Below are 455,943 nucleotides of genomic sequence, written 5' to 3'. Positions count from 1 at the left end.
GGAAGATGATCGGATCCATGCCGTCCTGCATGCGCTGGGGCATGACGGCGGCGAGGATCGACTGGCCCGAGATGCGCATGTGCAAGGCCGTGAGGTTGCCATCGGCATCGAGCGTGCCCGTGAGCTTGCCCTGCGTGACGGGGTGGTAGCGCCCCTGCAGCATGTCCTCCTCGCGCGACCAGATGAGCTTCACCGGCGTGCCGGGGAACTCCTTGGCGATGTGGACGACCTGCGTGACGTAGTCCTGCATGCCGCGCCGGCCGAAGCCGCCGCCGAGGTGGATCTTGTAGACCTCGCACTGGTTGACCGGCAGGCCGGAGGCCTCGGCCGCCGCGGCGAGGCTCGCCTCGCCGTTCTGCGTCGGCACCCACACCTCGCATTTCTCCGGGGTGTAGAGGGCCGTCGCGTTCATCGGCTCCATGGTGGCGTGGTTCTGGTAGGGGAAGCCGTAGACGGCCGAGACGGTCTTCGCCCCGCCGGCGAGCGCCTCGCGCGCGTTGCCCGCCTGGTTGCCGATGAAGGCCTCGTCCGCGTCGAGCCCCTCTTCGAGCATCGAGGCGATGGTGGCGCTGGTGACACCCGTGTTCGGCCCCTCGTCCCAGACGATCGGCAGGGCGTCGAGCGCCGTCTTGGCGCGCCACCAGGTGTCGGCGACGACGGCGACCGCCGTCTCGCCAACCTGCACCACCTTGCGCACGCCGGGCATGTCGGCGACAGCTGCCGCGTCGAAGCTCTGGACCTTGCCGCCGAAGACCGGGCAGGCCTTGATGGCGGCGTTCAGCATGCCGTCGAGCTGGAGATCGGTGCCGTAGATCTGCTTGCCGGTCAGCTTGTCGGCCGTGTCGAGCCGCGGCAGCGGCTGGCCGGCGATGGTCCAGTCCTTCGGGTCCTTCAGCGTCACCTCGGCGGGAGGCGTCATGCGGCCGGCCGCGTCCGCCACCTTGCCGTAGGTGGTCGAGCGGCCGCTCGCGGCATGGGTGATGGTGCCCTTGTCGGTCGTGCATTCGCCGGCCGGCACGCCCCAGTCGGTGGCTGCGGCGGCGATCAGCATCTGCCGGGCGGCGGCGCCGCCCTGGCGCACGTAGTCGTGCGATTCCCGGATGCCGCGGCTGCCGCCGGTCGAGAAGTTGCCCCAGACGCGGCTGCGGGCGAGGTTCTCGCCGGGCGTCGGATATTCGGTGGTCACCCGCGCCCAGTCGCAATCGAGCTCCTCGGCGACGAGCTGGGCGAGGCCGGTGAGGGTGCCCTGGCCCATCTCTGAGCGGGCGATGCGGATCACCACGGTCTCGTCCGGCTTCACCACCACCCAGGCGTTGATCTCGGGCGCGGCGTCGGCGGCGAGCGCCTTGCCGGGTAGGGGCAGGTGGAAGCCGAGGGACAGGCCGCCGAGGGCGGCGGCGGAGCCGACGAGGAAATTGCGGCGCGATACGCTCTGAACGATCGTCATGGTTCGCCTCCTCAGCCGTTGCTCGTGGCGCTGCCGTCGGCCGCGGCCTTGATGGCGGCCCGCACGCGGTTGTAGGTGCCGCAGCGGCAGATGTTGGTGATCTCGGCGTCGATGTCGGCGTCGGTCGGGCTCGGGTTCTGGGCGATGAGCGAGGCGGCGGCCATGATCATGCCCGCCTGGCAGTAGCCGCACTGCGGCACGTCGAGGGCGAGCCAGGCCTTCTGCACGGGGTGCGAGCCGTCGGAAGACAGGCCCTCGATGGTGACGATCTGCTGCTCGGGCTCGATCGCGCTCACCGGCATGACGCAGGAGCGGGTGGCGACGCCGTCGATATGGACCGTGCAGGCGCCGCACTGGGCAACACCGCAGCCGTATTTGGTGCCGGTCAGCCCGGCCTGTTCCCTCAACACCCAGAGCAGGGGCGTATCGGGCTCGACGTCGATGTCACGCTGAGTGCCGTTGATGGTCAGGCGGGCCATGGAGGACTCCTTCGGGCGAAAGGGCGGAGGGCGCCGGCACGCGCCGGTGGGCGACAAGCGCGTGCCGGCCGAGCCGCGATCAGCTCTTCTTGTCGGCCGTGGAGGCCGCGGCGGACTGGGCCGGCGCCTCCTTGTCCACGCCGGCGGACGCCTGCCAGGCGCAGCCCTGCCCCTGGGCAAGGGCTCCGGTGGCGAAGGCGGCGAGCCCGAGGGCGGCGACAGCCGCTGCGATGTGCTTCATCATGGGTTCCTCCAGGGTTGACGAGAGAAGCCTAGGGCGCAGCTGTCGCAGAAGGTTGTCTCTGCCGACGGCTTTTGTCGCGGCCTGTCACGGAATGGGCTCCTCGACACATTCCGTTACATTCGGCGGCCGCGTTCACGGGTTCACTTCGCCGCCGGCAGGTCGCGCAGATAGGCGATGACGGCGGCGCGCTCGCTGTCGTTGCGCAGGGCGACCGTCATCGTGGTGCCGGGCACGCGCCCGCGCGGGTCCGCGAGATAGCTGTCGAGCGTGGTTTCGTCCCAGACGATGTCCGCCGCCTTGAGCGCCTGCGAATAGCGGGCGCCGTCGATGCTGCCCGCATCGCGGCCGAGGACGCCGGCGAGGTGCGGGCCGATGCGGTTCTGCCCGGGGTCGGTGCTGTGGCAGGAGGCGCAGCGGGTGCGGAACAGCCGCTCGCCGTCGGGGGCGGCCTGTTGCGCCGCGGCGGGAAGCGGCACGAGGAACAAGGGGGTAAGGGTGGCGATGGCGATCCTTCGCGCGATCATCCGTTTCCTCTCGCGATTCATGCAGGTGCGCCCGGATACCGGGCTTGGGAGACGCGGCCGCGAGGGAAAGACTGGATGGCGGCCGCCGATCGATGGCCGCAGGATGGGCAGGGCTTGTCGCAGAACTTTGCCGCGGGCCCGCCCTTTTTGTCGCTAAATGTATCGCTGGCCGCGGGTTGCAGGAGCCGGGCCGCATGGACAGCGACGTGCCGCCGGATTGCTGAAGGCGCCCGGCCCGGATCCGCTTTCGGGCTCGTGCGGCTACATTCTGTTACACTTTTTTCGAGCGCGGCAGCGGCCGGCTAACGTATCTAGGGGGCGTGGAGCGCTCCATGGAACCGACACCGCACATCGCCGTCGTCGACGACCATCGCGACATCCGTGATCTCGTCGGCAAGTACCTCGCCCAGCACGGCTATCGCATCAGCGTGGCCGAGAATGCCGCTGCCCTGCGCCGCCTGCTCGAACGCAGCGCGCCTGACCTCGTCGTGCTCGACATCATGATGCCGGGCGAGGACGGGCTCAGCGTCTGCCGGCAGCTGCGCAGCACGACCGACCTGCCGATCATCCTCCTCACGGCCATGGCGGAGGAGACGGACCGCATCATCGGCCTCGAGATCGGCGCCGACGACTATCTGACGAAGCCGTTCAACCCGCGCGAGCTGCTCGCCCGCATCAAGGCGGTGCTGCGGCGCGTCAACAGCCTGCCGCCGCAGCGGCGCGACCGGCTGCAGGCGCGCACGCTGCGTTTCGACCGCTGGGTGCTCAATGTCGGGCGGCGCGAGATCGTCGGCGAGGACGGCGTCGCGATTGCCCTGAGCACGGCCGAGTTCCGCCTGCTCAAGGCCTTTCTCGACCATGTCGGCATGGTCTTGAGCCGCGACCAGCTGCTCGACCTGACGGTGGGGCGCGTGGCCGAGAGCTTCGACCGCAGCATCGACAACCAGGTCAGCCGCCTGCGCAAGAAGATCGAATCCGATCCGAAGAACCCGATGCTGATCAAGACCCATTGGGGTGGCGGCTACAGTTTCGCCGCCGAAGTGGAGGAGGCATGAGCCGCTTGTGGGCGCGCAGCCTCGCTGCCCAGATCATCGTCCTGATGCTGCTGGCGCTCGCCTTGTCGCAGGGAATCGGCTTCCTGATCTCCTGGGACGAGCGCAGCCAGGCGCTGAAGGCCGCGGCCAAGAGCGAGTTCTTGAGCCGCGCGGCCTCGCTCGCCCGCGTGCTCGAGGCGACGCCCGCTTCGCTCAAGGAGGACATCCTGAGCGCCAGCGCCACGGCCTATACGCGCTTCTGGGTCTCGGGTGACGAGCCGGCGGACACGCTTGCCTGGCAGCGCGACGCGCAGAGGCGGCTCGCCACGCCCTTGCCGACCCTGATGCGCCGCCCGAAGGCGCCGCCGACGCCGCAGGGCGTCGAGGAGGTGAGGGCGGGCAACATCGCCGCCATCGCCGCAGACGCACCGGGCCCCTGGGTCAACCTGCCGGCCCATGCCTGGCCGCTGTCGCGGCCGGCGAAGTTCCTCTATTTCGACGACGGCAACGGCATGGGGCTCGCCGTGGGGCTCGACACCGGCACATGGCTCAACGCGGCCTATGCCAAGTCCATGCCGGGCTCGATCTGGACCTCGCAGTCGATGGTCTCGCTCGCCATCACCGCCGGGGTGCTGTCGGTCATCGCCATCGTCGTCGCGCGCGGCATCGCCCGGCCCATGCGCCGGCTCGCGGTTGCGGCGGAGGCCCTCGGGCGCGGGGAATCCGTGCCGCCGCTGCCGGAATCCGGGCCGGACGACATCCGCCAGACGGCGGTTGCCTTCAACCGCATGCAGGAGCGCCTGCAGCGCTTCGTCGAGGATCGCACGCGCATGCTCGCGGCCATCGGCCACGACCTGCGCACGCCGCTGACGTCGCTCAGGCTGCGCGCCGAATTCGTCTCCGACACCGAGGTGCAGGAGAAGATGCTGAACACGATCGGCGAGATGCAGACCATGACGGAAGCGGCGCTCGCCTTCGCCCGCGAGGAAGCGACCGTCGAGGCGACGCGCACGGTCGATCTCTCGGCGCTCGTGGAAAGCCTGTGCGACGACCTCGCCGAGCTCGGCCAGGACGTCACCTTCGTCGATGGCGCCAGGATCCGATACCGCTGCCGGCCCGACGCGCTGCGCCGGGCCATCCGCAACCTCGTCGAGAATGCCGTCCGCTACGGCGAGCGCGCGCGTGTCCACCTCGACCGCTCGGGCGAGAACATCGATATCGTCATCGAGGACGACGGGCCGGGCATCCCGCGCGAGGATGTGGAGCGCGTCTTCGCCCCCTTCTTCCGCATGGAGCGCTCGCGCAACCGCGAGACCGGCGGGGTCGGCCTCGGCCTGTCGATCGCCCGCGCCATCGCCCGCCATCATGGCGGCGACGTCGTGCTCACCAACCGCCAGCGCGGTCTCAGGGCGGTCATCAGCCTGCCGCGGGTCGGCTGAGGCAGCCGCCGTCAGGCCACCGAACGCAGGGCGGCGTTCTCGGCGCGGATGCGGATGGCGAGAACGGCGGCGTTGAGCAGCGAGAAAACGAGCGCATACCAGCCGAGACCGAAGACGAGCGGCAGCACGGCGATCTCGGCCGCGACCACCGCGTAGTTCGGATGCGCCATGAGGCGGAAGGGGCCGGAGCGGACGAGCGGCGTTCCGTGCAGGACGATGATGCGCGTCGTCCATCGCTCCCCGAGCGTCGCGATGATCCAGATGCGCAGCCCCTGCAGGGCAAGGAAGACGGCGAGCCAGGGCAGTGCGAGCGGCGCGTCGCGGGCGAGGAGCCAGAGCCCCGCGAGCCAGGCGGCATGCAGCAGCACGATGAGCGGATAATGGCCGGCCGCGTGCTCGCGGCCGCCGCGAGCGAGGAGGCGGCGCGTGTTGCGCCGGGCGAGCCACAGCTCTGCGAGCCGCTGGGCGGTGACGAGGGCGAGGATGACGACCGCCGGCGTCATGCGGCGCGCAGCGCGACGCAGCTCGCCGAAAAGCCCGGTCCCATGGAGGTGAGGGCGGCGCGCGGCGGCAGGCCGCGGGCGAGGATGCGCTCCAGCACGAAGAAGACGGTGGGGGCGGACATGTTGCCGTAGCCGGCGAGGACGTCGCGCTCCGCATCGAGGCTGCCGGGCGCGAGCCCGAGGGAGGCTTCCAGCGCCGTGACCACCTTGGCGCCGCCCGGATGGCAGATGAAACGGTCGATGTCGGTGAGCGCCAGGCCGCCGCGCGCCAGGACGGCACCGATGGCGGTGGCGGCATTCTCCTCGGCGAAGGGCGGGATCGAGCGGTCGAAGATGACCCCGAAGCCCTCCGTCTCGACCTTCCAGCCCATGATGTCGAGCGTGTCCGGCCAGGTGTGCTGGCCCGAGGCCTCGATGACGGCGAGCCCGTCGCGGTCCGCGGCGAGGACGCAGGCGGCCGCCCCGTCGCCGAAGAGGGCGGTGGCGACGATGTTTTCCTTCGTCAGCTTGTCGAGCCGGAAGGCGAGGCTGCAGAGCTCGACGGTCACCATGAGCACGACCTCGCCGGGGCGGGAGCCGGCAAGGCGTGCCGCCACCGACAGGCCCGAGGTGCCGCCGGCGCAGCCGAGGCCGAAGAGCGGCACGCGCTCGACATCCGGCCGCAGCCCGAGCCGACCGGCGACACGGGCTTCGAGCGTCGGCGTGGCAATGCCCGTCGAGGAGACGGTGACCACGGTGCCGACGTCCTGCGGCGCGATCCCGGCCCTCGCGAGCGCGGTCCCGGCGGCTTCCACGAAAAGGTCGCAGGCCATGTCGAGATAGGCCGCGTTACGCTCGGCCCAGCCGCGCGGTTTGAGGAACCACTGGAGGGGCCGCGTGACGTGGCGCTTGGTGATGCCGGCCGTGTGGAAGACTGCGGCGAGCGGCGCAAAGTCGGGCATCTGCGGGGCGAAGACCTCGCAGGCGGCGCGCGCGATCTCCTCCTGGGAGAGGGTGTAGGGCGGGACGGCGGTGGCGGTCGACAACAGGCTGACATTGGCCATGGCGGACTCCGGTCACCCCGTTGCCGAGCGTTGATCGCGGCGAGGCTCGGCGCCTATTCGGCCGGATGTCCCTGGGGAGTTCCCGGGGGAGCTTCCTGGGGAGCGCCGAGCCTGCGGGTGACGCCGATGCCGTGGCGATAGGTCATCTCGCCGCCGAGCCAGCCGGTGACGCCGAGGCCGAGGACGACGACGGCGGACAGTGCGAGACCAGCCGGGACGACGGCCGCCTCGGGGGCACCCGTCCGAATATAGACGTTCACGCCTGTCAGGACGAGGACGGCGAGGTTGCCGAGGCCGTGCGCCCAGGCGATGCCGAGCCGACGTGCGCGGCGGACGCCGAGAAGTTCCACCAGGCCCGCGGCGCCGGCGAGGACACCGGTGACGCCACCGCCGACGAGCAGCCAATAGGCCCCTCGTGCCCAGAAGGGATCCTGGGTCATGGCAAAGACGATGTCGGCGACCAGCGCGCCCATCAGCAGGCCGATGGGCAAGGGGACGAGCAGAGGGTGGATCGGATGGCGCCCGACGGCAGCGGCGCTGCCGCTTCCCGTTGCATAATGCGGATCCATCGCGTCCTCCTGCGGCTTCGACATTGTTCCGCCATCCAACGGTCGGGCTCCCGCCTATGTTCCCGGATGGCGCGCCAGCGGGTCACGGGCCCCTTGATCGAAAGACGACCGAAGCGATAGAGAATAAGGATGGATCGTGCGCTCCCGCAGAGCGCACCTGCCCGGAGGCATCCGACGCCACGATGATCTCGCAGAAGGCCAAATATGCCCTGAGAGCTCTCGTCGCCCTCGCCAAGGCGGACGAGCCGGGCGGCTCGCGCATGATCGGCGACATCGCGGAGGAGGAGCGCATTCCGCGCAAGTTCCTCGAGCAGATCCTCCTCGATCTCAAGCATCACGGCATCGTGGCGAGCCGCCGGGGAAAATTCGGCGGCTACATGCTTCTGAAGCGGGCGGACGAGATCACGTTCGGCGAGATCCTGCGCATCGTCGACGGGCCGATCGCGCCGCTGCCCTGCCTCAGCCGCATCGCCTACCGGCGCTGCGAAGATTGCCGGGACGAGCAAGCCTGCGAGATCCGCCGGGTCTTCGCCCGCGTCGCCACGGCCACACGCGAGGTTCTCGACGGCACCACGATCGCTGACAGCCTCGCGGAAGAGGTGCCGGACGGCCTGCGGCACCTCGCAAGCTAGGCTGGCGGGCGGTTGCACATAATATTTTGTAGATTGAAGGGACTTGATCGCGGCGGGAAGTTGAATTCCAATACACGACTAATCCGATAGGGATTAGGAAGTGCGGAGACATCTCATGGCCAACCGCAACACGTTTCTGTTCACCGCCGCTCTCGCCACCATGGTCCAGTTCGGTGGCATCGGTATGGCGCTCGCCGACACCACCATCCTCAACGTCTCCTATGATCCGACGCGCGAGCTCTACCGGGCGTTCAATGCCGCTTTCGCCGAGAAGTGGAAGGCGGATACGGGCGAAACGGTGACGATCCGCACCTCGCACGGCGGCTCCGGCGCCCAGGCGCGGGCCGTCATAGACGGGCTCGAGGCGGACGTCGTCAGCCTCGCGCTCGAAGCGGACATTGACGCCATCGCGCAGCGCACCGGCAAGATCCCGCCGGACTGGCGCGGGCGGCTCGCCAACAACAGCGCGCCCTACAGCTCGACCATCGTCTTCCTGGTGCGCAAGGGCAATCCCAAGGGGATCAAGGACTGGGGCGACCTGGTGAAGGACGGCGTCGAGGTCATCACGCCCAATCCGAAGACCTCGGGCGGCGCGCGCTGGAATTTCCTCGCCGCCTGGGCCTACGCGCGCGAAGCCTTCGGCGGCGACGAGGCCAAGGTCCAGGCCTTTGTCACGGAACTCTTCCGCCACGTGCCCGTGCTCGACACCGGGGCGCGCGGCTCGACGACGACCTTCGTGCAGCGCGGCCTCGGCGACGTGCTGCTCGCCTGGGAGAACGAGGCGTTCCTCTCGCTCGAGGAACTCGGGCCGGACGCCTTCGAGATCGTCGTGCCGTCGATCTCGATCAAGGCCGAGCCTCCGGTCGCTCTCGTCGACGGCAATGTCGATGCCAAGGGCACGCGCAAGGTCGCCGAGGCCTATCTCGACTATCTTTATTCGGATGTCGGCCAGCGGCTGGCGGCGAAGCACTTCTACCGCCCCTCCAAGCCGGAGGCCGCCGATCCTGAGGATCTCAAGCGCTTCCCCGAGGTGAAGCTCGTCACTATCGACGACTTCGGCGGCTGGAAGGAGGTGCAGCCGCGCTTCTTCGGCGACGGCGGCATCTTCGACCAGGTCTACAAGCCGAGGCGCTGACATGTCGCTCGTGCTTGCCGCTCCCCGCTGGCGCTGGCGCCGGCCGAGCGTCCTGCCCGGCTTCGGGCTGACGCTCGGCTTCGCCCTCGTCTATCTCTCGCTCATCGTCCTCATCCCGCTCGCCGGCGTCGTCTGGCGCTCGGCGTCTCTGGGGTGGCCGCAGTTCTGGGCGATCGCTACGGACGAGCGCACCGTTCAGGCGCTGAAGATCAGCTTCGGCGCCTCGCTCGTCGCGGCGTCGGTCAATGTCGTCTTCGGCGTCATCGTGGCCTGGGTCCTGGTGCGCTACCGCTTTCCCGGCCGACGCATCGTCGATGCCGCGGTCGACCTGCCGTTTGCCCTGCCGACGGCCGTCGCCGGCATCGCGCTGACTGCGATCTACGCGCCCAACGGCTGGATCGGCGCGCCGCTCGTCGCGCTCGGCTTCAAGGTCGCCTTCACGCCTGTCGGCATCGTCATCGCGCTCGTCTTCATTGGCCTGCCTTTCGTCGTGCGGACGGTGCAGCCGGTGATGGAGGAGATCGACCGCGAGGTCGAGGAGGTCGCGGCGACGCTCGGCGCGCGCCGCTGGCAGACCATCTCCCGCGTGCTCCTGCCGGGCCTCGCACCATCGATCCTGACGGGCTTCGCGCTCGCCTTCGCGCGCGCCGTCGGCGAATACGGCTCGGTGATCTTCATCGCCGGCAACATCCCCTATGTGTCGGAGATCGCACCGCTCCTCATCGTCATCCGGCTCGAGGAATACGACTATCCGGCGGCGACGGCGATCGCGGCGGTCATGCTCGCCATCTCCTTCGTGATGCTGCTCGTCATCAACCTCGTGCAGGCCTGGAGCCGCAGGAGATTCGGCTATGGCGCTTGATATCGACGCCCCCGCCGCCACCGTGCCGCTGCGGCCGACGACAGAGACCCCGCTCGCCCGCGGCATCCTGATCGCCGTGGCCCTCGCCTTTCTCGCCTTCTTTCTCTTCCTGCCGCTCGTCATCGTCTTCGTCGAGGCGTTCAGGAGGGGCGCCGGCGTCTTCCTCGCGGCTCTGGCCGAGCCGGAGACGCTCGCCGCCATCCGGCTGACGCTCCTCGTCGCCGCCATCTCCGTGCCTTGCAACCTCGTCTTCGGCGTCGCGGCGGCCTGGGCCATCGCCAAGTTCGAGTTCAAGGGCAAGGCCTTCCTGACGACGCTGATCGACCTGCCGTTCTCGGTCTCGCCGGTCATCGCCGGCCTCGTCTACGTGCTGCTCTTCGGTGCCGGCAGCGCGCTCGGGCCCTGGCTCAAGAGCCATGGCATCGAGATCCTCTTCGCCGTGCCGGGCATCGTGCTCGCCACGATCTTCGTGACCTTCCCCTTCGTCGCGCGCGAGCTGATCCCGCTCATGCAGGAGCAGGGCACCGGCGACGAGGAGGCGGCCATCGCGCTCGGCGCCTCGGGCTGGCAGACCTTCTGGTACGTCACCCTGCCCAACATCAAGTGGGGCCTGCTCTACGGCGTCTTGCTCTGCAACGCGCGCGCCATGGGCGAATTCGGCGCGGTCTCGGTCGTCTCCGGTCACGTGCGCGGCCTCACCAACACGATGCCGCTGCAGGTCGAGATCCTCTACAACGAGTACAATTTCGTCGCGGCCTTCGCCGTCGCCTCGCTGCTCGCCCTGCTGGCGCTCGTGACCCTCGTCCTCAAGACCATCCTCGAAATGCGCTACGGCCACGCCATCGCCGGCGCCGCGGCCCCGCATTAGGAGCGAGCCATGGACCTTTCCATCCGAAACGTCAGCAAGGCCTTCGAGCAGTTCCCGGCGCTGCGGGACGTCTCGCTCGACATCCACTCGGGCGAGCTCGTGGCGCTGCTCGGCCCGTCCGGTTCCGGCAAGACGACGCTGCTGCGCCTCATTGCCGGCCTCGAACGGCCGACGCGCGGCGCCATCTTCTTCGGCGGCGAGGATGCCTCGCGCCGCAGCGTGCAGGAGCGCAACGTCGGCTTCGTCTTCCAGCACTACGCCCTGTTCCGGCACATGAGCGTGGCGGACAACATCGCCTTCGGCCTCAAGGTGCGGCCGGCGGCCACCCGGCCGTCGGACCGGGAGATCCGCCGCCGGGCGTCGGAGCTGCTCGATCTCGTGCAGCTCACGGGGCTGGAGGGGCGCTATCCGCACCAGCTCTCGGGCGGCCAGCGCCAGCGCGTGGCGCTCGCCCGCGCGCTCGCCATCGAGCCGCAGGTGCTGCTTCTCGACGAGCCTTTCGGCGCGCTCGACGCCCAGGTGCGGCGCGAATTGCGGCGCTGGCTGCGCGAGATCCACGATGCCACCGGCCACACCAGCCTCTTCGTGACGCACGACCAGGAGGAGGCGCTCGAACTCGCCGACCGCGTCGTCGTGATGAGCGAGGGGCGCATCGAGCAGGTGGGCACCGCCGACGAGGTCTACGACCGGCCGACGTCGCCCTTCGTCTATGGCTTCATCGGGGAATCGAGCGCGCTGCCCGCCCGGATCGAGCACGGCACGATCTGGCTCGACGACCGCACGACGGGGCTGAAGACCGACGGGGCGCCGGACGGGCAGGGGTCTCTCTACTTCCGTCCCCACGACGTCGTTCTCGTCGACGGCTGCGGCGGCTGCATCGCCGGCGTCGTCTCCGCCGTGCGCCGCGTCGCCGGCAACCGGCGCGTGGAGCTCGCCGTCGGCGGCGGTCGGGAACGCGTCGAGATCGAGCTGCCGGCCGACCAGCCGGTCGCGCTCGGCGGGCGCATCGCCTTCCGGCCGACGAAGTGGCGCTTCTATTCCGATGCCGCGGCGGCCGCGGAGACGGCCGAAGCAGTGCCGCCGGCCTATGCGCTGACAGGCAGCTGACCGCACCTTCGTCGCAGCCGCATCGCGCCCGGGCCGTGCCCCGTGCTATCGGTGCGATCGACGGCGTTCGTCCGTCAACGGCGGGGCGGCATGCGGGGCAGCACGGCATGAGTTTCGAGCAGGCGGGCATCCTTCTTCTCCTCGTCGGCATGCTCGTCGTCTTCGCGCTCGACAGGCTGCGCATGGAGGTGGTGGCGCTGTCGGGCCTGGGGCTCGCCGCGCTCGCCGGGCTGTTGCCTGCCCCGGCCATTTTCTCGGGCCTCTCCAGCCCGGCCTTCGTGACGGTGGTCGAGCTTCTGCTGATCGCGCAGGTGCTCGGTCGTTCCGGCCTCTTCTCGGGGCTCGCCGGCCGCATCAGCGCCGCGGGGTGGAGCACCCGCAGCACGAGCGCCATCCTGTGCGCCGTGACGGCGGTCATCTCCGTCTTCATGAACAACATCGCCGCACTGGCGCTGATGATCCCCGTCGTCTTCAGCGTCTGCCGGGCCACGGCGCTCGATCCGCGCCGGGTGTTGATGCCGGTCGGATTCGCGGCGCTCCTCGGCGGCCTGTGCTCGCTCAGCGGCACGCCGGCCAACCTGATCGTCTCCCAGCAGCTCGGCGAACGCACCGGCCGGGCCTTCGCCTTCTTCGACTTCGCCTATGCTGGCGTGCCCGTCATGCTGGCCGGGGTGATCGTGACGGTGTTCTGGGCCGGGCGGGCGCTGCGCGACGGGGGCGCCGGCATGCCGGGCCATCCGGGGCAGATGCGGCGGCGGGTCGTCACCGAAGCCGTCATCCCGCCGGGCTCGGCCTTCGTCGGCACGGCCGTCGCGGCGCTGCCGGCCAGGGTGCATGCCCTGATCCGCAATGACCGCCACGTGCTGCGGCGTCCCGAGGCGCAGCTCGAGGTAGGCGACATCCTGCTGCTCGAGGCCGAGAGCACCCGCGTCAGTGACTGGATCGCCGAAGGCATGCTGGCCCGCCTGCCGTTCTCCGCCCCGCTGACGGGCAGGCCCGAGCGGGTCGAGGCGGTGATCATGCCCGAGAGCACGCTCGTCGGCTCGCGCCTGCGCTCGCTGGAGAGCTTCCACAGCCGGGGCATCCGCATCCTGGCCGTCGCCGCGCAGACGCCGCGCATCGAGGGCCGCTTCGACGACCTGCAGCTCAGCATCGGCGACATCCTCTATCTCGAAGGTGATCGCGACGCGATCGACGAGGCCGTGGAGGAGACGGAGCTGCTGTCCCTCTGGCCGACGCCGCAACGCCCGGAGGACGGCGGCACGTCCCGCCTGCCGCTCGGCGTCTTCGCGGCGGGGGTCGTCGCGTGCATTCTCGGCGCCGCCCCGCCGCTCGCCTTCGGCGGCGTCGTCCTTGTGCTGGCGGCGGCCGGCAGCCTCAACCTGCGGCGCGGCCTTGCCGAACTCGACTGGCCGATCCTGATCATGCTGGCGGCCATGATCCCGCTCGGCCAGGCGGTGGAGACCACAGGCGCTGCGGCGGTGCTCGCCGACGGCCTCATGCATGCCCTGCCGGGCGAGCACCCGCTCGTGATGATCGGTGCCGTGCTCCTGCTGGCGGTCGTCGTCACGCCCTTCGTCAACAATGCCTCGACGGCGATCGTCCTTGCGCCCATCGCCATGAACATCGCCGGCGCTGCTGCCCTGCCGCCGGAGCCCTTCCTGATCGCCGTCGCCCTCGGCGCCTCGATCGACTTCCTGACGCCGGTGGGGCACCACAACAACACCATCGTCATGGGCATCGCCGGCTATCGCTTCGCCGATTTCCTGCGCATCGGCTGGCCGGCGACGCTCGCGGCCTGCGCGACGGCCATTCTCGCCATCCCCTTTTTCTGGATGTGAGGTTATCGCCAACGAGCAGCGGGTGCCGACGTCCGTCTTGGCGTTTGGCACCGGCGCCGCTATCTTGGAATCAATCCAATCCAAGCTAGCGGGGATGCCGTTGATGCCCGGTCGGTGCACATGCCTCCGCCGCCGGCCGCGCTATTTCTCCCCTTCGCCGTCCACGTGGATCCTGCCGCGCCGTTCCCGCACCGAAGCGGCAGCATTCCCGACCGTCCTGCATGGCGCCTGATCGAGCGGGCGTCTTTTGGTCGACGGTGGAAATACTTATCGGGCTGTCTTGCCAGATCGATTCAGGTCGTCCACTCCGGAGATACGCCGATGACGGAACGAGTTGACCGGAATTCCGCCAGTTTCCACGGAGCCGAGCAGCCGGAGGCGCTCGCCATCCGCACGCTCCAGTCGGCCGAGCTGATGGCCTCGCGCATGACGTGGCAGAAGGCCAGGACCGGCTTCCCCGTCCAGTTCGAGCGCAAGGACGGCTATCTGATGTGCCTGCAGAGGCTCGACCTGCCGGCTGCGCCCCACTGGGTCGACGGACGGGCTGTCCTGCGGCCGGCCATCCGGGATGGACAATCCCTCATCGCCGACCTCAACCAGGAGCATTCGGCGGTGGTGCAGGCGGCCGTCGACTGCATTTCCCTCTACATGCCGCGCGAAGCGCTCGACCGCTTCCAGGAGGAGCACGAGCGGCCGCGCCTCGCAGCACTACGCGCCTCGCCGGACGTCATCCTCGACGACGAGGTCATCCGGCACCTCGGGGAATGCCTGCTGCCGGCCCTCGAACGGCCGGACGCGGCAAGCCGCCTGTTCGTCGACTATGTGGCTCTGGCGCTGCTCGCGCATCTTACGGCATCGTACGGGGGGCAGGCCGCATCCCGTCCGCCGCGCGGCGCGCTGGCGCCCTGGCAGGAGCGCCGGGCCAAGGAGATGTTGCTCGCCAATATCGACGGACGCATCGGCCTCGACGAGCTGGCCGCCGCCTGCCGCCTCTCGCGCAGCCATTTCGCGCGCGCCTTCAAGGTGACGACGGGCACGACGCCGCTCCAGTGGCTGCTTGCGCAGCGCCTGGAGCGGGCCAAGGGCCTGCTGCTGAAATCGGACCTGCGCATCGACCAGATCGCGCATCAGTGCGGCTTCGTCGACCAGAGCCATCTCACCCGCGTCTTCCAGAAGGCCTTGAAGGTCACGCCCGGCCTCTGGCGGCGCCTGAGCCGCCTCTGACGGCCGGCCCGCCGCCCGGCGCGTGGATGCTCATTTTTTGAACAATCGGACCGCGATCGTCCGGCGCGGTCGATCCGCTCGCATCGCGGCAACGCCTCCACACCGTGTGTGGCGGCGCGCTCCAGCATATCTTCGTCCCGGACCGAAGTAGCGGCCGAATCCGGGAGGTGGCGCCTTTCGTGCCGGCCATCGCGCACGCCGTCGTACGCGCGGGGCGGGACTGCCGCGTCGGCGCGGGCGAGCACGGTTTCGTGAGCGACATGACAGCACCCACGTACAAAACGCAGCACTCCATGCGCTGGTTGCCTCAGCTGGCGCGCGGCTAGCCTTCCCGCAGGCAAAAGAGCTGCGGCATCTGTGTTCCGTTACCTCGTCGGGCCGCGGCCTCTCAGGAGGGTTCCAATGATAGACCGCAACCCGAACCCGGGTGATGCCGGGGCGCTGTCGCGCCGTGGCGTGCTACAATTGGCCGGTGGTGCCGCCTCGTTCGCGGCAATCCCGGGCGCCGCCGCCCAGGGCGCAGCGCCTTCAGCACAGGAGGCGGCCATGGCGTCCCGCGTGCGCTTGACGGTCAACGGCCAGGTTCACGAACTCGACGTCGATCCCCGGCAGTCGCTGCTCGACGTGCTGCGTGAGAGGCTGGACCTCACCGGCACGAAGAAGGGTTGCAACCAGGGGGCCTGCGGCGCCTGCACCATCCTCGTCGACGGCAGGCGGATCGTATCCTGCCTGACCCTCGCGGCCATGCACGACGGCGCCCGCATCGAGACGATCGAGGGCCTTGCCAACGGCGGCGAGCTGCACCCGCTGCAGGAGGCCTTCATCGAGCACGAGGGGCTGCAGTGCGGCTTCTGCACGCCCGGCCAGATCATGTCCGGCATCGGCTGCATCGCCGAAGGGCATGCCGGATCGCCTGAGGAGGTCCAGTTCTGGATGAGCGGTAATATCTGCCGCTGCGGCGCCTATCCGGGCATCGTCGCGGCCGTCACCGACGCAGCCGGGAGGACGTGAGCATGCTGCCGTTCACGATCGAGAAGGCGCAGAGCGCCGAGGCGGCCATTGCCGCTGCCGCCGCAGGAGCCCGCTACATCGCCGGCGGCACGACCTTGGTCGACCTGATGCGCGAGGAGGTGGAACGCCCCGAGCGGCTCGTCGACATCAACGGCCTGCCACTCGACGAGATCCGCGTCGAGGGCGGCGACCTCGTCATCGGCGCCCTGGCCCGCATGTCGGACGTCGCCGCCCATCCGGACGTGCAGCGCCTGCAGCCGATCATCGCCGAGAGCCTCATCGAGGGCGCTTCGCCGCAGCTGCGCAACATGGCCTCCATGGGCGGCAACCTGCTGCAGCGGGTGCGCTGCCCCTATTTCCGCATGCTGGACGCCGCCTGCAACAAGCGCACGCCGGGGTCGGGCTGCGCGGCCATCGACGGGCTCAACGCCGGCCATGCGATCCTCGGCACGAGCGAGCACTGCGTGGCGACGCATCCCTCCGACGTGGCCGTCGCGCTCGTGGCGCTCGATGCCACGATGCGCGTCCGCGGGCCGCAGGGCGAGCGCACCTTCCCGATCGAGGAGCTGTTCCGCCTGCCGGGCGACACGCCGCATCTCGAACATACGCTGGCGCCGGGCGAGCTCATCGTCGAGCTGCGCATTCCCGGCGGGCCCGACAACCGCCGCGCGCGCTACCTCAAGGTGCGCGACCGCGCCTCCTACGAATTCGCCCTCGTCTCGGCTGCGGCCATCCTCGTCATCGAGGGCGGCGTGATCCGCGAGGCGCGGCTTGCGGCCGGCGGCGTCGGCACAAAGCCCTGGCGCCTGCGCGCCTCGGAGGCAGCGCTCGTCGGGCAGCCGGCGGAGCGCCGGACATTCGAGGAGGCGGCGCGGCTGGCGGGCGAGGGGGCCCGGCCCCTCAGCCACAACCATTACAAGCTCGAACTCCTGCCCCGGACGATCGTCCGGGCTCTCGAGATGACGGGGGAAGTGGCATGACCGGCACGATCGTAGGACAACCGCTGCCCCGCGTCGACGGGCGCGCCAAGGTGACCGGAGCCGCGCGCTATGCGGCCGATTTCAATCAGGACGGCCAACTCCACGCTGTGATCGTCAGCGCAACCGTGGGCCTCGGGCGCGTGACCGCGATCGACAGCGCGCGCGTGGAAGCCATGCCCGGCGTCGTCGCGGTCATCACGCACCGCAATGCGCCGCGGCTCGCCTATGGCGCCCACAAGACCTACATCGACCCGGCCGTCGGCGAGCGGCTGCACGTGCTGCAGGACGACAAGGTCCGCTTCTACGGCCAGCCGGTCGCGATCGTGGTGGCCGACACGCTCGACCATGCGGAGCGCGCGGCGGCTGCCCTTCAGGTCAGCTACGAGAGCGAACAGCCGACGGTCGATCCCCAGGACCCGCGGGCGGAGGCGATCATCCCCGAGGCGGCGGCGCAGCCCGACGCGCGCATTCCCGCCGATACCGCGCGCGGCGAAGCCGACAACGCGCTGGCGAATGCAGAAGTGAAGGTCGACGAGACCTATGACATCGCCCGCGAGAACCACAACCCGATGGAGCCGCATGCGACGGTGGCGGCCTGGAGCGGCGACCGGCTGACGCTGTGGAGCAAGAGCCAGTTCGTCGTCAACGAGCAGGCCGAGATCGCCGCCATCTTCGGCATTCCGGCCGAGCACGTGCAGGTGAACTGCCCCTTCATCGGCGGGGCCTTCGGCACGAGCCTCAGGACATGGCCGCACGTGACGCTCGCCGCGCTCGCGGCGCGGCAGGCGGGGCGCCCGGTCAAGCTCGTGCTGACGCGCAAGCAGATGTTCTTCACGACCGGCCACCGGCCGCGCACGCTGCAGCGGATCGGGCTTGGTGCGACGCGGGGAGGCAAGCTCACCGCCGTCGTGCACGAGGGGACGGGTGAGACGAGCCGCTACGAACAGTTCCTGGAGGCGCTGACCGCCGCCACCGGCTACATGTATTCCTGTCCCAACGTCCGCACCCGCTACCGGCTGACGCCGCTCGACACCGGCACGCCCAACCACATGCGCGGCCCGGGCGAGGCGAGCGGCATCTTCGCCCTCGAATGCGCCCTCGACGAATTGTCCTATGCGCTCAGCATGGACCCGGTCGAGCTGCGCCGCCGCAACGAGCCCGAGATCGACGAGGCCGGGGGCAAGCCGTTCTCCAGCCGTTCGCTGCTGCAATGCTACGACCAGGCGGCGGAGCACTTCGGCTGGTCACGGCGCGATCCCAAGCCCCGCGCGATGCGCGACGGGCGCCTTCTCGTCGGCATGGGCGCAGCGTCCGCGACCTATCCCGCCTATCACGCGCCGGCGAGCGCGCTGGTGCGCCTGCGGCCCGACGGCACGGCCGAGGTCGAGGTGGCGGCGAGCGACATGGGACCGGGCACCTATACCTCGATGACGCAGGTCGCGGCCGAGACGCTGGGGCTGCCGATGGAGCGGGTGCGCTTCAGCCTCGGCCGCTCCGACTTTCCGCCGGCACCCTCGCATGGCGGCTCGTGGACCATGGCCTCCGTCGGCTCCGCCATCCGCGCCGCCTGCATCGCGGCGCAGGAGGAGGCGGCGAAGCTCGCCGTCGCCGACCAGCGCTCGCCCGTCTTCGGTGCGAATGTCGAGGACGTGGAATGGGCGGCAGGCCGCCTCAGGCGGCGTGGCGATCAGGCGCCCGGGCAGCCCTATCGCGATATCGTGGCGAGCGCCGGACGCGCGATCGAGGCCGATGCCTCGGCCCAGCGCGATCCGGAGGTCGCACATCGCTATTCGATGCACGCCTTCGGCGCGGTGATGGTCGAGGTCGCCATCGATCCCGACGTCGGCACCATCCGGGTGCGCCGGGCCGTGGGGGCCTACGGCATCGGGCGGGTGGTCAACCCGCGCCTTGCCAGGAGCCAGTGCATCGGCGGCATGATCGGCGGCATCGGCATGGCGCTGATGGAGCGCACGGCACTCGACGGGCGTGACGGCCGACCGGTCAACGCCCACATGGCCGACTACCTGATGCCGGTGAACCTCGACATCCCGCACCTGGAGGCGCATTTCGTCGACGAGGTCGACCCGCACGTCAATCCGCTCGGGGTCAAGGGGCTCGGGGAGATCGCCCTCGTCGGCATGGCCCCGGCCATCGCCAATGCGGTCTTCCACGCGACGGGCATCCGCGTGCGCACCCTGCCGATCCGCATCGAGGACGTGTTGACCTCCTAGCGCGACAGGGGCCGGCATGCGACGGCATGCCGGCCTCCTTCACTCGGCGGCGCCTCGGTTCCGCATCGGTAAAGAAAATGGCGCGCATTTGACTTGTTCCGCCGCCGGCAAAACGGCCTCCTAGAGCAAGCGGGGAGCGGGAGGCGTGGCGATGCTGCTGACGATCAATATGCTGGACGGGGCCTTCAAGGGCGACATGCGACAGAAGATCGTCATCAAGGACCTCATAGCCCAGGTGATTGCGGCCCAGGCGCTGAGCGTAGCGGCCTACAGGCGCATCGAAGTGACGGTCGACAACGCACGCCAGCTGGTCGCGCTCGTGGCGGAGGAGCGGGTGTTCGAGACGCCGGAGATCGGCGAGGTCACCATCGGCCGACGGGCCGAGCAGATCCTGATGAACCTCGTCAGCCGGCCCCTGCCGACGAAGGTGCCGGTTCCGCCGGCAAGAGGACGCGGTGCCCCGGCCGGCGGACCTGCCCAGAATCAATAGCCGAACAGGAAATCTCCGGCATCGAGGTCGGACAGCTCGATGCCGGCGATGAAGATGCCGCCATCGCCGAATTCGATCGCCACGCCGCCGTCGACCTCGCGCGAGGCGGCGAGGACCTCGTCGACATTCGTGAGAGGTCCACCGAGGAAGCGGATCCGGTCGCTGCCGTCCTCGAAATCCTCGATGCGGTCGTAGCCGGTCTCGTTGCCGACGTAGTTGAACACGTCCGCCCCGGTGCCGCCCCACAGCTGGTCGTCGCCGTCGCCGCCGTAGAAATGGTCGTTGCCGGCTTCGCCATACAGCCGGTCATTGCCCGCTTCGCCGTCGAGGCGATCGCCCCCGGCGCCGCCATAGGCGACGTCATCGCCGTCGCCGAGGAGGAAATAGTCGCCCGTCAGCGTGACGCCGGCCAGGTTGCCGAGGCCGCTGTCGCCGTCGAGCCCGTAGACGGTATCGTTGCCGGATCCGGTCATGACGACGAGGTGCTCGAAACCGATCGCCGTCGCGCCGCCGGGGATGATGCCGGAGGCAACGTCGACGAGGAGGTCGTCGGTCGCATCGCGTTCGTCGATCATGAGCCGATCGAAGCCCGTGCCGCCGTCGAGGAAGTCGGCGCCGCCGCCGCCGCTGATGAAGTCGTTACCCTCATGGCCGCGGATCACGTCGGCGCCCGGGGTGCCGATGAAGGAATCGCGGCCGGTCGAGCCCTCGATGGTCAACTGCTCGAAACCGACCGCAGCTCCCGACTTGCCGACGCCGAGACTCGACAGGTAGATTTCGCCCGTATCGGCATTATGGGTGGCGCTGAAGCCGACGAACTCCCAATTGCCACCTGGGCCCGGCGCGAGCTGGGTCTGCGCGGCGCGGAAGTCGAGGACGAGGTGGTCGGTGCCCTCGCCGCCGTCGGCGCGGCCTACACCGTTCAGCACCACGAGGTCGTCGCCGGTGCCGGCGTTGATGTGATCGTAGCCCCAGCCGGTCCCGCCGATGATGACGTCGTTTCCGGCTCCGCCGGACAGGCGGTTGGCGCCGGAATTGCCGGCAATGTAGTCGTCGTGCTCCGTGCCGTAGACGTTCTCGATGGAGATCAGCACGTCGCCCTGGGCATAGCCGCCGATCTGCGGACCGCTGCGCGTCAGGTCGACGTTCACGCCCGTGGGCGAACCGGTGTATTCCACCGTGTCGGAACCGCCGCGCCCGTCGATGATGTCGGCTCCGGCACCGCCATTGATGACGTTGTCCTGGTTGTTGCCGGTCAGCCGGTCGTCATGGCTGGAGCCCGTCAGGTCCTCGATATTGTAAAGCATGTCGCCTTCGGCATCGCCGCCGATTTGCGGTCCCGGGCGGTCGAGGTTGACGTCGACGGCCTCGGGCGAGAAGGCGTAGCTCGCCCTGTCGCGCATGCCATCGCCGCCATCGATGATGTCCGCTCCCGCGCCGCCGCGCAGCGTGTTGTTCCCGGAATCGCCGATCAGGACGTCGTTGAAGCGCGAGCCGGTGACGTTCTCGATGCCGACAAGAACGTCGCCTGCGGCGTCGCCGGCGCTCTCCTGCGGTCCCGAGAGGCGCAGGTCGACCGTGACGCCGGCGAGCGAGGAGAGATAGACTGCCGTGTCGCGGCCGGCGCCGCCATCGAGCAGGTCGGCGCCGGGACCGCCCCACAGGCGGTCGTTGCCATCCCCGCCGAAAAGGCTGTCGTCGCCGGCATAGCCGACGAGATCGTCATCGCCCCCAAGACCTTCGAGAACATCGGCAAATCTGGTTCCGTAAAGCCTGTCATCGTCATCGGTTCCCACGGGCATGGCAGCCTCCTGCGTGGTGTGGCAGCGCAGGATTTCCGAAGGTTACGCGGAAGGCAATATAAATATATGCCGTCAATTTTGTTCGAAAATCACTATATTTTTCACCAACAGAAGGATTCATATGCCGAATTCAAGTCTCTTGCCTGCGCTTCTTTGCGCAGTGTGCGCCTCCTGATGCACTGAATGCCTGTTGCGCGAGCCGGCCGGTGAGGGGGGCGGCTTCGATTGCGGCTACGCCAGCACCCGCCTCCGTCAGGAACGCGCGCCCATCGAGACATGCAATCCCTCGCGCCGCGGCTGCAAGATCGCTCGCGGTAAAGCGCTTGTCGGCCGGCAGCACAAGGCGGGAATCTCTTCGCCGGGCCCAAGGATGCGCGACATCGCCATCCGGAACGGCCGATGCGCCCATACTGTCTTCTCGGCCCGTCTGCATCGCAGCGGCCGTCATCCCCCGGCTCTGGTCGATGAGGCCTGAGCCGGGGCCCGGCGGCCTCCACCCCGGGCTTCCGCACCAGGGTCGAGGCCGAGGGAGCTGAGCGGGGCTCTGGCCCGTCAATTCATCTTAATGCCCAGCTTGGCACGCTCGTCCTTGAAGACGACGGCGATGGCCTCGATGACCTTCTTGTCCTGGTTCGCCTTGCAGTAGACGATGACCTCGTGCTCGAGCCCCTTGGCCCGCTGCACATTGTACATGTGCTTCTTGGCAAGGCCGTTGTACCAGCCGCTGTACCAGGAGGTCAGGGCGTCGGCATCCTCCTGGTACGTGCCGGCGAGCTGTGCGCATGTGAGCGCCTGGACGTCGAGATAGCCGTCCTTGTCGGCATAGGTCGCAAGCGGCGTCGCGTCCTGGGCGAATGCTGCGGTGCCAATCGACGTCAGGCAGATGGTGGCGAAAGCGAAGTTCTTCAGCATGAGGTCAACCTTTCCATTGAATGAAACGGCGGTGCTGCCCGAGGGCTAGGTCGAGGTTAGGGACAGCGATAGACGATGCGGCCATAGGGATCGACGATCTGGACACAGGCCGGCGAGACGGGAGCGGCGTAATAGGGAGCAGCGGCTGCGGCGCCTGCCGCGGCACCGGCGGCAAAGGCCCGGCGGGTGGTGCGACGGGCCACGCCGGCGTAGCTGAGGGGCGTCAGCGGCCGGCCGATGATCGCCTCGGCCGTGGCCCATCTGAGTGATCCGTCGAGCAGAGGAGCGTCGGCCACGCCCATGGCCAGGGTCGCCGTCACCACGGCGCCGGCGAGCGCAAGGTTGCGTTTTCCGCGAGAGGTCATGGCTTTGTCTCCCGAACGATACCGGCCGGCACTTCGTCGACATGGCCAAGCTCGTCGAATGCGACGACCTTCGTGTTGTCCTGCTTCATGGCAAAGCTGTCGGCGCCGACTTCGGCTTCGGACCAGTCTCGAATGCGCAGCGTGTATTGCGGCGCGCCGGTCACGGTCTTGCTGGTGATGACGTATTTATGGGGAATGGGCTTGGGTCCGACTGCGACCCACAACTGCCAGTCCACTTCGTCGTTGCGGAAGGCGAGATGCTCGCACTCGACACCGTCGATCACGCCGCGGCCGATGTATTTGGCCTCGACCACGCCGCTGGTCAGCGCCGCCGCGGTATCGCTCAGCAGGAGGTCTGCGCCCGGCGCCTCGACGCCATATTTGTCTCGCAACTCATCGACGATCTTGTCGATTGTCGCCGGGGCCTCGACCCTGGCGGCAACATTCGCACTCCTGTCGCGGATCGTGACGGTTTTGCCGTCGTAGAAGAGCTCGACATCGGCATAGCCGCCGGTGCGCTGCGCATAGAGCTTGTCGGGCCGCGTCAGCGCCATCCTGCCGGAACTGGTGAACTGGATCTTCTCCAGATCGGGTGTCAGCACCTCGATGTCCGACTCGAAGGTGGCGGAAATGTTCTCCTGGGCGCCTACGTAATCCGACACGGATTTGAGAATGGCCCGGGCATCCTGTGCACTTACCGGCGCAGTCCATGCGAGAAAGGCCGTGACGGCCGAAGCGGCCACCAGTCCGGCCCGGAATGCCTGTTGCACGATCGCCTCCCTTGCGCCCTCGCGTCGCCGGGCTGCGGATCTGCTGAAGACCCCGCCTGGCTCCCAGGGGACCTGATGATTGATCGAGCCGATCCTAGGCCGTGCGCGCCGGACCGGAGCGTAAGATACGGTAGACTACCCCGTGGCGACGGGCGCCCAACGCGTCTCCGGGACTCTGAACGGGCCTCGGTCTTCCGCGCGGACATCAGAAATGAAAGGCGAGGCTCAGGAACGGCCCGTGCATCGTCGTGTCATAGCGGAACGTGCCCGTGCGACGGCCACTGGTGCTGTAGTCGGTGTACAGCGCACGATATCCGATCGCGGTCGAGACCGTGTCCGTCCACTTGTAGCCGACGGAAACGAGGCCCTGGGCGGTGAGGTCGGAACCGACGCCGAACCCGCCGATGTCGGCAAGTGCGTTGACGAACCAGCGGTCGTTGATCCGGTACTGCAGGGCCACGCCCACGATGGGGTCGAGCCAGTCCTCGGTTTCCTCGTTCGTCAGGCTGAGGCCCGGCAGAAGGCCGGGATACAACGTCATCTTGGCGGTGAGCTGCTGGTAGCGCACGCCGGCCGTGAGGCTGACGTCGAGGTTCGGGTCGCCGAGGGGCAGCCGGTAACCCGCGATGGCGGAGGCGATGAACAGGCCCTGCCTGAACTTGACGGTGGGCGCGTTCGCTATCTTCAGCGTCGCGCTGTCGGAAAGCCGGGCCCCGACGATGTCGATCAGGAACATCCAGTCGCCGTTCTTGGCGAGGAAGGAGCCCATCAGGGCGCCGTCGAGGTTCTCGAGCACGTCGGCGAAGGATGCATCGACTTTCGCCGCGGGCAGGTTGCGAACGCCGACGGTGCCCGTGAGCGACGTCGCCCAGCCGTAGATCGTCGCCTGGAACTGCCAGGAGCCCGGTGCCGGCTGCGCCGGCACCGGCGGCTGCGGCTGGAGATCCGCTCCCACGGCGGGGGCGGACAGCAGCGTGCAGCCCATAGCGCCGGCGACGGCGAACCGCTTCAGTCTCGACAAGGCGAAATCCCGCTCGGTCCGGGCTCGGCCACCCGGCCTGTTGCCCTTCTCACGAGAAAGCCAGCAATGTGGCCCGTCATGCGCAATTTCATTCGGCCGCATTGGATTGTTCCGCATCGAGGATTTCCAGGATCTCGGTTTTGAGCGCCGTGACGAGTGACAGATATTCCGCACAGCGCTCGTCCTTGAGGGGCGAATCCGAACCTTTCCAGTTGTACAGAGCTGCTTCGGCATCAGCGAGATCGGTACAAAGCAGACGAAAAGTCTCGCTCTTCAGGGCGAGTTCTTCGATAGCCCGGCGTTTAGCGGGGAATTGATGGATCGCAGCGAGCACGCCTCGATGCATGGCAGACGAGCCTCCCCTTGTTCGGCTGATCTTCGCCCATCGCCCGCGACTTGGGAGTATGTTACCGTAACAAACATGGTCGGCGCCGAGGCGGATCGCGCATAGAGCAGGATGGCGCGTTCGGCGAAGGGGGGACCATGTCAGAGACGAGGCCGCTTGCCGCCGAGGGGGGATGGAACATCCGGCCGTCACCGGATGCCGTCATTGCACAGCTCGGGAGGATCCTCGCGAGCCCCGAGTTCAAGGCGCCGGAGCGCGCCCATAAATTCCTGCGCTATGTCGTCGAAGAATCGGTGGCCGGTCGGGCGGACCGCATCAAGGCCTTCGCCATTGCGGTGGAGGTCTTCGGCCGCGACGCGAATTTCGATGCGCAGAACGACCCGGTCGTGCGCATCGAGGCCGGCCGGCTGCGACGGGCGCTCGAACGATATTATCTCGTCGCCGGCCAGGACGATCCGGTCAGGATCGACATTCCCAAGGGCGGGTACGCTCCCGTTTTCGTCGAGCAGCCGCGGCAGGGGGATGAAATTCCGGCAGACCCCGAGCCGGGCGGGGACGTCCTTCCTCCCTCCGTGGCTCCGGCACGGTTCTCCATCCGCCGGCTGGTCGATTGGCGGATGGCGCTTGCCATCGCCCTGGCGGCCAGCCTTCTCGGCGCCGTCTATCTCGCCGTGAACCGCGAGGGCCCTTCGGCGATCGCAGGGGGTGCATCGCCCAACATGCCTGTCCTCATCGTGCGTCCTTTCGCCGAATTGGGAGCGGAGGCCGACGCGGCGCTCTATGCAGCCGGCCTGACCGAGGAGGTGCTGTCGCAGATCGCGCGTTTCAGGGAGATCAGGGTTCTCGGCAGCGAGACCTCACGCAGCCTGCCCGCCACCGCGGACGCGGCCGAACTCAACCGGCGGCTCGGCATCCGCTACGTCCTCGAAGGCGGCGTGCGCATTTTCGGCGGACGGCTTCGGGTCACGAGCCGGGTCGTCGATGCGGAAACCTCCCAGGTTCTCTGGTCGCAGACCTATGACGAGGATCTGCGCTCGAGCGATATCGTTCAGATCGAGGTCGATATCGCCAACAAGGTGGCGACCGCCGTCGCCCAGCCTTACGGGATCATCTTCCGGGCCGACGAGCAGCGCACGGCCCGCGTGCCTCCGGACGATCTCGAAGCCTATCGCTGCACGCTGCGCTTTTATAATTATCGGGCCGTCCTCGGCACCGAAGAACATGCGAGCGTCCGCAACTGCCTGGAGCGGGCCGTCGCGCATTACCCCGGCTACGCCACGGCCTGGGCGATGCTGTCGTATATCTACCTCGACGAGGATCGTTTCGGCTTCAACTGGCGCAACGAGGGAGGCGGTCCGATCGAGCGTTCTCTCGAGGCGGCGCAGCGGGCGGTCCGTCTCGACCCGGAGAACGTGCGCGCCCTTCAGGCGCTGATGATGGCGCGGTTCTTCAATCGCGAGGCTGAGGAATCCCTGCGCGTCGGCGAGCGGGCGTTGGCGCTGAACCCCAACGACACGGAACTGCTGGGCGAATACGGAAGCCGGCTCGCCATGGCGGGGCATTGGCAGCGCGGGGCCGAACTGCTGGAACAGGCGCTTATCCGCAATCCCGGCAACGCGGGTTACTATACCGGCGTGCTGGGGCTCATCGCTTACATGCAGGGGGACGACGAACGGGCCGTTACGCTGATCCGGCGGGCCGATATGGAGAAATTCCCCCTCTATCACGTCGTTGCGGCGCTCATCTATGCGCGGGCCGGCCTCACGCAGGAAGCTGCCGTCAGCCGTGACCAGTTCCTCGCGATGCGGCCGCGGTTCTTCGACAACCTCCAGGAAGAGCTGATCAAGCGCAACTACCGCCCTGAAGACCGCCGCATCCTGACCGATGCCGCGCGGGCGGCGGGATTTCCCGTGCCCTGACCCGAGCAGGCTGGCGATCCGGGCGAGGGGCGCGCTCTCCCGAAGAGAGCCGCATACCGTGTCGGGCGGGCCTTGCCCCCGGCATCCTTGCCCTCGATCAGGTCCGGCGAGACCGTTTGTTACCGTAAACTACTTCCCGCTGATCGCGCGGTGATTACGCTCCCCGGCAGCCTGACCAGCAGATCGACAATCGGTATACTGGCAGGCGGCAGTCGAGGGGAGGGTCCTTGCACGAGCCTTTCTCGTACGCTCGAGACAAGGTCTCGTCGCTGTCGGCGATATGCTTCACCCGCGCGGAAACACGGCTGTCATGTCAGCCGGCCAACCCGGATGAACCCGGGTCCCGCAGCGTCTGGCTGTCGCTCTGATCCAGCCTGTTACCTGGCCCACGGCCTGCCGCGGAAGTTCCTCGCGGATGCCTCGCATCACGTAAACATTGGAGACGAGCTATGAAAATGACCCGTCGGCAGCTTGGATTAGGTGGATTGAGCCTGTTCGCCGGAGGGCTCGCGAGCGGAACCGGTAAAGCCGATTTCGACGCGTTTCGCGGTATCGGGCAGGGGCTCGAGGACTTCTGGCTGGCCACGGATGCCTACATCTTCGGCTATCCGCTGGTCACCATGGAGATGACGCGGCGGGTCATGACCAATGTCGCCAAGCCCGAGGGCACGCGGGCGCCCATGGGCCAGCTCATCAAGCTGCGTCAATATCCGAATGCATCGTTCCGGGACGTGACCGCGCCGAACGCCGACACGCTCTATACGACTGCATTCTTTGATGTCGGTGAAGAGCCGTGGGTGCTCAGCGTCCCGGACATGAAGGATCGTTATTTCCTCCTGCCGATGCTCGACGGCTGGACGAACGTCTTCCAGGTTCCGGGCAAGCGCACGACCGGCACGGGGGCGCAGACATTTGCGATCACCGGCCCCGGCTGGAGCGGCAGGCTCCCGGACGGCATGAAGGAATACAAGTCGCCGACCAACATCGTGTGGCTCCTCGGCCGGATCTATTGCACCGGCACGCCCGAGGACTACGCCGCCGTTCATGCCCTGCAGGACGAGTTCAAGCTCGTTCCGTTGAGCGCCTACGACAAGGCCTACACGGCGCCGGCAGGGCATGTGGATGCCTCGATCGACATGAAGACCGCCGTGCGCGAACAGGTGAACCGCATGAGCGCGGTGGAGTTCTTCTCGCTGCTGGCCGAGCTCATGAAGAAGAACCCGCCTTCGGCGGCCGACGCGCCGGCTCTCGCCAAATTCGCGAAGATCGGTCTCGTCCCGGGCCAGGACTTTGATGCCAGCAAGCTGCGGGCGGATTTCGCGGAGCGTATCCCGCAGATCGCCTTCGACCGCATCATGCTGCAGTTCAAGATCAACAAGGACGTGCAGGACATCAACGGCTGGGGCTTCACGACCAAAACGGGCCTGTACGGCACCGACTACCTCATGCGGGCGCTCGTCACCGCCATCGGCCTGGGGGCCAACCGGCCGCAGGATGCCGTCTATCCGACGTCACTGAAGGGCCAGGACGGCGAGAGCTACGACGGGGCCCACAAGTACGTCATGCACTTCGACAAGGGCCACACGCCCCCGGTCGAAGGCTTCTGGTCGCTCACGATGTATGACGATCAATATTTCTTCGTCAACAATCCGCTGAACCGCTATTCCATCAGCCCGCGGCAGGACCTGAAGTACAATGCGGACGGGTCGCTCGATCTCTACCTGCAAAAGGACTCGCCCGGCGCGGACAAGGAATCGAACTGGCTGCCGGCGCCGGCAGGCAAGTTCTACCTGATGCTGCGGCTGTACTGGCCGGATGAGAGCAACCCTTCGATCATCGACGGCACCTGGACGATCCCGCCGGTGAAAAGGGTGTCCTAGAGGCTGTCACGCTCCCGTCCAGAGTGTCCTTCCGGAGCCACTCCCGGACAAAGATGCCAGGATGGGAACCAGGTTGCGGAAGCGGCTCCGGCCGCTTCTGCATGCGGCCGGCGGGGACCGCAGTGGCGAGGCGAAAGGGCAGGGTCCCTCGCGCCGGCCTGGCCTGTCGAGCGCCCCAAGCGTGCGTCCTGCGGCTCAGCACCGCGGACGTTGCTCACTCCGGCGTCTGTCGCGCCTCGCGCGCGGTGGGAGACTGGTGCCGGGGGAGCAAGCGCCCATCGCCGGTCATCCGCGCTATCCGTAAGAGCTATCGAGATTGTCCTCCCATGGCCGACGTCCTCGCCCAGGGGGCGGGATTCGTCTCCGTTTCGGGGAGAGCGGTCGCCGCTGCGGTTGATTGAGCCGGATTCATTACAGCATTGCGGCACCCAATGCCGCCGCCTGATGCGCTATGTAGTGGATGGACAGCGGCCCGTGGAAGCGGAACGGAGACAACCCATGAAGATCACGCGAGCAGGCGATACGCCTTCGACCAAGGGACCGGAGGACTGGTTCACGGGGACGGTTCGCATCGACCCGCTCTTCGCGGCGGAAGCTCCCGGCAGGGCCGTCGGAGCCGCCGTGACGTTCGAGCCGGGCGCTCGAACCGCCTGGCACACGCATCCTGCAGGTCAGACGCTGATCGTCACGGCCGGCTGCGGCCGTGTTCAGCGCGAAGGCGGCCCCGTGGAGCACATCCGGCCTGGCGACGTGGTCTGGTTCCCGGCCGGCGAGAAGCACTGGCACGGTGCAGCGCCCGACGTCGCCATGACGCATATCGCCATCCAGGAAGCCGTGGACGGGAGCACCGTCACCTGGCTGGAGAAGGTGTCGGACGAACAATACCGCGACTGAGAGCCGAACGCCGCGGCCTTCGCCCGGCGCCGCCCGGACAGGGACCTGACGCCGCTGCCTATGCCGGCAGGACGACCACCTTCGTCTTGACCGGCGTTCGATCGTAGAGGTGGATCATGTCCTGGCTGAGCAGGCCGACACAGCCGCTCGTGACGCCGTTGCCGATCGATTCCGGATCGCTGCTGGCGTAGATCGTATAGAGCGTATAGGCGCCGTTCTGATAGAGGTAGAGCGTGCGGGCGCCGAGCGGGTTATCGAGACCGCCCGGCATGCCGCCGGCGTATTTGGCCGCCTCGGGCTGACGCCGGATCATTTCCTTGGGCGGCGTCCAGGTCGGCCATTCGGCCTTGCGTCCGACATAGGCGTCACCGCTCCACCGGAAGCCGTCGCGGCCGACATTGGCACCATAGCGGGTTGCGTTGCCGTCGTCCTCGACGCGGTAAACGTAGTAATTGGCAGGATCGACGATGATCGTACCGGGCGCTTCATTGGTGTCGTAGCGAACGGTGCGGCGGAAATATTTCGGATCGACCTTGCTGACATCGACCGCCGGGATGGGGAATTTCTCGTCGGGCACCGGCCCGTAGGCCAGCCTCGCCTCGGCAAGGCTCATGCCGTCGGACGTCACGCAGCCGGCCAGTCCCAGCGCGCCGATGCCGGCGGCAGAGCCGAGCAGAAACGAGCGGCGGTTGAGAAGCCCAGGAAGAGCCGTCTCGTTTATCTTGCCGGCGTCGGCGGTTCCACCATTGCTGATCATGATGTCGGAGTTTCCCATGTCCTGTCGCCCGGCGAGAGAATAGTTCCGCAGTCACCCGCTGAACATCTTTGCCGGTGAGACTGCCGCGCCGTGGCTCGATTGGCAAGTTCGCCCTTTGCTGTGCGCGGCTTTTCGGTGCGAAAGCCGGTACGGCCGTGCAGTCTTGCCACAGCGCATCAGGCCGGCATGCGATGCCCTCGGCCTGGTGCCGGCTCGCACAAACGCTATCGCCGATCTCGCCCGAAGAAACGATCGGCCGCACAGGCCCGCCGCAGCGGGGCGTGGCCTTCAGACAAGGCTGAGCGTCACCGCGGCGAGAACGAGGTAGCGGCCGACCTTGGCGATGGTGACCAGCAGGAGGAAGGTGGGAAACGGCTCGCGCAGAACCCCGGCCATGACGGTCAGCGGATCTCCGATGACGGGCGCCCAGCTCATGAGGAGCGACCATCGGCCGTAGCGACCGTACCAGCGCTGTGCGCGCTCCAGCGCATCGGCCTTCGCAGGGAACCAGCGCCGATCGCGGAAACGCGCGATGCCGCGCCCGAGCAGCCAGTTGACGGATGACCCCAGCACGTTGCCGACACTCGCGACGGCGACCAGCAGCCAGGGCGAATAGGCTTCCGACAGCAGCAGTCCCGCCAGGACCGCTTCCGATTGCATCGGCAGGACGGTTGCCGCGGCAAGAGCGGCGAGGAACAGTCCAGCATAGACGGCAAGGTCACTCATGAGGCGGCGTCGTCCGAGAGCGGCGCACGGGGCCATTGCGGATGCAGCCGGTCGATGACGAAGGCGTGGCGATGGCGATGGCCGCCGGCGATGGGTACCGCATCCGCCAGATGGGGATGGCCGTCCTCCAGCGATGTGTGGATGTGCTCGATCTCGTCGGGATCGGGGGCGGGCCACAGGCGCATAGCAAGAACGACCGCCAGCCCGGCGGCGATGCCGAGCGCCGTGAACGTGAAGGGGAGGCCCACCGTGGCGCCGAGCCAGCCGGCGGCCGGATAGGTCATCAGCCAGCAGGCGTGCGACAGGGCGAACTGCGCGGCGAAGAGCGCGGGACGGTCCTCAGGATGCGAGGAACGGCGCAGCAGGCGGCCGGCCGGCGTCTGTGTCAGCGAATAGCCGAGGCCGAGTGCGAACCAGAGCGGCAGGAGGAGCGCGTAGCTCGCGATGGCTGGGCCGACGAACAGGCCGAGCACGAGCAGGACGGCGCCGGCAAGCATGGCGCGCCGGTCGGGAACGCTATCGAGCAGGCGCGGCAGGAGGAGCGCCGCGATCATCGAGCCGCCGCCGAAGGCGGCCAGCGCAAGCGCCGTCTCTCTCTGGCCGAGGCCGTATCCGGCCTGCACGAGGACGACGGTGTTGACGATGACCATGGCACCGGCGGCTGCGACGGCGAGATTGAGCGCGAGCAGGCCGCGCAGGCGCGGCGTGGCGAGATAGATGCGCAGCCCCCTGGTCGTGCGGTCGTAGATGCTTCGCCGTTCGACCGGCTTGGGGCTCGGGAGCACGACGGAAACGACGAGCAGGGCCGAGGCCAGGAAGCCGATCACGGTGCCGGTGAACAGGCCGTGGAAGCTGACGACGGTCAGCAGGGCTGCCGCCAGCATGGGGCTGGCGAGGCTCTCGAGATCGTAGGCGAGGCGCGACAGGGACAGCGCGCGGGTATAGTCCCGCTCGTCCGGCAACACGTCAGGGATGGTCGCCTGGAATGCGGGCGTGAACCCCGCGGAAGCGGACTGCAGGGCGAAGATGAGGACATAGACCTGCCAGATCTCGGTGACGAAGGGCAGGAGGACGGCGACGGCGGCGCGCACGAGATCGAGGCTGACGAGCATCGTGCGCCGCGGCAGGCGCTCGGCGAAAGCGGCGGCGACCGGCGCCACGCCGACATAGGCGACCATCTTGACGGCAAGGGCCGTGCCGAGAACCGCGCCGGCGTCGGCGCCGGCAAGATCGTAGGCAAGGAGGCCGAGCGCGACCGTGGCAAGGCCGGTCCCCAGGAGAGCGATCCCCTGGGCGAGGAAGAGCCGGCGATAGACGCGGTTGGTGAGGACCTGCAGCATTCGTCGATTCCGTGCGTCCGGGCGGCGCGCCGTCCACAATCAGCGTTTCCCGGCCGGATTGAAACTGCGCAAGGCATCGCGCCCCCCGCGATCGCGATCGGTCGAAAAAACAACGCCTGACATCCGCTTGGACGGCGTCTTCGCCGGGGAAAGGGGGCGCCGCTGGCGCCCCCGACGGCGCTTACTTCGCCTTTTCGAGCTTCGTGACGGTGATGCGGCCGTTGACGCGGTCGGCCTCGAACCGGACCTTGTCGCCGACCTTGACGGTCTCGAGCATCGCGGGATCGGCCACCACGAAGACCATCGTCATGGCGTCCATGTCGAGGTTCTTGATCGGGCCATGCTTGAGGGTGACCTTGTTCTGCGCCGTGTCGATCTTCGTCACCTGGCCGTCGACGGGGGCGGCCTGCGCCAGCGCAAGGGCAGGGGCGAGGGACAGAAACGAGGTCATGGCGATCGCGAATTTGCGCATCCTTCTCATCCTTCCTTCGGTTCTCGTCACTTGACGATGATCTTGCCGGTCATGCCGGCTTCGCGGTGGCCGGGAATGAGGCAGGAGAAGTCGAATTCGCCCGCCTTGGTGAACTTCCACACCATCTCGCCGGTCTCCCTAGGGGCGAGACGCCGGGCATTGGGATCCTCGTGCTCCATGTCAGGGTTCTTGCGCATCTCCTCGGCATGCTTGAGGTTTTCCGCGAGCGTCGCGACGACGATCTCGTGGTCGATCGCGCCGTTGTTGCGCAGCACGAACTTCACCTGCTCGCCCTTGCGCGCCTCGATGGTGCGGGGCACGAACTCCATGCGGCCGTCGGCTTCGCGCATCGTCACCTGCACGATACGGGCGGGCTTCTTCGGATCGCCCGGCTGGCCGTAGGCGCGCTCGTCGCCATGGGAATGGCCGGCGTCGGCGAGCGCCGCGGCCGGTATGCAAAGGGCCGCAAGGGCGGCAAGGATCGTCTGGATCTTCATGTCTGCTCCGGGGTCGATGATCGGGGTCAGTGGTTGCCGTGGGAGGATGCGCCGCCGGGCTTCACGGCCCGGAATTCGGCAGCGCCTTCTGTCGGTGCGGGTGCGGCGCGCTCGGCATCGGGCGGCGCGCCCGTCCATTCGTAGGCGACGGTGCCGGGCGGGTGCTCGAACCAGCCCGGGTCCTTGTAGTCATCGCGCGCCAGCCCCTCGCGCACCTTCACCACCGAGAACATGCCGCCCATCTCGACGGCGCCGAACTGGGCGAAGCCCGTCATCATCGGCAGCGTGTTGTCGGGCAGCGGCATCTCCATCTCGCCCATGTCCGCCATGCCGGCCGTGCCCATGGGCATGTAGTCGGGCACGAGCTTCCTGATCTTCTTCGCCACCTCCCTCTTGTCGACGCCGATGAAGGTCCTGAGGTCGTGGCCCATGGCATTCATGGTGTGGTGCGACTTGTGGCAGTGGATGGCCCAGTCGCCCTCCTTGTCGGCGACGAAATCGAAGGCGCGCATCTGGCCCACCGCGCAGTCGATGGTCACCTCCGGCCAGGCGGCTTCCTCCGGCACCCAGCCGCCGTCCGTGCACGAGACCTTGAAGTCGTAGCCGTGCATGTGGATCGGGTGGTTGGTCATGGTGAGATTGCCGAAGCGGATGCGCACCTTGTCGCCCTTGGCCGCCACGATGTGGTCGATGCCCGGAAAGACGCGGCTGTTCCAGGTCCAGAGATTGAAGTCGGTCATCTCCGCCACCTTCGGCACATAGGCCCCCGGCTCGATGTCGTAGGCGGACATGAGGAAGACGAAGTCGCGGTCGACGCGGCGGAAGGCGGGATCCCGCGGGTGCACGACGAAGAAGCCCATCATGCCCATGGCCATCTGCACCATCTCGTCGGCATGCGGGTGGTACATGAAGGTGCCGCTCTTCGTCAGCACGAACTCGTAGACGAATGTCTTGCCCGGCTTGATGTGCGGCTGCGTCAGCCCGCCGACGCCGTCCATGCCATTGGGCAGGATCTGTCCGTGCCAGTGGATCGTGGTGTGCTCGGGCAGCCTGTTGGTGACGAAGATGCGCACCTTGTCGCCTTCCACCGCCTCGATGGTCGGCCCGGGCGACTGGCCGTTGTAGCCCCACAGATGCGCCACCATGCCCGGCGCGAGCTCACGCACGACGGGCTCGGCGACGAGGTGGAACTCCTTCCACTCGCCGTTCATGCGCCAGGGCAGCGTCCAGCCGTTGAGCGTGACGACGGGCTGGTAGTCCGGCCCGGTCGCCGGCACGAGCGGCGGCTGCGTCACCGCCTCTTTCATGGTGGGAGCCTCGGGGATGGAGGCAGCCTCGACGCGGCCGGAGACGGCACCGGCGCTGACGAGCGCGGCCGAGGCGCCGAGGAACGATCGACGGGAAACCGTCATGAGCTTTGCCTTTCTCAGTGTGCGCCGGCCTCGGCGGCCGCAAGCGCGACGGGGCCTTCTCCGGCTCCGCCGGAGGCGCCGCCGCCGATGATGGCGGTGTCGAAATCGACCGATGCGAGGAAGAAATCGCGCCTGGCGCCGATGGCCGCGACGTTGCTGGCGATGCTCTCGCGCACGGTCGTCAGCAGTTCGAACACGTCGATGAGCATGCCGTTGTACTGCAGCAGCGCCTCCTCGCTGACCGTCTTCCGCAGGGGCAGGATGCGGTTCTGGTACTGGCGGGCGATGTCGTGGCGGCCGCGATAGGCGAGATAGGCCTCGCGCGCCTCGGACCGCACGTTGACGGCCTTCTCCAGCAGGCGGTTGACCGCCTGCATGTAGGTCTCGCGCGCCTGCCGCACCTTCACCTCGCCGAGGTCGAAGATGGGGATCTCGATCTCGAGCTCGAAGCCCTTCGGATAGGCCTTCTCCTTGTGCCCGTCCTCGATGACGCGCTCGTAGTTCCGCCGCAGGCTGCCGTCGAGCATGGAAACGAAGCGCGTCGCCTCGCTCAGCCCGAGGCCCTTCGCCATGGCCTCGAGCTCGAGGCGGGCCGCGATGAGGTCGACGCGCCGGCGCACCGCCTCCTCCTCGACCTCTTTGGCCGTCCTCAGCCGCGGCAGGGGCGGCAGCTGTCCCGGCAGCCTGTAGTTGATGTCGGCGCCCCAGAGGCCGAGCTGACGCGTCAGGGCTTCGCGCTGGGTCGCGGCTGCAAGGCGCGCCTCGGCCAGCTGGTTGGAGATCTCCGCGTAGAAGGCGCCGGCCCGGGCCTGGTCGAGCTTGTTGGCGGCGCCCGTCTCGCCGAGCTTGCGGGTGAGGTCGGCGGCGGCGTCGGCCGACGTGCGGGCCTCGTCGAGGACGGCGACCGTCTGCCGCGCCGCGACAGTGCGATAATAGGCCCGCCGCGTCTCGGCCGCCGTGCGGAAGGTCGCCTCGATGGCCCGCTGCCGGGCTGCCTCGAACTGGGTCTTCGCGATGCCGCTGCGCGCCGGCAGCGTGAGAAGCGCGAGGATATTGGCAACGAGGCGCCGCTCGATCTCGAGCTCGCCGCCGGCCGACAGGCGCTCGATGCCGATGACGGGGTTCGGCGGCAGGCTCGCCTGAACGAAGGCCGCTTCCGAGATGCCGAGGGTGTTGTAGGCCGCCTGCAGGCCGCGGTTGTTGAGAAGCGCGACCTGCACGGCGCCGTCTGCCGTCAGCGGCCGGGCGAGCAGTGTCTTGACGCGTTGCTGCGCCGCGGCGGCGTCAGCTGCGGAGGCGATCTTGACCGTGTCCTTGCCGAGGTCGGCGGAGACCTGCGCCGCGACCGGCCCCATGCCGCCGTCCGGCGTGAAGGCGGCGCAGCCGCCGAGGGCGAAGGCGAGCGCGCTGGCCGCGGCGAGACGCTTCATCGGCACGGCAGGATCGGGTTGGGCTACTGACGTCATTCGCTCCTCCCGCGGGGAGCGACGCTCTCGTTGCTCCTGGACCACGCCCGGGGTGCGACGGGCTGGTAATCGGCCGTGCCGGCCGTCACCGGCACGTAGCGCAGGGGCGGCACCCGCGCGCCGGGATCGGCCGGATCGGCACCCGCCGTGATGGGAGGGGGGCCGGAACATGCGGACAGGAGGACGGCGCAAGCCGTCGCAAAAAAGGCTTTCATGATTGGACCTCGGACAGGCCGACGAGGGCGCGGGTGGCGCGGGCGCGCCACGAACCGCTCGCTCAACGACAGCACGTGATACGGCTACCGGCGAAAGAGGTCGGCCAGGATCCGGGGAATGTGGTGGACCGCTTGTGGTCCGGTGCCGGAATCAGGCCGACGCTTGCGCGCTCATCGATCTCGGCGGCCGCTCGAGGCGTGCCGCGAGGGCTTCCTTGATGCCGACGCGAAAGAAGGCCGGCTCGATGGCGCCGACGATCCTGTGCGGAGACGGCGTGCAAACGGCCGGCGGTATGGCGACATGGCAGGCGAGGGCGCAGCAGTTCATGCCAGCGCCCTGGTGCCTCTCGGGTTTGCACGAGCCATCGTTCGTGGCGGGGCAGGCCTGGCCGGCGGCCGGGCCGTGATCGCTGTCGGCATCCTGGCCATGGCCGTGATGAACGTGCGCATGCCGCGGCGTCTCCGCCACAGCGCCTCCTGCTGCAGGCATTTGTCCGGGCGTATTGGCATAGCCCCAGCCGACGCTCGTCGCCGAGAAGGCGAGGGCGGCGATGAGAATCACCAATCTGCGAAATGCCTGCAGCATCGGATGAACGATAAGCGCGATCTTGGCCATGGCAAGGCTGGATGCTTCGCCCGCCCGGAAAACCGGGGCGGGCAAGGGCTGCCTCAGACCGTGGACGGGGTGTAGCCCGCCTCGATCACGAGCGCCTTGATCGCCGCCAGGTCCGTTCCGCCCCGGACGGAAACGAGCCGGGAGGCAGTGTTCGTCTCGACCTGCGTACCCGGCAGGCGCGTCTCGATGGCGGTCTTGATGGCGGCGGCACAGTGGCCGCAGGTCATGTCCTCCACCCGCAGGCTCAGGGCCTCACGGCCGGGCTCCGGGACGAGGTTCGTCTGCGACTGATGGGCATTGCACCCGCACATGGATTCGCTCTCCGTTTCGGGGACCATGCGCCATTCCTGCCCCTTCCCACCATGGGAAGGTCAAGAGCCGTCCTCGCCGGCCAGTCGCAATTTCAATTCAGCGGTCATCCTCGTCGCCGTCGCCCGCGTCGCTGCCGCCCGACCAGCCGCGCATCATCATGCGGGGGCCACCCATCATGCCGCCGCCCATCATGCCGGCTCCCATCATCCCGCGAGGGCCGAAACGGACGAGAACCCGCAGCCGCCGCTTCTGGGCCTCGTCCAGGGTTTCATAGAGCGGGGCCGCGGCGTCCGCGAGCTTCCGCATCCCGTCCGCTCCCTGGCTCATGGCATCGGCCATGCTGCGGAGCCCGGCGATGGGATCGCGCATCATCGTCTGCCGGTTCTGGCGCATCGCCTGCATGCGCGAAAGGTGCAGGCGCGAAAGCTCACGCATGGCTTCCTCGATCGGGGGCCAAAGCCGTTCCTGATCGGCTGACAGCTTCAAGCCGGCTTTCAATGCGGCGATATGGGCATCGGCGAAGGCGCTCATGTCTTCCGCCGAAAAGCGGCCCATCATGCCGCCGCGCATGCCGGGCTGCATCATGCCCATGCCGCCCTGCGGCATGTTCTGCATCATCTGCGCCATCGGCACATGGTCCGGCGGCGTCCGGGGTTGCACCTGGGCTGCCGCCGGCGCGGTGATGGCGATGAGAACGGCAGCATAAGTGGCTGGCTTCATGGCGGTTCTCCCTCTGAAGCGACCATCGACGCGCCCAAGGCGTCGGTCGCGGCGAACGGCCGTTTCTCCAGTATGGATGAATTATGAGGACCGTGCCGAAGAAAGGAGAGCGCCGGAGACCGAGCGCCTCCCGGCAAGAGCCGCCGACGCGCCCGGCGGGATGCCATGCTGGCCTCTATCCCAGTCGCCGGCTGAAGACGTTGAACAACAATGCGATAGCGGCCCCGGCGTAGAGACCGAAGGCGATGCTCTGAACGGTGCCGAGGGCAAGACTGCGGAGATCGAAGCCCGACAGGCCGAGATAGAACTGCAGCCACGGCCGGTGAAGCCCCCAATCAGGAGCAACCAGACCAAGCAGCATGCACAGCCAGAACGAGATCAGAACGAAGCTCGCGAGCGTGGCCGCAGCCGCGGGAACCGAAACGTGAATTGCCGGGGGCGACAGGCCGTTGCTGCGAACGTGAAGAATGGAGTTGACCATCGTCGTTCTCCATCAGCATGGGGGGCAATGTTCGCTTTTTCAGCGCTCCAGTGAACGCTCTGCGCGGATCTCCCTGCATTGATCCACGTCAATCACCGCTCGGCCGGACAGCGTCGGTCGGGTAATGCGCGTCAGTAGCGCGCGAGAATTCGCTCCATCTGCTCGATCTCGTCGCGCTGCGAGCGAATGATGGCCTGGCACAGATCGATGATCTCCGGGTCCGTCAGGGTCGCTTCGCGGCACATCAGGATGGCGCCGGAGTGGTGCGGGATCATGGACCGCAGGAACTGCTCGTCGCCAATCACCGTCTGCCCTCGGATGAACAGGAAAGCCACGATGAACACCACGGCAAAGAAGGCGTGGAGAAACAGGTTTGCCGTTCTGTTCGGATACATCGACCGCATAAGGAGCAGCATGAGGATGGCCATGGGTGCGACCATCATCAACGCCATATAGAGCATGTTCAGATTGTTAAAAAATGCGCCGAGGTTGTCGATCATCGCGAACATCACGAGATACATGATGATCGTGCTCATCGCGAGATTGATGGCAAGCTTGCCGTAGTGCGCGTTCATGGTTCCTCCTCGCCGCGAGGCCGTGGGGGACGGGCCAAGGCTCGGTCGCTCATCGCCTGATGGCGGCACCTCGATCGACAAAGGCGGCGCCCGGGGCCGCTCGACGTGCCGCTCGCCTGTCGGCCACGGCGCCCATGCAAGGGAAGGAGAATAGCGGATGAAGACATATCACAAGAATCCCGAGGCTCTTTCGTGCCTGAGCCCGGAGCAGTACAGGGTGACGCAGCAGGACGGGACCGAGCGGCCGTTTGCCAACGCGTACTGGGATAACAAGGAGCCGGGGCTTTATGTCGACGTCGTCTCGGGCGAGCCGCTGTTCGCCTCGTTCGACAAGTACGACAGCGGCAGCGGCTGGCCCAGCTTCGTCAAGCCGCTGGATGCGGCAAACGTCATCGAGCGCCGCGACTTGAGCCACGGCATGGTGCGCACCGAGGTGCGATCGGCCCATGGCGACAGTCACCTGGGACACGTGTTTCCCGATGGTCCGCCCGAAGCCGGCGGCCTGCGCTACTGCATCAACTCGGCCTCGCTGCGGTTCGTCCATTACGACGACCTCGAGAGCGAGGGTTACGGCGCGTTTCGGCAGCTTTTTGCAGAGAAGGGAACAAGCCCATGACGAGTGCAACCGAGAAGGCCATCCTGGCCGGAGGCTGCTTCTGGGGCATGCAGGATCTCATCCGCCGCCTCCCCGGTGTCATCTCCACACGCGTGGGGTATTCCGGCGGAGACGTGCCGAATGCGACCTACCGCAACCACGGTACGCACGCCGAGGCGATCGAGATCACGTTCGATCCGACGACGACGAGCTTCCGGGAACTGCTGGAGTTCTTCTTCCAGATTCACGACCCGACCACGAAGAACCGGCAGGGGAACGACATCGGCCTGAGCTATCGCTCCGCGATATTCTACACGTCGGACGAGCAGCGACGCGTGGCCGAGGACACCATCGCCGATGTGGACGCCTCGGGCCTGTGGCCGGGCAAGGTCGTTACGGAACTCGAGCCGGCGGGTGACTTCTGGGAGGCCGAGCCGGAGCATCAGGATTATCTCGAGCGCAACCCGGGCGGCTACACCTGCCATTTCGTGCGCCCGGGCTGGAAGCTGCCGCGCCGCGCCACCGCTTGACGCTTGCGGGCCCGGTATTCAGGCAGGCTGTCAGCTCTGCCGGAATGCCGTGCACCGCCATCATCTTGATGGCGGCTGCTGTGTTCGTCTGAAGGGAAGGCCGCCAAGCCCGTCAAATGGCCAGCCGGTGCGCGTGCATTCGAAGCGCACCGGCATCGTCGGCTCCCGCTGCTTCAGTAGCAGGGCGGGTAGGGATAGTACCCGCAGGGCGGGCGATAATAGGGAGGATAATGATAATAGGGAGCGGCTGCTGCCGCTGCCCCCGCTGCCGCGCCTGCATACCATGCTCCGCGGAAGGCGGTGCGGCGAGCTGCGCCGGCAAAGGATAACGGCGTGAACGGCAAGCCGATGATGTCGATGAACACGGATGCCGGCCCGTCGCCGCCGGAGAGATCCCCCTCCAGGACTGCGACGTCAAAAGTCAGCGTATCCCCATCGAGCTTCGGTGAGGTCAGCGTCGCCACGGCGTCGATTACCGAGTCCTCACGGCCATTCAGAACCGAAACGGTCGCGTTCGGCGGGTCCTTGGCAAAGCTGCCGGTGTCGGGCGTCCATTCTTCGAGAAGAGTGCTCGTCGAGGCATGGCCCGCGGCGCGGACCGGACGATCCGCAAACATGATCGCGTTGGGTGAAATCCCCGTGAGGACGAGCTTGTCGCCTTCGAGGCGCGCGCCTTTCGCGTTCATGACGATGAGGGCCGGCTCCATCCTTGGCTTGCCGGTGCCGATGGTCTTGCTCGCCGGAGCCGTGATCGCGTTCGGAGGCTCTTGTGCAAAAGCGGCACCAAGCGAAAACACCGACAGCGAGAATATTATCGGGATGAGAATTCTACGTGACGGCATTGGGGCGTCTCCATCATCGATTCCTCGCAGGCCGTGGACCGAACCATCGACCGGCGCTCAATTCCCTGGCTGCTCATGTCCCCGCCTGCCTTCAGGGGACCTGATGATCGAACGGGTTGATCTTAAGCCGTGTGCGCCGGACCGGAGCGTAAGATACGGTAGGCTACTGCGTGGCGAGGGGGCGACACGCCTGCGGCGCCCCGCACGGGCCTTGAACTTCAGGCCGAGCTCCTGACCGAGAAGCTCCCCGGGCTGTCCGACGTGGCCGCCGATCGACGTCGCCCTGCTGCTGACGCCGTGCACCGCTGCGGCAAACGCGCTTGTCCGCCCGGTGCCGGTGCCTAATCATTGGCGCAGCTGAGAGACCGTTCTGCGAAAGCGGCCATCGAGGAAACATGACGCCCCAAGAGCAGCGCTATGCGCCGGATTCCGCTTATTCCTGGCTGCGGCTGGCGCTGTCGCTCCTGCTCGGGACCGTCGCCTGTGTCGGTACCTGGTCGGTCGTCGTGGTGCTGCCGACCGTTCAGGCGGAGTTCGGCACGCTGCGGGCGGGGGCCTCGCTGCCCTATACCTGCGTGATGCTCGGCTTCGGCTTCGGCAATATCGTGATGGGCCGCATCGCCGATCGCTACGGCATCGTGGTGCCGATCGTGAGCGGGGCTGTCCTGCTCGGGACGGGCTATGTCCTGGCCGGACTATCGAGCACCCTCTGGCACTTCGCTCTGGCGCATGGTCTGCTGATCGGCATCGGCGGCGGCGCGGGATTTGCACCGCTCATCGCGGACCTGTCGCATTGGTTTCGTCGGCATCGCGGGCTTGCGGTCGTATTCGGCGCTTCCGGCAGCTATCTCGCCGGCGTGATCTGGCCGCAGGTGATCACCTGGGGCCTTCAAAGCCACGGCTGGCGCGCCACGCATATCGGCATCGGTGTCGTGGCGCTCGCCGTGATGCTGCCGCTCGCGCTGTTCTTCCGCCGGCGGCCCGCGGCCGAGACGCTGGCGGCGGCCGAGATATCGAGCGCCGGCGCGCGGGGTGACCTCGGACTGTCGCCGAACCAGCTGCAGGGGCTGCTCGCGGTCGCGGGCTTCTGCTGCTGCGTCGCCATGGCGATGCCGCAGGTCCATATCGTCGCCTATTGCGGCGATCTGGGCTACGGCGTCGCGCGCGGCGCCGAAATGCTGTCCCTGATGCTCTTCCTCGGCATCGTCAGCCGGATCGGGTCCGGCTTCGTCGCGGACCGGATCGGCGGAGCGGCGACCCTGGCGCTCGGCTCGCTGATGCAGGGACTGGCGCTCTTCCTCTACCTCTGGTTCGACGGGCTGAGCTCGCTCTATATCGTCACCGGCATCTTCGGCCTGTTCCAGGGCGGCATCGTGCCGATGTATGCGGTCATCATCCGGGACTACCTGCCACCGAGGGAAGCCGGCATGCGCATCGGCATCGTCATGTCGGCGACCATCGTCGGCATGGCCTTCGGCGGCTATGTCTCGGGGCTGATCTTCGATCTCTTCGCATCCTACCGCATGGCCTTCCTGAACGGCCTCGCCTGGAACCTGGTCAATCTCGCCATCGTCGGCTGGCTGATGCTGAAGGCGAGGCCGAGGCTGCAAGCGGCTTCAAACCCTTCATTCTGAGGAGCGCGGCCGTTCCAGGCATCCAGAGCGCGATTATTCCCGAAGTGCGGATGCTGGACTAAACTCCGGCGGAAGACAGCACCGCTGGCCGGCCCTGGCGGCGCGAAGTGGGGGGCAGATGCGCGGCTTCATCGCCAGGACGTTGAGACGAGGAGCCGTCATCCTCCTCGTTGCCGCGCTGTCCCTGCTGGCGCTGCGCATCTACGACACCCAGCGAGGGCCCTCGCTCGAGCCCTGGCATACCGCGATCCCGGACGAACTTTCTCCCAAGCAGCTCGAACACGCCTCCTGGGACGACTACCTGCGGGCGGAGGAGGCCGCCTTCGCCTATGTGCGTGAGGAGGTGACGAAGAAGCTCGCGCCCGACGAACGCATTCCGGTCAATCGCTATTTCGACGGCAGCGCCATCTATCCCGGGCGCTTCGACCAGGACTGGAACCGGTCCTACATCCTCGAGCCGCGGGGACCGCCGGTCGGCGTCGCCATCTTCCTGCACGGACTGACGGATTCTCCCTACAGCCTGCGCCACGTCGCGCGCCATTACCGCGATCGGGGCTTCGTCGCCGTCGCCATCCGGCTGCCGGGGCACGGCACGGTGCCGGCCGGGCTCGTCGAGGCGGAGTGGGAGGACTGGCTGGCGGCGACGCATCTTGCGGTCAGGGAAGGGCGCAAGCGGGCGCCGGCCGATGCGCCGCTCCATCTCGTCGGCTTCTCGAACGGCGGCGCACTCGCCCTGATGTACGCCCTCGAAGCGCTCGAGGACGCGACGCTGGCGCGGCCGGAACGCGTCATTCTGATCTCGCCCATGATCGGCATCACGGCCTTTGCGCGCTTTGCCGGGCTCGCCGGCCTGCCGGCGATCCTGCCGGCTTTCGCCAAGGCGGCGTGGCTGAGCATCCTGCCCGAGTTCAATCCCTTCAAGTACAACTCCTTTCCGGTGAACGGCGCCCGCCAGTCGCACCTGCTGACCCAGGCGCTGCAGCAAAAGATCGTGCGCCTGTCGCGCGCGCGCCGTCTTGATGATCTCGCCCCCGTGATCACCTTCCAGTCGGTGATGGACTTCACCGTCAGCACCCGGGCGGTCATCACGGCGCTTTACGCGCATCTGCCGGCCAATGGCAGCGAGCTCGTCCTGTTCGACCTGAACCGGTCGACCAAGCTCGGACCTTTGCTGAATTCGGCATCCGACACGGTGCTGACGCGCATTCTGCCGCCGCCGCCACGGAACTTCCGGGTGGCGATCATCACGAATGCAGACGAGGATTCGAGCGAGGTCGTCGAGCGGGCTACGAACGCGGGGCAGACGAGCGAAACCGTGCGCGGTCTCGGCCTGATCTATCCCTTCGACGTGTTCTCGCTGTCGCACGTCGCCCTGCCGTTCCCGGTCACGGATTCGCTCTATGGGCTGAAACCCGACCCGGCGGAGGACTTCGGCATCAGGCTCGGCGCGGTTGCCGCACGCGGGGAGCGCGGCGCACTGATCGTCAATCTCGATTCGCTGCTGCGCATGTCGTCGAACCCGTTCTTTCCCTATCTCATCGACCGCATCGACGAGCCGCTGCCTCGGGCGGATCGGGCCTCTGCGATGCCGGCGCGGCGCTAGAAGCGCCAGACCAGCGGCACGTAGAATACGGCAACGACGAAGAACCAGAGCATCAGCGGCGCTCCGAGCTTCCAATAGCTGTTGAAGCTGTACCCTCCCGGGCCCATCACCATCATGTTCGTCGCGGTGGCGATCGGGGTCAGGAACGAGGCCGCGCCGGCGACGCACAGGCTCATCAGGATGGGCCGCGGCGAGACGCCGAGCCCTTCGGCCGCGGCCATCGCGATGGGGATCACGAGCATCGTCGTCGCGGTGTTGCTCATGATCTGGCCGAGACCGGCCGTCAGCACGAAGAGGCCGGTGAGGAAGACGACGGGACCGTTGCCCCCCGTCAGTGCGACGAGGTGATCGGCAACCAGTTGCGCGGCGCCCGACTGCACCATGGCGGTCGACAGCGGCATCATCGCGCCGACGAGGATCACGGTGGTCCAGTTGATCGCGCGATAGGACTGCTCGACGGTGACGGTGCCCGCAAGGATGAGCAGGCCCGCTGCGATAAGCCCCGCGACCGCCGGAGGCACGATCCCGGTGGCGAGCAGCACGACGAAGCCCCCGAGCACCGCGAGGGCGATACCCGCTCCCGCACCCATGGGTACGGCCTGGCGCCGGACGAGCTCGGGGGAGTTGACGACGAGCACGTCGGGATCGTCGAGGTGAAGATCGAGCGCCTTCCAGGTCCCCTCCAGCAGCACCGTGTCGCCGGCCTGCAGCACCTCCGCCGGATCGAGATCGACGCCGGCGCGCTGGACGGCGAGGACGACGAGGTCGCCGCTCTCGGTGACCATGCCCGGAAACATGGCGCTGCCGATCAGGGCCGAGCGCGGCGGGATGACCACCTCGGCAAGGCCCGAGCGCCGGTTGAAAAGGCCATTCTCGGCTTCGTCGTCGCGCAGGGCGAGATGCATGTCGGCCGCGAGCGTCGCGACCGCTTCCGCATCCCCCCGGACCAGGAGATAGTCTCCCTCCGACAGGGTCGGTGCGCGCAGCGGTAGCCCGGAGGCTCCGGCCTGCACGGCGATGAGGCTGAGCCGCGGACCGGCGAGGTCGAGTTCAGCCGGCGCCTTGCCGACCCACGGCGAGGTGGTGCGCACGCGCAGCCGGAAGACGCCATCCCGAAGCCCATAATGTTCGACCAGGGTTTCGGCGTGGCGGCTGAAGTCCGCAGGCAGCCGTGCGCCGCTCTGTTCGGGCAGCAGGTGCCTTCCGAGCAGCAGGATGAGCGCCATCGTGCCGGCGAGGAGGGGCAGTCCGACGAGCGCGAATTCCGCGAAGGCGAAGCCCTGCAATCCGGCATCCTCCAGCGCTTCCGAGACGAGGATGTTCTTGGGCGCGCCGGTCAGCAGGACGTTCGAACCGGCATGGGCCGCAAAGGCCAGCGGCATCAGCAGCTGCGCCGGCGACTGATGCAGCCGGATCGCCGCCATCACCACCACCGGCATGAGCGCGGCCACCGCTCCGCCACCGCTGATCAGTGCGCTCAGCAGGCCGGAGGCGGTCATGATGATGATGAGCAGGCGTGTGCGCGTGTCGCCGGCCTTCGCGATCAGCAACTGGCCGGCCCAGGCGGTGACGCCGGTCCTCTCCAGGGCGGCGCTGACGATGAACAGGCTGGCGATGAAGATGACCGCACGATCGCCGAAGCCGGCGAGTGCCTGGTCGAGAGTCACGACCCCGGTGGCCCACAGCGCCAGGGCGGCGCCCGTGGCGACGATGACGACCGGCAACCTGTTCCAGGCGAACAGTGCGATCGCGGCGGCTGTGACGGCGGCGGTGCTTTCGATCGCGGTCAAGTCAGGCCTCCAGGGCCGCATCGCTTGCCGTCGCCGCGTCATCCTGTTCCGGCGAGCCGAACAGTTCCGCCATCCAGCGGCTTGCCGGATGCTGGGCGCAGAAGGTGAGGAGGGCGACGGTGATCGGCACGCCGATAAAGGCTCCGAAGACACCCCAGAGATAGCTCCAGAAGAAGACCGAGAACAGGACGGTTACCGGCGACATCGAAAGGGCGCTGCCGGCGACGCGGGGCTCGACATAGCTGCCCACGATGAACTGGATGAGATTGAGGCAGGCAAAGACGGCGATCACGGCATGCCAGGATTCGAACTGCGTCATGGCGAAGAGCGTCGGGAAGACGGTGGCCACCAGCGGCCCGAGAAAAGGGATGTAGTTCAGCGAGAATGCGATGAAGCCCCATTCCTCGGCGAGCTGGAGGCCGACGGTCCTCGCAAAGGCCCAGACGAGCACGCCCGTGATCAGGCTCATGCACGTCCGCACCAGCATGTAGCGGCGGATTTTGGCAGCCGCCCTGACGCTGCCCCGGAGCAGGATCTCGGCCATCCCGCAGTTGCGCATCGCGCACAGCCGGCGCCCGAAGTCGTCGACCTCCAGGAGGCCGAGAACCACATAGACGAGCACGACGAGCCAGAAGCTCATCGTGCTGTTCAGCCGCCCGGTGATCGTTTGCGCGGTGCGCAGTATCCAGGAGACGTTGAAGTTCTCGGACCAGACACCGGCCACGGCCACGCCGTGTCCTTCGAGCCACAGGACGATGCCGTCGTAGAAGGACTGGAAGCGTGCCGCATCGCTGATGATCCACCGGCCGACGCGGCCGAAGGCCCACACGATCAGCGAACCGAAGGCCCCGAAGGCGACCACCATGACGACGACGCTGAGCGCAAGCGCCACGAGCCGGGGCAGGAAGGCCTGCAGGGCCTTTTGCAACGGCCAGACGAGGGCGATGATGAACAGGGCGAAAGCGATCGGCGCGAAGACGGAGCTGGCTACGGCCAGCGCCGCGACCGTCAGGACGGTCGCGATCACGATCGGCGCGATTGGCTGGGCCTTGCCGGCGATCATCTGCAATTCCTGGCTCCCTGTGGCGCGTCACACCCCCTCGGTCAGTTCGTCGAGCGCGAGCGTCGACCGCCTGCCGAGATCATCCTTGTGCGTCCGGTAGAAGGCTTCCGCGGCGCGCCGGCCCTCGTCGCGCAGCATGGACAGGAACGCCCATTCGGCATTGAGCTTGGAGGAATAGCCGAGCTCGGTCATGACGACGCTGGTGATCCGGTGGATGCGCATGCGGGCCCAGCGGGACCCTTCCCCGGCGTCGGAACTCGCCTGTTGGCGCAGAAGGGCCATCATCCGCAGCTCCTTGAGCAGGACGGCGTTGAAGGAGACCTCGTTGAGCCGGTTGAGAATGTCGCGCGCCAGCCGCGGCGTGCCCGGACGCTCCACCGGATTGATCTGGACGAGGATGGTGTCGAGCGCGCTGCTTTCCCGGATCAGCGGCGTCATTGTCGGGTTGCCGGAATAGCCGCCGTCCCAATAGCCGTCGCCGTCGATCTCGATGGCCTGGAACAGGGTCGGCAGGCAGGCGCTGGCGAGGAGGACGTCCACCGTGATCTCGCCGTTGCGGAAGACGCGCCCCCGGCCCGTGCGCACGTTGGTGGCGGTGATGAAGAGCTTGATGCGGCTGTCGGCCAGCCTGTCGAAGGCGATCACCTCGCTCAGGATGCCCGCGAGCGGGTTCGCGCCCGCCGGATTGAGGCTGTAGGGCGAAACGACCCTCGACATCATGTCCATGGCGGCGAAGAGCGGTGAATGGTCGAGCGTCCAGCGCCCGAGCAGGACGTCGAGCGGGCTGCGCTGGAAGGGACTGAAGCGAGCCGCCTCGGCGACGCGGCGCCAGAAGAGGCCGAGCGCCTCGCGCGCACCCGCGCGCCCGCCGCCGGCATAGCCGGAAGCGAGCACGGCCGCGTTCATGGCGCCGGCCGACGTGCCCGAGATCGCCTCGATCTCAAGCCAGTCCTCCTCCAGGATCCTGTCCAGCACGCCCCAGGTGAAGGCGCCGTGGGCTCCGCCGCCCTGCAGGGCGAGGTCGATGGCGAGGGGGGGCGGCCGGCCGTTGCGGGCTTGCGGCGCGGGGCGGGACGAAGGGCTCCTGGTCACGGCTCTTCCATCCCGGTTGCAGGGCGAGCCGGCCGCATCACGACGACTTCACCAATCCTGAAAAGCCCGCCACGGCCAGCAGGCTCAGCGCCCAGCCGACGATGGACTGGAAATAGAAGTAGCTGATCGCGAGCCCGCCGCCCGGCTTGGTGGGATTGGGGCGCCAGAAGGCCCTCTGGCCCATGTCGAGCACGGGCAGCAACGTGTCGAGCGAGTACATCCAGGGACTGAAGGCCGGATAGCTCGAGGCCTCCCAGCGATCGCGGAAGCAGGCGAGCTGTGTCTGTCCGGCAGCCGCCAGCCCATGCGTCTCGCCCGAGGCGATCAGCGGCCGTCGCTCCTGCTCCTCGAAGCCGCAAAGCGTCCAGTCTGGCGCGCGCAGGACGACCGGGCTGTTGGGCATCACGGCGCCCTGTCGTTCCGCAAGCGTGAAGACCGCGACGCCGAGGAGCCAGAAGCCGAACAGCCACAGGATGGCGAGCAGCGGCTGCCGGCCGTAGGCGAGCGTTGCGCCAAGGACACCGTCCGACACGGCGAGCAGCAGCCGCCAGAGTGGATGACGGGCGCGGGCGCGCCGCGCCTTGCGCTGCAGCCGTTCCTTCACGATCAACACGGCGCGCGCATCCTCGCCATGCCCCATCTCGCGAAAGACGCTCGCCAGTTGCTCGTAGGGCTGTGGCCAGAAATCCTCGCCCCAGCTCTCCGGTGCCTGGCGGGCCAGCCAGTCGAGGCGGCTCCCGGCGTCGACAGGCCCGTCGATGAAAGCCTCATACCGGCAGCGGTTGAGCAGAAGGTCGCCTGGCCCCGGCCAACTGGCGGCCTCGTCGTGGATGGTGCCCAACGAGGCGCCCGTCAGCGCCAGCATCCCGTCGAGCCGGGCGTCGCGGCGCAGGAAGAAGGCGCCCTTGACCGTCGTGCGGCTGAGATCGAGCGCACCGCCTCCGGCATTCTCGATGACGGCTGCCGTGCAATCCACGTCACCGTCGATCCGGGAGGCGATCAGCCGGACCGCGCCCTCGACATGGGCACTGCGCAGCATGACGTTGCCGCGGCATTCGACCTCGCTCGCGTCGAAGGCGACATCTTCGGGGCGGCTGATGCGCGTGCCGGCGGCATCGAGGTCCGCGGTCAGATGTGCGCCCGAAAGGGCTATGCTGCCGGTCAGGTCCGCTCCGCGCAGCAGAACGTTGCGCACCTCCAGGCTCTGGGCCCGCAGGGCATGGTTCCGTGGGTTGCGGATGACCGCCCCGTCGCATTCGAGGTTGCTGCCGAGGCGCGCCTGTTCGAGATTGATCTCGCCCTCCACCTCCGCGCCGCGCAGATAGATGCCGCCGCGCGCCTCCAGTCGCTCGGCCTGCAGGCCCGGAAGCCGTGAGCCGTTGAGGAAGAGCCGGTTGATGATCGCCGCCCGCAGCACCGGCGCCGCCTCGAAATGGCAGTCGTTGAGGCCGATGTCCCGAAACACGCTGCAGGCCTCCAGATCGAGAACGCCGGTGATCCATGCGCCGGTGATCCTGATGCCCTTCTCATGCGGGCGGCAGCCCTCCTCGCCGCCGAGGATGAGGAAACGCAGGAACGCGGCCCGGACGACCCGCAACGGGTCCGGGGCATCCGGACGCGTGCCGTCCCCCAGGCGATCGAACTGGCCGGTCAGCAGCTTGGCGACGACATCCTCCTCCGCCGATGACAGCGGCCGGAAGTCGTCGAGCCGGGCGGTGGCCACGGCCCATGCGGCCCTTTCCGCCTCCGCCGCCAGCCTCCAGTCCGGCGTCATGAGGCGGCCGGCGGCGCCGCCTCGGCGCAGGCTGCGAGAGCCTCGCGCAGGGCAGCCTCCTTCGTCTCGTCGAAAGAGGTGCGCATCAGCGTGCCGCCGATGCCCCTGAGATCGGCGAGGACCTTGTCGGTGGTCATCTTGCGGATCAGCAGGAAGAGCCCTGCGGTATTGGGCTGCAGCGCGTCCGCTGCGTCCTTCATGAACTGGTCGTTGATGCCGACGTCGCTGAGCTTGCCTCCCAGGGCGCCCGATGCGGCCCCGATTGCGGATCCGAGCAGCGGCGCCAGGAAGATGAGCCCGACCAGGGCGCCCCAGAGCGCGCCTGACGCGGCGCCGGCGGCGGTCAGGTTCAGCATCTGGTTGAGCTTGATCTGCCCCTTGTCGTCCTTGACCACGACGACCGCATCGCCCAGCTCGATCAGATACTCGCGCTGCAGCGCGAGAACCCGTTGGCGCACCTCCTCCGCCTTCTGCTCGGTGGGGAAGGCAATGAAGACAAGATCGCTCATCGGTGCTGCTCCTCTATCGGCGTGAAGAAGGGTGACGGTGGGCCTGTTGCACTTCGGCTCGCGTCGCGCGGCCCATCAGAAACTCCGCGAGCAGTGGGACGGGGCGGCCGGTTGAGACCCCCGTTTCTCCTTCATCGGTCGCGGTCGCCGCCGCATCGAGATGTGCCCAAGGAAAGGTCCGGGCACACCGGGCGAGGGCGTTCACCGCCATTCGCGGCCGCACTGCAGGCCCGGTGGGATCTTCCGCCCCTGCCTGCTCGTCGTCCCAGATGGGCAGGCGCCAGACCCGGTCGCCCGCGAGGCTTCCGCAGGTCAGCAACTCGCTCGCCAACGCGTCGTCATTGGCGAAGAGCCCGCTGGCATAGGAACCGAGCACCCCGGCGCAGGCCCCGACCCCGGTGGAGACGTCGATGACGCAGGCCGGTGCCAGGCGCCCGGCATAGGTCAGCACGTCGCACCGCAGCTGCGCGCGATGTGCGGGCTCGCCCGGCAGCGCGATCGGCTCCGCCGGCAGGGGCAGGCGCCGAGGCAGGTTGGGGAGGGGGGAAGAGGCGGCCTCGATCGTAGAGACCAGCCCGACCGCATGGACAGGGAGCCCAAGCAGGCCCGCGGCCCGCAAGGCGCCGAGAACGGCGCCGGCACCGCGCGTTCCTTGAGCGGTGCCATGGCCGACGAAGACGACCGGACGCCGCTTCTCCCGTCGTCCCTTGCAGCCGATCACGATGATCCTGGAGGCGGAGCCGGCGGTGCACACCGAGCGGGCGAATGCCGGCATGCCAAGCCCCTCGAAATGGCGATGCTCGAGGATCTTGACCTCGAAGCCGAACTCCCATCCCATCGCCTGCGCGCTCTCGCAGATGAGATCGGCCGTGCCGGGGTGTGTCGGGAGGTTCCCCATTTCCTTGGCGAGGGCCACGCCCTCCGCGATTGCCACGCCTTGCCGCAACGCGCCGACCAACTCCGAGGTCAGGGCCTGCGCAATCAGCAGCATGACGACGCGCACGCAGCGGGACGGCGCCGGCGCGTGAACGCCGAAATGGCAACCTTGCTCGGCGAGCAGCTGGCCCGCCACCCGCAACCGCCAGCCGAGGGTGCACCGGGGCACCTCGTTTTCGGCTAGTGCCACGATCGCGTCCGCAGCGGCATCATCGGCCAGGGCTGAGGCAGCAGCGGCCAGCGCACGCCGATAGGCCGTGTCCGAGTAGTCTTCCGCCCTCCCGAGACCGACAAGCAGGACGCGTGATGCGGCGATTCCGGGAACCTGATGGAGAAGCAGCGTCGCGCCGGCAGATTCGCCGAGCGCGCCGTGCTCCAGGATCCGCGACAGCTGCCCGCCGGATCGGTCGTCGACGGCGCGTGCCGAACCGGTCAGCGGACCGTAGCTGAACAGACCGAGGACGAGGAGCCCGGTCCTGAGCTGCCCGGCATCCCCCACCAGGGGCACGATGTCGATGGATCTGTTGCGCGAAGCGATCATTGCCAGGACCAGCCTTGATCTAGCGGCCTGCGTCGGGATGCCCGGCGCAGGGGAAAGCTGCCTCGTCAGGAGGGCGGCACCGCCGACGTTCCCTGACGCGGAGCCTCTTCGGAGACCTGCAACGGCGCCACCCGCTGGCCCGGATGCAGGGCCTGAATGCCGGCCGAGACGATCATCTCGCCAGGTTCCAGGCCTTGGGAAAGAACGACCTTTCCGGGGTCGAAGCGCAGCACGTCGACATTGCGCAGCGACACCGTCATCTGTCCGGGATCGACGATCCACACGGCCGGCGCTGCGCCCTGCTGGGTCAACGCACCGGCCGGTATCGAGACTATGGCGGCCGATGTGAGCTCGAGAGTACCGATTACGGTCGAACCGAGCCGCATCGCCTCCGGCGGATCCTGGAGGCCGACACGCACCTCGAAGGTCCGCGTCTGCGGATCGGCCTGGGGGGAGATCTCGCGCACGTGGCCGCTTGCCGCCACCTCGGGCGCGTCAGCCAGCGCGACGCGGATGGTCGCGTCGCCGGCCTGCGCCTCCAGCAATCGCGCAGGGACGTTGAAGACGGCATCGCGGCCGTCGTCGCGGGCGATCTGCACGACGACCTGGCCCGGCTGCACGACCTCACCCGGCTCGACGTTGCGGGCCGTCACCACGCCGTCGGCGTCCGCACGCAGCTCGGTGAAGGCGAGGCGATCGCGAGCGAGCGCCACCTGCGCCTCGGCGTTCTCGAGCTGGGCCTGGGCCGTCTCCTGTGCCCTCAGCGCCTGGTCGAAGCGTGGCCGGGTCGTGAATCCCTGTGCCATCAGCCGCTCCTGGCGATCGAAGGCGCTGCGGGCGGTGACCAGTTCGCCCCGGGCAGCCGCGAGCGCCGCCTTGGCCACCGCGAGCGCATTCTGCTCGATGGAAGGGTCGAGACGTGCGACGAGCTGGCCGGCCCCGACGCGATCCCCGATGTTGACCGGCCGCTCGCTGACGCGGCCGCCGATGCGGAAGGCAAGGCCGACGTCCTTCTTCGCCTGGATCTCGCCGGCAAGTTCGATGTCGTTCGCGACCTTGCCGGCCTCGACCGTGACGACGCTGACCGGTCGCGCCGCGGGCTCGCGCGCCTCTTCGCTCTGGCAGGCGGCAAGCGCCATCGCCAGGGCCCCGAGCGCGCCGATCCGCGAGGCTGCCGGTCTGGCGTGCATGGCTTCACCGTGTGTCATGGCGCAGATGCTCCCGCAGGTGTTCGGCGGCGCACGCCGGCCTCTCGCGGGGCGGGCGCGTCGGCTCCGAACGCGGTGACGTAGAGGACGGGCAGCAGAACGAGCGTGAGCGCGGTCGCGACCAGGAGCCCGCCCATAATGGCGAAAGCCATCGGCCCCCAGAACACGGTTGGCGCGATGGGGACCATGCCCAGCACCGTCGAGATGGCGGTGAGGACGATCGGCCGCAGGCGCGTCGTGCTCGCGTCGAGCGCCGCTTCGACAACGCCCTTGCCGGCGGCCCGCTCGTCCTCGATCTGTCCGACCAGGATCACCGCGTTCTTGGTGATGATGCCGATGAGGGCGAGGACGCCGAGCATCGCCACGAAGCCGAGCGGCTTGCCCGACAGGAGGAGAGCGCCGACGACGCCGATGAGGCCGAGCGGAGCGATGCTGAGGACGATGGCGAGGAGCCGGAACTGCTTGAGCTGCGCCATGAGCACCGAGAGCATGATCAGCAGCATCACGGGCACCACGGCGATCACGGAGGCCTGCGACTTGGCGCTTTCCTCGACCGTGCCGCCGACCGCTATGCCGTAGCCGGGCGGCAAGGTGCGGTGCAGTTCGTCGATCCTCGGCTGCAGCGCGGAAACGACCGTCTCGGGCAGCGTTCCGGGGGTGACGTCGGCTGCGACCGTCAGGTTCGGCACCCGGTCGCGCCGCCAGACGAGGGGCGTGTCGAGGCCATAGCTGAAGCTGACGAATTGCGAGATGGGGACGGAACGGCCGTTCGGCAGGGCCACCTGCATGCTGCGCAGGGTGTCGAGCGAGGCGCGGTCCATGTCCTGGGCGCGGACGACGACGTCGATCAGGTAGATGGCGTCGCGCACCTGGGTCACGACCGTGCCCGTGACGACGGTGTTGAGAATGGCGGCGAGCGCCTGGGAGCTCAGACCGAGGCGGCGCGCCTCGTCCTGGTCGACGCGCAGGCGTAGCTCGCGGGCGGGTTCGATCCAGTCGAAGTTGACCTGCTTGGCCTGCGGGTTGGTCGCAACCAGCTGGGCGAGCCGCATCGCGATGGCGCGGACCTCCGCGATCTCCGGCCCGCTGACCCTGTACTGCACCGGCCAGCCGACGGGCGGGCCGAGCTCGAGCGGATAGACGCGCGCGACGACGTTCGGGAAATCCCGCGCGAGAAGCGCCTCGAGCTTCATCTGCAGACGCTCGCGCGCCGCCACGTCCTTCGCGACGATCACGGCCTGGCTGAAGAAATCGTTCGGCAGCTGTGCATTCAGCGGCAGGTAGAAACGGATCGCCCCGCGTCCGACATAGGTGCTCCAGCGCTCGACGTCCGGATCGTCTCGCAGCGTCGCATCGAAGCGTGCGGCAAGGTCCGCGCTCGCATAGATGGAAGCGTTCTGGGGCAGGGTCAGGTCAACGAGGAGTTCGGGGCGATCGGACGCGGGAAAGAACTGGCGCGGCACCAGCGGCAGGGCCAGCACGGACGCGACGAACAGCCCGACGCTCACGGCGATCGTCACCCAGCGCAGCCTGATCGCTCCCGACAGCAGCTTGCGGAACGTCAGCACCAGGCGACCTGGACCGGCCGCATCGGCGCTCTTCGGGGCTTTCAGCATGGCAACGCCGAGCACCGGGGCGAAGACGATGGCAACGAACCACGATATGACGAGGGCCATCGTCACGACCGCGAAGAGCGAGAAGGTGTATTCGCCCGCCGAACTCGCCGCAAAGCCGATGGGCACGAAGCCCGCGATCGTCACCAGCGTCCCGGCCAGCATGGCAGGGGCATATTTCTCGAAGGCGTATGTGGCCGCCTTCATCTTCTCCTCGCCCGCGGCGAGGCGCGTGACCATGGCGTCGGTCGTGGTCATGGCGTCGTCGACGAGAAGCGCGAGCGCGATGATCAGGGCGCCGAGCGAGATGCGCTGCATGTCGATGCCGGTGACCTGCATGCAGGCGAAGACGATGGCGAGCGTCAGGGGGATCGACAGGGCCACCACGAGGCCCGGGCGAACGCCGAGGCTGATGAAGCTGACCGTCAGGATGATGACGACGGCCTGCCACAGCGACGTCATGAAATCGTGGATGGCGTGGTCGACCGTCACCGCCTGGTCGGCCACCAGCATCGGCTCGATGCCGAGCGGCAGGTTGGCGGTGATCTCCGCCATGGCGCCCTTGACGTTCCTGCCGAGCGCGAGGATGTCGCCGCCGTCGCGCATGGCGATGCCGAGGCCGATCGCCTGCCGGCCGTTGACCCGGAACATGGGCTGCGGCGGATCGGCATAGCCCCGGCGCACGGTCGCGATGTCGGCAAGGCGCACCATCCGGTCGCCCACGGCGAAGTTCACGCTGTTAAGGTCTGCTTCCGACTGGAAGGCGCCCGAGACACGCACCGAGAACTTCTCGTCCTGCGTCTGGATGACGCCGGCCGGCCGCACCACGTTCTGGCTCTGCAGGGCTGCCAGCAGGGCGCCGCGGTCGATGCCGAGATTGGCCAATTCCCGAACCGAGAACTCCACGAAAATGCGCTCGTCCTGGGCGCCGATGACCTCGATCTTGGAGACATCGGGCACGAGCAGCAGCCGCGAGCGGGTGGCTTCCACGTGGTCGCGCAGCTCGCGGTCGGTGAAGCCGTCGGCCGTGAAGCCATAGATGATGCCGAAGGTGTCGCCGAACCGGTCGTTGAAGAACGGTCCAAGGGTTCCGGCGGGCAGGGTGTGGCGGATGTCGGTGACGAGGTTGCGCACCCTGAACCAGGTGCCCTGCACGTCGCGTCCGGGCAGCGACTGCTTGAGATTGACGAAGATCGTCGTCACGCCGGGGGTGGTGTAGCTGCGCACCGTGTCGAGGCCGGGCGTCTCCTCGAGCTGGCGTTCCAGTCGCTCCGTGACCTGGCTCAGCGTGTCCTCCATGGTCGCGCCTGGCCACGCGGCCGAGACGACCATCGTCTTGATCACGAACGCCGGGTCCTCGTTCCGCCCGAGCTGGACGAAGGCAAAGACGCCGGCTGCGACCGCGACGATCATGAGATAGATCACGATGGAGCGGTTCCTCAGCGCCCATTCGGAGAGATTGAACCTCATGGCGCTTCCGTCCCGGCCAGCCGTATCTGCTGGCCGTCCCGCAGGAGGCTGGTGCCGGCCGTGACCACGATATCGCCCGCGGCAAGGCCGTGCCCGATCAGAGCCGTCGCCGGATCGTCGCGCAGCACGTCCACCTTGCGCAGCGAGACCGTCAGGGTGCCGGGATCGACGAGCCAGACGCCCGTTCCCACTTCGCTCCGGGTCAAGGCGGCCGCGGGTAGAGCAACGGCGGTTGCGTCGCTGCCGCGGATCGTGCCCGTGACGGCGGTACCGAGCCGGAAGCTCGGCGGCGGATCACTCAGCCCGACCCGTATCCGGAACGTGCGCGTCACCGGATCGGCCTGCGGCGCGATTTCACGAACCCGGCCGCTTGTGAAGACCGAAGGATCGCCGGCAAGCGCCACGCGCACCTCTACGTCCGGCCCGATCCGGCGGATGAGATCGTCCGGTATCTCGAAAACGGCGTCGCGGCCCTCCCGCCGCGCGAGCTGAACGATCATGCGGCCGGCAGGAACCACTTCCCCCGGCTCGGCCCCGACCCTGGTGACGATGCCCGGCGCGTCCGCCTTCAGGGTCGTGAAGCCGACGAAGTCCTCCGCGCTCCTCACGCGGGCCTGCGCGGCATCGGCCTGGGCGCGGGCCGCCGTGAGGGCCTGCTCGGCTGCCTCGAAATCAGCTCTCGTCGCCACGTTGCGCTCCTGCAGGTGGCGCAGCCGCTCGAACTGGTTTTCCGCCTTCCTCATATCGCTCAGAGCCGCTGACAGGACAGCCCTGGCGGAGCGCAACTCATTGAGTTCGTCTTCGGGATCGAGCCGGGCGAGCGTGTCGCCTTCGCTGACGCTGGCCCCGACGCCGACGCTGCGCTCGGAGAGCCGGCCTGCGATGCGAAACGACAACACCGCCTGATCCTGCGCCTCGACGTGGCCGGTGAAGGTGGAATCCGCCATCTTGGGCGCCGGCTCCACCGTGATGGTCTGCACCATCCGGACGGGAGCAGGCGGCTCGTCGCCGGCCGGCCGGCAGGAGGCGGTTGTCGCCGCGAGCACCATGGTCAGGGCAAGCAACGCGCACGCGCGCAAGCTGATCATGCCGGCACCCCGCAACCTCTGCTGCGCCACACCCGAAGCGGGCACGCGGCACCCGCCGCTGAAGCCCACGCGTCGTTCCTCCGGCGATCGTGCGGCGCAAAGGGCCGCGATCAGATCCTGGACGGCCCGAGCCGTTCAGCTTTCCCCGGTTGGCAGAGGGAGGCTAGCAACAGTCCCCGGAGCGTGGATGAGCACAGAATCCCACTTTTGCGCCGGTCATCCCAAATTCCGCGCCGGGTTTCGTGATCCTTTCGGGCCGAGGGAGGCGGACAGGCAACCCGTGTAGGCAAGGGACGCCGCATTGCGAGCCGCGGAGAAGAGGCGTCCACGGCGCGCCGTCGGAATGTGCCGCCGAGCCCTTAAGCCTGCGTTGCGCCAGTTGCCGCGGTATCACGGCGCGAAGAGGCTGGCGGCATTGGCCCGGGCTCAAGCCTCATTGTTCCTTCGGGCAGGAACGTGCCGGTGGGGGAGGGCTGCTGGGCTTGACTGCGCAGGCGTGCCTCTGTCGGGCTGTAGCCGAATTCCCGCCGGAATGCCCGGCTGAAAGTCGAGTGGTCGAGGAAGCCGACCTCGTTACCGATGACGTGGATCGAGGCCACGTCCTGATGGGAGCTCAGCCGCCGGTGCGCCTCGCGCAGGCGTTCCCGGTTGATGAAATGGCCGACGCCACCATGATTTTCGAACAGGCGGTAGAGCTTCGACCGCGACATCGCCAGCAGCCGCGCCAGATGCCGCGGGCCGAACTCGGGGCAGGCCATGTTCTGGCGCACGAGGAGCCGTGCCCGGTCGATCAGCCGGGATGCGTGAGGAAGATCACCGATCGTGCGGAGGAGGCAGGGCGTGACGCAGGCCGCGACCAGCGCGCGCGTGGCCGCAGAGAGGCTATGCGCATGCTCGGCGGACATGTTCGGCAGCAGGCGGCAGAGTGTGTCCATGAAACCTGCGAGCAGGCCGGCCATCTGCGGATTCACCTCGCGCCGCCGTGACTGCTCGTCCTCGTCAGCCCAGTCCGACCGCCGGGGAATATGGAGGGTCAGAATCTCCCAGTCCTTGATCGGTCCCACCCCGGGCGGAGACCGGGGGCGGGCACTCCTGGCCTCGTGCGGGACGACCGGGAAAGACCCGTCCTGTCGAAGAGGGCGAGCAAACGTAACACGCCAGTGATCGCCCAAGGATCCCGGGGTGCGGCGCCTCAGCAGCAACGGCGCTCCCGAGCAGAGGGTACGGGTGAAGACGATGTCTCCGAGCCTCCAGGAGACACTTTCTGCGGTAGCGCGGTTCGTGACCGCCCGTAGCGGACGAGGGTCGATGCTTCGGGCGGCATTCCATCCGTCGGGTCGGCCGGCATGCCATTCTTCTGCCGGCCAGTAATCTACAGAAAAGGAGCCGGTTTCCGTATCCGAGTGGCCAGACGAACGCGCATGCATGGAATTCTCCAGCTGTCTGTCGTTCTCGTCAGGGTATTCGTGTCCTAGCTGGCATCCGGCGGCTTGTGTCGAGACTGGAAATAGCGGGTGTGCCCAGTGAAATCGGCGGATAGTGGCCCCGCGTGGGGCTCTCACCACGCGAATGACTTTGCTCCTCCTGGCGTCGCGGCGTCAACCCTCACCGCGAGGCCGCCATGTCGAACACGCGGATCGGCGCGGTGACGATGAGGCCGGCGGCTGAGCCGAGGGCGTCGGCCGCGAGGAGCGGGGGAGAAACGTCGGAATCGGTGATCACCTGGCCCTGAAGCAGCCTGTCGCCGATCAGGCGGACGGCATCGGGGCTGGCGGCGAAGAGATCGTGATTGACCCGGTCCCCGGCCCGGATCGCGGTCAGGTCGAGCACCTTAACGCCGGACAGTCCCGACAGCTGCCGCTGATAATCCTCACGGGCCGGGTCGATCCCGCCGAGGCGCGTCGCCCCGCGCGAGATGAAGCGGGAGAGCTGCAACGCCCTGTCATGCCGGGCGACGAACAGTGTGATGTGCGGGCGGCGGGGACCCATATCCTCGACCTGCCGTCGGAACACGCCGATATCGAGATCGGGCGAGGCCAGGACGAGATTGCTGATCTTGCGGGGAACGCCGCCCCGTTCGAGGGCGAGCTGCCTGACGGCCTCGACCGCCGGCCAGCCGCCCATGGAATGGGCGAGGATGACGATCTCGCCGACCGACGGGCTGTTCGCCGCGGCCTTCAGCAGATAGGCGAGGTCGGATCGCGAGTAGGTGGCGTTGTCGAAATCACGCCGGTAGTCGAGCAGGCGGCCGCGCGAGGGCCATGAGAACAGGACCGGTGCGGCCGCCGCGTCCGTATCATGGGCGAGCTGCGCAAAGCGGAAGACGGCGCGGTCGAACGGCGTGTTGAAACCGTGCACGAAGACGAAGATGCGCCGCTTGCGCGCGCCGGCGGACCTGAACCAGCCGGTGAGCTCCGATTTCGCCACCGGCTCGGCCGAGACGACGACGAAATCCGTCGCCGGATTGCCCGGCACGGTGCGAGGCAGCTGGACGGTGCCGATCTCCCGCGCGCGCGGGATGGAAACGACGATGCTGCTGAACGAAACGCCGTCGCCGCGCTCGCCGGAAAACAGAATGCCGGCATCCGGATCAGGGGCGCGGGTGGTTGCCGCGAGGATCGTCACCCGATCCGTATCGGGGGCCGGCTCGACCGGCTGCAGCAGCCCCTGCCTCGACGCGCAGCCTGCGGCGCCGAGGGCGAGGCAGGCAGCCACCAGTCGCCAGGCGTAGCCTGACCACACGCTCAACCGGCACCCGCATGCGGCTGCGCATCGCTGGAACGGCGGGAGGATCCGGATGCGGAGGGTGACCCATAACGGCGCACTGGCATCGCTGGCGTTTCTCCATCCGGATGGTGGGGAAGGTGGGAGGCTCAAGAATATACAGTATTGCCCCGCCCAGACAGCAGCAAGCGGGCCCCGGAAGCCGGGCTTTTTGTATCCGGAATTTGGGACAAGGAGGCCAAAGTTTGGGATTCCTTGCCGATGACCTCCACGCCCAAGCAATTAAGGTCCGAGCCGGAGACCTGTGCCGGGAACGTTGGGCCGATGCCAGGTGCGGGCCGTCAGATGACTGGACCGCCCGCTCCGCGCGAGCGCGCAGCTCCTGGGGAGGCATGGCATGTCCACAGCAACTGCCGTACCGAAAACGACGATGCAGCGGTTTCTCGATGGCGTCGAGAAGGTGGGCAACATGGTGCCCCATCCGGTCGTCATCTTTCTGATCCTCATCGGCATCGTGGTCGTGCTGTCGGCGCTGCTCAGCCTCTTCGGGGCATCGGTGGCCTTCGAGCGGATCAATCCCGACACGCACGAGATCGAGAGCGCGCGCACCGAAATCCGCAGCCTGCTGACGGTGGACGGTATCCGTTTCATGTACACGTCGCTGATCCCGAATTTCATGGGCTTCACGGCCGTCGGGCTCATGATCGTGGCGATGATCGGCGCGGGCGTCGCCGAGGAATCCGGGCTCGTCACGGCGCTGATCCACAAGCTGGTGATCGTCTCGCCGCGCTGGGCGCTGACCTATATCCTGTCCTTCGTCGGCATTCTTGCCAGCATCGCCGCCGATGCCGGCTATCTCGTCCTCATCCCGCTCGCCGGCATCGCCTATCTGGCCGTCGGACGGCATCCGCTCGCCGGGCTCGCCCTCGGCTTTGCCGCCGTGGCCGGTGCCTTCACCGTCAACATGCTGATCAAGCCGCTCGACGCCGTGCTCGTCGAGTTCACGAACGACGCGGCGCGTCTCGTCGATCCCAACCGCTCGATCGGCCTTGCCTCGAACGTCTGGTTCTCGATCGCCTCCGTGCTCTTCCTGACGGTCCTCATCGCCTTCATCACGGATCGGATCATCGCGCCGCGTCTCGGGCCCTACGACCCCGCCAAGGCCGCCGAGGGCACGACGACGGACCAGAACGCCATGCTCAGCGAACAGGAATCGCGCGGCTTGCGGTTTGCCGGCCTCGGCCTGCTCGGGCTGATCGCGGTCTTCTGCCTGCTGACGATCCCCTCGGGATCGCCGCTGCGCAATCCGGAAACCGGCGAGTTGATCGGCAACTCGCCGTTCATGAACGGGCTGATAGCCCTCATCATGCTGGTGTTCCTGGTCTCCGGCTGGACCTACGGCATCGGTGCCGGCACGCTGCGTACCCTGCCCGAGGTGATCGCGGCCATCGAGAAGTCGGTCAAGAGCCTCGGCGGCACGATCTTCCTGTTCTTCGTGCTGAGCCAGTTCGTTTCCTACTTCACCTACACCAACATCGGCACCGTCATGGCGCTCAGCCTCTCGGGCGCCCTGCAGGCCGCCAACATCGGGCCGCTGCCGCTGCTGATCGGCTTCATCGTCGTGGTCGCCATCATCGACCTGCTGCTCACCGGCGCCATCGCCAAGTGGGCGATCTTCGCGCCGGTCTTCGTGCCGCTCCTGATGAAGCTCGGCGTCGAGCCGGAGGCGGTGCTGGCCGCCTACCGCGTCGGTGACTCGCCGATGAACGCCATCACGCCGCTCAACGCCTATTTCGCCCTCATCGTCGGGTTCGCCCAGAAATACGACCGAACGGCGGGCGTCGGCACGATCGTCTCGCTGATGCTTCCCTACGTCGTCTGGATGTTCGTGCTGTGGACCGCGCTCTTCGCCGTCTGGAAGATGCTCGGCCTGCCATGGGGCCTGTGACGGGCCCTACCGCCGCAGCCCCCGACGAGACAACACCTAACTGATCGGGTGGACATCATGAGCAGCCCCTCCATCCCTCTCGACGTCGATGCCGCGATCGATCACCTCATGCGCTTCCTCTCGGTCGAAGGCGTGACAGGACAGGAAGCGGCCATCGCCGCCGCCGTCAGTGACGCGCTGAAGCAGATCGGTGTTCCCGCTTCCGCGATCCGTTTCGACGACGCGAACAAGCGCATCCCGCTGCCGACGCAGACGGGCAATCTCATCGTGGACCTCGCCGGCACGCGGCCCGGGCCGCGGCTGCTGTTTTCGACGCATCTCGACACGGTGCCGCTGTGCGCCGGCGCCAAGCCCCGGCGCGAGGGCGACCGCATCGTCTCGGATGGCACGACGGCGCTCGGCGGCGATGCGCGCACGGGCGTCGCCCTCCTTGTCGTGCTCGCCGAGACGCTCATCCGGAACAATCTTCCGCATCCGCCGATCACGCTGCTCTTCACCGTGCGCGAGGAGAGCGGCCTGCACGGCGCGCGCGAGCTCAACCCGGCGGACCTCGGCGGCCCGGTGATGTGTATCAACGTCGACGGTCAGCTCGCATCCGAACTGATCGTCGGAGCCGTCGGCCAGGAGAACTGGGAGGTTGCGATCAAGGGGCGCGCCTCCCACGCCGGCGTCGCGCCCGACGAGGGCATCTCGGCGACCCTGGTCGGCGCGATCGCGCTCGCCGAGGCCCACCGCGCCGGCTGGTTCGGCAAGGTGGTCAGGCCTGACGGCAGCGGCACGAGCAATGTCGGCATCTTCGGCGGCCGCGACGGCAAGCCGGCGGGCGACGCGACCAACGTCGTGACGGACTATGCCTATATCCGCGGCGAGGCGCGCAGCCCCGAAGCCGCCTTCGCGGCGCGCATCGTCGAAGGCTACAAGGAGGCTTTCGCCAAGGCTGCGGCGGCCGTGACGGATCACGAAGGACAAACCGCCGAGGTCAGCTTTACGCATGCCCCGGCCTATCCGCCCTTCGAACTCGCCAAGGACAGCCCGGTCGTGGAGCGTGCCGCCAGAGCGCTGAGACTGCTCGGCAGCGAGCCGACCTATCTGTTCTCCAACGGCGGGCTCGACGCCAACTGGCTCGACAAGCATGGAATTCCGACCATCACCATCGGTGCCGGCCAGGCCGAGATACACACCCTCAAGGAATACGTGAATCTCGCCGAATACGAGAAGGGCTGCCTCCTCGGCGTGCTCATGGCGACGCTCGAGGACTGATCTTGCGGCCGGAACGGCAAGCGGGGAGGAGGTGAACGCTTGAGCCCGATAGCTTACACCGGCGCGATCGTCGCTCTGGCCGTCGTCCTCTTCGTCTCGAACAAGGTCCCGGTTGTCATCGTCTCCATGATGACGGCGCTCGCACTGTGGGCGACCGGCGTCCTGACACTGCCGCAGGCACTCGGGGGGATGGGCGATCCCGCCGTCATCTTCATCGCCTCCCTGTTCGTCGTGAGCTCCGGGCTCGAGATGACGGGCGTCACGGCCTGGGCGGGACAGCTGCTCATCAAGGGGGCAGGGGAGGAGAGCAGGACGCGCCTCTTCGTCCTGATGATGAGCCTGGTCGCAGTGCTGACCGCCCTCATCAGCGTCAACGGGGCCGTTGCCGCGCTGCTCCCCGTCGTCGTCGTGATCGCGGTTCGCCTGAAGCGGTACTCCTCCCAGCTCCTGATGCCGCTGGTCTTCGCTGCCCACGCCGGGTCGATGCTGGCGCTGACGGGCACACCGGTGAACGTCCTCGTTTCGGAGGCCAGCGCCGATGCCGGTGCCGGCGAGTTCGGCTTCTTCGAATTTGCTCTCGCCGGCGTACCGCTGCTCGCCGGCACGATGGCGATCATCATCTTCTTCGGCCAAAGACTGCTGCCCGAACGCAACGGCGCGACCATGCCGCCGGATTTCAGCCGCCACGCCAAGACGCTTGTCGAGCAATACGGGCTCGCCAGCGGCATCTACCAGATGCGCGTACGCGCGACGGCGCCCTTCATCGGGCAGGCGGCGGCAGCGGTCGATCTGTCGGCCTATCCGGGCCTGCAGCTCGTCGCCGTTCAGGACGGTGCAACGGTGGGGCCTCTGCGCCGGGCGACGCTCGCCGAGGGCGACTACCTGCTGGTGCGCGGTGACGCGGAAGCGGCGGCGACCTTCGCGGCCGACAAGCACCTCGCCTTCCGGGAGGAGGCGAAGGACGGCGAGGGGGCGCAGACGCTGTTCAACACCCGATCAGGCCTCGCGGAGGTGGTGATCCCCCCGCGCTCGGGCCTCATCGGTGAGACGGTCTTTCCCGGCATGGTGACCGAGAGCGGTGATCTCATCGTCCTTGCCGTACAGAGGGCCGGTGCGGACGCCGCAGTGGGCACGACGAAGGATGCGGGCGGCGTGGAGCTGCAGGCCGGCGACACCATGCTGCTGCAGGGGACGTGGAAGGCCCTCGACATCCACCTCGACGACCCGGATGTCCTCGTGGTCAGCTCGCCCGAACTCGTCCGCCGCCAGGCGGTGCCCATGGGGCCGGGCGCGAAGCAGGCGGTCGCCATTCTCGTCGCAATGGTCATCCTGCTCGCCACGGGAAGCGTGCCGCCGGCGGTCGCCGGGCTGCTGGCCGCCGGCGCAATCGTCCTTTCGGGAATCATGAGCGTCGAGCAGGCTTATCGGGCGATCAGCTGGACCACCGTCATCCTCGTCGGCGCCATGATGCCGCTCTCCACGGCGATGGTCGAAACCGGGGCCGCTCAGCTCATGGCCGAACGCCTCGTCTACATGGTCGGCGACGCGGGCCCGACGGCCCTGCTCGCCGGGTTGTTCATCCTGACCGCCATCATGGGGCAGTTGATCAGCAACACCGCGACCGCGCTGATCGTCATCCCGATCGGCGTTGCAGCCGCGGCCGGCATGGGCATCTCACCGCAGCCGGTGCTGATGAGCACGGCGGTCGCGGCGGCAGCGGCGTTCCTGACCCCGATCGCCACCCCGACCAACCTGATGGTCATGGGCCCGGGCGGCTACGCATTCAGCGACTACTGGAAGCTCGGCCTGCCGCTGATGCTCTGGTTCTTCGTCGTCTCGGTCTTTCTCGTCCCACTGATCTGGCCGTTTTGACCGTGCGATCGATTCTTGAACAGGTCGAAGTGTCCCGCCTCGATCATCAGGCCAGGGCTAAGACGAAGGCCCTACACGCCGAATGGCTGGATGGCGTCGACCAAGAACGCCGTTCAGCTCACTTCTTGCTCACCCATGCGCCGACAGTGCCATAGCGTGAGCCGGCGAACTTTTCCGGCGCCAGCATGTTGCCAAGCGTGGCGATCTCCTCCGGCGCAAGAGCAATATCCGCTGCGGCGACGTTCTGCTCCAGATGGACGATCTTCCGGGCGCCGGGGATCGGCACGATGAAATTTCCCTGGCCCATGACCCACGCCAGCGCGAGCTGTGCAGCCGTCACCCCTTTGTCAGCAGCCATCTGCTCGAGCAACTTCACGAGCGCGACGTTGGCGGTCATGTTCTCCGGACTGAAGCGAGGCAGTGCCCGCCGGAAATCCCCGGCATCAAAATCGTCCGGCTTCTGGAATTTGCCCGTCAGGAAGCCGCGTCCGAGCGGACTGAACGGCACGAAACCGATACCCAGCTCGCGACAGGTGTCGAGGACTTCCCCCTCCGGATCACGCGTCCAGAGCGAATATTCGCTTTGAAGCGCGGAGATCGGATGGACGGCATGGGCCCGGCGGATGATGTCAGCTCCCGCCTCCGAAAGACCGAGAGCGCGCACCTTGCCCTCCTTCACAAGGTCGGCCATGGCGCCGACGGTGTCCTCGATCGGCACCTGCGGATCCACGCGGTGCTGATAGAACAGGTCGATCACGTCAACGCCGAGCCGCTTCAGCGATGCCTCGGCCACCGCGCGGACGTGCTCCGGCCGGCCGTCGACACCCGCCATGGCGCCCACCCCCTGTTTGCTCGGATCGATCTTGAAGCCGAACTTGGTGGCGATCACCACCTTGTCCCTGTGGGGCTTCAGCGCCTTGCCGACGAGGATTTCGTTTTCGAAGGGGCCATAGACTTCCGCCGTGTCGAAGAAGCTGACCCCAAGGTCGACCGCTCGGTGGAGCGTGCGGATGGATTCGTTCTCGTCCTGCCCCCCATAGGCGTGGCTCATGCCCATGCAGCCGAGCCCGACGGCGGAAACGGTAAGGTCCGGGCCGAGTTGACGTCTCTTCATCGGTTGCTTCCTTGTTTTGACTGTATTTTCTCAGCTATGGGCCTGAATCGCTTCCGCGGCGCGCGGAAGGGAAGCGGAGTGGGAGACTTAGGGCGAAGGCGCCGGGAAAGCTGCCCTCATCTGAGGGACGAGCTTGGCGGCTGCGCGCCCAATTTTTGGTCCGAGAGGTAATCTCTGCGTCTGCCCGGAAGCGGAAATAGCGGCGAAGAAGAATATAGGTCGTTGTTGCGGACGAAGCGGTCGCTAACAGTTGAGCGATCGAACCTGCCGAGATGGTTTTTACGGCTCTTTCCAACGTCCGCAAAGGGCTAATGGGAAGGATTGCAAAGGCCTGGTCGCTAATCGACAGACCAAATCTGAGGCACTTCGATGACAGGAAAGGCCGATCACGACCTCGATCCCTGCAGGCTGGACGTCTGACAGGACTGCAGCACGAGGGCTTCTGCACGACGAAGCAGCGAAGCTGGCTATATCGGTTCGCTTATTCCGCCGGCCTGACCTCCTCCTGGGCCAAGGCGCCGAGCTGGTGGCGATAGCCCCTCAACTCATAGCCGACGACGGTGACGACGGGCGCGAACATCAGGATGACGAGACAGACTGCCATATCGACGCCGGAGAGCGGGGCAATGACGGCGAGCGCCACCACCGCCGCGGTCGCGAGCAGAAGCCAGGTGTGGAAGCGGTCGAACCTGCCCATGAGATAGCTGTAGAGCGCGTATATGGAACCGACGAATACGCTGATCGGAACCGCAACGGTGAGCACGGTCGCAAGCGGGCCGATGTGAGCCTCGTGCTTGATGAAGCTGGCCGCGACATGAAGACCGGCCCCCGTCGCCACGATCGACGTGACGATCACCATCTGCGTGTAGCCCCAGCCAAAGGCCTTGTCGCGTCGCGTGTGCAGGATTCGCGCCGAGGGCAGGATGAAATAGACCCACCACATGGCGAAGGTAAGCCCGGTGCCGGCGAGGCCTGCCAGTCCCGCATCCAGAGACCAGCCGTGCTCCTCGACCACCATCGACAGCGCGGCGACTGAGCCGACGACGCCCTCGCCGAGAGCGATGATGGCGAACAGACCGTGACGCTCCGCGATGTGATGGGCGTGCCAGGGCGTACCGCCGTCCCTGCGCTCGGCGATGACGGGTCCCGCCAGCTCGATCAGGACGAGAACGACGACGAAGGCGAAGGTCGGGCCGAGCGTCAAATGCGAGAGGCTGAGCGAAACCCAGCCGACCTGTGCGATCAAGATCGCGACCGCATAGGTCAGGCAGGCGCGCCGGCGCGCTGGATTCTGGCTGGCGGCGCGCAGCCACTGGAAGACCAGGGCAACGCGCATGATCACATAGCCGAGCACCATGACCGAATTGTCGAGATATCCGCCGTGCTCGAGGGAGGCGAACATCGGCGGCAGTCCGACCGCGAAAATGAGCACTCCGATCATCTGCCCCATGGTCGCGACGCGGAACACCCAGTCGTCCGTGTCATAGGCCGAGGCGAACCACGAGAAATTCACCCAGGCCCAGCAGATGGCGAAGCTCGCGAAGCCGAAGCCGATCAGGGCGACGGCGTAGTGGCCTTCCGCCAGCGCGTGAGCGTAGCGGGACGCCGCGAAGGAGAAGCTCGTCACGAAGGTCAGGTCGAAGAACAGCTCGAGCGGTGTTGCCGCACGATGCGCTTCGTGCGGGTCGCGCCCGCCCATTCTCCGCGCATGGTGATGCAGGCTGTCCGGTACGGGGGTCGCGGTGCTCATGGCCGGTGCATTCGTAGTCAAGGCGACGAGAGGCTATCGGACCCCCGCCGACAGCGAAAGCAGAGAAGTGGACGGGCGACACGCCATGGATGCGAGGCGGAATGGCAGGTCGCTGCTTTGGGAGATGGGGAGCGCATGTCACGCCCGTCCCAGGCGAACGGCAGCAACCGTCCGCTCGAACCGTTCTTCAGGGCGAAACCAGGGAGAAGTCAGCGTATCGAGGATACCCATTCAGGGCCCGTAACCGCAGCGCGCGCTCGCGCGCTCCAAGGTCAGCGGAGAGTGTGGCGGCCTGAATTCATGAAAAGAGCGGTCTCGGCCGAGCATTGTCCTTCAATCGTCAGCCGCGGCTCGGGAGGCTCCATCGACCTGCTGCGCAAGTGCCCACTGTCCAGGGTTTCCGCCTGGCGTGGTCGGAGCTATCATTTTGTACAATCACAAGAACGAGGGGGAGGGACATGCTCGCGCAAGGTTCGGCCTCGCCGGATCGTCGACGGGTGTTGGCCGCTGCCGCGGCCGTCCTCCTGGCGCGTGGCGCGCAGGCCGGCGAAGCAGCGCCAGCCGGGCAGATCCGCTTCGGCCTGACGCCGGTCTTCCTCAACAACGATCTCGAGCTGCTCGGCCGGCTTCAGGGCTATCTCGAACGTGCCACCGGCCATCCGGTCAGCCTCATCACGCGGCGGACCTACCAGGAGATCACGGCGCTCCTGACCACGCGCCAGATCGATGCGGCGTGGATCTGCGGCTATCCTTTCGTCACGCACCGCAGCGAACTGCAGCTGGTTGCCGTCCCGCTCTGGCGCTCGCGACCGCTCTATCAATCCTACGTCATCGTGGGCAGCGACAGCGAAGCGCGTGACGTCTCCGATCTCGCCGGCGGCATTCACGCCTTCTCCGATCCCGATTCCAATTCCGGCTTCCTCGTCACGCGCGCCCTGCTGGCGGAGATGGGCCTGCGGCCCGAACGCTTCTTCGCCCGGGCGTTCTTCACCTACGGCCATCGCAACGTCATCCGCGCTGTTGCGAGCGGCCTCGCGGGATCAGGCTCGGTCGACGGCTATGTCTATGAGGTCATGGCCCAGATCGAGCCCGAGCTGACGGGGCGCACGCGCGTTCTGCGGCGATCGGAATGGCTCGCCTTTCCGCCCGTTGCGGCGCCGCGCACGCCACTCGACGAGATCCGGCTCGCGAAGCTCGCCGAGGCACTCCTTGCGATGCCGGCGCACCTCGACGGACGCGCGGTCCTCGCCATGCTGCGCCTTGACGGATTTGCCCGCGAGGAGGCGAGCCTGTTCGACGCGATTGCCGCCAAGGTCGACCTTCTGGCGCGGGCGGGCTGAACGATGCTCAGCCGCCTCGATCCGCGCTCCTGGCCCATCACGGTGAAGGTGCCGCTGGCCGTCGCCAGCCTGATGGTGCTCGTCGGCCTCATCCTCTCCGAACGCGTCCTCGCCCGGCTCGCCGACACGCAGGAGCGGCACCTGCGCGATCTGGCCCAGAGCTATCTCGACGGCCTGTCCTCGGCGGTCGCGCCTTCCATGCTGCGTGACGATACCTGGGAAGTCTTCGACGCGATCGAACGCGCGCGGGACCTGCACAGGAGCCTGCGCCCGCTCGAAACCGTCGTCAGCCATGCCGACGGCCGGGTGATCGCCGCCTCCGATCCGCGCCGGCATCCCGTTGGATCGTCGAACGAGGAGCGCCAGCGCGTGCAGGCGGCCGGTGCCGAGAGCTTCAGCTTCGAAGCGGGGGCTGACACGGCGACGGCCGTGCGCAAGCTGTCCTATCCGGGGCAGACGGTCGGCTTCATCGAGGCGGTGTTCGACACGCGCCATCTCGCCGCGGAGCGGCGCAGCGTCATGCTCGCGCTCGTTGCGACGAACGGCCTTCTCACGCTCCTCCTCGCGACGGCGGGCTGGCTCCTCGTGGCGCGCATGATGCGGCCGGTCACCATCCTCACCAACCATCTGGGGCTTGCCCGCGGCGCTTCCGCAGTGCCCATCGCCGAGGATGTCGTCATACGCCAGCGTGGCGAGTTCGGCCGTCTTTTCCGCGCCTACAACGCCTTGGCGGCATCCATGGATGAGCGCGAGACGCTCGTGAAGAAGCTGGCCGAGGAGGAGCGCCTCGGCAGCCTCGGGCGCCTTGCTTCGGCGCTCGCGCACGAGATCAACAATCCGCTCGGCGGGCTCTTCAATGCGCTCGCGACGCTCCGGACGCACGGCCATCTTGCGCATGTCCGCGCCAATGCCATCGGCCTGCTCGAGCGCGGCCTCGTCGGCATGCGCGACGTCGTGCGCACCACGCTGGCCGTCTACCGCGAGGAGAAACGGCCGCGCGATCTCGTCGCGTCCGACCTCGCCGACCTTCAGCTGCTGATTGCGCCCGAGGCGCGGCGCAAGTCCGTCTCCGTGACGCTCGAGAACGCGCTCGACGGCACGTTGCCGTTGCCGAGCACGCCGGTGCGACAGGCTATCCTCAACCTGCTGCTGAACGCGGTGGCCGCCTCGCCCGAGGGGGCCGGCGTCGTCCTCAACGCCAGCGTGAGCGGCGGTCTCTTCGTCGCCTCGGTGCGTGACCGTGGGCCAGGCCTGCCGGAGGCCGCAGCGCAGGTTCTCGTCGGGCCCATGGCCGTGACGCCGCTGCGCGATGGCGGCGGGCTCGGCCTGTGGACCACCAGGCGCCTCGTGAGCGAGCTTGGCGGGCGTATCGAGGTCGATCACCCCGGCGAAGGCGGTACGTTGCTCCGCCTCGTCATCCCGCTGCGATCCGCGCAGGAGCTGTCCGATGTCGCTTGAGCCCGCCACCATCGCGCTCGTCGAGGACGATCCCATCATGGGCGAGAGCCTCGTGCAGCGCCTCTCGCTCGAGGGTCTCACCGTCCGCTGGTGGCAGCGCGGGCGCGAGGCCGTCTCCGCACTGCGCGACGCCCGCGTGCAGGCGGTCGTCTGCGATATCCGCCTGCCCGACATCGACGGGGAGGCCCTCTTTCGCGAGATCGCACAGAGGCCGGATGCTCCGCCGTTCCTGTTCATCACCGGTTTCGGCGACATCGACCAGGCGGTGCGGCTGATGCGTGCCGGTGCCGCCAATTATGTGACGAAACCCTTCGATCTCGACGATTTCCTCGTCCGGCTGACGGAGCTCGTCCGCCCCGCCGCGGGCGATGAGACGCCTGTCCTCGGCGTATCGCAGGCCATGGGGGAGGTCGAGCGGCTACTCTCCCGCCTTGCCAGCGTGTCCTCTCCCGTCCTCATCTGCGGCGAGACCGGTACGGGCAAGGATGTCGCCGCCCGCTTCCTGCACGCCCGTTCGGAGGCTGCTCCGAAGCCGTTCGTCGCCGTCAACTGCGCCGCCATTCCGGCCGACCTGATGGAAAGCGAACTCTTCGGCCACGAGAAGGGCGCCTTCACCGGCGCCGTGCAGCGCCACATCGGCTATGCCGAGCGAACAGCCGGCGGCGTTCTCTTCCTCGACGAGATCGGCGAATTGCGTCCGGAGCTGCAGGCCAAGCTGCTGCGTCTCATCGAGGAGCGCAGCTTCCATCGCGTCGGCGGCGAGCGGCCGGTCGCCTTCGACGGCCGCATCATCGCGGCGACCAATGCCGATCTGCCGGCGCTCGTCGAAGCGGCGCGCTTCCGGCAGGATCTCTACTACCGCATCAACGTCATCACCGTCAGCATGCCCGCGCTGCGGGACCGGCCCGACGACATTCCCTGGCTGATGAACCGCTTCTTCGTTGAATTCACGGATCTGAACGACACTGCGGTCAAGGGCGTCAGCGCCCTCGCGGAAGAGGCGGCGCGGGCCCATGCCTGGCCGGGCAACGTCCGCGAGCTGCGCAACCGCATGGAGCGGGCGATGGCACTCGCGCTCGGCCCCTGGCTCATGCCGGGCGACCTCTTTCCCGACAAGGCGGAATACGGCGGGCCGGGGCCGTCCGGCTTCGGCTCCCTCGAGGATGCGAGGCTCGAGGCCGAGCGCCGGCACATCGTGCGTGCGCTCGCCGCAACCGGCGGCGAGATCGGGGCCGCGGCGCGGCTCCTCGGCATCGGCCGCACGACGCTCTGGGAGAAGATGCGGCGCCTCGGCATCGCCGTGCAGTAGCGTCCCGCATGTTCGGGGCCCCGAACCTTCGGCGTCGCACCATGTTCGGAACTCCGGACACGCGGTGGAATGCCGTCTGCGCCTTTTCTCGTTACCAGATTGATATTTAAGAAATTCTCGCTCTGGCCCGCGTCCTGCAAGGCCCCTCCGGGACGATGATTCCCTGCGGGAGGGGACAGCCATGAAAAGATGCGACAGGTTGATCGACGTGGGCCGGCGGCGCTTCCTGACCGGGGCGGGCGCCATGACGGCGGGGGCTGCGGCTGCGACGGTGCTGCCGCAGGAGGCGAAGGCGGCCCCCGGCGCCGCGCTCGTTAACTATCCGCCGAACCGGCTCGCCAATGTGAGCGATCTCAAGGTGAACGAGCCCTTCGACGTCGCCTATCCGGACGACGATGCGCCGGGTGTCCTCATCAAGCTCGGCACGCGCGTGCCGACCGGCGTCGGCCCCGACGGTGACATCGTCGGCTTCACCACCCTGTGCCCGCACAAGGGTTTCCCGATGGCTTACGACGCCTCCGACAGGACGCTCAACTGCCCCGGTCATTATTCCCGCTTCGACTGCGAGCGCGGCGGGCAGCAGATCTGGGGCCACGCGACCCAGAACCTGCCGCAATACGCGCTGCGCGTCGACGAGAAGGGCGACATCTACGCCGAGGGCGTCGACGAGCTCATCTACGGCCGCCTGTCGAACGTGCTGTGAGGGAGGGGAGAATGGCCTACAAGCGTCAGATCGGCCGGCTGCCCATCATCCCGGCCGATGCCAAGGAACACAACGTCGTCTGCCACTACTGCATCGTCGGCTGCGGCTACAAGGCCTACAGCTGGGATGCCCGCTACGAAGGCGGCACGGCTGCGTCCGAGAACAAGTTCGGCGTCGATCTCGCCGCGCAGCAGGAGGCGGAGACCGCCGCCTGGTACGCGCCGTCGATGTACAACATCGTCCGGCAGGACGGGCGGGACGTCCATCTCGTCATCAAGCCGGACAAGGAGTGCGTCGTCAATTCCGGCCTCGGCTCCGTGCGCGGGGCGCGCATGGCGGAGATGAGCTATTCGCGCCAGCGCAACACGCAACTGCAACGGCTCACCGATCCGCTCGTCTGGCGCTACGGGCAACTGCAGCCCACGAGCTGGGACGATGCGCTCGACCTCGTGGCGCGCGTCACCGCCGCCGTCATCGACGAGCAGGGAGAGGACGGGCTCTTCGTCTCGGCCTTCGACCACGGCGGCGCCGGCGGCGGCTACGAGAACACCTGGGGCACCGGCAAGCTCTATTTCGGCGCCATGAAGGTGAAGAACATCCGCATCCACAACCGGCCCGCCTATAATTCGGAGGTCCACGCCAGCCGCGACATGGGCGTCGGCGAACTCAACAACTGCTACGAGGATGCCGAACTCGCCGACACGATCGTCGCCGTCGGAACCAATGCGCTCGAGACGCAGACCAACTATTTCCTCAACCACTGGGTGCCGAACCTGCGCGGCACGTCGCTCGCCAAGAAGCAGGCCGAGTTCGGCAACGAGCCGGTGGATCGCGCGCGGATCATCATCGTCGACCCCCGCCGCACGGTCACGGTCAATGCCTGCGAGGTGGAGGCGGGCAAGGACAACGTCCTGCATCTTGCCATCAACTCGGGCACCGACCTTGCGCTGTTCAACGCGCTCCTGACCCACGTCGCCGAGAAGGGATGGACGGACAAAGCCTTCATCGATGCCTCGACGAGCGATTTCGACAAGGCGCTGGCGGCGAACAGGATGACAGTCGGGGAGGCGGCGCAGATCACGGGCCTGGCCGCAGAGGATATCGTCCGGGCGGCGGAATGGATCGCCGGGCCCAAGGAGGGCGGAGCCCGCCGGCGCACGATGTTCGCCTACGAGAAGGGGCTGATCTGGGGCAACGACAACTACCGCACCAATGGCGCACTGGTGAACCTTGCCCTCGCCACCGGCAACATCGGGCGGCCGGGCGGCGGCTGCGTGCGCATGGGCGGCCACCAGGAGGGCTATTCACGCCCGTCGGATGCCCATGTCGGCCGGCCGGCGGCCTATGTCGACAAGCTTCTCATCGAGGGGGGCGGCGGCGTCCATCACGTCTGGGCCTGCGATCATTATAAGACGACGCTCAACGCCATGGAGTTCAAGCGCGTCTACAAGAAGCGCACCGATCTCGTGAAGGACGCCATGAATTCCGTCCCCTACGGTGATCGGGAGGCGATGGTCGCCGCGATCATGGGCGCCATCCGGCAGGGCGGACTGTTCAGCGTCGACGTCGACATCGTGCCGACGAAGATCGGCGAGGCGGCCCACGTCATCCTGCCGGCGGCGACCTCCGGCGAGATGAACCTCACCTCCATGAACGGCGAGCGGCGCATGCGGCTCACCGAGCGCTACATGGACCCGCCGGGCCAGGCGATGCCCGACTGCCTGATCGCGGCGCGGCTCGCCAACCATCTCGAACGCGTCTTCCGCGCCGCGGGCAAGGCGGAGGTCGCCGACAAGTTCAAGGGCTTCGACTGGAAGAGCGAGGAAGACGCCTTCATGGACGGCTACCACGCCCATGAGAAAGGCGGCGCGTTCGTCACCTACGAGCGGCTGCGGGCGATGGGCACCAACGGCTTCCAGGAGCCGGCGGTGGCCGTCGAGAACGGCCGGATCGTCGGCACCAAGCGGCTCTATGCCGACGGCAAGTTCAGCCGGCCCGACGGCAAGGCGCAGTTCATGGAGACCGTATGGCGCGGCCTCCAGGCGGCCGGAAAGGAGGCCGAGAGGGAGAAGTTCGCCTTCCTCATCAACAACGGCCGCACCAACGACGTGTGGCAGAGCGCCTATCTCGACGTCGAGAACGAGTTCGTCATGGACCGCTGGCCCTATCCCTTCATCGAGATGAACCCGGATGACATGGCGGAGCTCACGCTGAAGGAAGGCGACCTCGTCGAGGTCTATAACGACAACGGCTCGACCCAGGCGATGGCCTATCCGACCCCGACGGCGCGCCGCAAACAGGCGTTCATGCTCTTCGCCTATCCCGCCGGCGTGCAGGGAAACGTGGTCTCGGCCGGCGTCAACGAGTTCATCATCCCCAACTACAAACAGACCTGGGGCAACATCCGCAAGATCGCGGATGCTCCGGAGGGTGTCCGGCATCTGTCCTTCAAGTCGCCGGAATATCCGGCGAGCCCGGCCTGATCCTCCCGCAACTTCGCGGCCCACGGGCGCTTCGGCACCCGTGGGCTTCTTCGTGCCCGTCGCTCAGGCGGGCATATCGCGCCTTCCGGTCCCTTGAAGCACAGGCTCCCGATGACAAGACTGCTCACGCTCGCGTTCGCCGCCATGTTTCTCCTGGTCCCCCGCCTCGCCCTCGCGCAGGATGCGCAGGCGGGAAAACGCGTCTTCAACAAATGCACCGCATGCCACGCAGTCGGGCCGAACGCGCCCAACAAGATCGGCCCGGAGCTCAACGGGCTGTTCGGCCGCACCGCAGGCTCCGTCGAGGGCTACACATACTCGCCGGCCAACAAGCGATCCGGGATCACGTGGACCGAAGAGACGTTCGCGACCTACATCAAGGATCCTCGCGGCACGATCAAGGGAACGAAGATGGTCTTCGCCGGCATCAGGAACGAGCAGGAGGTCAGGGATCTCACGGCCTATCTGCAGTCCTTCGGTGCGGACGGCCAACCCGAGTGACCCATCCAGGGGATAGGGGCGCGCCGCGATCGCCATTGAATTTCGATCTCCATCGAAATAGCTGTTGACGCGGCTCTGTCCGAAGCATAGCCTATTTCCATGAAAATCGAAGAAGCGGCCCGGCAACTCGAGGCGCTGGGCAATCCCACCAGGCTCGAGGTCTATCGCACGCTGGTGCGCGCGGGCGGCGCGGGATTGCCGGTCGGCCGCCTGCAGGAAAGGCTAGGGATTGCGGCCTCCACCCTGTCGCACCACCTGCACCGGCTGATCTCGACCGGGCTCGTGACGCAGGAGCGGCAGGGAACGACGCTGATCTGCCGGGCGCATTATCCCGCCATGGAGAGCCTCATCGGCTTCCTTACGGAGGAATGCTGCATCGAATCGTCCTGCGCCGGGGAAGAGGGAAAGGCGGCCTGAGGCCGTCTCTTTCGTGCTCATTAATTCGATATTTTTGGGAGGATCGAATATGTTTATCGAGACCCTGCCCGTCGCCATCATCGGCGGGGGACCCGTCGGCCTTGCCGCGGCCGCCCATCTCATCGCCCGCAAAGTGCCGGTGAAGCTCTACGAGGCCGGTTCCACCGTGGGCGCCAGCATGCGCGAGTGGGGCCATGTGCGGGTGTTCACGCCCTGGCGATACTGCGTCGACGAGATGGCGGCCGCGCTCCTCGCCAGGCATGGCTGGCACCGGCCGCCGGCGGACGTCTTCCCGACCGGCGGCGAGATCGTTGCACACTATCTCGAGCCGCTGGCCGCGGTGCCGGCGCTGGCACGCGCCATCGAGACCGGCGCCCGCGTCACGGCTGTTTCGCGGCACGGCCTCGACAAGGTCGTCAGCCGCGGCCGGGCGGAGCGTCCGTTCGTCGTGACGGTCGAGGCCCCCGGCGGCCGCCGCCGGGACCTCGCACGGGCGATCATCGACGCCTCCGGCACCTGGAGAACGCCGAATCCGCTCGGAGCCAGCGGCATCGCCGTGGAGGGCGAGGCGGCCTTCGCCGGGCGCATCGCCTACGGCATCCCGGATGTGGCCGGACGGGAGCGTGACCTCTTTGCCGGAGCGACCACACTGGTGGTCGGCGCCGGCCATTCCGCGGCCAACGTGCTGCTCGATCTTGCCCGTCTCGCTGAGGCCGAGCCGTCGACATCGATCCTGTGGGCGACGCGCGGCCGCGATCTCTCGCGCGTCTACAGCGGCGGCAGCGCCGACCGGCTGCCGGCGCGCGGCGAACTCGGCGCCGAGACGCGCCGGCTCGTCACAAGCGGCCGTGTTGCCCTCGCCACCGGCTTTGCCATCACCGGGCTGCACGAGGAGGCCGGCCGCCTCGTCGTGACCGGCGAGACAGCCGACGGTCAGCGCCGTCTCGGGCCAGTCGACCGCATCGTCGGCGCCACGGGCCAGCGGCCAGACCTGTCGCTGACGCGCGAACTGCGCCTCGATCTCGATCCGTGGCTGGAAAGCGCCCGGGCGCTCGGTCCGCTCATCGATCCGAACGTGCATTCCTGCGGATCCGTACCGCCGCACGGCCACCGCGAGCTCTCCCACCCCGAGCCAGGCTTCTACACGGTGGGCATCAAGAGCTACGGCCGTGCGCCCACCTTCCTGCTGCTGACCGGCTATGAGCAGGTCCGTTCCGTGGCCGCCGCGCTCGCCGGCGACATGGCCGCGGCGGATGACGTGCATCTCGTGCTGCCGGAGACGGGCGTATGCACGACGCAGGTCGCCGGGACCACGCAAACGGCTGCCGGCTGCTGCGGCGGTCCGGCGCCGGAAGACGTCGAGGCCTGCTGCGTTGCCGATGCCGAGGCCAGACGGTCGGGGCGTGCGGGTTGCGGCTGCGGGGCGCAGGGTTCAGCGGCCCGATCGGCGGTGCTCGATGCGTGATCGCGCATTTCCCGCCTGGGCCATCTGGGCTCTCGGCCTGACCCAGATCACCGGCTACGGCACGCTCTACTACAGCTTCCCGGTCCTGGCGCCGGCGATCGCGCGGGAGTTCGCTCTTTCGGAACAATGGATCTTCGCGGCGCTGTCGGCGTCCCTCCTCGCCGGCAGCCTGCTCGCCCCGACGGCAGGGCGCTGGATGGACCGCTTCGGTGCCGCATGGCTCATGACCATCGGTTCGGCTGCCGCGGCACTGGCGCTTGTCCTGTGTGCCGTGGCGCCCGGGCGCGCGACCTTCGTGACCGCTCTTCTCGCGATGGAGCTCACCTCCTGCTTCGTGCTCTATGGCGCGGCCTTCGCTGCCATCGTGCAGGCCGGCTCACCCCAGGCCCAGCGCAGCATCACGCATCTGACGCTGATCGCCGGCTTCGCCTCGACATTGTTCTGGCCCCTGACGTCGGCCCTCCACGCCCACTTGAGCTGGCGGGAGGTTTATGGCGTCTTCGCCGCCCTCAACCTCGGCCTGTGCATGCCGGTGCATTGGGCTCTCCTGCGCATGGCGCGCCGTCGGTCCCGGCTGGCGGTGCCGGCCCCGAGGAGGTGCATTCCGTCGCGGGACCGGCGGCGAACGGAGGCGGCACGCTCGCCCCGCGTTCGCGGCGGACGGCCTTCCTTCTCATGCTCGCCGGCTTCGCCATCGAGGGCTTCGTCCTCTCGGCGCTCCTCATGCACATCGTGCCACTCATGACGGCGCTCGGGCTGGGCGCGGCGGGGCTCTTCGTCTCGACGCTGTTCGGACCGGCGCAGGTCGCCAGCCGTCTCGTCAACATGCTGTTCGGCGGCCGGCTGGCTCAGACGCATCTCGCCACCATCGCCGCCGTGCTTCTTGCGCTCGGCGTCGCCGTTCTCGCTGCGACGGCCCCATGGCTGGCCGGTGCCGTCCTCTTCGCGGTTCTCTTCGGGCTCGGCTCGGGTCTCATCAGCATCGTGGGCGGCACGCTGCCGCTGGAGCTGTTCGGCCGCGACGGCTATGGCGCAAGGCTCGGATGGGTATCGGCAGCGCGCCAGTTCACCTCGGCCCTGGGCCCGTTTGCCTTTGCCTTCCTGATGTCGCGAACGGCGGTCGAAACGTCGTTGTGGAGCGTGGCCGTGGCGGGCCTCCTCGGCCTTTCCGCCTTCGTGCTCATCGACATGGTCAAGCAGCGTGCCCGGAGAGAACACCGCCATCCTGCCCAAGGCAACGTGATTGCCGAATCCGGAGCGGACGCGGGCTGAGGGCACGGCAGACGCTCTCGCGTTGCCCGCAAACGATGGAGAACATATGAGAATTCGCACGCTTCCCGATCCCGACACGCTGCCCGCCTTCGACCGCCGCCATGCTCCGCGCGATCCGGTGCTCGATTTGCCGAACGGCGGGCTCGACCACCCGCCGCGCATCCTGCTTCTCTACGGATCATTGCGCGAACGCTCGTATTCGCGCTTCGCGGTCGAGGAGGCAGCGAGACTACTGCGGCATTTCGGAGCCGAGCCGCGTATCTTCGATCCGTCCGACCTGCCTCTTCCGGATCAGGTCAAGGGCGACGATCATCCCGCCGTGCGCGACCTGCGCGAACTCGCCATGTGGTCGGAGGGGCAGGTGTGGTGCAGCCCGGAGCGGCATGGTCAGATCACGGGCGTGATGAAGGCCCAGATCGACCACCTGCCGCTCAGCATCGGCGGCCTGCGCCCGACCCAGGGGCGAACCCTGGCCGTCATGCAGGTCTCGGGCGGCTCGCAATCCTTCAACGCAGTCAACACGCTGCGCCTTCTCGGCCGCTGGATGCGGATGTTCACCATTGCGAACCAGTCGAGCATCGCCAAGGCGTTCCAGGAATTCGACGAGAACGGACGCATGCGGCCATCGAGCTACTACGAGCGGATCGTCGACGTCGTCGAGGAACTCGTGCGCTTCACGGTGCTCCTGCGCCCCCATGTCCGGACGCTGACCGACCGCTATTCCGAACGTAGTAGGATCGGAGCGGCCGCACCGATCGATGCGGCGAAGGACCTCTCGGCCATCGCCATCGCGCGGCAGGCGAAAGGAACGGGCAGGTGACGAAGCCGATCCGGTCCTCGAAACTCTCACGGCGCAGGGCAGGGTATCCAGTAAAGCAGCCTCATCTCACAAGGCATTCCTTCTATACGCTCTACCCGAGCCAGGACGCCGCCGTTCGCTTCGATGACCTTGATCGAGGCAAGGTTCGTGTCCTTGCAGGTGATCAAAATTCTCTCAAGGCCCTCTGCCTTTGCAATCGGAAGTAGGAGCCCCAAGGCAGCCGTGGCATAGCCACGGCGCTGCTTCCACGGCACCACCGAGTAGCCGATGTGCCCGGGGGTGTAGGGCGGCAACTCCTCTGTCCCAGGCCGAAAGCGCAACATGATGCTTCCGCAAAACTCGCCATCCCAGATCCAGAACAGATGGAATGGCAGACGCGGCACAACCCGCCCGTCAGCAAGCGTCACAGTACCGTTCTGATCAGTGAGGCCCTCGATGAAGGATCCTGGATCAGCACGCAGTGCGGTGAGCTGCTCCTGGCTCACGTCCCGGGTTGTGTCGGAGGACCACCCTTTCTCAAGAGCGGCCTCGTAGCCAGGTAGCCGCTCCGGACTAGGAGCGACAAGTTCGATCCCTGTACGATTGATGCGTCGAACAGGCGGTGGAGGTTTCTGGGGAAGGAGGGCGTTGTTCATCAAGCTCTCCAAGATTTGGCTACGAGGAGAGCAGAAGTCAGGACCCCACCCGCCTTGGGAGGGTCCGCGGGATGATCAGGCCGTCGTCAACGCAGCACCGCTCCCGCATCCCCTCTCAGGTGCATGGAATTGCGCTTCATTGAACGACTGGGTGATCATGGCTTTAATCTTAGCGTGGGCACCCTCAAAACCAAGCCCGATCATGGGGCGGCAATTTCGCAGAACGGGAACCACCGCACGGGGCTTTCAGTAAGCGCGCCTGGAAATATATCCTGCTATGCAGGCGCGTATCTGCTGCTTGGCGTTTGCTGCCGAGTTCCGGGCAACAGCGGCTCGATAGGGCGCCATTCGAAGTCAAGTCTCAGGTCATATCGGCTCATGCGGAGCATGAATCGGAAAACGGCGTAACATTGAAGCCAAATTGCGGACGGTCTGGGTCTCTTACAGCCGGACCTCTTCGACGGGATCGCTGCGTTCGAACTCCCATGCCCTTGCCATGTTCAACACCTCCTCGAAGGGGTCATCGGGATGAGAAGTTGTGCAGAGAAAGCGTGTCCTGTCGCTTCCGTCACCGACGACGATATCGTCGATAATGTCTTCAACCCTCGCGCAGCCTGGTCCGACCACGGCCACAAGCGACACATCGTCAATCAGACATTGCTCAACAAAGCCATAGAGCAAGTTCTCATCTGAAACTGGAACGTGCAGAATTATTTTCCGAGCGAGCGGCATGTCAGATTGTAGGCCGGCGGGTGATTGCTTTCCAGCGTTTCAATCATCCGGCGTTTATGGGTTCACGGCCTAGGTGACCGCCGAAAGTCGATTGCAACGCGTCCTTGAATATCTCCTCCAGGAGCTTTACGGCTCATCCCGTCGGAAATGCCCCCTTTCGACGACGCCTGGCCAGCATTCCTCAACCGTCACGACGATCACGACAAGGGCTCGTCCTGGAGTGTCCAGGCGGGCTTCAACTCTAACGCCGTCGGCGGGGTGCTCAAGGGCGCCAGCGTCTCCGGACACGTGGCGGAATACGAGCGCGACCAGGAGACGCGGCCAACTCGCTCGTCAGGTTCGGCCGCACGGTCGTCGAGGTTGTCGCAACGGTCGAACTCGCCGGGAAGGCGCTGATCGAGGTGGCGCGGGCAGTCACTGAACGCTTGCTCGGGCGGTCGCTGGTGATCTCCTGCGCCTCGTCGAGATCGCGGTTGAGAGCCGCAACCGCAGCCAACTTGCTTATCGGTCCAGCGGACGTTCCATCATGATCGTTCGCTCCTCCCCGTGGTAGCGGTCTTGGATCGAATTGAACCCCAGCTTCGTGTAGAATGGCTCAGCCGTTATGGATGAGGGAACAATCAGGGTCACAACGCCTCGTTCAACTGCCGCGCGCTTGACTTCGGCCATCAACGCTTGCCCGATGCCGAGCCGTTGCCATGCCGGCTCAATAAAGACAGTTCGGACCACCCTACCATCGAGGCTTGCCGTTCCGACAATGGCATCGCCGTTGGTCGCGACGAAGACGAGCCTCCGCGTTAGGAGGTCGGACACGGCGGCGGGCGAGAAGCTTTGCTCGACACGTGCGATTACCTCCTCAGGATAGTCCTTGGAGTTGGTTTCGCGCAGCGCCGCTAGGATGACGCGACTGATGCCCTCGGCATCGTGGGGCTGAGCGGCTCTGATAAGGTAGTGCACGGCACCGTCTCCTTCGGACCAACCCGGACGTTTAAACCTGCGATATAGGGCGTCTCAACGGCATTGTCGGTTGATGGACCATCCTCTCGCCGGGGGAGGGGCGCGTGGGCGGGTTCGAAAATCAGCCTCCAGTTGTCCTTGAGGACCACGGCGAATTGGCAGTTCCGGTCGGCGGTCAACATGTGGCCCCTCGGCCGGGGCAACTTCGGAACCTCATCGAGGTTGTTCACCTTCCAATGATGTCGCCTGGAGGCCGAAGGAGTCGAGGCGGCTTCGACGTCGATGCGCGTGCATCGTGGGGCTCAAGCGGCAACTACCATGTCGGGCCTTATGGCGCCACGGTATGGGCAGGGTTTCCTTCAGGGCCGGGGGGCTACAATTGGCACGACTTGGCGACCAGCCGCTCGGTGTTCATCCGGGCCTGGGGGACAGTCTGTCGGCGGACTGTGACGCCGGCACCTTCTAAGCCTTTGGCGAGCTCGGCTACGGCTTCGAGGCCTGGAGTAGCACGCGCCTCTGGCCCTTCGGCAACCTGGCCTAGCCAAACAGCCCGCCGCATGTGACTGCGGCGGGCTGTTGCGTCAATGAGGCAATCTGAATGACATTTCAAAGGAACTTTGAGCGTTCCGCCAACACCTAGGACCGCTCACGAACAGCCGGTCGTGCCGCCGCAGGTGTCGCATTTCATGCAGGTGCCGTTGCGCACGAGCGTGAAGTTGCCGCATTCCGGGCAGGCCTCGCCCTCGTAGCCCTTCATGCGGGCTTCGGCGCGGCGGTCGGCGATGGAGCGCTCGGTGCCCGTCGCCGGCTGGGAGGGGGCGGCGAAGCCGAGCTCGGCCATCTGCGCCTCGCCCACGGTCTCCTCGTCCTCCTCGAAGGCGGGCTCGCCCTTCAGGGCCGTGGCGCCGGAGGCGAGGGCGACGACCGTGGAGCCGCGGCCGGCGGTCGGGGCGGGGCGGCTGTCGCCGCCGCCGGCGATCGACAGGAAGTTCGTCGCCCGGCCGCGCACGAAGCCGCGCGAGACCACCTGCGGGGCCGTTGCCTGCGGGGCAGGGGCCTTGCCCTGGGCAACGCCGCCGCCGAGCACGTCGTGGCCGATCTCGCCCGGATCGATGTGGGCGAGGTCGTGGCGACCGAGATAGGAGATGGCGAGCTCGCGGAAAACGTAGTCGAGGATCGAGGTGGCGTTCTTGATCGACTGGTTGCCCTGCACGAAGCCGGCCGGCTCGAAGCGCGTGAAGGTGAAGGCCTCGACATATTCCTCGAGCGGCACGCCGTATTGCAGGCCGAGCGACACCGCGATGGCGAAGTTGTTCATCATCGCCCGGAAGGCGGCGCCTTCCTTGTGCATGTCGATGAAGATCTCGCCGAGGCGCCCGTCGGCATATTCGCCGGTGTGCAGATAGACCTTGTGGCCGCCGACGATGGCCTTCTGGGTGTAGCCGGTGCGCCGGTCGGGCATCTTCTCGCGCTCGCGCACGCGCTCGACGCGCTCGATGACCTTCTCGACGATCTTTTCGGCCACCTGTGCCGCCCGTGCTGCCGGGGCCTGGGCGAGGAGCACCTCGACCGCGTCCTCCTCGTCCTCGTCCTCATCGGCGATGAGGGCGGCGTTGAGGGGCTGCGACAGCTTGGAGCCGTCGCGGTAGAGGGCGTTGGCCTTCAGCGCCAGGCGCCAGGAGAGGAGATAGGCGCTCTTGCAGTCCTCGACCGTAGCGTCGTTGGGCATGTTGATGGTCTTGGAGATGGCGCCCGAGATGAAGGGCTGCGCCGCCGCCATCATGCGGATGTGGCTCTCGACCGAGAGGTAGCGCTTGCCGATGCGCCCGCACGGATTGGCGCAGTCGAAGACCGGATAGTGCTCCGCCTTCAGGTGCGGCGCGCCTTCGAGCGTCATCGCCCCGCAGACGTGGATGTTGGCGGCCTCGATCTCGGCCCTGGAGAAGCCGAGGAAGGGCAGGAGCTCGAAGGCCGGGTCGCTCAGCTTCTCGGCCGGCACCTTGAGGGTGTCGCGCAGGAAGTCCTCGCCGAGCGTCCACTTGTTGAAGACGAACTTGATGTCGAAGGCCGACTTCATGCCCGCCTCGACGGCGGCGATCTTGTCGTCCGAGAAGCCCTTGGCGCGCAGCGAGCCGTGGTTGATGCCGGGCGCCTGGGCGATGGAGCCGTGGCCCACCGCATAGGCCTCGATCTCGGCGATCTCGGCTTCCGAATAGCCGAGCACGCGCAGCGCGTCGGGAACGGCGCGGTTGATGATCTTGAAATAGCCGCCGCCGGCGAGCTTCTTGAACTTCACGAGGGCGAAGTCGGGCTCGATGCCGGTGGTGTCGCAGTCCATGACGAGGCCGATGGTGCCCGTCGGCGCGATCACGGTCGACTGCGCGTTGCGGTAGCCGTGCTGCTCGCCGAGCTCGAGCGCCTTGTCCCAGGCGTGCTTGGCGTGGGTGACGAATTCCTCGCCCTGGGCGAGCTTCTCGCAGGAGGCGTGGTCGAGCGGCACCGGCGGCGTGGCCAGCTTCTCGTAACCCTCGCTCTTGCCATAGGCGGCGCGGCGATGATTGCGGATGACGCGCAGCATGTGCTGGGCGTTCTTCTTGTAGCCGGGGAAGGGGCCGAGCTCGCCCGCCATCTCGGCCGAGGTGGCGTAGGAGACGCCGGTCATGATGGCCGTCAGGGCGCCGCCGAGAGCGCGGCCCTCGTCGGAATCATAGGACAGGCCCATGGTCATCAGCAGCCCGCCGATATTGGCATAGCCGAGGCCGAGCGTGCGGAACTCGTAGGACAGCTCCGCGATCTCCTTCGACGGGAACTGCGCCATCAGCACCGAGATCTCGAGCACGACGGTCCACAGCCGGCAGGCGTGCTCGTAGGAGCCGATGTCGAAGCGGCGCGAGGCACGGTCGTAGAACTGCAAGAGGTTCGCCGAGGCGAGGTTGCAGGCCGTGTCGTCGAGGAACATGTATTCCGAGCACGGGTTCGAGGCGCGGATCGGCCCCGAGGCCGGGCAGGTGTGCCAGTCGTTGATGGTGGTGTGGAACTGGATGCCCGGATCGGCCGAGGCCCAGGCGGCATAGCCGATCTTCTCCCAGAGGTCCCGGGCCTTCAGCGTCTTCGTGACGCGCTCGGTGAGGCGCGCCTTCAGCTCCCAGTCGCCGTCGGCCTCGACGGCATTGAGGAAGGCGTCGTCGACGCGCACCGAATTGTTGGAGTTCTGGCCGGCGACGGTCGCATAGGCCTCCGAATCCCAGTCGGTGTCGTAGGTGTCGAAGGCGATGTCCGAATAGCCCTGGCGGGCGAACTGGATGACGCGCTTGATGTAGTTGTCGGGCACCATGGCACGGCGGGCGAGCTTGATCTCGCGCTTGAGCGCCGGGTTCTTCTCCGGATCGAAGCAGGCGTCGCCCTCGGCCTCGCAGTTCACGCAGGCCTTCATCACGGCCTTCATGTGCTTCTTGACGATCTTGGAGCCGGCGACGAGGCTCGCGACCTTCTGCTCCTCCTTCACCTTCCAGTCGATATAGGCCTCGATGTCGGGATGGTCGACGTCGACCACCACCATCTTGGCGGCGCGGCGCGTGGTACCGCCCGACTTGATGGCGCCGGCCGCCCGGTCGCCGATCTTGAGGAAGGACATGAGGCCGGAGGACTTGCCGCCACCCGAGAGCTTCTCACCCTCGCCGCGCAGGGCCGAGAAGTTGGAGCCGGTGCCGGAGCCGTACTTGAACAGGCGCGCCTCGCGCACCCACAGGTCCATGATGCCGCCCTCGTTGACGAGGTCGTCGGCGACGGACTGGATGAAGCAGGCGTGTGGCTGCGGGTGCTCGTAGGCCGACTTCGACTTCACCAGACGGCCCGTGGTGTGGTCGACGTAGTAGTGGCCCTGGCCCGGGCCGTCGATGCCGTAGGCCCAGTGCAGACCGGTGTTGAACCACTGCGGCGAGTTGGGCGCGACCATCTGGTTGGCGAGCATGTACCGCAGCTCGTCGAGGAAGGCGGAGGCGTCCTCCTCGCTCGAGAAATAGCCGCCCTTCCAGCCCCAGTAGGTCCAGCAGCCGGCGAGCCGGTCGAACACCTGGGTGGACGAGGTCTCGGAGCCGTAGCGCTCGTTCTCGGGCAGGGCGGCGAGGGCCTCCTCGTCCGGCACGGACCGCCAGAGGAAGGAGGGGACGTCGTTCTCCTCCACCTTCTTCAGGCGCGCCGGCACGCCGGCCTTGCGGAAATACTTCTGCGCCAGCACGTCCGTGGCCACCTGGCTCCAGGACGCGGGCACGCTGATGCCCTCGAGGCGGAAGACGACGGAGCCATCGGGATTGCGGATCTCACTGGTGGCGAGCCGGAACTCGATCGTGGAATAAGGAGAATGGCCCGCCTTGGTGTATCGCCGCTCGATCCGCATTGTCGTCATCCCCATGAGCCGGGCAGAATCCGCCCTCGAAGCCGCCAACCGGCGGCCCCCACCCGCAGCTCTGTCTGTTGCCTCGAAACGCTCGGGCAGGTTGGACCCGCCTCGCTCGTGAACCGCCACCGGCGACCGCTTGTCCCGCAAGGACAAAGACCGCTCCAGGAACGTCGTCCGACGCCGCCCGGCTGCCTTCGCCACCCCTCTGCGGGAACTGTTCCGGGCCGGTTCCAGCCCGGTGCGGCGCCGCCGCGACGTAACGCCTAAACTAGTGCTAGAAAGCCTTATCCGTCAAGAATTAGTGCGAGCGCACTCTCGCGCCCCCTATATCTTGTGACGGGGATGTGAACAACGGGGACGGTGTTGCGCGTCCTGCGTAAGTATCGAAAACTGTGGCAGGATTTACCCCGCGTTGAAGTGATGCTTGAACGAGGCGCAGGTGCCGCAGCCACGCGCCGGGCGGCGATCAGCGCATGGCGGGGGCGGGCGACATGCATCTCAAGGGCGGTTATCGACACTGCCTCCCGACCGGGAGTTGTGGCGCGGCAGGGGCATCAGCGGTGCTGAAAACAATGCCGGCCAACGAACGAATCGCGGTCGTGGGGTGAGGGGGAATGGCGCCGCCCCGCGCCGGCCGGTGTGGATGACTGCGAAGCCGGCCGGAGCCATGCCCTCTTGACGGACGGCCGGCACCAACGGCGGCGATTCTCCGCCGTCTCCTGCGGCAAGGCGTAGCTGGACATTGCGCGGCGAGACGGTCATATTCCGCGCGATTTCGCTGCGTCGCAGCCCGCGATCGCAGCCCATGCAACGAGACCGGGGTCAGCCTTGAAGAGCTTCCTGCTTCAGTTCTTTACCTGGTGGAGCGGCCAGACGCTCGGCACGCGCTTCAACACGTGGCGCAACGGCGAGTTCGTCGGCGAGGACGAGTTCGGCAACAAGTACTACCGGACCCGCGGCGGCAGGAAGGATCCGGCGCTCGGCATCGAGCGGCGCTGGGTCATCTACAACGGCGAGGCCGAGGCTTCGATGACCCCGCCTGGCTGGAACGGCTGGCTGCACCACACGGTGGACGTGCCGCCGACGCAGGAAGACTACAAGCCGCGCGACTGGCAGAAGCCGCACCGGCCCAACTTCACCGGCACGCCGAAGGCCTATCGTCCCGCCGGCTCGACGCTGGCGAGCGGCCGCAGGCCGCAGGCGACGGGCGACTATCAGGCGTGGTCGCCGGGCAGCTGAAGCGGCGGCGCATCCACCAGCTCGATTCTCTGATCCGGGGCCGCCATCGCGGCCCTGTTCCGTTTCTTCCAAGCGCTTTTCGATAAACGGTAGAGCACATGGCGGCGCAGCGGGTGGTCGGCTGCGAGCAGCGGGTGGTCGAAATCGTCAGCCGGGTCACGGCGCATGCCCAGCCGCTCCATGACGCGGCGCGAGCGGGCATTCGCCTCCGTCGTGAAGGAGACGATCTCCGCGAGGCCCAGATGGTCGAATCCGCAGGCGAGGGCACCTCTTGCCGCTTCACTCGCATAGCCCCGTCCCCAATGGGAGGCCGCCAGGCGCCAGCCGATTTCGACGCACGGGGTGAAGGGCGTCTCGTAGCGGGGAACGGAAAGGCCGACGAAGCCGATGAAGGGCGTGCCGCCAGCGACCTCCACGGCCCACAGGCCGAAGCCGCGCGCGGCGAAGTGTTCGACGATCCGAAGCGCCAGGGCATCGCTCTCGGCGGCGCCGAGGCAGCCGGGGAAGAATTCCATGACGCGCGGATCGGCGTTGAGGGCGGCAAAGGGCGCAAGGTCGGCCTGGCGCCAGGGTCGCAGCACGAGGCGCGGCGTCGTGATCCGGGGACATTGCATGGGCTTGCGCTCTCCGGCGTCAGGCGGCGGGGATCGGGTCACTAAACTGTCTGCCGGGACGTGTACAGCGGCCGTTCGCGCAAGGGGCTGGAGACGGGCATGTGCGACAGGGGGCGGCGCGCACTGCAGACCGAACATCGCGGCTGCCGTCATTTTCTGCGCGCGCGCCCTTTTTCCACCATCTCCGCCATGTTAACCGGGACACGGTGCCGAGAGGCAGTGGCGCCGGCGGGCATGCCGGTCTTCCGCGAACGAGGCTTGGTTGATGCGCTTGGCTGTGCCCCTTCTGTCCGCCCTGGTGCTGAGCACGCTGGCCGTCTCGCACGCCAGCGCGGACAAGATCAGCAACCCGACGGCCATCTTTTCCGGTCTCGACAAGGTCACCGGACGCATCGTCTCGTTCGAGGTCGCCATCGAGGAGACGGTGCAGTTCGGCGCCCTGCAGCTGACGCCACGCGTCTGCTACACGCGCCCGGACACCGAGACGCCGAACACGACCTCCTTCATCGAGGTGGACGAGGTGACGGTGAACAACGAATACCGCCGCATCTTCACCGGCTGGGTGTTCGCGGCCTCGCCCGGCCTGCACGGCATCGAGCATCCGGTCTACGACATCTGGCTGACCGGCTGCACGGGCGGAACCGAGATCATTCCGGAGCCGGCGCCCACGCAGCCCGCGGCCAACGCGCCGGCGCCGGGCCGCGGCGGCTGAGCTCCCTCCACGGGCCTGGCGTCACGTTCCCGTGCCGCAGTTGCAACGGCCGGCTCGCGTCGCTGAATGATGTGGCCGCGTCATCGGCGGGCATCGATTTGGCCGGCACCGTGCCAGGCGCTGAAAGAACTCATCGAATTGTCGAAATGATATAGGTGCCGAACTGATGGGCGCTGGCCGGGAGCGTCCACCAGTCGGCCGACGTCGTTATGCTCTTCTGCAGCATCTGCAGATATTTCTTCTTCGGCACCTCCGTGGCGCCGAACTGGCGCAGGTGCTCGGTGACGAACTGGGTGTCGAGCAGCGTGAAGCCGCCGCGACGCAGGCGGGCGACGAGATGGACGAGGGCGATCTTCGAGGCATCGCGCGTACGGTGGAACATGCTCTCGCCGAAGAACGCGCCGCCGAGCGCCACGCCGTAGAGGCCGCCGACCAGATTCCCGTTCTCCCACACCTCGACGGTGTGGCAGTGGCCGAGGTCGAACAGCTCGCCGTAGAGCGACCTGATGCGGCGGTTGATCCAGGTGCGCTCGCGGCCCGGCGCCGCCGAGGCGCAGCCCGCGATGACGGCTTCGAAATCTCCGTCGATGCGGATCTCGTACCGGTCCGCAGCGACGCTTCGGGCAAGGCGGCGCGGCAGATGGAAATCGTCGAGCGGCAGGATGCCGCGCTCGCGCGGCTCGACCCAGAACAGGCCCGGCTCATCGGCGCTCTCGGCCATCGGGAATAGGCCGCAGGCGTAGGCCTTGAGCAGAAGCCCCGCCGTGATCTCGCCGCTGCGCCCACCTTCGCTCATCGGTTCGGCGTCCGCTATTCCGCCGCCTCGTCGTAGGCCGGGCGGTCGGCCGGCGCCTCGCCGGGCAATCCGGCGAGCAGCGCCACCAGCGCGCGGTCGTGCAACAGCACCATGCGTTCCTTCGGCCGCAGCCAGGCTACAGCATCGTCGATGGACCGGGCGTCGACAAGCTTGGCCTGCGCCAGCGCGCGCTCCGCGTCGATCGCGCCGCGCCGGCGCGGCTCCGCGGGGGGCAGCATCGCCTCGTGCGCCGCCCTAAGGGCCGGATCGGCATGGATGGCGCGCAGCCCGTCGGTCTCGTCGAAGCCATGGACGGCGAGCTCCCTGGTGAGCTCCGAAGCACGCAGCGCGATCGGCGGGGCGACCGCTTCCTCCGGCGTCAGCAGGAGGCCCCAGCGCTTGAGGGCGAGGCCCGCCGCCAGCGTGCCGCTGAGCCAGGAGAGCAGGATGGCGAGCACGAGGCCGAGGATGGTCGGCGACATCCAGGCGAACAGCGAGGTCGAGATGAGGAAGGCCGAGACGCCCGTGACGATGCCGAGAGCGACGTGCATGCGATGGCGCCGCACGATGTCCCGGAAGGGAATGGAGCCGTCGTCACGCCGCTGCGGCTGCCAGCCGGTGTCGCGCCCCGCGAGGATCTGGAATACCGCCCCGGACTGGATGAGCATCATCATCGGCGCCAGCATGGCCGACAGGAGGATCTCGATCAGCGCCGAGAAGGTGAGGCGCAGGCCGCCGCCGCTCGGCCGGCGGATGGAGCCCCTGAGCAGGGCGAGGATGAGGCCGAAGATCTTCGGCGCCAGCAGCACGCCCATGGTCAGCGCGAAGAGCGCGAGCGCCCGCTCGGCGTCGAAGCGCGGCCAGATCGGCGACAGGGCGAACTCGCTCGTGAAATATTCGGGCTTCACGTAGCGCGTCTGCAGCACGAGCACGAGGCCGACCACGAGCTGCATGAGCCAGAACGGCGAGGCGAGATAGGACATGATGCCGGTCGCGAAATGCTGCCGGCTGGCGAGCTTCAGGCCCCGTGCGCCGATGACGCGCATGTGCTGCAGGTTGCCCTGGCACCAGCGGCGGTCGCGCGCGGCGACATCGATGAGGGACGGCGGGCTTTCCTCGTAGCTGCCCTCGAGTTCCGGCAGCATGTAGACGGACCAGCCGGCACGGCGGATGAGCGCCGCCTCGACGAAGTCGTGGCTGAGGATGTGGCCGCCGAACGGCGGCTTGCCCCGCAGGTCCGGCAGGCCGCAATGGGCCGCGAAGGCGGCGGTGCGGATGATGGCGTTATGGCCCCAGTAGTTGCCGTCCCGCCCCATCCAGACGGCGAGGCCCTTGGCGATGACGGGACCGTAGATGCGCGCCGCGAACTGCTGCAGGCGCGCGAACAGCGTGTTGCGGTTGATGACGAGCGGCAGGCTCTGGATGATGCCGGCGTCCGGATCGGCCTCCATCGCGGCGGCAAGCCGCACGATGCATTCGCCCGTCATGAGGCTGTCGGCGTCGAGCACCAGCATGTGGTCGTAGCTGCCGCCCCAGCGCGTCACGAAATCGGCGATGTTGCCCGCCTTGCGGTGGGTGTTCTTCGGCCGGTGGCGATAGTAGAGGCGGGCATCCGGCCCGAGCCGCTGGCGCAGGGCGAGGAAGGCCTGCTCCTCCGCGATCCAGACATCGGGATCGGTGGTGTCGGAAAGGAGAAAATAGTCGAAATGGGCGCCGAGGCCGGTCTCCTCGATCGACTCGCGGATGGCGGCGACGGCGGCGAAGACCCGGGCGGTCGATTCGTTGTAGATCGGCATCACGACGGCGGTGCGCCGCGTGAGCGTCGTCGGCACCGGCGGCGGGCGCCGGCTCCAGAGCAGGGCGATGAAGCCGACGACGGCGGAGCTGAAGGCCAGCGCGATCCACGAGAAATTGACGGAGAAGAGCGCGACCAGCACCCACTGCAGCACGGTGGTGCGGCTGACCGACACGACCTGCACCATCTCCCACACGCCATAGGCGGTGAGGGCGGCGCCGCCACCGAAGACGGCGAGCCGGGCGAGCCAGGGCACGGCAAAGCGCCGGATCGGCCGACGCCGCTCCTTGCTCGGCTCGAACCGCCGCAGCGACTGGGTCGGCATTGCGAGCGGCGCCTCGGGCGGCATCGCATCGGGAACGGTCGTCGTCATCAGGCGCGGATCAGCGTGGTCCGTCATGGCGTCCAACGATATAGCCACGTCTCGCTCGCAGCTTTGCCAGCCGCTTCCAGCAGCAGGCGCAGCTCGGAAGCCGTCTCGTTTCCTGGATCGAGCTCGAAAGTCACGCGCAGTGTGCGCCTTTCCGGATAAGACCACAATCTGAGATCGAGAATCTGGCCGGGCGTAGCCGAAAGAGACGGCTTGATCTCGACGATGGCGGCAGGATCGGCAAGGCGCTCGCCGACGAAGTCGATGGCGAAGCGCCGTCTGTTGCCGGAAGCGCCCCGGCCCGCGCGGGTGTTGGCGACGATGGCGAGCGGCGGGCGCTCCGGCGGCGTCCAGCACCAGAAGAGGCGATAGGAGATGTTCGCTTCCTCGCCGGCCTTGTAGGGCTGGGCCGGGCGCCAGTAGGCGATGACATTGTCGTTGCGGTCCGAATCCGTCGGCACTTCGATGAGCTGCACGCTCCCCTTGCCCCATTCCCCGAAGGGTTCGAGCCACAGGCTCGGCCTGAGCTCGAAGCGACGCAGGTCGTCCTGGAAGGCCGAGAAGTCGCGATCGCGCTGCAGCAAGCCGAAGCCGCGCGGGTTCTCGTCGATGAAGGCGGAGATCTGCAGCGTCTCGGGATTGGAGAGCGGGCGCCAGATCCACTCGCCCTGGCCGTTCAGGATCTGCAGGCCCTTGACCTCGTAGGCGGCGACGCGCACGTCGTCGGCCGCGCCGTCGTTCGGCCCGAAGACATAGGTCGCGTTCATGGCGCCGATGCCGACGTGGTCGAGGTTGGTGCGGGGGAAGAGCGCCACCTCGACGTCCGTGATCGTCATGTCCCCGGGGCGCAGCGTGAAGCGCACCGCGCCGGCCGCGCTCGGCGCATCGAGGAGCGCGTGCATGGCGAGGCTGTCGGAGCCGGGCGCCGGCCGCTCGATCCAGAAGGCGCGGAACAGCGGAAATTCCTCACCCCGCGAATCCGCCGGCTGCAATGCGAGCGTGCGCGCGGTGATGCCGTAGTTCTGGCCGGAGGCGATGGCACGAAAGAAGGTCGCGCCCTGGAAGACGGCGACCTCGCGCTTGGGCTCGCGGCCGGAGCCGAAGAACACCTTGAAGCCGGAAAAATCCAGGTTGCCGACGTCGGCCGGCGGCTGCTGCGCGCCGAACGCGAAGCGGCTCGGATCATAGGCCACCCGGCGGATCGTGCCGTCCTCGACGACATAGATCGTCACGGCATTCGTATAGATGAAGCCGCGATGCAGCGGCTCGATCGAGAAGCTGCGTCCTTCGCCGGCCCACACGCGCGCCGTCTCGCGCAGGCGGATGGCCGAATAGTCCTCGAAGGACAGGTTGGAAAAGGCGTCGGGCAGGTTCGTCGGCGGAGGAACGTAGGCCTTGCGGGCGATGGCGCTCGCCACCTCCGCCACGCGTGCGGCGTGGAAGGCCTGTCCCTCGGCGAGGACGGCCTCTATGGCGATCTGCGGAAAGGGCTTTTCCTGGGCGAGGGCGGGCCTCGCCGCCAGGCCGAGCGCGGCCCCGCCGGCGAGGCCGAGGCCGAGGCGCAGTGCCTCCCGGCGGTCGGGATGGCGAGCGGACGCGATGGGGCCGGAGGACATAGGCGATTCGTTCGGCACTTTGGCAGTCAACTCGACCTATTGTTCGGTTCGGGATGCTGGCGTGGGTGTCGGCGGGCTTCTATCACGCTTTCGATGCCAGCGGCGAAATTTCGTAGAGTCGCGAACAGCTTCCACGCCGGACGCATGCACCTTTGACAGTGGCAACGATTTGCGGTCGTAAAGAGGCCGAAATTTGGACGCTGTCCGCTTCCACACAGCGGATGAGACGCGGGAGATGACATTGATGAAGGCATCGGATTCGGCGGCGGCGCGTCGCTGCCTCGTCGTCGTACTGGCCGCGGGCGAGGGCACGCGCATGAAATCGCGCAAGCCCAAGGTCCTTCACGCGCTTGCCGGACGCAGCCTCCTCGCCCATGTGCTCGAGGCCATCTCGGCCGCGGGGGCGGATGCGGTATCCGTCGTCGTCGGCCCCGATCGCGAGGACGTCGCAGCCGAGGCGCGCCGCGTGCGGGCCGATGCGGCGGTGCATGTCCAGGCGGAGCGCCTGGGGACGGCCCATGCCGTGCTCGCGGCGCGCGACGAGATCGCGCAGGGCTATGACGACGTCATCGTGGCCTTTGCCGACACGCCCCTCGTCACCGCCGAGACCTTCGGCCGGCTGCGGGCGGAGCTCGCCCGCGGTGCCGCCGTGGCCGTGCTCGGCTTCGAGGCCGCCGATCCCAACGGTTACGGGCGTCTTATCATCGAAGGCGAGGACCTTCTCGCCATCCGCGAGCACAAGGACGCGAACGACGAGGAGCGGCGCGTCGGCCTGTGCAACGCGGGCCTGATGGCGCTTGCCGGCGGCGAAGCGCTCGCGCTGCTCGACGCGATCGGCCAGGACAATGCCCAGCGGGAGTTCTACCTGACCGACGCGGTGGTGGTGGCGCGGGCGCGGGGCCTCAAGGCCCATGTCGTCGTTGCCGATGAAGCGGAAGTCCAGGGCATCAACGACTGCGTCCAGCTTGCGCAGGCAGAGGCGGCGCTGCAGGCGCAGCTGCGGCTCAGGGCGATGCGCGAAGGAGTGACGCTGCAGGCGCCGGAGACGGTCTTCCTCAGCGCCGACACGCGCCTCGGCCGGGACGTGGTGGTGGAGCCGCACGTCGTCTTCGGGCCGGGCGTGACGGTGGAGGACGGGGTGGTCATCCATGCCTTCTCGCATCTCGAAGGGGCGCGGGTCCGCGCCGGCGCATCCGTCGGCCCCTATGCCCGCCTGCGTCCGGGCGCCGATATCGGCGAGGGCGCGCGGGTCGGCAATTTCGTCGAGGTCAAGAACGCGACGCTCGGGGCCGGCGCCAAGGCCAACCATCTGAGCTATCTCGGCGATGCGACGATCGGCGCCAGGGCGAACATCGGCGCCGGCACCATCACCTGCAACTACGACGGTTTCCGCAAGCACCGCACCGAGGTCGGCGCCGGCGCCTTCGTCGGCTCCAACTCCTCCCTCGTCGCGCCGGTCACCATCGGGGATGGCGCCTTCGTCGGCTCCGGCTCGGTGGTGACGATGGACGTGCCGGCCGATGCGCTCGCCGTCGGCCGCGCGCGGCAGGTCACCAAGGACGGCTGGGCACAGAAATTCCGCGAAACGTTTAGTGGCGCTTCTATCAAAAAGGCCGAATGAGGCGCATGCTCATCTGCGCTCTTACGTCACAAACGGATATCGAACGTGATTTGAGCCTGCGCATCGCGATCGGATACCACGTCGATCCGTCGTGATCGACGATACGACTGTTCTGGCCTTTCGGGGAGTAGACCATCCATGTGCGGCATCGTGGGAATACTCGGGCGGCAGCCGGCCGCCCCGCTCGTGGTGGATGCGCTGAAGCGCCTCGAATACCGCGGCTACGACTCCGCCGGCGTCGCCACGCTGGAGAACGGGCGGCTGGAGCGCTGCCGGGCCGAGGGCAAGCTGCGCAATCTCGAGGACAAGCTGGCGCGCTCGCCGCTGTCCGGCCCCGTCGGCATCGGCCACACCCGCTGGGCGACGCACGGACGGCCCAACGAGACGAACGCGCATCCCCATGCGACGGATCGTCTCGCCGTGGTCCACAACGGCATCATCGAGAATTTCCGCGCGCTCAAGGAAGAGCTGCAGGCCGAGGGCGTCGTCTTCGAGACCGAGACGGACACCGAGGTCGTCGCGCAGCTGGTGACGCGCGAGATGCGGGCGGGCAAGGCGCCGGCCGATGCCGTCGCCGCCGTCCTGCCGCAGCTGCGCGGCGCCTTCGCGCTCGCCTTCGTCTTCGCCGGCGAGGACGACCTTCTCATCGGTGCGCGCCACGGGGCGCCGCTCGCCATCGGCTACGGCGAGGGCGAGATGTATCTGGGCTCCGATGCGCTGGCGCTGGCGCCGCTGACGGACGAGATCTCCTATCTCGACGACGGCGACTGGGCGGTGCTGTCGCACGATGGCGCCGTCATCCGCGACATTTCGGGCAAGGTGGTGCAGCGCGAGCGCCAGCGGTTCTCGCCGGGTGCCTTCATCGCCGACAAGGGCAACCACCGCCATTTCATGGCGAAGGAGATCCACGAGCAGCCGGAGGTCGTCGGCCGCACGGTCGCCCATTATGTCGACCTCGCCGCGGGCCGGGTGCGCATGCCGGCCGAGCTCGCCGTCGATTTCCGCAAGGTGAACCGCATCGTCATCTCGGCCTGCGGCACGGCCTATTACGCCGGGCTCGTCGCGCGCTACTGGTTCGAGCGGCTGGCGCGCCTGCCGGTGGAGATCGACGTCGCCTCCGAGTTCCGCTACCGCGAGATGCCGCTGTTCGAGACGGACGTGGCGCTGTTCATCTCCCAGTCGGGCGAGACCGCCGACACGCTCGCCTCGCTGCGCTATGCCAAGGCGGGCGGCGCCTCGATCCTGTCGGTCGTCAACGTGCCGACCTCGACCATCGCCCGCGAGAGCACGGCCGTGCTGCCGACGCTCGCCGGCCCCGAGATCGGGGTGGCCTCGACCAAGGCCTTCACCTGCCAGCTCGCGGTGCTGCTGGCGCTGGCGATCGCCGCCGGGCGCGCGCGCGGCACCCTGAGCGAACGGGACGAGGAGGGGCTCGTCTCCGCCCTCATCTCGGTGCCGGGCCTCATGGCCGAGGCGCTGAAGAGCGAGGCGGATATCGAGGGCCTGGCGCGTGAATTGTCCAAGGCGCGCGACGTGCTCTATCTCGGGCGCGGCATGGCCTATCCGCTCGCCCTCGAAGGCGCGCTCAAGCTCAAGGAAATCTCCTACATCCATGCCGAGGGCTATGCCGCCGGCGAGCTGAAGCACGGCCCCATCGCCCTCATCGACGAGACGGTGCCGGTCATCGTGCTGGCGCCGAGCGATGCCGTCTTCGAGAAGACCGTGTCGAACATGCAGGAGGTGGCCGCGCGCGGCGGGCGCATCGTCCTCGTCGGCGAGGCGCATGCGGCGCGCGAGGCGGCCGTGGAGACGATGGCGACCGTCGCCATGCCGGCCATGAACCCCATCATCGCGCCGCTGGTCTACGCCATACCGGCCCAGCTGATCGCCTATCACACGGCGCTCTTCATGGGGAAGGACGTGGACCAGCCGCGCAACCTCGCCAAGTCCGTGACCGTCGAATGAGGCCGGTGGGCGGCCGCCCGCCGCTCACAATTCCGCGACAGGCTCAGGCCGCGTGATGATATAGGCCGCCACCGCGATGAAGCAGGCGGCGGCCGCGATGCGGCCCACCATCGGCGCGGCCGAGGCCAGCACGATGCCGTAGCTGACGACGAGGCTGATGCAGGCGATCCACTTCACACGGCGGGGGATGGAGCCGTTGGCGCGCCAGGCGCGGACGGACGGCCCGAGATAGCGGTGCTCGAGCAGCCATTGCTCGAAACGCGGCGAGGACCGGGCAAAGCATGCCGCCGCGAGAATGAGGAAGACCGTGCCCGGCAGGAGCGGCATGACGAGGCCGATGGCTCCGACCGGAACGAAGAGGCAGCCGAGGCCGAGATAGATGAGGCGCGCAGCCGGCGAGCGGGTCGCAATCCGCTGCCCGGCGTCGGTCGCGCCGCCGTGGCGATCCTGATCGGTCCTCCTGCCTTCCACGTGCCGTTCCGATTCGATCTGTCCGAAATGCCTGCGATGATCGGCGTGCTTGCAAGGAAAATGGCAAAGCCCCATCAATTGTGAAAGGGCCTCGCGGCGGGGATGCGGCTGCATGACACGCCCCGGCAAGCCTCATGGAACAGGTTGTATCGCATGGATGACAGGCAGAAGCAGCCGGAGGACGAAAGGTTCGTCCCGACGGCGCATCAAATCGCTCAGGAGGTGGCCGCCGCGTCGGCCGTCCGGCCGCACACGGCCGGCTCCCGGTTGCGCAACTATTTCCTGACCGGCGTGGTCGTCGCCGGGCCGCTCGCCATCACGGCCTATATCGTCACCTGGATCATCAGCCTCATCGACGGCTGGGTGAAGCCGCTCATCCCCGCGGCCTACCTGCCGGACACCTATCTGCCCTTCGCCATCCCGGGCTTCGGCCTCGTCGTGGCCTTCATCGGCCTGACCCTGCTCGGTTTCCTGACGGCCAATCTCGTCGGGCGCTCGCTGCTCAATTTCGGCGAGCGCATCCTGGCGCGCATGCCCGTGGTGCGCAGCCTGTACAAGGGCGTGAAGCAGGTCTTCGAGACGGTGTTCTCGGAGCAGGGCACCTCCTTCCGCTCGGTCGTGCTCATCCCCTATCCGTCGCGCGAGGTGTGGTCGATCGCCTTCCTCTCGACGCCTCCGGCCAGGACCATCGCCGAGCGCCTGCCGGATGCCGGCGACTATGTCGGCGTCTTCATGCCGTGCACGCCCAATCCAACGACGGGCTTCTTCTTCTATCTGCCGCGCAAGGACGTCATCGAAGTCTCCATGACGGTGGAGGAGGCGGCCAAGCTCATCATGTCCGGCGGCGTCATCCAGCCGGACAGTGCCAAGCCGGCGCCGGCGAAGGCACTGCCGGCGCGCAAGCGCAAGGGGCTGGAAGCAGCGCAGCCGTAAGCTCAGCCGGCGCGCAGCAGGCGGATGGCCTCGTCGCGCTCGAAGAGATAGAGCAGCAGCTTCAACGCCTCGCCGCGCGGGCCCGCAAGGCGGGGATCGCGCTCGATGACGAGCCGGGCATCGTCGCGGGCGGCGGCGATCAGGTCGGCGTCGGTCTCGGTGCGCACCAGGCGGAAGTCGGGCGCGCCGGACTGGCGCGTGCCGAGGATCTCGCCCTCGCCGCGCAGCTTCAGGTCCTCCTCGGCGATGCGGAAGCCGTCCTCCGTCTCACGCATGATCCGGAGGCGCGCCTCGGCCACCGGGCCGGGCGGCGCCTTGTAGAGGAGCAGGCAGGTGGAGGCGGCCGCCCCGCGGCCGATGCGCCCGCGCAACTGGTGCAGCTGGGCGAGGCCGAATCGTTCCGCGTGCTCGATGACCATGACGGTCGCCTCGGGCACGTCGACGCCGACCTCGATGACCGTGGTAGCGACGAGGATCTTGAGGTCTCCCGCCGCGAAGCGCGCCATGACGGCGTCCTTCTCCCGGCCGGGCATCTTGCCGTGCAGGAGGCCGACGGCCTCGCTCCCGAAGACCGAGACGAGGCTCGCGTAACGTTCCTCCGCCGCCGCGACGTCGAGCGTCTCCGATTCGGCGACGAGCGGGCAGACCCAATAGACACGCGCGCCGCCGCGGATGGCCCGGCCGGTCGCGCCCACCACCTCGTCGAGCCGCTCCAGCGGCACGGTGCGGGTGTCGATCGGCTTGCGCCCGGCCGGCTTCTCCTTGAGGACCGACACGTCCATGTCGCCGAAATAGGTGAGCACCAGGGTGCGCGGGATGGGGGTCGCCGTCATGACGAGCACGTCGACGGCCGCGCCCTTGGCGCCGAGGGCGAAGCGCTGATGCACGCCGAAGCGGTGCTGCTCGTCGACCACGGCAAGGCCAAGGTCGTGGAAGGCGACGTCTTCCTGAAAGAGCGCATGCGTGCCGACCACGATGTCGAGCCCGCCATCAGCAAGCGCTGCCAGCGTGCGGCGCCGTTCGGCGCCCTTGTCCCGGCCGGTGAGGAGGCCGAGCCGCAGGCCGGCGGCTTCGGCGAGCGGCGCGAGGCGCTCGAAATGCTGGCGGGCGAGGATCTCCGTCGGCGCCATCATCGCGGCCTGCCGGCCAGCCTCGACGGCGCTCGCCATGGCCATCAGGGCAACGGCCGTCTTGCCGGAGCCGACGTCGCCCTGCAGGAGGCGCAGCATGCGCTGCGGCGCGGCGAGGTCGCGGCGGATGTCGGCCACCGCCTGGTCCTGGGAGGCGGTGAGGGCGAAGGGCAGGACCTCGCGCAGGCGGGCGACAAGCCGGCCGTCGCCGACATTCTCCCGCCCCGGCGCGCGGCGCAGGCTCTTGCGCAGGAGCGCGAGGGCGAGCTGGGTCGCGAGCAGTTCGTCATAGGCGAGGCGGCGGCGGGCGGCACTGTCCGGCGCCAAGGCCATGTCCTGCGGGGCGTGCAGGCGCTCGAGCGCGGTGCGGAAATCGGGAAAGTCGTTGCGCGCGAGCCAGCTTTCCTCCTGCCACTCGGGCAGTTCCGGCACGCGGGCCAGGGCGGCGCGGGCGATGCGGTTCACATAGCGCGCCGTCAGGCCCTCGGTGAGGCCGTAGGTCGGCTCCACCACCGGCATGTCGGCAAGGCCGGCGGCATCGACGACGCGGTCGGGGTGGACCATCTGGCGCCGCCCGTCCCACAGCTCGATCTTGCCGGAGACGAAGCGCTCCTCGCCGATGGGCAGCAGCTTGTCGAGGCGCCGCCGGTCGGCGTTGAAGAAGACGAGGGTGACGTCGCCCGTCTCGTCCTCCACGACGACGCGATAGGGCGCGCGCGAGCGGCCGGGCGGCGAGGGCTGATGCGAGACGACCCGGACGGTAAGCGTGACGATCTCGCCGGGCACCGCCTCCGCCACGGTCGGGCGCGCGCGGCGGTCGACGGCGCCATGGGGCAGGTGAAAGAGCAGGTCGAGCACGCGTGCGGACTTGCCCGGTTCGCCGATGAGCCTGTCGAACAGGAGCCGCATGCGCGGGCCGACGCCGGGCAGCGAGGTCACTTCGGCGAAGAGCGGATCGAGGGGCGAGGGGCGCATCGCTGGGGGCTGCTCGAGGCTCGAAAGGGAATCGCGGGCGGGCTGACAGATATCCTGTCGGGCGCTATATACCCGCCCAAGCCCGGCGCGACGACTCTCGCGTGTTCGGCCGCGAAGGAGACAAACCGTGAACGACAACCAGCCGGACGACAGCGACCTCGCCATGCGCCGGCGGCGCATCCTTTATCGCGCCTGGCATCGCGGCATGCGCGAGATGGACCTCATCATGGGCCGCTTCGCCGATGCCCATGTGGCGGAGCTGGACGAAGGGGAGATCGCCGAGTTCGAGCGGCTGATCGAGCTCATCGACAAGGACCTCTTCTCCTGGATCAGCGGCAGCGAGCCGGTGCCGGCCGCCTACGACACACCGCTCTTCCGCCGCATGCGGGACTTCCACGCCGACGGCGCGCCCGCGCGATCCTAAAGCCCGGGAACTTGCGGCGCCCCGGCTGCTTCGGACAGCCGGCAGACACATCCATCATCCAAGAATGCCATGCAGCTCAAACGCGCCATCGAGGCCCTGAAGCGGGCCGAAAGCCTCACCGTCGCGAGCGTGCCCGACGGGCTCGACGCCATCGTCGCGGCCGATCTCGCACGCGCCCTCGCCAAAGGCGAGGAGAGGGCGGCGACGCTCGTGCACGTGGCCCGCGACGGCCAGCGCATGGCGGCGATGGAGACGGCGCTGTCGTTCGTTGCGCCGGAGATCGATGTCCTTTCCTTTCCCGCCTGGGACTGCCAGCCCTACGACCGGGTGTCGCCCAACGCCGCCGTGACCGCGCGGCGCATGACGACGCTCGCCCGGCTCGCCCGCACGCGGGCGGGAGAGGACAAGCCGCGCATCCTGCTCACGACGGTCAACGCCATCCTGCAGCGCGTGCCGCCCATCGCCCGCATCGCCACCGAGACGCTCTCGGCCGCGCCCGGCAATGTCATGGACATGGAGGCGCTCGTCAGCTGGCTCGAGGTCAACGGCTTCCTGCGCACCGGCACCGTGCGTGACACGGGCGAATATGCGGTGCGCGGCGGCATCGTCGACCTCTATGCCCCTGGTATGCCGGAGCCGCTGCGTCTCGACTTCTTCGGCGACACGCTCGAATCGATCCGGGCCTTCGATCCCGAGACGCAGCGCACCACGCACCAGCTGCGCGCGCTCGACCTCGTGCCGATGAGCGAACTGCAGCTCACCACCGAGACCATGCGCCGCTTCCGCCAGGGCTATGTGGCGGCCTTCGGCACGGCGACGCGGGACGACACGCTCTACGAGGCGGTGAGCGAGGGGCGGCGCCATCCCGGCGTCGAGCACTGGCTGCCGTTGTTCCACGACCACCTCGACACGCTGTTCACCTATCTGCCGGGCGTGCCCTTCGTCTTCGACGCGCTCGCCGATGACGCGGCGGGCGAGCGTCTCGCGCAGATCGCCGATTATTACGATGCCCGCAAGGCCGCCCTCGACCAGCCGGTCGTCGGCGGAGCGCCCTATAAGCCGCTGCCGCCGGACGCGCTCTATCTTGGTGCGAGCGAATGGGCCGAACAGGTTGGAAAAGAAGCGATTGTCCGCCTGACGCCCTTTGCCCAGCCGGAGACGAGCGGACGGCTCGTGGTCGATATCGGTGGCCGGCAGGGGCGCAGCTTCGCCGCCGAGCGGGCGGACGAGACGGCGAACGTCTTCGACGTCGCCGTGCGCCACGTGCGCGAGTTGCAGAAGGCGGGCAAGCATGTGGTGCTCGCTGCCTGGTCGGAGGGTTCGCGCGAGCGTCTCGGCCATGTGCTTGCCGACCATGGCCTGACGCAGGCGAAGCCGATTTCGCGTCTCGCCCATGTCTCGGCGCTCGCCCGCAACGAGGCGGCGCTCGTCGTCTGGGGGCTGGAGCACGGCTTCGAGACCGATGACCTCGCCATCGTCGGCGAGCAGGACATCCTCGGCGACCGTCTCGTGCGCGCCAAGCGCAAGGCCAAGCGCGCGCAGGATTTCATCGCCGAAGTCTCCAGCCTCACCGCCGGCGATCTCGTGGTGCACGTCAACCACGGTATCGGCCGATTCGTCGGGCTGAAGACCATCGACGCGGCCGGAGCGCCGCACGACTGCCTCGAGCTGCACTATGCCGGCGGCGACAAGCTGTTCCTGCCGGTGGAGAACATCGAGCTCCTGTCGCGCTACGGCTCGGAGGACACGGAGGCGGTGCTCGACAAGCTCGGCGGCGTCGCCTGGCAGGCGCGCAAGGCCAAGCTCAAGCAGCGCATCCGCGAGATGGCCGGGGCGCTGATCAAGATCGCGGCGGCGCGGGCCCTCAAGGAGGCGCCGCGCATCCAGCCGCCGGAAGGACTCTACGACGAATTCTCGGCGCGCTTTCCCTACGACGAGACGGAGGACCAGCAGAACGCCATCGACGCGGTGCTCGACGATCTCGCCGCCGGGCGGCCGATGGACCGGCTCATCTGCGGCGATGTCGGTTTCGGCAAGACCGAGGTGGCGCTGCGCGCGGCCTTCGCGGTTGCCCTGTCGGGCCGCCAAGTGGCGGTCGTCGTGCCGACGACGCTGCTGGCGCGCCAGCACTACAAGGCCTTCGCCGAACGCTTCCAGGGGCTGCCGGTCCGTATCGCCCAGGCGTCGCGCTTCGTCGCCGCCGGCGAGATGAAGAAGGTCAAGGAGGGGCTCACCGACGGCACCGTCGACATCGTCGTCGGCACCCATGCCCTGCTCGGCAAGGCCATCCGCTTCAAGGACCTCGGCCTCATCATCGTCGACGAGGAGCAGCACTTCGGCGTCGCTCACAAGGAGCGGCTGAAGGAGCTGCGCGCCGAGGTGCACGTGCTGACCCTGTCGGCGACGCCCATTCCGCGCACGCTGCAACTCGCACTCACCGGGGTGCGCGAACTGTCGCTCATCGCGACGCCGCCGGTCGACCGCCTCGCCGTGCGCACCTTCATCACGCCCTTCGATCCGCTCGTCGTGCGCGAGGCGCTGCTACGCGAGCGCTACCGCGGCGGCCAGGCCTTCTACGTCTGCCCGCGCATCGAGGACCTCGCCGAGGTCAAGGCCTTCCTCGACGCCGAGGTGCCGGAGGCGCGCGTCGTCGTCGCCCACGGGCAGATGCCGGCCGGCCAGCTCGAAGACGCCATGACGGCCTTCTACGAGGGCAAGTTCGACATCCTCCTGTCGACGACCATCGTCGAATCGGGCCTCGACATCCCCCGCGCCAACACGCTCATCGTGCACCGGGCGGACATGTTCGGCCTTGCCCAGCTCTATCAGCTGCGCGGGCGCGTCGGCCGCTCGAAGACGCGCGCCTATGCGCTCTTCACCGTGCCGGCCAACCGCACGCTCACCGTGACGGCCGAGCGCCGGCTCAAGGTGCTGCAGTCGCTCGACACGCTCGGGGCCGGCTTCCAGCTCGCCAGCCACGACCTCGACATCCGCGGCGCCGGCAACCTCCTCGGCGAGGAGCAGTCCGGCCACATCAAGGAGGTCGGCTACGAGCTCTACCAGCAGATGCTGGAGGAGGCGGTGGCCCAGCTCAAGGCCGGCGTCACGGACGAGGAGGCCGAAGAGCAGTGGTCGCCGTCGATCACCATCGGCACGCCGGTGATGATCCCGGAGGGCTACGTGCCCGACCTGCAGCTGCGCCTCGGCCTCTACAAGCGCCTGTCGACGCTGGAGCGCGACGACGAGATCGACGCCTTCGGCGCCGAGCTCATCGACCGCTTCGGCCCGCTGCCGGAAGAGGTCGACCAGCTCCTCAAGCTCGTCGCCATCAAGGCCCTGTGCCGGCGCGCCAATGTCGAGAAGGTCGAGGCCGGGCCGAAGGGTCTCATCGTCGCCTTCCGCGACAATTCCTTCGCCAATCCGGAAGGCCTCATCGCCTATGTCGCCGGCGAGGGCACGCTCGCCAAGGTGCGGCCGGACATGCGCATCGTCTTCATCCAGGACATGGACAGCGCCGAGGCGCGCCTGAAGGGCACGGCCCGCGTGCTGCGCGACCTCGTGCGCATCGCCGAACAGCGCAAGGCGGCGTGATTTTCGCAGCCGCAGAAAACCGGGTCGCCGTCATGCCCGCGCCTATCGCGGGCATCCACGCCTTGAGAAGTTAAGCAGCGTCAAAAGCGTGGATGGCCGGGACGAGCCCGGCCATGACCAACTGGGCATAGGCGCAAAGATATCATGGTAATCCATTGTCATATATATAGGTTTTATCGCCTGTGCGGTCATTCCGCCCCGAGGCTCTCACCATCCTTGCACGGCAAACTTGACAGCGGCGGCAGAACGCTCCTTAATAAGTCAACGTGATTTATAAAAAGGTCGCCAAAGCGGCCGGGGAACGACAGGGACGGGCCATGCGTGCCATGCGGGCCGGGCAGGGGACGAATTCCCTGCAGATCCGGCAGTACAACCAGCGTCTCGTCTTGCGCTGCCTGCGCCGTCTCGGCGAAGCGTCCAAGGCGGACCTTGCCCGCGCCGCGGACCTCACCAGCACGGCTGTCGGCCAGATCGTCGATGAACTCGACGCCCTCGGGCTCGTGGAGACCGTCGGCAAGCGCCACCGCGGCCAGCGCGGCCAGCCGGCGACGATTATGCGCCTCAACAGGGCGGGAGCCTACGGCATCGGCGTGCGGCTCGACCGCAGCCGCATCGAGACGGTGCTCGTCGACCTCGGCGGCCACCTCCTTGCCCAGTACACCCACGACATCGACCTGCCGTCGCCGGCCGTGGCGCTCGACATCGTCCAGCGCGACGTGGAGCAATTGCGCGCCTTCTGCACGCCGGAGATGCGCGAGCGCATCACCGGCATCGGCATCGGCCGCCCCTACAATCTCGGCAGCTGGCTGCAGCAGCTCGACCTCGTCGAGGTGCCGTCGCTGCACGAGTGGGACGAGACGGATTTCGCCGGCGAGCTCGCCCGGGCCACGGGCCTCGCCACCGTGGAGGAGAACGACGGCGCCGCGGCGGCCATCGCCGAATTGTTCCATGGGCTCGGCCACGAGGCCGACAACTTCCTCTATCTCTTCATCGGGCCCTGCATCGGCGGCGGCCTTGCCATGGGCGGCGACTACCTGCGCGGCGAGACCGGCAATGCCGCCGACGTCGCGGTGATGCCCGCCGGGCCGAGCCGGCTGCCGTCGGCGCCGCAGGGGCCGCAGACGGACATCCTCCTGACGCGGGCCTCGCTCAATGCCCTCATCCGCCATTTGCGCCACTGCGGCGCGCAGGTGACCGGCCTCGGCGACCTGCCAGGGGCGATGAATGCTCATCCCGACGCGGTCGAGGAATGGATGGACGACTGCGTCGATGCGCTGGCCGGGCCGCTGCTCGCCATGCGCGCCCTGCTCGACATCTCGCTCGTCGCCGTCGACAGCGATCTCGACCGGGTCTGGATCGACCGGCTGATCGCGCGGCTCGAGAAGGCGCTCGCTGCGGGGGTCGCCGAGGCGCGTACGCCGCCGGTCGTGCGGGCCGGGCACTTCGGCCCCTATGCCGGCGCGCTCGGGGCCGCGAGCCTGCCGCTCTTCGTCCATTTCAGCCCGCGCGCGGGCATCCTGACCGGCGAGGCGGCCGTCGGCGTCAAGGGAGGCAGCGAGCATGTCTTCGCCTGAGCCCATCCTCGAGATGCGCGCCATCTCCAAGACCTTCCCCGGCGTCAAGGCGCTCAACGACGTCCAGCTGACGATCTATCCCGGCGAGATCCACGCGCTCATGGGCGAGAACGGCGCCGGCAAGTCGACGCTGATGAAGGTGCTGTCGGGCGCCTATCAGGCGGATCCCGGCGGCGAGATCCGCATCGACGGCGAGCCTGTGGTGATCGACGGCCCGCTCGCCGCCAAGGCCTACGGCATCGCCATCATCTACCAGGAGCTGGCGCTCGCGCCGAACCTGACGGTGGCCGAGAACATCCATCTCGGCATGGAGATCGGCCGCCGCGGCATGATCGACCGCCAGGCGATGGCGGAGGGCTGCGGCGAGATCCTCAAGCGCCTCGGCGCCACCTTCGGCCCGCGCACGCTGGTCGCGGACCTGTCGATCGCCGAGCGCCAGCTCGTCGAGATCGCCCGCGCGGTGCACGCCAAGTCGCGCATCCTCGTCATGGACGAGCCGACCACGGCGCTGTCCTCGCGCGAGACGGACCGGCTGTTCGCGCTCGTGCGCCAGCTGAGGGCCGAGGGGCTCGCCATCATCTACATCTCGCACCGCATGGCCGAGGTCTACGAACTGTCGGACCGGGTCTCGGTGCTGCGCGACGGCACCTATGTCGGCACGCTCGGCCGTGACGAGATCCGGCCCGAGACCATCGTGCGCATGATGGTGGGCCGCGACCTGTCGTCCTTCTACAAGAAGGACCACGTGCCGGGCGTGCGCAACGCGCCGGTGCTCGAGGTGCGTGATGTCGGCGACGGCACGCGCGTCAAGGACTGCTCCTTCACGCTCCATGCGGGCGAGGTGCTCGGCCTTGCCGGCCTCGTCGGCGCGGGGCGCACGGAGCTGGCGCGTCTCGTCTATGGCGCCGACACGCGCACGAGCGGCGAGATCGTCGTCGCCGGCAAGCCGGCCGACATCCGCCGGCCGCAGGACGCCATCGACGCCGGGCTCGTCTATCTGACGGAGGATCGCAAGGCCCAGGGCCTCTTCCTCGACATGACGGTGGCGGAGAACCTCAACCTCGGCGTCATCGGCCGCGACGCCCGGGCCGGCGTCCTCAACCGCGGCAAGGGCAGGTGGCGGGCGGCGCGAGCCATCAAGTCGCTCGCCATCCGCGTCGCGAGCCCGGAGGTGACGGTCGGCTCGCTCTCGGGCGGCAACCAGCAGAAGGTGCTGCTCTCGCGCCTCCTCGAGACGGAGCCCAAGGTGCTCATCCTCGACGAGCCGACGCGTGGCGTCGACATCGGCGCCAAGTCCGAGATCTATCGCATCATCGACCAATTGGCGAAGACCGGCGTCGGCATCCTCGTCATCTCGTCGGAACTGCCCGAGATCGTCGGCATCGCCGACCGCGTCCTCGTCATGCGCGAGGGCGAGATCGCGGGCGAGGTCGGCGGGGAGACCGGCTACGCCATCACCCAGGAAAACATCATCGCGCTCGCAACCGGTGTCGACCGCTCGCTCATGGCGGCCGAATGAGCGACCAGACGAGAGGGAACGTCCCCATGTCCGCAGCCGAAGAAGCCGCGCTCGCCACACATCGGCGCATCATGCTGCAGGGACTGGTGCGCACCGTCGGCATGCTGCCGGTGCTCGTCATCCTGTGCATCCTCATCCACCTGCTCACCATCTACGTCACCGGGGACGGGCGGTTCCTGACGGCGCAGAACCTGTCCATCGTCGCCCAGCAGGCGGCGATCAACACGGTGCTCGCCGCGGGCATGACCTTCGTCATCCTGACGGGCGGCATCGACCTGTCCGTCGGCTCGATCCTCGCCGCCTCGGCCATGGTCGCCGTCATCGCCTCGCAGGATTTCGGCGTCTTCGGCGTGCCGGCCGCCATGGCGACGGGCCTGTTCTTCGGCCTCCTCAACGGGGCGCTCATCGCCTTCGTGCGGTTGCCGCCGTTCATCGTCACGCTCGGCTCGCTGACGGCCGTGCGCGGCATCGCGCGCCTGCTCGGCAACGACACGACGGTGTTCAACCCGGAGCTGCCCTTCGCCTTCATCGGCAACGGCTCGCTCGTCATCATCCCGGGCATCCTCTCGATCCCGTGGCTCGCGGTCATCGCCGTCGCGGTGATCCTCGCCTCCTGGTTCATCCTGCGGCGCACGGTGCTCGGCGTTCACATCTATGCCGTCGGCGGCAATTCCGATGCGGCGCGCCTGTCCGGCATCAAGGTCTGGGCCGTGCTGCTCTTCGTCTATGCCGTCTCCGGCCTGCTCGCCGGCCTCGGCGGGGCGATGTCGGCGGCGCGGCTCTATGCCGCCAACGGCCTGCAGCTCGGCCAGTCCTACGAGCTCGATGCCATCGCCGCCGTGATCCTCGGGGGCACGAGCTTCGTCGGCGGCATCGGCTCTATCTGGGGCACGCTCATCGGCGCGCTGATCATCGCCGTGCTGTCGAACGGCCTCATCCTGCTCGGCGTGTCCGACATCTGGCAGTTCATCATCAAGGGCCTCGTCATCATCGGCGCCGTGGCGCTCGACCGCTTCCGCCTGCAGGGCAGCGCCCGCACCTGACAGGCCGTCCGGCTCATGATCGGCGCCGTACTGGTCCGGCGCCGCGGACGCTCAACGACAGGACCAGGGAGGGAAACATCATGCTGAAACGCGTTCTGCTTGCCGGTGCCGCTCTTGCGCTCGCGACCTCCGTCGCCAGCGCCAAGGACCTCAAGGCGGTCGGCATCACGCTCGGCTCGCTCGGCAACCCGTTCTTCGTCACGCTCGCCAAGGGCGCCGAGGCCAAGGCCAAGGAGATCAACCCGGCCGCACGCGTCACCTCGGTCTCGGCCGACTACGACCTCAACAAGCAGTTCACCCAGATCGACAATTTCATCGCCTCCGGCGTCGATCTCATCCTTCTCAACGCCGTCGATCCCAAGGCCATCGAGCCGGCGGTGAAGAAGGCGCAGGCGGCCGGCATCGTCGTGATGGCGGTGGACGTCGCGGCCTCCGGCGCGGATGCGACGGTGCAGACCAACAACGTCCAGGCCGGCGAGATCGCCTGCCAGTACATCGTCGACAAGCTCGGCGGCAAGGGCGAGGTCATCATCCAGAACGGCCCACAGGTCTCGGCGGTCATCGATCGCGTCAACGGCTGCAAGGCGGTGTTCGAGAAGACGCCGGGCATCAAGGTGCTGTCGTCGGATCAGGACGCCAAAGGCTCGCGCGAGGGCGGCCTCAACGTCATGCAGGGGCACCTCACGCGCTTCCCGAAGATCGATGCCGTCTTCGCCATCAACGACCCGCAGGCGATCGGCACCGATCTCGCCGCCAAGCAGCTGAACCGCACCGGCATCATCATCACCTCGGTCGACGGTGCGCCGGACATCGAGGCTGCCCTCAAGGGCAACACGATGGTCGAGGCCTCCGCCAGCCAGGACCCCTATGCCATGGCGCAGCAGGCGGTCGAGGTCGGCTACGGCATCATGAACGGCAAGAAGCCGGACCAGCCGATGGTGCTGATGCCCTCGACGCTCGTCACGCGCGACAACGTGAAGGACTACAAGGGCTGGTCGGCGCCGCGCAGCTGAGCCGTCCCTCCCGAAGGCGGGCGCCGGCGACCGGCGCCCGCACAACAAGAGGCATGCCAGGGTCATGATTCTCGTTTGCGGCGAGGCGCTCGTCGATCTCTTCATCAAGGCGCGCGGCGCGGGGGGGCTCGATGCCGAAGCCGTCGTCGGCGGCTCGCCCTTCAATGTCGCCGTCGGCCTCGCGCGCCTCGGCTGCCCCGCCGCGTTCTGCGGCGCCATCGCCCGCGATCCGCTCGGCGAGGAACTCGTCGCCACGCTGGTGCGCAACGGCGTCGATGTCGCCCACGTGCGGCGCAGCGACCGGCCGACCACTTTGTCGCTGGCGACGGCGACCCACGACGGCAGCGTGCACTATCGTTTCTATGGCGAGCAGGCGGCGGACCGCGATCTGCCGGCCGAGGCGCTGCCGGACTGCAGCGGCTTCGCCGCCATCGCCGTCGGCTCCTACAGCCTCGGCGTCGAGCCGGTGGGCTCGACCATCGAGACGCTTCTTGCGCGCGAGGGCGCGCGCCGCGTCGTCAGCATCGATCCCAACCTGAGGCCGGACCTCATCGGTGACATGGGTGCCTGGCGGGAGCGCTTCGCCCGGCTCGTCACCCATGCCACCATCGTCAAGGCGAGCGCGGAGGACATCGCCACCGCCTATGGCGAGGCGGCTGATGTCGGCGAGATGGCGGCGTCCTGGCTCGCGGCAGGAGTGAAGCTCGTCGCGGTGACGCGGGGCGAGAAGGGCGCCAGCGCCTATCTCGCCGACGGGGCCGTTCTCCACGTGCCGGCGCGGCCGATCGGGCTCGTCGATGCCGTCGGCGCCGGCGACACCTTCCATGCCGCGCTTCTTGCCTTCCTCGCCGGACGCGGCAAGCTCGACCGGCCGGCCATCGCGACGATCGACCACGAGACCGTCACCGAAGCGCTGCACTATGCGGCGAGCGCCGCCTCGATCACCTGCAGCCGACGCGGCGCCGACCTGCCGTCGCGGCAGGACGTGGAAGCGATTTTGCACGAAAGAACAATGGTATGACGAGCCGTGTTATTCCTGTTTCTCCGTTTGTGCTCGTGGTCTTCGGGGCGACGGGCGATCTCTCCCAGCGCAAGCTGCTGCCGGCGCTCTACCACCGCGACCAGGACGGGCAACTGCCGGACGAGGCGCGGATCGTCGGCACCTCGCGCCGCAGCCTGAGCGATGAAGCGTTTCGCGCGCTGGCGAAGAAGGCGATCGAAGAACATGTCGCGGCGCGCGATATCGAGCCTCTCGCGCTCGAGAGATTCCTCGCCCGGTTGAGCTATGTCGCGGCGGATGCCGGCGGCAAGGAGGGCTGGGACGCTCTCGCCCGTGCCGCCGAGGCCGAGGAGCATTTCGTCCGCGTCTTCTATCTCGCGACGTCGCCCGATCTCTTCGGCCCGATCTGCGAGCATATCGGCACCCACGGCCTCGTCGACGGGCGCTCACGCGTCGTGGTCGAGAAGCCGCTCGGCAAGGACCTTGTCTCGGCGCAGCGGCTCAACGAGGCCATCGGCCGCGTCTTTCCCGAGGAAAGCATCTACCGCATCGACCATTATCTCGGGAAGGAGACCGTCCAGAACCTGATGGCGCTGCGCTTCGCCAATGCGCTGTTCGAGCCGCTGTGGAACGCCGCGCACATCGACCATGTGCAGATCACGGTGGCCGAATCCCTCGGCGTCGAGGGGCGGGCGGGCTATTACGACACCGCCGGCGCCATGCGCGACATGGTACAGAACCACATCCTGCAGCTGCTCTGCCTCGTCGCGATGGAGACGCCGACCTCGATCGCGGCCGACCCCGTCCGCGACGAGAAGCTCAAGGTTCTCAAGGCACTAGTACCGATCGGCCCGCACAATGCCGGCCAGCTCACGGTGCGTGGCCAGTACCGGGCCGGCGCGTCGGCCGGCGGGGCGGTGCCGGGCTATCTCGAAGAGCTCGGCGCCCATGTCAGCAACACGGAGACCTTCGTCGCCCTGAAGGCCGAGATCGCCAACTGGCGCTGGGCCGGCGTGCCGTTCTACCTGCGCACGGGCAAGAGGCTCGCCACGCGGGTGTCGGAGATCGTCGTCACCTTCCGCGCCATTCCCCATTCGGTCTTCGATGCCGGCGCCGGGCCGATCACGCCGAACCGCCTCGTCATCCGGCTGCAGCCGGACGAGGGCGTGAAGCTGTGGCTGATGATCAAGGATCCCGGCCCCGGAGGCATGCGCCTGCAGCACCTGCCGCTCGACATGAGCTTCGCCGAGGCCTTCGGCGTGCGCAATCCGGACGCCTACGAGCGCCTCATCCTCGACGTGGTGCGTGGCAACCAGACGCTGTTCATGCGCCGCGACGAGGTGGAGGCGGCCTGGACCTGGATCGACCCCATCATCGAGACCTGGCAGGAGACGCGCGACGCCCCCAAGTCCTACACGGCGGGCACGTGGGGCCCCTCCGCGTCGATCGCCCTCATCGAGCGCGACGGCCGCACCTGGTACGAAGACGGCGCGCTGTAGCGCAGCGGATCAACGGAGATTGCCATGACCGTTCAGGCGCGGATCGGTGAAGTCACCGAACGCATCGCAAGGCGCAGCCGCGACGCGCGCACGCGCTATCTCGAACGCATCGCCGCCGCGGCCGAGGCCAAACCGCGGCGCGGCCATCTCGGCTGTGCCAATCTCGCGCACGGCTTTGCCGCCTGCGGGCCGCAGGACAAGGAGAGGCTCGCCGGCTCGGACGCGCCGAACCTCGGCATCGTCACCGCCTACAACGACATGCTCTCGGCGCACCAGCCGTTCGAGCGCTTTCCCGAGCTCATCCGCGCCGCCGTGCGCGAGGCGGGCGGCACTGCCCAGGTCGCCGGCGGCGTGCCGGCCATGTGCGACGGCGTCACCCAGGGCGAGGCCGGCATGGAGCTGTCGCTGTTCTCGCGCGACGTCATCGCGCTGTCGACGGCGGTCGCGTTGTCACACCAGATGTTCGATGCCGCCGTCTTCCTCGGCGTCTGCGACAAGATCGTGCCCGGCCTCGTCATCGGCGCCTTGTCCTTCGGCCATCTGCCGGCCGTCTTCGTGCCGGCGGGGCCGATGACCTCGGGCCTCTCCAACGACGACAAGGCCAAGACCCGCCAGCTCTACGCCGAGGGCAAGGTGGGGCGCGACGCGCTGCTCGAATCCGAGATGAAGTCCTATCACGGGCCCGGCACCTGCACCTTCTACGGCACGGCCAATTCCAACCAGATGCTCATGGAGATCATGGGCCTGCACCTGCCGGGCGCGTCCTTCGTCAATCCGAACACCAGCCTGCGCGATGCCCTGACGCAGGCGGCGGCGAAACGCGCCATCGCCATCACGGCGCTCGGCAACGAATATACGCCGGTCGGGCGCATCATCGACGAGAAGGCCGTGGTCAACGGCGTCGTCGGCCTGCACGCGACGGGTGGCTCGACCAACCATACCCTGCATCTCGTCGCCATGGCGGCGGCGGCCGGCATCGCCCTCACCTGGGACGACTTCGCAGACCTCGCGGAGGTGACGCCGCTGCTCGCGCGCGTCTATCCGAACGGCAAGGCGGACGTGAACCATTTCCACGCCGCCGGCGGCATGGGCTTTCTCATCCGCGAGCTCCTCGGCGGCGGCCTGCTGCACCGGGACGTGACCACTGTCTGGGGCACGGGGCTCGACGGCTATCTCGTGGAGCCCGGCCTCGACGAGAACGGCGGCATCGCCTGGCGCGAGGCGGCGAGCGAGAGCGGCAACACCGACATCCTGCGCGGCGTCGGCGAGCCCTTCCAGGCGACCGGCGGGCTCCGGGTGCTGGACGGCCCGCTCGGCCGGGCCGTGATCAAGACCTCGGCCGTGGCGCCCGAGCGGCACGTGATCGAGGCGCCGGCGCGCGTCTTCCACAGCCAGGAGGAACTGCAGGCGGCCTTCAAGGCCGGCACCCTCACGGGCGATTTCGTCGCCGTGGTGCGCTATCAGGGGCCGAAGGCGAACGGCATGCCGGAGCTGCACAAGCTGACGCCGCCGCTCGCGGTGCTGCAGGACCGCGGCCAGCGTGTCGCCCTCGTCACCGACGGGCGCATGTCGGGCGCCTCGGGCAAGGTGCCGGCTGCGATCCACGTCACGCCCGAAGCCGCGGACGGCGGCGCCATCGCGAGGATCCGCGACGGCGACGTCATCCGCGTCGATGCCGTCAGCGGTCGCCTCGACGTCCTGGTCGACGCGAGGGAATTTGCGGCGCGCGCGCCGGTGGAGGCGGACCTGTCGGCCTCGCACGTCGGCGTCGGCCGGGAGCTCTTCGCCGGCTTCCGCCACCTGGTCGGCACGGCGGACAAGGGAGCGGCCATCTTCCCGGCTTGAGATGGCAGGCTGCGCACGGATAGGGTGACGGCAAACGGCTCCCCTGGAGGTGCAGCATGGCCGAGCGCAACGACCGCACGCGTGGGCAGGGCGGCTCTCGGAGGGAACAGCGGGTGTCGAAAAAGTCCGACACCGTGCCGCTGGACGTCGTCAGCCCCCAGCTGCTGCAGCGCGTGCTGCACGAACAGCCGCAGCTCGCCGAGACGGGGGCCATCGACCGGCTGGACCTCGCGCGCCATCGCGCCGGCTATGTCGAGGACCTGCTCAGGCAGGAGCGGGGAGAGCTCTCGGATCTCGACCGGCGCGTCGCCGAGAGCATGACGAGCGAGACCACGCTCGCCGCCAATGTCGAGCACGAATACAGCGGCCAGCGCACGTTCGGCGAGCGGATGGCTGACAATCTGGCACGCTTCGGCGGCAGCTGGACCTTCATCATCGTCTTCAGCATCACGCTCGCCGTCTGGATCACGTTCAATGCGCGATCGGCCGCAGGGCAGGCCTTCGATCCCTATCCCTTCATCCTGCTCAACCTGGTGCTGTCGTGCCTTGCCGCCGTGCAGGCGCCCATCATCATGATGAGCCAGAAGCGGCAGGAGGCGAAGGACCGGCTGCGGTCCCGCAACGACTATCTCATCAATCTCAAGGCCGAGCTCGAGATCCGCCATCTGCACGAGAAGATCGACCATCTCCTCACCCGGCAATGGCAGCGGCTGACGGAGCTGCAGAAACTGCAGATCGAGCTGATGGAAGAGATCAGCACCCTTCGCCGCAAATAGCCGGCCGCGAAGGATATGGTTGAGCTGGATCGTGTAATGCGCTGATAAGTCTTGCTTAATACGTCTGGAATTCGCTCTTCAGCGCCTGATAGAGGTGCTTGAAACGAGCGAAGGCCGGCCGATAGGCCTCGACGAGAACCCGGTCCGGCTCGATCATCTCGGCAATCGGCGGCGTCCGGCACACGGCGGCCGGGTCCTCGCCCGTGGTCGCGATCCGGGCGAGCCGGGCGGCGCCGAAGGCCGGGCCCTTCGCGCCGCCGCTGTAGAGCGTGATGGGACGCTCGAGCGCGCTCGCCATCAGGCGCATCCAGAAACGGCTGCGCGAGCCGCCACCGATCGCGGCGACGGAGGCTGCATGCGTCCCGGCATAGGCAAGGCATTCCTGCGCCTCGGCGAAGGAGAAGGCGACGCCTTCGAGCACCGCCTGGACCATTTCTTCGCGCGTCACGTCCGGCGCGAGGCCGAAGAACACGCCGCGGGCATGCGGGTCGTTGTGCGGCGTGCGCTCGCCCGTGAGATAGGGCAGGAACAGGGGGCGGGCCGGCCGGCCCGAAAAGGCGGCTTCGGTGCGGGCAAGGAGAGCGCCGATATCGTCGGCCCCGAGGATCTTCGCCGCCCAGCCGAGCGCGCTCGCGCCGTTGAGCAGCGCCGCCATCTGGAACCAGCGGCCGGGCAGGGCGTGGCAGAAGGCATGCACATAGGCCTCCGGGTAAGGCCGGAAGCTGTCGGTGGTGACGAAATACTGCCCCGAGGTGCCAAGCGAGAGGAAGGCATCGCCGTCGTTGACGGCGCCGATGCCTATCCCCCCGGCTGCGGCATCGCCCGCGCCGCCGGCGACCGGCAGGCCGGGCGGCAGGCCGAGCGCCCGTGCCGTCTCGGCTCGCAGGCTGCCGGCCGCGGCCGTGCCTTCGACGAGGCGCGGCATGTGCGCCCGCGTGAGGCCGGTCGCGGCGAGGATGTCGTCCGACCAGTCGCGGCGCGCTTCGTCGAGCCACAGCGTGCCGGCCGCGTCCGACATGTCGGTGACCGCCTCGCCCGTGAGCCGAAGCCGAATATAGTCCTTGGGCAGGAGGATCCTGGCCACCCTGCGGAAGGTCTCGGGTTCGTTCGTTGCCAGCCACAGGAGCTTCGGCGCCGTGAAGCCGGGCATGGCCGGCACGCCGGCGATATGGCCGAGCACGGGCAGGCGGCGGGCCAGCGCGGCGCATTCCGCATGGGCGCGACCGTCGTTCCAGAGGATGGCCGGGCGCAGCACATCGCCGGCCGCATCGAGCAGCACCGCCCCATGCATCTGGCCGGACAGGCCGAGGCCGCGCACGGCGGCGAAGGCCCGGGGTGCGGCGCGCCGCAGCCGGCCCACGGCCGTTTCCGTCGCCTGCCACCAGTCCTGCGGGTCCTGCTCGGCCCAGAGCGGGTGCGGACGCGCGATGGCGAGCGCCTCCTCCGCCTCGGCGAGCAGCGCTTCGTTCTCGCCGACCAGAACGGCCTTCACGGCCGATGTGCCGATGTCGATGCCGAGGTACATGCGTTCACCGGGCGCGGAACCGCCCGTCCTCGTCGCTGCAGCGTCCTACCGGCCGGAGAACAGCGGGTGCTCCACCTTGTCCCCGGGCCTTGCGCCGATACGCGCCGCCGTGCCGGCATTGAGCTCCAGCACCGACAGCACGGGCTCACCGGACGGCACGATGCGGGTCGACAGCGGCTCGGTGCGCTGAGCGATGCGCGCAATGGTGCCGTCGGCCCGGATGAACAGCATGTCGAGCGAGATATAGGTGTTCTTCATCCACATCGAGACCGGTGCCGTCTCGCCGAAATCGAAGAGCATGCCACGATCGGCCGGGAGGAACCGGCGGTTCATGAGGCCGACGGCCCGCTCCTCCGGCGTGCGCACGACCTCGACGGCGAAAGCGTGACTGCCGCTCGCCGTGTGGATCGTCAGGTTCTCAAGGGATTGTGCCACCGCGGCCGTGGCCGAGGCGAGCAAGACGACAGCGGCCAGGCCGAACCGAAGGCGCCGCCATGATCTCACCTCGGCACCGGCCTCAATGGGTGGCGGGAGCATGGCCCCCGTCCGCCGGGCGCACCTCTGCCGCCATGAGACCCTTCGGCCCGTTGCCGAAGCGCACGAGCAGCTGCTGGCCGGGCTTCACGTCGGTGATGCCGAAGCGCCGCAGGGTCTCCATATGGATGAAGATGTCCGGGGTGCCTTCCCCGCGCGTGACGAAGCCGAAGCCGCGCAGGCGGTTGAACCACTTCACGGTGACGGTTTCGAGCGCGCTCGTCGGCACGACGGTCACGTGCGTGCGCGGCGGCGGCAATTCGCTCGGATGGAGGGCCGTCGATTCATCCATGGAGATGATGCGCACGGCCTGCAGGCCGCGTGCGCGGCGCGCCACCTCGCAGACCACGCGCGCGCCTTCGCTCGCGGTCTCATAGCCGTCGCGCTTCAGGCAGGTGACGTGCACGAGCACGTCCGGCAGCCCGTTGTCGGGCACGATGAAGCCGAAGCCCTTGGCGACGTCGAACCACTTGATGTGACCGGCGAGCTCGACAACCGGCTCGGCGACCGATTCCAGATCAGCATTGCCCGTCAGGCGCGCTTCATCCGGCGCGCCGACCTTGGGGTCGAAACCATTTGAAGAAAAATCGTCGGACATGAAAACCACCAGCCGAATCGTAGAGAACGATTCCCCAGACAAGGATAACACTCACAGACGCAGCGCAAAGTCAGAATTCATGAATAATTAATGCTCCGCCCGGCGTCGCCGGACAGTTCGGCGAGTCGCATGCAGATTGCGCCGATCTCGCCGTTGAGGACAAGGTCGGCGATCTCATCGAGCGGTGTTGCCTCACGGTTGATGATGACGAGACGCGCCCCGTGCCGCTTCGCCAGCACCGGCAGCCCCGCCGCGGGATGGACCAGCAGCGAGGAGCCGATGGCGATGAAGAGATCGCTGGCGCCCGCCAGCGCCAGGGCCCGCTGCAGCGCCGCCTGCGGCAGGGTTTGGCCGAAGGAGATGGTGGCGGATTTGATGATGCCGCCGCAATGCGGGCAGGCGGGTGGCTGCCCGCTCGTTTCGAAGGCCGGGCGGATCTCCGCCAGCTCCTGCCGCTGCGCACAGTCGAGGCAGGCCGCGTAGGTGCCGTTGCCGTGCAGCTCGATCACCCGGTCCTCCGGCACGCCCGCCGCCTGCTGCAGGCCGTCGATGTTCTGGGTGATGATGGCCGGCGCCTTGCCGGACGCGACGAGACCGGCAAGGAAATGATGCCCACGTCCGGGGGCCGCACCGGCGTAGAGGTCGTCCATGGCGAACTTGCGCCGCCATGCCTCCCGCCGGGCCTCCGCACTCGCCAGGAAGGCGTCGAAGGCAATGGGCTGGTTCGTGAGCCAAGGACTGCCCGGCGACCGGAAATCCGGCACGCCGCTCTCTGTCGAGATCCCCGCGCCGGTGAAGGGCGCGACGACCTCGGCCGAGGCCAGCCATTCGGCCAGCACCTCGAGATCCTCGTCGAGAGCTGCAGGACCAGACGCAGTCATCACCCACGGCCGCATTCACGCACGTGGGTCCATTGAAGCAGCCGGCGAGGGCAGCCGCAACCGGGTCAGGCGGCGCGCAACTCGTCGACCCGCCTGCGCGCCTTGGCCGCCTCCTCGCGGATCGCGGCCCAGTCGCCGGCCGAGACCGCCGCTGGCGGCGTCAGCCATGTCCCGCCGACGCACATCACCATCTTCTGGGCGAGGTAGTCGCCGAGATTGGTCGTGTTGACGCCGCCCGTCGGGCAGAAGACGACCTTGGGGAAGGGGCCGGCGAGCGCCTTGATCATGGCGATGCCGCCGGCCTGCTCGGCCGGGAAGAACTTCAGGGCCGTGCGGCCGCGCTCGCCCGCGCGCATCACTTCCGAGGCCGTGGCGACACCGGGCAGCCAGGGCAGGCCTGCCGCCTTGGCGGCATCGTCCAGCGTCTCGCTGAACCCGGGGCTGACGACCGCCTTCGCGCCGGCGTCGCGCACTTGGGCGAACTGGGCCGGCTGCACGACCGTGCCGGCAATGACGAACATCTGCGGGCATTCCCGGGCCACCGCCTCGATGGCGGCGAGGCCGGCCTCGGTGCGCAGTGTGAGCTCGATTACGTCGATGCCGCCGTCGAGAAGGGCTTGGGCCAGCGACACGGCGGCCGCCGCGTCCGGCACCGAGACCACCGGGATGACGCCGCAGGCCTTCATTCGCTCGATATGGATGTCGCTCATTTCTGGCTCCATGGCTCACCGGTCTTTCCCTGCTTTTGACGCGAAGCGCAGACAGCCGCAAGCCCGTTTCAAACGATTTAGCAGAAAGGTCCGTGCCGGCGTTCATCGGGCGGCACGTTCTCGCAGCGGGCAAAAGGGGCTATGAGCGAGGAAGCCCGCGCCGAAGATGCGCGAAGGAGCCGGAGGTGAATGCATGACGTCCGCCAGACACGGATCGTCCCTGTCCGCGACCATGCAGGACGAGGCCTCCCTGCGCGACGCCGGTGTCCATGGCCACGGCCGGCTTCTCGGCATCGATCTGGCGCGGGGCGTCGCGCTCCTCGCCATGGCGGTCTATCACGGCGCATGGGACGCAAGCCATCTCGGTCTCACGAGCGTCGACGTCGTCAACGATCCAGGCTGGCGGCTCTTTGCCCGGGCCATCGCCGCCTCGTTCCTCCTCATCGTCGGCTTCAGCCTCGTGCTCGCCCATGGACGCGGGATCCGCTGGCAGGCCTTCCTGCGGCGGCTCGCGGTGATCGTCGCGGCGGCGGCGGCGATCACCATCGTGACCTTCTTCGCCTTTCCGCAGAGCTACATCTTCTTCGGCATCCTGCATTGCATCGCCCTGTCGAGCCTGCTTGCCCTGCCGTTCCTGCGGCTGCCGCCGGCCGTCGCTGCGGCCGCCGGCATCGCCGTCGTGGCGGCTCCGTGGCTCGTCGCATGGCCGCTGTTCGACCTGCCGGCGCTCGCCTTCGTCGGCCTCGGCACGCAGGTGCCGATGTCGAACGACTATGTGCCGCTCTTCCCGTGGTTCGGGCCGGTGCTGCTCGGTGTCGCGGCCGGCCGGATAGCGGTCGACCGAAACCTGACGGCATGGCTGCGGACCAGCCGGACGCCGGGCATGGTCGAGCGTCTCATCGCCTGGACCGGCCGGCACAGCCTGGCCTTCTATCTCGTCCACCAGCCCGTGCTGTTCGGTCTCATGTTCCTTGCCGCCCAGGCGCTCGGCATCACGCGCCAGCCTTCCGTGGCAGCAGGCTTCGTGCCGCAGTGCCGTGCGAGCTGCGAGCAGGCCGGCGTCGCGGCGGCTGAGTGCACGCGCTATTGCGCCTGTGCCGACGCGGCGATCCGGCAGGAGGAGATCGACCTCGCGGACACGTCGGCAGACACCCGGGGGCGTGTCACCGCCATCGTCAACCGCTGCCGCGCCGCGGCGAGGGAATAGCCAAAAGGAAAGCGGCGGGCCGGGGCCCGCCGCTTCCTGAAACCGACAATTCCTCGCGGCTCAGCCGCCGGTGAGGCTGGCCTTGGCGCGGGCCCACCAGCCCGTGCGCTTCGGCCGGTTGGCATCCTCCTCCGCCGGCTCGGGCTCGGCCGGCTTCTGCGGTGCCGGAGCGGGGATTGCCTCGGGGCCGGGGCGGGCTGCTGCGGCTGTGCAGCAACCACTTCCTCCTCCGCCTCATCGGCGGGGGGCGCAGCTTCAAGGTCGGCGGCAGCTTCCGGCGCACGTTCGGCCTCTGCGGCGGGCGAGGCCACGGCCTCATCGGACGCGCGCTTGCCGCGCGTCGGACGACGCGTCCGGCGTCGCTTGGCCGGCGCAGCCTCGTCCGCCTCGGCGGCGGGCGTCTCGGCCGGCTCCTCGGTGGCGGCTTCGGCCACGACCTCGGCCACGGCGTCCGGCTCGGCGGCCGGGGCATCCGCGTCATCATCCTCATCCGACTGGAATTCGGCCGCGGTCCCGGCGTCGGCCGGCGCAGCCTCGCGACCTTCGCCACCCCGTCCGCCGCGACGGCGACGCCGACGGCGGCGACGCTTGCCGTTGCCGTCCTCGCTGCCTTCCTGTCCGGCGCGGGCCTGCTGCGGGGCCTCCTCGGTCACGTCCTCCTCTTCATCGGCGACGTCCGGCTCTTCCTCGATGACCGGCGCGCTCTCGATGCGGATGCCCGTGGCCGGTGCCCGCGTCTCGCTGCGCAGGACGGCCTCGCCGCGCTCGATGGTGAAGTTCGTGGTGCCGGAGAGCGTATCGTCCCCGAAGATCGAGATGCCGACGTCGAAGCGCGTCTCGAGCTCGCGCAGGTGCACGCGCTTCTGGTTGAGGATGTAGAGCGCGACCTCGGTCCGCGTCTTCACGACGACGTTGTGCGCGGCGCTCTTGAGCAGCGCCTCCTCGATGGAGCGCAGGATGTGCAGCGCGACCGAAGCCGTGGCGCGGACGAAGCCCGAGCCGCCGCAGTGGTGGCAGACCACCGTGGAGCTTTCCAGGACGCCGGTGCGGATGCGCTGGCGCGACATCTCCAGCAGGCCGAAGGCCGAGATGCGGCCGACCTGGATGCGCGCCCGGTCGTTCTTCAGGCACTCCTTCAGCTTCTTCTCGACGGCGCGGTTATTGCGCTTCTCCTCCATGTCGATGAAGTCGATGACGATGAGGCCGGCAAGGTCGCGCAGGCGCAGCTGGCGCGAGATCTCCTCGGCCGCCTCGAGATTCGTCTTGAGCGCCGTGTCCTCGATGTTGTGCTCGCGCGTCGAGCGGCCCGAGTTCACGTCGATGGAGACGAGCGCCTCCGTCGGGTTGATGACGATGTAGCCGCCGGACCTCAGCGTCACCTGGTTGGAGAACATCGCGTCGAGCTGCGCCTCGACGCCGAATCGGGCGAAGAGCGGCTGCGGGTCCCTATAGGGCTTCACGACCTTGGCATGGCTCGGCATGAGCATGCGCATGAAGTCCTTGGCCTCGCGGTAGCCGTCGTCGCCGGAGACCTGAACCTCGTCGATGTCCTTGTTGTAGAGGTCGCGGATGGCGCGCTTGATGAGCGAGCCTTCCTCGTAGACGAGCGCCGGAGCGGACGACTTCAGCGTCAGCTCGCGCACGCTCTCCCACATGCGCAGGAGATATTCGAAATCGCGCTTGATCTCGGCCTTGGTGCGGGAGGCACCGGCCGTGCGCAGGATGACGCCCATGCCCTCGGGCACGTCGAGCTCCTGGGCGATGGTCTTGAGGCGCTTGCGGTCGGTGACGTTGGTGATCTTGCGCGAGATGCCGCCGCCGCGCGCCGTGTTGGGCATCAGCACCGAATAGCGGCCGGCGAGCGAGAGATAGGTCGTCAGCGCCGCGCCCTTGTTGCCGCGCTCTTCCTTGACCACCTGGACGAGCAGCACCTGGCGGCGCTTGATCACCTCCTGGATCTTGTACTGGCGGCGCAGGGGACGGTGACGGCGGTCCGGCACCTCCTCGCCGACGTCGGCGCCGCCGAGGTGCTCGATCACCTCTTCCTCGCCGTTCGCCTCGGCCGTTTCGCCCTCCGGCGCGGCGGCATTCTCGTCCGCCTCGGGCTCGGCGCTCACGGTCGCATCGTCGCCCTTGCGCGAGCGCTTGGACTGGCGGCGGCGGGCGGCGCGCTCCTCATCCTTCTCGGCCTCGCGCTCGGCCTGGGCCTCCTCGGCCAGCAGCGCCTGACGGTCGGCGACGGGGATCTGGTAGTAGTCGGGATGGATCTCGCTGAAGGCGAGGAACCCGTGGCGATTGCCGCCGTATTCGACGAAGGCGGCCTGCAGGGACGGTTCGACCCGCGTGACCTTGGCGAGATAGATATTGCCGCGAAGCTGCTTGCGATTGGCGGATTCGAAGTCGAACTCTTCGACGCGGTTACCGCGGACGACCACCACCCGGGTTTCTTCCGGGTGGGAGGCGTCGATGAGCATCTTGTTTGCCATGTTGAACTCTCATACGGGCGACCTCCGGCGCATGCCGCTGGGCAATTCCGTGCGAAACAACGTCTGCTCCGCCAGCCGGAAGGCGGCAGGCGGCGTCCGTCGACAGGTCGCTGGCGCACCGCTGGATACGGGCGCATGGGGTGACGGGAATGCGGTGGTGTGGAAGAGCTGGAGCAAGCCGTACGAATATCCCCCGACCATCGCGCCGCGTCCTGCGGTCGGCGATGGAGCAAGCCGGGCGATCGCTGTCGGGCTGCCCATAGTCCTCCGATCCTTAGCCTCGAGACGCCGGTGCCGCGGGAAAGGACCGGGACCGACGTGAAAGCGTTGCGGACGATCCCGCAACGAAATGACAACCGCCGCTTCGGCACGCCGCTTCAAGGCCGCGCCCGCCTGCCCATGGGGAGGGGGACTGCCGCGGCACAGCCGCCCGATTTGAAAAAGGCGACCAACGGCGACGCCGAAAACAGAGTCGCCTTTTCATTACAGACGCATGCGGCCATTTGGCAAGAGTCATGAGCGATTGTTGCAGGAAGGCCACGCATGGAATGCCAGCGTGGCCGCGCTGGTGAAGAAGTATTAACCAAGGCCTTCCTATCTCTTAATGGATGGTTCCTTGAAGAAACGGCGGTGGGACAGGGGCCGCTTCCAATGGCGCGCATCGGCATCGAGGCAGGCGGGAAGGGCGGGGCGGTGAAACGCCGCGCCGCGAGGCTGTTCGCGGCCTGCCTTGCCGCCGTCGGCCTGCTGCTCGCGCACCCTGCCGCGGCCCAGGATTCCGCGGCGCCTTCAGGAGCGGCTGTTGCCGTGGCCGCCGACATCAAGGTCGAAGGCGCGGCTACCCGTCTCAGCCTGACCCTGTCCCGCCCCGTGGAGGCCAAGGCCTTCCTGCTGGAGCGGCCCGACCGGGTCATCATCGACCTGCCCGAGGTCAATTTCCAGCTGCCGGCCAATGCCGGGCGCAAGGGCGCCGGGCTCGTCGCTTCCTATCGCTTCGGCCTCTTCGCCCCGGGCCGCTCGCGCATCGTCATCGACCTCGCGCAGCCGGCCCTCGTCGAGCGCATCGACAGCCGGGCTCTGGGGGAGGGCACCCTGCTCGTCATCGAGCTTTCCCGCACCGACCGGGCGAATTATCGCAAGACGGCGCTCAAGCCGATGGTGGAGCCCGAGCCGCTGCCGGCCGCCGCCGCACCGCAGCCGGTTCCGCCGGCGGGCGACAAGCCGCTCATCGTCATCGATCCCGGCCATGGTGGCGTCGATCCCGGGGCGATCGGCGTCAACGGGGTCGCCGAAAAGGACGTGGTCTTCGCCTTCGCCGAGCGTTTCAAGCTGCGGCTGGAGGAGACGGGGCGCTACCGGGTCATGATGACCCGCACCAGTGACACCTTCGTCTCGCTCGGCGGTCGCTGGCGCATGGCCCAGAAAGCGGGGGCGTCGCTGTTCGTCTCCATCCATGCCGACACGCTGTCCGACAGCAGCCGCGTGCGCGGGGCGACCGTTTACACCGGCTCGGCCTTCGCCAGCGACGCCGAGGCCGAGCGGCTCGCCGCCAAGGAGAACCTCGCTGACCAGATCGCCGGTGTCGACGTGGTCGAGGATCCGAACGAGATCGCCGGCATCCTGGCCGAGCTGACCAAGCGCGAGACGCGGGTCTTCTCGCTCGATTTCGCCAACAAGGTGGTGAACGGCCTGCGCGACGTCGTCGCGCTCAACAAGAACCCGCTGCGCTCGGCCGGGTTCATCGTCCTCAAGGCACCCGACATTCCCTCCGTGCTCATCGAGCTCGGCTATCTGTCGAGCGCCAAGGACGCGGACCTCCTCGTGTCCGACGCGTGGCGCGACAAATCGAGCGCCGCGCTCGTCGAGGCCGTGGACCGCTTCTTCGCGACACGCCTCGCCGCCCAGCCCGACGCCGCAGTTTCTCCATAGATGCGCGGGATAAGAACCGAATCGTTCGGCTTTCCGTCCTCTTTCAGGCTGCCGTTTCTGGTCACGCGGGGCAGGCTCGTGTTAGGGAGGGAGCGCCGGCGCATCGGGGGATGACCACCGGCGCCGCTGTGGCGGCGGGGAGAAGCAACGGGCGACGGGCCTTCAACGGATGCGTTTGATAGTTCGCTTTCTTGGATTTCTGTTCACGGCCGGGGCGATTCTCTTCGTCATCGGGGCGTCCGTGGTCGGCTTCTTCGTCTGGAAATATTCCCAGGACCTGCCGGACCACAAGCAGCTCGCCAATTACGAGCCGCCGGTGATGACGCGCGTCCATGCCAGCGACGGCAGCCTGGTCGCCGAATATTCGCGCGAGAAGCGGCTTTTCCTCCCCATCCAGGCCGTCCCGAATCTCGTCATCGAGGCCTTCCTGTCGGCCGAGGACAAGAATTTCTACCGGCATAACGGCGTCGATCCCGAAGGCATCGCGCGGGCCGTGGTCTCCAACCTGCGGTCGTCCGGCCGGCGGCAGCAGGGCGCCTCGACCATCACGCAGCAGGTCGCCAAGAACTTCCTGCTCACCAACGAGCAGACCTACGAGCGCAAGATCAAGGAAGCGCTGATCGCCCTGCGAATCGAGGCGGTCTATTCGAAGGACAAGATCCTCGAGCTCTATCTCAACGAGATCTACCTCGGCCTCGGCAACTACGGCATAGCGGCCGCCGCGCTGAACTATTTCGGCAAGTCGGTGCACGAGCTGACGCTGCCGGAGATCGCCTATCTTGCGGCGCTGCCGAAGGCGCCGAACAACTATCACCCCTTCCGCCAGCGCGAGGCGGCCATCGAGCGGCGGAACTGGGTGCTCGACCGCATGCTCGACAACGGCTACATCACGCGCGAAGAGGCCGATGCCGCCAAGCGCCAGCCGCTCGAGGTCAATCCCCGCACGCTCTCGCCCAACACCTATTCCGCCGGCTTTTTTGCCGAGGAGATCCGGCGCGAGATCGTCGAGCGCTACGGCGAGAAGGCGCTCTACGACGGCGGCCTGTCGGTGCGCTCGACCTTCGACCCGAAGATGCAGGCGATGGCGCGCAAGACCCTCGTCGACGGCCTCGTGCGCTACGACGAGGCGCGGGGGCTGCGCGACCCGGTCGAGACGATCGATCTCGCCAGCGGCGAGTGGGGGGCGGCGCTTGCCGACATTCCGGCGCTCGGCGACGTGCAGCCGTGGCGGCTCGCCGTCGTGCTCGAGGTGAGCGACCGCGAGGCCACCATCGGCCTGCAGCCGGCGCGCGAGATCTCGGGCAAGCTGTCGAGCGAGCGCGAGACCGGCAAGATCCTGCCGGACGGCATCAAGTGGACGCGCAAGGCCCGTCTGACCCAGGCGCTCAAGCCCGGCCACGTGGTCTATGTCGAGCCCGTCGCCGACAAGCCGGGGCAGTACCGGCTGCGCCAGATCCCCGAGGTGTCAGGCGCCATGGTGGTGATGGACCCCAACACCGGGCGCGTCTTCGCCATGGTCGGCGGCTTCTCCTTCGACCAGAGCGAGTTCAACCGCGCGACGCAGGCGCTGCGCCAGCCGGGTTCCTCGTTCAAGCCGTTCGTCTATGCGACGGCGATCGACAACGGCTATACGCCGTCCTCGATCATCGTCGACGGGCCGATCGAGATCATGTCCGGCACCGAGGTGTGGCGGCCCAAGAACTACGACGGCAAGTCCACCGGCCCGCACACGCTGCGCTACGGCATCGAGCGCTCCAAGAACCTGATGACGGTGCGCCTGGCCCGTGACGTCGGCATGCCGCTGATCGGCGACTATTCGAAACGCTTCGGCATCTACGACGATCTTGCGCCCTACCTGCCGATGTCGCTCGGCGCCGGCGAGACGACGGTGCTGCGCATGACGACCGCCTATTCGATGTTCGTCAACGGCGGCAAGCGCATCAAGCCGACGCTCATCGACCGCATCCAGGACCGGTGGGGCCACACCATCTACAAGCACGACGAGCGCATCTGCCAGGGATGCGACGCCGACGAGTGGCGCAACCAGCCGGAGCCGCAGCTCGTCGACAACCGCGAGCAGGTCATCGATCCGATGACGGCGTACCAGATGGTCTCGATCCTCGAAGGCGTCGTGCAGCGCGGCACCGCGACCGTGGTCAAGAGCGTCGGCAAGCCGCTCGCCGGCAAGACCGGCACGACGAACGAGGCCAAGGACGTCTGGTTCGTCGGTTTCTCGCCCGATCTGGCGGTGGGCATCTATCTCGGCTACGACCGTCCGCGCTCGCTCGGCAATTCGGCGACGGCCGGCCAGTATGCCGCGCCCATCTTCCGCGACTTCATGACGCTCGCGCTCGACGGCAAGCCGGCGACGCCGTTCCGCGTGCCCCCGGGCATCAAGCTCATCCGCGTCGATCTCGCGTCCGGCCAGCGCGCCGGGGCGGGCGGGCGCACGATTCTCGAGGCGTTCAAGCCCGGGACGGCGCCTCCGGACGGCTATCTCGTCGGCTACAGCGACGCTGCGCCCGAAAGCTACGGTGCCGCCCCGCCCGGTGACGTCGGCAGCGGCTCCGGCGGCCTCTATTGACGGCCTCCATCGCCCCTTGCCGCCTCGCCACGGTTTACATCCGGGGCCGGGCTGGCTAAGAGCGCTGATGCGTCCGGCGTGAACGGCATGGCCGGGCGCAATCTTCCACCGATTGCAGGATGAAGGCGAGCATGCGCGCCGAAATCGAGACGTTGGTTGATGCCGTCAAGCAGTCTGTCGGACTGCTGAGGAGGCATCTTTGACTGGGATCAGGCCAAACGCCGGCTCGCCGAGCTGAACAACCTCGCCGAGGATCCCTCGCTGTGGAACGACGCGGAAGCTGCGCAGAAGATCATGCGCGAGCGCACCGCCCTCGAGGAGAGCATCACGGCCATCGAGCAGATCGAGCGTGATCTCGCCGATGCCGTCGAGCTCATCGCACTCGGCGATGCCGAAGGCGATGCCTCGGTCGTCGAGGAGGCGGAGGAGACCATCCGGTCCCTGCAGGCGGAGGCCGCGAGGCGCCAGATCGAGGCCCTGCTGTCCGGCGAGGCGGACCAGAACGACACCTATATCGAAATCCACTCCGGCGCCGGCGGCACCGAGAGCCAGGACTGGGCGCAGATGCTCATGCGGATGTACATCCGCTGGGGCGAGCGGCGCCGGTTCAAAGTCGAGGTCATGGAAGTGACCGACGGCGAGGAGGCCGGCATCAAGTCGGCCACGCTCCTCGTCAAGGGCCACAATGCCTATGGCTGGGCGAAGACCGAATCGGGCGTGCACCGCCTGGTCCGCATCTCGCCGTTCGATTCGAATGCGCGGCGGCATACGAGCTTCGCCTCCGTATGGGTCTATCCCGTGGTCGACGACCGCATCGACATCGCCGTCAACGAGTCCGACTGCCGGATCGACACCTTCCGCGCCTCGGGCGCCGGCGGCCAGCACGTCAACACGACGGATTCGGCCGTCCGCATCACCCATATCCCGACCGGCATCGTCGTCGCCTGCCAGGCGGAGCGATCCCAGCACAAGAACCGGGCCACGGCCTGGGCGATGCTGCGGGCGCGCCTCTACGAGCGCGAGTTGCAGATGCGCGAGGAGAAGGCGATGGCCGAGGCGGCGTCGAAGACCGACATCGGCTGGGGCCATCAGATCCGCTCCTACGTGCTGCAGCCCTACCAGCTCGTGAAGGACCTGCGCACGGGCGTCCAGTCGACGAGCCCCCAGGACGTGCTCGACGGCAGGCTCGATCCGTTCATCGAGGCGTCGCTCGCCCAGCGCGTCTATGGCGGCGAGGTCGAGGTCGAGGATATCGACTGAGCGGGCGAGGGTGCCGGCTATCGCCTGCCATAGAGGCGCGCGCCGGCTGCGATGAAGCGCTGCGGATCGACGGGGTCGCCGCCGATCCGCGTTTCATAATGGATATGCGGGCCCGTGGAGCGGCCCGTGCTGCCGGCGCGCCCCACCACGTCGCCGGCGGCGATCGTGTCGCCTTCCGTGACCGCGAAGCCGGAAAGATGCGCATAGCGCGTCGTCACGCCGCTGACGTGCTCGATCTCCACCATGTTGCCATAGCCGCCGCTGTAACCGGCGAAGACGACGGTGCCCGGCCCGGTGGCGCGGACCGGCGCGCCGTAGGAGGCGCGGAAGTCGAGCCCGGTGTGAAGGGCGGGCGCGCGCAGGAAAGGATCCAGCCGGACCCCGAAGGGGCTCGTCTCCTCCGTCTCCGCGGGCCGGCCGAGGGGGAGCGCGGCGACCACGCCCGCGGCCCGCGCGGCCAGGGTCAGGCTGCCCTTCAGCGTGTCGGCGAGGCTGCCAAAATGCATCGGCGCGTCGGCCTGCACCGGCACATAGGGCCCACCAACTCCCCCCGCCGCCTTTCCGGGCAGGCGGGTGAGCGGCCCGGTCGGCAGGCCGACGGAGGCGACGATGTCGACATATCGGTCGAGCCGGCGTTGCGAGGAGGCCAGCATGCCGGAGAGCGCCGATGTCTGCCGATGCGTCAGCCGCTCGAGCGCCTGGTCCGTGCGGGCGAGACGCTGCGGGGCCGGCAGGTAGCGCAAGGCGCCGAGCCTGTCCCGCGCGGCTTCGCCGCGTGATGGCCGATTGGCCGGAGGGGAGGGCCGCGTCGTGCCGGCGGCGACCGGCGCGGCGATCCCGCCCGCCGGACGGCCGACGGCTTCGATGCCGCTCGCCTGCCTCTGCAGCGCATCAACCAGCGACTGGCGGCGCTCGAGTTCTTCCTGGCGCTCCAGAACCTGCGCCACGCGCGCTTCCACGCGCTCCTGCTCCAGATATTGCCGGCTGGCGACCAGATCGAGCTGCCGGCGCAGGGCGGCAAGCTGGTCCTCGTAGGCAAGCGTGATGCGCTGCTGGCGCACGATGAGGCCGGCGACGACCGCGTCGCGAAAGAACAGCATCCAGGTCGCCGCCCCCGCCCAGGCCAGCACCGCCACGAAGACGACGATAGCCCCGACCTGCAGATGGCGGCGCGACACCCCGGCATGGCTCGCCTCGGAGCGAAGTTGCAGGTTGGGCGGGGAGAGGCGGCGCAAATCGGGTTTCTCCAGGGGGCGGAAACCCTGAAGATTAAAGTCCGTTAGGGTTAAGCATTCGCAAATGAGGGCTACAGCTCGCGCGCGGCCGCGAGAACCGCTTCCGCATGGCCGTCGACCTTCACCTGCCGCCAGATGCGGGCGATACGGCCGTCCGGCCCGATGAGGAAGGTGGTGCGCAGGATGCCCATGAACTTGCGGCCGTACATGGTCTTCTCGCCCCAGACGCCGTAGGCCTCGATCGCCTTGCGGTCCTCGTCGGAGGCGAGCGTGATCGCGAGATCGTGCTTGGCGCGGAACTTGTCGTGGCGGGCGACGCTGTCGGCGGAAATGCCGACGACGTGCGTGTCGGTGGCCTCGAATTCCCGGCGCAGGCCATTGAAGGCAATGGCCTCCTTGGTGCAGCCGCTGGTGTCGTCCTTCGGGTAGAAATAGACCACGACCTTCCTGCCGGCCAACGCCGACAGGCGCACTTCGGTGCCGCCTGCGCCGGGCAGGGTGAAATCGGGCGCCTTGTCGCCTTCCTGAACCATCGTCTCGCCTTCCTTTCGTCTGATTCTTTGCGCTAAGCCTTTCGTGAGGCGGCGAAGCGTCCGCCCGCCCGTCCACCGATTGCTTGCAGTGGAGCAGGCTGGCCGTTCTGTTCGCCTCGTCAAGGGCGGCGCGGAAAACGTCCACGCGATCACGAGGATGCCAGCCCGTCGGCCGCCATGGGGCCGGGTTGGCGTTCCCGTGTCGCACGAATCGTGGGAGACGAATGGAACGCCCCAAGGGGAACGGACCGGAGTGAACAAGCTGTTCGCCAGGAGACGTATCGAGGCCGCCGACGGCGAAGGGAAGGCGCATCGTGCGCGCCCCCGGGGTCGCCGCCGAGCCCGCCGTGTGCTCCTGGTTCTCGTCGCGCTCGTCCTCCTGCTGATCGGCGGCCTTGCCGGGCGAATCGCCTGGTCGCCCATCGAGATCGACGGATTGCCGCAGCGCATCGAGGCGGCGCTCTCGGAGCGCGTCGGCAGGGGCTGGGACGTCGGCATCGCGAGCGCCGCCATCGACTACACGCGTTATGGCCCGACCCTGCGCGTCTCCGGCATCGACATCCGCAACGCCGATGGCGCGAGCGTCCTGAAGGCGCAGGCGGGCGAGATATCGGTCAGCTCCCTGGGGCTGATGGTCGGGCGGGTGAGCCCGAGCGCCGTCGTCTTCAGCGGGCTCGACCTGCGCCTCAACGTCTCGTCGACGGGTGAGCTGTCCTTCGCCGCGACCGACGAGGAAGCGGCCCCGTCACCGGCCGCGCCGCAGGCCCAGCCTCCCGTGGTGGCGGAAGGGGCCGCCCAGGAGGAACTGCCGCTCGCCGCCGCCGTCGTCTCCCTGGTCGATCTCATCACGGACCGGGATAGCCTGTTCGGCACGATCGACCATTTCGGCCTGAGCGACGCGCGGCTGACGATCGTCGATGCCCAGCGCCGGCCGCGCGCGCGCTTCGCCGATGTGTCGCTGCAGTTCACCCGCGCCAAGGCGACGCTGACCCACTTCAATTTCGGCCTGCGCGGCGAGCACGGCCCATGGAGCGTCTCGGGGGTGGTGCGCGGCGAGCAGAAGGGAGCCCGCCAGGCGCAGGTGCACCTCGCGCGCGCGCCGGTGTCGGACCTCCTCCTGTTCGGCGGCCTCAGCCATTCGCTGGTGACGACGCGCATGCCGCTCTCGGGCGAAGTGTCGCTGTCGGTCGACGGCGAGGGACATCTCGAAGCGCTCGATGCGAGCCTGGCCGGTGATGCCGCCATCGTCTACATCGACGATCCCGACCAGCCGCCGATCGAGGTGGACGACATCGGCCTGCGCCTGAGCTGGAACCCCGGCACGCGGGCATTCGAGCTGCCCTCGGCGTCTTTCACTGCGGGCGAAACCCGCATCAACCTCGCCGGCCGGCTCTCTGCCGGCGAGGGCCAGGGCGTGCCTTGGCGGCTCGACCTCGCCGGCAAGGCCGCCGTGATCGAGCGCCTGACGGGTGGCGAAGACCCGCTCACCATCGACGACATCGCCGCTGAGATCGTCGGCGGGGACGAGGGGGGCGTGGTCCTCAGGCGTCTCTCCGTCACCGGTCAGCAGCTTGCGGTCGAGATGTCGGGCAGCGCGGGAACGCCCGACGACGAGGGCGGCCTCAAAGTGGCGGTATCGAGCTCGGAATCGGATGCGCGCGCGCTCCTCCGGCTGTGGCCGGCCTTCGTCGCCTCGGGGGTCCGGCGCTACCTCATCGACAACCTGCAGGCAGGAACCGTCCACGAGCTGTCGGTCACCGTCGATCTCAATGGCGAGGAGCTCGCCGCCTCGCGGCAGAAGAAGCCGCTGCCCCGGGAGACGGTCGACGTCAGGTTCCGGATGTCGGGCGCGCAGCTCGCGGCCGCGAAAGGCCTGCCGGTCCTGATGGATACGGCGGCGCGCGGCACGGTCGACGGCGACAGCGTCAGCATCTACCTGCCGCGTTCCGAGGTGTCCCTGGAGGGAGAGCGCAAGCTTTCCCTGTCGGAAGGCTTCTTTGCCGTGGAGGACCTGCGCAAGCCGGCGCAGGCGCGCATCAGCCTGCGCATCCAGGGCGGTGCGGACGCGGTCCTCGCGCTCGCCCGCAGCGAGGCCATGCGCGATCGGATGGCGGTCGAGCTCGACCCGGCGAAGGTGTCCGGCAATGCGGACATCCGCCTCGAACTGGCCCTGCCGCTCATCGACGAACTGACGACGCGTGACGTCAAGGCGGAAGCGAGCGGCCAGCTGAGCGACCTCGTCGTGACCGGCATTGCCGGCGACAAGAACATCGAGAAGGGCAGCTTCACGCTCACGCTCGACGGCGACCTCCTGACGCTCGACGGGGATGCGCGCCTCGCGGACCTGCCTGCGACCGTCACGCTCAGGCAGCCCCTCACCGGGGCAGGCGGGCAGGCAGCAATCAAAGTCACCGCGGACGACGCGGCGCGTACGCGGCTCGGCTTCGATTTCGGGCGGAAGCTCACGGGGCCCGTCACGGTCGCGGCCGACCTGTCGCTGAGCGAGGCGGCCAAGCGGCCGAAGAGCATCACGGTCGATCTCAGCAAGGCGGCGGTCAACGAGCTGCTGCCCGGCTGGACGAAGGCCGCGGGCCGCGAGGCGAGCCTGGCGTTCGACCTCGTCGAGAAGAGCGACGGCTATATCCTCGAGAAGCTCACGCTCGACGGCGCGGGCGCCTCTGCAAAGGGCGGCCGGGTCGTCCTGCGCAGCGACGGCAGCTTCAGCGAGGCCGAGTTCTCGCAGATCAAGCTGTCGCCGGGGGACGACGTACGCCTGCAGGTCGCCCGCGCGCGCGACGGCTTCAAGGCGACGGTGCGCGGCAACGTGCTCGACGCGCGGCCGTTCCTGCGTCAGGTCTTCGGCCGGGGCGGCGGCGACGACGCCACGGACGTCGATCTCGATGTCGCCGTGGACATCCTCGGCGGCTTCAACAACGAGCTCGTCTCCAATGCGGCCCTGAAGCTCGCCATGCGCGGCGGCAACGTGTCCGGGCTCGCCTTCAACGGCTCGTTCGGCCGCTCGCCCGTCACCGCCTCCCTGTCGCGCGGCAGCTCGGGCGAATCCTTTACCATCGTGCAGACGGCCGACGCCGGCGCGGCGCTGCGCTTCGTGGACATCTACCAGCGCATGGCCGGCGGGCAGCTCGTGCTCCAGCTGCCGCCGGCGAACGGACGCGCAGCCGGCATCCTCAACATCCGGGACTTCTCGCTGGTGGACGAGCCGGCCCTGCGCCGCATCGTCTCGGCCCAGCCGCGCGAGGGCGAGCGGGTCACCGTCAACGACGTGCCCTTCACCAAGCTCAAGGTGGACTTCACGCGCGCGAGCGGGCGCATCAACATGCGCGAGGCGGTGATCTGGGGGCCGCAGGTCGGCATCAGCCTCGAGGGCCATCTCGACCTCGGCAACGAGACGCTCGACCTTTCCGGCACCTACGTGCCGGCCTATGCCCTCAACAACATCTTCAGCCAGCTGCCGGTGATCGGCCTGCTGCTCGGCGGCGGGCAGTACGAGGGGCTCTTCGCCGTCAACTTCCGCGTGCGCGGCCCGATGGCGGGGCCGACCATGACCATCAATCCCCTGTCAGCCATCGCGCCGGGCTTCCTGCGCAAGTTCTTTGACGCGGGACGTGCGGACAGCGGGCAGGGTGGAGCGACCCCGCTTCCACCGGCACCGGTGAGCCCCAGCCAGCGGTGAGGAGCAGAAGCCGCCCGCTTTCGGGCGGCTTTTCGGTGGGGCATCATGGTCTGATCCCCCCGACGCGGGGCCATCGGAGAAGGGCGGCGACCTTGAGCCGGAGCGCAAGGCGACGGTCCTACGCTCTCGGGCCAGCGCGCCCGCTGATCGCCAAGAGGACTGCCATGCCGAAGATCGACATCGCTGCCATCCCCGTCAGCAAGGGAACCGGCTATCCGCCGCAATTCAACACCCCTTGCGCAGGAAGGCTGCGGCAGCGCCTGGGCAACGCCGGCGGGCTGACGGATTTTGGCGTCAATCTCACGCGCCTGCCGCCGGGCGGCTGGTCGAGCCAGCGGCACTGGCATTCCCATGAGGACGAGTTCGTCTACCTGATCGCGGGCGAATTGACGCTCGTCGAGGACCATGGCGAGACCGTTCTTCGCGCGGGCGACTGCGCGGCCTTTCCGAAGGGCACCGGCGACGGCCACCACATGATCAACAGGTCGAACGAGGTCGCGGTCTATCTGGAAATCGGGTCGCGCCATCCCGACGACCTGACGACCTGCTCCGACATCGACATGATGAGCGCCAATGCCGACGGCCGCTTCGTGCACAAGGATGGCACGCCGTACACGGAGACATGACGAGGCAGGGGCGGCGTTCCATCGGGCCGCTCAATCCTGCCGGGCGCCGATGGCGGTGGCCACGTCAAACGGTTTGTCGCCGAATTTCATCGACGATCCTGCGCCAATCCTTCGCATTCAGTTCGTGCCCCGCCTCCAATGCCACTAGGCGGGCAGAGGCAAGCTTGGCCGCAAGTTTTTTGCCATGCTCGAAAGAAAGGATCGGATCGCTTCTGCCGTGGATGACGAGTGCCGGGACCACGATTTCCGAAAGTCGCCCCGCCCACTCCTCACCGCCGCCAAGCATGCTGTGGTTCAGCGCGCTCTGGGGGTTGAGCGCCCGATCATACTCCCGCTCAGCCAGACTTCGGGCACGGCTCTCGTCGAAGTTGGCGTTCGATCCTGCCGAAATGCGAAAGCTCTCGACATGGAAGTCGACCACGGCACCGCGGTCACTCCAATCAAGTGTTTCGATCTTGCCGAAATGGGCAAGAAGGGCAGGATCCATCGGTGGCAGGTCCGGATCATCCTCGTCAAAAGCCGATGTGCTGATGAGCGTTAGGGACTGCACGCGACGCGGCTGCTTCAGAGCAACGAGCTGGGCGATCATACCTCCCAGAGACATGCCGACCAGATGCGCATGTGGGATTCCATAGCCATCCAAAATGGCAATGGCGTCATCGGCCATGTCGTCGATCGTGTAGAGCGGGGCTCCCGGGTGCTGAGTGGTGCTGCGGCCTGTATCCCGGTTGTCGTATCGAATGACAAAACGGCCAGCCTCGGCCAACATCTGGCAAAGCTCATCCGGCCACCACAGCATGGACGCAGTCGCGCCCATGATCATTAGAATGGCAGGAGCCGTAGGTTCTCCGAACGACTCCGCCCGAAGGCTCACGGATCCGTGGTTGATCGTTCTTTCTGATCCGGGCATTCGTTCGCTCCACGGCTATGCCTTGGCCGCGCCACCTCCGTCGGGGGCGGACGCTGACCGTACCAATCGCGCGTTCCCCGTCCCGACGGATCCTGGACCGCGTTAGAGCGCCCGCAGCAGCACGTGCTTCTTCTTGCCGAGCGACAGCTTGACGACGCCGTCGGCCGTCAGGTTGCCGGGGTCGAGGACCGCCCGCTCGTCGCTCACGACCTCGTCGTTGACCTTGAGGCCGCCGCCCTTGATCTGGCGCCGCGCCTCGCTGGTGGAGGCGACGAGGCCGGCCTTGACGAAGGCGGCGAGCACGCCGAGCCCGGCCTGCAGCTCGGCCGAAGGCACGTCGATGCTCGGCAGGTTCTCGGCCAGCGCCCCTTCCTCGAAGGTCTTGCGTGCCGTCTCGGCCGCCGTCTCGGCCGCCACGCGGCCGTGGACGAGGGCGGTGATCTCGGTGGCGAGGACCTTCTTGGCCTCGTTGAGCTCGGCGCCCTCGAGCCGCTCGAGCCGCGCGATCTCGTCGAGCGGCAGGTCGGTGAAGATCCTGAGGAAGCGACCGACGTCGGCGTCCTCGGAGTTGCGCCAGTACTGCCACAGCCCGTAGGGCGGCAGCATGTCCTCGTTGAGCCAGACGGCGCCGGCGGCCGACTTGCCCATCTTGGCGCCGGAGGCGGTGGTCAGGAGCGGGCAGGTGAGGGCGAAGACCTGGGTGGCGTCGACGCGGCGGGCGAGCTCGATGCCGTTGACGATGTTGCCCCACTGGTCGGAGCCGCCCATCTGCAGGCGGCAGCCGTAGCGGCGGCTGAGCTCCAGGAAGTCGTAGGCCTGGAGGATCATGTAGTTGAACTCGAGGAAGGAGAGCGGCTCCTCCTTGTCGAGGCGCGCCTTCACCGATTCGAAGCTCAGCATGCGGTTGACGGTGAAGTGCCGGCCGATGTCGCGCAGGAAGGGAATGTACTCGAGCCTGTCGAGCCATTCGGCATTGTCGACCATGATGGCGTCGCTCGGGCCGTCGCCGAAGGTGAGGAACTTCGAGAAGACCTTGCGGATGCCCTCCTTGTTGGCGGCGATCTGCGCATCGTCGAGCAGCGGGCGCGCCTCGTTGCGGAACGAGGGGTCGCCGATGCGCGTCGTGCCGCCGCCCATCAGCACGATGGGCTTGTGGCCGGCCTGCTGCAGGCGGCGCAGCATCATGATGTTGGTCATGTGCCCGACATGCAGGCTCGGCGCCGTCAGGTCATAGCCGATATAGGCGACGATCCGTTCCTTCACGGCGAGGTCGTCGAGCGCCTCGGCATCCGAGATCTGGTGGATGAGCCCGCGCGCCGCCAGCGTGCGCAGGAAATCGGAACGGTACGTCGTCATGTCGGTCAGTCTTGCGTTGGAATGGGACGGGGCGCCGTGAGGCGCCCCGCGATCTGAAGCCTGTTTGCGTCTTCGCGTCAGGCGGCGTCTTCGTGCGGGGTGCCGATGCGCTTGTCGAGATAGGCGTCGACCGTCTGCATCAGCTCCTCGACCTTGCCGTCGAAGAAGTGATTGGCGCCGTCGATCACCGCGTGTTCGAGCACGATGCCCTTCTGGGTCTTGACCTTCTCGATGACGCTGATGACGTCCTTCGCCGGCGCGACCCGGTCCTCGGAGCCGTGCACGAAGAGGCCAGAGGAGGGGCAGGGCGCGAGGAAGGAGAAGTCGTAGCGGTTCGCCATGGCCGCGATCGACAGGAAGCCTTCGATCTCCGGCCGGCGCATGAGGAGCTGCATGCCGATCCACGCGCCGAAGGACACGCCGGCGATCCAGCAGCTGCGCGCGTCCGGATTGAGCGACTGCACCCAGTCGAGCGCGGCGGCCGCATCCGACAATTCGCCGTGGCCGTGGTCGAAGGAGCCCTGGCTGCGCCCGACGCCGCGAAAGTTGAAGCGCAGCACCGCAAACCCACGGTTCACGTAGGTGTAGAACAGGCTGTACACGATCTGGTTGTTCATCGTGCCGCCGAACTGCGGATGCGGATGAAGAATGATCGCGATGGGCGCGCCCTTCTTCTTCGCAGGCTGGTAGCGGCCTTCGAGACGCCCGGCAGGGCCGTTGAAAATGACTTCAGGCATGATCCGGCACCGTTACCGCGATAAAGCCTGCGCCGCCGGAAGCCACGCCAGTGGCCGTGCAAATCTTGACATGCCGGTCGCGCACTTCTAAATCACGGTTAGAACTGTTCTAAGAGCCAACTTATACGTGCATCGAGTTGCATATGCAACCGGATGGCGTGGGTGGTGGCTCCGGTGATGTGGTCGCTCTTCTCTACCACATCAACAGGGGCAAAAAGCAAGGTTTGTGATCGGCAGGCGAGGAGGCCGGCGGAGACAGCATGGCGGGCATGCGTCATTACCTCGACTACAACGCCTCGGCGCCCCTGCGGCCGGCCGTGCGCGAGGTGATCCTGCGTGCCTTCGAGGAGGTCGGCAATCCCTCGTCCGTGCATGCGGAAGGGCGCCGGGCGCACGCGCTGATCGAGACGGCGCGCGAAAAGGTGGCCGCCCTCGTCGGCGCGCGGGCGCGCGACGTCGTCTTCACCAGCGGCGGCTCGGAAGCCAACAATACCGTGATGACGCCGTCGCTGCGGCGCGAACCGTCCTTCGCGACGCTCGCGCTCCATCTCATGGGCGCGGGCGAACATGCGAGCGTGCTCGGCGGCAGCCGCTTTCCCGAGAACGCCCGCGAGACGATCCCGGTCGACCAGGACGGCATCGCCGATCTCGGTTTCATCGACGCGCGGCTGCGTCGCCTGGCGAACGAAGGTGGAGCGACGGCGCTCGTCAGCCTGCAGGCGGCCAACAGCGAGACCGGCGTCGTCCAGCCGCTCGCCGAGGTGGCCGAGGTCGTGCACCGCCATGGCGGGCTGCTGCATGTCGACGCCGTGCAGGCGGCGGGCAAGCTGTCCGTCGACATGGCCGCCTGGGGCGCGGACGTCATCACCCTGTCCGCCCACAAGATCGGCGGACCGAAGGGCGTCGGCGCCTTCGTCACCCGGCCCGGCGTCGAGGTGCGCGAGCGGCTGGTGCGCGGCGGCGGCCAGGAGGGCGGCTATCGGGCCGGCACGGAGAATGTTGCGGGCATAGCGGGCTTCGGGGAGGCCTGTGCGCTTGCGCTGGCAGGGCTTGCGGATTATGCCGCCCTGACCGGTGCCTTGCGCGACGGGCTCGAAGCCCGCCTTCGCCTGGTCGAGCCTGGAGTGGTGGTTTTCGGTGCCAGGGCCCCGCGCCTGCCGAACACGAGCGCCTTCGCGATCGATGGCCTGAAGGCGGAAACGCTGCTCATGATGCTCGATCTCGAGGGCATGGCGGTGTCGTCCGGCTCGGCCTGCTCGTCGGGCAAGGTGCGGCGCTCGCATGTGCTCACGGCGATGGGGGTCGCCCCCTCGCTCGCCGAGGGGGCGCTGCGCGTGAGCTTCGGCTGGGCCTCGACCGAGGCGGACGTGGAATCCTTTGCGACGGCCTTTCAGAAAGTGGTCGGCGCACTCATCTCTCGTCGCAAGGGGCTGAACGCCGCCTGAGGACGAGTAGGTCACCAACCCGCGGCCCTTGAAGCCGTGAGAGGAGGTAGTACAATGCCTGCGGTGCAGGAAACGGTAGAACGCGTCAAGGCGATCGACGTCGAGCAGTACAAGTACGGCTTCGAGACGACGATCGAGATGGACAAGGCCCCCAAGGGCCTCAACGAGGACATCGTCCGCCTCATCTCGTCCAAGAAGGGCGAGCCGGAGTGGATGACGGAGTGGCGCCTCGAGGCGTTCCGCCGCTGGCAGACGATGCGCGAGCCCAAGTGGGCGCGCGTCAACTACCCGCCGATCGACTACCAGGAGCTCTACTACTACGCCGCGCCGAAGAAGAACCCGGCGCCGAAGTCGCTCGACGAGGTCGATCCGGAGATCCTCAAGACCTACGAGAAGCTCGGCATTCCGCTGCGCGAGCAGGAGATCCTCGCCGGCGTCGAGGGCGCGGGCTCGCGCGTCGCGGTCGATGCCGTCTTCGACTCGGTCTCGGTGGTCACCACCTTCAAGGAGGAGTTGAAGAAGGCGGGCGTCATCTTCTGCTCGATCTCCGAGGCGATCCGTGAATATCCGGAGCTGGTGCGCAAGTACCTCGGCTCGGTCGTGCCGGTGTCGGACAACTTCTTCGCCACGCTCAACAGCGCCGTGTTCACGGACGGGTCCTTCGTCTACATCCCGGAGGGCGTGCGCTGCCCGATGGAGCTGTCGACCTACTTCCGCATCAACGAGCGCAGCACCGGCCAGTTCGAGCGCACGCTGATCATCGCCGACAAGGGCTCCTACGTCAGCTATCTCGAGGGCTGCACGGCGCCGGCGCGTGACGAGAACCAGCTGCACGCGGCCGTTGTCGAGCTGATCGCGCTCGACGATGCCGAGATCAAGTACTCGACGGTCCAGAACTGGTACCCGGGCGATGCCGAGGGCAAGGGCGGCGTCTACAACTTCGTGACCAAGCGCGGCGACTGCCGCGGCGCGAACTCGAAGATCTCGTGGACGCAGGTCGAGACCGGCTCGGCCATCACGTGGAAGTACCCGTCCTGCATCCTGCGCGGCGACAATTCCCGCGGGGAGTTCTACTCGATCGCCATCTCCAACGGCTATCAGCAGGTCGACAGCGGCACCAAGATGATCCATCTCGGCAAGAACACGACGAGCCGGATCATCTCCAAGGGCATCGCCGCCGGCCGCTCCGAGAACACCTATCGCGGGCTCGTCTCGGCCCATCGCAAGGCGAGCGGGGCGCGCAACTTCACGAACTGCGATTCCCTGTTGATCGGCGACAAGTGCGGTGCGCACACGGTGCCCTACATCGAGTCGAAGAATGCCTCGGCGGTCTTCGAGCACGAGGCGACGACGTCGAAGATCTCGGACGACCAGATGTTCTACTGCCTGCAGCGGGGTCTCGACGAGGAGGAGGCGGTGGCGCTCATCGTCAACGGCTTCGTCAAGGATGTCCTGCAGCAGCTGCCGATGGAATTCGCGGTCGAGGCCCAGAAGCTCATCTCCATCAGCCTCGAAGGCTCGGTGGGCTGACACGCAACGCAACCAAGGCCGGAGACGGCGGGCGACGTGGAACGATCCTTCCCGCCCGCATCCCATCCGGCGCCACGAACGGACGGAACAAAGACATGCTTCAGATCAACAACCTCGTCGTCGAAATCGAGGGCAAGCGCATCCTCAACGGGCTCGACCTCTCCGTGAAGGCCGGCGAGGTCGCCGCCATCATGGGCCCGAACGGCTCGGGCAAGTCGACGCTGTCCTATGTCATCGCCGGCAAGGAGGAGTACGAGGTCCTCGACGGCGAGATCCTCGTCGACGGCGAGAACATCCTCGAGCTCGAGCCCAACGAGCGCGCGGCCAGGGGTGTGTTCCTCGCCTTCCAGTACCCGCTCGAGATCCCCGGCGTCTCGACCATGACCTTCCTCAAGGCGATCATGAACGCCCAGCGCAAGGCGCGCGAGGAGGCGGAGCTGACCACGCCCGAGTTCATGAAGCGCGTGAAGGCTGCAGCCCAAGAGCTTCACATCGATCAGGAAATGTTGCGCCGCGGCCTCAACGTCGGCTTCTCCGGCGGCGAGAAGAAGCGCATGGAGATCCTGCAGATGGCCCTCCTGGAGCCGCGCTTCTGCATCCTCGACGAGACGGACTCGGGCCTCGACATCGATGCGCTCAAGATCGTCGCCGAGGGCGTCAACACGCTGCGCGACCCGGCCCGCGCCTTCCTCGTCATCACCCACTACCAGCGACTGCTCAACCATATCGTGCCCGATACGGTGCACGTGATGGCCAATGGCCGCATCGTGCGCTCCGGCGGCAAGGAGCTTGCCCTCGAGCTCGAGGCGAGCGGCTATGCGGATTACCGCGAGCAGGCGGCGTGAGGGCGGCACGATGGCTGAAATCACACCGATCAGGACTGCCGCCGAGGTCGCGCTCGTAGAGCGTTTCGAGGACCTCAAGGACAAGCTCCCGGGCTCGGGCGAGATCGCGCGCGGGCGCGACGAGGCCTTTGCCCTCATCGCCGCTGCCGGCCTTCCCAACCGGCGCGTGGAGGAGTGGAAGTACACCGACCTGCGCAGCGCCGTGCGCGAGGCGGCGCCACTCGCCGAGCGCCCCGCCGATGCGGCCGCGCTCGTCGACAAGGGGCGCGCCTTCGCCAAGGTCGATGCGGTGCGGCTGTCCTTCGCCAACGGCCACCTCGTGGCCGAGCGCTCGGACCTTGCCGCGCTGCCGGCCGGGGTCACGGTGACGCCGCTCGCGGCGGCGCTTGCCGAGGGGCATCCGCTCCTCGCCGAGATGGGCAAGGTGGCGGTCGCCAAGGGCAACTTCGCCCTCGCGCTGAACAGTGCCTTCATGATGGACGGCGCGCTCATCAAGGTTGCGGCCGGCACCGCCGTGGACAAGGCGCTGCACCTCAGGTTCGTCAACGGTGGCGCCAGCCCCTTCGCCACGGCGCCGCGCATCGTGATCCTCGTCGAGGACGGCGCCTCGGTTACGGTCCACGAGAGCCACGAGGGCGTCGGCACGGCGGCCTACCAGGCCAATTCGGTGGTCGAGATCGTCGCCGGCAACGGCACGACGATCACCCATGCGCGCCTCAACGCCGAGCAGGCCGATGCCATCGCGCTCTCGACCCTGGCCGTGACGCTGGGGGCCGAGGCGAAGCTGACCTCGCTCGGCGCGGTGACGGGCGGCAGCCTGTCGCGGCACCAGGTGTTCCTCGCCTTTGCGGGCGAGCATTCCAGCCTGACGCTCGGCGGGGCGACCATGCTGCGCGGGCGCCAGCACGCCGACACGACGCTGGTGGTCGATCATGCGGTGCCGCATTGCGACAGCCGCGAGCTGTTCAAGACCGTGATCGACGGGGAGGCGACCGGCGTCTTCCAGGGCAAGATCATCGTGCGCCCGGACGCGCAGAAGACCGACGGGCGCATGATGTCCGCCGCGCTGCTGCTCTCCGAGACGGCGACGATGAACAACAAGCCGGAGCTGGAGATCTTCGCCGACGACGTGCAGTGCGCCCACGGCGCCACCTGCGGCGAGCTCGACGACGACCTCTTGTTCTACCTCACGGCCCGCGGCCTGCCGCGTGCGGTGGCCGAGGCACTCCTGGTGCAGGCCTTCCTCGGCGAGGCGCTGGAACTCGTCGAGGACGAGGCCGTGCGCGAGGAACTCGTCGCCCGGGCGGAAGGCTGGCTCGGCGAGCGGACGTGACCGACGGGCGCGGCGCAGGCCGCGCTCTGGGATTGGATGGCGGTTCTGATCCCTCCCCTTGAGGGGAGGGTGGATCGGTTGAAGGACCGAGACGGGTGGGGGGCAGGCATCTGTGAAGCGCAGATGCCCCCTCCGTCTCGCTTCGCGAGCCACCTCCCCCTGAAGGGGGAGGATCAGGGTGCCCATGCGAGTGATGCGACCATGAACAGGATCGAACCGATCGGCACCTTCGACGTCGCGGCCGTGCGCCGCGAGTTCCCGATCCTCGCCCGCGAGGTCTACGGCAAGCCGCTCGTCTATCTCGACAGCGCCGCCTCGGCCCAGAAGCCCCGCGCCGTCATCGAGGCGATGACCTACAGCTTCGAGAACGCCTACGCCAACGTCCATCGTGGCCTGCACTACATGGCCAATGCGACGACCGAGGCCTTCGAGGACGCGCGCGAGGCGGTCCGCGGCTATCTCAATGCCGAGAGCACGGAGGAGATCGTCTTCACCCGCTCGGCGACGGAAGCCATCAATCTCGTCGCTGCCTCTTACGGGCGGCTGGCGGGAATCGGCGAGGGCGACGAGATCGTGATCTCCATCATGGAGCATCACTCCAACATCGTACCCTGGCACTTCCACCGCGAACGCAGCGGCGCCGTCATCAAATGGGCGCCGGTGGACGAGGAGGGCAACTTCCTCCTCGACGAATTCGAGAAGCTGCTCACCGAGCGCACGAAGATCGTCGCCATCACGCATATGTCGAACGTGCTCGGCACGGTGACGCCGGTGAAGGACATCGTGCGCATCGCCCATGCCCGCGGCATTCCCGTGCTCGTCGACGGCAGCCAGGGCGCCGTGCACCTGCCGGTCGACGTGCGCGACCTCGACGCCGATTTCTACGTCTTCACCGGGCACAAGGTGTACGGGCCGACGGGCATCGGCGTGCTCTACGGCAAGCGCAAGTGGCTCGAGGCGATGCCGCCCTTCAACGGCGGCGGCGAGATGATCGAGACCGTCACGACGGACACCGTCACCTACAATGCCCCGCCGCATCGCTTCGAGGCCGGCACGCCGCCGATCGTCGAGGCGATCGGGCTCGGTGCCGCGGTGCGCTTCGTCGAGAAGCTCGGGCGCACGGCGATCCTCGCCCATGAGGAGAAGCTGCGCGACTATGCGCATGAGCGGCTCGGCGCCTTGAACGCCCTGCGCATCATCGGCCGCGCTGCGAACAAGGGGGCCATCGTGTCCTTCGAGATGAAGGGGGCGCATGCCCATGACGTCGCCACCGTCATCGATCGCGCCGGGGTCGCGGTTCGCGCCGGCACGCATTGCGCCATGCCGCTGCTCGCGCGCTTCGGGACGACGTCGACCTGCCGCGCCTCATTTGCCCTGTACAACACGCTCGAGGAGGTCGATAACCTCGCCGACGCATTGATGAAGGCCGAACGGCTGTTCGCCTGAGGAGGCATTCGTGACGCAAGCCGACAGCAGCGACGTGAAGCCGAACGCGCCCGACATCGAGCTCGCCGGCCAGCTGCCGCCCGAGGAGGTGGACCGGCTGACCGACGACATCGTGGCGGCGCTGAAGACGGTGTACGATCCCGAGATCCCCGCCGACATCTACGAGCTCGGCCTGATCTACCGCGTTGACATCGACGACGGACGCAACGTGACGATCGACATGACGCTGACGGCGCCGGGCTGCCCGGTGGCTGGCGAGATGCCGGGCTGGGTGGAGGGCGCGGTCGCCGCCGTGCCCGGCGTGCAGTCCGTCGTCGTCAACATGGTCTTCGATCCGCCGTGGGACCAGAGCCGCATGTCGGACGAGGCGCGCATCGCCCTCGACATGTGGTGAGGCCGATATGGCGGGCGAGGCAGGGCCGCGGATCACGGCCGTCGTCGAGACGGCGCTCTACGTGGACGACCTCGGCCGGGCGTGTGGTTTCTACGAGAAGGTGCTCGGGCTAGAGGCCCAGGTGAGCGACCAGCGCTTCGCGGCCTATCCGCTCGGGCCGGCGAGCGTCCTGCTGCTCTTCAAGCGCGGCGAGACGCTGGCGACCGTGACGCTCCCCGGCGGCACCATCCCGCCGCACGACGGGCAGGGGCCGCTGCATGTCGGCCTTGGCGTGGCTGCCGAGGACATGGCGGCCTGGGAGGCGCGGCTCGCGACTCACGGCGTCGCCATCGAGGGGCGGACCGAATGGCCGCGCGGCGGGCGCAGCATCTATTTCCGCGACCCGGACGGGCATCTCGTCGAACTGCTCACGCCCGGCGTCTGGACGGTCTACTGAGTCGCATTTCTCGCGCGCGCCCGACGAGCCGGGGGACGGGACTGCAGCACGGGCAGCGCCAGATGAGACCGGCGACAGGCGCCGTGCCCTCGACGTTGTGCCGCCCAATGACTATCTTTAGTGGGAATCTCGACCTCAGGGCCTTGAACCCTGCAAGGAGGAGCCGGAATGGGTGCAATTCGCTCCCTCAAGATCATGGGCATGAGCGACGCGGCCGCCGAGCGCGTCAAGGCGATCATCGCCAGTGCCGACAGGCCGATCGTCGGCGTGCGCGTCGGTGTCAAGAACGGCGGCTGCGCCGGCATGGAATACACGATGGAATATGCCGAGGCGATCAAGCCCGGTGACGAGGTGATCGAGGACAAGGGCGTCACCATCCTTGTCGATCCCAAGGCCGTCCTGTTTCTGCTCGGCACGGAGATGGACTACAAGGTCGACAAGCTGTCGGCCCAGTTCGTCTTCAACAATCCCAACCAGACGTCGGCTTGCGGATGCGGCGAATCCGTCGCCATCACCCCCGCGCGGCCGGAGCAGCTCGCAGGCGCCTGATTGCGCGACGCGGACGACATCGCCGAACTCTTCGCGCCTTTCCGCCCGGTCGGCATCAGGCGCATGTTCGGCGGTCTCGGCATCTATGCCGAAGGGAAGATGTTCGCGCTCGCGGTGGACGGCGAGGTCTATCTCAAGACAGACGCCGCCTTTGCCGAGGCCCTCGGGCATCTCGGCTCGCGGCCGTTCGCCTATGCGCGCAAGGACGGCCGGGTGGTGACCCTGTCCTACTGGCTGCTGCCGGACGCCGCCTATGACGAGCCGGACATGCTGGCGGATCTCTCCGCCCGTGCCTTGAGCATCGCCGGAGCGCGGCCTTAGCGCCGCGCTCCTGCACCGTACGCTCAGTCGCCCGCCTCGACGACCTCGGCCTTCCTGCTGCGCGGCTTCCTCGCAGCAGGCTTGCCGGCAGGCGCTTCCGCGTCCTTGGAAGCAGGCTTCCTCGCGGCTGGCTTCTTCGCGGCAGGCTTCTTGGAGGCCGCCTTCTTCACACCCGTGCTGCGAGCAACTGGCGCCTTCCTGGACGCCGTTTTGCCGGCAGGCGCGGCTTCGCTGGCCGCCTCTCCATCCGCAGCCTTGCGGGGGGCGGCCTTCTTCGGCTTGGCCGCCTCGGTCGGAGCCTCGGCGTCGGCCTTCTTGCGACGGGGCGTCCTGGACGGCTGCGCCGGGGCTTCGGCCGTCACCGCTTCAGCAGCGCCCTTGCGGGACGACTTTCGGCTGGCCGCCTTCGAAGGCGCGGGAGCTGCGGCTTCGGCTTCAGCTGCAGGCTCCGCCGTGGCCTTGCGGGCGCGCGGCTTCGGCGCCGGCTGCTCGTCCGCGACGTCCGGGGTCGCCGCAGCCTTGCGCGGCGCACGCTTGCGGGTCTTGCCGGCCGGATCAGCCTCCGCCGCAGGCTCTTCCTTCGCCGTGCGACGCGAGGCGGCCTTGCGCGGGGCAGGGGCTTCCTCGGGCGCAACGACCTCCGTCACCGGCGGCGCCAGCTCCTCGGCCTTACCGGGGGCTTCCGGCGCGGCAGCGGCCGGAACCTCGACCGGCTGCGCAGCCTCCGCCGCGGCGGGCCGGTCGTGCCGGCGGCCACGACGCCGGCGGCCCGACGTGCGCTCAGCCTTGGCTTCCGAAGCGGTCTCGACCGGCACCGCGGTCTCCTCGACCACCGGGGCTGCCGTGCCTTCATCGTCGCTGCTGACGGGGATGACGACCGGCCGCAGGATGAAGCTCGGCACGTGCTCGCCGAAACCGACGACCATCTCGTCGTCCCTGTCGGCATAGCGTCGCTGCTGGTGCTGCCGATCGCCGCGCCGTTCTTCGTGGCGCTGCGAGGGGCGTCCGTCCGGCGTGATCGGCGCATGCTGCTGCGGGGCCGCCTCGGCGGCCCGGCTGCGTTCGCCGCGTCCACGCCCCCTGTCACGGTCACGCTCGCGATCCCGGCCGCCGCGCCTGCCGCGGTGGCGATCGCCATCCTCCTGCGGAGCATGGCCGACCGAGGCGATGAACTCGCCGAGGGTCGGGCCTTCCCAGGCGACGGTCTGGCCCGTCAGGGCCTCGATGGCGGCAAGGGACTTCTCGTCACCCGGGGCGACGATGGTCGTCGCATAGCCGGTGCGGCCGGCGCGGCCCGTGCGGCCGATGCGGTGCACGTAATCCTCGGCGTGATGGGGCACGTCGTAATTGAAGACGTGGCTGACGGCCGGGATGTCGAGGCCGCGTGCCGCGACGTCGCTTGCGACGAGCAGCTTGATAGTGCCGTTGCGGAAGCTGTCCAGCGCCTGCATGCGCGAGCGCTGGTCCATGTCGCCGTGCAGGGCGACGACGTTGAAGCCGTGCCGCTCCAGCGAGCGCAGGACGATGGCGACATCCCGCTTGCGGTTGCAGAAGATGATCGCGTTCTGCAATTCGTCGCCGGCGCTGCGGATGAGCCGCCGCAGCGTCTCGCGCTTGTGGTGCTGCTCACTGCCGGAGGCGACGAGGCGCTGGGTGATGGTCGTGGCCGTCGAGGCGGCGCGCGCCACCTCCACCTTCACGGGATTGTGCAGGAAGGTATCCGTCAGGCGCTGGATCTCCGGCGGCATGGTGGCCGAGAAGAACAGCGTCTGGCGCGTGAAGGGCACGAGGCGGCAGATGCGCTCGATGTCCGGGATGAAGCCCATGTCGAGCATGCGGTCGGCCTCGTCGATGACGAGGATCTCGATGCCGGTGAGCAGCAGCTTGCCGCGCTCGAAATGGTCGAGCAGACGTCCGGGCGTGGCGATCAGCACGTCGACGCCGCGGGTGATCTTGGCATCCTGGTCGCCGAAGGAGACGCCGCCGATCAGGAGCGCCACCGACAGCTTGTGGTTGGTGCCGTATTTCTCGAAGCTCTCTTCCACCTGCGCAGCGAGTTCGCGCGTCGGCTCGAGGATGAGCGTGCGCGGCATGCGCGCCCGGGCCCGGCCGTGCTCCAGCAGCGTCAGCATGGGCAGCGTGAAGGCCGCCGTCTTGCCGGTGCCGGTCTGGGCGATGCCGAGGACATCCCGCCGCTGCAACACATGCGGGATCGCCGTCTGCTGGATGGGGGTGGGCGTGTTGTAGCCTGCGGCCGCGACGGCTTGTTGAACCTTTTCGCTCAGGCCAAGATCAGTAAATGACATCGACGTCCGTGATTATGCGTCTGCGGATTGGGTTTAAGGCCAAGGGAGACCTTGTGACGCGTACGGCGCGTCAGTCGCCGCTCACTGCCCGCTACGCTTGCGCGGACCATAAGAGGATCACGGGCAAAGTCAATGTCGCAAAGGCCGTTGTCGAACGATTGCATAGCATTGGCGGTGAGCCGCTGGTGCTTGTGCCTGGGCTCAACTGCACGGGGACGCTCTTCGCCCCGCAAATACGCGCCTTCGCGGGGAAGCGCACCGTCGTCGTTGCGGAAAACCGGCTCGACGACACGCTCGAAGGCATGGCGCAACGCCTCCTCGCCGCGGCGCCGGACCGCTTCGCCCTCGGCGGCCTGTCCATGGGCGGCTATGTGGCGCTCGCAGTCATGCGCCTGGCGCCTGAGCGGGTGACGCAGCTTGCATTGCTCGACACGACGGCGCGGCCGGACACCGAGGAGGCGAGCGCCAATCGCCGCCGCCTTATCGCCCTCGCCGAGCAGGGGCGTTTCGAGGAGGTGCATCCCGTGCTCTGGCAGCGCCTCGTCGCCCGGGAGCGGCTCTCGGACAAGGCTCTCGAAGGGGAGGTGCGCGGCATGATGGTCGAGACCGGCGCGCAAGCCTTCGTGCGCCAGCAGCGCGCCATCATGGCGCGGCCCGATGCGCGCCCCGGACTGACGCGGATCGCCGTGCCGACGCTCGTTCTCGTCGGTCAGGAGGATGAGATTACGCCGCCGGTCACGGCGGAGGAGATGGCGGGCGCCATCCCCGCGTCCTCGCTCGTCGTTGTGCCCGGTTGCGGCCATCTCTCGACGATGGAGCGGCCGGATGCGGTCAATGCGGCACTCGCCGCCTGGCTGCAGCGCAGCTGACCTTCCAGGGGTCAGATGTCGAGCTCGCGCGCGAAGGCGGCGCGTTCCTGGATGAAGGCGAAGCGCGCCTCCGGCTTGTTGCCCATGAGCCGGTCGACCGTGTCCGTCGTGTCGCCCTTGGCCTCGGCCAGCACGACGACCTTGTAGAGCAGGCGCTTGGCCGGTGCCATGGTCGTCTCCTTGAGCTGCGCCGGCAGCATCTCGCCGAGGCCCTTGAAGCGGCCGATCTCGACCTTCTTGCCCTTGAACACGCTGTCCATCAGTTCCTGGCGATGGGCATCGTCGCGGGCGTAGACCGTCTTGCCGCCGTGCGTCAGCCGGTAGAGCGGCGGCACGGCGAGATAGAGATGGCCGTTGTCGATCAGCCGCGGCATCTGCTGCCAGAAGAAGGTGATGAGCAGCGATGCGATATGGGCGCCGTCGACGTCGGCGTCCGTCATGATGACGATCTTCTCGTAGCGCAGGTCGTCGTCGCGGTAGTGGGAGCCGGTGCCGCAGCCGAGCGCCTGCACGAGATCGGCGAGCTGCTGGTTCTGCGCCAGCTTCTCGCGGCCGGCCGAGGCGACGTTGAGGATCTTGCCGCGCAATGGCAGCACGGCCTGGGTCGCGCGGTCGCGCGCCTGCTTGGCGCTGCCGCCGGCCGAGTCGCCCTCGACGATGAAAAGCTCGGAGCCCGCCGCGCCCGCATTGGTGCAGTCGGCGAGCTTGCCGGGCAGGCGCAGCTTGCGCGTCGCGGTCTTGCGCGCCACCTCCTTCTCGGCGCGGCGGCGCAGGCGCTCCTCGGCGCGTTCAATGGTCCAGTCGAGCAGGCGCGAGGCCTGCTGCGGCGCCGCCGCCAGCCAGTGGTCGAAGGCATCGCGCACGGCGCCCTCGACGATGCGCGAGGCCTCCAGCGTCGCCAGCTTGTCCTTGGTCTGGCCCTGGAATTCCGGCTCGCGGATGAAGACCGAGAGCATGCCGGCGCAGGTCGCCATCACGTCGTCGGTGGTGACCTGGCCGGCGCGCTTGGCCTGGCCGACACGTTCGGCATGGTCGCGCAGGCCGCGCAGCAGGGCCATGCGCAGGCCCGACTCGTGCGTGCCGCCCTCCGGCGTCGGAATGGTGTTGCAGTAGGAGGAGACGAAGCCGTCGTCGCGCGACAGCCAGGCCACCGCCCATTCGAGCGAGCCGTGCCCGCCCGGCTTGTCGATGCGGCCGGAGAAGATCTGGTCGCACACGAGCTCGCTGCCGTCGATCTCGCGCGCGAGATAGTCCTTGAGGCCGCCGGGGAACTTGAAGGTCGCCTCGCTCGGCACGCCTTCCTGCTTCTCGGCGAGGGCAGGGGCGCAGCGCCAGCGGATCTCGACGCCGCCGAAGAGATAGGCCTTGGAGCGCGCCATCTTGAACAGGCGGCGCGGATTGAAGGTCGCGCCTTCCTTGAAGATGGTGGCATCGGGCTTGAAGCGCACGGTGGTGCCGCGGCGGTTCTGCACCCGTCCGACGGTCTCCAGCGGCCCCATGGCGACGCCGCGCGCATAGACCTGGCGATAGAGCATCTGGCTGCGCGCCACCTCGACCTCCAGCCGCTCGGCCAGCGCGTTGACCACGGAGACACCGACGCCGTGCAGGCCGCCGGACGTCTCGTAGACCTTGGAGTCGAACTTGCCGCCCGCATGCAGCGTGGTGAGGATGACCTCGAGCGCCGACTTCTCAGGGAACTTCGGGTGCGGATCGATGGGGATGCCCCGGCCGTTGTCCGTCACGCGCAGGAAGCCGCTCTCCTCGAGCTCGACCTCGATGAAGGTCGCATGGCCGGCTACCGCCTCGTCCATCGCATTGTCGATCACCTCCGCGAAGAGGTGATGCAGCGCCTTCTCGTCGGTGCCGCCGATGTACATGCCGGGGCGCCGGCGCACCGGCTCCAGTCCCTCGAGCACCTCGATGGAGGCGGCGGTATAGCCGGCCTCGGTCGGCGTGCCATTGGCGCGGCCCGGCAAGGACGCCTGGTCCACCGGGAGCTTCGCGGACGGGCGCGCCGCCTTGCGGGCCGCCGCTGCGTTGCCTCCGCCGCCGAACAGATCGCCCGCATCCGTCATTGCCGCTGCCCAACCCCTCGTCAAAAACCGATTCGCCCCGCCGGCAGTATCGCATGGCTGCCGCAGGGACGGGAACGGATCGGAAACACCACGTCCGCGGGGGCGCGGTCAAGGTTTGTTTTCCCCGACCGGCGCAGATCCCGCGGGACCAGCTAGCCTGCGGCGGGGTTCGCCGCCTCGCCGGCCGTGAAGACCACATAGGCGAAGAGCGCCATGGAGAACAGGGTCGCAAAGGACGCCAGGATCGCGACCGGCTCGCCCCAGGGGAGCCCCAAGGCAATGCCGGGAAGGCCGACCGCGAACAGGACGAGCCCGCCGGTTGCCAGCCCGTAGTGGATTTTCGCCAGGCGGGCCGAAACCGTCCCGATCAGGGCGTAGAACAGCCCGAACAGGAAGAGCGAGACCCAGCCGACGAGATTGATGTGCGCGTGCACGGTGCGGAAGGTGTGGTCGTGCGACGCGCCCATGAAGATGCCGAGGCCGAGGCCGGCCAGGGCGGCGATCACGGCGGTGCGCAGGAACAGGCGCCCGACGGCTCGCGTCGGGGTTGTGGATGTGGTGCCGGCGATCATGGTCGTTGTCCCCTCGGTGCTGCCCGGTGACAGAATGCCGCGTCCGAGGATGTTTCGCCATGGCTCCCGAGGTGTCGCATTTAGAAAACATTAACCATGCATGATCTTTCATGGCCGCAGTCGGAGGAAGCCATGATCGCTGCCGCGCTGCTTGAGGAGATGCACGAAGCCCACCTTGTGCGCGCCGCCGAGGCCGCCGGCCGCGCCTTCGGCCGGTGCTGCGAGAGTGACGGGCACTGGATGCTGGCGCCGGACCCCGTTCCCGTCATCTGGCGAACGATCACCCCCGACGAGTCCCAGGCGAAGCCGGCGAGGGGCGTCGTCCTCGGCCAGCGCCCGTCGTCCAAGGCCGCCTGAGGCGATCCGATCCGGGCGTTTATCTGCCCGTCAACGCCGGGCCAGCCAGACGGTGTGGCCGCCGCAGGACGGGTCCTCGACGACATGATCGAGGACGCGGAATTCCGCCGCGGCCAGAAGGGCCTCGTATTCCGCGCCATCGAGGCTGGCATGGTAGAGCGGCTCGCCCTCGAAAGTGCCGATGGCCTCGCCATGAGCCGGCCCGCTCGTGAACATCAGCGCCGTGCCGTTCCGCGCGTGGGCGGCAAAGACGCCGAACATCGCCCGCTGATCGTCCGCGGGAAGATGGAAGAAGCTGTCCCAGGCGAGAATGCCGCCGAACGCCCGCCCGAGAACGAGCCTGCGCATGTCGGCGACGAGCCATCGCTGTCCCGGAAAGCGTTCGCGGCAGAGCCCGATGAGGGTCGGCGAGGCATCGACGCCGGTGACCGCGCAGCCGCCTGCGATGAGATAACCCGCCATCGGCTCGCCCGAGCCGCAGCCGAGGTCGAGCACGGAGCGATCCTCACCGATCGCCGCGAGGAAGCGGTCGAGCCAGCCGCGCTCGAAGAGACTGCGGCCGCGCTGGCGATCGAAGGCGTGCGCATGCCGCTCGTAAAGGCCCGTGATGTCGTCGGCAGGATCGTCCATGCCGCCATCTTCCATGACGGTCGATGGGCAGCAAGGCCGCGGCAGTGGGGCCTCGCGCGGATCAACCGCCGCAGGCGCGCCTTTGCCCTTGTCAACGGCGGTCGGTGCCGTCAGAAGAGTGCTGCCGGCGAGGATGGGTGGCCGAGTGGTTTAAGGCAGCGGTCTTGAAAACCGCCGTGCGGGCAACCGTACCGTGGGTTCGAATCCCACCCCATCCGCCAGTCGGCTACCCGCAGAATGCTTGCGCCTACCTAAATTCAGTCGCTTTCGGTGATCTCGCCGCCCGCCCTGTGAAGCAAAAGCGAGTGACACGCGCGTAGCAGCGATCTGTATTTCGAGCTTTATGATGCTCGGCGATCACAAGCAGGATCGAATGCCGCTCTTTACAAGGTCCGACCAATCAGGGCCTAGCGTCTGCTTGGCATCAAGCGCCTGCTCGTATCCCGGGTCGCCCTTGTTGAACATGATGACCGTCAGCATCCGGTCATGGCTGCCGTAGGTCACGGTCTGCGGCGTATAGGTTGTCGTGCCGGAATAGGTGTTGCCCGAGATCCTGCCGAACGTGTTGGCTTGCATGCCGATGACGGCGGTGCGGACGTTGTTCTGCGAAGATCCGCCGGTGATAATGTAACGCTCATAACCAGCGCGGATTGTCTCGACGGCCGCCGATCTGGCAGCGACGCGCGCCGCCCCCATGGTTCCGCAGGCCGGCGCAGCCGACGCATCGATAATGGCGGTGTTCGCCGACGTGCGTGTCGCCTGCGCTCCTGCGCAGGCTGACAGCAGCAAGGCCGCCAGAATGACGGTCACTCGTCCTGTCATGATTCCCCAAGCCCGATGAAAGGCCACCTCGCGGCGGCCATTAAGTTTGGGCGGGATCGGAGCGTGGCGTCAAGCGCCACCACCGCGACCACGGCGTGTTCAGGAGTGCGATCAAGGCAGCGATCCGGCGAAGGATCCTGGCGCGCCCATAGCGACGCGCCGACGCGATCTGCTCGCCGCACTCGCGCCTCGACAGGCAGCGCCCTTTGTCTGGCCCTTGTGCCTTGACTGGCCATGGCGCTTGACCGCTGCCTCGGCAAATGCGTCAAATCCCTTGCAGACTAGCGGAGCGAGGGGCGCGCCATGGGGCGCTTGGCATTGGTGGTGGCACTGTGTGCGGCAAGCGCCGCATGCCAGTCTCAGGCGCAACGGACAGCCGAGTTGCAGGCTATCTGCGCCGACCCGATTACACGGACGCCCGGCAATTTCTATGCGCCGGAATGCGCGGCAATCGAACCGCAGACCAATGCCCAGCTCGCCGAGGACTATCTTGAGGACGCTCCTCGCGCGGATCGCTGACAGGCGCTGCGTCAGCCTGACCTCCTGATTTGAGCCCAGCTTCTGTGGCCGGCCAATCATGACCACCCGCGCGCGTGCACGCGGGGGCGGTTTCGAGTTGCACGGTATAGAGATTATCAACCCACGCCGGAGCTGGAATTTGCCTCGGCGATGCGACGAACGAAATGTCGCGCTCCTCGGGTGGGGGGGCGGCAATGTTTGCAGGATAATCTGCAGCTCGCTTGATCCGCAAGCGTCCATCATTGTCATCGGTATGTAAAATTGCGCCGGTTATTTACCATCCATCGCATTTTAAAGACTATTCGCTTGCCTGGACAATAGAATCTCTCCAACAGTCCCGACTTGCAGTGGCTGCGCCGGGCCTCTCAAAGCGCGCAGGCGCGCGGCATCGACGGGGGCTGACATGGGATATCGGGGAAGAGGCAGGTTGCTCGCAGGCGTCAGCTTTGCCGCATTGGGGCTGGCCTGCTCGTTGTCGACGGCCGCGTCGGCGGCGCAATACTTTGTCGGTAACGAGACGGAGCTGCGCGACGCCATCGCGGCGGCGAACGCGAGCCCGGACACGAGCTCGACGATCGTGCTCACGGGCAGTTTCGGGGTGTCGCCCACCAACATTCCGACACCGACGAAGTCGCTGACGATCGACACGCAGGGCTTCGTCCTGTCCGGCGTTCACGCTCCACCGGCATCGGCTGGCTCGATCCGCTTCGTCGGCAGTTTTCCGAGCGGAACACTGACGCTGTCGGGAGCATTCACGGGAGCCGATCAGGGCGGCGGCATGAGTGTCGGCGTTGGCGTGTTCGTCGACAGCCAACTGGCGAGCAGCGACGCACGGTTCGTCAATCTGGGATCGATCACCGGCGGCTCTGCAACGACGAGCGGCGCCGGCGGCGTCGGCCTGTCGGTGCTAAATGTCTTGACGGTCGTGAACAACGGTACGATCAGCGGCGGCAGCGGCGTGGGCGGTGGTAGCGGCAACAACGCATCAGGCGTCAACCTCTTCTCCGGCGCCTCGCTGATCAACAATGTCGGCGGTGTGGTCCTGGGCGGCAACAGCCAGGGCACGGGCGCGGGGGCAGGGGTCTTTGCGAACGCCCCGTCCAGGACGCCAACCATAATCAACTACGGCTTGATCCGTGGCGGCTCCGACCTTACCGGGCTCAATGATGGCAACGCAGCCATCCTCGCTCGGGGCACTCAGCTCGTCACGATCAGCAATGCCGGCATCCTCGAAGGCGGGAACAACAGGGCGGCCGTCGATTCCGACAATCCCGGAACGTCGAACATCTTCCTCATCAACAACGGCACGATCCGTGGGGGCGCCGGTTCCGCCAACGCCATCGAATTCGGCCAGACCGCGACAAGCAGGTCCATCCTGGAGCTGTGGGCCGGCTCGGTGATCGAAGGCAACGTGCTCGCCAGCGCCGTGGCGACCAACGACGTCTTCCGCCTCGGTGGCGCTACCAGCGCCAGCTTCGACATCTCCGCCCTCGGCCCGGCCGGGCAGTACCAGAACTTCGACAGCTTCGAGAAGACGGGCAGCAGCACCTGGACGCTGACCGGCGCCGGCACCTTCACCGGCCCGACGAACGTGATCGAGGGCAGGCTCGTCGTGAACGGCTCGCTGACCGGCTCGGCGGTGACGGTCCAGTCCGGCGGAACGCTCGGCGGCAACGGCACGGTCGGCGACACGAGCCTGCTCGCGGGCGGCCGCGTCGCACCCGGCAATTCCATCGGCACGCTGACCATCGCCGGCAATTACACCGGCAGCGGCGGCACGCTGGAGATCGAGGCGGTGCTCGGCGGCGATGCCTCGCCGAGCGACCGGCTCGTCGTCACCGGCGACACCGCCGGCGCCACCAACGTGCAGGTCGTCAACCTCGGCGGCTCCGGCGGGCAGACCGTGGAGGGCATCAAGATCGTCGAGGTCGGCGGCGCCTCGCTCGGCACCTTCTCGCTGCTCGGCGACTTCGTCTTCCAGGGCGAGCAGGCGGTGGTCGGCGGCGCCTATGCCTACCGGCTCTACCAGGGCGGGGTGTCGACGCCGGGCGACGGCGACTGGTACCTGCGCTCGGTGCTGATCGATCCGGTCACCGCCGCGGCGACGCCGCTGTGGCAGCCGGGCGTGCCGCTCTACGAGGCCTATGCCGGCGTGCTGCAGGCCTTCAACCAGCCGGGCACGCTGCAGCAGCGCCTCGGCAACCGCGCCTGGGCCGACGGCGCGCGCGACGGCACCGGCCTGTGGGCGCGCATCGACGCCTCCAAGGGCCGCTTCGAGCCGAAGAGCTCGACCACCGGCACCACCTATGACACCTCGATCTGGAAGCTCGAGGCGGGCATCGATGCGCTGCTCTTGGAGCAGCCGGGCGGGCGGCTGATGGGCGGGCTGTCCCTGCAGTACGGCACCATCTCCTCGGACGTTACCTCGCTCTTCGGCCGCGGCAGCATCGATACGAGCGGCTTCGGCCTCGGCGCGAGCCTCACCTGGTATGGCGACGGCGGCTTCTATGTGGACGGCCAGACGCGGGTGACGTGGTACGACAGCGACCTCAAGTCGAGCACGGCGGCGCGCAAGCTCGCCGACGGCAACGGCGGCGTCGGCTACGGGCTGAGCGTCGAGGCGGGGCAGCGCATCGCGCTCGGGAGCGGCTTCTCGCTGACGCCGCAGGCGCAGCTCGCCTATTCGGCGGTGAGCTTCGACGACTTCACCGACGCCTTCGGGACGCTGGTGCGGCTCGACGACGGCGACGGGCTGTGGGGGCGGCTCGGCCTGTCGGCCGACTACAACGGCTCCTGGCAGGATGCGGCCGGCCGCCTCAACCGCGCCCATGTCTATACCATCGCCAATCTCTACTACGACTTCGCCGCCGGCACGCGCGTGGCGGTGGCGGAACTGCCGTTCAGCAGCAAGAACGAAGAGCTGTGGGGCGGCCTCGGCCTCGGCGGCTCGCTGAACTTCGCCGGGGACCGGTATTCACTCTACGGCGAGGCGCTGGTGCGCACCGGCCTCGACAACTTCGGCGACAGCCACGTCCTGTCGGGCAGCGTCGGCTTCCGCGCGCGGTGGTAGGGGCGAGATCGGAGTGAAGGAAAGATCCGCGGACCAGCGACCGGAATGTTCATGACATAATCGTAATGTTCCGGCGTCGACGCGCCCGCCGTAGATTGACGCATGTCAACGATCACCGCTGCCTCTTTAAATAGTCAAATCATAAAGAGGCGCAGCGGAGCGCGGTCGACATGCGGAATATCAGGCGAGCCCTCTGGGGAATATTGTCCGCGCTGACCGTGCTGTGGCTGCTGGCGGAGCCGCAGGTGCTTCAGCCGGCGGGCTTCTTCGCCCTGCGGGCCAGCCTCGTCCAATACAGCGGGATCATCGCGATGGGGGCCATGAGCGTCGCCATGATCCTGGCGCTGCGGCCGCGCTGGCCGGAACGGTGGTTCGGCGGGCTCGACAAGATGTACCGGCTGCACAAGTGGCTGGGCATCACGGCGCTCGTCGTGGCGGTGGTCCACTGGCTGTGGAGCCAGGGGCCGAAATGGGCGGTCGGCTGGGGCCTGATCGCGCGGCCGGAGCGCGGCCCGAGCCCTCTGCTCGAAAACCCGGTCGGGCAATTCCTCATGACCTTGCGCGGCCCGGCCGAGGGCCTCGGCGAATGGGCCTTCTATGCCGCCGTGCTGCTGATCGGCCTCGCCCTCGTCAGGTTCGTTCCCTACCGCCTCTTCCGCAGGACGCACCAGCTCCTCGCCATCGTCTACCTGGTGCTGGTGTTCCACGCGGTGGTGCTGACGACATTCAGCTACTGGACGTCGCCCATCGGGATGGTGATGGCGCTGCTCCTCGCCGCCGGCACCTATGCGGCCGTGATCTCCCTCAGCAATCGCGTCGGCGCCGGACGGCAGTTTCGGGGCAGGATCGCCGCGCTCCAGTATTATCCCGGCGTGAAGGCGCTCGAAGTCGAGGTCGAGGTGCCGGACTGGCGCGGCCACAAGCCGGGCCAGTTCGCCTTCGCCACCTCGGACGGGTCCGAAGGGGCGCATCCCTACACCATCGCCTCGGCCTGGGGCGGCGAGGACCGGCGCATCCGCTTCATCGCCAAGGAGCTGGGCGACCACACCGGGCGCCTGCGCGAGAAGCTGAAGGTGGGGCAGGAGGTGAAGATCGAGGGGCCGTACGGCTGCTTCGACTTCGACAACGGGCATCCCCGCCAGATCTGGATCGGCGGCGGCATCGGCATCACGCCCTTCATCGCGGGCATGCAGCACCTGTCGCGGGAACGGCATGCACGCCCCGACCGGCCCCGACCGACCATCGACCTGTTCCATACGACGGCCGATTACGACGAAGGGGCCATCGAGAAGCTGACGGCCGATGCGGAGGCGGCGGGCATCCGCCTGCACGTGACGATCGATGCCCGCGACGGCTTGCTGAGCGGCGAGCGCATCCGCGCCGCCGTGCCGGACTGGCGCGAAGCCAGCATCTGGTTCTGCGGACCGGCGGGGTTCGGCCAGGCCTTGCGCAACGACTTCGATGCGCAGGGTCTGCCCATGGCGGAGCGGTTTCACCAGGAACTGTTCGCGATGAGGTGACGGCAACCCCGTGCTGTCCGACGCGGGGCAGCACGGGGTGGCTCACGCGGTCATTTGCCGTATCTGTCGATCACCTCGGCAAGCGGCAGGTGGCCGACGAGGGCTCCCTTTCCGGCCGACGCTTCCCCGTTCTCCAGCATCGTCGCATGGATGACGGCGGGGTCGCTTTCCAGCCGCTCGCGCACGGCCGACAGCTTCGGCCAGCGCTTGCGGTCGGCAACGGCGTGGTAGTCGAGCCAGCGGGCCACGCCGACGAAGACGGCGTCGGCGAGGGTCGGCCGCTCGCCGACGAGGAACGGACCGTCCCCGATCATGGCCTCGAGCTTGTCATGCCGCTCGATCACGTATGCGCGCCCCCAGCTCCGCAGGGCCGATTGCATGGCGGGATCGGGATCCTTCATCTCCAGGGCCGACCAGAGCGGGGAGAAGGCGCCGGTGAAGCCTGTGTTGACGAAGGCCATCAGCTGGTGCATCCGGTCCGCCTCCCGCGACAGGGGGGTGAAGCTGATGCGCCGCTCGCTGTCCCGCGCCTCGAGCCAGGCGGCGATCGCCATCGTCTCCGTCAGCAGCTCACCCTTGTCCGTGACGAAGACCGGGGTCTCGTGGCGCGGATTGACCCGGGCGTAGGACGGCTCGCGCATTTCGCCGAGCATGTCGACCCGGCACAGCCGGTAGGGCTTGCCCAGCCATTCGAGGGCCGCGACAAGGCCCATGGAGCTTCCCGAGGGGAAGCCGTAAAGTAGGATCGGCTCCAAAATCGATCTCCCGTGATTTCTGGTGATCACGCTGCGCAGCGAGCCCGGACCCTACTCGTCCGGTGAGCCGAGTAAATTACGCACTTTTTTGCAACCACGAGGCGTCGATGAAGGATCTTGTCTCCCGTTGCCCCATCGAGGAGGTGATGCAGGTGCTCAGCGGGCGCTGGCCGACCCTCCTGATCTACTATCTGAAGGACGGCACGAAGCGCTTCAGCGACCTGCGCCGGGACAATCCCACCATCTCGCACAAGATGCTGGCGTTCGAACTGCGCAAGCTGGAGGCGGCCGGCATCGTCCAGCGCACGGAGTTCGGCGGCTATCCCCTGCGCGTCGAATATGATCTCACGCCTGCGGGGGAGAGGATCGTGCCGCTGATCGACGCCCTCGGCGACTGGTGGGAGGAAGCCGCGGGCGCCGAAGCGGACGGCACGCGCGAGACGGAGAGCGTCGGCGCGCCGCAGGTACGGTAACGCACGATACGTCGCAGGCCGGGGCAGGGCGCGGCTGATGGCCGGGTTTTGACAGTGTCATATTATGTTGATATCAACTTATTAATCGGTGCTGCGGACCGGCGGGTCTGCAGCGCCATCCAAGGAGGAGTAGCGCAATGCCATATGTCGAAGGGTTCGTTGTGGCCGTGCCGGCCGAGAACAAGGAGCTGTTTCGCAAACATGCCGCGGAGGCGGCGGTGCTGTTCAAGGAATTCGGCGCCACCCGTGTCGTCGAGTGCTGGGGCGACGACGTGCCGGAGGGCAAGGTCACCGATTTCCGCAGGGCCGTGCAGGCCAAGGACGGCGAGGTCGTCGTCTTCAGCTGGGTGGAATATCCCACGCGAGCTGCGCGCGACGCCGCCAACGAGAAGATGATGGCAGACCCACGCATGCATGCCATGGGCGAGGAGATGCCATTCGACGGCAAACGCATGATATTCGGCGGCTTTGAAAGGATTCTCGACGTCTAGCCGCGCACTCCGACCGCTCCGGCCCGGTGCAGGAACCGGGCGGAGCGGCTCGGGGCCGGCCTTGCTTTCCGCCGGCAAGTCTCCCAATCTCGCCTCATTCAAGCCTCTTGCGTCCCGCGCGGCGATCGTCTGAAGCGATGGCGGCCCGGGCGCGCCTTTTCAAGAATAACGGCGATCCGGGAGAGAATGCCCATGCTGAGCGATGATTTCGAGGTGATCGACCCGCGCTTCTCGCGCCTCGTCTTCGGCAATGTCCATCTCGAAAAGCTCTATACCGGATGCCGCTGGGCCGAGGGGCCGGCCTATTTCCCGGCGGGGCGCTATCTCATCTGGTCGGATATTCCCAACAACCGCATCATGCGCTGGGACGAGACGGACGGGTCCGTCTCGGTCTTCCGCCAGCCGGCCCGGAACACCAACGGCCACACGGTCGACAGGGAAGGGCGCCTCGTCTCCTGCGAGCATCAGGGGCGCTGCATCTCGCGCACCGAGCCGGACGGTTCCGTGCGGATCCTCGTCGATCGCTTCGAGGGCAAGCGGCTCAACTCGCCGAACGATGTGGTCGTGAAATCAGACGGCACGATCTGGTTCACCGACCCGACCTACGGCATCGATTCCGACTATGAGGGGGATGCGGCGCCGTCCGAGATCGGCGCGTCCCACGTCTACCGCTTCGATCCGGCGGATGGCTCGATCGCGGCCGTGGCGACCGATTTCGTCAAGCCCAACGGCATCGCCTTCTCGCCGGACGAGCAGCTGCTCTATGTGGTCGACACCGGCGCGACCCATGTCGAGGACGGGCCGCGCCACATCCGCCGCTTCAAGGTCGGCGCGGACGGGCGGCTCGGCGGCGGCGAGGTCTTCGCCACCTGCAGCCACGGCCTTTTCGACGGCCTGCGCATCGACGTCCACGGCAATGTCTGGACGAGCGCCGGCGACGGCGTCCACTGCTTCAATCCGGACGGCGTTCTCCTGGGCAAGATCCGCGTGCCGGAGGTGGTGGCCAACGTCTGTTTCGGCGGCCCCAAGCGCAACCGCCTCTTCATCTGCGGAACGACCTCGCTCTATGCGGTCTACCTCAACACGAGGGGCGCCTCCCGGCCCGGCGAGCCGCACGCCTTCTGACGCCAGGACCTGACGCATCATGACCTTTCACGCTCTCAATACGCAGCGCCTCGAGGGGCGCACGGCCATCGTGACCGGCGGCGCGCGGGGCATCGGCCTCGCCGTCGCGCGCCGCTTCGCCGCCGAAGGGGCGACGGTCGCCGTCAACGACCTGGCGGATGCCGACACGATGGCGGCGGCGCTGGCGGCGGTGCAGACGGCCGCGGCGGATGCCGGGCACGGCGAGCGCCCGCATCTGGCGCTGGCGGCGGACGTATCCGTGCCGCGCGCGGTCGACGCGATGGTCGAGGAGGCGGTCTCCGCCTGGGGGCATGTCGACATCCTCGTCAACAATGCCGGCATCCAGGCGCCGACGCCGGGGGACGCCTTCGACGACGCGGTCCTGACGCGCATTCTCGCGGTCAACCTCGTCGGCGCGGCCAATTGCGCCCGCGCCGTCGCGCGCCATCTCCTCGCGCGCAAGGCTCCCGGCGCGATCATCAACACGACGAGCGTGCACGAGATCATCCCCAAGCCCGGCTATCTCGCCTATTCCATCAGCAAGGGCGGGCTCGCCAACCTGACGCGGACGCTGGCGCTGGAGTTCGCCGCCAACGGCATCCGTGTCAATGCCGTCGGGCCGGGAGCCACGACGACGGAGCTGAACAGGGGCTGGGTCGAGGACCCGGCGGCGCGGGCCAAGGTGGAAAGCCACATCCCCATGGGTTTCGCCGCCGACGCCGACGACATGGCGCCGGTCTTCGCCTTCCTCGCCTCGGAGGAGGCCCGGTACATCACCGGCCAGACGATCTTCGCCTGCGGTGGCCTGACGCTTTATGCCGATTTCCAGCACAACTGGGCGTCGTAACAGATCGCATAAGAATAAAATTGAATCGATCCTGTCGCGCCGTGCAGTGCACGCGGGCGTTGTGGAAATGCTGTCTTTTCCGATGCGGCATTTTCGGGAGGTATGTGCCGTGCGAATCTGTTATGAATATTTCACGCGATGAAGCCTTCGTCTGACTGGCTGCTTCGGCAACGGGTTGATGTGGTCTTCTTCCATGCGGTCTTGGCAGGCTCCTCCCGAAGCCTTGAGCCCGGCAGTCAGGCACTGCCGGGCTTCTCTTGTGAAACCTTGCGGCATCAAGACCGTTGCGTCGGCGCCCTTTCCGTGCCAATCGAGGCGCCGGATTTTGGCTGGAGCCGTTCCAGGGTGGCGAAGGCCCGGCCCGCGATCCGAGAATACGATCATCATCAAGGACATGATGCGTCGTCCGCGGCTCTCGTCGCGATGCCGGCGCTCAAGCGGTGGCGACAGGCATGGGCGAGCACGCTCCCAAGATCAGTTTCGTTTCCCTCGGCTGCCCGAAGGCGCTCGTCGATTCCGAGCGCATCGTCACGCGCCTCAGGGCCGAGGGCTATGAACTGACGAAGACGCACGAGGGTGCGGACGTCGTCATCGTCAACACCTGCGGCTTCCTCGATTCCGCCAAGGCGGAATCGCTCGGCGCCATCGGCGAGGCCATGGCCCAGAACGGCAAGGTCATCGTCACGGGCTGCATGGGCGCCGAGCCGGGCCAGATCCGCGATCAGTTCCCCGACGTTCTCGCCATCACCGGGCCGCAGCAGTACGAGACGGTGGTCGACGCGGTGCACGAGGCCGTGCCGCCGGCGCACGACCCGTTCATCGATCTCGTGCCAGAGCAGGGCATCAAGTTCACGCCGCGCCACTACGCCTATCTGAAGATCTCCGAAGGCTGCAACAACCGCTGCACCTTCTGCATCATCCCGAAGCTGCGCGGCGATCTCGTCAGCCGCCCGGCCGCGGATGTGCTGCGAGAGGCCGAGCGCCTGGTGAAGGCCGGCGTGAAGGAACTGCTCGTCATCTCGCAGGACACGAGCGCCTACGGCCTCGATCTCAAATATGCGCCGAGCACCCATGGGGGCCGCGAGGTGAGGGCGCGTTTCCTCGACCTTTCGGCGGCCCTCGGCGAGCTCGGCGTCTGGGTGCGGCTGCACTACGTCTATCCCTATCCCCATGTCGACGAGGTCATCGGCCTCATGGCGGAAGGCAAGGTGCTGCCCTATCTCGACATTCCCTTCCAGCACGCCGCCCCGTCGGTGCTGCGGAACATGCGCCGCCCGGCGCATCAGGAGAAGACGCTCGACCGTATCCGCCGCTGGCGCGAGGAGTGCCCGGACCTTGCCATCCGCTCGACCTTCATCGTCGGCTTCCCGGGCGAGACGGACGAGGATTTCGACTTCCTGCTCGAATGGCTGCAGGAGGCCAAGCTCGACCGGGTCGGCTGCTTCCGCTACGAGCCGGTGACGGGCGCGCCCGCCAACGAGATCGCCGCGCCGGTGCCGGACGAGGTCAAGGAAGAGCGCTGGCACCGCTTCATGCAGGCGCAGGCCAAGGTGAGCGCCCAGCGCCTGAAGAGCCGCGTCGGCCGGCGCATTCCCGTCATCATCGACGAGGCGGGACCGACGGTCGCCAAGGGGCGGTCCAAGTGGGATGCGCCGGAGATCGACGGCAATGTCTATGTCGCCTCACGCCGCCCGCTGCGCGTCGGCGACATCGTCACCGTGAAGGTCGAGCGCTCGGACGCCTATGACCTGCACGGCACCGCGGTCTGAGGCTTCTCACCACATCGATTGCCTGGCCCGCTCCGGCCAGGCCTTGTCGTATTCATCACCGCCGACGCGGTCCTGCGACAGGGCGGCGAGGATCGCGCCCGGCGTCGGCAGCGCGTCCGGCGCCACGTGCCTGGACGGGTCCCACAGGCCGGCGCGGATGATGGCGCGTGCGCACTGGAAATAGACCTCGCGCACCTCGATGACGATCACCGTCCGCGGCTGCTTTCCTTCGACGGCGAAGGAGGCGCGCAGCGTCTCGTCCGCCGTCAGCCGGGCCTGGCCGTTGACGCGCAGCGTGCTGCCGGAGCCGGGGATGAGGAAGAGCAGGGCGACGCGCGGGTCGCGCACGATGTTGCGCAGGGAATCGATGCGGTTGTTGCCGTGCCTGTCGGGCAGCATCAGCGTGCGCGGATCGTGGATGCGCACGAAGCCGCGGCCGTCGCCACGGGGCGAGCAGTCGAGCCCCTCCGGCCCACTCGTCGCAAGGGCGACGAAGGGCGAAGCCTCGATGAAGGCGGTATAATGGGGCGTGACGTGATCCGTCACCTTGACCGTCGAGGTCTCGCCGGGCTGTCCATAGATCGCCTTGAGTTCGGCGATGGTCGCGATGGTCTTCATAGGGGCTCCTGGTCCGCCGATACCTCGGATCGATGACGAGGCTATAGCCGATTTGGCCGGCATCACGTGACAGGTTTATTGCGCAGAGGCGCGACAGCCGCGACACCGTGGAACGCACCGCGCGACGACAATGGGGCAGATGTGCCGCAATTCCGTCGCAATCTGAAGGCTCGTTTCGCCTTCGGAACGTGGGCTGCACTTTCGCATTGCAGGCTTGCTTTGTCGGATGTGAGGCCTTAACGCTCCATTCATCGGGTTACAGCGACACTTCGGTGGTGAGTTCAAGTCCAAGGTCCGGCGCATCGGTCGCGCCCTTCCGACGGTAGCTTGCGGCCATCGACAGGCAAGAACGGAACGAGCCGATGCAGCAGATGGATCGAGCGACAACTGAGCTTGGCGCCCCCAAAGCGAACGTTTCCCCGTCCATCGCATCGGCATTTTCCGGTTCCGAAGGCCCCGACGAAGGCCGATCGCCCCTTCGCCTCGCGCTGCAAGGCGCCGGCATCGTGATCCTGGCGCTCGGCCTCGCCAATTGCAGCAGCGCCACACAGAAGGTCGGCACCGCCAAGGTCGATCCCAAGTATGGCGTCGCGCCGAGCCCGCGAGTCGTCGCCGACGGCAAGCCGATCCCCAAGGGCGGTGGCCGTGATCACACCGGCAAAGCCTACAGGGTGGCCGGCAAGACCTACGTTCCGAACCTCAACGAGAAATATACCGCCACGGGCACGGCCTCGTGGTATGGCGCCGACTTCCATGGCCGCCTGACGGCGAACGGGGAAGTGTTCGACAAGCATTCGATCGCAGCCGCCCATCCGACGCTGCCGCTGCCGAGCTACGTGCGTGTCACGAATCTCGCGAACAGCCGGTCGATGGTCGTGCGCGTCAATGACCGTGGCCCGTTCCACGGTGGCCGCATCATCGACGTCTCGCGCAGCGTCGCCGATGCGCTCGATTTCCGCCGCGCGGGCACGGCCCAGGTGAAGGTCGAATACGTGGGCCGGGCCTCGTTGCGCGGCAGCGACGACCGCAAGCTGCTCGCCACGCTGCAGATCGATGGCCGCCCGGCCGGCGGCGGTGCGCCGGTGGCGCCTGTCGCAGCACCGGTCATGGTCGCCTCGGCCGAGCCGGTCCAGCCGGCGCCCGCAGCCGCCGCGCCCAGCATGGCTTATGCGTCTCCCGCCGCCGCGCAGGCGCCGGTCGCGACCGCCGCGGCGAGCGCCATCCCGATGCCGGTGCCGCGTCCCGATTTCGGGCAGCAGGGCGTTGCGATGGCCTCCGCGGCTCCCACTCCCGCGGCGCCCGCGCCGGCGGTTCACCTCCAGCGGGCGGAGGTCGCCACCATCGACGACCTGCTCGACCTCAACACCATTCCGAACGCCGGCGTGCCGGTGGCGGTGGCCGTGCCGCCCGCCGGCAAGCCCGTCGTCGCCAGCCTCTTCTACGCGGCGCCGCAGAACGCCAACGCCCGCTTCGCGGCGGAGACCCCGTTCGCGCTCGTCAAGGAGCAGCGCTTCGTGTCGTTCCGCAAGGGAACGGCGGCCAACTGAGGGCAGCTCCGCCGCATACGTTGATTTTGCGGCGCCGGCATCGCACATTCCCCCTCCATATGGGGGAGCGATGTCGGTTTTGTTGTCCGTATCGGGTTTCGGCCGGAGCATCGGCCGGCGTCTGATTGCCGTTTTCCTGGCGCTCGCGTGCCTTGCCGCCGCAGGAACCGCCACGGCGCAGACTTTCCAGACCTCGGCCGATTTCGCCATCCTGATGGATGCGCGCACGCGCGGCATCCTGTTCGCCAAGGCGCCCGATGCGCCAATGGTCCCGGCCAGCCTCGTCAAGGTCATGACCGCGGCCGTCGTCTTCGAGGAGATCAAGGCCGGCCGCCTGTCGCTCGAGGACACGTTCGCCGTCTCCGAGAACGCCTGGCGGCGGGGCGGGGCGCCGTCCGGCGGCTCGACGATGTTCGCCATCGTCAACAGCCGCGTTCCCATCGCCGACCTCCTGCGCGGGCTCATCGTCCACTCCGGCAACGACGCAGCCATCGCGCTGGCGGAGGGCATCGCCGGCACCGAGGAGAACTTCGCCCGCCTCTTGAACGAGCGGGCGAAGGCGATCGGGCTGCGGAACAGCACCTTCCGCAACGCAACCGGCTACGCCGACCCGGAGCAGCGGACGACGGCGCGCGATCTCGCCGAGCTCTCGCTCTACCTCGTCGAGAACTTTCCGGATCTGTACGCGATATTCGGCGAGCGGGAATTCACCTGGAACAAGATCCGGCAGCAGAACCGCAATCCGCTGCTCGCCATGGACATCGGCGCCGACGGATTGAAGACGGGCAATCTCGCGGAATCGGGCTACGGGCTGGTCGGTTCGGCGGTGCGCGACGGCCAGCGGCTCATCGTCGTGCTCAACGGCCTGCCCAACGCGCGCGAGCGGGGCAACGAGGGACGCAAGCTGCTCGACTGGGGCTTCAACAATTTCGAGACGCGCGAGCTCTTCAAGTCCGGCGAAGTGATCGACGAGGCGCAGGTCTATGGCGGCGCGAGAGGGCGCGTCCCGCTCCTCGCCAGGGAGGCGGTGCGGGTGCTGGTGCCGCGCGGCACGAGCGATCGCCTCGACGTGAAGGTCGTCTACCGCGGCCCGCTGCGGGCGCCGGTCGCCGCGGGCATGGAGGTCGGCCACCTGCGCGTCACGCGCGACGATGTCGACGCGCTCGTCGTCCCGCTATACACAGGCGAGGCGGTGGAGTCGGGCAGCCTGTCGCAGCGCGCCTTCGATGCGCTGTTCGAACTCAGCACCGGCGCCATTCGCGATGCGCTGAGCAAGCTATTGTAAGAGGCCGTCTTGCCGGGAGAAACGCGGTCGCCGGGCCGGTTCATCACGTTTGAAGGCGGCGAGGGGGCGGGCAAGTCCACCCAGGTGGAGCGCCTGCGCAGCCGCCTGTCGCAACACGGCCTCGACGCCGTCGCGACGCGCGAGCCGGGCGGCGCGCCGCGTGCCGAGCGCATCCGCAGCTTCCTGCTCGCCGGCAAGGCCAAGGCGCTCGGACCGGCGGCCGAGGCCATCCTCTTCTCGGCCGCCCGCAACGACCACCTCGAGACGACGATCCGCCCGGCGCTGGCGCGCGGGCAATGGGTGCTGTGCGACCGCTTCTGCGATTCGACCCGCGCCTATCAGGGGGCGCTGGGCGATCTCGATCCGGCCTTTCTCACCCGCCTCGAGGAGGTCGTCGTCGGCCCCACGCGGCCGGACCTGACGTTCATCCTCGACCTTCCGCCGGAACTGGGCCTGGCGCGGGCGGATGCGCGCCGGCAGGCGCGAAGCGAGGCGACCGACCGCTTCGAGGCGGAGGATATCGGCTTTCACCGGGCACTTCGCGCCGCCTTCCTGGCGATCGCCGAGGAGGAGCCGGCGCGCTGCGTCGTCATCGACGCGAGCCGCGGCGCCGATGCCGTCGCGGCCGACATCTGGTCGCATGTGGAGGCCCGGCTTCTCGGGGCAACGATCGGGGAGGCGGATGATGGCGCGTGAACCGGCGTCCACGCAGCAAGAAGGCGTCGAGCCGGACCGCTACGGCCTCACGCCGCACCCGCGCGAACGTTTCGACCTCGTCGGCCATGGCGAGGCCGAGCGCGCCTTCCTCGATGCCTGGCGGGCCGGCCGCCTGCACCATGCCTGGCTCATCGGCGGGCCGCGCGGCATCGGCAAGGCGACCTTCGCCTACGGGGTGGCGCGCTTCCTGCTCGCCAATCCCGATCCCGCCGCGGCGCCTGCGGTGCGGGACCTCGCCGTCGCGCCGGACCATCCGGTGGCGCGCAAGGTGGCGGCCTTGTCGCATCCCGACCTCGTCGTCTTGCGGCGCACGCCGGGCACCGACAAGAAGGGCCCGTCGAGCGTCATCGCCATCGATTCCGTGCGGCGCGCCCTTGCCGTCTTCGGTTCCACTGCGGGCGCGGGGGGCTATCGCATCTGCATCGTCGACAGCGCCGACGACCTCAATGTCGCGAGTGCCAACGCGCTCCTGAAGGTCGTCGAGGAGCCGCCGCCGCGCTCCATCTTCCTCATCGTCTCGCACAGCCCGGGCCGCGTCATGGCCACGATCCGCTCGCGCTGCCGCAAGCTGACGCTGGGAGAGCTCGCGCCGGACGAGATCGAGACGGTCGTGGAGGGGCTCGGTGCGCCCTGGGATGCGATCGAGCCCGGCCTCAGGGCGCGCGCGGCCGCCCTGGCGCAGGGCTCGGTGCAAGGCGCGCTCGAACTCCTCGACGAGGAGCGCATCGCCCTTGTCGAGCGGGTGCGGGCGATGCTCGCCCGCCTGCCGGCGCTCGACATGCGCGAGGTGCTCGGCCTTGCCGAGCTCTGCGCGGGCAGGGACGGCGAGGAGGCCTTCGCGGCCCTCATGGCGACCATCGACATGTTCGTCACGCAGACCATTCATGCCCGGGCGGCTGAAGGCGCGGCTCGCCTTGCGCCCTTGGTCGAGGTGTGGGAGAAGAGCCGCGGTGCGGCGCGCGAAGCGCAGGTGCTCAATCTCGACCGCCGCCCCCTGGTTCTGTCGATATTCAACGACCTGGCAGGCGCCCTCCGCCACGGCGAAGCCGCCTGAGCCAGCGATATTCGGACACGGTTGGGCATGGGCCATCCCGAGACCTTCTACATCACGACCGCCATCTCCTATCCGAATGGCGCGCCGCACATCGGCCACGCCTACGAGGCGGTGGCGGCCGACGCCATCGCCCGCTTCAAGCGGCTCGACGGCTACGACGTCTTCTTCATGACCGGCGTCGACGAGCACGGCCTGAAGATGACGCAGACGGCGGCGAAGGAAGGCATCGGCCCGCGCGAACTGTCCGACCGCAACACGGCGCTCTTCGAGAAGATGTGCGATGCGCTCGCCGTGGCGCGCGATCGCTTCATCCGCACGACCGAGCCCGCCCATTACGCCGCCTCGCAGGCGCTGTGGAAGCGCATGGCGGACGCCGGCGACATCTATCTCGACACCTACGCGGGCTGGTACTCGGTCCGCGACGAGGCCTTCTACGACGAGAGCGAGACCACGCTGAACGCCGACAGCGTGCGCCTCGGCCCGCAAGGCACGCCGGTGGAATGGACGGAGGAGAAGACCTACTTCTTCCGCCTCTCGGCCTATCAGGACCGGCTCCTCGCGCTCTACGAGAGCAATCCCGACTTCATCGGCCCGGAAGGCCGGCGAAACGAGGTGATGAGCTTCGTCAGGGGCGGGCTGCAGGACCTCTCGATCTCGCGCACCACACTGACCTGGGGCGTGCCGGTGCCGGACGCGCCCGGCCACGTCATGTATGTGTGGGTCGACGCGCTCACCAACTACATCACCGGGCTCGGCTATCCCGACACCGAGGGCTCGCCGCGCTGGCGCTACTGGCCGGCGGACGTGCACATCATCGGCAAGGATATCGTGCGCTTCCACGCCGTCTACTGGCCGGCCTTCCTGATGTCGGCTGGGCTGCAGGTGCCGAAGCGCGTCTTCGGCCACGGCTTCCTGTTCAACCGCGGCGAGAAGATGTCGAAGTCGGTCGGCAATGTCATCGACCCCTTCGCGCTCGCCGGCACCTACGGCGTCGACCAACTGCGCTACTTCTTCCTGCGCGAGGTGCCCTTCGGCCAGGACGGCAACTACAGCCACGAGGCCATCGTCAACCGCATCAACGCGGACCTCGCCAACGACCTCGGCAATCTCGCGCAGCGCTCCTTGTCGATGATCGCCAAGAACTGCGAGGGCAGGGTGCCCGAACCCGGCGCCTTCACTGCCGCAGACGAAGCGCTGCTCGGCGCGGCGGACGGACTTCTCGCCAAGGCGCGGGCGGCGATGCAGAACTATGCCCTGCATACCGTGCTCGCCGACGTCTGGGCGGTGGTGAGCGAGGCGAACCGCTATTTCGCCGGCCAGGAGCCCTGGGCCCTGCGCAAGAGCGATCCCGCCCGCATGGCGACCGTGCTCTACGTGACGGCGGAGGTGCTGCGCAACGTCGCCATCCTCGCGCAGCCCGTCACGCCGACCGCCGCCGCGCGCCTGCTCGATCTTCTCGCCGTCGATGAAGATCGGCGCCGGTTCGATGCGCTCGGTCCTGCCGGGCGCCTCGCCGCTGGCACCGTGCTGCCGGCACCGGCGCCTGTTTTCCCACGTTTCGTGGAGGAGGAGCTGCAGGAGACCAAGGCCTGATGCTGGTCGACAGTCACTGCCATCTCGACTTCCCCGATTTCGCCAGCGAGCTCGATGCCGTGGTGGCGCGTGCTCGGGCGGCCGGCGTCGGCCATCTCGTCACCATCTCGACGCGCGTCAGGCAGTTTCCGACCTATGCGGCGATCACGGAGCGATTTTCCGGCGTCTCCTGCACAGTCGGCACCCATCCGCACAATGCTGGCGAGGAGCCTGACGTCACGGCCGCCGAGCTCGTCGCGCTGTCGCGCCACCCGCGCTGCATCGCCATCGGCGAGGCGGGGCTCGACTATCATTACGACCGCAGCCCGCGGGACGTGCAGCAGGCGGTGTTCCGCACCCATATCGCCGCGGCGCGGGAGACGGGCCTGCCGCTCGTCATCCATGCGCGTGCCGCAGACGAGGACATGATCGCCATTCTCCGTGACGAGATGGGGAAGGGCGCATTCCAGGCCATCCTGCACTGCTTCTCGTCGGGGCCGGAGCTTGCCCGCGTCGGCATCGAGCTCGGGCTCCATGTCTCCTTCTCCGGCATCCTGACCTTCAAGGGCTCGCAGGAGCTGCGCGACATCGCGGCGCGCGTGCCGCGCGAGCGGCTGCTCGTCGAGACGGATGCGCCCTATCTCGCGCCCGTGCCCAATCGCGGCAAGCGCAACGAGCCCGCCTTCGTGGTGCATACGGTCAAGGTGCTGGCGGAGGTGCACGGCGTGACGGCGTCCGAGATGGCGGCGATCACCACCGACAACTTCCGGCGCCTCTTCACCAAAGCCGATCTCGGCCACGGGGCCGGGGAAAGCGCCGCATGACGCTGACCGTGACCATCCTTGGTTGCGGGTCCTCCGGCGGGGTGCCACGCGTCGGAATGGGTTGGGGAGCCTGCGACCCTGCCGAGCCGCGCAACCGGCGCCGCCGCTGCTCGATCCTAGTCGAGAAGCGGCGCAAGGCGGAGGCGGCGGCGACGACCGTTCTGGTCGACACCTCACCCGACCTGCGCGAGCAACTGCTCGACAGCGACGTGCGCCACCTCGATGCCGTCCTCTTCACGCACGAGCACGCCGACCATACGCACGGCATCGACGATCTGCGTCCGCTGGTGCTGACGATGCGCCGCTGCATCGACGTCTATCTCGACGAACGCACCAGCGCGCAGGTGCGGGCCCGCTTCGGCTATTGCTTCATCACGCCGCCCGGCAGCGACTATCCGCCCATCCTCGTCGAGCACCGCCTCACGAGCGGGCGCGAGGTGCACATCGACGGGCCCGGCGGCACGCTCGCCGCCTTGCCCTTCCGCATGGTGCACGGGAATATCGATGCCCTCGGCTTCCGCTTCGGCAGCCTCGCCTATGCGAGCGACGTCAGCGCCATGCCGGAGGAGGCGAAGGCGCTGCTGCGCGGCCTCGACGTGCTGATCATCGACGCGCTGCGCTACACGCCGCACCCGAGCCACTTCAGCCTCGCGGAGGCGCTGGCGCTGATCGACGAGGTGGCGCCGCGGCGTGCCGTGCTGACCAACCTGCACACCGATCTCGACTACGCCACCCTGAGCCGGCAAGTGCCGGCCCACGTCGAGCCGGCCTATGACGGCATGACGATTACGGTTTCTGATTAAGTTCGATCCGCAACTATCTGTCTTTATTTTCTTTTTTGTGCTTCGGCGTGGGCTGGGTCTGTGACGGCGGATCGCTGGCGGGGAAGGATTCCTCCAGCGCCTCGTCCAGCAGCTCGTCCTGATGCTGCTTCTTCTCAGCCTTGTCGCGCTCCTGCTCGTTGCGGGTCTTGCGCGGATCACCCATGCCCGGCTCCTTCGGTTTCGGCGTAGTGCCACACGACCTCACTGGTCATATGGGAAGCAACGCCGCGGACCGCCATGCGGTTCCGGCCGCATCCGCTCGGCAGCCCGGGCGGAGCAGGGCGGGTGAGGGACAGGTCAGGCCCGGTCCTTCTCCTTGCGCAGACGGCGGAAGCGGTGGAGCAGGGGCTCGGTATAGCCGTTCGGCTGGCGCGTGCCCTCGAAGACGAGGGCGCACGCCGCCTGGAAAGCGAGGGAAGCCTCGAAATCGGGCGCCATCGGACGATAGGTCGGGTCGCCGGCGTTCTGCCGGTCGACCACCGCCGCGAGCCGCTTCAGCGCCTCCATCACCTGATCCTGCGAGACGATGCCGTGGCGCAGCCAGTTGGCGAGATGCTGCGCCGAGATGCGCAGCGTGGCGCGGTCCTCCATCAGGCCGACGTCGTGGATGTCCGGCACCTTGGAGCAGCCGACGCCCTGGTCCACCCAGCGCACCACATAACCGAGGAGGCTCTGGACATTCGTGTCGACCTCCTCCGCGATCTCGTCCGGCGACCAGTTCACGCGGTCGGCCAGCGGCAGCGTGATGAGATCCGCCCGCCGGGCCGGCGCGCGCTTGCGGATCTCCGCCTGCCGGGCCGCGACATCGACCGCCAGGTAGTGGAGGGCGTGCAGGGTCGCGGCAGTGGGCGAGGGCACCCAGGCGGTGGTCGCGCCGGCGAGCGGATGGCCGAGCTTCTGCTCGAGCATGGCATGCATCAGGTCGGGCATGGCCCACATGCCCTTGCCGATCTGCCCGCGGCCGTCGAGGCCGGCGGCGAGGCCGGTGTCGACGTTGCCGTCCTCATAGGCCTTGATCCAGGCGGAGGCCTTCATGTCCGCCTTGCGGATCATCGGGCCCGCCTCCATCGAGGTGTGGATCTCGTCGCCCGTGCGGTCGAGGAAGCCCGTGTTGATGAAGCAGATGCGGTCCCTGGCGGCACGGATCGAGGCCTTGAGGTTGACGCTGGTGCGGCGCTCCTCGTCCATCACGCCCATCTTGAGCGTGTTGCGGGCTAGGCCCAGGGCATCCTCGATGGCCGCGAAAAGCGCATCGGCGAAGGCGACCTCCTCGGGCCCGTGCATCTTGGGCTTGACGATGTACATCTGGCCCGTCGTCGAGTTCGCCCGGCGGCCGGAGGGGCCGATGTCGTGCAGGGCGATGGCGGCGGTCACCATGCCGTCGAGGATGCCCTCGGGGATCTCGCCGCCGTTCTCGTCCAGCACGGCGTCGGTCGTCATGAGGTGACCGACGTTGCGTACGAGCATGAGGCTCTGCCCCTTGAGGCGCAGCTCGCCGCCGCCGGGCCGCTCGTAGCGGCGATCTTCCGCCAGGCGGCGCGTCACCGTGCGGCCGCCCTTCACAAAGGTCTCGACGAGATCGCCGCGCATCAGGCCGAGCCAGTTGCGGTAGACGGCGACCTTGTCCTCCGCATCGACGGCTGCGATGGAATCCTCGCAGTCCATGATGGTCGACAGGGCCGCCTCGAGCTCGATGTCGCTGATGCCGGCCTCGTCGGTGCCGCCGATGGGATGGCCGCGGTCGAAATGCACGACAATGTGAAGGCCGTGCTTTGCGAAGACGAGCGCCTCCGGCGCGTCGCGGCCGCCCGCGAAGCCGACGAATTGTGCTGCATCTGCGAGGCCCGTGACGCTGCCGTCCGCAAGCTGCACCGTAAGCGCAGCGCCGTCGATGGCATAGCGCCGAGCCTCGGCATGCGAGCCGGAAGCCAGCGGCACGTGCTGGTCGAGCACGCGCCGGCCGAAGGCGATGACCTCGGCGCCACGGGCCGGATCATAAGGGCCCTGCGGCGGCTTTACGCCGTCGAGGGCATCGGTGCCGTAGAGAGCGTCGTAGAGGCTGCCCCAGCGGGCATTGGCGGCATTGAGCGCATAGCGCGCGTTCATCACCGGCACGACGAGCTGCGGTCCGGCGAGCTGTGCAATCTCCGGATCCGCGTTCGCCGTCCCCACGGAAAAATCACCCACATCATCAACGATGTAGCCGATTTCCTTCAGGAATTGCTCATAGGCCGCCGCATCGTGCGGCGAACCGGCACGGCTGCGGTGCCACTCGTCGATCCGCGCCTGCAGTGCGTCGCGCTTCTCCAGCAGCGTCCGGTTTTGCGGTGCGAAGGTGGTGATGATCGCCTCGAAACGCTGCCAGAAGACGGCAGGCTCGAGGCCCGTGCCCGGCAACGCTTCCTTGGCGATGAAGGCGTGAAGCGGTGCCGCGACCTTGAGCTTGCCGCATGCGATATATCCGTTCGCCGTCAGGCCAGAACCGCCCATTGCTACCTCCAGAATCTCATTCATCGGCATGCGCCGCCGCGTGGCCGAGCTTTAGGCCAAGTCTAGCCCCCCGGCACCGCGCCGCAATGAGATGGACTTTCAACGCGGGGGAAAAAATGGAACGCGAGGCGAGGGGGGCGGGCCTGAACGCGTGCGATAGCGAAAGGCGAAGAAAGTTGTGCAGTGCGAGAAGGTTGCCTCGGCCTGCGGAGACTGTCGGGGAGGGAACCAATACTGCCGAAAGCGGTTGCGCCTACACGCGAAATGCGGGAACCTTCTTTGTCGCCTCAACCTCGTAGGCCGTCGGAAGCCGGTGCGAACAACAAGAAGAAGGTTGCGGGAGCCGGCTCAGGGAGGAGTACGGACATGGCAACGCGTGAACACGCCAAGCAGACCCGGAGAAGCTTTCTCAAGGGCGGCATGGTCGCCGCCGGAGCAGCCGCCGGTGCGGTTGCGGCTCCGGCCGTGGTCAGCGCCCAGACACCGGTCGTCATCAAGATGCAGACGTCCTGGCCGGCGTCCGATATCTGGATGGATTTCGCCAGGGAATATGTCGACCGCGTGCAGAAGATGTCGGGAGGCCGGCTCAAGATCGACCTCCTGCCGGCGGGCGCCGTCGTCGGTGCCTTCCAGGTGCTCGATGCCGTCAACGACGGCGTCCTCGACGCAGCCCATACGGTGCCCGTCTACTGGTACGGCAAGCACAAGGCCGCCTCGCTCTTCGGCACGGGGCCAGTGTGGGGCGGCAGCGCCGCGACGATGCTGGCGTGGTTCCACGTCGGCGGCGGCAAGGAGCTGTATGCCGAGCTGACGCAGGAGATCCTCAAGCTCAACGTCTACGGCTTCTACGGCTTTCCCATGCCGGCCCAGCCCTTCGGCTGGTTCAAGCGGCCGGTCGAGAAGGCGGCCGACGTCAGGGGCCTCAAATACCGCACCGTCGGCCTCGCCGCCGACCTCCTGCAGCAGATGGGCATGAGCGTGGCGCAGCTGCCGGGCGGCGAGATCGTGCCGGCCATGGAGCGCGGCGTCATCGACGCCTTCGAGTTCAACAATCCCTCGTCCGACCTGCGCTTCGGCGCCCAGGACGTGGCCAAGAACTACATGCTGTCGTCCTATCACCAGGCGAGCGAGTCCTTCGAGTTCCTGTTCAACAAGGACTTCTTCGACGATCTCGACGACGACCTGAAAGCCATCCTGGAATACGGCGTCGAAGCCGCCAGCACGTCGAACTACGCGTCGGCTCTCGACAATTATTCCAGCGATCTGCGCAAGCTGCAGGATGGCGGCGTCAACGTGCTGCGTACGCCGCAGGATGTGCTCGATGCGCAGCTGGCGGCCTGGGACAAGATCATCCCGACGCTGGAGCAGGACGACTACATGCGCCGCGTCATGGAAAGCCAGCGGCAGTTCGTCGAGCGGGTGGTGTTCTACGAGCTCATGAACGCGCCCGATTATGCGCTGGCCTATGAGCACTACTTCCCCGGCAAGCTGAAGCTCTGAGCCCGGCTTGAGAGATCCCGGGCGACCCCTTCGCGGGCCGCCCGTTTCCCTTTCTCGCACGGCCGGGGTTCCATGGATCGCTTCATCTCGCTCGCCGACCGCCTGTCCGCATGGGTGGGCAAGGCCTTTGCCTGGGCCATCATGGTGATGACCTTCGGCACCGGCTACGAGGTCTTCGTCCGCTATGTGCTGAACGCGCCGACGAGCTGGTCGTTCGACGTTTCCTACATCATGTACGGCACGCTGTTCATGATGGGCGGCGCCTACACGCTGTCGCGCGACGGCCACGTGCGTGGCGACTTCCTCTACCGGCTGTGGCAGCCGCGCACCCAGGCCAAGATCGAATTCGTCCTCTACTTCCTCTTCTTCTTTCCCGGCATCCTGGCGCTCATCTTCGCCGGGTGGAAATATGCCGAGCGCTCCTGGCGCTTCGGGGAGGTCAGCGTCAACAGCCCGGCCGGCATCCCGATCTTCCAGTTCAAGACCGTCATCGTCGCCGCCGGCGTGCTGCTCCTCATCCAGGGCATCGCCCAGGTCATGCGCTGCATCATCTGCATGAGGACGGGGGAGTGGGTCCGCGCCAGGGATGACGTCGAGGAAACGGAGAAAAGGCTGATCGAGGAGCACGAGCGGGAGGTGCTGCTGCACGGCTCCGAGGCGATAGACGTGCCTGACCGCGACGACGACAACCGCCCGACGGGAGCACCGCGATGAGCGACCCGCATATCGCGCTCCTGATGCTCGGGGCGTTCATCTTCATCATCCTGCTCGGCTTTCCCATTGCCTTCACGCTCATGGCGATGGGCGTCGGCTTCGGCTACTACGCCTATTACGACGCGGGGCGCATGTGGCGCCCCTATTATCGTGCGCTCGACAGCGGCGCCGACAGCTGGACGCTGGTGGAGACCTGGGTCTCCGGCTTCTTCAACAACCGGATCTTCGACCTTTTCGTCAACCAGACCTATTCGGTCATGGCCAACGACGTGCTCACCGCCGTGCCGCTGTTCCTGTTCATGGGCTATATCGTCGAGCGGGCGAACATCGTCGAGCGGCTGTTCCACACGCTCGCGCTCGCGACGCGGCGCGTGCCCGGTGCCATGGCGGTGGCGGCGCTCGTCACCTGCACGCTGTTCGCGACCGCCACCGGCATCGTTGGAGCAGTCGTCACGCTGATGGGCCTGCTCGCCTTTCCGGCCCTGCTCAGGGCGCGTTACGACATCAGCTTCGCCTCGGGCGTCATCTGCGCCGGCGGCACGCTCGGCATCCTCATTCCGCCCTCGATCATGTTGATCGTCTATGCGGCCTCGTCCGGCGTCTCCATCGTGCAGCTCTATGCGGGGGCGCTGCTGCCGGGTCTTCTGCTGGCGGGGCTCTATCTCATCTACGTCATCGGCCGGGCCTGGCTGCAGCCGCAACTCGCGCCGAAGCCGGATGAGAGCGAGGTCGAGCAGATTTCGACCGGCCGTCTTCTCTTCCTGCTCGCCACATCCTTCCTGCCGCTCGCCCTGCTCATCCTTTCCGTGCTCGGGGCCATTCTCTTCGGGCTCGCGACGCCGTCGGAAGCGGCGGCGGTCGGAGCGCTCGGCGGCCTCGCGCTCGCCGTCGCCTACAGGGCGCTGACGTGGCAGCGCCTGCGCGAATCCGTCTACCTGACGGTGCGCACCACGGCGATGGTGTGCTGGCTCTTCGTCGGTTCGTGGACCTTCTCCTCCGTGTTCTCCTATCTCGGCGGCGAGCGGGTCATCACCGAATTCGTCACAAGCCTCGACATTTCGCCGCTGACCTTCCTGATCCTCGCCCAGATCATCATCTTCCTGCTCGGCTGGCCGCTGGAATGGTCGGAGATCATCATCATCTTCGTGCCGATCTTCCTGCCGCTGCTGCCGCATTTCGGCGTCGACCCGCTGTTCTTCGGCATCCTCGTCGCGCTCAACCTGCAGACCTCCTTCCTGACACCGCCGATGGCGATGTCGGCCTATTACCTGAAGGGGATCGCGCCGGCGCACGTGCATCTGGTGCAGATCTTCAAGGGCTGCTTGCCGTACCTCATGCTGGTCTTCGTGGCGATGATCGTGCTCTATATCTTCCCCGACATCGCCCTCTATCTGCCGAGGCTCGTCTATGGCCGCTGAGAAGACGACGGCAGCAAGCGATCCTGCCGGATGGACGGCCGTCGAGACGCGCGAGCGCGTCGCGGGCGGCGAGGTGACGGTGGCAACGGTGGCGGAGGCCGTGCTGGCGCGCATCGCGGCGGAGGACGAGGCGATCGGCGCCTTCGCCTTCGTCGATGCGGCCCGCGTGCGCGCCGAGGCCCGACGCCTCGACGGGCACCGCGCTTCCGGCCGGCCGCTCGGCCCTCTGCACGGCGTGCCGGTGGCGATCAAGGACGTGATCGACACCGCCGACATGCCGACGGAAAACGGCACGGTGCTCGACGCCGGCCGGCGCCCGGACAGGGATGCGACGCTCGTCGCGCGTCTGAAGGCCGCCGGAGCCCTCGTGGTGGGCAAGACGGCGGCAACCGAACTCGCCTTCCTCCACCCGGCGCGCACGCGCAATCCGCATGATCCGGAGCGCACGCCGGGCGGCTCGTCCTCCGGCTCGGCGGCAGCCGTCGCGGCCGGCATGGTGCCGCTCGCCGTCGGCACGCAGACGGCCGGCTCGGTGATCCGGCCGGCTTCCTTCTGCGGCATCGTCGGCTTCAAGCCGACCCACGGGCTCGTCTCGAGGGCAGGGGTGCTGCAGCTTGCCGCTCCGCTCGACACGGTGGGCGGCTTCGCCCGCACCGTCGAGGACGTGGCGCTCCTCGTCGACGCCATGGCCGGGCACGACCCGGCCGATCCCGACACGCGCGTGGAAGCCGCGCCGCAGCTCTTCTCGATCGCCTCGTCGCGCCCGCCGGTGCGGCCCGACCTCGCCTTCGTGCGCGGGCCGGCCTGGGACGAGGCAGCCGCCGAGACCAAGGCCGCCTTTGCCGAATTGCAGGAGGTGCTGGGCGAAGCGGTCGCCACGGTCGAGCTGCCGGACATCTTCCACGAGGCGGCCACCGCCCACCGCCGGCTCGTCACGGCGGGCATGGCGCGCAACCTGCGCCGCTATGGCGAGAGCGGCTGGGATGCGCTCAGCGAGACCATGCAGGCGACCCTCGCGGAAGGCCGCGCGGTGACGGCGGTCGATTACCTTTCGGCGCTCGACTGGCGCGAGGTGCTCGGTGTGGGCCTCGATCGCATCTTCGAGCGCTACGATGCCATTGTCACGCCGGCCACGCCCGGCGAGGCGCCGCACGGCCTGGGCTCCACCGGCAGCCCGGCATTTTCGGTGCTGTGGACCCTGTGCGGACTTCCAAGCGTAAGCCTGCCGCTGCTCCAAGGGCCGCACGGGCTGCCTGTGGGCGTCCAGCTCGTCGGACGGCGGGGCTATGACGGGCGCCTGCTGAGGACCGCACGGTGGCTCGCCGCCCATATCGCCGCGGCGACACAAGGGGGTGAGCGTCATGGATAGGCTGTTCGGCATCGTCGCTTTCGCGGCCTTCGCCGCCTTCCTCGCCATCATCGTGCTGCGCGTGCCGGAACCGGACCTCATCATCGTCTTCGCCGTCGTGCTGCTCATGGTGGCCTGGGACTTCTGGCTCGCTCTGCGTCCGCGCCGCCACCACGGCCGCGATCGGCGCCGAGGCCCTTAGCTGAGGCGTGCTCGTCAGCTCAACAGGGCCGCAGCATTGCGCGATCACGCCATCGGAAACGGCTGTAGCCAACTCGTCGCAAGTTCCATAATCTTCCTTATGCGATTTTCAGGCGTGCGTTAGCAGCCGTGTCGCGGTGGCCGTGACGGCACCGAGCGCGAGCACCCTCACCGCAGCGTCCAGGTCTCGTCGACCATCCGACGAGACCTCGCCCTTCCAGGAGGATGTCCCTTTCCGGCATCCCGGCCGGCCTCGGCCGTTCATGAACGCCCCCGCTGGATGTGGCAGCTTCATTCCGGCTACCTTCGATCGGCTGATCTGCGCAGAGCCAGGGAGAACGCATGACGAAACATCGCATCTATTCCGTCAGCGTGGCGAGCGTCTATCCGCTCTATGTCGCGAAGGCGGAAAAGAAGGGGCGCACGAAGGCGGAGGTCGACGAGATCATTCGTTGGCTGACGGGATACAGCCAGGAGGCGCTGGACGACCAGTTGGCGAAGAACACGTCCTTCGAGGACTTTTTTGGACGTGCGCCTCGGATGAACCCCTCGCGCGACCTGATCACGGGCGTGATCTGCGGCGTCCGCGTGGAAGACATCCAGGAACCGACCATGCGGGAAATTCGCTATCTCGACAAGCTGATAGACGAACTCGCCAAGGGGAAGGCGATGGAGAAGATACTGCGAAAATAGGGCCGGCCGCATTTCTCATGCGGCTGCAACTGGAGGATTGGCGCCCTCTGCAGACGGGCGGGGCAGAGCAAGCCCTGCCCCCTCCCCGATGGCTCAGATCAGCCGCGCCCGCAGCCACGACGTCACGATCTCGGTGACCACGACGACACTGAAGATCACGGCGAGGATGAGGCCCACCTGGTCCCAGTAGAGGTTGTTGAGCGAGGCATCGAGCGCGACGCCGATGCCGCCCGCACCCACGAGGCCGAGCACCGCCGATTCACGGATGTTGATGTCCCAGCGCAGCAGCGCGACGGACCAGAAAGCGGGCTCCACCTGCGGCCAGTAGCCCTTGACGAGGATCATCGCGCGCGGAGCCCCGGTGGCCGTCAGGGCCTCGACCGGCCCCTTCTGCGCCTCCTCGAGCGCCTCGCTGAAGAGCTTGCCGATGAAGCCGATGGAGCGGAAGGCGATCGACATGACACCGGCCAGCGCCCCGGGCCCGAAGATGGCGACGAAGAGCAGTGCCCAGATCAGGGAATTGACCGAGCGCGAGGACACGAAGATGAACTGCGCCAACCAGTTGAGGGCCGGGTTCCTGGTGAAGTTGCGCGCCGCGAGGAAGGCGAGCGGCAGCGCGAGCACGAGCGCGAGCAAGGTGCCGAGGGTGGCGATGTGGAAGGTCTCGATGAGCGCGTCGTGCACCTGCTCGGGATAGAAGGCCCAGTCGAACGGCCACATGCGCCGGAAAAGGTCGGCCGTCTGCTCCGGAGCATCGTAGAGGAACTCGGGGATGACCTCGATGGTGCGCAGCGACCAGACGACGGCAATGGCGCTCAGGATGTAGACCATCGAGCGCCCGATGCGCTCGGCCGGCGTGAAGCGGTGCCAGACGCGCGGCGGCTTCGCCGCCTGGGTGACGGGGGACAGGGCATTCACTGGAAGATCCTCCGCACCCGGCCCGACACCAGTTCGCACAACATGATGAGGGCGACGATGATGATCAGGATCGTGAGGACGACGTCGTAGTCGAAGCGCTGATAGGCGGTGAACAGCGGCGCGCCGATGCCCCCGCCGCCGACGATGCCGACCATCGTGGAGTTACGCAGGTTGGAATCGAACTGGTAGACGGTGAGGCCGACGAAGCGCGCCATCACCTGCGGGAACACCGCCATGATGAGCACGTTGAGGAACGGGGCGGCGGTGGCCCGCACCGCCTCGACCTGCTTGGGGTTCATCTCCTCGACCACCTCGGCGAAGAGCTTGGCGACGAACCCCATCGTGGCGACGATGAGCGCGAGCACGCCGGCGAGTGCCCCGAACCCGACCGCCTTGACGAAGAGGATGGCGACGATCACCGGGTGGAACGAGCGGCAGATGGCGATGAAGGCCCGCGCCGGCCCGTAGACCGCCACCGGAGCGAGGTTGCGCGCCGCGGCAAGCCCGAGCGGCAGCGACAGGAGCACCCCCGCAAAGGTCGCCAGAACGGCGATCTGCAGGCTCTCCACCATGCCCGTGTAGATGAGCGCCAGCTTGTCGGGCGCCATGTTCGGCGGGAACATCCGCGACAGGAAGTGGCCGGCATTGCCGAGCCCGGCGATGAAGCGCGCCAGCGTGACGTCGAGCACGCTCGTCGCGTAGATCGTGTAGATGACGAGCCCGGCCCAGGCGAGGCGCGCAGGCCAGTTGGCGGGAAAGGCGGGCGGGCGCAGCCGGCCCGGTGCGGCCGGGGCGCTCATAGCCAGTCCTCCCCGCCGTAGATCTCCTTCAGGTGGCTGTCGCCGAGGCCGTCAGGCGAGCCGTCATAGACCACCTCGCCGCGCGACATGCCGATGATGCGCTGCGCATAGCGGCGGGCGAGCTCGACATTGTGGATGTTGATGACGATGGGAATGGAGCGCTCGCGGGAAATCTGCGCCATCAGTTCCATGATCTCGACGGAGGTCTTGGGATCCAGCGAGGACGTGGGCTCGTCGGCGAGGATCAGGCCGGGCGATTGCATGATGGCGCGGGCGATGCCCACGCGCTGGCGCTGCCCGCCGGAGAGCTGGTCGGCCCGCCGCGTGGCGAAGTCCTCGCCGAGGCCCACGGCATCGATGAGGTCGAAGGCGCGTGCCACGTCGTCGGCCGGGAACCGGCGCAGGAAGGCACGCCAGGCAGGCACGTAGCCGAGCCGCCCCGACAGCACGTTCTCGATGACGCTGAGGCGCTCGACGAGATTGTACTCCTGGAACACCATGCCGATGCGCCGGCGCGCGAGCCGGAGCGCATCACCGCGCAGGCGCGCGAGGTCGCGGCCTTCGAACCAGATCTCGCCCGAGGTCGGATCGACCAGCCGGTTGATGCAGCGGATGAGGGTCGACTTGCCGGTGCCGGAAGGCCCGATGATGGCGGTGACGCCCCGCCCCTCGATGTCGAGCGAGATGTCCTTGAGCACCGGCTGGCCGGCCCGGTATTCCTTGCGCAGATGACGGATGGCGAGAAGGCCGGCCGATCCCTCGGCGGGCGTTGCGGCGGACGCAGCATGTGTCATGGGGCGATCCCTGGAACGATCGTCGTGAAAGGTGAAACGGCGCAGAGCGCCCTGCCCGCGCCGACGGCACGCGTCTGCAGCGCGATTTTCGAAGGCCGGCGGATGCATGGCTGCGATCGGCCGGGCTCTTCGGCCCGGCCGATCGGCTCATTGTCGGCGGTTACTTCTGCTGCTTGCGCTTGGCGAGGGCCTCGGCCTCCCGCTTGGCCTCGGCGTCGTAGGCAGCCTTGTTGTAGGGCGTGCCGGACTTCTCGGCCACGTCGCGCACCACGGCCCAGTCGTCCTTGTAGGTGATGGGCAGGAAGCGGTCGTCGCCGTTGAACTCCTTCTGCATCTCGGGCGTGAAGCGGAAGGAGAAGAAGCACTCGCGCAGCTTGGCCGCGAGTTCGGGCTTCAGGTCGTGCGCGTGGGCGAAGGAGGACGTCGGGAACACCGGGCTGCGGTAGATGACGCGGAAGTCCTCGGACTTGACGGTGCCGCGCACGCCCATGCGCTCGAAGACGTCGGAGGCGACGGCGGCCATGTCGTAGTCGCCCGAGCCGACGCCGAGCACCGACTTGTCGTGCCCGCCCGACATCAGCGGCTTGTAGTCCTGCTCCGGCGTCAGCCCCTCCTCGGGGAACAGCACGCGGGGGGCAAGGTTGCCCGAGTTGGACGAAGGCGACGTATGCGCCACCCGCTTTTCCTTGAGGTCCGACAGCTTCTCGTAAGGGCTCGACGTCTTGACGATGGCGAGCAGCTGATAGCCGCGCACCTGCTCGCCGACGCCCTTGGCGGCGAACGGCACGGCGCCGGCCAGGTTGACGGCGAAGCCGGTCGGCCCCGTCGAGAAGCCGGCGAAATGCAGCCGGCCGGAGCGCATCGCCTCGATCTGGGCGGCGTTGGACTGCGCAGGATAGTAGACGGTGCGCTTGCCGACGCAGGCCTCGAGATGCTCCGTGAACGGCTTGAAGATATTGGCGTAGACGGCAGGATCCTCGACCGGGGTGTAGGCCCAGACCAGGGCCGACGGATCGCGCCACTTGGCGGGATCGGTCGGCGCATCGGCCACGAGGTCCCGGTCGGCGTCGCAATAGAGCGTGTCGAGCTCGCCGCGGTTGGCGCACTCGTCGGCCCGGGCCGGACCGGGAGAGAAGGATGCCGCGGCCACGGCAGTGATGCCCAGCGTCAGGAATAGGTTGCGAATCATGTGCGTTTCCTCGCTTGTCCGCCGGTCGCGCCTTGTGGGCGACGCCGAGTGCTTGTCATTGACGGGCGATAGGCTAGGCTCGGTTCGCTGTCATAAGCCTGTCAACGCACCGTCATGAAAAATGCGGATTCTGCTGATCGAGGATTCTGCCGACCTCGCCGAGGCGATCGTCGCCCGGCTGCAGCGTGAGGGGCATGGCGTCGTCTGGACCGCCGACGGGGACGAGGGCGCCGAATTCGCCGCCCACGAGCCGGTGGACCTCGTGGTGCTCGACATCAACCTGCCGGGGCGGGACGGCTTTTCCATCCTGCGCGAGATGCGCCGCTCCGGCACGACCATGCCCGTCCTCGTCATCACCGCCCGGGCGGAGATCGACGACAAGGTGAGCGTGCTCGACCTCGGCGCCGACGACTACCTCGTCAAGCCCTTCGACCTGCGCGAGCTCGAGGCCCGCATCCGCGTGCTCCTGCGCCGCCGCATGGGCGAGGCGCAATCGCTCATCAGCTATGGCGACTTGTCCATCGACCTCGTCTCGCGCACCGCCATGGTGGGCGGCGCGCTGGTGGAGCTTGGCCGGCGCGAGTTCGGCCTGCTCGAACTGCTGATGGCGCGGGTTGGCCGGCCGGTGAGCAAGGAGCGGCTCGTGGCACACCTGTTCGGCCACGACGACACGGGCTCGCCCAATGCCGTGGAACTGCTGGTCTCGCGCCTGCGCCGCAAACTCGAGGGCTGCGGGACGGAGATCGTGACGCAGCGCGGCGTCGGCTATTTCCTGCGCACCGGCGACGGGGACGCTCCGCTTGCCTGAGGACCGCTCGATCCGCCGCAGCGTCATGGCCGGGGCGGCGGCTGTGCTCGCCGTCATCGGGCTCCTGCTCTTCATGGCCATCCGCGTCTACGCCGTGCGTGCCGCGGATGAAGCGTTCGACCGGGTGCTCGCCGCCGCGGCCCTGTCCATCGCCGATACCGTGGAGATCCAGGAGGGGGACGTCACGGTCGACATTCCCTACGCCGCTTTCGCCATCCTCGGCACCTCGCGGCTCAACCGCATCTTCTATCGCGTGGTGGCGCCGAACGGCGGGCTCGTCACCGGCTCGCCGACGCTCGGGCTCGAGGTGCCGCAGGCCAGCACGCCCGAACCGCGCCTCCACGACAGCGTCTATCGCGGCACGCCCATCCGGATCGCCGCCGTGGCGCGCTACCACGCCGGCACGAGCGGCAGCGGATGGGTCGACGTGCTGGTCGCAGAAACCCGGGAGGCTCGCCAGCAGCTCGCCGGCCAGCTGACGCGCAACGCACTCCTCCCGACGCTTGCCGTGGCACTCGTCGCCTTCTGCCTGATCTGGCTTGCGGTGCGGCGCGCCTTCCTGCCCCTCGGCGTGGTCGAGGCCGACATCCGCGGCCGTGCGGCGTCGGACCTCGCACCGATCCGGGGACCCGTGCCGCGCGAGGTGCGTGCGCTCGTCGCCGCGCTCAACGAATTCATGGACCGCCTCGGCTCGACGCTCGACGGGCTCAAGCGCGTGACCGCGGATGCCGCCCACCAGCTGCGCACACCGCTCGCCAACATCCGCGCCCAGTCGGAGGTAGCGCTCGACGAGGCGCCGGACGGAAGCGTGCGCGAGCGGCTAGCCCGCATCCACGTCAATGCGGTGAACGCCAGCGTGCTGGCGAGCCAGATCCTGAGCGACGCCACGATCCTGCACCGGCTCGAAGCGCAGCCGCGCGCCATCGTCGACCTCGCCGCCACGGTGCAGGAGGCCGTGCGCCGCATCGATCCGCTGCAGGCGCAACGCCTTCGCCTGGCCGGTTGCCATGGCGAACCCGTGCCCGTGCGGGGCGACGCGTTCGTATTGCGCGAGATGGTCCGCAATCTCGTCGAGAATGCCCTCGTCCATGCCCCTGCGGGCCCGGTGGAGGTGTCCCTCACCTGCCAGGCCGGCGAAGCGCGGCTCAAGGTGCTCGACCGGGGCCCCGGCCTCGATGCCGACCTGCTCGAGCGCGTGTTCGAGCGCTTCGTGCGCGGCGACGAGACGACGCCCGGCTCCGGCCTCGGGCTGCCGATCGCGCGCACCGTGGCGCGCGCTTGCGGCGGCGACGTGACGCTCGCCCCGCGCGAGGGCGGCGGCCTGTGCGCCTTGGTGAGACTGCCGCTCGCAGACCAGCGGCCCCGCCCTCCGGGCGGCGGCACCGCAATCGCTCTGGCGCTCCCCATCGTCCTTGTTGCAGCGCTCCTGCCGCTTCAGGCGGCGGCACAGGCCAAGCTCTCCATCCTCGGCACGGCGCCGGCCGAACAGATGGCGCCGCTGATCGCCGCCATCGAGGCGAACGATCCCGGCACGACGGTGGACTACCGCGCCGTTCTGCCCACCGAGGCCGCCCTCGGCGTGATCGCCGTGGCGGCCGGCGCCAGCTCGCCCGATCTCCTGCTCCTGTCGTCGCCGGACCTCGCCGTGCAGCTCGCCAACGAGGGCTACGTCATCTCGCACACGGCCCAGCCGGCGGGAGGCGACCCGCCCATCCACTGGCGCGGCGAGGTGTTCGCCGTCGCGGCCGATCCGTCAGTGATCGTCGTGCGCAAGGATGCCCTGCCCGGCCCCGAGGTGCCGCGCAGCCGCATTGCGCTCGCCCAGTTGCTGGAGCGAGCGGCGACGCGCCTCTCCGGCCGGGTCGGCCTCGTCAATATCGGCATCGACAGCGTCAGCTATGTCGCCGCGGCCCAGGATTCACTGCGCTCGCCGCTCTTCTGGCGGGTGACGCGCGGCTTCGGCGCCGCGCAGGTGCGCATCTTCGACCATGCCGGCGAACTCCTGCAGGCCATGGCGGCCGGCGAGCTCGACCTCGCCTACAACGTGCCGCTGTCGGCCGCCCAGGCCGCTATCGCGCGCGGGGCGGCGATCGAGATCGTCGTGCCCGAGGACTATACCGTCTCCGTGCCCTGGACGGTGTCCATTCCTAACAGTGCCCCGAACCCCTTCGGCGCCCGGCGCGCGCTCGATCTCATCGTGGGCCGCGACGGCGCCCGGGCGCTGGAGGCCGGCGGTATCGGCGCCGGCCCTCCCCTCACGCCCGGCCGCACCGACAGCATCCGGCAGACCGTCGCGCTCGGCCCGGAACTTCTCGTCTTTCTCGATCCTCTGAAGCGCACCCGCTTTCTCGACACCTGGATCCAGCTCATCGTCGGCCCCTAGGCCGGGGGACGCCTTGCTGAACGGCCAGCCGCCCGGCCCGCGCCCATCATCACGTCAGGGAGCCATGCGCTCGAACCTCTGCAACGAGGGATCGATCGTGTCCCAGGCAAGGCCGCGGATGCTGTAGGTGACCACCTGCGGGGTGAACTGGCCCGGGTCGTCCAGGCTCGCCGCGTGGACCGCGATGAGGTCCGGCATGGCCGGGAAGGTGAGATAGACCGGCGTTCCACAGGTCGGGCAGAAGGCGTGGATCTTTTCGTTCCCGCTGTCGCCCTTGACGCTCCAGCTTTTCGCCTCGCCCGTGACGGTCACCTCGGCTCGCCGGGGGAAGGTCAGGTAGGAGCCGTGGCCAGTGCCGCTCCGTTTCTGGCAGTCCCGGCACTGGCAATGGTTCTCGAAGATCGGCCGGCTGGCCGTCTCATAGCGGATCGCCCCGCAGGCGCATCCGCCGGTGTAGCGCTTCATCACGGCTCTCCCTGAAAAGTCTGCAGATCACCCGTGATCAGGCCGCCTTCGGCTTGGCGAAGACGTCGAGCCCGCGCCCGGTTTCGAGGAAGGATTTCAGGCTGGAGAGGACGACCGGCCAACCGCGCCTGATGCCCTTGTCCATGCCGCTGCCCGGCTCGAGCTCGTCATGGGTGACCGTCAGCCGGACCATGTTCTCGTATGTCTCGATCTCGAAGGTGACCCGGCTGTGGCTTGCCGGATCGGCCGCCTGCGAGGCATTCGCCCAGGTGATGACGAGGCGGGACGGCGGCGAGACCTCCATGACCTTGCCGACGAGCTCGACGGTCCGCTCGTCATTGGCGCGGATATGCTTCCATGTCGATCCGGCCTTCCAGTCGGAAACGTTCTCGTGGCCCCAGTAGCGCCGTGCGACCTCCGGTTTCGTGATGGCCTCGAACACCTTTTCCGGTGTCGAGAGAATATAGGTCACGTAGACGAAGCTGGTTGTCTCGGTGGTCATTGCTCATCTCCTTCGAGCTCTTTCTTCAGGTCGTGCAGCAGGCTGAGCCGCTGGCGTTCGAATTTCCGGACCCACCGCTCGTAGACCTCGTGGAGCGGCACGGGATTGATGAAATGCAGCTTTTCCCGGCCGCGCCTGACCGTGCTCACCAGATTGGCCGCCTCCAATATGTCGAGGTGCTGCGTGGCGGATTGCCGGGCCATGTCCAGCTTTTCGCAGAGCTGCCCGAGCGTTTGCCCGTTCCTTTCGCAAAGAAGGTCCAGCAGCCTCCTGCGTGTCGGGTCCCCGAGCGCCTTGAAAACCTTGTCCGCGTCCATCCGCTTCACCCGTCCGTGAGAATGAAATATGCAGGTAAATGACTGCATGTCAAGCAGCGACCAAGACGCGACGGGTCGACATCCTGATGCTCGTCCGCATGGCCTCATGGCCGCGAGGCGGCGCTCAACCAAGTGTCAATGTTCGTCGCCCATAGTGCTTCATCCCGTGGCGTAATCTGCGACATTGGCCGGAAAAGCGAGTGGTGGGAAAAGACCATCTGATACCTGCGACCTATCGGAGCGGCGTCGTCGCCGCCGCCGTACTCGTGGTGGGGCTGGCTGCAACCTTCACGGCCCGCACGATCACCGAGCGCATGATGGCCGCCGACATGCGCCAACGTTTTGCGGCCGACGCCGCGGCCACTACGGATGCAATCGGACAGCGCCTGCGCGCACACGGGGAAGTGCTGGTCAGCATGCAGGGCCTCTATGCTTCCGTGGGCCGTGTGGACCGCGCCCAGTTCCGCCGCTACGTCGGTGTCCTCGATCTCGAGCGCCGCTATCCGGGCTTCCAGGCGCTGCAGGCCTTGCGCCATGTCGCGCCGGCCGACCTCGACGCCTTCCTTGCCGAGGTCCGTTCGGACACGAGCCTCGATCCACGCGGGCAGCCGGGCTTTCACGTTCACCCGGAGGGGCAGCGACAGGCCTATAACGTGGTGGAGCTGGTCGAGCCGCTGCAGGGCAACGAGAATTCCGTGGGCTTCGATGCCGGGGCCAACCCGTTGCAGCTCGATTCCCTGCGTCGCGCGGCTGAAAGCGGGCGCATCGTCGCGACGCCGCCGGTGAAGCTGGTGCAGGACACGACCGGCGGACAGGGCTTCATCCTGCGCGCGCCCATCTACCGCGTCGGTGAGCCGGTGCAGACGGTCGCCCAGCGGCATGCGGCCCTGCGCGGCTACGTCGCGGCGGTCTACCGGGTCAACGACCTGATGCGCGGCGTGCTCGATGCGCGGACCCTGCAGCAGATGCACATCCGCATCATCGATCGCGGCTACGCGCGGGCGACCGCCGAAGGCGTCATGACCGACGAACCGGAGGATCCGGCGGCGGTTGCGACCCTGATGTACGACAGTCTCGAGGCCAACCTGCGGCTCGTGACGCCCGTTGCCGTCTCGGCGCTCGGAATTTCGGCGGAGCGTGCCCTCGTCGTCGGCGAGCGGGTGTGGATGCTCCAGTTCGCCGCCCGGCCCGGCTCGACCTACGAAGTCGACCGGATGGCGCCCAATGTCGTCCTGGCCAGCGGCTCGATCATCAGTGCCTTGCTGGCGCTCCTCTCGCTCACCGTGATGCGCTCGCGCCGCCTGTCCGGCAGCCTCGAAACGCTCGACGCCGAGCAGCGCGCCCTCGTCGAGAACCCGCTCGCCGGCATTCTCTTCACCGACGGCAGGCGCGTGCTGCGCGGCAACCGCCGGATCGCCGAACTGTGCGACGTGGACGCCGAGAAGCTGGCGGGACTCGACATCGAGACGCTTCTCGTCGCGCCACGTGACGTGGAGGCCTTCGAGGCCGCCCTCGGCAAGATCCGCGCCTCCGGGGCGGCGGGTGTCGAGCTCACCATGCGGCGCGCCGACGGCTCGACCTTTCCCGTCGACGCCTATGGGCGGCCTCTCGTGGCGGGCGGCCGCAACGGCCGGGGCGACATCCTCTGGGTCATCCAGGACAAGACGGATGCGCTGCTCGTCGAGGCGGAGCGGCGCGACCACGCCAGCAAGCTCCAGGATGCCAACGAGCGGCTCACCGCGTCCCTGCACGCCGCCGAGGCCCGCACCAAGGAAATCGCGCTGCTGACGGAGCTCAGCGGCGTTTTGCAATCCTGCCACAAGCTCGAGGAAGTGTTCGCCGCGGTGCGGAGCTATGCGAGCCGCCTCTTCCCGGACGAAGCTGGCGCGCTGTATGTCCTCAACGCGGCGCGGGATCTTGCGACGCGCGGTGCGTGCTGGGGCGAGCCCGTCGCGGACTGCGCCTCCTTTCACCCCGATCTGTGCTGGGCGCTGCGCCGCGGGCAGACCTTCCCGACCTCGGATGCGAGCCGGGGCCTTGTCTGCGCCCATATCACCGGCTGCTGCGAAGTGCCGCCGGCCGGTTTCGTATGCCAGCCGCTCATCGCCCAGAACAACCTGCTCGGGCTGCTCTACCGCGAGCGCGGGGAAGCAGCGTGCAACGAGGCGGCCATGCAACTCGCGACGATGCTGTCGGAGCAGGTTTCGCTCGCCATCGCCAATATCGAGCTGCGCGAGCAGCTGCGCAGCCAGGCGCTGCGGGACCCGCTCACCGGGCTGCACAACCGCCGCTTCCTCGAAGAGGCCCTGGCGCAGGAGATCGCCCGCTGCACACGCAGCGGCAAGCCGCTGTCGCTCGCCATACTCGACATCGACCATTTCAAGCGCATCAATGACACCTGCAGCCACGAGGCGGGAGACGCGGTCCTGCGCGAACTTGGCGACATCCTGCGCAAGCAGGTGCGCAAGAGCGACATCGTCGGCCGGCTCGGAGGCGAGGAGTTTCTCCTCCTGCTGCCCGAGGTCGACCTCGAGACGGCGCTGAAGCGGATGACCAACCTGCTCGATGCCGTGCGCGGCATGAGCGTGACCTGGCAGGACGGTGTGCTGGACGACATCACGGCGTCCATCGGTGTCGCCGTCATGCCGCTGCATGTCGAGGACGGCCAGGGCCTCTTCGCCGCAGCGGATGCGGCGCTTTACCGGGCGAAGAGCCAGGGTCGCAATTGCATCGTCGTCAGCGACCGGGTTGCGGCGCCCCTCCTCGCCCCGCTCGAAGGTGCCGAGGCACGGCCGCCGTCCCGGTCAATCGCGTGACGACCGGCGCCGACGGCGAACCGAAGATGAGAAGCCTGTCCGGATATTCGTGCGGCCCATGCCACGGATCACCCGCATTGGGCGAGTGATCCGCCGGGGCCGACCTTCAGAAGCCTTGTCTGCCGCACGGCCCCGGCTCGGCCGCTATCGGGCCCTGACGGGGCGGGGCTTCGGCTTCGGTGCTGCGATAAGCCCTTCACGAATGGCCTGCTTGCGCGCCAGCTTGCGACCGCGCCGGATGGCCTCGGCCTTTTCCCGTGCCCGCCGTTCGGAGGGTTTCTCATAGGCCCTCCGCTTCTTCATCTCGCGGAAGATTCCCTCCCGCTGCATCTTCTTCTTGAGGGCCCTCAGGGCCTGGTCGACATTGTTGTCCCGTACCAAAATATGCAAAACGTCATCCAATTCGTTTCTGAGTTTCAGGTGACAGCCAAATCCCCACGTTACTGAGCGGCGACGAACAGCTGCTATTCCATCATTGGACGCGTGAACCTATCACATTTGAAAGCAGCTTGCCGAGGGCCATGCGCATATTTGCCGCGAACGGCCTGTTGATCGCGCAATGCACGGCTCTTTTCCGTCGGCCCCGCGATCGGGCAGCGAGGCCCGTGCGCGGCGGACCTCCTTCGCAGTGTTATCTCGCCGAATTGGGCACGCCCGCGGCGTGTCTGTCGCTCAGGCGCGGTTCATCAACGGTTCGCCTTGCGCCAGCCGGCGGATGTTGTCGGCGATCGTCTGCATGCGGCGGCGGATGGTGCCTGTCGTCCAGCCCGACATATGAGGCGTCATGACGACGTTATCGAGCTCCTGGAAGGCCAGGTGGCCCGGGGCGGGCCGGGGCTCATCCGCGGTCGGGTAGCGATACCAGGTGTCGATGATCGCGCCACCGATCCTGCGGCTGTCCAGCGCCTCGTAGAGGGCGGCCTCATCGATCACCGGACCGCGACCGACGTTCATGATCAGCGCATCGGGACGCATGGCGGCCAGGGCCGCGCGACCGACGAGGCCCGCGGTTTCCGGCAGCAAGGGAAGCGATACCACGATCACGTCCGCCGAGGCCATGAAGGCGGCGAGATCGTCGAGACGGTAGGCTTCGTCAACCAGCGGGCCGGCCGCAACAGGGCTGCGGTTGGCGACGCTCACGCGCATGCCGAAGGCCCTGGCGCGCTCTGCGATGGCCTTGCCGATGTGCCCGAAGCCGAGAAGGCCGATGGTGCTGCCGCCGAGTTCGGTGCGCAGTGCCGTCGGCCGCCCGGCCCAATAGGACCAGTCGCCCTGGCGCAGCTGTCTGTCCGCCTCCGGAATGGGCACGTGACGCAGGAGGAGCGCGGTCATCACATATTCGGCGATCGCGTGCTCGTGGCCGAAGCAGTTGCACAGCGCGGCGCCGGCCGGCAGCAATGAACGGTCGATCATGTCCGTGCCGGCCGACGGCGCATGATAGAGCCGCAGGCGCTCCGGCCGCGGCATGGAGGCGTCGAGGCGGATGCCGACGATGACGTCGGCCGTGCGGAAATGGTCGCGCTCGCCCTCCCCGGCAAGCGCATCGGACAGCGCGACGATATCGTGGGCATCCGCCAGCATCGCCTCGAAGCCGTCGCGGAAATTGCGGGCGTTGTCCCCGTGGAAGACGATCTTCATCCGGTCACTTTCTGCTGGATTGTCAAATGTCGTCGCCGAAACGGATCTGCACCTTCATCGCGCGGCTGCGGTCGGAGGCGCGGGCGAAGGCGGCGCCTGCTTCCTCGACCGGGAAGGTCGCCGTGAGCAGCGGGGAGAGATCGACGCTCCCCTCCGAGACGAGACTGGCGGCGAGATCGAACTCGCTGTCGAAGCGGAAGCTGCCGCGCAGCAGGAGCTCCTTGGCGACGATCGCATTCATTGGCAGCGGAACGTCACCGCCGAGACCAACGGTCACGATCGTGCCGCCGGGCCGGGTAACCTCGATGGCCCCCGCAATGGCTTGCGGGTTGCCGGAGCACTCGAGGACGACATCGACCTGGCCCTTGTCGGCGGCAAGATCCGCGAGTTCCGCCGTGCCGGCGGAGACGTCGACGAGCCGGCTCGCCCCGACTTCGCCAGCGATGGCGAGGGCCGCCGGCGCGATGTCGGTCGCGACGATCTCACCCGCCGCGGCACGCCGTGCGGCGATGATCACGAGGCAGCCGATCGGCCCGCAGCCGGACACGAGAACCCGCTTGCCGGCGAGGTCCTCGGCCTGTGCCACCGCATGCAGCGCCACCGCGAACGGCTCGCACATGGCGGCGAGCGCAATGTCGACGCCCGCGGCCATCTTCACGGCCTGCCCCTCGGGCACCACCATCTCCTCGCGGAAGGCGCCCTGCACGTGGGGAAAGCGCATGGCGCTGCCGTAGAAGCGCATGTCGAGGCACTGGTTGCGAAGGCCCATCCGGCAATAGCGGCAATGGCCGCAGGGGGCGCTCGGGTTGACGGCGACCTTGTCGCCCGGAGCGACGCGGGTCACGGCCGCCCCGACCGCCGCAATGGTGCCGGCCACCTCGTGGCCGAGCACCATCGGCTCCTTCAGGCGCACGGTGCCGAAGCCGCCGTGGTGAAAATAATGCAGGTCCGAGCCGCAGATGCCGCCGGCCGCGATCCGCACGAGAACGTCGTGCGGGCCGAGCGGCGCCGTCGGGACGGATTCGAGGCGAAGGTCGTGCGGGGCGTGGATGACGAGGGCGCGCATAGCTTGCCTTTCCACCGGCTCACAGGACGGCGAGCATGCCGCCGTCGACATAGATGATCTGGCCGTTGACGTAGTCCGAGGCCTGCGAGGCGAGGAAGACGGCGGCGCCGATCAGCTCCTCCGGCCGGCCCCAGCGACGGGCCGGCGTGCGGCTCCTGACCCAGGCGTCGAACTCGCGGTTGTCGATCAGCGCCTGGTTCATGTCGGTGAGCATGTAGCCGGGGCCGATGGCATTGGCCTGGATGCCGTGTTCGGCCCATTCCGCCGCCATCGAGCGCGTCAGGAGCTTGATGCCGCCCTTCGCCGCCGTGTAGGGCGCCACGGTGGCGCGGGCGACCTCGCTGGTGAGCGAGCCGATGTTGATGACCTTGCCGCCCCCGCCGCGCGCGATCATGCGCCGCGCCGCCGCGCGGCCCACCAGGAAGGCGCTGGTGAGGTTGGTCTCGATCACCCGCCGCCAGTCCGCCACGTCGAGCTCCACCATGGGCTTGCGGAACTGGATGCCGGCGTTGTTGACGAGGATGTCGACAGCGACACCTTCGCGGTCGAGCGCCTCGAAGGCCGCCGCGACCGCGGCATCGTCGGTCACGTCGAAGGCAAGCGCCCTCGTCGAATGGCCGGCGCCTGAAAGCTCGGCCGCCGCCCGCTCGGTGCGGCCGGCCTCTGTGCCGTTGAGGACGACGGCGGCGCCGGCCTCGGCCAGGCCGCGTGCAATGGCGAAGCCGAGGCCGCGCGAGGAGCCGGTGACGAGCGCGGTGCGGCCGGCGAGGCTGAAGAGCTGTGTCGACATGTCGGGATCTTCCTCAGAGCGTGCTGCGGCGCACGGTCAGGTCGGGCCGCTCGAACACCTCGGGCCGCAGCTCGAGGCCGAGCCCCTCCCCTTCCATCGGATAGACGTAGCCGTTCTCGATCCGCGGCACTGCGGTGACGAGCTCGTTGTACCAGCCGCGATAGAAGGCGCGAACCGATTCCTGGATCAGCGTGTTCGGCTGGCTGAAGGAGGCGTGGACGGCGGCGGCGAAGCCGACGGGGCCGATGCAGTCGTGCGGCGCGAACGGCCGATGGTAGGTCTCCGCCATGGCGGCGATCTTGCGCCCTTCCGTCAGGCCACCCGTCCAGCACAGGTCGACCATCACCACGTGGGCGGCATCTCTGTCGAGATACTCCTTGTAGGACCAGCGCGAGCCGAGCGTCTCGGATGCGCAGACCCATACGTCCGTCGAACGGGCGTATTCGGCGAGCGCCTGCGGCGAATTCATGCGGATCGGGTCCTCAAACCAGGTCGGCTTGTAGGGTTCGAGCGCACGGGCGATCTTGAGCGCGGTCGGCAGGTTCCACAGCGAGTGGAACTCGACCATGATGTCCATCCTGTCGCCGACGGCCTTGCGGATCTTCTCGAAGGGCTCGAGCGCCGCCTTCATCTGCGCGGCGCTGATGTCGAGGCCGCCCGTCTCCTGCGCCGCCGGGTCGAAGGGCCAGATCTTCATGGCCGTGATGCCCTCGGCGAGAAGGCTCTCGGCAAGCACGTCAGCCCGGTTCATGAAGGCGTCGAGGTCCTCGTAGGGACCTTCTGCGTCGCCCAGGCTCCAGTTGGAGACGGGGCGGATGTTCGTCGAGCGGACATATCTGTAGCCGGCGCAGGTGTTGTAGACGCGCAGCTTGTCGCGGGTGAGGCCGCCGAGCATCTGATGCACGGGCTGGCCGCAGACCTTGCCGAAAAGGTCCCAGAGGGCGATGTCGAGCGCCGAGGCCGCCCGGTACTCCGTGCCGGTCGATGACTGCGCCATGGGTAGATTGACCATCTCCCGGTTGAGCGCCTCGATGTGCAGCGGATTGCGCCCGAGGAGGCGCTGGGCGAGCGTGTCGTGGATATGGGCCTCGACGGCGCCGGCGCCATAAAAGGTCTCGCCGAGACCGATGATGCCGGCATCCGTGCCGACGCGCACCCACAGGACGTTGGAGAACTCCTGCGTCCGCAAGGTTTCGATGCTGGTGATCTTCATGGACAGGTCCGTTGTTTCCGGCTCCGGCGGCGGGTCAGCCCGTGACCCGCGGCAGCCAGAGCGCGATATCGGGGAAGGCGAGAAGAAGGCCGAGCACGGCGAGCTGGATCAGCATGAACGGCCACAGCGAGGCGAAGATCTGCTGCAGCGTGATGTGCGGCGGGGTCACGCTCTTCAGATAGAAGGCGGCCGGGCCGAACGGAGGCGACAGGAAGGAGACCTGCATCGTCACCGAGAAGAGCACGCCGAACCAGATCGGGTCGTAGCCGAGGGTGGTGATGATCGGCACGAAGATCGGCATGCACAGCAGCAGGATGCCGATCCAGTCCATGAAGCAGCCGAGGAAGATGAAGATCGCCATCATCACGAGGACGGTCACGAGCGGGGAGATGTTGAGCCCTGCGATGAAATCCGTGACGAAGCGCTGGCCGCCGGACAGGTTGTAGACGGCGATGAGGACGGCGGCGCCGAAGGTGACCCACAGGATGATGCCGCAGGCCCGCAGGGTCTGGATCAGCGACTGGCTCAGCATCTGCATCGTGAACTCGCCGCGCACCGCCACGATGGCGAGCGTGATGGCGACCGCGATGCCCGCCGCCTCCGTGACCGAGGTGACGCCGCCGTAGATGCAGCCGAACACCGTGACGATGAGCACCGCGGCCGGCACGAGGCCGGAGGCGACCTTGCGCCAGTCGAGCGGTTCGACGGTGACGCTGGCCGTATCCGGCGCAGCGGCGGGATCGAGCCGGCATTTCACGATGACGTAGATGAGATAGAGGCTCGCCAGCATCACGCCGGGCATTACTGACGCGATGAACAGCTTCTGGACCGAGACGTCGGCGGCGAGGCCATAGACGATCAACACGATCGAGGGCGGGATCATGGTGCCGAGCGAGCCGCCGGCGCAGACGACGCCGATGGCGAGCTTCTGGTCGTATTTCAGGCGCAGCATCTGCGGCAGGGCGACGAGGCCGAGCAGCACGATCTCGCCGCCGATGATGCCGCTCATGGCGGCCAGGATCACGGAGATGAGCAGCGTGATGATGGCAACCCCGCCGCGCAGCCGGCCGAAGATGCTGTTCAGCGCGTCATAGAGGTCGCGGGCGAGGCGCGAGCGCTCGAGCAGCGATGCCATCAGGATGAACATCGGCACCGACACGAGGACATATTCGGTGGCGAGGCCGTAGATGGTCTTGTGCGCGATGGCGATGGCGGGCGTGCCGAACTTGGCGAGCCCGATGAGGATGGCGAGCGCGCCGGCGGCGAAGGACAGCGGCACGCCGATCGCCATGAGGGCGAAGACGCCGAAAAGGAGGATGAACGAGATCAGCTCGACGGACATGGACGGTCCCGGCCGGCTAGAGCGTGCCGGCGTCGGCGCTGTCCGACGGACGGCGACCGCGCCAGAAGTTGCGGACGGCGAGCAGCACCATCAGCGCAGCGACGACGACGATGAGCGGCTTGACGACGGCAGGAATGGGCGGGTTCCAGGCGGTTCCGAACCGCTCCCACGCCGCGAGCGAGCGCCATGAACTGGGAAAGCCGAACCAGGCGACGCTGCCGCAGAACACCACGACGCAGGCGAGATTGATGAAGTCGAACAGCCGCCGCAGCCAATGCGGGGCGAGGTCGTAGAAGATGGTGATCCTGAGATGCTCGTCGCGGCTCATGACGTAGAGCCCGGCGCACAGGAAGGCGATCGAGGCGACGAAGAGCGTCAGCTCGTTGGCCCAGATCGTCGGCGCGCTGAGGAAGTAGCGCGCCACGATCTCGTAGGCGGTGGCGGCGACGATCACCATGAAGAGCCAGGCCGGCCAGACGAGCGGGCCGCGGTCGTTCATGTGGTCGCGATGGTCGGGATCGGTCGACATCGCTGCGCAGGTTCCCTGGGGACGCAAGGGCAGGTGCCGGCACCACTACGGCCGGCACCTGATCGGCGGACGGCGCCCGCTCAGGCGATGATGCCGAGCTGCTTCATGTAGGCGACATGGCTGTCGAAGGTTTTCTTGGCCATCGGGCTGCGGCCGGCCCAGTCGAGCCAGACCTCCTGCGCGACCTTGCGGAACTGCGCCCGGTCCTCGCTCGACCAGTCGTACAGGGAGACGCCGGCCTCCCGGAGCTCGGCGGCCGCCTTCTGGTCGGCGATGGTCGAGCGCGTCGGCACCTCGATCGCGATCTGGTCCACCGCCGCCTCGAAGATCCGCTGCTGGTCCTCCGGCAGCGCCTTCCACTTCTCGAGGTTCACACAGACGTGCTCGATGGGCATCGAATGGAAGCCGGGATAGGTCGCGTGCTTGCCGACGTCATAGAGGCCGAGGCCCTTGTTGACTGCGAGGGTCGAGGCATCCGCGCCCGAGACGGCGCCGGTGCTCATCGCGGTGAAGACCTCGCCGAAGGGCATCACGACGGGGCCGGATCCGAGCTTGGTGAAGATCTCCGATTCCATGCCCGGCGGGGAGCGGAACTTCCAGCCCTTGAGGTCCTCGATGCCTCTCAGCGGCTTGGTGGAGCCGAGGGACTCGGGCGTCGCGACGAAGATGCCGATGAGATGCATGCCGAACTTGGGATAGAGCTCGTCCGCAAGCTCCCGCCCGCCGCCGTGCTTGAACCAGCCAAGGATCTGGTAGGGATCCTCGTAGCCGCCCATCACGTCGCCGAAGAACTGGAAGGCCGGATCCTTGCCCGTGATGTAGCCCGCCCCCGTCGCATCGCCGTCGATGATGCCGATGGACGAGGATTCGAACGCCTCCGAGGCCTTCACGATCGAGCTGTTGGTGTGCATCTCGACGACGAGGCTGCCTGCCGACATTTCCTTGATGCGCTCGGCCATGCGCAGAAGGGCTGCGCCCTGCAGCGACGTGGGCGCATGGTGCGTCTGGAAGCGCAGGGTCGTTGCCGACTGGGCAAGGGCAGGACGGGCGACAGCGGCTCCCGCGATGGCGGCGGAGAACCCGGCAAGAGCTGTGCGGCGGCTGAACATTCGGCTCACTCCCTGGGAAACTGGCCGGCTGCGGCAGCGCGGCCAGCGTTATTGGTCATTTGACATTTCGTGAAATATCACTGCATTTCTGCATATGCAAGCCTATATGAAGCATGCTGGCGCCTGGGCCGGCACATCAGAACGGGCGGAAGGGTTGCCCGACGATACCTCGACGGGACCCGAGAGCCGGGTGGATGGTGGACGGAATGGATGCTGCGCAAGTGATCGAGAGTGACGGCTCGGGCCGCCAGGCGAGCCTCGCCGAGATCGCCTACGACCGTATCGAGGACCTGATCGTGCACCGCATCCTCAAGCCGGGGGCGGACGTGCGCATGCAGGAGCTACAGGTCCAGATCGGCATCGGCCGCACGCCCGTGCACCAGGCGGTCCGGCGCCTCGCGGCCGAGACGCTCATCCAGATCCGCCCCCGTGACGGCCTCAGGATCAGCCCGATCGACCTGACGCGCGATCGGCGGCTGCTGCAGCTGCGGCGCGACATGGACCGGTTCGTCGTCCGCCTCGCGGCCATGAATGCGAGCGGCAACACCCGCAACCAGATGCTGCACATCGCCCATCAGCTGCGCAGCCGCCGTGCGGAAATGGAGCTGGAGGAGTTCAACACCTACGACAGGCTGCTCGACCGCACCCTGATGGATGCGGCGGAAGAACCGTTTCTCGACCGCACGTTGCGGCCGTTGCACACCGTTTCCCGGCGCATCGGCGGATTGCATTTCGCGGAGATCGGCGGACCCGAGGCTCTTCTCACGACGATCGACCGGCACCTCGACCTCGTCGAGCCGGTCCTTCGGCGGGATGTCGACGCGGCCCTCGCCGCTTCGGATCGCCTGATCGACTTCGCCGACAGCATGTTCGACGAACTCGAAGCCAAGGTCGACCCGGCCCTGCTCGACGTGCAGCTCGGCACCTTCGGCAAGTCGCGATAAGAGGCCCTTCCCCCGCCCAGTCGCCGCCATCGGATCGGCGTGACCAGCCTGGCATGCCCGCGCCGAGCGCGGGCATGCCACAGGCAAAGCCCCTCGATGAAGCGGGGCGGCAGCGTGTCCTACTGCTCGATCGTCTTGTTCCAGCGGCTGTTCCACTCCGGCCGCTTGGCGTTGATCACGTCCCAGTCGAGCGTCACGGCGGTCTTCATGTAGCCGTGGAAGGTCTCGAGCTTCTTCTCCGCCTCCGGCGTGCGCGCCTTCGCCTTGGGGTTCGACGGCACGATATTGCCGGCGGCGAGCGCGTTCGACTGGGCCTCGGCGGACAAAAGATAGGCGGCGAGCTTCTGGGCGAGCTCAGGCTCCGAATTGCCGGCGATGACGCATTCGGCCACCATCAGCACCACCGAGCCTTCCTTCGGCTGGGCGTATTCGACGGGGATACCCTTGTCCTTCAGCGTCGCGACCGAGGTCGGCGTCAGCGGGAAGATGGCGGCTTCGCCCGTCTGCACCATTTCCGAGATCTTCGACGAGTTCGGGATGAATTCGATGACGTTCTTGCCAATGGTGTCGCGGAACTTCTCGAAGCCGGGCTCGACGTTGTCCTCGCTGCCGCCCTGGATGCGGTTGAACATCAGGAAGGCGTGCAGGCCGAAGGACGAGGCGGCGGCGGACTGGAAGACGACCTTGCCCTGAAACTTCGGGTCGGCGAGGTCCATCCACGAGGTCGGCGCCGCCCAGCCGTTCTCGTCGAACAGCTTCTTGTTGTAGGCAAGGCCCGTCATGCCGAGGTCGACGCCCGCCGCCATGTCGCCCTTGAGCCGCGCGTTGGGCAGGATTTCGTCGAGCTCCGGGCTCGGCTTCAGCTTCTCGCACAGCCCCGCTCCGACGGCACGCACCATGACGCCGTCGTCGAGGAACATGACGTGCATCTGCGGCTTGTCCTTGGCAGCCGTCGCCTTGGCGAGGATGTCGGACGAGGTGCCCGGCACGACGACGATCTTGACGTCGTTGGCCTTCTCGAAATCCGGGAAGACGGCCTGGGTATAGGTGCGCTCGAAATTGCCGCCGTTCATGCCGACGTAGAGCGTCTTCGTCTCGGCCGACACGGCGGTGGCGTGGCCGAGGGCGAGGGCCGCGGCCCCGGCCATGAGGATGGTGCGGTTCGTCATGCTGTCAGGCTCCCCTTCTTTGCGGCTCTTGCTCCTCACCCGCACCCGAGCCGAGGGTGGTGCGGTCGGTCGATGCGCCCGCCGCGAAGCGGGCGATGGAAAAGGCCTCGATCGGCGTCGTGGTCCGGCCGTCGCGGACGAGCTCCGCCAGCACCTCGCCGACGCCCGGCGCGATCTGGAAGCCGGCGCCGGAGAAGCCGAAGGCGTAGATGAGGCCCGGCGTCGTCAGGCTCGGGCCGATGACCGGGTTCCTGTCCGGCATCTCGGCCTCGGTGCCGCTCCAGAAGCGGATGGCCTGGGCCTTCGCAAGGCCGGGAAAGAGCGCGGCGGCACGGCTCATGATGGCGAGCGCACCGTCCGAACGGGGGCGCGAGAAGTCCGCATCCGCCAGCGCCTCGGCCCGCTCGCCGCCGACGATGCAGTTGCCGCGCTCCACCTGCCGGGCGTAGATGCCGCCCCCTCCATGCCGATGTTGACGGTGAGCACCGGCGCGAGCGGCTCCGTCACCACCATGGAGGGATAGATGCGCCGGAGCGGCACCGGCTCTCCGAAGCTGGCCGCGAAACGATCGGCCCAGGCGCCGGCGCTGTTGATGACGGTGCCGGCCGTGAGCTTCAGCCCCTCCCCCGCCTCCAGCGCAAAGCCCGCGCCATTGCGGGCAACGCCCGTGACGGGCGCGTTCTCGAGGACGTGGACGCCGGCGCGGCGGGCGGCGGCGGCAAAGCCGGTCGCCACGAGGCGCGGATTGGCATGACCGTCCCCCGCGCAGAAGGAGCCGCCGACCGCGTCGCCGAGCCACGGAAAGCGCCGGTGCAGCTCGTTGTGGCCGAGAAGTTCGAGGTCGAGGCCGCAGTCGGCGACCTTTGCCGCGTAAGCCTCCAGCGACGCCATGTCGGCCTCGCTCATCGCGAGCTTGAGATGGCCCGAGCGCAGAAACTCCCCGTCGATGCCGATGAGGGCCTTGAGCCGCGGCCAGACGGCATGGGCACGCTGGGACAGGGGCAACTGCTCGGGCGGCCGGCCCTGCCGGCGCACGCCGCCGTAGTTGACCCCGCTCGCCTGCGCGCCGCAATAGCGCCGGTCGAGCAGCGCCACGCGCATGCCCATCTGGCTGAGGGCCAGCGCCGCCGAGCTGCCGACGAGCCCGCCGCCGATCACGGCGACATCGACGTGAAGGCGTGGGCTCATTCCGCGGCCTCCCGCGGCATCAGCGTGAGCGGCACCGGCTTGACCGGCGGCTGGCTTCTGAGCCGCCCGACGGCCTCGACGCCGCGTCCCGTCTCGACAGCGAGAAGTTCGGCCGCCGCCGCGCCGCAGAAGCGGCCCTGGCAGCGGCCCATGCCGATGCGGCTGACGGCCTTGAGGCGGTTGATCTCGTCGAGCGAAAAGTCGTGCACCGCGTTGCGCAGGGCACGGGCGCTCACCTCCTCGCAGCGGCAGACGACGGTTTCGTCCTTCACGCGCGCCGCCCATTGGGCGGGAAAGGGGAAGGCAGCCTCCAGCACGTCGCGGAAACGGCCAATCCGGGCGAGCTTTCGTTCCAGGTCCGCCGCCCGCTCCGGCGCATGCGGCAGGCCGCGGTCCTCGAGGAGCGCCAGCGCCGCCCGCTCGCCGGCGAGCTCCGCCGCATCCGCCCCGGCAATGCCGGCGCCGTCGCCGGCGATATAGACGCCGCGGACACTGGTGCGGCTGGACGAGTCCCGTTGCGGCAGGAAGGCCCGGTCGCGCTGGTTGAAGGCGAAGGCGCACCCGGCAAGATCGGCGAGCTGCGTCTCAGAGCGGAGCGACAGGCCATAGCCGACGCCGTCGCAGAAGAGGTGCCGCTCCCGCCTGCCCTCGCGCCAGCGCACGCCGGCGACCCTGCCCTCGCCCTCCAAGGCGAGATCGCAGATGCCATGGCGCAGCAACACGCCATTGAGCCGCAGTTCGGCGGCAAAGCGCATGCCGCGCAGGACGATGTCGGGTGCGAGCGCCAGCCCGCGCAGCAGGTGGCGCTTGGCCGCGAACGGCGCGGCGTCGAGCACCGCGGCCACCTTGACGCCCGCCTTCAAGTACTGCCAGGCGACGAGATAGAGCAGCGGCCCGGAGCCGGCGAAGACGACGCGCTGGCCGATGGCGCAGCCCTGTGCCTTCAAGGCGACCTGCGCCCCGCCGAGGGTGAAGACACCGGGTAGCGTCCAGCCTGGCACGGGCAGCACGCGGTCGCTCGCGCCCGTGGCGAGGATGAGCCCATCATAGGCGACCGCGCGGCTCTCGCCGGCGACGGCGATATCGGCGCGGCCGTCGCGCATGTTCCAGACGAGCGCGCGGGGCCAGTAATCGATGCGGTCCGTGAGGGCGGCGAAGGCGCCGTGCAGGCGCTGCGCCTTGCCGGCTTCCGACCCGTAGAGCGCGCGCGCATCGCGTTCGTCCTTCACGAGCGGACGGCGATAGATCTGGCCGCCGCAGGCAGGCGCCTCGTCGACGACGAGCGGGCGAAGGCCCGCCTTCACGAGCGTCTCGGCGGCGCGCACGCCGGCGGGGCCGGCACCGACGACGAGCGGCTGCGGGCGGCTCATGCGGCGGCTCCCGTCACGACAGACATGCCGGCCGTGAGCGGCGTCGTGCAGGCACGCACGCGCTCGCCTTCCGCCAGCGTCACCCAGCAATCCTGGCAGGCGCCCATCTGGCAGAAGCCGGCCCGCGGTGCGCCGGAGAAGTCGCTGACGCGCACCTTGTCGACATGGGTCAGGATGGCGGTGAGCAGGGTGTCGCCCTCGCGGCCCTCGCAGGGCACGCCGTCGAGCAGGAACCGGACCGGCGCATGGTCGCTGCGGGCGATGCGGTGGAAGAGGGACATGCCGCGCCTCACTTCTCGCCGACGAGGATCTTGTCGAGACCGAAGACGCGGTCGAGCACCAGCATGGCGAGGGCGGTGAGCGCGATCATCAGCGCCGAGACCGCGGCCATCATCGGGTCGATGGATTCGGTGGCGTACATGTACATGCGCACCGGCAGGGTCACGGTGGCGGGCGAGGTCACGAAGATCGACATCGTCAGTTCGTCGAAGCTGTTGATGAAGGCGATGAGCCAGCCGCCGCTGATGCCGGGCAGGATCATCGGCGCGGTGACGCGCCGGAAGACCGTGAAGCGCGAGGCGCCCAGCGTCATCGCCGCCTGCTCGGCGCTGCGGTCGAGCCCCGACAGCGCCGCGAGCACGAGGCGCAGCACATAGGGCGTGACGATGATGACGTGGCTGAGCACCAGCCAGGCGAAGGAGCCGGTGGCGCCGATGAGGGCGAAGAGCCTCAGGAAAGCGACGCCGAGCACGAGGTGCGGGATGATGAGCGGCGAGAGAAAAAGCCCGTTGAGCGCATCGCGGCCGGGAAAGCGGTAGCGGTCGATGGCGAGGCCCGCCGGCACCGCGATCGCGACGGAGATGCTGGCGGCAATCGTGGCGAGCCACAGCGAGTTGCCGAAGGCGGTGACGAAATCCGGGTGCTCGAACACCGCCCGGAACCAGCGCAGCGAGAACGCGGTGGTCGGCATCGTCAGCGTGTTCTCGGGCGTGAACGCTACGAGGCAGATGACGACGAGCGGCGCCAGGACGAAGGCGACGACGAGGGCGTGAAAGAGGAGCGCGACGGGGCCGTTCTTCTGCATGGCCTCACCCGAGCATGCGGCGGGCGCGCGCTTCGACGGCCCTGTTGTAGGCGAGCATGATGACGAGGTTGGCAACGAGCACGAGGATGGCGATGGCGGCGCCGAGCGGCCAGTTGAGCTCGTGCATGTATTCGTCATAGACGAGCGTCGCCGCCATCTTGAGCCGCCGTCCGCCGAGCAGGCCCGGAATGGCGAAGGCGCTCGCCGACAGCCCGAAGACGATGAGGCTGCCGGAGAGAAGTCCCATGGACACCTGCGGCATGACCACGCGGCGCAGGGCGGAGAAGCGCGAGGCCCCCAGCGTCCAGGCCGCGGCCTCGACCATGGGGTCGAGCTTCTGCAGCGCCGTCCACACGGGGATGACCATGAACGGCAGCATGACGTGGACGAGGGCGATGACGATCGCCGTCTCGGTATAGAGCAGCCGCACCGGGCCGAGGCCGATGGCGTGGAGCGCCGCGTTCACGAGGCCGGTGGAGCCGAGCAGCATGCTCCAGCCGAAAGCCCGCACGACGACCGACACGAGCAGCGGCCCGATGATGACGAGCAGGAAGACGGAGCGCCACGGGCTCCGCATGCGCGAGAGGATGTAGGCCTCCGGTGCGCCGATGAGGGCGCAGATCAGCGTCGTCAGCGCCGCAAGGCGCAGCGTGCGCCAGAAGATGCCGAGATAGTAGCTGTCGGACAGCACGTGCACGTAATGCGCCAGCGTCCAGCTGTCCTTGATGCCGATCCCGTGATCATAGGCGAGGAAGGACAGGATCAGCGTCAGCACGAGCGGGACAATGACGAGCCCGGCGAACAGCACCGCGCCGGGCGACGCGAGCATCAGGGGCGTGGCGACCGACCGGCTCATGCAGCGGCCCCGGCGTCGGCTTCGACGCGAAGGCTGGCCGGCGCCCAGTCGAGACCGACCGGCTCGCCCTCGCGCGCCGGCTCCTCACCCGTGTTCGGCACCGACACCAGGATGTCGCCGGCCTCGGTCCCGACCGTGAGGAGCCAGTGCCCGCCGAGGAAGAAGCGGCTCGCCACCCGCCCGGCGAGGCGTCCCTCGCCCATAGGGCGCAGGTGGAGCTTCTCGGGGCGGATCGAGGCCGTCACCGCCGCCCCGGCGGCAACGTCGGCCGGCGCGCTCGCCAGCACCGTGCCGGCGACCGCCACGCCGCCGTCGCGCCAGACCCCGGCAAGCCGGTTCATCTTGCCGACGAAGGTCGAGATGAAGGCCGTCGCCGGCTGCTCGTAGAGACGATAGGGCGCGTCGATCTGCGTCATGCGCCCGGCTTCCATCACCACGACGCGGTCGCTGATGGACAAGGCCTCGGCCTGATCGTGCGTCACCATGATGGTGGTGGTGCCGACGCTGCGCTGGATGCGCCGCAGCTCGAACTGCATTTCCTCGCGCAGCTTGGCGTCAAGGTTGGACAAGGGCTCGTCGAGCAGCAGCACGGGCGGGGCGATGACGAGGGCGCGCGCGATGGCGACGCGCTGGCGCTGGCCGCCGGAGAGCTGGCGTGGATAGCGCTCCGCCAGATTGGCGAGGTGGACGAGCGCGAGCATCTCGGCGACGCGCCTGTCGCGCTCGGCGCGCGGCACCTTGCGCATCTCGAGGCCGAAGGCGACGTTCTCGGCCACCGTCATGTGCGGAAAGAGCGCATAGCTCTGGAAGACGACACCGAGGCCACGACGGTTCGGCTTCTCGCGGGTGATGTCGCGCCCGTCGAGGCCAATGCGCCCGCCGGTCGGCTCCACCAGCCCGGCGATCATCTGCAGGGTCGTCGTCTTGCCGCAGCCGGAGGGGCCGAGCAGCGAGACGAATTCGCCCCTGGCCACCGCCAGATCGACATCGCGCACGGCGGCGAGCCCGCCGTAGACCTTGCTCACTCCTTCGAGCGTCAGGAAACCCATGCCCCGCCCTGCCCTGCCTCACACCTTCGAACTGCTGCAAGGAGGCGGCATGAGGCAGATCCGGGTCAATGACAAATTTCATTCATATGAATTTATGTTGACATAATTCTGATATGTGAAATTTCTGTCGTTCATATCCTTCGCTTGTTTCAGGTGGCGAATGACGGAAGAAGCGCCGACCATCTCCAGCCTCCGCCGCGCGCTCGGCCTGCTGCGCATCGTCGCCACCAGCGATGCCGACGGGATGCGGCTGAAGGACATCGCCGAGGCGGCCCGCTGCAGCCAGCCGACGGCGCACCGGGCGCTGCAGGACCTGATGGCGGAAGGCTTCGTCGAGCAGGTGGCGGGCGGCAAGCGCTATCGCCTGTCGCTCGACTTCTTCGTGCTGGCGGCCAAGGCCGGACAGGCCAGCGGCATCCGCGACCTCGCCCGGCCGGTGCTGCTGCGCCTCGCCGCCACCTTGAGCGACACGATCTTCCTCCTGGTGCGGCACGGCTATGATGCCGTCTGCCTCGACCGCGTCGAGGGGCCCTTCCCCATCCGCTCCTTCACCGGCGATATCGGCGGGCGGGTGCCGCTCGGCCTCGGCCAGGGCAGCCTCGCCATTCTCGCCCACCTGCCGGAGGCGGAGCAGGAGGAGGTCATCCGCTTCAACGTCCCGCGCCTTCTCGACCGCGGCTTTCTCGACGAGGCGGGGCTCAGGACGGCGCTCGCCGAGGCGCGGCGCCAGGGCTGGGTCAACCTCAACACCGGCCTCATCCCCGGCATGGCGGGCGTCGGCGTGCCGGTCATCGACGCCCAGGGCCGGCCCCTGGCGGCGCTCAGCGTCGGCACGCTCGCCGAGCGGCTCGGGCCGCAGCGCCTGCCGAGCGTGGTGCACATCCTGCAGGCGGAGGCGGCCACGCTGGCCGCCGGCCTCAACCCGTTCGACGTGTCACTGCGCTATCCGTCGCGCAGCCTGAGCAATGTCGAGGCGTGAAGGACGGTGGCCATCCCGCACATCGACGATCCATCGTCCCGGATGGAAGGCGCTTCATCGACGGCTGACCGCGTTCGTTGTAGACAGACGAGCCGTTGGATCTGAAGGAGACACGGCATGGACCGGTTCACCGGCGGTTGCCTGTGCGGCAATGTCCGACTTGTGGCATCGGGGCGCCCCTACCGCGTCGGCCTTTGCCACTGCCTCGACTGCCGCAAGCATCACGGGGCGCTTTTCCACGCGTCCGCCATATTCCCTCAGGATGCCGTGACGATCGACGGCGAAACGCGGGACTATGCCGGGCGGTTCTTCTGCCCCCGCTGCGGCTCGTCCGTTTTCGCGCGCACCGGCGATGAAGTCGAAGTGAATCTCGGCGCACTCGATGCCCCCGACCAGCTGACGCCGACCTACGAAAGCTGGATCATCCGCCGCGAGTCCTGGCTGCCCCCGTTTCCGCTCACGAGACGATATGAGCGCGACCGGGACAACACGGGTCGCTTCGAGGAGTAGCCAAGGGGCTCATCTACCGTGCCTGCGCCGCCTGCTCCCACTCGGTTCGATAGGATGCAAACCCGGCCGGCAGCGAGCCGGGCGCGACGACGGCTTCGGGCACGGGTGGCGTCATCGGCGCGCCTGTCGCCAGCAGGGCCGCACCGACGCTGGTGCCCGTCGCCCCCGCCATCGGCATGACGGGACGGCCCGCCGCGTCGGCCAGCGCCTCGCAGAAGAGCCGGTTGCGGGCGAACGGCCCTTCCACGATGACCGGCCCGGCGGCACCGGTCAGATCGAGGCAGGTCTTCGTCATCATGGCCGTGTACAGCGAGGCCGCCACATGGGCCTCGTCCGCGTCGAGACCCTGCAGGGCCTCGGCGGGCCGGGCGGTCGCCCGTGGGAACGGCCCGCAGCCGGCCACCACCCCGGGCATGACGAGGATGGGCGCGCCGACGACGCGCGCCAGGGCGGCGGACGTCCCCTGCCCGCTTCCGCCGGTCAGGATCTCGAATTCGCGCCCGCCCATGAAACGGGCGGAGGGCACGGCGCGGCCGAATGCATCGACATTGGCCAGCGTGTCGCGCGCCGGATCGAGCCGGGCGAGATCGCCGCCGACGGCGAAGGTCACGACCCAGGTCCCCGTCGAGACAACCGCGAACGGCGGCTCGCGGCCGAGGTGCGGCAGCAGCGATGCATTGGAATCGTGGATGCCGCAATGGACCGGCACCGGCCGATCGAGACCGATCTGCCGCGCGATGTCGGCCGCGACCGGGCCGAGGACGTCCGACGGCCGCCGCACGGGCGCGAGCCGGCCGGCGATGCCGAGCCGCTCGACGAGTGACGACAAGCGCCCTTCATGCGGCCGCCACAGGTCCGTGTGGCAGCCGAGCGAGGTGACGTCGCAGGCGGCGACACCCGTCAGCCGCCACCCCCAGTATTGCGGCCAGGTGACGATGCTGCGCACTCGGGCGAAGGCCTCGGGAAAAGTGGACTTCAGGTAGTGGAGCTGGGCGCCGAGGTTGAGCCCGCCCGGCAGGCGCGGCGAGAAGGTTTCGGCAAAGGGCGGCCGGATCGCGTTATAGGCCGCCTCGATATCGGCCGGATAGCGATGTTCGTAGTCGAGCACCGGCAGCGCCAGGCCTTCGTCGCTCAAGAGCGCGCCGCAGGCTCCGTGAGCGGTGAGCGAGATCGCCGCGAAGCCGAGCGTGGCGTAGAGCTCCCGCAGCGCCTCGATGAAGAAGGCGAAGATACCCTCGACATCGAAATGGGGACAAGGATCCTTCGTCAGCACCCGGTTGGGCCGGGTGCGCGCCGCCAGTTCACGGCCGGTCGCCGTGTCGACCACGACCGCCTTGACGTTCGTCTTGCCGACGTCGAGCACCGCAACCTGCATGGGTCAGGCCATGTGAAAGACGGTGACGAGCGGCTTCGCCACTGGCGAATGGTCGGCATTCGTCGCCATGATGTCGGCCATGTGGGCCCACCAGCGCTGCATGACGGGATGGCCCGGCAGATCGTCCATGCCGTGGCCCTCCCGCCGCCACAGCACGCCGAAGAGGATGTTCGTCTCCGGGTCGAGGTGGATGGAATAGTCCTCGATGCCCGCTTCCTTCAGCAGCGCTACGAGCTCCGGCCAGATGGCGTCGTGCCGGCGGCGGTATTCCGCCTCCATGCCCGGATTGAGCTGCATCTTGAAGGCGAATTTCTCTTTTCCGGTCATGACGAAGCCCTGAGGCGGCGGACGACGATGGGCAGCGCGATCACGAGGATGAGCAGGAGGCCCGTGAAGATCGACATGACGATGCCGGGCACGTTGAGCAGCCCGAGGCCGAAGGTGACGAGCCCCATGACGATGGCCGCGAGCACGACGCCGCCGATACTGCCGGAGCCGCCGAGGATGCTGACGCCGCCGAGCACCGTCATGGTGATGATCTCGAGCTCCCAGCCTGCCGCGATCGAATGGCGCGTCGAGCCGAGGCGCGAGGTGAGGCACACGGCCGCGACCCCGCTCATGAGGCCTGTCATCAGGAAGAGGACGAACTTGGTGCGCCTAACCGGGATGCCCGAGAACTCGGCGGCGAAGGCGTTGTTGCCGATGGCGTAGATGCGGCGGCCGAAGGCGGTCATGTGCAGCAGGACGCCGAAGAGGAGCGCGAAGACGAGGAAGGCGACCATCTCGAAGGTCACCACCTCGAAGCCGGGCCATGACGGCCACCAGGAGAGATCGGACATGTAGCCCTGGCCGAACCACGCGAAGTCGGCCGGATAGCCGCCGTAGGCCTTGTCGCCCAGCACGATCTGCGCAATGCCGCGGAAGAGGCTCATGGTGCCGATGGTGACGACGATCGACGGCAGGCCGATGCGCGCCACGAGCAGGCCGTTGAAGGCCCCGCACAGGAGCCCGACGCCGAGCCCGATGCCCACGAGCGCCGGCGCGCCGAAGCCCATCTGCGCCGCCGCGCCCATGGCGGTCGAGGCGAGCGCGATGATGGCGGCAACCGACAGGTCGATCTCGCCGGAGATGATGAGCAGCGTCATGGCGAAGGCGATCATCGCCTTCTCGGTGAAGTTGTAGGTGGCGTCCGACAGGTTCCACGGATCGAGGAAATGCGGCGAGGCCAGCGAATTGGCGAAGAAGATCGCGATCGCCACGGCCGCCAGCAGGCTCTCCCAGCTGCCGAGGAGGCGCGCCGCGGGCGTCGACAGCTTGTCTGGGATGCGTCGCACGGTTGGCTTGTCGAGAGGCATGGTGCTCATGCGGCGGCTCCCTCCGCTGCGGCAGGCGCGGGACTGCGGGCCGCATCGCGCAGGATGAGCCGTCCCTTGCGCCGCTCCTGCCGGGCGTTGAAGAGCACGGCGATGATGATGACGAGGCCGGAGATGGCCATCTGCCAGAAGGGCGAGATGTCGATCACCGGCAGTGCGTTCTTGATGACGCCGAGGAAGAGCGCCCCGAGCACCGCCCCGGCCACGGAGCCGATGCCCCCGAGCGTCGAGATGCCGCCGATGACGCAGGCCGCCACCGTGTCGAGCTCGAAGCCGGCGGCGATGTCGACATAGGCGACGGCGTAGCGCGCCACCCAGAGATAGCCGCAGAGCCCGGCGAGCGTCCCCGACAGGACGAAGGCGAAGAAGCGCGTGCGCCCCACGTCGATGCCGGCATAGAGCGCGGCCGTCGGGTTGCCGCCCGAGGCGTAGAGCGCCCGGCCGAAGCCCGTGCGCATGAAGACGACGGCGATGACGGCGATGACGAGCAGCGCCGTCCAGCCGTTGAGCGGCAGGCCGAGGAGCGGAATGCGCGGCGTGTCGAGAAAGGCGCTCGTCATCTGCGTCTGGTTGACCCACGCCCCGCCGGAGAGGACGAAGGCAAGGCCGCGATAGATGGTGAGCGTGCCGAGCGTGGCGACGATCGGGGGAATGCCGATGATCCACACCATGAAGCCGTTGACGGCGCCGAGCACGGCGCCGATCGCCATCGCCGCCCCGATCAGCAGCGGCAGCGGGATGCCGGGATAGGCGGCGTTCAGCATCGCCACCGCCATGCCGGTGAAGGCGAGATTGGCCGCGACCGAGAGGTCGATCGACTTCGTCAGGATCACCGCCATCTGGCCGAGCGCCAGGATGATGAGGATCGAGGTGTCGTTGAAGATGCCGGCGAGGTTTCTCGGTGTTGCGAATCCGGGTGCGCGCAGGCTGAAGGCCGCGATGAGGGCGAGGATGATCGCCCCCAGCAGAAGCTCCCGGTATTTCAGGATGCGGCTCATCATCATGCCGTGCCTTTGCTCCTTTTCCGTAGCCGGCAGCCTTTCGTCATGGCAGGGCTCGTCCCGGCCATCCGCCTGGCGCAATCGAAGGGGAAGAGCGGCCCCCTCCGTCCGTCATGGCCGCGCTTGTCGCGGCCATCCACGCCGTTGATGTCGCGTAGCCGGCGAGGCGTGGATGCCCGCGACAAGCGCGGCCATGACGGCGGAGATGTTTGAGCTGGCCCGTCTCAGTCATGGCTGTCTTGCCCTCACGCATTGCCCGTTGCGGCGCGCACCAGGGTCTCGGCGTCGAGCCCGTCGCGCTCCCAGATGCCCGTCAGGCGGCCCTCGCGCATCACCATCACCCGGTCCGACATGCCGAGGATCTCGGGCAGTTCCGACGAGACCATGATCACCGACAGGCCCTCGGCCGCGAGCTCGCTCATGAAGGCATGCACGGCAGCCTTGGAGCCGATGTCGATGCCCTTCGTCGGCTCGTCGAGGATGATGACCTTCGGCAATGTCGCCAGCCACTTGGCGATGACGACCTTCTGCTGGTTGCCGCCCGACAGCGTGCCGACCGGCACGGACAGCGCCGCCGCGCGCAGGTCGAGCCGCTCGGCATAGCGGCGGGCGAGCGCGAATTCCTCGGCGAGGCGCAGGAAGCCCGCCCGCGTCGTCCGGCCGAGCACGGCCATGGAGACGTTCTGGAAGATCGGCATCGGCAGCACGGCCCCGTGCCGCCCGCGCTCCTCCGGCACGTAGACGATGCCGGCTGCGATCGCATCCTGCGGCGAGCGGACGGTGAGCGCCCTGCCCTCCAGCGCGAGGCGCCCGGCGCTCGGGCGGGTGATGCCGAACAGCGCCTGGCAGAACTCGGAGCGCCCGGCGCCGACGAGGCCGTAGAGGCCGAGGATCTCGCCACGCCTCAGCGTGAAGGAGATGTCGGCGAATTCGGTCGGGTGCGAATAGCCCGCAACCTCGAGCACCGGCCCGCCGATGGCGACCTCCACCTTCGGGAAGACGTGCTCGACCGACCGGCCGACCATCATGCGCACGATCTCGTCCTGGCCCGTCTCGGCGAGACGCCCCGCGCCGACCGAGCGGCCGTCGCGAAAGACGACGAAGCGCTCCGCGATCTCGTAGACCTCCTCGAACTTGTGGCTGATGAAGAGGATCGCCTTTCCCTGCCCCTTCAGCCGCTCGATGATGCGGAAAAGGTCCTCCACCTCCTTGTAGGAGAGCGCCGCCGTCGGCTCGTCCATGATGACGACCCGCGCCTCGACGGAGAGCGCCCGCGCGATGGCGACGAGATGGCGCTGGGCGATGGAGAGGTCCTTCAGCCGCGCATAGGGGCTGATCGGCGCGTCGATGGAGTGCAGCAGCGCCCCGGCCCGCGCCCGCATCGCCGCCCAGTCGACGAGGCCGAGGCGTGTCTTCGGCGCGTGGCCGAGAAAGATGTTCTCGGCTACCGTCAGTTCGTCGAACAGCACCGTCTCCTGGTGGATGGCGGTGATGCCCGCGCGCATCGCGGCCTGGGCATCGGCAAGGCGGACGGGCGCCCCGTCGATGAGGATGTCGCCGGCGTCCGGCTGGTAGATGCCGGTGAGAACCTTGACCAGCGTCGACTTGCCGGCGCCGTTCTCCCCGATGAGCGCGGTGACGGTGCCGGCGCAAAGAGCGACATCGACCCCGTCGAGCGCCTTGACGCCCGGGAAGGACTTCGAGATGCCGCGCATCTCCAGGAGGGGATGGGCCGGCTCGGCGACCACTTGAACGACCGACATGGACAGTCCTGCCGCGTAATGCGTGATCAGAGGAGCAAATGGAGCGCCGGTGGCCAGCTCCTCTCCCCGCGTGCGGGGAGAGGGTTCCGACCGGCTACGGCTTCGGCCTGCCGGAGCCTCAGCCCCGCCCGATCAGAAGATCTTGGCGAACGCGTCGACGTTGCTCTTGTCGTAGACGAAGGGGTCGGCCATGGCGGCCTCGCCGTCGGCGCCGATCTTGATCTTGCCCATGCGGCCGGCGTCGATCTCGGAGCCCGGCTTGCCGTCGCTTTCCTTCTTCACGAGGCGGTAGGCGAGCTGCGTCGCCGAATAGCCGAGGTCGATCGGGTTCCAGATGGCGAATTCCTTCGTCGCGCCGGAATGCACGGCGCCGGCCATCTCGGACGGCAGGCCGAGACCGGTGACGAAGACCTCGCCGATCTTGCCGGCGTCCTTCACGGCCTGCGAGGCGGCGAGCACGCCGACCGTCGTCGGGGCGACGATGACCTTGACGTTGGGATGGGTGGAGAGGAGGCCCTGCGCCTCGCGGTAGCTCTTGTCGGCGAGGTCGTCGCCATAGACCGTGGTGACGAGGTTGAGGCCCGGATATTTCGGCAGTTGCTTCTTCATCTCGGCGATCCAGGTGTTCTGGTTCGTCGAGGTGGTGGTGGCCGAGAGAATGGCGAAGTCGCCCTTGCCGTCCGGCAGATGCGCGGCGGCGAGCTTCAGGCACATGTTGCCGATGAGCTCGTTGGAGGACGGATTGAGGTGCAGGATGCGCCCGTCCTTGCCGACCGCCGAATCCCAGGAGATGACCTTGATGCCGCGCTGCATGGCCTTCTTCAGCGCCGGCACGACGGCGTCGGGATCGTTGGCCGAGACGGCGATGGCGTCGACCTTCTGGGCGATGAGGGCATTGATCACCTCGATCTGGCCCTCGGCGGTCGTGCTCGTCGGCCCGGTGTAGATCACCTCGACGTCGCCGAGCTCCTTGGCCGCTTCCTGCGCGCCCTTGTTGGCGGCCTCGAAGAAGCCGTTGCCGAGGGACTTGACCACGAGGCCGATCTTGACCGTCTCGGCGCTGGCCGCACCCGTGACGAGGGCGAGCCCGAACGCCGTGCCGAGGGCGAGTCTGGCGAACAATTTCATCGTTATCCTCCCATTGGCCCTTGTTGTTTCGCCGGCGTCACGCCGCCGACGAGGGTTCCACCGCCTGTTCCGCCGCCGTCGTTGCGGCGACGATGAGCCTGATGCCCGCATCCTCGATCATCGCGCGGGCGGCATCCGGGATGCCGTCGTCTGTGATCAGCGTCGAGACGCGCTCGAGCGGGCAGAGGATGAGGCTGGAGCGGCGCGAGAACTTGCTCGAATCGACCATCAGCACCAGCTCGTCCGCCTGGTTGATCAGCTTCTGCTCGGCCTGGATGATGAGCGCGTCCCGCTCCATGACGCCGATCGGCCCGACGCCCTGCGCGCCCATGAACATGCGCCGGGCATAGAAGTTGCGCGTCACGTCATTGTCGAAGGGCGACAGGATGATGCTCTGGTCGCGGTAGATCGCCCCGCCCGGCAAGGTCACCTGGTTCTTCGAGTGCTTCACCAGATGCTCCGCGATGGCGAAGGAATTGGTGAAGACCTGCAGGCGCCGGCTCGTCAGATAATGCACCATCTGGAAGGTGGTGGTGCCGCCGTTGAGGATGATGGGGTCGCCGTCTGTGCACAGCGCCACGGCCTCGCGGGCGATCGCCCGCTTCTGCGCCAGGTGCTCGCCCTCGGATACGCGGAAGGGCTTGGCCGCGAGGCTGCCGATATGCGCCGGATTGAGCGCTTCCGCCCCGCCGCGCACGCGCCTCAAGCGGCCCTGCACATGCAGCGCCGCGATGTCGCGGCGGATCGTCGCCTCCGAGGCGGAGGTGAGCTCGACGAGATCCTGGATGGTCGCCACCGGCTTCTCCTGAACCGCGCTCAGAATGATCCGGTGCCTCTCACGTTCGTGCATAGTGCCTCATGGAGCTGCGCGAAAAGGGACGGGAACGATCGAAGACCATTCAGCTTCGCGCAAGCCGGAGGCGAGGCTCAACCATTTTCGAGCTAGCGTCAATCACAATCGATCTTGTTGCGCTGCAATATGATTGTTCATGATCGTTTATGATCGAATCTGGTTGACAAGGCCGGGGGGCGTGCCGATGCTTCCGCCCGAATTTCGAGGCCGTTCGCCCACCCCCGAGAAGGCACGAGGACCCCCGTGGACATCGCACCGAAGACGAAGCTGCTGGACAACCTCTGGGACGATGCCGCGGCGGCCGGCCTCGACGAGCCGGGGCTGCTGCTCTACCGCTCCAACCTGCTCGGCGCCGACAAGCGGATCACCAACTACGGCGGCGGCAACACCTCGGCCAAGGTGATGGAGACGGACCCGCTGACGGGCGAAAAGATCGAGGTGCTGTGGGTCAAGGGGTCCGGCGGCGACGTCGGCACCATGAAGCGCGACGGTTTCGCCACGCTCTATCTCGACAAGCTCACGGCGCTGAAGGACCTCTACAAGGACATCGAGGACGAGGACCGCATGGTCGGCCTCCTGCCGCACGCCACCTTCAACCTCAACCCGCGCGCCGCCTCCATCGACACGCCGCTGCACGGCTTCCTGCCCTACCGGCACGTCGACCACATGCATCCGGACGCGATCATCGCCATCGCCGCATCGAAGAACTCGCGCGCCCTGACGCAGGAGATCTTCGGCGAGGAAATCGGCTGGCTGCCGTGGCGGCGCCCGGGCTTCCAGCTCGGCCTCGACCTCGAGGCCTTCGCCCGCGCCAACCCGCGCGCCAAGGGCGTCGTGCTCGAAAGCCACGGCCTCTTCACATGGGCGGATACGGCGAAGGACGCCTACGAACTCACGCTCCGCATCATCAACAAGGCCATCGCCTGGTTCGCCGAGAGGACGGCGGGCCAGCCCGCCTTCGGCGGCATGGTCACCACGAGCCTGCCGCCGGCCGAGCGGCGGGCGATCGCGGCGCGGCTGATGCCCGAGATCCGCGGGCGCATCGGCAAGGGGGAGCGCAAGCTCGGCCATTTCGACGATCAGGAGGCGGTGCTCGACTTCGTCAATTCCGCCGCCCTGAAGCCCCTCGCCGCGCTCGGCACGAGCTGCCCGGACCATTTTTTGCGCACCAAGATCCGCCCGCTGGTGCTCGATTTCGATCCGCGGGCGCCCGACATCGACGCCGTCGTCGCCAAGCTCGACGCCGCGCTCGAGGCCTATCGCGCCGACTACACGCGCTATTACGAGGCCTGCAAGCGGCCGGACAGCCCGAAGGTGCGCGATCCCAACCCGGTGGTCTTCCTCGTGCCCGGCGTCGGCATGCTGTCCTTCGCGCGCGACAAGGCGACCGCCCGCATCGCCGGCGAGTTCTACGTCAACGCCATCAATGTCATGCGCGGCGCCTCGGCCGTATCCGAGTACCAGGGCCTGCCGGAGCAGGAGGCCTTCGACATCGAATACTGGCTGCTGGAGGAAGCGAAGCTCCAGCGCATGCCCAAGCCCAAGAGCCTCGCCGGCCGCGTCGCCTTCATCACCGGGGGCGCCGGCGGCATCGGCCGCGCCACGGCCGAGCGCCTCGCCGGCGAAGGCGCCTCGATCGTGCTCGCGGATATCGACGCGGCAGGTCTGAACGCGACGGTCGAGGAGTTTGCCGGCCGCTTCAGCCGCGATGCCGTGCGCGGCGTGACGCTGGACGTCACCCGCGAGGAGGAGGTGATCGCCGCCTTCCGCAGCGCCTGCATCGAATTCGGTGGCGTCGACATCCTCGTCTCGAATGCCGGCATCGCCTCCTCCGCCCCGGTGGAGGAGACGGACCTTGCCATGTGGAACCGCAACATCGACATCCTGGCGACGGGCTATTTCCTCGTCTCGCGCGAAGCCTTCCGCCTCTTCCGCCGCCAGGGGCTCGGCGGCAACGTCGTCTTCGTCGCGTCGAAGAACGGCCTCGCCTCCTCCCCCAATGCCGCGGCCTATTGCACGGCGAAGGCGGCCGAGATCCACCTCGCCCGCTGCCTCGCGCTCGAGGGGGCGGAGGCCGGCATCCGCGTCAACACCGTCAATCCGGATGCGGTGCTGCGCGGCTCCAAGATCTGGTCGGGCGAATGGCGCGAGCAGCGCGCCGCCTCCTCCAACCTCGCCGCGGACGAACTGGAGGAGCACTATCGCAAGCGCTCGCTCCTGAAGCTCAACGTCTTCCCCGAGGACATCGCCGAGGCGATCTACTTCCTCGCATCCGACGCCTCGGCGAAGTCGACGGGCAACATCATCAACGTGGATGCGGGCAACGCCACGTCGTTCACGCGGTGAGACAACGATCGAAAACGGTGGCACCAACGGCAGACGCCGTAACCCCCTCTCCCCGCTTGCGGGGAGAGGGGGTGGTCGCCATCCCAGATCGGCCGCAACATCTTTCTAAAAAGGACGCGCGGGAGGACATCATGACGGAACAGCGCATCGCGGCCGACGTGGTCGCCGCCGACAATGAACGACGCGCCGCTGCGCTGAAGGCCGATTACGCGGCGCTCGGCGAAAAGCTCGCCCGCGGCGGCATCGACATCGAGGCCATCACGCAGAAGGTCGCCCGGTTCCACGTCGCCGTGCCTTCCTGGGGCGTCGGCACCGGCGGCACGCGCTTTGCCCGTTTTCCCGGTCCCGGCGAGCCGCGCGGCATCTTCGACAAGCTCGACGACTGCGCCGTCATCCATCAGCTGACGCGCGCCACGCCGACCGTCTCCCTGCACATCCCGTGGGACAAGGTGGATGATCCGCGCCGCCTCAAGGCCCATGCGGATGCGCTGGGTCTCGGTTTCGATGCGATGAACTCCAACACCTTCTCCGACGTGCCGGGGCAGGAGAAGAGCTACAAGTTCGGCTCTCTCAGCCATACCGACGCGGCGACGCGGCGGCAGGCGGTCGAGCACAATATCGAATGCATCGAGATCGGGCGCGCGCTCGACTCCAAGGCGCTGACAGTGTGGATCGGCGACGGCTCCAACTTCCCGGGCCAGTCGCATTTCACCCGGAGCTTCGAGCGCTATCTCGATTCCATGAAGGCGATTTATGGCCACCTGCCGGCGGACTGGCGGCTCTTCACCGAGCACAAGATGTACGAGCCGGCCTTCTATTCAACGGTCGTGCAGGACTGGGGCACCAACTACCTCATCGCCACGGAGCTCGGCGAGAAGGCCTTCTGCCTCGTCGACCTCGGGCACCATGCGCCGAACGTCAACATCGAGATGATCGTCGCCCGTCTCATCCAGTTCGGGAAGCTCGGCGGCTTCCACTTCAACGATTCAAAATACGGCGACGACGACCTCGACACGGGCTCCATCGATCCGTTCCGGCTCTTCCTCGTCTTCAACGAGCTGGTCGATGCGGAGGAGCGGCGCACCGAGGGCTTCGCCCCGGCGCACATGATCGACCAGTCGCACAATGTCACCGACCCGATCGAGAGCCTGATGCGCAGCGCCAATGAGATCCGGCGCGCTTATGCCCAGGCGCTGATCGTCGACCGGGCCGCCCTTGATGCATTCCAGGAGGACAACGACGCGCTGATGGCTTCCGAGATGCTGAAGGCCGCCTTCCGCACCGACGTCGAGCCCATCTTGGCCGAGGCGCGGCGCCGGACCGGCGGCGCCATCGATCCGATCGCCGCCTATCGGGCGAGCGGCTATCGTCGCAGGGTGGCCGAGGAGCGCCCGGCCGTCGCCTCGGGCGGCGGCGGCATCGTCTGAACGCTGGATCGCCGGGCGCGCCCTGTCAGGCCAGAAGCCCGTTCGCGCGCAGGAAGGCCGCGAGCGCCGCGCTCTGGCTTTCGGTAAGCGGCCAGGCCGATGGCGGACGAGTGGCGCCGCAGTCGCGGCCGATGAGCTGCAGCGCGGCCTTGACGCCGGTGACGTTGGCGCCGCTCATCTCCTCGGCCCTGATGTCCTCGAAGGCCTTCATGCCGGCGATCAGCCGTCTCGCCCCAGCATAGTCGCCGGCCTCCAGCGCCGCGTGGATGGCCACGGAGCGCTCCGGCCAGACGTTGATGAGACCCGAGGTGAAGCCACGCGCGCCGACGGCATAGAAGGCCGGCGCCCACACCTCCGCGAGCCCGCCGACCCAGACGATGTGCTCGGGCGAGGCGGCAATCGCCTCGGCGAGCTTCTGCGGGTTGGGCGTTGCCCATTTGACGCCGACGACGCCCTCGATGGCGCAGAGCCGCGCGATGGCGCCGGTGCCGATGGCATCGTTGCGCAGGTAGAGCACGAGCGGCAGGCCGCCGGCCGCGTCGCGCACGCGCTCGACGTAATCCGCGATGCCGCGCGGCGCGACGAAGGGATCCGGCGGCTGATGGATCATCAGCGCCGCCGCTCCGGCGGCGGCCGAGGCCCTGGCCAGGCGGCAGGCATCCTTGATGCCGCGCCCGATGCCCGCCAGGAGCGGCGCGCGTCCGTCCACGTGCTCGGCGGCGGCGCGGACCATGACCTCCGCCTCCTCTACCGTCAGGGCGTAGAACTCGCCCGTGTTGCCGTTGGCGACCGGAATGTGCACGCCGGCGGCGAGCGCCCGGTCGACGAGGGGCTTCTGCCGCGTCGGCGCCAGTTCGCCATCCGCATCGAAGGGCGTGACGAGGATGCCGGAAATGCCGGTCAATGCTTGGCGCAGTTGCGCGTGGCTGGTGTCCATGGTCCCTACCCTCTTCGTCGGCGACAGGCGCGGTTCCGGCCGGCGCCCACGCTCGTCATCGTCAAATCGTCAGTAGATGTCCGGCTCGCCGGCGGCCGGGCCGAATTCGGCGGCAAGATAGTCGAAATCGCAGCCTTCGTTCGCCTGCGTGACGTGGCGGGAGAACATCCAGCCATAGCCCCGCCCGTAGCGCGGCTGCGGCTGTACCCACGCCGCCCGGCGGCGGGCAAGCTCCTCCTCGCCGACCAACATGTCGAGACGGCGGGCGGGAAGGTCGAGGCGGACGATGTCCCCGGTCTGCAGCAGCGCGAGCGGCCCGCCGACGAAGGATTCGGGCGCGACATGAAGGATGCACGCCCCATAGGAGGTGCCGGACATGCGGGCGTCGGAGATGCGCAGCATGTCCCGGTGGCCCTGCTTGATGAGCGCCTTGGGGATGGGCAGCATGCCCCATTCGGGAAAGCCCGGCCCGCCGAGCGGACCCGCATTCCTCAGCACCAGGACATGATCGGGGGTGACGTCGAGGTTCTCGTCCTCGACCGCCTTCTTCATCTCGGGATAGCTGTCGAAGACCAGCGCCGGCCCCTCGTGCCGCTCAAAGCGCGGGTCGCAGGCGGCCGGCTTGATGACGGCGCCGTCCGGGCAGAGGTTGCCGCGCAGCACGGCGAGCGAGCCCTCGTGATAGACAGGGTTCGACAGCGGGCGGATGACATCGCTGTTGTAGACCTTGGCTCCCTCCAGCGTCTCGCCCAGCCTCTTGCCGCTGACGGTGACGGCATCGCGGTCGAGCCTGTCGCCGAGCTCGTGCATGAGGGCCCGCAGGCCGCCGGCGTAATAGAAGTCCTCCATGAGGTAGTCCTTGCCCGCCGGCCGGACATTGGCGATGAGCGGCGTCGTGCGGCCGAGCGCGTCGAGGTCGTCGAGGCCGAAGTCCACGCGCGCGCGCCGCGCCATGGCGATCAGGTGGACGACGGCATTGGTGGAGCAGCCCATCGCCATGGCGACCACCGCGGCATTGCGGACGGCAGCTGGCGTGACGATCCTGTCCGGCGTCAGATCCTCCCACACCATGTCGACGATGCGCCGCCCGCATTCCGTCGCCATGCGGATGTGGCCGGAATCAGGGGCCGGAATGGAGGACGCGCCTGGCAGGCAAAGCCCCATCGCCTCGGCGATCGCCGTCATCGTCGAGGCCGTGCCCATGGTCATGCAATGGCCGTAGGAACGGGCGATGCCGCCCTCGATGCCGAGCCATTCCTCCGGCCCGATGTTCCCGGCCCGTCGCTCGTCCCAGTATTTCCACGCGTCTGAGCCTGAACCGAGGACCTTGCCGGCGTGGTTGCCGCGCAGCATCGGGCCCGCCGGCAGGAAGATCATCGGCACACCGGCGGACAGCGCGCCCATCACGAGGCCGGGCGTGGTCTTGTCGCAGCCGCCCATCAGCACCACGCCGTCGAGGGGATGGGAGCGGATCTGCTCCTCCGTCTCGATGGCGAGGAGGTTGCGGTAAAGCATCGAGGTGGGCTTGGTGTAGGATTCGTCGAGCGACAGGGCCGGCAGTTCGACCGGCAGGCCGCCCCGCTGGTGCACGCCGCGCTTCACATCCTCGGCGCGCGAGCGGAAATGGGCATGGCAGGGGTTCATCTCCGACCAGGTGTTGAGGATGCCGATGATCGGCCTCCCCTCCCAGTCCTCGGGGCCGAGCCCCATCTGCATCAGCCGCGAGCGGTGGCCGAAGCTGCGCAGATCGTCCGGCGCGAACCAGCGCGCGCTGCGCAGCTCTTCAGCCGATTTCCTCCGCCCATTCGCCATGACCGATCGCCTCCCGTCAGTCGCATATTGTCTGGTCATGTATGCGCATTCATATTCGCCTGTCAAACGGAAGCGGCGACCAACTTTGCCGCCGAATCCTCCACCTATAGCTTTGGTGCCGTGAGTGTTGACACTCCACGAGGGATGTGGGAAAGGTTGAATGGAAGCGCATTCATAACAGCAAGAACAGATATGCCGCACAGAGAGCGGCCGCTCATCGTCACACGCTTCTGATGGAGGGAGGAAACCCGTGAACAGGCGTCAATTTTCCATGCTCGGCCTCGTTGGCGGCCTTGCCGCCGCGAGCCTCATGCCGCTATCCGCCGGGGCGCAGCCGCTGCCCAATGCGATCCGCATGGTGATCGGCTCCAATGCCGTCAGCGGCGACACCTACCAGAATGCCTCCATCATCGCCGAGGCGCTGTCGGCGCATCTCGGCATCAAGGTGAAGGTGGATGCGGTGGGCATCTCCGAAGCCTTCAAGGCGGTAGGGCGTGACCCGCGCGGCACGACGATCATGTTCCACCATGACCAGTCCTACCTCAGCCATCTCTATGGTGTGCGCGGCTTTTCCGACATCTTCAGCGCCTACAAGGTCGGCCCGGTCGTGTCGGTCAATCCCGGCAACGCCTATCTGGTGCCGAAGCAGTCGCCCTACCAGAGCGTGGACGATCTCCTGAAGGCGGCGGCGGACGGCACCCGCATCCGCGTCGGCATCCAGGCCGGCGGCGTCTCCGAGATCGGCTATTCGGCCCTGAAGAACGCCGCCCGCCTCGCCAAGCCGGGGTCCGAGGCCAATATCGTCGCGGTCAACAGCGGCTCTCAGGCGGACAAGAACCAGCAGCTCTTCGACGGCCAGGTGGAGGTCATCAACGGCTCGGTTCAGGCCAACGAGCAGTTCACGCGCCTGCCGGACGACGACCAGAAGGCCATGCGCTTCCTCTGGCTCACGGCAAGCCGCGAGATCATCGAGGAGGCGCCGGAGGCGGGCTTCGGCCAGACGAGCCGCGAGCAGTTGCTGCAATACGTCACCCCGGCGATGCGCGTTACCCTCGACGGCCAGCAGGACTTCGTCTTCGACAAGGATTTCTTCCTTCTCTACAACAAGGACATGCCGGACGAGATGGTGAAGGCCATCGACGAAGCGCTCGCCGCCATCTACGCCAAGGGTGACATCCAGAAGACCCTGAAGAGCTCGTTCTTCATTCCGCATTTCCTGCCCTCGCAGGAGGCGGCGGCCTATCTCAAGACCAAGGACGGCAACTATCGGCAGGTGATCGAGGCCATCGCTGCCAAGAACTGAGCCCGGTCCGCTACCGAGCCCCGGCGCGCCCAGGCGGGCGGCCGGGAGCCGCTATCGTCGGGGAATGCCATGTCAGCTCCGTCCCTGCTCGATGTGACCATCGACTTTTCGACGTCGCATCTCGTCTTTCCGACCATCATCGGCACGCTGCTCGTCCTCCTGGGGGCCGTACTCGCCGTCGCCCGGCGCCATGAGATCCGCGCCGCGCTCGCCGGCGGCATCGGCTGGCCAACCGACATGGACGGGCTGCGCTTCTTCGGCACCCTGGTGTTGACGGCGGTCTATTTCCTCGCCATGAACGAGATCGGCTGGCGCTGGCCCAACCGCGGCTTCGGCTTCCTGAGCGCCTCCATGCCGTTCCTGTTCGCCATGTCGGTGCTCTACCTGCACGAGCGCAGCCGGCGGCATCTCATGCTCGCCGCCGTCGTCGCGGTGCTGGCGCCGCTCGTCGCCTGGCTCGTCCTCTTCCGCCTGTTCGACGTCTCCCTGCCCTGACCGGGATCTGCCATGGATGTCCTCGCGCTCATCTCGCCTGCCTTCTTCGGGCTGGTCGCCGCCGGCACGGTGATCGGCATCTTCTTCGGCGCCATCCCCGGGCTGACGGCGACCATGGCAGTGGCCGTCTGCCTGCCGCTGACCTATTCGATGGGGCTGGGCACCGGCCTTGCCTTCCTTCTCGGCCTCTACGTCGGCGGCATTTCCGGCGGGCTCGTGCCGGCGGTGCTGCTCAACATTCCCGGCACCCCCTCCTCCATCGCCACCACCTTCGACGGCTATCCGATGGCGCGCAGGGGCGAAGGCGAGCGGGCGCTGAAGATCGGCATCTGCGCCTCCCTCTTCGGCGGGCTGTTCAGCCTCGTGGTGCTCTATCTCTTCGCGCCGCCGCTCGCCGACTTCGCCATCAAGTTCTCCTTCGTCGAGAAGTTCCTCATCATCCTGCTTGCCCTGACGCTGCTGGCGGCGCTCGGCAGCGGCATGCTGACGGGCCTGTTCAGCGGCGTGCTCGGCATGTTCGTCAGCCTCGTCGGCGTCTACGACATCAACAACGGCGGCAACGGCGACATCCGGCTGGTGCCCGGCTTCCTGGAAACCTGGCTCGAGAGCGGCTTCTCGCTGCTGCCGGTCCTCATCGGCGTCTTCGGCCTCACGGCCGTGCTGATCGAGGCCGAGCACGGTGTGCGCGAGGACGCGGCGACGAAGAAGCTGCTGCTCGCCTCAGGCAAGCCGTTCCGCCTCTCGGTCTTCCGTGGCCAGTGGGTGAACCTCCTGCGCTCCTCCGCCATCGGCACCTTCGTCGGTCTCCTGCCCGGCATCGGCGGCAGCGCGGCCTCGATCCTCGCCTACAGCCAGGAGAAGACCTTCAACCGCAAGGAGCCGGATGCCTTCGGCAAGGGCGCTCCGAGCGGCATCATCGCCTCCGAGAGCGCCAATAACGGCCTCACCGGCGGGGCGCTCATCCCGCTCCTGTCGTTGGGCATTCCGGGAGATGCGACGACGGCCATCCTGATCGGCGCTTTCACCTTGCAGGGCATCCAGGTGGGGCCGCTCTTCATCGGCGACAATCCGGGCGTATGGCAGGCCATCGTCATCGCCATGCTGTTCGCCAACCTGTGCATGGTCCTCGTCATGCTCTTCGCCATCCGGCCCATCGCGCGGGTGGTGATGGTGCCCAAGTACCTGCTCCTGCCCATCATCCTCATGATGTGCGTGGTCGGGGCCTACACCATCAACAGCGGCGTGATGTTCGACGTGTGGACCATGCTGGCCTTCGGCGTCTTCGGCTGGCTGATCTACAAGCTGCGGCTCGACATGGCGCCCTTCGTCATCGGCTTCATTCTCGGCCCGTCGGCAGAGGTCTATTTCGTCAAGAGCCTCGAATCCTTCGGCACGCTGACGATCTTCTTCACCAAGAGCTGGATCGCGATGCTGCTGTGGGTCCTGATCCTCGCCTCCGTGACGGCATCGGTCGCGATCGCCCGCGCCGGCGCACGGCGGGCCCGGATGGCCGCCGCTGCCGAAGCCTGACGTTCGCATCGGGGCTGCAACTCTTCACAACGAGAAAGTGGGAGGGAATGCGCATGAAGGTGTCACGTCGAAGGCTTCTGTCGATGGGAAGCGCGGGGCTCGTGGTCGCGGCCGGCAAGGCAGCGGCCCAGTCCTTCCCCTTCACGCCCAACCAGCGCTATCCCGATCCCGCCGTCGAGATCCTCGATCCGAGCTTCGCGAAATACCGCGTCTACGCCAGCACGGTAGAGCAAGTCGCCACCGGCATGCGCTGGGCCGAGGGGCCGGCCTATTTCCCGGACGGGGGTTATCTGCTCGTCTCCGACATCCCCAACAACCGCATCATGAAATATGACGAGGCGGACGGCAGCTTCACCGTCTTCCGCGAGCCGGCCAATTTCGCCAACGGCAACACCCGCGACCGCGAAGGGCGCCTCATCACCTGCGAGCATTCGCTGACGCGCCGCGTCGTGCGCACCGAGAAGAACGGCGCGATCACGGTGCTCGCCGACCGTTTCAACGGCAAGCGGCTCAACGCGCCGAACGACGTCGTCGTCAAATCCGACGGCACCATCTGGTTCACCGATCCCCTGTTCGGCATCAACGGCAATTACGAGGGCGAGCGCGCCCAGCCGGAGCAGGCGACGACCAACGTTTATCGCATCGCCGGCGACGGCACGCTCGGCGCGGTGATCACCGACCTCGTCAACCCCAACGGGCTCGCCTTCTCGCCGGATGAGAAGAAGCTCTATGTGGTGGAATGGAAGGGCACGCCCAACCGCAGCATCTGGAGCTATGACGTCTCGGCCGAGGGGACGGTATCGAACAAGACGAAGCTGGTGGACGCCGCGGATTTCGGGGCGCTCGACGGCTTCAAGGTCGACCGGGACGGCAACCTCTGGTGCGGCTACGGCAGCAACGGCGCCCTCGAGGCCGAACCCGAGGAGGTGAGCGGGCGCAGGGCGCACAGGCTGAAGGGCCGGTCGGAAAACCTCGACGGCGTGATGGTGTTCAACCCGCAGGGCAAGCCGATCGGCTTCATCCGCCTGCCGGAGCGCTGCGCCAACCTCGCCTTCGGCGGTCCGAAGGGCAACCGCCTCTACATGGCGAGCAGCCATTCGCTCTATGCGCTCTATATCGAGGCCCACGGCGCCGTCTGATATGCCGATACCTGCGCTGCCGTCCGCCGGGCGGGCGGCGGCGCAGGGGCGGAGCATTTTCCGGTCAACTTGGCCCCGCAAATGCTCTAGAACGATGCCTGTGGATCCCATCAGGACAGCATCGTGTTGAAGAATCAGCGCGTTACCGACAAGGAGGACCGTTCCCCCCGCCCCGTGACGATGGAAACGGTCGCCCGCCTCGCCGGTGTCTCGCAGGTCACGGTCTCGCGGGCGCTGAACGAGCCGGACAAGGTGTCACCCGCCACCCTGGCGCGCATCCGCCACGCCATTGCCGTCACGGGCTACGTGCCCAATCTCGTCGCCGGCGCGCTGGCCTCCAAGCGCAGCAAGCTGATCGCGGCGCTGATCCCGTCGATCACCAACATCGTCTATTCGAGCCTGATGCAGCATTTCTCCCAGGCCGTCCGCGCCTCGGGCTACCAGCTGCTGATGTCGGAGACAGGCTTCTCCCAGGACGAGGAGCAGGAGCTCGTGGCCAAGCTGCTCACGCGGCGGCCCGACGCCGTGCTGCTCACCGGCATCCGCCATTCCGACCCCTGCCGCCACATGCTGCTCGGGGCCGGCATCCCGGTCGTCGAGGTGTGGGACGTCACCGAAACGCCCATCGACACCTGCGTCGGCTTCTCCCATACGGAAGCCGGCAAAGCGGTCGCCGCCTTCGTCAGGGAGAACGGCTACAGGCGCGCCGCCAATGTCTCGGCCGGAGATGAGCGGGCGCTGCGCCGCAAGGATGCTTTCGCCCGGGCGCTCATCGAGGCCGGCTTTGCAAGCGTGCCCGAGGTCTGTTTCGAGGGCGGGGCCAGCATCGAGCGCGGGCGCCTGGCGCTGGCGCGCCTCGTCGACGAGCAGGCCTTCCGGGATGGCGTCATCTTCTGCAGTTCGGACCTTCTCGCCCACGGCGTGCTCATCGAGGCCCAGGCGCGCGGCCTTCGGGTGCCGGAGGACGTCGCCGTCATCGGGTTCGGTGACCAGGTCTTCGCCGCGCATACGCTGCCGCCGCTGACCACCGTGCGCGTCGACCGGGCGCTCCTTGGCGAGCGGGCGGCATCGGCGCTGCTCGCCCGGCTGAACGGCGTCGAGGTGCCGGAAAAGACCATCGACATCGGCTTCGAGATCGTGCGGCGGGCGACAGCCTGACGACGGCGCTTCAATCGCTGAAGTAATCGGGATGCGCATCACGCAGCCTGTCGGCGAAGCCGAGCGAGCGCGACAGGTGCGCGCGCATGGCCTCCTCGGCCGCGCGTGGTTCGCCCTTCGCGACGGCGTCGACGACGGCGGCATGGTCGCGGACGATCTCCTGCATCTTGCCGGCGACCGGCAGGTTGAGGCGGCGCAGGCGGTCGATGTGCCCGCCCTGGCGGCGGACCACCTGCCACAGGTCGGCCACATCGGCCGCCTCGTAGAGGACCCGGTGGAACAGCTCGTCGCGCGCGGTGAAGGCCTCTTGCTCATCGAGGCCGGCGAAGGCCTCCTGCTGGCGGATGATGCTGCGCAGTTGCCCGACCAGCTGCTCATCGGGCGCCGCTGCCAGAAGCCGCACGATCTCGATCTCCACGGACCGGCGCAGGAACTGCGCCTCGCGCGCCCGCCGCAGGTCGATGCGGCTCACCAGCGTCGCGTGCTGCGGGAAGATGTCGACGAGGCCCTCCTCCTGCAGGCGCATCAGCGCATCGCGGATGGGCGTCGAGCTCAGCCCGAAGCGCTCCTGCAGCTCGAGCCGCGACAGCACCGTGCCCGGCGCGAGCTTGAGCGACATGATTTCGGTGCGCAGGAGATCGAAGAGCTGCCCGGCGCCGCGCAGGCGCTCCCGGCTCCGGCCTGCGGCAAACGCGGTTTCCTCGTCCATACCATACGCCCCAGGTGTCATCGGAGCAGGGATAGCATGTTTCCCCGATTGACGCACTAATGCATTAGTGCTCTAGTCCCGTACATTGCTGGCAGGCTGAAGCAGTCGCTTCACCGCTCGCCAATGCGATGAAGACCCTTTCCGTTGCGACGGGCAAGGACCGGCGGCCGACCCCGCCCTGCCCTTGGATTGGCCGATCCCGGAGACATTCTCGATGAATACGCTGGACCCGACCGTTCGCGAGATTTTCAAGACCGTCAGCACGGCGACCCTGTGCACGGCCCTCTTCAAGCGCGGCCTGCGCAACCAGTTCATCCAGGATGTGCGCCCGCTCAATCCCGACCTGCCGAACATGGTCGGCGAGGCCTACACGCTGCGCTACATCCCGGCGCGCGAGGACCTCAATCCGCTCACGGTCTTCCAGGACCGCAGCCATCCGCAGCGCAAGGCCGTCGAGGAATGCCCGCCGGGGGCCGTCTTCGTCATCGACAGCCGCAAGGATGCGCGGGCGGCCTCCGCCGGTTCCATCCTCGTGTCGCGGCTCATGAAGCGCGGCGTCGCCGGCATCGTCACCGACGGCGGCTTCCGCGATTCACCCGAGATCGCGCGCCTGCCCTTCCCCGCCTATCACCACCGCCCCTCGGCGCCGACGAACCTCACCCTGCACCAGGCTCTCGACATCAACGTGCCCATCGGCTGCGGCGACGTGCCGGTCTGGCCCGGCGATGTCGTGGTGGGCGACAGCGAGGGCGTCGTCGTCGTGCCGCGGCATCTCGCTTCCGAGATCGCCGCGGAGGCGGCGGAGATGACGGCCTTCGAGGATTTCGTCATGGAGAAGGTGCTGGAGGGACGCTCGATCCTCGGGCTCTATCCGCCGACCGAGGAAGGCACCAGGGCCGAGTTCGCCGCCTGGCGCGAGAGCCGCCAGCGCTGAAGGACGGCCGCGACGGTAGCGCAAGCGTGACCTCCCGCCTGTCCGGAACGCTCTATCATGCGCCGGCAATTTCAGGGAGGGCACCACGGTGCGACTGACAGCGAAAGACTTTCCGCAGGAGCTGCTCGAGCTCTACGACTTCTATGCTCACGGGCGGATCACCAAGCGTGAATTCCTCGACAGGGCGGGCAAGTTCGCGGTCGGAGGCATGACGGCCGCAACGCTTCTCGGCATGCTCAGCCCGGATTATGCCCTGGCCCAGCAGGTCGCCTTCACCGATCCCGACATCGTTGCGGAATATATCACCTATCCCTCCCCCAACGGGCACGGTGAGGTGCGCGGCTATCTGGTGCGACCGTCGAAGGCCACGGGCCCGGTGCCGGGGGTGGTCGTGGTGCACGAGAACCGCGGCCTCAATCCCTATATCGAGGATGTTGCGCGCCGGCTGGCCAAGGAAGGTTTCGTGGCGCTCGCGCCCGACGGGCTGACGTCTGTCGGCGGCTATCCCGGCAACGACGAGAAGGGGCGCGAACTGCAGCGCCAGGTCGACCCGATGAAGCTGATGAACGACTTCTTCGCGGCGATCGAATTCCTGGACGACAACGAGCTGACCACCGACAAGGTCGGCGTCATCGGCTTCTGCTACGGAGGGGGCGTGTCGAACGCGGCCGCCGTGGCCTATCCGGAGCTCGCGGCGGCGGTCCCCTTCTACGGCCGGCAGGCCCCGGTGGAGGATGTGCCCAAGATCAACGCGCCGCTTCTGCTGCACTTCGCCGAGCACGACGACAATGTCAACGCCGGCTGGCCGGCCTACGAGGCGGCGCTGAAGCAGCACGGCAAGACCTATGAAGCGCATGTCTATCCGGGCACCAACCACGGATTTCACAACGATTCGACGCCGCGCTACGACGAAGCGGCGGCCAAGCTCGCGTGGGAGCGCACCATCGACTGGTTCAAGCGTCACCTGAACTGAGCCCCGCCCCGGCGCCCGTCTTCCGGCTCGGGCGCCGGGGCGCGCCGTCACTTCACGCCGGGGGTGCCGTCGAACTTCTTCTCGAGCTGGTGCCAGACCTCGATGTAGTCCTGCTGCATCGGCGCCTCTTTCGCGGCGAATTCCGTCAGATGCTGCGGAAAGCGGGTCTCGAACATGAAGCTCATGGTCTCGTCCAACTTCTCGGGCTTCAATTCGGCATTCGAGGCGCCCTCGAAGGCGTTGCGATCCGGCCCGTGCGGCAGCATGCAGTTGTGCAGGCTCATGCCGCCCGGCGCGAAGCCCTGGGGCTTGGCGTCGTAGATGCCGTAGATGTTGCCCATCAGCTCGGACATGATGTTCTTGTGATACCAGGGCGGGCGGAAGCTGTGCTCGGCCACCATCCAGCGTTCGCGGAACAGCACGAAGTCGATATTGGCCGTTCCCTCCTGCCCCGAAGGCGCCGTCAGCACGGTGAAGATCGACGGGTCCGGATGGTCGAACAGGATGGCGCCGACCGGGCTGTAGGTGCGCAGGTCGTATTTGCAGGGACAGTAGTTGCCGTGCCACGCGACCACGTCGAGCGGTGAATGGTCGATCCAGGTCTCGTGGAAGCGGCCGCACCACTTGATGATGACCCGCGAGCGCACCTCGCGGTCCTCGAAGGCGGCGACGGGCGTCTTGAAATCACGCGGGTTCGCGAGGCAGTTGGCGCCGATCGGGCCGCGGCCCGGCAGGTCGAACTTCTGGCCGTAGTTCTCGCACACGAAGCCGCGCGCCGGCCCCTCCAGCACCTCGACGCGATAGACGAGGCCGCGCGGGATGATGGCGATCTCCTTCGGCTCAATGTCGATGACGCCGAGCTCGGTGCAGAAGCGCAGCCGGCCCTCCTGGGGCACGATCAGGAGCTCGCTGTCGGCCGAGAAGAAGTACTCATCCTGCATCGAGCGCGTGACGAGATAGATGTGGCTCGCCATGCCGACCTGGGTATTCACGTCGCCCGCCGTGGTCATCGTGCGCATGCCGGTGATCCAGGTCAGGTCCTCGTCCGCAGCGGGCAGCGGCACCGGATCCCAGCGATACTGACCGAGGCTGATGACCTCGGGCAGGACGTTCGGCGCGGTCTTCCAGTAAGGCACCGAAATCTCGGCGAAGGCGCCGGTGTGGCGGACGGAGGGGCGGATGCGATAGCACCAGGTCCGCTCGTTCTGGCCGCGCGGCGCGGTGAAGGCGGTGCCGGAGAGCTGCTCGGCATAAAGGCCGTAATTGCATTTCTGCGGCGAGTTCTGCCCCTGCGGCAGCGCGCCGGGCAGCGCCTCGGTCTCGAAGTCATTGCCGAAGCCGGGCATGTAGCCCTCGTGCGTGCCGGTGGTGATCGTGGCCCGCACCATGCCGCGCGGCAGCTCATGCTTCGTCATCGTCGCTCCTCCTGTGCGGAACATGTTCGTTGCAGTTACAACGAATTATCGTTGCTGATGCAACGATGTCAACGCCCTTCCTGGCCGACCCGTGTTTTTGTTGTCGACGCAACGAATCTCTGCTCATCTTCCGTGAAAGAGGAGCAGCGCATGTCGTTCGATCTGGAGGGATTTCTGCCCTACCGCCTGTCGGTCGCCGCCGCCCAGGTCAGCCGCCGCTTCGCCGCGCTGTATGGCGCCGAGGCGGGGCTGACCATCCCGGAGTGGCGGGTGCTGGCGCATCTGAACCGCTCGGGCGCGGTCAGTGTGCGCGACATCAATGTGCGGGTGAATCTCGACAAGTCGATCGTCAGCCGGGCCGCATCGCGCCTCGAACAGGCGGGGCTCGTGCGCAAATCGGGCCACGCCGGCGACGGCCGCCTGATCGCGCTGGAACTGACTCCTGAGGGGCAGGAGCTGATGGGCCGCCTCGGTCGGATCGCCGAGGCGTTCCAGGCCGAGCTCCTCGCCGAACTCGGCCCCGAGGCGGCGGGACTGGACAGGGCCCTCGACCGTCTGATCGCGCGGGGCGGCTGACCCCTATCCCTCCCGGGGCGATTGCCCCGGGCGCGGGAAACTGGTGCCGCGCCCCCGTTCGGGCTCCGTCACCGCGGCGATCGCCTGGTCCAGCGCGGTGATGCCCTGCTCGAGCGCGGCGCGGTCGCGGGCTGGCATGGCGTTGAGGATCTCCTGCGCGCGGGCCTCGACGCCGCCGAAGGCCCGCTGGAACAGATCCCGCCCCGCATCGGTGATGGCGTAATTGCGCAGCCGCCGGTCCGACCCCAGCACCTCGCGCGTGATCAGCCCCTTCTCTTCCAGCCGCGAGGCGGCGCGGCTGACCTGCACCTTGCCGAGCGACGTGCGCTGCGACAGCTGCAGCGAATCGAGCACCCCGGCGTCCTCCAGGAGGAAGAGCAGCCGCCATTCCTCGCGCGAGAGCCCGTGCTCACGGCCGTAGACGGCGGCGAGCTGGCGCGAGAAGGCCTCGGCGACGACCGCAAGGCGATAGGGAAAGAAGAGCTCGATGCGCATGAGGACCGCCGGAAGAGACAGATAGTTCGGATGGTAGGGATGCTTGGCGCCTTGACCGAAATCAACCGCCCTGCCCCGGGTCAGGTGACGAGATAGAGCGACAGCACCGGCAGGCCGATGATCAGCGCCAGGCGGACGATGTCGGCCATCCAGAAGACGTAGACCCCGCGGAAGATGGTGCGTAGCGGCACGTCGGGCAGCACCGAGCGCAGGACGAAGACATTCATGCCGATCGGGGGCGTGATGAGGCTGATCTCGGTCACCACGACGACGATGATGGCGAACCAGATCAGGACGGCGTCCGGGTCCTGCAGGATGGCGAGCCCGAAATCGAGCTCCGAGACGAGCGGATAGAAGACCGGCACCGTGAGCAGGATCATCGACAGACTTTCGAGGAAGCAGCCGAGGACGATGTAGATCAGCACGATGGCGAGCAGCACTGCCCAGGGCGACAGGCCGAGATTCTCGACCATGGCCGACAGGCTGTCGGGCAGGCCCGCGAAGGTCACGAAATTGCTGAAGATCTCGGCCCCGATGATGATGGCGAAGATCATCGCCGAGGCGGTGGCGCTGTCGAGAAACGCCCGCCATAGCGCGGCACGGGTCAGCCCGCCGGTCGCAAAGGCGATCACCAGCGCGGCGGCGGCGCCCATGCCGGCGGCCTCGATGGGCGTGAAGAGCCCGCCATAGATGCCCGTCATGATGAAGGCGAAGAGCGCCAGCACCGCGGCGACGCTGATCGCATCGCGCCGTGTCATCGGATGCACCTCGCGCACCGGCGGCGCCTGTTCCGGGTTGAGCCGCACCGCGACCATCACGGCGAGCAGGTAGCCGACGATGCCGACGACGCCGGGGATGATGCCCGCGAGGAACAGCTTGCCGATATCGGCCTCGGTCAGGAGGCCGAAGATGATCAGCACGACCGAGGGCGGGATCAGGATGCCGAGCGTGCCGCCCGCTGCGATGGCACCGGTCGCCAGGCTGTCGGCATAGCCGAAGCGGCGCATCGACGGCATCGTCACCTTGGACATCGTCGCCGCTGTGGCGAGCGACGATCCGCAGACCGCCGAAAAGCCGCCGCAGGACAGGACCGTGGCCATGGCGAGCCCGCCGCGCATCCGCCCGAAGACCCGGTCCGCGGCGGAGAACAGGCCCTGGGCGATGCCCGATCCGGCCAGCACGTTGCCCATGAAGATGAACAGCGGCACCACGGACAGCGAATAGTTGAGCCCGGTCTCGAAGACCGCGTTGCCGACCATGGCGCCCGCCGGGCCCCAGCCGCGCAGCAGCGCGAAGCCGACGCCCCCGACGAGGGCCATCGCGAAGGCAATGGGAATGCGCGCGAAGACCAAGACGAGCAGGATGGCGAAGGCGATCAGGGAAATGGTCATGGCTCCTCCCGCCGCAAGACCATGACGAGGGCCGAGACCGCGCAGCTCGCCGCCGCCAGGAAGGCGAGCGGCGCCATCGGCAGGGCCAGCGAGGCGCTGCGCGTGCCCCCGCGCAGCTGGTCCAAGCCGATCTCGATCAGCCGCCAGGCGAAATAGACGAGCACCACCGCCGAGACGAGGCCGGCAAGCCGGCCGAGCAGGCGCTGGAAGCCGCGCGGGAAGAGGTGCAGCGCGAGGTCCACCTCGACATGGCCGCCGTCGGCGCTGGTCAGCGGCAATGCCATGAAGACGAGCGCCGCGAGCAGCATCTGCGTCAGCTCATAGGCGCCGCCGAAAGGCCGGTTCAGCAGATAGCGGCCGACCACGTCGACGCAGGTGACGCCGATCAGCATCATGATCAGCAGCGCCGCGACGCCCGCCAGCAGGCGATACCAGCCCGCCTGCCGATGCTGGCTCCGCCCCGGGATCATGTCCGGGGGCGGATCACCGGCCATGGGTCCGGAACGGCTCATTCGCTCCCGACCCCGGTCATCTGGCGGAATTCGGCCAGGGCGGCGGCGCCGTCATAGTCGTTGCCGAGGCTGTCCGCCCACGTCTTTTCCAGCCCGGCGGCCGCCTCGCGCAGGGCCGCGACCACCTCGGGGCCGGCCTTGTAGAAGAGCACCTTGTCGCCCACCTTCTCCTTGGCGACGACGTCGGCATTGTTCCAGGCCTGACCGACGCGTTCGGCGAAGGCTTCGCCCGAGATCGCATCGATGGCGGCGCGGTCCTTCTCCGACAGGCTGTTCCACTTGCCCTCGTTGATGACGAAGAACCAGGTGGTGTTGTAGATGCCGCCCGGCACGGTCATCGAATATTTGATGTAGTCGACGAGGTTGAAGGCCGTCATCGCCTCATAGGTGAAGGCCACCCCGTCGATCACGCCGCGCGACAGCTTCTCGTAGACCTCCGGCGAGGACATGAAGAGCGGCGTCGCCTTCAGCGACGAGACGAGATCGCCGACATAGCCGCCCGGCACGCGCAGCTTCAGGCCGGCCATGTCGTCCGGCTTCTCGATCTTGCGCTTGTTGTTGTGCAGCAGGCCGGGGCCGTGCATGAAGAGGCCGAGGAGATGCGTGCCCTTGTGCTCGCTTGCCGCATCCAGCTTGCCGCCGTAGATCGTCCAGTAGGCCTTGGAATTGGCGACGGCATCGTCGCCCAGGAAGCTGAACTGCCCCAGGCGCGCGCGCTTGAAGCGGTCGTCCTCGGTGAAGGAATGCAGACCGTAGGTGATGTCGGCGATGCCGTCGCGCGCCATGTCGAAATGCGCCGGCGGGCTGCCGAGCGGCTTGCCCATGATCTTAACGGTCACCCGCCCCTCGGTGACCTTCTCCACCTCCTTGGCCCAGGGCTCGAAGGCGTTGACGACGATGGGATGCTTGGGCGGCAGCCACGACGACATGATGAGCTCTTCCGCCATCAGGGGCGTCGACGACAGGATGAGCCCGGTGAGAGCCAGCTTCAGCGATTTCATGGTTTCTCTCCCTGAATGCCCTTCGTCTCCCGCGAAGGGTTGAAATTGTCCGGATGTGCTTCGGCAAAGGCAGGCACGGCCTCGCAGGCGCGCGCCGCGGCTTGGATGCGGGGCAGATGATCGAAGGCGACGCCCCAGCGCGCCGCGTTGTAGAGCTGCGGGATGAGCACGCAGTCGGCGAGGCCCGGCTGCTCGCCGTGGCTGAAGCGGCCGGTGAAGCCCGGATGGTCGAGCATCTGCTCGAAGGCGGCGAGACCCTCGGCGATGTTGTCGCGGTTCCAGGCAGCGCGGGCCTCGGCGCTTGCCAGCCGCTCCACCCGGGCCAGCACGGCGAGGTTCGAAACCGGATGGATCTCGCAGGCCACCGCCAGGGCGAGCGCCCGCACATGCGCCCGCGCGCCTGCCTCCCGCGGCAGCAGCGGCGGCTCGGGCCGGGTCTCCTCCAGATATTCGAGGATCGCCAGCGACTGCGTCAGCCTGAGGCCGTCGATCTCCAGCACGGGCACCAGCCCCTGCGGGTTCAGCGCCCGATGCGCCGCGCCGTGCTGCACCCCCGCGACCAGATCCACCGGCGCGCGCTCATAGGCGATGCCCTTCAGCGCCAGGGCGATCCGCACCCGAAAGGAGGCGGATGAGCGCCAGTAGTCGTGCAGCAGCACCCGTGCGGCGGCCATCGCCGTCACTCCTGCGCCGGCAGGATGCGGCCCGTGCAGGGGCCGAAACCGATGCGGTAGCCATCGCCCTGAGCGTAGGCGTAGAGGCCGATCTCGTCGCCGTCCTCGATGAAGGTGCGTTCCTCGCCGTTGACCTCGACGGGGTTCTTTCCGCCCTGCGTCATCTCCAGGAGCGCCCCGGTCTCGCCGATGGTCGGGCCGGAGATCGTGCCCGAGCCGATGAGGTCCCCCACCCGCATCGGACAGCCCGATACCGTGTGATGCGCCAGCTGCTGGGCGCTCGAATAATACATGACGTTGTAGTTCGTCCGCCCCATCGTCTGGCCGTTCATGGTCCAGCCGACGATGAGGTCATAGAAGCCGGGACGCTCCTCCCGCAGATAGGGCAACAGCGGGGCCACCCGTTCGGCCCCCTGGCAGCGGAACGGTTCGAGCGCGGCCTGGGTCACCACCCAGGCGCCGATCGTGGTCCCGAGCGCCTTCGACTGGAAAGGGCCGAGGGGCTGGTATTCCCAGGCCTGGATGTCGCGGGCGGACCAGTCGTTCAGCAGCACATAGCCGAAGATCATCGCTTCGGCCTCCTCGACGCTGACACGCTCGCCCATGCGGCTGTCGGCGCCGACGATGGCGCCGAGCTCGAGCTCGAGATCCAGCCGCCGGCAGCGGCTCCAGACCGGCCCGTCCTCTCCCCTGACCTGTCCCATCGGCCGCCGGATCGGCGTGCCCGAGACCACGACCGAGGATGCCCGCCCGTTGTAGCCGATCGGCATGTGCGTCCATTGCGGCGGCAGCGCATTCTCGGGCCCGCGGAACAGCACGCCCACGTTGAAGGCGTGGTTCTTCGAGGCATAGAAATCGGTGAACTCGGTCACCCGGATCGGCAGGTGCATCCGGGCCCCCGCCATCGGGACGAGCGGCAGGCTCTCGTCGCCGCCTTCGGCGAGGAGCGCCGTCAGTCTGGCGCGCACCTCGTCCCACTTGCCACGCCCGAGCGCGATGAACTCGTTCAACTGCGGCTGCGCAAAGGTGCCGCCGGCCTTAATAAGCCCCCGCGCCTCGCACGCCGCCAGATCGACGATCATGTCGCCGATGGCGACACCGCAGCGCGGCGCCCCGCCCTGCGTGGAAAACACGCCATAGGGCAGGTTCTGAATGGGAAAATCGCAATCGTCCGCGTTCGCAGCCGGCACCCAGCTGCGCAACGGCTTCCCGGCCATCGGCATCGTATCTCCCCGGTCTGTCTGCGCTCGCAGGCACGCCTCGGCGGCGCGGCGGCAGATCGTCGTGGTGCGACTCTCCTACCTCATTTTTCGTTTCAATTGCAACAACACTCTTGCCGAGGCGCGGTGACAAGCCGCAACGATGGAGCGGGCGAAAATGCATAACCACTTGAAAAACCGGGCGATCCGCGCCCGCAGGAGATCGTGTGGGTGACCGCCACCACCGCCTTCCGGTGCTTTGACGCGAGCGCTTGGCCTTCACCCCATGACGGCGGCGAGCAGGTCGTTCGCCTTCGATACGCCGAGCTTCTGATAGGCGCGCTGGCGATAGGTCAGCACCGTCCCGACCCCCAGCCCCAGTTCCTCGCCGATCTCGCGCGCGGTCCGGCCGGTGAGCGTGCGGGCGCAGACCTCTCGCTCGCGCAGGGTCAGCCTGCGATGCGCCTCGGCCAGGCGGCGCTCCACCTGCTGCACGAGCGGAGCGCCCTCGGCGGGTTGCCGTATCAGGCGCGTCAATCCGGTGATCGCGACCTGCGCCAGTGCGCCGAGCTGCGCCATGTCGATCTCGGCCCCTGTCCGGCGCAGGTAGAAGTTCACCACGAGGCTGTGCGCGGGCGCGCGCCAGCCGAAGCAGATCTTCTCCGAGAAGCGCGGGCGCTCGAAACAGAGCTTGCGGTAGGTGCCGAGCGCGATCGCAGAGGCGGGAATGCGGCAGACGAAGCCGGTTCCCTGCCGTGCCGCGAGGCGTGCGGCCACGGCGGGGTCGCTGCGATGAAAGCGTCGCGCATAGGCCCCCGCCCGCTCGGGTGCTTCGGCCAGCTCGCTGGACAAGGCCAGCGTCTCGGGCGCACCCTCGCCGACGCGAAAGGCGAAGAGCTCCTCGATCCCGGCGACCGTGTGCGCGGCCTCGAGCAGGCGGTCCGAAAACACCGCCGGATCGCGCGCATCGAGCAAGGCCGCGGCGCGGTCCGGGTCGATCAAGCCGGCCGAAGACATGGGTCCCTTCTCCTCCCTCGCCGTCGCAAGGCGCCGGTCGCTGTCGTCAGACCTAATGACATACAGCCCGAGATCGTTTCATTAGAAATTATTTCGAAGACATTCCAGCCGGAAGCATGGAAGAGGAGACAACCATGGGCAAGCCGTTCGCATCCTCGGCCGACACCGCCCGCAAGACCGACACGCTCGAGATTCTCGCCGACGGCGTCTATGCGCTGACTGCCGAGGGCGATCCCAATGTCGGCGCCGTCGAGGGGGAGGATTTCGTCGTCGCCATCGAGTCGCGCGCCACGCCGGCGGCCTCGCGCGACTGGCTGAAGATCCTGCGCGAGCACACGGACAAGCCGGTCCGCTATCTCATCCTCACCCACTATCACGCCGTGCGCGTGCTGGGCGCCAGTGCCTTCGAGGCGCAGGACATCATCATGTCCCGCGCCTCGCGCGACCTGGTGGCCGAGCGCGGCGAAGAGGACTGGAAGAGCGAGTTCGGCCGCATGCCGCGCCTCGCCAAGAATGCCGAAGAGGTGCCCGGCCTGACCTGGCCCACCATCACCTTCGAGAACGAGTACGACATCGAGCTCGGCGGCGGGCGCGGCCGGCTCGAGCTGCGCTTCCTGGGCCGCGGCCATACCGGCGGCGACATCACAGTGTGGCACGACAAGACGCGCACGCTCTATGCGGGCGACCTCGTCGAGGCCAAGGCCGCGCTCTACACGGGCGATGCCTATCACTTCGACTGGGTCGGCAAGACGCTCGACAACGTCAAGGCCTACCGGGCCGAGAACCTGATCGGCGGGCGTGGTGCGGTGGCGCGCGGCGTCGCGGAGACCGATGCGGCGGTCGAACAGACCCGCAAGTTCCTGAACAGCATGATCGAGAACGTCGGCCGCGTCCACAAGGCAGGCGGCAGTTTGAAGGAAGCCTTCGAGGCCACCCGCGACGCCCTCGCGCCCGAGTTCGGCTCATGGCCGATCTTCGAGCATTGCCTGCCCTTCGACGTGCAGCGCCTGTGGGACGAATACGACGGCATCGAGCATCCGCGCATCTGGACGGCCGAGCGCGATCGCGAGGTCTGGGCCAAGCTGCAGGGCTGACCGGCGGGTCGGGAGGACATCATGGTGAATGCCCAGGGCATCCCCGTGTACAAGAAGATCGGCGCCACCCCTGCCCCCGCCGTGCCCGAGGACCGCGCCCGGGTCGTCATCGTGGGCGCCGGACCGGTGGGCCTCGCCATGGCGCTCGACCTCGGCCGCCGCGGCCACCCGGTGACGGTCGTCACGCGGCTCGACTTCATCGCCCATTGCTCCAAGGCGATCTGCTTCTCCAAGCGCTCGCTGGACATTCTCGACCGCCTCGGCGTGGGCGACCCGGTCGTCGAAAAGGGCGTGACCTGGAATGTCGGCAAGGTCTTCTGGGGCGCGGGCGATACCCCCGTCTACCAGTTCGACATGCTGCCGGTGAAGGGCCAGAAGCGTCCCGGCTTCATCAACATCCAGCAATATTACCTCGAGGAATATCTGCTCGACGGTCTCCGCGTCCTGCCCAATGTCGAGATCCGCTGGGGCCACACGGTCGAGGGCGTCACGCCCGCGAACGACGGTGTCGCGCTGGAGATCGCGACCGCCGGCGGCCGCTACAGGCTCCGGACGGAATGGCTGATCGCCTGCGACGGCTCGCGCTCGACCGTGCGCGATCGGTTGGGGCTCGATTTCGAGGGTCGCGTCTTCGAGGACAACTTCCTGATCGCCGACATCCGGATGAAGAACCGCGAGATGCCTTGCGAGCGCTGGTTCTGGTTCGATCCGCCCTTCAATCCCGGCAAGTCGGCGTTGATGCACCGCCAACCCGACGACGTCTGGCGGCTCGACTTCCAGCTCGGCTGGAACATCGATCGCGAGGCGGCCATCCGCCCCGAGAACGTGGAGCCCTATATCCGCGCCATGCTGGGCGAGGACGTCGCCTTCGAGCGCGAATGGTACAGCGTCTACACCTTCCAGTGCCGCCGCATGGCGCGCTTCGTTCACGCCCGGACCATCTTCGCCGGGGATGCGGCGCATCTCGTCTCGCCCTTCGGGGCCCGGGGCTGCAACGGCGGCTTCGCCGACATCGACAACCTCGGCTGGAAGCTCGATCTCGTCCTGCGCGGCGAGGCCGGCGAGGATCTGATCGAGACCTATAATGAGGAGGCGATCGTCACGGCGGACGAGAACATCCTGAACTCGACCCGCTCGACCGATTTCCTGACGCCGAAGTCGACGGCGAGCCAGGCGTTGCGCGATGCGGTGCTGGAACTGGCGCATGACCATGCCTTCGCCCGGCCCTTCGTGAACTCGGGCCGGCTGTCCACACCGGTGAGCTATCCCGCGAGCCGGCTCTCGATCCCGGACGAGGACGACTGGGCCGGCGGCGTGCCCCCCGGCAGCCCGGTGCTGGACGCCCCGCACGGCGACGGCTGGCTGCTGGATCAGCTGGGCAACGACTTCGTGCTGCTGACCCGCGGCGGGCGGGGCGAGGTGCCGGCCGGGCTGCGCGTCATTTCCGTCGCGGGCGTGGCCGCGGACCGCCTGTCGCTGGAGGAAGGCGGCGCCTGCCTGGTGCGTCCCGACCAATATGTCGCCGCGCGCTGGAAACGGCCGGATGCGGTGAAGATCGCAGCGGCTCTCGCTCGTGCCAAGGGTGGCGAGGCGGATATGGGAGGCGAGGCAGATATGCGAGGAGAGACATGGCGCAACTGATCACCACCCCCAACCTGTCCAGCCCCGACGACATCTACGAGCGGCTCGTCCGCCTGCACGACGGCTTGAGCGAGGCCGAAAGCCTGAAGGTCTGGTCGCGGCTGGTCCTGACGCTGGTCAACCATATCGGTGATCCCGAGGTCATCGGCGAGGCCATCGCCATAAGCCGCCCTGCCGGTGACCCGAAGGCCGGGCGGCAGGCCTCGGACGACGCTCCCGCCGTCGGCGGCGCTGTGTAGCCAGAGGCAAGCTGTGTCGCGGCGGCAGGGCGTGGCATGCCCTACCCTGTCAGGCGCGTGGTGCTGCGCCGATCTGCTCGCGAATGGACGGCTCGTCCCACTCGCCCCAGCGGTCGACGACCTGCCCCTCCCCCACCCGGATGATCTCGATGCCGGAGAAGCCTACAAGGCGCCCCGTCGGCTCCACGCCGAGGAACCGGCCGTGCATATGGCCGGTCGCCGACCAGCGTATGGTCACCAGCCCCTTCGATACGTCGACGGCAAGCAAATCGATGTCCGCATGAAAATCCGGGAAGGCTGCATAGAGATCGCGAATCCCCTGCAGCAATCCCTCGCGATCCGCCGCGCGTCCAGCGGCACTGTGGTCGATGAAATGAGGCGCATGCAGATCGCCGAAGGACGCAAGCGATCCGCCCTGCCAGAACTGCATCCAGCGCTGCGCAATATCTTCGAGCGACATTCGATCCATGTTGGTGATGCCTCCAAATGTGATCCACAGCCACCGAATCTCGCACAGGCCGCACGCCTGTTCTTCGTGAACCAGCCTTGGACCTCGCCATTGCCGGTGCCGCGCGTACCGACGTTTGCGGCATAGTCGGGCCCGGCGCGGTGGCGAGGCAACAGGCGGCTTTGCGCAGCACAGGATCGTCCTACCCGAACCGCCGATCGCATAACCTGCCTGTCTGCCCTCGATCACGGCGGGGGAGCGGTGTTCGTGACGATCCGGGCTGGACCGCAGGCGGGTCCGTGCGCTACGCCGGGCGCGGGAAACGCTTCGCCGCCGGTGGACGACAGGGCTCGACTTGCAACATCCGATTCAGCATCCCGCGCGGCTCGTGCCGCTCGCCTTCCTGCTCGCCATCCTCGTCGGCACCCTGCTGCTGATGCTGCCGCTGTCCCACCCCGGCGACACGGGGGCGCCGTTCCTGACGGCGCTGTTCACCGCCACCTCCGCCATCTGCGTCACCGGCCTCATCGTCCAGGACACGCCGACCTATTGGTCGCCCTTCGGCCAGGCCGTCATCCTCCTCCTGATCCAGGTCGGCGGCTTCGGGATCATGACCAGCGCCTCGCTGCTCGGCCTGTTGGTCACCCGCAGGCTGGGGCTCACCCGCCGCATCATCGCCCAGGCGGAGACGAAGAGCCTGACGCTCGGCGACGTCGCCGGCGTCCTGCGCCTCATCTTCATCGTGACCATCTCGGTCGAGCTCCTCGTCACCGCCGTCCTCACGCTGCGCCTCCACTATGGCTATGGCGCGCCCTGGAGCGAGGCCCTGTGGCACGGGCTCTTCCAGGCCGTCTCGGCCTTCAACAACGCGGGCTTCTCGACCTATTCCGACAGCCTCACCGGTTTTGCCGCGGATGCGCTTTTCCTCGTCCCGATCATGGCGGCGGTCGTCATCGGCGGGCTCGGCTTTCCCGTGCTGTTCGAACTGTGGCGCGGCCTGCGGCAGCCGGCCCGCTGGTCGATCCACACGAAGATCACGATCTTCGGCACGGCCCTCCTGCTTTCCGTCGGCCTCGTCGCCGTCGTCGGATACGAGTGGAACAATCCGGCGACCCTCGGCCCCTTCGCCTGGCCGGAGAAGCTCCTCAATGCCGCCAGCCATTCGGTCATGACCCGCACCGCCGGGTTCAACAGCATCGATGTGGGCAGCATGCGCCTCGAGACGCTGACGGTCACATTCGCCCTGATGCTGATCGGCGGCGGCAGCGCCGGCACGGCCGGGGGCATCAAGGTGACGACCTTCTTCCTGCTCGGCTTCGTTGTCTGGGCGGAAGTGCGCGGACAGAACGACACGACCGCCTTCCGGCGGCGCATCGGCACCCATGTCCAGCGCCAGGCCCTCACGGTCGTGCTGCTGGCGACGGCGCTGATCACGCTCGGCATCCTCACGCTGCTCAGCATCACGGATTTTCCGCTGCACGACATCACTTTCGAGGTCATTTCCGCCTTCGCGACGGTCGGCCTGTCCACCGGCATCACCGGCGACCTGCCGGCGGCGGGACAGCTCGTCGTCATCGTCCTGATGTTCGTCGGCCGCGTCGGCACGATCACGCTCGCGAGCGCCCTTGCGCTGCAGGAGCGGCATGTTCCCTTCCGCTATCCAGAGGAGCGCCCAATCGTTGGCTAAGAGCAGCACCTCCCACGACAACGGCGTCGTCGTGATCGGCCTCGGGCGCTTCGGCAGCGCCGTCGCCCAGTCGCTCATCCACCTCGGGCACGACGTGCTCGGCATCGACGAGAGTGCGGAGCTCGTCCAGAGCTGGGCGAGCCGGCTCACGCTCGTCGTCGAGGCCGACAGCAGCAATACCGATGCCCTGCGCCGCCTCGGCGTGCAGGACTACGCCCATGCGGTCGTCGGCATCGGCAGCGACATCGAGGCGAGCGTCCTCACGGTCCTCGCGCTGTCGGAACTCGGCGTGCCGGATATCTGGGCCAAGGCCGTGAATTCCCGGCACGGCCGCATCCTGGAGCGGACCGGGGCGCACCATGTCGTCTATCCGGAAGCCGCTATGGGCGAACGGGTGGCCCATCTCGTCACCGGCAAGATGATCGACTTCATCGAATTCGACGACGGCTTCGCCATCGCCAAGACGAAAGCCCCGCGCGAGGCCGTGGGCAAGACGCTGGCAGAGGCCGCGATCCGCAGCAAATACGGCGTGACCATCGTCGGCGTGAAGCGTCCGCGGACCGACTTCACCTATGCCACGCCGGAAACCACCGTCGAGACCGGCGACCTGCTCATCGTCTCGGGGCCGACGAAGCTCGTGGAGAAATTCGCGTCCATCGGCTGAGGCACGAGGCCCCGTGAGCCTGCGCGGTACGCGGCCGACGCCCGGCAAACAGGCTTGCAGCGCCGCGCCACAGCGTCTATGCACGCACCGTCGATGCTGCGCCGCAGCAGCCGTTTCCCCTATAGAGACGAACGAGCCGATGTAAGCCGCGCCCCCTCCTGCCAGCATCTGCATTCACCGCCCGGCCGCGCCGTGGCGGAGAAGGTGTGCTCGTAGGCGGCTGCGCGCCATCCCGTTCCCTCCCCTTCCCTTTCTTAACGACAACCTGACCTCTTGCCGCGCCGAGCCGACGGTGCGCCTGCACGGAGCCTTTTTTCGATGCCATCCTCCCTCTCGCGGCTCAGAACCGAATGGTTCGGCAATATCCGCGCCGACATTCTCGCCGGCCTCGTGGTTGCCCTGGCCCTCATCCCGGAGGCCATCGCCTTCTCGATCATCGCCGGCGTCGACCCCAAGGTCGGGCTCTACGCCTCGTTCTCGATCGCCGTCATCATCGCCTTCACCGGCGGGCGCCCCGGCATGATTTCGGCGGCGACGGCGGCAACGGCCGTGCTGATGGTCACCCTCGTCAAGGAACACGGGCTGCAATATCTGCTCGCCGCGACGGTGCTCGCCGGCGTCCTGCAGGTCGGCGCCGGCCTGCTGCGGCTCGGCTATGTCATGCGCTTCGTGTCGAAATCGGTCATGACCGGCTTCGTCAACGCCCTTGCCATCCTCATCTTCATGGCGCAGCTGCCGGAGCTCATCGGCGTGCCCCCGCTCACCTATGTCATGGTGGCGGCAGGGCTCGGCATCATCTATCTCCTGCCGCGGGTGACGAAGGTCGTTCCCTCGCCGCTCGTCTGCATCGTGGTGCTCACCGCCGTCGCGATCGGTCTCGGCCTCGATCTGAGGACCGTCGGGGACATGGGCGAATTGCCGTCCACCTTGCCGGTCTTCCTCCTGCCGGATGTGCCGCTGAACCTCGACACCTTCCTGATCGTCCTGCCTTATTCGGCGGCCATCGCCGTCGTCGGCCTGCTCGAATCGCTGATGACGGCCGCCATCGTCGACGAACTGACGGACACCAGGAGCGACAAGAACCGCGAGTGCGTCGGCCAGGGCATCGCCAATTTCGCCACCGGCTTCATCGGCGGCATGGCCGGCTGCGCCATGATCGGCCAGTCGGTCATCAACGTGAAGTCGGGCGGCCGCGGGCGGCTGTCCACCTTCTGCGCCGGCACCTTCCTGCTCATCCTGTGCGTCGGCCTCGGCGACTGGGTGAAGCAGATCCCGATGGCGGCCCTCGTCGCCGTGATGATCATGGTCTCGATCGGCACCTTCAGCTGGGTGTCGCTGAAGAACCTCGCCACCCATCCGCGCTCGTCCTCCATCGTCATGGTGGCGACCGTCGTGGGCGTCATCGCCACGCACAACCTCGCCATCGGCGTCCTGATCGGCGTGCTCCTGTCCGGCATCTTCTTCGCCTGGAAGATCGCCCAGATCTTCCGCGTCACCTCACGCCTGTCGCCGGACGGAACCCACCGCACCTATGTCGTCGAGGGCCAGGTCTTCTTCGCCTCGGCGGATGCCTTCGCCGACGCCTTCGATTTCAAGGAAGCGCTGGAGAAGGTCACGATCGACGTCTCGCGCGCCCATATCTGGGACATTTCGAGCGTTGCGGCGCTGGATACCGTGGTGCTCAAATTCCGCCGCGAGGGCGCCGAGGTCGAGATCCTCGGGCTCAACGAAGCGAGCGAGACCATCGTCGACCGGCTCGCCATCCATGACAAGCCCGGCGCCCTCGAGCGCCTGATGGGCCATTGAGGGGAAACGCCATGACGAAGCTTCTGGCCCTGATCGATGCCTCCGTCTATGCGCAGAGCGTCTGCGATCATGCCGCCTGGGCGGCTGCGCGCATGGGCGCCTCCGTCGAGGTGCTGCACGTCCTCGGCCGGCGCGACACCTCCAGCATTCCGGCCGACTATACCGGCAGCCTCGCGGCCGATGCCCGCGACGCGCTGCTCGCCGAACTCGCTGCGCTCGACGCGGAGAAGGCGCGCCTTGCCCAGAAGCGCGGCCGCCTCATCCTCGACGAGGCGAAGGCGCGGCTCGACACAGCCGGTGTCGCGACGGTGACGAGCCTGCGCCTGGGCGACCTTACCGAAACGGTCGCCGAGCGCGAGGCGGATGCCGATCTCGTCGTCATCGGCAAGCGCGGCGAGGCGGCGGATTTCGCCAGGCTGCACCTCGGCTCCAACCTGGAGCGGGTGGTGCGCGCCAGCCGCCGCCCGGTGCTCGTCGCGGCGCGCGCCTTCAAGCCGATCGAGCGTTTCCTCGTCGCCTTCGACGGCGGCACGAGCGCCATGAAGGCGGTGGACCACATCGCTCGCAGCCCGATGTTCGCCGGGCTCGACTGCCGGCTGCTCATGGTCGGCACCGAGACGCCCGAGGCGCGGAAGAAGCTCGACGGTGCCGTCGCCGAGCTCACCGCCGCAGGCTTTGCGCCGAGGGCCGACCTCGTGCCCGGCCAGCCGGAACAGGTCATCGCCCAGACGGTGGAGCGCGAGGGCATCGACCTCCTCGTCATGGGCGCCTACGGCCACTCGCGCATTCGCAACCTCATCGTCGGCTCGACCACCGTCGAGATGGTTCGTTCCTGCAAGATCCCCATCTTGATGTTCAGGTAAGGAATCGCAGAAGTGCGGCGGCCGAGGGCCGGGGTACCGGAAGCCGCAAAGGATCACCGCCCGGCACGCAACGAGGCAGCATGACCGTTTCGAACGAGGATGAACTCGACAAGCTGCGGGAGATCGGCCGCATCGTCGCCAACACGCTCGAGGCGATGGGGGCGGCGATCGAGCCCGGCATGACGACGGCGGAGCTCGATGCGATCGGTCGCGGGCTTCTGCAACGGGCGGGCGCCCGCCCTGCGCCGGAGCTGTGCTACGGCTTTCCCGGCGCGACCTGCATCAGCGTCAACGAGGAGATTGCCCACGGCATCCCGGGGCAGCGCCGGATCGCGGCAGGCGATCTCGTCAATATCGATGTTTCCGCGGAGAAGGACGGCATCTTCGCCGACACGGGCGCATCCTTCCCCGTGCCACCGGCCTCGAAAGCGCTGGAACGCCTGTGCCGGGACGGGCGGCGCGCCATGTGGGCAGGCATCCGGCAGGTGGGCGCCGACAGGCCGCTTGCGGGCATCGGGCAGGCAATCGGTGAATTCGCGCGCAAGAACCGCTACACGCTCGTGCGGAACCTCGCCAGCCACGGCGTGGGTCGCTCCCTGCACGAAGAGCCGACGGAGGTCGCCACCTGGCCCGACCGGTCGGAGCGCCGCACGATGACGGAAGGACTGGTGTTCACCGTCGAGCCGTTCCTCTCCATGGGGGCGGAATGGGCTGAAGACGGCGACGATCCCTGGACGCTGTTCAGCGAGCCGCGCGCGCCGACCGTGCAGTTCGAACATACCGTCGTCGCGACGCGCAACGGCGCCATGGTCGTGACCCTGCCGGGCTGAGCGACGCCGGCACGGAGCCGATGCACCGAGCGGACGGACGGCGCATCCCGCTCAGGAGTGCGAGACGTCCAGCCGGCCCTCTTCCGCCTTGTAGAAGAACTGGCTGGCGACCAGCCAACCCTTGAGTGGCCGCAACGGCGGGATGCAGGTCAGGAGCATGACCGGCAGCGTCGTCACGAGGTGCACCCACAGCGGCGCGCTGTAGGCGACTTCCAGCCACAGCGCGAAGACGACGCTCGGGATGCAGGCGAAGCACATCACGAAGAAGGCCGGGCCGTCAGCCGGGTCGGCGAAGGAATAGTCGAGCCCGCAGACCTCGCACTCCCGGCGCAGGGTCAGGAAGCCGTCGAAGAGATGCCCCTGGCCGCAACGCGGGCACAGGCCGCGCAATCCGGTCTTGTAGGGGGAAATCGGCGGCCACTCGTCCTTGGGAGACATCACTCGTCCTCCGATCGGCGCCGGGGGCCTTGGAGCGTGTCGCAGCAGACCGGCGCAGGCATTGAATGCATTCATTTGCGATTCATACATCGCAGTTGACTGCATATCCATGCGGCAATTTGCCGGCCGGACGCGCCGTTCCGAGCCACAGCGTCAGAAGAAGGTCGAGGACATTTCCGGCGGCCCGGCGAGGGAATGGGCCATGAAGGCCAGCCCCTCGCGCAGGCGTCCGCGGCCGACCGGTCCGCCGAGAGAGATGCGCACGAACTCCTGCGGCGGCCCCGCGACGGTGAAGGCGTCGCTCGCGACGACACCGATGCCGGTGGCGTGCATGTGGCCGATGAAGGCCGAGCGGCTCCATCCCTCGGGCAGCGGCATCCAGAGATTGAAGCTGAGCGGGTCGGCGCGGAAGGCTCCCGGGGGCAGGATCTCGGCGGCGATCCGCTGCCGGGCAGTCGCCTCGCTGCGGATGAAGGCGAGGATCCCGTCCGCCGTGCCGTCCTCGATCCAGCGCGTGGCGAGCGCCGTCGTCAGGGGCGAGGCCATGACATTGCCGGCGCGCATGGCGCTGACGAAGGGCCAGGCGGCCCTTGAAGCCGGCACCGCCACATAGGCGAGGCGCAGGCCGGCGCCGATCGCTTTCGACAGCCCGCCGATATGCCAGGCCAGGTCCGGCGCTATCGCCGCCATGGCCTGCGGCGCCTGTTGCGGGATGAAGCCGTAGGCGTCGTCCTCGATGATCGGCACGCAATATCGCTGCGCCACGGCGCAGATCGCCTCGCGCCGTCTGAGCGGGATGGTGAGCGTCGTCGGGTTCTGCAGGGTCGGGTTGAGATAGAGCGCCTTCGGGTGCAGGCGCTCGCAGGCCTCGGCGAAAGCCTCGGGAATGATGCCCTCGTCATCCATGGGCAGGCCGGCGAGGTCGAGCCCCAGCTGGGCTGCGATGGAGCGCACGCCGGGATAGGTGATCTCCTCCGACAGGATCCGCTCGCCCGCCTTCGCCAGGACGGCGAGGAGGGCAAGGAGCGTCGGGTGCGCCCCCGGCGTGATGAAGATGCGCTCGTGCGGACAGGTGAGGCCACGCCGCGCGAGCCAGGCCGCCGCGGCATCCTTGTCCCTCCCGTCGCCGCCGAAGGCCTGGTAGCGCAGCAACGGGACGAGGCTGGCCGAAACAGCGCCCAGCCCCTCACGCATCCGCGCGAGGAGATCGGGATCGTCAGGCTCCGGCGGCAGGTTCATCGACAGGTCGGCGGCCGTATCGCGCTCGAATGCATCGCGGGGCAAGGAAGCCTGCCCGGTGCCGCCGGACGGTTCGCGGACGAAGGTGCCGCGGCCGACATGCGAGACGATGAGCCCGCGCTTCTGCGCCTCGACATAGCCGCGCGCCACGGTCGTGAAGTCGATCTTCAGGCGCTTCGCCAGCTCCCGTTGCGGCGGCAGGCGGCCCCCCGGCTGCAGGCGGCCGCTCTTCAGGTCACGCGCGATGAGGTCGGCAATGGCCATGTAGCGGGGACCGCCGCTGCGGGCGAGTTCGGGGATCCAGTCTTTCATAGGCGGCACGCTGGCTGATGCGATCAATTGACTGTATATTGATCGCATCAACCGTGTCACGCACAAAAGGCCTGACCGGCTGCGTGCTGCCCCGTCAGAACCGTGCCGACAGCCGCGCCGAGAAGCCGTGGTCCTGGGCGGTGTCGGCGATCTGGCCCTCGTAGGCGACGGAAAGGCGGGCGCTGTCGGAGAGGTGGAGCGCGAGCCCCGCCTCGAGCAGCGCCGCATCGCGCGCGATCGCTGTGCCCGCCACCGTGAACGGCACGCCGCCGGCAAAGGCGTTCGTCGACAGCGCGGCGACGTCGCCGAAGGCATGGCGCCAGCCGAGCGTGCCGGTGAGCGTCAGCCGCGCCGTGCCGAGGTCCACCTCGCCCGCCGCCCTCAATCCGAGCGTCGCAAAGCCTGTCTGGGTCGAGCGTCCCGCGCCGGTGAGTGCCGCGCCGGCGGTGCCGAAGTCGCCCGCCTCCGCGAAGGCGTCGGTATCGAGCCCGACATAGGCGAGGCCGGCGAAGGGCTCCAGCGCCGCCTGCCCGAGCGCGAAACGGTAGCCCATCTCGCCGAAGGCCTGCAGCGTGCCGGCACCGTAATCCGCCTGCGGCCTGTCGAGGAGCGAACCGACGCTCACCTGGCGGCGCGTGTCGATGTCGTGCCAGCTGTAGGCGAGACCGGCCCGGAGCCCGAGCTCGCCCGCCCCGAGCGCCCACGCCCCGCCGCCGTAGAGCCCGAGGTGGTAGTTGTCGGCCGAGCCCGACGAAGACCGCCCCGACACGTCGAAGGAGCTGCGGCTGTAGCCGCCGAGGACGCCGAGGCGCAGGTTGCCGGCGAGCGCCGCATCGGCCCCGAGGAGGAAGCCGCCGAGGGAACGCGTCAGCTTCGCCGCATTGCCGTCGCCGTCGCTGTGCCCCCAAGAGCCGAAACCCTGGCCCCACACGGCAAGATCCGCCCCCATCGGTGCCGCGGCCACCGGCGCTCCCCCGGCATAGGCCATCACCGGCAGGGCCGGCAGGCCGGCCCCGGCGAGCGCCGCCCGCAGGCGCTCGTTGGCGGCCTGCCGCACCAGGCGGCTGTCCTCGACGAGCACGGTGCGCGCGCTCGCATGCACCTCGCCCGAAAGGCTGTCGAAGGCCGCCCCGATCAGGGCCGCATCGTCCGGCAGGCCGGCGACCGCGTCATAGACCACCTGGCCCGCTCCGAGGCTCTCGGCCCCGCCCGCCGTGGCGATCTGGTTGCGCGTCGTCGCTTTGTCGACAAAGCGCACGTCGTTGCGGGCGAGTGTCAGGTCGATGGTATAGGCGCCGTAGTCGTAGACGAGGTCCGGGGTGAGGAAGGCGAAGTCCGTGGTCACCGCATCGAAGGCGCCGGAAAGGCCGGTGCCGGCAGTGAGGATGCGATAGGTGGCGAAGGGCCGGTAGTTGCCGACATAGCCGATGTGGGCGACGGTGCCGCCGTTGATGGTGGCCGTGCCGGAGACAACGACCTGGTCGCTCGCCGAGCCGGCCGGGTCGACCTCGACCGCAAAGTGCGACCCGGCCTCGAAGGTGAGGTCGCCCGCCACCGTCAGCGTGCCGATGGAATTGCCCGGCGCCAGCGTGCCGCCCGACGCGATCGTCGTCGTGCCGACCGTCCCGGAGCCGCCGAGCGTCGCGCCGGCGGAGACGGTCACCGGTGCTCCAAGAGAGCCGTTGGCGGCGATGCTGCCGCTGACGACCTCGACACCCCCCGAGAAGGCATAGGTTCCGTTCAGCGTCCACCGGCCGCCGGTCACCCGCAAGCTCTCGAAATTCGCGACACTTCCCAAGAACCCCGCGCCGCTTCCGGTGAGGGTGAGCTCGTCGACGCCGCCGCCGCCGTCGATCGCGCCGTCGACGGCGGCCCCGGCATGGATGGTCAGCTTGTCGTCGAAGGCATCGAAGCTGATGGCGCCGTTGATCACGCTGCCCGCGAAGAGCGTCGCGTCGATCTGTGTTCCGATGGCCTGGATGGCGGTCACCGGCGCCGAAACGGTCGCATTCGCGATGCGCAGCACCGCCGGCCCGGCATTGGCGTTGAAGAGAATGCCGACGCCGGCCGCATTCGCACGCCCGGCCTCGATGAGACCACCGCTGATGTCGACCGTGCTCGCCCGGCCCTCGCGCACGGCGATGCCGTTGCGCCCGGCCAGGATCTGTCCCCCCGTCTGGGCGATGTCGACGTCGCCTGTGGCAAGGCGCACGATGACCGCATCGAGCGTCTCAGCCGTGATGCTGCCGCTGTTCGTGAGGCTGAAGGTACCGTTCTGATGGCCGAACAGGCCGAGATCCCGCCCGTAGATCGTCCCCGTGTTCGACGCGACGATATTGCCCGTCTGGAACAGGGCGGCGGACACCTGGCCGGCATAGGTGCCGCCCAGGCTTCTGAACGTGCCGCTGTTGGTGAAGGTCGTGCTGGCGTGCGACCAGAGGCCCGTCACGGAATTGGTGACATTGACCGTGCCGGCATTGTCCAGCACGCCGCCGGCGTTGAGATGCAGGCCGAAGCTGCCGGTCGTTTCGATCGTTCCCGAAGCGGAATTGACGATGGACCCCGCAACGCCGGTCGATGCCGAAACGACGCCGCCGAGGATATAGCCGTTGTTGAGGACAGAGCCGCCGCCCTGCAGGGACACCGCCACCGATGGCGCGGCGATGCGGCCGTCATTGACCACGTTGGACGTGCCAGCGGCATCCACCATGATCGCCGTGTCGGTGCTCTCGACGACGCCGGTCGTCCCGACCGATATGTCGCCGCCGTTGCGCAGCCAGATCGCGTAGATCGTCGACCCGCCCGCAACGCTCGACCTGACAAGGCCGTCGACGTTCACGTCCCAGCGCCCGTTCGTCCCGCCCGCCACATAGGGCTGGATGGCGTGATTGCCGCCGAATTCCGTGATGATGGAGCCGGTCGACGTCACGTTGATGGTGCCGGAGGGAAAGGCGAGCGAGGCCGGATTGAACGGCGTCGTCTCGGCCGTCGAGACCGTGAACGTCTGCGCGTCTGCCCCGGTTGCAACGAGCGCCGATGTCGCGACCGTCGACAGGAGCAAGGACACGCGCATGGCGTGGCTGCAACGCAAATTCATCCCCCAACCCCGAGTTCAAAGCATCCCTGCACCGGCGACGCACCGTCCCCACGGCCGCGCCCGTGCCTGTTGCTGATTTTCCTTGCAAGCGGAAACGGCCAGCCGAAGAGCCGCCCGGCCGGCCAAAGAAACGCAACGGAACTCTCAACCCGGCATAGCAGGAATTAGCCGCATTCGCGCGAGCGGAAATGTCCAAACTTTGCATGGAATGCACAGTTTCGGCGGACCGGGAGGCCATGAGGAGAGCCGCGCCGCCCCCCGAAGCGAGCGTTCGCACCCCGAAAGGGCCTGAATTCCCCGCATTCCCACGGTCGCAGGACGCCTTTCCACGCTCGCTTACACGCCGGCTCCCATGTGGAGCCCCGATTGAAAGGGGACCACTCCTCGGGAGCAGGACCCCATGCAGATGCAGCAATCCGTGCCCGGCACCCCCAGCGGCAAGGCCGCTCCGGTGCCGTTGCGTGCCCTCCTGGCCGCGGCCGGCGCAACGACCGCCATGGCCTTCGGCTTCGGCGCCCTCGCGCTGCCGTCGGTCTTCATCCGGCCGCTCGAGGCCGAGTTCGGCTGGTCGCGGGCGGACCTCAGCCTCGCCTATACGCTGTCCACGGTCGGCATGGCGCTGGGCGGACTCTTCTGGGGGCGCCTGTCCGACCGGCTCGACGCCCGCATTCTCCTCGCCTGCGGCTCGGCCGCGATGGTCGCCGCGCTCGGCGCCTTCACCTTCGCGCAGTCGCTCTGGCATCTCTATGCCGCGAGCCTCGTGCTCGGCGGGCTCGGCTTCGCGTGTCTCTACGCGCCCGTGCTGTCGGTCACCGCCCTGTGGTTCGAGCGTCGCCGCGGCCTCGCCATGGGCATCGTCACCGCGGGCGGCGCGCTCGGCCAGGGTGTGATGCCCTACACGGCCAACCTGCTCATCGACAGCGTCGGCTGGCGCCCGGCCTATGCGATTCTCGCCGCGGCGACCCTGGTGGCGCTCGGCCTCCTCATGCCGGCCGTCCGCCGCCCGCCGGTCGCCATGGCTCCGCCGGTACGGGCTGCCGGAACGGGATCAAGCGGCGATGGCCGCCCCTCGCCCGTCCTGCTGCTTGCGGCCGCGGCCTTCCTGTGCTGCGCCTGCATGGGCTTTCCGCTCGTGCACCTCGCCAGCTTCGTCACCGCGGTCTGCGGCTCGTCCGATCTCGGATCGACGAGCCTGCTCGTGGCGATGCTGTTCGGCACCGTCGGGCGCGTCGCCTTCGGCCTCCTCGCCGACCGGATCGGCAACCTGCCCGCCTATGCGACGGCCTCGTTCATGCAGACGGCATGCGTCGCGATCTATCCCCTCCTCGACGACCAGATCAGCCTTCTCGCGCTCTCGGCGGTGTTCGGCTTCGGATTTGCCGGCAACATGACCTGCCTCATCCTGTGCGTGCGCGAATTCGTCCCGGCCGAGCGCTTCGGCCAGGCCCTCGGCACGGTGATGATGGTGGCTTGGGCCGGGATGGGCGTCGGCGGCTACCTCGGCGGCCTCGCCTACGACGGCTTCGCCAGCTACACGCCCGCCTTCCTCATCGCCTTCGCGGCCGGCGTCGCCAATCTCGCCACCATCGCCATGCTGGCCGCGGGCGCGACGACACGCGGCAAGGCCGCCCCGAGCGGCCTCGCGCCGGCCCCGTCGCCGAGCCGTTGAGCCCCCCTTCGACATCGACTCCCCAGACAAGGATGATGGCAATGACATCAGCGCCTTACGAGAGCATCCTCGACACGATCGGCAACACGCCCGTCGTTCGCCTCACCCGCATTCACGAGGGCGGCGGCGCGCTCTTCGCCAAGCTCGAGGCGTTCAATCCGGGCGGCTCGGTCAAGGACCGGCTGGCCTCGGCGGTCATCGCCGAGGCCGAGCGGACCGGCGCGCTGCAGCCGGGCCAGACGGTGGTGGAAGCGACAAGCGGCAACACGGGCATCGGCCTTGCCATGGTCTGCGCCCGCAAGGGCTATCCGCTCGTCATCGTGATGCCGGAGAACGCGAGCCTCGAGCGGCGCAAGCTGATGCGCTTCTTCGGCGCGCGGGTGGTGCTGACGCCGGCGGTCGAGCGCGGCAGCGGCATGCTCGCCAAAGCGATCGAGCTGGCCGAGACGCACGGCTGGTTCCTGTGCCGGCAGTTCGAGACGCCGGTCAATGCCGCCATCCATGCCCGCACGACGGCGCGCGAGATCCTCGACGCCTTCCGCGACCGCCCGCTCGACTACTGGGTCACGGGCACGGGAACCGGCGGCACGCTCGCGGGCGTGGCGAGCGTGCTCCGGCGCGAGCGGCCACAGACGCGCATCGTCGTCTGCGAGCCGGACAATTCCACGCTCCTGTCGAGCGGCATCACACAGAACTTCGACGAGCGCGGCATGCCGACCCGGGCGCACACGCGCTTCCGCCCCCATCCGATGCAGGGCTGGAGCCCGGATTTCATCCCGCAAATCGTCGGCAAGGCGATGGCCGAGGGCCTCGTCGACGAGATCGTGCCCGTCTCCGGTGACAGTGCCCTCGCAGCCGCCCGCCGGCTCGCCACGGACGAAGGCATCCTCGCCGGCATCTCCGGCGGAGCGACGCTCGCCGGCGCCATCGAGGTGGCGCGCCGGGCCGGGCCGGGCCGGAATGTCCTGTGCATGCTGCCCGACACGGGCGAGCGCTATCTGAGCACCATCCTGTTCGACCACATCGCGGAGGACATGTCGCCGGAGGAGGAGGAGGTCTCCCATTCGACGCCCGGCTACCGCTTCGACCGGCCACCGTCCTTCGCGGCCTCTCCGGCGACTACCGGCGAGGTCAGCATCGACCCGGCGGCCCATGCCTTCGTCGACGAGGCCATCGGCGATCCCGACCATCCGGTCGTCATGTTCGCCCTGACGTGGTGCGAGTTCTGCTGGAGCATCCGGAAGCTGTTCGACCGCGCCGGCATCGCCTATCGGTCGATCGACATCGATGCGCCCGAACGGCAGAGAAACGCCATGGACGGGGAAATCCGCAAGGCGCTGAGGGCGCGCATCGGTTCGCCGACCATCCCGCAGGTCTTCGTCGGCGGCCGGCACGTGGGCGGCTGCACGGATACGCTCGCCGCCTGGAAGGACGGCTCGCTCAGCGCGCGCCTTGCTGCGGCGGGCATCGGCCACGATCCCGGTGCCTGTCCCGATCCCGACAGCCTGCTGCCGCTATGGGCGCGCGCAAAGGCCTGAGGCGGCGCCCAGGGGCTTGGCGTCCCCTCCGGCGAACCAGGAAAAGGGGAGCGGCCCTCGCCGCTCCCCTTTTTCACGCATTGCGGGCCGCGACCTGAATTCCAACGTTTCCGCCTCCCGAGGCCGGCGGGACGTCGCATTTTCCACCCTTGTTCACACGGCGCGTCACACGGCGATGGCCGAGACATGACGACGGCCGCGGCGAGACCCGGCCGCCAGTTCCTCCCCACCCCGGAGCGCGACATGCACACCACGACGCACACCACCGCCATGACGATGGACAAGCCGGCCCGGAAGGAGCCGCCGCCGCCGCGCAACGGCGTCGATACGCCGACGCTGTTCGCCACCATCAATGCCGTGGCCGGGCAGCCGGAACTGGCGCGGTTCCGCTTCCGCGCCCGCAGCCGCTGGGTATCGGGCACGCACAGCGTCAGCACGATGAAGGACTTCTTCGGCGCCGGCGCCGAGCAGTCCCACGCCACCGCCCACGAGGCCCATGGCGACCATCCGGCCGTCCTGTGCGGGGCGGACCAGGGCCCGACGCCCGTCGAATTTCTCCTGAGCGCGCTTGCCGCCTGCCTCATCTCGGGCATCGCCAATATCGCGGCCGCTCGCGGCGTCACGCTGCACAAGGTGGAGGCGACCGTCGAGGGCGACATCGACCTGCGCGGCATCCTCGGCCTGTCGAAGGAGGTCCGCAACGGCTACGAGGGCATCCGCGCGCAGATCACCGTCGCCGGCGACGCGCCGAAGGAAAAGCTCGAGGAGATCGTGGCGCAGGCGCGTGCCCGCTCGGCCGTGTTCGACGTGCTCACCAACGGCGTGCCGGTCACCGTCGGCGTCAGCGCCTGACGCATTCGCGACAAGCACCCTCCCCCTCGCCGGCGCCATTGCCATGGGGCCGGCGATTTTCCGCGGGGCCCGCATCTCATGCGTTACACCGATATCGTCATCATCGGCGCCGGCCAGGCCGGCCTCGCCATGAGCCGCTGCCTGAGCACGCGCGGCATCGACCATGTCGTCCTGGAACGGGGACGTGTCGGCGAACGCTGGCGCAGCGAGCGCTGGGATTCGCTCAGGCTCCTGACGCCGAACTGGATGACACGGCTTCCGGGCGGCGGCTACGACGGGCCGGATCCCGACGGCTTCATGACCATGCCGGAGACGGTGCGGTTTCTGGAGGACTATGCGCAGCGCATCGCCGCGCCGGTCGAAAGCGGCGTCGATGTCAGGTCCGCACGGCGCGTGGGCGCCGGGTACCGCGTCGTCACGGATGCGGGGGAATGGGCCGCGCGCGGCCTGGTGATCGCCACCGGCCACTGCGACCTGCCGCGTGTACCCGCCATGGCATCGCGCCTGGCGCGGCATATGGCGCAGGTCGTGCCGCGCGACTATCGCCGAGCCGACCAGCTTCCCGAAGGTGGTGTCCTCGTGCTCGGCGCCTCGGCGAGCGGCATCCAGCTCGCCGAGGAGATCCACGCCTCGGGGCGGCCCGTCACGCTCTCCGTCGGCCATCACACGCGGCTGCCGCGCCGCTACCGCGGGCACGACATCCTGTGGTGGCTCGACCGGCTCGGCAGCCTGCGCAAGGCGAAGGCGGAGATGCACCCGGCGGCCACCCTGCGCGAAGAGCCGTCGCTGCAGCTCGTCGGCAGCCCCGACCATCGCTCGGTCGATCTCGCGATCCTGCAGCGCAGGGGCGTGCAGCTCGTGGGACGGGCAACCGGGGCCCGCGGCCGGCGCATGCGCTTTGCCGGCGACCTGTCGCAAACCACGGCCGCGGCGGACCTGCGCCTCATCCGCATCCTGAACAGCATCGACGAAATGGTCGAGAACGGAACCTTCCGCCGGGCGACAGCGCACGAGCCGGCCGAGCCGATCCTGCTTCACGATGGCGGTGCCGAGATCGACCTCGACCGGGCAGGCATCAGGACCGTCGTCTGGGCCACGGGCTACCGGCGCAGCTATCCGTGGCTGCACATGCCGGTTCTCGATGCCCGCGGCGAGATCGTCCACGACGGCGGCATCTGCCCGCTCGCCGGGCTTTACGTGCTCGGCCTCAACTTCATGCGCCGGCGCAACTCGAGCTTCATCGACGGCGTCGGGGCGGATGCCGAGGCGCTTGCCGCGCACATCGCATGCCATCTGGGCGTGCGCCGCCGCACCGCGGCGTGAGGAGAAGAAATCCAACAGTCATACCGCTGAAACCGACGTTCTCTTCAACGGTCACGCTCACGTTCAACCCGGACAAGTGTCGCATCGGCGCCCTCCAGCGCCCCGAAGAATGGAGACGACCATGAGTGCCCTCGACCATGTCACGCCGTTTCACGCCAGCCGGCATGCCCGCTTTCCGTCTCTTCGCATCGTGGCGGGAGCCTTGGCCGACATGCGCCGCTTCATGCGCCTGCGGCAGGCCCGGCGGGACCTCCACGAGCTGCCCGACTACCTGCTCCTGGACGTCGGCATCGACCGCTCGCAGATCGACGACGTGACGGCCTTCGGCAAACACGGCCTCTCCGGCCGCGACCGGTACTGAGGTACGGCCTCGGATGACGATCGCATCGCACCCCGATCATCCTGCCGGCCACGTCGTCGCCCTGCACTGCTCCGGCGGCGGGGGTCGGCAGTGGCGCAGGCTCGCAGAGCGCCTCGCCCCGGACCATCGCCTCATCGCCCCCGATCTCATCGGCTCCGACGGGGGCGGCGCATGGGAAGGCCATGCAATCTTCTCCCTGGCGGACGAGGCGGCGAACATCATCGCGCTGATCGACCGCCTCGAGGGGCCGGTGCATCTCGTCGGCCATTCCTATGGCGGGGGCCTGGCACTCCACATCGCCGCCAAGCGCCCCGCGCGGCTGGCGAGCCTCAGCCTCTATGAGCCGTCGGCCTTCCACCTCCTGAAGGCGATGGGCGCGCCCGGCCGGGCGGCGCTTCGGGAGATCCAGGCAGTCGCGGGCGCCATCCACATGGGCCTCGCCGAAGGCTCCTACCGGGCGGCGGCGGAGCGCTTCGTCGACTACTGGAACGGCGCCGGCGCCTTCGGCACGATGCGCCCGGACCTGCAGGCGAAGCTCGTCGGCTACCTGCCGAAGGCGAGCCTCGACTTTCGCGCCCTCATCCACGAGCCGACGGCGATCAGCCGCTATCTCGGCTTCCGCTTCCCGGTTCTCCTCCTGCTCGGCGAACATGCGCCGGCGCCCACGCGGCTCATCGCCGAGGAACTCGCCTCGCGCCTTGCGGTCACGACGCTGGAGGTGGTGGCCGGCGCAGGGCACATGGGTCCGGTGACCCACGAGGCGCTCGTCGCGGAGCGCATCGCACGCCATGTCGCGCTGGCGGGCGCAGCCGCTGCCCGGTCGCAAGCCGCGTGATGCGGCGCGACCTCGCCCGGTCCCCGGGCGACGCTACGTCGTTATCGCCGTCGCGGCGTGATCCTCGGCGGCTCTTTCCACCGTCCTCTGCCCCGAAGCGCCGGTGACGCGCTCGCGCAGGCCCATCTCGCCATAGAGCGCGTCGGCCTCCGCGAGGGTGGCGGCGGCGAGAGCGGGATCGATCCTGCGCTGGGTGAGGCCAAGGGCGCGCAGCGAACGGGCGAGCTCAGGCCGCAGCTCGCGCCGCCGTGCGAGGGCGCAGGCCTCTTCCAGCCAGTTCACGGCGGACCGCGCCGGCTTCAGCTCGGCGAAGCCGCGCAGTACGACGATCTCGCTCCACGGGTCGTCGCGCCGGCGGGCGAGTTCGAGCGCATGGCCGAGATTGGCCGCGGCCTCCGGCTCGCCCAGGCGTGCGCGCAGGCCGGCCAGCACGGCCCGGGCGTGACATTCGAACTGCGGCAGGTCTATCCGCTCGGCCTCGGTGATGGCCTTCTCGAGCGTGGCATAGGCCGTCTCCAGCTCGCCCAGCATGAATTCCGCGTGGCCGAGAATGGCGAGCAGCCATCCCTGCACAAGCAGCCGCCCGCTGCTGCTTGCCTCCGACACGGTCTGCCGCAGGCGCTTCACCACCTGCGCGTCGGGACCGCGCAGGACCTCGACGACGCCGGTGAAATAGACTTCCGCGCAGCTGTCGACGGGCCGCGCCACCTCGCTGACCACCTGGCGCAGCTCGGCGAGCGTCAGGTCGGCCTCATCGAACAGGCCGAGGCGGGCCTGCGCCTGGGCGCGATGGCCGAGATACCAGACCGATCGCGCGCCGATCTGCCCGAAGCGCTCCAGGCGCCAGAGCCTGGTGAAGCGTTCCTCGTGCGGGGCAAGGCGCTCCAGCACCTGCCGCGCCTTGCTGCGCAGGATGAGGGCCTGCGCGGCGGCGAGGTCGGACTCGCTGATGCAGCGCTCGACACCGTTGGCCGTCGCCGCGCGGTTGAGTGTTTCGGCAGGCTCCAGCGCCTCCTCGAAGCGGCCGTGCGAGCTGTTGAGATAGCTCAGATGGAGGAGAACGTCGGAGATGCGCTGCGGATCACCCAGCTCCATCGCGAGCTGGCGCGCCTCCAGCAGCGGGCCGAGCGCCTTGTGATATTCGCCGAGCGCCCCGTAGGCCGGGCGCATGCGCACGCGCAGGTCGATCGCCTGGGCGAGCGTCTCCGGCGTCCGCGGCAGGGCCGCGACGGCCTTGCGCGCCTTCTCGAGGAACTGCGCCGCCGCCGCATAGGCCGAACGCTCCTCGGCCCGGCCCGCGGCGAGCAGCAGGTAGTGTGCGGCCGGCTCCCACTGCTCGGCGCGAAATGCATGTTCGGACAGCTGCTCGATGTGGTGAGCCAGCGAGCCGGCATAGAGCCGTTCCATCGCCGCAAAGACGCTGTGGTGCAGCTGCCTGCGATCCTCCAGCAGCAGGGAATCGTAGGCGACGTTGAGGGTCAGGGCGTGCTTGAAGGTGTATTCCACATGCGGGAAGCTCTGCACCTCGAAGAGGAATTCGAGCTCCTGCAGGCGGGTGAGCGCCGCATCGAGGTCGGCCCCGGCCATGAGGTGCTGCAGCAGCGGGCGCGGCACGTTGCGGCCGATGACGGCGGCAACCTGCAGCACCTGGCGCTCCGTATCGCCGAGCTGCTGGATGCGGGCGGCGATAACCGACTGCACCGATGAGGGGACGACCACGTCGGTGACGGGGCTTCTCGCCTCGAAGTGGCCGGGCTGGCCGATGAGGGCGCCGCTCGCGGCCAGCGCCCGCACCATCTCCTCGAGGAACAGCGGCGTGCCCTCGGCCCGCTCGGTCAGGAGCGCACGCAGGTCCCCGAGGCTCGGGTCGGAGCCGAGCAGCGCCGTCAGGAACGCGTCCATCTCCTCGCGCACGAAACGCTCCAGCCTGATCTGCTGGAACGAGCCCCTGCGTGCCCAGCCGTGCCGGTAGTGCGGCCGATAGGTGGCGATGAGCATGATGCGGTTGGCGCCGATCGCATCGACGAGGCGGTTCACGATGGCCTCGCTCTCCGCATCGATCCAGTGCAGATCCTCCACCAGCAGGGCGAGCGGCGCCTGCCGGCTCACGGCGATGAGGAAGGCGCTCATCGCCGCGCAGACGCGGGCCGTCCGTTCGCGCGCGTCGAGCCGGTGCCAGGCCTCGTCCTCGACCGGCATGTCGGCGAGGAAGGACAACGGCGCGACGTGGCCCGGGTCGAGCGCAAGCTCGGCCTGCCGGCGCAGGAAGCGGTCGCGCGCCTCCTCCAGCGTGTCCTCGCCGCGGATGCCGCAGGCGGACAGGAGCAGCTTCTTGGCGACGCCGAGCGAGACGCTCGCATCGAATTCATGGCCGCCGCTTTCGAGAACGGCAAAGCCGGCGACCTCGTCGAGGGCGAGGAACTCGTGCGCGAGGCGCGACTTGCCGAGGCCGGGATCGGCAACGATGCCGACGACCTGGCCATGGCCCTCGCGCACGCGCCGCCAGGCCGTGATGAGGCTCTTGAGCTCGGCCTCGCGCGCAACGAGGCCGGTCAGCCCGCGATTGGCCCTGAGATGCCAGCGGGACAGGGCGTGGTTCTCGCTGACGAGCTCGTAGGCCCGCTCGTCCCGCCCGAGTTGCGGATGTTCGGCGTGGCGCATCCGCTGCATCTGGAGATAGCCGCCGGCTGCCGTCCGCGCGCGGGCCGTCGCGGCGATGGTCGCTCGCCGCAGCGCGCGCATCAGGCGGTTCGCGGACCGCGGGGCGACGCCGTTCACCTCGACCCGGATGCCGTCCGGTCCGGGCGTCTGGCGCACGATGACCTCGCCCGTGTCGATCCCGGCCCTCAGCCGCGCGCCGCCCTGCGACAGTTCCTCGACCGCGAGCCGCGCCGCGAGCGCCGCCCGGCAGGCGAGGAAGGCGTGATCCTCCGTCGCCCGTGCCAGCCCGAAAGTCGCGCTGACCATGCCGTCGAGATTGGCCGTGACGACGCCGCCGTGCTCCTCGATCACCGCCACCAGCCGGTCGTAGATCGGCTGCAGCTCGCGCTCCGCCGTCTCGGGATCGACGGTCTCGACGGCATCGAGCGGGCTGACGACCTCGGCGGCCAGCACCGTGACGTACTGGCGGGACCGGTCGATACCAAGGCGCGCCGGCGGCTGCGAGAGTTTTTGGGTCTCTTCCGGATCGGCAAGGAAGCGGCGCGTCTCCTCGAGAAAGGTGGCGAAGGCCGGCTCGTGCGCCAGGAGCACGTGGTTGGCGCTGTCGAGCGCGAGGAAGCGCGCACCCGGGATGCTGGCGGCGAGCGCCTTGCCGTGCTCGAAGGGGATCACCGCGTCACGGGTGGCATGCATGACGAGCGTCGGCACGCGGATCCGCGGCAGGAGATCCGTCACGTCGATCTCGCCGCCTTCCTCGAAGATTCGGTGCGCCACCTCGGGCGAGACGGTGTCCCGCTGCAGCTCGTTGTACCAGTCCTTCTGCTCGGGCGTCGCTTCGGGGATGAACATGGAGGTGAACATCTGGCGGAAGACCGGATCGTCCTGTCCCCAGCCCTCCCGCATCAGGGCACTCATCGCCTCGCGGCGCGCCACCTCGCGCGGGTCCCCGCGCCTGCGCCAGCCCTGGCTGAAGCCGCCGTAGAGCACCATGCCGGCCACGCGCTCGGGATGGCGCGCGGCATAGGCGATCGACGTGGCGCACCCGTGCGAGATGCCGAGCAGGAAGACGCGGCGCAGGCCCGCGGCGTCGATGATGCTCTCGAGATCGGCGATCATCGCCTCGAAGGTGAGATCGGCCGGGTCGCGGTCCGACAGGCCGTTGCCGCGCTGGTCGTAGCGCACCAGCCGGAAATTGGCCGAGAGCCCCTCCATCCAGTGCTTCCACACCGGGCTGTCCCAGTCGCGCTCCAGATGCGACATCCAGTGGGCGGCGCGGACGAGGGGCGGCCCCTGGCCGCTCAGCGCATAGGCCAGCCGCACGCCGTCGGGCGTCGCGCAGCGACGGATTTCCTGGGCCAGCGGCGTGGCTGCGGCCGGGCCCTGGGGCTTCGCCTCCCTCTCCTCGCGGGCCTCGACAGGCGCAGCCTCGCCCTCCCCGGCCTGCGGCCGCGGCTGGACCATCGCGATCCGGCGGGCAGCCTCTCCGAGCCGGCGGATGTCCGTGCGCACCGTCTCGTCGTCGGGCTCGAGGGCCTGCAACATGCGGGCGTGGACGAGCGCGCGCTCGGGCTCGTCCGCCAGACGGTCGATCAGTATGCGCAGGAGACGCAGGCGCGTGACGTCGAGCTCGTCGCCGACGGCGATGCGCCAGGCCTCGAACTCCGGGCAGCGCGGCAGCGAGAGATCGTCGAGGAAACGGCCGCGGAAGGCGCCGGCGAGCGCCTCCAGGCTTTCGGTGCCGAGCGCCTCGAAATCGCGGATGCCGAGGCCGCGCAGCGGCGCCGCATCGAGGACCAGGCCGTCCTTGTTGAGATAGACCGTGTTGCGGTCGGCCTCCAGAACGCCGCCCTCGCCGTTCTCGACGATCTGGCGGATCTTCGACAGGCTCCAGCGCAGCGCGCCGCGCGGGTCGTCCGGGATTTCCCAGAACATCTCGCACAGCCGCTCGCGCCGCTGCGGCCTGTCGGTCATGGCGAGATAGGCCAGCAGCGCCCGCGTCTTGCGCGACGGCGGCAGGGACACGGCCTCGCCGGCGCGAAGGACCGTCAGGTCTCCAAGAACGCGGATATCGAGCGACACGGCATGCTGCCTCACTGGTTTCAAAATGTACCAATTGCGGCCGGGGGCTGAAAGTTATCATTCGGCCGGCGCTGCCGGGATGTGCCGCAGCGCACCGCCGGAGACCCATGCCACTGCGTCGGAACGGCGACCGCACGGCCGCCCCCCGGCTCGCCGCCACGGCTGGGGAAGAGCGCCCAGCAAGATATTGACGCCGCGGCCCATGATCGGCACGATATCTGGTAGTCATGGTCTCTCGAATCGTCCTGAAGCGAGAGCTAAGAGGGAATCCGGTGCGCCTAGCGGCCAAGCCGGAGCTGCCCCCGCAACTGTGAGCGGCGAGCCACCGTCCATCTCGTGTCACTGGAGCCCGTGAGGCTCCGGGAAGGCCGGACGGAGGCGACGACCCGCGAGCCAGGAGACCTGCCGTGACTGGAACGAAACGTCCTCGGGCGGGGTGTCCCGGTGGATCGCTTGGGTCGTCGGGACCACGGCGTGAGCCGTCGACGCCATCCTCGCATCCGCCCGGCCTTTGCCCCCAGCAGATGGGGTTTGAAGCCGGTGTCTTTGTCCCTTGAAACCGAACGTCCATCCCGCGGGCCGCATGCCGCCCAGCCGGTCGCGTCCGCCACGGCATTCGAGCCGTCCTATCGTGTCATCCGCCGCAACGGCGCGGTGACGCCGTTCGATCCCTCGAAGATCGCGGTCGCGCTGACGAAGGCCTTCCTCGCCGTCGAGGGCAGCCATGCCGCGACCTCGCGCCGGGTGCACGACATCGTCGCGGGGCTGACGGAGCAGATCGTCGCCAGCCTCACTCGGCGGGCCGACGCCGGCCGCACGTTCCATATCGAGGACATCCAGGATCAGGTCGAGCTCGCCCTGATGCGGGGCGAGCACCACAAGGTGGCGCGCGCCTATGTCCTCTATCGTGAGGAGCGGGCCAGGGAGCGCGCCGCGACGCTGGCGCATGCTGGCGGCGCCGAGGCATCCGCGGCCCCGCTGCGCATGACAGCGGTGGACGGGGCGCTGATACCTCTCGACGCGGAAAGGCTTGAAGCGCTCGTCAAAGAGGCGGCCGAGGGGCTCGACGGGGTCGACGCCGGAGCCATCCTCGCCGAGACGCGCCGCAATCTCTATGACGGCATCTCGTCCGACGAACTCGCCCTCGCCCCGATCCTCGCGGCCCGCACCCTGATCGAGACGGAGCCCGACTATGCCAAGGTGTCGGCGCGCCTCCTCCTCGACAAGCTGCGCCGCGAGGCACTCACCTTTCTCGCCGGTCGTCCCGCGCAGGCGACGCAGGCCGAGATGGCGCAGCGCTACGGCGATTATTTCCGCGCCTATGTGAAGGCCGGCATCGCGCAGGAGCTGATCGACCCGGAACTCGGCCGCTTCGACCTCGACCGGCTTGCGGCGGCGATCGAGCCCGAACGCGATCTCCGGTTCGACTATCTCGGCCTGCAGACGCTCTACGACCGCTATTTCCTGCACGCGCGCGGCACCCGCTTCGAGCTGCCGCAGGCCTTCTTCATGCGCGTGGCCATGGGGCTCGCGCTGCGCGAGACCGACCGCGAGGCACGAGCGATCGACTTCTACCGGCTGCTGTCGTCCTTCGATTTCATGGCCTCGACGCCGACGCTGTTCAACGCCGGCACCCTGAGGCCGCAGCTCTCCTCGTGCTTTCTCACCACCGTGCCGGACGACCTCGACGGCATCTTCAAGGCGATCAGGGACAATGCGCTGCTCGCCAAATATTCCGGCGGGCTCGGCAACGACTGGACACGGGTGCGCGGGCTCGGCGCCCACATCAAAGGAACCAACGGCGAGAGCCAGGGCGTCGTGCCCTTCCTCAAGGTGGCGAATGACACCGCCATCGCGGTCAACCAGGGCGGCAAGCGCAAGGGCGCGGTCTGCGCCTATCTGGAGACCTGGCACATCGACATCGAGGAATTCCTCGACCTGAGGAAGAACACGGGCGACGAACGCCGCCGCACCCACGACATGAACACGGCCAACTGGGTGCCGGACCTGTTCATGGAGCGCGTCGAGGCGGACGGACCGTGGACGCTCTTCTCGCCAGACGAGACGCCGGACCTGCATGACCTCTACGGGCCAGCCTTCAAGGCCGCCTACGAGACCTACGAAGAGAAGGCCGCGCGCGGCGGGATGAAGGTGTGGAAGCAGCTCCGCGCCATCGACCTGTGGCGGCGCATGCTGACCATGCTCTTCGAGACCGGCCACCCGTGGATCACCTTCAAGGACCCGTGCAACATCCGCTCGCCGCAGGGCCACGCCGGCGTCGTGCATTCCTCGAACCTGTGCACCGAGATCACGCTGAACACGTCGGACGACGAGGTCGCCGTGTGCAACCTCGGCTCGGTGAATCTCGCCGCGCACGTCATCGCCGATGGTCTCGACCGCGAGCGTCTCGCGCAGACCGTCAAGACGGCGATGCGTATGCTCGACAACGTCATCGACATCAATTTCTACACGATCCCGGAGGCGCGGCGCTCGAACCTGCGGCACCGCCCCGTCGGCCTCGGCATCATGGGCTTCCAGGACGCGCTGCAGAGGCTGCGCATCCCCTACGCATCCCAGGAGGCTGCGCGCTTTGCCGACGAAAGCATGGAGACGCTCAGCTTCGAGGCGATCTCGGCCTCGGTCGATCTTGCCGCCGAGCGCGGTCGCTATCCGAGCTTCGAGGGCTCGCTGTGGTCCCAGGGCATCCTGCCGATCGACAGCATCGAACGGCTGGCCGAGGCGCGCGGTCGGCTCGACCTCGACCGCAGCATGCGGCTCGACTGGCCGGCCTTGCGCGCGCGCGTGACGCGCATCGGCATGCGCAATTCGAACTGCCTGGCCATCGCCCCGACGGCGACCATCTCCAACATCTGCGGCGTGTCGCAGTCGATCGAGCCCGCCTACCAGAACCTGTTCGTCAAATCCAACATGTCGGGCGACTTCACCGTCGTGAACGCGGCGCTCGTGCGTGACCTCAAGGCGCGCGGCCTGTGGGACGCGGTGATGATTTCCGATCTCAAATATTACGACGGCAGCCTCGGGCAGATCGACCGCATCCCGGACGATCTCAAGGCGCTCTATGCCACGGCGTTCGAGATCGCGCCCTCCTGGCTGGTCGAGGCGGCGGCCCGCCGGCAGAAATGGATCGACCAGGCGCAGTCGCTCAACCTTTATGTCGCCAATCCTTCCGGGCGGCAGCTCGACGAGACCTACCGCCTCGCCTGGCGGCGCGGCCTCAAGACGACCTATTACCTGCGCTCGCGCTCGGCCACCCATGTCGAGAAATCGACGTTGAAGGGCGTCGACGGCCGGCTCAACGCGGTCTCGGCCGCGCCCGTCGCCCGTCCCGCATCGGACGGCGCCAGGGCGTGCTCCATCGACGATCCCGGCTGCGAAGCCTGCCAGTGACGGCAAGACAAGGAGACAGGGCCATGCTCGACTGGCAGACCCCCGCGGCCGCCGCGCGCGCCATTGATCCCGCCACCGGCCTCGGCGCCATCGAACGCGGCGCCGCCCGCGTCACGGTCGACGACAAGCGCATGATCAACGCGCGCGCCGACGTGAACCAGCTGCTGCCGCTCAAGTACCGCTGGGCCTGGGAGAAACATCTCGCGGCCTGCAACAATCACTGGATGCCGACCGAGGTCTCCATGCAGGCAGACATCGCGTTGTGGAAGTCGCGCGACGGCCTCACCGAGGACGAGCGGCGCATGGTGAAGCGCAACCTCGGCTTCTTCGCCGCCTCCGAGAGCCTGGTCGCCAATAACATCGTGCTGGCGATCTACCGCCATCTCACCAATCCCGAGTGCCGCCAATATCTCCTGCGGCAGGCCTTCGAGGAGGCGGTGCATACGCATACCTTCCAGTACATCGTCGAGAGCCTCGGGCTCGACGAGGGCGAGCTCTTCAACATGTACCGCGAGGTGCCGTCGATCACCGACAAGGCGGCCTGGGCGCTCGGCCACACGCAGAGCCTCGACGACCCCGCCTTCGAGACCGGGACGCCGGAGGCCGACCGGGCCTTCCTGCGCGATCTCGTGGCCTTCTACGTCGTCTTCGAGGGGATGTGGTTCTACACCGGCTTCGCGCAGATCCTGTCGCTCGGCCGGCGCAACAAGATGGTCGGCATCGCCGAGCAGTACCAGTATATCCTGCGCGACGAGTCGATCCATCTGAACTTCGGCATCGACGTCATCAACCAGATCAGGCACGAGAACCCGCATCTGTGGACCGGCGCCTTCCAGGACGAGCTCAGGACCATGCTGAAGCAAGCGGCCGAGCTCGAGGCGGCCTACGGTCGGGACACGATGCCGCGCGGCTTCCTCGGGCTGAACGCGGCGCTGTGCGAGCAGTACATGCACTTCATCGCCAACCGCCGCTGCGCTCAGCTCGGCCTCCCGCCGGTGTTTCCCGAGACGCCGAACCCGTTTCCCTGGATGAGCGAAGCGATGGACCTCAAGAAGGAGAAGAACTTCTTCGAGACCCGCGTCATCGAATATCAGAACGGCGGCGCGCTCGCCTGGGACTGAGGCGATGCCACGATCCGCTCCTTCCATCCGTTGCCCGGCCGCCAGCGCATGGCGCGAACGCCGTGCACACGGTCTTGCGCCGGTATACGGCACGACGTAATGAAATGTTATAACGTTGCCAATTTCAGCTACGGCGCGTTCCTGACCGCCTGCGCCGGTCCCGAACGGGACCAGCGGCGAACCGGAATGGCCTGTTTTCCGAGAGGGACCATGACCTTGTCCGAATTCCTTCGCCCCTTCCTCGGGGCCTGCGGTGCAGCCGCCCTCTTCGCGCTTGCCCCACCCGCGGTCGCCGGGCAGACGCAATATCCGCTGACGGTGACGAATTGCGGCCGCGACCTCACCTTCACCCGTGCGCCGGCACGGACCGTCTCCGTCGGCCAGAGCGCGACGGAAATCCTCTACCTTCTCGGCCTTGCCGAGAAGGTCGTCGGTACGGCGGTGTGGCTCGGGCCGGTGATCGAGGGCTACGAGGAGGTCAATGCCACCATCCCGCGGCTTGCCGACAATGATCCGAGCTTCGAGAGCGTGCTCGGCGCGAAGCCGGACCTCGTCGCGACGCAGTTCCAGTGGCAGATCGGCCCGCAGGGCGTGGTCGCGACGCCCGAGCAGTTCGCCGAGCTCGGCATCCCGGTCTACACCTCGCCGGCCGACTGCATCGGCAAGGACAATTCGAGCGGCGGCGACGGCGTGCGCACCGCCAAGTTCTCCATGGACCTGATCTATCAGGAGATCGACGATCTCGCCCGCATCTTCGACGTCAAGGAGCGTGCGGACGAACTGATCGCCGAACTGAAGGCGCGCGAAGCGGCGGCCCGGCAGAAGATCGCCTCGCTCGACGGCAAGGTATCGGCCGTCTTCTGGTTCTCCAGCGCCGAGCTCGACATCGACCCCTATGTCGCGGGGCTGAGCGGCGCACCGGGCTACATCATGGCGACGCTCGGGATCCGCAACGTCATCGACAGCGAGGAGGAATGGCCGACGGTCGGCTGGGAGACGATCGCGCGGGCCAATCCGACGGTCCTCGTCGCCGGCCGGATGGACCGGCGCCGCTACCCGGCCGACGACATCGCCGTGAAGCTGAAGTTCCTCGAGACCGATCCGGTCGCGCGCCTCATGCCGGCGGTGAAGGACGGCCGCGTCGTCGTCATGGACGCCCAGGCGATGAACCCGACGATCCGCACGATCGAGGGCATCGAGGTGCTCGCCGAGGCGCTCGAGAAGTCCGGTCTCGTTGCGTCCGGTCCCGCCAAGTGACGTCGCTACCGTTACCCTCGGCGGAGGTCGACGCGAGTCAAGCGAGGCCGGCGCTCGCACCTTTGCGCTTCGTCGCCGGCGGGCTCGTCGCCGCCGCGACCCTGGCGGCGGCACTCGCGCTCGGCGCGGCCGTGGGCGAGACGTCCATTCCGGTGGAGACCGTCGCCAAGACCGTGGCCAACCGCCTGTGGGGCGCGGGCCATGCGCTCGATCCCATCGACGAGGGCATCGTCTGGAACTACCGCATCGCGCGCGCCCTCGTCGCCGCCTGCTGCGGCGCCTCGCTCGCCTTGTGCGGCGTCGTGCTCCAGTCCCTGCTCCGCAACGCGCTTGCCGACCCGTATATCCTCGGCATCTCGGCGGGCGCATCGAGCGGGGCGGTCGCCGTCGCCATCCTCGGCCTCGGCTCCGGCTTCGTATCGCTGTCGCTCGGCGCCTTCGCCGGAGCGCTCCTCGCCTTCGGCCTCGTCGCGCTGCTCGCGCTCGGGGCCGGACGGGGCCCGGCGGCCATCATCCTCGCGGGGATCGCCGGCTCCCAGCTCTTCAACGCCCTCACCTCCTTCGTCGTCACGAAATCGGCGACGGCCGACCAGGCGCGCGGCATCATGTTCTGGCTGCTCGGCAACCTGTCAGGCGTGCGCTGGCCCGACGTGTCGCTCGCCGTGCCCGTGGCGCTCGGCGGGCTCCTCATCTGCCTCGCCCATGCGCGCGCCCTCGATGCCTTCGCCTTCGGCTCCCGGTCCGCGGCATCGCTCGGCGTGCCGGTGAAGCGAGTCTATGCGGTGCTCATCGCCGCCTGCGCCTTCATGACGGCGACCATGGTGAGCATCGTCGGCTCGATCGGCTTCGTCGGGCTCGTCATTCCGCACGCGGCGCGCCTCATTGTCGGCGTGCGGCACGGGCGGCTGCTGCCCACCTCGTCCCTCATCGGGGCGACCTTCATGATCGCGGCGGACGTCCTGTCCCGCACGGTTATTCCCGGGCAGGTCCTGCCCATCGGCGTCATGACGGCGCTCGTCGGGGCGCCCGCCTTCGCGATGATCCTCATTCACAGGCCCGTTGCCCGATGATGCTGAGCGCACAGGACCTCGTCTGGCGGGCCGGACGGCGGGCCATTGTCGACCGGGTGTCGCTCGATGTCAGGCCGGGCGAGTTCCTCGGCCTCGTCGGGCCGAACGGCTCCGGCAAGACGAGCCTCATCGCCATGCTGGCCGGCCTGCGTGCGCCGGCCTCGGGCACCGTCACGCTCGCCGGCACGCCCCTTGCCCGCATGAACCGCCGCGATCTCGCGCGCCGGATCGCCCTCGTCGAGCAACAGGCCGAAACGGCCGAACGCCTGACGGCCCGCGAAGCCGTCGCGCTCGGCCGCACGCCGCATCTGAGCGCCCTCTCCCCCTGGTCCTCGCGCGACGACGCGATCGTCGACAAGGCGATGGCGGACGTCGACATGACGCATCTTGCGTCGCGTTCGTGGCAGACCCTGTCCGGCGGCGAGCGCCAGCGGCTCCACATCGCCCGCGCGCTCGCGCAGGAGCCGCGCATCCTCATCCTCGACGAGCCGACCAACCATCTGGACATCGAGCACCAGATCGGCCTGCTCGACCTCGTGCGCTCGCAGGACCTCACCGTGGTCGCGGCGCTGCACGACCTCAACCACGCCGCCATGTTCTGCGACCGTATCGCCGTCATGCAGACGGGCCGCCTCGTCGCGCTCGGCACGCCTGCCGACATCCTGACAACCCGGCGCCTCGCCGAGGTCTTCAAGGTCGACGCGAGCGTCGAAATCGATGCCGCCGGCTCCTGCTTCATCCGCTACCGGCGCCCTGTCACGGCGCATCGCGCGCGGCATGCAGCGTCCTGATCAGTGCCTGGACGCCCGCAGCGGCGTGACGTTGGGGCGTCCGTCGCCGGCGAGGGCGACGGAGGCTTCGACGCCGAAGACCTGCGCCAGCATGGCCTCGTCGATGACGTCGGCCGGAGCGCCGAAGCGCGCCAGCCGGCCGTTGCGTATGACGGCCACCGCATCGGCGAAGCGGGCCGCCATGTTGAGGTCGTGCAGCACGACGAGCGTCGTCAGCCGCCGCGCGACGGTGAGGCGCCGGACGATCTCCAGCACCTCGAGTTGGTGGCGCACGTCGAGCGCGCTGATGGGCTCGTCGAGCATGAGCAGTCGCGGCTCGGCCGCGAGCACCTGGGCGAGGAAGACGAGCTGGCGCTGGCCGCCGCTGAGCTCGCCCAGATAGCGGGCGGCGAGCCGGTGCAGGCCGAGCTCGGACAGGACGGCGTCCACCGCCGCGAGATCGGCCTCCCCGACGCGCAGGCCGAGCCGGCCCAGCCGGCCGAGCAGCACCGTCTCCAGCACCGTCAGCGCGGCGCGTGCGCCGATGTCCTGCGGCATGTAGCCGATGCGCCCCGGCCGCCGGGCCTCGCCGTCGAAGGTGATGGACCCGGCGTGCGGCACGAGGCCGGCCACGGCCTTCACAAGGGAGGACTTGCCCGAGCCGTTCGGCCCGAGGATGGCGAGGATCTCGCCGGGCCCGGCCGAAAGGTCGAGCCCATCGATGACCTGTGTCGCGCCGTAGCGCACGGCGAGCTGCGAAATGGCGACTTTCACCAGAAGGCCCTCCGGCAGGATACCGTCAGCCACACGAAGAAGGGCACGCCGACGAGCGAGGTGACGATGCCGATCGGCACGATCGCGCCCGGCAGCACGGTCTTGCTGGCAATCGAGGCGAGCGACAGGAGAAGCGCGCCGAAGAGCGCGGATGCCGGCAGGAAGCTGCGCTGGTCCTCCCCCACCAGCATGCGCGCCACATGCGGCGCGACGAGGCCGATGAAGCCGATGGTGCCGACGAAGGCCACCGCGACGCCGGTCAGCGCCGAGACGAGAGCGAAGCAGCGCAGGCGCAGCCGCCGCACGTCGACGCCGAGGCCGCGGGCGCGCTCGTCGCCGAGCTTGAGCGCCGTGAGCCGCCAGGCATCGCGCATGAGGCAGGGCACACAGGCGACGAGCACAAGGAGGATGATGGCGAGCTTGCCCCATGTCGCCTTCTGCAGGCTGCCGAACAGCCAGAAGACGATCTGCTGCAGGGCCTCGGGCGAGGCCACGAACTGGAGGAGCGACAGCAGCGCCTGGAACAGGAAGAGGAGCGCGATGCCGCCGAGCACCAGCATCTCGGGCGAGGCGTCGCGCGTCTGGCCGATGGCGTAGACGCCGGCACAGGCCAGCCCGGCGAAGAGGAAGGCCATGACGGGAACGGCATAGGCCTCCGGCACGGGCAGCGCGACGCCGATGACGATGACGAGCGCGGCGCCGAAGCCCGCGCCCGCCGAGACGCCGAGCGTATAGCTCGACGCCAGCGGATTGTTGAGGATGGTCTGCATGATCGCCCCCGACAGCCCGAGCGCCGCGCCGACGACGAGCGCGACGAAGGCGACGGGCAGCCGGATCGACCACACGATGGCATCGACCGAACGCTCTCCCGCCATGCCGGCGAGGGAGCGCACGACATCGGCCGGCGAGAGGAAGGCCGGGCCGGTCGCGACATCGAGGACGAGGCTCGCGACGAGCCCGAGGCTGCCGGCGAGGAGGACCATGGCGCGGCGCCGCGCGATGGCGCCGTGCAGGGCCGCGATGCCTTCGGCCCGGGGTTGCGCCAGCGGCGCGAGGAGCACGTCAGTCATGGCCGTAGTCCAGCATCCAGGTGCCGCTGAAGGGGATCGGCAGGTACTTCTCGTGGTAGTCCCGGAAGGCCCCGACCGGATCGACGTCGGCGAAGGCGGCGGGATAGAGCAGCTTGCCGATGAACTGCATCGCGACGAAGTCGTAGAGCGTGCGGCACAGGCCGTGCTCGATGGCGGCGATCCGCCCCTCGCGGATGGCGGCAAGGTCGGACCAGCCGGCCCGTTCGGCATAGGGGCGCAGGGTGGCGCGCGTGCCGTCCGGCGTCATGTCATAGCCGGTGCGCACGGCCTTCGGCCGGTTCACCCAGGACGAGCCGGCAATGAGGATGAGGTCCGGGTCCTCGGCGATGACGGTCTCGGGATTGAGCTGCCCCCACGGCCCCGGCAGCCGGCCCTCGGCGAGGTTCTCGGCGCCGAGGAGCGTGATGATCCGGCCCCACATGGTGCCGTTGTAGGTGTTGCCCACGGTGTCGGCGCCGCCCTGCCCCAGTTCCACATAGACCTTGGGGCGTGGCTTGCCGGCCCGCTCGCTTCTGGCCCGCTCCACCCTGGCCATGACGTCGGCATATTCGCGCTGATAGAGGTCGGCGAGCTCTTCCGCGCGCTCCTCGGCCCCCATGATCCGGCCGATGGCCCGCGTCGAGGCGACATGCCGGTCGAGCTCCTGGGCGTTGTAGTCGATGACGACGATGGGGATGCCGGCGCCCTCGATCTGGTCGCGGGCCGTCGTCAGCGCCTTGTAGGCCCATTCGGACATGAGAAGGACGTCGGGCTTCAGGCCGATCACCTTCTCGGCGCTGAAGCTGCCGTCGTCGGTGTGGCCGATATCGGGCATGTCGGCGAGGTTGGGGATGACCGCCTTGTAGCGGGAGAAGATGGCCGGTCGCCAGCCTTCCCACGGCGTACGCGAGATGCCGACGACGCGGCGCCAGCCTTCGAGCCCGGCCACGGCCGTGAATTCCTCGAAGTTGAAGTTGACGGCGACACGCGCGACGGGAAGCTCGACCGTGACCTTGCGGCCGAGCGCATCGGTGATTTCGGTAGGGGCCGCGCCCGCCGCGAGCGGACAAGCGATGACGACGGCTGCCGCGAGCAGCCTCGAAACGGTTCTGAACATGGATGCCTGCCTTGCCGGCCGTGCTGGCCGGCGCTGTTCCGGGAAGACACGCAACGTGGCGCTTCGGGTGGGAAGGCGTTGCGATGGGACAGGGGGACGGGCGCTGTGGCCCGTTCAGGCAGCGGCCGGCGGCCCGCGTGGACAGGCGGGAGAATGCCAGGCGAGGAAGCCGCGCGGCTCGTCGCGATGGTTCGCGAAGGCGATGCGGTCCTCGATGCGGTAGGCGACGGGAGTGAAGGCGTTCGCTGCCGGCGGCACGGCGCTGCCCGCCAGGGAACATCCGGCGATGCAGCAGTTGAAGCGCCCGTCGGTTGCGGGGGCGCCCTCGTCCTGCTGCATGTCCATGGCGCCGGGGGCGCAGAGCATGAAGGCGACGTCGCCGTCCGGGCCGGGGACGGCATGGGCCTCGACGGCAAGGCCGGTGAGAAGCGACTGCAGCACGAAGAGATAGGCCGCGACGAGCGCTATCCAGCGTCGCGTCCGTGTCCCGTGCCGCCTGCGCTCCATGTGCACGCACCGCCTCCCATTCACCGGCGACATTAGCATCGCGCCGGCGCGGCTCAACAAGGGCCTCGTGCGGCCCAACGCCGCCCGGCCCTTCGACATATGCTTAGCACCCGGCGCGCCGGCGTATTTGATGTCGCGCAAGCGTCGGGAAGAGAGTCACGTCATCAGGTCAAGTGATGCTGAAACAGCGATGGGTAACCGATTTATATGAAACAATAATCCATTCTTTGAATGCGAACGGATCGCGTTTGATGGAGGCGATCGCGCCAGAGCCGTCCGGCAGGTCTCTTGTGCCTCTCCAGCGGGTTGGCTATCAAGGAGACCGCAGGGGATGGGGTCCCCCGTAACCGCCGCAGAGGCTGATGACTCCTACCGGGCGCCTCACGCGCGGTGGGAACGCGTCCATTCTCCTTCCGCATCGGGCCGTCCGACTGTTGACGACAGAAGGGGAGCGAGCCATGCGGATCCACGTGAACGAACAGCACAGCGCCCGGCGTATCCCGCCGGCCCGCCCCTCCCAACCGCTGCGCAGCCGATTGCCCCGTACCAGCCCGGTGCGGAACTCCTTCCTGCGCCGATAATCCGTTGCAGTCCTGTTCGGAGGATTTGCCGTGCAGATATCGCAGAAGGCCACGCTGCTCAGGATCTTCATCGGCGAGGACGACCGCGCCAATGGTCGCCCGCTCTACGAGGATATCGTGCTGAAAGCCCGCGAGGCGGGCTTGGCCGGGGCCACGGTGCTGCGCGGACCACTGGGCTTCGGCCGCTCCAGCATTCTCCACACGGCCAAGATCCTGCGGCTGTCGCAGGACCTGCCGGTCGTCATCGAGATCGTCGACAGCGACGAGAAGATCCAGAGCTTCCTGCCCCTGCTCGATGCCTATACGAGCAGCTGCCTCGTCACGCTCGAGAAGGTCACGGTGGTGCGCTACGGCGGCAGCGCCGGCGCGGCAGACGATTCGACGCCGTGAGCCTCGCCATGAGTCTTCAGGCCTGTCTCCTCGTGCTGCTCGGCGGCTTTTTCGGCGGCACGTCCCGCTTCTTCGTCTCCGGCGCGGTCGGCCGCCGGGTCGGCGAGACCTTTCCCTGGGGCACCTTCGCGGTGAACGTCTCCGGCTCCGCCCTCATCGGCTTTCTCGCCGGGCTTGGCCAGAGGCACGGCGGTGTCTTTGCAGGCGAAGCGTTTCGCGCGTTCTTCATCGTCGGGTTCTGCGGCGGCTATACCACCGTCTCCTCGTTCTCCCTGCAGACACTCAATCTCGCGCTCGACGGCGAGCAGCGCGGCGCGGCCTTCAACGTCGTGGCATCGGCCCTCGCATGCCTCGCCGCCACCGGCGCAGGCTTTCTGGCCGCAGCAGGCCTCGCACGGTGAGGCACGGGCGATGACGCGGCGCGAGACCATCCGCATCTATCTCGCTGTCGGCTGCGGCGCGGCGCTCGGGTCGCTGCTGCGCCTTCTCGTCGCCGTCGGCACCGGGGCGTGGCCCGTCGTCCCGCCCTACAGCACGACCGGCATCGTCAATGTCGCGGGCTCGTTCGTGATCGGCTTCTTCGCGACCCTTACGGGCCCTGACGGGCGCGTCATGATCGGCCCGGCCGGGCGCCAGTTCGTCATGGGCGGACTGTGCGGCGGGCTGACCACCTTCTCGGCCATGAGCCTCGATACGCTCATCCTCCTCCTCGACCGCCCCGGGGTCGCCGCGCTCTATCTGGCCGCCGTCGTCCTCCTGTCGCTCTGCGCCGTCTTTGCCGGCCATGCGCTCGCGGCCCGCCTCAATCGCTAGCGGGCGCGGGAACCGTTTTGCGCGAAGGCGGGCGCTCAAATAACCACCCGAAATTGCATGCTCCACAGCCCGGCAAATTGGGGCAGGATTTCCCGCGCACCGCGCTATGATCGGCAGCCGGCGCCGGAAATGCGCCGGTGTGTACAAGGAATCTTTCGGGAGACGACATGAAGGTTGCCATTCTCGGGACCGGGGGCATCGGTCTTGCCACCGCCGCCTGGCTCGCCCACCACGGCCATGTGCCGGTGCTCTGGTCGCCGTCGGGCGCGGGCACGCGCGAGCTCGCGGCGGGGGAGAGCCTGCGCTACAGCGGCAAGATCGAGGGCGAGTGCCGGCCGGAGGTCGCTTCGAGCGCGGCCGGGGCGGTGGCGGATGCCGACGTCATCCTCGTGGCCGTTCCCGGCAACGGGCATCGCACCGTGATGGAGGCGGCGGCCCCGCACATCCGGCCGGGCCAGGTGGTGATCATCAGCTCGCTGTGCTCGCTGAGCGCGCTCTACCTGTCGCGTCTCCTCGCCGAGCGGGGCGTCGAGGTGCCGATCGCCACCTGGGGCACCACGGTGCTGACGGCGCGCCGGCGCAGCGGCACCGAGGTCGCGATCATGACGGTGCGCACCAGCCTGCATGTCGCCACCCTGCCCGTCTCGCAGGCCGCCGTCGGCATCGAGACCTGCCGGACGCTCTTCGGCGACCGCTTTCTCGCGCAATCCGACGTGCTCGCCACCTCGCTCATCAACATCAACCCGGTGGCCCATCTCGGGCTGGCGCTCGGCAATCTCACGCGCATCGAACGCGGCGAGAACTGGCCGCAGTACCATTACATGACGGATTCCGTCAGCCGGCTGATCACGACGCTGGACCACGAGCGGCTCGCCGTCGCCGGCGCCTTCGGCCTGACGATCCATCCCATCGAGGAGCATTTCCACCGCTCCTTCGACGTACCGATGACGGACCTCGCCGAGATCGCGCGGACGATCCATGCGCGGCGCGGCGGCCCGCCCGGGCCGACCTCGCTCGATACGCGCTTCATCCTCGAGGATGTGCCCTACGGTCTCGTCTTCGCCGAGGCGGTGGGCAAGATCGCGGGCGTCGACACCTCGGTGCATGCGGCGGCGATCACGCTCGTCTCGGCCATCTGGGGGCGCGATTTCCGGGCCGAGAACGACCTCCTGCCCGTGCTCGGCCTCGACGGCCTGTCGAAGGACGAACTGCTGCAGCGCGCCCGGCACGGCTGGCCGGCGGGCAAGGCATAGCAGGCGGACAGCCCATGGCGATCGACGAATTCGACCGTCGCATCCTTGCCGCCCTGCAGGGCGATGCGACCCTCTCCATCGCCGAGATCGCGGAGCGGGCGGGCCTCTCGCCCACGCCGTGCTGGCGGCGCATCCAGAAGCTGGAGCGGGCCGGCATCATCCGCAAGCGCGTCGCCCTGCTCGACCGCAAGCAGCTCAACGCCGGCGTCACGGTGTTCATCGCGGTGCGCACCAGCCAGCACACGCTCGCCTGGCTCGAGAAGTTCCAGAAGGCCGTGGCCGATATTCCGGAGATCGTCGACGTCTACCGCATGAGCGGCGAGATCGACTATCTGCTGCGCGCCCTCGTCACCGACATCGCGGCCTATGACGCGGTGTACAAGAAGCTCATCAGCCGCGTCGACCTCACCGACGTCTCCTCCATGTTCGCCATGGAGGAGATCAAGTCGACGACCGAGATACCGCTCGACTACGCCCTCGCCTCGGGCTGAGCGGGCCGAGCGGCGGCCTTCAGGCCGCCGCCGGCTTGCGCTGCCGCTCGCGCCAGGCCCGGTAGAGCGGCGTCACCAGCACGAGGGCGGTCAGCAGCGCGATGATGATCGACACCCAGGACGACACCAGCACGGCCGGGTTGCCCTGGGAGATGGTGAGCGAGAGCCGCAGCTGGCTCTCGGCCATCGGTCCGAGGATGAGCCCGAGCACGACGGGCGCCTGCGGATAGCCCAGCTTCTCCATCACATAGGCGACGAGCCCAACGCCGACGAGGATGTAGAGATCGAACATCGCGTTGTTGACGGCATAGACGCCGATGGCGACGAAGAGGATGATCAGCGGCGCCAGCACCACGCGCGGCAGCCGCAGCACCTGGCCGAAGATGCGCGTCGCGGCAAGGCCGCCGACGACGAGCAGCAGGAAGGCGGACAGGAGCATCTGCAGCATGAAGCCGTAGACGACGTCCGGATGGTCGCGGAAGAGCTGCGGCCCGGGCCTGAGGCCGTGGACCAGCAGCCCGCCGAGAATGACGGCCGCGACGCCCGAGCCCGGAATGCCGAGCGACAGGGCCGGAATGAGCGCGGCGGCATTGTCCGCGCCGTTGCCGGCCTCCGAGGCCGCGACACCCTCCGGGTTGCCCTGCCCGAAGGTTTCCGGGCTGCGCGCCACGCGCTTGGCGTCGTTATAGGCGAGGAAGGACGACATGCTGCCGGCGGCGCCCGGCATGATGCCGATGAAGACGCCAATGGCGGAGCTGCGCAGCCAGACGGGCAGGAAATAGCGCCATTCGCGCAGGACGGAGCGCTGCTTCCTGAATTTCAGGGCCGCGGCCGACATGCCTTCCTTGATCGATTCCTCCGCCATCTGGAAGACCGGCGGCAAAGCGAAGAGCCCGGTCAGCAGCACCACGATGCTGAAACCGTCCATCAGCTCGAGGCTGCCGAAGGTGAAGCGCTCCGTGCCGCTCGTCAGGTCCTGCCCGACCGTGCCGATGAGGAGGCCGATGAGCGAGGCGGTGACACCCTTGACGAGGTCGTCGCCGAGCAGCGCCGAGATGGTGGCAAGGCCGAGCATCGCCAGCCAGAAATATTCCGCCGGCCCGAACAGCAGGCTCACCTTGACGAGCGGCGGCGCGAAGAGGATGAGCGCGATGGCCGAGAGGGCGCTGCCGATGACGCCGGAGACGACCGCGACCTGCAGCGCATAGGCGGCTTCGCCCCGCTTCGTCATCTCGTAGCCGTCGAGGATGGTGGCGACGGAGGCCGGCGTGCCGGGCACGCGCATGAGGATGGCGGGAATGGCACCGCCATAGCTGCCGGCATTGTACATGCCGGCCATCATGCCGAGCGCGAACAGCGGATCGAGCCCGAAGGTGATGGGAATGAGGATGGCGATGCCCGTCGTCACCGTGAGGCCGGGCAAGGCGCCGACGACGAGGCCGGCGATGGAGCCGATGACGACGGCGAGGAGATTGGCCGGCGCGAAGACGTGTGGCAGGGCGTGGACAAGGGCATCGATCACCGCACCGTCTCCCACAGGTGCATCAGGACGTCGGGCGGCAGGGGCCGCTCGAGAACGACATTGAAGATGAGCACGATCGCGGCGAGCGTGCCGAGGGCGAGCGGGACGGTGAGCGCGAGGCGCCGATAGCCGAGCACGAACGGCAGGCCGACGGCGAGCGCGAAGCTCGGCAGCAGGTAGCCGGCGACGCCGATGGCCGCGACATAGGCGACGAGGATCACGACCGCGAGCAGGAAGCGCGGCAGATGGGCGAAGAACGGCTGCCCGCCGGCTTCGGCGCCGTGCCGGAGCTGGCGCACGGTGACCACGACGGCGCACAAGGCGAGCAGTGCCGCCAGCACGCGCGGGAAGGCCGCGCTCTCGGCCGGATAATCGGCCGAGAGGACGAATACCCCACCCGCGACGGCGATGAGCGCCGCCGCGAACACGATCTCGACGATGCGTCGAAAGGGACCGGCCGTCACCGCCACGGCGAGACCTTCCAGGTCGCCTCGAGGTCGGCGGTGCTCTTGTCGAGGAAGGCCTTGTAGTCGCCCGAGGCGAGATAGTGCAGCGGGATCTCCGCCTTCTTGGCCGCCTCGAGGTATTCCGGATCGTTCAGGGCCTTGTCGACCGCCGCTTCCAGCTGGGCGACGATGTCGGCGGGCATGCCCTTGGGCGCGGCGATGCCGCGCGAGGACCCGGCCACGACGTCATAGCCCTGCTCGCGGAAGGTCGGCGCGTCCTTCAGATAGTCCGACCGCTCCTCGCTCATGACGCCGATGACGCGGATCTCGCCCTCGCGCGAGAGCTGCAGCGCCTCGCTGAGATTCATCGTCGCCGCGGGGATGTGGCCGCCGAGCACCGCCTGGCGCACCGGCGCCGTGCCGCCGAAGGGCGCGTGCGTCAGCTTGACGTCGGCCAGGCGCTCGAAATTGAGGATGGTGATGTGCTCGGACGAGCCGACGGCGCCGGAGGTGCCGATGGCGATCGAGCCGGGCTTCGCCTTGGCCGCCTCGACGAGGTCCTTCACGGACTGGTACGGGCTGTTCTTGCCGACGACGAGCACGCCCGGGTCGTAGACGAGGTTCGCGATGGGCTGGAAGTCGTCCATCTTGAACTTGGCCTTGCCCTCGACGACGAGCGCATTGATGGCCGGCACGTTGATGAAGCCGATGGTGTAGCCATCGGGCTTGGCCTGGGCGACCGCCGTCCAGCCGATCTCGCCGCCGGCGCCGGGCTTGTTGATGACGGCGATGCGCGCGCCGCCGCCGAGGTGCTTCTCCATGAAGCTCGCGATCGAGCGGGCGGCAACGTCGGTGCCGCCGCCCGGCGCGAAGGCGACGATCATCTCGATCGGCTTCGTCGGATAATCTGCCGCAAGGGCGCTGCCGGACAACGCCACGGCGGCAGCCACTCCCATGAGCCCTGCGCGGAAAACTCGTTTCATCTGCTCCACTCCTCCGAAAATCCGCCGCATCGGGACGGCGGCGCACAGCCGATCTTATCGTCCTCTATAACGGCCGACATGTTCTTTTCAACGTACCGCACAAGGACAGCTTTGCCGGCACGATGGCGTGACGATAGCCCAGGCGCAGCGGAATAGGTTTTCCTTTCACGCCGCTGCCGGCCCCTGTCCCGAAAATGCCGTGCGGACGCTCGTCCCTGCCTGAAATATTACTGTCACCCACCGTGTGGAGCCGGACAGGGGCACCGGCCGAAAATTCTGCTATTGAGGGCCCCCATCCGCCGCTGCCGCCCGACACCGAGGCTCGACATGACACCATCCCGCGATATCGAGGTGCTCCTTGCCATCATGGCGGCGCTGCGCACGCCGGGCACCGGCTGCCCCTGGGATCTCGAACAATCCTTCGAGACCATCGTGCCCTATACGATCGAGGAGGCCTACGAGGTGGCCGACGCAATCGAGCGGCGAGATTTCCTCGACCTGCGCGACGAGCTCGGCGATCTCCTGCTGCAGGTCGTATTCCATGCCCGCATGGCGGAGGAAGAGGGCCTGTTCGCCTTCGGCGACGTCGTCCAGGCGATCACTGCCAAGCTCATCCGCCGCCATCCGCATGTCTTCGGCGAGGCGCGCGATCTCGCCCCGGAGGCGGTGAAGGCGCTCTGGCACGACATCAAGCGGCAGGAGAAGGACGAACGACGCCGCGAGCGCTCCGCCGCGGGCGAGGAGGAAGACGCGCGGCGGGGTCTCCTCGCCGACGTGCCGAAGGTGCTGCCCGCGTTGACGCGGGCCGAGAAGCTGCAGCGCAAGGCGGCGACGGTCGGCTTCGACTGGACCGAGCGGCGGGCCGTCGTCGACAAGATCCGCGAAGAGCTGCGCGAGGTGGAGGAGACGCTCGATTCGGCCGACCGGGCGGCTCAGCAGGACGAGATCGGCGACCTGCTGTTCGCCGTCGCCAATCTCGCCCGCCACCTCGACATCGACCCCGAGGCGGCGTTGCGCGGCACCAATGCCAAGTTCGAGCGCCGATTCCACTTCATCGAGCAAGTCGTTGAAGACAAGGGCGCTTCCATGTCCGACGTCTCCCTCGAGGACATGGAGGACATCTGGCAGGAAGCCAAGCGCAGGGAACGCGAGGGCGCGTGAGGCTCAGGCCGCAACCCGCCGCGCGCCGGGGCAGCGCCGGGTCAGGCGTGCCTCCTTGTCGGGCGACAGGCGGATGGTCAGCGCGATGTGCCCGTCCTCGCCCTCCTCGCGCTTGAGGATTTCGGCCTCTTCATAGAGCCAGTTGAGCGTCGCCCCTTCCGTCGGGGCGAGGTCCACCTGGTATACGGGGCGGCCGGCGGCGATGCGCGCCTCGATCTCGGCGAGCAGGGTGTCGATGCCGTATCCCGTCTGGGCCGACACGAGCACGGGCTGCGGCCCGTCGCCCTTGCGCACGGCGAGCGTGGCGAGGCGCTCGCGGCCCGCATCGTCGAGCAGGTCCGCCTTGTTCCAGACCTCGATGAGGCTGCGCTGGCGCGCTTCGTCGATGCCGAGCTCGCGCAGGATGGTCTCGACGTCGGCCGCCTGGGCCTCGGTGTCCTCGTGCGACACGTCGCGCACGTGCAGGAGCACGTCGGCCTCGACGACATCCTCCAGCGTCGCGCGGAAGGCGGCGACGAGCATGGTCGGCAGGTCCGAGATGAAGCCGACGGTATCGGAGAGGATGGCCTTCTCGCCGTGCGGCAGGGTGATGGCGCGCGCCGTCGGGTCGAGCGTCGCGAACAGCATGTCCTCGGCCATCACCGAGGCGGTGGTCAGCCGGTTGAACAGCGTCGACTTGCCGGCATTGGTGTAGCCGACCAGCGCGATGACGGGATACGGCACGCGCCGGCGGCTGGCGCGGTGCAGCGAGCGGGTGCGCTTGACCTGTTCGAGGTCGCGCTCGATCCGCGTCATGCGTTCCTGGATGATGCGCCGGTCCGCCTCGATCTGCGTCTCGCCCGGGCCGCCGAGGAAGCCGAAGCCGCCGCGCTGGCGTTCGAGGTGCGTCCACGAGCGCACCAGCCGGCTCTTCTGATAGGCCAGATGCGCCAGCTCGACCTGGAGCGCGCCCTCGCGTGTCTGGGCCCTGCGGCCGAAGATCTCGAGAATGAGGCCGGTGCGGTCGATGACCTTGCACCCCCAGGCCCGCTCCAGGTTGCGCTGCTGCACCGGCGACAGGGCGCAATCCATCACCACGAGGCCGATGTCGGAGGCCTTGATGGCCCCGGTCAGCTCCTCGACCTTGCCCTTGCCGAGATAGGTCGACGGGCGCACGTCGTCGAGCGTCACGATGAAGGCCTCGACGACGTCGAGGTCGATGGCGCGCGCGAGGCCCGCCGCTTCGTCGAGCCGCGCCTGCGGATCCCGCAGGTTCGCTCCGCCCTCCTCCCGCACGCGTGCCTTGCGCGCAGGATAAGGACCGACGACGAAGGTCGCGGTCCCCGAGGCGACGGTCTTCTCAGGCTCGGTCAGGTGCGCGGCAAGCGCGCCCTTTCGGTTTTTCGGTTCGGTCAAGTCAGGCCTTTTCGCCGCCCTCGTCGCCCTGCTCGAAGAGCTGAATCGGATGGCCCGGCATGATCGTCGAGATCGCATGCTTGTAGACAAGCTGCGAATGGCCATCCCGGCGCAGAAGGACGCAGAAGTTGTCGAACCAGGTCACGACGCCCTGCAGCTTCACGCCATTGACGAGGAAGATCGTCAGCGGAACCTTGTTCTTACGGACGTTGTTGAGAAAAGTGTCTTGCAGGTTCTGCGTGCGTTCGCCCGCCATTGTTGAGCCTCGTCAGCCGTGCCGCCGCCGGTCCTCGGCGCGCTTTTGTTGTTCTTGCCCGCTGGAGAGAATCGTCCCAGGCCCAGGGCATATCAAGACCGGTTGATATCATTACAAAGGCATAGGACTTTACGCGCAAGTGGTCTTGCGCGCATTAAGTTTGTTTATTGCCGTTTTAGGCGAGTTCCGCCGTGGAATGGAGCGCGCGCCTGAGGCCGAGCGCGACCTGGCGTTGGAGGAACGCGCCTTTCCATTCTGCTCACGAGCCGATTCCCAGCGACTTGAGCTTGCGATGCAGGGCTGAGCGCTCCATGCCGATGAACTCGGCGGTGCGCGAGATGTTGCCCGAGAAGCGGTTGATCTGGGCGATGAGATATTCGCGCTCGAAGATCTCGCGCGCATCGCGCAGCGGCAGGCTCATCAGCTTCTCGCCGCCGGCGCCGGCCGGCGTCGTCGGCACGAGCGAGCCGATCTCGGCCGGCAGCATCTCGGCGGTGACCGACACGTCCGGATCGCCGCCGGCGAGGATCATCAGCCGTTCGACGTTGTTGCGCAGCTGGCGCACGTTGCCCGGCCAGTCGTGCGTCTGCAGCACCGCCATGGCGTCCTCGGCGATGAGGCGCCTGGCAAGGCCCGTCGCCGACGAGATCTGCTCCATGAAGAACTCGACGAGCTCCGGCACGTCCTCGCGCCGCTCGGCGAGCGAGGGCACGCGGATCGGCACGACGCTGAGGCGGTGGAAGAGGTCCTCGCGGAACCGGCCGGCGGAGATGGCCTCGGTGAGATCGTGGCTCGTCGAGGAGATGATGCGCACGTCGACATGGACGCGCGTCGCACCGCCGACGCGCTGGAAGTTCTGGTCCACGAGAACGCGCAGGATGCGGTTCTGCGTCTCGCGCGGCATGTCGGCGATCTCGTCGATGTAGAGCGTGCCGCCGTGGGCCTCCTCGAGCGCGCCGGTGCGCCGCGCCCTGCCCTCGCCGGCCTCCACGCCGAAGAGCTCGCTCTCCATGTTCTCGGGCGTGATCGTCGCCGCGTTGATGACGACGAAGGGCCCGTTCGCCCGGCTGGAGAGGCCATGCAGCGTGCGCGCCGTCAGCTCCTTGCCGGCGCCTGGCGCGCCGCTGATGAGGACGCGCGCGTTCGTTGGCGCCGTGCGCTCCACCACCTGCCGCAGCTGGTTGATGGCGGCCGAGCGCCCGACGATGCGGCTTGCCTGGACCGAGCGCGTGCGCAGCTCCTTGATCTCCCGCTTGAGGCGCGAGGCCTCGAGCGCACGCTCGGCGACGAGCACCAGCCGGTCGGCCTTGAAGGGCTTCTCGATGAAATCGTAGGCGCCGCGCTTGATGGCGGAGACGGCCGTCTCGATGTTGCCGTGGCCGGAGATCATGATCACCGGCAATTCCGGATGGTTCTCCTTGATGTTGTCGAGAACCTGCAGTCCGTCGAGCCGGCTGCCCTGCAGCCAGATGTCGAGGAAGACGAGGTGCGGCCGCCGCTGCTCGATGCTGCCCAGCGCCTCGTCCGAGCTGCCGGCGGTGCGCGTGCGGTGCCCCTCGTCCTCCAGAATTCCGGCGACGAGCTCGCGAATGTCGGCCTCGTCGTCAACGACCAGGATGTCTGCGCTCATCCTTCCTGCCCCGTATGCAATGCCGCGGCTCTCGCAGGCCCGCCCTCATCGGGGGAGCCTTCGGCCGCGTCGGTCATGGGAAACCACAGTCTGACGCGCGCGCCGGAGCGCCCGCGCTCGTCCGGCGGTGCATCGATGAGCTCGATGCCGCCGCCGTGGTCTTCGAGAATCTTGCCGACGATGGCGAGGCCGAGGCCCGTGCCCCCTTCTCGCGTCGTCATGTAGGGTTCCAGCAGCCGCTGGCGCCCCTCGCGCGGGAAGCCCTTGCCGTTGTCGGCGATGTCGATGACGACCCGCCCGCCGTCCTCGATCGTGACGGCGACGGCGATGCGGCCCGGCCCGCGCTCCTCCTCCGGCACGGCGAGCACCGCCTCGGTGGCGTTCTTGACGATGTTCGTCACCGCCTGGGAGATGAGGCGCCGGTCGAAGCGCGCGGCGATGGATTCGGGCTCGTAGCGCTCCTCGAAGGTGATCTCGGGATTGCCGACGCGCATCAGGAAGACGACCTGCCGCACCGTCTCCACCACGTCGTCGCGGGCGAGCGACGGCTTGGGCATGCGCGCGAAGGACGAGAACTCGTCGACCATGCGCTTGATGTCGTCCACCTGGCGCACGATGGTCGCGACGCACTGGTCGAAGACCTCCCGGTCGCTGACGATGACCTTGCCGTACTTGCGCCGGATGCGTTCCGCCGAGAGCTGGATGGGCGTCAGCGGGTTCTTGATCTCGTGCGCGATGCGCCGCGCGACGTCCGCCCAGGCCGAGGTGCGCTGGGCAGTGACGAGGTCGGTGATGTCGTCGAGCGTGACGACGAAGCCCTTGTCCTGGCCGACTGCCTGCTCGCTGGTGACGCGCACCGTGAGCATGCGGTCGCGCCCGTCGCGGTTGATGGAGATCTGCCCCTGCACGAACTGCCGGTGGCGGCTGGTGAGGGCCTCCTCGACAAGCTCCGCGAGCTCCGGCACCGCCTCGGCCACGGGGCGGCCGACGAGGCGCGACGCCGGCTGGCGCAGCAACTGCTCCGTCGAAGGATTGACGATGGTGATGCGGCCGCGCGCATCGGTGCCCACCACGCCCGCGGAGACGCCGGCGAGCACCGCCTCGGTGAAGCGCCGGCGCTTGTCGAGCACATCGCTCGCCTCGGTGAGGCTGTCGTGCTGCTGGCGCAGCTCGCTCGTCATCTTGTTGAACGTGGCACCGAGATGGGCAAGGTCGCCCTCCGCGCGGCGGATCGGCACCTGGACATAGAAATTGCCGGTCGCCACCTGGTCCGTGGCGTGGATGAGGCGGCGGATCGGCGCGACGAGGCGGTTGGCGAAGCTGAGGCCGAGCCACACCGCCGACAGGAGGACGATGAGCGCGACGAGCGCGAACATCGAGGCGAAGGCGATCTGGATGCCGGCCTTCTTCGCCTCGAGCGCCTGGTAATAGGCGACGCCTGCCTCCGCCTCCCCCGGAAAGGAGACGGCGCGCGGATCGACGGCCCGCGCCACGAACAGCACCGCATCGTCATAGGAGGGGAGCTTGATGACGGCGCGGAAGATATTGCTGTTGCTCGTGATGAGGCAGTCGGCGTCGGTCGGGCTCGCCCCCGCCAGCACCTCCTTGTCCGGCAGCGTGAGGCCCTCGAGCTGCTTGGCCTCGATGCGCTCCAGGACCTCGCCGTCCTGCTTCAACAGCATGGCGACCGGAAAGCCGAGATAGAGCGCCCGGGAGGTCATGAAATCCCGGTAGAGCCGCCGGTCGACGTCGAACATCGGCTTGGCGCGGTTGAGGTCGTCGGCCATCAGGTAGGTCTCGCGCACCAGCGAGCGGCACTGGCTGTCGCGATAGGCCCTGGCGATGTCGAGCGTGTTCGTCATCAGCGCCTTGAGCGAGCCCGTGAACCAGGGATCGAGCCCCCGCTCCAGCGTCACGGTGGCGACGATGGCGACGAGCACGGCCGGGAAGGCCGCGACGAGGCTGAACAACGAGACGATGCGCACGTGCAGCCCCGCCGCGGCGGCACCCCGGCGCCGTGCGCGAAACAGGCTCCACGTGTCCCACAGGACGATCGCGACGAGCGCGATGACGAGGACGACATTGATGAACAGCGCCCAGACGACGACCTCGTGCGTCGGCAGGATGGGCGTGAGCCCGGCGAGCACCAGAAAGGTAATGAGCGCGCTCGCCAGCGCCGTGACCACGGCGATGGTGCCGACCAGCCCGGAGACGCGCGCCGAGCCCTTCTCGTCGCGCACCGTGCTGCGGGTGCCCTGGTTCGATGTTGACGTCACGAGGCCTCGAATCTTCGAGCCGAACGGCTCAGCAAGCGACTCGACTGCCCCTGTGATGCATCAAGACAACAGTGTTGTCAAAATATGACAGAGCGCAGGGAGCGCTCATCGCGTGCTGCGGATCACCTGCATGTCGAGGTCGCGAATTTTCTTCCGCAATGTGTTGCGATTGAGACCGAGCAGCTCCGCCGCCTTGATCTGGTTGCCGCGGGTGGCGGCAAGCGCGGCGCCGATCAGCGGCGGCTCGATCTGCCTCAGGATGCGGTGATAGAGGCCGGGCGGCGGCAGCCGGTCGGGGAACTCGGCGAAATAGGCGGCAAGATGCTGCTCGACGGCCTCCGACAGGCTCGCGGGCGCCGCCGTCGCGATCGCGTCATCGGCAGCGAGCGCGCCGACGGGCTCCAGCTCGGCGTCGATGATCGGCGCGGTGATCGTCTCCTGCGGATAGAGCGCGGCGAGACGGCGCACGAGGTTCTCGAGCTCGCGCACGTTGCCCGGCCAGCGATAGCGCTTGAGCTTGTCGAGGGCCTCGGCGTCGATCTGCTTCCGCGCCAGCCCCTCCTTCTCGATCATGCCGAAGAAGTGGCGCGCGAGGTCGGGAATGTCCTCGCTGCGCTCGCGCAGCGGCGGCAGGCGCAGCGGCACGACGTTGAGGCGGAAGTAGAGATCCTCCCGGAACAGGCCCTGGTTGATGGAGACCCTGAGGTCCTTGTTGGTGGCCGCGATGATACGCACGTTGGTCTTGATCGGCACCCGGCCGCCGACGGTCGTGTACTCGCCCTGCTGCAGCACGCGCAGGAGCCGCGTCTGCGCCTCCATGGGCATGTCGCCGATCTCGTCGAGGAAGAGCGTGCCGCCCTCCGCCTGCTCGAAGCGCCCGGCGTTGCGGCCGGTGGCACCGGTGAAGGCCCCCTTCTCGTGGCCGAAGAGCTCCGATTCGATGAGGTCGCGCGGGATGGCGGCCATGTTCACGGCGACGAAGGGCCCGTTGCGGCGCTTGCCGTAGTCGTGCAGAGCGCGCGCCACCAGTTCCTTGCCGGTGCCCGACTCACCGGTGATCATCACGGTGAGGTCCGTCGGCATCAGGCGCGCCAGCGCGCGATAGATCTCCTGCATGGCCGGGGAACGGCCGACGAGGGGGATGTCCTCGCCCTCCATGCCGTGCGCCGAGACCGCGGCCCCGCGGGGGCGCGACAGGGCGCGGCCGACGATGGCGACGAGCTCCTTCAGGTCGAAGGGCTTGGGCAGGTATTCATAGGCGCCGCGCTCGGAGGCGCGGATCGCGGTCATGAACGTGTTCTGCGCGCTCATGACGATGATCGGCAGCTCCGGCCGGATCTTCTTGATGCGCGGCAGGAGGTCGAAGGCATTCTCGTCCGGCATCACGACGTCGGTGATGACGAGGTCGCCCTCACCCTGCGAAACCCAGCGCCACAGCGTCGCCGCCTGGCCGGTGGAGCGTACGTCGTAGCCGGCGCGCGACAGCGCCTGATTGAGGACCGTACGGATTGCTGCATCGTCGTCTGCTACTAGAACGCTGCCGCGCTGCATCTCGTTATCCCATCATGTCCTTGTTGCCCGCCCGTCGTGGGCGAGAAGCATCGGCATCAGCAGGCGGAAGGTCGTGCGCCGCGGGGCGGATTCGCACTCGACGATGCCGCCATGATCGCCGATGACCTTGGCGACCAAAGCAAGACCGAGGCCAGTTCCCTGCGCCTTGGTGGTCACGAAGGGATCGAAGAGGTTCGGCAGGAGGTCCTGCGGCACGCCCGGGCCGTTGTCGCGCACGCGGATCTCGAGCGGCAGGCTGAGGCGCTCCTCCGAGCCGCGGATCTGCATGCGCACGCCCGGGCGGAAGGCGGTGGCCAGCGTGATCTCGCCGTCGACGGCGTCCGGCCCGATCGCTTCGGCCGCGTTCTTCACGAGGTTGAGCAGCACCTGGATGAGCTGGTCGCGGTTGCCGTAGAGCGGCGGCAGCGACGGGTCGTATTCCTCGACGAAGCGAATGTGGCGCGCGAAGCCCGAGGTCGCCAGCCGCTTCACGTGGTCGAGCACGTCGTGGATGTTGACCGGGCCGCGCTCGATCGGCCGCTCCTCGCCGAAGACCTCCATGCGCTCGACGAGCTTCACGATACGGTCGCTCTCGTCGCAGATGAGGCGCGTGAGCAGGCGGTCGCCTTCGTTCGCAGTCGCCTCCAGCAATTGTGCGGCGCCGCGGATGCCGGAGAGCGGGTTCTTGATCTCGTGCGCCAGCATGGAGCCCAGCGCGGTGATGGACCGGGCCGCGCCGCGATGGGTCAGCTGCCTGTCCATTTTTTCGGCAATTGTCCGTTCTTGCAGCATCAGGACGACGCGGCCGCGCGGCTCGGCGAGGGGCGTCGCGAAAACGTCGACGATGCGCGAGCCGCCGAGACGCGGCGAACCGATGTCGACCCGGTATTCGCTGACGCTGGCCCCGCGCTGGCGCACCTCCTCGACGAGCGCGATGACCGGCGAGCCGAACGGCAGGAGCTCGCTGAGGCGCTGCCGGCGCAGGAGGTTGAGCCCCGTCTCGAAGAAGCTCTCGGCGGCGATGTTGGCCTGGGTGATGAGCCCCTCGGCATCGACCGTGATGACGGGAAGCGGCAGGACATTGACGATTGCATCGCCGTCCTGTTCGAAGCCTCTGTTCATGAGCGGCAACTCTTCGCTCGCGAAGATCTCCTGGGCGTTCATGCGGCATCCTCGAGCGGCACGTCGGCGAACATGGCGCGCAGGGCCGCGATGACATGTTGGGGGGTCTCGGACGTGACGATCCGCGCCCGCTCGATGCGGGCGCGCGCGCTGCCGAGCGCGATGGCATGTTCGGCATAGGCTGCAAGATGCTTGCGGGCGTGCCTGAGGCCCATCTCGCGGCCATAGAGCGAGAGAAGCGTCTCGTAATGCTCGACGGCGGCCGCGCCCCTCGTCTCGGCATCGGGCGCCGCGCCCGGCCGGTCCGCATCCCCCGCAAGGTCGCGGGCGATCTCGCCGACGAGCCAGGGCCGGCCGACGGCGGCGCGGCCGACCATGACGGCATCGGCGCCCGACAGCCGCAGGGCCTCGCGGGCGTCTGCCGCATCGGTGATGTCGCCGTTGACGACGAGCGGCAGGGACGTGGCGGCGCGCACGGCCGCGACCGCCGCCCAGTCGGCGCTGCCCTTGTAGAACTGCTGGCGCGTGCGCCCGTGCACGGTGACGAGGCGTACGCCGGCCGCCTCGGCGCGGCGGGCGAGCTCCGGTGCATTGCGGCTCGCGTCGTCCCATCCGAGCCGCATCTTCAAGGTGACCGGCACGCGAACGGCGGCGACGACGGCCTCCACCAGCCGCATGGCGTGGTCGAGGTCGCGCATCAGCGCCGAGCCGGCCCAGCCGCCCGTCACCTTCTTCGCCGGGCAGCCCATGTTGATGTCGATGATGTCGGCGCCCGCCTCCGCGGCGACGCGGGCCCCCTCCGCCATCCAGTGCGGATCGCAGCCGGCGATCTGCACGACGTGCGGCAAGACGCCCTCGCCTTCGGCCCGCATGCGCGCTTCCTCGTCGCCGCGGGCCAGCTCCTGCGAGGCCACCATCTCGGATATGACCAGCGAGGCGCCGAAGCGGCGCGCCAGCCGGCGCAGCCCGACATCGGTCACGCCCGACATAGGGGCGAGAAAGGCACGTCCGTCGATTGGGACAGGGCCGATTGCTAAAGTCATCTGCCTATTTCTTGATCATGCACAGCATTGCATCAAAATTGCGCATAATCTTGCGCTGCACAATAGGCCCGTTCGACGCAGCCCGGTGCATTTGCGCTCAGCGCCCCGCCGCCTTATCAGAACGGCCGGGACTCGTCGTGCCCCAAAGTGGGGTGGATGGTCGGGGAGAGGTCGAGAGCCGTTCGATGCCGCTCGTTGCAGCCATCATCGTCGCCGCCGGTCGCGGCACCCGGGCGCGCCCGCACGCGCTGCCCAAGCAGTACCGGCCGCTGGCGGGGCGGCCGCTCGTCGCCCACAGCCTCGAGGCGACGCTGCGCCATCCGGCCATCGCCAAGGTCCTGTGCGTCATCCATCCCGACGACCACGCCATCTACGAGGAGATCGCGCGTTCCCTGGACCATGACGGCAAGCTGCTGCCGGCGGGCTTCGGCGGCGCGACGCGGCAGGCTTCGGTCCATGCGGGGCTCGAGGCGCTCGCAGGCCACATGGGCCGCGCCCCGGACATCGTCCTCGTGCACGACGCGGCGCGCCCGTTCCTCTCGCCGCAGCTCATCGACCGGGCGATCGCCGCCGCCGAGCTCTACGGCGCGGCCGTGCCCGGTCTCTCGGTGACGGATACGGTCAAGGTCGTCGGCGCCGACGGCTGCGTGGCCGAAACGCCGGACAGGGCCATGCTGCGCACGGTACAGACGCCGCAGGCCTTCGCCTTCCCGGCGCTCCTCGCCGCCCATCGCGCGGCAGCCGAGCAGGCCATCGACGGCTTCACCGACGACGGCGCCATCGCCGAATGGGCGGGCGGCACCGTCCACATCTTTCCCGGAGAGGCGCGCAACGTGAAACTGACGACCGGCGAGGACTTCGTTGAGGCGGAACGGCGCCTGTCGGCCCGGCACGACATGACCGTGCGCTTCGGCATCGGCTATGACGTGCACACCTTCGGCGAGGGCGATCACATCATGATCGGCGGCATCGCCATCGCGCACGAACGCGGCATCGTCGCCCATTCGGATGGCGACGTGGTGCTGCATGCCCTGACCGATGCTTTGCTCGGCGCCATCGCGGACGGCGACATCGGCACCCATTTCCCCCCGTCCGACCCGCAGTGGAAGAGCGCATCCTCCGACCTCTTCCTGCGCGATGCCCGCGAGCGCGTGCGCCGGCGCGGCGGCATCATCGACAATGTCGACGTCATCGTCGTCTGCGAGCGGCCCCGCATCGGGCCGCATCGCGAGGCCATCCGCGCACGGATCGCCGAGATCCTCGCCATCGGCACGGGGCAGGTTTCCGTGAAGGCGACGACCTCGGAAGGGCTCGGCTTCACCGGCCGGCGCGAGGGCATCGCCGCCCAGGCGAGCGCCACGGTGCGCCTGCCGGCGTCCCCGGAGGGACAGCCATGATCGACGATGCCATTCTCGCCCAGGCGGAGGCCCTGCTTGCGGCCTGCCGCCAGCGCGGCCTGAAGATCGCCACGGCCGAATCCTGCACCGGCGGGCTCGTCGCCGGCGCGCTCACAGCCATCGCCGGATCGTCCGACGTCGTCGAGCGCGGCTTCGTCACCTATTCCAACGAGGCGAAGATCGAGGCCATTGGCGTCGATGCGGATCTGATCGCCGGACACGGCGCCGTCAGCGAGCCGGTGGCGCGGGCCATGGCGGCGGGCGCCCTCGCCCGCTCGCGGGCCGATCTCGCCGTTGCCGTCACCGGTATCGCGGGCCCCGGCGGAGGCAGCGCGGCAAAGCCGGTCGGCCTCGTTCATTTCGCCGTCGCCATGCGCACCGGCAAGGTCCTCCACCGGGAGGAGCGCTTCGGCGACATCGGCCGCTCCGAGGTGCGGCGGCTGTCGGTGGCGGTGGCCCTCACGATGCTCGAAGAGGCCTGCGCCGGGGCTTGACCCGTCTTCAGGCGCGGGCAGCCACGCTTCCGCCCCGGCCATAGACGTCGCGGGCCCGCTCCTCGAACGCTTCCGCGAACTTGTGGAAGGCGCGCTCGAAGACCGCGCCCATGACGAGGCCGAGCGCCATGCTCTTGAACTCGTAGGAAATGAAGAAATCCACCTCGCAGCCGCCGTTGTCGAGGTGATGGAAAGCCCAGCGGTTCTCGAGATGGCGGAAGGGCCCGTCGACATATTCGACGAGAATGCGCATGCGCGGCCTGTCGAGGGTGACGCGGCTCGTGAAGGTCTCGCGGATGGCCCTGTAGCCGACCGTCATGTCGGCGACGAGGGTCTCCACCCCCTCGCCGCTCGCGGCGCGCCGGCGCACGCGCAGCGCCTCGCACAGCGGCAGGAATGCGGGGTAGCGCTCCACATCCGCCACGAGGTCGAACATCTGTGCCGGAGTGTGCGGCACGCGACGCTTGTTGCGAAATGACGGCATGATGCCCCGTCAGGCGCCCAGCTTGGCCGCGCGTGCTGCCTTCAGCCGCTCGAAATCCTCGCCGGCATGGTGCGAGGAGCGCGTCAGCGGGCTCGACGACACCATGAGGAAGCCCTTGGCATAGGCCGTCGTCTCATAGGCCTTGAACTCGTCCGGCGTGACGAAGCGGACGATGGGATGGTGCTTCTTCGTCGGCTGCAGGTACTGGCCGACGGTGAGGAAGTCGACGTCGGCCGCCCTCAGGTCGTCCATGAGCTGCAGCACCTCGTTCCGCTCCTCGCCGAGGCCGACCATGATGCCGGACTTCGTGAAGATGGTCGGATCGAGCTCCTTCACCTGCTGCAGCAGGCGCACCGAATGGAAGTAGCGGGCGCCGGGCCGCACCTTGAGGTACTTCGACGGCACCGTCTCGAGATTGTGGTTGAACACGTCCGGCCGCGCCTTCACCACGACCTCGAGAGCGCCTTCCTTGCGCAGGAAGTCCGGCGTAAGCACCTCGATGGTCGTCTTGGGCGAGCGGGCGCGGATGGCGGCGATGACCTCGGCGAAATGCTGCGCGCCGCCGTCGGCGAGATCGTCACGGTCGACCGAGGTGATGACGACGTGGCTGAGACCGAGCTTCTCGACGGCCTTGGCGACGCCCTCCGGCTCGTCCCGGTCGAGCGGCTGGGGCATGCCGGTCTTGACGTTGCAGAAGGCGCAGGCGCGCGTGCACGTGTCCCCCATGATCATGAAGGTCGCGTGCTTCTTCTCCCAGCATTCGCCGATGTTGGGGCAGCCCGCCTCCTCGCAGACGGTGACGAGCTTGTTCTCGCGCACGATGCGGTTGGTCTCGGCCCATTTGGGCGAACCCGGCGCCTTCACACGGATCCAGTCCGGCTTGCGCATCACCGGCTGGTCCGGCCGGTGGGCCTTCTCAGGGTGGCGCGGGCGAGGGTCGCTATTGAGCAGGTCGAGAACGACGGCCATCAGACATCTCCGCGGGGTCGTCCCTGGCGGACGACCTCTCTTGGTTATGTATTTGCAGGCCGTATCGCAAGTAGGCAAGCCGATCCGGGCGCGGCAAAGCGCCCATTATCGAAGCACGGCTCCGCGAGCAGGATGCGAAACATCCTCCTCGCGCAGATCCTCAGACCGTTCATGACCGTACGATTTCTACGCTACCAGCGCCGCCTGATGAGGCTGAGCAGGAACAGGAGCACGATGGCGCCGATCGTCGCCACGACGAGGCTAACCACCAGGCTTCTGCCTGCCGGCATCAGGCCGAGCGCGCCGAGGATCGAGGGCCCGATCAGGGCGCCTATGAGGCCGACGATGAGATTGGTGAGGAGACCGTGGTTGCGGTTCATCACCTTCTCGGCGATGAAGCCCGCCAGAATACCGATAAGAATGAGCCAGAGAAGATTGACGCCTTGAACTCCGAGAATACCGACCCCTTGCATGAATGCCCCCTTGCAATCGAGAAAAAGAGCGCGACCAAGGATCGCTCCTCTTCGTCTCGACAGCAAGAAGTCGGTAGAAGTTCTGTACGCGCCGCTCATCGTGCGGTGCGCACGTTCCTCATACGTGGATGACGCGTCCGTAAGCGTCGAGCACGGATTCGTGCATCATCTCCGACAAAGTCGGGTGCGGGAAGACGGCGTGGATGAGCTCCTCCTCCGTCGTCTCCAGGTTCATGGCGATGACGAAGCCCTGGATGAGCTCCGTCACCTCCGCGCCGACCATGTGGGCACCGAGGAGGCGTCCGGTCTTCTTGTCGAAGATCGTCTTGACGAGGCCGTCCGGCTCGCCGAGGGCGATCGCCTTGCCGTTGCCCATGAAGGGGAAGCGGCCGACGCGCACATCGTAGCCCGCCTCCTTGGCCTTCGCCTCGGTGAGGCCGACGGAGGCGACCTGCGGGTGGCAATAGGTGCAACCCGGGATCATCGCCTTGTCCATGGCGTGCGTCGGCAGGCCCTTGATGGTCTCGACGCAGATGACGCCCTCGTGCTCGGCCTTGTGGGCAAGCATCGGCGGGCCGGCGACGTCGCCGATGGCGTAGATGCCCGGCACGTTGGTGCGGCCGAGCCCGTCGGTGACGACGCAGCCGCGCTCGGTCTTCACCCCGAGCTTGTCGAGGCCGAGATTCTCGATGTTGCCGACGACGCCGACGGCGGAGATGACACGATCGACCGTGATCGTCTGCTTGGCGCCCTTCTCGTCCTCGATATGGGCGGTGACGCTGTCGGCCGCCTTGTCGAGCTTCGTCACCTTGGCGCCGGTCAGGATCTTGATGCCCTGCTTCTCGAAGCGCTTGCGCGCGACGCCGGCGATCTCGGCATCCTCGACGGGCAGGATCTGCGGCAGCACCTCGACCACCGTGACCTCGGCGCCCATGGTGCGGTAGAAGGAGGCGAATTCGATGCCGATGGCGCCGGAGCCGACGACGAGCAGCGACTTCGGCATCTTCTCGGGCACCATGGCCTCGAAATAGGTCCACACCAGCTTCTTGTCCGGCTCGAGGCCGGGCAGCACGCGCGGGCGCGCGCCGGTGGCGACGATGATGTGCTTGGCCTGATAGGTGCCGGGCGGCTGCGCACCCTTGGGCGCCTCGATGGGCGCGCCCTGGACCGACTTCGTCGGCGCCTTGACGACGACCTCGCCCGGCTTGGTGATGTTGGCCTCGCCCCAGATGACGTCGACCTTGTTCTTCTTGAGCAGGAAGCCGACGCCGGTGTTGAGCTGCCTGGAAACGCCGCGCGAGCGCTTCACCACCGCCGCCGTATCCACCTTCATCGTGCCCTCGAGCACGAGGCCGTAATCCTTGGCATGGGTGGCGTAGTGGTAGATCTCGGCCGAGCGCAGCAGCGCCTTGGTGGGGATGCAGCCCCAGTTGAGGCAGATGCCGCCGAGGTGCTCGCGCTCGACCACTGCCGTCTTGAAGCCGAGCTGCGCGGCGCGGATGGCGGTGACGTAGCCGCCGGGACCGGCGCCGATGATGATGATGTCGTAGCTGGACATGGGAACTCCCGCTATTCCCCTCCCCGCAGGGAGGGGGCATGGCAACGGCGAGGCGGGTTCAGACCAGCAGCCCCATCGGGTTCTCGATGAGCTGCTTGAAGGCGGCGATCAGCTCGGCGCCGAGCGCACCGTCGACCGCGCGGTGATCGGTGGACAGCGTCACCGTCATCACCGTGGCGACGGCGGGCGCGTCATTCTTGACGATGACCCGCTTCTCACCCGCGCCGACGGCGAGGATGGTCGCGTGCGGCGGGTTGATGACGGCCGAGAAGTCCCGGATGCCGAACATGCCGAGGTTCGACACGGCGGTGGAGCCGCCCTGGTATTCCTCGGGCTTGAGCTTGCGGGCGCGGGCCCTCGCCGCGTAGTCCTTCATCTCGTTGGAGATGGTGGACAGCGACTTCGTCTCGGCCTTGCGCACCACGGGCGTAATGAGGCCGCCGGGGATGGAGACCGCCACGCCGACATCCGCCTGCTTGTGGCGCAGCATGGCGCTGTCTGTCCACGAGACGTTGGCGTCCGGCACGCGCATCAGCGACAGGGCCAGCGCCTTGATGACGAAGTCGTTGACCGAGACCTTGTAGGCCGGCTTGCCGTCCTTGTCCTTCGGCGCGGCGGCGTTGATCTGCTCGCGCAGCGCGAGCAGCGCGTCGAGCTCGCAATCCACCGACAGGTAGAAGTGCGGGATGGTCTGCTTCGATTCCGTCAGGCGGCGCGCAATCGTCTTGCGCATGGAATCGTGCGGCACCTCCTCGTAGGAGCCGGGCTCGAAGAGCTTCTTGACCTGCTCGTCGCCCATGCCGGCGGGAGCGGGCGCAGGTGCCGTCTTGGGGGCCGGGGCCGCGCCGGGGGCGGCCGCCGCCGCGGGCTTGGCGCCGCCGGCGAGCGCGGATTTCACGTCCCGCTCGACGACGCGCCCGTGCGGGCCGGAACCGGCGATGGCGGCGATGTCGATCCCCGCCTCCTTCGCGAGGCGCCGCGCGAGCGGCGAGGCGAAGACGCGGTTGCCGTCGGCGACCGGCGCGGGGCCGGCCTTGGCGGCCGGGGCCGGCGCTTCGGCCCTGGCGGGCTCCACCTTGGGCTCTTCAGCCCTGGGCGCCTCGGCCTTGGCGGGTTCCTTGGCAGCTTCCTTAGGAGCTTCCTTGGCCGGCGCGCCGCCCGAGGCGGAAACCGCCTTCGGGTCCTCGCCCTCGGCGGCGAGAACGGCGATGACGTCGTTCACCGGCACGTCGCTGGTGCCCTCGGGCACCACGATCTTCGCCAGCACGCCCTCGTCGACGGCCTCCACCTCCATGGTGGCCTTGTCCGTCTCGATCTCGGCGAGGATGTCGCCGGACTTGACGGCATCCCCTTCCTTCTTGAGCCACTTGGCGAGATTGCCCTTCTCCATCGTCGGCGACAGGGCGGGCATCAGGATGTTGATCGGCATGGGCCCCTCCCCGCGTCAGACGTAAGCGACGGCCTTGACCGCGGCGACCACATCGGCCACCGACGGCAGGGCAAGCTTCTCGAGATTGGCGGCGTAGGGCATCGGCACGTCCTTGCCCGAAACGCGCAGCACCGGCGCATCGAGATAGTCGAAGGCGCGCTCCATGACGCGCGCGGCGATCTCGGCGCCGACGCCGGACTGCTGCCAGCCCTCTTCCACCGTGACGCAGCGGCCCGTCTTCTTCACCGATTCGATGATCGTGTCGGTGTCCATCGGGCGGATGGTGCGCAGATCGATGACCTCGGCCTCGATGCCCTCCTTGGCCAGTTCCTCGGCAGCCTTCAGGGCATAGGTCATGCCGATGGACCAGGCGACGAGGGTGACGTGCGAGCCCGCGCGGGCGATGCGCGCCTTGCCGATGGGCAGGACGTAGTCGTCGAGCTTCGGCACCTCGAAGCTGTGGCCGTAGAGGATCTCGTTCTCGAGGAAGATGACCGGGTTGGGATCGCGGATCGCCGCCTTGAGCAGGCCCTTGGCGTCAGCCGCCGTATAGGGCGCGACGACCTTCAGGCCGGGGATGTGGCTGTACCAGGCCGAATAGTCCTGGCTGTGCTGGGCCGCGACGCGGGCGGCGGCGCCGTTGGGGCCGCGGAAGACGATGGGGCAGCCGAGCTGGCCGCCCGACATGTAGAGCGTCTTCGCCGCCGAGTTGATGATCTGGTCGATCGCCTGCATGGCGAAGTTGAAGGTCATGAACTCGACGATCGGCTTGAGGCCCGTGAAGGCCGCGCCGACGCCGAGGCCGGCGAAGCCGTGCTCGGTGATCGGCGTGTCGACCACGCGGTCGGCGCCGAACTCCTGCAGGAGGCCCTGCGTGACCTTGTAGGCGCCCTGGTATTCGGCGACCTCCTCGCCCATGACGAAGACGGCTTCGTCGCGGCGCATCTCCTCGGCCATGGCGTCGCGCAGCGCCTCGCGCACGGTCATCTTCACCATCTCGGTGCCGGCGGGCACTTCCGGGTCGGGCTGGGCGCTCACCACGGGGGGCGCCGCGACGGCCGAGACGGGGGCCTCGTGCTGCTTGGCCGAGACCTGCGGCGCCTCGCCGGCCGGCGCCTGCGCAGGCGCCGCGGGGGTGGCAGCGGTGCTGTTGGCGACGCTGCCGGCATCCTCGCCCTCGCCGGCGATGACGGCGATCGGCGTGTTGACGGCCACGTCCTCGGTGCCTTCACCGACCAGGATCTTGGCGAGGACGCCCTCGTCGACGGCCTCCACCTCCATGGTGGCCTTGTCCGTCTCGATCTCGGCGATCACGTCGCCGGACTTGACGCTGTCACCTTCCTTCTTGAGCCATTTGGACAGTTTGCCGCTCTCCATCGTGGGGGAAAGCGCGGGCATCAGGATATCGATGGGCATGGGGCGATCTCGGAGCGAAGCATTGCGGGCGATCGAAGCGGCGGCGCTGCCCCGCAAGGCCGCATCCGCACCGGGCGGAGACGGCGACGGGGCCGACCGGCCTTACTTCAGGATGTCGGTGTAGAGCTCGGAGACGTCGGGCTCGGGATCGTTCGTGGCGAACTCGGCCGCCTCGTTGACGATCTCGCGCACCTTGGCGTCGACGGCCTTCAGCTCGTCCTCGCTGAGCTTCCACTGATCGATGAGGCGGCGGCGCACCTGCTCGATCGGATCGTGCTCTTCGCGCATGCGCTGCACTTCGTCCTTCGAGCGATACTTCGCCGGATCGGACATGGAGTGGCCGCGGTAGCGGTAGGTCTGCATTTCCAGGATGTAGGGGCCCTTGCCGGACCGGGCCCATTCGATGGCGCGCTCGCCGGCGGCCATGACGGCACGCACGTCCATGCCGTCCACCTGCTCGCCGGGAATGTTGAAGGAGGCGCCGCGCTTGGAGAAATCGGTCTGCGCCGAGGCCCGGGACACCGAAGTGCCCATGGCGTAGCGGTTGTTCTCGATGACGAAGACGACCGGCAGCTTCCACAGCTCGGCCATGTTGAAGCTCTCGTACACCTGGCCCTGGTTGGCCGCGCCGTCGCCGAAATAGGTCAGGCAGACATTGCCGTTCTTGCGATAGCGATTGGCGAAGGCGATGCCGGTGCCGAGCGAGACCTGGGCGCCGACGATGCCGTGCCCACCGTAGAAGTGCTTCTCCTTGGAGAACATGTGCATCGAGCCGCCCTTGCCCTTGGAGTAGCCTCCGCGGCGGCCCGTGAGCTCGGCCATGACGCCCTTCGAATCCATGCCGCAGGCCAGCATGTGACCGTGGTCACGGTAGCCGGTGATGACCTGGTCGCCTTCCTTCGTGGCCATCTGCATGCCGACGACGACCGCTTCCTGGCCGATGTAGAGATGGCAGAAGCCGCCTATGAGGCCCATGCCGTACATCTGCCCCGCCTTCTCCTCGAAGCGGCGGATCAGCAACATTTCGCGATAGGCGAAGAGATCCTGGTCCTTCGTGAAGCCCGCCGCGCCCTTCTTCTGGGCTGGCGACTGCGTCTTTCTTGCAGTGCGCGATTTTACGGCAGATGGCGCGGCATCGGAGCGCGATGCCTTACGAGCGGCTACGGCCATGAACATCCTCCCAACGGGGTTGTTGAGCGGTGTTGTAGCGCAGCCGCGCGCCGAAGGCGAGCCCCATCGGCGCAGGATAAATGGATACGTTTGAAACTAACCGGCTGATATCAGTGCGGTTTTTGCAGTTAACCTGGCCTTGGTTAAGCGGGCTTGACTGCCTTCGGCCTCGGCATTTCGGCGACCTTTACCGCTTTTGGGCCGGCAACATCACGACGACATCGTTGGGATGCACGAAACCGAGCTCTTCACGCGCCAGTTCCTCCAGAATGTCCCGGTCCACCGACTGGGCGCGCATGAGGGCGATGCGCGTCTCCCACTCGCCGCGGCGCTCCTTGATATCCGCAAGTTCCCCCTTGAGCTCGGCGATCTGCGCCTCGAACGACTGCCTGGCCTCGAGCCCGCGCGCGCCGCTGTGCGCATGGACGACGAAATAGCCGACCACGGCGCTCGACACGCCGTAGAGCACGAGCGGAATGAGGACCGAGCGGAGGCGCTTGCGAATGACCATGGGGCGAGCATGGAAGCCCATGGTTAAGGATGCATTAAGGGCGCCGCTCCGGTTGGAACGGCGCCCTTCGTCAACTGATGACCGGTAGTGTCAGCGGCGCGCCTTCAGCGCCGTGCGTCCTGCGTAGACCGCCTGCTTGCCAAGCTCTTCCTCGATGCGGATGAGCTGGTTGTACTTGGCGAGCCGGTCGGAGCGGGCGAGCGAGCCGGTCTTGATCTGTCCGCAGTTGGTCGCGACCGCGAGGTCGGCGATGGTCGCGTCCTCGGTCTCGCCGGAGCGGTGCGACATCACCGCCGTGTAGCCGGCGCGGTGGGCCATGTCGACGGCGGCGAGCGTCTCGGTGAGCGAGCCGATCTGGTTGACCTTGACGAGGATGGAATTGGCCGTGCCCTTCTCGATGCCCTCGGCGAGGCGCGTGACATTGGTGACGAAGAGATCGTCGCCGACGAGCTGGCACTTGTTGCCGACGAGGTCGGTCAGGGCCTTCCAGCCCGCCCAGTCGTCCTCGGCCATGCCGTCCTCGATCGACGCGATCGGATAGTCGGCAACGAGCTTGGCGAGATACTTCGCCTGGGCCTCGGGATCGCGCGTCGTGCCCTCGCCCTCGTAGACGTAGGCGCCGTTCTTGAAGAACTCGGTGGCGGCGCAGTCGAGCGCCAGCATCACGTCCTCGCCCGGCCTGTAGCCCGCGGCCTCGATCGCCTTCATGACGAAGTCGAGCGCGGCCTCTGCCGACGGCAGGTTGGGGGCGAAGCCGCCCTCGTCGCCGACATTGGTGTTGTGGCCGGCGTCCTTCAGCGCCTTCTTCAGCGTATGGAAGATCTCCGAGCCGGTGCGCACCGCATCCGCGAAGGTCAGCGCACCGACCGGCATCACCATGAATTCCTGGAAGTCGATGGGATTGTCGGCATGGGCGCCGCCGTTGACGATGTTCATCATCGGCACCGGCAGGATGCGCGCCGAGGTGCCGCCGACATAGCGATAGAGCGGCAGGCCGGCGGCCTCGGCGGCCGCCTTGGCGACGGCGAGCGAGACGCCGAGGATGGCGTTGGCGCCGAGCTTGGCCTTGTTCGGCGTGCCGTCAAGGGCGATCATCGTCTCGTCGATCTTGACCTGGTCCTCGGCGTCCATGCCGCCGATGGCGTCGAAGATGTCGCGGTTGACCGCGGCCACGGCCTTGAGGACGCCCTTGCCGCCGTAGCGGCTCTTGTCGCCGTCGCGCAGCTCCACCGCCTCGTGGGCACCGGTCGAGGCGCCGGAGGGCACGGCGGCGCGGCCCATGGAGCCGTCCTCGAGGATCACGTCGACTTCCACCGTCGGGTTGCCGCGGCTGTCGAGGATCTCGCGGGCGACGATGTCGATAATGGCGGTCATGGGGCTCTCTCTCCCTGGCTCGTCACGGGGCTCTGCCGTGGCACCGGCTTTTAGAGCATCGCGTGGAACAGTGGCAATCGGCTGGCGGCCCGCCATCGACCGGCGGAGACGACAGGGTGCATTTTTTCTTGCGCCGGCGCGACACTGGTGCGACAGCCCTCGCGGCGGGGCATGAGGACGACACGAGGATCGACATATGGCGCAACAGCACGAATCGCTGCAGCTGGGCAAGCCGGCGCCCCTGCCCGCCTCGCCCGAGGAGGCGGTGCTCGACCGTGTGCCGAACCCGCATCCCGACACGGATTACGTGGCGCGCTTCACCTGCCCCGAGTTCACCTCGATCTGCCCGGTCACCGGCCAGCCGGATTTCGGCATCGTCGTCATCGACTATGTCCCCGGGGAGTGGCTGGTCGAATCGAAGTCGCTGAAGCTGTTCATGTTCTCGTTCCGCAACCACGGCGCCTTCCACGAGGACTGCACGGTCTACATCGGCAAGCGATTGTCGGAGCTGCTCGCGCCGCGCTGGATGCGCGTGGGCGGCTACTGGTTCCCGCGCGGCGGCATCCCCATCGACGTCTTCTGGCAGACCGGCGCGCCGCCCGCGGGCCTTTTCCTGCCCGATCAGGGCGTGCCGCCCTACCGCCCGCGCGGCTGAGCGCCGGCCAGCGCCGCGACGAGCCGCGCCATCTCCCCGGCCGGATCGTCGGCGCGCATGACGGAGCCCATGACGGCGATGCCGGCGGCACCTGCGGCAAGGCAGTCGGCCACATTGGCAGGCGCGATGCCGCCGATGGCGATCACGGGCACGGGACTGGCGCGAACGATGGCGGCAAGACCATCGACGCCCAGCGCAGGGCCGTAGCCGGGCTTGCTCGCGGTTTCGGCGAAGGGGCCGGCGACCACGTAATCCACGGTCTCGGGGTCGAGGGTGCTCGCCTCGCCAGGCAAGTGGACCGACATGCCGATCAGCGTATGGGGAGCACCCGTAAAGCTCGGCGCGCCCTGCCCCCCTCCCCCTTGCGGGGAGGGGCTGCGGGTCGTGGCGCGAGGTGATGGCGGCCCGCCAGGCGGCATCACCCCTCTCCCCAACCCTCCCCCGCAAGGGGGAAGGGAGCAGGCTGCACCCAGCATCTCCCGTGCTCCGCGCGCGTCGCCGCCGGTCGCCAGATGCACGCCGCCGAGCCCGGCCTGCCGCGCCACCTCCGCCGAGCCGTGCACCGTCAAACAGACATCGTCCGGCAGCGCATGCTTCAAGCGCAGCGCCAGAGCGACCTGCTCGTCCTCCGGCAGGTCCTTCTCCCGCAGGCTCACCCAGCGGCAGCCGCCGGCGACCGCTTCACGGACGACGCCGACGAGGTCGCCCCTCGCCTGCCGGCGATCGGTAACCAGCAGCAGCGGCGGCTGCGGTAGGGCCATGGCTCAGGATCCGACGAGGCCGAACTGCGGGCTCGATGGCTCGGCATAGCGGCGCCTGGGGATGCGCCCGGCGCGGGATGCGAGCCGGCCCGCCTCGACGGCGTGGCGCATGGCGCGCGCCATGGCGACCGGATCGTTCGCCTTCGATACCGCCGTGTTGAGGAGGACCGCGGCGCAGCCCAGCTCCATGGCGAGCGCCGCATCGGAGGCCGTGCCGATGCCGGCATCGAGCACCACCGGCACGGGCGAGCGCGCCGCGATGAGTTCGATGAGGTGCGGATTGGCGATGCCGAGGCCCGAGCCGATGGGCGAGCCGAGCGGCATGACCGCGGCCGCGCCGAGATCGGCGAGCTTGCGGCACGTCACCGGATCGTCGTTGCAGTAGACCATGACGACGAAGCCCTTGCGCACCAGTTCGTCCGTGGCGCCGAGGAGTTCCTCGACGTCGGGATAGAGCAGCTCCCGGTCGCCGATGATCTCGAGCTTCACCCAGTTCGTCTCCAGCGCCTCGCGCGCCAGTTCCGCCGTCAGGACGGCGTCGCGTGCCGTCTGGCATCCGGCCGTGTTCGGCAGGAGATCGGCGCGGCCGGCGATGAGGTCGACCAGCCCCTCCTCGGGGCTCGACAGGTCGAGCCGGCGGATGGAGGCGGTGACGAGCTCGGTGCCGCTCGCGGCGATCGCGTCCAGCATCACCTTCTGGTTGGGGTAGCCGGCCGTGCCGAGGAAGAGCCGGGAGGAAAAGCTGCGCCCGGCGATGACGAGCGGATCGGCCACCCGCGCGCCCTGTTCGATGACGTTCATGTCAGCCTCCCTGGCGTGCGTGGACGATCTCGATGCTGTCGCCCTCGTTCAGCGGCTCGTCCTGCCATCGCGCACGCGGCACGACCGCGCCGTTGAGCGCGACCGCAAGGCCGCGGCCGGCCGGGTCGATCCCGCGCTGCGTAAGAAATTCGGCGATCGTTGCGGCCGCCAGCGGCTCATCTGCACCATTGACGCGGATGCGCGGCAGCGCGGCGGAGGATGCTTTCGTCATGGCGAAACCTCGCTCGGCGCATCGGCGCGCGCCTGAAAGCGCGCAAGGGTGAAGGGGCGCGCCACATCGGCGAGTTGCCCGGTGAGGACATGATCGGCGATGACGGCGGCCGTAATGGGGGTGAGCAGGATGCCGTTGCGGTGGTGGCCGGTGGCGTAGACGAGGCCCGCAAGCTCACCCGGCCCGAGGATCGGCGCGTCGTCGCGGCTGCCGGGCCTGAGGCCGGCCCAGGTCTCGGCGATCGGCAGTTCCTCGATGACCGGCAGGGCCCGCCAGGCGGCGTCGAGGAGCGCGAGGAGGCCGCCGGCCGTCATGCGGGTGTCGAACCCCTTCTCCTCCACCGTGGCGCCGATGATGAGGCGCCCGTCGTGGCGCGGCACGAGATAGGCGCCCGGCACCCAGGTCACATGGCTGAGGACGGGAGCGGCCGGATCCATCTGGACCGCCACGAGCTGGCCCTTGACGGGCCGCACCGGCGGCAGGGCGGCCCGCGGCAGGCCCTCGATCCGCCGCGACCAGGCGCCGGCGGCAAGGATGACGGCGTCGGCATCGATCCGCCGGCCGCGGGTAACGACGCCGCGCGCTCGCCCGTCTTCGACGACGACCGATTCGACCGGGCTGTCCTCGTGGATCGCCACACCGGCCCGCCCGGCGGCCACATGCAGGGCGGCGGCCAGCTTGCGGTTGTCGACCTGATGGTCCTCGGGGCTCCACAGGCCGCCGACGACGCCGGGGTTGAGGAACGGCTCGCGGCGCCGCACCTCGGCGGCATCGAGCCACGAAACGGGCAGGCCGAGCCGCTCCTGCAGGGCGAGATGGTGCTTCAGCCGCGCCTGGTCGTCGGCCGAGAAGGCACAGACGAGCGTGCCTTCGGTGCGCAGATCGACGGCAAGGCCGCTCGCCGCCTCCAGTTCTCCGGCAAAGTCGGGCCACAGCGCCTGGCTCTCGCGGTTGAGAGGCAGGAGCGGCTCCTCGCCCGGCTCCACCTCCGCGCAAGCGGCCAGCATGCCGGCGGCGGCATGGCTCGCGCCCGTGCCGCAGCGGCCAGCCTCGAACAGGTCGACGTCGACGCCTTGCGTGGCGAGTCGCCAAGCGATGGAGAGGCCGATGACCCCTCCGCCGATGATGATGACTTTATCCGGTCGCGATGATGCTTCTGCACTCACCGGCTGCTCCCTACGCTGGCATGATCCAGACAGGTTCGATGGGTATGATCTCAGCCGCACTGCCGTGCGGCACCCCAGGCCGACGCGTCATATACACGACAAAAAACGCGCCACTGCAAGTCCGGCTATGGAAGTCCGGCAGCGGCGCGCTTTTCACAAAGCGAATCAGTCTTTCAGGCTAACCTCAGCTGGCAGCACGCTTCTTTGCCAGGGAATCGAAGGCCTTCAGCTCCGCCAGAAGGCCCTCCATCTCTCTCAGCGGCACCATGTTGGGGCCGTCGGACGGCGCGCGGTCCGGGTCCTCATGGCTCTCGATGAAGAGGCCGGCGACGCCGACGGCCACGGCGGCGCGTGCCAGCACGGGCACGAACTCGCGCTGCCCGCCGGAGGACGTGCCCTTGCCGCCGGGCTGCTGCACAGAATGGGTGGCGTCGAAGATGACGGGCGCGCCCGTCGTCTCGGCCATGATCGGCAGCGCCCGCATGTCGGAGACGAGCGTGTTGTAGCCGAAGGAGACGCCGCGCTCGGTCACCAGGACGTCGGGATTGCCGGCGCCCGTGACCTTGGCGGCGACGTTCGCCATGTCCCACGGCGCGAGGAACTGGCCCTTCTTGATGTTGACCGCCCGGCCCGTCTTCGCGGCCGCGACGAGAAGGTCGGTCTGCCGGCACAGGAAGGCCGGGATCTGCAGCACGTCGACCGCCTCCGCGATGGGTGCGCACTGGGCCGCGTCGTGCACGTCGGTCAGGACCGGCAGGCCGAGGCTCTCGCGGATCTCGGCGAAGATCGGCAGGGCGGCCTCAAGGCCGACGCCGCGGGCCGCGCCGGCGGAGGTGCGGTTGGCCTTGTCGAAAGAGGTCTTGAAGACGAGGCCGAGGCCGAGGCGGGAGCAGATCTCCTTCAGCGCCGTCGCCATCTCCAGCGCATGGGCCCGGCTCTCCAGCTGGCATGGCCCAGCGACGATCGCCAGCGGCAGGTGATTGCCGAAGGAGACGTTGCCGACCTTGACGGTTGCGTTGGCGCTCATGTTTCCCGCCCCAGGAGGTGAAGACAAGAGGTGAAGAAAGGCGCTCGATGGCGCAGGAGAAAGGCCGAATTGCGTCCGCCCGGCCTCGGAAGGTCATTCAGAACGTCATGGCGCCGGCATTGAGGATGCCGGCGGCCAGCGAGGCCGCGCCGAGGAAAAGCGCCGCCGCGATCTCGTTGTTGGCGATGCGCTGGGAGAGGTTTGGCATCGCGAGGCGCACGAGCCAGTAGGCGCTGATCTGCACGATCATGGCGACGAGGCCCCAGACCACGAGGTCCGGCCAGGTGCGCGCGTGCACCACGGCGCTCGACAGCGGCAGCGCGAAGCCGACGATGCTGAGCCCGAGCGACAGGCTGGCCGCCGCGACGTCGCGGCGGATGAGCGCGAATTCGTTGTGCGCGGTGATGAAGGTGTAGATGCCGATATAGACGAGGACGAGGACGAGCGCGATGAGGTAGTCGACCAGAAAATCCGGCAGATTGTTGATCGATTCAAACACCATCGGCGCCCCCAGCCCCGTTTCCCTGCCGCCAGCCCTGGCCGTGAATTGTCAGACGAGGCGGCTCTGCTCCAGGGCCGCCGCGACGAAGCTCTTGAAGAGCGGATGCGGCTCGAACGGCCGCGACTTCAGCTCCGGATGGAACTGGACGCCGATGAACCAGGGATGGTCGGCGAACTCGACGATCTCCGGCAGGAGCCCGTCCGGCGAGACGCCGGAGAAGACGAGGCCCTTCGCCTCCAGCCGCTGGCGGTACTCCATGTTCACCTCGTAGCGGTGGCGATGGCGCTCGGAGATCTGGGTGCGGCCGTAGATGTTCGCCACCTTGCTGCCGGGGGCGAGCTGGGCCTCGTAGGCGCCGAGGCGCATGGTGCCGCCGAGGTCGCCCTCGGCCGTGCGCCGCTCGAGCTCGTTGCCCTTCAGCCATTCGGTCAGGATGCCGACCACAGGCTCGCTCGTCGGGCCGAATTCGGTCGAGCTCGCGGCGCTGACGCCGGCGAGCGAGCGCGTCGCCTCGATCACCGCCATCTGCATGCCGAAGCAGATGCCGAAATAGGGCAGCTTGCGTTCCCGTGCGAAGGCGGCCGCCTTGATCTTGCCCTCGGCGCCGCGATAGCCGAAGCCGCCGGGCACGAGGATGCCGTGCACGTGCTCCAGGAACGGCGCCGGATCCTCGCGCTCGAAGATCTCGCTCTCGATCCAGTCGAGGTTGACCTTCACGCGATTGGCGATGCCGCCGTGCTGCAGCGCCTCGATGAGCGACTTGTAGGCGTCCTTGAGGCCGGTGTACTTGCCGACGATGGCGATGGTCACCTCGCCTTCCGGCGTGCGCACGCGCTCGGAGATCGCCTTCCAGCGCGAGATGTCGGGCGCCGGCGCCCCCTCGATGCCGAAGGCGGCGAGCACCTCGTCGTCGAGCCCTTCCTCGTGGTAGGCGATCGGCACGTCGTAGATGGAGGAGACGTCGCGCGCCTCGATCACGGCGCTCTCGCGCACGTTGCAGAAGAGCGAGAGCTTGCGCCGCTCCTCCTTCGGGATCGGCCTGTCGGTGCGGCAGAGCAGGATGTGCGGCTGGATGCCGATGGAGCGCAGCTCCGCCACCGAGTGCTGGGTCGGCTTCGTCTTCAGCTCCCCGGCCGAGGGGATGAAGGGCAGCAGCGTGAGGTGCACGAAAATGGCGTGATTGCGCGGCAGCTCCTGGCCGAGCTGGCGGATCGCCTCGAGGAACGGCTGGCTCTCGATGTCGCCCACCGTGCCGCCGATCTCGACGAGGACGAAGTCGTAGTCCTCGTTGCCGCGCATGACGAATTCCTTGATGGCGTTCGTCACGTGCGGAATGACCTGGATGGTGGCGCCGAGATAGTCGCCGCGCCGCTCCTTGGTCAGGATGTCCAGATAGATGCGGCCCGTCGTGATGTTGTCGTCACGGGTGCACGGGCGCCCGGTGAAGCGCTCGTAATGGCCGAGGTCGAGGTCCGTCTCCGCGCCGTCGTCGGTCACGAAGACCTCGCCGTGCTGGTAGGGGCTCATCGTCCCCGGATCGACGTTGAGGTAGGGGTCGAGCTTGCGCAGCCGGACCTTGTAGCCACGCGCCTGCAGGAGCGCACCGAGGGCCGCCGAAGCAAGGCCCTTGCCCAAGGACGACACCACGCCGCCGGTGATGAAAACGTATCGTGCCATGGGGACTCTCGTTTACTCCGAACTGCGCGATTCGGGAATGCGGCTCGTACAAGCGGCAACCGGAATCAACAAAGACCTCCCCGCCACGCGCCAACCTGCTGCGCGCGCCAGGCGTTCCCACAAAAAGAGAGGGCCGGAACCCCGGCCCTCGCTGCTGCCGATTACTGGGAGCTCGGCACCTGTGGCCCCGCCGGCGGGGCTGGCGGCTGCTGTGACGGTGCCTGGCCTGCGCCTTGCGCCGGGCCGCCCTGCAGGCGCTGCAGCTCCTCGAGGACGCCCGGGCCGGAAGCCGGCGCCGAGGGGCCGTTCTGGCCGGAACCGGGCGCGACGCGGTCGATGACGGAGCTCGGGGCGCCCTGATAGCCGGCGAGCACGGACAGGAGCAGGCTCGTCACGAAGAAGGCGGCGGCGAGAATCGCGGTCGTGCGCGTCAGCACGTTCGCCTGGCCGCGGCCGGTCATGAAGCCGGAGACGCCGCCCCCACCCATGCCGAGGCCTCCGCCTTCGGAGCGCTGGAGCAGCACGACGCCGACGAGCGCCAGCACGATGATGAGATGAACGACGATGAGGACGGTCAGCATGCTCTGTTCCAGGGCCGCGCGGCGACAAGCCGGGCGCGGCGGCAAACTCAATTGGCGCGGCCTTTAGCACAGCCCGCGCCGCGGATCAAAGGACGCATCGCCGCGTCCGCGGACGATCGGTCCGTCACTCCATATAGGCACGCGCGATCGCCAGGAAATCCTCCGCGACGAGGCTGGCGCCGCCGACGAGAGCACCGTCGACCTCGGCGACGCCGAGGAGCTCGCGCGCATTGCCCGGCTTGACCGAGCCGCCGTAGAGTAGGCGCATGTTGCGGCCGGCCGCGCCGAAGCGGTCGACGAGGCTCTGGCGGATGAAGCCGTGCATCTCGGCGACGTCGGCCACCGTCGGCGTCAGCCCGGTGCCGATGGCCCAGACCGGCTCGTAGGCCACGACCACCGGCTCGCGCGCCGCTTCCTCGGGCATCGACCCGGCAAGCTGGGCGCCGACGACCGCCAGCGCACGACCGGCGTCGCGCTCCTCGCGCGTCTCGCCCACGCAGACGATCGGCGTCAGCCCCGCCGTGATCGCGGCCCGGGCCTTGGCCTTGACCATCTCGTCGGTTTCACGGTGGTCCGTGCGCCGTTCCGAATGGCCGACGATGACGTAGCTCGCGCCGACGTCGGCCAGCATCGCCGCCGAGATGTCGCCGGTATGCGCGCCGTGGGTGGCGGCATGGCAGTCCTGCCCGCCGACCTTGACGGGCGTGCCGACGGCCGCGACGGCAAAGACATAGGTCAGCGTCGCCGGCGCGCAGACGAGGAGGTCGACCTTGCTGCGCAGGGCCGCGTCGCAGCCCTCGAGAATCGCGGCGAAGGTCTTGGTGGCGGCACGCGTGCCGTTCATCTTCCAGTTGCCCGCCACGAGCGGGCGCGGTCGTTCCGTCGTCATCCGGTCCTGCCTCCGTTTGCGGGTGGACTAACAGAGGACGGAAAGCTCGGCAACGCGCGACATTGCGGGAGGCGGTGTGTCTATCTATGATCCGCCGCCTTCGCGGGGGCCACCGCCCTCCTGAAACCTCAGGGACTGGAACCGGATCGACATGCTTCAGGGTTTTCGCAATCTCGGCAAGAGCTGGCTCGGCAAGCTCATCGTGGGCATCCTCTTCGGCCTTCTCATCCTGTCGTTTGCGATCTGGGGCATCGGCGACGTCTTCCGCGGCTATGGCGTCAACACCGTCGCCACGGTCGGCGACCGTGAAATCGGCGTCGAGCAGGTGCGCACCGCCTACCAGAACGAGCTGCAGCAGCTCTCGCGCCGCTTCGGCCGCTCGATCACCGCCGACCAGGCGCGCGCGCTCGGTCTCGAGCAGCAGCTCCTCGGCCGCCTGATCGCGGAAGCGGCGCTCGACGAGCGCGCATCCGAGCTCGGCCTCGCCGTGTCGCGCGACACGGCGGGCGAAGCCATCGTCAAGGATCCGGCCTTCCGCAACGCCAGCGGCCAGTTCGACCGCTTCGCCTTCGACAGCATCCTGCGCGCCAACGGCCTGACCGAGCAGGGCTTCATCACCGAGCAGCAGGCCGTCCTCGCCCGCCGCCAGCTGGCCGATGCGCTCACCGGCGCCATCGTGCCGCCGCTCGCGATGCGCGAGGCCGTCTACCGCTACGGCGCCGAGCGGCGCAGCATCGCCTATGTCGAGTTGCCGGCCTCGCTCGCCGGCGACGTCGGCGCGCCTGACGATGCCGCGCTGCAGGCCTTCTTCGACGAACGCAAGGCCGCCTTCCGCGCGCCGGAATACCGCACGGTCTCCATCCTGTCGCTGCGACCAGAGGATCTCGCCAAGCCCGGCGAGGTGTCCGACGCGGACGCCACGGCGCGCTACGAGGAGGTGAAGGCCCGCCGCTTCACGACGCCCGAAACCCGCAAGCTGCAGCAGCTGTCCTTCCCTTCGCAGGAGGAGGCGAATGCCGCGCGCGAGAAGATCCTCGCCGGCGCGTCCCTCGCCGACATCGCCACCGAGCGCGGCGTGCGGCCGGAGGACATCGAGATCGGCACCTTCACCCGCGAGCAGATGATCGATCCGGCGGTGGCGGAAGCGGCCTTCGCCCTCTCCGCCGGAGACGTGAGCACGCCGGTCAGCGGCCGCTTCGGCATCGTGCTCGTGCGTGCTGCCGAGGTCACGCCCGCCGCGGTGCGGCCCTTCGCGGAGGTCGCCGACGAGCTCAAGCGGGAGATCGCCATCGAGCGCGCCCGCTCGCTCCTCGATGAGACCCACGACCGCATCGAGGACCAGCGCATCGCCGGCAAGCCGCTCACCGAGATCGCGCGGGAATTCTCGCTGAACGAGCGCACGATCGGCCCGCTCGACCAGGGCGGCAACGGCAAGGACGGACAGCCCGTCGCCGACATTCCCGAGCGCGAGGTGCTGCTGCGCTCGGCCTTCGAGACCGATATCGGTGCCGACAACGAGGCGCTGCGCCTCGCCGACGGCGGCTATCTCTGGTACGACGTGACCAATGTGGAGAGCGCGCGCGACCGCACGCTCGACGAGGTGCGCGCCGACGTCGCCGCCCAGTGGCGGGTCGACGAGATCGCCCGGCGCCTGTCGGACAAGGCGCAGGAGATCGTCACCCGGCTCGACCAGGGCGAAACCATCGAGGCCATCGCCGCCGAGCTCTCGCTCGAGGCAAGGACCGCGGAAGGCCTCGCCCGCGGCCAGGCCCAGGACGGCCTGCCGGCCAATGTCGTGACGCAGGTCTTCTCCGTCCATGCCGGCAAGGCCGCCTCCGCCGGGATCGGCGACGGCGACCGCCGCGTCGTCTTCAAGGTGACGGCGGCGACGGTGCCGGAGTTCGTGACCTCGACCCAGGAGGCGGAGCGCCTGCAGGGCCAGCTCGCGACGGCGATGACGGACGACATCCTCGGCGAATATGTCGCCAGCCTGCAGAGCGAGCTCAACGTGCGCATCAACCAGCAGGCCCTGCGCACGGCGCTCGGCACCAGCGGCGAGTTCTGAGGCGCCATGCAGCCGACCCCTTCCTTCGAGGATTTCGCCGCCGGCTACGAGAAAGGCGCGGCAAGCGTCGTGAGCGCGACGCTGGTCGCGGATCTCGAGACGCCGGTCGCAGCCTTCCTCAAGCTCACGGACGGCGGGCAGGCGCCCGCCTTCCTGCTCGAATCGGTCGAAGGCGGCGCCGTGCGCGGCCGCTATTCGATGATCGGCCTCAGGCCCGACCTCATCTGGCGCTGCCGGGATGGGCGAGCCGAGATCAACCGGGACGCCCTCAACCGGCCGCAGGACTTCGTGCCGGAGGCAGCGGCCCCGCTCGACAGCCTGAGGGCCCTCATCGCCGAGAGCCGCATCCCGCTCGCGGGCGACCTGCCGCCGATGGCGGCCGGCATCTTCGGCTATCTCGGCTACGACATGGTGCGGCTGATGGAGCGCCTGCCGCACCAGCCGGCCGATGCCCTCTGCCTGCCGGATGCGGTCTTGGTGCGCCCCACCGTCATGGTGGTCTTCGACGCCGTCAGGGACGAGCTCTCGCTCGTCACGCCCGTGCGGCCGAAGGAGGGCGTCTCCGCCCGCGCGGCCTACGAGGCGGCGCTGGCGCGGCTCGATGCGACGCTCGAGGCGCTGGAGCGCCCCCTGCCCCACGATGCGCGCTTCGATCCCTCCGCCATCGCGGCGCCGGCGCCCGTCTCCAACACCACGCCGGACGAATTCAAGGCCATGGTGGCGCGGGCGAAGGAATACATCCGCGCCGGCGACATCTTCCAGGTGGTGCTGTCGCAGCGCTTCGAGGCGCCGTTCACGCTGCCGGCGCTGTCGCTCTACCGCTCGCTGCGCCGGCTCAACCCCTCGCCCTTCCTCTGCTATCTCGACTTTCTCGACTTCCAGATCGTCTGCTCGAGCCCGGAGATCCTCGTGCGGGTGCGCGAGGGCAAGGTGACGATCCGGCCCATCGCCGGCACGCGCCGGCGCGGGGCGACGCCCGAGGAGGACAAGGCGCTCGCCGAGGAGCTGCTGGCGGACCCGAAGGAGCGGGCCGAGCATCTCATGCTGCTCGACCTCGGCCGCAACGATGTCGGCCGCGTCAGCGAGATCGGCTCGGTGACGGTCACCGACAGCTTCTTCCTCGAATATTACAGCCAGGTGATGCACATCGTCTCCAACGTCGAAGGCCGGCTCGATCCGCGCCACGACGCGCTCGACGCCCTCGTCGCCGGCTTTCCGGCCGGCACGGTCTCCGGCGCGCCCAAGGTGCGGGCCATGGAGATCATCGACGAACTGGAGAAGGAGAAGCGCGGCGCCTATGCCGGCTGCATCGGCTATTTCGGCGCCGACGGCGAGATGGATACCTGCATCGTGCTGCGCACCGCCGTGGTGAAGGACGGCCGCATGGCCGTGCAGGCCGGCGCCGGCATCGTCTATGATTCCGACCCGGAGTTCGAGCAGCAGGAATGCATCAGCAAGGCGAAGGCCCAGTTCCGCGCCGCCGAGGATGCGGTGCGCTTCGCCATGCGCGCGCGACGGGGGCAATGATGCGGCGGGAGCGATGGCGCCGGCTTCTGGAGGCTTGACCCACCACTGCCCCGACGGGCAAAGCTTTGTCTCTCAGAAAGCCACGCGCATGTTCCGCATCCTCCTCGTCGACAACTACGATTCCTTCACCTGGAATCTCGTGCATCTCATCGGGGCGCTCGGCCCCGAGATCGACGTGCGCCGCAACGACGCCATCACCGCCGACGAGGTGCTGGCGCTCGACCCCGACGCCATCGTCCTCTCCCCCGGCCCGTGCACGCCCAACGAGGCGGGCATCTGCCTCGAGCTCATCGAGAAGGCCGCACCGAGCGTGCCGATGTTCGGCGTCTGCCTCGGCCTGCAGGCCATGGGCCAGGCCTTCGGCGGCGAGGTGGTGCGCGCGCCCTTGCCGATGCACGGCAAGATCTCGCGCGTGCATCACAAGGGAGAGGGCCTCTTCCGCGGCATCAACGGCCCGTTCGAGGCCACGCGCTACCACTCGCTCATCGTGGCGCGCGAGACCTGCCCGGCCGACCTTGCCGTCACCGCCGAGAGCGAGGACGGCCTCGTGATGGCCATGGCGCACCGCCGGCTGCCGCTCCACGGCGTGCAGTTCCACCCCGAGAGCATCCTCTCGGAGCATGGCGCGACCATGATGCGCAATTTCCTCGATATCGCCGCGCGCTGGAACGAGACCGGGCGCCCCGCAAGAACGAGCTGACGGAACACCGATGGACGCCTTCAAACCCTTCATCGCCAAAGTCGCCACCGGTGTCTCGCTGAGTCGCGAGGAGGCCCGCCAGGCCTTCGACACCCTGCTCTCGGGCGAGGTGACGCCGGCCCAGAGCGGCGCCTTCCTGATGGCGCTGCGCGTGCGCGGCGAAACGGTGGACGAGATCGCCGGCGCGGTCGAGGCGCTGCGCGCACGCATGGTGCGCGTCAGCGCCCCGGCGGGCGCCATCGACATCGTCGGCACCGGCGGCGACAACTCGGGCAGCTACAACGTCTCGACGCTCGCCTCCATCATCGCCGCCGCCTGCGGCGTGCCGGTCGCCAAGCACGGCAACCGGGCCGCCTCGTCGAAATCCGGCGCCGCCGACGTGCTCGCCGCGCTCGACGTCAAGGTGGGGCTCGACCCGGCCGGTATCGAGCGCTGCCTTGCCGCGGCCGGCGTCGGCTTCATGTTCGCGCCCACCCACCACGCCTCCATGCGCCATGTGGCGCCGGTGCGCGTCGAACTCGGCACCCGCACCGTCTTCAACCTCATCGGGCCGCTCGCCAATCCGGCCGGCGTGCGCCACCAGCTGCTCGGCGTCTATTCCGAGAGCTGGCTCCAGCCGCTCGTCGAGGTGCTCGCCGCCCTCGGCGCGCAGCGCGTCTGGGCCGTGCACGGATCCGACGGGCTCGACGAGATGACGACGACCGGGCCGACCTCGGTGGTGGCGCTGGAGGACGGGCGCATCCGCCGCTTCACCGTCACGCCGGAGGATGTCGGGCTTGCCCGGGCGTCGATCGCCGACCTGCGCGGCGGCGAGGCCGAGCACAATGCGGCCGCGCTGCGCGCGGTGCTCGCCGGGGAGAAGACGCCCTACCGCGACATCGCCGTGCTCAATGCCGCCGCCGGCCTCGTGGTCGCCGGCAAGGCCGCCGACCTCAAGGAGGGCGTTGCCGCCGCCGAGGCCGCCCTCGACAGCGGCGCCGCACGCGCTACGCTCGAGCGGCTCGTTGCCGCGTCGAATGCGTGAGGGCCCCATGAGCGATATTCTGGCGAAGATCGAAGCCTACAAGCGCCGCGAGATCGCGGCGGCGAAGACGCGCATCCCGCACGAGGAGATGGTGCGCCTCGCCCATGCCGCCCCGGCCCCGCGCCCGTTCCTCGCCGCCGTCGAGGCCCATCTGGCCGCGGACCGGCCGGCCCTCATCGCGGAGATCAAAAAGGCGAGCCCGTCGAAGGGTCTCATCCGCGCCGATTTCGACCCGCCGGCGCTGGCGAAGGCCTATGCGGACGGCGGCGCGAGCTGCCTGTCGGTGCTGACGGACGGCCCCTCCTTCCAGGGCCATCCGGATTATCTCGGCGCGGCGCGCGCGGCCTCCGGCCTGCCCGCCCTGCGCAAGGACTTCCTGTTCGAGCCCTATCAGGTCTACGAAGCGCGCACGTGGGGCGCCGACTGCATCCTCGTCATCATGGCCTCCGTCAGCGACGAAGAGGCGCGCGCGCTCGTCGGCACTGCCGAGGAACTCGCCATGGACGTCCTCGTCGAGGTGCACGATGCCGAGGAGCTCGACCGCGCGCTGGCCCTCGACGTGCGCATGATCGGCATCAACAACCGCGACCTGCGCACCTTCGAGACGTCGCTCGCCGTCAGCGAGACGCTGGCGCCGCGCATTCCCTCCGGCCACATCATCGTCGGCGAGAGCGGCATCTTCACCCATGCCGACATCACGCGGCTTGCGGGCGTCGGCATCCGCACCTTCCTCGTCGGCGAAAGCCTGATGCGCCAGACGGACGTGGCGGCCGCGACCCGCGCCCTCCTCTTCGGTGAGGCCGAGGCGGCATGACGCGGCTCACGCACGTCGACGCCTCGGGCAAGGCCAACATGGTCGACGTGGGCGACAAGGCCGTGACGCAGCGCGTCGCGCAGGCGGAGGGCCATGTCCTCATGCTGCCGGAGACGCTCGCCCTCATCCGCTCGGGCGAAGCCAAGAAGGGCGACGTGCTCGCCACGGCCCGCATCGCCGGCATCATGGCGGCGAAGCGGACGCACGAGCTCATCCCCCTCTGCCATCCGCTGAACCTGACCAAGGTGAAGGTCGACTGCACCATCGACGAGGCGCTTCCGGGCGTACGCGTGACGGGCGAGGCGCGCGTCACGGGCCAGACCGGCGTCGAGATGGAGGCGCTGACCGCCGTCTCCGTCGCCTGCCTCACCATCTACGACATGGTGAAGGCCGCCGACCGGGCCATGCGCATCGAGGGCATCCGCCTCCTCGCCAAGAGCGGCGGCAAGTCCGGCGATTTCCGCGCCGGCGACCGGCCGGATGCGGAGAAGACGGCATGAGGAGGCCAGCATGAGGAGGCCAGCTTGGCCCTGACGCCGGTCGCCGATGCGCTCGCCGGCATCCTCGCCGGCGCGAGTCCTGTCCGCGAGCAGGAGACGGTGACGCTGCACCGGGCCGCGGGCCGCACGCTCGCCGCGGACGTTGCCGCCCTGCGCACCCAGCCGCCCTTCACCGCCTCGGCGATGGACGGCTATGCCGTGCGTGCCGCCGATGTCGCGGCCGTTCCCGCGCGCCTCTCGCTGATCGGCACCAGTGCCGCCGGCCATGCCTTTGAGGGCGCGGTCGGGTCCGGCCAATGCGTGCGCATCTTCACGGGCGCGCCCGTGCCGGCGGGCGCCGACGCCATCCTGATCCAGGAGAATGCCCGCGCCGAGGGGGATTGGGTCGAAGCGCTGTCCACGGTGGCGGCGGGGCGCTTCGTGCGCGAGGCCGGGCTTGATTTCCACGAAGGCAAGGTCCTGCTGCAGGCCGGCCGGCGGCTCGGCCCCTCGGCGGTCGCGCTCGCCGCGGCCATGGGGCACGCCACGCTGCCGGTGGTGCGGCGGCCGCGCGTCGCCATTCTCGCAACGGGAGACGAACTCGTCCGCCCCGGCGAGCCGACCGGCCCCGACCAGATCGTCGCCTCCAACACCTATGCCGTCGCGGCCATCGCCGAACGGGCCGGCGCAGAGGCCATCGACCTCGGCATCGCGGGGGACGATCTTGCCGTGCTCTCTGCCGCGATCGATGCGGCCAAGGAGGCCGGGGCCGACGTCCTCGTGACGCTCGGCGGCGCCTCGGTGGGCGATCACGATCTCGTGCAGCGCGCCCTTTCGGCGCAGGGGTGGCAGCTCGGCTTCTGGCGCATCGCCATGCGCCCGGGCAAGCCCCTGATGCACGGGCGCCTCGGCGCCATGGCCGTGCTCGGCCTGCCGGGCAATCCCGTCTCCAGCATCGTGTGCTCGCTCATCTTCCTCGCGCCGCTCGTGCGGGCGCTGAGCGGCGATCCGGATGCGGCCGAAATCGCGACCCTGCCGGCCCGGCTCGGCACCGATTTGCCGGCCAATGACGAGCGGCAGGACTATCTGCGCGCCCGCCTCGCGACGGCCGACGACGGCACCCTCGTCGCCAGCCCCTTCCCGCGCCAGGACAGCTCCATGCTGCGCCTGATGGCGGAGGCCGAGGCGCTCGTCCTGCGTGCGCCCCATGCCCCCGCCGCCCGGGCGGGCGAGCCCTGCCGCATCATCCGGCTCTGACTTTCCCGCGTCGGTTGAACTTGCGGAACACACCGAGAACGTCTAATCTCGTTCATGATTTGTTTTCGACTCGCATCGACAATGCGATTCGACGAGGGGGAGCGAGATCGCCGGCCATGCTGACGCGCAAACAGCACGAACTCCTGCGTTTCATCCACGAACGCCTGCGTGAGACCGGCGTGCCGCCGTCCTTCGACGAGATGAAGGAAGCGCTCGACCTCAAGTCGAAATCCGGCATCCATCGCCTCATCGTGGCGCTGGAGGAGCGCGGCTTCATTCGCCGGCTTCCGAACCGCGCCCGGGCGCTCGAGGTGCTGCGCCTGCCGGACGGCGTCGCCGCTGCCCCGCGCGGCCGCTTCAACCCGAGCGTCGTCGAGGGCGGGCTCGGCAAGGTGCGCGCGCCGGCGCCCCAGGCGGTCGAACCCGCGGTCCAGACGGTGGCGATCCCCGTCATGGGCCGGATCGCGGCCGGCACGCCCATTTCCGCCATCCAGAGCCGCAGCCACACCGTTTCGCTGCCACCGGACATGCTGGGCAGCGGCGAGCACTTCGCGCTCGAGGTGCGCGGCGACTCGATGATCGAGGCCGGCATTCTCGACGGCGATACGGTCGTCATCCGCAAGCAGGATACGGCGAATACGGGCGATATCGTCGTCGCCCTGATCGATGACGAGGAAGCGACGCTGAAGCGCCTGAGGCGCCGCGGCTCCTCCATCGCGCTCGAGGCGGCCAACCCGGCCTACGAGACGCGCGTGCTCGGCCCCGACCGGGTGCGCATCCAGGGCAAGCTCGTCAATCTGCTGCGTCGCTACTGACGTCGGGCTCCTGATCTTCGCCGCCCGTCTCATCGGCTGACGGTGGGGGTGGTCGACCGGTCGCGGCACTGGCCGACTGGCGCAACGGCCGTGAGGGAAGTGCCTGCATCCAGGCGCGGCGCTCGTCGGGGGGCAACTGGCCGATGAGTCGATCGCTGCCGCCTTTCCCGAGGATGACGGCCATTGCGCCGTTTTCGCGCAGCTTCGTGCGGTCGATCACCACGGGCGCTGCACAGCCGGGCGGGACGGTGAGCGCCGTGACGAGGATATCGGCCCGCCGGCAGTCCTCGACGAAGGCCGAGGGGCGGCGCACCAGGGCGACCATGCGGCCGTCGACCGCCTGCATGGTGCAGCCGTCGCGGTCGCAGAAGACTCCGCTTTTGAGGCTTTCGTCGCCCGGCTGCCTCGCATCGCCGTCTGCGCGCAGCCATTGCGCGACGACGAAGGACGAGGCGCGGCCGAGCACGGCGAGGCGACCCTCCGTCCCCCGGACGGCCGCGCTCGCACCGTTGCGGTCGACGAAGATGTCGGGCCGCGCAGCTCCGGCGGCGATGGCGAGGGCGGCGGCTGCGGGCACGGCGGCGAGCCAGCGCAGCGGCGAGATGCAGATGGTCAGGACGAGCAGCGCCAGCGAGAAGAGGATGAGCGCGCTGCCCGGAAAGGCCGGTATCGCCACCACGGACAGGCGCCAGTCCTGCATGGCATGGGAGACGGCGAGCACGATGGCCGTGCCCTGCCCCATCAGCCACCAGATGGGCGCGTCGAGGCCGAAGGGGTTGAGCAGCACCCCGAGCACCGCCGCCGGCATGACGATGAAGGAGACGAAGGGTAGCGCGATGCCGTTGCCGACGACGCTCAGCGGCATGGCGGTCTGGAAATGATAGGCGCCATAGGCCCCCGTCGCCAGGGAGGCGACGAGCGTCGTCACGACGAGGGCGACGGTCCACCGCCAGGCATGGCGCAGGACGCGCGCGACCGGGCCGAGCGACGCCTCGCCCCTGCCCGCGCGGGCCGCCTGCCATTCCGCCAGCGCCACGAGGCAGGCGACCGCCGAGAACGACATCTGGAAGCTCGGCCCGAGCACCGCCTCCGGCTCGAGGGCGAGGCACAGGATGGCGGCGAAGGCGAGATTGCGCATCGAGAGCGCCGGCCGATCGGCGAGGATGGCGCCGAGCATGGTCAGCGTCATGATCAGCGCCCGCTGGGTGGCGACGTCGGCGCCCGAGAACAGGCAGTAGCCCATGGCCCCCGCCATGGCCGTCGCGGCGGCGATCTTCTTGATCGGCCACGTGAGGGCGATGGCCGGAAAGAGCGCGAGGAGCGCGCGCACGGCCCAGAACACCGTGCCGGCGGCCAACGCCATGTGCAGGCCGGAGATCGACACGATGTGATAGAGGCCGGCGGCGCGCAGGGCCTCGTTGGTGTCCTCGGTGATGAGGCCGCGCTTGCCGGTGACGAGCGCGGCCGAGACCGCCCCCTCCTGCCCGCCCGCGGCGCGGGCGATGCGCGCCGTCAGCGCATTGCGCGTCTCGTCGAGCCATGTCGCAAGGCCCAGGCGCCAGTCCGGTGGCCGTGGCGGGGCACCGATCTCGACACGCCCCACAAGAGAGCCCACGGCGCCGATGCCGCGGAAGAAGGCGTCGCGCGTGAAATCGTAGCCGCCGGGCCAGGCCGCCCCGGGCGGCGGCATCAGGCGGGCGGTGGCCTTGATGAAGTCGCCCGCGCGCAGCCGGGCCGGCTCGCGCATCGACACCCGCACCCGCGCCGGGCGCTCGCCGTCGCCGAGATTGCCGAGCGTCTCGACGCGCACGACGGCGCGCGGCCCCTGCGGCCGCTCCTCCACGCTTTCGACGAAGCCGGTGAGCGGCGCGATGGTCACGCGGGCGAGCACCGGCGCCTCCACCCGGGCCGTCCGGGCCGCACCGGCGAGGAAGCCGGCAAAGAGAAAGGCGGCGGCAACCGCCGCGACGAAGGCCGCATAGCGTCGCGAAACGGCTGCCACCCCGATGGTGACGGCAAGCGCCACGACAGGCGCCCAGACGCTCGGCTCGCGGTCGGCCGCGAAATAGAGCAGCACCCCGATGCCGAAGCTCACCGCCGCCCAGGGGAACAGGCGCCGGTGCGTGCCCTCCTCGTCGAGGCAGCGGGTAAGAAACGAGCCGACATCGGCAAGGGACAGGCCACCAGCCAGAACGGCGCCGCGTCCGCCGGTCGCGCGATCGAGCACGGCGGCAACGGCACGGGCCTGGCGGGATCGGTCCGACGGCATGCGGAGCGAGGAATTCCTTACGTCTGACGGCAGGTCATGCTACACGAGCGCCCGCCGCATTGAACCATCAAGTCGCCGGATTTTGCGAGCAGCAGAAACGCGGCATGCGGCAAGCTCGCATCGATTCGTCACCGCCACCTTCCGAGAGTTCCGAACACCCATGTCAGGCACGGTCGTCACCCGCTTCGCGCCTTCGCCCACGGGCTTCCTCCACATCGGCGGCGCCCGCACGGCCCTGTTCAACTGGCTCTTCGCCCGCCACCACGGCGGCAAGATGCTGCTGCGCATCGAGGATACCGACCGGGAACGCTCCACCGAGGCCGCGATCCAGGCGATCCTCGACGGCATGACCTGGCTCGGCCTCGACTGGGACGGCGAGGTCGTGCACCAGTTCGCGCGCGCCGCGCGTCATCGCGAAGTGGCGGAGGAGCTGCTGCGCCGGGGCAAGGCCTATTACTGCTACGCCACGCCCGAGGAGCTCGAGGAGATGCGCGCGCTCGCCCGCAAGGAGGGGCGGCCGATGCGCTACGACGGGCGCTGGCGCGACCGCGATCCCGCCGAGGCGCCCGCCGGCGTCAAGCCCGTCATCCGCCTCAAGGCACCGCAGACCGGCGAGACCGTGGTGGACGATCAGGTCCAGGGCCGCGTGACGTGGCAGAACAAGGACCTCGACGACCTCGTTCTGCTGCGCTCCGACGGCACGCCGACCTACATGCTTGCCGTCGTCGTCGACGACCACGACATGGGCGTCACCCACATCATCCGCGGCGACGACCATCTGACGAACGCGGCGCGGCAGACGCAGATCTATGAGGCGCTCGGCTGGGCGGTGCCGGTGATGGCGCATATCCCGCTCATCCACGGGCCGGACGGCGCCAAGCTGTCCAAGCGGCACGGGGCGCTCGGCATCGACGCCTACCGGTCCATGGGCTACCTGCCGGCGGCCCTGCGCAACTATCTCGTGCGCCTCGGCTGGAGCCACGGCGACCAGGAGGTCTTCTCCACCGAGGAGATGACCGCGGCCTTCAACCTCACCAGCATCGGCCGCTCGCCCGCCCGCTTCGATTTCGCCAAGCTGGAGAACCTCAACGGCCATTACATGCGGCTCGCGCCGGACGAAGAGCTTCTCCAGGCCATCGAGGCGCTGCTGCCGGAGATCGGCCCGGCCCGCGGCCTCGGCGCGTCGCTGGAGCCGTCCCTGCGGGAGAATCTGCTCGCCGCCATGCCCGGCCTCAAGGAGCGCGCCAAGACGCTGATCGAGCTCCTCGACAGCGCCTCCTATCTTTATGCGTCGCGCCCCCTCGCGCTCGACGACAAGGCGCGCGGCATTCTCGATGATGCCGCCCGGGGGCGGCTCGGGCAGGTGCTGCGTCGCCTCGAGGGCCTCGACGCGTGGACGCCGGGGGAAACGGAGGCCGCCGTGCGCGCGGCCGCCGAGGAGGCGGGCGTCAAGCTCGGCCTGATGGCGCAGCCACTCAGGGCGGCGCTGACGGGGCGCTCCACCTCGCCCGGCCTGTTCGACGTCATGGAGGTGCTCGGCCGCGAGGAGAGCCTGGCGCGGCTGCGCGACCAGGCCCGCTGACGGGCCTCGACCAGACACTTTGATGCGGCGCAGCAACGACTTGCCCCAAGGGTTGCGGCGCCGGCATTGTCGCCCGACAAGTCCCGCTTCCGGCGCTGCTTGAACGCATGCCGCGAATGCGATACGCAGGCCTCGATCTTATCTCGATCGGATCGAAAACCGCGGGACGGCGGAGCGGAAAGGCAATCACAGCCAAGGGGTCAGCCCCCTGCCGATGAGCCGTTGTCCTGTGCGCTTTACCCGAAGAAAGGGGATGCATCCATGAGCGCAGGAACGGGCACGTTCTCCATCGACGGCAAGAATATCGACCTTGCCGTGCGAGAGGGAACGATTGGGCCGAGCGTCGTCGACATCGCGCCGCTCTACAAAAATGCCGGGATGTTCACTTACGATCCGGGTTTCACCTCGACCGCGAGCTGCGAGTCCAAGATCACCTATATCGACGGTGACGAGGGCGTGCTTCTCTACCGCGGCTACCCGATCGAGCAGCTCGCCGAGCACGGCGACTTCCTGGAAACCTGCTACCTCCTCCTCTACGGGGAGCTGCCCACGGCGAGCCAGAAGGCCGATTTCGACTACCGCGTGACGCGCCATACGATGGTGCACGAGCAGATGACGCGGTTCTTCCAGGGCTTCCGCCGCGACGCCCACCCGATGGCGATCCTCGTCGCCTCGGTCGGCGCCCTTTCGGCCTTCTATCACGACTCCACCGACATCTCCGATCCGCAGCAGCGCATGATCGCCTCCATGCGCATGATCGCGAAGGTGCCGACGCTTGCGGCCATGGCCTATAAATATTCCATCGGCCAGCCGTTCATGTATCCGAAGAACAACCTCGACTACACGTCGAACTTCCTGCACATGTGCTTCGGCGTGCCGTGCGAGGAATACGTGCCGAACCCGGTGCTCGCCCGGGCGATGGACCGCATCTTCATCCTGCATGCCGACCACGAGCAGAATGCCTCCACCTCGACGGTGAGGCTCGCCGGTTCCTCGGGCGCCAATCCCTTCGCCTGCATCGCGGCGGGCGTTGCCTGCCTGTGGGGCCCGGCTCACGGGGGCGCCAACGAGGCGGCGCTCAAGATGCTGGAAGAGATCGGCACGCCCGACCGGATCCCCGAGTTCATCGCCCGCGCGAAGGACAAGAACGATCCGTTCCGCCTCATGGGCTTCGGCCACCGGGTCTACAAGAACTACGACCCGCGGGCCAAGATCATGCAGCGCACGACGCACGAGGTGCTGAACGAGCTCGGCATCAAGGACGACCCGCTGCTCGACGTCGCCATGGAGCTCGAGCGCATCGCCCTGCACGACGAATATTTCATCGAGAAGAAGCTCTATCCGAACATCGACTTCTACTCGGGCATCACGCTGAAGGCGATGGGCTTCCCCACCTCCATGTTCACCGTGCTGTTCGCGCTAGCCCGCACCGTCGGCTGGATCGCGCAGTGGAAGGAGATGATCGAGGATCCGTCCCAGAAGATCGGCCGCCCGCGCCAGCTCTACACCGGCGCGCCGCAGCGCGACTACACCCCGATCGCCCAGCGCTCCTGAGCGGTTCGGATGAAACGAAAGGGCCCCTCGCGGGGCCCTTTTTCGTGTCCTCGTCGTTCTTGCCTCGGCTTCCCCGCTGCTCAGCGCCCGGCGACGGCGAGCACGATGCGCGCGGCCCTCTCGCTCGGCTCCTCGTCACCGATGCGCATCGCCGCGTCGAGGCGGGCGAGCGCGGCCAGCTGGGCCTGCCTTTCCGGCCCCTCCTCGATCAGCGGCGCGAGCGTGCCGGCAAGCTTCTCGGGCGTGCAGTCCCATTGCAGGCGCTCGGGAATGGCGCTCTCGCCGAGGATGAGATTGGCGAGGGTGATGGTCGATACGGTGAGGAAGTGCCGCACCTGGGATTCGAGCCAGCCCACCTTGTAGGCGACCACCATGGGCACGCCAGACAAGGCAAGCTCCAGGGTGACCGTGCCGGAGGCAGCCAAGGCCGCGTGGGCCTGCCGGAAGGCCGCCAGCTTGGCCGCAGCGCCGCGGACGATCTGCGGCTTCACCGGCCAGGTGGCGACAGCGGCCTCGATCTCATCGGCGAGGTGCGGGACGACCGGCATCAGCCAATGCAGCGATCGCCGGCTCGCCGCCTCGACCAGCGGCAAGGTCTCGCGAAAGACCGGCATGAGCCGCGACACCTCGGAGCGGCGGCTGCCGGGCAGCACCAGAACCGTCGCGGGCACCCCTTCGGCAAGGGCCGGCCGCTCCCCGCTTGCCGGGCGCAACTCGGCCAGTCGCTCGATGAGCGGATGGCCGACATAGCTGCATTGAGGGCCGCCGAGACGCGCGTGGGCCGCCGGCTCGAAGGGCAGCAGCGCCAATACGTGGTCGACATAGGCGCGCATCTTGCGGGCGCGGCCGGGGCGCCAGGCCCAGACGCTCGGGCTGACATAGTCGACCACCGGCAGGTCGGGCAGGCGCTTGCGCACCCTCTTCGCCACCGCATGGGTGAAATCGGGGCTGTCGATGATGACGAGGATATCCGGCCGGGCCGCCACGGCGGCATCGACCGTGCGATGCACCCGGTCGATGATCGTTCTGAGGCGGCCGATGACGGCGGTGAAACCCATGACGGCGATGTCGTCGAGCGGGAAGAGGCTCGTCAGCCCCTCGCCGGCCATGGCGTGGCCGCCGACGCCGGAAAAGCGGATATCCGGATGCCGGGCCCGCAGCGAGCGCATGAGCTTGAAGCCGAGCTGATCGCCCGATTCCTCTCCGGCGACGATGAAGACGTGCAATCCGGCCAGCTGCTGCATCAGGTCTCGATCCTGTCGTGCCGTCGCTCGATGCCGAGGAGGAAGAGGCCGCGCCGGTCCGCCTCGGCGATCGTGCCGGGCCCGTCGACGATCAGCGTCGCGCCGGCGCCGATGGCGATGCCGGCAAGGCCGGCCCGCGCCGCACAGGCGACGGTGCGCGGCCCGATAGTCGGCAGGTCGACGCGCAGGTCCTGGCCGACCTTCGCCATCTTGACCAGCACGCCGCCATGGATGGCGCGCAGGCGCGGGCTGCGCCGCAGGCGGCGCGCACGGGCGAGCATCGCATCGGTGCCCTCCGGCCCCTCGATGGCGACGACACGCTGCGCGGCGACGACCACCGCCTGCCCGACGTCGAACGGCGACAATGCCTCGAGCACCCCCTGCCCCGTCGCCGCGGCCGCAAGGCCTTGCTCATCGGGCGTCACGGCGCCGAGAACGCCCGCCCCGGCGAGCAGCTCCGGCGCCAGCCGATCGATGCCGCCCACCGTGAGGCCGCGCTCCTCCAGGAGACGGATAACGCCGGCGAGCAGGCCATCGTCGCCCGCCCCGAGGATCGCGGCAATCTCGTCCCGGTTCCTGAATGCAGCGAGGGCCCCGGCGAAAGCCGTGGGCTTGGGCCGATGCACCGTGCCGACGAGCACCACCTCGGCCGGCGCCCAGGCTTCGAGCTGGGCGAAGATGCGCTTGTAATCGAGAATGTCGACGACGACGTCAGCCTGACGGGCGAGCGCCCGCTCGGCGAAGCCGCGCAGGGCGAGGACCCGGACGTTTCGATTGCGCCGGAGCAAGGCTGCGCGCAGCAGGCCCGGCAGGGCCCCGCCGCCGGCGAGCAGGGCGACCGGCGCGCCAGCAGCCATGGTCAGCTCTCTTCGGAAGCCCGCGGGGTGCAGATGGAGCGCTTGCCGCCCTCGCGGATGAAGTCGAGGATCTCGTGCACGACGGCGTGGTTCTGGAACTCCGCCGCCACATCCTCCACGCGCTCGCGCAGGCTGCCTTCATCCGCGAAGAGCAGGCGGTAGGCGCGCCGGACGGTGTGGATATCCTCGCGCGAGAAGCCGCGGCGCTGCATGCCGACGATGTTGAGGCCTGACAGATGGGCCCGGTTGCCCATGGCCATGCCATAGGGGATGAGGTCGTTCTCCAGCCCGGACATGCCGCCGACAAAGGCGTGCGCGCCGACGCGCGCGAACTGGATGACCGCCGCCCCGCCGCCGATGATGACGTAGTTGCCCACGGTCACGTGGCCCGCCAGCATGACGTTGTTCGACAGGATGACGTTGCTGCCGACCTCGCAGTCGTGCCCGACGTGCGAGTTGGCGAGGAAGGCGCAGCGGTCGCCGATGACCGTCTTCATGCCCCCGCCCTCGGTGCCGGGATTGAGCGTGACGCCCTCGCGGATGATGCAGTCGCTGCCGACCTCGAGCGTCGAGGGCTCGCCGTGATACTTCAGGTCCTGCGGCTGATGGCCGATGGAGGCGAAGGGGAATATCCGCGTGCGGGCCCCGATGCGGGTACGGCCGGCGACCACCGCATGGCTGACGAGCTCGCAGCCGTCCCCCAGCGACACCTCGGGGCCGACGTGGCAATAGGGACCGATACGCACGCCCTCGCCGAGGCGCGCACCGTCCTCGACAATCGCCGTCGGATGAATCTGCGACATCAACCTACTCTACGACCAGCATGGCGCTGACTTCAGCCTCGCAGACGAGCACGCCATTGACCTTCGCCTCACCGCGATACCACCACATGTTGCGGCGGTTGGCGAGCTTGGTCATGTGGTACTCCACCGTGTCGCCCGGGCCGACCGGCTTGCGGAACTTGGCCTTGTCGATGGTCATGAAATAGACCTCCTTGGGCCGCGCCTTCTGCGCGAGCTTGGAGGCGACGCACATGGCGCCGGCGGTCTGGGCCATGCCCTCGATCATGAACACGCCGGGAAACATCGGGCGGCTGGGGAAATGCCCCATGAACTGCGGCTCGTTGTAGGTGACGTTCTTGATGCCGATGCAGCTCTCGTCGCCCTTCATCTCGATGATGCGGTCGATGAGCAAGAAGGGATAACGGTGCGGCAGATAGCTCAGGATCTGCACGATATCGGCAGCCTCGAGGCCCGTGGTCCCATCGTTCATGTATGGTTGTCTCCCCGCACAACGCAGGCGCCGGGCGCCCGCCGTGGTTCCTTATCCTTCGCCGGCGTCGCCACCGTCGCCGCGCCGTGCCGCCAGGCTCTTCAACGTCATCACCTCGCGCAGCCAGGCCCGCATGGGCTTGGCGGGCGAGCCGCCCCACTTGACCCCCGCCGGCACGTCGGTCGCGACATTGCTCGTCGCCGCGATCTGCGCGCCCATGCCGATGCGAACGTGCCCGACGACACCGACCTGGCCGCCGAGGACGACGAAGTCCTCCAACGTCGCGCTGCCCGCGATGCCGACCTGCGAGACGATGACGCAATGGCGGCCGATGACGACGTTATGACCAATCTGCACCAGGTTGTCGATCTTCGTGCCCTCACCGATCACGGTGTCGCGGCTGGCGCCCCGGTCGACGGTGGTGTTGGCACCGATCTCGACGTCGTCCTGGATGATGACGCGCCCGATCTGCGGCACCTTGAGATGGCCCTGGGCGCTCATGGCGAAGCCGAAGCCGTCCTGCCCGATCTTGGCGCCCGCGTGCAGGATGACGCGGTTGCCGACGAGCGCGTGCTGCAGCACGACGCCGGGGCCGATGGAGCTGTTGCGGCCGATGCGGACGCCGGGGCCGACCACGGCATTCGACGAGATGACCGTGCCGGAGCCGATCTCCGCTCCCGGGCCGACGCTCGCCCCCGGATCGACGACGACGCCCGGCTCGAGCCGCGCCTGGGGATGCACATAGGCGCCGGGCGAGATGCCGTCGGCACCGAACTGCGAGCCCGGCCGCGCCGCCGCCGGATACATCGCCGTGAGCACCTTGGCGAAGGCGCGGTAAGGCTCGGCGACCACGAGCGCCACGCAGCCGGCAGGCACGCGCGCGGCAAAGCGCTTCGAGACGAAACAGGCACTCGCCTGCGTCACATCGAGCGCGGCGGCATAGCGCGGGTTGTCCATATAGGCGAGATCACCCTGCGCCGCGCTTTCGAGCGGCGAGACCCCGCTCAGCACCATCTGCGGGTCCGCGCCCGCAGGCAGCGTCACGCCGGTGAGAGACGCCACCTCGGCGAGCGTCGGGCGCACGGCCTGGACGAAGAACACCGGATCCGACATCGCCAGAAATATCTTTCGCCTGAAACAGAAGCGGCCCTTGCGGGCCGCTTCGAGGAGAGCATCAGAAGCTCGTGCCACCCGAGAAGCGGAAGGCCTGGGTCTGGTCCCCTGTCGCCTTCGACAGCACGAAGGCGTAGTCGAAGCGCAGCGGCCCGAGCGGCGACTGCCAGAGCAGGCTCACGCCGACGGAGGAGCGGATCTTCTTGCTGTCCTCGACGTTGAGGCACTCAGGCTCCGCATTCGGATTGTATCCGGCAAATCCAGCGCAATTGATCGAGCCATTGCCATTCAGATCGAAGTACCGCTGGCCTTCATAGCCGAACAGGGTACCGGCGTCCGCGAAGACGGCACCGCGCAGGCCGAATTCACGCGGCAGACCGAAGATCGGGAACTGCACCTCGAGCGTGCCGCCGAAATAGGTGGTGCCGCCGAGGGCGTTAGCGCGGTAGTCGCCGGTCATGTCGCGCGGGCCCATGCCGGACGGGGCGAAGCCGCGCACCAGCGACGGGCCGAGGAAGAAGTTGTCGACGATGCGCAGGTCGTTGCCGCCGAAGGCACGGATGTGACCGCCCTGCACCTTGATCATGCCGACGACGTCGTCGAACAGCTCATGGTAGTAGCGGGCCTCGGCCGTGGCACGGATGAAGCGCGAGTCACCGCCAAGTCCGGCGACCTCGGGCTTGATCTCGGCATAAAAACCGGAACGCGGATCGCGGATGTTATCGAGAGTGTTGTACGACAGCGTGGCGCCAACGAGCGACGTCCAGGTCGTTCCAACGGCTTCCTTAACCGCGATTGAGGCTTCTCCGTTCCATGTGCACTCCGGATACTGAGCAACCCCTGTGCCCGGAATCAGCGGCGTCAGGCCGGGCAGCGGAATGGAGCAGTCGTTATACGGCTTGGAGTAGGTGTTCGGAACCTTGAGCTCTGACTGATACAGCGAGTAGCGCAGCGTCAGCGTGACCTCTTCGGTGATCGGCAGGCCGAGGCGCAGCTGGCCGCCGGTCACGCGGTTCTCGTAGCGCGAATAGTTGGTGTTGTCGGTGTACTTCGAGAACAGGTCGACACCGAAGGCCATGCGCTGGTCGAGGAAGTAAGGCTCCGTGAAGGAGAACTCGACGCCCTGCGTGCGCTGGCCCCAGGTGCCGGCGAGGCGGACATACTGGCCGCGGCCGAGGAAGTTCGACTCGGAGACAGCCACCTCGCCGATGAAGCCGTCGGAGGTCGAATAGCCGCCCGACACGGAGAACTGGCCCGTGGACTGATCCTCGACATCCACGTTGACCACGACGCGATCCGGCGTCGAGCCGGGCTCGTTGGTGATGCGGACGTTCTTGAAGTAACCGAGGTTGTTGAGGCGCCGCACGGCGCGGTCGATCAGCACCTGGTTGTAGGCGTCACCCTCGCCGATATCGAACTCGCGGCGGATGACGTAGTCGCGCGAGCGGGTATTGCCGCGCACGTTGATGCGCTCGATGTAGACCCGCGGCCCCTCTTCCACGACGTAGTCGATGGCGATCGTGTGCGAGGCCGGATCGCGCGTGCCGCGCGGACGCACGACCATGAACGGGTAGCCGCGCCGACCGAGCTCGGTCGTCATGTTGGTGAGGGTCTTCTCGACGGCCTCGGCATTGTAGACGTCGCCCGAGGAAAGACGCGCGAGCCGCTGCAGCTCCGCGGCTTGCACTTCCGGAACGGTCGAATCGACCGTGACGCCGCTGACACGATACTGCTGGCCCTCGTCGACCGCGATGGTGACGATGTAGCCCTCGCGCGCCTCGTCGAACACCGCATCCGCGGAAACGACGCGGAAATCGGCGTAGCCGTTCTTGAGGTAGTAACGACGGATCAGCTCGAGATCGGTGGAGATGCGATCGGGATCGTAGACGTCGGTGTTCTTGAGGAACGACAGGAAATTCATTTCCGTCGTCGTCATCAGGTTGCGCAGCCTCGACGACGAGAAGGCATTGTTGCCGACGAAGTTGATTTCCTTGACGCCGGTCTTGTCGCCCTCGTCGATGGTGAAGACGACGTCGACCCGGTCGTTGGACAGCGACACCACGCGCGCATCGACCTTGGCGAGGCTGCGGCCGCCACGGCGGTAGATCTCGCGGATGCGCTCGATGTCGCCGTCGACAACCGACTGGCTGAAGGGCGTGCGCGCCTGGGTCTGCATCTCGGGGCCGAGTTGCTCGGACTTCAGCTTCTTGTTGCCCTGGAACACCACGCGGTTGATGAGCGGAGCGCCGACAGTCGCCGTCTGTGCGCCCGCACGCGGGCTGCGTGCCGACTGGGCGGTGGCAACCTGGGCGCTCGCAACGATGGCCACGCTGGCAAGGAGCACGCCCGTCAGGCGGCGCGCCACTCTGGCCCGGCGGTTGTTCACATTCCGCGTCATCAGGTGCCTACCCTCTTTATTCTTTCCCGAACGAACCGTCTCGATTGCCCGGAGTATGGGTCGAAGACGCTTCTACAGAGTTTACGCCGGTCTGCAAACGGGCCGAAGGCGCCGGGCGCGCATTTTTCGAGCAAGCGTTGCCCGTCGGTCACGTCGCCCCGAGACCGAAAGCGGCGCCCAGATGCTGCAGATCATTCCACGTCACGAAGAGCATGAGCATGAGCACCAAGGCAAGCCCGATTCTGAAGCCGATCTCCTGCGCCTGCTCGCTGAGCGGGCGTCCGCGCACGGCCTCGATGGCGTAGAACAGCAGATGGCCGCCATCGAGCATCGGCACCGGAACGAGATTTATCAAGCCAATAGAGACAGATAGGATGGCCGCCAGGTTGATGAGGCCGGCAAGTCCGCCCATCGAGGCGACCTCTCCGGAAACCTGTGCGATGCGGATCGGCCCCGAGAGCTGATCGGTCGATTCGCGGCCCGTCAGGAGCTTTCCGACATAATCGCCGGTACGTTCCACGATGTACCAAGTATCTGTTAACCCTATCCGCAGAGAATCAACGATGCCGTATTGCCTGACGGTCCAATCGCCAGGGTCACGGGAGGCGCGCAGGCCGAGAAGCCCGATGCGCTGCTTGCCGAACGGCGTCGTCATCTCGCGCAGGTCTGGTGTCGCCGTCAGCGTCACTTCGCTGCCGTCCCGCTCGACGGTGACGGTCAGCGCCTCGCCCGGGCGGGCGCTGATGATGCGCTGCATGTCGGCGAAGCTCTCCATGGGACGCCCGTCGATGGAGAGCACGAGATCGCCCGGCCGGACGCCGGCGCGCTCGGCGGCGCTGCCCGCCTCAACCGCGTCGACGCGCGGCAGGAGGATGGCCCGGCCGCCGAAGTAGACGCTCGCGGTGAAGATGGCGATGGCGAGCAGGAAGTTGGCGATGGGGCCGGCGGCCACGATCGCCGCGCGGGCGCCGACGCCCTTGTGGTAGAAGCTGCCGCGCCGCTCGACCTCGGACATGGTGTCGAGCGCGCCGCGGTCCGGCATGCTGGCGCTGTTGGCATCGCCGGCGAATCTCACATAGCCGCCGAGCGGGATCGCCGAGATGCGCCAGCGCGTGCCGTGCCGGTCCGTCCAGCCGACGAGCTCCCGGCCGAAGCCGATGGAGAAGGCCTGGACGGCGACGCCGCAGCGGCGGGCGACCCAGAAGTGGCCGAGCTCGTGGAAGAAGACCACGATCGTCAGCACGAACAGGAAGGGGACCACATAGCTCAGGAGCCCCCACCCCGCGCCGATCACCGTGCCCGCTATGTCCATCGTCCACTCCTCGCCGGGCTCGCTTGCGCCCGTTCAGCGTGATTGCTGCAAAAGCGCGCGGGCTCGTTCCCGCGCGGCAAAGTCCACCGCGAGCGCTTCGTCGATCCCCGCCGGCGCGGCGCCCACGCCCTCGTGCGTGCATACCGCCTCGACGAGGCGGGCGATATCGCCGAACCTGATGCGTCCCGCAAGGAAAGCCTCCACCGCGACCTCGTTGGCCGCGTTGAGCACCGTCGGCGCGGCCCCGCCCTGCTCCAGGGCCTCGCGCGCCAGCCGCAGCGCGGGAAAGCGTGCCGTGTCGGGTTCGGCGAAAGTAAGGCAGCCCATTGCGGCAAGATCGAGCCGCGGGACCTCTGTTTCGACGCGCTCGGGCCAGGCGAGGCAATGCGCCACCGGCACCCGCATGTCGGGCACCGCGAGGCCGGCCGAAAGCGACCCGTCCCGGAAATGCACGATGCCATGGACGATCGACTGCGGATGCACCACCGCCCTGAGCCGCGCGGCCGGAAGGCCGAAGAGGTGGTGGGCCTCGATCAGTTCGAGGCCCTTGTTCATGAGCCCGGCGGAATCGACGGTGATCTTCGCCCCCATCGACCAGTTGGGGTGCTTCAGCGCCTCCTGCGGCGTCGCCTCGGCAATGGCCTTCGCCGGCCAGTCGCGAAAAGGGCCGCCGGAGGCCGTGAGGGTCATCGCCTCCACGTCATCGAGGGCAGCGCCACCGAGCGCCTGGAAAAGAGCGTTGTGCTCGGAATCGAGCGGCAGGATGGTGGCGCCGGCCGCGGCGGCATCGCGCATGAAGGCGGCGCCGGCGCTGACGAGGCATTCCTTGTTGGCGAGCGCGATGCGGCGGCCGGCGCGAAGCGCACGATGGGTCGGGCGCAGTCCGGCCGTGCCGGCGATCGCCGCAACGACGAGATCGCAGTCCCGGTCGACGGCCTCGAGCACCGCCTGCCCGCCCGCCCCGCTCACGATGCCGCTGCCGGACAGGGCCTCCGCCAGGGCCGCCCCGCCCTCGCCGTCCGCCAGCACGGCGCAGCGCGCGCGCAGCCGCAACGCCACGTCGGCGAGGGCCCGCGCATCGCGGCCGGCGACGACGGCCTCGACTTCGAAGCGCCCGGGATGGGCGGCGACCACATCGGCCACTGCCCGGCCGACGGAACCGCTGGCACCGAGAATGATGAGACGTGTCGCCATCGCCGCCGCCTCAGAGCGCCGGAGCCCGGACGGCGGAACTGACGACAAGCCCCAGGCCGACGAGCAGCGCCACCGTCCAGAAGGCGTCGAGGCGGTCCATCACCCCGCCGTGACCCGGAATGATGTGCCCGGAATCCTTCACCCCCGCCCGGCGCTTCAGCGCGGATTCGGCGAGATCGCCCAGCTGGCCGCTGGCCGAGGCGACGGCCGAGCCGAAGCCGACCATCCACAGCGGCGCGCCCTCAGCGATGCCGTTGCCCTGGGCGACGGCGACGACCGCCATGCCGGCGAGGCTGCCCGCTGCCAGCCCGCCGAGAAAGCCGGACCACGTCTTCTTGGGGCTGACGCTCGGCCACAGCTTCGGCCCGCCGAGGCTGCGCCCGGTGAAGTAGGCGGCGATATCCGTCATCCAGACGACGGCGAACATCCACAGGATGACGACGAGGCCGACCTCCGGCAGGGCCCGGGCGGCGACGGGCACGAGCCCGATGACGGCCGCATAGATGAGGCCCGCCAGCGCCCACAGGCGCGAGGTGCGATCACGCCCGAGGGCGGCAAGGCCGGCGGCCCCCACCGCGAGCGCGGTCAAGGCAGACGGCAGGTGGCCGCTCACCGACAGAACCACGCTGGCGACGGCCACGGCCGCGGCACCGCCGAGCCCCAGGACCGTCTCCCCGCGCGCCGGCGACAGCGCCACCCATTCGCGGCAGACGAGCGCGCCCGCCAGGGCCCAGAGGATGTCGAAGGCAAGTCCGCCCCACCACGCGGTGCCGAGCGCCACGGCGACGAGGGCAATGCCGGACAGGGTGCGCCGGCCGAGCTCGGATGAGAGGAAGGAACCGATGCTGCGGGGCGTGGCCGGCGGTCGCGGCTCTGGAGAAGCCATGACGCTCAGGCGCTCGCCGTCAGGCCGCCGTAACGCCGCTCGCGCCGGGCGAATTCCGCAAGGGCTTCGTCGAAGGCGGCCTCGTCGAAATCGGGCCACAGCACCGGCAGGAAGACGAGCTCGGCATAGGCCGCCTGCCAGAGCAGGAAGTTCGACAGGCGCTGCTCGCCCGAGGTGCGGATGATGAGGTCCGGATCCGGCACGCCGGCAAGGTCGAGCCGGGCAGCGACGGCATCGGCGTCGATGGCGTCGGGGGCGAGGCGGCCGGCGGCGACATCCTCGGCGATGCGCCGGGCGGCACGGACGATCTCCTGCCGCGAGCCGTAGTTGAACGCCACGACCAGCGTCAGGCCGGTGTTGTCGCGCGTGATGCTCTCCGCCTCGTCGAGCAGGGCCGCGATATCGGGCTTGAGATCGGCCCGCTCGCCGAGGATGCGGACACGGATGTTGGCCCGGTGCAGCTCGGCAAGGTCCCGTCGCACGAAGAGCTTGAGGAGGTTCATGAGGTCGGCGATCTCGCTCGCCGGCCTGCGCCAGTTCTCGGACGAGAAGCTGTAGATGGTCAGATAGCGGATGCCCCGCGCGGCGGCCGCACGCACGGCGCGGCGCAGCGCCTCCACGCCGCGCCGATGGCCCTCGGCCCGCGGCAGGTGGCGCTTCTGCGCCCAGCGGCCGTTGCCATCCATGATGATGGCGACATGCGCCGGCACGCCGGCCTCGCCTGCCGCCGCCCGCACATCTTCCGCTGCCGTTGCCGGCTCGGTCACTACCGTCATCGACCCGTCCTCACGGCGCCATCGGCTCGACGTCGCACCGCGCCGCCGCCCCCCTCACGCAGATCAAACCTGCATGATTTCCTTTTCCTTGGCGGCGAGGAGCTGGTCGATCTCGGCGATCGCCTGGTCGGTCGCCTTCTGGACGAGGTCGGCCTCGCGGGCCTGGTCGTCCTGGCTCATGTCGCCGTCCTTCTCGAGCTTCTTCAGCGTGTCGAGGCCGTCACGGCGGACGTGGCGCACCGCGATGCGCGATTCCTCCGCATATTTGTGGGCGACCTTGACCATCTCCTTGCGGCGCTGCTCGTTCATCTCGGGAATACGCAGGCGGATCACCTGCCCTTCCGTCTGCGGATTGAGGCCGAGGTCGGAATCGCGGATGGCCTTCTCGACGGCCGAGACCATGCCGCGGTCCCACACCTGCACGCTGAGGAGGCGCGGCTCCGGGACGCTGATGGTCGCGACCTGGTTGATGGGCATCAGGCTGCCGTAGGCGTCAACCTGGATGGGCTCGACAAGGCTGGCCGAGGCGCGGCCGGTGCGCAGTCCGCCGAGATCATGCTTCAGGGACTGAACGGCACCCTGCATGCGACGCTTGATGTCGGCGAGGTCGTATGTCTGGCTCATTGTTTTTGCTCGCTCCCTGCAAGATATCGCGGCGACGTTGAGCGCGCCCGGGCCTCCGGGTCAAGACCTTCGTCTCGAATCGGTGAACACGGGCGCGTGCGCTTCACGCGGAAGGAACAACGACGGTGGCCCGCCCCCCGCCCTCGAGCACGGCCCCGATCGAGCCCGGCTCCTGCAGGGAGAAGACGACGATGGTGAGCCCGGCCTCACGCGCCAGGGCAAAGGCGGCGGTGTCCATCACCTTGAGATTGCGGGCGATGGCCTCGTCGTGGGTCAGGCGCTCGAAGCGCGTGGCGGTCGGGTCCGTCTTGGGGTCGGCCGTGTAGACGCCGTCGACGTTCGTCGCCTTCATGAGCAGCGTGCACGACAGCTCGGCGGCGCGCAGGGCCGCGCCCGTATCGGTCGTGAAATAGGGATTGCTGGTGCCGCCGCCGAGGATGACGACCTTGCCGTGAGCCATGTGGTCGAGGGCGCGCTTGCGCGCGTAGCTCTCGCACAGGGAGGGCATCGGCACGGCCGACATGGCGCGCGCGGGCACGCCGGCCGATTCGATGGCGTGCTCCAGCGCCAGGGCGTTCATGACCGTGCCGAGCATCCCGATGGAATCGGCGGTGGGCCGGTCGAGGCCCTTGGCGAGGCCCTGCACGCCGCGGAAGAAGTTGCCGCCGCCGACGACGACGGCGATCTCGTGGCCGACGCGCGCGGCCGTGGCGATGTCGTTGGCGAGCGCGGTCAGGGTTTCGCCATGGATGCCGGCTCCGCCCGGCCCCGCCAGTGCCTCACCCGACAGTTTGATCAGCGCCCGTTTGCCAGCCATCGTCCCTTAAGCCTCCGCCAGGGCCTGCTCCGATCCGACCGGACCTCAGCAGGCGTCGCAACTCGTGTGGCCGAGCATTCCCGCCGCCGTGCCATTCGGCCTCGCGCCGGCGAACATGCCCTTGACCGTCTCATCTTACAAAAACGGCGGCGCTTGGCGCCGCCGTTTCTGGAAATTCCGGCCTCAGCTGCCGACCGCTGCCGCCACTTCGGCGGCAAAGTCGGTTTCCTCTTTCTCGATGCCCTCGCCGAGGCTGTAGCGCACGAACCCCGTCAGCGAAACCGGCGCGCCCACCTTGCCCTCGGCTTCCTTGAGCGCCTGGGCGACCGTCTTCGACGGATCGTGGATGAAGGCCTGGTCGAGGAGGCAGACCTCCTTGTAGTAGGTCTTGAGGCCGCTCTCGACGATCTTCTCGATCACGTTGGCCGGCTTGCCGGCGTGCTTCTCGCCGAGGATCGCCTTCTCGCGCTCCACCGTCGCCGGATCGAGGCCGGCCGGGTCGAGCGCCAAGGGGCTCGCCGCGGCGATGTGCATGGCGATCTGGCGGCCGAGCGCGGCAAGCTCATCGGTCTTGCCGGCCGAGTTGAGGCCGACGAGCACGCCGATGCGGCCGAGGCCCTCGCCCGAGGCGTTGTGGATGTAGGAGGCGACGACGCCCTGCGGCACCGAGACGCCGGCCGCGCGGCGCAGCGTCATGTTCTCGCCGATGGTGGCGATGGCGTTGGCGATGGCGTCGGCCACCGTGCCGCCGCCCGGATAGGCCGCGGCCTTGATGGCCTCGACATCGTCGCCGACGGTGAGGCCGACACGGGCGATGTTGGCGGCGAGCGCCTGGAACTGATCGTTGCGCGCAACGAAGTCGGTCTCGGCATTCACCTCGACGACGACGCCCTTGGTGCCCTCGATGGCGAGCGCCACGAGGCCCTCGGCCGCGACGCGGCCCGACTTCTTGGCCGCCTTGGCGAGACCCTTCTTGCGCAGCCAGTCGACCGCGGCCTCCACGTCACCGTTGGTCTCCGCGAGCGCCGTCTTGCAGTCCATCATGCCCGCGCCGGTCTTGTCGCGGAGCTCCTTGACCATCGCTGCGGTGATATTAGCCATTTCGTCCTCTTAATCGTCGATGCGGCACGGCCCGGCGCCGAAGCGCCAGGCCGCACCATGTCCCGGACATCATCATGCCGCCAAAGCGGCACGGAATTGCGACGAGGTCACGCGGCCTCGATCAGGGTGCGGGCGAGCGCCACCCAGCCGTCGCGCTCGATGCGGCCGTTGAGCTTGAGCTCGGCATCGAGCTTGGCGACATCGGCCTCGCCCATGGCGGCGATCTGCCAGTAGTGGAAGATGCCGGCCTCGTTCAGGGACTTCTCGAGCTGCGGGCCGACACCCGTGATCTTGGTCAGATCGTCGGGAGCACCGCGCGGGGCGTCGAGCAGCTCGAAAGCCTCGCCCGGCTGCTCGGTCTCGGCCGGCAGATCCTCGACGAGCGGAGCCTCGGAAGCGCCGATGTCGATGCCGAAGTCGCCCTGGCTGCGCGAGATGCCGTCGATCGCCGCACGGGCGACGAGGTCGCAGTAGAGCGCGATCGCACGGCCCGCGTCATCGTTGGCCGGCACCGCATAGGTGATGCCGTCGGGATCGCAGTTCGTGTCGACGATCGCGGCCACCGGAATGCCGAGGCGCTGCGCCTCCTTGATGGCGAGCTGCTCCTTGTTCGTGTCGATCACGAAGAGCAGGTTCGGCGTGCCGCCCATGTCCTTGATGCCGCCGAGGGCGCGCTCGAGCTTGTCGCGCTCGCGCGACAGCATCAGGCGCTCCTTCTTGGTCAGGCCCTGCGCGCCACCGGCGAGCATCTCCTCGACCTTGCGCAGGCGCTGGATGGAGGCCGAGATGGTCTTCCAGTTGGTCAGCATGCCGCCGAGCCAGCGGGAGTTGACGTAGTACTGGGCCGAACGCTTGGCCGCATCGGCGACGGCATCAGCCGCCTGACGCTTGGTGCCGACCATCAGCACGCGGCCGCCGGCCGCGACCGTGTCCGAGATCGCCTGCAGCGCGCGGTAGAGCGCCGGCACCGTCTGGGCGAGGTCGATGATGTGGATGCCGTTGCGGGCGCCGAAGATGTAGGATTCCATCTTCGGGTTCCAACGGTGGGACTGGTGTCCGAAATGCGCGCCAGCCTCAAGCAGCTGACGCATCGAGAAATCGGGAAGCGCCATTACAGTTTCTCCGGTTAAGCCTCCGCGGAGCTGCGACCGGCGCTGCCGCCGGCCACCGGATGCTCTTCGAGCGTTCTCCGCGTGTGGGATGGCGGCGCTTATACGGGTGCGGCGGCCGTGACGCAAGCCTTCGGGCGCCTCACGCGTGGCAATTTTCGCGTGGGATCTCGTACCAAAGGGCGATGGCGGCAGGCGCGAGCATTCCGCCATCGGGGCGGATGCAGGGAAGTGTAGGGATCAGGAGAGCCTGCGGCTCGGCATCATGCGCTGGACCCCGGCTCGCATTCCGTTCCGCTGCGCTCCACTGCATGCGTCCGGGGAACGAGGGCTCTCCCGGTCAGGCCGGCGTTTCCCGGCCCGCATGCGCGCAGCGCAGGCGAGAGCCGGGAACCAGTGCATGACCTGAACCCGCCGCTATCACCGCATGGACCCTGCCAGTTCCGCCGAACAACGACTCTGGCGTCTATTGCAGCTCGACGTGCACCACGCCCGGCACGGCGCGCAGGGCGCCGGCGATCTGCGGGGTGGCGAGATAGCGCCCGGGCAGGCGCAGCTCCACCTCCTGCGCATTGTCGAGGATGAGCACCATCGACACCTCGCCCTCGCCGCGCTGCTTCAGGCGCTCGCTGACGCTGGCGAGCGGAACTTCGTCGCGCACATAGATGCGCATGCCCTTCTGATGCTGGGCGATGGCCTCGTCGAGCGGCTCGACGGACTGGATGCGGGCGCGCACGTCCTCCCCCTCGACCGAGGCCTGCACCACGAGCACCACCGCCCGCCCGGGCTCCAGCAGATCGCGGAAGCGCTGCAGCCCCTCCGAGAAGACGATGGCCTCGAAATGCCCGGTCTGGTCCGAGAGCATGACGATGCCCATCTTGCTGCCGCTCTTGGTGCGCCGCTCGGTCCGGTCGAGCACCGTTGCCGCCAGCCGGCCCATGGTCGCGCCGGCCTTCACCGCCTTGGCGAAATCCACCCAGCGCTGCACGCGCAGCCGCTCGAGCATCTCTTCGTACCCGTCGAGCGGGTGGCCCGACAGGAAGAAGCCGACCGCGTCATATTCCTTCTGCAGCCGCACGGCCGGCACCCACGGCTCGTAGGGCGGGATGCGCAGCGGCTCGGGGCCGGCGGCAAGGCCGCCGAAGATGTCCGCCTGACCGTCCGTGGCCGCCGCCGCCATGCGCGATGCGAGCGCCATCATGGCGTCGATCGCCGCCGTCGCGCGCGCCCGGTCGGGCTCCAGCTCATCGAACGCGCCTGCCGCGATCAGCGCCTCCAGGGTGCGCTTGTTGACGAGGCGCGGATTGATGCGCGAAGCGAAATCAGAAAGACTTGTGAAAGGCTTGTCGCCGCGTGCTGCAATGATGCTTTCAACCGCCTGACGCCCGACGCCCTTGGTCGCGGCGAGCGCGTAGCGGATGATGCCGGGGCCCACGCCGTCGTGGTCGACCTCGAAGGAGACGCCCGAGCGGTTGATCGACGGCGGCTCGACACGGATGCCGAGACGCTCGGCCTCGCGGCGGAATTCCGAGAGCTTGTCCGTGTTGTCCATGTCGAGCGCCATGGAGGCGGCCAGGAACTCGACGGTGTAGTTGGCCTTGAGATAGCCCGTCTGGTAGGCGACCAGCGCATAGGCCGCCGCGTGGCTCTTGTTGAAGCCGTAGTCGGCGAACTTCGCGAGCAGGTCGAAGATCTCGTCGGCAAGGTCTTTCGTCAGGCCGCTTTTCAGCGCGCCCTCGACGAAGCGCACGCGCTGGGCGTCCATCTCCGCCTTGATCTTCTTGCCCATGGCGCGGCGCAGGAGATCGGCCTCGCCGAGCGAATAGCCCGACAGCGCCTGCGCCACCTGCATCACCTGCTCCTGGTAGATGATGATGCCGAAGGTCTCCTTGAGGATCGGCTCCAGCTTCGGGTGCAGGTACCATTTCTCGGAGGCTTCGCCGCGCCCGTGCTTGCGGTCGCAATAGACCGGGATGTTGGCCATCGGGCCCGGCCGGTAGAGGGCGACGAGGGCGATGAGGTCCTCCAGCCGGTCGGCGCGCATGTCGACGAGGGCCTTGCGCATGCCCGCACTTTCCACCTGGAACACGCCGACCGTCTCGCCGCGGCCGAGGAGCTCGAAGGTGGTGCGGTCGTCGAGCGGGATGCGCGACAGGTCGAGATCAATACCCCGCTGGCGCACGAAATTGACCGCCGTCGTCAGCACCGTCAGCGTCTTGAGGCCGAGGAAGTCGAACTTCACGAGGCCGGCCTGCTCCACCCACTTCATGTTGAACTGGGTGACGCGCATGCCCGAGCGCGGATCGCGATAGAGCGGCACCAGCTCCTCGAGCGGCCGGTCGCCGATGACGATGCCGGCGGCATGGGTCGAGGCGTGCCGGTGCAGGCCTTCCAGCTTCTCGGCGATGGCCAGCATGCGGCCGACGACGGGCTCCTCCTCGGCGGCAGCCTGCAGGCGCGGCTCGTCCTCGATGGCCTTCTTGAGCGTCACCGGATTGGCCGGATTCTGCGGCACGAGCTTGGTGAGCTTGTCGACCTGGCCGTAGGGCATCTCCAGCACGCGGCCGACGTCACGCATCACGCCGCGGGCGAGCAAGGTGCCGAAGGTGATGATCTGCGCGACCTTGTCCTCGCCGTAGCGCTTCTGGACGTAGCCGATCACCTCCTCTCGCCGGTCCTGGCAGAAGTCGATGTCGAAGTCAGGCATCGACACGCGCTCGGGGTTGAGGAAGCGCTCGAACAGCAGGCCGAAGCGCAGCGGATCGAGGTCGGTAATGGTGAGTGCATAGGCGACGAGCGAGCCGGCGCCCGAGCCGCGCCCCGGCCCGACGGGGATGTCGTGCGCTTTCGCCCATTTGATGAAGTCCGACACGATGAGGAAGTAGCCGGGATACTTCATGCGCTCGATGACCGAGAGCTCGAAGTCGAGCCGCTCCTCGTAATCCGCCACCGTCAGGTCGGGCGCCGGGCCGTGCGCATCGAGGCGGCGCTTCAGCCCCTCCACCGCCTGACGGCGCAGCTCCGCACCCTCGTCGCTCTCGGCGCCCTCTGTGCCGGCATCGAACCGGGGCAGGATCGGCTTGCGCGTGCGGATGCGGTAGGCGCAGCGCATGGCAATCTCGACGCTCGACGACAGCGCCTCCGGCAAATCCGAAAACAGATCAGCCATTTGCGCGCGCGTCTTGAAGTCGTGCTGCGGCGTGACGCGGCGCCGGTTCTCGTCCGACATGAGCCGCCCGGCCGCGATCGCCAGCAGCGCGTCATGGGCCTCGTAGTCGTCCTGTTTGGCGAAGAAGGGCTCGTTGGTCGCGACGATCGGCAGGCCGAGGTCATAGGCGAGCCGCAGCAGCTCCGGCTCGGCGGCAGCCTGCTCGGGCAGGCCGTGGCGCTGCAATTCCACATAGAGCCGCCCGTCGAAGGCGCCGCGCAAGGCCTTGAGCCGCGCCTCGGCACTTTCGGACCGTCCCTCGCGCAGGGCCTGGTCGAGCGGTCCGCCGAAGCCGCCGGTCAGCGCGATGAGGCCTCGGCTGTTGGCGAGGACCCGGTCGAGCGGCACATGCGGTTTCTCGCTGGGATCGGTATCGAGATAGGTCCAGCTCGTGAGCCGCATCAGGTTGCCGTACCCCTCCTCGTCCTGGGCCAGAAGGACGATGTGGGGAAAATCGCGGGCGTGGACGCTGCGCTGGGCCGGGTCCTGCTCCTCGAAGGCGACCGACAGCTGCACGCCGGCGATGGGCTGGATGCCGAGGCCCTTCAGCTTCTCCGAGAACTCCAGTCCGCCGAAGAGATTGTTGGTGTCGGTCAGGGCAAGCGCCGGCATCTTGTCGGCGGCGGCGAGCTTGCCGAGGGTCGTGACGGTCAGGGCGCTCTCGAGCAGCGAATAGGACGAGTGCACGTGAAGATGCACGAAGCCGACGCTGCTCAGGATGCTGCCCATCGTTCGTTCCGTCCTCGTCCCTTCGGCCCCGGCGACTCGCTGCTGATCCATCCGATCGCTCGGGAGCGCCGCAGTATCGCCTTGACCGGTCGGCGCCGTCGAGGGTCGGCGCCCGACCGGCTGTGGACGGTCTTTCGATCAGACGGGAGGCGCGCTGGCAACCGTGGCCCAGACGCCGATCATGGTGACGAAGACGCCGAGCGATGCGATCTCGACAAGTGAGGTGACAACGGTCTTGAACATGTCTCGCTCCTCTTGTTCGTCTTATGTTCACCGCTATTCACTGTTTGTTCAAGTCCCGGCGCGTGTTTGAGTCAATAAATCATTACCGTCGCCGGCGCTCCGTGCGGCGTGCCTTCAGGGATGGCGGCGCGAAGCAGCCGGAGCGCGGGTGCTCGCCTGCGCACGGGGTAGCAATCGGTTCGTGGCGACTGTCACCGAGGCACCCGACGCCTCGGCCACTCTCAAGACCGGCGGATCGCTGGCCCCCGGAACCGATAGCGCGATGTCGCGGGAACCGCCGTCAGATGGGCCATTGCGTCATGGGACGCTGGACGCGCAGGCGATCCACCACCCCGCTGACGCCCGGCTCGTTCTCGGCCAAGACGCGGACGGCATCGCGCACGCGCTCGTCGTCGACCGTGCCGTCGAGCTCGACCTTGCCGGCGTTGACCACGACGTCGAGCGACGAATTCGACACCCAGCCCTGGCGATCGACCTCGTCGAGGATGCGCCGGCGGATGTCCATGTCCTCGGCCGTGGCCTCTGCCGCGTCCTCGAGCCGGCGCGCCAGGACGCGCAGGAAATTGGCCCGGCTCACGATGCCGATGACCTTGCCGTCGCGCACGATCGGCAGCCGCTTGAAGCCGCGCCGCTCCATCAATTCCACCGCATCGGTGAGCGGAGCGTCGGGGGCGACGCTCTCGGGGTCGTGCGACATGACGTCGGACACCTTGCGGCCGTGGCTGCGCACATAGTCCTCCGCCCGCGCCGCCGGATCCATGAGGAAGGTGAGCCAGCGCGGGCGCCTGTGCTCGGTGCCGGTCTCCGCCCGCCGCAGCAGGTCGCGCTCGGTCACCATGCCGACGAGCCGTCCGTCCGCGTCAACGACAGGCACGCCACTGATGCCGTGGTGCAGCATCAGCTGCGCGGCTTCGAGGAGCGGCGTGTCGGGACGCACCGTCGCCGCGCCCAGGGTCATGATGTCGCCAACCTTCATCATCGTGCCTCCTCGTTGTGTCCGTGCCGGCGCTCTGCAGCGGCAACCGCCTGCTTGACGGCGACGAAGCTGTCGGGGCTCACGGACAGGGAATGGATGCCGGCCTCGACGAGAAAGGCGGCAAAGGCCGGATTGTCGCTCGGCGCCTGGCCGCACAGGCCGATCTTCGCGCCCGCGGCACGCGCTTCGCCGATGACGCGCGCGATCATCCACTTCACCGCCGCGTCCTCCTCGTCGAACAGCGGGGCGAGCTCCGCCGAATCCCGGTCGACACCGAGCGTGAGCTGGGTGAGGTCGTTGGAGCCGATGGAGAAGCCGTCGAAACGTGCGGCGAACTCCCGCGCCAGGATGACGTTGGAGGGGATCTCGCACATCACGTAGACCTCCAGCCCGTCCTCGCCACGCCTGAGCCCGTTCTCCGCCATGACGGCGAGGACCGCGTCGGCCTCGGCGGGCGAACGGCAGAACGGGATCATGACGATAACGTTCCGGAAGCCCATTTCGTTGCGCAGGCGCCGGATGGCACGACATTCGAGCGCAAAGCCCTCCCGATAGTGCGGCGAGTAGTAGCGCGAGGCGCCGCGCAGGCCGATCATCGGGTTTTCCTCGTGCGGCTCGAACCCGGCGCCGCCGACGAGGCCGGCATATTCGTTGGTCTTGAAGTCGCTCGTGCGGATGATGACCGGCTTGGGGTGGAAGCTGGCGGCAAGCCGCGCGAGCCCGCGCGACAGCCGGTCGACGAAATAGTCCGTGCGGTCGCCATAGCCGGCCGTGAGCGCGGCGATCTCGCGCCGGGCCGTCTCGTCGCGCAGTTCGTCGTAGCGCACGAGCGCCATCGGATGGACGCGGATGGCGTTGCTGATGACGAATTCCATGCGCGCCAGCCCGACGCCGTCGGCCGGCAGGCGCCACCAGCGGAAGGCCGCCGCAGGGTTGGCGAGGTTGAGCATGACCTGGGTGGCGGTCTGCGGGAGGGCGCCGATGTCGAGCGTCTCCGCCTCCACATCGGCTGTGCCCTCGTAGACGAAGCCCTCGTCGCCCTCGGCGCAGGACACCGTCACCTCCTGGCCGTCGTGGAGCAGTTCCGTCGCGTTGCCCGTCCCGACGATGGCCGGCAGTCCGAGCTCGCGGCTGATGATGGCCGCGTGGGAGGTGCGCCCGCCCCTGTCCGTGACGATCGCCGCGGCCCGCTTCATGACCGGCACCCAGTCGGGATCGGTCGTCCCGGTGACGAGAATGCTGCCGTCGACGAAACGTGCGATGTCGCGGGCGCTTTCGATGAGGCAGATCCAACCGGAGACGACCGCGTCGCCGATGGCGAGGCCGGAGGAAAGCTTGCGACCCTTGCGGGTGATGCGGAAGGTGCGGAAGGCATCGGCGCGGCGCCGGGCCTGCACCGTCTCGGGCCTTGCCTGGACGACGAAGAGCTCGCCGGTCTCGCCGTCCCTGGCCCATTCGATGTCCATCGGGCAGCCGTAGTGGGTCTCGATGGCGACGGCCCAGCGCGCGAGGGTCAGGATCTCGACATCGTCGAGCACGAAGGCGGCCCGCTCGGCCTTCGACGCGGGCACGAGGCGGGTCGGCGTCTCGCCGCCGCCATAGATGAGCTTGTGCGCCTTGTCCCCGCAGGTCTTGTCGATGATCGGCGACAGCGCGGGATCGGCGAGGAGCGGCTTGAACACCTGGTACTCGTCAGGCCCGACGCTGCCCTGCACCACGGTCTCGCCGAGGCCCCAGGCGGCATCGATGCGCACGACCTTGTCGAAACCCGTCTCCGTGTCGATGGAGAACATGACGCCGGCGCCGCCGATGTCGGAGCGCACCATGCGCTGCACGCCGACGGAGAGCGCCACCTGCATGTGGTCGAAGCCCTTGGCCTGGCGGTAGCTGATGGCGCGGTCGGTGAAGAGCGAGGCGTAGCAGCGGCGGCAGGCCTCGACGAGCGCCGCCTCGCCACGGATGTTGAGGAAGGTCTCCTGCTGTCCCGCGAAGCTCGCCTCGGGCAGGTCTTCGGCCGTGGCGCTCGAGCGAACGGCGACGTCGATGTCGGCGCGGCCGCTCTCGGCGCACAAGCGGCGGTAGGCGGCGATGATCGCCTCCTGCGTCGCGGCCGGCCAGTCGCCGTGCAGGATGAGGCTGCGGACGGCCTGGCCCGTCTCCGCCAATGTCTGCTTGCCGGAAGCAAGCGCCGCGAGGTGATCCGCGATCGGCGCCCCGAGCCCGTTCGCTGCGAGATAGTCGCGGAAGGCGTCGGCCGTGGTGGCAAAGCCGCCCGGCACGCGAATGCCCTTCGGAGCGAGCGCCCGGACCATCTCGCCGAGCGAGGCGTTCTTGCCTCCGACCCGCGCCACGTCGGCGCGGGAGAGGTCCTCGAACCAGATGACCGGCGGGGATTGCTTCGTCATCGCTCCACTCCCCCTTCCCGGGCCTCCCGGCGGCCCGGACAGGCATAGCCTCGGCCGACAGCGAAGCCGGGGCCTTGAGGGTGATCAAATCAGCCGGCTGTTTCGCACGCCTCGGCCTCGGCATAGAGGCGCAGCACGTCCTCGCGCCGGCACAAGGTGGTGCCCGGCGTCAGCACTGCGGCCGCCCCGGCCGCGATGGCGAGGCGCAGGGCCTCCTCGGGCGAGCGGTCCGCAGCGAGGGCGAAGGTCATGGCCCCGAGAAAGCTGTCGCCGGCACCCACGGCGGAGCGCACGGGCACATGCAGCGCCGGCACGCGCGTGATGCCAGCCTTGCTCGCCAGCACCGCCCCGCCGGCCCCGAGCGTCACGGCCACCATCTCGGCCGCGCCGCGCCGTACCAGCGCGAGCGCGGCCTCGCGCACGCCCATCTCGTCGAGCGGATGGCCGACGAACTGCTCGAGCTCGCCCCGGCTCGGCTTGACCAGGAAGACGCGGGAACGGTCGAGTGTCGCCGCCAGCGCCTCCCCCGAACTGTCGAGGACGAAGCGTGCGCCGCGCTGCGCGGCGATATCCGCCATCCTGGCGAACGTCTCCAGCGGCAAGCCGCGCGGCAGGCTGCCGCTCGCGACGATCCAGCGGCTGTCGGTCTCGCGCAGGAGGGCAAGGCAGGGCTCGAGCTCCGCCACGCTCACCTCCGGCCCGGATGCGACGAAGCGATATTCGAGCCCGGTGCTGCGCTCGTGCACCGTGTAGCTGACCCGTGTCGCCCCGGCGATCGGAAAGGGCCTGCCCTCGATGCCGGTCGGCGCGACGAGCTGGTCGAGCAGCGCGCCGGTGATGCCGCCGGCGAGATAGGCCGCCTCGACCGTGCCGCCGAGCATCGCGATGACACGGGCGACGTTGATGCCGCCGCCACCGGGATCGAACCGCTCCTGCGCCGTGCGCACCTTGTGCGTCGGCCGCACGACCTCGGCCTCGCTCGCGATGTCGATGGTCGGACTGAGCGTCACCGTGAGGATGGGCGCCATGTCGCCTCCTTCTCTGCCTTCATGCCGCTTCAGGTCCGGACGGCTCCTGCGGCTGCACGACGAGACGGTCGTCGAGGCCGGCCACGCCACGGACCCCTTCCGCGACGACGCGCACCGCCGCGCGCTCCGTCTCGGAGCGGACGATGCCGGACAGGTGGACGATGCCGCGCGTCACGACGACGTCGGGCAGAGGGTCCGCGAGCCCGAGATCGTGGCGCAGCCGCGTGACGATGCCGAGGCGGATGGCGGCGTCGCCGGCGGCCGTGCGGTCCGGCGCGGCCGTGACGATGCCCCGCAGCAGGTCCGACCGGCTGACGATGCCGACGAGCACGCCCGCGCGCAGCACCGGCACGCGCTTGATGGCCCGCCGGTCGAACAGCGCTGCGATCTCGCCCAGCGGCGTCCTCTCCTCCACCGCGACAGCGGGGGTGCTCATCACGTCGCCGACACGCCAGCTGTGGCCGGTGACGTAGTCGCGGCTCCTGTCCTGCGCCGATGCGCCCGACGTCTCTGCGGATCCCAGCGCATCGCGCAGCTCGGCCCGGCGCATGAGGTCGCCCTCGGTGATGACGCCGGCGAGCCGGCCGTCGTCGTCGATCACCGGCAGGCCGCTCAGCCCCCGCGCCAGCATGATCTCGGCGGCGTGCCGCACGCTGGTGTCGGGGCGGACGCTCACCACGTCCGTCGCCATGACATCCCTGGCTGTCTGTTCCACCGCTCGCCTCCCGTTCGGCAATGGACCGCCCGGCGCAATCCACGAGGTCTGCCTTCGCAGGCGCGGGACCTTGCAACGCTGGCACGGAGGGAGCCGCCGGGCATTGCGTCAGATCAACGGCGCAGGCGCATGTGCGATTTCGACGCCAGGTTGCGGTCGATCAATGAACGCTCCTGCAGGTGCTCGACTATCGGCAGCGTCACTTTTCGCAGCTGGAGCTTCTCATGCAGCTTTCCCTCCCTCACGATGCCCTCGTCGTCGTGTGCGATGCCCGCAAGGCCCTCTTCCTGCGCAACGAGGGCGACGAGGTCTTTCCCAACCTCAAGGTCGAGCGCCATGCGGAAGCTCCCGAGAACGGCGCCAATGCGACGACCGGCACCGATCGGCCCGGCCGCACGCAGAATGCCGCCGGCCCGGCGAGCGCCGTCGAGGGCACGGACTGGCACCGCGAGGCCAAGGTGCAGTTCGCCGAAGAGACGATGCGGACGCTCGAATCCCTGCACAAGGCGATGCATCCGCCCGGCCTCGTGCTCGTTGCGCCGCCGCGCATGCTGGCCGCCATGCGCGAATGCCTCGCCGACGACATGCGCGCGACGCTGCTCGCCGAGGTCGGGAAGGACCTGACCAAGCACCCCGTCTACGAGATCGAGCGGCTGCTGACGAACGCGTGACCGCCCACGCCGGCGGCCCCGCAACGACGATCCTAGGACCGCCCGCGCCAGCCGCAGGCGGTCCCTTCCTTCTCAGCCCCGGGGGCGATTCAGCTCGCGGACCTCAATGGCCGTTGTTGCCCGGCCGCGTCGGCGCCGGCTCCGTCACCGAAACCGGGTCGGATGCCGGGAAGGTTCCCTTGAGCCCTTCTTCGAGTTGTTCCTCAAGCCGCCGCCGCCTTTCAGCCTCCTCGGAGGCCGGCTTCTCGGGCGGCTTTCGTGTCGGCATCTTGGTACTCGGCGTCTTGGCAGTCGGCGTCTTGGCCTTGGAAGGCGATCTCATCGGCAACTCCCGTTTCTGGTTCCCGCGTCCGAGCCCGCCCCTCCCTGCGATGCGGCGAGCCGCCGGTCGACAGCCTCGGCGAGCGCGTGAAGCTTCGGCGCAACCGTGACCGGATAGGCCGGCGCCGGATCGAGCCGGCGCAGGTCGTTTGGCAGGCGGGACAGGGCCTCGGCCGCAAACGTGCGCATCGCGGCGAGCGTCGACTGCGGTGCGATGCGCCTGCCGCCGCGCATGACGGGCACAAGCAGCGGTGTGCCGGGCTGGTCATCGTCCACCACAGAGAGGATGTCGCCGGCGATCCGCCCATCGGCGCCATGGCTGCGCCAGACCTGCTTGCGTCCGGGCCAGGTGGCCTTGCCGGCCGAGAGCTTGCGCCGCGCGACCCCGGCGTATTCCTGCAGCTTGTAGGCGCAGTCGAGCGCCGGTGCGTCGGAAGAGGTCGTCAGGCTGGTGCCGATGCCGAAGCCGTCGATGGGGGCGCCGGCCGCCAGCATGGCCGCGATCTCCTCCTCGTCGAGGGGCCTGGAGCATGTTCAGCTGGTAGAGGTCGGTGAGCAGGGCACCGGCAGCATCCATCCGCACACCTCGGACAGGCTCCTCGCGGACAACCCGCCTTACGGCAACCGGTGCGGCGCCCGCTGGCGGCCCGCCGCACCGGCCCCGAAGGGTGCCCTTGGCTGGCGACAATGGCGCCTCACGGGCCATCTCGCCTTGATCGACGTCAACGCCGCAGGCGGGGCGGTGTATAACCTTAGCGCATGTTCGCGCCTTCGACATCGCGCCTCAAGGCCGAGCCCGCGCCGGATGTTCCGCTTGCGGACAAGGTGCGCTTCCTCTGCCAGCCGGAGTGCCTCGCCCTGCCCGCATGCACGGTCGAGGCGCACGAGACGCACATGTCCTGGCTGTTCCTGACCGAGCAGCACGTCTACAAGCTCAAGAAGCCCGTGCGGTCCGCCTATCTCGATTTTTCGACCATCGACCAGCGGGCGGCAGCCTGCCGCACCGAGCTGGCGCTCAACCGCCGCCTTGCCCCCGATGTCTATCTGGAGGTCCTGCCGCTCAGGCGGACGCCGGACGGCCTGTCCTTCGGCGCGGTCGGAACGATCGTCGACTGGCTCGTCCTCATGCGCCGCCTGGACGAGCGCCATACGCTCGAGACTCGCGCCCGCGAGCAGCGCCTGACGCGGGCGGACGCAGAGCGACTCGCGGCTCGGCTCGCGACGTTCTACCGGCGGGTCCGCCGCCTTCCCGTCGCTCCCGCCGTGCATCTGGCGCGCTGGCGGCGAGCCCTGCTCGAGAACGAGCAGCTCCTGCGCGATCCGCGCTTTCACCTGCCGGAAGGCGCGATCGCGCGCATCTGCCGCGCGCAGCGCGCCTTCCTCGCCCGGCGGCCGGACATCATCGGCCGGCGGGCGCGCCGCATTGTCGAGGCGCATGGGGACCTCAGGCCCGAGCATATCTGGCTGAGCGATCCCGTCGTCGTCATCGACTGCCTCGAGTTCTCGGCGCAGCTGCGCGCGCTCGACCCGCTCGACGAGATCGCCTTCCTCCATCTCGAATGCGAGCGGCTCGGCGTGCGCTGGGCGGGAGAAGCGCTGCGCCGGCGCCTCGCGCGGCCGCTCGGCGACCGCAGCGGCAGCGGCCTTTTTCTCTTCTACCGCAGCCACCGGGCCCTGCTGCGGGCGCGCCTCGCCATCGCCCACCTTCTCGATGCCGATCCCCGCACGCCGGAGAAATGGCCACGCCTCGCGCGCACCTACATAGATCTTGCCCTTGCCGATGCAGGACGGCTTGAGCGTATTCTTAATAGACGAACAGGTCGGCGAGTGCCTGACCCGTGTGCAGCCGCGCGATCGCCTCGGCGATGAGCGGCGCAACGGGCACGACGTCGAGCTTGTCGCGTACCGGCCCCTCCGGCAGCCGGAACGGCGGCACGCTGTCGCTCGACACGACACGATCGATGGCAGGGTCCGCGAGGGCCGTTTCGGCGCCGGGCATGAAGAGGCCATGCGTCACGCAGGCGATGACGCTCCGTGCGCCGCCCGCCCGGGCCGCCTTCGCCGCACGCGCCAGAGTGCCGCCCGTGCTGACGAGATCGTCGACGATGATGCAGGTGGCGCCCGCGACGTCGCCGACGAAGAGATCGCCCGAGACGACGCCGCCGCTGCGCCGCTTCTCCGCGAAGGCCTTGCCGGCCACCCGGCCCGTCATCGCCTCCAGCACCTCGCGGAACAAGTCGGCCCGCTTGCCGCCGCCGAGATCAGGCGAGACGACGCACAGCGGCTCGTCCCCGAGGCTCGCGGCAAGGTGGCGCACGAGCAGCGGGGCCGCCGTAAGCGCCACCGTCGGCCGGCGGAAGGCGTTCTCGAAGGCGGTTTCGTTGTGCACGTCGAGCGCGACGACCGCATCGGTCCCCATGGCCTCGAAAAGGCCGGCAACATAGCGCGTGATGACGGGATCGAGCGCCTTGGTGCGCCTGTCCTTGCGCGCATAGCAGAGATAGGGCGTGACGGCCGTGACGCGCGCCGCCCCCGCATCCTTGAGCGCGCCGATGAAGAAGAGCAGCCGGCACAGCTTGTCGTTGGCGCTTTGCTCGGGGCCGCCGTGCAGCGCGTGGATCACGTAGACGTCGGCGCCGGCGACGGGCTCGAGCGGCCGCGCCTTGTGTTCACCGTCCTCGAAATCGCGCTCCTCGTGCCGGGCCGGCTCCTGCCCGATGAGCCGCGCAACCGCCTGACCGAGATCCTGCGAGCCGACGAGTGCGAAGATCTTCAGCCGGTCGGCCGCGACGGGCCGCACATCGGCGGGTGACCAAACCGTGGCTGCTGGCATCGCGTGCCTCCTGTCGAATGGCGGGCGACCGAGCGTCCCCCTGCCGACATAGGAGCGCCTGACGGCCGGTGAGGCAATGTGGAGATGTCCTGGGGGATCGGGTGGTTCGCCGGTGCTGGTGCCGGCGCATCGCGACGGCCTGAGCCTCGCGGTTCAGTCGAGGCTGACCACGAGGCCGTCGCGGATGGTGACGCGCCGGTCCATCCGCGCGGCAAGGTCGAGGTTGTGTGTCGCGATCACGGCCGCGAGGCGCGAGGCGCGCACCAGCGCGACCAGCATCGAGAAGACGTAGTCCGACGTCTTCGGGTCGAGGTTGCCGGTCGGCTCGTCGGCGAGGAGCACCCGCGGCGCGTTGGCGACGGCGCGGGCGATGGCGACGCGCTGCTGCTCACCGCCGGAGAGCTCGGCCGGCCGGTGGACGAGGCGTTCGCCGAGGCCGAGGAAGCTCAGCACCTCGGCGGCGCGGGCCTCGGCCTCCCTGCGCGCCAGGCCACGGATGAGCTGCGGCAGGGCGACATTCTCAAGCGCCGAGAACTCCGGCAGGAGGTGGTGGAACTGGTAGACGAAACCGATGTCGAGACGCCTCAGGCGCGTGCGCCCCGCATCGTCGAGCCCGGTCGTCGGCTCGCCGCCGACATAGACCTCGCCGCTGTCGGGATGCTCCAGGAGGCCGGCGATGTGCAGCAGCGTCGACTTGCCGGTGCCCGAGGGTGCGACGAGCGCGACGATCTCGCCCGGCCAGACGGCGAGGTCCGCACCGCGCAGGATGTCGAGCATCGTCTCGCCCTGCGGGTAGCGGCGTTCGATCTTGGAGAGGAACAGGGCCGGCGTCTGGGGCGTCGTCATGCCGTCTCACCCGTAGCGCAGGGCTTCGACGGGGTCGAGGCGCGCCGCCCGCCAGCTCGGGTAGAGCGTTGCCACGAGCGACAGGACGATCGCCATGAGCACCACGGTCGTCACCTCGCCCGGGTCGATCTCGGCCGGCAGGCGGCTGAGGAAGTAGAGCTCGGCCGGGAAGAGGTTGGAACTCGTCAGTTGCGACAGGAAGCTGCGGATCGCCTCCACGTTCCACGCGAGCGTCAGGCCGAGCAGGAAGCCGGCGAGCGTGCCCACGATGCCGATGGAGGCGCCGGTGATGAGGAACACCCGCATCACGGAGCCGCGCGTCGCCCCCATCGTGCGCAGGATGGCGATGTCCTCGCTCTTGTCCTTCACCAGCATGATGAGGCCCGAGACGATGTTGAGAGCCGCCACCAGAACGATCAGCGTGAGGATGAGGAACATCACGTTGCGCTCGACCTCGAGCGCGCCGAAGAAGGTGCGGTTCCGCTGGCGCCAGTCGGTGATCATGATCGGCCGGCCGGCGGCTTCCTCGATGCGCGGGCGCATGGCGCCGACGTCATCGGCATTGTGAAGGAAGACCTCGATGACGCTGACGTCGCCATCCCGGTTGAAATAGGCCTGCGCCTCCCCGAGCGGCATGTAGACGAAGGTGTTGTCGAACTCGGACATGCCGATCTCGAACACCGCGACGATGGGGTAGGCCTTGATGCGCGGCGCGGTGCCGAAGGCCGTCGCGGCGCCGCGCGGCGAGACGATGGTGAGCGAATCGCCGACGCGAAGGCCGAGATATTCGGCCATGCGCCGGCCGATGGCGACGCCGCCCTTCTCGTCGAAATCACGCAGCGTGCCCTGCCGGATGGTATCGGCGATGAAGGGAATGCTGGCGATGTCGGCCTCGCGCACCCCGCGCACCAGGGCGCCGCCGGAGGCCGCGGTGGAGGAGACGAGCGCCTGGCCCTCCACCATCGGCACGACGAGCTTCACCCCCGAGAGGTCGGCGAGCCGCTTCGACACGGCGTCGAAATCGGTCAGCGGGGAATCGATCGGCTGGATGAACATGTGGCCGTTCACGCCGACGATCTTGTCGAGCAGTTCCTTGCGAAAGCCGTTCATCACCGACATCACGACGATCAGCGTCGCGACCCCGAGCATGATGCCGAGGAAGGAGAAGCCGGCGATGACGGAGATGAAGCCTTCGCGCCGGCGCGCCCGCAGATAGCGGGCCGCGAGCAGCCACTCGAAGAGCGCAAAGGGTCTCGTCGAACCGCTCTCGGCCGCGCGTCCGCTCATGCCGCTCCCCGCCCCTGCCTCGCCGTCAGCCCGCGATCCGCGTCACGGCATCCTCGATCGACAGAAGCTCGCGCTCGCCCGTGGCGCGGCGCTTCACCTCCACCTTGCCGTCGGCAAGGCCCTTGGGGCCGACGAGGATCTGCCACGGCATGCCGACGAGGTCGGCCGTGGCGAACTTGGCGCCGGGACGCTCGTCCCGGTCGTCGTAGAGCACGTCGAGGCCGCGCAGGGCGAGCGCCCGGTAGAGATGCGCGCAGGCCTCGTCCGTCGCCGTGTCGCCCACCTTGATGTTGATGAGCGAGACGTCGAAGGGTGCGATCGGATCCGGCCAGACGATGCCGGCCTCGTCGTGGCTCGCCTCGATGATGGCGGCGACGAGGCGCGACGGGCCGATGCCGTAGGAGCCCATGTGCACGGGATGCTCCTTGCCGTCCGGCCCCGTGACCGTCGCCTTCATCGGCAGGGAATATTTCGTGCCGAAATAGAAGATGTGGCCGACCTCGATGCCGCGCGCCGACACCTTCCGGTCATTCGGAATGGCGGCGAAGGCGGCCTCGTCGTGCTTCTCGGAGGTCGCGGCATAGAGCGACGTCCACTTGTCGACGATCGTCTGCAGGCCGGCGATGTCGTCGAAATCCGTATCCGCGGTCGGGATCGGGAAATCGAGGAAGTCGCGGTGGCAGAACACCTCGCTCTCGCCCGTCGAGGCCAGGATGATGAACTCGTGGCTGAGGTCACCGCCGATGGGGCCCGTATCCGCCTGCATCGGGATGGCCTTGAGGCCGAGGCGGGCAAAGGTGCGCAGATAGGCCACGAACATCCTGTTGTAGGAATGGCGCGCGCCGGCCTGGTCGATGTCGAAGGAATAGGCATCCTTCATCAGGAACTCGCGCGAGCGCATGGTGCCGAAGCGCGGCCTGATCTCGTCCCGGAACTTCCACTGGATGTGGTAGAGGTTGAGCGGCAGGTCCTTGTAGGAGCGCACGTAGGACCGGAAGATGTCCGTGATCATCTCCTCGTTCGTCGGCCCGTAGAGCATCTCGCGCTCGTGCCGGTCGGTGATGCGCAGCATCTCCTTGCCGTAGGCGTCGTAGCGGCTCGATTCACGCCACAGGTCGGCCGACTGGATGGTCGGCATCAAGAGTTCGACCGCGCCGGAGCGGTTCTGCTCCTCGCGCACGATTGCCGAAATCTTGTTCAGGACCTTGAGGCCGATCGGCAGCCAGGAATAGATCCCCGCCGATTGCTGCCGGATGAGCCCCGCCCGCAGCATCAGGCGATGGGAAACGATCTCCGCCTCTTTGGGATCTTCGCGGAGCGTAGGCAGGAAATAGCGGCTGAGACGCATGAGAAACCGGCAACCGGGCTTGTGTGGAAGGGGAAGCGAGTCGTTTGCTGAGACAACACCGCCGCACGGCAAAAGACAAGGCTGGCTTTGCGATTCGCCGACCGCCCCACCGCCTTCCGACTCATGTGTGACAACACCATGCAAAAAATGCGGGCAGCCCCTGCACAAATGGGTGACAAGTGGTGAACGATCGACTATGCATTGTTACCCGATCGAAAGTCCCTGCCACTATTCACAGAGCAGGAACTGCGGTCCAGGTCTCGGGAGGAAGCCCAAGCGGCGTCGAGAGGTGCGAGAGCACCCCATTGTTCCGAATGAACAGGCGTTACGGGTTCGAGAAGAAACTCCAACAGCAAGGCGTCAGCCTTGCTTTTTTGTTGGAATCTACGGTTTCACGCGCAACCAACCGCGCTTCCCCGTCCCCCGGTCACAATTCGATGAGCGCCAGCGCGACCTTCACGAGCGCGAGGACGATGGCTGACACGACGGTCGTCGCCAGCACCTTCCTCAGGAGCTGCGGCCGCGCCGGCGCGCCTGGCTCCGTGCCGCTCGTCACCTCGCCTGATTCGACCTGGCTGCGCACGCCGAAGGGCAGGACGGCGAAGAGAACCGTCCACCAGATGATGAAATAGAGGGCCAGCCAGGTCGCGATGGTCATCGGGTCTACTCGCTTCGCTCGGTCTTTTTCTTAGGGCTTGGAGACAGCAGGTCAGGCCTGCTCCAGCTCGACGAGCGTGCCGCAAAAGTCCTTGGGGTGGAGAAAGAGCACCGGCTTGCCGTGCGCGCCGATCTTCGGCTCGCCGCTGCCGAGCACGCGCGCGCCCTTCTCCACCAGTCGGTCGCGCGCGGCGAGGATGTCGTCCACCTCGTAGCAGATGTGGTGGATGCCGCCGTCGGCATTGCGCTCGAGGAAGCGGGCGATCGGCGAATCGGCGCCCAGCGGCTCCAGCAGCTCGATCTTGGTGTTCGGCAGCTCGATGAAGACCGTGGTGACACCATGCTCGGGTTGCGGCACCGCCGGCGACAGGCGTGCTCCGAGGGTGTCCCTGTAGACGGCGCAGGCGCTTTCGAGATCACGGACGGCGATGGCGACGTGGTTGAGGCGGCCGATCATGAGGCTCTCCCGGCTGACGGACGTTTCACCTCATACGACGATCACATGCACGTGGCACGTTGGCTTTTTGCCCCAGGCATGGCGCACTTCCGCCCGCACCGCGCGCTCGACGGCATTCGCCACCGCATCGGGGTCGCGCCGGCGCGCCTTGGGCAGCCCGTCGAGCACGTCCGCCACCGCATCGGCGACGAGCTCGAGCATCGGCTCGCCCTCGCGCGTCGCCGGCGGCAGGCCGGTGACCTCCACCTGCGCCTCGCCGACGATCTCGCCCTTGGCGTCGAGGGCGATGGCGACGGAGACGACGCCGGCGAAGGCGAGCTTGCGCCGCTCGCCGATGGTGGCCTCGCCGGCGCTGACGACGATCATCCCGTCCTTGTAGAGGCGGCCGACGGGCACGTCGTCCACGACGGCAGGCTTGCCGGGCGCGAGCAGAACCATCTCGCCGTTCATGGCCCGCACCACGGACTGGATGCCCTCGGCGCGGGCGAATTTCGCCTGTTCCGTGAGGTGCAGGGCCTCGCCGTGCGCCGGCACGAGCACCTTCGGCCGCACCCAGCGGTACATGGCGGCGAGCTCGCCGCGGCGGGGATGGCCGGAGACGTGGACGAGCGCGTCCCGGTCGGTGACGACCTCGATGCCGCGCGTGACGAGATTATTGATGATGCGGCCGACCGCCTTCTCGTTGCCCGGAATGGTGCGCGAGGAGAAGACGACGCGGTCACCGGCGGAGAGCGCGATGTCGGGATGCTCGTCGTTCGCGACGCGGGCGAGCGCCGCCCGCGGCTCGCCCTGGCTGCCGGTGAGCAACGCGACCACCTTGTTGCGCGGCAGGTAGCCGAAGGTCTCGGCGGAGCGGAACGGCGGCAAGCCGGCGAGATAGCCGCGCTCCGTCGCGACGTCGACGACACGATCCATCGCCCGGCCGAAGACGACGACCTCGCGATCGCAGGCCGCCGCCGCCTCGGCCACGGCGCGCAGACGCGCGACATTCGAGGCGAAGGTCGTCACCGCCACACGCTCCGGCGCCTCCCGGATGACTTCGACCAGGGTCTTGGCGACATCAGCCTCGCTGGGGCTGATGCCATCCCTGAGGACGTTGGTCGAATCGCAGACGAGCGCCAGCACGCCCTCGTCGCCGATCTCGGTGAGGCGCTTCTCGTCCGTCGGCCGGCCGACGCCGGGGTGCGGGTCGAGCTTCCAGTCGCCGGTGTGGACGACGGTGCCCAGCGGCGTGCGGATGGCGAGCGCATTCGATTCCGGGATCGAATGGCCGACAGCGACGAATTCGATGTCGAAGGGCCCGAGGGTGACGCGACCGCCCTGCTCCACCACGGTGAGCGGGATCTTGGGCGCGCCGGGCTCGCCGAGACGACGGACCTCCAGTAGCCCCGCCGCGAAGGGCGTGCACACCACGGGCGCGCCGAGGCGCGGCCACAGCTCGGCGAGGCCGCCGATATGGTCCTCGTGCGCATGGGTGATGACGATGCCGACGAGGTTGTCCCGCTCCTCCTCGAGGAAGCGGATGTCGGGGAAGATGAGATCGACGCCCGGCACGTCCTCGCCCGCGAAGGCGATGCCGCAGTCGACGAGCAGCCACTTGCGCCGGCGCGCCGGCCCGAAGCCGTAGAGACCGGCGTTCATGCCGATCTCGCCGAGACCGCCGAGCGCTACGAATACGAGGCCGTCGTCATCGCGTGAGGCCATGCCCTCTCAATCCTCCTTCTGTCGCATCCTCAGGATGCCGTGTCGGCGAGACCGAGATAAAGATCTCCCGCATCGATCGTCCGGCGCCCGTCCGGCGTATCGAGCAGCAGCCGGCCGGCGCTGTCGAGCCCGGCAAAGGTGCCGCTGAGCTCACCGCCCGGCAAGCGCACCCGCGCCGGCCCGCCGATGCCGGCGGCGCGGGCGAGCCAGGATTCACGCGTCAGCGCGAAGCCGAGCCCCCGGTCCCACTGCCTCAGCCTATAGGCGAAACTCGCCGACAATGCGCGGAAAACGTCGCTCACGTCCACCGTTCCGACGGCCTCGGCGAGGCAGCGCGCCGGATAAGGTGTATCGGCCGGCTTGTGGGCAACGTTGAGGCCCATGCCGATGATAACGGCAAAATGCCTGTCCGGCCCGAGCCTGTGGCCTTCGAGGATGAGGCCGGACAGCTTGCCGCCATCCATCAGCAGGTCGTTCGGCCACTTGAGCACCAGCCGTGGCGCGGCGAGCCCGGTGACGCCCGCGACCGCGTCGTGCAGGGCGAGGCCCGCGACGAAGCCGAGCTGCGGCGCCTTCGGCGGATCGCACGGCTCGCTCAGGACCAGGCTGGCGTAGAGATTTCCGGGCGGCGAGGCCCATTGCCGGCCGTGGCGGCCGCGGCCGCTCGTCTGCTCGCGGGCCACGACCCAGAGGCGATCCGCCCCTTGCGACGAGGCCCGCTCGAGAGCCTCGTCGTTGGTCGAGGTGGTCGTCGCCAGCATCACGGCATCGAAGCCGGCCTCGCGCGCCTCCTGCGAGATGATCCCGCGTTCCACGTCCGTGACGCCGGTCCCGTCAGAACAGCGAGCGGGCGGCGGCGAGCGCGGCGCCGTTCAGCGGCCCCGGCGCGCCGGGCAGCATCAGGACGACGATGAGGATGCTGGCAAGCGCGAAGATCACCTTCTGGCCCGCCGCCATCGGGACGAAGGCGGCGCCCGCCGGCTCGTCGAAATGCATGATCTTGACGATGCGGATGTAGTAGTAGGCGCCGACGACGCTGGCGAGCACGCCGATGACGGCGAGCGAATAGAGCTGCGCCTCGACGGCGGCCGCGAAGACGTACCACTTGGCGAGAAAGCCGGCGAGCGGGGGGATGCCCGCGAGCGAGAAGAACAGGAGCGTCAGGCCGTAGGCCGCATAGGGCTGCGTGCGGGCAAGGCCGGCGAGATCGTAGATCCCCTCGACGGGCCCCTCCTCCCGCCGCATGGACAGGATGAAGGCGAAGGTGCCGAGCGTCATGACGAGATAGATCGCCATGTAGACGAGCACGCTCTGCACGCCCTCGGCCGTGCCGGCGGCGAGGCCCACGAGCGCGTAGCCCATGTGGCCGATGGACGAATAGGCCATGAGGCGCTTGATGTTGCGCTGGCCGATGGCGGCGAAGGAGCCGAGCGCCATGGAGGCGATGGCGACGAAGACGATGATCTGCCGCCATTCGTCGACGATGCCCGGGAAGGCCGTGATGAAGACGCGCACGGTGAGCGCCATCGCGGCCATCTTCGGCGCGGCGGCGAAGAAGGCGGCGACCGGCGTCGGCGCGCCCTCGTAGACGTCCGGCGTCCACATATGGAACGGCACGGCCGAGATCTTGAAGGCGAGGCCCGCAGCGATGAAGACGAGCCCGAAGATCGCGCCCGTGGGGCCTTCCCCCTGCAGCGCCTGAGCGATGCCGGCGAAGGAGATGGTGCCGGTGAAGCCGTAGATCAGCGACGCGCCGTAGAGCAGCATGCCCGAGGACAGGGCGCCGAGCACGAAATACTTGAGGCCGGCCTCGCTCGAGCGGGCATTGTCGCGGTCGATGGCGGCGACGACGTAGAGCGAGAGGCTCTGCAGCTCGAGGCCGAGGTAGAGCGCGATGAGGTCGTTGGCCGAGATCATCATCATCATGCCGGTCGTCGCCAGCAGGATGAGGATGGGATATTCGAAGCGGTTGATGCCTGCCCGGCGCAGGTAGTCGCCCGACATCAGCAAGGCCGCAGCCGAGCCGACGAGCGTCAGCACCTTGGCGAAGCGCGCGAAGCCGTCGACGACGAAGGAGCCGCCGAAGGTCTCCACCCGTTCGCCGCCCTGCGTCACCACGAAGAAGCCGGCGGCGAGAATGGCGACGAGCGTGAGCGCCTCGATCAGGCCGGCAGCACGCTCGCCCCTCACCGCGCCGATGAGCACGAGAAGGAGCGCGGAGGCGGCCAGGACGATCTCCGGCAGGGCCGGAGCGAGCGCGAACATCGGGACGGCGGCCATCGGCTGAACCTCAGTGAAGCGTCAGGGCCACGGACTTGGCGGTTGCCAGCGCGGCCTCGGTGGACTTGATGAGTTCCGCCGTCGGAGCGGCGAAGACATCGAGAATGGCGCCGGGCTGCAGGCCGTACCAGATGACCAGCACGAGCAGCGGCACGAGAACGACCATCTCGCGGGTGTTGAGATCGGTGATCGTCTTCAGGTTGTCCTTCTCGATCACGCCGAAGACCACGCGGCGATAGAGCCACAGGGCATAGGCGGCCGAGAAGATGACGCCCGAGGTGGCGAGCACCGCGACCCAGGGATTGGCCTTGAAGGCGCCGGCAAGCGACAGGAACTCCCCGATGAAGCCCGAGGTGCCCGGCAGGCCGACATTGGCCATGGTGAAGACCATGAACACCACCGCATAGCGCGGCATGCGCTGCACGAGCCCGCCATAGGCCGCGATCTCGCGCGTGTGCATGCGGTCGTAGATCACGCCGACGCAGAGGAAGAGCGCGCCCGAGACAAGGCCGTGGCTGACCATCTGGAACATGGCGCCCTGGATGCCCTGGGTGGTCATCGTGAAGATGCCCATGGTCACGAAGCCCATGTGGGCGACCGACGAATAGGCGATGAGCTTCTTGATGTCCTCCTGCATCAGCGCGACCAGCGAGGTGTAGATGATCGCGATGACGGACAGGGCGAAGACGAGCGGCGCGAAATCGGCCGAGGCCTCCGGGAACATCGGGATGGAGAAGCGGATGAAGCCGTAGCCGCCCATCTTCAGGAGAATGCCGGCGAGGATGACGGACCCCGCCGTCGGCGCCTCGACGTGCGCGTCCGGCAGCCAGGTGTGGACCGGCCACATGGGCATCTTCACCGCGAAGGAGGCGAAGAAGGCGAGCCATAGCCACGTCTGCATCGCCGGGGCGAAGGGGTGCTTGAGCAGCGCCGCGATGTCCGTCGTGCCGGCGTCCCAGTACATCGCCATGATGGCGATGAGCATCAGCACCGAGCCGAGCAGCGTGTAGAGAAAGAACTTGAAGCTGGCGTAGATGCGCCGCTTGCCGCCCCAGATGCCGATGATGAGGAACATCGGGATCAGGCCGGCCTCGAAGAAGAGGTAGAAGAGGACGAGGTCCTGCGCCACGAAGACGCCGATCATCGTCGTCTCGAGCACGAGGAAGGCGACCATGTACTCCTTCACGCGCTTCTCGATCGAGGTCCACGACGCCAGGATGCAGAAGGGCATCAGGAAGGTCGTCAGCAGGACGAACGGCATCGAGAAGCCGTCGACGCCGAGCCGGAAGCGGATGGCCTCCGTCAGCCAGGCATGGTCCTCGCCGAGCTGGAAGGCGGCGCTTGCCGTGTCGAACCGCCCCCAGGCGACGAGCGAGAGGACGAAGGTCGCGAGCGTCGTCACCAGCGCCGCGGAGCGGGCGTTGGAGCGCACCGCCTCCTCGCTGCCGCGCACCATGAGGATGAAGGCGGCACCGACGAGCGGCAGGATGAGGAGACCGGAAAGGAGACCGAGGCCGAACATCAGTGCGTGCCCCCGATGAGGTACCAGGTGACGAGAGCCGCGACACCGACGAGCATCGCGAAGGCGTAGTGGTAGACGTAGCCGGTCTGCAGGCGCACGACGCGGTTGGTGACGTCGACGACACGGGCGGAGACGCCGTCCGGCCCGAAGCCGTCGATGAGCCAGCCGTCACCCTTCTTCCAGAGGAAGCGGCCGAGCCACATCGCCGGACGCACGAACAGGAAGTCGTAGATCTCGTCGAAGTACCACTTGTTGAGCAGGAACCGGTAGAGGAGCGGCTGCTGCCCCGCGACGATCGCCGGCATGCGCGGGTTGATGACGTAGAACCACAGCGCGATGAGGAAGCCGAGCACCATCATCACGAAGGGCGAGGCGACGACCCAGCCGGGCACCTCGTGCATCTCGTGCAGGATGTGGTTGTCGGCGCCGGTGAAGAGCGCGCCCTTCCAGAAGTGGTCGTAGTCGTGGCCGATGAAGGCTTCCTTGAAGGCGAAGCCGGCAACGACCGCGCCGAGCGCCAGGACGCCGAGCGGGATGAGCATGACGAGCGGGCTCTCGTGCGGCGTGTGATCGCCGTGGCCGTGGCCATGACCGCCGTGCGCGTGGTCGTCGTGCCCGTGGGCGTGCGGCGCGGCAGCGGCCGGCTCCACATCGTGACCATGGCCGCCCTCGGCCGCCGTGCCGGCGTGGGCGACGCCCTCGTGCAGCGGCGGCGTCGAGGCGTGCGCACCCCACTTCGCCGGGCCCTCGAAGGTCATGAAATAGAGGCGCCAGGAGTAGAAGGAGGTGAACAGCGCCGCGATGACCGTGGCGAGGAAGGCGAAGTTGGCGCCCGGCGTGTGCGAGGCGTAGGCCGCCTCGATGATGGCATCCTTCGAGAAGTAGCCTGCCGTGAAGGGGAAGCCCGTCAGCGCCAGCGTGCCGATCGTCATCATGGCGGCGGTAAAGGGGATGTGCTTCCTGAGGCCGCCCATGTGGCGCATGTCCTGCTCGTGGTGCATCGCGTGGATGACCGAGCCGGCGCCGAGGAACAGCAGCGCCTTGAAGAAGGCGTGCGTGAAGAGGTGGAAGATGCCCGCCCCGTAGGCGCCGACGCCGAGGGCGACGAACATGTAGCCGAGCTGCGAGCAGGTCGAATAGGCGATGACGCGCTTGATGTCGTTCTGCACGAGGCCGACGGTCGCGGCGAAGAAGGCGGTGATGCCGCCGACCACCGTGACGACCGACAGCGCCGTCGGGGCATATTCGAACACCGGCGACATGCGCGCGACCATGAACACGCCCGCCGTCACCATCGTCGCCGCATGGATGAGCGCGGAGACCGGCGTCGGGCCTTCCATGGCGTCCGGCAGCCAGGTGTGCAGCAGAAACTGCGCCGACTTGCCCATGGCGCCCATGAAGAGCAGGAGGCTCGCCAGCGTCAGCGCGTGCCACTCGTAGCCGAGGAAGCGGAAGGTCGCCTCGTTGAATTCCGCCACGCGCGGGAAGATGCCGTCGAAGGTGACCGCGCCGAACAGCACGAAGACGAGGAAGATGCCGAGCAGGAAGCCGAAGTCGCCGATGCGGTTGACGACGAAGGCCTTGATGGCCGCGGCATTGGCCGAGGGCTTCTCGTACCAGAAGCCGATGAGCAGGTAGCTCGCGAGGCCGACGCCCTCCCAGCCGAAGAACATCTGCACCAGGTTGTCGGCTGTCACCAGCATCAGCATGGCGAAGGTGAACAGCGAGAGATAGGCGAAGAAGCGCGGCCTCGCCGGATCCTCGTGCATGTAGCCGATGGAATAGAGATGGACGAGCGAGGAGACCGTCGTCACGACGATCAGCATCACGGCCGTGAGCGTGTCGATGCGGAAGGCCCAGTCGACCACGAGGTCGCCGGAGATCATCCAGTTGGCCACCGCAACACGCGTCGCGCCGTCGCCGAAGCCGACGTCGAAGAAGGCGATCCACGACAGGAGGCAGGAGACGAACAGGCCCGAGGTCGTGACGACCTCGCTCGCCCGCGCGCCGATGAACCGGCCGGCGAGGCCAGCGATCAGGAAGCCGGCAAGCGGCAGGAAGACGATCGCGTGATACATGATCGCGGCCTCAGCCCTTCATCATGTTGATGTCCTCAACCGCGATGGTGCCGCGGTTGCGGAAGTAGACGACGAGGATGGCAAGCCCGATGGCCGCCTCGGCGGCCGCCACGGTCAGCACGAGCAACGCGAAGACCTGCCCGACGATGTCGCCCATGAAGGTCGAGAAGGCGACGAGATTGATGTTGACCGCGAGCAGGATGAGCTCGACCGACATCAGGATGACGATGACGTTCTTGCGGTTGATGAAGATGCCGAGCACGCCGAGGGTGAACAGCACGGCGGCGACGGTGAGATAATGCGCGAGCCCGATGGTCATGTCTGTGTCTCCGGCCTCACTCACACGCCCTCGCGGAAGGGCACCTTCCGCACTTCGATGGCGGTGTCGCGCGTGCGCGCCACCTGCTGGGCAACGTCCTGGCGCCTGACGCCCGGCTTGTGGCGCAGCGTGAGCACGATGGCGCCGATCATGGCGACGAGCAGCACGAGGCCCGACGCCTGGAAGAAGTAGAGGTAGCGCGTGTAGAGCACCTGGCCGAGCGCCGCGGTGTTCGTCATCTCGCTGACGGGCGGGATGGCCGCGACCGGGGTCTTCACGAGCTCCGGATCGATCGCCATCGAGCCGACGACGAGCACGAGCTCGATGAGGAAGATCACGCCGATGAGGGCGCCCACCGGCAGATATTGCAGGAAGCCCTGGCGCAGCTCCGCGAAGTCGACGTCGAGCATCATGACGACGAAGAGGAAGAGCACCGCGACCGCGCCGACATAGACGACGACGAGGATCATCGCCAGGAACTCGGCGCCCATCAGGATGAACAGGCCCGCCGCGTTGACGAAGGCCAGGATCAGGAAGAGCACCGAATGCACGGGGTTGCGCGAGGCGATGACCATGAAGGCCGACGCCACGCACACGCACGAAAAGAGATAGAAGAAGGCCGCTGCGACCGTCATGCCCCGTATCCCGTCCTGTCGCCCACGGGCCCCAAGCCCCCGGGCATGGCGTCTATAGACACCGAATCCCTCACGAACAACCTCACCGCGACGTCACCTGTAGGGCGCATCCATCGCGATGTTGCGGGCGATCTCGCGCTCCCAGCGGGCGCCGTTGTCGAGGAGCTTGTCCTTGTCGTAGTAGAGCTCCTCGCGGGTCTCCACCGCGAATTCGAAGTTCGGTCCCTCGACGATGGCATCGACCGGGCAGGCCTCCTGGCAGAAGCCGCAGTAGATGCACTTCACCATGTCGATGTCGTAACGCGTCGTGCGGCGCGTGCCGTCGTTGCGGCGCGGCCCGGCCTCGATGGTGATAGCCTGGGCCGGGCAGATGGCCTCGCACAGCTTGCAGGCGATGCAGCGCTCCTCGCCGTTGGGATAACGGCGCAACGCGTGCTCGCCGCGGAAGCGCGGGCTCAGGATCCCCTTCTCGAAGGGATAGTTGAGCGTCGCCTTCGGCTTGAAGAAATAGCGCATCGACAGGAAGAACGCCGACACGAACTCCTTCAGGAAGAGCGCCTTTGCGGCCTGATCGAGCCTCATGATCCGGCTCCGTCCCTTTCTCTTGCCGGCCTCACGAGGCCGGCACCCAACCCGTGACCTGCAGCACGGCCGCAACGATGATGACGGCAGCGAGCGACAGGGGCAGGAACACCTTCCAGCCCAGCCGCATCAGCTGGTCGTAGCGGTAGCGCGGCACCATCGCCTTCACCATGGCGAACATGAAGAAGACGAAGCAGACCTTGACGACGAACCACACGACGCCCGGGATCCACGTGAACGGCGGCAGCGCCACCGGCGCGGTCCAGCCGCCGAGGAAGAGGATCGTCGTCAGCGAGCACATGGTCATGATGGCCACGTATTCGCCGAGCATGAACAGAAGGTACGGCGTCGAGGCGTATTCCACCATGAAGCCGGCCACCAGTTCCGATTCCGCCTCGGGCAGGTCGAAGGGCGGGCGGTTCGTCTCGGCGAGCGCCGAGATGAAGAAGATGACGAACATCGGGAACAGCGGCAGCCAGTACCAGTTCAGCACCGTCAGCCACGGCACGCCGAGCATCGTCGCGAGCCCCCTCGCCTCCTGCGCGCGCACGATCTCGGTGAGATTGAGCGAGCCGACGCAGAGCAGCACCGTGATGATGACGAAGCCGATCGAGACCTCGTAGGACACCATCTGCGCGGCGGAGCGCAGTGCGCCGAGGAAGGGGTACTTCGAGTTCGACGCCCAGCCGCCCATCAGGACGCCGTAGACGCCGAGCGAGGAGATGGCGAAGATGTAGAGGATGCCGACGTTAATGTCGGCGATCGCCCAGCCGTCAGCCACGGGGATGACCGCCCAGGCGGCCAGCGCCAGCACGCAGGTGACGAGCGGCGCGAGCAGGAACAACCCCTTGTTGGCGCCCGCCGGGATCACCGGCTCCTTCAGCACGAACTTCAGCAGATCGGCGAAGGACTGCAGCAGTCCCCACGGCCCCACCACGTTGGGCCCGCGGCGCAGCTGCACCGCCGCCCAGACCTTGCGGTCGGCATAGAGGATGTAGGCGATGAAGACGAGCAGCGCGACCAGCAGGAGCAGGCTCTTGCCGAGAATGATCGCAACCGTGGTCAGCCATTCCATCGGGCGTGGTCCTTACTCTGCTGCCTGCTTCAGCGCCCCGCCGGCCAGAGCCGAGCACTCGGCCATGACGGCGGAAGCGCGCGCGATGGGGTTGGTGAGGTAGAAATCGACGATCGGCGAAGTAAGCGGCGCATCGGCAAGCGCGCCGCCCTTGCCGGCGAGCGCCTCGATGTCGGCCCCGTTCGCCGGCGCGATCTCGCCGATGGCGGCAAGATGAGGATGCGCGGCGAAGAGCTGCTCGCGCAGCGCCGCAAGCGAATCGAACGGCAGGCGCTTGCCGAGCACATCCGACAGCGCGCGCAGGATCGCCCAGTCCTCCCGCGCGTCACCCGGCGGGAACACCGCCCGGTTGGCGAGCTGCGGGCGCCCCTCGGTGTTGACGTAGATGCCGGTCTTCTCGGTGTAGGTCGCGCCCGGCAGGATGACATCGGCGCGGTGGGCGCCGCGGTCGCCGTGCGTGCCCTGATAGACGACGAAGGCGCCTTCCGGCACGTCGACCTCGTCGGCGCCGAGAAGAAAGAGGACATCGAGCGCGCCGGGCGCCAGCATCCCGGCAACGTCGAGCCCGTCGGCCTTCGGCACGAAGCCGAGGTCGAGGGCGCCGGCCCGCGCCGCGGCGGTGTGCAGCACCGAGAAGCCGTTCCACTCCTCGCCGATGGCACCGACGGCCTTGGCGAGCTTCGCCGCTGCCGCGAGCACGGCCATGCCGTCCTCACGCGCCAGAGCCCCCTGCCCCACGATGATGAGCGGCCGCTCGGCCTTGCTCAGTACCTCGAGGAAGGCGCCGTTGCCGGCCGCGAGATCGGCCAGCGTCTGCGCGCCGGCGCCGAGATAGGCATATTCGTAGGTGAGATCGACATTCTCACCGATCACGCCGATGGGCGTGCGCAGCAGGCGCCAGCGCTTGCGGATGCGGGCGTTGAGCACCGGCGCTTCCTTGCGCGGATTGGTGCCGATGAGCAGCACCGCATCGGCATCCTCGATGCCGGCAATGGTCGTGTTGAAGAGATAGCTTGCGCGCCCGAGCGCCGGATCGAGCCGCGTGCCGTCCTGACGGCAGTCGATGTTGGGAACGCCGAGCTTCTCCATGAGGAGCTTGAGGGCATAGGTCTCCTCGACGGCGGCAAGGTCGCCGACGATGGCGCCGATGCGCTCGCTCTTCGCCGCATTGACCTTTTCGGCGATGAGGGCGAAGGCCTCGTTCCAGCTCGCCGGACGCAGCCGTCCGTTCTCCCGCACATAGGGGCGGTCGAGGCGCTGGGTCCTGAGGCCGTCCCAGACGAAGCGCGTCTTGTCCGAGATCCATTCCTCGTTGATGAACTCGTTGACGCGCGGCAGGAAGCGCATGACCTCGCGCCCGCGGGCATCGACGCGGATGGCCGAGCCGATCGCATCCATCACGTCGACGGATTCGGTCTTCGACAATTCCCAGGGCCGCGCCTGGAAGGCGTAGGGCTTCGAGGTCAGCGCGCCCACCGGGCACAGGTCGATCACGTTGCCCTGCAGCTCCGAGCCCATGGCGTGCTCGAGATAGGTCGTGATCTCCATGTCCTCGCCGCGGCCGATGGCGCCGAGGTCCGGCACGCCGGCGACCTCGGTGGTGAAGCGGATGCAACGGGTGCAATGGATGCACCGGTTCATGGAGGTCTTGACCAGCGGGCCGATGTACTTGTCCTCGACGGCGCGCTTGTTCTCGGCGAAGCGCGAGGAATCGACACCGTAGGCCATGGCCTGGTCCTGCAGGTCGCATTCCCCGCCCTGGTCGCAGATCGGGCAGTCGAGCGGGTGGTTGATGAGCAGGAACTCCATCACCCCCTCGCGCGCCTTCTTGACGAGCGGCGTGCGGGTGTTGACGACCGGCGGCTCGCCGTTCGGGCCGGGCCTCAGGTCGCGCACCGACATGGCGCAGGAGGCGACGGGCTTCGGCGAGCCCTTCACCTCGACAAGGCACATGCGGCAGTTGCCGGCGATCGACAGCCGCTCGTGGAAGCAGAAGCGCGGCACTTCGGCGCCCGCCTCCTCGCAGGCCTGCAGGATGGTGAACTCCGCAGGCACCTCGATCTCGTTGCCGTCGACGATGAGCTTGGCCATCGCTACTTCGTCCTTTCCCGTCCGGCGGCGAGCCGCCCGGACGTGATCAATCACTCAGCTGCCTGCAGAACCGCATCCGAATGCGGGTTGGCCGCATAATCGTCGATGCGCTTCTCGATCTCGTGGCGGAAATGGCGGATGAGGCCCTGCACCGGCCAGGCCGCGGCATCGCCCAGCGCGCAGATCGTGTGGCCCTCGACCTGGTAGGTCACGTCGAGGAGCATGTCGATCTCGCGCTTCTGCGCCCGGCCCTCGGCCATGCGCGTCAGCACGCGCCACATCCAGCCCGTGCCCTCGCGGCAGGGCGTGCACTGGCCGCAGCTCTCGTGCTTGTAGAAGTAGCTGAGCCGCGCGATGGCCCGGACGATGTCGGTCGACTTGTCCATGACGATGACCGCGGCCGTGCCGAGGCCGGACTTCAGGTTCCGGAGGGAATCGAAGTCCATCGGGCAGTCGATGATCTGCTCGGCCGGCACGCAGGGCACCGAGGAGCCGCCGGGGATGACGGCGAGCAGGTTGTCCCAGCCGCCGCGGATGCCGCCGCAATGCCGGTCGATGAGCTCACGGAAGGTGATGCCCATCTCCTCTTCCACGTTGCACGGCTTGTTGACGTGGCCGGAGACGCAGAAGAGCTTCGTGCCGACGTTGTTCGGCCGGCCGAGGCTCGCGAACCAGGAGGCGCCGCGGCGCAGGATGGTGCCGGCGACGGCGATCGACTCGACGTTGTTCACCGTCGTCGGGCAGCCGTAGAGGCCCATGTTGGCCGGGAACGGCGGCTTCAGCCGCGGCATGCCCTTCTTGCCCTCGAGGCTCTCGAGCAGCGCCGTCTCCTCGCCGCAGATATAGGCGCCGGCGCCGTGGTGCACGTAGAGGTCGAAGGGATAGCCGTGGACGTTGTCCTTGCCGATGAGGCGCGCCTCGTAGGCCTCGTCCACCGCCCGCTGCAGCGCCTCGCGCTCGGCGATGTACTCGCCGCGGATGTAGATGTAGGCCGCGTTGGCACCCATGGCGAAGGAGGCGATGAGGCAGCCCTCGACCAGGAGGTGCGGATCATGGCGCATGATCTCGCGGTCCTTGCAGGTGCCCGGCTCCGACTCGTCGGCATTGACAACGAGGTAGTGCGGGCGCCCGTCGGACTGCTTGGGCATGAACGACCACTTGAGGCCGGTGGGGAAGCCGGCGCCGCCGCGCCCGCGCAGGCCCGACTTCTTCATCTCCTCGATGATCCAGTCGCGCCCCTGCTGCAGCAGGAACTTGGTGCCGTCCCACGCGCCGCGCATCTTCGCGGCCTCGAGGCCAGGGCTGTGAAGCCCGTAGAGATTGGTGAAAATGCGGTCCTTGTCAGACAGCATGGCCGCTCACTCCTCCGGCTTCTCGCCGACGTCGCTCGCCGGGCGCCAGCCCGTGGCGAGCTTCCTGGCCTGCTCGATCCACTTGTCGCGCACCGCGCGCCCGCGGAAGGCGCCGAGGTGCTGGTCGACCCAGGCGAGATTCATCTCGTTCCAGGCGGCGATCTGATCGAAGTGGTAGATGCCGAGCTCGTTCAGCATGGTCGCGAGCTTCGGCCCGACACCGTGGATGAGCTTGAGGTCGTCCGGGCCGTCGTCGCGCGCCTTGGTGAGGAGGACGGGCTTGTGCTCGTCCGCCACGCCCTCGGCCGCATCCGCCTTGGCGGCCGCCGCGATCGGCGCCTTGCCTTCGGCCACGCGTACCTCGGGACGGTCGGCGGCCTTCTCCTCGGCGCGCGTCTCCTTCGGCTTGGCGGGCTCGGGCGTCTTCGCCGCCTCCGGCGCTGCGGCGGCAGCCTCCGCCTCGGCGCGCGCCTTCTCGGCCGCCTCGGCCTCGAAGCGCTGGCGCCAGGCGCCGATCTGGGAGCCGTCGAACAGCGAAGGATCGCTCAAGGTGGTGATGGCCCCCTCCGGCTCGGAGGCGCGCCGGCCGTTCTGCGGGCCGGGCTTCACCGGCTTGCCGGCGGCGAGATCGTCGAGCAGCTTCTCGAGGCTCTCCGGCGTCAGATCCTCGTAGTAGTCGTTGTTGATCTGCACCATCGGCGCGTTGCAGCAGGCGCCGAGGCACTCGACCTCCATCCACGAGAACTTGCCGTCGGCACTGACGTGCTTCTCGCCGCCGACCCTGCGCTTCAAGACGTCCTTGAGCTGCTCGGCGCCGCGCAGCATGCAGGGCGTCGTTCCGCACAGCTGCACCAGATGGCGGCCGACGGGCTCGAGGTTGAACATCGTGTAGAAGGTCGCGACCTCGAGCACCCGGATGTAGGGCATCTTGAGGAGGTCGGCGACGGTGCGGATCGCCGGCTCGGGCAGCCAGCCGCCGGCCTGCTCCTGCGCCTTCCACAACAGCGCGATCACCGCCGAGGCCTGCCGGCCTTCGGGATATTTCGCGATCTGCTGCCCGGCCCAGATCGCATTCTCCGCCGTGAAGGCGAAGCTGTCGGGCTGGTATTCCTTGGGGGCGAGACGACGAACAGCCATCAGATCCGCCTGTCCTTGAGCTTCACATAGGTCAGGCGTGCCGGCGAATAGCCGGTAACGCCATGGAGATCATCGAAATTGCGCACCGTCTCGACCCGCTCGCGGACGGCTTCGATGACGGAGACGTCCGCCTCGTAGACGAACTCGCGCCCGTTGCGCAGCCAGCGCACCGGCTCCGTCGAGAGGTCGTCGGCGAGCACCATGTCGACGGTCGGAAAGGCCGGGCCGCCATGGGCGTGGATGCAATGGGCGGCGGTATTGTCGTCGAAAACGAGATGGCGCAGGCCGCGCTCCCCCGCCTCGATGATGCGCCGCGCCTGGTCGATGTGGTCGTCGAAGAAGGCGAGCGCGCGCGAAAGATCGAGCCCGCCGAAGTCGTAGCCCGACCAGTCCGCCTCGTGATAGGTGGCCGCCGGGTCGCGGTGCTGCAGATTGGCGAAGACCGCGTCGAAGCAGAAGATCCGCGCCTCGGGGCAGGCCTTGCGCAGCACCCATGTCGTCAGGCCGCGGAAGACGCCCGATTCGATGATGACGTCGGGAGCGAGCGCCCGCGCGACGACGAAGAGCTCGAGCGCGCCGTTGAAGCCGTTGCCGCCGTGCTTCTGGCGGACGGGGCACTGGCAGATGTCTTCATAGAAGGCGCGCACCAGGCCTTCCATGTCCTCCGGCACCGCGATGCCTGCAGCTTCCAGATCGACGGCGATATGGTGGGCGGCACCGCGCACGAGGCGATCGACCTCGCGGCGCGACAGGGGCCGGTGCTCCCATTCCGGCACGGCCGGCAGAAGGTCGTAGCCGAGACGGGTGAAGAGCGGCCCCAGGACGCGCCGACGCAGCGGCTCGAGCACCTTGCGGCGCGTACGCTCCGACGGTGTCCAGCCGGATGCGTAGGCCACGGGGCCCGTCCCTTCTATGGCCGGCGCCGAAGCCATCAGCGGTCGACCTCGCCGAACACGATGTCGAGCGAGCCGAGCACGGCCGAGACGTCGGCCAGCATGTGGCCGCGACACATGAAATCCATGGCCTGCAGATGGGCGAAGCCCGGCGCCTTGATCTTGCAGCGATACGGCTTGTTGGTGCCGTCCGACACCAGATAGACGCCGAATTCGCCCTTGGGCGCCTCGACGGCGGCGTAAACGTCGCCCGCGGGGACGTGGTAGCCTTCCGTATAGAGCTTGAAGTGGTGGATGAGCGCTTCCATCGAACGCTTCATCTCGCCGCGCTTGGGCGGCACGACCTTGTGGTCGCTCGTCGAGACCGGGCCCTGCCCTTCGGGCAAGCGCAGCTTCTCGAGGCACTGCTTCATGATGCGGATGGACTGCCGCATCTCTTCCATGCGGATGCAGTAACGGTCGTAGCAGTCGCCGTTCTTGCCGACCGGGATGTCGAAATCGAGCTCTTCGTAGCACTCGTAGGGCTGCGCCTTGCGCAGGTCCCACGCCGCGCCCGAGCCGCGCACCATGACGCCGGAGAAGCCCCAGGCCCAGCACTCGTCGAGCGAGACCACGCCGATGTCGACGTTGCGCTGCTTGAAGATGCGGTTGTCGGTGAGCAGCCCCTCGAGGTCGTCGCAGACCTTGAGGAAGGGATCGCAGAAGTCCCAGATGTCGTCGATGAGCTTGCTGGGCAGGTCCTGGTGCACGCCGCCGGGGCGCACATAGGCCGCGTGCATGCGCGCGCCGGAGGCCCGCTCGTAGAAGATCATCAGCTTCTCGCGCTCCTCGAAGCCCCAGAGCGGCGGCGTGAGCGCGCCGACGTCCATGGCCTGGGTGGTCACGTTGAGGAGGTGCGAGAGGAGACGCCCGATCTCCGAATAGAGCACGCGAATGAGCTGGCCGCGCCGCGGCACCGTGATGCCGAGCAGCTTCTCGACGGCGAGCGCGTAGGCATGCTCCTGGTTCATCGGCGCGACATAGTCGAGCCGGTCGAAATAGGGCACCGCCTGCAGGTAGGTCTTGGCCTCGATCAGCTTCTCGGTGCCCCGGTGCAGGAGGCCGATGTGCGGGTCGACGCGCTCCACAACCTCACCGTCGAGCTCGAGCACGAGGCGCAGCACGCCGTGCGCCGCCGGATGCTGCGGGCCGAAGTTGATGGAGAAATTGCGGATCTGATGCTCAGTCATGGCGTTGCGCCTGGCATGTGGCGTTTGCGTCGGGGCAGTCGGCAATCGGCAGTAGGCAGTCGAAGGTCACGCGTTCTGCCCTCGTTCGACCGCTCGGATCAACGATCGCAACATCTTCCCGACGGAGTCGCAGGCTTCGAGCAGGCTTGTAATCGCCGCGCCTTCCGCCAAACCCACTCTCTCGGCAAGGAGCAGATGCGTCTCCAGCTCTTTCAGAGATCCCTGCGCGACTTTGAGAAAGTGCACGTACGCGCCGGCACTCCCCCGCCCATATCCTTCCGCGATATTCGCGGGAATCGAAACGCCAGCCCGTCTGATCTGAGCCGTCATCCCGAAGAGTTCGTCCTTGGGGAAACCACCGGTCAGCCGATAGCAGCCTTCCGCGAGTTCCATAGCCTCGCGCCACACGCGAAGATCGCGATACGACTGGATATCCATCGCACCGCCCCTCCCCGGTCACGACTGCCGACTGCCGACTGACCATTGCCGTCACCCCTTGGCCTTCTCATCGCCGGGCAGCACGTAGTCGGTGCCCTCCCACGGCGAGAGAAAGTCGAAGTTGCGGAATTCCTGGTTGAGCCGCACCGGCTCGTAGACCACCCGCTTCTCCTCGTCGTCGTAGCGCACCTCGACGAAGCCGGTGAGCGGAAAGTCCTTGCGCAGCGGATGGCCCTCGAAGCCGTAGTCGGTGAGGATGCGGCGCAGGTCGGGATGGCCGGAGAACAGGATGCCGTAGAGGTCGTAGGCCTCGCGCTCGAACCAGTTGGCCGCCGGGAAGACGCCGATGGCGGAGGGCACGGGCGTCGCCTCGTCGGCCTCCACCTTCACGCGGATGCGGGTGTTATGGTGCGGCGACAGGAGGTGGTAGACGACGTCGAAGCGTTTCTCGCGCACCGGATAGTCGACGCCGCACAGGTCCGTGAAGTTGACGAAGCGGCAGCGCGCGTCGTCGCGCAGGAAGGTCAGCACGCGGACGATCTCACCCGCCTCGGCGTAGATCGTCAGTTCGTCGAAGCCGACGCCCGCCGCCTTCACCGCACCCGGCAGCGATGCGAGGATATGTTCACCGAGCTCGGTCAGGTTGACGCTCATCGCCTTCCCCCCTCAGCGCTCGATGGTGCCGGTGCGGCGGATCTTCTTCTGCAGAAGAAGGACGCCGTAGAGCAGCGCTTCGGCGGTCGGCGGGCAGCCCGGGACATAGATGTCGACCGGCACCACCCGGTCGCAACCGCGCACGACCGAATAGGAATAATGGTAGTAGCCGCCGCCGTTGGCGCACGAGCCCATCGAGATGACGTAGCGCGGCTCCGGCATCTGGTCGTAGACCTTGCGCAGGGCGGGCGCCATCTTGTTGGTGAGCGTGCCGGCGACGATCATCACGTCCGACTGGCGCGGGCTGGCGCGCGGAGCGAAGCCGAAGCGCTCGACGTCGTAGCGCGGCATCGACAGCTGCATCATCTCCACGGCGCAGCAGGCAAGGCCGAAGGTCATCCACATCAGCGAGCCGGTGCGGGCCCACTGGATGAGCTCGTCCGTCGAGGTGACGAGGAAACCCTTGTCCGCCAGCTCGTCGTTGAGGCCGAGGAAGAAGGAATCATCCGAGCCCACGGGCTTGCCCGTACGCGGGTCGATGATGCCCCTGGCCGCCGGCGCGACGGCCGGGCCGCTCGCTTCGCCGATCAATCCCATTCGAGGGCTCCCTTTCTCCACTCGTAGATAAAGCCGACGGTCAGGACGCCGAGGAACAGCATCATGGACCAGAAGCCGAACCAGCCGAGGTCGCCGAAGGCCACGGCCCACGGAAAGAGGAAGGCGACCTCGAGGTCGAAGATGATGAAGAGGATGGCGACGAGGTAGAATCGCACATCGAACTTCATGCGCGCGTCGTCGAAGGCGTTGAAGCCGCACTCGTAGGCCGACAGCTTCTCGGCGTCAGGCCGCGAATATGCCACGATGAACGGCGACACAAGCAGCGCCACCCCGATCACCAGCGACACACCGATGAAGATGACGAGCGGCAGATAGTCGGCAAGAAGGCTCTGCATCCGGCACCCGCGGTATCGTGGCCCGTCGCCGGGACGGCGGGCTCTTGGACGGATTTCTCGCTCAGCACGAAGCCGGCCCGAGCGAGGCGGAGCGGCGAAAAACGCCTGCAATCCGCTACCTTGGACCGTTTCGCATTTGCGGCCGAGGCTTATCGCAGGCGCTCCGCGGGCGCAAGTGCTGCGGTGCCGCATAGCAGCCATGTTCCCGGCTTTCGGCACCGCGACGCAACGCTCACGCAACCGCCGCCCCTGCGATCCGCCTGATCCTCGCTTGACCGCCCGTGCGGATGGGACATTTCGGCACGGCGCCCGCCCGGCATGCCGGACGGGCGTCGTACACGATGGACACACCGGGTCAGGCGGTCACGATGTAGACGATCTCATAGGACCGGGGATCGACGATGACGATCCGGCCATCCGCCAGCACGAAATAGACGTACTCGCGGTACTGCGGGACGATCTCCACCACACGTGGCGGCAGGGGATGCAGTTCCACGGTCCGCGGGATCGCCTGGCCGACCGAGATCGTGAAGTTCACGTCCCGCACGGGCTCGACACGCTCGCTGGTGATGGTTTCGCGGATCGTCCGCCGGTGCTCGGTACTGATCTCGACATTGGTGCCGACGCTGCCGGTGGTATCCACGTCGGTGTCGCTGCCGCGCGTGCCGGCGCTGCCCGAAGGCGCGTCCGTCGTCCCGCGCTCGCGGACGGCGCCGCGCGTGTCGTCGCGCTGCTTGATATCGGCGCCTTGCCGCGCCCGATCCTGCTCGTCCATCTGCACGCCGCCCTGCGCCGAACCCGGGCGCTGCTGACGCTCGGCCCGGCTCGGCTGCTCGCCGGCACCCGGTGTACGCTGCCCTTCCATTCGCGGGGCACCCTGCCGCCGCTCCTGTGCCTCGCCGCGCACGCCCTCACCGGCCGCGGAAGGAGGCTGGACCGAGCCCGCGCCGGGCTGGCGTTTCATCGCAGGCCCCGAGGCGCCGGAGCCGCCGGGCGCGACGGTGCCGCCCGATCCGCCGGTGCCGGGTCCGGACTGGGGCGAACCCGTATCGCCGCCCCCTTCCGGCAGCGGCCGCTGCGCCTGCGCATAGACCGGGCCGAGGCCCAGGGCGAGCGCGGCCACGGTGGTCAGGAGAACTTTTCGCATGGGTCTTCTCCATGTCTTGAGCCCTCCCGTCGAACGACAGGCCGCTAAAATTGTTTCAATTGGCCGGAAAGGTGGCGCCACGGGGTCAGGAACGCGGCGGTCGCGACGAGGCCGGTCGCAGGCGGCGCGCAAAACCCCCGCCTCGGAAGCGAGGCGGGGGCAAGAGGGACGGAACAGCCGGGCGGGATGCCCGAAGCCCCGGAATTCCGACAGGAGAAGTCATCCACCGGAGCCGGCCCTGGAGCCGGCCCCGGCCGTTGCGCGGGCCCAGCGGCCCGCGCCTGTCCTTCGCCATTCCTTCGCCATGCGTCAGATGCGCTGAAGCACCTTGCACAGGTTGACGAGTTCGTCGTCGAACTCCGCATAGGACGAGAGAATGCTGGAGCAGCGCTTCTTCAGCGCCGCGACCTGCTGCTGGCTCATCCCGGACATGGCAGCCGAGACACTGCCGGCGGGACCGCCGACACCGGGCCCACCCACACCGGGTCCGCCGGGACCACCAGGACCGCCGGGGCCGCCAGGGCCGCCAGGGCCACCCGGACCACCGGGGCCGCCTGGCCCGCCGGGGCCTCCGCCGCCGAGGCCGATATTGAGCCCGACATTGATGCCGCTGGTGCCGCCGATGCCAACGCCGACGCCGGCATTGACGCCACTCGATGAAGCAAGGCTGGCCCCCGCACCGGCATTGAGGCCATTGGTGCCGAGCGCGTTCACGCCGATGCCGGCATTGATCCCGTCATCCGGCGTGGCGGAAGCGCCGACGCCCGCCGTGGTGAGCCCGAGAATCCCGAGCCCGATACCGGCGTTGAGGCCGCCGTCATCGAGGCTCGCACCAGCCCCGACACTGGCAACGCTGCCGACGCTGGCGCCGAGACCGACATCCACGCCGCCCAGGGACCCGCCGACGCCGCCGAGCGCATCCCCGACGGAATTGCCGAGACCGCCGACGGCACCACCGAGCGAGCCCCCGGACGTGCCGCCCGAGGTGCCACCCAGCGCATCGCCGAGGCCGCTGACGGCATCACCGACGCCGCTCACCGCACCGCCGAGAGAGCCACCGAGCGCGTCGCCGACGCCGCCGACGGCGTCACCCAGTCCGCCAACCGCTCCACCGAGAGCATCTCCCAAGCCTCCCAAGTCTTGTGCATTTGCCGGGACAGCAAAAGCCATGAGGGTAGCAATACTCGCTGCGATCAGCAGCTGCCGCTGCTTCATCGAATTGGTATGCATCATGTCAACGCCCCATGTTGCGCAGCCGAAGCCGCAGTCTTCCCTCTCGCTTCCGCGACATATAAAATTGTTATAAATTTTTATGACAATCGAATTTAGTAATCGATTGCCAACTTTACGTCATCGGAAACGTAGACAAGGCTATCATATCAAAACATGATAGGAAATACCTCCTGCCAAGGTCGCAAGTGCTTTTCGGCGACTGAAGCGGAGTCCGATTACAGCTAGGGAGGTTTTCATGCTTCGATTTTTCGTCCTGCTCGGCGTCATTGCACTTGGCGCATGCAATACAACAGCTGCCCAGCGGCAAGTCTGGGTTCGCAGCGACGGGAGCGTCATCCAGCCCGGGAGTTCGGACGAACGCCGCGCCAACAGGGTCCTGACGGAATGCCGCCAGCGGGCCCTGGCGAGCAGCGATGCCGGCAAGACGATGCACAGCTGCATGAACGGCCGCGGCTACAAGCTCATCACGACGCCCTGAGGCCATCGCCGAAAGAGGCAACCGCCCGGCGAGGAAGCCGGGCGGTGAACTGCGCGGAAACGGGAGGGATTGGGCTTCCTGCCATCCGCGATCGGCGTGAGCCGCGCAGACAGGCAGACAGGCGCGGGCGTCGACCGGTCGACACCGGCTACGGACAAAACATGCACGCTGGTGCTAGGTGCCGCCCGCCGCGATCTCACGGATGACGCGGTTCGGCGTCCGGATCTCGAGGCTCTGATTTTCAGGGAAAGAAAGTGGCGGGAGTGACGGGGCTCGAACCCGCGGCCTCCGGCGTGACAGGCCGGCGCTCTAACCAACTGAGCTACACCCCCGCGGCGAACGCTTCGTTCGCTGTGGTGGCGCTGAATTAAGACCCCCATCCCGCCCTGTCAAGCGCCTTGGCCTCATCCTCATGAAAACCCTTCGGAACAGCCGCTCGCGCCTGTGGACAGCGATAAGGCCGGCCGTCGCCGCAACCGCTCTTCGCTGGAAGCGGCGCGATCAGGTGATTCACGCCGGAGTTTTCCCGGCATGAATCACGGCAGGACGGCCGGCGCACCAGTACACCGACGTCGAAGCCGCTGCTGGAACGGCGCCGGCGACGCGCGACGTTGATCGTTTTTCGCGCCCGTGCAGCCCCTCCCCTGCAAACCAGATGCAGGACGGGGAGCACCGTGTCGCCGGCAGCCATGGCCGACGAATCGCGGTGAGCGGAATCGTCACCTGAGGCAGCAAGCGGATCAGGAACGGACAGGGAGGAAGCGGCCGAGCCGGCCGGGGCGCGTCGCGCGGGGCGCAGACATAGCGAAGCCCCGACCGCAATCCTGGGGGGCGTGGATGCGATCAGGGCTCGCCGCGGAGGTCACAAAACACCGCGTAAGGGATATGGGGTGGTGTGCCCCATATTCAACGCCCCGACCGACTGGAGAAATCACAGATGGCCCGTGGCACGATCCGGGACGGACGGTCTTCCGGCGGACGGACGGGACGAAGGGTCCGGAGACCTGAATGGTGGGCGGTGACGGGCTCGAACCGCCGACCCTCTCGGTGTAAACGAGATGCTCTACCGACTGAGCTAACCGCCCATGACTGCGGCGTCCTGGAACCTTAGTGTTTAGGGGCGAGCCGCGCCTGCCGCAAGGGCTCTGGACCCATCCGCGATCGCGAACGGCGGAGCAGCCTCGGGCGATCGGCTCGCCCCGCAACATCACTTGCCGTTGACGGCATCCTTGAGGGCAGCGCCGGCCTTGAACTTGGGCGCCTTGGACGCCGGCACGGGGATCGTCTCGCCCGTACGCGGATTGCGCGCCGTGCCAGCCGCACGATCGGCGACCGCAAAGGTGCCGAACCCGACCAGCTTCACTTCGTCGCCCTTCTTCAGAGCGCCCGTGATGGCGTCAATCGCCGCGTCGATCGCCTCGGTGGCCTGGGTCTTCGTGAGGCCCGCCTTCTCGGCGACGGCCGAGACGAGTTCACCTTTGTTCATGTTGTCCTCCTTACATTCGCGCCGTCACAGCTGCGAACCGAATGCGCCACATGGCGCGGACACGCCCGCCCGCAACAGCGGCGGCACGCTCAACCCCGATGCCGCAGAATCCCAAGAAATGCAACGGTTACAGGCCGCAAAACCACAAAAAAGCATCCTTATCGGACGCTGAAGGCGCCCAAATTCGGCCCGGAAGGTCCGATGCGGCGTTTCCCTTGGCCTGCAAGCGAATCGCGGCTCCTCAATGAAAAAGGCGGGACCGCTGGTCCCGCCTCCTTCATTTCAGTCGTCGAGGTGCCGTTCAGTGAGCGACGAGACCCGTGCCGTCCTCGTCACCGGCGGCGACCGCAGCCTTCCTGGAAGCGGCCTCCTCGTCCCAGACGATCGCCTCGGGCTGGCGCACCAGGGCATGGCCGAGCACCTGCTCCATGCGCGACACGGGGACGATCTCGAGGCCGTTCTTCACCGAAGCCGGGATGTCCGCCAGATCCTTGGCGTTGTCCTCGGGGATCAGCACCTTCTTGATGCCGCCGCGCAGGGCGGCGAGGAGCTTCTCCTTGAGGCCGCCGATCGGCAGCACCCGTCCGCGCAGGGTGACCTCACCCGTCATGGCGACGTCGCGGCGCACCGGGATGCCCGTGAGCGTCGAGACGATGGCGGTCGCCATGGCGATGCCGGCCGACGGACCGTCCTTCGGGGTCGCCCCCTCGGGAACGTGCACGTGGATGTCACGCCGCTCGAACAGCGGGGGCTCGATGCCGAAGTCGACCGCACGCGAGCGGACGTAGGACGCCGCCGCGGAGATCGATTCCTTCATCACGTCCCGCAGGTTGCCGGTGACGGTCATCTTGCCCTTGCCGGGCATCATGATGCCTTCGATCGTCAGGAGCTCGCCGCCGACCTCCGTCCAGGCGAGGCCCGTGACCGTGCCGACCTGGTCCTCCGCCTCGATCTCGCCGTAGCGGAACTTCGGCGCACCGAGGTAGTCGGAGATGTTGTCGGCGGTGACGGTGATCTTCTTCTTCTTGGTGAGGATGATCTCCTTCACCGCCTTGCGGATCAGGTTGGCGATCTCACGCTCGAGATTGCGCACGCCCGCCTCGCGCGTGTAGCGGCGAACCAGGGTGAGCAGGCCGGCGTCGTCGACCTCCCATTCCTTCGGCTGCAGGCCATGCTTGCCGACGGCGTTGGGAATGAGATGCCGCCGGGCGATCTCCGCCTTCTCCTCTTCCGTGTAGCCGGCGATGCGGATCACCTCCATACGGTCGAGCAGGGCCGGCGGGATGTTGAGCGTGTTCGCCGTCGTCACGAACATCACGTTCGACAGGTCGTAGTCGACCTCGAGGTAATGATCGTTGAAGGACGAGTTCTGCTCAGGATCCAGCACCTCGAGCAGAGCCGAGGCCGGATCGCCGCGGAAGTCCATGCCCAGCTTGTCGATCTCGTCGAGCAGGATGAGCGGATTGGACGTCTTGGCCTTACGCATCGACTGGATGATCTTGCCGGGCAGCGAGCCGATGTAGGTGCGCCGGTGACCGCGGATCTCGGCCTCGTCACGCACGCCGCCGAGCGACATGCGCACGAACTCGCGCCCCGTCGCCTTGGCGATGGACTTGCCGAGCGAGGTCTTGCCGACGCCGGGAGGGCCGACGAGGCACAGGATCGGGCCCGTCAGCTTGTTGGCGCGCTGCTGGACGGCGAGATATTCGACGATGCGCTCCTTGACCTTGTCGAGGCCGAAGTGGTCGGTGTCCAGCACCTCCTGGGCGAGGTTCAGGTCCTTCTTCACGCGCGAGCGCTTGCCCCACGGGATGCCGAGCAGCCAGTCGAGGTAGTTGCGCACCACCGTCGCCTCGGCCGACATGGGAGACATCTGGCGCAGCTTCTTCAGCTCGCCCTGCGCCTTCTCGCGCGCCTCCTTGGTCAGCTTCGTCTTCTCGATGCGCTCTTCCAGCTCGGCGAGCTCGTCGCGACCATCCTCGTCGCCGAGCTCCTTCTGGATCGCCTTCATCTGCTCGTTGAGGTAGTACTCGCGCTGGGTCTTCTCCATCTGGCGCTTGACGCGCGTGCGGATGCGCTTTTCCACCTGCAGGACGGAGATCTCGCTCTCCATCAGGCCGAGGGCCTTCTCGAGCCGCTCTGCGACCGACGTCGTCTCGAGGATCGCCTGCTTGTCGGCGATCTTGACGGCGAGGTGCGAGGCGACCGTGTCGGCGAGCTTCGAGGGATCGTCGATCTGCGTCACCGCGGAGACGACCTCGGGCGAAACCTTCTTGTTCAGCTTGACGTAGTTCTCGAACTCCGAGACCACGGAGCGGGCGAGCGCCTCCGTCTCCACCGCATTGCCGGCGGATTCGGCCAGCACCTCGGCCTCGGCCTCGTAGTAGTCGTCGCTGCGGGTGTACTGGCGCACCTTGGCGCGGCCGGCACCCTCGACGAGGACCTTCACGGTGCCGTCGGGCAGCTTGAGGAGCTGCAGCACGCTCGCCACGGTGCCGACCTGGTAGATCGCGTCCGTCGCCGGGTCGTCGTCAGAGGCGTTGATCTGCGTCGCGAGCAGGATGTGCCCGTCGTTCTTGACCACTTCCTCGAGCGCGCGGATCGACTTCTCGCGGCCGACGAAGAGCGGCACGATCATGTGCGGGAAGACGACGATATCGCGCAGGGGCAAGACCGGATAAACGGCAACAGTGCCCGGAATGGCCGGCTGGCGGGGCTTGGAATTGGTCATAGCCCTCAGTTCCTTTCCATTGCGCCCGCCCCCGCCCCGATGGGCCGACAGCGGACGGATTGTCGGGCGCGCTCACCGTCGCTGCGGCTGCCCCGACACACCTTGCCGGCACCTCTTTCAAGAGCATGCCGGCACCGGGTGTTGGGCGTTAGGTGGCGTCCCGTGCCGTGTGTTTCAAGAAAGGACGCAGGGCCTGCTCGCAAAACGGTGATCGGCCCTGCTCCGTGCAACCGGCGAGCGAGCGCGTGTCAGGCGCTGGCGCTCGTTTCCGCCTGTCGATCCGCGTAGATGAACAAGGGCTTGGCCTTGCCCTCGACCACCTCCGGGCTGATGACGATCTGCTCCACGCCCTCGAGGCCGGGCAGGTCATACATGGTGTCGAGCAGGATGCCCTCCATGATGGACCTCAGGCCGCGAGCGCCGGTCTTGCGCTCGATCGCCTTGCGGGCGATGAGCCCGAGCGCCTCGTCCGAGAAGGTGAGCTCGACGTTCTCCATGTCGAAGAGCCGCTGGTACTGCTTGACCAGCGCGTTCTTCGGCTCCTTGAGGATCGTCGTCAGGGCGGCCTCGTCGAGATCCTCCAGCGTCGCGATGACCGGCAGGCGGCCGACGAACTCGGGGATGAGGCCGAACTTCAGCAGATCCTCCGGCTCGACCTCACGGAAGATCTCGCCCGTGCGCCGGTCGTCCGGGGCCTGCACGGTCGCGCCGAAACCGATCGAGGTACCCTTGCCGCGCGCGCTGATGATGCGCTCTAGCCCGGCGAAGGCGCCGCCGCAGATGAAGAGGATGTTGGTGGTGTCGACCTGCAGGAACTCCTGCTGCGGGTGCTTGCGCCCGCCCTGGGGCGGCACCGAGGCCACCGTGCCCTCCATGATCTTCAGGAGCGCCTGCTGCACGCCCTCGCCCGACACGTCGCGGGTGATCGAGGGGTTGTCGGACTTGCGCGAGATCTTGTCGATCTCGTCGATGTAGACGATGCCGCGCTGGGCCCGCTCGACGTTGTAGTCCGAGGCCTGCAGGAGCTTGAGGATGATGTTCTCGACATCCTCGCCGACGTAGCCGGCCTCCGTCAGGGTGGTCGCATCCGCCATCGTGAACGGCACGTCGAGGATGCGCGCCAGCGTCTGGGCGAGCAGCGTCTTGCCCGAGCCGGTCGGCCCGACGAGCAGGATGTTCGACTTCGCCAGCTCGACGTCGTTGTGCTTCGTCGCATGCGCGAGGCGCTTGTAGTGGTTGTGCACCGCGACGGAGAGCACCTTCTTGGCATGGTCCTGGCCGATCACGTAATCGTCGAGGACCTTGCTGATCTCCTTCGGCGTCGGCACGCCGTCGCGGGATTTCACCAGCGAGGACTTGGATTCCTCGCGGATGATGTCCATGCACAGTTCCACACACTCGTCGCAGATGAACACGGTCGGTCCAGCGATGAGCTTGCGGACCTCGTGCTGGCTCTTGCCGCAGAATGAGCAGTAGAGCGTGCTCTTGGCGTCGCCACCGCTGGTCTTGCTCATGGTCCGTCTCCGCTCGATCCGCCCGTGCCGCACCACGCGGTACGAGCGTCATCACATCTTCATATAGGCGTCGATCTAAGAAAGGGTAATTCCGCGATCTTCGCCCGGCGCCAGCGCGCCGATTCATTCGATGACGGCTACCATGCAAACATGGTGCCGCATGCCGATCAACAGAAATGGGACGGCACGCCGGAGCCGGCGCCCGTCCCCCGCCCCGCCCTTGGGGACAACCTCGATCAGGCCGCCACCTCCGGGCGCGTCGCCAGCACCTGGTCGATGAGGCCGAAGTCGCGGGCCGCATCGGCGGTCATGAAGAAATCGCGCTCCAGAGCCTGCTCGATGGAGACGAGATCCTTGCCCGTGTGCTTCACGTAGATCTCGTTGAGGCGGCGCTTCAGCGCCTCGATCTCGCGCGCGTGGATGAGAATGTCCGTCGCCTGGCCCTGGAAGCCGCCCGACGGCTGGTGCACCATGATGCGCGCATTCGGCAGTGCGAAACGCTGTCCGGCCTCGCCCGCAGCGAGAAGGAGCGAGCCCATGGAGGCCGCCTGGCCGATGCACAGGGTCGAAACGGGACAACGGATGAACTGCATCGTGTCGTAGATGGACAGTCCCGACGTCACCACCCCGCCCGGGGAGTTGATGTAGAAGGAGATTTCCTTCTTCGGGTTCTCCGCCTCGAGGAACAGCAGCTGCGCCACGATGAGCGAGGCCGAGTAATCCTCCACCGGGCCGGTGAGGAAGATGATTCGCTCGCGCAGGAGGCGGGAATAGATATCGAACGCACGCTCGCCGCGGTTGGACTGCTCCACCACCATCGGCACGAGCGTGTTGTTATAGACCTCTAACGGATCCCTCATCGTCTTCCTCGTCGGTTCCGAATGCCCGCGGCCGTGAACCGACCCTGCGGGCGATCCTGCAGCGAATCGCCCGCAGGATAGCCTGTTACGCCTTCTTCTTGGACTTGGAGGCCTTCTTGGCCTTCTTGCCCTCGTCCGCGCCAGCCTCGCCGTCCTCGTCGTCCGAGAACAGAGCCTCGCGCGACACCGCCTTCTCCGTCACCTTGACCTGGCCGAGGAGGTGGTCGACCACCTTCTCCTCGAAGATCGGGGCGCGGATCTCGGCGAGCGCCTGCGGGTTCTTGCGATAGTAGTCCCACACGGCCTTCTCCTGGCCGGGGAACTGGCGGGCGCGCTCGATGACAGCCTGGGTCACCTCGTCGTCCGTGATCTTTACATCGGCCTTCTCGCCGATTTCCGCAAGGACCAGACCGAGTCGCACGCGACGCTCGGCGATGCGGCGATATTCGGCGCGCGCCTCCTCCTCGGTCGTGTCCTCGTCGGCGAAGGTCTTGCCGGACTGCTTCATCTCGGCTTCGACCTGGTTCCACACGCCGGCGAATTCCTGCTCGACGAGGCTCGGCGGCAGGTCGAAGGTGTACTGCTCGTCGAGGGCGTCGAGCAGGATGCGCTTCAGCTTGCGCCGGGACTGGGCGGCGAAGTCGCGCCCGATGGCCTCGCGCACGGCGTCCTTGAGCTTGTCGAGCGACTCCATGCCGAAGCCCTTGGCGAGCTCGTCGTCGATCTTGAGCGCGTCGGGAGCCTCGACGTCCTTGACCTTCACGGCGAAGGACGCGGCCTTGCCGGCGAGGTTCGGCGCCAGGTAGTTCTCGGGGAAGGAGACGTCGACGGTGCGGTCTTCGCCGGCCTTGGCGCCGACGAGCTGCTCCTCGAAGCCCGGGATGAAGGAGTTCGAGCCGATCTCGACCTTGATGTCCTCGGCGGTGCCGCCCTCGAAGGCCTCACCGTCGATGGTGCCGACGAAGTCGACCGTCAGGCGGTCGCCCGTCTCCGCGGCGCCGTCCTTCGAGGAGAAGCTGCGGTTCTGCTTGGCCATCCGCTCCAGCGCCTCGTCGACCTCGGCGTCGCCGATCTCGGCGACCTCCTTGGTCAGCTCGATGCCGGAGAAGTCCTTGATCTCGATCTGCGGCAGGACCTCGAGCGCGACGGTGAAGGCAAGATCCGCCTTCGCCTCCATCACGGCCTCGATCTCGTCCTTGTTCTCGGGGAACGTGACCTGAGGCTCCTGGGCGAGCTTGAGCGAATGCTCCTCGACGATCTGGCGGTTGGCGTCGTTGACGGCGCTCTGCACCACATCCGCCATCACGGCACGGCCATAGAGCCGGCGCAGGTGCGTCAGCGGCACCTTGCCCGGGCGGAAGCCGTTGATGCGGACACGATCTTTCAGTCCGGCCAGCTCGCCCGTGAGCTTCGTTTCCAGATCGGCGGCCGGCACGACCACCTTGAACTCGCGTTTGAGCCCCTCGGACAGGGTTTGCGTCGCCTGCATCTTTACAGCTCTATTCCGTTCGCTCTGAATGATCATTCACAAGGGTCGGCCGCGCCGAACCTCACCAAGGCGCATGGTGCGGGCGGAGGGCCTCGAACCCCCACGACTTGTCGTCACTGGAACCTAAATCCAGCGCGTCTACCAATTCCGCCACGCCCGCAACCGGAGCCTCGCCTTGCGGGCAAGACCCCTTCCGGGACGGGGCTCTATATCATGACAGAAGCGTGATGCAGCAAAAAAATGACGCGCGCCGCCTTTTGTGCCCTGCACTCCGGCGGAGCCGCGCGAAGGGAGCGAAAAAGTGCCGCCGCTCCCTCGTTCCGGACACCGCTTCGCGCTAGATCTGAGCCTCCCGACGCGGCGACGGTCTCCATGGCGCAATTCGACGAAAAGACGAGCTCCTCACTACCCCCTGCCGTGGCCATGGCCCGTCGCACATTCGTGAAGGGGCTCGGCGGCCTTGCGCTGCTCGCGGGCACCGCGCGCAGGGCCTGCGCCCAGCCCGCTGCCGGAGGCGGCGCCCGCCTTGCCGCCGCGCCGGCGGCGGTCGAGCTCAACCCCTCCGCCGCGGGAGCCGCGGACCTGTGGAGCTTCACCGGCGATGCCGCAGGGGCACGGCTGCGCGCGCCCCTCGGCGAGCCCCTGGCGCTGCACCTCGCCAACGGTCTGCCGCAGCCGGTCTCGATGCATATCCTCGGCCTGAGGGTCGACAATGCGCTCGACGGGGCAGCGCCGCTCGCAGGGGATGCGGTCCCGCCCGGCGCCGAGCGCACCCTCACCCTGACGCCCGCCCGGCCGGGCACATTTCTCCTGCGCCCGGCCACCCTCGCCCATGCCGCCGAGCAGTCCGCCCGCGGGCTCTACGGCACGCTCGTGGTCCCTGAGCCGGAACTGATCGCCGTGGACGAGGACGTGACCGTCGTCCTGTCGGACTGGGCGCTCGAGGAGAGCGGCGCCCTGCGGGCGAGCTTCGGCACCGGGGAGGATGCAGGCTTTGCCGGCCGACTCGGCAACTGGCTGACGGTGAACGGCGCGACGCCGCCGCAGGCGGTGACGCTGCCGCAGCGCGGCAGGGCGCGGCTGCGCCTCGTCAATGCCGCGAACGCGCGCATCTTCACCCTGCGCTTCGACGCCATGGAGGCGGAGGTCATCGCCGTCGACAGCATCGCCACGGAGCCCTTCGCCCCGGCCCGCGCGACGCTGACGCTGCTGCCCGGCGGCCGGCTCGACGTCGTCGTCACGCCAGGCGAAGGCGCCGCCGTCAGCGGGCTGTTCGGCACGTCGGCCGTGCCGCTGGTCACCTTCGCGGCGAGCGACGCCCGCTCCCCGCACGCGGAAGCGCCGCGGCCGGCGCTGCCGGCGCCGGACCTGCCGGCCGCCATCGACCTTGCCGCCGCCCTGCGCGCCGAGGCGGTGATCGGCGGCGGCCTCGACCCGACCCAGCCGGCGACCGATGCCGATGTCACGCGCCTCTGGCAGGTCAACGGCGCCGCCTTCACAGACCAGCGCGAGCCGCTGCTGCGCGTGCCGCGCGGCAAGCCGGCCGTGCTGGCCTTCACCAACCAGACCGCCTTCGTGCAGGCCCTGCACATCCACGGGCACCATGTGCGGCTGCTGCATCCGCTCGACGACGGCTGGGAGCCCTACTGGCTCGACACGTTCGCCGTGCCGCCCGGGCGCACGGTGCGGATCGCCTTCGTCGCCGACAATCCAGGCCGCTGGCTGATCGGCTCGGCCATCCTCGACCGGCTGCCGGCCGGCCTCGCCGCCTGGTACGAGGTGACATGAGGCGGCGATTCAAGAAGCCGCCCCTTCCCGCTGAAAACGAAAGCTAATCCAGCAACGTCCGCCACACCTGCGGCAGCCTCTCCGGCAGGTCCTCGGCGATGAGGCCCGGCCCGAAGGCGGCGGCCGCCGCCCCGTGCATCCACACGCCGGCGCAAGCAGCCGCGAAGGCCGGCATCTCCTGGGCCATGAGGCCGCCGATGATGCCGGCGAGCACGTCGCCCGTCCCGGCCGTCGCCAGCCACGGCGGGGCGTTCTCGTTGATGACGGCGCGTCCGTCCGGCGCGGCGATCACCGTATCGGGGCCCTTGAGCACGACGACGGCCCCGCTCGCGGCGGCGGCGGCACGGGCCCGCTCCAGCTTGGAGCGCGCCTGCGCGACGCCCTCGGCCTCGCCGAACAGCCGGGCGAACTCGCCCTCGTGCGGGGTCAGCACGATGCCGGCCGGCGCGGCGGAGGTCACCACCTGCCACAGGCCGGCGAGATTATTCGAAAAGCTCGTCAGCGCATCCGCATCGAGCACGAGGTGCCGGCGCGCGGCGGCGGCCACCTCGACCATGCGGCGCGTCTCCTCGCCGATGCCCAGCGCCGGCCCGAGAACGAGCGCCGAGAAGCGTGCGTCGCTCAGCAGGTCGGCGAGCTCTTCGGCACCGTCGACGGCGCGCACCATGACGGCGGTGAGCTGCGCCGCATTGACGGCGACGGCCGCCGGCGGCGAGGCGACCGTCACGAGCCCGGCCCCGGCCCTCAGGCCGGCCCGCGCGGCGAGGCGCGCAGCCCCCGTCCGCGCCGGCCCGCCGGAGGCGACGACGAGATGGCCGCGCTTGTATTTATGGCCCGCCGCATCCGGGCGCGGCAGTTCACCCCGCCAGAGGCCGGGAGCGTTCGCGGCCGTCCGCACATCGAGCGCGGCCACCGTCGCATCGGTGATGCCGATGTCCGCAACATGGACAGGGCCGCAATGTCCGCGTCCCGGCATCAGCAGATGGCCGGGCTTGCGCCGGGCAAAGGTCACCGTCTCGTCCGCCTGGATGGCGCAGCCCCGCACGGCGCCGGTGTCGCCGTCGATGCCGGAGGGGACGTCGACCGCGACGACATGGGCGCCGGCGGCATTCACCGCCGCGATCACCGCGTCGAGCGGTGCGGCGATGTCGCGGGCGAGCCCGGCGCCGAACATGGCGTCGACGACGATGTCGACACCGTCGGCGCGCCAGCCTGCGAGCGGCAGGATCTCGCCTTCCCAGCCGCGGGCCGCCTCGGCGGCGTCTCCCGCCAGCCGGTCCGGCGACAGAAGGGCGTAGACGGCGACATCATGGCCGGCGACCGCGAGCAGGCGCGCAGCGACGAAGCCGTCGCCGCCATTGTTGCCGGGGCCGCACAGGACGGCGATGCGCCGCGGCCCGGAAGCCCGGGCGAGCACCCGCTCGGCCACGGCCTGCCCGGCCCGCTCCATCAGCACGATGCCCGGCGTGCCACCCGCGATGGTGCGCCCATCCGCCGCAGCCATCTCGGCGCAGGTCAACAGCTCAAGCATCGGGCATCCTGCCGCCGCGATGGCATCCCCCTCGACGGGGTCGATGAAAAAAGTAGCATATGCACAATTTTTAGCCTCCAAATGTCGTCCGGCTGCAACATTGCGCGGCAGGGAACGGCCAATTCCCCGTGGCAGGCCGATCGGCTTTGATGGTAAGAGCCACACGAGCTGTTTGCACTGACTGATCCTGCGGAGGCTGCACGGCATGAAGAAGATCGAAGCGATCATCAAACCCTTCAAGCTCGACGAGGTGAAGGAGGCGCTTCAGGACGTCGGCCTGCAGGGTATCACCGTCATCGAAGCCAAGGGTTTCGGCCGCCAGAAGGGCCATACCGAGCTCTACCGCGGCGCCGAATACGTCGTCGACTTCCTGCCCAAGGTGAAGATCGAGATCGTGCTTGCCGACGAGATGGTCGACCGGGCGGTCGAGGCCATCCGCAAGGCGGCCCAGACGGGCCGGATCGGAGATGGCAAGATTTTTGTATCCACGGTCGAGGAGGTCATCCGCATCCGCACCGGCGAGACCGGCACGGACGCGATTTGATCCAACCTACGCCACCCCACGGGCCGCTGACGGCCAGTTCCACTAGAGGATGATAATGATGAAGAGCGCTAAGGACGTGCTCAAGCTGATCAAGGACGAAGACATCAAGTATGTCGACTTCCGCTTTACCGATCCGCGTGGCAAGTGGCAGCACGTCACCTTCGATGTGTCGATGATCGACGAAGAAATCTTCGCCGAAGGCACGATGTTCGACGGCTCTTCGATCGCCGGCTGGAAGGCCATCAACGAATCCGACATGCTGCTCATGCCGGACCCGGCCACCGCCACCGTCGACCCGTTCTTCTCGGCCGCGACGCTCTCCATCGTCTGCGACGTTCTCGAGCCGACCACGGGCGAGGCCTACAACCGCGACCCGCGCGGCATCGCCAAGAAGGCCGAGGCCTTCCTGCAGTCGACTGGCCTCGGTGACACCATCTACGTCGGCCCCGAAGCCGAGTTCTTCGTCTTCGACGACGTCAAGTTCATGGCCACCCCCTACAACACGGGCTTCAAGCTCGATGCGGCCGAGCTGCCGATCAACGGCGACACGGACTACGAGGGCGGCAACCTCGGCCACCGCATCCCGACCAAGGGCGGCTACTTCCCGGTCCCGCCGCTCGATGCCGGCCAGGACATGCGCGGCGAGATGCTCGCGGCCATGGCTGCCATGGGCGTCAAGGTCGAGAAGCACCACCATGAGGTGGCCTCGGCCCAGCACGAACTCGGCATGAAGTTCGACACGCTGACGCTGATGGCCGACCAGATGCAGGTCTACAAGTACTGCATCCACAACGTCGCCCAGAGCTACGGCAAGTCGGCCACCTTCATGCCGAAGCCGGTCTACGGCGACAACGGCTCGGGCATGCACGTGCACCAGTCGATCTGGAAGGGCGGCAAGCCGCTGTTCGCCGGCAACAAATATGCCGACCTCAGCCAGGAATGCCTGTGGTACATCGGCGGCATCATCAAGCACGCCAAGGCCATCAACGCCTTCACCAACCCGTCGACCAACTCCTACAAGCGTCTGGTCCCGGGCTTCGAGGCGCCGGTGCTCCTCGCCTACTCCTCGCGCAACCGCTCGGCCTCCTGCCGCATTCCGTGGACGAACTCGCCGAAGGCCAAGCGCGTCGAGGTGCGTTTCCCCGACCCGACGGCGAACCCCTACCTCGGCTTCGCGGCCCTGCTCATGGCCGGCCTCGACGGCATCCTGAACAAGATCGACCCGGGCTCGGCGATGGACAAGGATCTCTACGACCTGCCGCCGCGCGAGCTGAAGAAGATCCCGACCGTCTGCGCCAGCCTGCGCGAGGCCCTGCAGTCCCTCGACAAGGACCGCGCCTTCCTCAAGGCCGGCGGCGTGTTCAGCGACGACTTCATCGACGCCTATATCGAGCTCAAGATGCAGGACGTCATCCGCTTCGAGCACACGCCGCACCCGGTCGAGTTCGATATGTACTACTCGGTCTGATGCAGCGCGGGGGGCCCTTCCGGCCGCCCGCACCGGAATATGGCAGCCGGGGTCTTCGGGCCCCGGCTGTTTCGTTTCAGGGTCCTTCTCCACCGTGGCCTCGGTCTCGCAGGCGCCATGGCCGATGGAGAAACGTCGTCTGCGGGCGTCATCGGTTACAGTGGACCGCGGGACGTAGTGTCATCCGTCGGACATGCCCCGGCCCTAACTGTGAGCGGCTGATTTTCCATCGGGGGATCCCAGGATGACCGACGCTGAGCTGACCCGCTCCCAGGCTTACGAGGAATCAGAGAACCTCGGCCGCAACACGAGCGACAATCCCAGCATGGGCGAGATCATCGCCCAGCGCTTCAGCCGCCGCGACCTGATGCGCGGGGCGCTGGCCGTCACCGCCATTTCGGCCACCGTCTCGCCGCTGGCGCTCACCACGGCCGAGAAGGCGCGCGCCGAGACCGACGCCTCGGCCTTCCGCTTCAAGGAGCCGGCGGCGGGTGTCGACGAGCGGCACCACGTCGCCGAGGGCTATGACGCCGACATCCTCATCCGCTGGGGCGACCCCGTGCTGCCCGGCGCGTCGGCGTTCGATCCGAAGAGCCAGAGCGCCGAGGCGCAGGCCGGGCAGTTCGGCTACAACAACGACTTCCTCGGCTACATCCCCCTGCCCGACGCCGCCGACCCGTCGGCGCACGGCCTCCTCGTCGTGAACCACGAATACACCAACGAGGAGCTGATGTTCCCGGGCATCCCGCCCCAGCACACCAAGGACGTCCGTTTCAAGGACATGACGAAGGCGCTCGTCGACATCGAGATGATGGCGCACGGCGGCTCGGTCATCGAGGTCCGCAAGGTGGACGGCAAGTGGCAGGTGGTGCCGGATTCGAAATATGCGCGCCGCATCACCGCCGAGACGGAGATGGAGATCACCGGCCCCGCCGCCGGCGCCGAGCGCATGAAGACCTCCTACGATGCGGAGGGGCGCAAGGTGCGCGGCATGCTCAACAACTGCGCCGGCGGCATCACGCCCTGGGGCACCTGGCTGACGTGCGAGGAGAACTTCAACGGCTACTTCTGGGGCAAGGCCGACGGCCACCCCGAGGAGGCGGCGCTGAAGCGCTACGGCGTGCCCGGCAATTCCTACAACTGGGGCCAGCACTACGACCGCTTCGACCTCGCCAAGGAGCCGAACGAATCGAACCGCTTCGGCTGGGTGGTGGAGATCGACCCGCTCGACCCCACCTCGGTGCCGAAGAAGCGCACGGCCATGGGCCGCTTCAAGCACGAGGGCGCGGCGAACATCGTCAACAAGGACGGACGCTTCGTCGTCTACCAGGGCGACGACGAGCGCTTCGACTACGTCTACAAGTTCGTCACCGAAGGCCGGGTCGATCCGGCCGACCGCGCCGCCAACATGGACCTGCTCGACAGGGGCACGCTCCATGTCGCCCGCTATGACGCCGACGGCACCGGCGAATGGCTGCCGCTCGTCTTCGGCGAAGGGCCGCTGACGGCGGCGAACGGCTTTGCCAGCCAGGCGGATGTCGTCATCGAGGCGCGCCGCGCCGCCGACCTCCTCGGCGCCACCAAGATGGACCGGCCGGAGGACGTCGAGGCCAACCCGCAGACCGACAAGGTCTACGTGATCCTGACCAACAACACGAGCCGCAAGACCGAGCAGGTCGACGCCGCCAACCCGCGCGCCAACAACGAGTTCGGCCACATCATCGAGATGCTGCCGGAGGGCGGCGACCACGCGGCGCGCAAGTTCACCTGGGAAATCCTCGTCAAATGCGGCGATCCGTCGATCGCCGACGTCGGCGCCACCTTCTCCTCGGCGACGAGCAAGGACGGCTGGTTCGGCATGCCGGACAACTGCGCCATCGACAGCGAGGGGCGCCTGTGGGTGTCGACCGACGGCATGTCGGAGAAGAGCACCGGCCGCGCCGACGGGCTCTTCGCCGTCGACACGGAAGGCGCGGCGCGCGGCACCTCCAAGCTGTTCTTCCGCTGCCCGGCCGGCGCCGAGCTCTGCGGCCCCATGCCGACGCCGGACCTCACCACCTTCTTCGTCGCCGTGCAGCACCCCGGCGACGACGGCAAGGACTGGTCGGCCTTCGGCCGCATCTCGACCTTCGACGATCCGGCGACGCGCTGGCCGGATTTCGAGGACGGCATGCCGCCGCGCCCGTCGATCGTCGCCATCACGAAGCAGGGCGGCGGCAAGATCGCCGGCTGATTCCTCCGTTACAAACGCGAACGGCCGGCGCAACCGCGCCGGCCGTTCCTCGTGGAGACGGTGCCGCCGCTTACTGCGGCAGCTTGTCCTCGATACCCTTGACGTAGAAGTTCATGCCGAGCACCTGCTCGTCGGACAAAGCCGTACCGCCCTGGCATTCCACCTCGCTGCCGTCCTGCTTGAGGACGGGGCACTTGAAGGGGTTGAGCTTGCCGGTGCGGATCGCCTCCTCCGTCTCCTCGGCCATCTTCTTCACGTCGTCCGGCATGTTGGTGTAGGGCGCCATCTTCACCATGCCGCTGTCGAGGCCACCCCAGGTGTCCTCGGACTTCCAGGTGCCGTCGAGCACGGCCTTGGCGCGGGCGACGTAATAGTCGTTCCAGTTGTCGACGATGGCGGTCAGCTGCGTCTTGGGCGCGAAGCGGATCATGTCCGACGCCTGGCCGAAGCCGAAGAGGCCACGCGCCTCGGCGGCCTGCAGGGGCGCCGGGCTGTCGGTGTGCTGGGCCATCACGTCGACGCCCTGGTCGAGCAGCGCCTTGGCGGCATCGGCCTCCTTGCCCGGGTCGTACCAGGAATTGGCCCAGACCACCTTGATCTTGATGTCCGGCCGCACCGACTGGGCGCCGAGGAAATAGGCATTGATGCCGGAGACGACCTCGGGGATCGGATAGGCGCCGACATAGCCGATGATGCCGGTCTTCGACATCTTGGCCGCGATCTGGCCGATGACGTAGCGGCCCTCGTGGAACTTGGCCGCATAGGTGGAGACGTTGTCGGCGCGCTTGATGCCGGTGGCGTGCTCGAACTTCACGTCCGGATATTTCTTCGCCACCTTCAGCGTCGGCTCCATGAAGCCGAAGGAGGTGGTGAAGATGAGCTTGTGGCCGGTGCGGGCGAGCTGCTCGATGGCGCGCTCGGAATCGGCCTCCGGCACGCTCTCGACGTAGCTCGTCTCGACCTTGTCGCCGAGCGCTTCCTCGATGGCCTTGCGGCCGACATCGTGCTGGTAGCTCCAGCCGTGGTCACCGACCGGCCCCACATAGATGAAGCCGACCTTGAGCTTGTCCTGCGCGCTGGCGGAACCGGCGACGAGCGCCAGTGCCGCCGTCGCCAGAAGATGGGTGAATAGACGCTTCATCGTGGGTCCCTGTCACTCGAATGGGGGCTGGCCTTGTCCGCCCCGCAGGACGCCGCCCCCTGCGACGTCCCCTCTCCGGCATGGCGGGACGGACGAATTTAGCAAGCTATCGGTCCGGCACGAAAGGTGCGCCGAGCGAACCCGGGGCGCCGGTGTCGCGCCGCCGGCCGAGCGAGAGAACGACGAGCGCGACGATCGTCGCAAGATACGGCAGGGCCGACAGCGCCTGGGACGGGATGCCGATCGCCGCCGCCTGCGCATGGAGCTGCAGCACCGTCGCCGCCCCGAAGAGATAGGCGCCGAAGAAGGCCCAGCCGGGCCGCCAGGCGGCGAAGACGACGAGCGCTACCGCGATCCAGCCGCGCCCGGAGGTCATGCCCGGCGACCAGAAGCGCGTGTAGACGAGCGAGAGATAGGCCCCCGCGAGACCGGCGCAGGCGCCGCCGAAGAGGATGGCGAGCAGGCGCACCCGCAGCACCGGCAGGCCGAGGGAATGGGCCGAGGTCTGGTTCTCGCCCACCGCCCGCAGGAGAAGGCCCTTGCGGGTGCGGAACAGGAACCAGCCGACGCCGAGGCACAAGAGGAGCGAGGCGTAGACGAAGGCGTCCTGGCCGAAGAACAGGCGCCCGACGAGCGGCAGGTCCGTGAGGCCCGGGATGTGCAGATGCGTGATGGGATCACGCCGGGCGCCGATGAAGGGCGCGCCGATGAGCCCGGACAGGCCGAGGCCGAAGATGGTCAGCGCCAGGCCCGAGGCGACCTGGTTGGCGGCGAGGCCGAGCACGGCGAAGGCGAAGAGCGCCGCCGTCAGGCCACCGGCGAGGATGCCGCAGAGGACGCCGAGAAGGGTCGAATCGAACAGGATGGCGCCCGCGAAGCCGCAGGCGGCGCCCATCGCCATCATGCCCTCGACGCCGAGGTTGAGGACGCCGGACCGCTCGGTGACGAGCTCTCCGAGCGCCGCGATGAGGAGCGGCGTCGAGGCCGTGACGATAGTGAGGAGAATGGCCTCGACGATGCTCATGCCGCCCTCCCGGCCGCCTGTGCCGGCGCCCCGCGCACAAGCCGCACGCGATAGGTGACGAGCGCGTCGGCACCCAGGACGCAGAATAGCAGGATGCCCTGGAAGGTGCGCGTAAGGTCGAACGGCAGGCGCAGCGTGATCTGCGCCGCCTCGCCGCCGATGAAGGTCAGGGCCATGACAAGGCCGGCGAGCAGGATGCCGAAGGGGTTGAGGCGCCCGAGGAAGGCGACGATGATCGCCGTGAAGCCGTAGCCCGGCGAGATCGACGGCTTCAGCTGGCCGATCTGGCCAGCGACCTCGACGATGCCGGCAAGCCCGGCGAGGCCGCCGGAAATGGCGAAGACGATGAAGGTCGTGCGCGGCTCGCTGAAGCCGGAAAAGCGTGCGGCGCGAGGCGCTTCGCCCGTGACCCTGAGGCGGTAGCCGAAGATGGTGTGGCCCATCACGACAAAGGCGACGACGACGGCGACGAGCGCCATGAGGATGCCGACATGCAGGCGCCCCCCGTCGGTGAGGAAGGGCAGCGTCGCCGCCTCGTCGAAGGTGACGGACTGGGGGAAGTTGAAGCCCTTGGGATCGCGCCAGGGCCCGCGCACCAGATAGTCGAGGATCAGCTCGGCCACGTAGACGAGCATCAGGCTGGTCAGGATCTCGCTGACGCCGAAGCGCGCGCGCAGGAAGGCGGGCACGCTCGCCCAGGCCATGCCGCCGAGCGTGCCGAGCAGCAGCATCGCCGGCAGCACCCAGGCGCCCGCCTCCGTGCCGTGCGTGGCGAGCGCGACGGTGCTGCCGCAGATGGCGCCGACGACGAACTGGCCCTCGGCGCCGATGTTCCACAGGTTGGCCCGGAAGCAGAAGGACAGGCCGACGGCGATGAGCACCAGCGGCGTCGCCTTCACCACCATCTCCTGCAGCGCCCACGGATCGGACAAGGGCTGCAGCACATAGACGTCGAGCGCGGCGAGCGGCGAGCGGCCCATGGCCGCGACGACGACGCCGCCGAGCAGGAAGGCGGCGGCCAGCGCCAGCACGGGCGCCAGGAGCCGCGCGATGGCCGAGGGCGCCTGGCGTTGCTGCAGCTCAATGCGCATGGACGATCCCCTTCGGTGCCGCGGCGCCCGTCATGAGCAGGCCGACCGTCTCGCGCGTGAGGTCGCCCGTCGCCTCCGGCGCGCTCAGTTCGCCGGCGTGGATGACGGCGATGCGGTCGGCCATCTCGAACAATTCGTCGAGGTCCTGGCTGATGACGAGGACGGCGCTGCCGCTGCGGGCGAGATCGACCAGCGCCTGGCGGATGAGCGCGGCGGCGCCCGCATCCACGCCCCAGGTGGGCTGGTTGACGACGAGCACGCCCGGCTCGCGCAGGATCTCGCGGCCGACGACGAATTTCTGCAGATTGCCGCCGGAAAGGGTGCGGGCGCGCGGGTCCGCGCCCTCCTTGCGCACGTCGAAGGTCTCGATGATGCGCGTCGCCAACGCCCGCGTCGCGTCGGCGAGCACGAAGCCGCGCGAGACGAGGCCGCCGGTGCCGTGGCGCGAGAGCAGGGTGTTCTCCGCGAGGCGGTGGTCGGGCACGGCGCCATGGCCGAGCCGCTCCTCCGGCACGAAGGCGGCGCCCAGCCGCCGCCGCTCGGTCACGCCGAGATGCCCGACGGGCTTGCCATCGATGGCGACAACGCCTGGTCCATGGGCGAGGCGCTCGCCGGAGAGGGCCGCGAAAAGCTCCCCCTGGCCGTTGCCGGCAACCCCGGCGATGCCGAGGACCTCGCCCGCCCGCACGGCAAGCTCGATGTCTCGCAGCGCCTGGCCGTGCGCCTTCTCTGAGGCGAGCGAGAGGCCGCGTACGACGAGCCGCGGCGCCCCTTCGGCGGCACCACGCCCGGCGACCACGTCGTGCAGGGCGGTGCCGACCATCAGGCCGGCGATCTCGCGGGCGCTGACGGCGCGCGGGTCGATGGTGGCGACGACGCGGCCGGCGCGCAGGATCGTGGCCGAGGAGCACAGCCGCCGCACCTCCTCGAGGCGATGCGAGATGTAGAGGATGGCGCAGCCGCTCGCCGCCAGGCGCTCCAGCGTCACGAACAGCCGGTCCGCCTCCTGCGGCGTCAGCACCGAGGTCGGCTCGTCGAGCACGATCAGCCGCGGGTCCTGCAGCAGGCAGCGGATGATCTCGATGCGCTGGCGCTCGCCGGCCGAGAGCGTCCACACCGGCCGGTCGAGGTCGACGGACAGGCCGTACTGGCCCGACACGTCCCGCGCCTTCGCGGCAACCTCGGCGAGCGACAGATCAGGCGGCATGGCGGCGGCGATGTTCTCCGCCACCGTCAGGTTCTCGAACAGCGAGAAATGCTGGAAGACCATGCCGATGCCGAGGGAGCGCGCCTCCTGCGGTCCCGCGAGGCGCACCGGCTCGCCGCGCCAGCGGATCTCGCCCTCCGTCGGCTCGAGCAGGCCGTAGAGGATCTTGACGAGCGTCGACTTGCCGGCGCCGTTCTCGCCGAGCAGGGCATGGATTTCCCCCGCCCGGATGGCGAGGTCGATGTGGTCGTTGGCAACGAGCGAGCCAAAGACCTTGGTGATGCCGTGCATGGCGATGAGCGGCGGCCCCGTCTCATCCGCCCCCGCGCCCGCTGTTGCGCCCAACTCCGTCACGCCGCCCTGCCCCGTATCTCGCCCCGCCCGAGGAGGCAGGATCCGTGCCAATGAAGCTCTACTCAGGCAGGAGCACCGTCGCCCCGGTCGTCTGCCGCGCCTCGAGGCGGCGGTGCGCCTCGGCCGCCTCGGCGAGCGGCATGCGGGTGTGGATCGGGATCTTGACGACACCGCTCTCGACCACATGGAAGAGATCGTTGCTCATCTCGACCACGTCCTCGTGCGTGGCCAGATGCGTGAACAGCGTCGGCCGGGTGGCGAAGAGCGAGCCCTTCTGCGCCAGGAGCAGGATGTCGAAGGCCTCGATGGGCCCGGAGGCCGAGCCGAAGCTGACGAAATAGCCGAAGCGGCGCAGGCAATCGAGCGAGCCCGGGAAGGTCGCCTTGCCGACGCCGTCATAGACGACGTGGCAGCCCTCGCCGCCCGTGATCTCCTTCACCCGCGCGACGAAGTCCTCCTTGCGGTAGTCGATGACGTGGTCGCAGCCGTTCTGCCGTGCGAGCTCGGCCTTGTCCGGCGAGCCGGCGGTGCCGATGACCGTCGCGCCGAGGTGCTTCGCCCACTGGGTCAGGATGAGGCCGACACCACCCGCCGCCGCATGGACGAGGATGGTGTGGCCGGCCTCGACGCGGAAGGTGCGGCGCAGCAGATATTGCGCCGTCAGGCCCTTCAGCATCATGGCCGCGCCCGTCTCGAAGTCGATGGCGCCGGGCAGGTGCACCAGGAAATGGGCCGGCACGATCCGCTCCTCGGCGTAGGAGCCGAGCGTCGCGGCATAGGCGACGCGGTCGCCCGGAGCGAAATCGCCGACGCCCTCGCCCACCGCCACCACCTCGCCTGCCCCTTCGTTGCCGGGCGTGAACGGCAGGCCCGGCGGCTTGTAGGCGCCGGTGCGGAAATAGACGTCGATAAAGTTGAGGCCGATCGCCATGTTGCGCACGCGGACCTCGCCGGGACCCGGCTGGCCGATGTCGACGTCCTCATAGGCGAGCACCTCTGGCCCGCCGTGGCGGTGAATGCGGATTGCTTTCACGGCTTCCATCCCTCGTGTTGCATTGCATGTTAGATATGCAATGCCGTCGTAGGCAATGCGGCTCCCGGCTTATATACTACAAATACATTTTGTAATTTGCGTCAGGGCCAAACCCCATGCTTCAGCAGGCAAAAACGTCACCGAGACCGTCTCCGAGGCCGTCTCCCAGCCTGCGGGACCTGTTCACGCCCAAGCTCGTCACCGTGCTGCGCGAGGGCTATGGCCTGCCGCAGCTGCGCGCCGACGCGCTGGCGGGCCTGACCGTCGCCATCGTCGCGCTGCCCCTGTCGATGGCGATCGCCATCGCCTGCGGGGTGAGCCCCGACAAGGGCCTCGCCACCGCCATCATCGGCGGCTTTCTCATCTCCGCCTTCGGCGGTAGCCGCTTTCAGATCGGCGGCCCGGCCGGCGCCTTCATCGTGCTCGTGGCCGCCACCATCGAGCGCCACGGCTATGACGGCTTCCTGCTCGCCACGATGATCGCCGGCCTCGTGCTCGTCCTCATCGGCTTTCTTCGGCTCGGGACCTACATCAAGTACATCCCGCATCCGGTGACGGTCGGCTTCAGCGCCGGCATCGCCGTCATCATCCTGGCGAGCCAGTTCAAGGAGCTCCTCGGCCTGACGCTGGCCGGGCCCGAGCCTGCGGCCCTCCTGCCGAAGGTCGAGGCGCTGTGGCAGGTGCGCGAGACGGCGAACGGGGCGACCATCGCCCTCGCCGTCGCCTCGATCGGCCTCATCATCCTCGTGCGCCGCATCGATGCGCGGCTGCCGGCCTTCCTCATCGTGGTGCTTGCGGCCACCCTCGCCTCCTGGGCCTTCGGCCTGCCGGTCGAGACCATCGGCTCGCGCTTCGGCGAGGTGCCGCGCGGCCTGCCGGCACCGAGTATGCCGGCCCTGTCGCTCGACAAGGTGCTCACCGTCCTGCCGGATGCGCTGGCGCTCGCGCTGCTCGGCGGCATCGAATCGCTCCTGTCGGCGGTGGTCGCCGACGGCATGACGGGGCGGCGCCACCGCTCGAACTGCGAGCTCGTGGCGCAGGGCATCGCCAACATCGCCTCGCCGCTCTTCGGCGGCCTCACCGCGACGGGCACCATCGCCCGCACGGCGACGAACGTGCGCGCCGGGGCTGTCGGGCCCGTCTCCGGCATGCTGCACGCGCTCTTCCTGCTCGTCTTCATGCTGGTGGCGGCACCGCTCGCCGCCTATGTGCCGCTGGCGGCGCTCGGGGCCGTGCTCGCCGTGGTGGCCTGGAACATGGCCGAGCGGCACGCCTTCGCGTCGATCCTCACCCGGTCGCGCGGCGAGGCCGTGGTGCTGCTCGCCACCTTCCTCCTCACCGTCTTCCGCGACCTGACGGAGGGCATCGCCGTCGGCGTCGTGCTCGGCAGCTTCCTCTTCATGCACCGCATGGGCGAGCTCGTCGCCGTGGAGCGGCACGCCTCGCTCGGCATGGAGGACGAGGCGGACGCGCCGGCCGGCGCAAGGGAGGCCTACGACAGCGGCCGCGTCGCCGATCCGGACATCGTCGTCTACGGCATCGCCGGTCCGCTCTTCTTCGGCGCCGCCGGCAATGTCGGCGCCATCCTCGAGCGCATCGGCAGCCGCCCCAAGGCGCTGGTGCTCGACCTGTCGGAGGTGCCCTTCGCCGATTCGACGGCGGCCCGCGCGCTCCTGTCGATCGCTCAGGAGACGACGCGGCGCGGGGCCCGGCTCTATATCGCCGGCGCGAGCTCCTCCGTCAGGAGGGTGTTGGCGCATGAGGGGCTGAAGGTGCCGCTCGTGCGCTATGCCGCCAGCGTTGCGGCGGCGCGCGACGCGGCGAGCCGGGCGCTCGCCACGCTCTGATCAGGCCTCCCCGCGCCCCCCAGCGTGCTTGCGCCGCTTGCGGCCGGCCATGACGTTGATCGCCTCGACCCCCGCGGCGAAGGCCATGGCCGAATAGATGTAGCCGCGCGGGATATGGATCTCGCCGCCCTCGGCCACCAGCGACACGCCGATGAGGATGAGGAAGGACAGCGCCAGCATCTTCGTGGTCGGGTGATGGGCGATGAAGCGGCTGACGGGGCCGGAGGCCGCATACATCACCGCCATGGCGATGACGACGGCGATGATCATGATCGACACGTCCTGCGCCATGCCGATGGCCGTGACGATGGAATCGACCGAAAAGACGAGGTCGATGACGGTGATCTGCGCCACGGCCGCCGTGAAGGCGCCGGGCGCCGTGCCGCGCCGCTCGGTTTCGTCCGGGCCTTCCATCTCGGCATGGATCTCGTGGGTGGCCTTGGCGATGAGAAAGGCGCCACCGGCGATGAGGATGATGTCGCGCCACGAGAAGCCGTTGCCGAGGATGGTGAAGACCGGCTCCGTCAGGCGCATGATGGCCGTGAGCGCGAAGAGCAGGGCCACGCGGAAGACGAGCGCGAGCAGGAGGCCGATGCGGCGAGCCCGCTCCGCCTGGTCGCGCGGCAGCTTCGACACCAGCACGGAGATGAATACGACATTGTCGATGCCGAGCACGATCTCCATGGCCGAGAGTGTGACGAGCGCGGCCCAGCCGGCGGGATTGGCCACCCATTCGAACATGCGTGTGAGCTCCGTCGGGATGAGGCACTGCCGGGCAGGAAAGCATGGCCCGGAAGCTGCGACAATCCTGCTGCAGTGGCATGCGGCAGCCGGCCCTCTGGCATCAGCGCCCACCTTGCGGTAGCCCAGAGACGGAGTTGCGGCGCAAGGCGCAGCAGAGCTGGAGGAGTGCGATGGCGAAACGGAAAGCCCCGGCGGCGGATGCCGATGTCATCGTCGTCGGGCCCGGCCCGGCCGGCCTCGCCCTCGCCATCGCATTGGCGCAGGAAGGCCTCCGCACCACGCTTATCGGCGAGGTGCGCACGGCGCGCGACGGACGCACGGTCGCGCTGCTCGATGCCTCCATCCGCCTGCTCGACGCCATCGGCGCCTGGCACGGCCTGCAGATGCAGGCGGCCCCCATGGCGCACATGCGCCTCGTCGATGCGACGGACAACCTCTTCCGCCCGCCGCCGGTGACCTTCAACGCCGGCGAGATCGGCCTCGACGCCTTCGGCTACAACATCGAGAACGCGACGCTGGTCGCGGGCCTTGCCGCCCTCGCCGACAACACCCGTGGGCTCGCGCGCGTGGCCGCGTCCGCCACCGCCTTCACGGCCGGTGCCGACTTCGCCGAAGTGAGCCTGGACGACGGCCGCATCCTCCGGGCGCCCCTCGTCGTGGCGGCCGACGGACGCAACTCGCGCATGCGGGCCGACGCGGGCATCGACATCCGCGAATGGTCCTATCCGCAGACGGCGCTGACCGCGATCCTCGCGCACAGCCGCGACCACCGCGACACCTCGACGGAGTTCCACACCCGCTCGGGGCCCTTCACGCTGGTGCCGCTGCCGGGGCTGCGCTCCAGCCTCGTGTGGGTGTGCAGCCCCGAGCAGGCGGAGACGCTCGCGGCGCGCGACGACGAAGGCTTCGCGCTCGCCGTCGAGCGGCAGGCGCGGTCCATGCTCGGGCGCATGCGCGTCGAGGGCGGGCGCGGGCGCGTGCCGATGAGCGGCCTTTCGGTCGCGCGTTTCACCGCCGATCGCATCGCCGTCGCCGGCGAGGCGGCCCACGTCTTTCCGCCCATCGGCGCGCAGGGCCTCAACCTCGGCATGCGGGACGTCGCCAATCTGCGCGATGCCGTGGTCGATGCGCGCACGCGCGGCCTCGACATCGGCAGCCCGGAAGCCCTCGGAGCCTACGAACGCGGCCGGCGGCTCGACGTGCGCCTCAGGACGACGGGCGTCGACGCGCTGAACCGGACGCTGCTCGCGCATTTCCTCCCGGCCGACCTCCTGCGCGGGGCCGGCCTCATCGCGCTCGATCTCATCGGGCCGCTGCGCCGCTTCGTCATGCGCGAGGGGCTCGCCCCGCACGCCCGCCTGCCGCGGCTGATGTCCCGCGCCGGGGCCGCCGACCCGCTATTGTGACCCGGGCTCGAGCGCCGGCACCGGGCGCGGCTCGCCGCGGGCGCGGCGCAGCTGCGGGTCGATGGGCACGGCGGCGAGCGGAATGCGGCTGCCGTCGGGCGTCGCCGCGGTCGCTCCCATGAGGCCGCGAGCGGTGAAATGCGGGTCGCGCACCGCCTCGTCGAGGCTCGCCACGACCGTGCAGCAGCAGTCGAGCGGGGTAAGCCGCCGATGCCACTCGTCCGCGTCCTGCGCGGCGATGCGCTCGGCGATCGCCGCACGCGTCGCCGCCGGATCGCGCCGGTCGTCCCGGAGGGCCTCCGGCAGGTCGAGCGCGCCGCAGAAGGTGTCCCAGAACTTCTGTTCCAGGGCCCCCACGGCGAGGAAGCGCCCGTCGCGGGTGGCATAGAGGCCGTAGCGCGGCGAGCCGCCGGCGAGGACATTCTCCCCCGCCCCCGGAAAGCGGCCGGTGGCGTGACCCTGGGCGAGGCCGTACCAGGCGAAGGTGAACATGGCGTCGCTCATGGCGATGTCGAGATGCATGCCCTCGCCGGTGAGGTCGCGCTGGCGCAGGGCAAGGAGGATGTTGAGCACCGCCGGCAGCGAGCCGCCGCCGATGTCGGCCGCCAGCATCGGCGGCACCGTCGGGCTCCGCGTCGTGCCGGGGCTGAGCGACAGGAGCCCCGCCACGGCGGCATAGTTGAGGTCGTGGCCCGCCTCCTGCGCCCGCGGCCCCTCCTGCCCGAAGCCGGTGATGGAGCAATAGACGAGGCGCGGGTTGATGACCTTCAGCGCCTCGTAGCCGAGGCCGAGCTTCGCCATGACGCCCGGGCGGAACTGCTCGACGAGGATATCCGCCCGCTCGACGAGGGGGCGCAGCGCCGCCCGCTGGTCAGGGTCCTTCAGGTCGAGGGCGATACTGCGCTTGCCGGCGTTGAGGACGGCGAAGGGCGCCGAAGTCTCGCCGAGCCGCGGCGGGAAGTGCCGCATGTCGTCGCCCTGCGGCTTTTCCACCTTGATCACCTCGGCCCCGGCCTCGGCAAGCATCAGGGTCGCCAGCGGCCCCGGCAGCAGGGTCGAGAAATCGAGGACGACGAGGCCCTCGAGCGGCAGATGCGCCATATATTGCCCCTCACGACGGAAACAGATCGTGAGGCATCCTGCCCGTCTTGATGAGCCAGAGAAAGCCCGTCAGCGTCACCATGGAGGTGACGGTGCCGACGAGGATGGCCGCCGAGGCGCGTTCCAGGCCGATGCGGTACTGCGTCGACAGGACGAAGATGTTGAGGGCCGGCGGCAGCGCCGCCATCAGCACCGCCGCATAGACCCAGACCGGATCGAAATCGCCGAAGGCCGAAAGAACCACCCAGACCAGCAGCGGGTGGATGATGAGCTTGACGACGACGTGGGCTGGCACCTCGAGCGGCAGGCGCCCGAGCGGCCTGAGCGCCACCGTCACCCCGAGGATGAAGAGCGCGCAGGGCGCGGCCGCCCCGGCGAGCCAGGTCACCATCTTGTCGGCGAAGTCCGGCAGCGTGAGCCTGAAATAGCTCGCCGCGACGCCGGCGGCGGTGGCGAGGTTGAACGGGTGCGTCACCACCCGCCAGACCACGGCCCGCGTCGTCTCGGCGAAGCTGCGCTTGTCGGCGCCGCCGATGGTCATCAGGAACGGCACGAGCGTGAAGAGCAGGATGTTGTCGAAGACGAAGATCAGCGCCACCGGAGCGCTCGCTCCGCTGCCGAGGGCGGCGAGCACGAGCGGCGGCCCCATGTAGCCGATGTTGGAATAGGCGCCCGCGAGCCCGCGCAGGGTCGCCTGCGAGATGTCGCCGCGCGACGTCGCCATTCCCGTCGAGAACGAGATCGCAAAGGCGCTGAAGGTGCACAGGGTCGTCGCCGCGATGAAGGGCCAGTTGGCGAGCTCCTCGATCGGCGTGTTGACGATGAGCCGGTAGAACAGCGGCGGCAGCGCGACGTAGATGAGGAAGAACTGCATCCACGCGAGCCCGCCCTCGGGAATATGGACCCGCTTGCCGCAATAGAAGCCGAGCGCGATGAGCCCGAAGAAGGGCGCAACGAGGCTGATCAGCGCGGCAAGGTCCGTCATCGAGGGCTCCCGGCGGGCGGCGTGGCGCCCGCCCCGAGGCTCAAGGCATAACGTGCGGGGCCGGCAGCACAACCGCCGCAGGCGCAGGGGCCCCATGCACGGGAAGCCCCGCGCTGGCCGGCGTCGGGCGGGAGAAGCGACCGGCCCACCTTCGTTCATTCGCCCTCCGGCCAATGGACGACGCGGTGCAACTGGTATCTATTGCACTGCAGCATGAATGCCGGGAACCGGCGATCCGAGGGGTGGAGACGACATGAAACTGCCGCGCAACTTCTATCGCCCGCTGGCGCTCGGCGCGCCGCAGCCCTTCCGGGAGCTGCCGACGCGGCTCGAGCGGATGATCCATTTCATCCCGCCGCACATCGAGAAGGTGCGCGCCAAGGTGCCCGAGATCGTCGGCGAGGTGGACGTGCTGCTCGGCAACCTCGAGGATGCCATCCCCGCCGATGCCAAGGAGGCCGCGCGCACCGGCTTCATCGAACTGGCCGAGCGCTGCGATTTCGGGACGACGGGCCTGTGGGTGCGCATTAACGCCCTCAACAGCCCCTGGATGCTCGACGACGTCATGGCCATCGTCGCGACCGTGGGGCAGAAGCTCGACGTCGTGATGCTGCCGAAGGTGGAAGGCCCGTGGGACATCCACTACCTCGACCAGCTGCTCGCCCAGCTCGAGGCGCGGCACGGCATCGGCCGGCCCATCCTGATCCACGCCATCCTGGAGACGGCGGAAGGCGTCAAGAACGTCGACGACATCGCCGCCGCCTCCCCGCGCCTCCACGGCATGAGCCTCGGCCCGGCGGACCTTGCCGCCTCCCGCGGCATGAAGACCACGCGCGTCGGCGGCGGCCATCCGGACTACCGGGTGCTCGCCGACCGCGGGGAAGAAGGCGCCGAGCGGGCCAGCGCCCAGCAGGACCCCTGGCACTACACCATCGCCCGCATGGTCGATGCCTGCCAGGCCAACGGGCTCAAGGCCTTCTACGGCCCCTTCGGCGACTTTTCAGACGAGGCGGCCTGCGAGAGCCAGTTCCGCAACGCCTTCCTGCTCGGCTGCGCGGGGGCATGGTCGCTGCACCCGTCGCAGATCGCCATCGCCAAGCGGGTGTTCAGCCCCGATGCGAAGGAAGTCGCCTTCGCGCAGCGCATCCTCGCGGCGATGCCGAACGGCACCGGCGCCGTGATGATCGACGGCAAGATGCAGGACGACGCCACCTGGAAGCAGGCCAAGGTGATCGTCGATCTCGCGCGTGCGGTCGCCGACAAGGACCCCGACCGGCGTGCGCTCTACAATTTGTGAAAAAACCGCATTGCTGCCGAAAGTTAGCCATTGCTGCACCGCGTTGACGGCGCCTGCCCCCCTCTATATGTCCTAGGAGACGGGACAGAAAGCACCATGAAGACGCGTTCAGCAAAGTTCGGCATCGGCCAGGTCGTGCGGCACCGGATCTATCCCTTCCGGGGCGTGGTCTTCGATGTCGACCCGACCTTCGACAATACCGAGGAATGGTGGCTCGCCATTCCCGAGGGGCAGCGTCCTGCCAAGGACCAGCCCTTCTATCACCTGTTCGCCGAGAACGACGAGACGGAATACATCGCCTACGTCTCGGAGCAGAACCTCGAGCCCGACCACTCGCAGGAGCCGATACGCCATCCGCAGGTCGACGAGATCTTCGAGCGCACGGCCGAGGGCAACTACCGGGTGCGGTACAGCTTCGACAACTAGGCCGACGCGCTTCCGCCCTCAAGAGGCCAGCCAGAGGCCAAATGAAAAGGCGCCGGGATGACCGGCGCCTTTGTCTTGTGCGATCCGAGCGAGCCCTTACTGGGCCGGCTTCTGCCCGTTGGCCGGGGCGGCGCCATTGGCGCCGGCGGCACCCTGCTGCTGCTCGAGGCGCTTGCGCAGCTCCTCGGAGCGCTTCTGCAGCTCTTCCTGCAGCTTGCGCTGCTGCTCTTCGAGCACCTTCGGGTCGATCGGCGCGCCGTCATAGGCCTTGGTGAAGCCGGCGAGCGGGATGGCGAAGGTCACCTCGTTCGCCATCTGGTTCTGCACGCTGACGTTGAGGGTGTTGCCCTTCTTCATCTGGCCGATGAAGTCGTCCTTCACCTGCGCCTCGGCGAAGCAGCCGTTCGGGAAGCAGATGGCGTACTGGCCGGGGGTCGCCTGGTTCTGATCGACGGTGAAGCGCACGCCCGGGCGCAGGAGCAGGCCGAGCGGCATCAGGAAGCGCACGATGCGCGTCGGGTCGCCCTTGACCTCGTAGACCGCCACGGCCAGGACCGGCTGGCCCTGGTCGGACACGAAGTCACGCGTCGTGTAGCAGACTTCCTTGTTGGCGCCCTGGTCCTGACCGCAGACCTTGGTCCAGTCCGTCTGGGACGGCTCCGGCTTGACCTGCACGATCGCCGGCCCCTGCTGCTGCTGCTGTTGTTGTTGTTGCTGGGGCTGCTGCGGCGCCGGCTGCTGCTGCTGTGCATGGGCAAGACCCGGCAGAAGGCCAGTCGCTGCGGCTGCGACGACCGCAACCATCGCGAGCGGCGTGCGCTTCGCCGCGTTGTTCGTCATGAGGCCCATTAGAATTCCTCTTTCACGGTTCGACGGGCGCGGCGCCCGTTGGACTGGCTCGGTGGCGGAACGATCTCCGCTGCGGCCGGCGAAACGACCATCACGCGAGGAGACGCTGCATTCCGCGCCGAATGAGGCGATTGAATGACACGACTCGCGCACTCCTTTATCGTGTTCCGCCGCCGGGCGCCAGCGGGCTGGAAGGCGCTCTACGGCCCTGAAAGCGAGACACGACACCGGCCGGTGACCTTTCGTTGGCAACAATCGGCCAAGATGCGCATGATGGAGCGCTCGATTCGTAAAAGGGAAACAAGGCTGAGTGACGGCAACACGCAGTGAAGCGCAGGAGCGAGTGGCCGCCCTCGACGACGAGATCTGGGCGCGCCTCAGCCTGACCCGCCTCCTCACCGGCTCGGCCCGCCGCTCGCCGGAGCGGCCGGCATTCGCCTCCCTGCCCTCCTCGGAACCGGTTGCGAGCATCCTCGGCGAGGAGATGCGCCTTGCAGCGGCGGACCGGATGTCGGCGCGCCTTGCGGCCGTGCTCGGCAATGTGCGGCTCGACCCCAAGGCCGCCGTCGGCATCCTGATGCCCTCCGGCCCCGAGGCCTGCATCGCCATTCTCGCCACCATGCGCGCCGGCTTCTGCCCGACGCTGCTGCCGCTCGGCTGGGACGCGCCGGCCCTCGCCCAAGCCTGCGAGGCCTCGGGCGTCCAGGCGCTGCTCACCATCGGCCGGCTTGCGGGCATGCGGCCGGCCGACATGGCCCGGCACATCGCGGCGCGCTATTTCGGCCTGCGCTTCATCGCCGCCTTCGGCGACAAGGTGCCGGACGGCGTGGTCGCGCTCGACAAGGTGCTGGCCGAGACGGAGGACCCGGTGCCCGCCCCGGCCGCGGCTTCACCCGGCGTCATCACCTTCAGCGGTCCGGACCGGCTCACGCCCCTGTTGCGCAGCGAGGCCTCGCTGGTCGCGAGCGCCCTGCCCTTCGTGCTCGCGGGAAAGCTGGGCGCGGGCCAGCAGATCATCTCGCTGCTGGCGCCGGACGATCTCGCCGGCCTCGCCTGCGGCCTCGCCGCCGCGCTCATCAGCGGCGCGCCGCTGACCATGCAGGCGCTGTTCGACAGCCGCCCGCTCGCGGACCGGCTGGTCGGCGATCCGCAGGCGCTCCTCGTCGCGCCCGCCTGGCTGGAGCAGCCGCTGGCCGCAAGCGGCCTCTTGCGCGACCGGCGCCGGCGGGTCGCCTTCGTCCACCAGGTGCCGTTCCGCGCCGAGCCGTCCGATGCCGCCGGTGAAGCCCATATCGTCGACGTGCTCGACATCGGCGAGCTCGCGCTGCTGTGCGCCGTGCGCAGCGGCAACGGCCAGCCGGCCCTCATGCTCGGCCCGCAGCCGGGCCCGATGATGAACGGCCAGCCGCTGCTCGATACCCGCCGCGGCGTCGGCGGCCATCTGGAGGTGCGCGGTGGCGCAACCGAAATCGCGCCTGTCGGCCGGTTCGAGCGGCCGGACGGCGCGGCCCTCGCCGATGGCTGGCGGCGCCTGCCCTACCGGGTCGACAGCCTCGACGCCCGCATTCTCGCGATATCCGAGGCAGCCGAGCCGCCGGCCGCCTGAAAGGACAAGCCATGGCCGAGCCCTCCGCCAGCCTCGTCATCGACGTCGTTTCCGACGTGGTCTGCCCGTGGTGCTTCATCGGCAAGCGGCGGCTCGCGGCGGCGCTCGCGCAGCGCGCGGATGTCGCCGTGACCGTCAACTGGCGCCCGTTCCAGCTCGATCCGACCATTCCCTCCGGCGGCATCGACCGGAAGGAATATCTCAGGCGCAAGTTCGGCGACGACGAACGCATCGCCGCCCTGCACGACAACGTCCGCGCCGCCGCTGCGGACACGGGCATCGCCTTCCGCTTCGAGGCGATCGAGCGTTCGCCCAACACGCTCGACGCGCACCGGCTGATCCGCTGGGCCCAGCCGCTCGGCCGCCAGGACGCGGTCGTCGAACGCCTGTTCTCTGACTATTTCCTCGCCGGCCGTGACATCGGCGACCACGTCGTCCTCACGGAGGCCGCGGCGAGCGGCGGCCTCGATCCGGCAGAGGTCGCCGCAAGGCTTGCGACGGAGGAGGACAAGGACGCGGTGCGGGAGGAGATCGCGACCGCCGCGCGCCTGGGCATCTCCGGCGTGCCGTTCTTCATCTTCGACGGGCGCTACGGGGTCTCCGGCGCCCAGGCTCCGGAAACGCTCGTCGAGGTCATCGACAAGACCCTCGCGGGCTGAGCCGCGATGCCCCTCGTCCTCGCCTGCGACATCGGCGGCTCGCATTTCCGCCTCGCCCTCGTCGACGAAGCCGGCGCCATCCGGCACGACGTCACCCTCGCCTCGCCGGGCGAGCACGAGGACGGTGGCATTGCCCCCGAGGCCTGGTGGGACCTTTTCGCCACGGCGGCCGAGCAGCTCGCGCGCGCGGCGCCGGAAGCCTTCGCCGGCGCGACGGCCGTCGCCGTGTGCGGCGTCACGCGCACGCAGGTCTTCCTCGATGCGGCCGGGGCGCCCGTCCACGCCGCCATCACGTGGCGGGATGCGCGCGCGGCCGAGATCGCGGAGGAGCTGCGCACGCGCCTCGATGCCGTCCATCCCGAGACGGCACACGTCAACGCCTTCCACCCGCTCGCCCGGCTCGCCTGGCTGCAGCGCCACGCGCCGTCGGCCTACGGCCGGCTGGTGCGGGTGGTCGATCCGAAGGACTTCATCAATGCCCGCCTGACCGGCGTCGTGGCGAGCGATGCCATTTCCGCCGCGCGCCTGGCAGCCTCTGCCGCAAGCGCGGGCACGGCGAGCCTGTTCGCGGGCGCCGGCATCAGCGATGCGGTCCTGCCGCCGCTCCTGCCGCCGGGTGCGACGGTCGGCATGATCCGCGAGGATGTCAGCGGGGCGCTCGCCCGGCTCGCGGGACGGCTCGTCGTCTGCGGCTCGCACGACACCTGGGCGGCGGTCGTCGGCCTCGGCGCCATGCGGCCGGGCTTTGCCTACAACATCTCCGGCACCACCGAGGTGCTCGGCCTGATGAGCCCGGCGGACCGGACGGCCGAGGGGCTCCTGACGATCGACTGGGGCGACGGCCTCAACCAGATCGGCGGCCCCGGCCAGAACGGCGCCGACACGGCGCGCTGGCTGGCGGAGCTGCTCGCCGGCTGGCGCGGCGAGGACGCCGACGTCCCCGCCATCTTCGAGGCGCTGCTTGCCCTGCCGCGGGATCGGGCGCCGGTGCTTTTCCTGCCCTTCCTGCAGGGCGAGCGAACGCCCTACTGGAACCCGGCCATGCGCGGCGCCTTCCTCGGCCTCAACCGCCGCCACGGGGCGGGCGACCTCGCCTGGGCGCTGATCGAGGGCATCGCTTTGCTCAACCGCGAGGTCCTGGCCCGTGCGGAGGCTGCGGCCGGCATCACCTGCAGCGAGATCCGCTTCGGCGGCGGCGCAGCGGCCAACCGGCTGTGGGCGCAGGTGAAGGCGGACGTCTGCGACCGGCCCGTGGTCGTCGGCGCGGCTGGCGAGCCCGGCCTCGTCGGCGCCGCCGCCCTCGCCCAGGTCGCCGCGGGCACCTATCCCGATCTTGCCGCGGCGCAGGCGGGCATGGCCCGGCCCGCCCACCGCCACCTGCCGCGCGGCGACCGGCGTCCGTTCTATGACGCGCTCCATGCCCAGTTCCGGCGCGCCGTCCCCATGCTGGCGCCACTGACGGCGGATCTCGCACATCTGGAGACGCCGACGTAGCGCCGGACCGGCCACACAATTCACGCGCGCGGCGCACACAATTCGTGCCCTTTCTGCTTGCGGGGCATCGTCAGTCTGCTAACGATGCCGGCTCCGCCAGCCTCAGCGCCCGCCGAGCCGCCGTCCGCAGAATGTCTCCCGCCTTCGCGCCTCTTCCCCGCCGCCGCCTTGCCGGCATCATCCGCGCGATCGACCGCTGATGCGCTCCTTCCTCGAAACCTACGGCACCGCTGTCGCCGGCCTCGCCCTCGCGCTGTTCTTCGTCGCCTTCGCGCCGAATTTCGCGGCGCCGACCAACCTTCTCAACGTGCTCAAGGAGACGAGCTTCCTCGCCATCCTCGCCATCGGCTTCACGCTGGCGTTGATCACGTCGGAGCTCGACCTGTCGGTGGCGGAGGTGGCGAGCCTCGCCGCGGTGGTGACGGGCGCGCTGATCCAGGCGGGCCAGTCCCCGCTCGTCGCCGTCGCGGCCGGCCTTCTCGTCGCCCTCGGTGCCGGCCTCTTCAACGGCATCGCCGTCACGCGGCTCAAGGTGCCCTCGCTCATCGCCACGCTCGGCACCGCGGCGATCGCCAAGGGCTTCGCGTTCATGATCACCCAGGGCGTCGCCTTCGTCGGGCGCTGGCCGGCGGAGTTCACGGACATCTCGCGCGGCGGCCTCTTCGCCGTCCCCAACCTCGTCATCTGGCTCGCCCTCGTCGCCGGCGGGGCGCTGTTCCTCGTCAAATGCACGCGTACGGGTGTACACATGACGGCGACGGGCGAAGCGGACGAGGCGGCCCGGCTCGCCGGCATCGCGACCGGGCGCATGAAGCGCCTCGGCCTCGCCCTCTCGGGCCTTCTCGCCGGCGTCACCGCCGTGCTCCTCACGGCGAGCCTGTCCTCGGCCGCGCCGAACATGGCGGGTGATTATTTCCTCTATGCCATCGCCGCAGTGCTCCTCGGCATGACCATGTTCGAGCCGGGCCGGGCCAACGTGCCGGGCACGCTCGTGGCCGCACTCACCCTCAAGGTGCTGGGCAACGGGCTCGTGCTGATGGGCGCCGCCTATTACGTGCAGGACATCGTGCTCGGGCTCATCATCATCGTTTCCGTTGCACTGTCTGCCACGGCGCTGAAGAAAGCTGCGTTTAAGCTGTAGGGAGTTTGCGCCAAGATCAACTGATCGAGGATCGATCGGGGCTGGGGAGAGGAACCATGAAGAAGACGTCGCTCATCGCCGCCGCAGCCGGGGCGCTGCTGGCACTGTCCGCCAATGCCGCCATGGCTTTCGAGCTCGGCATCGTCGCCTTCCAGATGTCGTCGGAGACCCATGCGCGCGTCGCCAACGCCGCGGCGGAGGCCGCCAAGGCGAAGGGCTGGAACGTCACCCTGCTCAATTCCGAAGGCGCGCTGCCGAAACATGCCGAGCAGCTCGATGCGCTGATCGCGCGGAAGGTGGACGCCATCGTCATCGCCATGGGCAAGCCCGTGGAGGCGGACGCGCAGCTCGAAGCCGCCAGCAAGGCGGGCGTGCCCGTCCTCACCATCATGGCCGGCACGAGCCCGCATACGCTGATGGACGTGCAGGTGAACGAATACAAGGTCGGCGCCGACGCGGCGCTCTACCTGCTCGGCCAGCTCGGCTACCGCGGCAACGTCCTCACCCAGCGCTTCGAGGGCAATGTCGGCACGCGCATCCGCGGAAAGGTGCTCGACGTCGTCCTGTCCGAGAACACGGCCGTCAAGGAGATCGGCAAGCACAGCATGGCCCGCACGCAGAGCTGGCGCGACGACGTGCGCAACGGCATGCAGGCGCTGCTGCTCAAGAACCAGGGCCAGATCAACGGCATCTGGGCCTCCTTCGACGGACAGGCCTACATCATCGACGACCTGATGCAGGCCCAGGGCCTCAAGAAGGGCGACATCGTGCTCGTCTCCATCGACGGCGGCCCCGAGACCTACCGCCGCATCGCCGATCCGGAGAGCATGCTGATGGCGACCGTCGCCATCCCCTTCGAGGGCATGGGCCACTCCGCCGTCGAGGCGATCGACACCATCGTCGTCAAGAAGCAGCCGAAGGACACGGTGACGGCGGGCCCCTATCTCTTCACCGACGCGACGCTCGTGGACGCCACGAACGTCAAGGAATTCATCAAGTAAGTCCGCAAGCTGACCCGCGCGGCCGCAACCGCCGGCCGCGCCCAACCCCAACGGCGAGAACCATGGCGCCCGTCCTTTCCCTGCGCGGCATCGAGAAGTCCTACGGCGCGGTCGCCGCGCTCAAGGGCATCGACCTCGACATCGGACGGGGCGAAGTGCTCGCCATCTGCGGCGACAACGGCGCCGGCAAGTCCTCGCTGGTGCGCATCATCTCCGGCGCGCAGGAGCCGTCCGCCGGCGCCATCACGCTCGACGGCAAGACGGTCAGCTTCCGCTCGCCGCAGGATGCGCTGGCGAAGGGCATCGCCACGATCTACCAGGACCTCGCCCTCGCCCCGCGCCTGTCGATCGTCCAGAACGTCTTCATGGGGGCGGAACTGACGCGCCCGCTGCTGCCCTTCGTCCATATCCTGGACAAGCGGCGCATGGAGGACCTGGCCAAGGGCTATCTCGGCCGGCTGTCGGTCGCGGTCGACGACATGCACCGGCCCGTCGAGCGCCTGTCCGGCGGCCAGCGCCAGGCGGTCGCCATCTCGCGCGCCCTGCACTGGGATGCCCAGGTCGTCATCATGGACGAGCCGACGGCGGCGCTCGGCGTGAAGGAAACGGCGCTGGTGCTCGACCTCATCCGCAAGCTCAATGCCGAAGGCCGCACCGTCGTGCTCATCAGCCACAACATGGCGGACGTCACCGCGGTGGCGACGCGGGTCGCCATCCTCAAGAGCGGCCGCAAGGTCATCGACCGGCCCGTTGCCGGCCTCGACGCCGACGGCCTCGCCCATATGGTCATGACCGGCAAGGAAAGCTGATATATCGATCCCACGCGATCATGCATTCTTTGAGGTATTTTTGGCCGCAATCCAGCACAGACTGACGCGCCGGCGCCAATCCTGAATGTTATCTGAACGACCATTGACAGCTTTTCGACAGCTGAATGGTGACTATATGCAAACTAACGAATCCAGTACAGTTGCAGAGGCTGATTCCAGCCTTTCATGTTTGGCACATCGCGCCGTTTCGGAGATGATCTATCAACACCGGCTCAAGGGTGGCGAGATCATCGTCGAGGCGCGCATCGCCGACATGCTGGGCATTTCGCGCACGCCGCTCCGGGAAGCGCTGCAGCGCCTCGAGGGCGAGGGACTGGTCGCCAAGGCTTCGAACCGTTCCTTCGTGGTTCGCCAGGTGGACCTCATCGAATACCTCCAGAGCCTGAAGGTGCTCGAGTTCCTGGAGCCGGAGGCGGCCACCCTGGCCATCGGACGCGTGCATCAGTCGACGCTCTGCGGCGTGCGCGCCGAGATCGAAAGCGCCAAGGCGGAGCGCAAGATTCCGCCGGAGACCGTCCTGCAGATCGAGGAGGCCGTGCAGGGCCTCTATACGGATCATTGCGGCAACAGCGCCCTGCGGCAGACCATCCGCTCGCTGCGCATCGCCACGCGCCTGTTCGGCGAGATGCGCTGGAGCGGCCGGCGCGAGAAATCCTTTGGCGACCATCTCGCCATCGTCGACGCGCTCGAAGCCGAGGATGTCAAACGCGCGCGCCGCGCGGTCCAGCAGCATCTCAAGGCCCTGCACCGGCACGGCCTGTCGCTGATGAGCTGACGGCGGCGAAAAGTTGCAGGTGGCGCAGCGCCCGAGCGGCGGGCGGCGCCCTCAGCGCAGCCAGGCGCGCAGCCTCGCCACCGTCTGGCGGCAATCCTCCATCGAGCCGGCAAAGGAGAAGCGAACGAACCGCGCGCCCCTGTCCGGGTCGAAATCGAGGCCCGGCGTCGCCGCGACGCCCGTCTCCTCCAGCATGCGGCGGCAGAAGGCGAGCGAATCGTTCGTGAAGCGCGCGACGTCGCGGTAGATGTAGAACGCCCCGTCGACGGGCGGCCCCTCACCGAGACCGATCGCCGCCAGCTTCTCGAGCAGGAAGGCGCGATTGGCCGCATAGCCGGCCTTGATCGCCTCGAGTTCCTCGACGGCGTCGAAGGCCGCCTCGGCCGCTACCTGGCTGAGATAGGGCGGCGAAATGTAGAGGTTCTGCGCCAGCGTCTCGACAGGGCGCACGAGGGCATGGGGCACCACGAGCCAGCCGATGCGCCAGCCCGTCATGCAGTAATATTTGGAGAACGAGTTGACGATCAGGGCGTCGTCATGGACGGCGAGCGCCGTCTCGGCCGGCGCGTCGTAGGTCAGCCCGTGATAGATCTCGTCGGAGATGAACCAGATGCCGGAGCGTCGGCAGGTGTCGGCGAGGCGGGCGAGCGCCTCGCGCCCCATCATGGTGCCGGAGGGATTGGCCGGGCTCATCACCAGCACGCCGGCGAGCGGCGCCTCCCGGTGCGCCCGCTCCACCGCCTCGGCCGTCATCACCCAGCCGCTTGCGGCATCGACGGCGATGTCGACGGGCTCGATGCCGAGCGCCGCGAAGATGTTGCGATAGGCCGGATAGCCGGGCGCCGTGATGGCGACGCGCGCGCCCGGCTCGAACAGGGCGAGGAAGGCGAGCACGAAGCCCGCCGAGGAACCGGTCGTGGCGACGACGCGCTCCGGAGCGACATCAACGCCATAGGCGTCACGATAGTGCCGCGCGATGCGCTCGCGCAGCGACGGCAGGCCGAGCGCCTCCGTGTAGCCGATCTGCCCGATGTCGAGCGCCGCGCGCGCGGCCTCCTGCACCCGGCGCGGCGCCGGCGCCGACGGCTGCCCGACCTCCATGTGCACCACGTCCCCGCCTGCGCGCTCCTTCGTCCTGGCGGCGGCGAGCACGTCCATGGCGAGGAACGACGACACGCGACTGAGACGGGCGGGCAAGGAAGGGAGCGGCATGGACAGGTTCTCGGATCAGGTCTCGCCGATTACTCGGCCCTTGGGCGGCTTAGCCGTCCATCGCGCCGATGGCAACGCCGCGGGCGCGAATCAAGGCGCTCGCCGACGGAGGCTCGCCTGCGGCCGTTTGCCCCCCGCGGTCCGGATGCCCCAGAAATGACGAGGTGTTGGCGCAGTGACGCGCTGGTGAATTGATCTTGGCGTCCTTCCGTGCTCCCTGAGCCGGAAAGCTGCGCCTACCCCGTTTCAGGAACCCGACATGATCGCTCTTCGCTCGTTCGCTCCCGTCCTCTTCGCCTGCGGGCTCGCCACCGGCCTCACGGCCTTCGGCGCCTCGGCGCAGACGGACAACATCTCCACGCAGGACCGGGCGGGCATCGAGAAGATCATCCGCGAATATCTCATCCAGAACCCGGAGGTGCTGCAGGAGGCGCTGGTCGAGCTCGAGCGGCGGCAGCAGCAGGCGCAGGAGGATGCCCAGAAGCAGGCACTCGCCAGCCATTCCGAGGCGCTGACGCAGTCGCCGCACGGCATCGTCGTCGGCAATCCCGAGGGCGACGTCACGCTTGTCGAGTTCTTCGACTACAACTGCGGCTACTGCAAGCGCGCCGTCGGGGATGTCATGGCTTTGACGAAGGCCGACCCGAAGCTGCGCGTCGTGCTGCGTGACCTGCCGATCCTCGGGCCCGATTCGGTCGATGCGTCCGTCGTCGCCCTCGCCGTCCGGGAGCAGCTCGACGGCGAGAAGTACTTCGAGTTCCACACCCGCCTCATGAACTCGCGCGGCCGGGTCGGCAAGGACCGGGCGATGGCCGTCGCCAAGGAGATGGGGCTCGACCTCGCACGCCTGCAGAAGGACCTGGAATCGCCCAAGATCCGCGAGGCGCTGTCCGAGACGCTGGAGCTCGGCGACAAGCTGTCCCTGACCGGCACCCCGGCCTTCGTCATCGGCGACGCGATCATCCCCGGCGCGGTCGGTGCCGAACCCATCAAGCAGCGCATCGCCGCCATGCGCAGCTGCGGCAAGAGCGAGTGCTGAGCACGGCATCGCAAAGCAGCGGGTGCAGCAAGGCGGCTTTCGCGCGCAAAGTCTTTCTTTCCCACGCGCTTCGCGCTAAGAGGGCCGGGTTCGCGCGCCGTCCCGGCCGCGCCGTCCGCCACGGCATAGAGAGCCCATGGTCGCCGTTCACATCATCAACGGTCCCAATCTCAACCTCCTCGGTGTTCGCGAGCCGCAGACCTACGGCTCCCTGACGCTGGCCGCGATCGAGCAGCGCCTCGTCGAGCTCGGCGCGCGCCTCGACGCCGAGGTCACCTGCAGGCAGTCGAACGTGGAGGGTGAGCTCGTCGGCTTCATCCACGAGGCGGGCCTTGCCGGCGCCGGCATCATCCTCAATGCCGCGGCCTACACCCACACCTCCATTGCCCTGCGCGATGCCATCAAGGCCGTCGATGCGGTGGCGATCGAGGTCCACCTGTCGAACGTGCACGCCCGAGAGGCCTTTCGACATCACTCCACCATCGCGCCCGTCTGCGCCGGCGTCATCTGCGGCTTCGGCCCGGTGAGCTACGAGCTCGCCCTCGACGCCATCGTGCGCATCCTGCGGCAGCGCCACGGTGCCGATGGCAACTGATCGAACGGACATTCAGACGATGGCCACCGCAAAACAGAACCCGATCGACCCGAGCCTCGTGCGCGAGCTCGCGCAGCTGATCGCCGACACCGATCTTTCCGAGATCGAGGTGGAAAAGGGCGACCTGCGCATCCGCGTCGCGCGCCACCTGACGGCCCATGTGTCGGTTCCCGTGGCCGCCCCCGTCGTCGCATCCAATCCCGCCCCCTCTCCTGCGCCTGTCGCAGCCGCGGTGGCGGCGCCCGCCGGCAAGCCCGGCGCCGATCACCCCGGCGCCGTCACCTCGCCCATGGTCGGCACCGCCTATCGCCGCCCCTCGCCGGAGGCGAAGCCCTTCGTGGAGGTGGGCGCGCGCGTCGAGGCCGGCGACAAGCTGCTCCTCGTCGAGGCCATGAAGACCTTCAACGACATCCTGGCGCCACGCTCCGGCACGGTCACGGCGATCCTGGTCGAGGACGGGCAGCCGGTGGAGTATGGCGAGCCGCTCCTCGTCATCGAGTGAGGCTCCCCGCATGTTCGACAAGGTTCTCATCGCCAATCGCGGCGAAATCGCCCTGCGCATCCTGCGTGCCTGCAAGGAGCTCGGCATCGCCACCGTCGCCGTGCATTCGACGGCCGACGCCGACGCCATGCACGTGCGCCTCGCCGACGAGAGCGTGTGCATCGGCCCGCCCACGGCGCGCGACAGCTACCTCAACATGCCGGCGCTCATCTCCGCCTGCGAGATCACGGGCGCCGACGCGGTCCATCCCGGCTACGGCTTTCTCTCCGAGAACGCCCGCTTCGCCGAGATGCTGAACGACCACAACATCACCTTCATCGGCCCCAAGGCCGAGCACATCCGGCTGATGGGCGACAAGATCGAGGCCAAGCGCACGGCAAAGCGCCTCGGCATCCCCTGCGTGCCCGGCTCGGAAGGCGGCATCAGCGACGACGACGAGGCCCGGCGCGTCGCGGCCGAGATCGGCTTTCCCGTCCTCATCAAGGCGGCGGCCGGCGGCGGCGGACGCGGCATGAAGGTGGCGCGCAACGCCGACGAGCTGCCGCATGCCCTGCAGACGGCGCGCACGGAGGCGAAGGCCGCCTTCGGCGACGATGCCGTCTATATCGAGAAATATCTCGAGAAGCCGCGGCACATCGAGCTGCAGGTGCTCGGCGACGGCCAGGGCGGCGCCATTCACCTCGGCGAGCGCGACTGCTCGCTGCAGCGCCGGCACCAGAAGGTGTGGGAGGAAGGCCCCTCGCCCGCGCTCAACCGCGCCGAGCGCGACCGCATCGGCGCCATCGTGGCCGATGCGATGAAGGGGCTCGGCTATCTCGGAGCGGGCACGGTCGAGTTCCTCTACGAGAACGGCGAGTTCTACTTCATCGAGATGAACACCCGCATCCAGGTGGAGCATCCGGTGACGGAGATGATCACCGGCATCGACCTCGTGATCGAACAGATCCGCATCGCGGCCGGCCATCCCCTGTCCATCCGCCAGGAGGACGTGCAGATCGAGGGCCACGCCATCGAGTGCCGCATCAATGCGGAGCACCCGGCGACCTTCCGCCCCTCGCCCGGCACGATCACCTACTACCACCCGCCCGGCGGCCTCGGCGTGCGCGTCGATTCGGCGGTCTATCAGGGCTATCGCATCCCGCCGCACTACGATTCGCTCGTCGGCAAGCTCATCGTGCACGGCCGCTCGCGCAACGAATGCCTGATGCGCCTGCGCCGCGCGCTCGACGAATTCGTCGTCGACGGCATCGACACGACGCTGCCGCTGTTCCGCACGCTGGTGCGCAACCAGGACATCCAGAACGGGCTTTACGACATCCACTGGCTCGAGGGCTTCCTGCGCAGCGGTGGGCTCGACCTCGAAAGCTCTGCAGCAAAGGGCCAAGGTGGTTGACCGCCCCGGGCGTTCCCCGTATCTGAGGCGGACCAGAGCGAGCGCGTAGCTCAGCCGGTAGAGCAACTGACTTTTAATCAGTAGGTCCTGGGTTCGAGCCCCAGCGCGCTCACCACCGCCAAGTCCCTGACCGGCAAGGGATGACAGATGACATCAGGCGCAGGCATGCCGCCGGGCGGACCCGGCAGCCCGAAGGACGAGACGGTCGCGAGGCGTTTCAGCCTCACCTTCCTCCTCGCCGCGCTTGCGCTCGCCGCCCTCACCTACGGCGTCATCGCCGGCTTCGATCCCTATGGCGTCACGCGCGGCGCGGGCGGGCCCGGCCCGCTGATGGACATCAACCAGCGCTACGTTTATCCGCAGATCGTGCGCAGCGGGCGCTATTCCTCCGCGGTCTTCGGCACCTCGACGGTGCGCCTCCTCGATCCGCAGCGCCTGGATGCACTCCTCGGCGGTCGCTTCGCCAATCTCGCCATGAATGCCGCCACGCCATGGGAGCAGGTGCAGATCGCCGACCTCTTCCTGCGCCATGTGCCGGCGCCGGAGATGCTCGTCTTCGGCGTCGACGCGCCATGGTGCGACCGCGACGCCGACAGCGAGGCCAAGCGCCTGACGCCGCGCCCCTTCCCGCCCTGGCTCTATGACGCCGACCGGCTCAACGACTGGGCCTATCTCTTCAACTCGAAGAACCTCGAGATCGCCCTGCGCGTGGCGGCCTACAGGCTCGGCCTCATGGACGAGCGCATCCGCAGCGACGGCTACGAGGTCTTCGTGCCGCCGGAGGACGCCTACGACCTTTCCCGCGCGCGCATGCACATCTGGCAGGGGCATGCCCCCGAGGCCGTGACGCCCGTCGTGCCCGCCGAGACGGTGAGCGAGGCGGAGCGTAAGAGCTGGCGCTTTCCGGCGCTCGCATGGCTCGATGCGATGCTCGCCCGTGCGCCGCAGACGACGCGCAAGATGATCGTGCTGCCTCCGGTGCATGTCGCGGCGCAGCCGCGGCCGGGCAGCAAGGCCGTGGCCGAGGACATGGCCTGCAAGGTGGCGCTCGCCGACATCGCGCAGCGCCACGGCGCGCTGCTCCTCGATTTCCGGCGCTCCTCCGCGGTGACGCGCAAGGACAGCAACTACTGGGATCCGATGCACTACCGCATCGGCATCGCCCGACGCATCGAGGAGACGATGGCAGCGGCGATGGGCGGGGCGACAGAGGCCGACGACGGCTTCTTCGTAACCCCCGCCTCGCCGGCCTGGTGAGGCGGCTCAGCCGGCAGAGGCGTCCCCGCCCTTCTCGCCGCGCGCCCAGCCGGCCTTCGTCTCGGCGATGAAGTCGTCGAGACGGTCGTCCGCGATGGCGCGGCGCAGGCCGGACATGAGGTCCTGGTAATAGGCGAGATTGTTCCACGTCAGCAGCATCATGCCGAGGATCTCGCCCGCCTTGACGAGGTGATGCAGATAGGCGCGGCTGTAGGTGTTCGACGCCGGGCATTTGGAATCAGGATCAAGCGGCCGCGAATCCTCGGCATGGCAGGCATTGCGCAGGTTGATGCGGCCGAAGCGGGTATAGGCGAGGCCGTGCCGGCCGGCCCGCGTGGGCATGACGCAGTCGAACATGTCGATGCCGCGGCGCACGGCTTCGACGATGTCGTCCGGCGTGCCGACCCCCATGAGGTAGCGCGGCTTGCCGGCCGGCAGATGGGGCATCACGGTTTCGATCATGGCGAGCATGACGTGCTGCGGCTCGCCGACGGCAAGGCCGCCGATGGCGTAGCCGTCGAGCCCCATGTCGGCGAGCTCGCGCGCGCTCTCGATGCGCAGGCGCGGCACCTCACCGCCCTGCACGATGCCGAACAGCGCCCGCTCGGGCTGCGTGCCGAAGGCGACCTTGCAGCGCTCGGCCCAGCGCAGGGAGAGCTGCATCGCCTTCTCCGCCACCGCCTCCTCGCACGGCAGCTTCACGCATTCGTCGAGCTGCATCTGGATGTCGGAGCCGAGCAGGCCCTGGATCTCGATGGAGCGCTCGGGCGTGAGGACATGCGTCGAGCCGTCGAGATGCGACTGGAAGGTGACGCCGTTCTCGTCGATCTTGCGCAGCTGAGCCAGCGACATGACCTGGAAGCCGCCGGAATCCGTGAGGATCGGATAGGGCCAGTTCATGAACTTGTGCAGGCCGCCGAGCGCGGCCACCCGCTCCGCCCCGGGGCGGAGCATGAGGTGGTAGGTGTTGCCGAGGACGACGTCGGCCCCCAGCGCCTTCACCTGGTCGGGATACATGGCCTTGACGGTGGCCGCCGTGCCGACGGGCATGAAGGCCGGCGTGCGGATGACGCCCCGCGGCATGCGGATCTCGCCCGTACGGGCGGCGCCGCTCGTCTTGCCGGGGGTGAAGGTGAAGGAAACGGTCATGCTGGCGTCTCCGGCGCGCGGAAGAGCAGGCCGGCATCGCCGTAGGAATAGAAGCGATAGCCGGCCGCGATGGCGTGGGCGTAGGCCGCCTTCATCGTCTCCATGCCGGCGAAGGCACAGACCAGCATGAAGAGCGTCGAGCGCGGCAGGTGGAAATTGGTCATCAGCACGTCGACGGCGCGGAAGCGGTAGCCGGGCGTGATGAAGATCGCGGTGTCCCCGCTCCAGGCCTCGAAGGTGCCATTGGGGCGCACGGCGCTCTCGAGCAGGCGCAGGGCCGTCGTGCCGACGGCGACGATGCGCCGGCCCTCGGCGCGCGCGGCGTTCAGCGCCGCGGCCGTCGCGGCGTCGATGGTGCCCCATTCGGCGTGCATGCGATGATCGCGCGTATCCTCCGCCTTCACCGGCAGGAAAGTGCCGGCGCCGACGTGGAGCGTCACGAAACGCCGCGCGATGCCGCGCGTATCGAGGGCGGAGAACAACGCGTCGGTGAAGTGAAGGCCCGCGGTCGGGGCGGCGACGGCGCCGTCGTGACGGGCGTAGATGGTCTGGTAGTCCCTGAGGTCCGCGGCATCGTCGGGCCGCTTCGAAGCGATGTAGGGCGGCAGCGGCATGTGGCCGAGGCGGGCGATCGCCTCGTCGAGCGCCGGCCCCGAGAAGGCGAAACGCAGCAGCACCTCGCCGCCGTCGCTCTTCTCTTCCACCTCGGCGTCGAGGGCGGCGAGCAGGCAGGCCATGCTCTCGCCCTCCTCGCCGAAGCGGATGCGGTCGCCTTCCTTGAGGCGCTTGCCGGGACGGGCGAAGGCGCGCCAGAGATCGGCGCCCTCGCGCTTGTGGAGCGTCACCTCGACATGGGAGACGGCCTCCCCGCGCACGCGAATGCCGGCAAGGCGCGCCGGGATGACGCGGGTGTCGTTGAGGACGAGCACATCGCCCGGCGTCAGCAGGTCCGGCAGCTCGCGCACGATCCGATCCTCGAGCAGCCTGCCGCCGTCGGGACGCACCACGAGCATGCGCGCGCTGTCGCGCGGGCTCGCCGGCCGCAGGGCGATGCTCTCATCGGGCAGTTCGAAGTCGAACAGATCGACGCGCAACGGTTCTTCCTGGGTGAAACGAAGGTTCTTCGCGGCAGGACTTAAGCGGTAAGGAGCAGGCTTGCCAGTGCATCGTTGCACATGCGGAGACGGTCCTGCTCACCCAGCCCCGTCATGAAGGCCCCGTCATGCCCGCGCCTGTCGCGGGCATCCACGCTTCGAAGCCTCGCGCAGCTGACGGCAAGGCGTGGATGGCCGGGACAAGCCCGGCCATGACGCGGCTCTTGCCTGGAGCCAAATGGCACGCCCTTTGGCTCCAGGCTTCGTGACGTCACGCCGCGTCGGCCGCGACGCGCATCGAGACGATGCTGTCGGGGTCGCGCACGGGCTCGCCGCGCTTCAGCTGGTCGACGTTCTCCATGCCTTCGACGACCTTGCCCCAGACGGTGTACTGCCGGTCGAGGAAGCGCGCGTCGTCGAAGCAGATGAAGAACTGCGAATTGGCCGAGTTGGGGTTCTGCGTGCGGGCCATCGAGCAGGTGCCGCGCACGTGCGGCTCCGCGTTGAACTCGGCCTTCAGGTCCGGCAGGTCGGAGCCGCCGGTGCCGGTGCCGTGTGGGCAGCCGACCTGGGCCATGAAGCCGTCGATGACGCGGTGGAAGACGATGCCGTCATAGAAGCCGGCCCGCGCCAGCTCCTTGATGCGCGCCACGTGGTTCGGCGCCAGGTCCGGCCGCAGCGCGATGACGACGCGGCCCTTCGTGGTCTCCATGACGATGGTGTTTTCGGGATCGGTCGTCATCTCTTGTCTCCTGGTTGAACGAGCCGTGGATCGCCTCGGTCCGGCGTCCGGGTCTTTATGGCGGTCTTACTTGGCGTCCGCGGCGACCTGCATGCGGACGATCTTGTCCGGGTTGTCGACCGTGCCGTTGCGGGCCTGGCTGCCCTTCTTGATCTTGTCGACCACCTCCATGCCCGAGACGACCTCGCCGAAGACGGTGTACTGGCCGTTGAGGAAGGACGCGTCGTCGAAGCAGATGAAGAACTGCGAGTTGGCGGAGTTGGGGTCCTGCGCCCGCGCCATGCCGAGCGTGCCGCGCTTGAAGGGCGCGTTGGAGAACTCGGCCGGCAGGTCCGGCAGCTGCGAACCCCCGGTGCCGGTGCCCGTCGGGTCGCCGGTCTGGGCCATGAAGCCGTCGATGACGCGGTGGAAGACGATGCCGTCATAGAAGCCGGCCCGCGTCAGCTTCTTGATCTGCTCGACATGCATCGGCGCGAGGTCCGGCCTGAGGCGGATGGTGACGCGCCCGTCCTTGGTGTCGAGATAGATCGTGTTCTCGGGGTCGAGCTTCGCCTGCGCCATGGCCGGGGTGACGAGCGCGGGCGCGACGATGAGGGACATGAACGCGGCAAGCGCGAGCAGCAAACGCGGCATGAGGCTCTCCTGATCCGGGCCGGCTCAGCCGCCGGCGAAACGTCGTTGAAGGCGGGCGGCCACCCGGTGGGGCACGAAGCGCGAGACATCGCCGCCCATGGCCGCGATCTGGCGCACCAGCGTGGCGGTGATGGGGCGCACGATGGGAGAAGCCGGCAGGAAGACGGTCTGCACGTCGGGCGCCAGAACCTCGTTCATGCCCGCCATCTGCATCTCGTAATCGAGATCCGTGCCGTCGCGCAGCCCGCGGATGAGCAGGCTCGCGCCGTTGCGGCGCGCCGCCTCCACCACGAGATCGGAGAAGGTGACCACGGCGAGCTCGGCCCCCTGCTCCTGCGCCAGCGGCCCGCACTCCTCCTCCAGCATCTCCGCCCGTTCCTCGGCGGCAAAGAGCGGCGCCTTGCCCGGATGGATGCCGATGGCGATGACGAGCCTGTCGACGAGGCGGCAGGCGTTGCGCACGACATCGAGATGCCCGTTGGTGACGGGATCGAACGAGCCGGCATAGAGAGCGGTGCGTACGGACATGGAATCTCCCTGGCGGCGCCCTGCGCTGGATAAACCGGCCGGGCCCGTTATCCTAGCCCTTTCCTGCCGCGGGAGTCGCCCATGCCGGATATCGATGCCCTCCTCGCCCCCTTCCGCATCACCGACGGAAGCAAGTTCCGGCTGTCGAAATACGACCCGCACGACACCAACGGCTTCGACATCAGCAAGGCCGTGGCGAAGGAAAAGCTCGACGAGGGCATCTCCCACATGCGCGAGATGCAGGAAAAGCTCTTCGCCCAGAACGAATGGTCCATCCTCCTCATCTTCCAGGCGATGGACGCCGCCGGCAAGGACGGGGCGATCAAGCACGTGATGTCCGGCATCAATCCGCAGGGCTGCCAGGTGCATCCGTTCAAGGCCCCCTCCGAGGAGGAGCTCGACCACGATTTCCTGTGGCGCACCACCTGCCGGCTGCCGGAGCGCGGCCGCATCGGCATCTTCAACCGCTCGTACTACGAAGAGGTGCTGGTGGTGCGGGTGCACCCGGAGATCCTCGCCCGCCAGCGCCTGCCGAAGCACCTCGTCACGGAGGCGATCTGGGACCAGCGGCTGAAGGACATCCGCCTCTTCGAGGACTACCTGTCGCGCAACGGCACGAAGGTCCTGAAGTTCTTCCTCAACGTGTCGAAGGAGGAGCAGAAGAAGCGCCTCATCGCCCGCATCGACGACCCGTCGAAGAACTGGAAGTTCGACGCCAAGGACGTCGACGAACGCCAGCACTGGGACGCCTACATGCAGGCCTACGAGGCCGCCATCCGCGCCACGGCGACCGAGGCGGCGCCCTGGTACGTGGTGCCGGCGGACGACAAGTGGTTCACCCGCGTCACCGTCATGGCCGCCATCATCAGCGAGATGCGCAAGCTCGACCTCGGCTTCCCGCAGGTCTCGGCAGCGACCCGCGAGAAGCTCGCCGGCATCCGCAAGGATCTCGAAAACGATTGAGGTTCCCCTGCCTCGCGACCTGATGGAGAGGGCAAGCTGATCCGGCACCGGTCGGGCGCGCCCGCGCCTCACGGGCGCGCGTCCGAAGCGGTGCTGCCCCTACCGGCCGCACAGCCTGGCAGCCATCCGCAAGTCCAGACAGCGGGCAACATCGAATAGTCAGTTTTTACGCAAGCAAATGGTTCCCGGCTGATTTTTAAGCGCTATACTTCACGCCCAACAAGCTTAATTCTACATAATAATAATTGCTATTCGCATGTCAATTTAGCAGGATCCGATCATGAAAGACATGACCATATCAAGACACGCCCAATATTCAAATCATTTCAGCAATCAGTCATCGGGAATATCGTCGACAAATCCAAATGCGTGGTCGGCAGCGGGCCAATTGGCCTTGTCCCATTCGAGCCAGGGAATAAATAGCGGAGCTCAGAACGATCTGTTCACCGGCGCCGTCAATACGCCCGCCAGGGCCAAGCGGAATGGCGACACGGATGCTGCGTACGTCCCGATAAATTACTGGGCGACCGCGAACGACGCCAACACGGTACTGGAGACCAATCGATTGACATCCTGTTCCGCCCTGGTGGTCCTGACACGCCAGCAGGCCGATGGCACCTACGCAAACCGCACGATGGTCCATCTGAACGGAAGCAGCTTGAACAACCGCCTGAACGGAGGCGTCGATGGCTACAAGCTGGTGGACAATCTGACCAAGCAGATCAACGAGGCGGGAGGAGGAAAGCTCATCTGGGCGTCCGGACCCGATAATCGCAATCCGAGCATCTTGACCGCATTGGGACAGGAAGGGAGCAACGGAAAAGGGTATCCGCTTGCAGAGCTCATGCTCAACCCAGGAGTCTCGACGGACATTGTAAGCACAAACGAGATAGCTGTTTCGCCAGATGGCTCATACACCCTTGGAGAACTTGGCGCCGGAAAATTGAACTCGGCAGAATTCCTCGGCATCCTCGGGGAAGAATTGACTCAGAACGGCGTCGCGGTTCCAAGCTATACAGCCCAGCCAGAACAAGATGCCAGCGCTTCGGACGGCGGGGTCATCGAGGGCGAAGCAAGCGCTTCAGCGGAACTGGCGGAAGACGCAGCGGAAGCGCCGGCCTTGCTTCAAGATCTGGAGGAAATCGGCGAACTGGGACGGCTATTCGAGATCTAGCAAAAAGGGGGCCCGCCCGGGCCCCCTTTTCCTTGTCTCGAAATCAGATCGTCACAGCCGGCGGCTCCGAACCCCTTCCGGCCTGATCCCCGCACGGGAAGGCGGGCAGCATCTCACGCCTCCGGCGCGGCCTCCCCGACGTCGTCCACGTCCTCGCCCTCGTCGCTGATGCCTTCGACGGAGACGACGCGCTCGTCTTCCGCCGTGTTGAAGACGATGACGCCCTGGCTGGAGCGGCCGACGATGCGGATGCCTTCGACCGGGCAGCGGATGAGCTGGCCACCGTCGGTCACCAGCATGATCTGGTCGCTCCCCTCGACGGGGAAGGACGCGACCAGCGAGCCGTTGCGGCCGTTGACCGCCATCGCCACGATGCCCTTGCCGCCGCGGCCGGTGACCCGGTACTCGTAGGCCGAGGAGCGCTTGCCGTAGCCGTTCTCCGAGATGGTGAGGATGAACTGCTCGGCCGCGCCCATAAGCGCATAGCGCTCCTGCGGCAGGGCGCTGTCGGCCGAGCCTTCCTCCACATCCGCCTCTTCCTCGGCGCCATCGCCGTTGGCGGCGCGGCGCGCTGCATTGGCGAGCTTGAGATAGGCCGCGCGCTCGTCCGCCGTCGCATCCATGTGGCGCAGGATGGCGAGCGAGATGACCTTGTCGCCGTCGCCGAGCGAGATGCCGCGCACGCCGGTGGAATCACGGCCCTTGAAGACGCGCACCTCCGGCACCGGGAAGCGGATGCACTGGCCGAGCGCCGTCGTCAGCAGCACGTCGTCATGCTCGGTGCAGATCTGCACGTCGACGATGGAATCGCCCTCGTCGAGCTTCATGGCGATCTTGCCGGCGCGGTTCACCTGCACGAAGTCGGACAGCTTGTTGCGCCTGACGTTGCCGCGCGCCGTGGCGAACATCACGTCGAGCGAGGCCCAGCTCGCCTCGTCCTCCGGCAGGGGCATGATGGTGGTGATGCGCTCGCCCTCGTCGAGCGGCAGCATGTTGATGAGGGCCTTGCCCCGGGCGTTCGGCGCCGCGAGCGGCAGGCGCCACACCTTCTCCTTGTAGACCTGGCCGTGCGAGGAGAAGAAGAGCACCGGCGTGTGCGTGTTGGCGACGAAGAGGCGCGAGACGAAATCCTCGTCGCGCGTCTGCATGCCGCTGCGGCCCTTGCCGCCGCGCCGCTGGGCCCGGTAGGTCGTCAGCGGCACGCGCTTGATGTAGCCGGCATGGCTGACGGTGACGACCATGTCCTCGCGCTGGATGAGGTCCTCGTCCTCGACGTCCGCCGCCCAGTCGAGGATCTCGGTCTTGCGCGGGGTGGCGAAGGCATCACGCACGGCGGCGAGCTCGTCCTTCACGATGCCCATGATGCGCGCGCGCGAGCGCAGGATGTCGAGGTAGTCGCTGATCTCCTCGGCGAGCTTGTTGAGCTCGTCGGCGATCTCGTCGCGGCCGAGGGCCGTGAGGCGTTGCAGGCGTAGGTCGAGGATGGCGCGCGCCTGCGTCTCCGACAGGCGGTAGGTGCCGTTCTCGCTCACCCGGTGGCGCGGATCGTCGATCAAGGCGATGAGCGGCGCGACGTCGCCGGCCGGCCAGTCGCGCGCCATCAGCGCCTCGCGCGCCGAGTTCGGGTCCGGCGCCGTGCGGATGAGGTGGATGACCTCGTCGATATTGGCGACGGCGATGGCGAGGCCCGCCAACACGTGGGCGCGGTCGCGCGCCTTGTTGAGCAGGAACTTGGTGCGGCGGGAGACCACCTCCTCGCGGAAGTCGACGAAGGCGACGATCATGTCGCGCAGCGTCATCACCTCCGGCCGGCCGCCGTTCAGCGCCACCATGTTGGCGCCGAAGCTCGTCTGCATCGGCGTGTAGCGGTAGAGCTGGTTGAGGACGACGTCGGCCACCGCATCGCGCTTCAGCTCGATGACGATGCGCATGCCGTCGCGGTCGGATTCGTCGCGCAGGTCCGAGATGCCCTCGATGCGCTTCTCGCGCACGAGATCGGCGATCTTCTCGATCAGCGCCGCCTTGTTCACCTGGTAGGGGATCTCGGTGACGACGATCGCCTCGCGGTCCTTGCGCACCTCCTCCACCGTGCTCCTGGCACGCATGATGATGGAGCCGCGCCCGGTCGTGTAGGCCGAGCGGATGCCCGAGCGGCCAAGGATCGTCGCCGCGGTCGGGAAATCCGGGCCGGGCACGATCTCGATCAGGTCCTCGTCGGTGATCTCGGGCCGGTCGATATAGGCGACGCAGGCATCGACCACCTCGCCGAGATTGTGCGGCGGGATGTTGGTGGCCATGCCGACGGCGATGCCGCCGGCGCCGTTGACGAGCAGGTTCGGGAAACGCGCCGGCAGGACCGACGGCTCCCGCTCCGTGTTGTCGTAGTTGTCGTTGAAATCGACGGTGTCCTTGTCGATGTCCTCGAGCAGGGACATCGCCGCCTTGGCGAGCCGCGACTCGGTGTAGCGCATGGCCGCCGGCGGGTCGCCGTCCACCGAGCCGAAGTTGCCCTGCCCGTCGACGAGCGGCAGGCGCATGGAGAAGTCCTGCGCCATGCGCACGAGGGCGTCGTAGATCGACTGGTCGCCGTGCGGGTGATACTTACCGATCACGTCACCGACGATGCGAGCCGACTTGCGATAGGGCTTGTCCGGCGTGTAGCCGTTCTCGTGCATCGAGAAGAGGATGCGCCGGTGCACGGGCTTGAGGCCGTCGCGCACGTCCGGCAGGGCACGGCTCACGATCACGCTCATGGCGTAATCGAGATAGCTGCGCTTCATTTCGTCGATGATGGAGACCGGCTTGATATCGCCGCCGGGCGGCTCGCGGTCGCTGCCGCCGTTCTCGATGTCGTCTTGATCCGCCAAGGTGCTCGTCCGCAGTGAATGCTCCGCCGGCGGGGATGTCGCGGCGGAATGAGTCTCATTGGGTCTAGCCCATACGGTCCCAAAATGCCATAGGCGAAAGCGCCGCGCCCCGTGACTGATCCACGATCAGAATCAGCCACTTAGTTGTGGTTTTGGATGTTTCTGCGACGCCGGCCGGCGAAAGTCTCGAAGCATGGTCGCGCAGGAGCGCCAACTGCCTTGCGCAAGCCTCGGCGGCGACGGCACAATCGGGCGTGAAAAGCGGCAGAATGCGGGGGCATCGTGCAGGAATTCATCTCGTCGGCACTCGTCACGCTGCTCGTCACGCTCGATCCGCCGGGCCTTGCACCGATCTTCCTCAGCCTGACGCGCGGCATGACGGCGGCGGAGAGCCGGCGCGTCGCCGTGCGCGCATGCATCATCGCCTTCGGCATCATGGCCTTCTTCGGCCTCGGCGGCGACTTCCTCCTGCGGGCGCTCGGCATCGGCCTGCCGGCCTTCCGCATCGCCGGCGGGCTGCTGCTGTTCTGGATCGCCTTCGAGATGGTGTTCGAGCTGAGGACGGCGCGCAAGGCCGCGACGGCCGAGACGGCGATCACGGAGGATCACATCCGCAACGTCGCGGCCTTTCCGCTCGCCATCCCCCTGCTTGCCGGCCCCGGCGCCATCACCGCCACGATCCTCCTCGCCGGCCAGGCGGGCGGCGAGCCGGTGCGGCTCGTCCTGCTGCTCACCATGATCGCCGCGGTGCTGGCGCTCTGCCTCGTCGTCTTCTATCTCGCCAACGGCATCTCGCGCCTGCTCGGCACAACGGGTAACATCGTGCTCACGCGGCTGCTCGGCGTCATCCTCGCCGCCCTCGCGGTCCAGTTCGTCATCGACGGTATCAGGGCCGTTGCCGGGGCCGGCTGACGCCGGCGGCGACAGAAGCGCGCCAGCTCCGTGGTTCCAATAGCTGCCCCACGGTGCTGGCAGCCGTCAGGCCTGCGAGCGTAACGCAACCCGCAGCAGCAGGAACAGCACGAGCGCATTGGCGAGGTGCCACAGGAAGTGGGTGCCGAGCGGCAGCGCGCCGCAGACGAGCGAATCGATGCTGCGGAAGGTCAGCGAGACGACGAAGAGGCCGCCGATGCCGACGAGCGCGCGCCCGACGGCCGGCCTGCCGCGCCATGCGAGGATCCCGACCACGATCATCGCGGCGGCGGCCGGCAGATAGCCCGCCGAGCCGTTGAGCGGGTCGTAGCCGAACCGCGCGCGGGCGAAGTCGAGCCACAGGCCCGGCACGGTCATCGAAAACGCCTGGAACAGCACCGTGACGGCGAGCGCCGCCCACAGCGGCAGCTCAAGGTAGCGCCGCATGGCGAGGAAGAAATAGACGATGATGAACAGCGCGATGGGCACGACATCGGCGAGCGCCGCCCAGCGCGTCGCGACCGTGTGGAAGAGGAAGGAGCCGACGCCCACGGCAAAGGCCAGCACGATCAGGACCGCGACCAGCCAGTCCCGCCGCGGCGCCCGCAGCCAAAGCACCGCCGCCGCGATCGCCGCGATGATGAAGGCGCCGTTCGTCAGGGCATTGACGGGCTCGGACCAGAAGCTCGGATCGATGCGCTCGCAATAGGCATCGATCGGTTGATGCCACGACGACCGGTCCATCCCCCACCCCTCGCCTTCGCGTGATTGCGGTGCCGCCCCTCCCGTGTCACATCTCCATGACGATGAGGCAACATCCCTTCGCCGGAGCCGACACGCCATGCGGATCGCTACCTGGAACGTCAATTCCATCAAGCAGCGGCTGGAGCATCTGCAGCGCTTCCTGAAGGAGGAAGCGCCCGATGTCGTCTGCCTGCAGGAGCTGAAGTGCCAGGAGGAGGCCTTCCCGCGGCTCGAGCTCGACGGCACCGGCTACAACATCGCGCTGTGCGGGCAGAAGAGCTTCAACGGCGTCGCCATCCTCTCCAAGCGGCCGCTGGAGGACATCCGGCTCCGCCTGCCGGGCGATGACGAGGACGGGCAGGCGCGCTTCGTCGAGGCGCTCGTGCCGGGCGAGAAGGGCGCGGCGCGCATCGCCGCCATCTACCTGCCGAACGGCAACCCCGTGCCGTCCGAGAAGTACAGCTACAAGCTCGCCTGGATGGACCGGCTCCACGCCCACGCCCGGGCCCGTCTCGCCGAGGAGGAGCCCTTCGTGATCGCGGGCGACTTCAACGTCATCCCCGAGCCGAAGGATGCGGCAAGGCCGGAGCTGTGGGTGAACGATGCGCTCTTCCTGCCGCCGACGCGGGAGAAGTTCCGCAGCCTGCTCAACCTCGGCCTCTATGATGCCCTGCGCTCCACCACCGATGCCGCGGGCCTCTACACCTTCTGGGACTACCAGGCAGGGGCGTGGCAGAAGAACAACGGCATCCGCATCGACCACCTGCTCCTGTCGCCGCAGGCGGCCGACCGGCTCAGGAGCATCACCGTGGTCAAGCACACGCGCGGCTGGGACAAGCCGTCCGACCACGTGCCCGTCATGGCCGAATTCGACTTGTAAGCGCGGCCGTTCACGGGCCGTTGCTCCCCGGGGCGCCGCTTCCCTGCGTGCCGCCTCCCTGGGTGCCGCCTCCTTGGGTGCCGCCTCCCTGGGTGCCGCTACTCTGGCCACCTTGACCGCCGCCGCCGCGATTGCCGCCCTGCGACGAGCCTCCTCCACCCGTTTCCGTCGAGGAGGAGCCGGGCGCCGCCGGCCCGTTGCGGTCGAGCCAGTAGATCGGCTGCCGTGACGGCACCTCTTCCACCTGCCGGCACAGGGCCCGGTTGCTGCTCTGCAGGCAGGCCTCGAAGAAGTCGAAAGTGTTCGGCGTGCCGGCCACCGGCCCGGCGAGGCCGGCCCGGGTGACGACGACCACGTCGCCGGGCCGCACCACGTCGACGCAGCGGCCCGCGAGCGTGCAGACCTCGACCGCTCCCTCCTGCAGCACCACCGTGACGCGGGCGGCCTCGACGAGAAGATCGAAGACCGTGCCGCGCACGCCGATGGTCGCGATCGGGGTGCGGATCTCATAGGCGCCGGATGGCGAGGCACCGCTCACCCAGCGGAAGGCACCGCGCGTCGCGCGCACCACGGCTTCGGTCGCCGTCCGGTCGGGATTGAAGACGAAGCGGTCGAGCGTGACGACGGCATTGGCCGTCATCATCAAATGCGTCTCGTCGCGGAAGACGAGGCGGGCCGCGCTGTCCCGGCCGGTGCGGATGACCTCGTCGGCGAAGACGTCCGAACCGACGGCGACCGTCCGCACCCGCCCGTTGAGGCTGCCCGACACCTGGCGCTCGGCGATGACGGCGGCCCCGATGTCCGTCTCAGCCGCCGCGGGCCCACAGGCCGCCGCGAGCCAGCCGGCAGCCAGCGCCGCCACCGTGGCAATCGTGCACCGTGCCATCGCATGCCCCCCACCCTGCGAGGGACTATAACCCGCGACGCATACATTGCACGAGGGAGCGGCGCGATTTGCCTTGCGCATGCCCGACTGCGACATTCCCTCCCGCAGACGGAGATCGCTCATGCAGGACAGCGGCGCGACGCCGACGGACGCACATCAAGGTGCACGCCGCCACCTGCGGCCCGGCGGCTGGGCCGCCGTGCTCGTGCCGGTGGTCGCCACCGCCGCACTCATCCTGTCGGCGCCCATGCCGGTGCGCGCGGTGCGCGACATCACCTTCGACAGCTATCAGCGGCTGTCCCCGCGGCCCTACGACCCCACCCCGCCCGTGCGCATCGTCGACATCGACGACGACAGCCTCGCCCGTCTCGGCCAGTGGCCCTGGCCGCGGGCGCGCCTCGCCGCGATCGTGGACCGGCTGCAGGCTGCCGGTGCCGCCGCCGTCGCCTTCGACATCCTCCTGTCGGAGCCGGAGCGGACCGGCGGGCCGGAGGCGCCGGGCGACGAGCGGCTGGCCGAGGCCGTCGCCTCCGCCCCGGTCGTCATGAGCCTCACCCTGACGAACGCGCCGGGCGAGACGCCGCTCGCGCCGAAGGCGGGCTTTGCCACGGCGGGCGACGACCCCCTGAACTTCGTGCCGCGCTTTCCGGGCGTCATTCCCTCCCTGCCGCTCTTCACCAAGCCGGCAGCCGGCCTCGGGGCACTCAACTGGGTGCCGGACCGCGACCTCGTCGTGCGGCGCGTGCCGACGCTCATGGCGCTCGGCGATGCGCTGGTGCCGAGCCTGGCGAGCGAGGCGCTGCGCGTCGCGCAAGGGGCATCGACCATCCTCGTGCGCGCCTCGAACGCGAGCGGCGAAACCGCTTTCGGACGCCAGACAGGGATTGCGGCCGTGCGCATCGGCGACGCCACCATCGCCACCGAGGCGGACGGCGCGCTGCGCATCCACTACGCCGGCACGCGGCCGGAGCGCCGCCTCGCCGCCTGGCGCCTGCTGGACGGCTCCGCCGACACGGCCGCGCTTTCCGGCGCCATCGTCCTCGTCGGTACGAGCGCCGCCGCCCTTGCCGACGTGCGTGCGACGCCGCTCGAAGCCGCGGTGCCCGGCGTCGACATCCACGCGGAATTCATCGAGCACGTCCTTTCGGGTGCCCGCCTGATGCGGCCGGACTATGCGCCGGGCATCGAGGTGGCCGCGCTTCTCACCTTCAGTGCCCTTGCCGCGGCCCTCGCCTTGCGCGTGCGCCCCCTCGTCAGCGCCCTCGGCTTCCTCGGCCTTGCCGCGACCGTCGCCGCAGCGAGCTGGCTCGCCTTCTCGCGCTGGGCGATGCTCATCGATCCGGTCTGGCCACTCGCCGGTACGGCGGCCTCCTTCGCCACCGCCATCGCCATCGCACTGCGCCGCACGGAGGCGGAGCGGCGATGGATCCGCCAGGCCTTCGCGCGCTACCTGTCGCCGGAGGTGGTGGCGGCGCTGGCGCGCGAGCCGGGGCGCCTGGCGCTCGGCGGCGAGATCCGGCCGATAACCGTGCTCTTCGCCGACATCCGCGGCTTCACCAGCCGTGCCGAGCGGCTCGACGCGCGGGAGGTCGTCACCTTCCTCAATACCGTGCACACGCCGCTCACCGACGAGGTGATGCGCCACGGCGGCACGATCGACAAGTTTCTCGGCGACGGCCTCATGGCCTTCTGGAACGCGCCGCTCGACGTGCCGGACCATGTGGCGAAGGCGCTCAAGGCAGCGCTCGCCATGCAGGCGGCGATCGGCCGCCTCGCCCCGACCCTGGCGCAGGAGGGCCTGCCGCCGCTCGCCGTGGGCATCGGCATCCATACCGGGCCAGCCTGCGTCGGCAACCTCGGCTCGCGGCACCGCTTCGACTATTCCGCCGTCGGCGACACCGTGAACGCCGCCGCGCGCATCGAGCAGACGAGCAAGGTCTACGGGGAGCCGATCCTCGTCTCGGGCGAGGTCGTGGCCGCAGCGCCGGCCTTCACCTTCGTCCTCGTCGACGAGGTGCGCCTGCGCGGCCGCGGCGAGGCAACGCGGCTTTATGCCCTCGTCTCGGGGCCGGATGGGAAGGATGCCGGTTTCGACGATTTCCGCCGGCAACACGATGCCGCCATCGCGGCCGCCATCAACGGCCGGACATCGGCGCAGGAGCTTCTGGAGGAGGTCTCACGAAGCCCCGCCGGGGCCCGCCACGCGCGACTCTACGCCTACCATCGGACGCGGCTCGCGGAGAACGAGCCGGTCCCGGAAGGCTGAATCAGCAGAATCCCTTAGAGCCAGATCCTATCAGGTTGGATCAACCTGATAGGATCTGGCTCTAAACACTAAGAAAGAGACCGTTTTACCGATCAGATTGCGATGCAATCTGATCGGAACGGGCTCTAGCGGTGCTTGCTGAGATATTGCTGCATGTAGGCGAGCGCTGCCTGCCGGTCGCTCTCGCTCGCGGACGAGAAGGCCCTGTCGTGCAGGTCGATGATCCAGCTGTCCTTCTGCGGATCGGCCGCTTCGCGGGCCATCGTCAGCCACATCAGGCCGCGGGCGCCCTGCCGCGGCACGCCATCGCCGAGGATGAGCAGGTTGCCGAGCAGCGCCTGCGCGGCGTGATGGCCCTTCTCCGCGGAAAGGTGCAGCCAGCGCGCCGCCTGGCGGCTGTCCTTGTCGACGCCGAGCCCCTCGAGATAGAGGCGCGCGAGGCCGTACTGGGCGTCCGGATCGCCGTAATAGGAGGCGGCGTAGTAGAACATGTCCACCGCGCGGCCGACGTCGCGTTTGACGTAGCTGCCGGAGATGCCCTCGAGGAAATAGCCGCCGAGCGCGACGAAGGCGCTGGAGACGAAGCGCGCGTTCGCCGAGGCCGGGCTCTCGTCGGCATATTGGTCGGCGATCTTCGAGAAATACTCGAAGGCCTTGAGGTCGTCGTGGCCGACGCCGTCGCCCTCGGCATACATGCGGCCGAGCTTCCACAGTGCCATGGTGTGGCCCTGCGTCGCCGCATATTCGAGGGCACGCACGGCGCCCACCTTGTCGCCGGCATTGTAGTCGCGGATGCCGGTCTTGAAGGCGTCACGCACCGACTTGAAGGCATCGGTCGGCGAGGCGCCGATCACGGGGGCGGCGGCCGAGCGCGGGCCGTCGAGCGCCATGGCCGTCGGCATGGCGGCGGCGAAGACGAGGGCGCCGAGCCCGTACGCGAGTACTCTACTGGTCAGCATAGCAGTGCTTTTCTTCGAAGGCGCCTGGGTGGGTCACGGCGCCGCCGCGCGCCGGCCCGACCGTCTGCGCATATTTCCAGAGTGCCCCCGAGCCATAGTCCGTCTCGCGCGGGGTCCAGACGGCGCGCCGACGCGCCATCTCAGCCTCGGACACCCGCACATCCAGCCTGCCGGCCACGGCATCGATCTCGATGATGTCGCCGTCGCGCAGCAAGCCGATCGGTCCGCCGACGGCCGCCTCCGGCCCGACATGGCCGATGCACAGGCCACGCGTCGCGCCGGAGAAACGCCCGTCCGTGATGAGCGCCACCTTGTCGCCCATGCCCTGTCCGTAGAGGGCCGCCGTCGTGGCCAGCATCTCGCGCATGCCGGGGCCGCCGCGCGGCCCCTCGTAGCGGATGACGAGCACGTCGCCTTCTTCGTAGGCGCGGTTCTTCACCGCCTCGAAACAGGCCTCCTCGCTGTCGAAGCAGCGGGCCGGCCCGGCAAAGTCGAGGCTGTCCTCGTCCATGCCGGCCACCTTCACGATGGCGCCGTCCGGCGCGAGATTACCGCTGAGGCCGACGACGCCGCCCGTGGGCGACAGCGGCTCGTCGGCGGGACGCACCACGTCCTGCTCGTCGTTCCAGCGCACCGAGGCGAGGTTTTCCGCGATCGTGCGGCCCGTCACGGTCATGCAGTCGCCGTGCAGGAAGCCGTGGTCGAGCAGCGTCTTCATCAGGAGCGGAATGCCGCCGATCTCGAACATGTCCTTGGCGACATAGCGCCCGCCGGGCTTGAGATCGGCGATATAGGGCGTGCGGCGGAAGATCTCGGCGACGTCGAAGAGGTCGAACTTGATGCCGGCCTCGTGGGCGATGGCCGGCAGATGCAGCGCCGCATTGGTGGAGCCGCCCGAGGCGGCCACCACGGTCGCCGCATTCTCCAGCGCCTTCAGGGTGACGATGTCGCGCGGGCGGATCTGCCTCGCGACGAGCTCCATGATCATCTCGCCCGCGGTCATGCAGAAGCTGTCGCGGATCTCGTAGGGCGCCGGGGCGCCGGCCGAATAAGGCAGCGCGAGGCCGATGGCCTCCGACACGGTCGCCATGGTGTTGGCGGTGAACTGGGCGCCGCAGGCCCCGGCCGAGGGGCAGGCCACCTGCTCCAGCTCGGCCAGGTCGTCGTCCGACATGTTGCCGACGGAATGGCGGCCGACGGCCTCGAAGACGTCCTGCACGGTGACGGGCTTGCCGCGAAAGTTGCCCGGCAGGATGGAGCCGCCGTAGATGAAGATCGACGGGACGTTGAGGCGCACCATGGCCATCATCATGCCGGGCAGCGACTTGTCGCAGCCGGCGAGGCCGACGAGCGCGTCATAGCAGTGCCCGCGCATGGTGAGCTCGACCGAGTCGGCGATGACCTCGCGCGAGACGAGCGAGGACTTCATGCCCTGGTGGCCCATGGCGATGCCGTCGGTGACGGTGATGGTGCAGAACTCGCGCGGCGTGCCGCCGGCAGACGCGACGCCCTTCTTCACCGCCTGGGCCTGGCGCATCAGGGCGATGTTGCAGGGAGCCGCCTCGTTCCAGCAGCTGGCGACGCCGACGAAGGGCTGGTGGATCTGCCGCTCCGTCAGGCCCATGGCGTAATAGTAGGAGCGATGGGGCGCACGCGCGGGTCCCTCCGTCACATGACGGCTGGGCAGCTTCGCCTTATCGAAGACGCGCGCGTCCATCCGGCAACGCACTCCCTGTTCGCCCTGCCCCTTGCGAGGCAATTCTTTCCCAGAAGCCTGCGGTGATGCCAAGAGGCACGCACGAGCCCACCATTCCCGGCAATTGCTTGCCAGAACCTTGGACCCCGCAGCCAAACCGCAGCACTTTCAAGGATTTGCTGTGCGTAAAGAGGTGCGACTCGTTTATGGCGGCTTCGCGGCAGCCGCAACGCGCAGGCCGTGGCGATCGATGATCGTCACGGCCTGTTGCGCTGAAGTCACATAAAATTGAGGGGAAATTAACCTTAATGGTTATGCGGCGCCGGCGAGGCGGGCGAGCGCCTCGCGGATCTTGCCCTGGCGCAGGAGCGCGGCTTCCCGGCGCTCCTTCTGCTCTTCCACGACCTCTTCCGGCGCGCGGGCGATGAAATCCGCATTGGCGAGCTTGGCGTCGATGCGGGCGATATCCGCATCGAGCTTGCCGAGCTCCTTCTCGAGGCGGACACGCTCGGCCGCAAGATCGACGAGGCCGGCGAGCGGCAGGGCGGCCACCTCGCCGCGGACGATGAGCTGGATGCTGCCCCCGGGCACGGCGTCGGCATAGCTGATGTCGCCGAGCCGCGCGAGACGGCGCAGCACATCCTCCCAGCGGGTGACGCGCGCCCGCGTCCCGGCGGAGGCGCCGACGAAGACGAGCGGCACCTGCGCGCCGGCCGGCACATTCGTCTCCGCTCGGGCGGAGCGGATGTCGGACACGAGGTCGATGATCCAGCCGATCTCGGCCTCCGCCTCGGCATCGCCAGCCGCCTTCGCCTCGGGCCACGAGGCGAGCGCCAGGATCGTCTCCCGCGCGGGCCCCTCCTCGCCCTTGATGGCCCACAGCTCCTCGGTGAGGAAGGGCATGAAGGGATGCAGCAGCTTGCAGATCTCGTCGAGGACGAAGGCGATCGTCGCCCGCGTCTCGTCCTTGGCGGGGCCGTCCTCGCCCTGCAGGACGGGCTTGGCGAGCTCGAGATACCAGTCGCAGAAGAGGTTCCAGACGAAGCGGTAGGCCGCGCCCGCCGCCTCGTTGAACTTGAACGCCTCGAGCGCGGCCGTCACGGCGCCGGCGGCGGCGCCGCACTCGCCGAGGATCCAGCGGTTGAGCGTCAGTGTCGCCTGGTCCGGCGTGAAAGCCGCCACACGCACGCAGCCGTTCATCTCGGCAAAGCGCGCCGCATTCCAGATCTTGGTCGCGAAATTGCGATATCCTTCAACCCGTTGCGTCGAAAGCTTGATGTCGCGTCCCTGCGCCGCCATGGCGGCGAGCGTGAAGCGCAGGGCATCGGCACCGTATTTCTCGACGAGGTCGAGCGGGTCGATGACGTTGCCCTTGGACTTCGACATCTTCGCCCCCTTCTCGTCGCGGACGAGGGCGTGGATGTAGACGTCGCGGAAGGGCACGTCGTCCATGAAATGGATGCCCATCATCATCATCCGGGCGACCCAGAAGAAGATGATGTCGAAGCCGGTGACGAGCGTGCTGGTCGGATAATAGCGGGCGAGCTCCGGCGTCTTGTCCGGCCAGCCGAGCGTCGAGAAGGGCCACAGCGCGGAGGAGAACCAGGTGTCGAGCACGTCCTCGTCGCGGGTGAGCGACACTTCGCTGCCGTAATGGCGGGCCGCGGCGGACCTTGCCTCGTCCTCACCCGCGGCGACGAAGACATGGCCATCCGGCCCGTACCATGCCGGGATCTGGTGGCCCCACCAGAGCTGGCGCGAGATGCACCACGGCTCGATGTTCTCGAGCCACTGGAAGTAGGTCTTCTCCCACGTCTCCGGGACGAAGCGCGTCTTGCCGGCGCGCACGGCGGCGAGCGCCTTCTCGGCGAGCGGCTTGACGTCGAGGTACCACTGGTCCGTCAGCCAGGGCTCGATGACGACGCCGGAACGGTCGCCGTGCGGCACCATGTGGGTGTGCGGCTCGATCGCCGCGAGGAGTTCCCGCTCCTCCAGCATGGCGACGATGCGCTTGCGCGCCTCGAAACGGTCGAGCCCATGAAGCGCGAGCACCGCCTCGAGATCGGCGCCGGCCTCAGAGCCCTCGAGGAAGGCCTCGTTGTCGCGCACCATGATCTCGGCCTCCGGGCCGAGCACGTTGACGAGCCGGAGGCCGTGGCGCTTGCCGACGTCGAAGTCGTTGAAATCGTGCGCCGGCGTGATCTTGACGGCACCGGTGCCCTTTTCCGGATCGGAATAGGCGTCGGCAACGATCGGGATGCGCCGGCCGACGAGCGGCAGCACGACATTCTTGCCGATGAGATCGCGGTAACGCTCATCCTCGGGATGGACCGCGACGGCCGTGTCGCCCAGCATGGTCTCCGGCCTGGTCGTCGCGACCGTGATGAAGCGTCCCGCCTCCCCCTCGACGGGGTAGCGGATGTGCCAGAGATGGCCCTTGACCTCGACCTGCTGCACCTCGAGGTCCGAGATGGCGGTGAGGAAGCGCGGGTCCCAGTTGACGAGGCGCTTGTCCTTGTAGATCAGCCCCTCGGCGTGCAGGGCGACGAAGACCTTGACGACGGCCTGCGACAGCCCCTCGTCCATCGTGAAGCGCTCGCGCGACCAGTCACAGGAGGCGCCGAGGCGCTTCAGCTGGTTGATGATGGCGCCGCCGGACTGCTCCTTCCACGCCCAGACGCGCTCGACGAAGCGCTCGCGCCCGAGGTCCCGACGGGACGGCTCCTGCCGCTCCATGAGCTGACGCTCGACCACCATCTGCGTGGCGATGCCGGCGTGATCCATGCCGGGCTGCCACAGCACGTCCTTGCCGCGCATGCGCTCGAAGCGGCAGAGCACGTCCTGCAGCGTGTTGTTGAGCGCATGGCCCATGTGCAGCGAGCCGGTAACGTTCGGCGGGGGAATGACGATGCAATAGGGCGGCGCGCCGGCGCGGTCCTCGCGCCCGGCGCGAAACGCCCCTTCCTTCTCCCACACGGCGGAAATCCGCGCCTCGACGGCGCCCGGCTCGAAAGTCTTGTCCATCACCCAAACCATTTGCGCGCGCCGGCGGGGGCCGGCGCGGGGAACCGACTGGTAGAAAGCGAAGCGGAGGGCATAAGTCAATCGCCGACCGGGCGGAGCGGCCGATCAGGCGCCGGGCGACGCAGGAAGGCTCAGCGCCGGCCGCCGCGCGCCACGCGCTCGATCTCCTGGCGCACGAGCCGCTCGACGAGGGCCGGAAGGTTGTCGTCGAGCCAGGCCTTGAGCATGGGGCGCAGCATCTCGCGCACCAGATCCTCCAGCGTGCGCGCTCCCTGGCCGGAGACGTTCGACGTCAGGGCCTCGAAGGAGGAGGCGACGCTGGCGCCGGCCTGGGGCGAGAGCAGGTCATCCCTCGCCTCCCGCGGAGCCGTCGCAGGCTCGGGCTGCCGCGGCGGGAGCGCTGCCGAAAGCGAGGCGACCAGCGACGGCATGGCCTCCTCGGCGATGCTGCGCTCGATGGCGGCGCGCGAGAGGCCCTCGCCTCCGGCCGACGCGGCCGGCGGCGTCACGGTCGGCACGGGCCCCGGGGCCGCCGGGCGGAGAGCGGCCATGGCCTCCTCCGCTGCAGCGGGCCTGCGCGGCGGCTCCGGCAGGAAGGATTCGTCCCGGCGTGCCCGCTCGCGGCCGGGGACTTCCCGACGCGCGTTCTCGGGCCGGACGCTTTCAGGACGCGCGCTTTCCTGGCGGGGGCCGCGCTCCTCCGCCGCGGGGGCCCGGGGGGCCGGCGCAGCCGAGGGCTGGTCCTCCGTGATGATACGCCGGATGGATGCGAGAATCTCGTCCATCGTCGGCTCGGGCGTCTTCGCAGGGTCCTGCAGCTTGGGGCTCGCCGAATTCATGCGTCGCACCGATCAATTGTCGGACGCGAGAATCACGTCCGTCTCCGTCAGCCGAGTATTTCACGCACAAAGGGCGAGGCAAGCGCCCCGCCCCGAAGACCACAGGATTTAGCGGCATTTTCGGCCGCTAAATACCACCGCTGCTACTTGCCGCTCGGCGTGTCGAGACCGATCCACTTGTCCTTGACCTGCTCGAAGTGGATCTTCGGATCGTAGGCCGCGACCCTGAGACCGAGCGTCGGAGCCGCAAGGCGGCCGACAGCCGAGAGGACGCCGTAGGAGGCGACGATGCGGTCGCGCTGGGCCGTGACCAGCTCGACGCGGGAATTGAGCAGCGCCTGCTGGGCGTTGAGGACGTCGAGGGTCGTGCGCTGGCCGACCTTGGCCTCCTCGCGGACGCCCTCGAGCGCGACCTGGTTGGCCTCCACCTGCGCCTGCGCCGCCGTGATCTGCTGCTTGGCCGCCTCCAGCTGCGACCAGGTGGCGATGACCTGCTGACGCACCTGGTCGCGGATGAGATCGACCTGAATGCGCGCCTGGCCGGCCGTCTCCTTGGCCTGCCGGGTCTGCGCATAGACCACGCCGCCCTCGTAGATCGGGACGTTCAGCGTGCCGATGATCGAGGCGCTCGTGCGCCGGTCGCCGGAGATGTTCTGGTCCCAGCTCTGCGACACGCCCGCCGCGACGCGGAAGTCCGGCAGGAGCTGCGCCTCCGTCGCCTTCACCTGCAGCTCGGCCGTGTCGACGCTGTGCTGCGCGGAGGCGATCGCCGGATGGCGCTGCAGGCCGAGGGCGACGGCCTGGTCCACCGTCTTCGGCAGGTATTTCTCGGCCGAGATGCCGGGCCCGAGCTGCTTGGGCTCGACGCCGATCACCTGCCGGTAGGTCGCGATGCTGGACCTGAGATTGGCCTGGGCCACGCTCTGCTGGGCGCGCCCGGCCGCCAGCGCCGCCTCGGCCTGGGCGACGTCCGTGCGCGTCACCTCGCCGACGTCGAACCGGTCCTTCGTCTGGCGCAGCTGCTCCTGCAGCACCTCGACGTTGTTGGTCTGCAGGTTGTAGACGGCCGTGTCGCGCAGCACGTTCATGTAGGCGATGACGCCGTCGAGCAGCACGCTCTGCTCGGTGTTGCGAAGGGTCTCGCGGGCCCCGAAGACCTGCGATTCGGACGCACGCACGTTGTTGAGGGTGCGCCCGCTGTCGAAGATCATCTGCTGCACCTCGATACCGATGGAGCGGCGGAAGAGATCGTCGTTCGAGCGGCCCACGTTGGGCGTCCGCGAATTCAGGGAAAGGGCACCGATAGTGCCCTGCGCGTTGATAGACGGGCGCCAGCCACCCTTGGCCCGCGGCACGTTCTCGTCCGTGATGCGCACCTGCGCGCGCTGGACGTTCAGCGACGGGTTGTTCTCGTAAGCCTTTGCCAGCGCGCCGGACATCGTCTCCGCCTGCGCGGTGGCGCAGGATGCGAGGATGGTACCGGACAGTGCCGCAAGCTTCAGCCACTTCGCCCCGGTGGTCTTCGAATGTCGAATCACGGCCACCTTCCCGTCATGTCGAGGCCTGAAAAGCACCTCAGAATCCTTTGTCGAACGTGCCAGCCCCTGCGAACGCTCGGGGGCGAGCATACAGCCCGGATCCGGCAGCGAGAACTGCTGACGCGGACGCGCGCGCCAACTTTTCTGATTGTGCCGCAAAAATGCGACACACGCCGGAAGGTTGGGAAACCGTCAAAACTGGAAGGACGGCGCGCGCCGCAGCCCCTCGACCACCGGCGCCGACGCATCGAACAGGCGCCGGCAGCCCACCGCCTCCCCCGCGCGCTGGAAAAGCACGACCCGGCCCGCCCCTTCCGAGGCATCGACCGCGGCGAGCCTGCCACCTTCGGCGAGCTGGGCCAGCAACGTGTCCGGAACGGCCTCATAGGCCCCGTTCACGAGAATCAGATCATAGGGCGCGCCTGCGGCATGGCCTTCGGCGACCGGCCCCACATGGACCGGGACCTCACAGCCGAGGTCGGCCAGGAGAGCCTTCGCACGCTCGGCCAGGGCCGGGTCGCTCTCGACCATGACGACCTCGCCGCCGAGGCGTTCCATCACGGCGCTCGAATAGCCCGTGCCGCCGGCCACATCGAGGATGCGGCTGCCGGGCTCGATGTCGAGGGCCTGAACCATGCGGGCGAGCACCATCGGCGCCAGCATCACGCGCGCCGTGCCGTCGGCGAACCGCGCCAGGGTGAGGGCCCGGTCGGAATAGGCGGTGGCTTCCTCGCCGGCCGGCACGAAACGCTCGCGCGGCACCTCCTCGAGGACGCTCAGCAACGCATGGTCCACCACGTCGAAGGTTCTGACCTGGCAGTCCACCATGGTGCGGCGGGCTTGGGCGAAATCGAGCATCGGGGGACCTTTCAGGAGCGCTGCCGGCGGAACGCCCCGGGCAGCGTTCCCGCTGGCATCGGGCCGGCGGGTTCGATCCCGAAAGCGGTATCGCCGGATGTGGAGGCCTCGCCCGGAATCGAACCGGGGTGCAAGGATTTGCAGTCCTCTGCGTAACCACTCCGCCACGAGGCCTCGCCGCGGGTTCATACCAAAGGCGCGGGCCCTTCCGCAACATCCGTTTTCGGGGTGCCCTCCCCGTCAATCCACAGCCTGGTGACGGGCGCGAAAAGGGGTTGCAGGCGCGCCTGTCATGATATAGTCAACCGGCCGTGATCCCCGATAGCTCAGTTGGTAGAGCGTTCGACTGTTAATCGAATGGTCGCAGGTTCGAGTCCTGCTCGGGGAGCCACCTTCTTCCTCCCAAAATCGTTGTGATGCCTCAGATCGCGCCGATCGCCTTAGATTCGCGCCGGCCTCCGTCGTGACTGACGTGGGCATGTCTTTGGCGGCATGTGGCGCGCGAGATTGTATGTAGCTCGACGCAGGATCACACGAGAACCTCCCGCCGATCTTGATCAGGATTTGAAGCCCCGCTCGGCAGCTCTCATCAGGTGAGCTTTGCCGCCCTGCCGATTCTCATCGCGGCCCCGGTGATCACCTCCCGGATGGGATGGCCCCACGTGCGCTGTTCGCAAGGCGATAGGGGTGATTTGAGAATCACGCTTGGAGGGAATCGCGCCCGGCGGGCCCGCCGCCCTGCCCGTCCGCACCGCCGATGACGGCCAGGGTCTCATCCGCGATCACCTGCTCCTCGTCGGTCGGGATGACGAAGGCGGCGATGCGGCTGTCTTCCGTGCTGATGCGCGGGGCGTTGGCGGCATTGGCGCCCATATCGAGCGCGAGACCGAGCCAGGCCAGCCGCGCGCAGACCTCGGCGCGGATGCGCGGCTGATTCTCGCCGATGCCCGCGGTGAAGACGACACCGTCGAGGCCGCCGAGCGTCACGGCGAGGCGCCCGATCTCGCCCGCGATGCGGAAGCTGAAGAGCGCGATCGCCTCCTCGGCCCGCACATCCCGGCTGTCGAGGAGAACGCGGCTGTCGGCGCTGATGCCGGAGACGCCGAGAAGGCCCGAGCGATGGTAGAGAAGGTCCTCGACGGCGGCGAGCGGCATCCCCTTCTGCCCCATGAGATGGAGGAGGACACCCGGATCGAGCGCGCCGCAGCGCGTCGCCATGGGAATGCCGTCGAGCGTCGAGAAGCCCATGCTCGTGTCCCGGCTCACGCCGCCCTCGAGTGCGCAAAGGCTGGCGCCGCTGCCGAGATGGGCGACGACGACCTTGCCGGCGGCCTTCTCGGGCACGCGGCGGGCGAGTTCGCCAGCGATGAACTTGTAAGACAGGCCATGGAAGCCGTAGCGCCTGATTCCCTCGTCGTGGAGCGCCCGCGGCAAGGCGAAGCGGCGCACGATATCGGCCTGGCTCTGGTGAAAGGCGGTGTCGAAACTGGCACACAGCGGCAGCGTGGGCCGCAGGTGCCGGATGCCGCGGATGATGCGCAGGCTCTGCGGCTGGTGCAGCGGCGCCAGAATTGTCAGTTCGTCGAGCTTATCGACGACATCGTCGTCGATAAGGACCGGCCCGGTGAAGGTGCCGCCGCCGTGCACCACCCGGATGCCCGCCGCCCTCACCCGGCCGAGGTCGACATGCCGGCCGACGAGGCCGAAGGTCTCGGCCAGAAGGCCCCGCACGTCCTCGGCGGGCGCCGCTAGCGCCGTTTCGAAGGGCTGCGGCCCCTCGTCGAGCCGGAACATCGGCGGCGCGCGGCGCAGGTCGATGACGCCCCGGGCGATGCGCCGCGCCCTCCCCGCGCCGGCCTCGAACAGGCCGATCTTGATCGTGGACGAGCCGGCGTTGAAGGTGACGAGAAGATCGCCCGTCATGCGCCCACTCCTTGCGGGGGGCGAGGCGCCGCAGCGAGCCTGGCGAGCGCCGCCGAGGCGATCCGCGCCGAGAGGGGATCGGACCTGCTCGTCAGGACGATCGGCACGCGGGCGCCGAGGACGAGCCCGGCGGCCGTCGCGCCGGCGAAATAGATGAGCTGCTTGGCCAGCATGTTGCCGGCCTCGAGGTCCGGCACCAGCAGGATGTCGGCCCGGCCGGCGACGGGCGAGACGATGCCCTTCGTGCGCGCGGCATCCGGGCTGATGGCATTGTCGAAGGCGAGCGGCCCGTCGACGCGCGCGCCGGTGATCTGGCCGCGGGCCGCCATCACGGTCAGCGCCGCCGCGTCGAGCGTCGACGGCATCTTGGGATTGACCGTCTCGACGGCGGCGAGCACGGCGACGAGCGGCTCCTCCATGCCGAGGACGCGCAGCAGGTCGACGGCGTTCTGGCAGATGTCCCGCTTGTGCTCGAGCGTCGGCTGGATGTTGACCGCCGCGTCGGTGACGATGAGCGGCTTGTCGTAGGCCGGCACGTCCATGGCGTAGACATGGCTGATGCGGCGCTCGGTCCTGAGGCCCGAGGACGGCGCCACGACCGCGCCGAGCAGCTCGTCCGTGTGCAGGCTGCCCTTGACGAGGACGGACACCGCGCCGGCGACGGCGAGCTCGACGGCACGCGCGGCCGCCGCGTGGCTGTGCGGCACGGCTTCGAGCGTGATGCCGTCGAGCGATACCTGCGCCGCCTCCGCCGTGGCGCGGATCTTCGCTTCCGGCCCGATCAGGAGCGGCTCCAGCAGGCCCTCGTCCCGCACCTCGACCGCCGCCTGCATGGCGGCGACGGAGCAGGGATGGACGATGGCCGCGCGGACCTGCGGCGCCTTGCGCGCCTTGGCCACGAATTCCTCGTAGCGGTCGTGCCGCCGCAGCGAGACGTCCGGCAGGCGCTTGCGCGGCCATTCGATTCGCCGCTCGGGCGCGATCACCGTCGCGACGCCGCTCAGGACCTCCTCGCCCCGCTGGTTGGTGCAGACGGTGTCGAGAAGGACGATGCGCTTCTCGGGGCGCTTCTCCCGCACGCTCACCCGCGCGGTGATGGTGTCGCCGGGGGCGACCGGCTTCAGGAACTTCAGCTCCTGCCCGAGATAGATCGTGCCTGGGCCGGGAAGCTCTGTGCCGAGCACGGCCGAGACCAGCGCCGCCGTCCACATGCCGTGCGCGACGATGTGGCCGAACATGTCGGTCGCCGCGAAGGCCGCGTCGAGATGGGCCGGGTTGACGTCGCCCGAGACGGCCGCGAACAGGTCGATGTCGTCACGGCCGACGACACGCACCAGCGAGGCGCCGTCGCCCGGACGCAGCTCCTCGAAAGTGCGGTTGCGCAGGAAATCGCTCATGCCGCATCACCTCTGGAAGATGTAGGTGCCCGGGGCATCGGCGAGGGGCGGATAGCCCTTGCGCGGTGCCCCCATCGCCGGCGGCGCGACCCGCTCGCCCACCGACCGCTCCGCGAGCCAGGCCGCCCAGTCCGTCCACCAGGAGCCCTCCTTCACCGTCGCCGCCGCCAGCCACTCGTCCGGGCCGAGGTAGAGCGCGGAGGCCTCCTTGAGGCCGGTGCGGAAGGTGCGGCCGGCATGCCCCGGCTCGCTGACGATCCCCGCATTGTGGCCGCCGCTCGTCAGGACGAAGGTGATGTCGGTGTCGCAGAGCTGGTGCACCTTGTAGACGGAGCGCCACGGCGCCACGTGGTCGCGCTCCGTGCCGACGACGAACATCGGCACGCGGATGTTCTGCAGGGCCGCCGGGCGCCCCTCGACCATGAAGCGGCCGCTCGCCAGCTCGTTGTCGATGTAGAGGCGCTGCAGATATTCGGCGTGCATGCGGTAGGGCATGCGGGTCGTGTCGGCGTTCCAGGCCATGATGTCGAACATGGGCGCGCGTTCACCCATCAGATATTCGCGAATATGCCGCGACCAGACGAGGTCGTTGGAGCGCAGGAGCTGGAAGGCGCCCGCCATCTGGTCGGCGGAGAGATAGCCCCTGTTCCACATCATGCTGTCGAGGAAGTGCATCTGGCTGTGGTCGATGAAGAGCGCCAGCTCGCCCGGCTCGGTGAAGTCCGTCTGCGCGGCGAGCAGCGTCATCGAGGCGAGACGATCGTCACCGCCATGGGCCATGGCCGCCGCGGCGATCGACAGGAGCGTGCCGCCGAGGCAATAGCCGACCGCGTTGACCTTCACGTCGGGCACGATGGCATTGATGGCGTCGAGCGCCGCCATCACCCCCATTCGCCGGTAGTCGTCCATCGAGAGGTCGCGGTCCGCGGCCTCGGGATTGCGCCAGGAGATGCAGAAGACCGTGTGCCCCTGCCCGACGAGATAGCAGACGAGCGAGTTCTCCGGCGAGAGGTCGAGGATGTAGTACTTCATGATCCACGCCGGCACGATCAGCACCGGCTCGGCCAGCACCGTCTTTGTCGCCGGCGCGTACTGGATGAGCTCGATCAGGTGGTTGCGGAAGACGACCTTGCCCGGGGTGACCGCGACGTCGCGGCCCGGCTGGAAGGCGTCCGCCCCGACGGGAACCTGTCCGGTCGCCTGGCGGGTGACATCCTCGACGAAGTTCGAGAAGCCTTCGAGATAGTTGGCGCCGGCGGTCTCGATCGTCTTCTCCAGCACCTCCGGGTTCATCAGCGGGAGGTTCGACGGCGAGAACATGTCGAGCACCTGGCGCACGGCGAAGGAGACGACCTCCTCGTGGTGCGGGCTCACCCCGGGCACCTCGCGGGTGACGTTGTGCCACCATTGCTGCTGCAGCAGGAAGGCCTGGGCCCACAGGCTGAACGGCGGCTTGCGCCAGCCCTCGGCGCGGAAGCGATGATCGCCGGGCAGCGGCTCGATGCAGGGCGGCGTGTCGGGCTGGGTTGCCGCCGCGGCGGCATGAGCGGCGATGCGCCCGGTCTTGCGCACCGCCTTGTCGATGAGCTCCAGCCGCTTGCCCGGCGCCGCGGCGAGATGGATCGACCAGTCGAACAGGGCAAGCGCCAGCGAGGTCGGCGAGATTCCGCCGGTCATCGCCCCCGTCAGCGCCTCGCGCATGCGGTCCAGGGCGCGGTAGCCCTCCAGTCCCAGGCTTTCGTCGCGACACGTGTGTGCCGTCGAGGTCCGGGGGTGACGGGGATCGTTCATCTCGCGTTCCTCTGTCCAGCCCGACCGCAGGCCTTCACGTCGGGCATTTCCGCGCTGCGCCGCACAATGGCACGCCTGGCAACCCCATCGTTTGATCTCGCACAAAGCAGACCCCGGCCGTGCCGACGCATGATCGCGGCTCTCAGACATGATCCGCTTCAATGTGACGACAACCCGGAAGCCGCCGCGATCGTTCTCGAGGCCGCGGCCTCGCCCGCCTCTCACCCGCAGGGTTCAACCGAAGGAGTGTGCCATGCCCAAGATGAAAGCCGCCATAGCGCGGGTGTTCGGCGAGCCTCTCGCCATCGAGGAATGGACGGTGCCGGAGCCGCGGCCGGACCAGATCCTCGTCAAGATCGCGGCGACGGGCGTCTGCCACACCGACCTGCACGCGGTGAAGGGCGACTGGCCCGTCAAGCCGACGCTTCCGTTCATTCCCGGCCACGAGGGCGTCGGCACGGTCGCCGCCGTGGGGCGCGACGTGAAGCGCGTGAAGGAGGGCGACCGCGTCGGCGTTCCCTGGCTGCACACGGCCTGCGGCTACTGCCCCCATTGCCGCACCGGCTGGGAGACCCTGTGCGGCAAGCAGCAGAACACCGGCTATTCCGTCAACGGCAGCTTCGCCGAATATGCCCTCGCCGACCCGAACTACGTCGGCCGGCTGCCGGAAAACCTCGCCTGGGGGCCGGCCGCGCCGGTGCTCTGCGCCGGGGTCACGGTCTACAAGGGCCTCAAGGAGACGGAGGTGAAGCCCGGCGAATGGGTGGCGATCTCCGGCATCGGCGGGCTCGGGCACATGGCCGTGCAGTATGCGCGCGCCATGGGCATGCATGTCGCGGCCATCGACGTGCATCCCGACAAGCTGGAGCTCGCCAGGTCGCTGGGCGCGGAGATCGCCATCGACGCACGCGAGAGCGACCCTGTCGCCGAGCTCCAGCAGCGCGTCGCTGGCGTGCACGGCGTCCTCGTGACGGCGGTCTCGCCCGCCGCCTTCGAGCAGGCCTTCGGTGTGCTGCGCCCGCACGGCACCATGGCTCTCGTCGGCCTGCCGCCCGGCCGCTTCGCCATACCGATCTTCGACACGGTGCTGAAGCGCATCACCGTGCGCGGCTCCATCGTCGGCACGCGCCAGGACCTCGAGGAGGCGCTCGCCTTCGCCGGCGACGGCGCCGTCGCGGCCCATTTCTCCTGGGACCGGCTCGACAACGTCAACGATGTCTTCGAGCGCATGGAAGCCGGCGCCATCGACGGCCGGGTCGTCCTCGACCTCGCCTGAGCCTTCCGGCGGCGACGGCCCCGTCGCCGCAGCCGGAACTCAAGGCATAGTGGCTTCAAATTGCTGCGCGCTGATCCTCCCCCGCACGGGGGAGGTGGCGCTGCGAAGTCGGGCTCGCCCGACTTCGATTTCCAAATGTCGAACTCGGGCAAGCCCGAGTTCGATGGCGGCGACGGAGGCCGGCCACGCGGTTGGTATCAAGAGCGCCGTTCCCGGCCTTGACCCCACCCGTCTCGCGCCTTCGAACGCGGGCCTGCCCGAGTTCGATACGTGAAATGCCGAAGTCGGATAAATCCGACTCCGGACGGCGCGATCCACCCTCCGATGGAACTCGGGCTTGCCCGAGTTCCACACTTATATGCGCAAGTCGGGAACACCCGACTTGCGAAAGGGATGGATCGAGCAAAGCGTTCCACGCGAGCCTGAATTCACCCCGCACTAGCCGGCGTTGAAGATCACCTTGCGGAAGCGGCCGAGCGAGACGGCGAAATAGACGACGCCGATGGCGGCGAGGGCCAGCATCTGCGGCAGCACGATCCTGAGCCCCGCCCCGCGATAGAGCACCGCCTGCGAGAAGGCGACGAAATGCGTCGTCGGCGAAATCTGCATCACATACTGCAGCCACTCCGGCATGCTTTCCATCGGCGTCGTCGAGCCCGACAGGAGGTTGAGCACGATGAGCACCGGGATGGCGAGCAGCCCGAACTGGGCCATCGAGGTCGAGAAGGTGGCGATCAGGATGCCGAGTGCCGCGACCGAGAACTGGTAGAGCACCGCCCCTGCAAGGAAGAGCAGGATCGATCCGGCGATCGGCACGGCGAGCAGCCACTCGACCACGACAATCAGCGACACGAAAGCGGCCGCCACGATGACGAGGCCGTTCGCCAGGATCTTGGCGAGCATGATCTCGACGGGCGTCACCGGCATGACGAGCAGGTGCTCGACGGTACCGTGCTCGCGCTCGCGGATCAGCGCGGCCCCGGTCAG

At 68.3% G+C, this 455,943-nt stretch carries 396 protein-coding genes, 7 tRNA genes, 4 pseudogenes and 3 riboswitches (2 of these 410 running past the window's edge); of the genes and pseudogenes, 174 read left to right on the top strand and 233 right to left on the bottom strand.

Features of this window, described 5'->3' with window-relative positions; all coding sequences use genetic code 11:
- The 4 genes from AL346_RS19200 to AL346_RS19190 all read right to left on the bottom strand — a co-directional run.
- Positions 1–1,447, bottom strand: partial view of a xanthine dehydrogenase family protein molybdopterin-binding subunit gene (locus AL346_RS19200; RefSeq protein ID WP_019404347.1) — the 5' portion only. 719 nt of this gene lie to the left of the window's left edge; only the first 1,447 of its 2,166 coding nucleotides appear in the window; its start codon is at positions 1,445–1,447; its stop codon lies beyond the left edge, outside the window.
- Positions 1,448–1,458: 11 nt separating this feature from the next.
- Positions 1,459–1,926, bottom strand: a complete 468-nt coding sequence (locus AL346_RS19195) for a (2Fe-2S)-binding protein (RefSeq protein ID WP_019404346.1) — start codon at positions 1,924–1,926, stop codon at positions 1,459–1,461.
- A gap of 79 nt (positions 1,927–2,005) precedes the next feature.
- Positions 2,006–2,170: a hypothetical protein gene (locus tag AL346_RS25200; RefSeq protein ID WP_019404345.1), complete on the bottom strand. Its 165-nt coding sequence runs from the start codon at positions 2,168–2,170 to the stop codon at positions 2,006–2,008.
- A gap of 140 nt (positions 2,171–2,310) precedes the next feature.
- Positions 2,311–2,694 carry a cytochrome c family protein gene (locus AL346_RS19190; RefSeq protein WP_019404344.1) on the bottom strand — a complete coding sequence of 128 codons (384 nt, stop codon included), beginning with the start codon at positions 2,692–2,694 and terminating at the stop codon, positions 2,311–2,313.
- Between the two features lie 332 nt (positions 2,695–3,026).
- On the opposite strand from AL346_RS19190, the gene AL346_RS19185 reads away from it, so the two are divergent.
- Together AL346_RS19185 and AL346_RS19180 are read left to right on the top strand one after the other, a co-directional pair.
- Positions 3,027–3,749 (top strand): response regulator, encoded by a 723-nt coding sequence (locus AL346_RS19185; protein ID WP_019404343.1) that lies wholly within the window; start codon positions 3,027–3,029, stop codon positions 3,747–3,749.
- Positions 3,746–5,167 (top strand): ATP-binding protein, encoded by a 1,422-nt coding sequence (locus tag AL346_RS19180; RefSeq protein ID WP_019404342.1) that lies wholly within the window; start codon positions 3,746–3,748, stop codon positions 5,165–5,167. The genes AL346_RS19185 and AL346_RS19180 overlap by 4 nt, the downstream gene beginning before the upstream one ends.
- Positions 5,168–5,178: 11 nt before the next feature.
- Here AL346_RS19180 and AL346_RS19175 read toward each other — a convergent pair whose 3' ends face one another.
- Genes AL346_RS19175 through AL346_RS19165 form a run of 3 tightly spaced genes read right to left on the bottom strand, consistent with a single transcriptional unit; the run spans position 5,179 to position 7,282 of the window.
- Positions 5,179–5,670, bottom strand: coding sequence for an isoprenylcysteine carboxyl methyltransferase family protein (locus tag AL346_RS19175; protein ID WP_019404341.1), 492 nt, complete (start codon positions 5,668–5,670; stop codon positions 5,179–5,181).
- On the bottom strand, positions 5,667–6,713 hold the full coding sequence (locus AL346_RS19170) for a type III polyketide synthase (protein ID WP_019404340.1): 1,047 nt from the start codon (positions 6,711–6,713) through the stop codon (positions 5,667–5,669). Before AL346_RS19170 ends, AL346_RS19175 begins: the two co-directional genes overlap by 4 nt.
- 53 nt (positions 6,714–6,766) lie before the next feature.
- The gene (locus tag AL346_RS19165) at positions 6,767–7,282 is read right to left on the bottom strand and encodes a DUF2231 domain-containing protein (protein WP_156332808.1); all 516 of its coding nucleotides are present in this window, start codon (positions 7,280–7,282) and stop codon (positions 6,767–6,769) included.
- A gap of 182 nt (positions 7,283–7,464) precedes the next feature.
- On the opposite strand from AL346_RS19165, the gene AL346_RS19160 reads away from it, so the two are divergent.
- The 11 genes from AL346_RS19160 to AL346_RS19105 all read left to right on the top strand — a co-directional run bounded on the left by AL346_RS19160 (position 7,465) and on the right by AL346_RS19105 (position 19,663).
- Complete coding sequence (locus AL346_RS19160) at positions 7,465–7,914, top strand: Rrf2 family transcriptional regulator (RefSeq protein ID WP_019404338.1); 450 nt, start codon at positions 7,465–7,467, stop codon at positions 7,912–7,914.
- Positions 7,915–8,029: 115 nt separating this feature from the next.
- Complete coding sequence (locus tag AL346_RS19155) at positions 8,030–9,049, top strand: sulfate ABC transporter substrate-binding protein (protein WP_019404337.1); 1,020 nt, start codon at positions 8,030–8,032, stop codon at positions 9,047–9,049.
- Between the two features lies 1 nt (position 9,050).
- A complete protein-coding gene (gene cysT / locus AL346_RS19150) occupies positions 9,051–9,911 on the top strand; it encodes a sulfate ABC transporter permease subunit CysT (RefSeq protein WP_019404336.1) in 861 nt (286 codons plus the stop codon).
- Positions 9,901–10,779: a sulfate ABC transporter permease subunit CysW gene (gene cysW, locus AL346_RS19145; protein ID WP_019404335.1), complete on the top strand. Its 879-nt coding sequence runs from the start codon at positions 9,901–9,903 to the stop codon at positions 10,777–10,779. Before cysT ends, cysW begins: the two co-directional genes overlap by 11 nt.
- Before the next feature lie 9 nt (positions 10,780–10,788).
- Positions 10,789–11,886 carry a sulfate/molybdate ABC transporter ATP-binding protein gene (locus AL346_RS19140; protein WP_019404334.1) on the top strand — a complete coding sequence of 366 codons (1,098 nt, stop codon included), beginning with the start codon at positions 10,789–10,791 and terminating at the stop codon, positions 11,884–11,886.
- A 107-nt stretch (positions 11,887–11,993) separates the two neighbouring features.
- Positions 11,994–13,727, top strand: coding sequence for an SLC13 family permease (locus AL346_RS19135; protein WP_019404333.1), 1,734 nt, complete (start codon positions 11,994–11,996; stop codon positions 13,725–13,727).
- 321 nt (positions 13,728–14,048) lie between these two features.
- On the top strand, positions 14,049–14,951 hold the full coding sequence (locus tag AL346_RS19130) for a helix-turn-helix domain-containing protein (RefSeq protein ID WP_019404332.1): 903 nt from the start codon (positions 14,049–14,051) through the stop codon (positions 14,949–14,951).
- Between the two features lie 402 nt (positions 14,952–15,353).
- Positions 15,354–15,962 carry a (2Fe-2S)-binding protein gene (locus AL346_RS19120; protein WP_082312581.1) on the top strand — a complete coding sequence of 203 codons (609 nt, stop codon included), beginning with the start codon at positions 15,354–15,356 and terminating at the stop codon, positions 15,960–15,962.
- Positions 15,963–15,964: 2 nt separating this feature from the next.
- Complete coding sequence (locus AL346_RS19115) at positions 15,965–16,942, top strand: xanthine dehydrogenase family protein subunit M (protein WP_019404329.1); 978 nt, start codon at positions 15,965–15,967, stop codon at positions 16,940–16,942.
- Positions 16,939–19,173: a xanthine dehydrogenase family protein molybdopterin-binding subunit gene (locus AL346_RS19110; RefSeq protein WP_019404328.1), complete on the top strand. Its 2,235-nt coding sequence runs from the start codon at positions 16,939–16,941 to the stop codon at positions 19,171–19,173. The genes AL346_RS19115 and AL346_RS19110 overlap by 4 nt, the downstream gene beginning before the upstream one ends.
- A 145-nt stretch (positions 19,174–19,318) precedes the next feature.
- Positions 19,319–19,663: a hypothetical protein gene (locus tag AL346_RS19105; protein ID WP_156332807.1), complete on the top strand. Its 345-nt coding sequence runs from the start codon at positions 19,319–19,321 to the stop codon at positions 19,661–19,663.
- Here AL346_RS19105 and AL346_RS19100 read toward each other — a convergent pair.
- The 6 genes from AL346_RS19100 to AL346_RS24810 form a co-directional block, all read right to left on the bottom strand.
- A complete protein-coding gene (locus AL346_RS19100; protein ID WP_019404326.1) occupies positions 19,657–21,465 on the bottom strand; it encodes a calcium-binding protein in 1,809 nt (602 codons plus the stop codon). The genes AL346_RS19105 and AL346_RS19100 overlap by 7 nt on opposite strands.
- A 552-nt stretch (positions 21,466–22,017) precedes the next feature.
- Entirely contained in the window at positions 22,018–22,377 is a 360-nt protein-coding gene (locus AL346_RS19095) for an HdeA/HdeB family chaperone (protein ID WP_019404325.1), read from the bottom strand.
- 56 nt (positions 22,378–22,433) lie between these two features.
- Complete coding sequence (locus AL346_RS19090; RefSeq protein WP_019404324.1) at positions 22,434–22,742, bottom strand: hypothetical protein; 309 nt, start codon at positions 22,740–22,742, stop codon at positions 22,434–22,436.
- Complete coding sequence (locus AL346_RS19085; protein ID WP_245258959.1) at positions 22,739–23,512, bottom strand: DUF2092 domain-containing protein; 774 nt, start codon at positions 23,510–23,512, stop codon at positions 22,739–22,741. Before AL346_RS19085 ends, AL346_RS19090 begins: the two co-directional genes overlap by 4 nt.
- Before the next feature lie 205 nt (positions 23,513–23,717).
- Positions 23,718–24,533 carry a hypothetical protein gene (locus tag AL346_RS19080; protein WP_156332806.1) on the bottom strand — a complete coding sequence of 272 codons (816 nt, stop codon included), beginning with the start codon at positions 24,531–24,533 and terminating at the stop codon, positions 23,718–23,720.
- Between the two features lie 88 nt (positions 24,534–24,621).
- Positions 24,622–24,879 (bottom strand): hypothetical protein, encoded by a 258-nt coding sequence (locus AL346_RS24810; RefSeq protein ID WP_082312580.1) that lies wholly within the window; start codon positions 24,877–24,879, stop codon positions 24,622–24,624.
- A 137-nt stretch (positions 24,880–25,016) separates the two neighbouring features.
- On the opposite strand from AL346_RS24810, the gene AL346_RS19075 reads away from it, so the two are divergent.
- The 3 genes from AL346_RS19075 (at position 25,017) to AL346_RS19065 (ending at position 29,572) form a co-directional block, all read left to right on the top strand.
- Entirely contained in the window at positions 25,017–26,798 is a 1,782-nt protein-coding gene (locus tag AL346_RS19075) for a hypothetical protein (protein ID WP_019404158.1), read from the top strand.
- A gap of 449 nt (positions 26,799–27,247) precedes the next feature.
- The gene (locus AL346_RS19070; protein ID WP_026015477.1) at positions 27,248–28,678 is read left to right on the top strand and encodes a DUF1254 domain-containing protein; all 1,431 of its coding nucleotides are present in this window, start codon (positions 27,248–27,250) and stop codon (positions 28,676–28,678) included.
- A gap of 498 nt (positions 28,679–29,176) precedes the next feature.
- Entirely contained in the window at positions 29,177–29,572 is a 396-nt protein-coding gene (locus AL346_RS19065) for a cupin domain-containing protein (RefSeq protein WP_019404156.1), read from the top strand.
- Between the two features lie 58 nt (positions 29,573–29,630).
- Here the strand turns inward: AL346_RS19065 and AL346_RS19060 are convergent, their stop codons facing one another.
- The 13 genes from AL346_RS19060 to AL346_RS19005 form a co-directional block, all read right to left on the bottom strand.
- Positions 29,631–30,329 carry a L,D-transpeptidase gene (locus AL346_RS19060; protein WP_026015476.1) on the bottom strand — a complete coding sequence of 233 codons (699 nt, stop codon included), beginning with the start codon at positions 30,327–30,329 and terminating at the stop codon, positions 29,631–29,633.
- A gap of 288 nt (positions 30,330–30,617) precedes the next feature.
- On the bottom strand, positions 30,618–31,055 hold the full coding sequence (locus AL346_RS19055; protein WP_019404154.1) for a YqaA family protein: 438 nt from the start codon (positions 31,053–31,055) through the stop codon (positions 30,618–30,620).
- Positions 31,052–32,395 carry an MFS transporter gene (locus AL346_RS19050; protein ID WP_019404153.1) on the bottom strand — a complete coding sequence of 448 codons (1,344 nt, stop codon included), beginning with the start codon at positions 32,393–32,395 and terminating at the stop codon, positions 31,052–31,054. The genes AL346_RS19055 and AL346_RS19050 overlap by 4 nt, the downstream gene beginning before the upstream one ends.
- 181 nt (positions 32,396–32,576) lie before the next feature.
- A complete protein-coding gene (locus tag AL346_RS19045) occupies positions 32,577–32,867 on the bottom strand; it encodes a copper-binding protein (RefSeq protein ID WP_019404152.1) in 291 nt (96 codons plus the stop codon).
- A gap of 26 nt (positions 32,868–32,893) precedes the next feature.
- Positions 32,894–33,364 (bottom strand): plastocyanin/azurin family copper-binding protein, encoded by a 471-nt coding sequence (locus AL346_RS19040; protein ID WP_019404151.1) that lies wholly within the window; start codon positions 33,362–33,364, stop codon positions 32,894–32,896.
- Positions 33,365–33,390: 26 nt separating this feature from the next.
- Positions 33,391–34,776 carry a multicopper oxidase family protein gene (locus AL346_RS19035; RefSeq protein WP_019404150.1) on the bottom strand — a complete coding sequence of 462 codons (1,386 nt, stop codon included), beginning with the start codon at positions 34,774–34,776 and terminating at the stop codon, positions 33,391–33,393.
- 14 nt (positions 34,777–34,790) lie between these two features.
- Positions 34,791–36,242 (bottom strand): TolC family protein, encoded by a 1,452-nt coding sequence (locus AL346_RS19030; protein WP_026015475.1) that lies wholly within the window; start codon positions 36,240–36,242, stop codon positions 34,791–34,793.
- Positions 36,239–36,457: a hypothetical protein gene (locus tag AL346_RS24805; protein ID WP_072249431.1), complete on the bottom strand. Its 219-nt coding sequence runs from the start codon at positions 36,455–36,457 to the stop codon at positions 36,239–36,241. Before AL346_RS24805 ends, AL346_RS19030 begins: the two co-directional genes overlap by 4 nt.
- A 151-nt stretch (positions 36,458–36,608) precedes the next feature.
- Complete coding sequence (locus AL346_RS19025) at positions 36,609–37,073, bottom strand: hypothetical protein (RefSeq protein ID WP_019404148.1); 465 nt, start codon at positions 37,071–37,073, stop codon at positions 36,609–36,611.
- 53 nt (positions 37,074–37,126) lie between these two features.
- Positions 37,127–37,411 (bottom strand): heavy-metal-associated domain-containing protein, encoded by a 285-nt coding sequence (locus AL346_RS19020; protein WP_019404147.1) that lies wholly within the window; start codon positions 37,409–37,411, stop codon positions 37,127–37,129.
- Positions 37,412–37,481: 70 nt separating this feature from the next.
- Positions 37,482–38,012 carry a Spy/CpxP family protein refolding chaperone gene (locus AL346_RS19015; protein WP_082312649.1) on the bottom strand — a complete coding sequence of 177 codons (531 nt, stop codon included), beginning with the start codon at positions 38,010–38,012 and terminating at the stop codon, positions 37,482–37,484.
- Positions 38,013–38,280: 268 nt separating this feature from the next.
- On the bottom strand, positions 38,281–38,586 hold the full coding sequence (locus tag AL346_RS19010) for a hypothetical protein (protein WP_019404145.1): 306 nt from the start codon (positions 38,584–38,586) through the stop codon (positions 38,281–38,283).
- Positions 38,587–38,717: 131 nt separating this feature from the next.
- On the bottom strand, positions 38,718–39,161 hold the full coding sequence (locus tag AL346_RS19005) for a DUF305 domain-containing protein (protein ID WP_019404144.1): 444 nt from the start codon (positions 39,159–39,161) through the stop codon (positions 38,718–38,720).
- A gap of 157 nt (positions 39,162–39,318) precedes the next feature.
- Between AL346_RS19005 and msrB the strand changes: the two genes are divergently transcribed.
- The gene (gene msrB, locus AL346_RS19000; protein ID WP_019404143.1) at positions 39,319–39,777 is read left to right on the top strand and encodes a peptide-methionine (R)-S-oxide reductase MsrB; all 459 of its coding nucleotides are present in this window, start codon (positions 39,319–39,321) and stop codon (positions 39,775–39,777) included.
- Entirely contained in the window at positions 39,774–40,286 is a 513-nt protein-coding gene (msrA, locus tag AL346_RS18995) for a peptide-methionine (S)-S-oxide reductase MsrA (RefSeq protein WP_019404142.1), read from the top strand. Before msrB ends, msrA begins: the two co-directional genes overlap by 4 nt.
- A 173-nt stretch (positions 40,287–40,459) precedes the next feature.
- Here msrA and AL346_RS18990 read toward each other — a convergent pair whose 3' ends face one another.
- Positions 40,460–41,128: a hypothetical protein gene (locus AL346_RS18990; protein WP_245258948.1), complete on the bottom strand. Its 669-nt coding sequence runs from the start codon at positions 41,126–41,128 to the stop codon at positions 40,460–40,462.
- 395 nt (positions 41,129–41,523) lie between these two features.
- Between AL346_RS18990 and AL346_RS18985 the strand changes: the two genes are divergently transcribed.
- Positions 41,524–42,762: an MFS transporter gene (locus AL346_RS18985; protein WP_019404140.1), complete on the top strand. Its 1,239-nt coding sequence runs from the start codon at positions 41,524–41,526 to the stop codon at positions 42,760–42,762.
- A 118-nt stretch (positions 42,763–42,880) separates the two neighbouring features.
- Positions 42,881–44,365 (top strand): carboxylesterase, encoded by a 1,485-nt coding sequence (locus AL346_RS18980; protein ID WP_019404139.1) that lies wholly within the window; start codon positions 42,881–42,883, stop codon positions 44,363–44,365.
- Here AL346_RS18980 and AL346_RS18975 read toward each other — a convergent pair.
- From AL346_RS18975 to AL346_RS18925, 11 genes are all read right to left on the bottom strand, one after another.
- Complete coding sequence (locus AL346_RS18975; protein WP_026015474.1) at positions 44,362–46,155, bottom strand: SLC13 family permease; 1,794 nt, start codon at positions 46,153–46,155, stop codon at positions 44,362–44,364. The genes AL346_RS18980 and AL346_RS18975 overlap by 4 nt on opposite strands.
- A gap of 1 nt (position 46,156) precedes the next feature.
- Complete coding sequence (locus AL346_RS18970) at positions 46,157–47,218, bottom strand: AI-2E family transporter (RefSeq protein ID WP_019404137.1); 1,062 nt, start codon at positions 47,216–47,218, stop codon at positions 46,157–46,159.
- A gap of 27 nt (positions 47,219–47,245) precedes the next feature.
- Positions 47,246–48,310 carry a patatin-like phospholipase family protein gene (locus AL346_RS18965; protein ID WP_019404136.1) on the bottom strand — a complete coding sequence of 355 codons (1,065 nt, stop codon included), beginning with the start codon at positions 48,308–48,310 and terminating at the stop codon, positions 47,246–47,248.
- Positions 48,311–48,347: 37 nt separating this feature from the next.
- Positions 48,348–50,084: a hypothetical protein gene (locus tag AL346_RS18960; protein WP_019404135.1), complete on the bottom strand. Its 1,737-nt coding sequence runs from the start codon at positions 50,082–50,084 to the stop codon at positions 48,348–48,350.
- Positions 50,081–50,593 (bottom strand): DUF1269 domain-containing protein, encoded by a 513-nt coding sequence (locus tag AL346_RS18955; protein ID WP_019404134.1) that lies wholly within the window; start codon positions 50,591–50,593, stop codon positions 50,081–50,083. The genes AL346_RS18960 and AL346_RS18955 overlap by 4 nt, the downstream gene beginning before the upstream one ends.
- A gap of 13 nt (positions 50,594–50,606) precedes the next feature.
- Positions 50,607–52,070, bottom strand: coding sequence for a M17 family peptidase N-terminal domain-containing protein (locus AL346_RS18950; protein ID WP_019404133.1), 1,464 nt, complete (start codon positions 52,068–52,070; stop codon positions 50,607–50,609).
- Between the two features lie 65 nt (positions 52,071–52,135).
- Positions 52,136–53,278, bottom strand: coding sequence for an efflux RND transporter periplasmic adaptor subunit (locus AL346_RS18945; RefSeq protein WP_245258947.1), 1,143 nt, complete (start codon positions 53,276–53,278; stop codon positions 52,136–52,138).
- On the bottom strand, positions 53,275–56,361 hold the full coding sequence (locus AL346_RS18940; protein ID WP_019404131.1) for an efflux RND transporter permease subunit: 3,087 nt from the start codon (positions 56,359–56,361) through the stop codon (positions 53,275–53,277). The genes AL346_RS18945 and AL346_RS18940 overlap by 4 nt, the downstream gene beginning before the upstream one ends.
- Entirely contained in the window at positions 56,358–57,449 is a 1,092-nt protein-coding gene (locus AL346_RS18935) for an efflux RND transporter periplasmic adaptor subunit (protein ID WP_082312648.1), read from the bottom strand. The genes AL346_RS18940 and AL346_RS18935 overlap by 4 nt, the downstream gene beginning before the upstream one ends.
- A gap of 359 nt (positions 57,450–57,808) precedes the next feature.
- Positions 57,809–58,408: a helix-turn-helix domain-containing protein gene (locus AL346_RS18930; RefSeq protein ID WP_210168021.1), complete on the bottom strand. Its 600-nt coding sequence runs from the start codon at positions 58,406–58,408 to the stop codon at positions 57,809–57,811.
- Between the two features lie 646 nt (positions 58,409–59,054).
- On the bottom strand, positions 59,055–60,191 hold the full coding sequence (locus AL346_RS18925; RefSeq protein WP_245258949.1) for an alpha/beta hydrolase: 1,137 nt from the start codon (positions 60,189–60,191) through the stop codon (positions 59,055–59,057).
- A 379-nt stretch (positions 60,192–60,570) separates the two neighbouring features.
- On the opposite strand from AL346_RS18925, the gene AL346_RS18920 reads away from it, so the two are divergent.
- The 3 genes from AL346_RS18920 to AL346_RS18910 are packed head-to-tail and all read left to right on the top strand — an operon-like array spanning position 60,571 to position 65,253.
- Positions 60,571–62,121 (top strand): AbgT family transporter, encoded by a 1,551-nt coding sequence (locus AL346_RS18920; RefSeq protein ID WP_026015473.1) that lies wholly within the window; start codon positions 60,571–60,573, stop codon positions 62,119–62,121.
- A gap of 57 nt (positions 62,122–62,178) precedes the next feature.
- Positions 62,179–63,381 carry a M20/M25/M40 family metallo-hydrolase gene (locus AL346_RS18915; RefSeq protein WP_040405382.1) on the top strand — a complete coding sequence of 401 codons (1,203 nt, stop codon included), beginning with the start codon at positions 62,179–62,181 and terminating at the stop codon, positions 63,379–63,381.
- Positions 63,382–63,420: 39 nt separating this feature from the next.
- Positions 63,421–65,253, top strand: coding sequence for an SLC13 family permease (locus tag AL346_RS18910; RefSeq protein WP_019404125.1), 1,833 nt, complete (start codon positions 63,421–63,423; stop codon positions 65,251–65,253).
- A 118-nt stretch (positions 65,254–65,371) separates the two neighbouring features.
- On the opposite strand, the gene AL346_RS18905 is transcribed toward AL346_RS18910, so the two are convergent.
- Together AL346_RS18905 and AL346_RS18900 are read right to left on the bottom strand one after the other, a co-directional pair.
- On the bottom strand, positions 65,372–66,367 hold the full coding sequence (locus AL346_RS18905; protein WP_019404124.1) for an aldo/keto reductase: 996 nt from the start codon (positions 66,365–66,367) through the stop codon (positions 65,372–65,374).
- A 481-nt stretch (positions 66,368–66,848) separates the two neighbouring features.
- Entirely contained in the window at positions 66,849–68,117 is a 1,269-nt protein-coding gene (locus tag AL346_RS18900; protein ID WP_197286579.1) for a low temperature requirement protein A, read from the bottom strand.
- 458 nt (positions 68,118–68,575) lie between these two features.
- On the opposite strand from AL346_RS18900, the gene AL346_RS18895 reads away from it, so the two are divergent.
- The 11 genes from AL346_RS18895 to arsH all read left to right on the top strand — a co-directional run bounded on the left by AL346_RS18895 (position 68,576) and on the right by arsH (position 79,885).
- The gene (locus AL346_RS18895; protein WP_026015472.1) at positions 68,576–69,457 is read left to right on the top strand and encodes a PhnD/SsuA/transferrin family substrate-binding protein; all 882 of its coding nucleotides are present in this window, start codon (positions 68,576–68,578) and stop codon (positions 69,455–69,457) included.
- A gap of 3 nt (positions 69,458–69,460) precedes the next feature.
- Complete coding sequence (locus AL346_RS18890) at positions 69,461–70,915, top strand: sensor histidine kinase (protein ID WP_019404121.1); 1,455 nt, start codon at positions 69,461–69,463, stop codon at positions 70,913–70,915.
- The gene (locus AL346_RS18885) at positions 70,905–72,224 is read left to right on the top strand and encodes a sigma-54 dependent transcriptional regulator (protein WP_019404120.1); all 1,320 of its coding nucleotides are present in this window, start codon (positions 70,905–70,907) and stop codon (positions 72,222–72,224) included. The genes AL346_RS18890 and AL346_RS18885 overlap by 11 nt, the downstream gene beginning before the upstream one ends.
- Before the next feature lie 181 nt (positions 72,225–72,405).
- On the top strand, positions 72,406–72,927 hold the full coding sequence (locus AL346_RS18880) for an arsenate reductase (azurin) small subunit (RefSeq protein WP_026015471.1): 522 nt from the start codon (positions 72,406–72,408) through the stop codon (positions 72,925–72,927).
- Between the two features lie 11 nt (positions 72,928–72,938).
- Complete coding sequence (locus AL346_RS18875; RefSeq protein ID WP_019404118.1) at positions 72,939–75,410, top strand: arsenate reductase (azurin) large subunit; 2,472 nt, start codon at positions 72,939–72,941, stop codon at positions 75,408–75,410.
- Between the two features lie 111 nt (positions 75,411–75,521).
- Positions 75,522–75,911, top strand: a complete 390-nt coding sequence (locus tag AL346_RS18870) for a cytochrome c family protein (protein WP_019404117.1) — start codon at positions 75,522–75,524, stop codon at positions 75,909–75,911.
- Positions 75,912–76,010: 99 nt separating this feature from the next.
- On the top strand, positions 76,011–76,328 hold the full coding sequence (locus AL346_RS18865; protein WP_019404116.1) for a helix-turn-helix transcriptional regulator: 318 nt from the start codon (positions 76,011–76,013) through the stop codon (positions 76,326–76,328).
- Between the two features lie 49 nt (positions 76,329–76,377).
- Positions 76,378–77,793 (top strand): FAD-dependent oxidoreductase, encoded by a 1,416-nt coding sequence (locus AL346_RS18860; protein ID WP_019404115.1) that lies wholly within the window; start codon positions 76,378–76,380, stop codon positions 77,791–77,793.
- Positions 77,786–78,538 carry an MFS transporter gene (locus AL346_RS25195; RefSeq protein WP_085953028.1) on the top strand — a complete coding sequence of 251 codons (753 nt, stop codon included), beginning with the start codon at positions 77,786–77,788 and terminating at the stop codon, positions 78,536–78,538. Before AL346_RS18860 ends, AL346_RS25195 begins: the two co-directional genes overlap by 8 nt.
- A complete protein-coding gene (locus AL346_RS25190) occupies positions 78,469–79,065 on the top strand; it encodes a hypothetical protein (protein ID WP_085953027.1) in 597 nt (198 codons plus the stop codon). The genes AL346_RS25195 and AL346_RS25190 overlap by 70 nt, the downstream gene beginning before the upstream one ends.
- Before the next feature lie 46 nt (positions 79,066–79,111).
- The gene (gene arsH / locus AL346_RS18850; RefSeq protein ID WP_019404114.1) at positions 79,112–79,885 is read left to right on the top strand and encodes an arsenical resistance protein ArsH; all 774 of its coding nucleotides are present in this window, start codon (positions 79,112–79,114) and stop codon (positions 79,883–79,885) included.
- 26 nt (positions 79,886–79,911) lie between these two features.
- Here the strand turns inward: arsH and AL346_RS18845 are convergent, their stop codons facing one another.
- The 4 genes from AL346_RS18845 to AL346_RS18830 form a co-directional block, all read right to left on the bottom strand.
- Positions 79,912–80,520, bottom strand: a complete 609-nt coding sequence (locus tag AL346_RS18845; RefSeq protein WP_026015470.1) for a GNAT family N-acetyltransferase — start codon at positions 80,518–80,520, stop codon at positions 79,912–79,914.
- Positions 80,521–80,961: 441 nt separating this feature from the next.
- The gene (locus AL346_RS18840) at positions 80,962–81,252 is read right to left on the bottom strand and encodes a hypothetical protein (protein ID WP_026015469.1); all 291 of its coding nucleotides are present in this window, start codon (positions 81,250–81,252) and stop codon (positions 80,962–80,964) included.
- A 501-nt stretch (positions 81,253–81,753) separates the two neighbouring features.
- Positions 81,754–82,209 (bottom strand): GNAT family N-acetyltransferase, encoded by a 456-nt coding sequence (locus AL346_RS18835; RefSeq protein WP_019404111.1) that lies wholly within the window; start codon positions 82,207–82,209, stop codon positions 81,754–81,756.
- A gap of 646 nt (positions 82,210–82,855) precedes the next feature.
- Complete coding sequence (locus AL346_RS18830; RefSeq protein WP_019404110.1) at positions 82,856–86,605, bottom strand: vitamin B12-dependent ribonucleotide reductase; 3,750 nt, start codon at positions 86,603–86,605, stop codon at positions 82,856–82,858.
- An 831-nt stretch (positions 86,606–87,436) separates the two neighbouring features.
- Here AL346_RS18830 and AL346_RS18825 point away from each other — a divergent pair.
- Entirely contained in the window at positions 87,437–87,847 is a 411-nt protein-coding gene (locus AL346_RS18825; protein WP_019404109.1) for an NADH:ubiquinone oxidoreductase subunit NDUFA12, read from the top strand.
- Here the strand turns inward: AL346_RS18825 and AL346_RS18820 are convergent.
- Positions 87,823–88,461: a GNAT family N-acetyltransferase gene (locus AL346_RS18820; RefSeq protein WP_019404108.1), complete on the bottom strand. Its 639-nt coding sequence runs from the start codon at positions 88,459–88,461 to the stop codon at positions 87,823–87,825. The two genes, AL346_RS18825 and AL346_RS18820, sit on opposite strands and share 25 nt — an antisense overlap.
- Before the next feature lie 265 nt (positions 88,462–88,726).
- Between AL346_RS18820 and AL346_RS18815 the strand changes: the two are divergent.
- Positions 88,727–89,119, top strand: a pseudogene (locus tag AL346_RS18815) (DUF2155 domain-containing protein); the annotation flags it as partial.
- Between the two features lie 184 nt (positions 89,120–89,303).
- Here AL346_RS18815 and aat read toward each other — a convergent pair.
- From aat to AL346_RS18800, 3 genes are read right to left on the bottom strand one after another with little or no spacing between them, the layout of a single operon-like run.
- Positions 89,304–89,969 carry a leucyl/phenylalanyl-tRNA--protein transferase gene (gene aat / locus AL346_RS18810; protein ID WP_019404106.1) on the bottom strand — a complete coding sequence of 222 codons (666 nt, stop codon included), beginning with the start codon at positions 89,967–89,969 and terminating at the stop codon, positions 89,304–89,306.
- Between the two features lie 14 nt (positions 89,970–89,983).
- Complete coding sequence (mdoH, locus tag AL346_RS18805) at positions 89,984–92,164, bottom strand: glucans biosynthesis glucosyltransferase MdoH (protein ID WP_050996744.1); 2,181 nt, start codon at positions 92,162–92,164, stop codon at positions 89,984–89,986.
- A complete protein-coding gene (locus AL346_RS18800; RefSeq protein ID WP_019404104.1) occupies positions 92,161–93,750 on the bottom strand; it encodes a glucan biosynthesis protein in 1,590 nt (529 codons plus the stop codon). Before AL346_RS18800 ends, mdoH begins: the two co-directional genes overlap by 4 nt.
- 244 nt (positions 93,751–93,994) lie before the next feature.
- Between AL346_RS18800 and glmU the strand changes: the two genes are divergently transcribed.
- Entirely contained in the window at positions 93,995–95,371 is a 1,377-nt protein-coding gene (gene glmU / locus AL346_RS18795) for a bifunctional UDP-N-acetylglucosamine diphosphorylase/glucosamine-1-phosphate N-acetyltransferase GlmU (RefSeq protein WP_019404103.1), read from the top strand.
- Positions 95,372–95,509: 138 nt separating this feature from the next.
- Positions 95,510–97,336, top strand: a complete 1,827-nt coding sequence (glmS, locus tag AL346_RS18790) for a glutamine--fructose-6-phosphate transaminase (isomerizing) (RefSeq protein WP_019404102.1) — start codon at positions 95,510–95,512, stop codon at positions 97,334–97,336.
- Positions 97,337–97,360: 24 nt separating this feature from the next.
- Here the strand turns inward: glmS and AL346_RS18785 are convergent, their stop codons facing one another.
- Positions 97,361–97,807 carry a YbaN family protein gene (locus AL346_RS18785; RefSeq protein ID WP_245258946.1) on the bottom strand — a complete coding sequence of 149 codons (447 nt, stop codon included), beginning with the start codon at positions 97,805–97,807 and terminating at the stop codon, positions 97,361–97,363.
- 153 nt (positions 97,808–97,960) lie between these two features.
- Between AL346_RS18785 and AL346_RS18780 the strand changes: the two genes are divergently transcribed.
- A complete protein-coding gene (locus AL346_RS18780; RefSeq protein ID WP_019404100.1) occupies positions 97,961–98,740 on the top strand; it encodes a DUF502 domain-containing protein in 780 nt (259 codons plus the stop codon).
- Between the two features lie 2 nt (positions 98,741–98,742).
- On the opposite strand, the gene recG is transcribed toward AL346_RS18780, so the two are convergent.
- A complete protein-coding gene (gene recG / locus AL346_RS18775) occupies positions 98,743–100,845 on the bottom strand; it encodes an ATP-dependent DNA helicase RecG (RefSeq protein WP_019404099.1) in 2,103 nt (700 codons plus the stop codon).
- Positions 100,846–100,972: 127 nt separating this feature from the next.
- Here recG and AL346_RS18770 point away from each other — a divergent pair, with 127 nt between their 5' ends.
- The 10 genes from AL346_RS18770 (at position 100,973) to AL346_RS18725 (ending at position 115,129) form a co-directional block, all read left to right on the top strand.
- Positions 100,973–101,269 carry a succinate dehydrogenase assembly factor 2 gene (locus AL346_RS18770; RefSeq protein ID WP_019404098.1) on the top strand — a complete coding sequence of 99 codons (297 nt, stop codon included), beginning with the start codon at positions 100,973–100,975 and terminating at the stop codon, positions 101,267–101,269.
- Positions 101,270–101,338: 69 nt separating this feature from the next.
- A complete protein-coding gene (gene mfd, locus AL346_RS18765; protein WP_053193948.1) occupies positions 101,339–104,860 on the top strand; it encodes a transcription-repair coupling factor in 3,522 nt (1,173 codons plus the stop codon).
- Between the two features lie 317 nt (positions 104,861–105,177).
- Positions 105,178–106,434, top strand: a complete 1,257-nt coding sequence (locus AL346_RS18760; protein ID WP_019404096.1) for an ROK family protein — start codon at positions 105,178–105,180, stop codon at positions 106,432–106,434.
- Positions 106,421–107,953 carry a sugar ABC transporter ATP-binding protein gene (locus AL346_RS18755; protein ID WP_019404095.1) on the top strand — a complete coding sequence of 511 codons (1,533 nt, stop codon included), beginning with the start codon at positions 106,421–106,423 and terminating at the stop codon, positions 107,951–107,953. The genes AL346_RS18760 and AL346_RS18755 overlap by 14 nt, the downstream gene beginning before the upstream one ends.
- A gap of 71 nt (positions 107,954–108,024) precedes the next feature.
- The gene (locus AL346_RS18750; protein ID WP_371179660.1) at positions 108,025–108,996 is read left to right on the top strand and encodes a ribose ABC transporter permease; all 972 of its coding nucleotides are present in this window, start codon (positions 108,025–108,027) and stop codon (positions 108,994–108,996) included.
- 80 nt (positions 108,997–109,076) lie between these two features.
- Positions 109,077–110,009, top strand: coding sequence for an ABC transporter substrate-binding protein (locus AL346_RS18745; protein ID WP_019404093.1), 933 nt, complete (start codon positions 109,077–109,079; stop codon positions 110,007–110,009).
- Positions 110,010–110,073: 64 nt separating this feature from the next.
- Positions 110,074–111,030, top strand: coding sequence for a carbohydrate kinase (locus AL346_RS18740; protein ID WP_019404092.1), 957 nt, complete (start codon positions 110,074–110,076; stop codon positions 111,028–111,030).
- Positions 111,027–112,508, top strand: a complete 1,482-nt coding sequence (gene zwf / locus AL346_RS18735) for a glucose-6-phosphate dehydrogenase (RefSeq protein ID WP_026015465.1) — start codon at positions 111,027–111,029, stop codon at positions 112,506–112,508. The genes AL346_RS18740 and zwf overlap by 4 nt, the downstream gene beginning before the upstream one ends.
- A gap of 24 nt (positions 112,509–112,532) precedes the next feature.
- Positions 112,533–114,353, top strand: a complete 1,821-nt coding sequence (gene edd / locus AL346_RS18730) for a phosphogluconate dehydratase (RefSeq protein WP_019404090.1) — start codon at positions 112,533–112,535, stop codon at positions 114,351–114,353.
- Positions 114,354–114,409: 56 nt separating this feature from the next.
- Positions 114,410–115,129 carry a DUF1003 domain-containing protein gene (locus tag AL346_RS18725; RefSeq protein ID WP_082312578.1) on the top strand — a complete coding sequence of 240 codons (720 nt, stop codon included), beginning with the start codon at positions 114,410–114,412 and terminating at the stop codon, positions 115,127–115,129.
- Between the two features lie 55 nt (positions 115,130–115,184).
- Here AL346_RS18725 and xylB read toward each other — a convergent pair whose 3' ends face one another.
- The 5 genes from xylB to eda form a co-directional block, all read right to left on the bottom strand.
- Complete coding sequence (xylB, locus tag AL346_RS18720; protein WP_019404088.1) at positions 115,185–116,654, bottom strand: xylulokinase; 1,470 nt, start codon at positions 116,652–116,654, stop codon at positions 115,185–115,187.
- 45 nt (positions 116,655–116,699) lie between these two features.
- Positions 116,700–117,191 (bottom strand): DUF192 domain-containing protein, encoded by a 492-nt coding sequence (locus AL346_RS18715; protein ID WP_019404087.1) that lies wholly within the window; start codon positions 117,189–117,191, stop codon positions 116,700–116,702.
- Positions 117,172–117,786: a cold-shock protein gene (locus tag AL346_RS18710; RefSeq protein ID WP_019404086.1), complete on the bottom strand. Its 615-nt coding sequence runs from the start codon at positions 117,784–117,786 to the stop codon at positions 117,172–117,174. Before AL346_RS18710 ends, AL346_RS18715 begins: the two co-directional genes overlap by 20 nt.
- A gap of 77 nt (positions 117,787–117,863) precedes the next feature.
- A complete protein-coding gene (locus AL346_RS18705; RefSeq protein ID WP_050996738.1) occupies positions 117,864–118,667 on the bottom strand; it encodes a Sir2 family NAD-dependent protein deacetylase in 804 nt (267 codons plus the stop codon).
- Between the two features lie 65 nt (positions 118,668–118,732).
- The gene (eda, locus tag AL346_RS18700; protein ID WP_019404084.1) at positions 118,733–119,377 is read right to left on the bottom strand and encodes a bifunctional 4-hydroxy-2-oxoglutarate aldolase/2-dehydro-3-deoxy-phosphogluconate aldolase; all 645 of its coding nucleotides are present in this window, start codon (positions 119,375–119,377) and stop codon (positions 118,733–118,735) included.
- Between the two features lie 193 nt (positions 119,378–119,570).
- Here eda and AL346_RS18695 point away from each other — a divergent pair, with 193 nt between their 5' ends.
- Positions 119,571–120,584 (top strand): heparan-alpha-glucosaminide N-acetyltransferase, encoded by a 1,014-nt coding sequence (locus AL346_RS18695; protein ID WP_157672276.1) that lies wholly within the window; start codon positions 119,571–119,573, stop codon positions 120,582–120,584.
- A 60-nt stretch (positions 120,585–120,644) separates the two neighbouring features.
- Here the strand turns inward: AL346_RS18695 and AL346_RS18690 are convergent.
- Positions 120,645–123,070: pseudogene (locus AL346_RS18690) on the bottom strand (ribonuclease E/G).
- Between the two features lie 651 nt (positions 123,071–123,721).
- Here AL346_RS18690 and AL346_RS18685 point away from each other — a divergent pair.
- The 3 genes from AL346_RS18685 (at position 123,722) to prfB (ending at position 128,843) form a co-directional block, all read left to right on the top strand.
- Positions 123,722–124,999, top strand: coding sequence for an N-acetylmuramoyl-L-alanine amidase (locus AL346_RS18685; RefSeq protein ID WP_019404081.1), 1,278 nt, complete (start codon positions 123,722–123,724; stop codon positions 124,997–124,999).
- Positions 125,000–125,168: 169 nt separating this feature from the next.
- Positions 125,169–127,583: a penicillin-binding protein 1A gene (locus AL346_RS18680; protein WP_026015462.1), complete on the top strand. Its 2,415-nt coding sequence runs from the start codon at positions 125,169–125,171 to the stop codon at positions 127,581–127,583.
- A 131-nt stretch (positions 127,584–127,714) separates the two neighbouring features.
- Positions 127,715–128,843 (top strand): peptide chain release factor 2 gene (prfB, locus tag AL346_RS18675; protein ID WP_096335495.1). Its coding sequence is split into 2 segments (ribosomal slippage): positions 127,715–127,783 and positions 127,785–128,843, totalling 1,128 coding nucleotides; the frame shifts between segments, so codons are not numbered across the junction.
- 17 nt (positions 128,844–128,860) lie between these two features.
- Here the strand turns inward: prfB and AL346_RS18670 are convergent.
- Both AL346_RS18670 and bcp read right to left on the bottom strand, forming a co-directional pair.
- Entirely contained in the window at positions 128,861–130,078 is a 1,218-nt protein-coding gene (locus tag AL346_RS18670) for a M23 family metallopeptidase (protein WP_053193946.1), read from the bottom strand.
- A 71-nt stretch (positions 130,079–130,149) separates the two neighbouring features.
- Positions 130,150–130,611: a thioredoxin-dependent thiol peroxidase gene (gene bcp / locus AL346_RS18665; protein ID WP_053193945.1), complete on the bottom strand. Its 462-nt coding sequence runs from the start codon at positions 130,609–130,611 to the stop codon at positions 130,150–130,152.
- A gap of 349 nt (positions 130,612–130,960) precedes the next feature.
- Between bcp and AL346_RS18660 the strand changes: the two genes are divergently transcribed.
- Positions 130,961–134,305 carry a DUF3971 domain-containing protein gene (locus AL346_RS18660; protein ID WP_019404384.1) on the top strand — a complete coding sequence of 1,115 codons (3,345 nt, stop codon included), beginning with the start codon at positions 130,961–130,963 and terminating at the stop codon, positions 134,303–134,305.
- Between the two features lie 164 nt (positions 134,306–134,469).
- Complete coding sequence (locus AL346_RS18655) at positions 134,470–134,931, top strand: cupin domain-containing protein (RefSeq protein WP_019404383.1); 462 nt, start codon at positions 134,470–134,472, stop codon at positions 134,929–134,931.
- A gap of 64 nt (positions 134,932–134,995) precedes the next feature.
- On the opposite strand, the gene AL346_RS18650 is transcribed toward AL346_RS18655, so the two are convergent.
- From AL346_RS18650 to AL346_RS18640, 3 genes are all read right to left on the bottom strand, one after another.
- Positions 134,996–135,841, bottom strand: a complete 846-nt coding sequence (locus tag AL346_RS18650; RefSeq protein WP_040405487.1) for an alpha/beta fold hydrolase — start codon at positions 135,839–135,841, stop codon at positions 134,996–134,998.
- A 102-nt stretch (positions 135,842–135,943) separates the two neighbouring features.
- Entirely contained in the window at positions 135,944–137,197 is a 1,254-nt protein-coding gene (gene tyrS / locus AL346_RS18645; protein ID WP_019404381.1) for a tyrosine--tRNA ligase, read from the bottom strand.
- Positions 137,198–137,274: 77 nt separating this feature from the next.
- Positions 137,275–137,934 (bottom strand): alpha/beta hydrolase, encoded by a 660-nt coding sequence (locus tag AL346_RS18640; RefSeq protein WP_019404380.1) that lies wholly within the window; start codon positions 137,932–137,934, stop codon positions 137,275–137,277.
- 260 nt (positions 137,935–138,194) lie between these two features.
- Here AL346_RS18640 and AL346_RS18635 point away from each other — a divergent pair, with 260 nt between their 5' ends.
- The 9 genes from AL346_RS18635 to AL346_RS18595 all read left to right on the top strand — a co-directional run bounded on the left by AL346_RS18635 (position 138,195) and on the right by AL346_RS18595 (position 146,233).
- Entirely contained in the window at positions 138,195–139,379 is a 1,185-nt protein-coding gene (locus AL346_RS18635; protein ID WP_019404379.1) for a cysteine desulfurase family protein, read from the top strand.
- A gap of 54 nt (positions 139,380–139,433) precedes the next feature.
- The gene (sufB, locus tag AL346_RS18630; RefSeq protein ID WP_019404378.1) at positions 139,434–140,909 is read left to right on the top strand and encodes a Fe-S cluster assembly protein SufB; all 1,476 of its coding nucleotides are present in this window, start codon (positions 139,434–139,436) and stop codon (positions 140,907–140,909) included.
- A gap of 95 nt (positions 140,910–141,004) precedes the next feature.
- Complete coding sequence (gene sufC, locus AL346_RS18625) at positions 141,005–141,754, top strand: Fe-S cluster assembly ATPase SufC (RefSeq protein ID WP_019404377.1); 750 nt, start codon at positions 141,005–141,007, stop codon at positions 141,752–141,754.
- A gap of 10 nt (positions 141,755–141,764) precedes the next feature.
- Positions 141,765–143,087: a Fe-S cluster assembly protein SufD gene (gene sufD / locus AL346_RS18620; protein WP_053193942.1), complete on the top strand. Its 1,323-nt coding sequence runs from the start codon at positions 141,765–141,767 to the stop codon at positions 143,085–143,087.
- A gap of 201 nt (positions 143,088–143,288) precedes the next feature.
- On the top strand, positions 143,289–144,533 hold the full coding sequence (locus tag AL346_RS18615; RefSeq protein ID WP_026015113.1) for a cysteine desulfurase: 1,245 nt from the start codon (positions 143,289–143,291) through the stop codon (positions 144,531–144,533).
- Positions 144,534–144,567: 34 nt separating this feature from the next.
- On the top strand, positions 144,568–144,927 hold the full coding sequence (locus tag AL346_RS18610; RefSeq protein ID WP_050996591.1) for an SUF system Fe-S cluster assembly protein: 360 nt from the start codon (positions 144,568–144,570) through the stop codon (positions 144,925–144,927).
- A 7-nt stretch (positions 144,928–144,934) separates the two neighbouring features.
- Positions 144,935–145,363: a VOC family protein gene (locus AL346_RS18605; protein ID WP_019402031.1), complete on the top strand. Its 429-nt coding sequence runs from the start codon at positions 144,935–144,937 to the stop codon at positions 145,361–145,363.
- Positions 145,364–145,531: 168 nt separating this feature from the next.
- Positions 145,532–145,912 carry an iron-sulfur cluster assembly accessory protein gene (locus tag AL346_RS18600; protein WP_019402032.1) on the top strand — a complete coding sequence of 127 codons (381 nt, stop codon included), beginning with the start codon at positions 145,532–145,534 and terminating at the stop codon, positions 145,910–145,912.
- Positions 145,913–146,233 (top strand): TfoX/Sxy family protein, encoded by a 321-nt coding sequence (locus AL346_RS18595; RefSeq protein ID WP_082312574.1) that lies wholly within the window; start codon positions 145,913–145,915, stop codon positions 146,231–146,233. It begins immediately after the preceding gene.
- An 857-nt stretch (positions 146,234–147,090) separates the two neighbouring features.
- Here the strand turns inward: AL346_RS18595 and AL346_RS25705 are convergent.
- Positions 147,091–148,539: pseudogene (locus tag AL346_RS25705) on the bottom strand (DEAD/DEAH box helicase); the annotation flags it as partial.
- Between the two features lie 185 nt (positions 148,540–148,724).
- On the opposite strand from AL346_RS25705, the gene AL346_RS18585 reads away from it, so the two are divergent.
- Positions 148,725–149,408, top strand: coding sequence for an alpha/beta fold hydrolase (locus AL346_RS18585; RefSeq protein ID WP_019402035.1), 684 nt, complete (start codon positions 148,725–148,727; stop codon positions 149,406–149,408).
- 11 nt (positions 149,409–149,419) lie between these two features.
- Here the strand turns inward: AL346_RS18585 and parE are convergent, their stop codons facing one another.
- Both parE and AL346_RS18575 read right to left on the bottom strand, forming a co-directional pair.
- Positions 149,420–151,483, bottom strand: a complete 2,064-nt coding sequence (gene parE, locus AL346_RS18580; protein ID WP_019402036.1) for a DNA topoisomerase IV subunit B — start codon at positions 151,481–151,483, stop codon at positions 149,420–149,422.
- A 152-nt stretch (positions 151,484–151,635) separates the two neighbouring features.
- On the bottom strand, positions 151,636–152,055 hold the full coding sequence (locus tag AL346_RS18575) for a hypothetical protein (protein ID WP_019402037.1): 420 nt from the start codon (positions 152,053–152,055) through the stop codon (positions 151,636–151,638).
- Positions 152,056–152,187: 132 nt separating this feature from the next.
- Here AL346_RS18575 and AL346_RS18570 point away from each other — a divergent pair, with 132 nt between their 5' ends.
- Positions 152,188–152,412: a hypothetical protein gene (locus AL346_RS18570; RefSeq protein ID WP_019402038.1), complete on the top strand. Its 225-nt coding sequence runs from the start codon at positions 152,188–152,190 to the stop codon at positions 152,410–152,412.
- 30 nt (positions 152,413–152,442) lie between these two features.
- Here the strand turns inward: AL346_RS18570 and AL346_RS18565 are convergent, their stop codons facing one another.
- The gene (locus AL346_RS18565) at positions 152,443–153,042 is read right to left on the bottom strand and encodes a trans-aconitate 2-methyltransferase (protein ID WP_053193940.1); all 600 of its coding nucleotides are present in this window, start codon (positions 153,040–153,042) and stop codon (positions 152,443–152,445) included.
- Between the two features lie 131 nt (positions 153,043–153,173).
- Here AL346_RS18565 and AL346_RS18560 point away from each other — a divergent pair.
- Positions 153,174–153,263 (top strand) — tRNA-Ser (locus tag AL346_RS18560).
- Between the two features lie 136 nt (positions 153,264–153,399).
- Here AL346_RS18560 and AL346_RS18555 read toward each other — a convergent pair.
- Positions 153,400–153,852, bottom strand: a complete 453-nt coding sequence (locus tag AL346_RS18555) for a hypothetical protein (protein WP_156332803.1) — start codon at positions 153,850–153,852, stop codon at positions 153,400–153,402.
- Between the two features lie 315 nt (positions 153,853–154,167).
- Between AL346_RS18555 and AL346_RS25175 the strand changes: the two genes are divergently transcribed.
- The 3 genes from AL346_RS25175 (at position 154,168) to AL346_RS18545 (ending at position 158,973) form a co-directional block, all read left to right on the top strand.
- A complete protein-coding gene (locus AL346_RS25175; RefSeq protein WP_156332802.1) occupies positions 154,168–154,383 on the top strand; it encodes a hypothetical protein in 216 nt (71 codons plus the stop codon).
- 427 nt (positions 154,384–154,810) lie between these two features.
- On the top strand, positions 154,811–157,453 hold the full coding sequence (locus tag AL346_RS18550) for an autotransporter outer membrane beta-barrel domain-containing protein (protein ID WP_245303213.1): 2,643 nt from the start codon (positions 154,811–154,813) through the stop codon (positions 157,451–157,453).
- A 170-nt stretch (positions 157,454–157,623) separates the two neighbouring features.
- Positions 157,624–158,973, top strand: coding sequence for a ferric reductase-like transmembrane domain-containing protein (locus AL346_RS18545; protein WP_026014989.1), 1,350 nt, complete (start codon positions 157,624–157,626; stop codon positions 158,971–158,973).
- Between the two features lie 50 nt (positions 158,974–159,023).
- On the opposite strand, the gene AL346_RS18540 is transcribed toward AL346_RS18545, so the two are convergent.
- Complete coding sequence (locus AL346_RS18540) at positions 159,024–159,728, bottom strand: glutathione S-transferase family protein (RefSeq protein WP_026014990.1); 705 nt, start codon at positions 159,726–159,728, stop codon at positions 159,024–159,026.
- 107 nt (positions 159,729–159,835) lie between these two features.
- Between AL346_RS18540 and AL346_RS18535 the strand changes: the two genes are divergently transcribed.
- From AL346_RS18535 to rimO, 5 genes are all read left to right on the top strand, one after another.
- Positions 159,836–160,201: a helix-turn-helix domain-containing protein gene (locus tag AL346_RS18535; RefSeq protein ID WP_019401337.1), complete on the top strand. Its 366-nt coding sequence runs from the start codon at positions 159,836–159,838 to the stop codon at positions 160,199–160,201.
- A gap of 137 nt (positions 160,202–160,338) precedes the next feature.
- Complete coding sequence (locus tag AL346_RS18530; protein ID WP_019401338.1) at positions 160,339–160,692, top strand: DUF1428 domain-containing protein; 354 nt, start codon at positions 160,339–160,341, stop codon at positions 160,690–160,692.
- A gap of 192 nt (positions 160,693–160,884) precedes the next feature.
- Positions 160,885–161,817 carry an SMP-30/gluconolactonase/LRE family protein gene (locus AL346_RS18525; protein WP_019401339.1) on the top strand — a complete coding sequence of 311 codons (933 nt, stop codon included), beginning with the start codon at positions 160,885–160,887 and terminating at the stop codon, positions 161,815–161,817.
- A 19-nt stretch (positions 161,818–161,836) separates the two neighbouring features.
- Positions 161,837–162,664: a glucose 1-dehydrogenase gene (locus AL346_RS18520; RefSeq protein ID WP_019401340.1), complete on the top strand. Its 828-nt coding sequence runs from the start codon at positions 161,837–161,839 to the stop codon at positions 162,662–162,664.
- A 452-nt stretch (positions 162,665–163,116) separates the two neighbouring features.
- Complete coding sequence (rimO, locus tag AL346_RS18515) at positions 163,117–164,433, top strand: 30S ribosomal protein S12 methylthiotransferase RimO (protein WP_019401341.1); 1,317 nt, start codon at positions 163,117–163,119, stop codon at positions 164,431–164,433.
- Between the two features lie 6 nt (positions 164,434–164,439).
- Here the strand turns inward: rimO and AL346_RS18510 are convergent, their stop codons facing one another.
- Positions 164,440–165,051, bottom strand: coding sequence for a pyridoxamine 5'-phosphate oxidase family protein (locus AL346_RS18510; RefSeq protein WP_019401342.1), 612 nt, complete (start codon positions 165,049–165,051; stop codon positions 164,440–164,442).
- A 506-nt stretch (positions 165,052–165,557) separates the two neighbouring features.
- Between AL346_RS18510 and AL346_RS25970 the strand changes: the two genes are divergently transcribed.
- From AL346_RS25970 to AL346_RS18475, 7 genes are all read left to right on the top strand, one after another.
- Positions 165,558–166,598: a septal ring lytic transglycosylase RlpA family protein gene (locus tag AL346_RS25970; RefSeq protein ID WP_053193936.1), complete on the top strand. Its 1,041-nt coding sequence runs from the start codon at positions 165,558–165,560 to the stop codon at positions 166,596–166,598.
- 79 nt (positions 166,599–166,677) lie between these two features.
- Positions 166,678–167,883, top strand: coding sequence for a D-alanyl-D-alanine carboxypeptidase family protein (locus AL346_RS18500; RefSeq protein ID WP_019404770.1), 1,206 nt, complete (start codon positions 166,678–166,680; stop codon positions 167,881–167,883).
- Positions 167,884–167,892: 9 nt separating this feature from the next.
- Entirely contained in the window at positions 167,893–168,579 is a 687-nt protein-coding gene (tmk, locus tag AL346_RS18495) for a dTMP kinase (protein ID WP_019404771.1), read from the top strand.
- A complete protein-coding gene (locus tag AL346_RS18490; protein ID WP_019404772.1) occupies positions 168,569–169,654 on the top strand; it encodes a DNA polymerase III subunit delta' in 1,086 nt (361 codons plus the stop codon). Before tmk ends, AL346_RS18490 begins: the two co-directional genes overlap by 11 nt.
- Before the next feature lie 27 nt (positions 169,655–169,681).
- A complete protein-coding gene (gene metG / locus AL346_RS18485) occupies positions 169,682–171,247 on the top strand; it encodes a methionine--tRNA ligase (RefSeq protein WP_019404773.1) in 1,566 nt (521 codons plus the stop codon).
- Positions 171,247–172,050, top strand: coding sequence for a TatD family hydrolase (locus AL346_RS18480; protein ID WP_019404774.1), 804 nt, complete (start codon positions 171,247–171,249; stop codon positions 172,048–172,050). The genes metG and AL346_RS18480 overlap by 1 nt, the downstream gene beginning before the upstream one ends.
- The gene (locus tag AL346_RS18475; RefSeq protein WP_026015591.1) at positions 172,047–172,853 is read left to right on the top strand and encodes an MBL fold metallo-hydrolase; all 807 of its coding nucleotides are present in this window, start codon (positions 172,047–172,049) and stop codon (positions 172,851–172,853) included. Before AL346_RS18480 ends, AL346_RS18475 begins: the two co-directional genes overlap by 4 nt.
- A 13-nt stretch (positions 172,854–172,866) precedes the next feature.
- On the opposite strand, the gene AL346_RS25435 is transcribed toward AL346_RS18475, so the two are convergent.
- Both AL346_RS25435 and AL346_RS18470 read right to left on the bottom strand, forming a co-directional pair.
- Positions 172,867–173,037, bottom strand: coding sequence for a hypothetical protein (locus AL346_RS25435; protein ID WP_019404776.1), 171 nt, complete (start codon positions 173,035–173,037; stop codon positions 172,867–172,869).
- 134 nt (positions 173,038–173,171) lie between these two features.
- Positions 173,172–175,364, bottom strand: a complete 2,193-nt coding sequence (locus AL346_RS18470; protein ID WP_019404777.1) for a malate synthase G — start codon at positions 175,362–175,364, stop codon at positions 173,172–173,174.
- A gap of 420 nt (positions 175,365–175,784) precedes the next feature.
- Here AL346_RS18470 and AL346_RS18465 point away from each other — a divergent pair, with 420 nt between their 5' ends.
- The 6 genes from AL346_RS18465 (at position 175,785) to AL346_RS18440 (ending at position 181,238) form a co-directional block, all read left to right on the top strand.
- A complete protein-coding gene (locus AL346_RS18465; RefSeq protein WP_050996779.1) occupies positions 175,785–176,864 on the top strand; it encodes a TRAP transporter substrate-binding protein in 1,080 nt (359 codons plus the stop codon).
- A 72-nt stretch (positions 176,865–176,936) separates the two neighbouring features.
- Positions 176,937–177,578 (top strand): TRAP transporter small permease subunit, encoded by a 642-nt coding sequence (locus AL346_RS18460; protein WP_019404779.1) that lies wholly within the window; start codon positions 176,937–176,939, stop codon positions 177,576–177,578.
- Positions 177,575–178,996, top strand: a complete 1,422-nt coding sequence (locus tag AL346_RS18455; RefSeq protein WP_019404780.1) for a TRAP transporter large permease subunit — start codon at positions 177,575–177,577, stop codon at positions 178,994–178,996. Before AL346_RS18460 ends, AL346_RS18455 begins: the two co-directional genes overlap by 4 nt.
- The gene (locus AL346_RS18450) at positions 178,986–180,365 is read left to right on the top strand and encodes an amidase (RefSeq protein WP_019404781.1); all 1,380 of its coding nucleotides are present in this window, start codon (positions 178,986–178,988) and stop codon (positions 180,363–180,365) included. The genes AL346_RS18455 and AL346_RS18450 overlap by 11 nt, the downstream gene beginning before the upstream one ends.
- A complete protein-coding gene (locus tag AL346_RS18445; RefSeq protein WP_019404782.1) occupies positions 180,358–180,546 on the top strand; it encodes a hypothetical protein in 189 nt (62 codons plus the stop codon). The genes AL346_RS18450 and AL346_RS18445 overlap by 8 nt, the downstream gene beginning before the upstream one ends.
- A gap of 341 nt (positions 180,547–180,887) precedes the next feature.
- Entirely contained in the window at positions 180,888–181,238 is a 351-nt protein-coding gene (locus AL346_RS18440) for a DUF2200 domain-containing protein (protein ID WP_019404783.1), read from the top strand.
- 93 nt (positions 181,239–181,331) lie between these two features.
- On the opposite strand, the gene phnE (AL346_RS18435) is transcribed toward AL346_RS18440, so the two are convergent.
- From phnE (AL346_RS18435) to phnD, 4 genes are all read right to left on the bottom strand, one after another.
- The gene (gene phnE / locus AL346_RS18435) at positions 181,332–182,156 is read right to left on the bottom strand and encodes a phosphonate ABC transporter, permease protein PhnE (protein ID WP_019404784.1); all 825 of its coding nucleotides are present in this window, start codon (positions 182,154–182,156) and stop codon (positions 181,332–181,334) included.
- A complete protein-coding gene (gene phnE, locus AL346_RS18430; RefSeq protein WP_019404785.1) occupies positions 182,153–182,956 on the bottom strand; it encodes a phosphonate ABC transporter, permease protein PhnE in 804 nt (267 codons plus the stop codon). Before phnE (AL346_RS18430) ends, phnE (AL346_RS18435) begins: the two co-directional genes overlap by 4 nt.
- Positions 182,953–183,750, bottom strand: a complete 798-nt coding sequence (gene phnC / locus AL346_RS18425) for a phosphonate ABC transporter ATP-binding protein (protein WP_019404786.1) — start codon at positions 183,748–183,750, stop codon at positions 182,953–182,955. Before phnC ends, phnE (AL346_RS18430) begins: the two co-directional genes overlap by 4 nt.
- 160 nt (positions 183,751–183,910) lie before the next feature.
- On the bottom strand, positions 183,911–184,939 hold the full coding sequence (gene phnD, locus AL346_RS18420) for a phosphate/phosphite/phosphonate ABC transporter substrate-binding protein (protein ID WP_019404787.1): 1,029 nt from the start codon (positions 184,937–184,939) through the stop codon (positions 183,911–183,913).
- Between the two features lie 121 nt (positions 184,940–185,060).
- Between phnD and AL346_RS18415 the strand changes: the two genes are divergently transcribed.
- Positions 185,061–185,747 (top strand): response regulator transcription factor, encoded by a 687-nt coding sequence (locus AL346_RS18415; protein ID WP_019404788.1) that lies wholly within the window; start codon positions 185,061–185,063, stop codon positions 185,745–185,747.
- Positions 185,740–188,130 carry a sensor histidine kinase N-terminal domain-containing protein gene (locus AL346_RS18410; protein WP_026015595.1) on the top strand — a complete coding sequence of 797 codons (2,391 nt, stop codon included), beginning with the start codon at positions 185,740–185,742 and terminating at the stop codon, positions 188,128–188,130. Before AL346_RS18415 ends, AL346_RS18410 begins: the two co-directional genes overlap by 8 nt.
- Positions 188,131–188,184: 54 nt before the next feature.
- Here the strand turns inward: AL346_RS18410 and AL346_RS18405 are convergent, their stop codons facing one another.
- Genes AL346_RS18405 through AL346_RS18395 form a run of 3 tightly spaced genes read right to left on the bottom strand, consistent with a single transcriptional unit; the run spans position 188,185 to position 189,414 of the window.
- Positions 188,185–188,595: a GFA family protein gene (locus AL346_RS18405; protein WP_019404790.1), complete on the bottom strand. Its 411-nt coding sequence runs from the start codon at positions 188,593–188,595 to the stop codon at positions 188,185–188,187.
- Positions 188,596–188,632: 37 nt separating this feature from the next.
- Positions 188,633–189,097 carry an SRPBCC family protein gene (locus tag AL346_RS18400; protein ID WP_019404791.1) on the bottom strand — a complete coding sequence of 155 codons (465 nt, stop codon included), beginning with the start codon at positions 189,095–189,097 and terminating at the stop codon, positions 188,633–188,635.
- Entirely contained in the window at positions 189,094–189,414 is a 321-nt protein-coding gene (locus AL346_RS18395; protein ID WP_019404792.1) for a helix-turn-helix transcriptional regulator, read from the bottom strand. The genes AL346_RS18400 and AL346_RS18395 overlap by 4 nt, the downstream gene beginning before the upstream one ends.
- A 200-nt stretch (positions 189,415–189,614) precedes the next feature.
- Between AL346_RS18395 and AL346_RS18390 the strand changes: the two genes are divergently transcribed.
- A complete protein-coding gene (locus AL346_RS18390) occupies positions 189,615–192,230 on the top strand; it encodes a diguanylate cyclase (RefSeq protein ID WP_019404793.1) in 2,616 nt (871 codons plus the stop codon).
- A 144-nt stretch (positions 192,231–192,374) separates the two neighbouring features.
- On the opposite strand, the gene rpsU is transcribed toward AL346_RS18390, so the two are convergent.
- The 8 genes from rpsU to AL346_RS18350 all read right to left on the bottom strand — a co-directional run bounded on the left by rpsU (position 192,375) and on the right by AL346_RS18350 (position 199,917).
- On the bottom strand, positions 192,375–192,620 hold the full coding sequence (rpsU, locus tag AL346_RS18385) for a 30S ribosomal protein S21 (protein ID WP_040405659.1): 246 nt from the start codon (positions 192,618–192,620) through the stop codon (positions 192,375–192,377).
- Between the two features lie 282 nt (positions 192,621–192,902).
- Positions 192,903–193,868, bottom strand: a complete 966-nt coding sequence (locus AL346_RS18380; protein WP_019404795.1) for a 2-hydroxyacid dehydrogenase — start codon at positions 193,866–193,868, stop codon at positions 192,903–192,905.
- 22 nt (positions 193,869–193,890) lie between these two features.
- Positions 193,891–194,934, bottom strand: a complete 1,044-nt coding sequence (locus AL346_RS18375; protein ID WP_019404796.1) for an L-idonate 5-dehydrogenase — start codon at positions 194,932–194,934, stop codon at positions 193,891–193,893.
- A gap of 19 nt (positions 194,935–194,953) precedes the next feature.
- Positions 194,954–195,724, bottom strand: coding sequence for an SDR family oxidoreductase (locus AL346_RS18370; protein WP_019404797.1), 771 nt, complete (start codon positions 195,722–195,724; stop codon positions 194,954–194,956).
- Between the two features lie 13 nt (positions 195,725–195,737).
- The gene (locus tag AL346_RS18365; RefSeq protein ID WP_019404798.1) at positions 195,738–196,937 is read right to left on the bottom strand and encodes a mandelate racemase/muconate lactonizing enzyme family protein; all 1,200 of its coding nucleotides are present in this window, start codon (positions 196,935–196,937) and stop codon (positions 195,738–195,740) included.
- Between the two features lie 34 nt (positions 196,938–196,971).
- Entirely contained in the window at positions 196,972–198,279 is a 1,308-nt protein-coding gene (locus AL346_RS18360; protein ID WP_019404799.1) for a TRAP transporter large permease subunit, read from the bottom strand.
- Between the two features lie 16 nt (positions 198,280–198,295).
- Entirely contained in the window at positions 198,296–198,808 is a 513-nt protein-coding gene (locus tag AL346_RS18355) for a TRAP transporter small permease subunit (protein ID WP_019404800.1), read from the bottom strand.
- 80 nt (positions 198,809–198,888) lie between these two features.
- Positions 198,889–199,917: a TRAP transporter substrate-binding protein gene (locus AL346_RS18350; RefSeq protein ID WP_019404801.1), complete on the bottom strand. Its 1,029-nt coding sequence runs from the start codon at positions 199,915–199,917 to the stop codon at positions 198,889–198,891.
- 206 nt (positions 199,918–200,123) lie between these two features.
- Here AL346_RS18350 and AL346_RS18345 point away from each other — a divergent pair, with 206 nt between their 5' ends.
- The gene (locus tag AL346_RS18345; protein WP_019404802.1) at positions 200,124–200,861 is read left to right on the top strand and encodes a GntR family transcriptional regulator; all 738 of its coding nucleotides are present in this window, start codon (positions 200,124–200,126) and stop codon (positions 200,859–200,861) included.
- A gap of 119 nt (positions 200,862–200,980) precedes the next feature.
- Here AL346_RS18345 and AL346_RS18340 read toward each other — a convergent pair whose 3' ends face one another.
- The 7 genes and pseudogenes from AL346_RS18340 to AL346_RS18310 form a co-directional block, all read right to left on the bottom strand.
- A complete protein-coding gene (locus AL346_RS18340) occupies positions 200,981–202,030 on the bottom strand; it encodes an ABC transporter substrate-binding protein (RefSeq protein ID WP_019404803.1) in 1,050 nt (349 codons plus the stop codon).
- Positions 202,031–202,034: 4 nt separating this feature from the next.
- A pseudogene (locus AL346_RS18335) lies at positions 202,035–203,218 on the bottom strand (NAD(P)/FAD-dependent oxidoreductase).
- Complete coding sequence (locus AL346_RS18330; protein ID WP_019404805.1) at positions 203,215–204,588, bottom strand: NAD(P)/FAD-dependent oxidoreductase; 1,374 nt, start codon at positions 204,586–204,588, stop codon at positions 203,215–203,217. Before AL346_RS18330 ends, AL346_RS18335 begins: the two are co-directional and overlap by 4 nt.
- On the bottom strand, positions 204,585–204,869 hold the full coding sequence (locus tag AL346_RS18325) for a (2Fe-2S)-binding protein (protein ID WP_019404806.1): 285 nt from the start codon (positions 204,867–204,869) through the stop codon (positions 204,585–204,587). Before AL346_RS18325 ends, AL346_RS18330 begins: the two co-directional genes overlap by 4 nt.
- An 8-nt stretch (positions 204,870–204,877) precedes the next feature.
- Complete coding sequence (locus AL346_RS18320; protein WP_019404807.1) at positions 204,878–205,672, bottom strand: ABC transporter permease; 795 nt, start codon at positions 205,670–205,672, stop codon at positions 204,878–204,880.
- Positions 205,673–205,676: 4 nt separating this feature from the next.
- The gene (locus AL346_RS18315) at positions 205,677–206,528 is read right to left on the bottom strand and encodes an ABC transporter permease (RefSeq protein ID WP_019404808.1); all 852 of its coding nucleotides are present in this window, start codon (positions 206,526–206,528) and stop codon (positions 205,677–205,679) included.
- The gene (locus tag AL346_RS18310; RefSeq protein ID WP_019404809.1) at positions 206,525–207,577 is read right to left on the bottom strand and encodes an ABC transporter ATP-binding protein; all 1,053 of its coding nucleotides are present in this window, start codon (positions 207,575–207,577) and stop codon (positions 206,525–206,527) included. Before AL346_RS18310 ends, AL346_RS18315 begins: the two co-directional genes overlap by 4 nt.
- A 160-nt stretch (positions 207,578–207,737) precedes the next feature.
- Between AL346_RS18310 and AL346_RS18305 the strand changes: the two genes are divergently transcribed.
- Together AL346_RS18305 and AL346_RS18300 are read left to right on the top strand one after the other, a co-directional pair.
- The gene (locus tag AL346_RS18305) at positions 207,738–208,556 is read left to right on the top strand and encodes an IclR family transcriptional regulator (protein WP_019404810.1); all 819 of its coding nucleotides are present in this window, start codon (positions 207,738–207,740) and stop codon (positions 208,554–208,556) included.
- 117 nt (positions 208,557–208,673) lie between these two features.
- On the top strand, positions 208,674–209,066 hold the full coding sequence (locus tag AL346_RS18300) for a GFA family protein (RefSeq protein WP_026015599.1): 393 nt from the start codon (positions 208,674–208,676) through the stop codon (positions 209,064–209,066).
- A 13-nt stretch (positions 209,067–209,079) separates the two neighbouring features.
- Here the strand turns inward: AL346_RS18300 and AL346_RS18295 are convergent, their stop codons facing one another.
- The 7 genes from AL346_RS18295 to AL346_RS18265 all read right to left on the bottom strand — a co-directional run bounded on the left by AL346_RS18295 (position 209,080) and on the right by AL346_RS18265 (position 216,556).
- On the bottom strand, positions 209,080–210,441 hold the full coding sequence (locus AL346_RS18295) for an FGGY-family carbohydrate kinase (protein ID WP_019404812.1): 1,362 nt from the start codon (positions 210,439–210,441) through the stop codon (positions 209,080–209,082).
- Between the two features lie 3 nt (positions 210,442–210,444).
- The gene (gene rhaM / locus AL346_RS18290) at positions 210,445–210,768 is read right to left on the bottom strand and encodes an L-rhamnose mutarotase (RefSeq protein ID WP_019404813.1); all 324 of its coding nucleotides are present in this window, start codon (positions 210,766–210,768) and stop codon (positions 210,445–210,447) included.
- Positions 210,765–211,805 (bottom strand): ABC transporter permease, encoded by a 1,041-nt coding sequence (locus AL346_RS18285; protein WP_019404814.1) that lies wholly within the window; start codon positions 211,803–211,805, stop codon positions 210,765–210,767. The genes rhaM and AL346_RS18285 overlap by 4 nt, the downstream gene beginning before the upstream one ends.
- The gene (locus AL346_RS18280) at positions 211,802–212,812 is read right to left on the bottom strand and encodes an ABC transporter permease (protein WP_026015600.1); all 1,011 of its coding nucleotides are present in this window, start codon (positions 212,810–212,812) and stop codon (positions 211,802–211,804) included. Before AL346_RS18280 ends, AL346_RS18285 begins: the two co-directional genes overlap by 4 nt.
- Before the next feature lie 248 nt (positions 212,813–213,060).
- Positions 213,061–214,578 carry a sugar ABC transporter ATP-binding protein gene (locus AL346_RS18275; RefSeq protein WP_019404176.1) on the bottom strand — a complete coding sequence of 506 codons (1,518 nt, stop codon included), beginning with the start codon at positions 214,576–214,578 and terminating at the stop codon, positions 213,061–213,063.
- 132 nt (positions 214,579–214,710) lie between these two features.
- Positions 214,711–215,706, bottom strand: coding sequence for a rhamnose ABC transporter substrate-binding protein (gene rhaS / locus AL346_RS18270; RefSeq protein ID WP_019404177.1), 996 nt, complete (start codon positions 215,704–215,706; stop codon positions 214,711–214,713).
- A 37-nt stretch (positions 215,707–215,743) separates the two neighbouring features.
- Entirely contained in the window at positions 215,744–216,556 is an 813-nt protein-coding gene (locus tag AL346_RS18265; RefSeq protein WP_019404178.1) for a DeoR/GlpR family DNA-binding transcription regulator, read from the bottom strand.
- 252 nt (positions 216,557–216,808) lie between these two features.
- Between AL346_RS18265 and AL346_RS18260 the strand changes: the two genes are divergently transcribed.
- Positions 216,809–218,905 carry a bifunctional rhamnulose-1-phosphate aldolase/short-chain dehydrogenase gene (locus tag AL346_RS18260; RefSeq protein ID WP_053194088.1) on the top strand — a complete coding sequence of 699 codons (2,097 nt, stop codon included), beginning with the start codon at positions 216,809–216,811 and terminating at the stop codon, positions 218,903–218,905.
- A gap of 131 nt (positions 218,906–219,036) precedes the next feature.
- A complete protein-coding gene (gene rhaI / locus AL346_RS18255) occupies positions 219,037–220,332 on the top strand; it encodes an L-rhamnose catabolism isomerase (RefSeq protein WP_019403173.1) in 1,296 nt (431 codons plus the stop codon).
- A 25-nt stretch (positions 220,333–220,357) separates the two neighbouring features.
- Here rhaI and AL346_RS18250 read toward each other — a convergent pair whose 3' ends face one another.
- Together AL346_RS18250 and araD are read right to left on the bottom strand one after the other, a co-directional pair.
- Positions 220,358–221,269, bottom strand: a complete 912-nt coding sequence (locus AL346_RS18250; protein WP_053193934.1) for a dihydrodipicolinate synthase family protein — start codon at positions 221,267–221,269, stop codon at positions 220,358–220,360.
- Positions 221,270–221,338: 69 nt separating this feature from the next.
- Positions 221,339–223,081 (bottom strand): L-arabinonate dehydratase, encoded by a 1,743-nt coding sequence (gene araD, locus AL346_RS18245; protein WP_019403171.1) that lies wholly within the window; start codon positions 223,079–223,081, stop codon positions 221,339–221,341.
- Positions 223,082–223,331: 250 nt separating this feature from the next.
- Between araD and AL346_RS18240 the strand changes: the two genes are divergently transcribed.
- The 5 genes from AL346_RS18240 to AL346_RS18220 all read left to right on the top strand — a co-directional run bounded on the left by AL346_RS18240 (position 223,332) and on the right by AL346_RS18220 (position 228,706).
- Positions 223,332–224,384, top strand: coding sequence for an ABC transporter substrate-binding protein (locus AL346_RS18240; RefSeq protein ID WP_197286577.1), 1,053 nt, complete (start codon positions 223,332–223,334; stop codon positions 224,382–224,384).
- A gap of 69 nt (positions 224,385–224,453) precedes the next feature.
- Positions 224,454–224,879 (top strand): tripartite tricarboxylate transporter TctB family protein, encoded by a 426-nt coding sequence (locus AL346_RS18235; protein WP_019403169.1) that lies wholly within the window; start codon positions 224,454–224,456, stop codon positions 224,877–224,879.
- 12 nt (positions 224,880–224,891) lie between these two features.
- Positions 224,892–226,409, top strand: coding sequence for a tripartite tricarboxylate transporter permease (locus tag AL346_RS18230; protein WP_019403168.1), 1,518 nt, complete (start codon positions 224,892–224,894; stop codon positions 226,407–226,409).
- Positions 226,410–226,462: 53 nt separating this feature from the next.
- Positions 226,463–227,548, top strand: a complete 1,086-nt coding sequence (locus AL346_RS18225; protein WP_026015305.1) for an SMP-30/gluconolactonase/LRE family protein — start codon at positions 226,463–226,465, stop codon at positions 227,546–227,548.
- A gap of 123 nt (positions 227,549–227,671) precedes the next feature.
- Positions 227,672–228,706, top strand: a complete 1,035-nt coding sequence (locus AL346_RS18220) for a LacI family DNA-binding transcriptional regulator (protein WP_245258919.1) — start codon at positions 227,672–227,674, stop codon at positions 228,704–228,706.
- A 10-nt stretch (positions 228,707–228,716) separates the two neighbouring features.
- On the opposite strand, the gene AL346_RS18215 is transcribed toward AL346_RS18220, so the two are convergent.
- Positions 228,717–229,415 carry a GntR family transcriptional regulator gene (locus tag AL346_RS18215; RefSeq protein ID WP_019403165.1) on the bottom strand — a complete coding sequence of 233 codons (699 nt, stop codon included), beginning with the start codon at positions 229,413–229,415 and terminating at the stop codon, positions 228,717–228,719.
- Positions 229,416–229,629: 214 nt separating this feature from the next.
- Here AL346_RS18215 and AL346_RS18210 point away from each other — a divergent pair, with 214 nt between their 5' ends.
- Together AL346_RS18210 and yghX are read left to right on the top strand one after the other, a co-directional pair.
- The gene (locus AL346_RS18210) at positions 229,630–230,349 is read left to right on the top strand and encodes a ribonuclease activity regulator RraA (RefSeq protein ID WP_019403164.1); all 720 of its coding nucleotides are present in this window, start codon (positions 229,630–229,632) and stop codon (positions 230,347–230,349) included.
- An 88-nt stretch (positions 230,350–230,437) separates the two neighbouring features.
- On the top strand, positions 230,438–231,322 hold the full coding sequence (gene yghX, locus AL346_RS18205) for a YghX family hydrolase (protein WP_019403163.1): 885 nt from the start codon (positions 230,438–230,440) through the stop codon (positions 231,320–231,322).
- A gap of 47 nt (positions 231,323–231,369) precedes the next feature.
- Here yghX and hmgA read toward each other — a convergent pair whose 3' ends face one another.
- On the bottom strand, positions 231,370–232,737 hold the full coding sequence (gene hmgA, locus AL346_RS18200) for a homogentisate 1,2-dioxygenase (RefSeq protein WP_019403162.1): 1,368 nt from the start codon (positions 232,735–232,737) through the stop codon (positions 231,370–231,372).
- Between the two features lie 150 nt (positions 232,738–232,887).
- Here hmgA and AL346_RS18195 point away from each other — a divergent pair, with 150 nt between their 5' ends.
- The gene (locus AL346_RS18195) at positions 232,888–233,313 is read left to right on the top strand and encodes a MarR family winged helix-turn-helix transcriptional regulator (protein WP_019403161.1); all 426 of its coding nucleotides are present in this window, start codon (positions 232,888–232,890) and stop codon (positions 233,311–233,313) included.
- A gap of 3 nt (positions 233,314–233,316) precedes the next feature.
- On the opposite strand, the gene AL346_RS18190 is transcribed toward AL346_RS18195, so the two are convergent.
- From AL346_RS18190 to AL346_RS18160, 7 genes are all read right to left on the bottom strand, one after another.
- Positions 233,317–233,808: a MarR family winged helix-turn-helix transcriptional regulator gene (locus tag AL346_RS18190; protein WP_019403160.1), complete on the bottom strand. Its 492-nt coding sequence runs from the start codon at positions 233,806–233,808 to the stop codon at positions 233,317–233,319.
- Between the two features lie 80 nt (positions 233,809–233,888).
- On the bottom strand, positions 233,889–235,199 hold the full coding sequence (locus AL346_RS18185) for a TRAP transporter large permease (RefSeq protein WP_019403159.1): 1,311 nt from the start codon (positions 235,197–235,199) through the stop codon (positions 233,889–233,891).
- The gene (locus AL346_RS18180; protein ID WP_156332801.1) at positions 235,196–235,711 is read right to left on the bottom strand and encodes a TRAP transporter small permease; all 516 of its coding nucleotides are present in this window, start codon (positions 235,709–235,711) and stop codon (positions 235,196–235,198) included. The genes AL346_RS18185 and AL346_RS18180 overlap by 4 nt, the downstream gene beginning before the upstream one ends.
- Positions 235,708–236,712, bottom strand: a complete 1,005-nt coding sequence (locus tag AL346_RS18175) for a TRAP transporter substrate-binding protein (RefSeq protein WP_019403157.1) — start codon at positions 236,710–236,712, stop codon at positions 235,708–235,710. The genes AL346_RS18180 and AL346_RS18175 overlap by 4 nt, the downstream gene beginning before the upstream one ends.
- On the bottom strand, positions 236,709–237,386 hold the full coding sequence (gene maiA, locus AL346_RS18170; protein ID WP_019403156.1) for a maleylacetoacetate isomerase: 678 nt from the start codon (positions 237,384–237,386) through the stop codon (positions 236,709–236,711). Before maiA ends, AL346_RS18175 begins: the two co-directional genes overlap by 4 nt.
- Before the next feature lie 5 nt (positions 237,387–237,391).
- Complete coding sequence (gene fahA, locus AL346_RS18165) at positions 237,392–238,603, bottom strand: fumarylacetoacetase (protein ID WP_019403155.1); 1,212 nt, start codon at positions 238,601–238,603, stop codon at positions 237,392–237,394.
- Positions 238,604–238,864: 261 nt separating this feature from the next.
- Entirely contained in the window at positions 238,865–239,602 is a 738-nt protein-coding gene (locus AL346_RS18160; RefSeq protein WP_019403154.1) for a helix-turn-helix transcriptional regulator, read from the bottom strand.
- 134 nt (positions 239,603–239,736) lie between these two features.
- Here AL346_RS18160 and AL346_RS18155 point away from each other — a divergent pair, with 134 nt between their 5' ends.
- Genes AL346_RS18155 through AL346_RS18145 form a run of 3 tightly spaced genes read left to right on the top strand, consistent with a single transcriptional unit; the run spans position 239,737 to position 242,576 of the window.
- A complete protein-coding gene (locus tag AL346_RS18155; protein ID WP_019403153.1) occupies positions 239,737–240,696 on the top strand; it encodes an MBL fold metallo-hydrolase in 960 nt (319 codons plus the stop codon).
- A 21-nt stretch (positions 240,697–240,717) separates the two neighbouring features.
- Positions 240,718–242,337 (top strand): FAD-dependent oxidoreductase, encoded by a 1,620-nt coding sequence (locus AL346_RS18150; RefSeq protein ID WP_019403152.1) that lies wholly within the window; start codon positions 240,718–240,720, stop codon positions 242,335–242,337.
- The gene (locus AL346_RS18145; protein WP_019403151.1) at positions 242,325–242,576 is read left to right on the top strand and encodes a DUF2783 domain-containing protein; all 252 of its coding nucleotides are present in this window, start codon (positions 242,325–242,327) and stop codon (positions 242,574–242,576) included. Before AL346_RS18150 ends, AL346_RS18145 begins: the two co-directional genes overlap by 13 nt.
- 49 nt (positions 242,577–242,625) lie before the next feature.
- On the opposite strand, the gene AL346_RS18140 is transcribed toward AL346_RS18145, so the two are convergent.
- Positions 242,626–243,036: an ester cyclase gene (locus AL346_RS18140; RefSeq protein ID WP_019403150.1), complete on the bottom strand. Its 411-nt coding sequence runs from the start codon at positions 243,034–243,036 to the stop codon at positions 242,626–242,628.
- Between the two features lie 343 nt (positions 243,037–243,379).
- On the opposite strand from AL346_RS18140, the gene AL346_RS18135 reads away from it, so the two are divergent.
- The 5 genes from AL346_RS18135 (at position 243,380) to map (ending at position 248,874) form a co-directional block, all read left to right on the top strand.
- On the top strand, positions 243,380–244,711 hold the full coding sequence (locus AL346_RS18135) for a TrkH family potassium uptake protein (protein WP_019403149.1): 1,332 nt from the start codon (positions 243,380–243,382) through the stop codon (positions 244,709–244,711).
- The gene (locus AL346_RS18130; protein ID WP_019403148.1) at positions 244,704–245,375 is read left to right on the top strand and encodes a TrkA family potassium uptake protein; all 672 of its coding nucleotides are present in this window, start codon (positions 244,704–244,706) and stop codon (positions 245,373–245,375) included. Before AL346_RS18135 ends, AL346_RS18130 begins: the two co-directional genes overlap by 8 nt.
- 318 nt (positions 245,376–245,693) lie before the next feature.
- A complete protein-coding gene (locus AL346_RS18125; protein ID WP_019403147.1) occupies positions 245,694–247,181 on the top strand; it encodes a SulP family inorganic anion transporter in 1,488 nt (495 codons plus the stop codon).
- 11 nt (positions 247,182–247,192) lie between these two features.
- Positions 247,193–248,044, top strand: a complete 852-nt coding sequence (locus tag AL346_RS18120) for a universal stress protein (RefSeq protein ID WP_019403146.1) — start codon at positions 247,193–247,195, stop codon at positions 248,042–248,044.
- Positions 248,045–248,124: 80 nt separating this feature from the next.
- Positions 248,125–248,874: a type I methionyl aminopeptidase gene (map, locus tag AL346_RS18115; protein ID WP_019403145.1), complete on the top strand. Its 750-nt coding sequence runs from the start codon at positions 248,125–248,127 to the stop codon at positions 248,872–248,874.
- A 51-nt stretch (positions 248,875–248,925) separates the two neighbouring features.
- Here the strand turns inward: map and AL346_RS18110 are convergent, their stop codons facing one another.
- The 3 genes from AL346_RS18110 to AL346_RS18100 form a co-directional block, all read right to left on the bottom strand.
- Positions 248,926–249,312, bottom strand: a complete 387-nt coding sequence (locus AL346_RS18110) for a DUF983 domain-containing protein (protein WP_019403144.1) — start codon at positions 249,310–249,312, stop codon at positions 248,926–248,928.
- 153 nt (positions 249,313–249,465) lie between these two features.
- Positions 249,466–250,863, bottom strand: coding sequence for a PLP-dependent aminotransferase family protein (locus tag AL346_RS18105; RefSeq protein WP_019403143.1), 1,398 nt, complete (start codon positions 250,861–250,863; stop codon positions 249,466–249,468).
- Positions 250,864–250,957: 94 nt separating this feature from the next.
- The gene (locus tag AL346_RS18100) at positions 250,958–253,936 is read right to left on the bottom strand and encodes an autotransporter domain-containing protein (RefSeq protein ID WP_019403142.1); all 2,979 of its coding nucleotides are present in this window, start codon (positions 253,934–253,936) and stop codon (positions 250,958–250,960) included.
- 424 nt (positions 253,937–254,360) lie between these two features.
- On the opposite strand from AL346_RS18100, the gene AL346_RS18095 reads away from it, so the two are divergent.
- From AL346_RS18095 to AL346_RS18070, 6 genes are all read left to right on the top strand, one after another.
- Positions 254,361–255,629: an MFS transporter gene (locus AL346_RS18095; protein WP_019403141.1), complete on the top strand. Its 1,269-nt coding sequence runs from the start codon at positions 254,361–254,363 to the stop codon at positions 255,627–255,629.
- A gap of 41 nt (positions 255,630–255,670) precedes the next feature.
- A complete protein-coding gene (cysK, locus tag AL346_RS18090) occupies positions 255,671–257,167 on the top strand; it encodes a cysteine synthase A (RefSeq protein WP_019403140.1) in 1,497 nt (498 codons plus the stop codon).
- A gap of 243 nt (positions 257,168–257,410) precedes the next feature.
- A complete protein-coding gene (locus AL346_RS18085; RefSeq protein ID WP_026015303.1) occupies positions 257,411–258,019 on the top strand; it encodes an OsmC family protein in 609 nt (202 codons plus the stop codon).
- Between the two features lie 78 nt (positions 258,020–258,097).
- Complete coding sequence (locus tag AL346_RS18080) at positions 258,098–259,342, top strand: NAD(P)-binding domain-containing protein (RefSeq protein ID WP_019403138.1); 1,245 nt, start codon at positions 258,098–258,100, stop codon at positions 259,340–259,342.
- 121 nt (positions 259,343–259,463) lie between these two features.
- Positions 259,464–259,703 carry a DUF1127 domain-containing protein gene (locus AL346_RS25430; protein WP_157672260.1) on the top strand — a complete coding sequence of 80 codons (240 nt, stop codon included), beginning with the start codon at positions 259,464–259,466 and terminating at the stop codon, positions 259,701–259,703.
- 13 nt (positions 259,704–259,716) lie between these two features.
- A complete protein-coding gene (locus tag AL346_RS18070) occupies positions 259,717–260,538 on the top strand; it encodes an alpha/beta fold hydrolase (protein WP_019403136.1) in 822 nt (273 codons plus the stop codon).
- A 33-nt stretch (positions 260,539–260,571) separates the two neighbouring features.
- On the opposite strand, the gene AL346_RS18065 is transcribed toward AL346_RS18070, so the two are convergent.
- A complete protein-coding gene (locus AL346_RS18065; RefSeq protein ID WP_019403135.1) occupies positions 260,572–265,278 on the bottom strand; it encodes an alpha/beta fold hydrolase in 4,707 nt (1,568 codons plus the stop codon).
- 211 nt (positions 265,279–265,489) lie between these two features.
- Positions 265,490–265,703, top strand: a riboswitch (cobalamin riboswitch).
- A gap of 115 nt (positions 265,704–265,818) precedes the next feature.
- On the opposite strand from AL346_RS18065, the gene AL346_RS18060 reads away from it, so the two are divergent.
- From AL346_RS18060 to AL346_RS18040, 5 genes are all read left to right on the top strand, one after another.
- Positions 265,819–268,686: a ribonucleoside-diphosphate reductase subunit alpha gene (locus AL346_RS18060; RefSeq protein ID WP_026015302.1), complete on the top strand. Its 2,868-nt coding sequence runs from the start codon at positions 265,819–265,821 to the stop codon at positions 268,684–268,686.
- Positions 268,687–268,709: 23 nt separating this feature from the next.
- On the top strand, positions 268,710–269,807 hold the full coding sequence (locus tag AL346_RS18055; protein WP_019403132.1) for a ribonucleotide-diphosphate reductase subunit beta: 1,098 nt from the start codon (positions 268,710–268,712) through the stop codon (positions 269,805–269,807).
- A gap of 210 nt (positions 269,808–270,017) precedes the next feature.
- Positions 270,018–271,064 (top strand): ABC transporter substrate-binding protein, encoded by a 1,047-nt coding sequence (locus AL346_RS25690; RefSeq protein ID WP_019403131.1) that lies wholly within the window; start codon positions 270,018–270,020, stop codon positions 271,062–271,064.
- Between the two features lie 62 nt (positions 271,065–271,126).
- Entirely contained in the window at positions 271,127–272,134 is a 1,008-nt protein-coding gene (locus tag AL346_RS18045; RefSeq protein WP_019403130.1) for an iron ABC transporter permease, read from the top strand.
- Positions 272,131–272,925, top strand: coding sequence for an ABC transporter ATP-binding protein (locus AL346_RS18040; protein ID WP_019403129.1), 795 nt, complete (start codon positions 272,131–272,133; stop codon positions 272,923–272,925). The genes AL346_RS18045 and AL346_RS18040 overlap by 4 nt, the downstream gene beginning before the upstream one ends.
- Here AL346_RS18040 and AL346_RS18035 read toward each other — a convergent pair whose 3' ends face one another.
- The 4 genes from AL346_RS18035 to AL346_RS18020 form a co-directional block, all read right to left on the bottom strand.
- On the bottom strand, positions 272,926–273,678 hold the full coding sequence (locus AL346_RS18035; RefSeq protein ID WP_019403128.1) for an ABC transporter ATP-binding protein: 753 nt from the start codon (positions 273,676–273,678) through the stop codon (positions 272,926–272,928).
- On the bottom strand, positions 273,675–274,748 hold the full coding sequence (locus AL346_RS18030; protein ID WP_019403127.1) for an iron ABC transporter permease: 1,074 nt from the start codon (positions 274,746–274,748) through the stop codon (positions 273,675–273,677). The genes AL346_RS18035 and AL346_RS18030 overlap by 4 nt, the downstream gene beginning before the upstream one ends.
- Positions 274,741–275,865: an ABC transporter substrate-binding protein gene (locus tag AL346_RS18025; RefSeq protein ID WP_019403126.1), complete on the bottom strand. Its 1,125-nt coding sequence runs from the start codon at positions 275,863–275,865 to the stop codon at positions 274,741–274,743. The genes AL346_RS18030 and AL346_RS18025 overlap by 8 nt, the downstream gene beginning before the upstream one ends.
- A gap of 114 nt (positions 275,866–275,979) precedes the next feature.
- Positions 275,980–276,372, bottom strand: coding sequence for a hypothetical protein (locus AL346_RS18020; RefSeq protein ID WP_019403125.1), 393 nt, complete (start codon positions 276,370–276,372; stop codon positions 275,980–275,982).
- A gap of 318 nt (positions 276,373–276,690) precedes the next feature.
- Positions 276,691–276,751, top strand: a riboswitch (Fluoride riboswitch).
- A 232-nt stretch (positions 276,752–276,983) separates the two neighbouring features.
- On the opposite strand from AL346_RS18020, the gene AL346_RS18015 reads away from it, so the two are divergent.
- The 5 genes from AL346_RS18015 (at position 276,984) to AL346_RS17995 (ending at position 279,900) form a co-directional block, all read left to right on the top strand.
- Positions 276,984–277,343, top strand: a complete 360-nt coding sequence (locus AL346_RS18015) for a DUF190 domain-containing protein (protein WP_019403124.1) — start codon at positions 276,984–276,986, stop codon at positions 277,341–277,343.
- A gap of 8 nt (positions 277,344–277,351) precedes the next feature.
- A complete protein-coding gene (gene crcB / locus AL346_RS18010; RefSeq protein ID WP_026015300.1) occupies positions 277,352–277,744 on the top strand; it encodes a fluoride efflux transporter CrcB in 393 nt (130 codons plus the stop codon).
- A 10-nt stretch (positions 277,745–277,754) separates the two neighbouring features.
- Positions 277,755–278,156 (top strand): CrcB family protein, encoded by a 402-nt coding sequence (locus AL346_RS18005; protein ID WP_019403122.1) that lies wholly within the window; start codon positions 277,755–277,757, stop codon positions 278,154–278,156.
- Between the two features lie 167 nt (positions 278,157–278,323).
- Complete coding sequence (locus tag AL346_RS18000; RefSeq protein ID WP_019403121.1) at positions 278,324–279,409, top strand: NAD/NADP-dependent octopine/nopaline dehydrogenase family protein; 1,086 nt, start codon at positions 278,324–278,326, stop codon at positions 279,407–279,409.
- A 20-nt stretch (positions 279,410–279,429) separates the two neighbouring features.
- Positions 279,430–279,900 carry an Lrp/AsnC family transcriptional regulator gene (locus AL346_RS17995; protein ID WP_026015299.1) on the top strand — a complete coding sequence of 157 codons (471 nt, stop codon included), beginning with the start codon at positions 279,430–279,432 and terminating at the stop codon, positions 279,898–279,900.
- Positions 279,901–279,919: 19 nt separating this feature from the next.
- On the opposite strand, the gene AL346_RS17990 is transcribed toward AL346_RS17995, so the two are convergent.
- From AL346_RS17990 to AL346_RS17980, 3 genes are read right to left on the bottom strand one after another with little or no spacing between them, the layout of a single operon-like run.
- Positions 279,920–281,422, bottom strand: coding sequence for a tripartite tricarboxylate transporter permease (locus AL346_RS17990; RefSeq protein WP_040404922.1), 1,503 nt, complete (start codon positions 281,420–281,422; stop codon positions 279,920–279,922).
- Positions 281,419–281,892: a tripartite tricarboxylate transporter TctB family protein gene (locus tag AL346_RS17985; RefSeq protein WP_019403118.1), complete on the bottom strand. Its 474-nt coding sequence runs from the start codon at positions 281,890–281,892 to the stop codon at positions 281,419–281,421. Before AL346_RS17985 ends, AL346_RS17990 begins: the two co-directional genes overlap by 4 nt.
- Positions 281,883–282,851 carry a tripartite tricarboxylate transporter substrate binding protein gene (locus tag AL346_RS17980; RefSeq protein WP_245258918.1) on the bottom strand — a complete coding sequence of 323 codons (969 nt, stop codon included), beginning with the start codon at positions 282,849–282,851 and terminating at the stop codon, positions 281,883–281,885. The genes AL346_RS17985 and AL346_RS17980 overlap by 10 nt, the downstream gene beginning before the upstream one ends.
- A 327-nt stretch (positions 282,852–283,178) precedes the next feature.
- Here AL346_RS17980 and mazG point away from each other — a divergent pair, with 327 nt between their 5' ends.
- Positions 283,179–284,012 (top strand): nucleoside triphosphate pyrophosphohydrolase, encoded by an 834-nt coding sequence (gene mazG, locus AL346_RS17975; RefSeq protein WP_019403116.1) that lies wholly within the window; start codon positions 283,179–283,181, stop codon positions 284,010–284,012.
- 3 nt (positions 284,013–284,015) lie between these two features.
- Here mazG and hflX read toward each other — a convergent pair whose 3' ends face one another.
- The 7 genes from hflX to dusB all read right to left on the bottom strand — a co-directional run bounded on the left by hflX (position 284,016) and on the right by dusB (position 293,285).
- Entirely contained in the window at positions 284,016–285,407 is a 1,392-nt protein-coding gene (gene hflX, locus AL346_RS17970) for a GTPase HflX (RefSeq protein WP_019403115.1), read from the bottom strand.
- Between the two features lies 1 nt (position 285,408).
- The gene (gene hfq / locus AL346_RS17965) at positions 285,409–285,663 is read right to left on the bottom strand and encodes an RNA chaperone Hfq (protein WP_019403114.1); all 255 of its coding nucleotides are present in this window, start codon (positions 285,661–285,663) and stop codon (positions 285,409–285,411) included.
- A gap of 259 nt (positions 285,664–285,922) precedes the next feature.
- Positions 285,923–287,293 (bottom strand): sigma-54 dependent transcriptional regulator, encoded by a 1,371-nt coding sequence (locus AL346_RS17960; RefSeq protein WP_019403113.1) that lies wholly within the window; start codon positions 287,291–287,293, stop codon positions 285,923–285,925.
- Positions 287,290–289,569, bottom strand: coding sequence for a PAS domain-containing sensor histidine kinase (locus AL346_RS17955; protein WP_183315976.1), 2,280 nt, complete (start codon positions 289,567–289,569; stop codon positions 287,290–287,292). Before AL346_RS17955 ends, AL346_RS17960 begins: the two co-directional genes overlap by 4 nt.
- Positions 289,570–289,674: 105 nt before the next feature.
- Entirely contained in the window at positions 289,675–291,120 is a 1,446-nt protein-coding gene (gene ntrC / locus AL346_RS17950) for a nitrogen regulation protein NR(I) (protein ID WP_019403111.1), read from the bottom strand.
- Positions 291,121–291,132: 12 nt separating this feature from the next.
- Positions 291,133–292,242, bottom strand: coding sequence for a nitrogen regulation protein NR(II) (locus AL346_RS17945; protein ID WP_026015297.1), 1,110 nt, complete (start codon positions 292,240–292,242; stop codon positions 291,133–291,135).
- Positions 292,243–292,280: 38 nt separating this feature from the next.
- Positions 292,281–293,285 (bottom strand): tRNA dihydrouridine synthase DusB, encoded by a 1,005-nt coding sequence (gene dusB, locus AL346_RS17940; protein WP_082312565.1) that lies wholly within the window; start codon positions 293,283–293,285, stop codon positions 292,281–292,283.
- A gap of 185 nt (positions 293,286–293,470) precedes the next feature.
- On the opposite strand from dusB, the gene AL346_RS17935 reads away from it, so the two are divergent.
- Both AL346_RS17935 and AL346_RS17930 read left to right on the top strand, forming a co-directional pair.
- Complete coding sequence (locus tag AL346_RS17935) at positions 293,471–294,682, top strand: bifunctional 2-C-methyl-D-erythritol 4-phosphate cytidylyltransferase/2-C-methyl-D-erythritol 2,4-cyclodiphosphate synthase (protein ID WP_019400298.1); 1,212 nt, start codon at positions 293,471–293,473, stop codon at positions 294,680–294,682.
- Positions 294,679–295,176, top strand: coding sequence for a CinA family protein (locus AL346_RS17930; RefSeq protein WP_053193928.1), 498 nt, complete (start codon positions 294,679–294,681; stop codon positions 295,174–295,176). The genes AL346_RS17935 and AL346_RS17930 overlap by 4 nt, the downstream gene beginning before the upstream one ends.
- 7 nt (positions 295,177–295,183) lie before the next feature.
- Here the strand turns inward: AL346_RS17930 and AL346_RS17925 are convergent, their stop codons facing one another.
- The 9 genes from AL346_RS17925 to eno all read right to left on the bottom strand — a co-directional run bounded on the left by AL346_RS17925 (position 295,184) and on the right by eno (position 304,560).
- The gene (locus AL346_RS17925; RefSeq protein WP_026014792.1) at positions 295,184–295,660 is read right to left on the bottom strand and encodes a type II toxin-antitoxin system RatA family toxin; all 477 of its coding nucleotides are present in this window, start codon (positions 295,658–295,660) and stop codon (positions 295,184–295,186) included.
- Positions 295,661–295,669: 9 nt separating this feature from the next.
- Positions 295,670–296,629, bottom strand: a complete 960-nt coding sequence (gene lipA, locus AL346_RS17920) for a lipoyl synthase (RefSeq protein WP_019400295.1) — start codon at positions 296,627–296,629, stop codon at positions 295,670–295,672.
- Positions 296,630–296,820: 191 nt separating this feature from the next.
- A complete protein-coding gene (locus AL346_RS17915) occupies positions 296,821–297,102 on the bottom strand; it encodes a GlsB/YeaQ/YmgE family stress response membrane protein (protein ID WP_019400294.1) in 282 nt (93 codons plus the stop codon).
- 118 nt (positions 297,103–297,220) lie between these two features.
- Positions 297,221–298,660 (bottom strand): dihydrolipoyl dehydrogenase, encoded by a 1,440-nt coding sequence (gene lpdA / locus AL346_RS17910; RefSeq protein ID WP_019400293.1) that lies wholly within the window; start codon positions 298,658–298,660, stop codon positions 297,221–297,223.
- Between the two features lie 58 nt (positions 298,661–298,718).
- Entirely contained in the window at positions 298,719–300,089 is a 1,371-nt protein-coding gene (locus AL346_RS17905) for a pyruvate dehydrogenase complex dihydrolipoamide acetyltransferase (protein WP_019400292.1), read from the bottom strand.
- Between the two features lie 15 nt (positions 300,090–300,104).
- Positions 300,105–301,505 (bottom strand): pyruvate dehydrogenase complex E1 component subunit beta, encoded by a 1,401-nt coding sequence (locus tag AL346_RS17900; protein ID WP_019400291.1) that lies wholly within the window; start codon positions 301,503–301,505, stop codon positions 300,105–300,107.
- 102 nt (positions 301,506–301,607) lie between these two features.
- Positions 301,608–302,675 (bottom strand): pyruvate dehydrogenase (acetyl-transferring) E1 component subunit alpha, encoded by a 1,068-nt coding sequence (pdhA, locus tag AL346_RS17895; protein ID WP_053193927.1) that lies wholly within the window; start codon positions 302,673–302,675, stop codon positions 301,608–301,610.
- A gap of 187 nt (positions 302,676–302,862) precedes the next feature.
- Positions 302,863–303,186, bottom strand: a complete 324-nt coding sequence (locus AL346_RS17890; protein ID WP_019400289.1) for a septum formation initiator family protein — start codon at positions 303,184–303,186, stop codon at positions 302,863–302,865.
- 90 nt (positions 303,187–303,276) lie between these two features.
- Complete coding sequence (gene eno / locus AL346_RS17885; RefSeq protein ID WP_019400288.1) at positions 303,277–304,560, bottom strand: phosphopyruvate hydratase; 1,284 nt, start codon at positions 304,558–304,560, stop codon at positions 303,277–303,279.
- 196 nt (positions 304,561–304,756) lie between these two features.
- On the opposite strand from eno, the gene queF reads away from it, so the two are divergent.
- Positions 304,757–305,215, top strand: a complete 459-nt coding sequence (gene queF, locus AL346_RS17880) for a preQ(1) synthase (RefSeq protein WP_053193925.1) — start codon at positions 304,757–304,759, stop codon at positions 305,213–305,215.
- Here queF and AL346_RS25425 read toward each other — a convergent pair.
- From AL346_RS25425 to tpiA, 9 genes are all read right to left on the bottom strand, one after another.
- Positions 305,197–305,976, bottom strand: coding sequence for a thiamine phosphate synthase (locus tag AL346_RS25425; RefSeq protein WP_082312564.1), 780 nt, complete (start codon positions 305,974–305,976; stop codon positions 305,197–305,199). The genes queF and AL346_RS25425 overlap by 19 nt on opposite strands.
- Positions 305,977–305,979: 3 nt before the next feature.
- Positions 305,980–306,777: a thiazole synthase gene (locus tag AL346_RS17870; RefSeq protein ID WP_053193920.1), complete on the bottom strand. Its 798-nt coding sequence runs from the start codon at positions 306,775–306,777 to the stop codon at positions 305,980–305,982.
- Position 306,778: 1 nt separating this feature from the next.
- Positions 306,779–307,009, bottom strand: coding sequence for a sulfur carrier protein ThiS (thiS, locus tag AL346_RS17865; RefSeq protein WP_019403636.1), 231 nt, complete (start codon positions 307,007–307,009; stop codon positions 306,779–306,781).
- Positions 307,006–308,175, bottom strand: a complete 1,170-nt coding sequence (gene thiO, locus AL346_RS17860; RefSeq protein WP_019403637.1) for a glycine oxidase ThiO — start codon at positions 308,173–308,175, stop codon at positions 307,006–307,008. The genes thiS and thiO overlap by 4 nt, the downstream gene beginning before the upstream one ends.
- A riboswitch (TPP riboswitch) is annotated at positions 308,164–308,262 on the bottom strand. (Overlaps the previous gene by 12 nt.)
- 97 nt (positions 308,263–308,359) lie before the next feature.
- Positions 308,360–309,202, bottom strand: coding sequence for a 3-deoxy-8-phosphooctulonate synthase (gene kdsA, locus AL346_RS17855; protein WP_019403638.1), 843 nt, complete (start codon positions 309,200–309,202; stop codon positions 308,360–308,362).
- A 97-nt stretch (positions 309,203–309,299) separates the two neighbouring features.
- A complete protein-coding gene (locus AL346_RS17850; RefSeq protein WP_019403639.1) occupies positions 309,300–309,704 on the bottom strand; it encodes a DUF350 domain-containing protein in 405 nt (134 codons plus the stop codon).
- Between the two features lie 48 nt (positions 309,705–309,752).
- Positions 309,753–311,381 carry a CTP synthase gene (locus tag AL346_RS17845; RefSeq protein ID WP_019403640.1) on the bottom strand — a complete coding sequence of 543 codons (1,629 nt, stop codon included), beginning with the start codon at positions 311,379–311,381 and terminating at the stop codon, positions 309,753–309,755.
- 161 nt (positions 311,382–311,542) lie between these two features.
- Positions 311,543–311,962 carry a preprotein translocase subunit SecG gene (secG, locus tag AL346_RS17840; protein WP_019403641.1) on the bottom strand — a complete coding sequence of 140 codons (420 nt, stop codon included), beginning with the start codon at positions 311,960–311,962 and terminating at the stop codon, positions 311,543–311,545.
- A 124-nt stretch (positions 311,963–312,086) separates the two neighbouring features.
- A complete protein-coding gene (gene tpiA, locus AL346_RS17835) occupies positions 312,087–312,851 on the bottom strand; it encodes a triose-phosphate isomerase (RefSeq protein WP_019403642.1) in 765 nt (254 codons plus the stop codon).
- Positions 312,852–313,002: 151 nt separating this feature from the next.
- On the opposite strand from tpiA, the gene AL346_RS17830 reads away from it, so the two are divergent.
- The 8 genes from AL346_RS17830 (at position 313,003) to lexA (ending at position 321,532) form a co-directional block, all read left to right on the top strand.
- Positions 313,003–314,916 carry a peptidylprolyl isomerase gene (locus AL346_RS17830; protein WP_019403643.1) on the top strand — a complete coding sequence of 638 codons (1,914 nt, stop codon included), beginning with the start codon at positions 313,003–313,005 and terminating at the stop codon, positions 314,914–314,916.
- Positions 314,917–314,922: 6 nt separating this feature from the next.
- Complete coding sequence (trpE, locus tag AL346_RS17825; RefSeq protein WP_019403644.1) at positions 314,923–316,443, top strand: anthranilate synthase component I; 1,521 nt, start codon at positions 314,923–314,925, stop codon at positions 316,441–316,443.
- 88 nt (positions 316,444–316,531) lie between these two features.
- On the top strand, positions 316,532–317,143 hold the full coding sequence (locus tag AL346_RS17820; protein WP_019403645.1) for an aminodeoxychorismate/anthranilate synthase component II: 612 nt from the start codon (positions 316,532–316,534) through the stop codon (positions 317,141–317,143).
- A 10-nt stretch (positions 317,144–317,153) separates the two neighbouring features.
- Positions 317,154–318,167 (top strand): anthranilate phosphoribosyltransferase, encoded by a 1,014-nt coding sequence (gene trpD, locus AL346_RS17815; protein ID WP_019403646.1) that lies wholly within the window; start codon positions 317,154–317,156, stop codon positions 318,165–318,167.
- Positions 318,168–318,174: 7 nt separating this feature from the next.
- A complete protein-coding gene (trpC, locus tag AL346_RS17810; RefSeq protein ID WP_019403647.1) occupies positions 318,175–318,981 on the top strand; it encodes an indole-3-glycerol phosphate synthase TrpC in 807 nt (268 codons plus the stop codon).
- On the top strand, positions 318,978–319,481 hold the full coding sequence (gene moaC / locus AL346_RS17805) for a cyclic pyranopterin monophosphate synthase MoaC (protein WP_019403648.1): 504 nt from the start codon (positions 318,978–318,980) through the stop codon (positions 319,479–319,481). The genes trpC and moaC overlap by 4 nt, the downstream gene beginning before the upstream one ends.
- 24 nt (positions 319,482–319,505) lie before the next feature.
- A complete protein-coding gene (glp, locus tag AL346_RS17800; RefSeq protein WP_019403649.1) occupies positions 319,506–320,717 on the top strand; it encodes a gephyrin-like molybdotransferase Glp in 1,212 nt (403 codons plus the stop codon).
- Positions 320,718–320,833: 116 nt separating this feature from the next.
- Positions 320,834–321,532, top strand: a complete 699-nt coding sequence (gene lexA / locus AL346_RS17795; RefSeq protein WP_019403650.1) for a transcriptional repressor LexA — start codon at positions 320,834–320,836, stop codon at positions 321,530–321,532.
- Here the strand turns inward: lexA and AL346_RS17790 are convergent.
- Positions 321,510–323,801: a ComEC/Rec2 family competence protein gene (locus tag AL346_RS17790; RefSeq protein WP_019403651.1), complete on the bottom strand. Its 2,292-nt coding sequence runs from the start codon at positions 323,799–323,801 to the stop codon at positions 321,510–321,512. The genes lexA and AL346_RS17790 overlap by 23 nt on opposite strands.
- A gap of 160 nt (positions 323,802–323,961) precedes the next feature.
- Between AL346_RS17790 and gltX the strand changes: the two genes are divergently transcribed.
- Positions 323,962–325,383 (top strand): glutamate--tRNA ligase, encoded by a 1,422-nt coding sequence (gltX, locus tag AL346_RS17785; RefSeq protein ID WP_019403652.1) that lies wholly within the window; start codon positions 323,962–323,964, stop codon positions 325,381–325,383.
- A gap of 261 nt (positions 325,384–325,644) precedes the next feature.
- Entirely contained in the window at positions 325,645–326,937 is a 1,293-nt protein-coding gene (gene gltA, locus AL346_RS17780) for a citrate synthase (RefSeq protein WP_019403653.1), read from the top strand.
- 80 nt (positions 326,938–327,017) lie between these two features.
- Here the strand turns inward: gltA and lpxB are convergent, their stop codons facing one another.
- The 19 genes from lpxB to AL346_RS17685 all read right to left on the bottom strand — a co-directional run bounded on the left by lpxB (position 327,018) and on the right by AL346_RS17685 (position 350,920).
- Positions 327,018–328,181 (bottom strand): lipid-A-disaccharide synthase, encoded by a 1,164-nt coding sequence (gene lpxB / locus AL346_RS17775; protein WP_019403654.1) that lies wholly within the window; start codon positions 328,179–328,181, stop codon positions 327,018–327,020.
- Positions 328,181–329,038, bottom strand: a complete 858-nt coding sequence (locus tag AL346_RS17770) for an LpxI family protein (RefSeq protein WP_019403655.1) — start codon at positions 329,036–329,038, stop codon at positions 328,181–328,183. The genes lpxB and AL346_RS17770 overlap by 1 nt, the downstream gene beginning before the upstream one ends.
- A gap of 2 nt (positions 329,039–329,040) precedes the next feature.
- Positions 329,041–329,841 (bottom strand): acyl-ACP--UDP-N-acetylglucosamine O-acyltransferase, encoded by an 801-nt coding sequence (gene lpxA / locus AL346_RS17765; protein WP_019403656.1) that lies wholly within the window; start codon positions 329,839–329,841, stop codon positions 329,041–329,043.
- 4 nt (positions 329,842–329,845) lie between these two features.
- On the bottom strand, positions 329,846–330,310 hold the full coding sequence (fabZ, locus tag AL346_RS17760; RefSeq protein WP_019403657.1) for a 3-hydroxyacyl-ACP dehydratase FabZ: 465 nt from the start codon (positions 330,308–330,310) through the stop codon (positions 329,846–329,848).
- 51 nt (positions 330,311–330,361) lie between these two features.
- Entirely contained in the window at positions 330,362–331,423 is a 1,062-nt protein-coding gene (lpxD, locus tag AL346_RS17755; protein ID WP_053193918.1) for a UDP-3-O-(3-hydroxymyristoyl)glucosamine N-acyltransferase, read from the bottom strand.
- 61 nt (positions 331,424–331,484) lie between these two features.
- Positions 331,485–333,821 carry an outer membrane protein assembly factor BamA gene (gene bamA, locus AL346_RS17750; RefSeq protein ID WP_019403659.1) on the bottom strand — a complete coding sequence of 779 codons (2,337 nt, stop codon included), beginning with the start codon at positions 333,819–333,821 and terminating at the stop codon, positions 331,485–331,487.
- A 148-nt stretch (positions 333,822–333,969) separates the two neighbouring features.
- Complete coding sequence (gene rseP / locus AL346_RS17745; protein WP_019403660.1) at positions 333,970–335,133, bottom strand: RIP metalloprotease RseP; 1,164 nt, start codon at positions 335,131–335,133, stop codon at positions 333,970–333,972.
- 33 nt (positions 335,134–335,166) lie between these two features.
- A complete protein-coding gene (dxr, locus tag AL346_RS17740; protein WP_019403661.1) occupies positions 335,167–336,327 on the bottom strand; it encodes a 1-deoxy-D-xylulose-5-phosphate reductoisomerase in 1,161 nt (386 codons plus the stop codon).
- A gap of 10 nt (positions 336,328–336,337) precedes the next feature.
- Entirely contained in the window at positions 336,338–337,213 is an 876-nt protein-coding gene (locus tag AL346_RS17735; RefSeq protein ID WP_019403662.1) for a phosphatidate cytidylyltransferase, read from the bottom strand.
- Positions 337,214–337,218: 5 nt separating this feature from the next.
- Positions 337,219–337,989, bottom strand: coding sequence for an isoprenyl transferase (locus AL346_RS17730; RefSeq protein ID WP_019403663.1), 771 nt, complete (start codon positions 337,987–337,989; stop codon positions 337,219–337,221).
- Between the two features lie 63 nt (positions 337,990–338,052).
- The gene (gene frr, locus AL346_RS17725) at positions 338,053–338,613 is read right to left on the bottom strand and encodes a ribosome recycling factor (protein WP_019403664.1); all 561 of its coding nucleotides are present in this window, start codon (positions 338,611–338,613) and stop codon (positions 338,053–338,055) included.
- A gap of 103 nt (positions 338,614–338,716) precedes the next feature.
- Positions 338,717–339,430: a UMP kinase gene (pyrH, locus tag AL346_RS17720; RefSeq protein ID WP_019403665.1), complete on the bottom strand. Its 714-nt coding sequence runs from the start codon at positions 339,428–339,430 to the stop codon at positions 338,717–338,719.
- 183 nt (positions 339,431–339,613) lie between these two features.
- A complete protein-coding gene (gene tsf / locus AL346_RS17715; RefSeq protein ID WP_026015396.1) occupies positions 339,614–340,531 on the bottom strand; it encodes a translation elongation factor Ts in 918 nt (305 codons plus the stop codon).
- A gap of 107 nt (positions 340,532–340,638) precedes the next feature.
- The gene (locus AL346_RS17710; RefSeq protein ID WP_019403667.1) at positions 340,639–341,643 is read right to left on the bottom strand and encodes a 30S ribosomal protein S2; all 1,005 of its coding nucleotides are present in this window, start codon (positions 341,641–341,643) and stop codon (positions 340,639–340,641) included.
- 463 nt (positions 341,644–342,106) lie between these two features.
- On the bottom strand, positions 342,107–345,577 hold the full coding sequence (dnaE, locus tag AL346_RS17705) for a DNA polymerase III subunit alpha (RefSeq protein ID WP_019403668.1): 3,471 nt from the start codon (positions 345,575–345,577) through the stop codon (positions 342,107–342,109).
- Between the two features lie 523 nt (positions 345,578–346,100).
- Positions 346,101–346,799: a CBS domain-containing protein gene (locus AL346_RS17700; protein WP_019403670.1), complete on the bottom strand. Its 699-nt coding sequence runs from the start codon at positions 346,797–346,799 to the stop codon at positions 346,101–346,103.
- On the bottom strand, positions 346,796–349,201 hold the full coding sequence (ppsA, locus tag AL346_RS17695; RefSeq protein WP_019403671.1) for a phosphoenolpyruvate synthase: 2,406 nt from the start codon (positions 349,199–349,201) through the stop codon (positions 346,796–346,798). Before ppsA ends, AL346_RS17700 begins: the two co-directional genes overlap by 4 nt.
- An 89-nt stretch (positions 349,202–349,290) precedes the next feature.
- Positions 349,291–350,229, bottom strand: coding sequence for a 1-phosphofructokinase family hexose kinase (locus tag AL346_RS17690; protein WP_019403672.1), 939 nt, complete (start codon positions 350,227–350,229; stop codon positions 349,291–349,293).
- Positions 350,230–350,248: 19 nt separating this feature from the next.
- The gene (locus AL346_RS17685) at positions 350,249–350,920 is read right to left on the bottom strand and encodes a CBS domain-containing protein (RefSeq protein ID WP_019403673.1); all 672 of its coding nucleotides are present in this window, start codon (positions 350,918–350,920) and stop codon (positions 350,249–350,251) included.
- A 248-nt stretch (positions 350,921–351,168) separates the two neighbouring features.
- On the opposite strand from AL346_RS17685, the gene AL346_RS17680 reads away from it, so the two are divergent.
- A complete protein-coding gene (locus AL346_RS17680) occupies positions 351,169–351,615 on the top strand; it encodes a host attachment protein (RefSeq protein WP_040405206.1) in 447 nt (148 codons plus the stop codon).
- Positions 351,616–351,718: 103 nt separating this feature from the next.
- On the opposite strand, the gene AL346_RS17675 is transcribed toward AL346_RS17680, so the two are convergent.
- Positions 351,719–351,937, bottom strand: a complete 219-nt coding sequence (locus tag AL346_RS17675; RefSeq protein WP_019403675.1) for a hypothetical protein — start codon at positions 351,935–351,937, stop codon at positions 351,719–351,721.
- Positions 351,934–352,431, bottom strand: a complete 498-nt coding sequence (locus tag AL346_RS17670) for a hypothetical protein (protein ID WP_019403676.1) — start codon at positions 352,429–352,431, stop codon at positions 351,934–351,936. Before AL346_RS17670 ends, AL346_RS17675 begins: the two co-directional genes overlap by 4 nt.
- Before the next feature lie 264 nt (positions 352,432–352,695).
- Between AL346_RS17670 and AL346_RS17665 the strand changes: the two genes are divergently transcribed.
- The gene (locus AL346_RS17665) at positions 352,696–353,805 is read left to right on the top strand and encodes a hypothetical protein (protein WP_019403677.1); all 1,110 of its coding nucleotides are present in this window, start codon (positions 352,696–352,698) and stop codon (positions 353,803–353,805) included.
- Here the strand turns inward: AL346_RS17665 and AL346_RS17660 are convergent.
- The 26 genes from AL346_RS17660 to AL346_RS17535 all read right to left on the bottom strand — a co-directional run bounded on the left by AL346_RS17660 (position 353,741) and on the right by AL346_RS17535 (position 380,686).
- Positions 353,741–354,769, bottom strand: a complete 1,029-nt coding sequence (locus AL346_RS17660) for a ribose-phosphate pyrophosphokinase (RefSeq protein ID WP_050996708.1) — start codon at positions 354,767–354,769, stop codon at positions 353,741–353,743. The two genes, AL346_RS17665 and AL346_RS17660, sit on opposite strands and share 65 nt — an antisense overlap.
- A gap of 153 nt (positions 354,770–354,922) precedes the next feature.
- Entirely contained in the window at positions 354,923–355,615 is a 693-nt protein-coding gene (locus AL346_RS17655; protein WP_019403679.1) for an ABC transporter ATP-binding protein, read from the bottom strand.
- A 6-nt stretch (positions 355,616–355,621) separates the two neighbouring features.
- A complete protein-coding gene (locus tag AL346_RS17650; RefSeq protein WP_053193916.1) occupies positions 355,622–356,902 on the bottom strand; it encodes a lipoprotein-releasing ABC transporter permease subunit in 1,281 nt (426 codons plus the stop codon).
- A gap of 25 nt (positions 356,903–356,927) precedes the next feature.
- Entirely contained in the window at positions 356,928–358,250 is a 1,323-nt protein-coding gene (gene proS, locus AL346_RS17645) for a proline--tRNA ligase (protein WP_019403681.1), read from the bottom strand.
- Positions 358,251–358,677: 427 nt separating this feature from the next.
- Positions 358,678–358,908 (bottom strand): DUF1467 family protein, encoded by a 231-nt coding sequence (locus AL346_RS17640; protein ID WP_019403682.1) that lies wholly within the window; start codon positions 358,906–358,908, stop codon positions 358,678–358,680.
- Positions 358,909–358,959: 51 nt separating this feature from the next.
- On the bottom strand, positions 358,960–359,364 hold the full coding sequence (gene mce / locus AL346_RS17635; protein ID WP_019403683.1) for a methylmalonyl-CoA epimerase: 405 nt from the start codon (positions 359,362–359,364) through the stop codon (positions 358,960–358,962).
- Positions 359,365–359,394: 30 nt separating this feature from the next.
- Positions 359,395–361,068: a ribonuclease J gene (locus AL346_RS17630; protein WP_053193914.1), complete on the bottom strand. Its 1,674-nt coding sequence runs from the start codon at positions 361,066–361,068 to the stop codon at positions 359,395–359,397.
- A 29-nt stretch (positions 361,069–361,097) separates the two neighbouring features.
- Positions 361,098–361,883 (bottom strand): biotin--[acetyl-CoA-carboxylase] ligase, encoded by a 786-nt coding sequence (locus AL346_RS17625; protein ID WP_245303212.1) that lies wholly within the window; start codon positions 361,881–361,883, stop codon positions 361,098–361,100.
- A 19-nt stretch (positions 361,884–361,902) separates the two neighbouring features.
- Positions 361,903–363,348 carry an NADH-quinone oxidoreductase subunit NuoN gene (nuoN, locus tag AL346_RS17620; protein ID WP_019403261.1) on the bottom strand — a complete coding sequence of 482 codons (1,446 nt, stop codon included), beginning with the start codon at positions 363,346–363,348 and terminating at the stop codon, positions 361,903–361,905.
- A gap of 10 nt (positions 363,349–363,358) precedes the next feature.
- A complete protein-coding gene (locus tag AL346_RS17615; RefSeq protein WP_019403262.1) occupies positions 363,359–364,870 on the bottom strand; it encodes an NADH-quinone oxidoreductase subunit M in 1,512 nt (503 codons plus the stop codon).
- The gene (nuoL, locus tag AL346_RS17610; protein ID WP_019403263.1) at positions 364,870–366,948 is read right to left on the bottom strand and encodes an NADH-quinone oxidoreductase subunit L; all 2,079 of its coding nucleotides are present in this window, start codon (positions 366,946–366,948) and stop codon (positions 364,870–364,872) included. Before nuoL ends, AL346_RS17615 begins: the two co-directional genes overlap by 1 nt.
- 10 nt (positions 366,949–366,958) lie before the next feature.
- Positions 366,959–367,267: an NADH-quinone oxidoreductase subunit NuoK gene (gene nuoK, locus AL346_RS17605; protein WP_019403264.1), complete on the bottom strand. Its 309-nt coding sequence runs from the start codon at positions 367,265–367,267 to the stop codon at positions 366,959–366,961.
- A 20-nt stretch (positions 367,268–367,287) separates the two neighbouring features.
- Positions 367,288–367,902: an NADH-quinone oxidoreductase subunit J gene (locus AL346_RS17600; protein WP_019403265.1), complete on the bottom strand. Its 615-nt coding sequence runs from the start codon at positions 367,900–367,902 to the stop codon at positions 367,288–367,290.
- Between the two features lie 93 nt (positions 367,903–367,995).
- Positions 367,996–368,484 carry an NADH-quinone oxidoreductase subunit NuoI gene (nuoI, locus tag AL346_RS17595; protein ID WP_019403266.1) on the bottom strand — a complete coding sequence of 163 codons (489 nt, stop codon included), beginning with the start codon at positions 368,482–368,484 and terminating at the stop codon, positions 367,996–367,998.
- A gap of 31 nt (positions 368,485–368,515) precedes the next feature.
- A complete protein-coding gene (gene nuoH / locus AL346_RS17590) occupies positions 368,516–369,559 on the bottom strand; it encodes an NADH-quinone oxidoreductase subunit NuoH (RefSeq protein WP_019403267.1) in 1,044 nt (347 codons plus the stop codon).
- A 12-nt stretch (positions 369,560–369,571) separates the two neighbouring features.
- Entirely contained in the window at positions 369,572–371,650 is a 2,079-nt protein-coding gene (nuoG, locus tag AL346_RS17585) for an NADH-quinone oxidoreductase subunit NuoG (protein WP_019403268.1), read from the bottom strand.
- A 50-nt stretch (positions 371,651–371,700) separates the two neighbouring features.
- A complete protein-coding gene (gene nuoF / locus AL346_RS17580) occupies positions 371,701–373,002 on the bottom strand; it encodes an NADH-quinone oxidoreductase subunit NuoF (protein WP_019403269.1) in 1,302 nt (433 codons plus the stop codon).
- A gap of 6 nt (positions 373,003–373,008) precedes the next feature.
- Positions 373,009–374,139 carry an NADH-quinone oxidoreductase subunit NuoE gene (gene nuoE / locus AL346_RS17575; protein ID WP_019403270.1) on the bottom strand — a complete coding sequence of 377 codons (1,131 nt, stop codon included), beginning with the start codon at positions 374,137–374,139 and terminating at the stop codon, positions 373,009–373,011.
- Positions 374,139–375,035 (bottom strand): hypothetical protein, encoded by an 897-nt coding sequence (locus tag AL346_RS17570; protein WP_019403271.1) that lies wholly within the window; start codon positions 375,033–375,035, stop codon positions 374,139–374,141. The genes nuoE and AL346_RS17570 overlap by 1 nt, the downstream gene beginning before the upstream one ends.
- A 35-nt stretch (positions 375,036–375,070) precedes the next feature.
- Positions 375,071–376,261: an NADH-quinone oxidoreductase subunit D gene (locus AL346_RS17565; RefSeq protein WP_019403272.1), complete on the bottom strand. Its 1,191-nt coding sequence runs from the start codon at positions 376,259–376,261 to the stop codon at positions 375,071–375,073.
- A 66-nt stretch (positions 376,262–376,327) separates the two neighbouring features.
- Entirely contained in the window at positions 376,328–376,699 is a 372-nt protein-coding gene (locus AL346_RS17560; RefSeq protein ID WP_019403273.1) for a four helix bundle protein, read from the bottom strand.
- 51 nt (positions 376,700–376,750) lie between these two features.
- Entirely contained in the window at positions 376,751–377,353 is a 603-nt protein-coding gene (locus tag AL346_RS17555; protein ID WP_019403274.1) for an NADH-quinone oxidoreductase subunit C, read from the bottom strand.
- 12 nt (positions 377,354–377,365) lie between these two features.
- Positions 377,366–377,950, bottom strand: coding sequence for an NADH-quinone oxidoreductase subunit B family protein (locus AL346_RS17550; RefSeq protein WP_026015322.1), 585 nt, complete (start codon positions 377,948–377,950; stop codon positions 377,366–377,368).
- A complete protein-coding gene (locus AL346_RS17545) occupies positions 377,941–378,306 on the bottom strand; it encodes an NADH-quinone oxidoreductase subunit A (protein ID WP_019403276.1) in 366 nt (121 codons plus the stop codon). Before AL346_RS17545 ends, AL346_RS17550 begins: the two co-directional genes overlap by 10 nt.
- A gap of 355 nt (positions 378,307–378,661) precedes the next feature.
- A complete protein-coding gene (locus tag AL346_RS17540; RefSeq protein ID WP_019403277.1) occupies positions 378,662–379,453 on the bottom strand; it encodes a DUF1236 domain-containing protein in 792 nt (263 codons plus the stop codon).
- Between the two features lie 309 nt (positions 379,454–379,762).
- On the bottom strand, positions 379,763–380,686 hold the full coding sequence (locus tag AL346_RS17535; protein WP_156332798.1) for a hypothetical protein: 924 nt from the start codon (positions 380,684–380,686) through the stop codon (positions 379,763–379,765).
- 235 nt (positions 380,687–380,921) lie between these two features.
- Here AL346_RS17535 and AL346_RS17530 point away from each other — a divergent pair, with 235 nt between their 5' ends.
- On the top strand, positions 380,922–381,164 hold the full coding sequence (locus AL346_RS17530; RefSeq protein WP_019403280.1) for a hypothetical protein: 243 nt from the start codon (positions 380,922–380,924) through the stop codon (positions 381,162–381,164).
- A 255-nt stretch (positions 381,165–381,419) separates the two neighbouring features.
- Here AL346_RS17530 and AL346_RS17525 read toward each other — a convergent pair.
- From AL346_RS17525 to AL346_RS17490, 8 genes are all read right to left on the bottom strand, one after another.
- Positions 381,420–381,496, bottom strand: a tRNA-Asp gene (locus tag AL346_RS17525).
- 677 nt (positions 381,497–382,173) lie between these two features.
- Positions 382,174–382,249: transfer RNA gene (locus tag AL346_RS17520), tRNA-Val, on the bottom strand.
- A 122-nt stretch (positions 382,250–382,371) separates the two neighbouring features.
- Positions 382,372–382,650 carry an HU family DNA-binding protein gene (locus AL346_RS17515; protein WP_019403281.1) on the bottom strand — a complete coding sequence of 93 codons (279 nt, stop codon included), beginning with the start codon at positions 382,648–382,650 and terminating at the stop codon, positions 382,372–382,374.
- A gap of 301 nt (positions 382,651–382,951) precedes the next feature.
- Positions 382,952–385,381: an endopeptidase La gene (gene lon / locus AL346_RS17510; RefSeq protein ID WP_019403282.1), complete on the bottom strand. Its 2,430-nt coding sequence runs from the start codon at positions 385,379–385,381 to the stop codon at positions 382,952–382,954.
- Positions 385,382–385,629: 248 nt separating this feature from the next.
- Positions 385,630–386,895, bottom strand: coding sequence for an ATP-dependent Clp protease ATP-binding subunit ClpX (gene clpX / locus AL346_RS17505; protein ID WP_019403283.1), 1,266 nt, complete (start codon positions 386,893–386,895; stop codon positions 385,630–385,632).
- Between the two features lie 236 nt (positions 386,896–387,131).
- Positions 387,132–387,755 carry an ATP-dependent Clp protease proteolytic subunit gene (locus AL346_RS17500; protein ID WP_019403284.1) on the bottom strand — a complete coding sequence of 208 codons (624 nt, stop codon included), beginning with the start codon at positions 387,753–387,755 and terminating at the stop codon, positions 387,132–387,134.
- An 85-nt stretch (positions 387,756–387,840) separates the two neighbouring features.
- A complete protein-coding gene (gene tig, locus AL346_RS17495; protein WP_019403285.1) occupies positions 387,841–389,244 on the bottom strand; it encodes a trigger factor in 1,404 nt (467 codons plus the stop codon).
- Between the two features lie 74 nt (positions 389,245–389,318).
- Positions 389,319–389,404: transfer RNA gene (locus tag AL346_RS17490), tRNA-Leu, on the bottom strand.
- Between the two features lie 212 nt (positions 389,405–389,616).
- On the opposite strand from AL346_RS17490, the gene AL346_RS17485 reads away from it, so the two are divergent.
- Complete coding sequence (locus AL346_RS17485; protein ID WP_040404995.1) at positions 389,617–391,032, top strand: multicopper oxidase family protein; 1,416 nt, start codon at positions 389,617–389,619, stop codon at positions 391,030–391,032.
- 43 nt (positions 391,033–391,075) lie between these two features.
- Here the strand turns inward: AL346_RS17485 and AL346_RS17480 are convergent, their stop codons facing one another.
- Entirely contained in the window at positions 391,076–392,563 is a 1,488-nt protein-coding gene (locus AL346_RS17480; protein WP_019403287.1) for a bifunctional ADP-dependent NAD(P)H-hydrate dehydratase/NAD(P)H-hydrate epimerase, read from the bottom strand.
- Positions 392,564–392,768: 205 nt separating this feature from the next.
- On the opposite strand from AL346_RS17480, the gene AL346_RS17475 reads away from it, so the two are divergent.
- The 3 genes from AL346_RS17475 to AL346_RS17465 all read left to right on the top strand — a co-directional run bounded on the left by AL346_RS17475 (position 392,769) and on the right by AL346_RS17465 (position 396,808).
- Positions 392,769–393,107: a P-II family nitrogen regulator gene (locus tag AL346_RS17475; RefSeq protein ID WP_019403288.1), complete on the top strand. Its 339-nt coding sequence runs from the start codon at positions 392,769–392,771 to the stop codon at positions 393,105–393,107.
- Positions 393,108–393,165: 58 nt separating this feature from the next.
- Positions 393,166–394,575: a type I glutamate--ammonia ligase gene (gene glnA / locus AL346_RS17470; protein ID WP_026015324.1), complete on the top strand. Its 1,410-nt coding sequence runs from the start codon at positions 393,166–393,168 to the stop codon at positions 394,573–394,575.
- Between the two features lie 244 nt (positions 394,576–394,819).
- Positions 394,820–396,808 carry a PhoX family phosphatase gene (locus AL346_RS17465; RefSeq protein ID WP_053193913.1) on the top strand — a complete coding sequence of 663 codons (1,989 nt, stop codon included), beginning with the start codon at positions 394,820–394,822 and terminating at the stop codon, positions 396,806–396,808.
- Between the two features lie 70 nt (positions 396,809–396,878).
- Here AL346_RS17465 and AL346_RS17460 read toward each other — a convergent pair whose 3' ends face one another.
- From AL346_RS17460 to AL346_RS17440, 5 genes are all read right to left on the bottom strand, one after another.
- Complete coding sequence (locus AL346_RS17460; protein WP_019403291.1) at positions 396,879–397,949, bottom strand: BMP family ABC transporter substrate-binding protein; 1,071 nt, start codon at positions 397,947–397,949, stop codon at positions 396,879–396,881.
- A gap of 106 nt (positions 397,950–398,055) precedes the next feature.
- A complete protein-coding gene (locus tag AL346_RS17455; RefSeq protein ID WP_019403292.1) occupies positions 398,056–398,973 on the bottom strand; it encodes an ABC transporter permease in 918 nt (305 codons plus the stop codon).
- On the bottom strand, positions 398,970–400,064 hold the full coding sequence (locus AL346_RS17450; protein WP_019403293.1) for an ABC transporter permease: 1,095 nt from the start codon (positions 400,062–400,064) through the stop codon (positions 398,970–398,972). Before AL346_RS17450 ends, AL346_RS17455 begins: the two co-directional genes overlap by 4 nt.
- Entirely contained in the window at positions 400,054–401,562 is a 1,509-nt protein-coding gene (locus tag AL346_RS17445; protein WP_019403294.1) for an ABC transporter ATP-binding protein, read from the bottom strand. Before AL346_RS17445 ends, AL346_RS17450 begins: the two co-directional genes overlap by 11 nt.
- A 121-nt stretch (positions 401,563–401,683) precedes the next feature.
- The gene (locus AL346_RS17440; protein ID WP_026015325.1) at positions 401,684–402,658 is read right to left on the bottom strand and encodes a quinone oxidoreductase; all 975 of its coding nucleotides are present in this window, start codon (positions 402,656–402,658) and stop codon (positions 401,684–401,686) included.
- 116 nt (positions 402,659–402,774) lie between these two features.
- On the opposite strand from AL346_RS17440, the gene AL346_RS17435 reads away from it, so the two are divergent.
- Positions 402,775–404,505: a SulP family inorganic anion transporter gene (locus tag AL346_RS17435; RefSeq protein ID WP_026015326.1), complete on the top strand. Its 1,731-nt coding sequence runs from the start codon at positions 402,775–402,777 to the stop codon at positions 404,503–404,505.
- On the opposite strand, the gene AL346_RS17430 is transcribed toward AL346_RS17435, so the two are convergent.
- On the bottom strand, positions 404,506–405,246 hold the full coding sequence (locus tag AL346_RS17430) for a TerC family protein (RefSeq protein ID WP_019403297.1): 741 nt from the start codon (positions 405,244–405,246) through the stop codon (positions 404,506–404,508).
- 173 nt (positions 405,247–405,419) lie between these two features.
- On the opposite strand from AL346_RS17430, the gene AL346_RS17425 reads away from it, so the two are divergent.
- Positions 405,420–406,655 carry a UbiH/UbiF family hydroxylase gene (locus tag AL346_RS17425; RefSeq protein WP_019403298.1) on the top strand — a complete coding sequence of 412 codons (1,236 nt, stop codon included), beginning with the start codon at positions 405,420–405,422 and terminating at the stop codon, positions 406,653–406,655.
- Here the strand turns inward: AL346_RS17425 and AL346_RS17420 are convergent.
- Together AL346_RS17420 and AL346_RS17415 are read right to left on the bottom strand one after the other, a co-directional pair.
- Positions 406,647–407,756 carry a CaiB/BaiF CoA-transferase family protein gene (locus AL346_RS17420; protein ID WP_053193908.1) on the bottom strand — a complete coding sequence of 370 codons (1,110 nt, stop codon included), beginning with the start codon at positions 407,754–407,756 and terminating at the stop codon, positions 406,647–406,649. The two genes, AL346_RS17425 and AL346_RS17420, sit on opposite strands and share 9 nt — an antisense overlap.
- Before the next feature lie 10 nt (positions 407,757–407,766).
- Complete coding sequence (locus tag AL346_RS17415) at positions 407,767–408,741, bottom strand: AEC family transporter (RefSeq protein ID WP_053193905.1); 975 nt, start codon at positions 408,739–408,741, stop codon at positions 407,767–407,769.
- Between the two features lie 253 nt (positions 408,742–408,994).
- Between AL346_RS17415 and AL346_RS17410 the strand changes: the two genes are divergently transcribed.
- Positions 408,995–410,038 (top strand): CoA ester lyase, encoded by a 1,044-nt coding sequence (locus AL346_RS17410; RefSeq protein WP_019402716.1) that lies wholly within the window; start codon positions 408,995–408,997, stop codon positions 410,036–410,038.
- 96 nt (positions 410,039–410,134) lie between these two features.
- Entirely contained in the window at positions 410,135–410,464 is a 330-nt protein-coding gene (gene hspQ, locus AL346_RS17405) for a heat shock protein HspQ (RefSeq protein WP_019402715.1), read from the top strand.
- Positions 410,465–410,560: 96 nt separating this feature from the next.
- On the opposite strand, the gene AL346_RS17400 is transcribed toward hspQ, so the two are convergent.
- On the bottom strand, positions 410,561–411,313 hold the full coding sequence (locus AL346_RS17400) for an invasion associated locus B family protein (protein ID WP_019402714.1): 753 nt from the start codon (positions 411,311–411,313) through the stop codon (positions 410,561–410,563).
- A gap of 135 nt (positions 411,314–411,448) precedes the next feature.
- Here AL346_RS17400 and AL346_RS25155 point away from each other — a divergent pair, with 135 nt between their 5' ends.
- From AL346_RS25155 to AL346_RS17365, 8 genes are all read left to right on the top strand, one after another.
- Positions 411,449–411,643 carry a hypothetical protein gene (locus AL346_RS25155; RefSeq protein ID WP_156332797.1) on the top strand — a complete coding sequence of 65 codons (195 nt, stop codon included), beginning with the start codon at positions 411,449–411,451 and terminating at the stop codon, positions 411,641–411,643.
- Between the two features lie 13 nt (positions 411,644–411,656).
- Positions 411,657–412,919, top strand: coding sequence for an AMP-binding protein (locus tag AL346_RS17395; RefSeq protein WP_019402713.1), 1,263 nt, complete (start codon positions 411,657–411,659; stop codon positions 412,917–412,919).
- Positions 412,920–412,930: 11 nt separating this feature from the next.
- Entirely contained in the window at positions 412,931–413,578 is a 648-nt protein-coding gene (locus AL346_RS17390; protein ID WP_019402712.1) for a DsbA family oxidoreductase, read from the top strand.
- A 6-nt stretch (positions 413,579–413,584) separates the two neighbouring features.
- Positions 413,585–415,072: an FGGY-family carbohydrate kinase gene (locus AL346_RS17385; protein ID WP_019402711.1), complete on the top strand. Its 1,488-nt coding sequence runs from the start codon at positions 413,585–413,587 to the stop codon at positions 415,070–415,072.
- 199 nt (positions 415,073–415,271) lie between these two features.
- Positions 415,272–416,213: an ABC transporter permease gene (locus AL346_RS17380; protein WP_019402710.1), complete on the top strand. Its 942-nt coding sequence runs from the start codon at positions 415,272–415,274 to the stop codon at positions 416,211–416,213.
- Between the two features lie 56 nt (positions 416,214–416,269).
- A complete protein-coding gene (locus AL346_RS17375) occupies positions 416,270–417,214 on the top strand; it encodes a substrate-binding domain-containing protein (RefSeq protein WP_019402709.1) in 945 nt (314 codons plus the stop codon).
- Between the two features lie 62 nt (positions 417,215–417,276).
- Positions 417,277–418,023, top strand: coding sequence for an ATP-binding cassette domain-containing protein (locus AL346_RS17370; protein ID WP_019402708.1), 747 nt, complete (start codon positions 417,277–417,279; stop codon positions 418,021–418,023).
- Between the two features lie 214 nt (positions 418,024–418,237).
- Positions 418,238–418,819, top strand: a complete 582-nt coding sequence (locus AL346_RS17365; protein WP_245258904.1) for a GntR family transcriptional regulator — start codon at positions 418,238–418,240, stop codon at positions 418,817–418,819.
- 51 nt (positions 418,820–418,870) lie between these two features.
- Here the strand turns inward: AL346_RS17365 and AL346_RS17360 are convergent, their stop codons facing one another.
- Entirely contained in the window at positions 418,871–420,031 is a 1,161-nt protein-coding gene (locus tag AL346_RS17360) for a pyridoxal phosphate-dependent aminotransferase (protein WP_026015224.1), read from the bottom strand.
- Positions 420,032–420,290: 259 nt separating this feature from the next.
- Between AL346_RS17360 and AL346_RS17355 the strand changes: the two genes are divergently transcribed.
- The 6 genes from AL346_RS17355 (at position 420,291) to AL346_RS17330 (ending at position 424,817) form a co-directional block, all read left to right on the top strand.
- Positions 420,291–421,070 carry a DsbA family protein gene (locus tag AL346_RS17355; RefSeq protein ID WP_019402704.1) on the top strand — a complete coding sequence of 260 codons (780 nt, stop codon included), beginning with the start codon at positions 420,291–420,293 and terminating at the stop codon, positions 421,068–421,070.
- Between the two features lie 136 nt (positions 421,071–421,206).
- Positions 421,207–421,665, top strand: a complete 459-nt coding sequence (aroQ, locus tag AL346_RS17350; protein WP_019402703.1) for a type II 3-dehydroquinate dehydratase — start codon at positions 421,207–421,209, stop codon at positions 421,663–421,665.
- A gap of 19 nt (positions 421,666–421,684) precedes the next feature.
- Entirely contained in the window at positions 421,685–422,167 is a 483-nt protein-coding gene (accB, locus tag AL346_RS17345; protein ID WP_019402702.1) for an acetyl-CoA carboxylase biotin carboxyl carrier protein, read from the top strand.
- Positions 422,168–422,177: 10 nt separating this feature from the next.
- Positions 422,178–423,560: an acetyl-CoA carboxylase biotin carboxylase subunit gene (gene accC / locus AL346_RS17340; RefSeq protein WP_019402701.1), complete on the top strand. Its 1,383-nt coding sequence runs from the start codon at positions 422,178–422,180 to the stop codon at positions 423,558–423,560.
- A 39-nt stretch (positions 423,561–423,599) separates the two neighbouring features.
- Positions 423,600–423,675, top strand: a tRNA-Lys gene (locus tag AL346_RS17335).
- Between the two features lie 32 nt (positions 423,676–423,707).
- Complete coding sequence (locus AL346_RS17330) at positions 423,708–424,817, top strand: hypothetical protein (protein WP_156332795.1); 1,110 nt, start codon at positions 423,708–423,710, stop codon at positions 424,815–424,817.
- 6 nt (positions 424,818–424,823) lie between these two features.
- Here the strand turns inward: AL346_RS17330 and tgt are convergent, their stop codons facing one another.
- The 5 genes from tgt to coaD all read right to left on the bottom strand — a co-directional run bounded on the left by tgt (position 424,824) and on the right by coaD (position 428,963).
- Positions 424,824–425,966, bottom strand: coding sequence for a tRNA guanosine(34) transglycosylase Tgt (tgt, locus tag AL346_RS17325; RefSeq protein WP_019402699.1), 1,143 nt, complete (start codon positions 425,964–425,966; stop codon positions 424,824–424,826).
- Complete coding sequence (gene queA, locus AL346_RS17320) at positions 425,963–427,060, bottom strand: tRNA preQ1(34) S-adenosylmethionine ribosyltransferase-isomerase QueA (RefSeq protein WP_019402698.1); 1,098 nt, start codon at positions 427,058–427,060, stop codon at positions 425,963–425,965. Before queA ends, tgt begins: the two co-directional genes overlap by 4 nt.
- A 271-nt stretch (positions 427,061–427,331) precedes the next feature.
- Entirely contained in the window at positions 427,332–427,802 is a 471-nt protein-coding gene (locus AL346_RS17315; RefSeq protein ID WP_019402697.1) for a peptidylprolyl isomerase, read from the bottom strand.
- A gap of 66 nt (positions 427,803–427,868) precedes the next feature.
- Entirely contained in the window at positions 427,869–428,435 is a 567-nt protein-coding gene (locus tag AL346_RS17310) for a peptidylprolyl isomerase (RefSeq protein ID WP_019402696.1), read from the bottom strand.
- A gap of 24 nt (positions 428,436–428,459) precedes the next feature.
- Entirely contained in the window at positions 428,460–428,963 is a 504-nt protein-coding gene (gene coaD, locus AL346_RS17305; RefSeq protein ID WP_019402695.1) for a pantetheine-phosphate adenylyltransferase, read from the bottom strand.
- Positions 428,964–429,044: 81 nt separating this feature from the next.
- Between coaD and AL346_RS17300 the strand changes: the two genes are divergently transcribed.
- Both AL346_RS17300 and AL346_RS25150 read left to right on the top strand, forming a co-directional pair.
- A complete protein-coding gene (locus AL346_RS17300; RefSeq protein WP_019402694.1) occupies positions 429,045–429,926 on the top strand; it encodes a polyphosphate kinase 2 family protein in 882 nt (293 codons plus the stop codon).
- 280 nt (positions 429,927–430,206) lie between these two features.
- Complete coding sequence (locus tag AL346_RS25150; protein WP_156332794.1) at positions 430,207–431,100, top strand: hypothetical protein; 894 nt, start codon at positions 430,207–430,209, stop codon at positions 431,098–431,100.
- 113 nt (positions 431,101–431,213) lie between these two features.
- Here the strand turns inward: AL346_RS25150 and gyrA are convergent, their stop codons facing one another.
- Complete coding sequence (gene gyrA, locus AL346_RS17295; RefSeq protein WP_019402693.1) at positions 431,214–433,967, bottom strand: DNA gyrase subunit A; 2,754 nt, start codon at positions 433,965–433,967, stop codon at positions 431,214–431,216.
- Between the two features lie 279 nt (positions 433,968–434,246).
- Here gyrA and AL346_RS17290 point away from each other — a divergent pair, with 279 nt between their 5' ends.
- On the top strand, positions 434,247–434,879 hold the full coding sequence (locus AL346_RS17290; protein ID WP_026015223.1) for a MarC family protein: 633 nt from the start codon (positions 434,247–434,249) through the stop codon (positions 434,877–434,879).
- A 66-nt stretch (positions 434,880–434,945) separates the two neighbouring features.
- Here AL346_RS17290 and AL346_RS17285 read toward each other — a convergent pair whose 3' ends face one another.
- Positions 434,946–435,623 carry a ceramidase domain-containing protein gene (locus AL346_RS17285; RefSeq protein ID WP_019402691.1) on the bottom strand — a complete coding sequence of 226 codons (678 nt, stop codon included), beginning with the start codon at positions 435,621–435,623 and terminating at the stop codon, positions 434,946–434,948.
- Positions 435,624–435,720: 97 nt separating this feature from the next.
- Here AL346_RS17285 and xth point away from each other — a divergent pair, with 97 nt between their 5' ends.
- Positions 435,721–436,503 carry an exodeoxyribonuclease III gene (xth, locus tag AL346_RS17280; RefSeq protein WP_019402690.1) on the top strand — a complete coding sequence of 261 codons (783 nt, stop codon included), beginning with the start codon at positions 435,721–435,723 and terminating at the stop codon, positions 436,501–436,503.
- Between the two features lie 10 nt (positions 436,504–436,513).
- Here the strand turns inward: xth and AL346_RS17275 are convergent, their stop codons facing one another.
- The gene (locus AL346_RS17275) at positions 436,514–437,389 is read right to left on the bottom strand and encodes a FecR domain-containing protein (RefSeq protein WP_197286575.1); all 876 of its coding nucleotides are present in this window, start codon (positions 437,387–437,389) and stop codon (positions 436,514–436,516) included.
- A 121-nt stretch (positions 437,390–437,510) separates the two neighbouring features.
- Between AL346_RS17275 and AL346_RS17270 the strand changes: the two genes are divergently transcribed.
- Positions 437,511–439,655 (top strand): CHASE2 domain-containing protein, encoded by a 2,145-nt coding sequence (locus AL346_RS17270; protein WP_053193899.1) that lies wholly within the window; start codon positions 437,511–437,513, stop codon positions 439,653–439,655.
- Positions 439,656–439,780: 125 nt separating this feature from the next.
- Here AL346_RS17270 and AL346_RS17265 read toward each other — a convergent pair whose 3' ends face one another.
- The 7 genes from AL346_RS17265 to AL346_RS17235 all read right to left on the bottom strand — a co-directional run bounded on the left by AL346_RS17265 (position 439,781) and on the right by AL346_RS17235 (position 448,743).
- Positions 439,781–440,614: a tetratricopeptide repeat protein gene (locus AL346_RS17265; RefSeq protein ID WP_019402687.1), complete on the bottom strand. Its 834-nt coding sequence runs from the start codon at positions 440,612–440,614 to the stop codon at positions 439,781–439,783.
- Complete coding sequence (ilvD, locus tag AL346_RS17260; protein WP_019402686.1) at positions 440,601–442,331, bottom strand: dihydroxy-acid dehydratase; 1,731 nt, start codon at positions 442,329–442,331, stop codon at positions 440,601–440,603. The genes AL346_RS17265 and ilvD overlap by 14 nt, the downstream gene beginning before the upstream one ends.
- A 291-nt stretch (positions 442,332–442,622) precedes the next feature.
- Positions 442,623–445,337, bottom strand: a complete 2,715-nt coding sequence (locus tag AL346_RS17255) for a valine--tRNA ligase (RefSeq protein WP_053193896.1) — start codon at positions 445,335–445,337, stop codon at positions 442,623–442,625.
- 128 nt (positions 445,338–445,465) lie between these two features.
- A complete protein-coding gene (locus tag AL346_RS25685; protein ID WP_245258826.1) occupies positions 445,466–445,885 on the bottom strand; it encodes a PopZ family protein in 420 nt (139 codons plus the stop codon).
- A gap of 431 nt (positions 445,886–446,316) precedes the next feature.
- The gene (locus AL346_RS17245) at positions 446,317–447,711 is read right to left on the bottom strand and encodes a TolC family outer membrane protein (protein ID WP_082312561.1); all 1,395 of its coding nucleotides are present in this window, start codon (positions 447,709–447,711) and stop codon (positions 446,317–446,319) included.
- A 192-nt stretch (positions 447,712–447,903) separates the two neighbouring features.
- Positions 447,904–448,569, bottom strand: a complete 666-nt coding sequence (locus tag AL346_RS17240; RefSeq protein ID WP_019400202.1) for a protein-L-isoaspartate O-methyltransferase — start codon at positions 448,567–448,569, stop codon at positions 447,904–447,906.
- 100 nt (positions 448,570–448,669) lie between these two features.
- A tRNA-Cys gene (locus AL346_RS17235) sits at positions 448,670–448,743 on the bottom strand.
- 141 nt (positions 448,744–448,884) lie between these two features.
- Between AL346_RS17235 and AL346_RS17230 the strand changes: the two genes are divergently transcribed.
- Positions 448,885–448,960: transfer RNA gene (locus tag AL346_RS17230), tRNA-Asn, on the top strand.
- 308 nt (positions 448,961–449,268) lie between these two features.
- Here AL346_RS17230 and AL346_RS17225 read toward each other — a convergent pair.
- The 3 genes from AL346_RS17225 to AL346_RS17215 are packed head-to-tail and all read right to left on the bottom strand — an operon-like array spanning position 449,269 to position 453,680.
- Positions 449,269–450,492: an acetate/propionate family kinase gene (locus AL346_RS17225; RefSeq protein ID WP_019400201.1), complete on the bottom strand. Its 1,224-nt coding sequence runs from the start codon at positions 450,490–450,492 to the stop codon at positions 449,269–449,271.
- Positions 450,489–451,889, bottom strand: coding sequence for a bifunctional enoyl-CoA hydratase/phosphate acetyltransferase (locus tag AL346_RS17220; protein ID WP_019400200.1), 1,401 nt, complete (start codon positions 451,887–451,889; stop codon positions 450,489–450,491). Before AL346_RS17220 ends, AL346_RS17225 begins: the two co-directional genes overlap by 4 nt.
- Before the next feature lie 6 nt (positions 451,890–451,895).
- Positions 451,896–453,680 (bottom strand): alpha/beta hydrolase, encoded by a 1,785-nt coding sequence (locus AL346_RS17215; RefSeq protein WP_053193893.1) that lies wholly within the window; start codon positions 453,678–453,680, stop codon positions 451,896–451,898.
- A 253-nt stretch (positions 453,681–453,933) separates the two neighbouring features.
- Here AL346_RS17215 and AL346_RS17210 point away from each other — a divergent pair, with 253 nt between their 5' ends.
- Positions 453,934–454,956, top strand: a complete 1,023-nt coding sequence (locus tag AL346_RS17210; protein WP_019400198.1) for a zinc-dependent alcohol dehydrogenase — start codon at positions 453,934–453,936, stop codon at positions 454,954–454,956.
- A 438-nt stretch (positions 454,957–455,394) separates the two neighbouring features.
- Here the strand turns inward: AL346_RS17210 and AL346_RS17205 are convergent, their stop codons facing one another.
- Positions 455,395–455,943 carry the 3' end of an ABC transporter permease gene (locus AL346_RS17205; RefSeq protein WP_019400197.1) on the bottom strand. The gene runs 621 nt beyond the window's last position, so the window shows 549 of its 1,170 coding nt (coding positions 622–1,170); its start codon lies off the right edge, out of view; the stop codon is at positions 455,395–455,397.

Source organism: Chelatococcus sp. CO-6 (assembly GCF_001271345.1).
GTDB classification, from domain to species: Bacteria; Pseudomonadota; Alphaproteobacteria; order Rhizobiales; family Beijerinckiaceae; genus Chelatococcus_A; species Chelatococcus_A caeni.
The sequence above is the reverse complement of the archived record's forward strand: the minus strand, read 5'-3'. Positions and strand labels throughout refer to the sequence as shown.

Coding starts and splice junctions, on each gene's coding strand:
- AL346_RS19195 (WP_019404346.1), bottom strand. CDS start 1,926: ATGGCCCGCCTGACCATCAACGGCACTCAGCGTGACATCGACGTCGAG.
- AL346_RS25200 (WP_019404345.1), bottom strand. CDS start 2,170: ATGATGAAGCACATCGCAGCGGCTGTCGCCGCCCTCGGGCTCGCCGCC.
- AL346_RS19190 (WP_019404344.1), bottom strand. CDS start 2,694: ATGATCGCGCGAAGGATCGCCATCGCCACCCTTACCCCCTTGTTCCTC.
- AL346_RS19185 (WP_019404343.1), top strand. CDS start 3,027: ATGGAACCGACACCGCACATCGCCGTCGTCGACGACCATCGCGACATC.
- AL346_RS19180 (WP_019404342.1), top strand. CDS start 3,746: ATGAGCCGCTTGTGGGCGCGCAGCCTCGCTGCCCAGATCATCGTCCTG.
- AL346_RS19175 (WP_019404341.1), bottom strand. CDS start 5,670: ATGACGCCGGCGGTCGTCATCCTCGCCCTCGTCACCGCCCAGCGGCTC.
- AL346_RS19170 (WP_019404340.1), bottom strand. CDS start 6,713: ATGGCCAATGTCAGCCTGTTGTCGACCGCCACCGCCGTCCCGCCCTAC.
- AL346_RS19165 (WP_156332808.1), bottom strand. CDS start 7,282: ATGGATCCGCATTATGCAACGGGAAGCGGCAGCGCCGCTGCCGTCGGG.
- AL346_RS19160 (WP_019404338.1), top strand. CDS start 7,465: ATGATCTCGCAGAAGGCCAAATATGCCCTGAGAGCTCTCGTCGCCCTC.
- AL346_RS19155 (WP_019404337.1), top strand. CDS start 8,030: ATGGCCAACCGCAACACGTTTCTGTTCACCGCCGCTCTCGCCACCATG.
- cysT (WP_019404336.1), top strand. CDS start 9,051: ATGTCGCTCGTGCTTGCCGCTCCCCGCTGGCGCTGGCGCCGGCCGAGC.
- cysW (WP_019404335.1), top strand. CDS start 9,901: ATGGCGCTTGATATCGACGCCCCCGCCGCCACCGTGCCGCTGCGGCCG.
- AL346_RS19140 (WP_019404334.1), top strand. CDS start 10,789: ATGGACCTTTCCATCCGAAACGTCAGCAAGGCCTTCGAGCAGTTCCCG.
- AL346_RS19135 (WP_019404333.1), top strand. CDS start 11,994: ATGAGTTTCGAGCAGGCGGGCATCCTTCTTCTCCTCGTCGGCATGCTC.
- AL346_RS19130 (WP_019404332.1), top strand. CDS start 14,049: ATGACGGAACGAGTTGACCGGAATTCCGCCAGTTTCCACGGAGCCGAG.
- AL346_RS19120 (WP_082312581.1), top strand. CDS start 15,354: ATGATAGACCGCAACCCGAACCCGGGTGATGCCGGGGCGCTGTCGCGC.
- AL346_RS19115 (WP_019404329.1), top strand. CDS start 15,965: ATGCTGCCGTTCACGATCGAGAAGGCGCAGAGCGCCGAGGCGGCCATT.
- AL346_RS19110 (WP_019404328.1), top strand. CDS start 16,939: ATGACCGGCACGATCGTAGGACAACCGCTGCCCCGCGTCGACGGGCGC.
- AL346_RS19100 (WP_019404326.1), bottom strand. CDS start 21,465: ATGCCCGTGGGAACCGATGACGATGACAGGCTTTACGGAACCAGATTT.
- AL346_RS19095 (WP_019404325.1), bottom strand. CDS start 22,377: ATGCTGAAGAACTTCGCTTTCGCCACCATCTGCCTGACGTCGATTGGC.
- AL346_RS19090 (WP_019404324.1), bottom strand. CDS start 22,742: ATGACCTCTCGCGGAAAACGCAACCTTGCGCTCGCCGGCGCCGTGGTG.
- AL346_RS24810 (WP_082312580.1), bottom strand. CDS start 24,879: ATGCATCGAGGCGTGCTCGCTGCGATCCATCAATTCCCCGCTAAACGC.
- AL346_RS19075 (WP_019404158.1), top strand. CDS start 25,017: ATGTCAGAGACGAGGCCGCTTGCCGCCGAGGGGGGATGGAACATCCGG.
- AL346_RS19070 (WP_026015477.1), top strand. CDS start 27,248: ATGAAAATGACCCGTCGGCAGCTTGGATTAGGTGGATTGAGCCTGTTC.
- AL346_RS19065 (WP_019404156.1), top strand. CDS start 29,177: ATGAAGATCACGCGAGCAGGCGATACGCCTTCGACCAAGGGACCGGAG.
- AL346_RS19060 (WP_026015476.1), bottom strand. CDS start 30,329: ATGATCAGCAATGGTGGAACCGCCGACGCCGGCAAGATAAACGAGACG.
- AL346_RS19055 (WP_019404154.1), bottom strand. CDS start 31,055: ATGAGTGACCTTGCCGTCTATGCTGGACTGTTCCTCGCCGCTCTTGCC.
- AL346_RS19050 (WP_019404153.1), bottom strand. CDS start 32,395: ATGCTGCAGGTCCTCACCAACCGCGTCTATCGCCGGCTCTTCCTCGCC.
- AL346_RS19045 (WP_019404152.1), bottom strand. CDS start 32,867: ATGCGCAAATTCGCGATCGCCATGACCTCGTTTCTGTCCCTCGCCCCT.
- AL346_RS19040 (WP_019404151.1), bottom strand. CDS start 33,364: ATGAAGATCCAGACGATCCTTGCCGCCCTTGCGGCCCTTTGCATACCG.
- AL346_RS19035 (WP_019404150.1), bottom strand. CDS start 34,776: ATGACGGTTTCCCGTCGATCGTTCCTCGGCGCCTCGGCCGCGCTCGTC.
- AL346_RS19030 (WP_026015475.1), bottom strand. CDS start 36,242: ATGACGTCAGTAGCCCAACCCGATCCTGCCGTGCCGATGAAGCGTCTC.
- AL346_RS24805 (WP_072249431.1), bottom strand. CDS start 36,457: ATGAAAGCCTTTTTTGCGACGGCTTGCGCCGTCCTCCTGTCCGCATGT.
- AL346_RS19025 (WP_019404148.1), bottom strand. CDS start 37,073: ATGGCCAAGATCGCGCTTATCGTTCATCCGATGCTGCAGGCATTTCGC.
- AL346_RS19020 (WP_019404147.1), bottom strand. CDS start 37,411: ATGGTCCCCGAAACGGAGAGCGAATCCATGTGCGGGTGCAATGCCCAT.
- AL346_RS19015 (WP_082312649.1), bottom strand. CDS start 38,012: ATGGCGCAGATGATGCAGAACATGCCGCAGGGCGGCATGGGCATGATG.
- AL346_RS19010 (WP_019404145.1), bottom strand. CDS start 38,586: ATGGTCAACTCCATTCTTCACGTTCGCAGCAACGGCCTGTCGCCCCCG.
- AL346_RS19005 (WP_019404144.1), bottom strand. CDS start 39,161: ATGAACGCGCACTACGGCAAGCTTGCCATCAATCTCGCGATGAGCACG.
- msrB (WP_019404143.1), top strand. CDS start 39,319: ATGAAGACATATCACAAGAATCCCGAGGCTCTTTCGTGCCTGAGCCCG.
- msrA (WP_019404142.1), top strand. CDS start 39,774: ATGACGAGTGCAACCGAGAAGGCCATCCTGGCCGGAGGCTGCTTCTGG.
- AL346_RS18990 (WP_245258948.1), bottom strand. CDS start 41,128: ATGCCGTCACGTAGAATTCTCATCCCGATAATATTCTCGCTGTCGGTG.
- AL346_RS18985 (WP_019404140.1), top strand. CDS start 41,524: ATGACGCCCCAAGAGCAGCGCTATGCGCCGGATTCCGCTTATTCCTGG.
- AL346_RS18980 (WP_019404139.1), top strand. CDS start 42,881: ATGCGCGGCTTCATCGCCAGGACGTTGAGACGAGGAGCCGTCATCCTC.
- AL346_RS18970 (WP_019404137.1), bottom strand. CDS start 47,218: ATGATCGCCGGCAAGGCCCAGCCAATCGCGCCGATCGTGATCGCGACC.
- AL346_RS18960 (WP_019404135.1), bottom strand. CDS start 50,084: ATGACGCCGGACTGGAGGCTGGCGGCGGAGGCGGAAAGGGCCGCATGG.
- AL346_RS18955 (WP_019404134.1), bottom strand. CDS start 50,593: ATGAGCGATCTTGTCTTCATTGCCTTCCCCACCGAGCAGAAGGCGGAG.
- AL346_RS18950 (WP_019404133.1), bottom strand. CDS start 52,070: ATGATCGCTTCGCGCAACAGATCCATCGACATCGTGCCCCTGGTGGGG.
- AL346_RS18945 (WP_245258947.1), bottom strand. CDS start 53,278: ATGACACACGGTGAAGCCATGCACGCCAGACCGGCAGCCTCGCGGATC.
- AL346_RS18940 (WP_019404131.1), bottom strand. CDS start 56,361: ATGAGGTTCAATCTCTCCGAATGGGCGCTGAGGAACCGCTCCATCGTG.
- AL346_RS18935 (WP_082312648.1), bottom strand. CDS start 57,449: ATGATCAGCTTGCGCGCGTGCGCGTTGCTTGCCCTGACCATGGTGCTC.
- AL346_RS18930 (WP_210168021.1), bottom strand. CDS start 58,408: ATGGCCGGCCTGCTCGCAGGTTTCATGGACACACTCTGCCGCCTGCTG.
- AL346_RS18920 (WP_026015473.1), top strand. CDS start 60,571: ATGTCCACAGCAACTGCCGTACCGAAAACGACGATGCAGCGGTTTCTC.
- AL346_RS18915 (WP_040405382.1), top strand. CDS start 62,179: ATGAGCAGCCCCTCCATCCCTCTCGACGTCGATGCCGCGATCGATCAC.
- AL346_RS18905 (WP_019404124.1), bottom strand. CDS start 66,367: ATGAAGAGACGTCAACTCGGCCCGGACCTTACCGTTTCCGCCGTCGGG.
- AL346_RS18900 (WP_197286579.1), bottom strand. CDS start 68,117: ATGAGCACCGCGACCCCCGTACCGGACAGCCTGCATCACCATGCGCGG.
- AL346_RS18895 (WP_026015472.1), top strand. CDS start 68,576: ATGCTCGCGCAAGGTTCGGCCTCGCCGGATCGTCGACGGGTGTTGGCC.
- AL346_RS18890 (WP_019404121.1), top strand. CDS start 69,461: ATGCTCAGCCGCCTCGATCCGCGCTCCTGGCCCATCACGGTGAAGGTG.
- AL346_RS18885 (WP_019404120.1), top strand. CDS start 70,905: ATGTCGCTTGAGCCCGCCACCATCGCGCTCGTCGAGGACGATCCCATC.
- AL346_RS18880 (WP_026015471.1), top strand. CDS start 72,406: ATGAAAAGATGCGACAGGTTGATCGACGTGGGCCGGCGGCGCTTCCTG.
- AL346_RS18875 (WP_019404118.1), top strand. CDS start 72,939: ATGGCCTACAAGCGTCAGATCGGCCGGCTGCCCATCATCCCGGCCGAT.
- AL346_RS18870 (WP_019404117.1), top strand. CDS start 75,522: ATGACAAGACTGCTCACGCTCGCGTTCGCCGCCATGTTTCTCCTGGTC.
- AL346_RS18865 (WP_019404116.1), top strand. CDS start 76,011: ATGAAAATCGAAGAAGCGGCCCGGCAACTCGAGGCGCTGGGCAATCCC.
- AL346_RS18860 (WP_019404115.1), top strand. CDS start 76,378: ATGTTTATCGAGACCCTGCCCGTCGCCATCATCGGCGGGGGACCCGTC.
- AL346_RS25195 (WP_085953028.1), top strand. CDS start 77,786: ATGCGTGATCGCGCATTTCCCGCCTGGGCCATCTGGGCTCTCGGCCTG.
- AL346_RS25190 (WP_085953027.1), top strand. CDS start 78,469: ATGCTCGCCGGCTTCGCCATCGAGGGCTTCGTCCTCTCGGCGCTCCTC.
- arsH (WP_019404114.1), top strand. CDS start 79,112: ATGAGAATTCGCACGCTTCCCGATCCCGACACGCTGCCCGCCTTCGAC.
- AL346_RS18845 (WP_026015470.1), bottom strand. CDS start 80,520: ATGAACAACGCCCTCCTTCCCCAGAAACCTCCACCGCCTGTTCGACGC.
- AL346_RS18840 (WP_026015469.1), bottom strand. CDS start 81,252: ATGCCGCTCGCTCGGAAAATAATTCTGCACGTTCCAGTTTCAGATGAG.
- AL346_RS18830 (WP_019404110.1), bottom strand. CDS start 86,605: ATGCGGATCGAGCGGCGATACACCAAGGCGGGCCATTCTCCTTATTCC.
- AL346_RS18820 (WP_019404108.1), bottom strand. CDS start 88,461: ATGCAATGTCCCCGGATCACGACGCCGCGCCTCGTGCTGCGACCCTGG.
- aat (WP_019404106.1), bottom strand. CDS start 89,969: ATGAGCGAAGGTGGGCGCAGCGGCGAGATCACGGCGGGGCTTCTGCTC.
- mdoH (WP_050996744.1), bottom strand. CDS start 92,164: ATGACGGACCACGCTGATCCGCGCCTGATGACGACGACCGTTCCCGAT.
- AL346_RS18800 (WP_019404104.1), bottom strand. CDS start 93,750: ATGTCCTCCGGCCCCATCGCGTCCGCTCGCCATCCCGACCGCCGGGAG.
- glmU (WP_019404103.1), top strand. CDS start 93,995: ATGAAGGCATCGGATTCGGCGGCGGCGCGTCGCTGCCTCGTCGTCGTA.
- glmS (WP_019404102.1), top strand. CDS start 95,510: ATGTGCGGCATCGTGGGAATACTCGGGCGGCAGCCGGCCGCCCCGCTC.
- AL346_RS18780 (WP_019404100.1), top strand. CDS start 97,961: ATGGATGACAGGCAGAAGCAGCCGGAGGACGAAAGGTTCGTCCCGACG.
- recG (WP_019404099.1), bottom strand. CDS start 100,845: ATGCGCCCCTCGCCCCTCGATCCGCTCTTCGCCGAAGTGACCTCGCTG.
- mfd (WP_053193948.1), top strand. CDS start 101,339: ATGCAGCTCAAACGCGCCATCGAGGCCCTGAAGCGGGCCGAAAGCCTC.
- AL346_RS18760 (WP_019404096.1), top strand. CDS start 105,178: ATGCGTGCCATGCGGGCCGGGCAGGGGACGAATTCCCTGCAGATCCGG.
- AL346_RS18755 (WP_019404095.1), top strand. CDS start 106,421: ATGTCTTCGCCTGAGCCCATCCTCGAGATGCGCGCCATCTCCAAGACC.
- AL346_RS18750 (WP_371179660.1), top strand. CDS start 108,025: ATGCTGCAGGGACTGGTGCGCACCGTCGGCATGCTGCCGGTGCTCGTC.
- AL346_RS18745 (WP_019404093.1), top strand. CDS start 109,077: ATGCTGAAACGCGTTCTGCTTGCCGGTGCCGCTCTTGCGCTCGCGACC.
- AL346_RS18740 (WP_019404092.1), top strand. CDS start 110,074: ATGATTCTCGTTTGCGGCGAGGCGCTCGTCGATCTCTTCATCAAGGCG.
- zwf (WP_026015465.1), top strand. CDS start 111,027: ATGACGAGCCGTGTTATTCCTGTTTCTCCGTTTGTGCTCGTGGTCTTC.
- edd (WP_019404090.1), top strand. CDS start 112,533: ATGACCGTTCAGGCGCGGATCGGTGAAGTCACCGAACGCATCGCAAGG.
- AL346_RS18725 (WP_082312578.1), top strand. CDS start 114,410: ATGGCCGAGCGCAACGACCGCACGCGTGGGCAGGGCGGCTCTCGGAGG.
- xylB (WP_019404088.1), bottom strand. CDS start 116,654: ATGTACCTCGGCATCGACATCGGCACATCGGCCGTGAAGGCCGTTCTG.
- AL346_RS18715 (WP_019404087.1), bottom strand. CDS start 117,191: ATGCTCCCGCCACCCATTGAGGCCGGTGCCGAGGTGAGATCATGGCGG.
- AL346_RS18710 (WP_019404086.1), bottom strand. CDS start 117,786: ATGTCCGACGATTTTTCTTCAAATGGTTTCGACCCCAAGGTCGGCGCG.
- AL346_RS18705 (WP_050996738.1), bottom strand. CDS start 118,667: ATGACTGCGTCTGGTCCTGCAGCTCTCGACGAGGATCTCGAGGTGCTG.
- eda (WP_019404084.1), bottom strand. CDS start 119,377: ATGAGCGACATCCATATCGAGCGAATGAAGGCCTGCGGCGTCATCCCG.
- AL346_RS18695 (WP_157672276.1), top strand. CDS start 119,571: ATGACGTCCGCCAGACACGGATCGTCCCTGTCCGCGACCATGCAGGAC.
- AL346_RS18685 (WP_019404081.1), top strand. CDS start 123,722: ATGGCGCGCATCGGCATCGAGGCAGGCGGGAAGGGCGGGGCGGTGAAA.
- AL346_RS18680 (WP_026015462.1), top strand. CDS start 125,169: ATGCGTTTGATAGTTCGCTTTCTTGGATTTCTGTTCACGGCCGGGGCG.
- bcp (WP_053193945.1), bottom strand. CDS start 130,611: ATGGTTCAGGAAGGCGACAAGGCGCCCGATTTCACCCTGCCCGGCGCA.
- AL346_RS18655 (WP_019404383.1), top strand. CDS start 134,470: ATGCCGAAGATCGACATCGCTGCCATCCCCGTCAGCAAGGGAACCGGC.
- AL346_RS18650 (WP_040405487.1), bottom strand. CDS start 135,841: ATGCCCGGATCAGAAAGAACGATCAACCACGGATCCGTGAGCCTTCGG.
- tyrS (WP_019404381.1), bottom strand. CDS start 137,197: ATGACGACGTACCGTTCCGATTTCCTGCGCACGCTGGCGGCGCGCGGG.
- AL346_RS18640 (WP_019404380.1), bottom strand. CDS start 137,934: ATGCCTGAAGTCATTTTCAACGGCCCTGCCGGGCGTCTCGAAGGCCGC.
- AL346_RS18635 (WP_019404379.1), top strand. CDS start 138,195: ATGGCGGGCATGCGTCATTACCTCGACTACAACGCCTCGGCGCCCCTG.
- sufB (WP_019404378.1), top strand. CDS start 139,434: ATGCCTGCGGTGCAGGAAACGGTAGAACGCGTCAAGGCGATCGACGTC.
- sufC (WP_019404377.1), top strand. CDS start 141,005: ATGCTTCAGATCAACAACCTCGTCGTCGAAATCGAGGGCAAGCGCATC.
- sufD (WP_053193942.1), top strand. CDS start 141,765: ATGGCTGAAATCACACCGATCAGGACTGCCGCCGAGGTCGCGCTCGTA.
- AL346_RS18615 (WP_026015113.1), top strand. CDS start 143,289: ATGAACAGGATCGAACCGATCGGCACCTTCGACGTCGCGGCCGTGCGC.
- AL346_RS18605 (WP_019402031.1), top strand. CDS start 144,935: ATGGCGGGCGAGGCAGGGCCGCGGATCACGGCCGTCGTCGAGACGGCG.
- AL346_RS18600 (WP_019402032.1), top strand. CDS start 145,532: ATGGGTGCAATTCGCTCCCTCAAGATCATGGGCATGAGCGACGCGGCC.
- parE (WP_019402036.1), bottom strand. CDS start 151,483: ATGACGGATGCGGGCGATCTGTTCGGCGGCGGAGGCAACGCAGCGGCG.
- AL346_RS18575 (WP_019402037.1), bottom strand. CDS start 152,055: ATGATCGCCGGCACCACATCCACAACCCCGACGCGAGCCGTCGGGCGC.
- AL346_RS18570 (WP_019402038.1), top strand. CDS start 152,188: ATGATCGCTGCCGCGCTGCTTGAGGAGATGCACGAAGCCCACCTTGTG.
- AL346_RS18565 (WP_053193940.1), bottom strand. CDS start 153,042: ATGGACGATCCTGCCGACGACATCACGGGCCTTTACGAGCGGCATGCG.
- AL346_RS25175 (WP_156332802.1), top strand. CDS start 154,168: ATGGGGCGCTTGGCATTGGTGGTGGCACTGTGTGCGGCAAGCGCCGCA.
- AL346_RS18545 (WP_026014989.1), top strand. CDS start 157,624: ATGCGGAATATCAGGCGAGCCCTCTGGGGAATATTGTCCGCGCTGACC.
- AL346_RS18535 (WP_019401337.1), top strand. CDS start 159,836: ATGAAGGATCTTGTCTCCCGTTGCCCCATCGAGGAGGTGATGCAGGTG.
- AL346_RS18530 (WP_019401338.1), top strand. CDS start 160,339: ATGCCATATGTCGAAGGGTTCGTTGTGGCCGTGCCGGCCGAGAACAAG.
- AL346_RS18525 (WP_019401339.1), top strand. CDS start 160,885: ATGCTGAGCGATGATTTCGAGGTGATCGACCCGCGCTTCTCGCGCCTC.
- AL346_RS18520 (WP_019401340.1), top strand. CDS start 161,837: ATGACCTTTCACGCTCTCAATACGCAGCGCCTCGAGGGGCGCACGGCC.
- rimO (WP_019401341.1), top strand. CDS start 163,117: ATGGGCGAGCACGCTCCCAAGATCAGTTTCGTTTCCCTCGGCTGCCCG.
- AL346_RS18510 (WP_019401342.1), bottom strand. CDS start 165,051: ATGAAGACCATCGCGACCATCGCCGAACTCAAGGCGATCTATGGACAG.
- AL346_RS18490 (WP_019404772.1), top strand. CDS start 168,569: ATGGCGCGTGAACCGGCGTCCACGCAGCAAGAAGGCGTCGAGCCGGAC.
- metG (WP_019404773.1), top strand. CDS start 169,682: ATGGGCCATCCCGAGACCTTCTACATCACGACCGCCATCTCCTATCCG.
- AL346_RS18480 (WP_019404774.1), top strand. CDS start 171,247: ATGCTGGTCGACAGTCACTGCCATCTCGACTTCCCCGATTTCGCCAGC.
- AL346_RS18475 (WP_026015591.1), top strand. CDS start 172,047: ATGACGCTGACCGTGACCATCCTTGGTTGCGGGTCCTCCGGCGGGGTG.
- AL346_RS25435 (WP_019404776.1), bottom strand. CDS start 173,037: ATGGGTGATCCGCGCAAGACCCGCAACGAGCAGGAGCGCGACAAGGCT.
- AL346_RS18470 (WP_019404777.1), bottom strand. CDS start 175,364: ATGGGCGGTTCTGGCCTGACGGCGAACGGATATATCGCATGCGGCAAG.
- AL346_RS18465 (WP_050996779.1), top strand. CDS start 175,785: ATGGTCGCCGCCGGAGCAGCCGCCGGTGCGGTTGCGGCTCCGGCCGTG.
- AL346_RS18460 (WP_019404779.1), top strand. CDS start 176,937: ATGGATCGCTTCATCTCGCTCGCCGACCGCCTGTCCGCATGGGTGGGC.
- AL346_RS18455 (WP_019404780.1), top strand. CDS start 177,575: ATGAGCGACCCGCATATCGCGCTCCTGATGCTCGGGGCGTTCATCTTC.
- AL346_RS18450 (WP_019404781.1), top strand. CDS start 178,986: ATGGCCGCTGAGAAGACGACGGCAGCAAGCGATCCTGCCGGATGGACG.
- AL346_RS18445 (WP_019404782.1), top strand. CDS start 180,358: ATGGATAGGCTGTTCGGCATCGTCGCTTTCGCGGCCTTCGCCGCCTTC.
- AL346_RS18440 (WP_019404783.1), top strand. CDS start 180,888: ATGACGAAACATCGCATCTATTCCGTCAGCGTGGCGAGCGTCTATCCG.
- phnE (WP_019404785.1), bottom strand. CDS start 182,956: ATGAGCGCCCCGGCCGCACCGGGCCGGCTGCGCCCGCCCGCCTTTCCC.
- phnC (WP_019404786.1), bottom strand. CDS start 183,750: ATGACACATGCTGCGTCCGCCGCAACGCCCGCCGAGGGATCGGCCGGC.
- phnD (WP_019404787.1), bottom strand. CDS start 184,939: ATGATTCGCAACCTATTCCTGACGCTGGGCATCACTGCCGTGGCCGCG.
- AL346_RS18415 (WP_019404788.1), top strand. CDS start 185,061: ATGCGGATTCTGCTGATCGAGGATTCTGCCGACCTCGCCGAGGCGATC.
- AL346_RS18405 (WP_019404790.1), bottom strand. CDS start 188,595: ATGAAGCGCTACACCGGCGGATGCGCCTGCGGGGCGATCCGCTATGAG.
- AL346_RS18400 (WP_019404791.1), bottom strand. CDS start 189,097: ATGACCACCGAGACAACCAGCTTCGTCTACGTGACCTATATTCTCTCG.
- AL346_RS18395 (WP_019404792.1), bottom strand. CDS start 189,414: ATGGACGCGGACAAGGTTTTCAAGGCGCTCGGGGACCCGACACGCAGG.
- AL346_RS18380 (WP_019404795.1), bottom strand. CDS start 193,868: ATGAAGATCGTCTTCCACGGGGACAACGCCCGCAATTTCCGCGACGGC.
- AL346_RS18375 (WP_019404796.1), bottom strand. CDS start 194,934: ATGCGCGCCCTCGTCATCCACGCCCCGCACGACCTTCGCCTCGAATCC.
- AL346_RS18370 (WP_019404797.1), bottom strand. CDS start 195,724: ATGTCGACACAGCTCTTCAGCCTCGCCGGCCGCACCGCGCTCGTCACC.
- AL346_RS18365 (WP_019404798.1), bottom strand. CDS start 196,937: ATGAAGATCACCAGCATCGAAACCTTGCGGACGCAGGAGTTCTCCAAC.
- AL346_RS18360 (WP_019404799.1), bottom strand. CDS start 198,279: ATGTCCGTCGAGCTGATCTCGTTCATCCTCCTTTTCGGCGTCTTCGCC.
- AL346_RS18355 (WP_019404800.1), bottom strand. CDS start 198,808: ATGTCGACCGATCCCGACCATCGCGACCACATGAACGACCGCGGCCCG.
- AL346_RS18350 (WP_019404801.1), bottom strand. CDS start 199,917: ATGTTCAGCCGCCGCACAGCTCTTGCCGGGTTCTCCGCCGCCATCGCG.
- AL346_RS18345 (WP_019404802.1), top strand. CDS start 200,124: ATGGATGCTGCGCAAGTGATCGAGAGTGACGGCTCGGGCCGCCAGGCG.
- AL346_RS18340 (WP_019404803.1), bottom strand. CDS start 202,030: ATGACGAACCGCACCATCCTCATGGCCGGGGCCGCGGCCCTCGCCCTC.
- AL346_RS18330 (WP_019404805.1), bottom strand. CDS start 204,588: ATGAGCCGCCCGCAGCCGCTCGTCGTCGGTGCCGGCCCCGCCGGCGTG.
- AL346_RS18325 (WP_019404806.1), bottom strand. CDS start 204,869: ATGTCCCTCTTCCACCGCATCGCCCGCAGCGACCATGCGCCGGTCCGG.
- AL346_RS18320 (WP_019404807.1), bottom strand. CDS start 205,672: ATGCAGAAGAACGGCCCCGTCGCGCTCCTCTTTCACGCCCTCGTCGTC.
- AL346_RS18315 (WP_019404808.1), bottom strand. CDS start 206,528: ATGAGCCGGTCGGTCGCCACGCCCCTGATGCTCGCGTCGCCCGGCGCG.
- AL346_RS18310 (WP_019404809.1), bottom strand. CDS start 207,577: ATGGGTTTCCTGACGCTCGAAGGAGTGAGCAAGGTCTACGGCGGGCTC.
- AL346_RS18305 (WP_019404810.1), top strand. CDS start 207,738: ATGACGGAAGAAGCGCCGACCATCTCCAGCCTCCGCCGCGCGCTCGGC.
- AL346_RS18300 (WP_026015599.1), top strand. CDS start 208,674: ATGGACCGGTTCACCGGCGGTTGCCTGTGCGGCAATGTCCGACTTGTG.
- AL346_RS18295 (WP_019404812.1), bottom strand. CDS start 210,441: ATGCAGGTTGCGGTGCTCGACGTCGGCAAGACGAACGTCAAGGCGGTC.
- rhaM (WP_019404813.1), bottom strand. CDS start 210,768: ATGACCGGAAAAGAGAAATTCGCCTTCAAGATGCAGCTCAATCCGGGC.
- AL346_RS18285 (WP_019404814.1), bottom strand. CDS start 211,805: ATGAGCACCATGCCTCTCGACAAGCCAACCGTGCGACGCATCCCAGAC.
- AL346_RS18280 (WP_026015600.1), bottom strand. CDS start 212,812: ATGAGCCGCATCCTGAAATACCGGGAGCTTCTGCTGGGGGCGATCATC.
- AL346_RS18275 (WP_019404176.1), bottom strand. CDS start 214,578: ATGTCGGTCGTTCAAGTGGTCGCCGAGCCGGCCCATCCCCTCCTGGAG.
- rhaS (WP_019404177.1), bottom strand. CDS start 215,706: ATGAAATTGTTCGCCAGACTCGCCCTCGGCACGGCGTTCGGGCTCGCC.
- AL346_RS18265 (WP_019404178.1), bottom strand. CDS start 216,556: ATGCACGAACGTGAGAGGCACCGGATCATTCTGAGCGCGGTTCAGGAG.
- rhaI (WP_019403173.1), top strand. CDS start 219,037: ATGACGGAACAGCGCATCGCGGCCGACGTGGTCGCCGCCGACAATGAA.
- AL346_RS18250 (WP_053193934.1), bottom strand. CDS start 221,269: ATGGACACCAGCCACGCGCAACTGCGCCAAGCATTGACCGGCATTTCC.
- araD (WP_019403171.1), bottom strand. CDS start 223,081: ATGGCGAATGGGCGGAGGAAATCGGCTGAAGAGCTGCGCAGCGCGCGC.
- AL346_RS18235 (WP_019403169.1), top strand. CDS start 224,454: ATGTCAGCTCCGTCCCTGCTCGATGTGACCATCGACTTTTCGACGTCG.
- AL346_RS18230 (WP_019403168.1), top strand. CDS start 224,892: ATGGATGTCCTCGCGCTCATCTCGCCTGCCTTCTTCGGGCTGGTCGCC.
- AL346_RS18225 (WP_026015305.1), top strand. CDS start 226,463: ATGAAGGTGTCACGTCGAAGGCTTCTGTCGATGGGAAGCGCGGGGCTC.
- AL346_RS18215 (WP_019403165.1), bottom strand. CDS start 229,415: ATGGACGAGGAAACCGCGTTTGCCGCAGGCCGGAGCCGGGAGCGCCTG.
- AL346_RS18210 (WP_019403164.1), top strand. CDS start 229,630: ATGAATACGCTGGACCCGACCGTTCGCGAGATTTTCAAGACCGTCAGC.
- hmgA (WP_019403162.1), bottom strand. CDS start 232,737: ATGACGAAGCATGAGCTGCCGCGCGGCATGGTGCGGGCCACGATCACC.
- AL346_RS18195 (WP_019403161.1), top strand. CDS start 232,888: ATGTCGTTCGATCTGGAGGGATTTCTGCCCTACCGCCTGTCGGTCGCC.
- AL346_RS18190 (WP_019403160.1), bottom strand. CDS start 233,808: ATGCGCATCGAGCTCTTCTTTCCCTATCGCCTTGCGGTCGTCGCCGAG.
- AL346_RS18185 (WP_019403159.1), bottom strand. CDS start 235,199: ATGACCATTTCCCTGATCGCCTTCGCCATCCTGCTCGTCTTGGTCTTC.
- AL346_RS18180 (WP_156332801.1), bottom strand. CDS start 235,711: ATGAGCCGTTCCGGACCCATGGCCGGTGATCCGCCCCCGGACATGATC.
- AL346_RS18175 (WP_019403157.1), bottom strand. CDS start 236,712: ATGAAATCGCTGAAGCTGGCTCTCACCGGGCTCATCCTGTCGTCGACG.
- maiA (WP_019403156.1), bottom strand. CDS start 237,386: ATGGCCGCCGCACGGGTGCTGCTGCACGACTACTGGCGCTCATCCGCC.
- fahA (WP_019403155.1), bottom strand. CDS start 238,603: ATGGCCGGGAAGCCGTTGCGCAGCTGGGTGCCGGCTGCGAACGCGGAC.
- AL346_RS18160 (WP_019403154.1), bottom strand. CDS start 239,602: ATGTCTTCGGCCGGCTTGATCGACCCGGACCGCGCCGCGGCCTTGCTC.
- AL346_RS18155 (WP_019403153.1), top strand. CDS start 239,737: ATGGGCAAGCCGTTCGCATCCTCGGCCGACACCGCCCGCAAGACCGAC.
- AL346_RS18150 (WP_019403152.1), top strand. CDS start 240,718: ATGGTGAATGCCCAGGGCATCCCCGTGTACAAGAAGATCGGCGCCACC.
- AL346_RS18145 (WP_019403151.1), top strand. CDS start 242,325: ATGGCGCAACTGATCACCACCCCCAACCTGTCCAGCCCCGACGACATC.
- AL346_RS18140 (WP_019403150.1), bottom strand. CDS start 243,036: ATGTCGCTCGAAGATATTGCGCAGCGCTGGATGCAGTTCTGGCAGGGC.
- AL346_RS18125 (WP_019403147.1), top strand. CDS start 245,694: ATGCCATCCTCCCTCTCGCGGCTCAGAACCGAATGGTTCGGCAATATC.
- AL346_RS18120 (WP_019403146.1), top strand. CDS start 247,193: ATGACGAAGCTTCTGGCCCTGATCGATGCCTCCGTCTATGCGCAGAGC.
- map (WP_019403145.1), top strand. CDS start 248,125: ATGACCGTTTCGAACGAGGATGAACTCGACAAGCTGCGGGAGATCGGC.
- AL346_RS18110 (WP_019403144.1), bottom strand. CDS start 249,312: ATGTCTCCCAAGGACGAGTGGCCGCCGATTTCCCCCTACAAGACCGGA.
- AL346_RS18105 (WP_019403143.1), bottom strand. CDS start 250,863: ATGAAAGACTGGATCCCCGAACTCGCCCGCAGCGGCGGTCCCCGCTAC.
- AL346_RS18100 (WP_019403142.1), bottom strand. CDS start 253,936: ATGCGCGTGTCCTTGCTCCTGTCGACGGTCGCGACATCGGCGCTCGTT.
- AL346_RS18095 (WP_019403141.1), top strand. CDS start 254,361: ATGCAGATGCAGCAATCCGTGCCCGGCACCCCCAGCGGCAAGGCCGCT.
- cysK (WP_019403140.1), top strand. CDS start 255,671: ATGACATCAGCGCCTTACGAGAGCATCCTCGACACGATCGGCAACACG.
- AL346_RS18085 (WP_026015303.1), top strand. CDS start 257,411: ATGCACACCACGACGCACACCACCGCCATGACGATGGACAAGCCGGCC.
- AL346_RS18080 (WP_019403138.1), top strand. CDS start 258,098: ATGCGTTACACCGATATCGTCATCATCGGCGCCGGCCAGGCCGGCCTC.
- AL346_RS25430 (WP_157672260.1), top strand. CDS start 259,464: ATGAGTGCCCTCGACCATGTCACGCCGTTTCACGCCAGCCGGCATGCC.
- AL346_RS18070 (WP_019403136.1), top strand. CDS start 259,717: ATGACGATCGCATCGCACCCCGATCATCCTGCCGGCCACGTCGTCGCC.
- AL346_RS18055 (WP_019403132.1), top strand. CDS start 268,710: ATGCTCGACTGGCAGACCCCCGCGGCCGCCGCGCGCGCCATTGATCCC.
- AL346_RS25690 (WP_019403131.1), top strand. CDS start 270,018: ATGACCTTGTCCGAATTCCTTCGCCCCTTCCTCGGGGCCTGCGGTGCA.
- AL346_RS18040 (WP_019403129.1), top strand. CDS start 272,131: ATGATGCTGAGCGCACAGGACCTCGTCTGGCGGGCCGGACGGCGGGCC.
- AL346_RS18030 (WP_019403127.1), bottom strand. CDS start 274,748: ATGACTGACGTGCTCCTCGCGCCGCTGGCGCAACCCCGGGCCGAAGGC.
- AL346_RS18025 (WP_019403126.1), bottom strand. CDS start 275,865: ATGTTCAGAACCGTTTCGAGGCTGCTCGCGGCAGCCGTCGTCATCGCT.
- AL346_RS18020 (WP_019403125.1), bottom strand. CDS start 276,372: ATGGAGCGCAGGCGGCACGGGACACGGACGCGACGCTGGATAGCGCTC.
- crcB (WP_026015300.1), top strand. CDS start 277,352: ATGAGTCTTCAGGCCTGTCTCCTCGTGCTGCTCGGCGGCTTTTTCGGC.
- AL346_RS18005 (WP_019403122.1), top strand. CDS start 277,755: ATGACGCGGCGCGAGACCATCCGCATCTATCTCGCTGTCGGCTGCGGC.
- AL346_RS18000 (WP_019403121.1), top strand. CDS start 278,324: ATGAAGGTTGCCATTCTCGGGACCGGGGGCATCGGTCTTGCCACCGCC.
- AL346_RS17980 (WP_245258918.1), bottom strand. CDS start 282,851: ATGAAACGAGTTTTCCGCGCAGGGCTCATGGGAGTGGCTGCCGCCGTG.
- mazG (WP_019403116.1), top strand. CDS start 283,179: ATGACACCATCCCGCGATATCGAGGTGCTCCTTGCCATCATGGCGGCG.
- hfq (WP_019403114.1), bottom strand. CDS start 285,663: ATGGCGGGCGAACGCACGCAGAACCTGCAAGACACTTTTCTCAACAAC.
- AL346_RS17960 (WP_019403113.1), bottom strand. CDS start 287,293: ATGAGCGCAGACATCCTGGTCGTTGACGACGAGGCCGACATTCGCGAG.
- ntrC (WP_019403111.1), bottom strand. CDS start 291,120: ATGCAGCGCGGCAGCGTTCTAGTAGCAGACGACGATGCAGCAATCCGT.
- AL346_RS17945 (WP_026015297.1), bottom strand. CDS start 292,242: ATGAACAGAGGCTTCGAACAGGACGGCGATGCAATCGTCAATGTCCTG.
- dusB (WP_082312565.1), bottom strand. CDS start 293,285: ATGACTTTAGCAATCGGCCCTGTCCCAATCGACGGACGTGCCTTTCTC.
- AL346_RS17935 (WP_019400298.1), top strand. CDS start 293,471: ATGCCGCTCGTTGCAGCCATCATCGTCGCCGCCGGTCGCGGCACCCGG.
- AL346_RS17930 (WP_053193928.1), top strand. CDS start 294,679: ATGATCGACGATGCCATTCTCGCCCAGGCGGAGGCCCTGCTTGCGGCC.
- AL346_RS17925 (WP_026014792.1), bottom strand. CDS start 295,660: ATGCCGTCATTTCGCAACAAGCGTCGCGTGCCGCACACTCCGGCACAG.
- lipA (WP_019400295.1), bottom strand. CDS start 296,629: ATGGCCGTCGTTCTCGACCTGCTCAATAGCGACCCTCGCCCGCGCCAC.
- AL346_RS17915 (WP_019400294.1), bottom strand. CDS start 297,102: ATGCAAGGGGTCGGTATTCTCGGAGTTCAAGGCGTCAATCTTCTCTGG.
- lpdA (WP_019400293.1), bottom strand. CDS start 298,660: ATGTCCAGCTACGACATCATCATCATCGGCGCCGGTCCCGGCGGCTAC.
- AL346_RS17905 (WP_019400292.1), bottom strand. CDS start 300,089: ATGCCGATCAACATCCTGATGCCCGCCCTGTCGCCGACGATGGAGAAG.
- AL346_RS17900 (WP_019400291.1), bottom strand. CDS start 301,505: ATGCCCATCGATATCCTGATGCCCGCGCTTTCCCCCACGATGGAGAGC.
- pdhA (WP_053193927.1), bottom strand. CDS start 302,675: ATGGCCGTAGCCGCTCGTAAGGCATCGCGCTCCGATGCCGCGCCATCT.
- AL346_RS17890 (WP_019400289.1), bottom strand. CDS start 303,186: ATGGTCATTCGCAAGCGCCTCCGCTCGGTCCTCATTCCGCTCGTGCTC.
- eno (WP_019400288.1), bottom strand. CDS start 304,560: ATGACCGCCATTATCGACATCGTCGCCCGCGAGATCCTCGACAGCCGC.
- queF (WP_053193925.1), top strand. CDS start 304,757: ATGGCGCAACAGCACGAATCGCTGCAGCTGGGCAAGCCGGCGCCCCTG.
- AL346_RS25425 (WP_082312564.1), bottom strand. CDS start 305,976: ATGGCCCTACCGCAGCCGCCGCTGCTGCTGGTTACCGATCGCCGGCAG.
- AL346_RS17870 (WP_053193920.1), bottom strand. CDS start 306,777: ATGAACGTCATCGAACAGGGCGCGCGGGTGGCCGATCCGCTCGTCATC.
- thiS (WP_019403636.1), bottom strand. CDS start 307,009: ATGACGAAAGCATCCTCCGCCGCGCTGCCGCGCATCCGCGTCAATGGT.
- kdsA (WP_019403638.1), bottom strand. CDS start 309,202: ATGAGCGCCAACGCAACCGTCAAGGTCGGCAACGTCTCCTTCGGCAAT.
- AL346_RS17850 (WP_019403639.1), bottom strand. CDS start 309,704: ATGGTGTTTGAATCGATCAACAATCTGCCGGATTTTCTGGTCGACTAC.
- AL346_RS17845 (WP_019403640.1), bottom strand. CDS start 311,381: ATGGCACGATACGTTTTCATCACCGGCGGCGTGGTGTCGTCCTTGGGC.
- secG (WP_019403641.1), bottom strand. CDS start 311,962: ATGCTGACCGTCCTCATCGTCGTTCATCTCATCATCGTGCTGGCGCTC.
- tpiA (WP_019403642.1), bottom strand. CDS start 312,851: ATGACGACGGAACGACCGCGCCCGCTCGTGGCGGGCAACTGGAAGATG.
- AL346_RS17830 (WP_019403643.1), top strand. CDS start 313,003: ATGCTTCAGGGTTTTCGCAATCTCGGCAAGAGCTGGCTCGGCAAGCTC.
- trpE (WP_019403644.1), top strand. CDS start 314,923: ATGCAGCCGACCCCTTCCTTCGAGGATTTCGCCGCCGGCTACGAGAAA.
- AL346_RS17820 (WP_019403645.1), top strand. CDS start 316,532: ATGTTCCGCATCCTCCTCGTCGACAACTACGATTCCTTCACCTGGAAT.
- trpD (WP_019403646.1), top strand. CDS start 317,154: ATGGACGCCTTCAAACCCTTCATCGCCAAAGTCGCCACCGGTGTCTCG.
- trpC (WP_019403647.1), top strand. CDS start 318,175: ATGAGCGATATTCTGGCGAAGATCGAAGCCTACAAGCGCCGCGAGATC.
- moaC (WP_019403648.1), top strand. CDS start 318,978: ATGACGCGGCTCACGCACGTCGACGCCTCGGGCAAGGCCAACATGGTC.
- lexA (WP_019403650.1), top strand. CDS start 320,834: ATGCTGACGCGCAAACAGCACGAACTCCTGCGTTTCATCCACGAACGC.
- AL346_RS17790 (WP_019403651.1), bottom strand. CDS start 323,801: ATGCCGTCGGACCGATCCCGCCAGGCCCGTGCCGTTGCCGCCGTGCTC.
- gltX (WP_019403652.1), top strand. CDS start 323,962: ATGTCAGGCACGGTCGTCACCCGCTTCGCGCCTTCGCCCACGGGCTTC.
- gltA (WP_019403653.1), top strand. CDS start 325,645: ATGAGCGCAGGAACGGGCACGTTCTCCATCGACGGCAAGAATATCGAC.
- lpxB (WP_019403654.1), bottom strand. CDS start 328,181: ATGCAGCAGCTGGCCGGATTGCACGTCTTCATCGTCGCCGGAGAGGAA.
- AL346_RS17770 (WP_019403655.1), bottom strand. CDS start 329,038: ATGGCTGCTGGCGCGCCGGTCGCCCTGCTCGCCGGCGGCGGGGCCCTG.
- lpxA (WP_019403656.1), bottom strand. CDS start 329,841: ATGTCGCAGATTCATCCGACGGCGATTGTCGAGGACGGTGCGCGCCTC.
- fabZ (WP_019403657.1), bottom strand. CDS start 330,310: ATGAACGATGGGACCACGGGCCTCGAGGCTGCCGATATCGTGCAGATC.
- lpxD (WP_053193918.1), bottom strand. CDS start 331,423: ATGTCGGATCCGGTGTTCTTCGTCCAGGCCGTGCGCCCGACGCTCGCC.
- bamA (WP_019403659.1), bottom strand. CDS start 333,821: ATGACGCGGAATGTGAACAACCGCCGGGCCAGAGTGGCGCGCCGCCTG.
- rseP (WP_019403660.1), bottom strand. CDS start 335,133: ATGGACATAGCGGGCACGGTGATCGGCGCGGGGTGGGGGCTCCTGAGC.
- dxr (WP_019403661.1), bottom strand. CDS start 336,327: ATGGCGACACGTCTCATCATTCTCGGTGCCAGCGGTTCCGTCGGCCGG.
- AL346_RS17735 (WP_019403662.1), bottom strand. CDS start 337,213: ATGGCTTCTCCAGAGCCGCGACCGCCGGCCACGCCCCGCAGCATCGGT.
- AL346_RS17730 (WP_019403663.1), bottom strand. CDS start 337,989: ATGACGGTAGTGACCGAGCCGGCAACGGCAGCGGAAGATGTGCGGGCG.
- frr (WP_019403664.1), bottom strand. CDS start 338,613: ATGAGCCAGACATACGACCTCGCCGACATCAAGCGTCGCATGCAGGGT.
- pyrH (WP_019403665.1), bottom strand. CDS start 339,430: ATGGCTGGCAAACGGGCGCTGATCAAACTGTCGGGTGAGGCACTGGCG.
- tsf (WP_026015396.1), bottom strand. CDS start 340,531: ATGGCTAATATCACCGCAGCGATGGTCAAGGAGCTCCGCGACAAGACC.
- AL346_RS17710 (WP_019403667.1), bottom strand. CDS start 341,643: ATGGCGCTTCCCGATTTCTCGATGCGTCAGCTGCTTGAGGCTGGCGCG.
- dnaE (WP_019403668.1), bottom strand. CDS start 345,577: ATGGGCAGCATCCTGAGCAGCGTCGGCTTCGTGCATCTTCACGTGCAC.
- AL346_RS17700 (WP_019403670.1), bottom strand. CDS start 346,799: ATGATGAAGGTTGGCGACATCATGACCCTGGGCGCGGCGACGGTGCGT.
- ppsA (WP_019403671.1), bottom strand. CDS start 349,201: ATGACGAAGCAATCCCCGCCGGTCATCTGGTTCGAGGACCTCTCCCGC.
- AL346_RS17690 (WP_019403672.1), bottom strand. CDS start 350,229: ATGGCGCCCATCCTCACGGTGACGCTCAGTCCGACCATCGACATCGCG.
- AL346_RS17685 (WP_019403673.1), bottom strand. CDS start 350,920: ATGGCGACGGACGTGGTGAGCGTCCGCCCCGACACCAGCGTGCGGCAC.
- AL346_RS17680 (WP_040405206.1), top strand. CDS start 351,169: ATGCAGCTTTCCCTCCCTCACGATGCCCTCGTCGTCGTGTGCGATGCC.
- AL346_RS17675 (WP_019403675.1), bottom strand. CDS start 351,937: ATGAGATCGCCTTCCAAGGCCAAGACGCCGACTGCCAAGACGCCGAGT.
- AL346_RS17670 (WP_019403676.1), bottom strand. CDS start 352,431: ATGCTGGCGGCCGGCGCCCCCATCGACGGCTTCGGCATCGGCACCAGC.
- AL346_RS17665 (WP_019403677.1), top strand. CDS start 352,696: ATGTTCGCGCCTTCGACATCGCGCCTCAAGGCCGAGCCCGCGCCGGAT.
- AL346_RS17660 (WP_050996708.1), bottom strand. CDS start 354,769: ATGCCAGCAGCCACGGTTTGGTCACCCGCCGATGTGCGGCCCGTCGCG.
- AL346_RS17655 (WP_019403679.1), bottom strand. CDS start 355,615: ATGACGACGCCCCAGACGCCGGCCCTGTTCCTCTCCAAGATCGAACGC.
- AL346_RS17650 (WP_053193916.1), bottom strand. CDS start 356,902: ATGAGCGGACGCGCGGCCGAGAGCGGTTCGACGAGACCCTTTGCGCTC.
- proS (WP_019403681.1), bottom strand. CDS start 358,250: ATGCGTCTCAGCCGCTATTTCCTGCCTACGCTCCGCGAAGATCCCAAA.
- AL346_RS17640 (WP_019403682.1), bottom strand. CDS start 358,908: ATGACCATCGCGACCTGGCTGGCCCTCTATTTCATCATCTGGTGGACG.
- mce (WP_019403683.1), bottom strand. CDS start 359,364: ATGATCGGCCGCCTCAACCACGTCGCCATCGCCGTCCGTGATCTCGAA.
- AL346_RS17630 (WP_053193914.1), bottom strand. CDS start 361,068: ATGGCCTCACGCGATGACGACGGCCTCGTATTCGTAGCGCTCGGCGGT.
- nuoN (WP_019403261.1), bottom strand. CDS start 363,348: ATGGCCGCCGTCCCGATGTTCGCGCTCGCTCCGGCCCTGCCGGAGATC.
- AL346_RS17615 (WP_019403262.1), bottom strand. CDS start 364,870: ATGTTCGGCCTCGGTCTCCTTTCCGGTCTCCTCATCCTGCCGCTCGTC.
- nuoL (WP_019403263.1), bottom strand. CDS start 366,948: ATGTATCACGCGATCGTCTTCCTGCCGCTTGCCGGCTTCCTGATCGCT.
- nuoK (WP_019403264.1), bottom strand. CDS start 367,267: ATGACCATCGGGCTCGCGCATTATCTCACCGTCGCCGCCGTGCTGTTC.
- AL346_RS17600 (WP_019403265.1), bottom strand. CDS start 367,902: ATGACGGTCGCAGCGGCCTTCTTCTATCTCTTTTCGTGCGTGTGCGTG.
- nuoI (WP_019403266.1), bottom strand. CDS start 368,484: ATGAGGCTCGATCAGGCCGCAAAGGCGCTCTTCCTGAAGGAGTTCGTG.
- nuoH (WP_019403267.1), bottom strand. CDS start 369,559: ATGGAATGGCTGACCACGGTTGCGATCATTCTCGGCAAGAGCCTGCTC.
- nuoG (WP_019403268.1), bottom strand. CDS start 371,650: ATGGCCAAGCTCATCGTCGACGGCAACGAGATCGAGGTGCCTGCGGAG.
- nuoF (WP_019403269.1), bottom strand. CDS start 373,002: ATGCTGTCTGACAAGGACCGCATTTTCACCAATCTCTACGGGCTTCAC.
- nuoE (WP_019403270.1), bottom strand. CDS start 374,139: ATGGCTGTTCGTCGTCTCGCCCCCAAGGAATACCAGCCCGACAGCTTC.
- AL346_RS17565 (WP_019403272.1), bottom strand. CDS start 376,261: ATGACTGAGCATCAGATCCGCAATTTCTCCATCAACTTCGGCCCGCAG.
- AL346_RS17560 (WP_019403273.1), bottom strand. CDS start 376,699: ATGGATATCCAGTCGTATCGCGATCTTCGCGTGTGGCGCGAGGCTATG.
- AL346_RS17555 (WP_019403274.1), bottom strand. CDS start 377,353: ATGAGCGTCAACCTGACCGAGCTCGGTGAACATATCCTCGCATCGCTG.
- AL346_RS17550 (WP_026015322.1), bottom strand. CDS start 377,950: ATGGGATTGATCGGCGAAGCGAGCGGCCCGGCCGTCGCGCCGGCGGCC.
- AL346_RS17545 (WP_019403276.1), bottom strand. CDS start 378,306: ATGCAGAGCCTTCTTGCCGACTATCTGCCGCTCGTCATCTTCATCGGT.
- AL346_RS17540 (WP_019403277.1), bottom strand. CDS start 379,453: ATGCGAAAAGTTCTCCTGACCACCGTGGCCGCGCTCGCCCTGGGCCTC.
- AL346_RS17535 (WP_156332798.1), bottom strand. CDS start 380,686: ATGATGCATACCAATTCGATGAAGCAGCGGCAGCTGCTGATCGCAGCG.
- AL346_RS17530 (WP_019403280.1), top strand. CDS start 380,922: ATGCTTCGATTTTTCGTCCTGCTCGGCGTCATTGCACTTGGCGCATGC.
- AL346_RS17515 (WP_019403281.1), bottom strand. CDS start 382,650: ATGAACAAAGGTGAACTCGTCTCGGCCGTCGCCGAGAAGGCGGGCCTC.
- lon (WP_019403282.1), bottom strand. CDS start 385,381: ATGACCAATTCCAAGCCCCGCCAGCCGGCCATTCCGGGCACTGTTGCC.
- clpX (WP_019403283.1), bottom strand. CDS start 386,895: ATGAGCAAGACCAGCGGTGGCGACGCCAAGAGCACGCTCTACTGCTCA.
- AL346_RS17500 (WP_019403284.1), bottom strand. CDS start 387,755: ATGAGGGATCCGTTAGAGGTCTATAACAACACGCTCGTGCCGATGGTG.
- tig (WP_019403285.1), bottom strand. CDS start 389,244: ATGCAGGCGACGCAAACCCTGTCCGAGGGGCTCAAACGCGAGTTCAAG.
- AL346_RS17485 (WP_040404995.1), top strand. CDS start 389,617: ATGGCGCAATTCGACGAAAAGACGAGCTCCTCACTACCCCCTGCCGTG.
- AL346_RS17480 (WP_019403287.1), bottom strand. CDS start 392,563: ATGCTTGAGCTGTTGACCTGCGCCGAGATGGCTGCGGCGGATGGGCGC.
- AL346_RS17475 (WP_019403288.1), top strand. CDS start 392,769: ATGAAGAAGATCGAAGCGATCATCAAACCCTTCAAGCTCGACGAGGTG.
- glnA (WP_026015324.1), top strand. CDS start 393,166: ATGAAGAGCGCTAAGGACGTGCTCAAGCTGATCAAGGACGAAGACATC.
- AL346_RS17465 (WP_053193913.1), top strand. CDS start 394,820: ATGACCGACGCTGAGCTGACCCGCTCCCAGGCTTACGAGGAATCAGAG.
- AL346_RS17460 (WP_019403291.1), bottom strand. CDS start 397,949: ATGAAGCGTCTATTCACCCATCTTCTGGCGACGGCGGCACTGGCGCTC.
- AL346_RS17455 (WP_019403292.1), bottom strand. CDS start 398,973: ATGAGCATCGTCGAGGCCATTCTCCTCACTATCGTCACGGCCTCGACG.
- AL346_RS17450 (WP_019403293.1), bottom strand. CDS start 400,064: ATGCGCATTGAGCTGCAGCAACGCCAGGCGCCCTCGGCCATCGCGCGG.
- AL346_RS17445 (WP_019403294.1), bottom strand. CDS start 401,562: ATGCACGGCATCACCAAGGTCTTTGGCTCGCTCGTTGCCAACGACCAC.
- AL346_RS17435 (WP_026015326.1), top strand. CDS start 402,775: ATGCTTCAGCAGGCAAAAACGTCACCGAGACCGTCTCCGAGGCCGTCT.
- AL346_RS17430 (WP_019403297.1), bottom strand. CDS start 405,246: ATGTTCGAATGGGTGGCCAATCCCGCCGGCTGGGCCGCGCTCGTCACA.
- AL346_RS17425 (WP_019403298.1), top strand. CDS start 405,420: ATGGCGAAACGGAAAGCCCCGGCGGCGGATGCCGATGTCATCGTCGTC.
- AL346_RS17420 (WP_053193908.1), bottom strand. CDS start 407,756: ATGGCGCATCTGCCGCTCGAGGGCCTCGTCGTCCTCGATTTCTCGACC.
- AL346_RS17415 (WP_053193905.1), bottom strand. CDS start 408,741: ATGACGGACCTTGCCGCGCTGATCAGCCTCGTTGCGCCCTTCTTCGGG.
- AL346_RS17410 (WP_019402716.1), top strand. CDS start 408,995: ATGAAACTGCCGCGCAACTTCTATCGCCCGCTGGCGCTCGGCGCGCCG.
- hspQ (WP_019402715.1), top strand. CDS start 410,135: ATGAAGACGCGTTCAGCAAAGTTCGGCATCGGCCAGGTCGTGCGGCAC.
- AL346_RS17400 (WP_019402714.1), bottom strand. CDS start 411,313: ATGGGCCTCATGACGAACAACGCGGCGAAGCGCACGCCGCTCGCGATG.
- AL346_RS25155 (WP_156332797.1), top strand. CDS start 411,449: ATGACACGACTCGCGCACTCCTTTATCGTGTTCCGCCGCCGGGCGCCA.
- AL346_RS17390 (WP_019402712.1), top strand. CDS start 412,931: ATGGCCGAGCCCTCCGCCAGCCTCGTCATCGACGTCGTTTCCGACGTG.
- AL346_RS17385 (WP_019402711.1), top strand. CDS start 413,585: ATGCCCCTCGTCCTCGCCTGCGACATCGGCGGCTCGCATTTCCGCCTC.
- AL346_RS17380 (WP_019402710.1), top strand. CDS start 415,272: ATGCGCTCCTTCCTCGAAACCTACGGCACCGCTGTCGCCGGCCTCGCC.
- AL346_RS17375 (WP_019402709.1), top strand. CDS start 416,270: ATGAAGAAGACGTCGCTCATCGCCGCCGCAGCCGGGGCGCTGCTGGCA.
- AL346_RS17370 (WP_019402708.1), top strand. CDS start 417,277: ATGGCGCCCGTCCTTTCCCTGCGCGGCATCGAGAAGTCCTACGGCGCG.
- AL346_RS17365 (WP_245258904.1), top strand. CDS start 418,238: ATGATCTATCAACACCGGCTCAAGGGTGGCGAGATCATCGTCGAGGCG.
- AL346_RS17360 (WP_026015224.1), bottom strand. CDS start 420,031: ATGCCGCTCCCTTCCTTGCCCGCCCGTCTCAGTCGCGTGTCGTCGTTC.
- AL346_RS17355 (WP_019402704.1), top strand. CDS start 420,291: ATGATCGCTCTTCGCTCGTTCGCTCCCGTCCTCTTCGCCTGCGGGCTC.
- aroQ (WP_019402703.1), top strand. CDS start 421,207: ATGGTCGCCGTTCACATCATCAACGGTCCCAATCTCAACCTCCTCGGT.
- accB (WP_019402702.1), top strand. CDS start 421,685: ATGGCCACCGCAAAACAGAACCCGATCGACCCGAGCCTCGTGCGCGAG.
- accC (WP_019402701.1), top strand. CDS start 422,178: ATGTTCGACAAGGTTCTCATCGCCAATCGCGGCGAAATCGCCCTGCGC.
- AL346_RS17330 (WP_156332795.1), top strand. CDS start 423,708: ATGACATCAGGCGCAGGCATGCCGCCGGGCGGACCCGGCAGCCCGAAG.
- tgt (WP_019402699.1), bottom strand. CDS start 425,966: ATGACCGTTTCCTTCACCTTCACCCCCGGCAAGACGAGCGGCGCCGCC.
- AL346_RS17315 (WP_019402697.1), bottom strand. CDS start 427,802: ATGACGACCGATCCCGAAAACACCATCGTCATGGAGACCACGAAGGGC.
- AL346_RS17310 (WP_019402696.1), bottom strand. CDS start 428,435: ATGCCGCGTTTGCTGCTCGCGCTTGCCGCGTTCATGTCCCTCATCGTC.
- coaD (WP_019402695.1), bottom strand. CDS start 428,963: ATGTCCGTACGCACCGCTCTCTATGCCGGCTCGTTCGATCCCGTCACC.
- AL346_RS17300 (WP_019402694.1), top strand. CDS start 429,045: ATGCCGGATATCGATGCCCTCCTCGCCCCCTTCCGCATCACCGACGGA.
- AL346_RS25150 (WP_156332794.1), top strand. CDS start 430,207: ATGAAAGACATGACCATATCAAGACACGCCCAATATTCAAATCATTTC.
- AL346_RS17285 (WP_019402691.1), bottom strand. CDS start 435,623: ATGGACCGGTCGTCGTGGCATCAACCGATCGATGCCTATTGCGAGCGC.
- xth (WP_019402690.1), top strand. CDS start 435,721: ATGCGGATCGCTACCTGGAACGTCAATTCCATCAAGCAGCGGCTGGAG.
- AL346_RS17275 (WP_197286575.1), bottom strand. CDS start 437,389: ATGGCACGGTGCACGATTGCCACGGTGGCGGCGCTGGCTGCCGGCTGG.
- AL346_RS17270 (WP_053193899.1), top strand. CDS start 437,511: ATGCAGGACAGCGGCGCGACGCCGACGGACGCACATCAAGGTGCACGC.
- AL346_RS17265 (WP_019402687.1), bottom strand. CDS start 440,614: ATGCTGACCAGTAGAGTACTCGCGTACGGGCTCGGCGCCCTCGTCTTC.
- ilvD (WP_019402686.1), bottom strand. CDS start 442,331: ATGGACGCGCGCGTCTTCGATAAGGCGAAGCTGCCCAGCCGTCATGTG.
- AL346_RS25685 (WP_245258826.1), bottom strand. CDS start 445,885: ATGGCCGCTCTCCGCCCGGCGGCCCCGGGGCCCGTGCCGACCGTGACG.
- AL346_RS17240 (WP_019400202.1), bottom strand. CDS start 448,569: ATGCTCGATTTCGCCCAAGCCCGCCGCACCATGGTGGACTGCCAGGTC.
- AL346_RS17225 (WP_019400201.1), bottom strand. CDS start 450,492: ATGACGGGCGATCTTCTCGTCACCTTCAACGCCGGCTCGTCCACGATC.
- AL346_RS17220 (WP_019400200.1), bottom strand. CDS start 451,889: ATGAGCGATTTCCTGCGCAACCGCACTTTCGAGGAGCTGCGTCCGGGC.
- AL346_RS17215 (WP_053193893.1), bottom strand. CDS start 453,680: ATGAACGATCCCCGTCACCCCCGGACCTCGACGGCACACACGTGTCGC.
- AL346_RS17210 (WP_019400198.1), top strand. CDS start 453,934: ATGCCCAAGATGAAAGCCGCCATAGCGCGGGTGTTCGGCGAGCCTCTC.